The sequence below is a fragment of the Streptomyces sp. NBC_00203 genome (assembly GCF_045206325.1).
GTDB classification, from domain to species: Bacteria; Actinomycetota; Actinomycetes; order Streptomycetales; family Streptomycetaceae; genus Streptomyces; species Streptomyces lutosisoli.
On the sequence record NZ_CP108126.1, the window covers coordinates 9,217,610 to 9,678,982 of the forward strand.

The window sequence follows — 461,373 nt, forward strand, 5'->3', positions numbered from 1 at the left end:
GCCGGGAGATACGAGCCGGCTGGGTCATCGACTGCACCGGACCCGGGCCGCGCCCCGAAGACCCCCTGTGGCGCTCGCTGTTCGACACGGGGGCCGCGGTGCCCGGCCCCCTCGGCATGGGCGTCGCGACCCGCGACGGCCGGCTCCTCGACGCCGAGGGCCGGGCCGAGCGCCCGCTGTTCACGCTCGGGGCCCCGCGCCGCGGCGAACTGTGGGAGACCACGGCCGTCCCAGAGATCCGGGTCCAAGCGGCTGCGCTCGCCCAGGAGTTGCTCGAACCGCTCACCCGGCCCGCGCGTACGACCCGCCGGGCGCGCCGCCGGCCCGTCGACGCGCACGGCCTCGCGCTGTCCACCCACGCCGAGGCGGCCGCCGCCTACCGCACCGGACTCGACCGCGTCCTCAAGGTCAGGTCCGGAGCCGAGGACGCCTTCGGACGCGCGGTCGCCCTCGACCCCGGCTTCGCGCTCGGGCACGCCGCGCTCGCCCTGCTCGGTCACGAGTGCGGCGCCTCCGTCGACGTACCGAGGGCTCTCGCCGACGCGCAGCGCTCCGCGCGCGAACGGGCCGACGAGCGCGAGCGCTCCTTCGTGGACGTCGTCACGCGCCGCGTGCACGGCGATTCGGCGGACGCCGGCGCCGGCGCCCTGCTCGGGCACCTCGACGCGCACCCCGCCGACGCGCTCGCGCTCGCCACAGCCGTGCCCACCATCGCCTTCTCCGGCATCAACGACCTGGACAACAGCTACGCGCTGCGCCTGGTCGAGCGCACCTCGCCCGCGTACGACGGGCACTGGTTCCACACCTCGCTCCTCGCCTTCCTGCGCCAGGAACAGGGCCGCTTCCACGAGGCCGCCGAACTGGCCCACCGCGCGCTGGCCACCGAGCCCGCCTCCGGACACGCCGTGCACGCGCTCGCCCATGTCCACTACGAGTCCGGCGCCCATGAGGAGGGCCGCGACTGGCTCGACGCGTGGGTGTCCGGGCAGGGCCGGGGCGCCGTCCACCGGGCGCACTTCTCCTGGCACATCGCGCTGCACGAACTCGCCCTGGACGACCCCGCCGCCGTACGCAAGCGGTGGTTCGCGCAGCTCGGGCCCGGGAGGGTGAGCGGGGTGCGGGCCCTGGTGGACTCGGGGTCGCTGCTGTGGCGGGCCCGGCTGAGCGACAGCTGGCGGGGGCAGGTGCCCGCGGCGGACGTCCTCGGCTCGGTCGCGCGCGAGGTCGTGGAGCGGCCCGCCACCGCGTTCACCGCGCTGCACGCGGCGGTCGCCCTCGCCGCCGCCGGGGACCTCGCGGCCCTGCGCCGGCTGCGCGACCACGCCGCGGGCGCCGACCCCGTACAGCGCGAGGTCATCGTCCCGCTGTGCGAGGCCTTCGCCGCCCTCGTCGAGGAACGCTTCCAGGAAGCCGCCCGCGGCCTCGACGCACTCCTGCCCGTGCTCCGCAAGGTCGGCGGCAGCGCGGCCCAGCGCGAAGTCGTCGAGGAGACCCTGCTGTACGCCCTTGTCGCGGCGGGCCGTTGCGACGCGGCCCGGCGGCTCCTCGACGCCCGCCTCGACCGCGGGGCGGCGCCTCGGGACCGGCGGCTGCTTGCCGCGCTGCCCGGCTGAGTCGGCTGTCTCGGGCGGGGCCCCGTTCGATCACGTGTCGGACACGGGCCCCGTCGACGGGGCCCGGGGCGGGCACCCTGCGGGCATGGCGAGACGCGGGGGATGCGTGCTGAACGGCTGTCTGGCCGTGCTGACGACCGCCCTGGTCCTGGTGCTGTTCGGGATGTGGTGGCTCAGTACGGCGTCCGGACGAGCCGATGGCCGGGCGCGGGAGCGGATGAAGGAGTCCGTGGAACAGACCCGGGACCTGTTGTCGCGGGCGGCCTCGGACGGTTCCCTGCTCGGGACCGAGATCGACCGGTCGACGCGCGGCGGCAACGGGAAGGCGAGCGCGGCCGAGGTCCGGCGGCACGGCCGACGGGTCACGGTTACCGAGTCGTTCGCGATCGTGGGGGGCGGCTGGTACGGCGGCTCGGCCTCGGGCTGCTACCGGTTCGACCTGGTCCCGGCCTCCTCCCCGCCTCCCGTCTCCGTCCACGAACTGCCCAAGGCCGTCTGCCGGGACCGGTCGGCGACCACCGGCTACCGGGACCCCGCCGCGGTCGCCGCGGACGTGGTCGTGGAACTGCGCGCGGCCGTGACCCGCGGCGGGCTCACCGGCGTCCAGAACGCCTCCGTCTGGCAGACCGGCGGCATCGTGCGGACGGGCCAGGAGACGAAGCGCGGCCAGCTGATCACCCTTGCCCTGCTGTCCAGGGGGCCAGGGGGTGTTGTGAAAGTCCCGGCGGACCGTGACTGCTACGAGTTCCGCGCCGGGGAGAAGCCCGTCACCGTCACCACCAGGAAGCTCGGGCCGGACGGCTGCGATCGCATCCGGCGCGAGCAGCAGGCCAGTGCGGCGGCGGCCCTGCGGGCCGAACTCGACGCCGGATCCCGGCAGATCGAGCACCGGCTCGAACGGGCGGTCGCGGACGGTACCCTGACCGGCGCCGAGTTGAAGCGGGTGTTCGCCCTGCAACAGACGGACGAGGGGCGCGAACTCTCGCTCGACGCCCCGGTCGCCGTGCCCGTCGGCGTGCAGCGGTCACCGTCCGAGGTGGTCGTCGTCGCCAAGGTCAACGCCCTGGACATCAACCACACGAGCACAGGCTGCTACGAGTTCCGCGCGCACCTCGCGAAGCGGTCCGTCACCGGCCGGCCGGTGACCGGGACGGACTGCTTCGGCTGAAGGGTTTCGGCTGCGGTGCCGGCGGCCGGGGCCTCCAAGATCAGTAACCGCCTCCGCTGTTCGTGCTGTTGCTCGGTGACGCACCGCCGCCAACCGTGGTGATCTTCGTCTCCATGCCCAGGTCCTTGTGCCCGTCCACGGGGCAGTACACCTCGTACGTGCCCGGCTTGAGGGTCACGGCGAGGCTCGCGGACTCACCCGGGGCGAGGGTCCGGGTGCGGTGCTCACCGCCGGGGCCTTCGATCTCGAGTGCGTGCACCTGGTGACCGTTGTTCTTGGCGACGAAGTCATAGCGTCCGGCTGTGAAGGCCGGCTTCGACAGTGTGATGCGGTAGTCGACCAGTGTGACGTCGACCTTGGTCACTCCCGGCTGACCGCCGGCCTTCGGCGTTGTGTGACTTCCCGTCCCGCTCCCGGTCGATGCCCCGCCGCCGCAGGCGGCGAGCACGCTCGTGAGGACACCGGCGGCCAGTCCCGTCATCACGCGTGTCCGGTATCGGGCTGTTGTCCTTGGCATCTGTGACCCCCAAAGCGTTGCGTCCCGCAAGGGGCTCGTACGGTTCGTATGAGGTACGGGCCGCCGGGCCCGATGGATTGGGTGGTGGACCTGGAGGGCAATGGGAAGGCGATCTTCCGTCGCCGCCAGGCAATCCCCTGACCGGAATGATCCGTATATGCAGATATGACGGGTTTCGGGATCCCAGTAGGCCGCCTTTCGGACGAAGCTCTGCTGTCCGGACTGGCCACTGGCGACCCAGAACTCGCGGTTGCTTTCGTACGGCGGTTCCAGCACAGGGTCTTCGGTGTCGCCATCGCTGTCCTCGGTGATCCGCAGCTAGCCGAGGACATCGCCCAGCAGACGTTCGAGCGCGCGTGGCGGCACGCGCAGATCTATGACTCCCGCCGCGGTTCGGTGATGACCTGGCTGACGACCATTGCGCACAACCTCGCCATCGACGCCGTCCGCTCGCGTCGGCCGGAGCCGCTCGCACCCGAAGATCTCGACGCGCTCCTCGGTGTCGTGACCGAGACTCCCGAGCAGGTGGCGATCGCGGACGAGGCGTCGTCCGGGCTGCGTGCCGCCGTGGCACGACTGCCGCGTGAACAGGGCCGTGCCCTGGTGATGGCGGGCATCTACGGAATGACGGCTCAGCAAATCGCCGACCGGGAGAAGATCCCGCTGGGCACGGCCAAGACGCGGATCAGGACAGCGATGGGGAGACTACGGACCATGCTCACGTCTCCGAAGCGAGGCGACGATGTCTAAGGACGTGACCTGCGAAAAGCTGCAGGAGATCGGTGCCGAGCTGGCTCTGGGCGTTCTCCCGGGCCGGGAGCGGGCCGAGGCTGTCGCGCATCTGGACCGGTGCTCGGACTGCCGGGAGTACGTCGGGCAGCTGACCCTCGTCGGCGACGGGCTGGTCGGCCTGCTGCCGGGCAGCGAACCGCCGGTCGGGTTCGAGACCCGGGTGGCGCGGTCGCTGGCCCAGGCCGCGGCGGCGCACGACGGTCGCCGGAACACGCGCGGGCAAGGTCGCGTGCGCAAGGGGTTCCGCGGACGTGTGCGGCTGCGGGTCGCGTCCGCCGTTGCCGCCTTGGCGCTCGCCGCCGGGTTCGGCGGCTGGGCCGTCGGCACGGTCGTCGAGAACGCGGCCGCCCCTTCGCGGCCCGCCGAGGCCGGGACAGGATTGATGGCCGCGGATCTGATGACACTCGGCGCCCAGGGCCACTCGGCCGGTAAGGTCTTCGCCCGTCCCGGATCGCCGGGCTGGGTGTACATGGCCATCGATCTGGACGACGCCGGGATCGCGTACAGCGGGAAGGTCACCTGTCTGCTGGAGCGGATGGACGGCACCACCGTGCGCGTGGGCACTTTCGCCCTGCACGACGGCTACGGCTCCTGGGAAGTCCCGATACCGGTGGAGCCGTCCACCCTGTCCGGCGCTCGCCTGACCTCCGCCGACGGCACCGTCCTCGCCACCGCGCACTTCGAAGAGGCGGCATAGTCCTGGCCGCGCCCCGTCGGACCGATGGCGTTACGGCTCCGGCGCGCCCCCGCGGATCAGTCATGCCTGTGGCACATGGCGCCGCTGCCACGGCAGAGCCGCGTCGAAGGCGGCGGCGAGTTCCCAGATGGTGGGCCGGGCTGCCGGATCGGGCCGCAGGCAGCCGTCGATGGCCGTGGCGAGGTCCCGCGGCAGGCGTCGGCGGGACCCGATCGGCGGAGCAGGTTCTTCGAGCTGCGGATACCAGTCGTCCCGGCCGGTCGTGTCGTCGCCGGTCCCGTTTCCAGCCTCTGCCCCCGTCTCCGCCCCCTCCTCGTCCACGGTCTCACCGCAGTCGTACGGCAGGTCGCCGGTGGCGACCTCGTACAACGTGACACCGATGCCCCATGCGTCGGCGGCGGCCGTCAGCGGCCCGCCGCGCGCCTGCTCGGGTGCGAGATAGCAGAATGTGCCGACGCCCGCGGGAGCGATGCCGGGCGGCCGTGCGACGCTCAGGTCGAGCACCTTGGCGTGCCCGCAGTCGACCACGACGTTGGACGGCTTGAGGTCGAGGTGCAGCAGGCCCTGACCATGGAGGTAGTGCATCGCGGAACACAGGTGCACGCCGAGGAGGGCCACGTCCTCGGCGGCCGGCCGGCGCCGCAACCGGTGGATGAGGTGGGACAGCGTCTCACCGGTCAGGGTTTCCAGTACGACGAGCGGCTCGGGGAACTCGAAGGTGTCGTAGGCGCGGACCAGGTGCGGATGGGTGAAGGCTCGAAGCCAGCGGCCCTCACGCAGCAGCCGGTCACGCAGTCGTTCCTCGTGGCGGCGGTCGGGGCGGACGACCTTGACGACGCACCGGCAGTCGCGTTCCTCGCTCCAGGCGTCGTACAGGTCGAGCCAGCCGGTCCGCGCCAGGTGCGCCAGGATCTCGTAGCCCGGCGCGGGTTTCGTTCCGGGTGTCAGAGGCGGAGGCGGTGCTGCGGTGGCCCGGCTCATGACCGCACCTTCCCGGTGGGCGGGGAGGCGGCGAAGGTGCTGTGGTCCGTCACCGCGTTCAGGCGGTGCAGTTGGGCGTAGGTCCCGCCGTGGGCCAGCAGGTCCTCGTGTGTGCCGCGCTCGACGACCCGGCCGTGGTCGAGCACGACGATGCGGGTGGCGTCGCGCACGGTGAGCAGATTGTGCGAGATGACGATGGTGGTCCGCCCGGCCATGAGCCGGCGCAGCGGTTCCATGATCCGCCGACCCGACCGGGCGTCCAGCCCGGTGGTGGGTTCGTCGAGCAGGAGCACGGGAGCGTTCCTGATCATCGCGCGGGCGATCGCGAGGCGCTGGCGCTGCCCACCGGACAGCGTCCGGCCGTGCTGGCCCACCACGGTGTCGTAGCCCTCCGGAAGCAGCCGGATGAACTCGTGGGCGTCGGCGGCGCGGGCCGCGGCGACGATGTCCGCCTCCGTCGCCTCCGGGCGGCCGTAGGCGATGTTCTCCCGCACGGTGCCGTGGAAGACCAGCGTCTCCTGCAGGACCACCGCGACGCTTTCCCGCACCTCGGACAGCCGCAGGTCTCTGAGGTCGGTTCCGTCCATGCGGACCGTGCCCTGATCCGGGTCGTAGAAGCGCAGCTGCAGCTTCGCGACGGTGGACTTGCCGGCGCCGCTCGCCCCGACCAGCGCCAGCGTCTCGCCGGGCGCCGCTCGGAACGACACGCCCGCGAGTGCCCACCGGGACGTGCCCGGATAGCGGAAGGAGACGCCCTCGAACTCCACATCTCCGCAGGCACGCCCGAGCCGCCGGGCTCCGGCGGCCTCGACGACCTGGGGGCGCTGGTCGAGCAACTCGATGATCCGCTCGGCGGAGGCGGACGCCGCGTAGAACGTGTTGCTGAGGTGGGACAGATCGCGGAGCGGACCGTAGAGCTTGCTGATCAGCGCGAGGAAGACCAGCAGGCCGCCCAGCGTGAGCTGCCCCTGCGCCAGCTTCCACGTACCCAGCGCCATGACGGCCAGCGCGCCGGTCACCTCGATGATCTCGACGATCGGCCCGTAGACGGCGCGGATCCGTGCAGACGTCATCGCCGCCCGGAACTTGCCCACGCTCTCGCGCTCGAACCGGCGCTCCTCCCAGCCCTGCCGGTTGTACGCCTGTACCAATGCGACGTTGCCGAGCGACTCCTCGGCGATCGCGCTGAGCGAACCGCTCCGGCGTCTGCGCTCCCGTGACGCGTCCTTGATCAGCCGGGAGAAGTGGCGGGCCGCACTCCAGAACAGCGGCACGATGACGAGCGCGAGGAGGGTCAGATCCCACTGCAGGTAGAAGAGCAGACCGAGGAAGACGCCCACCTCGACCACGTAATAGAGGGCGTTCGCCACGCCCGACAGGAGGAACGTCTCGACCGCGTCGACATCGCCCGTGACACGCGACAGCACATCCCCCAGCCGCCGTCGTTCGAAGAACCCCAGCGAAAGGCTCTGGACATGCCGGAACACGTCCGCCCGCAGAGCCAGCAGGAATCGCTCACTGACCCAGGTGGACGTCACGTCGTCGGCGAAGCCCAGCAGGCCGGAACCGATGACGAGCCCCAGGTAGGCGAGCGCGATCCAGGGGAACGGGCTCAGATCGCGCGGGACGAGCACGTCGTCCACCACGATCTTGAAAATCCAGACCTCGGCCCCATCGAGCACGGGCCCGATCAGGCTGAAGCACAGGAGGACGACCAGCCAGCGCCTGCCCCCGCGCGTATACGGCCAGAAACGCCGGAAGACCCCGCTCAGGGGCACCGGTGGTGCGGCAGCGACGACGGCATCGGAATCCTCGCCCACCGACAGCAGACGCCGCAGGACATGCCGGGGGACACGCGCCATGACATGGGTTCCTAGAAGATCGCGGACTCAGCGGACCGGAGTTGCCGGCTCCGGCCCACTCAGCCGTGTGCGGTTACCAGTGATGATCGTCACCGGAACGGCGGCTGTGACGACGATGACGGCGCTTGCCGGTGGTGTCGTCGCGCCTTGAGGTCGTGTCCATCTTGTGGTCACGGCGCTTTGCTGGAATGAGGTGACTGAAGATCGCCATAAGTTTCCTCCTGGATGCATCCCCCAAGAGGGATACGTCCGAGAGCGCGTCCTGGATGGCGCCTTCAGGAAATTTCTTCTCAGACGCCGGTCAGCTGGGGCCGGGCCGTTGCTTCCTCGCTCACCCCGAACCGGTCGTGCGCCCGCCGCAGCGCCCCCGGCGCCCACCACGCACGCTTCCCGAGCAGCGCCATCGTCGCCGGTACGAGGAGCATCCGGACGACGGTCGCGTCGATCAGGACGGCCAGGGTCAGCCCGAGGCCGATCTGCAGGATGGGGGAGAAGCCGCCGGTCATGAACGCGCCGAAGACGATCGCGAGGAGCAGCGCGGCGCAGCTGACCACACGCCCGGAGCGGCGCAGGCCGGTCACGACGGCCTTGTGGTGGTCGCCGGTCTTCAGCCAGGTCTCGCGCATCCGGGCGAGGATGAACAGCTCGTAGTCCATGGCGAGTCCGAAGGCGATCGCGATGATCAGCGGCGGAGCCGTCAGGCTGAGCGAGCCGAGGCCTTCGGCGCCCAATGCCCCGGCCAGATGGCCGTCCTGGAAGACCCAGACCACCGCACCGAGCGCGGCGCCCAGGCTGAGCAGCGTGGTCGCGATCGTCCGCAGCGGGATCAGCACCGAGCCGGTGAAGGCGAAGAGCAGCGCGAAGATGCCGACGAGAACGGTGACCGCCGCCCAGGGCGCCCGCTCGGCGAGCATCTCCCGGAAGTCGACCAGCCGGGCCGCGACACCGGTGACCTCGACGGGCTCGCTCCCGCGTACCTCCCGTACACGCTCGACCAGGTCGGTCGCCGCCTTGCCGTCGACGCCGCCGGTCGGCTGGAGGTGCACCAGGGTGGCGCCGCCGGGAAGGGCGCGGGAGTCGCTGGTCTCCGAGAGGGCGCGGATCCGGGCCACGGTGTCCGGGGCAGCGCCGGGGCGCACCACCACGGTCACCGGCGAGACTCCGGTGCCGGGCGGGAAGTGGGCGTCCACGGTGTCGTACAACTGCCGTGCCTCGGTGCTGGAGGGCAGTTGCTTCGCGTCTCCGATGCTGATCTTCATCCCCGCGACGGGCAGTGCGAGGACGAGCAGGGCCGGGACGAGGGTGGCCAGGACGACGGCGGGGCGGCGGGTGGCGAAGCGGGCGAGGCGGGCGAAGAGGCGGCCTTCGGTGTCGGGGTCGGCGTCGGACGTGAAGCCGAGCCTGGAACCGGCCTTGAAGCCGAACCTGGAAGCGGCCTTGGAACCGGCGTCCTCGTGACGTGCGCGCGCCGGTGCGATACGCGCCCCGAAGCGTGCCAGCAGCGCCGGCAGCAGAGTGACCGCGGCGAGCATGTCGACGACGACCACGGCGGCCACGGCCAGACCCATGCTGCGCAGGAACGGGCTGGGGAACACCAGCAGCCCGGTGAGGCTGACCGCCACGGTGAGCCCGGAGAACAGGACGGTCCGCCCGGCGCCGGCGACGGTGCGGTGCACGGCCTCGATGACGTCGTCGGTGTGCCGCCGCTCCTCGCGGAAGCGGACCACCATCAACAGCGCGTAGTCCACGGCGAGTCCGAGCCCCAGCATGGTGGTGACCTGGATCGCGTACACCGAGATGTCGGTGAACTGGCTGAAGGCGAAGAGCGCCAGGAACGCGCCCGCGACTCCGCTGATCGCGATCAGCAGCGGCAGCCCGGCGGCCCGCAGCCCGCCGAAGACGACGAGCAGCAGCGCCAGGACCACCGGCAGCGAGATCAACTCGGCCCGCTGTACGTCCTCCTGGGCGCGGTCGCCCATCTGCTGCCCGAGCAACGGGCCGCCGCTGACGTGGACTTCGGGCGCGTCGATCCGCCGGATGTGCTCGGCCGCCGTGTCCACGGCCTTCTTCTCGTCCTCGTCGTTCATGCCGCCCTTGAGCGACACCGGAATGACGACGGCCTTGCCGTCCTGGGAGGTGAGGCCGTGGGTGGTGTACGGGTCGGGCACGTCGGCGACCCCCGCGACCGTACGCAAGTCGGCCACGGTGCGCTCCACTTGGGACCGCAGACCGGGGTCGGAGACCGAGGTGCCCGCGACGACGGCGGTGATCGACTCACCGTCCGGGTCTACGCGGTCGAGGTAGGCGGCGGCCCGGTCCGACTCGGTGCCCGGGACATCGGGCACCGAGTCGACGAGCCGGCCGAAGACGCCCGTGCCGAGGCCGAAGCCGATCAGCAGCATGAGCAGCCAGACGAGGATCACGGTGAGCGGGCGGCGGGTCGCCGCCCGGGAGATCGTGGCGAGCACGGTACGCCTCCCGGCGGTAGGTGCGGTCGGTGACATCGCCACTCAGCGTCGTGCCGGACGGGGGCCACCGGATCGCCGGGGGGAGCGGTTTCGGGGACTCCGTCGTACGGGGGAGGCGCCCCCGTGACTCACTCGCTAGGGGGAGCCGGGTGTCACCAGCCCCGTCTCGTACGCGCAGATCACCGCCTGCACCCGGTCCCGCAGCCCCAGCTTGCTCAGCACGTTGCTGACATGGGTTTTGACCGTGTGTTCGCTCACGAAGAGCGTCGTCGCGATCTCCGCGTTGGACAGACCACGGGCGAGCAGCCGCAGGGTCTCCTCCTCACGGGCGGTGAGGGCACCGAGGCGGGCCGGCGCGGGTTCCGGGGCGGCTTCGGCGCGGCGGCGCCGGATCATGTCGGCGACCAGGCGGCGGGTCACCGAGGGCGCGAGAAGCGAGTCGCCCGCCGCGACGACACGGACCGCGTGCACCAGGTCGTCCCGGCGGACGTCCTTGAGCAGAAAGCCGCTCGCTCCCGCGTACAGCGCCTCGTACACGTACTCGTCGAGGTCGAACGTGGTCAGCATGACGACCTTGCAGCCGGACTCCGCGCACACCAGGCGGGCCGCCTCCAGGCCGTCCATGCGCGGCATGCGGATGTCCAGCAGCAGTACGTCGGGTGTGTGCCGCCGTACCGCGGCCAGGGCTTCGAGGCCGTCCCCCGCTTCCGCCACCACCTCGATGTCCTGCTGTGCCTCCAGGATCATGCTGAAGCCACTGCGGACCAGCTCCTGGTCGTCCGCGACCACGACGCGGATGCTCACCCCAGGGCCGCCTGCCGGTCGGCGGCGGCCGGGAGGCGTACGGCGACCTGGAAGCCGCCGCCCGGACCGCGGCCCGACCGCGCGCTGCCTCCGCAGGCGGCGGCCCGCTCACGGATGCCGATCAGCCCGTGACCGCCGGGCGCGGCCACCGCTCCCGTGTCGCCCGGTGAACGCACCGGCCCCCGCCCGTCGTCCGTCACCGTGAGCGTCAACGCGTCCTCCGTCCAGTCCAGTTCGACCCGTGCCGAGGAAGCGTACGCATGCTTCACGGTGTTGGTGAGGGCCTCCTGGACCACTCGGTAGGCGGCGACCTCGGTGTCCGGGGGCAGCGGGCGGGGCGTGCCGGTCCTGCGCAGGTCGACGCGCAGTCCGGTGGACTCCGCCACCTGGCCGACGAGTTCGGCGAGCGCGGCGATGCCGGGCTGCGGCAGCCGGGCCGAAGTCCTGTTCGCCTGCTCCTCCTTGAGCACTCCGAGGATGCGTCGCAGCTGTCTCATCGCGTCGCGTCCGCTCGTCGCGATCGCGTCGAAGGCCGCCTCGGCGCGTTCCGGATCGCTGCGGACCACCACGGGACCGGCCTCGGCCTGCACCACCATCAGGCTCACCGCGTGGGCCAGGATGTCGTGCATGTCCCGGGCGATCCGGGCCCGTTCCTGCGCCGTCGCCCGCGCCGTGTCGGAGGCGCGCTCCCGTTCCAGGCGGCGGGCCCGGTCCTCCAGCGCGGCGGTGTACGCGCTCTGGACACGGGTGAGGATCCCGAGCGCGTACGCGGCGAGGTAGCTCGTCAGATGGAAGGCGTACTCGAAGGGCTGGGCGTGCTCCTTGGCCATCATCGTCAGCGCGGCACCGACCAGCCAGCCCACCAGCATGACGCGGCGCCGCGCGGGCGGGCACAGCGCGGCCACGGTGTAGAGCGCGACCAGTCCGCCGTAGGCGACGTTCGGCGGCGGCGCGTGGTAGAGCGCCATGGCGGGCGTGAACACCGACACCGCGCAGGCGGACAGGAAGGGTGCCCGCCGCCGCCACACCAGCGGCACCGCCGTGCCGACCGCCAGCAGGAACCCCTGCCACGACAGCCGGTCGTCGCCCTCGTCGGGGAACATCCACTGCAGGGAGGCGGCGAACAGGACGAGCGCGGCCAGCGCGCTGTCGACGACGTACGGATGGGTCGTCCGTACACGTGAGACGACCGCCCGCCAGCGCGGGACGGCGGGTGTGAACCAGGACTGGGCGGACATGTGCGGCTCCTCGGGGCAAGGGCCGTCCCAGTATCCCGACCGGGCCGCGTCGAAGTCCTCACCGGTGAGAGGGATATACCGGCGGCCTACGAGCAAGCTCCCAAAGGTGTCCGATGCCCTACGAGCCCGGCGTGTCCGGGGTCTGCGGCTGCCACCCCAGCGCCCGCGATATCCCGCGCGCCGCCAGCCGTACTGCGGGGATCAACGCCGGTACCTGCGCGTCGACTTGGGGCACCACGACCGAGACGGCCGCGACGACCGTCCCGCCGGCTCCGCGCACCGGAGCGGCCACCGACAGGGCGTCGTCGGTCACCTGACGGCTGCTCACCGCCACTCCCGTGCGCCGTACTTCGGCGAGCAGGCGGCGCAGCCGGGCCGGATCCGTGACCGTGTGCGGGGTGAAGGAGGCGAGCGGGCGGTCGCAGTACGCGTCCTGGAACGCCGGGTCGCCGTGGGCGAGCAGCGCGAGCCCCACGCCGGTGGCGTGCAGCGGCCAGCGGGCGCCCACCTGGATGCGGACGCCGACCGCGGAGCGCCCGGAGATCCACTCGATGTAGACGACCTCGGAGCCGTCGCGGACGGCAAGCTGCACGTTCTCGTGCGTCGCTTCGTACAGGTCCTCCAGGTACGGCAGCGCGATCTGCCGCAGCGCCAGGCCGCGCGGGGCGAGTGCCGCGATCTCCCAGAGGCGCAGGCCCACGTGGTAGACGCCCTCGTCGTCCCGCTCCAGCGCGCCCCACTCGGTGAGGGCGCCGACCAGCCGGTAGGCCGTGGTGAGGGTGAGCCCGGCCCGGCGGCTGATGTCCGTCAGGCACAGCGCCGGGTGCTCGTGGTCGAAGGCGGCGAGCACGGCGAGCAGACGGTCGGGCGCGGACAGGGTGGTCATGAGTCGAGTTCGGTCTCGGTGATCCGTTGCAGGAGCGCGTGCAGGGTCTCGCGCTCGGCGGGGTCGAGGGGCTGGAGCAGATCGTTGGTGACGCGCAGGCCCGCTTCGTCGGTGTCGCGCAGGAAGGACCGGCCGTCCTCGGTCAGTACGACGATCCGGCTGCGGCGGTCGTCCGGCGAGGGGCGGCGCTCGGCGAACCCGAGCTTCTCCAGGTCGTCGACCAGGCCGACGATCGCGCTCGGGTCATAGCCGAGCCGGGTGCTCAGCTCCCGTTGGAGCGCGCCCTCGGAGGTGGCCAGGAAGCGCAGCAGCGCGTAGTGGCGCAGGCGCAGCCCCGACTCCTGCAGAAACGTGTTGAACAACTGACCCGAGCGCAGACCCAGCCGGTACAGGAGATATCCGGTGTCCGCGTGCAGCCCGCGCATCCACGGCTCCTGCGCGTCGATGGAGGCGGGGGTGGCGGCGTGCGGCTGGCGGGCGATGGCGGGCTCCCTGGTCGTGGCCCCGGGCGGGGCGGTCCTGCGTGCTTCTCCGGTACGGAGTGACGTCCGTACGGGAACAGCATGGCGCACAAGTCGAACGGCAACAACTATTGACGTCAACAATTATTGTCCTTAGCTTCGATCTCGTAGCCGCATCTGTTTCTCGAAGGGACACCGTCGTGCCCAGCATCGATCTCACCGGCAAGGTCGCCGTCGTCACCGGCTCGGGCCGTGGCCTCGGCCTGGCCTACGCGCACGCTCTCGCCGCCGCCGGCGCCTCCGTGGTCGTCAACGACGTCGACGAGGCCGTCGCCGAGCAGGCCGTCAAGGCGATCACCGAGGCGGGCGGCAGCGCCGTGGCCGAGGTGGTCCCGGTCGGCACCAGCGAGGCCGCCGACCGCCTGGTCAACCGTGCCGTGGAGGAGTTCGGACGGCTCGACATCCTGGTGACCAACGCGGGCATCCTGCGCGACAAGGTCCTGTGGAAGATGACCGACGAGGACTTCGACGCGGTGATCACCACCCACCTCAAGGGCACCTTCACCTGCGCCCGCGCCGCCGCCGTGCGGATGCGCGAGCAGGGCGAGGGCGGCAGCCTGATCCTGGTCGGCTCGCCGGCCGGGCAGCGCGGCAACTTCGGCCAGACGAACTACGCCGCCGCGAAGGCGGGCATCGCCGCCATGGCCCGTACCTGGTCGATGGAGCTGGGCCGCGCCGGTATCACCGTCAACGCGATCGTGCCGGTCGCCGCGACCGCGATGACCGAGACCATCCCGGCGTTCGCGCCCTACATCGAGGCCATGCGGGAGGGCGCGCCGCTGCCCGGCTTCCTCCGCAAGGGCGAGGGCTTCGGCACCCCAGAGGACTGCGCCGCCCTCGTCCCCTTCCTCGCCTCCGAGGCCGCCCGCGGCGTCACCGGGCAGGCCATCGGCATCGGCGGCGACAAGGTGGCACTCTGGTCGCATCCGCAGGAGATCAAGGCGGCGTACGCGGACGGCGGCTGGACCCCGGACACTCTGGCCGACGCCTGGGCCACCTCTGTCGGCGCCGAGCCGCAGACCGTCGGGATCCCCGCGCCGAAGCTGCCGGAGGCGTGATGGACCTGAACGAACTGGTCGCGATCGACGTTCACACCCATGCCGAGGTGTCGTCGAAGGGCCACTCCTCGCTCGACGACGATCTGCACGACGCCTCCAGCGCCTACTTCAAGGTCGAGGGCAAGCGGAAGCCGACCCTGGAGGAGACGGCCGCCTACTACCGCGAGCGGAAGATGGCCGCCGTGATCTTCACGGTGGACGCCGAGTCCGCCACCGGCACCGCGCCCGTCCCCAACGAGGAGGTCGCGGAGGCGGCGGCCGCCAACGCGGACGTGCTGATCCCCTTCGCCTCCATCGACCCCTTCCGCGGCAGGGCGGGGGTCAAGCAGGCCCGCCGTCTCGTCGAGGAGTACGGGGTGAAGGGCTTCAAGTTCCACCCCAGCATCCAGGGCTTCTTCCCCAACGACCGCTCAGTGGCGTACGAGCTCTACGAGGTGATCGAGGAGACCGGCACGATCGCCCTCTTCCACACCGGGCAGACGGGGATCGGCGCCGGAGTGCCCGGCGGAGGCGGGATCCGGCTCAAGTACTCCAACCCGCTGCACGTGGACGACGTGGCCGCCGACTTCCCGCATCTGAAGATCATCCTGGCGCATCCGTCCTTCCCCTGGCAGGACGAGGCGCTCGCCGTCGCCACACACAAGCCGGGCGTGCACATCGACCTGTCCGGCTGGTCGCCGAAGTACTTCCCGCCGCAGCTGGTGCAGTACGCCAACACGCTGCTGAAGGACAAGGTCCTGTTCGGCTCCGACTTCCCCGTCCTCACCCCCGACCGCTGGCTCGCCGACTTCGAGAAGCTGCCGATCAAGGACGAGGTCAAGCCGAAGATCCTCAAGGAGAACGCCGCCCGACTGCTCGGGCTGAGCACACCGTAAGGGGCCACCCCATGTGCCATCCCATGTGCGACGACGGACAGGGGCAGACAGATGCGCAATGAGGGACTGGGGTCGTGGCCCGCACGCCGGGCCCGCAAGACCCCGCACCGCACCGCCCTGATCCACGGCGAGCGCGGCATCAGCTACGCCGAGCTGTACATGCGCACGACCCGGCTCGCGCAGGCCCTGCGCGCCCTGGGCCTGCGCCGCGGCGACCGGATCGCCTATCTCGGCCCCAACCATCCCGCGTACCTCGAAACCCTCTTCGCCGCCGGTGCCCTGGGCGCGGTGTTCGTACCGCTCAACCCCCGGCTCGCCGGCCCCGAGATCGCCTACCAGCTGGGCGATTCGGGTGCCAAGGCCCTGGTGTACGCACCCTCGCTCGCCGGGCTCGTCGCGGGACTGCCGGGCCACACCGACGTCCGTACGTTCCTCGAAGTGGGCGAACGCTACGAGGAGTTGATCGCCAGGGCCACCGACGAGCCGGTCGACCAGCCCGTCACCGCCGACGACACCTGCATCATCATGTACACCTCGGGCACGACGGGCCGCCCCAAGGGCGCGATGCTCACCCACGGCAATCTGACCTGGAACGCGGTCAACGTCCTCGTCGACCACGACCTGATCGCCGACGAACGCGCCCTGGTCTCCGCCCCGTTGTTCCACACGGCCGGGCTGAACATGCTCACCCTGCCGGTGCTGCTCAAGGGCGGCACCTGCGTCCTGGTCGAGTCCTTCGACCCGGCGGCCACCTTCGACCTGATCGAACGGCACCGGATCACCTTCATGTTCGGCGTGCCGACCATGTTCGACCAGGTGGCCCGGCATCCGCGCTGGGCCGACGCCGACCTGTCCTCGCTGCGTATCCTCACCTGCGGCGGCTCGCCGGTGCCGACCCCGCTGATCGCCGCCTACCAGGAGCGCGGCCTCACCTTCCTCCAGGGCTACGGCATGACCGAGGCCGCGCCCGGCACCCTCTTCCTGGACGCGGAACACGCCGAGAGCAAGGCGGGTTCGGCGGGCGTGCCGCACTTCTTCAGCGATGTCCGGGTCGTACGGCCCGACTTCACGCCGGCCGACGTCGGGGAGACGGGCGAGGTGGTCGTCCGCGGCCCGCACGTCATGCCCGGCTACTGGGGCCTGCCCGACGAGACGGCCGCCGTCTTCACCGACGGCTGGTTCCGCAGCGGAGACGCCGCCCGGATCGACGAGGACGGCTATGTCTTCATCGTCGACCGCATCAAGGACATGATCATCTCGGGCGGCGAGAACATCTACCCCGCCGAGATCGAGGACCTGCTCCTCGCCCACCCCGACATCGTCGAGTGCGCGGTCATCGGTGTCGCCGACGACAAGTGGGGCGAGGTGCCGCGCGCGGTGGTCGTCGCCCGCGAGGGGGTCGACCTGGACCCGGACGCCGTCCTCGCGTCGCTCGCCGGACGCCTCGCCAAGTACAAGATCCCGAAGTCGGTCGTCATCGCGGACGAACTCCCGCGCACCGCCTCCGGAAAGCTCCTCAAAGCCCGTGTCCGTACGCGGTACGGCACCACCAACTCCTCGACAGGGAAGCGCATATGAGCATCACCGTGAACGGCCTCGACGAACTCAAGAAGCTCGCGGGCAGCGACCTCGGCACCAGCGAGTGGATCGAGATCACCCAGGAACGCATCAACACCTTCGCCGACGCTACCGGCGACCACCAGTGGATCCACGTCGACCCGGAGAAGGCGGCCGAGGGCCCGTTCGGCGCGCCCATCGCGCACGGCTATCTGACCCTCTCCCTCTTCATCCCCCTCTTCACCGAACTGCTGGACGTCGAGGGCGTGTCGACGAAGGTCAACTACGGCCTGAACAAGGTGCGTTTCCCCTCCCCGGTGAAGGTCGGCTCGCGGATCCGGCTGGTCGCGAAGCTCGCCTCGGTCGAGGACGTGCCCGGCGGGGTGCAGATCGCCGTCGACGGGACGATAGAGATCGACGGTGGCCAGAAGCCCGCCGCCGTCCTGCAGAGCCTGTCGCGCTTCTACGCCTGACGGGTTACCGCTGACGGTACGTGGCCGTGGCCGTGGCTGTGACGCACGCTCCGGGCGGGAACGCCTCGGCCCGGAGCGGGCCGCGCTGACGCTACGTCAAGCGCCAGCCACATCGACGAACACCGGGTTCGCATAGAACCACGTATCGACCCACGGGTCACCGTTCCCGGGCACGTGCGGTATCGGGCCGTGCGGGTCGATCGACGCGCCGAGATAGCCCGCACCATTGCGGTTGCCGTCGCTGCCGCGCAGCCGGACGTAGAAGGACTCGTCGCCGGCGACCAGCGGGATGCGCAGGGTGTACGTCCCCTTCCGGCCGCTCACGTCCCGCGTGTGGACGACCCTGGTGTCGGGCGCCCGCCAGTCGTCGCGGTCGGCCGCCGGGCCGCGCACCGCGCCACGGATCACGTCGACATGGGCCAACTCGGGCAGGATCCCCTGGAGGTTGGGGCGGGAGGCGGTCGTCACGGTGACCGACAGCGTGAGCCTCTCGCCCTTGCGGACCCGTAGCCGGCCACCCATGGTGACGCCCGGCCCGTGGTCGCAGTCCCGCTTCAGCCGGACGTCGAGCCCGTCCAGCAGGTGCCCGTGGTCGAGCCAGACCCGGCCCGCGCGCAGGCCCGCCATCACCGAGCGGTAGCCGTAGCGGGTCACACCCACATGCGTACGGCTGAACTGGCCGGGCCAGAAGTCCCCGCCCGGCTGCTGGGTGTCGGTGTTGACCGGGTCCGGGATGTGCCCGGTGTTGTCGAAGTTCTGCCCGGGCGCCCAGTCGCCGTTCTTCCAGGTGTCGAAGACCACGCGGTGCACATCGGAGTTGGTGGTGATCGTGAAGAGCCTGCCCTCGGCGAGCATCGCGTCCCACATGCCGCCGACGGTCGCCGTCATCCAGTCGAACCCGCCGTACAGGACGTAGGCGTCCGCCGGGTAGCCGGCGAAGGAGTTCTCGGACGGCTTGTTGACGTACTCGCCGCGCTGCTGGCCCGAGCCGACCCAGCCGGGGATACCGCCGCCCTGGGCGCCGGGCGCGCCCTCCATGCCGATCATGATCTCGGGTGCCGCGTCACGCCAGCCCCGCATCTCGTGCGGGGAGTCGATGCCGAGGCGCAGGGGGTGGTTGGCGAGGACGAGGACGTCGTCGACGTATCCGGTGCGGCGCTGTTCGGCGAGCCACTGGATCGCCTTGACCGCGTGGGCTTCGTTGCGGGCTGTGTCGGGGCTGGTGGGGGAGCCCGCCGTGTAACCCAACAGCTTGCCGTCGTAGGCGAGTTCGAACTGGGTGAGCAGGTCCACCTCGTGCGGGCCGGGCGCCGCGAAGACCGTGGCGTGCTCGGCGGCCGGGATGTACCACTCCAGGCCCTGGAAGATCAGTTGGCGCGGGTTGTCGGCACGTGCCTTGAGGATCTCCTGGTGCTCCAGCTGGGCGCCGTAGTTCGCGTGCCCGAAGTTGGAGTGCTCGTTGAACACCATCCAGTCGAGGCCGTACCGGGCGCCCGCCTGGGCGAGTTGGGAGAACGTGTACTTCGCGTCGTGGCTGTAGACGGAGTGGATGTGGTGGTCGCCCACGAGATAGGCGAGACGCGGGTCGTCACCGCCGTAGCGTCCCGCGGTGGCCGCAGCGGGCGTCGCGAGCGAGCCGACCGCGAAGGCCGCCCCGAACAGGCCCGCACGGCTCAGCAGCCCGCGCCGTGACATGCCCTGCGGGTCCAGCGAGGCGGGGGATACGGATGGGTCGGCCCAGGCGGGCAGTTGCTGCTCGGACATGCGGACGTTCTCCCTCGGGGAGTCGGAAAGTCTGGGGGTACTGCCGGCCGACTGCTGCGGCTCAGTGGCTCAGTGGTTCATGAACTGCGCGACGGACAGGGCTCGTTCGACGATGCGCACATCGCCGAGCCGTCCGTGCAGAATCTGGTCGATCTTCCCCGCGTACTCGTAGCCGCCGAGCAGCCAGGGCAGGCCCAGGGAAGTGAGTCCGACGGCGGAAGCGTGCGGATTGCGGGCGACCGGACAGCCCTGGACGTACATCGTGGTGTGCGAGCCGTCGTTGACGACGGCGACGTGCCACCACTGCTCGCGGGCCGTCTCGTCGCCCCAGTTGGTGGCGATGCCCTGCTGGTCGAGCGGCCGGACCGCCCACTGCGGGCCGGGTCCGTCGGAGAGGGAGAGTGTGGCGAGCGGCTCGTCCGGGTCGTCGGCGGTCTTGCCCGCGCCGCCGCCCGTACCGGTACGGCTGACCAGCGAGGCCCAGGCGTGCTGGGAGGGGTCCCAGTCGGCGGGGAGCTGGTAGAAGGCCTCGATGGTGTAACCGCGCTGGAAAGTCGCCGAGTTGAGGGGTGCGCCGTCGACCGTCCGCAGATACGCGCCCTTCAGTGGAGGCTTGCCGCCCTGGAAGACGAGGCTGCCGTGCCCCGGCTGGTCCGGGTGGTGCGCCGACGACCAGCTGAGGTTGCCGTCGGCGACCTTGACCACGGTCAGGTCGTTGCCGCGCCCCGAAAGGTCACGGACGGTGCCCTCGACCGCCGTACCCTCCTCGTGCCCGTCGAAGCGCCAGTACGCCACCGTGCCCCGGACCAGCATCTTCGCGGCGGGCCTGGACGGGCGCGCGGGCACGGGTGCGAAGCCCGAGAAGCGCTGCTCGAAATCGACGGCGACGGAGAACCGGTCGGCGTCGCCGCTGAGTTCGATCTCCTGCCGCTCCAGCTCGTTGAGGCCCTTGGCCGCCCGGCCCAGGATCCAAGGCGAGACCGTCTCCACGTCGATGGTGTTGCGGTCGAGGTCGAAGCGGTAGAGGCGGATCATCGCCGCGCCGCCGTAGTAACGGTTCTGATAGTTCGTCAGGTGCAGATGGACGTCGTTCCCGGCCGCGTTCTCGCGGGTGGCACGGGCGGCGGGCCAGTAGTGCCCGTTGAGCGTGAGGAAGATCTGGTCGTGGTCGTGGACCAGCTCGTCCCAGAGCCGCTGACCGTACGAGGACAGGGTGTCGTCGTCGACGACCAGCTCGTGCGTGGTCAGGATGACCGGCGCGCTCGGATGCTGGGCGATGACGTCCTTCGCCCACGCGTATCCCTTCGCCGACAGCCGCCAGTCCAGCGCGAGGACCAGCCACTCCCGGCCGGCCGCCGTGAACAGGTGGAAGGTGTTGTAGCCGTCCGGCGAGGCGCCCCCGAAGGTGCGCTTGCCCGCGAAGCGCCGCGGTCCGAAGACGTCGAGGTAGGCAGTGGCGCCGCGCTGGTCGTCGGTGGACGACCGGACGTCGTGGTTGCCCGCCAGCACGCTGTAGCCCACGCCGTGCCGGTCAAGGAGCTCGAACGCCTTGCCCGCCGCGTCGAATTCGGCCTGCGCGCCGTTCTCCGTGAGATCGCCCAGGTGCGAGAGGAAGACGATGTTCTCGTCCTTGCCGTGCTCCAGGAGATAGCGGAGCGATGCCTCGATCGGCGCGGGGGTGATGCTCGGCCCGTCGAAGAGGTACTGGGTGTCCGGCATGACGGCGAGCGTGAAGCGGCGGCTTTCGGGGTCGGGCCGCCGGCTCCTGTCCTGCGTGGTCGCCGCCCGGGCGGTCGCGGGGAGTGCGACCGTCGCGGTGGCCGCCGCGCCGATCAGCGCCGTGGCCCGCAGGAAGTTGCGTCTGCCGGCGCCGGCCTGCTCGGCCTCCGTCGCCTGGTCATGCGAAGTACACACGTCTGCTCCATGGGAGAAAGCGGGGATGCGAGAAGGGTCAGAGCACGCGCAGGGTCCAGGACCAGCTGTGGGTGCCGGGCGCGATGAGGTATGCGGGGGAGGTGTCGGGCCCGCACGACGCGGTGCCCAGCCCCCGGTGCGCGGCGTCGATGTGCACGACGCAGCCGGGCCGCGGCACCAGTTCGTCATGGTGTGCGGCGGCGGTCAGGTCCTCGGCCCGGTACCGGGTCACGGAGACCTGGCGCGGCCCGTCCAGCGCGACGGAGAGTCCGGTGGCGTCCGGCGCCGACAGCGTGAAGTGCCGTACGCCGTGCCGCCCGCCGCTCTCCTGCGGCCGCAGATAGGGGGTGAACAACGCGTCGACGGGCACGGAGTGGTGTCCCACGGGCGCGCCCGTACTCCGGTCCGGATAGGACTCCCAGGGGCCCTGCCCGTACCACTCCAGGACATCGAGCCCGGCCACGGTCTCGAACACGGAGCCCACCCGCGCCACATCGTCGAGCCGGTCCGGCAGTTCGGCGGTCTCCTCGATCCGTATGCCGCTCTCGACACGCGTGAACACCTGCTCATGGCGTACGACGCCCGCCCAGGTGTCGTACTCGGCGAGCACGGTGACGCTCCCGCCGTCACGGCGTACGCCGACGACCTTGCGTACGAGAGTGTCGAGCCCCCACGTCCGCCAGCGCACCGCGGCGCCGCCCAGCTCGTCGTTGTCGGTCGGCGCCCGCCACAGCGACAGCACGGGGGCGGCGGTGAGCAGGGGATGGACGAGGAGCCCGTCCTCATCGAGAGCGACCTCGACGGGAGGGTCCTCCTGCGGCGCGGGGAGCACCCGATCGGCGGCCCGCAGCTGGACCTGCGGTAGACACACCTCCGTGCCCCGCGGTGCCCACGCCCCGTCCTCCGCCGTCGTCACACGCAGCGTCAGCCAGGCCTCGCCGCCGTCCTCCGGCAGCTCGAAGGGGAGCGGCACGGACGCGGTCTCGCCAGGCCGTACGTCGGGCAGCTCGGCCGGAGCCGTGAGAGCGCCGCCGTCCGCGAGGGCGAGCGACCACTCGGCGGCCAGCCACTCCAGCCCGCGGTAGTGCTGGCGGTTGGTGATCCTGAGCTCGCCGTCCGCGTACTCCAGCCGCAGCGGCGCTGCGATCTCCCGGTGCTCGTACATCACCGGCTTCGGCGTGCGGTCGGGAAAGACCACCCCGTCGGCGATGAACGCGCCGTCGTGGATCGTCTCGCCGAAGTCGCCGCCGTACGCCCAGCGATGGCCCGGTGCCGTGACACCGTTGTCATACAGCCCGGCGCCACCGCGCCCGGCCGGTCTTCCGTCGTTCACGCGTTGCAGAATGCCGTGGTCCCAGAACTCCCAGATGAAACCGCCCTGAAGCCCCGGGGTTGACTCGATGGCGGCCCAGTGGTCGGCGAGCGTGCCGTTGCTGTTGCCCATGGCGTGGGAGTACTCGCACTGGATGAGCGGCTTGGTCTGCTTCCCGGACAGGGCGTGCGCGACGCAGTCCTCGACGGGCGCGTACATGGGGCAGGCGATGTCGGACGCGAGCGCGGGATCCGCCCAGTCGAGCTTGGCGGCGCCCTCGTACTGCAGGGGCCGGGTCGGGTCGTGGCGGCGCAGCCACCCCGCCGCCGCGTCGTGGTTCGCGCCGTAGTCGGACTCGTTGCCCAGCGACCAGATGATCACGCAGGGGTGGTTCTTGTCGCGGAGCACCATCCGCGCGACGCGGTCCACGAAGGCGGCCGTGTAGCGCGGGTCGTCGGCGATCTCGTGGGCGTGGTCGTGCGCCTCGATGTTCGCCTCGTCGACGACGTAGAAGCCGAGCTCGTCGGCGAGGTCGAGCAGGGACGGGTCATTGGGGTAGTGGGCGGTGCGGATCGCGTTGAAGCCGAAGCGCTTCAGCAGCGTCAGGTCGGCGCGCATGTCCTCGTACGACACCGTCCGTCCCGTCAGCGGATGGAAGTCGTGCCGGTTGACGCCCCGGATGTAGACCCGCTCGCCGTTCAGGAGCAGGTCCCGGCCGCGGATCTCGACCTCGCGGAAGCCCACCCGGTGGTGCGAGGTGTCGGCGACCGAACCGTCGGCGCGGTGCAGCCGCACGGTCAGGCCGTACAGCGCGGGTGTCTCCGCCGTCCAGGCGCGGACGTCGCGTACGACCGTCTCCAGCCGTGCCTCGCCCAGGAATTCGGAGACCCGGCCGTCCTCCTCGTTGAAGCGGTCGAACTCCACGTCCTGCGCGAGGAGTTGGCCGTCCAGCTCTCCGGTGACGTACCAGCCGTCCGGCAGCGCGCCGGAAGCGTTCCGCACCTGGCAGTCCACCCGCAGTTCCCCGTCGAGCCTGGTCCGCACGGTCACGTCGGCCAGATACAGCGGATCGGTGGCGTACAGCAGCACCGAGCGGGTGATCCCGCCGTGCCACCACTGGTCCTGGTCCTCGATGTGCGAGGCGTCCGACCATTTGACGACGGTGAGCCGTACGGTGGCGGGCCGCCCGGGGCGTACGACGTCCGAGAGATCGAACTCGGCCGCGAGATGCGAGTCCTTGGAGATGCCGACGGGGCGCCCGTCCACATGGACCAGCAGGACGCTCTCGGCGGCACCGACCTGGAGCACGATCCGGCGTCCGGCCCACTCGGCGGGGACGTCCACGTCCCGCTCGTAGACGCCGGTCGGGTTCGCGGACGGAGACGTGGGCGGGAACTCGCCCCACGGCATGCGGAAGTTGGTGTACTGCGGCAGGTCGTCCGTGCCCTGCATGGTCCAGGCGCCGGGGACCTCGCTCCGGGTCCAGTCACCCACAGCGGCGTCGGGCGCAGGCAGCAGCTGGAACCGCCAGTCGCCGTCGAGGGAGGGCGCTTGGGCCCGCCGGTCCACCGCGTTCATCGCCAGCCGCCCCCAGGAGGTCACCTCGGGTGACTCCCAGGGGCGGAGTGCGACCAAGGGGTCGGTCATCAGCGGATGGCCCCCTTGCCGAGGTCGCCGATGATCTGCTTGGCGCCGATCGCGAAGACGATCAGGAGCGGGACGAGGGCGAGCAGCGCGCCCGTCATGACCATTCCGTAGTCGGTCGTGCCGTGCACGCCGTTGAGCTGGGACAGGGCGACCTGGAGGGTCACGTTGTCCGGGTTGGTGAGGGCGATCAGCGGCCAGGCGTAGTCGTTCCACTGGCCCATGAAGGTGAAGATGCCCAGGAAGGCGAGGCCGGGCCGGACGACCGGAAGCGCCACGTGCCAGTACTGGCGCAGGAATCCGGCGCCGTCGAGCTTCGAGGCGTCGAGGAGCTCGTCATGGATCGCACTCTTCATGTACTGGCGCATCCAGAAGATGCCGAACGCGTTGGCCGCCGCCGGGACGATCAGCGCGGTCATCGAGCCGATCCAGCCCAGCTTCGCCATGATCACGAACTGCGGGATGGCCTGGAGCTGCGCCGGGACCATGAAGATCGCCATCATCAGCGCGAAGAGCACCCGGCGCCCCGGGAACTGGAACTTGGCGAAGACGAATGCGGCGAGGGAGTCGAAGAACAGCACGAGGACCGTCACCGAACCCGCGACCAGCAGCGAGTTGAACATCGACCCGAAGAAGTCGACGTTGTCGAAGAGATGGCGGACGTTCTCCAGGAAGTGCGAGCCGGGCAGCAGCTTCGGCGGATAGGAGAAGATCTCGGTCGACGAGTGCGTCGACATGATCACGGCCCAGTAGAACGGGAAGACCGAGAGCAGCAGGCCGACGATCAGGACCAGGTGGAGCATGATGCCCCGCTGCCGTGAACCCTTGATGGATGCCATGGTTGCGGGCTCCTATTCTTCGCCCCGGCGCTGCACCAGGCGCCAGTTGATGATCGAGAAGAGGACGACGACGAGGAAGATGCCCCAGGCCACGGCGGCGCCGTAGCCGAAGTCGTTGTTGTCGAAGGTCTGCTGGAAGAAGTAGAGGACCATCGTCTGGCCCGCGTGGCCCGGGCCGCCCGCGAACGACGAGTTGTTGTCCGTCGTCTGGAGCAGCACCTGCGGTTCGGAGAAGCTCTGCAGCCCGGTGACCGTCGAGATGACGAGGACGAAGAGCAGGACCGGGCGCAGCAGCGGCAGCGTGACACGGAAGAAGGTCTGCACGGGTCCGGCGCCGTCCATGCGCGCCGCCTCGTACAGCTCGCCCGGGATCGTCTGGAGCCCGGCGAGGAAGATGATCGCGTTGTAGCCGGTCCACTGCCAGGTCATCAGCGTCGCGATGGCGACCTTGATGCCCCAGGGAGTGTTCAGCCACGCCACCTGGTCAAGACCGACCGCCTGCAAGAGAGCGTTGACCAGGCCGAAGTTGGTGGAGAAGACCGAGCCGAAGATGATGGCGACGGCGACGATCGAGGTGACGTTCGGCAGGAAGAACGCGAAGCGGTAGACCTTCTTGAAGCGGACCGCCGAGTTGAGCATCACGGCCGTGACCATCGCCAGGAAGATCATGGGGAAGGTGGCGAGCGCCCAGATGATGATCGTGTTCCCGATCGCGCTCCAGAACTGGCTGTCGTCCAGGAGATAGCGGTACTGCGACAGCCCCGCGAACTCCATCGAGCCGAGCCCGTCCCAGCGGTGGAACGACAGATAGAGCGAGAAGCCGACCGGTATCAGACCGAAGGCGAGGAAGAGCAGATAGAAGGGGGAGATCGCGGCGTACAGCCGCCAGTAGCTCAGGATGCCCTTCTTGGCATGGACGACGGGGGTGGCGGCTACGACCGCCGGGGGTGTCTCGACCACAGGTGCGGTAGCCATCAGTAACTCACCCCCAGGTGGTCCGCGATGCGCCGGCACTTGCTCATGGCGTCCTTCCAGGCCTGCTTCTCGTCCTTGCCGAGGACGGAGAAGTTCCGCAGCTCGTCGTCGATCGGGGTCTTGAGCGCGATGTCGTACGGGCTGTTGTAGGCGACCGGGATGTTCCGCGCCGCCGGGCCGAAGACGTCCATCGTGATCTGGTTGCCGAAGAACGCGTCGGGTTCGCGCAGTTTCTTCATGCCGTACGACGCCGGGGTCGAGGGGAAGAGCACCGAGTCGACGAAGCCCTGGGCCTGGTTGCCCGCGTCGAGCATCCAGGTGATCATCTCGAAGGCCTTCTCCGGCTCCCGGCACGCTTTGGTGATGGCCAGGAACGAGCCGCCGATGTTCGACGGGCCGCCCGGACAGGCCGCAACCCGCCACTTGCCCTTGGTCTTCGGGGTGTTGAGCTTGATGTCGCCGGCCGCCCAGGAGGCGTTGAGCTGGCTGGGCAGCAGACCCCGCTCCGTCGCCGATATGTTGTCCGGCGTGCCGTTGACGATCTTCGAGACCAGTCCGCGGCGGGTGGCCTCGACGGCACGGTCCCAGGCGGTGCGCACATGCTCCTGGTCGCCGATGAAGTGCCGGTCCTTGTCGACGAACCGCTTGGTCGTCTGGTTGATCGAGATGCCGTAGATGCTGAGGGCGTCGGTCAGGATGAACGTGCCGGGGATACGTTTCTTGAGCTGCTCACCCGCCGCGAGGAACTTCTCCCAGGTGTCCAGCTCCCTGGAGACGTCGGCCGGCTCGTGGGGCAGTCCGGCCTTCTCGAAGACGGCCGGCTGGTAGTAGTGGGCGACCGGACCGCAGTCGATGGGGAAGCCCACCATCGAGCCGTCCTCGGCGATGCCCTCGTCCCACTTCCACGGCAGGTACTGGTCCCTCAGCTTGTCGGCGCCGAGCGTGCGCAGATCCACGAACTGGTCGGAGTTCGGCAGGTACGAGGCCATGTCCTCGCCCTTGAGCCCGGCGATGTCCGGGACATGGGCGCGTCCGGTCATCGTGGTCATCAGCTTCGAGCGGTAGTAGCCGCCGATCTGGATGGCCTGGAGGTTCACCGTGCTGTCGTATCGGGTCCTGGCGTCCTGGACGACTTTCGGGCTCAGCCCGCCGCTCCAGTACCACATGACCATGTTCCGGCCGGTGGATCCGGTCGGAACGGCACAGCCGGTCGCCAGGCCGCCGAGCGCCGCGCCGGCCGTACCGGCCAGACCCGCACGCAGCAGGCCTCTTCGTGAGAGCCGCACAGCTCCCACCGCCTTTCGGTTTCTTTGACGTTCTCTGAAGTTCTTTGAAGCTTGTTGAAGCTCTGTGAAGTTCTTCGACTGCTAGAGGTACCGATCAGGGCTCAGTGGGGGGGTGACGGGCGCGTACCGGACCGGCGGTCCGGGGTCCGCCGGGATCCGGTCGGCCAGGAAGCCGTACGCGCGCCGCAGTTCGGGGTCTTCGAGGGAGTGCCACCAGCGGTGGACGCCGTACCAGCCGGGCGCCGCGAGGGCACCGCCGTGCCCGCGCACCGACAGCCCGGCGGCGAGGACCGCGAAGCGCAGCCGTTCCTCCAGCGGCCAGCCGCCGAGCGAGGCCGCGACGAAGCTCGCGCCGAAGACGTCACCGGCGCCCGTCGCGTCCAGGACATCGATGTCAAGGGCCGGGACGTCCGCGTACTCGCCCGTCGTCTGGTCCACGGCGACCGCGCCGTCGCCGCCCCGCGTGACCACCGCCACCGGCACCAGTTCGGTGAGTGTGCCGAGCGCCCCCATCGCGCTGTCGGTACGGGTGTAGGCCATCGCCTCGGCCTCGTTGGGGAGGAAGGCGTGGCACAGGGAGAGCTGGTCGAGGAGGTCGCGGGACCACTGCTGGGTGGGGTCCCAGCCGACGTCGGCGTAGATCTGGGTGCCGTTCGCGGCGGCCTTGGCGATCCAGCCGCGCGGCTCGGCCTCGATGTGCACGAGGGCCGTGCGCGCCTCGGGCGGGTCACCCATGAGCTCGTCCTGCGAGTACGGGGGTTCCTGGCCGTGGGTGACCAGGGCACGGTCGTGGCCGTACGCGAGGGAGACGGTGACCGGGGTGTGCCAGCCGTCCGCGATACGGGAGAGCGAGAGGTCGACGCCCTCCTGGCCGGCGAGGACACCGTGGCAGTACGCGCCGTAGGAGTCGTCGCCGAAGACCGTGGCGAGGGAGGTGCGCAGGCCGAAACGCGATGCCGCCACGGCCAGGTTGGCGATGCCGCCGGGGCTGACGCCCATGCCGTCGGTCCAGATCTCCTCACCCGGCGTCGGCGGCTTGCCCAGTCCGGTGAGGACGAGGTCGTAGAAGAGCAGCCCGGTCAGCAGGACATCGGGCCGTTCGTCGCCCACGGGCGCATCCTCTCGTCAAAAGTCTGCAAGCGGTGCACAGGATCGTGCGCGCATCCAGCCAATTTGGCAAGAGTCGAGCAGAACTGAGCATAGAAATGACGGGGAATGACGAGTACTGTTCATTCCGTGCTGGCAGAACGACGACATCAACTCATCCTGCGGGCCTTGCGCTCCGGCGGTCCCGCGGCCGTGACCGATCTCTCCGAACAGCTGGGTGTGAGCCCGGCCACGGTCCGCCGTGACCTCCTGAAACTGGAGGAGGAGGGCCTGCTCACGCGGGTGCACGGCGGCGCGGTCGCGGACGAGGGCGACCAGCCCTTCGCCGAGGTCGCCGAGGTCCGCGTGCCCGAGAAGGACGCCATAGCCGCGAAGGCCGCGTCGATGGTCCAGGACGGCCAGTCCGTCCTCCTGGACATCGGCACCACCGCGTACCGGCTGGCCAGACAGCTGCACGGCCGCCGGATCACCGTGATCACCAGCAACCTGGTGGTCTACGAGGAGCTGGTGGACGACGAGGACATCGAGCTGGTGCTGCTCGGCGGCATGGTCCGCCGCGAGTACCGCTCCCTGGTCGGCTTCCTCACCGAGGACAATCTGCGCCAGCTGCACGCCGACTGGCTCTTCCTCGGCACCAGTGGCATCCGCCCCGGCGGCCAGGTCATGGACACCACCGTCGTCGAGGTACCGGTCAAGCGCGCCATGATCAAGGCCGGGGAGCGGGTGGTCCTGCTCGCCGACCGGGCGAAGTTCCCGGGCACCGGCATGGCGAAGGTCTGCGGCCCCGAGGAGCTCGACGTGGTGGTGACGAACGCGCCGGTGGACGCGGCGACGCGGTCCTCGTTGGAAGAAGCGGGCGTACAGGTGGTCGTGGCGTGATTCCTCGCCGCGTGACCTGCGTCCCTGCACGAACTGCAAAGGTGGTAGTTGCGTGAGGCTGACCATTCTGGGCGGCGGCGGATTCCGCGTCCCGCTCGTGTACGGCGCGCTCCTCGGGGACCGCGCCGAGGGCCGCGTCACCCACGTCGTGCTGCACGACCTGGACGCGGAACGGCTCTCCGCCGTGGCCCGCGTCCTCGCCGAGCAGGCGGCGGGCGTGTCGGACGCGCCCGAGGTGACCGTCACCACCGACCTCGACGAGGCCCTGCGCGGCGCCGACTTCGTCTTCTCCGCGATCCGCGTCGGCGGCCTCGAAGGACGTGCGGCGGACGAGCGGGTCGCCCTGGACCAGGGCGTCCTCGGCCAGGAGACGGTCGGCGCGGGCGGCATCGCCTACGGCCTGCGCACGGTGCCTGTCGCCGTCGACATCGCGCGACGCGTCGCCCGGCTCGCCCCCGACGCCTGGGTCATCAACTTCACCAACCCCGCGGGCCTGGTCACCGAGGCCATGTCCCGCCACCTCGGCGACCGGGTGATCGGCATCTGCGACTCACCGGTCGGCCTCGGCCGCCGTATCGCCAAGGTCCTGGGCGCCGACCCGCGCGAGGCCTGGATCGACTACGTCGGCCTCAACCACCTCGGCTGGGTGCGCGGCCTGCGCGTCGCGGGCCGCGACGAACTCCCGCGCCTGCTCGCCGACGCCGACCTGCTCGGCTCCTTCGAGGAGGGCAAGCTCTTCGGCCCGGAGTGGCTCCAGTCCCTGGGCGCCGTTCCGAACGAATACCTGCACTACTACTACTTCAACCGCGAAGCGGTCCGCGCCTACCAGGAGGCGGACAAGACGCGCGGCGCCTTCCTCCGCGAGCAGCAGGCGCACTTCTACGACGAGATGAAGGCGCCGGACGCCGCCGCGCTGACCGCCTGGGACCGCACCCGCGCCGAGCGTGAGGCCACCTACATGGCGGAGAACCGGGACGCGGCAGGTGCCGGGGAACGCGACGCCGACGACCTCTCCGGCGGCTACGAGAAGGTGGCCCTCGCCCTGATGCGGGCCATCGCCCGCGACGAGCGCACCACCCTGATCCTCAACGTCCGCAACCGTTCCACGCTGAGCGTGCTCGACGAGGAAGCCGTCATCGAGGTGCCCTGCCTGGTCGACGCCAATGGCGCGCATCCCGTCGCCGTCGACCCGCTGCCCGACCATGCGACAGGTCTCGTCTGCGCGGTGAAGGCGGTCGAGCGTGAGGTGCTGTCCGCGGCCGAGTCCGGCTCCCGTACGACGGCCGTGAAGGCCTTCGCCCTGCACCCGCTCGTGGACTCCGTGAACGTGGCCCGCAGGCTGGTCGAGGGCTACACCTCGGTCCATCCCGGCCTGGCGTATCTTAAGTAAGCGCTTTCCACCTTCCTGGAGACTTCTCATGCACGACGAACGCCGCCGGATCGAGGAGCGCGTAGAACGCGTCCACGACCAGCGCATCAAGCCCGCGATGTACGCCGCTTCCGTCCCCTTCGCCGTGGAGGCCTGGCAGGCGCCGGGCGAACCCGTCCCCTTCGAGGAGGCCGCGGCCGCCTCGTACGAGCCCTTCACGATGGACACCCCCTGGGGTCCGCCGTGGGGCACCACCTGGTTCCGTATGCGCGGGCAGGTCCCGGCCGAGTGGGCGGGCAAGCGCGTCGAGGCCGTCATCGACCTCGGCTTCACCGGCGACTGGCCCGGCAACCAGGCCGAGGCGCTCGTCCACCGCACCGACGGCACCCCGCTCAAGGCCGTCAATCCGCTCAACCAGTACGTGCCGATCGGCAACCCGGCGACGGGCGGCGAGCAGATCGACTACCTCGTCGAGGCGGCCTCCAACCCGGACATCCTCGCCAATGACTTCGCGCGCCCGACCCCGCTCGGCGACGTCCTGACCGCCGGCGACAAGCCGCTCTACACCTTCCGCCGCGCCGACATCGCCGTCCTCGACGAAGAGGTCTGGCACCTCGCCCTGGACATCGAGGTGCTGCGCGAGCTGATGGTCGAGCTGGCGGAGCACGACCCGCGCCGCCACGAGATCATGCACGCACTCGACCGGGCGCTGGACCTGCTCGACCTCGACGACATCTCCGGCTCGGCCGCGGACGTCCGCGCGGCACTCGCCCCCGCCCTCGCCAAGCCCGCCCACGCCAGTGCCCACACCCTCTCCGGCGTCGGTCACGCGCACATCGACTCCGCCTGGCTGTGGCCGATCCGTGAGACCAAGCGCAAGACGTCCCGCACCTTCTCGAACGTCACCGCGCTCGCGGAGGAGTACGAGGAGTTCATCTTCGCCTGCTCGCAGGCCCAGCAGTACGAGTGGGTGCGCGACAACTACCCGCAGGTGTGGGCCCGTATCCAGGAGTCCGTGAAGAAGGGCCAGTGGGCGCCGGTCGGCGGCATGTGGGTCGAGGCCGACGGCAACCTGCCCGGCGGCGAGGCGCTCGCCCGCCAGCTCATCCACGGCAAGCGCTTCTTCATCGAGCACTTCGGCATCGAGACCAAGGGCGTCTGGCTGCCGGACTCCTTCGGCTACAACGCCGCCTACCCGCAGCTCGCCAAGCTCGCCGGCAACGAGTGGTTCCTGACCCAGAAGCTGTCCTGGAACCAGACCAACAAGCTGCCCCACCACACTTTCTGGTGGGAGGGCATCGACGGAACCCGCATCTTCACCCACTTCCCGCCCGTCGACACCTACAACGCCCGCTTCAGCGGCGTCGAGATGGCCCGCGCCGTGAAGAACTACGCCGACAAGGGCCGTGGCACCCGCTCGCTCGCCCCCTTCGGCTGGGGCGACGGCGGTGGCGGTCCCACCCGCGAGATCATGGAACGGGCGCGCAGGCTGGCCGACCTGGAGGGCTCCGCGAAGGTCGTCGTCGAGCATCCGGACGCCTTCTTCGCGGCCGCTCGCGCGGAGTACCCGGACGCCCCGGTCTGGGTCGGCGAGCTCTACCTGGAGCTGCACCGCGCGACCTACACCTCGCAGGCCCGCACCAAGCAGGGCAACCGGCGCAGCGAACACAAGCTCCGCGAGGCCGAGTTGTGGGCCACGACGGCCGCGCTGCACGCGCCGGGCTACACCTACCCGTACGAGAAGCTCGACCGGCTCTGGAAGACGGTTCTGCTCCACCAGTTCCACGACATCCTGCCGGGGTCCTCGATCGCCTGGGTGCACCGGGAGGCCGAGGCGGAGTACGCGCGCGTCGCCGAGGAGGTCGAGGCGCTCACCGCCGAGGCCGTGGCCGCGCTGGGCTCCGGGGAGACGCGGGTCTTCAACACCAGCCCGTGCGACCGGGCCGAGGTGGTACGGACTTCGGTGGGCGTTCCCATGTACACCGAGGTCCCGGCGAACGGCAGCGCGCTCCTGGGCGTCGCCGAACCGCCGCAAGCGGTGACCGTGACCGGTCGCGTCCTCGAAAACGGTCTCGTCCGCGTGGAGTTGACCGAGGACGGGACCCTGGCCTCCGTACGCGACCTCAAGGCGAACCGCGAAGTCCTCGCCGACAAGGGCAACCTGCTCCGGCTGCACACCGACCTGCCCAACTACTGGGACGCCTGGGACGTCGACAAGCACTACAAGAACCGCTACACGGACCTCCTGGACGCCGACTCGATCACGGTCGTCGACCAGGACCCCCTGCTCGGCGCGATCCGCGTGGAGCGGTCGTTCGGCAAGGGCTCGAAGATCGTCCAGACGATCACCGTCCGGGCCGGCAGCTCCCGTATCGACGTCGAGACCGACATCGACTGGCACGAGGCCGAGAAGTTCCTCAAGGCCGCCTTCCCGGTGGACATCCGGGCCCCGCACTCCTCCGCCGAGATCCAGTTCGGCCATGTCCAGCGGCCCACCCACACCAACACCAGCTGGGAGGCGGCCCGCTTCGAGGTGTACGGCCACCGCTGGGTGCACATCGGCGAACCGGGCTACGGCGTCGCGGTCATCAACGACTCGACGTACGGCCACGACGTCTCCCGCACGGTCCGCGAGGACGGCGGTACGACGACGACCGTCCGACTGTCCCTGGTGCGCGCCCCGCGTGTGCCCGACCCCGAGGCCGACCAGGGCAAGCACCGCTTCACCTACTCCCTCCTGCCGGGGGCGACCATCGAGGACGCGGTCGCGGAGGGTTACGCGCTCAACCTGCCGCTGCGGGTGGCCGATTCGGCCGGTCCGGTCGAGCCCGTCGTCTCCGTCGACGGCGAGGGCGTGACCATCGAGGCGGTCAAGCTCGCCGACGACGCCTCGGGCGATGTCGTCGTACGCCTCTACGAGTCCCGGGGCGGCCGCGCGGAGGGCACCCTCCTCACCGGCTTCCCGCTCGCCGGGGCCCAGGTGACCGACCTCCTGGAGCGCCCGCTCGCGGAGGCGGAGACGGACGGGAACGCGGTCCCGGTCACGCTGCGGCCCTTCGAGGTGCAGACGCTGCGGCTGGCGGTGGCGAAGAAGTGACCCTGCCGCGCAGGAGGGTGACCGCTCCCCCCCCCCATGAAGAACTGAGGAAGCGGTTGGAGGCCTGGTCACGGCGGGTTCACCGCCCGCCGTGACCATGGCCCGTTCTCTGCGGGCGCGTGCCTGGGGGTACCCGGCGGTCTGACCGGCGGGCGGTCCGGGTGGCGGTCCGGGTGGCGGCGTCACCCGCCGAGGAGGCCGGCCTCCGCCCGTGCGAGCGTCGCGGGGTGGCCGAAGAGTCCGGGCAGACCACCGGTGTGCAGGAAGACGGTGCGCTGCCCGGGGGTGATGTCGCCGTCCTCGACGGCCGCGGCCAGCCCCGCCATCGCCCGCCCCGTGTAGATCGGGTCGAGAACGATGCCCTCCGTGCGGGCGGCGAGGGTCAGGGCGCTCATGACGGGTTCGGTGAGCGTGCCGTAGCCCGCGCCGACCCGGTCGAGCCGGACCCGCAGTTCCTCCGGGGTACAGGGCTTGCCGGACAGCTCGGAGGTCAGCTGGGACACGGTCCGCGCGGGTTCGGCGACGGCGCCGACGTGCACGCCCAGCACGCGGGAGCCGCCGAGGTGCGCGACGAGTCCCGCCATGGTGCCGCCCGAGCCGAGCGCGACGACGACCGTCGCCAAGTCGGGTACCTGGTCGTCGAGTTCGCGCGCACACTCGACGTAGCCGCGGGCACCGAGAGCGCTGGATCCCCCGAACGGGATGAGCGCCGGGACCTCGCCCCGCCCCCTCAGTTCCTCGACGACCTCCTGGGCCCGCGACGCCAGCCGCTCGCGGTCGTCCGCCCAGACGACGCCGGCGCCGAAGAGCCCGTCCAGCGCGAGGTTGCCGGACGCGGAGGCTCCCGGCTCTCCGGCGAGCACGAGCACGACGCGGAGCCCCAGCCGGGCGCCTGCCGCTGCGGTCAGCCGTGCGTGGTTGCTCTGCGGCGCGCCGGTGGTCACCAGGGTGGTGGCGCCCTCGGCCAGGGCCGCCCCGCAGGTCCACTCCAGCTTGCGGATCTTGTTGCCGCCGCCGCCCAGGCCGGTCAGGTCGTCGCGCTTGACCCACAGGTCGTCCGGGCCCAGACCGAGCGCACGGGCCAGCCGGGGAGCGGGTTCGAGCGGGGTGGGCCAGCTGCCCAGGCGGGCGCGGGGCGGGGTGCTGTCGGTGGAGGGAGTCGTCATCGTCGGCAGCGTAGCTGGCCCTGCGCCGGCCGGCGGCGCCGGGCGTGAGGGTGCGGTGGGCCGCCCGGATGTCCCGGACGGCCCACCGCACCGACGCACTCCGTTTCGGTCGTCCGTCAGCCGGTGAAACCGGCGTTGATGGACGTGAACTGCCAGTTGGTCTGGCTGATGCCGGAGCAGTTGCTCACCACGCCGCCGCCCGGGCAGGGCCGGTCGCGGTTGACCGACCAGAAGGCGAGCCGTGCGATGTGGTGCGAGTTCGACCAGTCGCGGATCGAGGTCCAGATGGCCGGAGTGGTGTTCTCCTGCTGGTCACTGAGACCGTTCATCCCGGAGATGCCGATGTGGGAGTAGGCCGTGGCGTCGTCCCACCCGAAGGTCGACTTCAGCTTGGTCTTCAGGCCCTCGGCGGCGTTGACGGTATTGCCGTACATGTCGGAGCCGCCGCCGAAGTCGAACGGCATGATCGTGAAGACGTCGATGCCCGCGTTCAGCGACTGCGCCTGCTCGATGAGACGGTTGCCGTAGTAGGTCGGGCCGGTCGTCGAGGTGCCGAAGGTGACGATCGTCTTCAGGCCGGGGTTGTTGGCCTTGACGGTCTTCAGCGCGGTCAGGATCTTCGCCTGGACGGCCTCGTTCTCGAACTCGTCCGTGTTCTCGATGTCCATGTCGATGGCCTTGAGGCTGTAGGCGTCGATCACCTTCTGCAGCGCACCGGCGAGAGCGCTCGCCGAGGAGCAGTTGGCGCCGAGCTTGCTGCCCTGCCAGCCGCCGAACGACGGGACGATGTCACCGCCCGCGGAGCGGATCTGGTTGATGGCGGTCTGGTCGACGCCGCCGGTGAGCGCGCGGCTGCCGTCCCAGGCGGGGGTGCAGCCGCCGGAGTCCAGCATGAACGCCATCGTGAACCACTTGATGCCGGTCGAGCTCATCACCGTGGTCGGGCTCGGCGGGTCGCCCCAGCCTTCGTAGAGATAGGGTGCGGCCTGCTTGAAGCCGGTGCCGCCCCCGCTGCCCGCGTCCGTCGTGACGGCCACGGAGTTCGAGGCCGCCGAGGTGTTCCCGGCCGCGTCGCGCGCCTTGACGGTGAACGTGTAGGCGGTGCTGGCCGACAGCCCGCTGACCGTCGCGCTCGTGCCCGACACGCTGAGCACCTGGTTCGAGCCGCTGTAGATGTCGTACGCGCTCACGCCGACGTTGTCGCTCGACGCGCCCCACGACAGCGACACGCTGGAGGAGGTCTTGCCGGTGGAGGTCAGGCTCGTGGGTGTGGTGGGAGCCTGGGTGTCGGAGCTGCCGCCGGGCCCGTCCAGGCTGATGTCGTCGGCGTAGTAGGTGCCCTGCGCGTACCAGCCGTGGACGTAGATCTTGGCGCTGGTCTGCGAGGCACCGGTGGTGAAGGACACGCTGAGCTGGCTGTACGCCGACGGGGACGTAGTCCAGTTCGAGGCACCGCCGTCCACCCCCAGGTACACATAGCTGCCGCGCACCCAGCCCGAGAGGGTGTACGCCGTGTTCGGCTGCACCGCGACGGTCTGGCTGCACTGGGCGTTGTCACTCGAACTCACCGCCCCCGCAAGGGCTTTGGAGCCGCCGTGCACGGGACTGGAGACGACCGAGCCCAGGTTCCCGGTGCACGTCCAGGGGGAGAGGCTGCCCGACTCGAAGCCGGGGTTGGTCAGGATGTTGGCCGCCTGGGCCGTACCGGGGAGGGCGACCGCCCCGGCCAGGGCCAGGGCGGCGGTGCCGAGGAGAGCGAGGAAACGATGTCTGGAACGTCTGAGATATGTGATGCGCACGCGATCTCCCTGAAGAAATGGGGGTGTTCGGGAGTGCTGAGAGGTGCGCAACCAAGTTGGTATGGACCAATCCCGCTGTCAAGACGCTGAGCGGAAATTGGTCCAGACCGGTAGTCGGGAGGGGGTGGGACTAGGCGGGTGCGATGGCGGCGGTGGCGGAGGCGTTCTCGGTCGCAGGGGCGGGCTCGGGCTCGGTGACAGGGGCGGGCGCGGGTTCCGTGGACTGCGCGGGCACGGCGGGCAGGGCCGGCGCAGGAGTGTCGGCCCGCTGGTGCGGCAGCGACACCGCGCGCACCGGACGCGGGCCCGAGACCACCGTGTAGTCCTGCCCGAGGAACGGCGGGACCACCTCGCCCGTCTCCTCGCCGAGCGCCAACTGCACAGCTGCCCAAGGGGCGTTGACGCCGCACTGGGCGAGCTGGTGCAGTCCGCCGGCCGGACGGGTGTTGACGTCCATGAGCACCGGCTCGTCGCCGAACATGCGGAACTGGATGTTCGTCAGGTAGTGCAGCGCGAACTTCTCCGCGAGCAGACGCGCGGGCTCGATCCAGGACGGGTGAAGGGTGAACCCGCGGCGGCGCCCGTTCTTGGTGCGGCCCACCGCCATGCGGATCCGGCCGTCGGGCCCGGTGAGGCAGTCGACGGACACCTCCGGCTGCTCCAGGCGCGGCATCACCAGCCAGTCCACGGGCTGGTCGGCCGCGCGCAGCGCCTCCACGACCAGATCGAGCGGCACGTACGGACTGGGAAATCCGTTGAGGTGATTGAGTGAGAAGGGGGCGCGCGTGATGACGCGGAAGCCCACCCCGCCCGCCCCCGACGCCGGCTTGAAGCACGCCTTGTGGCCCGCGGCCTCCAGTGCCTCGACCGCCGTGACCAGCTCATCCTCGGTGCGCACCCGCCACCACGGCGGTACCGGCACACCCACCTTCTGGACCGCCTCATAGGCGGTGACCTTGTCCTGGAAGATGGCCACGGCTTCGGCGGGCGGCGCCAGCAGGGCCGTACCGAGCGCGGCGAACTCCGCGCGCTGCGCCACGATCGCGGCCTGGTGCAGGACCGGCACGAACACGTCGATGGAGTGGCGGGCGCAGTGGTCGAGGGCGTACTCGACGTACGCGCGCGGGGACAGGCCCTCGGGCTCCATGGCGGCCACGTCGGCGGCGGCCAGGACGGGGGAGTCGGCATCGCCGTGCGTCGCATGGATCTCGACCGCGCGATGCTGCGGATTACTTCGCAGCTGATCCATGAAGAACACGTTCTCCGCGTACGTGCGGTTGAGCCAGACGCGTACGCGAGAGCCCATACAGGCCACCTTTCACGGTTCGCGGGCACGGCGGAGCAGGCCGTGCCCGGCCAGGGGAGTGGGAGGAACACCAAGCCGCCGTACGCCAAAGCAGGTTCGTGGCGGCCGTGTTGGGGCGATCATAAGGGGCGTGGGACCCCTGTGCTGCTACGGGCGTGTTACGGATTCCCGGAAACGCCCCGCGAGGCGGGTACGGATGCCGGGGAACGGCCCACGGGGACCGGGGCGTGGGCCGGGGCGGACCGGGCGCCGGACAGTGGCGGGCCTTTCTTGTCCCGTGGGGGGCGGATGTGTTCTTGTGTTCCCATTCGTCTTCCTTGGGGGGTGTCGCGGGTGCGGTCGACAGACGGCGGTCATGGGAACCTGCTGGCGATCAGCGATCTGCACATCGGATACGCCGAGAACCGCGCCCTCGTCGAGAAGATGCGCCCCGAGACGGACGACGACTGGCTTCTGGTGGCCGGTGACATCGGAGAGATCGTCGCCGACATCCGGTGGGCCCTGGAAACGCTCAGCAGCCGTTTCCGCAAGGTGATCTGGGTGCCCGGCAACCACGAGCTGTGGACCCACCCGAAGGACGAGGTACAGCTGCGCGGCGTCGCCCGCTACGAGCATCTGGTCGCCCTGTGCCGGGAGTTGGGCGTCATCACCCCCGAGGATCCGTACCCGGTGTGGGACGGTCCCGGCGGCCCCGCGGTCGTCGCGCCGCTCTTCCTGCTCTACGACTACTCGTTCCTGCCGCAGGGCTGCGTGACCAAGGACCAGGGGCTGGCCTATGCCCAGGGCACCGGGGTGATCTGCTCCGACGAGCACCTGCTGCACCCCGACCCCTACCCGAGCCGCGAGGCCTGGTGCCGGGCCCGGGTCGCCGAGACCGAGCGCCGGCTCGCCGAACTGCCCGACGATCTGCCCGTGATCCCGGTCAACCACTACCCGCTGGACCGCCACCCGACCGACATCCTGCGCTACCCCGAGTTCGCGATGTGGTGCGGCACCCGGCTGACCGCGGACTGGCACCGCAGGTTCCGTGTCGAGGCCATGGTCTACGGTCATCTCCACATCCCGCGGACCACCTGGCACGAGGGCGTCCGCTTCGAAGAGGTGTCCGTGGGGTACCCCCGCGAATGGCGCAAACGGCCGGGAACGCCGGGCACACTGCGCCGCATTCTGCCGATGGAGGTCGGAGCCGGTGATGGAGGAGCTGCTCCCGGAGTCGGTCGTGGCCGTGGAGAGCTACGGTGACGACGAGGCCGCGGCCGCGACCCTGTACCCCGAGGAGCAGGCGCTCCTGACACGGGCCGTGGAGAAGCGGCGCCGCGAGTTCACCGCCGTGCGCTCCTGCGCCCGGCGCGCCATGGAGAAGCTCGGCGTGCCCCCAGGACCCGTCCTCCCGGGCGAACGCGGGGCGCCGCAGTGGCCGTCGGGCCTGATCGGCAGCATGACGCACTGCGACGGCTATAGCGCCGCCGCGCTCGCCCGCGCCACCGATCTGGTCTCCCTCGGCATCGACGCCGAACCCCACCTGCCGCTCCCGGCGGGGGTCTTCGACGCCGTGGCCCTGCCCACGGAGGTGGACCGCCTCGACCGTCTGGGCGCGCGGACGCCGGCCGTCCACTGGGACCGGCTGCTGTTCAGCGCCAAGGAGTCGGTCTACAAGGCGTGGTTCCCGCTCACCCGGCAGTGGCTGGACTTCTCCGAGGCGGACATCGACATCGTCCAGGGCCCCGCGACCGGCGGCCCCGTCCTGTCAGGGCGATTCCGCGCCCAACTCCTCGTGCCGGGCCCGCTGGTGGGCGGCGAGCGCGTCGGGGCCTTCGACGGGCGCTGGACCCTCCAGCGGGGCCTGGTCGCGACGGCGGTCACCGTGCCCCGCGCCTGAGCCGGGCCGCGGTCACCGTCCCCGGCGCCTGAGCCCGGCCCATGTCACCGTGGACCACGGCTGAGCCGGCCGTGGGCACCGCCCCTCACCTGGGAGCCGGCTCCGGGCACCAGGTGTGCAGCAGCCGGAAGAACGCCTCCTCGTTGCCCGCGAGCCCGGCAGCCGCCAGCGCCCGCTCCGCCTCGGCGAGCGCGGACGGGGGCACCACGGGTGGTCGGCGCCCGTCGGGCGGACCGTCGAAGGCGGCTCGTACGGTCTGCAGGAGCCGCAGATAGGCCTGCACGGCGGCGCGTTCGTGGTCGGTCAGTACGGCGGTCGGCATCGGACGGCTCTCCCCGGGTCGGCTTGTCGTAGCGGTACATGGCGGTACGTCACTCCAGCTTGCCGTCCGGCACTGACAATCCCGTTTCGGTACGCGGAGGTTCGCCCGCTTAGCGGAGGCGAAACCTCACGGAAATCCCTGGTGGAACGGGAGCCCTACGCTGGAGAGGTGAGCCGGCGGTCGCCTTCACGGCGCCCCGGCAGCTGCCTTCACGGCGGCCTGGACGCTGCCTCACGGCGGCCTGGAACAGGAGGTCGGCCCGTGGTCGACGTACCGCCTCGGCGTCCGCGGCGCACCCCGCGGCTGCGCTCGGTGGGCGACGGGGAACTGAGCCTGCGCCACCGAGTCGTGCACGGCTACCGACGCGCCTACCGGATGGCGGGCGAGGGCCCGGCGCTCGTCCTGATCCACGGCATAGGCGACTCCTCGGCGACCTGGGCGGATCTGATCCCCGACCTCGCCCGCACCCACACGGTGATCGCGCCCGACCTGCTCGGCCACGGGGCGTCCGACAAACCGCGGGCCGACTACTCGGTGGCCGCGTACGCCAACGGGGTGCGCGATCTGCTCACCACGCTCGACATCGAGTCCGCCACCCTGGTCGGGCACTCGCTCGGCGGCGGCGTCGCGATGCAGTTCGCCTACCAGTTCCCCGAGCGCACCGAGCGGCTCATCCTGGTCAGCGCCGGTGGCGTCGGCGGCGAGGTCAACCCCGTACTGCGGGCCGTCTCGCTGCCCGGCGCGCACCTCATGCTCTCCACGCTGCAACTGCCCGGTATGCGCCTCCAAGTAGGCCTGTTCCTCCGTCTGATGAGACTCCTCGACACCGATCTGGGCCAGGACGCACCGGAGTTGCTGAACCTCGTGGACGCGCTTCCCGACGCGACCTCCCGCAGCGCCTTCATCCGCACCCTGCGCGCCGTGGTCGACTGGCGCGGCCAGGCGGTCACCATGCTCGACCGCTGCTATCTCACCGAGGGCATGCCCACGATGCTGCTCTGGGGCGACCGGGACAGCGTGGTGCCCGTACGGCACGCGTACGGGGCGCACAAGGCGATGCCGGGCAGCCGTCTGGAGATCTTCGAGGGGGCGGGCCACTTCCCCTTCCACAGCGACCCGGCGCGCTTCCTGGCCCTCGTCGAGGAGTTCACCAGCACCACGAGCCCCGCCGACTGGAGCCGCGAGCACTGGCGGGAGCTGCTGCGCGCGGGCCGCCCCGGCACGACGGCGGGACAGCCCGACACGGCCCAGAACCGCGCGGCGGAACGGGACCTGCGGGAGGCGAGCGAACGCAGCGCGACCTGACGCCCGCCTGTCCCGCCCGCCCCGGCAGGCCGGGGGATCAGCCCCGGGTGGGCGCTCCGGCCGTGCGGACCGTCTCCTGTTCCTGGTCCGTGAACGGCGGCTCGGTCAGCGGAGGCCGACGCGGGCCGCGCAGCACCGCGAACGCGACCTCGGGCTTGAAGAGGGTGGGCAGCGGTCTCGACAGCGTCATCACGCTGAGCAGCGCCTGGGTGACCAGCGGACGGCCGGTCGCCGTCAGCATGAGCCGGTTCACATAGCGGCCGAGCAGATTCTGCGCGCCCCCTGGCTGCTTGCCGATCGCCTCCGGGTAGCGGATGTCCGTGCCCGTGGCCAGGTCCCAGGCGGTCGCCACCGGACGGGACACGGCACGCTGCACCCGCCGCGCGAGGCCCGGCGCCGTCAGCCCGTGCTCGGCCACCAGCCCACGCAGCGCCACGGCGCCCTGCGCGGCCACCGACATGCCGTGCCCGTAGACCGGGTTGTACGTGGCGACGGCGTCACCGATCACGACGAACCCCTCGGGCCAGTCCCTCACCTTCTCGAAGAAGCGCCGCCTGTTGACCGTGGAGCGGGTGAGGACGACGTCCGTCAGCGGCTCCACGTGCGCGATCAGCTCACCCACGACGGGATGTCTGACCCCGCGCGCGAACGCCTCGAACTCCTCCACGGAGTCGGTCGGCTGGCCGCCGCGCGTGCCCGACAGCGTCACCAGCCACCGGCCGCCCTCGATGGGCACGATCGTCGACGACTGGCCCGGCACCGGCTGCGCCGCGTCCGGCTGTACGTTGACCACCGGGAACTCCTCGGTGCCCTCGGGCGCGCGGAAGATCCGGCTGGCGTACGCGAGTCCGGAGTCCACCTCGTCCATCGGCGCCTCGGGCACGCCCAGCGCGTCGAGCCAGGTGCTGGCCCGCGAGCCGCGCCCCGAGGCGTCCACCACCAGATCGGCCGCGAGGACGCGCTCCTCGCCCTCGGACGTACGCACCCGCACACCCGTCACCCGGGAGGCGCCGCCCTCCAGGCCGAGGAGCTCGGTGCGCTGCAGGAAGGTGACGCGCTCCTTCTTGGTGAGCCGCGCGCGCAGCACGGAGTCGAGCAGATCACGGCTGCACGCGATCATGAACTCCATCTCGGGCCAGCGCCGCAGCCAGCCCTGCGCCGACAGCGAGACGAGACCGGTCGGCAGCGGGATGCGCCGGGCGCCGGCGGCGAGCCAGGCGTCGGTCACCCCGGGCAGCAGCTCCTCCATCGCACGGGCGCCGCCGGACCACAGCAGGTGGGCGTGGCGGGCCTGCGGGAGACCCTTGCGCGGCTCGGGCCCCTCGGGCAGCGCGTCGCGCTCGACGACGGTGACCTCGGCGTAGTCGTGCAGGGCGGCGGCGGTCAGCAGACCGGCCAGCCCGCCGCCGACGACGACGGCCCGCCGGGAAGCCGCACCCGGCGGCAGACGGCGGGCGGTGTCGGCGGGTCTGCTCGGTTCGGCCGCGTCCCGGGAGGCGCTAGCTGGTTCGCTCATGGAAGTCGCTCTCTGAGCTGGTCGGGGCCCGCCCTCGGGCGGCCGCGACGACGGGTGACTGACGCAGGGCGATGGACATCCGCACGAGGTCGCGGGGGCCATCGGTGTACGCGTACGCGGATCCGGGCGCCGGGGGACCGTCGGCCGCCTCCGCCGAGCTGATGACCCTGCCCTCCGGATCGGCGGCCCTGGCCCGCACCGCCGCCGTCACCATCGCCGCGTCCGCCTCGGCCTGCGCCTGGGCGGGCGAGGAACCCGCGGTCAGGGCCGCGTCGTAGGCGTGGGAGCGCACCTCGGAGTCGAAGTAGGGGTACAGGCTGAGCATGCCGTCGTGGATGTCGGACTCCCGCTGGGTGACCTGGAGTTCGGCGGGGGACCACCAGGAGATCCGCACCGCGTGGTCCTCGTGCGCGGAGACCGGCTTCAGCTCGCGCCACAGCGGCCCGAGCCGGCGGTACGTCGACCAGGTCGTCCAGCAGTCCCCGATGCGCTGGCAGGCCAGTGGCAGCAGGAAGCCGACCGCGCTGACCTGCTCTCCCACGGAGGCGAGCATGGGGGCCACATCGGTGCTCAGGCCGTCCAGGTTCGCACCGTTCCAGCGGGCGACCACGGCGGTGAACTTGGTCGCCGCGTAAGGGACGTTGAAGAGGAAGCCGACGGCGATGACCATCAGCCCGGCCCGCAGCCAGCCGTGCACCTGGAGCGCCCAGCGCCAGCACATGATGTTCATCGCGACGCCCGCGACGGTCAGCGCGAGGAGGTAGAGCACGATCATCTCGCGGATGAACGGGGTGTTGGCGTAGTAGGTGTCGAGATCCCGCAACCGCTCCACGGGGGCGTCCCCGAGGGCGAACAGCACGACCAGCGCCACGCTGACCACGCCGTACCCGGTGATCCAGCGGCGCGCGAGGCGACGGGTCACCTCCGGCGGCCCGCCGCGCCAGTTGATGATCAGCACCAGGCAGGAGGCGCAGAAGGCGCTCAGCAGGCAATAGACCAGGGGCGCCGAGATGTTGGGGACCCCGGTGAGGTCATTGACCTCGGCGATCGTCGGCGGGGCCGCGAAGACGAACACCAGGCCCGCCAGTCCCATGAGCACGCCGACGGACCGCTGGAGCGGGTCACGCCAGCCCCTGATCAGCGCGGGCGCCTTGGCGGCGAGAGCGACCCCCATGGCGGCGGCGGGGACGTAATAGCTGGATGCGTCCATGTCCTCGGAGACGTCCTCAGCCCTGCGTGCCCCGGTAGCCCAGGGACGCCTCGATCCGGCCGGCCAGACCGTCCCGGCTCACCGGCTGGCGCAACGACGAACCGGCCAGCCACGTACGGCACTTGCTGGCGAGCAGCAGACCGAAGCTCTCGGCCTCCTTCTCGTTGTCGAGGTCGAAGTGGGTGCGCGCGGCCACCTTCAGGACGGTCGCCTGGAGGTCCGCGTGGTCGCTGAGCAAGCGGGCCGCGACGGCCGCGCCCTCGACATGGTGACTGCAGTGCCCGGCCTTCATGTGCCACAGCTCATGGCCGAGGATCACCAACTGGTGATCGGGCGCGGTGCGTTCCTCGATGACGACGAGGTCCTGCTCGGCCATGTCGAGCCACAGCCCGCTGGCGGTGCCGGGCGGGAAGGCGGCCGTACGGAACTGGACGGGACGGCCGCGGCGTCTGCTCATCGCGTCGCACAGCGCCGCGTACAGCTCGGCGGGTTCCGCCGGTGCCGGGAGCGAGAGCTCCGCGACCAACTCGCCGCACAGGCGGCGCATTTCCCTTCCGATGCCCACAGTTCTCCCCCGGCTCACGACTCGGGCCGCTTGACGCTCTCCAAGAGCATGTCCAGCCACTCGGCGACCTTGTCCCGGTGCTGGTCGGTGGGCAACTGCGCGGCCCGCCAGGCGATTCCGCGGACGCCGTGGTCCAGGAGCAGCCGCTCCAGCGGGTCGTTCGCGACGGAGGCCGCCGCGCGCTCGCGGTCGGCGAGCCGCTGCAGGAGCTCCTGCTCCGAGCGCTGGAGGGCGCCCACGAGCGCCTCGGAGTCCTCGGCCGTCAGGAACCCGGCATGGACCCGGAAGAAGCGCTGGATGGCGTCGCAGTGCTCCATGGTGGGGCGCCGGTCGCCGTTGATGAGGGCGCCCGCCTGCTGGCGCGACATGCCGGCGCCGTCGGCGATCTCCTGCTGGGTGTACCGGCGTCCATTGGGCTTGAGCCGGGTGCGGCGCAGCAGGTCCAGGCGTTGCAGGAAGCGGGCCTGCAGGTCGGGCTCCCCGGCGGGGCGGCCACTCAGCAGGGCCTTCACCACGGGTTCGGGGACGCCGGACTCGGCCGACAGGCGCTTGACGTCGAAGACCTCGGCGTGCTGCACACCGAGCCGGTCGGCGAGTGCGGTGACCCGGGCCACGACGGCCTGCAGCAGAACCGTCGCCGTGGCGCCCGGAACTTCGAAGCCATCCGTCACCGACAGATCTCCTACGTCTCTCTCAGGTCGCTCTCACGAAAGTCAGGAACTGTCCGGGTGCGAGGGTCGGGAACCGACCATCCGGACGCGAAGGTCAGGAACCATCCGGAGACTAGCCGCTTGCTCGAACTCACATCCAGGTCTCGCCACAACTGTGGCGAGATTCAGCCGTCAACAGGCGCCAAATGCCACGATAGTTGACACGCCTGTGCCCTGGGCAGCAGGATCGGGGCGCCGCGTGAAGGCCGCAGAGGCAAGAGGGGTGACCTCCCGATGGCGTACCAGGCAGGAAGGCAGCGGTCCCAGCCGCGACCTGTCCCCGAGAGTCTCGAAGCTCAGGCGTACCTCCAGGACTACGCCGCCCTCTTAGAAGCCGTCCCGTTCCCCTCCGTCGTCTTCGACCACCGCTGGGACGTCGTCCTGTCCAACGCCGCGTTCGAGACACTTTTCGACGGCGTCGGCCCTCATCCGACGGCCATGCCGGGCGACAACTTCCTTCGGTTCGTCCTCTTCCATCCGGACGCGCCCACGGTCCTCGGCGACCACGAGTCGAGCTGGTGCCTGCCGATGCTGGCCCACTTCGCGGCCGCCGTGGAGCTTCACGACCAGGACCGCGGACTCCAGTCGATCCGCCGGGACATCGCCCAGGACCCGATCATGGACGCGGCCTACCGGCACGGGCTGCCGCACTGGATCCGCGCGGTCGGCCCGGGCGCCGTCGAGCACGACGGCGCCGTACGCCCGCTGGTGCACCCCGACCCGCGCTGGGGCAGCACGGAGTGCCGGATCGTCGACGACACGCCCAAGACCCTCCGGGACATGGGCTATACGCGGATGACGCTGGTCCTGCGCGAGACGCGGCAGGCGGCGGCCGGACCGCGCAAGGCCCGCAAGACGCGCAACGGAGCGGCGGAGCTGCGGGCGGTGTGAACCCGCGGGGACGGGCGGTCGGCGTCCTCGCGGCGGTGCGCACGGCCGGGTCTCCTCGGCCGTGCCGTACGGCGGGGCTCAGTCGTCCAGCACCACGAGCACGAGCGGAACGCCGTCGCACGGCACCAGCCGCATCCGGTCGAAGCGCGCGGTCCGCGCCGACGCCAGCACGGCACCGAAGTCCGGGCCCTTGGTGAGCGATCCGGCCAGATGCGCGGGATCGGCGGACGCGGCCACCCGGCCCCGCGCGTTCACCAAGTGGGCCGCCCCCGGCAGCCGTTGGAGCAGCGGGACGACGGCGTTCTCGAAGTGCCGCAGATACACGTCGGCCGCGGCGACCCCGACGAACCGTCCCTCCACCTGTACGGGCGCGGACAGCGTCAGGCTGTACTCGTCGGAGCACAGGTAGTCCACATAGGGCCCGGCGACCGCGCGCTGCCCGGTGTCGCGGGGGAGGGCGAACCAGTCCCAGTGCGTGTAGTCGGAGTACGCGGAGTGCTCCGGATCGAGGTCGAGCAGCAGCGGCCGTACGTCCCCGTCGGAGCCCTGCTGCCACCACTCCAGCCACGCCGGTACGTCACTCAGCAGCCCCGGCGCCGCGACGAACCCGGCGCCCGACACCAACTCCTGCCGGGTGAGCCGGAGATGGAGCCCCGGGCGCAGTGCGGCCAGATCCACGGTCGCGGGGCGCCGGTGCTGCGCGGCGACCCGGGCGAGCAGCCTCGCCGTATCGGTACGGGTGTCGGCCACGGCCTCGAACACGGCCTCCAGCGTGGAGCGGACCTGGGCGGCGACGGCCGCCTCCGGCGTCGCGTCAAGCGTCGCCGCGGCGCCCGCCAGGCCGGGGCTCCTGCTCATGGGTGCCCTCCAGCGGACGGGGAGCGGACGCGGAGCGCGGCATCGACAGGCGCAGGGCGATGAGCCGCGCCGTCGAATCCTGCACGCACCGCTCGGCCAGGGCTCTGGCCGAATCGTGGGCCCCATCTTGCACCGCCGAGATTACGGAGCGGTGACGGTCTGCCACTTCTTCACGGTATTCGTCGTCCCCGAGCACGAGACACAACAGCGCGCCCACTTCCGTCTGGAGCGCGACCTGTTCACGGGTCAGCCGGGCCGACTGCGCCGCCGCGGCGAGCTCGACATGGAACCGGCCGTAGACACGGCTGCGCGCCGCCGCCTCCCGGGCGGTCGACAGCTCGTCGAGGGTGCGCCGCAGCTGCTGGAGATCGTCCGGCTCGGTGCGCTCTGCGGCCAGTCGCGCGGCCGTTCCCGACAGGGCGGCCCAGTGGTCGCCCAGGTCGCGCAGCTCCTCGGTGCTCCAGCCGGCGAGCCGGGCCTTCAACCTCTCCTCGCCGGGGTCCTCGGGGAGGGACACGAAGCTTCCGCCGCCACGCCCCCTGCGCGTGGTGACCAGTCCCTGCTGCCGCAGCGCCATGAGGGCCTCGCGCAGAGTGACCGTGGACACGCCGAGCTGTCCGGCCAGCTCCATCTCGCCGGGCAGCTGCTCCCCGTCGGAGAGCAGCCCGAGCTCTATGGCATCACTGAGCCTGTGGACGACCGTCTCCACTCGCGCCCGGTTGTCCACCGGGGTGAATATGGCCCTCCGGGCGCCACTGTCCATGTGTTGCTTCACGACCACCACCTTGTGCGTTGACTCAACCTTTACCATAAGGGGGTCTTGAGCTTTGAACTATGACTTCATATCTTTCCGGTCAACGTAAGAGTGCACCAGAAAGGTTCCCGCCCATGGAGGGAAGCACGATCCGGCTGCAGGATCTGCGGAAGTCGTTCGGCGAGACGACCGCGGTGGCCGGAGTCGACCTGGAGATATCCGACGGCGAGTTCTTCTCGATGCTCGGCCCGTCCGGCTCCGGAAAGACGACCGTCCTGCGCATGATCGCGGGCTTCGAGACCCCCACCTCCGGGCGGATCGAGCTGGCCGGCCAGGAGGTCACCGGGCTCGCCCCCTTCGAGCGGGATGTGCACACCGTCTTCCAGGACTACGCGCTGTTCCCGCACATGACCGTGGAACAGAACGTCGCCTACGGCCTCAAGGTCCGCAAGGTGCCCAAGGCCGAGCGGCTGGTACGGGCCCGCAAGGCGCTCGCCGACGTACGCCTCGAAGGGTTCGGCAGGCGGCGCCCGAGCCAGCTCTCCGGCGGCCAGCGCCAGCGCGTCGCACTCGCCCGCGCCCTCGTCGGCCGCCCCCGGGTGCTGCTGCTCGACGAACCGCTCGGCGCACTCGACCTCAAGCTGCGCGAGCAGATGCAGGTCGAGCTCAAGGCGATCCAGCGCGAGGTCGGCATCACCTTCGTCTTCGTCACCCACGACCAGGAGGAGGCCCTGACGATGAGCGACCGCATCGCCGTCTTCAACCAGGGCCGGATCGAGCAGGTCGGCACCCCGGCCGAGATCTACGAGCGCCCCGCCTCGGCCTTCGTCGCCGGCTTCGTCGGCACGTCCAACCTGCTCGAAGGCCAGTCCGCGCAGCAGGTCGTCGGCGCCCCGGGCACGTACAGCATCAGGCCCGAGAAGATCCGGGTTCTGAAGGAGTCCGCCGAGGCCGACGAGCCGGAGCACTCCACCGCCGTCGGCACCGTCGTCGAGGTCGTCTATCTGGGTGACTCCACCCGCTTCCTGGTCGACCTCGACGCCGGCGGACGCCTCACCGCGCTCCAGCAGAACCTGGAGACCACCTCCGAGGACGTCGCCGCCTACCGCGGAACCCGGGTCCGTCTCCAGTGGCACCGCGGCCACACCTTCAAGGTCCCCGACCCCCGCTGACCCCTCCCACGCTCAGTCCCCATCACGTATGGAGTACGTCGTGCGCCTCACCCGAACCCTTCAGGCCGCCGCCGCAGTCGCGGTGCTCCTCGCGGCCTCCGCCTGCGGATCGTCCAATACGGGCCCCTCGTCGAGCGGGCTCAACCCCCCCGACCTGAAGGCACCGTCGAAGCTCGGCAAGACCGAGGGCCAGGTCAACCTCATCGCCTGGGCCGGCTATGTCGAGGACGGCTCGAACGACCCCAAGGTCGACTGGGTCAGCGACTTCGAGAAGCAGACCGGCTGTCAGGTCAACTCCAAGGTCGCCGCCAGCTCCGACGAGATGGTCAAGCTGATGAAGACCGGCCAGTACGACGCCGTGTCCGCGTCCGGCGACGCGTCCCTGCGCCTCATCGCCTCCGGCGACGCGGCCCCCGTCAACACCGCCCTCGTACCGAACTACAAGGACGTCTTCAGCGGCCTGAAGAACGGCGCCTGGAACTCCGTCGACGGCCAGATGTACGGCATCCCGCACGGCCGCGGCGCCAACCTGCTGATGTACAACACGCAGAAGGTCACGCCCGCCCCCACCTCCTGGGCGGCCGTCTTCGACGACGCCTCGAAGTACAAGGGCCATGTGACGGCGTACGACTCGCCGATCTACATCGCCGACGCGGCGCTGTATCTCAAGGCGACCAAGCCGGAGTTGAAGATCAAGGACCCCTACGCGCTGGACCAGACGCAGTTCGACGCGGCCGTCGCCCTGCTGAAGAAGCAGGGCGCGAACGTGGGGGAGTACTGGAGCGACTACCTCAAGGAGATCTCCGCGTTCAAGAGCGGTGACTCCGTGGTCGGCACCACCTGGCAGGTCATCGCCAACCTCGCCGCCGACGAGGGCGCCAAGGTGAAGGCCTTCGTGCCCAAGGAGGGCTCCACGGGATGGTCGGACACCTGGATGATCTCCGCCAAGGCCAAGCACCCCAACTGCGCCTACAAGTGGGCGGACTGGATCATCTCCCCGAAGGTCAACGCCCAGGTCGCCGAGTACTTCGGTGAGGCACCCGCCAACTCCAAGGCCTGCGCCGAGACCAGCGACAAGTCCTTCTGCGACACCTACCACGCCTCCGACGAGAGCTACTGGAAGAACATCGCCTTCTGGAACACGCCCATCGAGCAGTGCCTCGACGGCCGCACCGACGTCAAGTGCGTGCCGTACGCCAAGTGGGTCCAGGCCTGGACCGAGATCAAGGGCTGAGCGACACATGACGTCCACCACGCAGGCCGCCGGACGGTCCCCCGTCCGGCGGCTCGCCGGGACCCTGCACCGGCACTCCCGGCTGCGGCTGTCCCTGCTCCTCACCGCGCCGCTGCTCTGGCTGGCCGTGCTCTACCTCGGATCACTGGCCGTGCTGTTCGTCTCCGCGTTCTGGACGACCAACTCCTTCACCTCCGAGGTGGTGAAGGTCTGGTCGACCGACAACTTCCACGCGCTGTTCACGACACCGGTCTTCCGGCAGGTGATCCTGCGCAGCATCGGCGTCGCCCTCGCGGTCACCGTCCTGTGCGCGGTGATCGCCTTCCCGGTCGCCTTCTACACGGCCCGCATCGCCCAGCCCAAGTGGCGCCCGCTGCTCGTGGTCGCCATCCTCACCCCGCTGTGGGCGAGTTACCTCGTCAAGGTGTACGCCTGGCGCCTGATCCTCTCTCAGGGAGGCCTCGCCGACTGGATGCTGGAGCCCTTCGGGCTGAGCGGACCCGGGTTCGGACTGCCCGCGGCGGTCATCGCGCTGACGTACCTGTGGCTGCCGTACATGATCCTGCCGATCCACGCGGCACTGGAGCAGCTGCCCGCCAACCTGCTCGACGCGTCGGCGGACTTGGGCGGGCGGCCCGTGCGCACCTTCCGCTCGGTGGTGCTGCCGATGGTCCTGCCGGCCGTCGCCGCGGGCTCGGTCTTCACCTTCTCGCTCAGCCTCGGCGACTACATCACCGTGCAGATCGTCGGCGGCAAGACCCAGCTCATCGGCAACCTCGTCTACTCCAACATCGAACTGAACCTGCCCATGGCCGCCGCGCTCGGCACGGTCCCCGTCGTCGTCATCGTGCTGTACCTGCTCGCGATGCGCCGCACGGGCGCCCTGAGCAGCCTCTGAGGAGCCCGCTGTGCAACTCTCCCGTTCCGCGCGCATCGCGCTGCGCTGCGCCGCCGGGCTCGGCTTCGCGATCATCTACGTGCCGCTCGCGCTGGTCCTGATCAACTCCTTCAACCCGGACCGCAGCGCGAGCTGGCCGCCCTCCAGCCTGACCTTCCACTGGTGGTCGGTCGCCTGGGACAACGAGGGCGCCCGCACGGCGCTGTGGACCTCCGTCAAGGCGGGGCTCGGCGCCACCGCCATCGCCCTCGTGCTCGGCACGCTGGTCGCCTTCGCGGTCGGCCGGCACCGCTTCTTCGGCCGCGACGCCATCTCGTTCGTGGTCGTCCTGCCGATCGCGCTGCCCGGCATCGTCACGGGCATCGCGCTCAACTCGGCCTTCAGCACGGTACTTGAGCCGCTCGGCGTCGGCCTCGGCATGTTCACCGTGATCGTCGGCCACGCCACCTTCTGCATCGTCGTCGTCTTCAACAACGTCGTCGCCCGACTGCGCCGTACGTCCGGCACCTACGAGGAAGCCGCGATGGACCTGGGCGCGGACACCTTCCGGGCCTTCGTCGACGTCACCTTCCCGCTCATCCGCTCGGCGCTGCTCGCGGGCGCGCTGCTCGCCTTCGCGCTCTCCTTCGACGAGATCGTGGTGACGACGTTCACGGCCGGGCCCGGGATCGAGACCCTGCCGATCTGGATCTTCAACAACATGACCCGGCCCCAGCAGGCACCGGTCGTGAATGTCGTGGCGGCGGTGCTCGTCCTGCTCTCGGTGGTTCCGATCTACGTGGCGCAGCGGCTGTCCGCCGACACGGCGGCCGAGAGCAGGATCTGAGCGGTCCCGGGGAAGCGAGGGCCCCGGCGGGACCCGGCTATCCGGCGAACTCCCGCATCCACGCCTCGACTTCGTCGGCCGAGCGGGGCAGCCCGGCCGACAGGTTCTCGTACCCGTCCGCCGTCACCAGCAGGTCGTCCTCGATCCGGACGCCGATGCCGCGCCAGGGTTCGGGCACGGTCAGGTCGTCCGGCTGGAAGTAGAGGCCGGGCTCGACGGTGAGCACCATGCCCGGCTCCAGGACCCCGTCGACGTACTCCTCGTTGCGGGCCTTGGCGCAGTCGTGGACGTCGATCCCGAGCATGTGACCGGTGCCCGCCATGGTGAACCGGCGCTGCAGACCGAGCTCGTACGCGCGCTCGGCCGGGCCCTCGATGAAGCCCCACTTCACGAGCCGCTCGGTCATCGACCGCTGCGCGGCCTCGTGGAAGTCGCGGTACCGGGCACCCGGCTTCACCGTGGCCATGCCGGCCTCCTGGGCCTCGTACACCGCGTCGTATATCTCCCGCTGGAGCGGGGTGAACGTCCCGCTGATCGGGAGGGTGCGGGTGACGTCGGCGGTGTAGAGCGTGCGGGTCTCCACGCCCGCGTCCAGCAGGAGCAGCTCGCCCGGGCGGACCGGGCCGTCGTTCTCCGTCCAGTGCATGATCGTGGCGTGCTCGCCGGCCGCGCAGATGGAGCCGTAGCCGACGTCGTTGCCCTCGACGCGGGCGCGGCGGAAGAAGGTGCCCTCGATCCACCGCTCCGAGGTGGCGACCGCCTGCGACAACTCCCGTACCACGTCGGTGAATCCACGGACCGTGGAGTCCACGGCCCGGCGCATCTCGCCGATCTCCCACGCGTCCTTGACCAGCCGCAGCCCGGACACCGCCGTCTCGAGGTCGGCGTCCCGGTCCTCGTCCGTGGTGAGTGCCGCTTCGATCTCGGGGGCATGGCCGCGCACGACACGCGTCGGTACGCCGGTGTCCTTGAGGTCCTCGACGATCGTGCGGATGTCACGGCACGGCAGGCCGAGCACCGACTCCGACTCGGCGAGGGAACGGCGGCGGCCCATCCACAGCTCGGCCGTCTTGCCCGTCCAGAACTCGTCGCTGTCCCGGGTGTCGCGGGGGAGCTGATAGCAGTGCGCGTCGTGGCCGCCGTCCGCGCGGGGCTCCAGAACCAGGGCACCGTCACGGGCTTGATCGCCCGTCAGATGGACGTAGCCCGAGTACGGGCGGAACGCGTAGGGGGTGTCGTTCGAGCGTGTCTTGAGACTTCCGGAGGGGATGACGAGCCGCTCGCCCGGGAAGAGGGCGGAGAGTGCGGCGCGTCGGCGGGCCGCGTACGGCGCCTGCTCGATGGGCCGCAGATCGCGCTGCTCGGTGTCGGCCCAGCCCGTCCGCATCAGCGCGGACAGCTCGTCGGAGACTCCTTGATACAGACCGTTCTTTCGGCCCTTTGCCACGTCAGGCACCTCTTCTGTGTGTTGTCGACTGCTCTTGGGCTGTTCCCAGCAAGAGAAGCATGTGACATAGTACTGATGTGAGCAAGGCATTTACCTGCGATGTTGTAGTCGTCGGGGCCGGAATGGTCGGCGCGGCCTGCGCCCTGTACGCGGCCCGGGCGGGCCTCGACGTCGCCCTGGTGGACCGCGGTCCGGTGGCCGGCGGGACGACCGGTGCGGGCGAGGGCAACCTGCTCGTCTCCGACAAGGAGCCCGGGCCCGAGCTCGACCTCGCCCTGCTGTCGGGGCGCCTGTGGGCCGACCTCGCGGAGGAGGGTCTCGGAGGGGCGATCGAATACGAGGCCAAGGGCGGTGTCGTCGTCGCCTCCACCCCCGAGGGCCTCGCCGCGCTGGAGAGCTTCGCGGCGGGCCAGCGCGCGGCCGGGGTCCTGACGTCATCGGTCGCCGCCGGCCAACTCCACGAACTGGAACCGCACTTGGCGCCCGGCCTCGCGGGCGCCGTGCACTATCCGCAGGACACCCAGGTGATGCCTGCCCTGGCCGCCGCCCATCTGGTGCGGGCGTCGGGGGCCCGGCTGCTGACCGGGCGGACCGTGACCGAGGTGCTGCGCACGGCGGACGGAGCGGTGCGCGGCGTGCGGACCGACCGGGGCGACCTCCATGCCCCGGCCGTCGTGAACGCGGCCGGTACGTGGGGCGCGGCGGTGGCCGGGCTGGCCGGTGTCTCACTCCCTGTCCTGCCCCGCCGCGGGTTCGTCCTCGTGACGGAGCCGCTGCCGAGGATGGTGCGGCACAAGGTGTACGCCGCGGACTACGTCGCCGACGTGGCCAGCGACTCGGCGGCGCTGCAGACGTCGCCCGTCGTGGAAGGGACGGCCGCGGGGCCGGTCCTGATCGGCGCGAGCCGGGAGCGGGTCGGCTTCGACCGCTCCTTCTCACTGCCGGTCGTCCGGGCGCTGGCCGCCGGGGCGACCCGGCTGTTCCCGTTCCTGTCGGAGGTGCGCGCCCTCCGTACCTACCTGGGCTTCCGCCCGTACATGCCGGACCACCTTCCCGCGATCGGCCCGGACCCCCGGGTGCCCGGTCTCTTCCACGCCTGCGGGCACGAGGGCGCGGGCATCGGGCTCGCCACCGGTACCGGGCAGCTGCTCGCGCAGGTCCTGGCCGGCAGGACCACCGACCTCGACCTCGCGCCGTTCCGGCCCGACCGCTTCGTCCAGGAGGCCGCGTGAACCCCCGGGAACTGGTCCGGGCCCAGCCGGGGCCCGCGTTCACCGTCACCCTCGACGACCGCGAGATCGAGGCGCTGCCCGGCCAGACCGTCGCCGCCGCGCTGTGGGCCGCCGGCGTCACGTCCTGGCGCGCCACCCGCGACGCGGGCCGCCCGCGCGGCGTCTTCTGCGGCATCGGCGTCTGCTTCGACTGCCTCGTCACCGTCAACGACCGCCCCAACCAACGGGCTTGCCTGGTCCCGGTGCGGCCGGGCGACGCGATCCGCACGCAGGAAGGCACGGGCCACCATGACTGACCGACCGCACCTCGCGGTGATCGGCGCGGGCCCGGCGGGGCTCGCCGCGTCCCTGGCGGCGGCCGCGCGCGGCATCCGCGTCACCCTGATCGACTCGGCGGCACAGGCGGGGGGTCAGTTCTACCGCCAGCCCGCGAGCGGGCTGGGGGCGCGCCGCCCGAAGGCGTTGCACCACCAGTGGCGGACGTGGGAGCGGCTGCGGGACGGGCTCGCCGCGGCGGACACGATCCACCAACTGACGGACCATCATGTCTGGTGTGTGGAACGGCGGTCCGAGGATTTTGCCGTGCACGCGCTGCTGGGCCCGGAGCAGGAGAAGCCCGCCACCGTCCACGCCGACGCCGTCCTCCTCGCCACCGGTGGCTACGAGAAGGTGCTGCCCTTCCCCGGCTGGACCCTCCCCGGTGTCGTCACCGCGGGTGGGGCCCAGGCCATGCTCAAGGGCGGGCTCGTCGTACCGGGGCGGACCGCCGTGGTGGCCGGGACCGGGCCGTTGCTGCTGCCCGTGGCGACCGGGCTGGCCGCGGCCGGCGTCGAGGTGGCCGCGCTCGTCGAGTCCGCCGACCCGAAGGCGTTCGCGCGGAAGGCGACAGCGCTGGCCGCCCAGCCCGGCAAGGTCGCCGAGGGCGCCCAGTACGCCGCCCAACTCCTGCGCCACCGCATCAGGTTCATCCCCCGGCACACCGTCGTCGAGGCGCACGGCGACGCACGGCTCGACGCCGTGACCGTCGCCGCGCTCGACACCGGCGGGCGCGTCCGGCCCGGCACCGCCCGGCGCATCCCCTGCGACACGCTCGCCGTTGGGCACGGCATGCTCCCGCACACCGATCTCGCCGAGTCGCTCGGCTGCCGCATCGACGGACTGAAGGTGTACGTCGACGACGAGCAGCGCACCGACGTGCCCGGCGTCTGGGCCGCCGGCGAGACCACCGGCATCGGCGGCTCCGCGCTGTCGCTCGCCGAGGGCCATATCGCCGGCAGCTCCATCGCCGCCCGGCTCACCGGCACGGAACCCGACGCGCGCGCATGGGCCGCGGTCGACAGGTCCCGCACGAGGACGCGGGAGTTCATCGCCGCACTCGACACCGTGTACGCGCCGCCCGCCCACTGGACGGACCAGGTCACCGACGACACCGTCGTGTGCCGCTGCGAGGAGGTCACCGGCGGCGAGATCCGCGCGGCCGTCGCCGAGCTCGGTGCGGGCGACGTGCGGACCGTGAAGCTGCTCACCCGCGCCGGGATGGGCTGGTGCCAGGGCCGGATGTGCGAGCCCGCGGTCGCGGGACTCACCGGGTGCGAACAGAAGGCGACGCGGCGGCTGCTGGCCCGCCCGGTGCCGCTCGGCGTCCTCGCGCAGGCCGGAGAGCCGTCCCCGGAGCCTTCGGGGGAGCCCGAAGCCGACTGACCTCCGCCGTGCGGCCGTAGCAGCGGTAGCCGCAACAGCCGTACGGCCTCTCGCCGACACCCCTTACCCACCAGTAAAATGTCACACCCTATTGAGATGGGATCTCTCTTATGACCGCCACCACCGACAACCGCCCCTGGCGCGGAGTCCTTGTCGCCACCGCGCTCCCGCTGAACGACGACCTCTCCGTCAACTACGACAAGTTCGCCGAACACTGCGCCTGGCTCGTCGAGAACGGCTGCGACGGCGTCGTACCCAACGGCTCGCTCGGTGAGTACCAGGTGCTCACGCCGGAGGAGCGCGCGAAGGTCGTGGAGACGGCCGTCGCCGCCATCGGCGGTTCGCGCGTGATGCCCGGTGTCGCCGCCTATGGCTCCGCCGAGGCCCGCCGCTGGGCCGAGCAGGCCAAGGACGCGGGCTGCGGGGCCGTGATGCTGCTGCCGCCGAACGCCTACCGTGCCGACGAGCGTTCCGTCCTCGCCCACTACGAGGAGGTCGCCAAGGCGGGCGTCCCGGTCGTCGCGTACAACAACCCGATCGACACCAAGGTCGACCTGGTGCCCGAACTCCTCGCCAAGCTGTACGAGGAGGGATACATCCACGCCGTCAAGGAGTTCTCCGGCGATGTCCGCCGGGCCTACCAGCTCGCCGAACTCGCCCCGGGACTGGACCTGTTGATCGGCGCCGACGACGTCCTGCTGGAGCTCGCCGTCGCGGGCGCCAAGGGCTGGGTCGCCGGATACCCGAACGCGCTGCCCGGCGCGAGCGTCGAGCTGTACCGCGCCGCCGTCGACGGCGACCTCGACACGGCGGGCAAGCTCTACCGTCAGCTGCACCCGCTGCTGCGCTGGGACTCCAAGGTCGAGTTCGTGCAGGCCATCAAGCTCTCCATGGACATCGTCGGCCGGCACGGCGGTCCGGTCCGCCCGCCGCGCGTCCCGCTGCTGCCCGCGCAGGAGGCGGCCGTCCGCGAAGCCACCGAGCGGGCCGTCGCCGCCGGTCTCGCCTGATCCCCACCGCTCTCGATCCATCAGGAGTGTCATGCGTAGCAAACTCGTCCTGCACGCCGTCGACTCGCACACCGAGGGCATGCCCACCCGGGTGATCACCGGCGGCATCGGCACGATCCCCGGCGCGACCATGAACGAGCGCCGACTGTACTTCCGTGAGCACCGCGACGACATCAAACAGCTCCTGATGAACGAGCCGCGCGGCCACGCGGCGATGAGCGGCGCCATCCTCCAGCCGCCCACCCGCCCCGACTGCGACTACGGCGTGATCTACATCGAGGTCTCGGGCTACCTCCCGATGTGCGGGCACGGCACCATCGGTGTCGCGACCGTGCTCGTGGAGACCGGCATGGTCGAGGTCGTCGAGCCGGTCACCACCATCCGGCTCGACACCCCGGCGGGCCTGGTCGTCGCCGAGGTCGCGGTCGAGGACGGCGCCGCCAAGGCGGTGACCCTGAAGAACGTGCCGTCCTTCTCCGTGGGCCTCGACCGCAAGGCCACGCTCGCCGACGGGCGGACGGTGACCTACGACCTCGCGTACGGCGGCAACTTCTACGCGATCCTGCCGCTGGAGCAGTTCGGGCTGCCCTTCGACCGCTCCCGCAAGGACGACATCCTCGCCGCCGGTCTGTCGCTGATGGACGCCATCAACGCCGACGACGAGCCCATCCACCCCGAGGACCCCTCGATCCGCGGCTGCCACCACGTCCACCTGTACGCGCCCGGCGCCACCGCCCGCTACTCGCGGCACGCGATGGCGATCCACCCCGGCTGGTTCGACCGCTCACCCTGCGGTACGGGCACCAGCGCGCGCATGGCCCAGCTGCACGCCCGCGGCGAACTCCCGCTGCACACCGAGTTCGTCAACGAGTCCTTCATCGGGACCCAGTTCACCGGACGGCTGCTCGGCACCACCGAGGTCGCCGGAATCCCCGCCGTGCTGCCCAGCTTCACCGGCCGCGCCTGGATCACCGGCACCGCCCAGTACCTGCTCGATCCGACCGACCCGTTCCCGGCCGGATTCGTCCTCTAGATCCGCGGGCCCCGGCCGACCCTCCCAGTCCCTACCATGACCCGCACTGTCACGATGCGCTCCGCCGCGTAGATACTGGTAGCACGTGATATTGCACATGGCCGGTACGAAGAGACGACGCATCGGCCCGTACGAGGAGACTCCCCATGGCCGCCCAGCGCAGCAGCGCACCCTCCGCCGCTCCCGCCCTGCCCACGCTGGGGGGAAAGAAGAGCAGCTACCGCGAGCGCGTCGCCGACGCGCTGCGGGCCGCGCTGATCGCGGGCGAGCTGCGCGCCGGCGAGGTCTACTCCGCGCCGACGCTCGCCGCCCGCTTCGGCGTCTCGGCGACGCCGGTGCGCGAGGCCATGCTCGACCTCGCCAAGGAGGGCCTGGTCGACACGGTGCCCAACAAGGGCTTCCGGGTCACCGCGGTCTCCGAGAAGCAACTCGACGAGTACACCCACATCCGTGCGCTCATCGAGATCCCCACCGTGGTGCAGCTGGCCACCACCGCGGACGCCGTCTCCCTGGAGGCGCTGCGCCCGGCCGCCCGGGAGATCGTGACCGCGGCGGCGGCCGGCGACCTCATCGCCTACGTCGAGGCCGACATCCGCTTCCACCTCGGCCTGCTCGCCCTCGCGGGCAACGCCCATCTCGTCGAGGTCGTCGGCGACCTGCGCAAGCGGTCCCGCCTCTACGGGCTCAACGCCCTGGTCGAGGCGGGCCGCTTGCAGTCCTCCGCGGAGGAGCACCTCGAACTCCTCGACGCGCTCCTGGCCCGTGACGAGGCCGCCGTACGCGAAGTGATGACCCGTCACCTCGGTCATGTCCGCGGTCTCTGGGCCGCTCGTTAGAGACCCCTGCGGCGCAGATCGCGGTGGGGGAGTCCTCCAGACGCTTGTCCCGTTACGCAAGCCGCTTGCAATTCTTGCGCTATTCTTGCGCGCATGACGCGACGACTTGCTCAGGTGGCCAAGAAGGTCGGAGTCAGCGAGGCCACGGTCAGCCGGGTGCTCAACGGCAAGCCCGGAGTCTCCGACGCCACCCGGCAGGCGGTGCTCTCCGCCCTCGACGTCCTCGGCTACGAGAGGCCCACGCAGCTGCGCGGTGAACGCGCGCGGCTCGTGGGCCTCGTGCTGCCCGAGCTGCAGAACCCGATCTTCCCGGCGTTCGCCGAGGTGATCGGCGGGGCGCTCGCGCAGCTCGGGCTCACCCCGGTCCTGTGCACACAGACCAAGGGCGGTGTCTCCGAGGCGGACTATGTGGACCTGTTGCTCCAGCAGCAGGTCTCCGGCGTGGTGTTCGCGGGCGGTCTGTACGCGCAGGCCGACGCGCCGCACGACCACTACCGGCGGCTCGCGGACCGCAACATTCCGGTGGTGCTGGTCAACGCGGCGATCGAGCACCTGGGCTTCCCCTGCGTCTCCTGCGACGACGCCGTGGCGGTCGAACAGGCCTGGCGCCACCTGACCTCGCTCGGCCACGAGCGCATCGGGCTCGTCCTCGGCCCGGGCGACCACATGCCGTCGCAGCGGAAGCTGGCGGCGGCGCGTGCACTGGCCTCGGCCGGCGGTGCCGAGCTGCCCGACGATCACGTGGCGCGCTCGATGTTCTCCCTGGAGGGCGGCCAGGCGGCCGCGACGCGGCTGCTGGAGCGGGGCGTCACGGGCATCATCTGTGCCAGCGACCCCTTGGCGCTCGGCGCGGTACGCGCGGCCCGGCGCAAGGGGCTCGTGGTGCCGGCCGAGGCGTCGGTCGTCGGCTACGACGACTCCGCCTTCATGAACTGCACCGAACCCCCGCTGACCACGGTCCGTCAGCCCATCGAGGCCATGGGGCGCGCCGCGGTGGAGTTGCTCAACGCGCAGATCGGCGGGAGCAGTGTCACCGCCGAAGAGCTGCTGTTCGAGCCGGAGTTGGTGGTGCGAGGGTCCACCGCGCAAGTTCCCCGCCACTGAGATCCGGTCGGCTGTCAAATAATTACAGATTCTGCGCGACATCTTGCGGACAGATGTCGGCGGTGCTTGAGTGTGCGGCGCCAGACACGGCGGCGTGCGCTCCCCGCGTGCTGCCGTGGGCCTTCCTCGCTCCTGCCCAAAGGGGTCCACCGATGAGAAGCACCGGGTTCCGCCGTACCTTCGTCATGCTCATGGCGTCCTCCCTCGCGCTCACCGCCTGCGGTTCGAGCGACGACACGGCCGACGGAAAGACCCGTATCACCGTCAACTGCATGCCGCCCAAGAGCGCCAAGGTCGACCGCTCGTTCTTCGAGGCCGACATCAAGGCGTTCGAGAAGGCCAACCCGGACATCGACGTCGTCGCGCACGACGCGTTCCCGTGTCAGGACCCCAAGACGTTCGACGCCAAGCTCGCCGGCGGCCAGATGGAGGACGTCTTCTACACGTACTTCACCGACGCGGGGCACGTCGTCGACGTCAACCAGGCCGCCGACATCACCCGTTACGTCAAGGACCTCAAGAGCTACGGCACCATCCAGCAGCAGCTGCGCGACATCTACACCGTCGACGGCAAGATCTACGGCGTCCCGCGCACCGGCTACTCGATGGGCCTGATCTACAACAAGAAGCTCTTCGAGCAGGCGGGTCTCGACCCCGACAAGCCCCCGGCGACCTGGGAGGACGTGCGCGCCGACGCCAAGAAGATCGCCGCTCTGGGCAACGGCACCGTCGGCTACGCCGACTACAGCGCCCAGAACCAGGGGGGTTGGCACTTCACGGCCGAGCTCTACTCGCAGGGCGGCAACGTCGTCAGCGAGGACGGCAAGAAGGCCACCGTCGACACCCCCGAGGGCAAAGCCGTCCTGCAGAACCTCAAGGACATGCGCTGGAGCGACAACTCCATGGGCAGCAAACAGCTCCTCGTCATCAACGACGTCCAGCAGATGATGGGCTCCGGCAAGCTCGGCATGTACCTCTCCGCGCCCGACAACATCCCGATCCTGGTCAAGGAGAAGGGCGGCAACTACAAGGACCTGGCACTCGCCCCGATGCCGGGCGGCAAGGGCACGCTCATCGGCGGCGACGGCTACATGTTCAACAAGAACGACACCCCGGCGCAGATCAAGGCCGGCCTGAAGTGGCTCGACCACATGTTCCTGACGCCCGGCAAGGGCTTCCTCGGCGACTACGCCCGTGCCAAGCAGCACGACGCGCCCGTGGGCCTGCCCGAGCCGCGCCTGTTCGCCGGCGCCGCCGACGCCAAGGACCAGCAGGTCAAGAAGGCCAACGCCAATGTGCCCGTCGAGAACTACCAGGCCTTCCTCGACGGCAACCAGAGCCTCCAGATGAAGATCGAGCCGCCGCAGGCCCAGCAGATCTACTCCGTCCTCGACAGCGCCGTCTCCGCGGTCCTCACCAAGAAGGACGCCGACATCGACCAGCTGCTGAAGGACGCCTCCGGCAAGATCGACTCGATCCTGGCCCGGGCCTGACACCGGGTATGAAGACCGCATCGAAGCCCGTAGCGCTCCCTCCGGCCGCCGTCGGCGCGCCGGAGGTGCCGCGGTCGGCCGGGCGCCGGACCGGGGGTCCGTGGCGCCGGCGCCTGGCCGACCAGTCCCGCGCCTACGCCTTCCTGATCGGCGGCCTGCTCTGCTTCGCGCTGTTCTCCTGGTACCCGGCGATCCGCGCGGTCGTGATCGCCTTCCAGAAGTACACGCCCGGCTCCGGCGCCGAGTGGGTCGGCACCGCCAACTTCACCCGCGTCTTCCACGACCCGGAGTTCACCGCCGCCTGGCGCAACACCCTCACCTTCACGCTCCTCGCGCTGCTCATCGGCTTCGCCGTCCCCTTCGTGATGGCACTGGTGCTCAATGAACTCCGGCACGCCAAAGCCTTCTTCAGGGTCGTGGTCTATCTGCCGGTGATGATCCCGCCGGTGGTCAGCGCCCTGCTGTGGAAGTGGTTCTACGACCCCGGAGCGGGCCTCGCCAACGAGGCGCTGCGCTACCTGCACCTGCCCACCTCGAACTGGTCCAACGGCGCCGACACCGCCCTCGTCTCGCTGGTCGTCGTCGCCACCTGGGCCAACCTCGGCGGCACCGTCCTCATCTACCTGGCCGCCCTGCAGAGCATCCCCGGCGAGCTGTACGAAGCGGCCGAACTGGACGGCGCGAACATCTGGCAGCGCATCCGCCATGTGACGATCCCGCAGACCCGGTTCATCATCCTCATGCTGATGCTCCTTCAGATCATCGCCACCATGCAGGTGTTCACGGAGCCCTTCGTGATCACGGGCGGCGGACCCGAGAACGCGACCGTGACGGTCCTGTACCTGATCTACAAGTACGCCTTCCTCTACAACGACTTCGGAGGGGCGTGCGCCTTGAGCGTCATGCTGCTCGTCCTGCTCAGCGCCTTCTCGGCGGTCTATCTGCGGCTGACCCGATCGGCAGGGGAGGACGTATGAGCACGCGCACCCTGGTCTCGCCGCTCACCCTCGCCCGCCCCCGAGGCAAGGCCCTCTACTGGACCGTCTTCACGGGTGTCGTCCTGCTCTTCGCGCTCGCCTTCCTCTTCCCCGTCTACTGGATGGTGACCGGCGCCATGAAGTCGCCGGACGAGGTCGCGCGCACACCCCCGACGCTCGTTCCCCAGCACTGGAGCCTCGGCGGCTACACCGACGCGTGGGACCTGATGGACCTGCCCACCCACTTGTGGAACACCGTGGTGCAGGCCACCGGCGCCTGGCTGCTGCAACTCGTGTTCTGCACGGCAGCCGCGTACGCCCTCTCCAAGCTGAAGCCCGCCTTCGGCAAGGTGATCCTCGGCGGCATCCTCGCCACACTGATGGTCCCGGCCCAGGCCCTGGTCGTACCCAAGTACCTGACCGTCGCCGATCTGCCGCTGATCCACACCAGTCTGCTCAACGACCCGCTCGGCATCTGGCTGCCCGCCGTGGCCAACGCCTTCAACCTCTATCTGCTCAAGCGGTTCTTCGACCAGATCCCCCGCGATGTCCTGGAGGCCGCCGAGATCGACGGCGCCGGACGGCTGCGCACCCTGTGGTCGATCGTGCTGCCGATGTCCCGGCCCGTCCTGGGAGTCGTGTCGATCTTCGCCCTGGTCGCCGTCTGGCAGGACTTCCTCTGGCCGCTGATGGTCTTCTCCGACACCGACAAGCAGCCCATCAGCGTGGCACTCGTCCAGCTGTCCCAGAACATCCCGCTGACCGTGCTCATCGCCGCGATGGTGATCGCGAGCATCCCCATGGTCGTGATGTTCCTGGTGTTCCAGCGGCACATCATCGCCGGGATCAGTACGGGCGGCACCAAGGGCTGACAGCACCCAGGGCTGACAGCGCGAAAGGGCTGACGGCACGCTCTCCAGTGAAAGGCAGGCACCGTGGGACAGCTTTCCCCTGCTCGCGTTCAGGACCAGTGGTGGCGCTCCGCCGTCATCTACCAGGTGTACGTCCGCAGCTTCGCGGACGGCGACGGCGACGGCACCGGCGACCTCGCGGGCGTCCGCGCCAGGCTCCCGTATCTCGCCGAACTCGGCGTGGACGCCCTGTGGTTCAACCCCTGGTACCTCTCACCCATGGCCGACGGCGGCTACGACGTCGCCGACTACCGCGCGATCGACCCGGCCTTCGGGACGCTCGCCGAGGCGGAGAAACTCATCGCCGAGGCACGGGAGCTGGGCATCCGCACCCTCGTCGACATCGTCCCGAACCACGTCTCCGACCAACACCCCTGGTTCCAGGCAGCCTTGGCCGGAGGCGCCGAGCGCGAGCTCTTCCACTTCCGTCCCGGACGCGGCGAACACGGCGAACTCCCGCCCAACGACTGGCCGTCCCAGTTCGCGGGCTCCGCCGAACCGGTCTGGACCCGGCTCCCCGACGGCGACTGGTACCTCCACCTCTTCACCCCCGAGCAGCCCGACCTCAACTGGGCGCACCCGGCGGTCAGGCAGGAACACGAGGACGTCCTGCGCTTCTGGTTCGAGCGGGGCGTCGCGGGCGTCCGCATCGACTCGGCCGCGCTGCTCGCCAAGGACCCGGACCTGCCGGAGTTCGCCGAGGGCCGCGACCCGCACCCGTATGTCGACCGCGACGAACTCCACGACATCTACCGCTCGTGGCGCGCGGTCGCCGACGCCTACGACGGCATCTTCGTCGGCGAGGTCTGGCTCCCGGACACCGAACGCTTCGCCCGCTATCTGCGCCCCGACGAACTGCACACCGCCTTCAACTTCTCCTTCCTGTCCTGCCCTTGGGACGCACGGCGACTGCGTACGTCGATCGACGAGACGCTCGCCGAGCACGCTCCGGTGGGTGCGCCCGCCACCTGGGTGCTGTGCAACCACGACGTGACCCGCACCGTCACCCGCTACGGCCGCGCGGACACCGGCTTCGACTTCGCCGCCAAGGCCTTCGGCACCCCGACCGACCTCGTCCTCGGTACCCGGCGGGCGCGCGCCGCCGCCCTGCTCTCGCTCGCGCTGCCCGGTTCCGTCTATGTCTATCAAGGCGAGGAACTCGGCCTGTCCGAGGTGGAGTTGCCACTCCGGAGCATCCAGGACCCGATGCACTTCCGCTCCGGCGGCACGGACCCGGGCCGCGACGGGTGCCGGGTCCCGCTGCCGTGGGCGACCGACGCTCCGTACGCCGGATTCGGCGGCGAGCCCTGGCTTCCCCAGCCCGCCGACTGGCCCGCGTACGCGGCCGACCGCCAGGCAGAGGACCCCGGCTCGATGCTCGGCCTCTACCGTGCGGCGCTCCGCATCCGCCGCACCGAACCGGGCTTCGGCGACGGTCCGCTCACCTGGCTGCCCGCACCGGACGGCGTCCTCGCCTTCAGCCGCACGGACGGTCTGCTCTGCGCCGTCAATCTCACCGACCGTCCGGCCGCACTCCCGGAACACACCCAACGTCTGCTCAGCAGTGGCCCGTTGGATGCCGACGGGCTGCTCCCGCAGGACACGGCGGTCTGGCTGCGCGCCTGAGACCGCCACACCGCAGCCGCTATCCCCGCACCCCCACCACGAAGGGATCAGCACATGCACAGCACCAGATCTGTCAGGCGCATGCCACTCACCGGGCCTACCCGGCCGTCCACCCGGCGCATACCACTCGCCTGCGCCGCCGCCGTCGCCCTCGCCGCCGGGATGCTCGGCGCCGCCCCCGCCCACTCCGCGGTGACGGCCGCGGGCGCCGACCTGCCCTTCACCTCGGTCGAGGCCGAGTCCGCCACCTCCACGGGCACGAAGATCGGCCCCGACTACACGCAGGGCACCCTCGCCTCGGAGGCCTCCGGGCGGCAGGCCGTACGGCTGACCGCCGGCCAGCGCGTCGAGTTCACCGTGCCGCGCGCGGCCAACGCGGTGAACGTGTCCTACAGCGTCCCCGACGGCCAGTCGGGCACCCTCGACGTCTACGTCAACGGCACCAGGCTCGCCAAGACGCTCGCCGTCACCTCCAAGTACTCGTATGTCGACACCTCCTGGATCGCCGGAGCCAAGACCCATCACCGCTTCGACAACGCCCGGCTGCTGCTCGGCCAGAGTGTGCAGGCGGGCGACAAGATCGCCTTCCAGGCCACCTCCACCCAAGTCACCGTCGATGTCGCCGACTTCGAGCAGGTCGCCGCTGCCGCCGCCCGGCCGGCAGGCTCGGTGTCCGTCACCGACAAGGGCGCCGACCCCAGCGGCCAGGGCGACTCCACGCAGGCCTTCCGTGACGCGATCTCCGCCGCGCAAGGGGGAGTGGTGTGGATCCCGCAGGGCGACTACCGCGTCACCTCCTCACTGAACGGCGTCCAGAACGTCACCCTCCAAGGCGCCGGCAGCTGGTACTCCGTCGTGCACACCTCGCGCTTCATCGACCAGACCAGCTCGTCCGGCGGCGTCCACCTCAAGGACTTCGCGGTCATCGGGGAGGTCACCGAGCGCGTCGACTCCAACCCGGACAACTTCGTCAACGGATCGCTGGGACCCGGCAGTTCGGTCTCCGGAATGTGGCTCCAGCACCTCAAGGTCGGACTGTGGCTAACCGGCAACAACGACAACCTCGTCGTCGAGAACAACCGCATCCTCGACACCACCGCCGACGGCCTCAACCTCAACGGCAACGCCCGCGGTGTCCGCGTCCGGAACAACTTCCTGCGCAACAACGGCGACGACGCGCTCGCCATGTGGTCTCTCTACTCGCCCGACACCAACAGCAGCTTCGAGAACAACACCATCACCCAGCCGAACCTCGCCAACGGCATCGCGATCTACGGCGGCACCGACATCGCGGTCAAGAACAACCTGGTCTCCGACACCAATGCCCTCGGCAGCGGCATCGCGATCTCCAACCAGAAGTTCCTCGACCCGTTCTCCCCTCTCGCCGGCACCATCACCGTCGACGGCAACACACTCGTCCGCACCGGTGCGATGAACCCCAACTGGAACCACCCGATGGGTGCGTTGCGCGTCGACTCATACGACAGCGCCATCAACGCCACGGTCAACATCACCAACACGACGATCACCAACAGCCCTTACAGCGCCTTCGAGTTCGTGTCCGGCGGCGGTCACGGCTACTCGACCGGCAACGTCACGGTGAGTGGCGCGAGCGTGCAGAACACCGGCACGGTCGTCGTCCAGGCCGAGGCGCAGGGCGCGGCCAAGTTCAGCAACGTCCAGGCCACCGGCGTCGGTTCGGCGGGCATTTACAACTGCCCCTACCCGTCCGGCTCGGGCACTTTCAACCTCACCGACGGCGGCGGCAACTCCGGCTGGAGCAGCACCTGGTCGGACTGCTCGACCTGGCCGCAGCCGGGCCAGGGCAACCCGCCCCCGGACCCGAACGCCAACCTGGCCAAGGGCCGCCCGGCCACCGCGACCGGCTCGCAGGACGTCTACACGCCCGGCAAGGCGGTCGACGGCGACGCGAACTCCTACTGGGAGTCCACCAACAATGCCTTCCCGCAGGCCATCACCATCGACCTCGGCTCGGCCCAGGCCGTCCGCAGGCTGGTGCTGAAGCTGCCGCCCTCCTCGGCCTGGGGTGCGCGCACGCAGACCCTGTCCGTGCTGGGCAGCACGGACGGCTCGGCGTACTCGACGGTGGTCGCCTCGGCGGGCTACCGCTTCGACCCGGCGACCGGCAACACCGTCACTGTGGCCCTGCCGAGCAGTACGAGCCTGCGCTATCTGAGGCTCAACGTCACCGCCAACACCGGCTGGCCCGCAGGCCAGTTCAGTGAGGTGGAGGCGTATCTGACTTCGTGAGCCTGTCCTGAACCGGGAGAGTCCCGCGCTTCGCCGCCTGGATCTGCTCGTACACGTGGGTCCGCAGCTCGGCGAAGCGCGGGGCCACCCGGGTGTGCAACTGATCCCGCTCGACGGGCAGATCTACCTTCAGCTGCTCCTGTACGACGGTCGGGGAGGCAGACAGGACCACAACCCGCTCGCCCAGGTAGACGGCCTCATCGATGTCATGTGTCACGAACAGGATCGTGATCCCGCGCTCCCGCCACAGCCCCCGTACAAGATCCTCCAGATCGGCGCGGGTCTGGGCGTCGACCGCCGCGAACGGCTCGTCCATCAGCAGGACATCGGGCTCGTACGCCAGCGCGCGGGCGATCGCGACCCGCTGCTGCATACCGCCGGACAGCTGCCACGGATACGCCCCGGCGGCATCCGTGAGCCCGACCGACTCCAGCGCGTCCGCGACCAGCTCGTGCCGCCGCGTCTTACTCAAGTCCTTCTGTTTCAGCGGTAGTTCGACGTTCTCGCCGACCCGCATCCAGGGGAAGAGGCTGCGCCCGTACTCCTGGAACACGAACGCCATGCCGGGCGGCGGGCCGCTCACCTTGCGCCCCGCAAGCAGTACTTCGCCGGCCGTCGGTGTGAGCAGTCCGCCCATGCACTTCAGCAGGGTTGTCTTGCCGCAGCCCGACGGGCCGACGAGACAGACGAGTTCGCCGGCGTCGACGGTGAAGGTGAGGTCCCGCACCGCCTCCACGCGGCGTCCGGAACCCTCGTAGACCTTGTTCAGGCCGCGTACGTCGAGCATGGACCGCCCTTTCACGATGTTCACGGGGACCGGCGGGAAGCGGCGCGCAGGCCGTGGTACCAGCCGAGCACCCGCCGCTCGACCACCTGGAAGACGACGGAGAGCAGGAATCCCAGCAGCCCGAGGACGAGGATGCCAGTCCACATGTCGGGGATCGCGAAACTGCGCTGGAACTGGACGATGGTGAAGCCCAGTCCGTCGCTGGCCGCGAACATCTCGCTGATGACCATCAGGATGATCCCGATGGACAGCGCCTGGCGCAGTCCCGCGAAGATCTGCGGGCTCGCCGAGCGCAGCACCAGGCTCCGCAGCCGGGCGACGCCCGTGATGCCATAGGACAGGGCCGTCTCCTTCATGACCGGGTCGACCGCGCGCACGCCCTCGACCGTGTTCAGGAGGACGGGCCAGACGCAGCCGCTCGCGATGACCACGATCTTCATCGTGTCGCCGATGCCCGCGAACAGCATGATGACCGGGACCAGCACCGGCGGCGGCACGGCCCGCAGGAACTCGAGGACCGGCTCGCACACCGCCCGCACGCGCCGGTACGAGCCGATCACCGTGCCGAGCGCGACCCCGGCGACGGCCGCCGAGGCGTAACCGGCCGACAGGCGCAGGACGCTGGGTAGGACGTCCGTCTTCAGCCGGTCGGCGGTCCACACATCCGGGAAGGTCTTGAGGATCGTCCGCAGCGGCGGCCAGAACGGATTGGTGCTGCCGTCCGACGCCAGCCACCACACGGTGAGCAGCACGGCCGGCAGCGCGACCACGAACAGCAGCCGGATCAGAACCCGTCTCACACCGCCACCTCCCCGCGCACCGACTGGTGCCAGGCCAGCGCCCGCCGCTCCACCGTACGCGCGCCCACGTTGATGAGCAGCCCCAGCAGACCGGTCACCACGATCAGGGCGTACATCTCGGGCACGGCCTGTGACGTCTGCGCGATGGCGATGGTCTTGCCCAACCCTGGTGCCCCGATGACCAGTTCGGCGGTGATGGCGAGGATCAGCGCGACGGACGCGGCCAGCCGCACCCCCGTCATGACGTACGGCAGCGCGGTCGGCCACAGCACGTGCCGGACCCGCGCCCAGGTGCCGAGGCCGTACGACCGTGCCGTCTCCTCGGCGACCGGGTCGACGTCCTGGACGCCGTACAGGACCTGGATCAGGATCTGCCAGAAGGAGGCGTACACGACGAGGAGGAGGACCGAGCGGAGTTCGGTGCCGTACAGCAGGACCGCCAGTGGGATCAGGGCGACCGACGGGATCGGGCGCAGGAACTCGATGGTCGAAGCCGTCGCCTCGCGCAGATACGGGACGACGGAGACCAGTACGCCCACGACGATGCCCGCGCCGACGGCGATCGCCAGGCCCAGGGCCCAGCCGGTGAGCGTGTCGCCGAGCGCCGACCAGAACGCGCCGTCCGTGATCTCGTCCCAGAACGCGGACGCGATACGGCTGGTCGGCGGGAAGTACGCCTCCTTGACGATGCCGACGCGCGGCACGACCTCGCCGAGGGCGAGGAAGGCCGCGAGTCCGGCCGCACCGAGTGCGGTGTTCAGTCCTTTCACGGGAGCAGCTTGTCCAGGTCGGGGGCCGTCTTGAAGAGGCCGTCCGTCTCGCTCAGCTTCTCCAGCGCCTCGATCGAGGAACGGTTCGCCTCGGCCGGCCACTTGGGCAGGATCACCTTGGCCAGCACCGTCGCTGGGACCTGGGTGTAGGTGGCGACGATCTGGCGGACCTCGTCCGGGTGGGCGTCGGCGTAGGCAAGGGACTCGGCGGTGGCCTCCTGGAACTTCTTCACCACGTCCGGGTTCTTCGACGCGTACGACGTCGACGTGAAGTACATGGCGACGGTGAGGTCCGGCGCGGCGTCGACCAGCGGCCAGGCGATCTGGGTGGCCCCCTGGCCCAGCATGGTGGTGAGCGCGGGTTCGACGGCCATGGCGGCGTCGATCTGGCCCTTGTCGAGTGCGGCGGGCATCTGGTCGAAGGCGAGCTCGACGAACTTCACCTTGTCCGGGTCGCCGCCCGCCTTGCGCACCGACTCGCGCACCGCGGTCTCGTTGATGTTCTTGAGCGTGTTGACCGCGACTTTCTTGCCCTCCAGGTCCTTCGCGGACTTGAGGCTGCTGCCCTTCTTGACCACGACGGCCCCGAAGTCCTTGCCCGAGACGCCGGTTGAGGCGACGCCGTTGGCGATGGCCTTCACCTGCACGTTCTGGGACTGGGCGAGCATCAGCGAGGTCACGTTGGAGAAGCCGAACTGGAACTGGCCGCTGACCACGCCCGGCACGATGGCCGCGCCGCCGTTCGCGGTCGTCATGGACAGCTTCAGGCCGCGCTTGCTGTAGAAGCCCTCTTTCTGGCCGAGATAGAGGGGGGCGACATCGACGATGGGGATGACCCCCACCTTGACAGTGGTGGTACCGCCGGACGACGAGTTCTTGTCCGAGGCGCCACCGCCGTCGGACGAACCGCAGGCCGAAGTGGCGACCAGGAAGGCTCCGACCGCGAGACCGGCGAGCAGACGACGCATGGCTCCTCCTGTGCAGACGACAGTGTTCCGACAGGCTGTGCGCACAGCGCACAATGGTGCTCAGCGGAAGGTAGAACCCCCGTACGGCGGGGGTCAATGCCTTTGGCTAACAATATTGTTGACAGTTATCGAAACGCGTTCTTGACGTGCGCCGAGAGCGAGTTGTGTCCATCGGGAGCTCATCGGGAGGCGACGATGCCCGCGGCAGTCCGCGCGCCCCACTTCGTCCGGTCCTTCGAACGCGGCCTCGCCGTCATCCGCGCGTTCGACGCCGACCACCCGGAACTGACGCTCAGTGAGGTTGCGCGCGCCTGCGACCTGACCCGCGCGGCGGCCCGCCGTTTCCTGCTGACGCTGGCCGACCTCGGATACGTCCGCACGGACGGCCGGATGTTCCGGCTCACCCCACGCGTGCTGGAGCTCGGCTACGCCTATCTCTCGGGCTTCACGCTGCCGGACATCGCCCGACCGCACCTGGAGCAACTCGCCGACCAGGTCCAGGAGTCGTCGTCGCTGTGCGTCCTCGACGGCGACGACGTCGTGTACGTGGCCCGCGTGCCCACCCGCCGCATCATGACCGTGACGATCACCGTGGGCACCCGCTTTCCGGCCCATGTGACCTCCGTGGGCCGGGTGATTCTCGCCCATCTGTCGGACGAGGAGACCGACGCCCGGCTCGCCCGCGCCGAGCTGCGGCCCCTCACCGACCGCACGATCGTCTCGGTGGACGCGCTGCGGGCCGAACTCCGGCGGGTATGGCGCCAGGGGTACGCCATCGTCGACCAGGAACTGGAGGAGGGGCTGCGCTCGGTCGCCGCCCCGGTGCGGGACCGGGACGGCGAGGTGGTGGCGGCGGTGAACATTCCGGTGCACGCGAGCCGCAACTCCCTGGACTCCGTACGCCGCGATCTGCTGCCCCACCTGCTGGCGACCGTGGCCCGCGTCGAGGCGGACCTTCAGGACCTCAGGCTCACAGGTCCAGCACGAGCCGCTTCCCGAGACAGCGGGAGACACAGATGAGCATGGTCTCGCCCGCCTCCCGCTCCTCCTCCGTGAGCACCGAGTCCCGGTGGTCCGGGGTCCCTTCGAGCACGTCGGTCTCGCAGGTCCCGCAGGTGCCCTCGGTGCAGGAGAAGAGCACCTCGACACCGGCGGCCCGGACGGTGTCGAGGACAGAGGCGTCCGACGGAACGGTCAGCGTCCGCCCCGAGCGTTCCAGGACCACCTCGAACTCGGTGTTCCCGCCCGTGTCTTGAGCCTTCGGCTGGAAACGTTCGACGTGCAGCACTCCGGCGGGGCAGCGTTCCTCCACCGCGTCGAGGAGCGGCCCGGGGCCGCAGCAGTAGACGAGGGTGCCCTCGGGGACCCCGTCGAGTACGGAAGCGAGGTCCAGCAGCCCCGTCTCGTCCTGTGGAGCGATCCGCACCCTGTCCCCGTACCGGCCCAACTCCTCGGTGAACGCCATGGATTCACGCGTCCGCCCGCCGTAGAGCAGCGTCCACTCGGCGCCCGCCTCCTCCGCGGCGGCCAGCATCGGCAGGATCGGGGTGATGCCGATACCGCCCGCGACGAACCGGTACCGCGGGGCGGGCTTGAGGGCGAAGTGGTTGCGCGGACCACGGACGCGCACTTTGTCGCCCTGACCCAACTGCCCATGGACGTAAGCCGATCCACCGCGCCCGTCGGGCTCCCGGAGCACCGCGACGCGCCACGCCAGACGGTCCGCCGGATCACCGCACAGCGAGTACTGCCGCTCCAGGTCCGGCCCGAGGACGACGTCGATGTGGGCGCCCGCTTCCCAGGAGGGGAGTTCCTCGCCCAGCGGGTGGCGCAGGGTGAGCGCGAGCACGCCGTCGGCCACGGACTCCCGTCGCTCGACGACGAGTTCGGCTTCGTACAAGGTCATGACCCGTTTCCTCGTGGTGCGTGGCCGTCGGGGTGGGCGAGCATCCACTCCCACATCTCGATCGGGTCCTGGGCGGTGTGCTCGGCGCCGCAGTGGCAGGTGCCGTGCAGGACGTCCGTGCCGGGGAGCCAGTCGACGCGGTAGATCTCGCCGGTGGGACCGGTCACTGGACCTTCTCCATCGGCTTGTCGCCCTCCTCGACCAGACGGGCGAGGATACGGCGGGCGGCGAGACCACCGGTGTCGATGTTGATGCTCAGCTCCTGGTACCCGGCCCGCTCCGAACCGAGCGTCTTCTGCAGCAGGTTGAGCGCGTCCACGTCCTGCATCACGACCGTGTGGTTGAAGTCCCGCAGGAACGTGGTGACTTCGTCGTCGTCGCGGGCGAAGTCCCGGGAGACCGCCCAGAAGTCGTACACCTTGCCGTCGGCGGACGGCGTGATGGCGTACGTGATCTCGGTGTGGAAGGCGTTCGGGTCGCTGCCGTCCGCCTCGGGCAGCACGCCGACCGGCGCGATACGGCTGTGCAGCAGGTAGAGGCACGGCGCGTGGTACTCGATGTCCTGCCAGCGCGTGATGCGGCCCTCGATGCCGGTCGAGCGGGCGTAGAACGGCGGACACTCGGCGTCGGCCATGTGCCGGCTGACCCGCACGATCCCCGCGCCCTCGTCGACCTCGGTGGAGATCGGCGTCTCGGCGACCTCGGGAGTGCCGATGTAGCCGCCGTGCAGATAGGTCTCGTGGGAGAGGTCGAGGAGGTTGTCGACGAGCAGCCCGTAGTCGGCGTCGATGGGCTCCATGCCGCAGACCGTGGTCCAGTCCGGGGAGTCCATGTGCCGGGCGCGCGGGATGGTGAGCGGGTCGGCGAGCGCCGGGTCGCCTATCCACACCCAGACGAACGAGTCCTGCTCGACGACCGGGTACGAGGCGACCCGGGCCGTGCGCGGAATGCGTTTCTGCCCGGGCACGTACACACAGGCACCCGTCGTGTCATACGTGAACCCGTGGTACCCGCACACGATCCTGTCGCCGTCGAGCCGACTCTCCGAGAGCGGGAAACGGCGGTGCACACAACGGTCGGACAGCGCGACGGCCGTCCCGTCCTCCTCGGCGCGATAGAAGACGAGCGGCTCACCGAGAATCGTCCGGCCGAGCAGCTCGCGGCCCACCTCGTGCGTGTAGGCGGCGACGTACCACTGGTTCCTGGCGAAGGCGGTCGTGTGAGGCATGGGGGTTCCGTCCCTGTCGGCGGGGCGTCGTCGCCCCGCGTGCCGTGGTTGGAATCAGGGTCGTGACGCTTGCATCGGCTTGACAAGGCGGCTTCTGCCAGGCGGAAGAGCTTCTGTAAAGAGGCTGGTCAGAGCCCTGTTCTGTCAGCCCCTAGTCGCCAGAGTGAAGTGCCGCGTGGTGTGGCCATTCGGTTCGCGCTCGGAGGAGCCGGAGGCGGCGACGACGAGTGTGACTACTCACAGCGTGGCGTTAATCGCCCAATAATGTCCAATTACTTTCAATTGTGATACTCCTCTGTCTGTGGATGCTCGGTACAGCGGCAAGATTCAGCATCACTGCAGGTCAACTACTGTTCGTTTTGGAGTCTGGGGCCTCGGGGCGAATCCGGGTCGAATCCGCACCCTTTCAGGCTGTTGAGCGTGTTGCCGCTGGTCAGGGTGGTGTGAGGTCGCGTGCTGGTTCGCCTTGCGGATGGGAGCGGCGCGGGGAGCAGTTGGACCGGTGAGCCGCTGAAGAGGCACTGAGTGGCGGTGGTCGGCTGCCAGGGGCGGGGGCTGGCCAGCGGATTCTTCGCTGCTGGTGGCGTTCGCCTTTCGTGATCATGTCCTGCGGAAATGTCTTCAGGCGGGACGGCTGATGCGTGACGGCCCGGGATTGATGGTTCCTGGCCGAAACCGACCTGCTGAGCGTTTCAGGGGCCGTCCAGGAGCCGCGGGGTGGTCGGGTCATGTGGCAGGGGCCCCGCCGCCTCGCGCGGCAGCCGGCGCTCTCGCAACATCCGGTACACCACCGGAACTGCCATTCCTCGGCGCCGTCATCAGCACAGCCTCGGTCGGGCTCGCCGTCACCAACGCCGAACTGGAAAATCTTGGTACCTCGACGAGTTCATGGGGCCGCGAGGCCCCTTGTGTGGCGCTCATGTAAGTCCTGCTCTCGGCTGGGCAGTTGGGGGGGTGCTTCTATCTGTTCGGTCAAGGTGTGCGGGCTCGGTCAGGCCGTTTGTTCGTGCCTGGGCTGGTAGAGGGTGCGGTGTTTGAGCATGGTGTGCAGGACGTCGACGCGGCGGCGGGTGAGGCAGATGAGGGCTGCGTTGTGGCGCTTGTTTTCCGCCCGTTTCCTGTCGTAGTAGGTCCGAGATTCGGGGCTGTTCAGCGAGGCGAACGAGGCCAGGAACAGGGCCCGTTTGAGCGTCTTGTTGCCGCCGCGGGGCGGTCCTTCGCCCCGGATGGAGGTGCCCGAACGACGGGTGGTGGGGGTCAGTCCCGCCTAGGAGGCCAGGTGGGCGGCGGTGGGGAAGGCGCTGGCGTCGCCGACCCCGGCCAGGATGCGGGCTCCGGTCCTGACCGCGACCCCGGGCATGGAGGTCAGGACCTTCGCGAGAGGGTGGGCCTGCAGCAGGGCCGCCATGCGGGTCTCCAGGATCTCGCGACGCTTGAGGAGCACGGCGAGCGACTCGGCCAGACCGGAGATGATCTCGCCGGCCGAGCCGGTGCCGGGGACCTGGACGGTCTGCTCGGTCAGGGCCGCGTGGATCTGTCCGGCCAGCTCCCGCGGGGTCCGCATCCGCGGGGCAGCATCGGTCATGACCTGGATGAGCTCCTCGGCGGGGGCCTGGGCCAGTGCGGCCGGGGAGCCGAAGGTCTGCAGCAGGGCCAGGACCGCCGGGTGGCGCAGCCGCGGTCCTACGATGCGTTCCAGGGCCGGATGGATCGAGGTGAGCAGTCCGCGCAGCCGGTTGGAGGTGCGGGTGGCGTCCTGGGCGAGGTCGTCGTCGTAGCCCAGAACCATGGTCAGTTCGGCCCGCACGCTCTCGTCGGCTTCGATGGAGTGCAGCAGGTGGGGCATGGTGCGGGCGGCATCGGCGATGACGTAGGCATCGCGGGCGTCGGTCTTGCCCGTGCCGGGGTGCAGATCGGCCAGCCGGCGCATCGACAGCCCCGGGAGATAGGCGACGTCGCATCCACTGGCGCGGGCGACGGTCACCGCCAGGGTGCCGATGGAGGCCGGCTGGTCGACCACGACCAGCACTTTCCCCTTGCGGTTGAGGCGGGCGAACAGCTCCCGCAGCTGAGGCTCGCCGTTGGGCAGCGGCTTGTCGAAGGTCGTACGGCCATCACGCAGCAGGGCCGTGCCGTGGTGGGTGGACTTGCCCACGTCCAGGGCACAGAACACATCGATCGACGTGAAGTTGTTGCTGGTCACCGGGCTTTCCCTCCCCGGAGTCGCCACCGGTGGCCCGCCCGGGCACCGGAGATCGGCAGCCACATTACGCAGCCCTGCCTGTCGGCGGACACGCTTCCATCAGCGACCATCCGATGCCGCCAGGACCGGCGACAGCACCCCCCGGATCATCAAGGACAGGGGCAACGAGCCATACCGGCCCCGGAGGCCACGAACCCGAACCGGGCTCTACAACGAAGGTAATGGGCATCTGTCGGCGGCCAGGAGAAATGGCTCTGATCAACTTTTCGGGATGACCGAGCGTGACTGACCTGCCAACTCCCTTGTTGTCCAGTCGTGTTGGGAGATCGAATAGTTGACGTGCTGCTGCCGCACTTGGCGGGCGTCGCGATAGAGGACATACGAGCCGAGGACGGAAGCTTCCTCATCAGCGCCTCGGCCGTTCACGGTGCAGGCCGGTGCCCCAGCTGCGGCACGAACTCGCAGCGCATCCACGATCGATACCGTCGGCGGCTTGCCGACGTCGCGATCGGCGGGCGGCCCACGACGATACATCTGACGGTCCGGCGATTCCGGTGCGAATTGCCTTCCTGCCCACGCAGGACCTTCGTGGAACAGGTCGACGGGCTCACCTTCCGACACGAGCGCCGCAGCCAGTTGCAGCAAGACATGCTCACCGCGATCGGACGCTTCCTCGCCGGACGGGCCGGCGCTCGGCTCGCGGCCATGCTCCACTGCACCGTCAGCCCGAACAGCATGCTCGACCGCGTGCGGCGGCTGCCCGCCGAGCCGCCGCAACGAAGTCCCGCGTGCTGGGCGTGGACGACTTCGCCCTCAAGCGCGGTCATGTCTACGGCACCGTCTTGATCGACATCGAGAACGGTCGCGTCGTCGACGTGTTGCCGGACCGCACCGCCGAGACCTTCACCGCCTGGCTCGAGCAGCACCCCGGCGCGGAGATCGTATGCCGTGACCGCGCAAGTGCGTATGCCGAGGCCATCCGGACGGCCGCTCCAGACGCGGTCCAGATCGCCGACAGGTTCCATCTCTGGCAGAACCTCTGCAAGGCGGACGAGAAGTGCGTCATCGCCCACCGCGGCTGCCTCGCCTCCCTCGAAGACGACCAGGACGAGCCGGCCGAACTGCCCGCCGAGCCACCGGTGATCGAGGGCAAGCGGGTCACGAACACCCGCCGGAACTTCGCGGCGGTGCACGAGATGACCTCTTGATACGCCCGAGCCGTCCGAGCTCCCGCGCAGACCGAGGCCCGTGGGGCGCGCTGGTGTCACGAACGGCTAGTGAGGTGGAGGCACATCCGCAAGACGGTTGATGCCTGGGATTAGGTCGCTCGCGTGGCCCGCATGTGCTCGTGACCAGCGCAAACACCTGAACATCGGGGAGGGACAACCTTGATCTACTGCGGAATCGACTGGGCGGAACGAACCCACGACGTCGCCCTGGTGAACGATGCCGGGGCGCTGGTGGCCAAGCGGCACATCACCGACGACGCGGCCGGCTACAAACTGCTGCTGGAACTGCTCGCGGAATACGGCGACACCGAGGAGAACCCGATCCCGGTGGCGATCGAGACCTCCCGTGGCCTGCTGGTTGCCGTGCTGCAGACCGGGAAACGGAAGGTGTTCGCGATCAACCCGCTGGCCGCCGCCCGCTACCGCGACCGGCACTCCGTCTCCCGCAAGAAGTCCGACCCCGGCGACGCACTCGTGCTCGCGAACATCCTGCGCACCGACATGCACGCCCACCGGCCGCTGCCGGGCGACTCCGACCTCGGCCGCGCCATCGCCGTCCTCGCCCGCGCCCAGCAGGACGCGCTGTGGAACCGGCAACAGATCGCCAACCAGCTCCGCTCCCTGCTACGCGAGTACTACCCCGCCGCCCTGGAAGCCTTCGCCACCTGGACCAACGGCCTGTGCCGCCCCGAAGCCCGCGAACTCCTCAAGGCCGCACCGACTCCCTCCCGGGCCGCGCGGCTGACCCGCACCCAGCTCCGGGCCGCCCTTAAACGAGCAGGCCGCAAGCGCGGCATCGAGGCGGAGGCCGACCGCGTCCGCGAGGTCTTCCGCGCCGAGTGGGCCCACCAGCCGCCGCTGGTCGAGAACGCGCTCGGCAAGCAGATGCTCGCCCTCCTTATCCAGCTGGAAGCCGCCTGCACCGCAGCCGCCCAGCTCGCCGAGGCGGTGGAAGAGGCATTCCCTCAGCACCCGGACGCTGAGATCCTGCTGAGCTTCCCCGGGCTCGGCATCCAGCTCGCCGCCCGGATCCTGGCTGAGATCGGGGACGACCACAGCCGCTTCGCCGACGCCCGCGGACTGAAGGCATACGCCGGCTCCTCGCCCATCACCAGGGCCTCCGGCAAGAAGTCGTCCATCACACGGCGGTGGGTGAAGAACGACCGGCTCAATCACGCGGCTACCTCTGGGCCTTCGCCTCACTCCGAGGGTCCGTCGGAGCCAACGCCCACTACCGGCGACGACGCGAGCACGGCGACTGGCACGCAGCCGCCCAGCGCAACCTCTTCAACCGCATGATCGGCCAGCTCTACCACTGCCTACAACACCGCCAGCTGTTCGACGAACACACCGCGTTCCCCACCGAACTCGCCGCCGCAGCTTGACTCATTGGCATCGTGAGGTGTCTTCCTTCATGCCCCGACACCGGCCAACTCACCCGATCCAGCACCTTGTTCGAACCGGACCGAGCACACGAACGGATAGAGAACGGCCAGTCAGGGGCACTACCTACGGCACGGTGCTCACTCCTGTTCCGTGCGGATCACAGTCATGCGATGGGCGGAGTCGACGGGGTGGTGAGGCGTACTGAACGAGATGATCTTTAGTGGTCCGCCCTCCTGCGGGCCGCGCAGGCCGTGCTCGTAGACCGCCGGGATGAACACAGACTGCCCCGCACGCAACAGGTGGTCCACGCCGTCTATGTGCACCGAACCAGCCCCCGACAGCACGTACAGCAGATGGTCGCCCTCGTGGATGTGGGGCGGAAACGCGCTTCCCGGTTGCAGTACGAGTTGGTCGACGCCCATGGTGACGCCAAGGGACGAGACCGCGCGGGCTCCGCTGGCGCCCTCTATGCCAGTGACGTCGACACCGAGGTCGTCGATCACCTGATGTTGCTGCGCGGCCGCGAGATCGACCAAGTGCTGTGCGACGTCGAACAGATTGCCCATGTCAGCTCTTCTCTCATGATGTGTATTGACTGTGCGGTGTTGCGCTGCGAGTGGTGGTTCAAAGTGATGGGGCGAGGTTCAGGACCCGCTCGGTGAGCGAGCCAAGGACCGCTTCGGCAAAGTCGGCTGGCACCACACCTTCCTGCCACAGCAGGTGGAGGCTGATCTGGTCGGGGAACCGGTCGACCTTCAGGACGAAGGGCCGGCCGCGTCGCTTCAGACCCTCGGTACGGATGCGATCGTCTGCGGGCGGCCGCGCCGGAAGGGGCCCGAGCAGTGCCGGCGGTCCTCCGCCGTCCCGCGTGGCGCTGAGATCCTGGTAGTTCAGCCAGGCGCCGGTCAGCACGGAAGCCTGCGTGCCGGCGTAGATTTCCTGCTTGAGCTCCTCCACACGCAGCCGGTCCACGTTCGCGGCTATCGCCCCGCGCAGTTGTATCGGGTACAGGGCGCGCGCGGCGTCGGCCAGGTTCACCCGAGGCGTCCGCTCGACAGTCATAGGTCCGCGCAGGAAAAGAGTGCTGACTGACCGCCGGTGGGCGGGGCTCAGCCGGTTGGTGAAGTGCGCCTGCAGGCCCACTCGGACGGCACCGGCCACGTCGCACAGGGCATGGCCCAGGGCGGTGAGGAAGAGCGTGGAGACAGGCACACGCAAAGCCGCGGAGCCCCGGTCGGCGGCCTGCAAGAGCCGGGTCGAGCCCATGACGCAGGACCGGTACGTCGGTGGCGGATCCCCGGCTCGGGCCGGGGTACCCACGTGGGGTACATCAGCGGCCCGCAGGCCGGACAGCTGATCGCGCCAAACGGCGAGGGCCCGCTCCAGGTGGGCGTGTCCCGCCGAGGACCGTTCCCACCGGGCAACCTCCCTTGGCTGCATGGGTAGTTCGGTCGCTCCGAAAGCCTCCTCCGGGGCGTGCCCGCGCCGGGCGGCGGTCAGGAACCGGGCGAGGTCGTTCCGTAGTATCTCAATGCCCCAGCCGTCGACGGCGGCATGGTCGGCGACGACACCGATTTCGGTGACGGCACCCCGGTCCTCCGCGACAAGCACTTTCAGAGGCCACTGCCGCTCGAGGTCGAAGTCAGTGCGGCGCAGCGAGCGGAACCTCTGAGCGCCTTCGTCGGCCGGGTGGAACTCGAGCAGCGGTTCCAGGTCGGCCGGTGACGTCGGCGCGGGCGCCACCCACTGCACGTCTCGTGGTCCGTCACCGGGGACGAGGAGGGTGCGCAGTGCCTCATGCCGGGTGATGAGTGCGCGAACCGCCGCACGCACCTGGTCGCGGGTGCTGCCCGTGGCGGCCACGCCGGTGACCAGGTTGTAGACATGGGAGTCCGTCCGGTGCAGGGAGGGCGGCTGATCAACCCGCCAGCCCACCTGCCAGTCCAACTGGGGCCAGTTGACGGGCTCTTCGCGCCAGCCGTGTCCAGGGCCGGTCACCGGCACCCCCTGGCATGAGCCTGGTACAGCTGCGCTTGTTGCGCCTGAGCGGCCGTCAGCTCATGGTGCTTGTCGATCTGTTCGAAGGGCTCGGCCAGAGCGGTGAAGGAAAGGAGATTCCGCCCCGTCACGGAGAACGCGATGACATCGGGTAATGATCGAGTAAATAACTCCTGCAATACAACCGTCTTTGGGTTTCCGCCACACACATTCATAATATGGACGGGGCATCCTTTCTGCATCAACGGCCGCTCTCCGAAGCCACCCTGAGATAATCGGCGACCAATGGCATGGAAAATCGATGGGAATACCGAACTGGCTGCTGCATGACAATCATCAAGTGCACATCAACGTCGGGATTTTACTGAGTAGCGTCGTTCATATTCTCCAGCCCAGGGTCGTGAGCGCCGGGACAGCCGTGCGGCGCACCGTTGAAGGGCGGGGTGAATGACGTGGAGACGGCCGGGACCCAGGCAGACGTGGACAGCCCGCGCGGACGGCACAGATTAAGAAGAGGGGAACAGTGCGGAGAAACGCCGGAGGAACGTCCGAAGCGCTCGGGGGGCCACCACACCAGCACTGCGAGGTGGAATGCGCAACTTAAATGTAGAGGGGACAAAGCCCCGCGTCGCATCGAGCGAAGTCGACGTACACGCGCCTCACGAGGAACTTCCTGACGCCCGTCACGATCATGACGCGACAATACCGCGACATTAGGCAACCGGTCAACCATGTATCACTCCGTCATATCTGGTGGAGCACTGCACCAGAAGCCATTCCCTGATCTGTCATCAAGCCGAGTACAACTGGGTTTGATCCGCTTTGACGGACATCGCCGACAGCCACGCGGTGACGACGGCCGCGTCACGCCCGTCGAGCTGAACGAGAACCGTGAAACGAGTCGGGTCTGTCCAGCGAACGGCTCTGTCCCGTAATCGGTGGTAGCGCTGTGTAGTGAGTCCGGCGTCGACGGCGGCGCGGTCGAGTTCGAGGCCGTTAGCGAAGGAGTGCAGCCAGGTTCTCGGGGTTGGAGAGCGGGAGGTGGGCGAAGTGTTTCGGGGTGGTGACTGGCTTGTCGCCCGCCGCGCGGCCCTGGGTGATGTAGCGGTAGAACAGGTTGAGGCTCCTGGTGTAGCCCAACTCCTTGACCTCTCTGAAGAGTTGGAGGGCGGGGACCGCCGGTTCCTCCGCCCGGCGGGCGCGCAGGTGGTCGCGGTAGGGGTCGACTGGGTGGGCCGCTGCCGGCCGGGCCGGGGCCAGGAAACTGATCTCGGCGTTCGAGCAGGTGGACGCCTATCTTCGCGCCCACGACGCAGGAACAGCGACGGTGCTGGATAGCGACCGGCGGTTGGAGAACCGGCTGCGGCAGCAGTCCCGACATCTGCACCTGCAGGCAGCGAATTACGGCTGGTTCGGCCCGGCCGCCCTTGGTCGCCGGCCTGCTCAATGAACTGCGCACCACCGACCCCGCGAAGCACGGGTGGTGCAGCAGGCGTGGGAGTCCGTCGAGCCGGCCTTCCCGCCCAGCTCCGATGACGACACCCTCGCGCAAGGCGATGGACGTGGCTCAGGCGTAGGCCTCCTCCTGCATCGCATACAGCCGGGCGTACTCGCCGCCCAGCGCCATCAGCCGCTGGTGGTCGCCGTCCTCGATGACAGATCCGTGGGACAGGACGAGAATCTTGTCGGCCATCCGCACCGTGGAATAGCGGTGGGAAACGATGATGGTGATCGTCCCACTGCGTCGGGCCAGTTCCCGGGCCAACTGGACCTGGCGTTGGAAGACCTCGTACTCGCTGCGCGCGTCCAGCGCCGCAGTGGGTTCGTCGAGCACGACCAGCAGCGGAGAGCGACGCATACACGTCCGCGCGAGGGCGAGCTTCTGCCACTGCCCGCCGGAGAGCTCAACGCCACCGAAGACCGGGTCGAGCTGCGTCATCAGCCCATCGTCCAGACGCTCGACAACGCGGGTCGCGCCGCCCTGGGCCACTGCGCGGCGAACCTCCTGGAGGTCGTCGACAGCGGGCAGGTCACCCACGCCGACGGCCTCGTGGGCGAGCGTGGGGTAATGGACGAAGTCCTGGAAGCCGCAGGTGAGGCGCGCGCGCCAGGCAGCCGGGTCGAGCTCCTGGAGGGAGCCGTGCTCGACGGTGAGCCGACCGCTCGTCGGCGCGTACATCCCGGTCAGGAGTTTGATGAGCGAGGTCTTGCCGGAGCCGTGCGAACCCACAAGTGCCACCAGGGAGCCTGCGGGCAGTTTGGCAGATATGTCGCGCAGCACCGGCACCTTGGTACCGGGGTAGCTGAACGAGACCCGGTCGAGCTCGATTCCGTGGCTGAGCGCAGCTGGTACCGGCAGGGTCGCCGAGGGCGCGGATTCCGCGGCGACGCCACGTAGCCACCAGTAGGCGTCGGCGATGTGGATTCCCGCCATGAACTGCGCCACCTGAGCAACGATGTTCTGCAACATTCCCTGCTGCTGGCGAGCGACGGTGAGCAGCATGATCAGATCCCCGACCGAGGCGCTGCCGTGGCTCAGGCGCACAGCGGTGAACCCCAGCGCCACGGTGAACCCGGCCAGGAAGACCAGCCAGCCGACCGCCAGCAGCGCGCCGGCACGCCACATGCCGCTGCCGACGGTGCGGGAGGCGGTGCGCCAGCGCCGCTGGTAGGCGTTCAGGAGCATCGGTCCAGCACCGGTCACCCGCAGTTCCGTGGCCACGGTGGGATCGAAGAAGACCTGGAGCAGGTCGTCAGCGGTGCGTTGGGCCTCAGCGGCGCGCAGGCGGGCGCTGCGGATGCGGGCCTGTCCGATGCGGTTGAGCCAGAGGGTGGGCAGGCAGAGCAGCACGGTCGGCAGCAGGATCGGGGACACGGTAGCAAGCACGAGCAGGGTCGTACCGATGCCCAGCACGGTGGCCAGGGTCTCCGCCGCGGAGAAGACGGCGTTCGAGAGCTCGGCGCCCCTGCCCGCCACCGCGTCGATTCGATCCAGGCTGCGCGGGTCCTCCAGGTGGTGAACGGTGGGAATGCCGGAGACCATACCCAGGACTTCGCCGTCCAGGATGAGGCCCGCGCGTTCGCATACGTCGCGGCGCAGGAGGTTCCGTACCCCGGGCATCTGGGTGCTCAGCGAGAACAGGGCGGCTGCCAGGACCGCGTCGCGCAGGGCCGCGGTGTGCTGGTCGGCGACGACCGCGTCGGCGAAGTTCCGCAGGGCCAGTGCGAAGGCCGGCTGGCCGAACACGTCGAGGACCAGGGTCGCCACGATCAGCCAGCAACGCAGCGGACTGGTACGCCAGTTGAGGCGGAGCAGGAACATCCACTGCCTGGTTCGGGTACTCACTGCTTGCCCTCCTGCACCGGGGCCACGGCGGCAAACTGCTGAGACTGCAACTCAAAGAGCTCCGCGTAGATTCGACGCTCCGTCAGAAGTTCTTCATGAGTGCCTAGTTCCTGAATCCGCCCGTCCTGGAGCAGCGCTATCCGGTCGGCCAGCCTGACGGTCGCCAGCCGGTGCGAGATGAGGATCACGGTGGCCCCCCGCGCAGCGGCGATCAACCGGTTGAAGATCCGGCCCTCGGCCTCGGCGTCCAGGTGAGCGGTCGGCTCGTCCAGGATGAGAAGGGTTCGGCCGGCCCGAAGCGCGAATACGGCTCGGGCCAGGGCTATGCGCTGCCACTGGCCACCGGACAGCTCGCTCCCTCCGGAGAGCTTGCGCGACAGCGGGGTATCCCAGGACTGCGGCAGGCTGCTGACCAAGTCGTCCAAGTCGAGATCGTCGACGACCTGCTCGAAGAAGGCGTCGTCCCCCGCGTGCTCAGGGGCACCGATCTCGATGTTCTGGCGCACCGAGAGGTCCAGTCGGAGGAATTCCTGGGTGACCACAGCGATCTGGCTTCGCCAGTGCGCGGCGGGTAGGTCGGCGAGGTCCTGGCCGCCGACGGTGATTCGCCCCGCACCCGGTGCCAGCGCGCGGGTGAGCAGCTTCGTCGTCGTGGTCTTACCGGCGCCGTTGACTCCGACGATGGCGAGCACTTCGCCCGCCCGGACTTCAAGGTCGAGCCCGTTGAGCACTGGCTGCCCGCTGCCCGGGTAGCTGAAGGACAGCTCGTGGAACCGGACGGTGGGCGGCGTCTTGGTCCGATCGCGCGGTGGGGGAACGGCAGGGGAGCTCTCCCCGATGCGGTTCCGTTCACGGCGCAGTTGGTCAGCCGCCTGCGCCATCGGCATCCCGTGTTCGACGTCGAAACTTCCGTACCCCAGGCTGCCCAGCCACATCGCGGCCAGCAGGGCGCTGACGTCCTGAGCGACCGTCCCCGGATCGTGGGATGCCGAACCTGAGGCGATCGCGCTCAGGCCCAGGAACATGGCGACGATCCCGGCCAGCAGGGACCTCCAGTTCTCGGAGAACTTCCTGCGGCGTTGCTCCCAGATCGGCTGGGTCTGAGCCAGAAAGGCGGTCCGGTGGCGGTCGGTGACCCAGTCGCGCAGGCCGAAGACCCGGATCTCCTTGGCGTTCTGCACGCTGCTCGCGAACTGCGCCCAGAACCGGTGCCGCCTGGTCAGCGCCGCGGAGCGGACGATCAGCCAGTTCAGGTCCACGTAGATGCGCTTCTGCGACCAGCGGCGGGTCAGAAGTACCACCAGGCAGGCCACCACCAGCCAAGGCTGCGAGGGTGCGAGCAGCCCCAGGCAGGCCAAGCACCCCGCGAGTTGGCAGAGCTGGCCCAGGTAGGACACGGCGGCCCGGCCCGGGGTATACCCCTGCATGTCGCTGGATGCCAGGGCGAAGGTCCCCATCAGGTCCGCACGGTCCAGGTGGACGGTCTGCGTAGGCGACAAGGCCAACTCCGCGACCTGGTAGCGGAGACGTCCGTCGATGTGGCGGCTGGCCGCGTGAGCGATCGGATCGATGGCGAGCACCGCCAACTGCTGGACGAGCATCGCCAGGGCGAACACCGCCACCGAGGTCACGACCGCGTGCCACGCTCCGGGGTGGGTCCCGGCCGAGCGAGCGCGCGTGATCAGGTCCCGAGAGGCGATCGCCGAGAGGGCAGGAAGCGCGTTCAGTGTGACGAAAGCGGTGACCAAGAACGCGAAGAGGGAAAGGGGCAGGTTCTTCAGGAGCCGAAGCAGCGAGACCGCCCCTGAGGTGTGCAGACGCGACATGCGGTCCTCGGGGTAGGTGTTGTGTCAGTCAGAGGATGACCATGGGCTGGGCATGGGCTGGGCGATCGGGCGCGCCGCCCTCATGGGGTGGTGGTCACCGTCGTGAACAGCGGCAGGTGCAGCAGACTCGTCACGTCCGGGCGCGGCTCGCCCTCCGTAGCGACGGCAAGGGCCTGGACGACCCTGCCGCCGGCGGCGTGTACCAGGGATCGCACCGCGTCCAACGTGCCCCCGCTGCTGACCACCTCGTCGATGACGGCCACGTTTTTTCCTTGGAGGCTGCCGCAGTCGTCCTCACCCAGGAACAGCGCCTGGGCCTGACTGGTTCCGATGGTCCGTACGGGGACCGACAGCGGGTTCACCATGTTCGGGCGGGCCTTCTTGCGCGCCACCACGTAGGGCAGCGCCAGCCTCTCGGCCAGCAAGTGCGCAAGGAGTATCCCGCCCGCCTCGGGGCCCAGGACGATGTCGACCTCGTCGGACACCTGCTGGGCCAGGAGGGCGACCGCCGCCGATACCAGCGGCGGGTCGCCGTAGAGCTTGAGGAAGGCGATGCTGACGTCAGGGGAGACCGCCACGATCGGCAGTCGGCGGGTCAGGGCGCCGATGGTGACGGGGTAGGTGGTCACGGGTGTGGGCTCCTCGCGTCGTAGTGTCAGCGCCTGGTCAGCGCTTGTCGAATGAGTCGTGGAGAGCTCGGATGCGTGGAAGCGAGACTTCGCGACCGGGCAGCATCCGACTGCCGATCACCAGGCGGTCCGCCCCGGCGGACACCAGCCGAGGGGCCGTGTCCTGGTCCACGGCACCGTCTGCCTCGACCGCGGACAGGATCCCGCGGTCGCGCAGTCGCCTCGCGTGGGCGATCCCATCCAGCGCGGCCTCCTGGAAGGGCCGACCGGCGCCGCCGGGAACGACCGACATCACGGTGACGGTTTTCACGCCGAGCAGTTCGACCAATTCCTGGTCGATCGGCTCGTCTGCGTTGATCACCAGCCCCAGGGACACGCCGTCCGGGAGCGCCCGCTGGAACTCAGCCAGCCTGCCCCGGTCGACGCTCCGCTGGTGGACCGAGATCTGATCGGCCATGCGGAGCACCGGATGCCTGAGCAGGCGCTCCGGCTTCGCGTACATGATGTGCACGTCCAGCGGCAGGGCCGACACCGATCGCAGATCACTGATGATCTGTACCGGAAGGCCGAACTCCCCGCCGAAGCCCGGGTCTGCGATGTCGACATGCAGGCGTAGCACGCCCGCGTCCTCCAGTTGCGGCACCTGGGCGCGCAGATCTGCCAGGTTCATGCAGATGACCGAAGCGGACAGGGTTGGTCGTGGCACGGGGACGGGCGTGGGGCGGGGGACGAGCAGGCTGACCGTCGCAGTCGTGGCCCCGGCCGCTACGGCGGGGGGTGACGGCGCGTTCCGGCGGCCGAGCCGCAGAAACGCGTCCACCAGGTCGGCCAAGACATAGGGCAGGGCGGGCAGCACGGCCAGGTTGTCGAGTTCCGGTTTGGACCCGGCGGCGTCGGAGGCGCGCAAGCTGCGCAGATCCCCTCCAGACAGCAACTTCTGCAGCCGCTTGCTGCCGAACACGGTGGGACGCAGGTGCGTCGAGACCGCGTGCACCGCCACGTTCTCGCACCGCTCGTGCACTGCCTGCGCGGTCGCCATCAGCGTGCCGGCGCTGGTGATGAGGTCGTCGACGATGATCGCCGTGCGCGCCGTGTCCAGCGCCGTAGAGTCGGAGAGCGCGAGGGAGACATGCTCCGGGCCCAGGCGTTTCTTGACCGCCGCGACCACGGGCACCCCGTGTGCCCTGGCCAGAGCACTGACCGCAGGTTCGATGCCTGCGTCCGGCGCCACCAGGATGGCGCCGTCGCCCACGAGCGGCCGCAGCAGATCGTCCACCAGGCCGTCCACCGGGAGGAAAGTCAGCCGTGCCCCGGCGAACGAGGCGTCCAGCAGCGCCGCGTTCCCGGACCTCAGGGTGATCACGTCCTCGATCCCCGCCGCACCCGCCAGATCCGACACCAGCGCTGCCATCAGCGGCCTTCGTTGCGTGGGGACGTGCCGATCCTGCCGGGAGTAGGCGAGGTGCGGCAGGAAGGCGGCCACGTAGGCCGCGCCGTGGTCCCGGTAGGAGCGGGCCGCCGCCAGGAGCGCCATCATCTCCCTGCTGGGATCGGCGCCGAAGTTCGTGGCGCACTGCAGCAGCAGAACATGACAACCGGTCGGATCGTCAGCGAGGTCCACACAGAGCTCGCCGTCGGGGAAGACCCCGTCGATGCTCCGCTGAAGCCGGACATTGCCGACCGAGCCGCGCAGGCGCTCGACGATCAGCTCAGCCGCTTCCGGAAAGGCCGACTCGAAGGACGAGCAGGTAGCCACGATCACATCGGGAAGGGGGAGGCCACGAGGGCTCACGAGGCCGCGCCCCGGGATCCCGGGCGTCCGCTGCCCGGCAGAGCCGCAGACATCTCGGCCACCGTCGCCAGCAGTTCGACAGGCTCCAGCCGACCGTCGCCGGACTGCGCCGACGACGCGTCCGCCGCGCCGCGTAGCTGGAAGCGCTCGCCGGTGGCCTGTTCGACGATGGTCGCGCTCCTTTTGACGATCGGCCCACGGAGCATCAACGTGAGTGTCGGTCGGCAAGCGGTGAGTGAGTGCACCGCGTCCGGCCCCATGACGTAGCCGCTTCCCTCCTGCTCGACCCGGATGCTCTCGGCAGTGCGCTCGGCCGACGAGGCGTCGGGGTCCAGAACGGTCCGCCGGTAGCCGCGGTGGACGTAGGCGCCGCTGAGGATCCGGGTCGCGAAGGCGAAGCGGTGGTCATGCGGGCGGTCCTGGTAGCCCGGGGTGAACAGGTGTAACCGCAGCCTGACCGCGTCGGCCGGGGACCGCCAGACGACCAGTTTGCGCATGGAGTCGACCCGCCCGGACAGTTCGGGCAGTCCTGGGGTGTCCGCCAGGGCGGCCAGCAGCTTCCGGAGGGGTTGGCAGTCGTCCTGCACGAGCGCATCGAACAGCGTGTCGGACCGCTCCCGCACCTGGTCCAGATCGCCCCAGGCCAGTGACTCCAGGCCGGCAAACGGTGAGAGGGCATCCACCTGACGCGTCGCCATCAGCACGCCTCGCTCTCTGGCCCCGCCGGGCCAACACCGGTGTCGGGACCAGGCGGAAGGCCGAGGACTGAGGCGATCTGGTCCGCGATGGCCTCGGGCGCACGAGTGCCGTCGAGTCGGAAGAGCTCCGAGTCGCGCTCGAACAGCTCGTGGATGGACTCCTGGCACAGTCGGTGGTCGCGCAGCCGGATACCGGCTCTCAGATCGTCATCGTCGGCACGGCGGCGCATCGTGGCCCCGCACGCACCGCACAGCTCACCGTGGGGGACGGGAGGGGAGGGGCGGCCGCATGCCTCGCAGGCGGTACGAGTCGCGGTCCGAAGACGGGACAGTTCGTCGGAGATCTCGACCTCGATCAGTCCGCCGAGCGTGATGGAACTCGCCTTCAACACGGCGTCGAGGTCGTGGAACTGCTGGGGGCTGCGCGGGTATCCCTCGATGATGATCTGCCGCTGCCCGGCTGACAGCCGCTGCAGTGAGATCTCCAGCAGCCGCCGGACCTCGGCATCCTCCGCGAGTTCCCCGGTCTCGAACGGGTGCCTCATCGCCACCACCTCGGGGTGCCCCTCGGCGATCAGGGCCAGTGCCTGGCTCTTGACGCCGAAGTGCGCGAGTCGGGGGTGGCGGTCAAGGAGGCTGTTGACGGCACTTGTCTTGCCCGCGCCCGGTACGCCGGTCAGAACGTACGCCACTCGGCGGGGCACGGCTGACGGGCCGTCCAGGGGGTGCGTCGTCGTGTACGGGGTCGTCATCAGGTCTGTGCCGTCTCTTGGAGGAGTTCCCAGGCCTTCGCGAGCACGTCGGGGTCCGCGTTCACCAGACCAGAGGCGAGGTGCTGGTCGAGCACGCGCAAGGTCGCGTACAGCGCCCGCTCCGGGGTTTCCAGGATCCGACTGGCCAGGTGGTACAGCTCGTTGTGCTCAGAGCCCACGGACACGGCGTCCGGATAGCGTTCGCTGACGAGCTGAGCGAGGGCGTCGGGTCCCTCCTGAACGAGGAAGACCGTGATCGGGTCCGCGTAGTAGTGGTCCATGACCGCGGCCCACGAGGACAGATCGCCCAGGCGGCGGATCCGGTCGGGAGCGTTTCCTTCGAGGATCTTCACAGCCCCGTCGTCCTCGAAGATCATGGCCAGGCCGTCCAGTTGGCGCACCACCGGACCGTTGTAGGTGCGTGCCGGGATGTGCCCCCCGGCAGCGGTAGCGAAGCGCTTCCCGAACTCCTCGGACCGCGATTCGTCCGGCATCCCCACCGGAAGCCGGTCAAGCTTCCGCTTGGTGATTCGGCCGTCCAGGATGAGGTTCTTGTAGTAGATGAGGATGTCCCTTCCGTCCGGCAGGCGGATGGTCTGCTGGTAGTCCTCGATCTCACTGAGCTCGCCGCCCAGGAGCGCTGCCAGGTCGCTCATGGTCCGATCGCCGTCGAGCAGCACCGAACGGACGTAGAAGCCGATGTCCTGGTATTCGTCGCCGGAGAGGACCGTGATGAGGTTCGCGGCCGGCTCAAGGCCTATGCGCGCGGCGTGAAACCAGTCGACACTGATCCGCACGGTGAAAGAGACGGGTTGGGGAGCTGGGGTGCGGCCCCGCCACGCGGCCGCGAGCTCAGCCACCGTGTCGCGGGCGGCCTCAAGGTCACCGGCGAAGTGGGCACTGGTGATGAGCTCGATCTCCTCCAGCGCGGAGGAAGAGACCTCCGCGATGAAACGCTTGCAGAACTCAGGCTCCATCATGGGCTCGCCGCCCCCTGACAGAACGGCCTTCCACACCTGCGAGTCCCGCAGCATCGCTAACAGCTCATCCCCGAAACGGGTGATGCGCGGCCGGGCCAGATCCCGGACGTTCGGCGGCGCGGCGAAGTTGCAGTGGCCGCAGCCCACCGGGCAGATCGCCGTCGGCCAGACATAGGCGGTGGAAGCCGTACGCGGCTCGTCGATCCGGTAGGCGCCCAGCGAGCCCAGGACCAGGTCACGCGCCTGCCGGAACTGCGCGGCCCGTGCGTCGTCGGTGGGCTTGCGGTTGGTAAAGCTGACTTGCTGCATCGCGACTGCTACCTGTCTTCAGATCGGGGATTGTTGCTACGCGGAGCTGTCTGACTGCCGCTCGCCCTGCGGTACATCACCCCTTCGGACCAGACGGCCGGGATGCGCCCCCACTCCATGGCGCTGCGCAGGTCGGGGAAGAAGCCTCGTCCGCTGAGGTTCGCGCTGGTGTTGCAGAGCAGAGGGATCGAGCTGATCCGGTGGTACTCGGTGAGGATCTCGAAGACCACCGGGTCATCGGTGCTGTTGACGGTCTGCAGCCGGGCAGTGCCGTCCAGGTGACACACTGCGGGCACCCGGTCGCGCCACTGCGGGCGCACATCGTGGTCGAACAGCATGTACGGGTCCGGCGTCCCCGGCTCGAAGACCTGCTCGGCACTCGCCTCCAGGCAGATCGGCGCCACCGGCCGGTACCCCTCACGACCCTTGAGCTGGTTGAGGCGCCCCTTCATGTCCGCTGCCACGGCGGGGGCGAGGATGCTGCGGTGGCCCAGGGCCCGGGGACCGAGTTCGGCCCGGCCATGGAGCACCAGGACCGGATCGCCGAGCCGGTGAAGGTACTCGGCCAACTCGGCAGGGGAGCACGGCTGCGCCTCCCAGCCGACCGGGATCCCAGAATCCACCAGGGCGGGGCCGGCGAACACGGACCAGTCGAGCGCTTGCCCCTCGCCGCTACGCAGCAGCTCACAGCAGGCGGCGCCGAGGGCACTGCCGGCGTCGTTGGGGAACGGCGGGATCCAGACCTCCTGAACGACTTCCGAGGCCCGGATGTCACGGTTCCATTTGATGTTGAGCGCGCAGCCCCCGACGAGGCACAGGTTCGCCGAGCGGCTTCCGTCCTGCCGGATTCGACCTGTGAGCCGAGCGACGAGCTTCTGGCCCAGGAATGCATGGATCGAGGCCAGCATGTCGTCCGGAGCGGCGAGTTCGCGTGGGAGGCCGTCGCACATCAGCTCCAGAATGCGCCGCCCCACGCCCTCGCCGATTTGGTCGTCGGTAAGCGGGCCAGGACCCAAGACCGCGTACTCGGCCGCCTGGTACAGCTCCTCGAGCGTGTCCACGACCTTCTCCACCGGGCTCCCGTGCGCGACATAAGCCATGATCTTTCCCGGCAGTGTTCCCGAGGCTGTCTGCGTCGACTCGAAGCCCTGCTCGAATGGCGGGAAAAGCCGCGAGAGAGAATGGTATGTGTCGCCCAGCAGGTGAAACAGCGGGCCCAGATTCTCGGCCTTTCCAGTGACCGGGTCGTAGTAGTAGAGGAACGGGAACATCGCCCCGTCCCAGCACAGCACGTAGGAGGCCTCCCGGGAGGCGGCAAACGGACTGGAGCAGTAGGCCGACGCCATATGGCCCGCGTAGTGGGCGTAACTGGTGTACTCCAGATCCATCAGGCGGAAGTGGTAGGGCCGCAGCAGGTCGTCGTCCAGAATTCCGCGCCGATAGGGGCCCAGGTCGATGCTGACCTCCTGACCTCCCCACATCCTTGTCCGGGGGGTCTTCCGCCAACCGTCCAGCACGAACCGGTCGACCTGACCCAGCGTGTATCCGTACTGGCCGAGCAGCGAAGTCACTACGTCGAGATCGTCGACGCGCTGGTGCCTGGGGTTGTTCCCGATCTTCTCCATCTCGATGCTGAACACGAGGCGACCATTGTCGATGAGCGCCACGCCACCGTCGTGGGTGATCTTTACTCCGCAGATTATCAAGGGTCCTCCTGAGTTCTGTTCAGTTGTCCGCTTTACTCAGGGCTTCCATGACCTCGTCGTACCAGCCGGTATGATCTGCCGAATCGGCGCTGGACAGGTACCATCCGTCGCCTTGCGCGAGTCCGATTTCTCCGGCAGTTCGACGCAGTGAAAGGACGCTGTCGGCCCATGAGCGAGTGGCGCTCTCCCGCGATGCCGCGAGCTCGATCCCAAGCTCCCCGTAAAGGAACAGCCGGACCATTTCGATCTGCGCCAGGAGGTCCGGCACTTCGGTGGGCGCAGGCTTTTCGAGCAATGCCAGTGCCGTTGCCGCGTTCGCCTGGCTGATGCGCCGCAGGTGCCGCAGGAGCAGCCCTGACCGCTCAGGCTGGTCACCCGCCGCGACCGGCTGAATACCGGCGCGTCGCAGGTAGAGCTCCAGGCTCGAGACGATCATGTCCTGCAGCGAGCACCACGCCAATTCGATCTGGGCGGAATCGATGGCTCCTTCGATATCGAATTGGAGGGACATGATCTCGCGCCGTACGTCTGTCTCTTGCTGCAGCTCACGGAGCCAAGCGACGAGGTCCTTCGTTTCAGAGTTCACGAAACTCCAATCCTCAGCATGTCTGCTGAATGAAGCCGTTGGAGCGCAGGTTCGACGTCTGCGACCAGAGAGCGGCGGCGACCTCACTGCCGGGTACGGACAGGGCTGCGGCGATGTCGTCCGTGGCTTCGCCCCAGCTGATCCCTGCACCCAGCCGCTCGCAAAGCAGAGATGTCAGGTGATCGGTTCGGATGATCCTGCGCCTGGGGCCGATCAGGAAGTTGACATCGGAGCCGCCTCGGTAGGCGACACCGTCGCCCAGGACTCCGGACTTTTCGGTGACCGCCCGCAGCGCTTCCGGGGGTAGATCGACGCGATCGCGCAGCCGTGCTAGCCGATCGGCCGACGAGCCGCTCGGGCGTATCCAGTCGTCCACCAGTTCGTGGAACGCCTTGGATCCCCGTCCGTGTCGGCGCGCCGCCTTCTCGCCGAGCCATTTCAGGGACGGATAGCCTTCGCCCTCGTCGGCCAGGGTGCTTGTGGAGATCCAGGCACTACCAGCGCGGAGGAGGAACCCTGCCTGTTCGTCCTGGCGGCAGGCGAGGGCGGTGGCGGCACGTGCCAGGTGCTCGAACGCTCGAAAGCGGGCCCACCGGGCGAACTGCTCCCTGGCCGTTTCGACGCGAAAGAGCGCCAGTACCTCAGCCGCCGGCTCGCTGACCAGGACCGGCAGGCCGATGGAGAGGCGGTAGTAGCGGTCGTAGTCGGCGAGCTTCCGATCGCCGACCGCACCCCAGGAGAACTCGACGACATGGGAGCTGAGGCGGGCGAGCGCGCCCAGCGTCATGAACTCGCAGTCCACGTAGCGGGACTTGCGAATTCCGATCGCGGTGCTCTGTCCCCGGACCTCCTCATCGAGGACGGCGTAGAGGTCTATGTCAGAGTTCTTGTTCCCGAATCCCTCCACGATGGAACCGGTCGCGATGCACGAGGCACCGCTGGGGAGACCGGAGCAGATTCGCGATATCTCGGCTTTGATTTCCGGTGGGAAATGGTTCTCGGTCACCGTAGTTGTCATTTCCGGACTCGCCAACGTTCGCCGGCCTCTCTGTCTTTCGTTGCGGGCGCGGTGCGCAGCGCAGCGGTTATGGGTTGACGCCGTGGCCGCGCGCGCCGACCAGGTGGCAGCGCGGGCTCCCCAATGTCGACGTGCGTGTGCGGCGCATCGATTCGGCCGCCCTCAAGCCGTGCGGCGAGGAATCAGGACTTAGCTCCGGCGTGTTCGGCCAAGGTCTGCACGGCCAATTCCGCTATGTCTTGCATGAAAGTGACGACATCGCGAGGCGTCAGCACCGCTGTTTTCACGCGCAGGGACATCACCACCATGGCGGGAGACCTCTGGGCCCGGAGGAAGAACTTCCGTCCGATCCTGCGTGGTGCCGAGGCATTGCTGGCCCAAGGCGAGAGCCGCATCACCGGTTCGGGTGCCGGAGAAGCGTACGTAGTGGGACGGAATCGAACTCTCCCATCTGTTCCTATACGCCGAATGACTCTGGTTCGTCCGCCAGAGCGAGGCGCATCCCAATGAAAGAACGGAAATACGGGTTCGGCCGCATCATAAGCGCCGATTCCTTACAAGGGCAGACCTCGTGCACGGATCGCACTAGACCGACCGCTCAGGGAAGCGGCTTGATCAGAAAGTACGTTGCCGCTCACGGCGGGGACACGTCAAGACACCTGAAAGGATCTTTGCAACGCTCTGCATTAAGTTTCCGTTTCCAAACGGAATCAGGTACTCCGGTTAGCTCCAGTGTTAAACCAAGGCCATGACCCGGGACTTCTCTATCGAGCGCGGCAAGGTGATCACGATTTATCCGGATTGGCGCGGCAGTCGCAGACGGTGACCCGGTCACACGGCGGCCACGGCGTAAGGCCGGCTGGTCGGCCCTCCGAACAGAGGGCGTCTCACAATGCGTGTACGTTGGCATCGCGTGAAGAATCCGGACAGAGTTTCGGGATAACGCCGACCGGGTAGTGCCTTATGCCATAAGGTGTATTGACGCTTCGTCGGCAGTTCCAGTAAAATCGGAGGACCGAATCGTGGGCGGAGGATCTTCGTCCCGCACCACCTTCGTTGCGACTGCTGCTGATGCAGCCGGCCGCTGTCCACGACCCGCGGTGCTGGTGCCTCCAGGTCGCAACCGCACCCCCGTTGACGGGGAAGTGGCAGGCGGTCACCTCTCCGGTGGTGCGCCGCCCTTCTGCGCGTTGGGCTGCTGGCGTTTGCGTACCACCATCGGAGATAGCTGGCTTGAGCCTCGTTGTCGAACCTTCTGACCATGTGACCCGGTCTCGCGCTCCTACCTGCCTTGGGCGGGAAGGCGGGAGGCCTGATCCCAGCCGTATGCCGCTGACCGGACGGGGAGTTAGGACTTTGTTAGGTGCTGCCCCTGCGAATCTCGCAGAACTGCTCAAGGCACGACAGTCAGCCGAAGGCGCCTATGTCTCGGTGACCGCGACCGGGACTCGGCGGCTCGCATACAACCAGCTGTACGAACGGGCCGGTGCAATGGCGACATGGCTGGCGCAGGAGACGGGCGATCCTCCGCAAGGCAGGGAGGCACATGCGATTGTTCTCACCCTCGCGGATCCCCTGGAGTTCGTCACCGCGTTCTTCGCCGTAGCCCTGATCGGTGCGGTTCCGGTTCCCGGGCCCACGCGTGTGGACGCGCGCCCAGGGCACAAAGCCCGGCTGGTGAACATCGTGAAGGCGTCACGACCAGCGTTCGTCATTGCCGATGACGATCGGACAGGTGCTCTTCGAGAGGCGCTGGACCAGTGCGATGTCACCATCCTTCCGATCGGGCAGGCAGCGACCAGCCAGGGGATCGACCCGGCGGCCTTTCGGGTGCATCCCTCCTGCTACGAGCAGTACACCTCTGGCTCCGTTTCCGTCCCCAAGCCGATCGTCATCTCCCAGGAGAACGTGCTCGCCCAACTGCGGCAGGCTGCCGAGGCATTCGGCGAAACACACGACAGCGTCTCAGTGAACTGGGTCCCGCTGTACCACGACATGGGACTGGTCACCAGCGTCCTTCGTCCGCTGTGGTCGGACTACACCTCCGTGCTCCTGGACGCGTTCCACTTCGTCAGGGAACCCCACATATGGCCGGCGGCCCTCACGGACTGGCGTGCGACGCACACCTCCGCGCCCGACTTTGGATACGCCCTCTGCGCTCGTAAGGTCACAGACGTCAGCTCGTACGATCTCAGTGCGCTGCGGGTGGCCAGGAACGCCGGGGAACCGATCCGACCCGCCACCCTGCACGCGTTCACCGACAGGTTCGCGTCGGCCGGGTTTCGGTTCAGTGCATTCAAGCCTTCGTACGGCCTCGCTGAGGCCACGTTGACGGTCACCGCGTGTCGGCCGGAGGATCCGCCGAAGATCATCGAATTCTCGGCCACCTCGCTGCGCAGCGGCCGAGCGGCTCCAGCGCACGACGGCGATCAGGCCACTGCCCTGGTCTCCTGCGGCCCCCCGCTCAGAGATACGGAGGTCACCATCCGCGACGAATCCGGTTCCGTTCTCGACGGCGACGGGCAGATCGGGGAGGTCCACATCGCCGGCCCTCAGGTCGCCGCGGACCGGGCTGCCCAGTCCCGCGCCGCGGAGCACACGGGGCTCGGGACTGGTGACTTGGGCTTTCGCTGGCGGGGTGAGCTGGTGCTGCTGGGACGCAGCCGGGACAGGTTCCAGGTTCGGGGACAGAACTTCTATCCCTCTGAGATCGAGGATGCGGTGGTGGCGGCGGACGACCGGCTGCGGCCAGGGCGAGCGGCCGTCATCGCGCTGCCGGGTGCGCCGCATGAGTCTCCCTCGACGGTGGTCCTCGCGGAGGTCGCCAGAGAGCACACGACTCTCCGCCAGGAAGCGGCCGCTGAGATCGCCCGAAGCATCACCAGAACCGTCAGCAGAGACTTCGGGCTCTCGCTCCGTGAGGTGGCAGTGCTTCCGGCCGGGACACTGCCGGTGACGACGAGCGGCAAGATCCGCCGTGAAGGGTGCCGCTCGCTCCTGGAGCAAGGCCTGCTGACTTCACCTCGGTACAGCGGAGCAGGAGCCCCTGACCGGGCGTCAAACGTTGGTTGAACACGTGAGGACTGAATCGGATGAGGCAACAGGTCGTTGATCGCGTCGTGTCCATGGCCGAGGAGGTGTTCCAGCGGACGGTGACTCCCGCGGACAGCTTCTTCGACCTCGGTGGCGACTCCCTGATGGCGTTGGAACTCTGTCTGCAAATCGAGAACTGGGTCGGTCAACCGGTCGATATGGGAGAGCTGGTGGGAGCCGGAAGCCTTGAGGAATTCGCTGCGACCGTCAGCGCCCTCCTGGGTGCGGAATGAACGCCGCAGGAAGCGGTATGTCGGGCGAGAACTACCGCAGGTTCGAAGAGATCGTGACGGCGAACTGCCCGATGGCTGAGGCCGGAAAGCCGTTGAGCCCGGATGTCGACCTCGTCGAACTGGGCATGGACTCACTCCAGATCGTATCCACGATGCTGCAGCTCGAGGAGGCGTTCGAGGTCACGCTCCCCGAGGAGCACATGACGTTGGAGACCTTCACAACCCCCGGTCACCTTTGGGCGTTCGTCGAACTGGCGCTGGGAGAGCGAAGTGGCGGGCAGCTACGAACGTGAGCGGAGCGAACCCATGACTGAAGCCAGTCACAAACACGTTGTCGAGTGCGCGCTCACGATCCCGGATCGATACCGCGCTTTCACCCGGAGCACGGATGACGCATGGACCGCTCATCGGATCCCGGAATCCGTCCTGCTCGACCTGTTGGATCTTGGCCTGCCGCATCAGGTCTCGGGTTCGGGGCCTAGGTTCGATGATCGGGACCTGGTGAACCTGTCGCTCCAGCTCCGCCTTCCCTCTCCGCAGCTGAGGATGCTCAGATTTCTTGGGGACTGTCTGAGCGACAACATCGGCCAGCGTGTCGTCCGCACAGTCAGGGTGGCGGCGAGGTGCCCCGATCTGGACAGCGATCACGTGTGCGAGGTGCACTTCGCGCCGTCGCTGATGCGGTACCGGACCGACCGGCCGGCGACCGGCCTCACAAGCGGCCGGATCAGCGTGGAGGTTGAACTTCCTTGCGGGCCGCCTGAATTCGTGACCGAGGCGAGCGGACTGCTGCCGTTGATCGAGGTCGCGAGGGAATTGGAGTTCTATCACGTACCACGCGGATTCGGCTCGGACGGGGAGTTCTCGCGCACCACCGGACTTGCCGACTGCGTGCTTGCCACGGCGCATCTGGTCGACTCGGCGCGGGCCTTGGGTATCGACGCCAGACCCGTGGCGGGGATGTTTGTGGCGAGACCCTTTTCACTGCCGCACGCCTGGATCAGCGTTCCCTTCGAAAGCGGTCGCCGGATGATCGATCCGTTCTTCATCAGCACCCTGGCGCGCTGGGGGGTCCTGGACGCCGACGTCTGGCCGGCATGCAGGATCCCGAAGGGGGTTCTCTTTGAGTGCATCGGCTATCGGGAGCCGTTGGCCACGCACAACGGGAGCATGATCACGCCTTCGTTGGTGACCCGATGAGCCATGTGCCAAGCGGAGCTGAGCTTTCGGAGCTTCCGGGCATGGAGCGGGAAGGTCCCGCCGAAGCGCCCTGTGCCCTTCGCGGAACAAGGCGCGGCCCTGACCCGGTCGGCTTGTGCCGCATCATCGCCGAGCAGCGGGACCGGCAGCCGAACGCCGTGGCGGTGCGACACGGCGGCCGTACGACCAGCTACGACGAACTCGTGCGATCGGTGAATCGCTGTTCTCAGGCCCTGCGGGCCGCCGGCTGCGCGCTTGGGGACAGCGTCGCAGTCGTGGGCCCGCGCGGCGTGCTCACGATCGCCCTCCTGCTGGCCACAGAGAACATCGGTGCGGTCTACGTGCCGATCGATCCGAGCTGGCCGAATCTCTTCGCCGCCGACGTCATCGGCAATGCCGCACCGGCTGCCGCCGTCCTGCACGGGATGGACGACTCGTCGACGGAACGCTGGACACGTCTGCTGCGCGAGCTCAACGTACCGATCGTGGGGGATTCGAACCATGGAGCGCTGACGCCGGGAGCGGCGGACAGGGTTGTCCGCGAAGGGCATCTCCACGAAACGAGATACGTCATACACACGTCTGGCAGCAGTGGGGCGCCCAAGGGCGTGATGATTCAGCATCAGGGCCTGGTGAACCATCTGCTGGCGATCATCGACGAGCTCAAACTGACCTCCCTCGACGTCGTCGGTTTCACCGCCCCGCCGAGCCATGTGATCTCGGTGTGGCAGATGCTTTCAGCGTTGCTTGTCGGTGCATCGGTCGCGATCGTCGATGAGCTGGATGTGAGGATCCCGCGCCGACTGATCTCGCGCGTCCAGTCCCAGGGCGTGACCATCCTGGAGCTGATTCCGACGGCCATGAGGGGAGTCCTTCAGGAGCTGCGAAGCGGACGGGCGAGTACCGGCCAGCTGGATGCGCTCAGATCTCTGATCTCCACGGGCGGCCCCCTTGAGACCGCTCTGGCCGCACACGCCCTCGAGACCCTTCCCCACGTCTCGCTCATCAACGCGTACGGAATGACCGAATGCTCGGACGACGTCGCCTTTCACCGGGTCGTCCCCGCCGACATCACGGCGGGGGAGATTCCGGCTGGTCGGCCGATACCCAATGTGGACCTCCACCTACTCGTCTGCGAGGAGGGCTCATGGAGGGCGGCCAGGGAGGGCGAGCTCGGGGAGCTATTCGTCGGTGGCGTCGCCGTGTCCACCGGATACCGAGGTGCGCCCGCGGGTGACCCGTTCTTCCATAGTCCGTTCAGTCGTCCTGGCGAGCCTGGAAGGCTGTACCGGACGGGCGACGTCGCGGTGTTCCAGCATGGGGCGGTCTTCTGCAGGGGACGCGCGGACAGGCACGTGAAGATCGCAGGAGTGAGCGTGGACCTCAATCATGTGGAAGCGGTGCTCAGGCAGCACCCTGCCGTGGAGGACTGCGGGGTCGTCGCCGTGCGGAAAGACGGACACGCGCAACTGGTCGCCTATTGCACCCTCGGGTCACCGGCTCCCTGGCGTGATCTTCAGAGGTTCGCGACAGCCCGAATGCCTGCGGCGTTCACGCCGAGGGAGTGGCGTGTCGAGGAGTCCCTGCCTCTGACCAGCAGCGGGAAGGTGGACTACCGCGCGCTCGCCGAGCGCGATTCCTCGGCCGCCGACTGGCGGTGACCAGCGCGGCGGGGTGGCGGAAGCGGGCGGGGGTGACTCTATGTCCCCGTCAAGGCGCGCAGGTTCGGTTGGGGATGGTTTGGCAAACCCGGCCGCCGCAGACTTTGAACTGCTGCACGTGAAGCGCCGAGACTGCACGCCGCCCTGCAGCGCCTCGACCACCGAGTTGTGCCTGTAGACCAGTCAGGAGCCGACCCTGCCGCCGCGCCGCGTGTTGCCCCAGGACTTGTTCCCGGCGGTGGTAGTGCCTGGCAGCTGCATTCGCCATCCGATTCTTCTTGTGGCCCTTGCGCTCGGAGGCGGGGGCGTCGGCCCCCTGCCCTCCAGCGTCTTCCGGCCGGGGCGCCGGTTCCAACCGACGGGCCCTTCTTGGAGCCGGGGGGCCTGCGCTGGCTGTTGCCAGCCGTCGGTACGGTCCCGCTTCGCTTTACGTTCTGGCGAGCAACCTCAGCTGAGGGTCCAGCGGGAGCTGTCGGCGCGGTCCTCGATGGTGATGCCTGCCTGCGTCAGCAAATCCCGGATGGCGTCCGAGGTGACGTAGTCCTTGCGTTCCCGCGCGGCCTGGCGCTGCTCCAGCACCAGCTGGACCAAGGCGTCGACGACGCCATTCAGGTCCTCTCCCTGCTGTGGTCCGGCCCACTGGGGGTCCAGCGGGTCGAGGCCGAGCACTCCGAGCATCGCGCGGACCTCCGCGAGGCGCGCGACCACGCTCTCCTTGTCGTCCGCCGCGAGCGCGGCGTTGCCCTGCCGGACGGCGGTGTGGACGACGGCCAGCGCCTGCGGCACGCCGAAGTCGTCGTCCATCGCCTCGGCGAACGCCGGGGGCACGTGCGGCGCAGGTTCGACCGTGCTGTGCTGCTCGGTGACCCGCTGGACGAAGCCCTCGATCCGGTTGAACCCGGTCTCGGCCTCGCGCAGGGCCTCCTCGCTGTACTCGATCGTCGAGCGGTAGTGCGGGGTGCCCAGGTAGTAGCGGAGCACGATCGGCCGCCAGCGCTGCACCATCTCCGACACCAGCACCGAGTTGCCCAGCGACTTGCTCATCTTCTCGCCGCGCAGGGTGACCCAGGCATTGTGCAGCCAGTACTGGGCGAGGTCGTCTCCGAACGCCTTGGACTGGGCGATCTCGTTCTCGTGGTGCGGGAAGACCAACTCCCGACCGCCGCCGTGGATGTCGAAGGCCCGGCCGAGGTACTTGTGCGCCATCGCCGAGCACTCCAGGTGCCAGCCGGGACGGCCCCGGCCCCACGGGGTCTCCCAGCTCGGCTCCCCCGGCCTGGCCGCCTTCCACATGGCGAAGTCGCGCGGGTCCCGCTTGCCGGTCTCGCCCTCGCTCTCCGGCTGCAGCAGGTTGTCCAACTGCTGGTGCGAGAGCGCGAGGTAGTCCGGGTAGGAGGTGACGCTGAAGTAGACGTTGCCCTCGGACTCGTAGGCGAAGCCGCGCTCGATCAGGTCTCGCATCATCTCGATCATCTCGGTCACGTGCCCGGCAGCTCTTGGCTCGCCGGTGGGCGGCAGGCAGCCCAGCGCGGAGTAACCGGCGTTGAACGCACGCTCGTTGGCGTAGCCGATCTGCCACCAGGGCAGCCCAGTCTCCCGCGACTTCGCGATGATCTTGTCATCGATGTCGGTGACGTTCCGCACGAAGGTCACGTCGTAGCCCCGGTAGGCGAACCACCGACGCATGATGTCGAAGTTCAGCCCGGAGCGGATGTGCCCGATGTGCGGCGGGGCCTGCACGGTCGCGCCGCATAGGTAGATCGAGACACAGCCCGGTGTGATCGGGACGAAATCACGGACCTGGCTGGCGTAGGTGTCGTACAAGCGAATGCTCACGGGTCAAGGGTAGTGGGAGCGAAGGGGTGCCCAATGCTTGCCCACGACTCCGCCGTACATTCCGTCAGTACACGAGCGCTGCTGCGATCGCACCTCCCTCCACCGGCCGACCGGCCAAGGCCGTCCGAGGTAGTGCCGGCCACCGACACCAGCGCGCGGAGGGCGTCCGAGAGCCCGCGGCAGCCGACACCGGCGCGTCCATCGCGTTCGCGGACAGGCCATCTGCAGCAGTCCTCAGACGATCAACGACGGTGGTGGCGCCGGAGTGGTTCGACCGCTGCTTGCCACGACGTGCGCATCACGGTCCCGGCCTCGTGCAGCCGGTTGAGGAGTGTGCCGTACAACAGGCCGCTGCTCGCCACGAGTTGGTCCACGGTGGAACCGGATTCGTACTGCTCCCGCAGTGCTTGTGCGGTGACCTGATGCTCGTGATCGGCCGTGGGTCGAAGAGTTGGGTTCACGCTGCGGACTCCCATTCGCTGCGGGCTTCGGCATGGGCGGCGGCCAGCTCGTCGTAACTGCGCTGGTCGGCGGTGGTGATGAGGATCAGGCGGCCGTCGGTGGCGACCCGCCAGTCGGCGGCCGGACGGCCTGTGGCCGGGTCGAGGACCCGCCCGCCCGGGGCGTGCAACGGCGGTGGGATCTCGTCGGGGCGCGGCATGGGTACCAGGACCTGACGGCCGTCGCGGACGATCACGAGAGCCCTGCTGCGGTGTTCCGCAAGCCGGTCCAGTGCCTCCTGGTAGGCCGCCCGCTCGGCCGCGTGCAGGGCCTTGCGCCGGGCCGCGACGCCCCAGGTGCCGTGTTGCTCGGCGACCCTGTCCCAGCCCTGTGCCGGCGCTGCGGTGTGGCCGTTGTCGGCGTCCGGGAGGCGGATGCCGAATCCCTCCAGCGCACGCGGTGCGAGGGTCCAGGTCTCCCCGGTGTGCTGGACGAGGCCGTGGTCGGCGAGGCGTTTCAGGGTCCGGTAGGTGGTGGCGCGAGAGACCGAGGAAGTGCCGACGAGCTCAATGACCGTCTGGTCGGGGTGCACATGCAGGGCGCTGATGATCACGAGGGCGGCGCTGCCAAGGGCGTGGTGGGCGAAGGCGTCGTGGCCCATGAGTCGGCTGAGGACGGTGGACTCGATGTCGGCCGTCGTGGCCGTCTCAGAGGTGGTCCACTCCCCAAGTGCCGGGTCGGGGGGGGAACTGAGTGGACTGGAAACGAGACAGCAGAGCCGGGTCACCGTGACCCGCGATGTTGCCGTCGCCCAGGTACCAGGTCGAGCCCTCCCGGCCATGACCCACCCGCAGACGCCGCAACCACCCTCCCGGCTTCAGGATCGCCTCGTAGACGACCCGCAGCGTCGTGCGGGAGACTCCGGCTTCCTCCGCGGTCTGCCGCTCACTGGCGTGGTGCAGGGGGCCGCCCGCGATCTCGGCGAAGTTCAGGTGCGCCCGCAGCACCCGCAGCGCGGTCCGTCCTCGCTCACCACGCCAGGGCGTGGTCTCGATCCGGTCGCGCAGTGATGGTAGGACCTCGTACGCGTCGTGCCGGGAGTTCAGCGCGATGGTGGTGCTGATCGTCTTGGAAGCGCTGTTCCAGACCCGGCGGATGTAGTCCAGGGCGCGTGTCTGCCCGGAGCGCAGCGCGATGTTGCGGGTGTGCCGTCCGCCTTCGTGCTCAGGGTGCAGCAGAAGTTGCGTCAGCTGGTCGATGCTGCCGCCGGCGCGGGCGACGTGGCAGGCGATGGCCGCGGTGATCCGGTGGCCGTGCTCGGCCGCGCCCTGGCGGTCCCCGCGCAGGATCACGGTCCGCCCGTCGGAGGAGAGTCGGCTGTAACTGCCGGTGGCGTAGCGGCCGGTGAGGTCGCCGAGCAGAATGAGATCGGTTGCGGCCGACAGCAGTTGGGCGTGGTTCAGGCCGTCGTGAAATGGGGATGCGTTTGGTCGGGAGAGGGCGTGATGGGTGCTGTCTGGCACGGTGGGGTCGTCTCGCAAAGACGTGGACGCCACCCAGGCCCGCTAAAACCACGGGTGGTGTCCGGAACCGACCTCCGTCGGCGCCAGCAAGGTCCCCAGGATGGCCGTCCTGGAGGCCCTCGTAAGCCTGGCCCCGAGCGGAGGCAGGCGTCCCCATCGCAGCTCGACCGAGGTCGAAACAGAGCACCGCCAAAGTCACCCACTCGTGATCCGAACCGGTCAACTCGGTTCCCTCAGAGACCAGTTGCAGAGGCTGCTGCCTCTGACTGCCTCTGAGTGACCCGGGTCGAACCGGGGTCGAATCAGAGTGTTTTCCTCTGACTGCCTCCGCTCGTCTCTGCAACCCGTCCTAGCAGGTCACAGCCTCATCGCCCCCACACAAGCGCAGGTCAGAACGGTGCGCTAGCTGTACCACTGGTTTTTGGCGAAGGAGGTCATGTGCGGCATGAGAGCTGGCTCCCGCCTCTGGTGGTGACGACATCGTCGGAAAGGACTTCACAAGGCCGCAAGGAGGCTTCCGCCTCGCGGAAGTGTGTTTGCGAATTGCCTGTTCAGAGGGGACAAGAGCAACAGTTGGGTGCCCGGCTCCGGTTCGCCGCCGCTCGCGGTCGGCGGGGAAGCTGCCCGCCGACCGGGGCGTACGACGAGACCGGAAACGTATCCTGAGCGCGTTCGCCCGGTCAGGCCCGCGCGGCACCCTCTCAGGCGGCCGCACGCGTGACGAAAGTTGGTCTCCACCCCACGTGAGCAGTCGTCTCCCGCAGCGCCAGAGCACCAGGCCGACGATGCGCGATGTCGCAGAGCGGGCCGGAGTCGCCCTTGTCACCGTCTCCCGCGTCGTCAACGGCATCGGGACCGTCCGTGAGGAGACGGCCGACCGTGTGAACGCGGCGATCAGCGAGATCGGGTACCAGCGCAACGAGATCGCGCGTTCCCTGCGCCCCGGGCAGACGTCGATGACCATCGGCCTGCTGCTCGGCGACCTGACCAACCCGTTCTACGCGTCCCTGGCGAAGGCGGCCGTCGAGGTGGTGGCCCACGCCGGTTACGCCGTTCTCCTCAGCACCGCCGACGAGGACCCGGAGGTCGAACGCCGTGCCGTGGGCGAGCTGATCGGGCGACGAGTGGCTGGGCTCATCATCGTGCCCGACCAGGGCGATCACGCCTTTCTGCGGGAGGTCAACGGCCACGACCAGGTGCCCATCGTCTTTGTGGACCGGCCCGCCACCGGCGCCGAGGCCGATGTCGTCCTTGTCGACAACGAGGACGGGGGACGCATGGCGACGCAGCACCTCATCGACCACGGCCACCGCCGGATTGCGATCCTCGTCGCCCCCTCGTACTACACCACCGGCCGCCGACTGCGCGGATACCGCAAGGCCCTGCGGCAGAGCGGCATCGACGCCGACGAAGCACTGGTGGTCACCCTGCGGCGCGGCACCACGGAGGAGGCCGCCGCCGCCACCCACGCCCTGCTCACCTCTCCGCACCCGCCGACGGCGATCTTCTCGACGACGGGTTTCCTCACCGAGGGCGTCCTGCGGGCGAGCCGGCAACTGCACGCCCGTATCGCCGTCGTGGGCTTCGACGACTTCAAGCTCGCCGACATGCTCCCCACCCCGGTCACGGTGGTGACCTCGGACACCGAGGAGCTCGGCCGCCGCGCCGCCCATCTGCTGATCGACCGCATCAACGGTGCGGACGCCCCCTTCCGCAGGACCGTGCTGCCGGCGCAGTTGATCGCCCGTGGCACGGGGGAGATGGCTCCCGGGTAGCGGCTCGGCAGAGCGGACGAAAGCGCCGGATGGGAACGTTGCCACTGCCCGTCGGTGGCATCAACGGCCCGTGCAGCCCCAGTAGTTCAACGCGGTTGCCCTCAACAGCCGGTTTGGTACGGACCATTGACGTTCGATCCGGGTGGTGGGACCTTCACGATGGTTACGTTTCCATAGCTCCGGACGCCCGGGTCCGTCCGGCCCCCACAGCGAAGCAGGAGACACAGACATGACCGTCCCCTCGAACCGGCTGAGACCCCTGAGCGAAGCGCTCACCATGGTGCTGCTCCTCGTTCTCGCCCCGCCCCTGCTCCTCATGAGCGCTGCCCCGCGCGCACACGCTCTCGACAACGGCCTGGCCCGGACACCCCCGATGGGCTGGAACGACTGGAACGCCTTCGGCTGCGACGTCAGCGAGACGCTGGTCAAGCAGACCGCCGACTATCTCGTCTCCTCCGGTCTGAAGGACGCGGGGTACCAGTACGTCAACATCGACGACTGCTGGATGGCCTCGGCCCGGAACTCCGCCGGCCAACTCGTCCCCGACCCCGCGAAGTTCCCCGACGGCATCAGCGGCACCGCCGCCTACATCCACTCCAAGGGTCTCAAGCTCGGCATCTACGAGAGCGCCGGCACCGCCACCTGCCAGGGCTTCCCCGGCAGCCTCGGCCACGAGCAGACGGACGCCGACAGCTTCGCCTCCTGGGGCGTGGACTACCTGAAGTACGACAACTGCAACCACCAGAACGTGCCCGACCAGCAGCGGTACACCGCCATGCGCGACGCCCTCGCCAACACCGGGCGTCCCATCGTCTACAGCCTCTGCAACTGGGGCCTGGCGAGTGTGTGGACCTGGGGAGCGGGGGTCGGCAACAGCTGGCGAACCACCGGCGACATCAACGTCAACTTCTCCACAGTGGTGTCGATCTACAAGTCCAACGTGAAGCTCGCCGCCTACGCCAAGCCCGGCGCCTGGAACGACCCCGACATGCTCGAAGTCGGCAACGGCATGTCGTTCACCGAGGACCGTTCCCACTTCAGCCTGTGGGCCGAGATGGCCGCGCCGCTGATCGCCGGGAACGACCTGCGCAGTGCCTCGGCGGCCACCCTCTCGCTCTACGGCAACAAGGACGTCATCGCCGTCGACCAGGACTCCCTGGGCAAGCAGGGCACCGAGATCTCCTCGTCGGGCGGTCTGCACGTCCTGACCAAACCCCTCGCGAACGGTGACGTGTCGGTGGTCCTGTTCAACGAGAACGCGAGCGCGGCCACGATCACCACCTCGGCCTCCGCGGCGGGCCTCCCGGCGGCGTCCTCGTACCGGGTGAACAACCTCTGGTCGCACGTGATCAGCAGTACGAGCGGCAGCATCGCGGCCAACGTTCCGGGGCACGGCTCGGTCATGTACCGGGTGTCCGTCGGCAGCGGCACCAGTACCGGGACCACGCATCCGCTGATCGGCGCCTCGTCCAACCGCTGCCTCGACGCGTACGGCGCCCAGACCACCCCCGGCACCAAGATCGAGATCTGGGACTGCGGCGGTGGCTCCAACCAGGCCGTGACCCTCACCGCCGCCGGTGAACTACGGCTCTACGGCGGCACCCAATGCCTGGACGCCTACGACAACGGGACCACCTCCGGCACGAAAGTGCAGCTCTGGACCTGCAACGGCGGCACGAACCAACAGTGGCGCCTCAACGGGAACGGCACCATCACCGGTACCCAGTCCGGGCTCTGCCTCGATGTCACCGGAGGCGACAAGCCCGCCGGGAACGTCAACGGCACTCAGGTCGAGCTGTGGACCTGCAACGGCGGCGCCAACCAGCAGTGGCGCCTGGGCTGACGGCCCTCACCTCCCCACGTCCATGGAGCCGGCATGAACTCAACGGCACGACGCGTCCCGAGAATCGGCACCGGCCTGATCGCGGCCCTGGCCCTCCTGATCCCGGTCACCACCGGCGTCGCGACCGCCGCCCCCGAGGCGACGATCTGCAACAAGTACTGCGACGCCCGCGACCCGGCCCTGTCCCCGGGGGACCGGCAGCCTGTCACCGCCACCATCTACGCCCGCACCCTCACCCTGCACTTCGACGACACCGACGCGATGGGCTGGGCCTCGATCACCAACGGCAGTCCGGGGGACGAGGTCTGGCTCGACCGCTCCTTCGACGGCGGCCGGACCTGGAGCTCGGGCAGCAGGCTCGGCGACACCACCATCCCTTCGGGGCAAAGGGGTTGGCGCACCCTGATGTACAACGTCGACGACTGGAACAACAACGGAGTCGGAGCGCTGCGCGCCTGCGGCAAGGCGGGGGACCGGGCCGAGATCGCCTGCACGGCATGGGCCCGTACCACCTGGAACGCGTACAGCAGGCCCACCGCGGCGGCCACCGCGCTGATGCAGTCGTACAACAACTCCACCGGCCTGTTCGACACCACCGGCTGGTGGAACTCCGCCAACGCCCTGACCGCGATCATCGACAACATCCGCGTCACCGGAATGCCCAGCTACAAGTACGCCGTCGCCAACACCTACGACCGCCAACTGAGCGCCCAGGGCGGCCAGTTCCGCAACGACTACATCGACGACACGGGGTGGTGGGGGCTCGCCTGGGTCGCCGCGTACGACCTGACCGGCGACAGCCGCTACCTGAACACCGCCCGCGCCGACGCCGACCACATGGCGCAGTACTGGGACTCGACGTGCGGCGGCGGGGTGTGGTGGAGCACGGCGAAGACGTACAAGAACGCGATCGCCAATTCCCTCTACCTGGAGCTGAACGCGGCGCTGCACAACCGGATCTCCGGCGACACGGTCTATCTCGGCCGGGCGAACGCGGAGTGGTCGTGGTTCAAGGGCACCGGCATGATCAACGCCTCCCATCTGGTCAACGACGGCGTCGACCTGTCGACCTGCGGCAACAACGGGTCCACGGCATGGTCGTACAACCAGGGTGTACTCCTCGGCGGACTGTCCGAGCTGTACCGCGCGACGGGGGACCCGGCCCTGCTGACCACCGGCCGCCAGATCGGTGACGCCTCGACCACCTCCACATCGCTGAACTCCGGCGGAATCCTGCGCGAGCCGTGCGAGACGAACGGCTGCGGGGGCGACGGGCCCTCCTTCAAGGGCGCCTACGTCCGCGGGCTCAGCGCCTTCAACGCCCGGCTGTCCGACCGCCCCTACACCTCGTACCTCACACGGCAGGCGGACTCCGCCCACGCCAACGACCGCAACGCCCTCGACGCCTACGGACTGCACTGGGCCGGGCCGATCGACTCGACGGACGCCGCCCGCCAGCAGAGCGCACTCGACCTGATGAACGCGGCGAACTGACCGGTCATCGCCGACCGGAGCCGCCCTGCCCGGGAGATCCGACACCATGCTGCCTCGCAGAAGCCTTCTCAAAGCCTCCATGGCCGCCCTGGCCGCCCCCGCGATCCTCACCGGCGTGGCCGGCCGTGCCTCCGCCACCGCGTCGACCCTCAGCATCGACCTGCAGAACAACACCGGCTCCAACACGGTCTACGCGTACGTCACCGGCCTGGCGATCGACAACGGCAACGCCTGGTACCTGCTGCGGGCCGACGGCCAGACCCCGTACTACCCATCGTCCCCGTCCTCGACCGGCACCCCGCTCGCGGTGGACTGTGCGATCCCGCTGAACGCCTCGGGCGCCGGCCCCAAGCGGATCACCATCCCACGCGTAGCCGGCGGCCGGCTGTGGTTCTCCGTCGACCGGAAGCTGACGTTCCTGCTCAACCCCGGCCCGGCGCTCGTCGAGCCGTCGGTGACCAACTCGTCCGACCCGAACATCGACATCCAGTGGGATTTCTGCGAGTTCACCTTCAACAGCTCGGTCCTGTACGCCAACGTCAGCGCCGTCGACTTCGCCGCCATGCCCATCGCGCTCAAGCTCACCACCGGCTCGGGCGGCACACAGAGCGTGCCGGGCCTGGCCGCCGGCGGACTCGACTCCATCTGCGCCGGGCTGACCGCGCAACACGCCGCCGACGGCCAGGGCTGGGACCAGCTGATCGTCACCTCCGGCGGCCAGAACCTGCGGGCCCTGAGTCCCACCGCCGGCATCGTGCGCAACTCCTCGCTGTTCTCCGGGTATTACTCCTCCTACGTCGACCAGGTCTGGGCCAAGTACGCGTCCACCCCGCTGTACGTCGACACCCAGGCGTCCTGGGGCACCCTCACCGGAACGGTGTCCGGCGGCCTGCTCACCTTCCCGGCGGCAGGGTCCTTCGCGAAGCCGTCGGCTGCCGACATCTTCAGCTGCAACTCGGGACCCTTCAACGTCTCCTCGGCCGTCATGGGCGCCCTCACCGCCCGTATCAGCGCGGCTCTCAACCGCAGCACCCTGCTGTCCGACGCCCATCAGCCGGGCGGAGAGAACCCCGTCACCTACTACACGACTTCGCCGACCAACCACTACGCACGCCTCGTGCACGCCACCTCCACCGACGGACGCGGCTACGCCTTCCCGTACGACGACGTCACCCCGAACGGGGGCACCGACCAGTCCGGCTTCGTCACCGACGGCGACCCCACTCTGCTGACCGTCACGCTGAGCGCCGTCCACGGCGGCGGAGGAACCACCCCGCCCTCCGGTGGGACCAGCGCCTTCTCCACCATCCAGGCGGCCTCGTACACCGGCCAGTCCGGCACCACCACCGAGACCACCAGCGACACCGGCGGCGGCTACGACGTGGGATACATCGCCGGCGGGGACTGGCTCGGCTACGCGAACATCGACTTCGGCAGTGGCGGCGCGACACAGTTCATCGCCCGCGTGGCCTCCGGGGCCGCCAGTGGGGTCAGCGGCCTGGTGCAGGTCGCGCTGGACAGCCCCACGGCCACCCCGGTCGGCAGCTTCTCCCTGGGCAACACGGGCGGCTGGCAGAGCTGGGTGACGATCCCCGCGAACATCAGCAAAGTGACCGGCGTGCACACGGTCTATCTGACCTTCGCCAGCGGGCAGCCCGCCGACTTCGTCAACGTCCACTGGTTCACCTTCGCGGCCTGACCCGACAGCGCCGGAGCTTCGGCATCCGGTCCCGCCCGGGTCGGTGGCCCGTGTGCCGTCAGCTCCCGGAACCGGTCGTCAGCCCGCGGCGGCGGTGAGCGCTCCGAGGGCGCCGGCCTGGGTACGCCAGTCGGTCTGGTTGGGGCTGGTGCCGGCCCAGCGTTCACCGAGGGCGTTGAGGGAGCTGCGGTCCTGCGCCCACAGGGTGTCCGCCTGCTTCTGGACGTAACTCCGGTAGGTGCTGGAGCCGGTGGCCGTCGCGAGGTCGGCGAAGTTCCGCATGAAGATGCCCTTGAACTGCTTCTGGTTGTCGTCGCAGGACGCCGAGCCGACGTCGCAGGACTCGGTGAGCACTCCGCCGGTGGTCAGCGTCGGGTTGCTGACGGCGGCGTCGGCCAGGGTTCGCGCGGTGGCCAGCAGCGAACTGTCCCCGGTCGTCCTCCACAGTTCGGTGAAGGCGCCGATCGCCAGCCCCTGGTTGTAACTCCACACGGTGGAGCCGTTGTTGGCGCAGGCCGAGGAGAGCCCGTCGTTCACCAGCCCCGAGGAGTTGATCATCCCGCTGGCCTTGTACCAGGCGGCGGACGTCTTCGCCCGCTGGAGCCATACCGTGTCGCCCGGGATGCGCTGGTGCAGCGCGGTGGTCAGCCACAGATACTGCCCGTTCGTCACCGCGTTCTTGTAGGTGCGCTCACGGTCCCACCACACGCCACCGCCGCAGGTGCTGGGATCCCAGTACTGCTGGACGTAGTCGGCGATGGTGACGGCCTCGTCGAGGTACCGGGAGTCGCCCGTGTAGTCGTACGCGTCGATCCAGGCGATGGCCCACCAGCCCGAGTCGTCGATGGAACGGCTGATGAAGTCGCCTTCGATCGCGTCCGAACTGCGCACGCCGGCGGCGAAGGTGCCCTTGTTCCGGTCGAAGGTGCGCGCGATGACCCAGTCGTAGTCGTGCGTGCCGGTGGTCTTCGCGAAGTCGATCAGGGAGGTGAGGGTGGCGGCCGAGTTCCACCAACTGCTGGGCCACCAGCCGTTGTAGGGGTCGTACGACGTCATCAGAGTGTCCGCCGCCGCGCGCGCCCTGGTCGGTACGGGCCTGACCCATGCCGTGCAGCTGCCCTCGTTGTGGCTTGCCTCCCGGCCGCAGGCGCGGACCGCGCCGCCGTAGAGGAGGCCGCGCGGGTCGCGGGTGGCGTACATCGCGGTACGGGTGCCGGTGGCCCCGGACGGGGTGCTGGTGCGGCCGAGGGAGGAGCCGTCCGGCCAGGTCGAGCCGCCGTCCCAGGAGCGGTCGAGCCAGATCTCGTCGCCGGCGCCGCCGGTGTCGATGGTCGCCCAGGCCATGGAGTTCTTCTGGTCGACGTGCAGCCGGATCGTCCGGCCGTAGAGGGTGGTCGACGGCACCGGCTGGTCGTCACCGGCCGCCTGGCCGGCGCCGGTACCGTCGCAGAGGCCGTCACAGACGGTGGGGTAGGCCCAGTTCGTGCAGCCGACGCCGGCGGCGTCGCCGCAGGCCCGCACGAGCCCGCGTCGGTGGTTGCGGGGATCAGTGATGTTGTACATCAGCGTCAGGGTGCCGGTCCAGGTGCTCGGGATGCTCGCCTTGCCGAGCAGTCCCTCCCAGGTGGCGCCGCCGTCCCAGGAGCGGTCCAGCCACACCGAGTCGCCGGTCACGCCGCTGTCGATGCTGGCCCAGGCCATGTCGTCCGCGTCGGACACGTGCAGTTCGAGGCGACGGCCGTTGAGGTCCTTGTTCGGTACTGGAAACGTTTCCTGTCGTGCCTGTGAGGGGTCCAGCGCGTCACAGGCCAGTACGCACACCTGGGTGGCGGCGGCCGCGGGCGTCGCGGCCGGGACCAGTGCCGCGAGCGCGAGCGCGGCCGTCAGCAGGAAGCTGAGAAGCCGTGATCTGACAACGATGTCGGAGCGTCGTAAGGGCACCGGAACTCGCCTCGATTTCACGATGGGGGACGCCGGTCGGCGGGCGTGGCTGGGGCCGACGGCTCTCACCGAGCCGGGCGGGAATCGAGCACTGGTCCATACCTGTCCCGGAGGCAGTGAACCGGCTTGGCGAGGTCCTGTCAATGCCCTCAACGGGAGTCTGTTCAAGGGCAGTTCGGGGTGGCCGTGACGGGTTGACACCCTGTTTTCGGGCGCCCATCATCGGTGGAACTTCGGCGAGGCTCCTCGTGCATCCAGCTTTCCAATCGGTCGCTGGGCTTCGTAGGCCACAGTTTTGAATCGTTTCAGAAATTGCGTTTCTGTATTCCCGCACCCGATCCGGGAGGTTTTCCATGCGTCGTCGTCCCCCGCTGAGCAGATCGCCAGGTCGGCACCACTTGCTCGGCCTCGCCGTGATCGCGGCCACCGCGCTGTCCGCGGGACCCGCGCCGTCCGCCGGCGCCGCGCCTTTCGCGACGACCGCAACGGGGGTCCACAAGGCGGCCCTTGACGCCCTGAACTACTCGCCGACCTCGCGCACCCTGAAGCCGACCGCCGTCTACCGGACATCCGGCAGCGTCGCGAACCCGCAGAACGTCCTCAGCGGACAGCCGACGCGGATCTCCGGCTCCCAGTCGGCCGTCACTCTCGACTTCGGCAAGGAGGTCGGCGGTCTGGCAACGTTGTCGTTCGGTAGTGCAAGCGACAGCGGCCAACGGGTCGGCCTGGCCTTCAGCGAGTCGTCCCTGTACGCGGGCAACAACAGCGACCGCAGCAGCGGCCGCGACGGTGAGGACGGGGCCCTCTACGCCACAGCCTCCGCCAACGGCACCTACACGATGCCCACGGCTCAACTGCGTGGCGGCTTCCGCTACCTGACCGTCTTCCTCGACACCTCGGGCTGGGTGGACCTCACAGGCGTCAGCCTCAACTTCACCGCGGCTCCCGGGAAAGCCAACCCGGCCGACTACGCCAACTACTTCTCCTCCAGCGACGACTTGCTCAACAGCATCTGGTACGCCGGGGCCTACACCGTGCAGCTCAACACGATCGCCTCCGGCCAGGGCCGCGCCTGGCCCCCGCCGGCCTCGGCGTGGGACAACAGCGCCACCGTCGGTGTCGGTGACTCCGTCCTGGTCGACGGGGCCAAGCGCGACCGTACGGTGTGGCCCGGCGACATGGGCATCGCCGTACCCACGCAGTACGCGTACTCGGGCGACCTCACCTCGACCCGCAACGCGCTCACCACGATGTACGACGCGCAGTCGGCGGAGGGCGAAATACCCTGGTCGGGGCCGCCGTTCAACCTCACCGGCTCGGACACCTACCACACCTGGACGCTGCTGGGCACGTCCACGTACTACACCTACTCGGCCGACCGGACGTGGCTGGACTCCGAATGGGCCGACTACAAGCGCGGGATGGCCTTCATCACCAACAAGATCGACGGCAACAACCTGCTCAATGTGACCCGCACCCAGGACTGGGCCCGGGTCGGCCAGGGCGGCGAGAACATCTCCGCCAACGCGCTGCTGTACGCCGCGCTCAAGGGCGGCGCCGCCCTGGCCACGGTCGAGGGCGACGGCGCACTCGCCGCGAGCTGGACCGGCAAGGCGGCCGCCATCAAGACCGCCGCCAACTCCCGCCTGTGGGACGCTTCGAAGGGCATGTACAAGGACAACCCGACCAGCGGCCTGTACCCGCAGGACGGCAACTCGCTCGCCGTCTGGTACGGGCTCACCGACTCCACGGCGAAGTCGCGGAGCGTCATCACCCAGCTCGGCACCCGCTGGGGCGCGTACGGCCCCACCACCCCCGAGTGGGGCGGCAATGTGTCGCCCTTCGTGGGCGGCATGGAGCTGAACGCCCGCTTCACCGCCAATGACGACTACACCGCCCTGGACCAGATCCGCCGCACCTGGGGCCACATGCTGACCAGCGACATCGGCACCAAGAGCACCTTCTGGGAGGGCATCAAGGCCGACGGCGGCCTCGCCTACGGCGGTTCGTTCATGAGCCTGGCCCACGGCTGGTCCACCGCGCCCACCTCGACGCTCACCTTCGACGTGCTCGGCACCGCACCGGAGTCGGCGACCGGCGCGTACCGCTTCGTCCCGCACCCCGGCGACCTGACCAGCGCCGAGGGCCGCATCACCATGCCCCAGGGTGCCATCAACGCGTCCTGGTCCCGCGACCCCGCCGCCGGCACCTACTCGGCGCACCTCACCAGTCCGTCCGGCACCAACGGCCGCATCGGCGTCCCGAAGTCCGGAGGCGGCAACATCTCGGTGTCCGTGAACGGCAACGTCGTCTGGAGCAACGGAACCTTCACACCCACCTCGGGAATCACCGGCGCGAGCCAGGACGACACCTACGTCTACCTCACCGGCGTCGCCCCGGGCAGCTACACCGTGACCGCCACCGGACTGGGCAATCCGTCGGCACCCGCCGATCCCGCAACCGGTGCGCTGCGGGCGGGCTTCACCCGGTGCGCGGGCGAGGGCGGTACGTGCTCCTTCAGCGGCACGCGTGCGGTGGCCTACGGGGCCGGGACGTACACGTACAAGACAGCGACCAGTAGCACCGCCTGCACCAATGCCTCCTTCGAGGGCGACCCCGCGCCGAACCTCGTCAAGTCCTGCTACGTCGCCGACGCGGGCGGCCCGCCCGGATACACCTCCTGCGCGGCGGAGGGAGGCACCTGCGCCGTGCCCGGATACAACCGTGACGTCGCCTACGGCGCCAACGGCAACTTCGCCCACCAGGTCACCAACGGCTCCGTCGCCTGCACCAACGCCCACTTCGGCGATCCCATCGACGGCGTCGCCAAGTCCTGCTACCTGCCACCCGACGGAGCGCCGGCCGGCGGTTGGACCAAGTGCGCGTCCCAGAACGGCACCTGCTCGGCCGCCGCGGGACAGCCGGTGATGTACGGCGCCTTCGGAGCGTTCACCACACTCACGGCCACCGGCGACACCCCGTGCACCGACGCCACGTTCGGCGACCCGATCCCCGGCGAGTCGAAAGCCTGCTACACCGCCACCGGCGGCCCGGCAGGCTACGCGACCTCCTGCGCCGCCGAAGGCGGCACGTGCGCCTTCAGCGGACAGCAGACCGTCGCCTACGGCGCCCGGGGCCGCTTCCTCTACAAGTCGTTCACCGGCGGTACCGGCTGCACGACGGCGGCGTTCGGTACCGATCCGCTGCCCGGCGTGAGCAAGACCTGCTACCTCACATCCTGAGCGGCCCGACGCCTCCGGCAGCCTCCGCCTCCCCGCGTGTTCGGAGGCTGCCGGATCACTCCGGATCACTCCGGATGGGCCGCTGCCTCCTTCTGCAATTGCACCGCCGCCACCAGGCTCAGTTTCGGTTCCGCCCGGCGCAGCGACTTCACCGCCGCCACCGAGGCGATGTCCCCCGTGAAACCGACGGCGGCCAGCCGGGAGCGGACCCAGCGGGCGCGCAGCTGGGTTTCGGTGGCGGCGGCGGTGGACTCGACGAGTCCGACAGCGCGTTCCAGGCCCGGGCGCTCCTGTGGTGAGGCCTCCGCCAGTGCCTGACGCAGGGCCGCGGCGACCACGTCCGCGTCCCGGATGGCCAGCACGAAGTTGTTCTTTTTGCTCAGTCCCGCGATTCCAGTCATACGGATCAGCGTGACCGTCATCTTCCATGCCTGCCTAGCGACTTGAGGAGGCTCAGAGGCTCGGCTACCGGCTACCGGCCGTCGGCCTGTGCGGTCAGGGCGAAGGCCAGCAGTGCCGTCGTGGTGGGGTCTCCAGATCGTCCGGGGGTCACTGGGCGACGGTGAGCGTGAGGGCCCCGGTGTAGGTGGTGCCCGGGGTGAGGGTGGTGTCGGTGCCGTCGACGGTGAGGGTGAGGCTCTCGCCGGGCGGTGCCTGCACCGAGGCGTCGGCGTCGACGACCAGCTTGGTGAGGTACGACGTGCCGGTGACCGTCCAGACCGATCCGGCGCCCAGCTTCACGATCACGCCGTTGTTGATGGCCGGCTTCGGGGTGTTGGTGACGTGGTTGATTTGCTGCCACTCGGCCGAGGTGATGGTGGAGACCGCGTGCCGCGACATCGAGGAGGAGATGACGCCCTCGACGCGACTGCGGCGGAAGGTGGCGATCAGGTTCTTGCCGGTGCGCATCGCGTTGTAGAAGTCGCCCGTCAGGGAGATGTCGGTGAAGGAAGCGGTGGCGTCGGCGGTGTGCTCCGTGGTGGTGTCGAACCCCGTGTTCCTGGCCGGGTCGCCGGTGGGCTCGGTGTAGACGCCGGTCATGGAGCCGGGGTCGTCGGTCTCCATGATCTGCACGAGGACGCCGTTGCCCGCGTGGAGGCGGGCGCCCTGTGAGCCGTCCACGACGATCGACATCTGCTTCCCCTTGTCGAGGAACATCGTCTCGGCGGTGGTGAAGCGGGTGCCGCCGCTGATCTCCACCCTGCCGCCGTCGCCGCTGTGCCACATCACGCCGAACCCGCGCGAGCTCACGACCGACGGCCTCGGGTCGATCCCGGCCAACTCGCGCTCGCTCAGCCGCAGATCCGCCGCGGTGTTCAGCGCGGCCACGGCTTCGCGGGTGCTGTCGGCGAAGGCGACGGAGCCGCCGGTGGAGATGGCGGCGAAGGTGGCCACGTCGAAGCGGGTGCCGAGGAAGACGTCCTGCTGGCTGCCGCCGTCCGCGTACGTGCCGTACCCGGAGTCGCCGGTGATGGTGACGGTGGAATTGACCGTGGCCAGCACAGAGTTGCGTACGGAATCCGTGGACAGCACGCCCCAGGCCTCCGAGGAGACACGGGAGTTGAGATAGGTGGCCGTGGTGTTGTTGCCCAGGACGTTGGTGGCGCGCACGTTGCCGGACAGGCCCAGCATCCAGGGCACCGTCATCATGTTCGCGCCGAAGCCCGGCTCGTAGTCGTCGGGCAGCACGCCCTCGCGGGTGTGGATGCGGGAGTTCTTGACGATCACGTTGGCGCCGTCGCGGGCGATGACGCCGGTGCGCACCGCGCCCCGGTTGTCGATGTCCGCGCCGTCCACGATCAGCCGGGTGCCCGCTCCCGCGCCGGTGACGGCGGCGCCGTAACTCGCGAAGTCGAGGCGGCCGTTGCCGTCGAAGGCGATACGGGGATCCTCGAGGGTGTACGAGGCGCCGTCGGCGACGAAGAAGGCGTTGAAGGCCTCGCCCGTGGAGGTCAGCGAGACACTCCTCGCGTACGCATCGGTGAGGCGACCACCCCGCACGCCCGACAGCACCGAGTTCTCGGTGACGACGCCGTCGGCGCCGACGTAGACGGCCTGGCGCAGATGGAAGGTGGCGCCGGCGAAGGACTCCACGTGCTCGGCGGCCGGGGTGAGGACGACGTCGCCCCGGTAGACGCCCGCCGCGATGACGGTCGTCCAGCCGTAGGTGCCGTCCAGGACCGAGCCGGTCTCCACGCCGTTCACGGTCAGGGACAGGCTGTACCCCTCCGGGGCGGTGAGTACGGAGCCGTCTTCCAGGACGAGTTCGTCGAGCCGGGTGATCGCGGCGACCTCCCAGGTCTCGCCGGAGGCGACGGTCTTCCTCCGCCGGGCCGCCGCGGCCGGTGTCGCTGCGTGGGCGGTGGTCGGTACGAGCAGCGCGGGTGCCGCGACGACGCTCCCGACGGCGATCAGCGCGCGAACCCGCGACCGCATCGTCACGCCGCACTCCGCGAGGGCCTGCTCCATGGTGTGGTTGGTGACTTTGGACATGCATAACTCCCTTGCACCCCATGGCTGTTCATGGGGCGATCGGCTTCGAGCGGTGTGCGAGGGAGTGAAGCAGTGACCGTGGAGCCGCAGAAGTGGGTGGCTCCTGTGAATCCGCCGACGGGGCATGGCCATTGGGGATACGAGCCATTACCCGGCCAGACCGACACGGGTCCACCCGGCTCGCCCGGCCTGCTGCCCGCCGGTTATCCGCAATAGCAGGAAAATCTATTCACGCGATAAGAGCAGCCTGTCAAACCCATAAGTGAATTCCGTGAATTTGCGCAATTTTCCTGTGTGGCTCAAGGATATTTTGTTCTCCTGACGAGGTGTTGAGATTTAGGTAAGAGTGTCGATAATCTTGTCAACAATCGCATGAAGCGCCCGACCGGGCGCCTGTCGTGCGCTCCAATCATGCGAAATGTCCGCTATCTGTACGGATGTGCCGTCCCTGAAGTCGGCTGACGGGTGCTTTCCGTGTGGCCGGGACGTCATTCCAGTATTGAAGGAGTGGTTTGTGAGCAGAGAAAGAACCCGTCGAGTACGCACGCGACGGACTTGGCGGGGCGTAGCCGGTGCCGCCACGGCAATTGTGCTGGTCGGCGGTGGCTTTGCCGTGGCAAATGCCTCGACGGATACGTCGACAACCAAATCGGCGGCAGGTGTCAAGCGCCCGGTCGACAAGGACGCCACCGGCACCAAGGCCGTGGTCAGCGCCGCCAACGCGTTCCTGAACACGCTGGATGCCGACCAGCAGGCGGAGGTCCTCCTGGACCTCACCGAGGAGAACGCGACGGCGTGGTCGAACCTGCCGTGCGGCTCGTCCTGCCGTCCCGGCATCGAGCTCGGCTCCCTGACTGACACTCAACTGGCCGCCGCCCAGCAGCTGCTGAAGGTGGCCACGGGTACCGGCAAGGGCAGCGGGTACGACCAGATCACCCAGATCATCAAGGCCGACGACGTGCTCGCCTCGGTGCAGGCCACCAGCTCCGCGGGGACGGGGCCGGCGCCATCGGACGCCGCGTCGAGCACGGCCTCGGCCGACCCGTCCGCCACGGCGAGCGCGAGCTCCACGGCCACCGACGCCCCGACGGGCACCCCGCCCTCCGGCGGCACCGGCGGGGGCGGCTCCTTCGGCTACGGCAGCGGCCTCTACTACATGGCGTTCCTGGGCACCCCCTCGGCGGACGGCACCTGGCAGCTGCACTTCGGCGGCCACCACCTCGCCGTGGACCTCACCTACAAGAAGGGCAAGGTGGCAGGCGCCAGCCCCTTCTTCATCGGAGTCGAGCCCACCAGCTGGACCGCCGACGACGGCACCACGTACACGCCGCTGGAGGAGCAGCGCAACGGCATGCTCGCGCTGACCGGCAGCCTGAGCACGGAGCAGCTGGCCACGGCCAAGCTGTCCGGGACGTACAACGACGTGCTCCTCGGCCCGGGCGAGGACGGCCAGTTCCCGGAGACCAAGGAAGGCATCAAGGTCAGCGAGCTGTCGCCCAAGCAGCAGAAGCTGGTCCTGAAGGCCATCTACCCCTGGGTCTCCAACGTGGACGACGCCACCGCGAAGAAGCTCATGAAGACGTATGCGCATGAGCTGAACGAGACCTACGTCGGCTACTCCGGCGGCACCGCCCTCGACACCCAGGGCGACTACGTGCGCATCGACGGTCCCGGCGTGTGGGTCGAGTTCGTCTGCCAGAACGGCCTCGTCATCCAGGGCAAGGTCCACTACCACACGGTGTACCGCGACCACACCCGCGACTACGGCAGCGAGTTCTCCTTCTCATGACCCGACCGCGAAACTGGCTGACCACCGCACTTCGCCTGGTGGCCGGGATCGCGATCGCGGTACCGGCGGCGCTCCTCCTCGGGGCGTCGCCGGCCGCCGCGCATCCGATGCCGCACTCAGTGGTCCAGCTCGACGTGTACAAGGCCTCCGTCACCGCGAGGCTGGAACTGCCGGTCGGCGACTTCGCCACGGCCAGCGGGATCGACCTGACCAACACCGAAGCTTCGGCCCTGCCCGCCAAGGCCACGGCCATCCGCACCTACCTCGGCAAGCACATCCGCCCGACCACTCTCAAGGGCGAGGCGTGGCAGGTCGGCATCGGCGCTTTGAGCCTCAGCCGCACCCAGCAGACCTCCACCGGCCCGTACCGCGAGCTGGTCGCCAAGGCCGTGCTCACCCCGCCGGCCGGCGCCGACGTACGGCACTTCACGCTCGACTACGACGTGATCGTCCATCAGGTCGTCACCCACGTCACGCTGGTGTCGGTACGACAGGACTGGGCCGCCGGCCGGGTCACCGGCGACGGCGCCACCCAGGTCGGCACCATCCGTCTCGACATCCGGCACATGACCGTCCCGCCGCTGACCGTCGACCTCGGCAAGGGCAGCGCCTGGCGCGGTTTCGTCGCCATGGTCGAACTCGGCGGCGACCACATCCTCACCGGCACCGACCACTTGCTGTTCCTGCTCATCCTGCTGCTGCCCGCACCGCTGCTGGCCACCGGGCGACGCTGGGAAGGTCTGGTCGGCGCCCGCACCGCGCTCGGGCGCATCGGCCGCATCACGCTCGCCTTCACCGTCGGCCACTCCGTCGCGCTGGCCGCCACCGCCCTCGGCCGCCTGGAGATCCCCGGCCGGCCGGTCGAGGCGTTCATCGCCGCCAGCATCCTCGTCGGAGCCGTACACGCCATCCGCCCCCTGTTTCCGGGCCGGGAAGCGGTCGTGGCCGGAGTCTTCGGCCTCGGCCACGGCATGGCGTTCTCCTTCGTGCTGGCCGAGATGCATCTGTCCACCGGACAGCTCGTGTCCAGCCTCCTCGGCTTCAACCTGGGCATCGAACTGGTCCAGCTCCTGCTGGTCTGTCTGGCCCTGCCCACCCTGCTGGTGATCGCGCGGCTGCGGATACAGCCCGCGCTGCGGGTGGGCGGCGCGGTGCTCACCGGCTCGGCGGCCGTCGGCTGGCTGGCCGACCGGCTCGGCGCGCCCAACTCGATCGCCCGGGCGGCCGACAGTGCCGGATCCCACACCACGCTGATGCTGGCCACCCTGGCGCTGGCCGCGGTCGTCGCCGTCGGCTGGACACTGGCCACGCGCTGGCGAGCACCGTCCGAACAGGGCGGCGGTCTCCGCCTGCGGCCGCAGGCGCGACAGGAGGCGGAGACGGAGGCGGTGTCCGGATAGGTGCTCTCACACAGCCCGCGCGAGCGCGCCGGTATGCGCCGGCCTGGCGGGAACCGGAGCTGTCCACCGACAGGGCCCCAACGGGAACGCGGATTCCAGCGTGCGAACGGGGCGCGCGCTCGCCCTGGGCAGGCCCGTAGTTCTTCCGATCGGCCGTCGGCTGACGATCCGTCCGAAACCGTTCGTCTCACGTACCGCCGAGTTTCACATGGGGGCCACAGGACCCTTCCCTGACGTTTGGTGCTCTTGGAACACTCCAACCGCGCACGTTCCCTCACCATCCGGCCGACCGGGCCCGTCAGGACAAGAGGTCACTCACCCATGCCTCAAGTGAATCGGCGCCGATTCCTCCAACTCGCCGGCGGCACCGCGGCGTTCACCGCGCTGGCCAACAGCATCGAGCGCGCCGCCGCGCTCCCGGCCAACCACCGTTCCGGCACTATCGACGACGTCGAGCACATCGTCGTCCTGATGCAGGAGAACCGTTCCTTCGATCACTACTTCGGCTCGCTGAGAGGCGTCCGCGGCTTCGGCGACCCGCGTCCGGCCACGACGTCGGGCGGCAAGTCGGTCTGGTACCAGTCGGACGGCACCAAGGACGTGCTCCCCTTCCGGCCCGAGGCGGACAACCTGGGCATGCAGTTCATCCAGGACCTCCCGCACGGCTGGAGCGACGGGCACACCGCCTTCAACAACGGCAAGTACGACAAATGGGTGCCCGCCAAGTCGTCGACGACGATGGCGTACCTGACGCGCGAGGACATCCCGTTCCACTACGCGCTCGCCGACGCCTTCACCATCTGCGACGCCTACCACTGCTCGTTCATCGGCTCCACCGACCCGAACCGCTACTACATGTGGACGGGCTACACGGGGAACGACGGCAAGGGCGGTGGGCCCGTCCTCGGCAACGACGAGGTGGGCTACGACTGGACGACGTACCCGGAGCGGCTGGAGGCGGCCGGGGTCTCCTGGAAGATCTACCAGGACGTCGGCGACGGGCTCGACGCGAACGGCTCCTGGGGCTGGATCCCGGACGCGTACCGCGGCAACTACGGCGACAACTCGCTGCTGTACTTCAACCAGTACCGCAACGCCAAGCCGGGCGACCCGCTGTACGACAAGGCCCGCACCGGCACCGACGCCCGCAAGGGCGAGGGCTTCTTCGACCAGCTGAAGGCCGATGTCCAGGGCAAGAAGCTGCCCAAGATTTCGTGGGTCGTCGCGCCCGAGGCGTTCACCGAGCATCCCAACTGGCCCGCGAACTACGGCGCCTGGTACATCGCCCAGGTCCTGGACGCGCTGACCTCCGACCCCGAGGTGTGGAGCAAGACGGCGCTGTTCATCACGTACGACGAGAACGACGGCTTCTTCGACCACCTCGTGCCGCCGTTCCCGCCGCAGTCCGCCGCGCAGGGCAAGTCCACCGTCGACGTCGGCCCGGACCTCTACCAGGGCGACGCGAGCCGCGCGGCCGGACCGTACGGGCTCGGCCAGCGGGTGCCGATGCTCGTCGTCTCGCCCTGGAGCAAGGGTGGTTACGTCTGCTCCGAGACGCTCGACCACACCTCGATCATCCGGTTCATGGAGCGCCGCTTCGGCGTGCACGAGCCCAACATCTCGCCCTGGCGGCGCGCGATCAGCGGCGACCTCAGCTCGGCCTTCGACTTCGCGCGCAAGGACACCAAGCCGGTCGCGCTGCCGGACACCGACGGCTATCAGCCGCCGGACCACGACCGCCACCCCAGCTATGTGCCCACCCCGCCGGCCAACCCCGTCCTGCCCAAGCAGGAGCGTGGCTCGCGCCCGGCCCGCCCGCTGAAGTACGCGCCCCTGGTGGACGGTTCGGCGGACACCGCGGCCGGCACATTCACACTCACCTTCGGCTCCGGCGCCAAGGCGGGTGCCGTGTTCCTCGTTACCTCCGGCAACCGCACCGACGGGCCCTGGACATACACCACCGAGGCGGGCAAAACGGTCTCGGACACCTGGAACTCGGCGTACTCGAACGGCTCGTACGACCTCACCGTGCACGGACCGAACGGCTTCCTGCGCACCTTCAAGGGCCCCGGCAAGGCGGCCGGACCCGAGGTCACTGCGCGGCACGTCGGGAGCCATGTGGAGCTGACCCTCACCAACAAGGGCTCCGGCACGGTCCACCTCAAGCTCACCGACGGCTATGGCGGAAAGCCGCAGTCGTTCAAGGTACGGGCGGGCGCGACCGTGCGGCACACGGTCGAACTGCGGGCGAGCAGGCGCTGGTACGACCTGACCGTCGTGTCCGACGCGGACGCGGGCTTCTTGCGCCGGTTCGCCGGACATGTCGAGAACGGTCTGCCCGGTGTCAGCGACCCGGCGATCGTCACCGCCTGATGGTTACCCAACTACCGGTTGCTTTCCGGCCATCCCACGGTAGTGTGCCCCGGTGACCACGCATTCGAACACTCCTGCAGGTTGGTACCCGGATCCGCACGGGGCGCCCCAGACGCTGCGCTACTGGGACGGATCCCAGTGGACCGACCACACGAATGCGGACCAGCAGGCCCAGGGCGCGCCGCAGGTACCGCACCAGGCCCAGCAGCCCCAGCAGGCATACGCCCAGCAGCCCGCCCCGGCCCCCGACCAGCGCGTGCAGAGTCAGGTGCAGCAGCAGGCCGGCGTCGCGCCCAGTGGCGTCGGCGGCGGCACGCTGTTCACCGAGCCGGTCCTGGTGGTGAACCAGAAGGCCAAGCTGATCGAGGTGACCAACGAGTACAAGGTCATGGATCAGAACGGCAACCAGCTCGGCTCGGTCACCGAGGTCGGGCAGGGCGTGTTCAAGAAGATCCTGCGCTTCGTCTCCAGCCTCGACCAGTTCATGACCCACAAGCTGGAGATCCGGGACGCCCACGGCCAGCCGCAGCTGCTGCTGACCCGCCCCGCGAAGTTCCTCAAGTCGCGGGTCATCGTGTCGCGTCCGGACGGATCGCCCGTCGGCGAGATCGTCCAGCAGAACATGATCGGCAAGATCAACTTCGCCATGAACGTCAACGGCCAGCAGGTCGGCGCGATCAAGGCGGAGAACTGGCGGGCGTGGAACTTCGCGATCGTCGACCACGCGGACAACGAGGTCGCCCGGATCACCAAGACCTGGGAAGGCCTCGCCAAGACGATGTTCACCACTGCGGACAACTACGTTCTGCAGATCCACTTCCAGCTCCCCGAGCCCCTGCTGAGCCTCGTCGTGGCGACGGCGCTGACCGTCGACACGGCGCTCAAGCAGGACTCCCGCGGACTGGGATGACGGTGACATGAGGAAGGAAGGGCGGTCGCGGATCTCCGCGGCCGCCCTTCTTGCATGTTCCCCACAGGGACGTCGGTCGCTCGCTAGAGGGACGTCAGGTGGCCCGAGTTGGGCTGCTTGGGCACCAACGAGGGTTCGTACGTCGCCGATCCCGCGTCCAGTGCCAGCACCGCGGCGACCGGGTGGTCGTCGTCCACCAGGGTCTGGGGCCGGGCCAAGGGCAGGGGGTCGGGATCGGGCGTCGACCGTGACAGCGTCACCACGCCCCACGCCGCGATCCCCGCTCCCACGAGCGCCAGCAGCGCGCCCGCCGCGCCGCCCTGAAGGCGTTCGCCGAGCAGCGACAGGCCGATCACCACGGCGGCGACCGGGTTGGCGAGTGTCACGACGGCGAGCGGCGCGCCGAGCCCGCCCTGGTACGCGGTCTGCGACAGCAGCAGTCCGCCGGCCGCGAAGGCCGCCACGAGCAGTGCCACCACGACCACTTGGGCGCTCAGCAGCGAGTCCGAGCGGTCCGTCGCGGCCACTGTCACGGTCTGTGTGAGCGCCGAGGCGACCCCCGAGGCGAACCCGGAGGCGGTCGCGTGCCGCAGCCCCGGCCGCGTTCCCGGCCGTGACAGGCCGCCGATCAGCATGGCGGTCGTGCCGGCGACGGCGAGCGCCTGAGGCACCGACAGCACGTCGTCGGGCGCGGGCCCGGACGCCGTGACGAGCAGTGCGGCGAGGCCGATCAGCGTGAGCGCGGTACCGCGCCACTCGACGGCGCTGACCCGCCGTCCGGCGACCCGCGCGCCCAGCGGCACGGCGGCGACCAGGGTGAGCGCACCGAGCGGCTGCACCAGTGTGAGCGTGCCGTACTTGAGCGCGGCGACATGCAGCAGCGCGGCCGAGGCGTTCAGCGCGACCGACCACCACCAGGCCCCCCTGGTCAGCATCCCCAGCGTGCCCGAGCCGGGCGACCGGGAGGCGAGCCGTTCCTGCGCGACGGCCGCGGCGGCGTACGCGACGGCCGAGAACAGTGACAGGACGACGGCGGCGAGAGTGGCGCTCATCGTCCCGCCCCCACGAGCTCCGGCACTTCCTGTACGGGGACCTCGGCGCGCTCCTGGACCCGGCCCGCGGTCGTCACCGTCCGGTGCGGCAGGTGGATCACGGCGAGCGCGATGCCGAGCAGGGCGGTCGCGACGATCGCGTCGAGCCAGTAGTGGTTCGCGGTGCCGACGATCACCACCAGGGTGAGCAGCGGATGCAGCAGCCACAGCCGGCGCCACCGGGACTTCGTCGCCGCGATCAGGCCGATCGCGACCATCAGCGCCCAGCCGAAGTGCAGCGACGGCATCGCGGCGAACTGGTTCGCCATCGAGTCGGTCGCCGGGTGCGCCCCGTACACCGTGGGCCCGTACACCTGTCCGGTGTCGATGAGACCCGCCTCGGCGAGCAGCCGCGGCGGTGCGAGCGGGAAGGTGAGGTGGCCCACCAGGGCGGCGGCGGTGACCACGGCGAGGACCCGGCGGGCCCAGACGTAGTGGGCCGGGCGCCGCAGGTACAGCCAGATCAGGAAGGCCGCGGTGGCCGGGAAGTGAACGGTCGCGTAGTAGGTGTTCGCGATGTGCACGAGGGTGTCGCTGTGCAGCAGTGCGGTCTGCACGGCGCCCTCGCCCGGCAGGTGCACGGCCCGCTCCAGGTCCCACACCTTGTGCGCGTTGCCGAAGGCCTCGGCGGTGTGGCCGGTGGCCAGCTGCCGGCCGACCTTGTAGACGGCGAAGAGCCCGACGACGAGCAGAAGCTCCCGCAGGAGCGGCGGGCGCGCCGCGGTGTCCGACGCGTGCGCTTTCGCGGCGGCGTCGCGTGACGCCGCCGCTTGTATGGCCGCGTCGGGCGGCTCCGGTTCTGAAGCGGACTCTGACGCGGATTCTGCAGGCTCGGTTCGGGAATCCATCCCCCGGCCCCCTTGCTGACGGTCTTGCGTGGGGTGATGCGCGGTGAGCCCAGGACAGGATCCACTCGACAGAAACGTAGATCCTGTCCAAGGCTCATCGATACGACAGTGTACCGATACGCCAGTGTACCGATACGGATCCGTACCGGTACACTGGCGTATCGATTAGACTGTGTGAAGCAGGCCACCACACGAGCCGGATTCAGCGAGGAGAAGAGCCATGACGTCGCAGGCCGCGGACGGACCGGAGACGGTCGTCGCCTCGCGCCGCTCCAAAATCACGCCCGAGCGTGAGCAGGAGTTCTACGACGCTGTGCTCGAACAGATCCGCGAATGCGGTTACGAGGCGCTGACCATGGAGGGCGTGGCCACGAGCACGCGCTGCAGCAAGTCCACGCTCTACCGCCAGTGGAAGACGAAACCCCAGTTCGTGGCCGCCGCGCTGCGTGCCAACCGCTGTCCGCGGTTCGCGGGGATCGACACCGGCTCGCTCGCCGGGGACCTGCGCGCGGCGGCGCGGGCCGCGGGCGACTGGTCGGGCCGCGACACGCAGCTCCTCCAGGCGCTCGGCCATGCCGTCATGCAGGACAGGGAACTCCAGGACGCGCTGCGCGACGCGCTCGTCGAGCCCGAGATCGCCGCGGTCAAGGAGATCATCGCCCGCGCCGTCGACCGGGGTGAGATCGCGGCCGACCATCCGGCGCTGGAGTTCGTCCCCGCGCAGCTGTTCGGCGTAGTGCGCGTGCGCCCCGTGCTGGAGGGCCAGTACGCGGATGCGGCGTATCTCACACAGTTCGTGGAGGCGGTCGTGCTGCCGGCACTGGGCCTGAAATGAGACCGCTCGGCCTGACTTAAGACTCAGGTCGCCGTCCGCGGGATGACCGGACGTCGGCCTGTAACGCGCCGCACCGTGGGGACGGGGGCGGCGCGCACCCCCCGGCCGGGTGGGGTTCCCCTTGAGCGGAGGGGCGCCCCACCCGGCCGATCCATGTCCGGGGTCCATGTGCCGGTCCGGGGTCTCCGGACCGACCATGTGTACGGGCTACACGTTCTGCCCGTTGCCGCTGACTCCCGACGCGACCTTGATGCCCTTGGTGATCGTGTCGATCACCGACTGCTTGGGCGCCTTGGAGCTGACGTCGACACCGAAGCGGACGACGACGAGCGTCTTGGTGTCGGCGGGGGAGGGGAAGACGAGCGACTCGACATAGCCGTCGTCGCCCTTGCTCGTCACGACCTTCCAGCGCACCAGATAGCCCTTCTCGCCGGCCACGGTGACCGCCTTGGAGGCGAGCTCGGTGTGCGAGGAGATCGTGCCGTAGCCCTTGCCGTACGACTCCGTGGCGTTCTTGGAGATGTCCTCCTTGGCCGCCGCCTCCGCCGTGGTGGACTTCAGGCCCTGCAACGTCGCGGGGGCCGAGTACGCACCACCCCGCTGGCACTTCTCCGACGTGTCACCGGGGCACTTGTAGGTGTCCTTGGTGGCGATCACGGCGCCGGTCGTGCCGTCCTGGCCGGTCCAGCCGTCGGGCACCGGGATGCTGACGCCGCTGAGCGCGTCGGTGGCGTAACCCTCCTCGGCCTGCGGCTGCGCCGACTGACCGGGCGCCGGGCTCTGGCCGTCGGAGCCGCCGGAGCCACCCGAGCCGCCGGGTGCGCCACTCGGAGCGCCGCTGGGTGCGCCGCTCGGTGCGCCCGAGCCGCCCTGTCCGCCACCAGGTCCGCCCTGGCCGTTGAACCCGCCGGGGTTCTGCGCGTTGGCGCTGTTGCCGCTGTTGCCGTCGTCCTTGGTCAGCGCGTACACGCCGCCGCCGATGCCCGCGAGGACCGCGATCGCCGCGGCGACCGCTATGCCGGTGCGCAGTCCGCGCCGCGGCGAGCCCGGGGGAAGGGCCGGATACGGTCCGGCGGCCGGCGCGTGCGCCGGGGGACCCCATGGGGCGGCCGACCCGACGGGGCGGGTCTGGTCCGTCCATGCCTTACCGTCCCACCAGCGTTCGGTGGCGGGAGCGTCATCTGTCTGCCCGGGGTCGGGATACCAGCCGGGAGGAGTCACCTGCGTCATGGTGCCCACCGTATGAGCCCTGGGTGAAAGGCGGATGAGAGGGTCCCCCGGCGGTTCACTTCAGGTCACTTCAGCACGAGCCGTACGGGTGCCCGGTCCGGCCTCGGTGGCACCCGCAGCCCGTCCCGGCCCGGGGTGATCGACCCGAGCACGCTGGGATGCCTCGCCCCGGTGCTCGCCGGATCGGTGCCCGCGAGGCCGTGCAGCGTCAGAAAGCCCAGCACGGCGAAGGCGTACGCCTCCTTGGCGTCCGAGGGCAGCCCCAACGCGTCGGCGGTGCGCAGCGCCACCCCGGGAAGCTCCGCGCCCAGCATCGCCATGAGGACGGGATTGCGGGTGCCGCCACCGGAGGCGATCACCTCCGTGGCCCGCACCGCGCGCACGGCGTCCGCGACCGTCCGGGCGGTGAGCCGGGTGAGGGTCGCGATGACGTCCTCGGCGGTCAGTGTCCCGAAACCCGCCAACGCGTCCCGCAGATAGCCGAGATGGAACAGCTCCTTGCCGGTCGTCTTGGGCGCGGGCAGCGCGTAGTACGGCTCCGCGAGCAGGCGCTGGAGCAACGGCTCGTGCACCGTGCCGCGGGCGGCCAGGGCCCCGTCCACGTCGTAGTGCAGGCGTCCTCCGCTCAGTCCCCGCGTCGCCGCGTCGAGCAGCGCGCACGCGGGCCCGGTGTCGAAGGCGGTACCGTCCGGCGCGGTGAGGTTGGCGATGCCGCCGAGGTTCAGCGCCACCGGCGTCCCCGGCCTGCCGCGCAGCCACAGCAGGTCGACCAGGCTCACCAGCGGTGCTCCCTGGCCGCCCGCGGCGATGTCCCGCGGGCGGAAGTCGGCGACCACCGGCAGCCCCGTCGCCTCGGCGATCCAGGCGGGCTGCCCGAGCTGGAGGGTTCCGCGCACCTGCCCGTCCTGTGCCCAGTGGTAGACCGTCTGGCCGTGCGAGGCGACCAACTCACCCTGCCCGTCGCACAGTTCGCGGTCCGCCCGGACGGCGGCCGCCGCGAAGGCCTGTCCGATGAGGGTGTCCAGGCGGCACACCTCGGCCAGGCTCGTGGGGGCCGGGGGCAGTGCCGCCGCGAGCGTGTCACGCAGCCCGTCGTCGTACGTCTCGCTGACGAGCCCGAGCGGCCGCAGCACGAGGCTGTCGCCGTCGAGGGCCAGCTCGGCGGCCGCCGCGTCGATGGCGTCGTACGACGTGCCGGACATCAGGCCGATCACCCGCACCTGCTCAACTCCCTTTCTCCGTACGGAGGGTGGAAAGCGCCAGCGCGCTCACCGCGCACGTCGCCGCCGCGTAGTACGCGGGGATGTCCACGCTCCCGGTCCGCTTGATGGTCTCCGTGATGATGAGCCCCGCGCAGCCCGAGAACACGGCATTGGACAGGGCGTAGGCGAGTCCCAGGCCCGTGTACCGGACGCTCGTCGGGAACATCTCGGAGAGCATCGCGGGACCGGGCCCCGCCATCAGTCCGACGACGGCACCCGCCACGAAGACGGCGACGCCCTTCATGGCGTTCGAAGTTCCGCTGTCCTGAAGGAGATTGAGCAGCGGGACCGCCAGCAGGGTGACGAGAACGGCTCCCGTGAGCATCAAGGGGCGCCGCCCGATCCGGTCGCTGAGCAGTCCCGCCGGGATGATGGTGGCCGCGAAGCCGAGGTTGGCGAGGACCGTGGCGAGCAGCGCCTGCTGGAAGGAGGCGTCGAGCGTGCTCTGGAGGTACGAGGGGAGCACGACCAGGAACGTGTAACCGGCCGCCGCCCAGCCCATGACGCGCCCGGCACCGAGAACGATCGCCCTGGCCAGCTCGCGGCCGGGCGGACGCACGCGCTCGGACTCGCTGGTGAAAGCGGGCGACTCCGCCAGTCTCAGGCGCAGCCACAGCGCACCGAGGCCGAGCGGCAGCGTCAGCAGGAACGGCACTCGCCACCCCCACGCTTCGAGCTCCTGGGGGCTGAGCACCGTGGCCAGCAGTGCGGCGACCCCCGCACCGCCGAGCAGTCCCAGCGCCACCGTGAACGACTGCCACGACCCGTACAGTCCGCGCCTGCCCGGCGGCGCGAACTCCGTCATCACCGAGACCGCGCCCCCGAACTCCCCGCCCGCGGACAGCCCTTGGAGCACCCGGAGGAGGGTGAGGAGCCAGGGGGCGAGGGCGCCGACGGTGGCGTAGGTGGGCAGTGCGCCGATCAGTGTCGTCGCGGCCGTCATCAGGGTGATCACCAGGATCAGCACCGGACGCCGCCCGATCCGGTCGCCGAGCCGGCCGAACAGCGCGGCACCCACGGGCCGGAAGAAGAACGCCAGTGCGAAGGACGCGTACGTCTTCACCAGGCCCTCAACCTCGCTGCCGCCCTCCGGAGTGAAGAAGCGCGCCGCGATGACCGTCGCGAAGTAGCCGTAGACCCCGAACTCGTACCACTCGATGAGGTTGCCCACGGAGCCCGCCAGCAGGGCTCTTCGGGAGTGCCCGGGCCGGTCGGCGCGCAGGTCCGTGTCGTGCGCGGGGGCGCTCATGCCGGTTCCTCCCGGGGTGTGCCGGGGCCGGGCGGTCCCGGCCGGCGGCGGAGACTGATGGGGGAAAGTTAGCTTCATTTCGAGGGTTGTTGACTGTCAATAACTTTCACAGGGGCTGGTCGGCGGCTCGCCGCGTCGCCTCCGCGACCTCACTGTCACTCATCTCGGCAACAGCTGCCCGGAGCGGCCTCCACTGTGCCTTCCCGGGGGCTACGCTCGTTTCCAGTACGTCGTTTGGGCGACCTGGGGAGGTAGCGGGATGACGGAGGCACGGCCCGGAGTGGTCGCCTCGGCTTCCCTGTGGGAGCGCGACGAGGAAGTCGCCACACTCGAGGAGGCGATCGCCGCGCTGCGCGCGGACTCCGCGTCCTCGGGAAGCCTGCTGGTACTCAGCGGCGAGGCGGGCCTCGGCAAGACCGCGCTCCTGGCCGAGGCACGCCGGATCGCGGAGAGCAGCGGCTGCGCCGTGTGGTCGGCACGCGGGGGTGAGACCGTCACGTCCGTCCCCTTCAATGTCGTACGGCAGCTGCTGCAGCCCGCCCTCGTCTCGCTGCTGCCCGAGGAGGCACGCGAATACCTGGGCGACTGGTACGACATCGCCGGCCCCGCCCTCGGCATAGCGGAACCGGGTGACCGGCAGCAAGACCCGCAGGGTGTCTGTGACGGGCTGGTCGCCGCGGTGCGGCGGCTCGCCAAGCGCGAATGGCCGCTCGTGCTGCTCATCGACGACGCACACTGGGCCGACCAGGAGACCCTGCGCTGGCTCGCCGCGTTCGCCGAGCGTCTCGACGATCTGTCCGTCCTCGTCGTGGTGGCCCGCCGCCCCGGCGGGGTCAGCGGCGACAGCGCCCGCCTGCTCGACGCGGTCGCCGCCACGGCCGGCCCGGTCGCCACGCTGAACGCGCTCACACCGGCCGCGGCCGCCGGGCTGACCCGCGCCACGCTCGGGGAGCACGCCGACGCGCCGTTCTGCCGCGAGGTGTGGGCGGTCACCGGCGGCAATCCGTACGAGACCGTCGAGCTGCTCGCCAAGGTGCAGGACAGCGAGCTGGAGCCGGGCGAGGGATCGGCCGCCGAACTGCGCGCGCTCAACCGCTCGGCCCGCGGCCGCGGACTCGTCGCCCGCCTCGAAGGACTCGGCCTCGATGCCACCAGGTTCGCCTGGGCGGCCGCGATCCTCGGTACCGGGATCTCCCTCGACGTGGCCGCTCAACTCGCCGGCATGCAGGACGACGAGGCCCATCGCTGCGCCGAACTGCTGGGCGCCGCCCGCATCCTGGCCAGGACCGAGCCCGTGAACGGTCAAGTGCCCGACGGCGACCTGGAGTTCGTGCACCCGCTGATCGCCACCGCGGTCTACCGCTCGATCCCGGACGCCCTGCGCACCGCGATGCACGGTCAGGCCGCGTGGGCGGTCACCGAGTCCGGGCGCGGCTCCGCCGCGGCCTCCCGCCATCTCCTCGAAGTCCATCCGGACGACGACCCCGAGCTCGTCGAGCAGATGCGCGAGGCCGCCCGCGAACACCTTGCCGTCGGCGCCCCCGACGCGGCCAGGCGCTGTCTGGAGCGGGCACTGGCCGAGCCTCCGCTGCCAGAGGTCCACGCCCGCGTGCTCTACGAACTGGGCTGCGCCACGCTCCTGACCGCGCCCTCCACGACGATCGGCCATCTGCGCGCCGCGCTCGAAAGGCCTGGCCTGGATGACGCCATGCGCGTGGACGCCGTGTTCCGGCTCTCCCAGGCGCTGCTCCACAACAACCAGGTGGACGAGGCCGTCCGCACGGTCGACGAGGAGGTCGCCCGGCTCGAACCGGGTCCCGCCCGGATGCGGCTGCAGGCCGTGCACTACATGTGGGAGGCCATCCACGCGGGCGAGGAGCACTCCGGACACTCCCGTGGTCTCGCCGAACTCGCCAGCACCTGTACCGGACGGGACAACTCCGAGCGCGCGCTGCTCATACTGCGCGGCTTCGACGCGATGACACGCGGTGAGAACGCCGAGGAGGTCGTCGAGCTCTGCGACCGCGCCCTCGTCAACGGCCGTCTCGCACCCGGACTCGGCTGGACCGACACCGAGTGGGGCGTCGAACTCCTGCTGATGCTCGGCAGCGCGTACGCCTACGCCGACCGGCTCGACCGGGCCGAGAGCCTGTTCAGCGAGGGCCTGCACGCCTATGTGAAGGCCGGCTGGAGCGGCGGTCATCTCTCCCTGGCCAACGCCTACCTCGGCCTCGCGCACCGCAGACGGGGCCGCCTCATCGACGCGGAGAGCTACCAGCGCGAATCGCTGCGCCTCGCCGAGCGGGTCGGGCGCGGGCTGCCCCTGTACTGGTCCGCGACCTGCGGTCTCATCGACACGCTGCTCGCCCGCGGCCATGTCCAGGAGGCAGCGGAGATCGCCGAACGCTACGGCTTCGCACCGCCGTATCCGTCCACGATCGTCCTCCCGGACACCCGTTCCGTACGCGGCCGTCTGCTGATCGCCGCCGGCCGCACGAAGGACGGCATCAACGAACTGGAGGCAGCCGAGAAGGCCGCCACCGCCCGCGGTCACCACAACACGGTGCTCGCCCCCTGGTCGGTCGACCTCGCCCGGGCCCTCGCCACGGAGGACCCGGCGCGCGCCGCCGCCCTGGCCGCGGACGCCCGCCGCCAGGCCGAGCGCTTCGGGACCGACACGGCCATCGGTGAGGCTCTCCGCTGCGCCGCGGCCCTCGAATCGGGCCAGCGCGCGGTACGGCTGGCCGCCCAGGCGGTCACCTATCTGGAAGCCTCCCCCTGCCAGTACGAACACGCGGCGGCCCGCATCGAGCACGGCGTCCTCGCCCGCTCGGCGTCGGAGCTCAACAAGGGCCTGACGCTGGCGCGTTCATGCGGGGCGGACGGGCTGGTGGTACAGGCGAGGGAGGCGCTGGCGAACCTCTGAGCGGTCTCCCCGGGACCGCTTGGCCGGGCGGCATGGTTCAGGGACCGAGGAGCTGATCCGTCGTCGCCTCCAGCCGCTTGCGGACATCGCGGTCGTACGCCTCCGTGTGCGCCCGCGCGGGGCTCGTGCCGTCGAAGTACCTGCCGGTGCCCGACTCCTGTGTCACCAGGGCGAGTACGGCGGCGGCGCCGTCCGCGACGGTGGACCAGGGACTGACACCGGCCTCGCGGACCATCGCCGTGTCCATGTAGGTCGCGGGGTGCAGGACGTTCACCGAGACACCGCTCCCCGCCAACTCCTCGGCCAGTGCGAACGTATGTGCCGCCAGCGCGAACTTGCTGCGGCAGTACGCCGATACGCCGCCGTAGCCCCGGGTGAGTTCCGGGTCGTCGAAGTCCAGGGGCTCCTGGCCGGCCGAGCCGACGTTGACGACGCGGGAGGGGGCGCTCGCGCGGAGCGTGGGCAGGAGTGCCCGGGTGAGGGCCACCGGCGCGAGATAGTTCACCGCGAGCCGCAGTTCGTGACCGTCGACGCTCACCTCACGGCCCGCACCGCGCGGCCCCGCGCCCACTCCCGCGTTGTTGACCAGCACGTCGAGACGGGGGTGCGCGGCGGCGACCTCCTCGGCGAGCCGCCGCACCCGCGCCAGCGAGGCCAGATCGGCGACGAACCCGTGGGCCTCGCCGCCCTCCGCCCGCAGCTCCGTTACCAGTTGGTCTGTCCGCTCGCGGTCGCGCCCGTGCGCGAGGACGACGTATCCGGAGCGGACCAGCTCGAAGGCGATGTGACGGCCGAGGCCGGAGGTGGCGCCGGTGATCAGGACAGTGGGCACGGGAGCTCCGTTCGCAGGGTTCGCAGAGGATCTCCTGCCACCCTAGGCACGCCGTGACCGCTCGTACGAGGTGCTGTTGTCACTACCTCTGGCAGGGTCACCCTCACCGTCGGACCACGGTCAGGGCCGGGTCGCGGTCAGGCGCCCTCCGCCTCCTCCTCGGCCAGCACCCGCTGGGCCACCGCAAAGGCCGAATTGGCCGCCGGGACACCGCAGTACACGGCCGTCTGCAGCAGCACCGCGCCGATCTCCTCGGGCGTGAGACCGTTGCGCCGCGCCGCGCGGACGTGCATCGCCAGCTCGTCGTAGTGGCCGTGCGCCACCAGCGCCGTCAGCGTGATCATGCTGCGCTCACGGCGCGCCAGCGTCGGATCCGTCCAGATCTCGCCCCACGCATAGCGCGAGATGAAGTCCTGGAAACGGGCGGTGAAGGGGGACTGGCGAGCCTGCGCGCGGTCCACGTGCTCGTCGCCCAGCACCTGACGGCGTACCTCCATACCCCGCAGCGCGTACCCGTCGAAATGCCCGCGCAGCGCGGCGAGTACGGCCTCCGGGCGCTCCGCCGGCGCCAGGTGCGAGGCGCCCGCGATCTCGGTGAGCGAGGCGCCGGGCACCGCGTCCGCGATCTCGCGCAGATGCGCGGGCGGCGTCGCAGGGTCCTCGCGGCCCGCGATCAGCAGGGTCGGCGCGCTGATCGACGACAGCCGGTCCCGGAGGTCGAAGGCGGCGAGCGCTTCGCAGCAGGCGGCGTACGCCCCGGGGTCCGTGTTGCGGTGGTCCTCGATCAGCCGCGGCACGGTGAAACCGGGTGTGAACCAACGGGCGTTCGCGTTCTCGGCGAGCGCGGCCAGTCCCTCGCGGCGGACCAGCGCGGCCCGCTCCTCCCACGGCTTCGAGCCGTTGAAGTGGGCCGACGAGCAGACGACGGCCAGGGACGACACCCGCTCCGGGTGGTGCGCGGCGAGATGCAGACCCACCGCACCGCCGAGCGAGACACCCGCGTACGCGAACCGCTCGATGCCCAGGTAGTCGGCGAGTTCGAGCACCAGCTCGGCGAGGTCGGCGACGGTCGCACCGGGACCGATCAGGTCCGGCGAGCTGCCGCCGTGCCCCGGCAGGTCCCAGCGGATCACCTGGTGGGTGACGGACAGTTCGGGCGCGACCTTGTCCCACAGGGCGTACGAAGTGCCGAGCGAGGGCCCGAGGAGCAGCGGGGGAGCGGTGGCGGGACCCTCGGCGCGGTGATTGAGCAGTTTCAGGGTCAACGTCGCTCCAGAGCACGGTCGGTGAGGACTCCGGCGGAGCCCGTGTAGCGGGTGGGATCGGTGAGGTCCGCGAGGTCGAGCTCCTTGAGCTCCGGCTCCTCGCCGAGCACCTCCACGAGGGGCCGGTTCCCGGCGACGGCGCGCCGCGCGGCCCGCGTCAGCAACTCCTTGGCACGGGCCCGGCCGAGCACGGGAGCCAGCTCGGCGGCCAGCCGCTCGGAGACGATCAGCCCATGGGTGAGGCCGAGGTGTTCACGCATGGTGTCCGCGCTCACCTGAAGGCCCTCCGTCAGCTCGGCGGCGTCGCGCGCCGCGCCGCCGACCAGCCTCAGCAGGTCGCGCAGCGGCTCCCACTCGGCGTGCCAGGCTCCGGCCGGACGCTCGTCCTCGGCCGCCATCGCTCCGTACAGCGTGGCCGCGAGCTGTGGCGCCCGCCGGGCCGCGGCGGCCACGAGGGTGGCCCGCACCGGATTCGCCTTGTGCGGCATCGCGGACGATCCGCCACCGGAGCCTTCGGCCACCTCCGCGATCTCGGTACGGGCGAGGGTCAGCACGTCGACGGCGGTCCTGCCCAGCGCTCCGGCGGTGAACGCCAGTGCTCCGGCCAGGTCGGCGATCGGTGTACGGAGGGTGTGCCAGGGCAACACCGGCTCGGCGAGGCCCAGTTCACGGGCGTACGCGGCGGTCAGGGCCTGGGGGTCGGTCGCCCCGAAGACGGTGAAGGCCGCCAATGTGCCTGCGGCGCCGCCGAGTTGGGCGGGCAGCGAGTCGCGTACGACGGACACCCGGTCCCGGGCGTCCAGGACCAGCGACCGCCATCCCGCCGCCTTCAGCCCGAAGGTCGTCGGCACGGCGTGCTGGGTCAGTGTCCGGCCGGGCATCACCGTGTCCCGGTGGTCCGCCGCGAGCCGGGCCAGTGCCCGCTCCGTGCGGTCGAGGTCCGCCAGGACCAGATCGAGCGTACGCGCGGCGACCAGCATGGCCGCCGAGTCCATGATGTCCTGGCTCGTCGCGCCCCGGTGGACGTACGGGCCGTACTCCGTGCCGACCGCGGCCGTCAGATCCGCGACCAGCGGAATCACGGGGTTGCCGCCGCCTCGCGCACGCAGCGCGATCGCCGCGACGTCGAAGCCGGCGGTGTCGGCCGCAGAGGTCACTGCCGACGCGGCCCCGGCAGGGGTCAGCCCCAGCGACGCCTGGGCGCTGGTCAGCGCGGCCTCGGCGTCGAGCAGAGCCCGCAGATACGCGGCGTCGCTCGTCGCGGACGACGCCGGGGAACCGGCCCACCCGGGGGCGAGCAGGCCGGTGTCACAACCGACGGGGTCGACAGCTGTCACTGGAACTCCAGGAAGACCGTTTCGCCTTCGCCCTGAAGGCGGATGTCGAAACGGTACGTGCGGTTCGCCCCCTCCGCCGCGATCAGCGTGGCGCGTCGGTCGGCCGGAAGCGAGTCGAGCAGCGGGTCCGCGCCGTCGGCGAGGTACGCGCGGGTGAACAAGTGGTGCACCAGACCGCGCGCGAACACACACACGCTGATGTACGGCAGCCCGGCATTGCCCGGCGGCAGGGTGTGCAGCGCGTAGTGCCCGTCGGCGTCGGTGGCGACCCGCCCGAAGCCGGTGAAGTCGACGCCGTTGCGGCCGATGAAGCCGCCGGTCGACGGGTCACGGCGCATCGAGCCGGGGGCGCCCTTCAGCGAGCCGTCGGGCGCCGCCTGCCAGAAGTCCAGCAGGGCGTCGGGGATCGGTGTGCCCGCGCCGTCGAACACGTATCCGTGCAGGGTGATCGTGTCGGGGCGGCCCTGCGGCGCGACCTCGGCGCCTCCGGGGAAGGGGAGCGCATGGCCGTAGAAGGGGCCGATGGTGTGGGACGGGGTGGGGAGCAACCGCTCGGTCATGCTCAACGGCCTTCCTCGATCCAGGTGGCGGAGGGACCGTCGAGGACGATGTCCCATTCGTAGCCCATCGAGAACTCGGGCTGGGAGAGGTCGTGGTGGTAGGTGGCGATCAGCCGGTCGCGAGCCGCCTGGTCCGTCACGGACTGCAGAATCGGGTCGTACCGGAACAGCGGGTCGCTGGGGAAGTACATCTGCGTGATCAGCCGCTGCGTGAACGCCGTGCCGAAGACCGAGAAGTGGATGTGCGCGGGCCGCCACGCGTTGGTGTGGTTGCCCCACGGGTACGGGCCCGGCTTGATCGTGGTGAACGTGTACCGGCCCTGATCGTTCGTCAGGGTCCGTCCCACGCCGGTGAAGTTGGGGTCGAGCGGCGCCGGGTGCTGTTCGCGCAGATGGGCGTAGCGGCCGGCGGCGTTGGCCTGCCAGATCTCGACGAGCTGGCCGCGCACGGGACGGCCGTCGCGGTCGAGCAGCCTGCCGGAGACGGTCATGCGCTCGCCGATCGGCTCGCCCCGGTGCTGGAGCGTCAGATTGTTGTCGTGCTCGGTGATGTCGGTGACGCCGAACACCGGACCCGACAGCTCGACCGTCTCCGGGTCGCCGCCGCTCACGGCGATCAGCGGCTGCTTGGGGTGGCGCAGCAGCGAGCTGCGGTACGGGGCGTAGTCGCGCGCGGGGTGGTGCTGGACCGGCGCGCCGCCGGCGACCGCCTTGTCGTACGCGTCCTGGAGATCCTTGATCTCGACGTCGATGTCCGACTGAGTGAGAGCCATGGTCGACTTCCTATCGTTCGAGGACGAGGGCGAGGCCCTGGCCCACACCGATGCAGAGGGTGGCGACACCAACTCCACTGCCCTTGCGGGCGAGTTGGTGGGCGACGGTTCCGGCGAGCCGGGCGCCGGACGCGCCGAGGGGGTGGCCGAGGGCGATGGCGCCGCCCTGCGGGTTGAGGATCGCGGGGTCGAACTCGGGCCATTCGGCGACGCAGCCGAGGACCTGTGCGGCGAAGGCCTCGTTCAGTTCCAGCGTTGACAGGTCGTCAAATCCCTTGCCCGCCTTGGCGAGTGCACGGTTGACGGCCTCGACGGGGGCGAGTCCGAAGTAGTGCGGGTCGATCGCGGACACGCCGGAGGCGCTGACGCGGGCGAGGGGCTCGCGGCCGGTGGCCTTCAGGCCCTCCTCGTCGACCAGGAGCAGCGCGGCGGCGCCGTCGTTGAGCGGGGAGGCGTTGCCCGCGGTCACCGTGCCGTTCTGCTCGCGGAAGGACGGCTTGAGCCTGGCCATGGCGGCCAGGGACGCGTCGGCTCGTACGCACTCGTCGGCGCCGAAGACGACCGGGTCGCCCTTGCGCTGCGGAAGGGAGACGGGCGCGATCTCGCCGTCGAACAGACCGTCCGCCTGTGCCTGGGCCGCCTTGCGGTGGCTGGCGAGGGCGAACTCGTCCTGCTGCTCACGGGTGATCTTGTGCTTCTCGGCGATGAGTTCGGCCGACTCGCCCAGCGGGACGGTCCACTGCGGGTCCATCTTCGGGTTGACCATGCGCCAGCCGAGCGTGGTGGAGTACAGCTCGGCGTGTCCGGCCGGGAAGGGCCTGTCGCTCTTCGGCAGGACGTAGGGGGCGCGGGTCATCGACTCGACGCCGCCGGCCAGGGCGATGGAGGCGTCGCCGAGCGCGATGGCCCGCGCGGCCTGGATCACGGCTTCGAGCCCGGAGGCGCACAGCCGGTTGACGGTCACGCCGGGCACCGAGGTGGGCAGACCGGCGAGGAGGGCGGCCATGCGGCCCACGTTGCGGTTCTCCTCGCCGGCGCCGTTGGCGTTGCCGAAGTACACGTCCTCGATCCGGGACGGGTCCAGGTCCGGCGTACGGGCGAGGAGCTCACGGATGGCGTGGGCGCCGAGGTCGTCCGGGCGGACGGCGGCCAGCGAGCCGTTGTACTTGCCGATCGGCGTCCGTACGGCATCGACGATGTAGACGTCCTTCACGACGGGATCTCCTCGGTTTCCTCTGCGGTGCGGACCTTGGCCGCGGTCTTGGCGATGATCTCCTCGACGGTGACGCCCGGCGCGGTCTCGACGAGCACCAGGCCCTCCTCGGTGACGTCGAGAACACCGAGATCGGTGATGACCCGGTTCACACACGCCTTGCCGGTGAGCGGCAGCGCGCACTCCTGAAGGATCTTCGGGGAGCCGTCCTTGGCGGTGTGCGTCATCACGACGATGACGGTGCGGGCGCCGTGCACGAGGTCCATCGCGCCACCGATGCCGGTGATCATCTTGCCGGGGATCGCCCAGTTGGCGAGGTCGCCACCAGCGGACACCTGCATCGCGCCGAGCACCGCGACATCGATGTGCCCGCCGCGGATCATCCCGAAGGACAGCGACGAGTCGAAGTACGAGGCGCCGGGCAGGACGGTGACGGTCTCCTTGCCGGCGTTGATGAGGTCCGGGTCGACCTGGTCCTCGGTCGGGTAGGGGCCAGTGCCGAGGATGCCGTTCTCCGACTCCAGGATCACCTCGACGTCGGCGGGCAGGTAGTTGGGGATCAGCGTCGGCAGACCGATACCGAGGTTCACGTACTGGCCGTCCTGAAGCTCGCGCGCGGCGCGGGCGGCCATCTCTTCCCTGCTCCAGGCCATTACTCGCTCACCGTTCCATCCGCCGCGGGCGCCGAAACCGTCCGCTGCTCGATCATCTTGGCGTTCGCCTGCTCCGGGGTGAGCGCCACGACGCGCTGCACGAAGATCCCCGGCAGATGCACCGCGTCCGGGTCGATCTCGCCCGGCTCCACGAGCTCCTCCACCTCGGCGATCGTCACCCGGCCGGCCATCGCGGCCAGCGGGTTGAAGTTCCGGGTGGACTTGTTGAAGACCAGGTTGCCGTGCCGGTCGCCCTTGGCGGCCCGGACGAGCGCGAAGTCGGTGCGGATGCCGTGCTCCAGCACGTACTCCGTGCCGTCGAACTCGCGCACCTCCTTCGGCGGGGAAGCGAGAGAGACGCCGCCCTGGCCGTCGTACCGCCACGGCAGCCCGCCGTCCGCGACCTGGGTGCCGACCCCGGCCGGGGTGTAGAACGCGGGGATCCCGGCGCCGCCCGCGCGCAGCCGCTCGGCGAGCGTGCCCTGCGGGATCATCTCGACCTCCAGCTCACCGGCCAGGTACTGCCGGGCGAACTCCTTGTTCGCGCCGATGTACGAGCCGGTGACGCGGGCGATCCGCCCGGCCGCGAGCAGGATCGCGAGGCCGGACTCCATGGCCCCGCAGTTGTTGGAGACCACGCCGAGCCCCGAGACGCCACGCTCGTACAGAGCCTCGATCAGCACGTTCGGCACACCGCTCAGGCCGAATCCGCCGACCGCGAGTGTCGCGCCGTCCGGCACATCGGCCACCGCCTCCAGGGCTGTGGCGACCACCTTGTCCATCCGTGAAGCCCCATCTCTCCCGAGCGCCCAGTGCCTCAATTAGTCAGGGCACTGATTATTAATTCGAGGTGTCAAACACGCTGCCATCCGCTGCCTGGTCAGTCAAGACCTTGGGGAAATATGCAGGTAGGAGTCTCGGCATACGGGGAGACAGCTCGGCTGGGGGGCGGGTATCGTTCAGTGCACCAACGAATATGACGACAGGAGCGCACATGGCCGCGGTGGACCTCTCCGCCCACCCCGGGCACCTGGCCCGGCGACTGCAGCAGGCCCACTACCTGCTGTGGAACACGATGGTCTCCGAGGAGATCACCTCGCCGCAGTTCGCGGTCCTGAACGCGCTCGTCGCGGAGCCGGGCCTGGACCAGCGCACGGTGGGGGAGCGGGTGGGGCTCGACCGGTCCACCATCGCCGAGGTCATCAGCCGGCTCGACCGCCGCGGTCTGCTCGACAAGGTGCGCGACCCGCAGGACGGCCGGCGCTTCCTGCTGCGCCTCACGGACGAGGGGACACGTACGCACCGCAAGCTGACGGTGCGCACCGCGCGGATGAACCAGGTCTTCCTGGCCCCGCTCTCCGCCGAGGAGCAGGCCATGTTCTTCGACCTCATCCAGCGTGTCTCGGACGCCGCCGAGGGGCTCCGCAACCCGACGGAACCTCTGACCGCCCAGCGCTGAGCGCACGGCCGGGCGCCGGTCTCAGGCGTCAAGGCGCTCCACCTTGTCGATGAGCAGGGCGTACGCCAGGAATCCGGCCACCGAGAGCGCGGCGACGTAGACCAGGCCGCCCGCCATCGAGCCCGTACGATCGATGATCACGCCGATGACGAGCGGGGCGAGCGCGCCGCCCAGATTGGCCGCGAAGCTGAACGTGCCGCCCGCCAGGCCCATCAGGCGGACCGGCGCGATGTCGGACAGCGCCGCCCAGCCCAGCTGCATGAAGCCCTGGGCGAAGAACGCCGCCGACATGAAGAAGATGACCAGCGGTACGGAGTCGGTGAGGTTGGCGGCCACGATGACCGGCGCCAGGCACAGCCCCGTCATCACGGGCAGCTTGCGCGCCCAGGTCCGCGACATGCCGCCGCGCAGCAGCCGGTCCGAACCCCAGCCCGCGACCACGACGCCCACCATGGCGGAGAGGTAGGGCAGTGAACCCCAGAAGCCCGCCTTGATGGTGTCCATGTGCTTCTCGTCGACGAGATAGCTGGGGAACCAGGTCAGGAAGAAGAACAGCACCGACGTGTTGGCGAACTGCGCGATGTACAGGCCCCACATCCGGCGGCTGCGCACCAGGATCGCCAGCCCCTGCCGGGTGGTCTCGGTGCGCCCGGCCGCCTGCTCGGCGGGGGTGTCCTCGCCGTCCTGGCGGATGTACGCGAGTTCCCCGGCGCTCACCCGAGGGCTCTGCTCCGGGGCGTCGTGGACCCGCTTGAACCAGACCGCCGAGAAGAGCAGCCCGACGACGCCGGTCGCCAGGAAGATCGACGGCCAGCCGAAGCGCACGGCCAGCAGGGAGAGCAGCGGTACGGCGACCGCGAGGCCGACGTACTCACCCGCCGTGTACCAGGCGGTGGCCCGGCCGCGCTCCCTGCTCGGGAACCAGTTGCTGACCAGCCTGTTGTTGGCGGGGAACGCCGGCGTCTCGAAGAAGCCGAGGCCGACCCGCAGCCCGATCACCACGCCGAAGGAGCGGGCGAAGAAGAACGCGATGGTGCACAGCGACCAGCCGATCATCGCGTAGCCGAACGCCAGCTTCGGCCCGATCCTGTCGACCAGCCGGCCGCCGGGCACCTGGAGCGCCGCGTACACCCACGAGAAGGCCGACAGGATCAGGCCCGCCTCGGTGGCGGACAGCTGGAACTCGTCCGTGATGCGGGGGAGGGCGACCGCCATGTTCGTACGGTCGAGATAGTTGATCGCGGTGATCGTGAACAGCGAGACCAGCAGACCGTACCGGGCCCTGCTGTTCGCGGGGCGGGCCGTCCGATCCGCCGGAGCGGACGAGGGCGTGACGGCAGGGCGCATGGATGCTCCTTTGCGGCCGTTCCAGTATGGGTCATGGCTCAGGTCCGCCCAGCGGACCATCGCGGAGTACCGTGCGGGTGCAGAGCCGTCATGGAGACCGCACCGCGGTCCGGCGTCGAGGAGGAACAGATGGCAGCCGAGTCCGAACAGGCGGGCATGCGGACCGTCCAGCGGGCGATCGACATCCTCGGGCTCTTCGACGAGAGCCGCCCCGCGATGTCCATCCGCGAGATCGTCACCGCCTCCGGGCTGCCCAAGACCACGGTCCTGCGGCTCCTGGGGACCCTGCGGATGAACGGCCTGCTGTGGGTCGACGAACACGGCCGCTACATCGCGGGTCCCGCCCTGCTGCGCTGGTCCCGCCTCGCCGAACAGGCCTGGCGGCTGCCGCCCGCGGCCGGCGTGATCCTGCGCGACCTCGCCGCCGAGCACAAGGAGACGGTGCACCTGTACGTACGCCGTGACATCCACCGTGTCTGCATCGCCCAGGAGGAAGGGCCGCAGACGCTCCGTCAGGTGGTCCGCGTCGGAGACGAACTCCCCCTGTGGGCGGGCGGCGTGGCAAAGGCCCTGCTGGTGGACGCGCCGGACGCGCTGCTGCGGAAGGTCGCGGAGGCCTCACCGCACGGGATCGCCCATCTGGACACCCTGCACTCCTGGATCGCGGAGGCGCGCGAGCACGGGTACGCCGTGAGCCACGGGGAGCGCGAGGAGGGGCTGTCGGCCGTGGCTGTTCCGGTACGGGGGAGGGGCGGGGCCGTGGTGGCCGCGCTGTCGTTCGGCGGGCCGAGCACCCGGTTCACCGCGGAGCGGGTGGGGCGGTTCGCGGAGGGACTGACGGTGGCCGCGGGGGAGTTGGCGAAGGCGGGGCTGCCGTTCGAGGGGTGAGCGTTCGCGGGCCGCCTTGTGTGTTGTTCGCGGGCGGGCTTCTCGGGTGGCGGGCTTCTCGGGTTATGAGGGCCATGATCACCGCGTCCGCAGCAAAGAGGTCCGCTGAGTGGACCACTCGTACCGCACAGTGGATCGCGAGCTACACTGAGGTCGCCGTATCACCCCGCATGCGGCACCCCGGGAAGGAAGGCGGCCCCACCGTGAGCCAGACCCTCGGCACCCGTTCCCCGCACACCCCCGCAGACTGGTGGGTCACCGCAGACCAGGCGCGCCACGCCGCGCAGGACAGTCTCGGCGGCGCCGCGACGGCCCCCGATCTGCTGGGCACGCTCGCCGAACTCGACCGGGCGCGCCGTGCGTCGACGGCCGCCGTCGGTGCCGCGGTCGAGGCGCTGCTCACCGCGGGCGCCCACTGGGAGGACATCGCGGCCGCGGTCGGACTCGACTCGGCCGACGACGCCCGGCGCGCGCTCACCGCCGCCCGCCGGGAGGCGGGAGCGGCGATCGAGCGCCGACTCGGGCACCGCGCCTGAGGCCACCCCCGGCGGGCCTGACTGGTCAGGCCTTCGCGAACACCACCCACACCTGTCCCTGCGCGAAGTTCATCGGCGCACCGTCCGTCGTCGTGAACTCCGTGCCGTCCGTCGCCCCGGGACGCGCCCAGTGCGCAGTGAAGACACGGCCGTCGCGCAGCACCTTCGCCGTTCCCGAGCCCACCGTCTCCGTGTACGGCGTGTTGTTGCCCAGGAAGTCGTGGAACTGGGACTCGTGCACCTTCACGTACTGCACGACGACCGTCGCCGGAGCCACCGTCGTGCCCTCGGTCGTCACGGTCGGCGTACCGTCCATATCCACCAGCCAGCGCTGCCGGCTGTCCGACCAGGTGAAGGTGAAGCGGGCCGCCGGGAAGCGTACGGTGCGTGAGGTCTCCGGGCTGCCGCCCGCGGGTGCCGCGCCGAAGTGGAACCCGGTGGTGAGAGCGGCGCTGCCCGGTGCGGAACCCATCAGCTGCCCGGGGCGCAGATACAGATTGTGTGGCGCGGGCTTGTCCGTGCCCCGGTAGAAGGCGCCGGACACCTTTCCCGGCGGCTGTGCATGCAGTCGGGACTTGTTGATGAGCGGCAGCAGCTTGTGCTGCGCCCCCGAGAAGGCGAGCGTCGGCTCGTCGAACTGGCGCAGCAGCTCCAGGTCCGACTCGCGGGCACTGCGCACCGGCCCGACGACCTTTGGGAACTTGCTCGCGTAGACCGCCATCAGCCGGCTCAGACCGCCCTCGACCTGCTCCGCGTACACGACGTCGGCCGCGTCCAGGCCCGTCTGCGGGCGGGCCGCGCGCACATTGTCGATCTTCACGGCGAGCACCGAACCGCCGCTCGCCGTGGGGTGGCTGCCGTCGGTCGGCCCTTGGCTCGGCTCTTGGGTCTGGCCGCGCCCGTCATCGATCGTGCCGCCGCCCTTCCCGCCGCCGGCTGTGCAGCCCGTTATCAAGGAGCCCGTCAAAGTGGCGGCCAGCAGCGCCGCCGTCATCGCGCCGCGCCGCATTCGCGCCAACTGTCGCATGCCCACCGTGCGCCCCCGTTCCGTGCCATCGATTGTGCGCTTATAGCCTTATCGGTGGCCATACCCGTTCGATTCTGATTACGTGCGCAAGCCGAGCCGATCGGTCGAGGGGCGAGCGGCCTCCGCGGGAGAGGGCAGCGCGGGAGAGGGCAGCGCGGGAGGGCGGGTCGTTGGCTGTCAGTCCTGCGGTCCGAAGATCTCCGCGAGGTCGTACCCCACTGGCTCCTCCAACTGGCTGTACGTGCAGCTCTCGGCGGTGCGATCGGGGCGCCAGCGGCGGAAGCGGGCCGTGTGGCGGAACCGCACACCGTTCTCCATATGGTCGTACGCCACCTCGGCCACCCGCTCGGGCCGCACCGGCACCCAGGACAGATCCTTCTTCGCCGACCACCGGCTGGGCGCCCCCGGCAACCGCGCCGTCTCGTGCGCCGCCTCGTCCGCCCAGGCCGCCCAAGGGTGCTGCCCGGCATCCTCCAACCGCAGCGGCTCCAACTCCTCCACCAGCTCCGCACGCCGCTTCATCGGGAACGCGGCGCTCACGCCCACGTGTTGCAGGGTGCCCCCGTCGTCGTACAGGCCCAGCAGCAGGGAACCGACGATCGGCCCGCTCTTGTGGAAGCGGTAACCGGCGACGACGACGTCAGCCGTCCGCTCGTGCTTGATCTTGAACATGGCGCGCTCGTCCTGCAGATAGGGCAGCGCGAGCGGCTTGGCGATCACCCCGTCGAGGCCCGCGCCCTCGTACTGCTCGAACCACTGCTGGGCGACCTCGCGGTCCGTGGTCGCGGGCGCCACATGGAGCGGTGCCGTCACTCCGGACAGCGCCATCACCAGCAGCGCGCGCCGGTCACCCAGCGGGACGTCGAGCAGTGACTCCTCGGCGAGCGCCAGCAGATCGAAGGCCACGAAGGAGGCGGGGGTCTTCTCGGCCAGCATCCGCACCCGCGAGTCCGCCGGGTGGATCCGCTCCGTGAGCGCGTCGAAGTCGAGCCGTCCCTCCCGGGCGATCACGATCTCGCCGTCCATCACGCAACGCTCCGGCAGCCGCTCCCGCAGCGCCTCGACCAGCTCGGGAAAGTACCTGGTGAGCGTTTTGCCGGTGCGGCTGCCGATCTCGACCTCGGGGCCGTCGCGGAACACGATCGCGCGGAAACCGTCCCACTTCGCCTCGTAGTGCATGTCCGGCGGGATCTTCGCCACGGACTTGGCGAGCATCGGCTTCACGGGCGGCATCACCGGCAGATCCATGCTCCGATTCTGCGCGGTGACGCGGCCTCCCGCCCGGTGTGCGAGGCATGCGCGGTGCGCCTACCGTGGCTCGCATGGGCGATGCGGTGGAACTCGAGGCAGCCGGGAGGACCGTACGTCTGTCCAGCCCGGACAAGATCTTCTTCCCGGAGCGCGGTTTCACGAAGCTGGACCTCGCCCAGTACTACCTCGCCGTCGGCGACGGCATCCTGCGCGCCCTCCGCAACCGCCCCACCACCCTGGAGCGGTACCCGGACGGTGTGGCCGGCGAGTCCTTCTTCCAGAAGCGGGCCCCGAAGAACATGCCCGACTGGATCCCGACCGCCCACATCACCTTCCCCAGCGGCCGCAGCGCCGACGAGATGTGCCCCACCGAGCCCGCCGCCGTCCTGTGGGCCGCCCAGTTCGGCACGCTCACCTTCCACCCCTGGCCGGTCCGCCGCGACGACGTCGACCGCCCCGACGAACTCCGGATCGACCTCGACCCGCAGCCCGGCACCGACTACGCCGACGCGGTGCGCGCCGCCCACGAACTGCGCGAGGTCCTGCACGAGTACGGCGATCTGCGCGGCTGGCCCAAGACCTCCGGCGGGCGCGGCCTGCACGTCTTCGTACCGATCCAGCCGCGCTGGACCTTCACCCAGGTACGCCGGGCCGCCATCGCCGTCGGGCGCGAACTGGAGCGCCGTATGCCCGACCAGGTCACTACCGCCTGGTGGAAGGAGGAAAGGGGCGAAAAGATCTTCGTCGACTACAATCAGACCGCTCGGGACCGCACCATCGCCTCCGCCTACTCGGTACGCCCCCGCCCGCACGCCCCCGTCTCCGCACCCCTGCGCTGGGACGAGGTGGACGACGCCCAGCCCCGTGACTTCGACCTGGCGACCATGCCGGGCCGCTTCGCCGAACTCGGCGATGTGCACGCCGGCATGGACGACCACGCCTTCTCCCTGGAGGCCCTGCTGGAACTCGCCAGCCGCGACGAGCACGACCACGGCCTGGGCGACCTGCCGTACCCACCCGAGTACCCGAAGATGCCGGGCGAGCCGAAGCGCGTACAGCCGAGCCGCGCCAAGCATGAGGACGGCTAGCCGCTGAGCGGGGTCAGGACCGGAGGAGGCCCGCTAGTCGCCGAGCGTGGCCACGATGGTCCGGCAGTCCCTCAGCAGTGCCTCGTCCGAGGCCACGTCGTAGCGCATGTTCCCTGTTGAGTTGTCGTTGTTGTGGCGGCGGACGGACGCCAACTCCTCACGTATGAGGGGGAGGGCGGGGGCGGCTGCCGGGCCCATCTCGACCAGACAGGCCGCCGTGGCTGGGCGGCTCCTGGGCGTGGCCGTCCACTCGCTCAGCAGCGCCGGGAGCACTGCCCCGGCGTCGCCGGTCACCTTCCACAGGGCGACGGCCTCGGGGGCGTTCGTGCCGTGGGCCGCGATCAGCTCCCGAAGCCGCGGGGCCAGCGGGGCGCCCGCAGGGCCGAGCGAGCGCAGGATCCGCAGGGCGGCCGACCGCCCGTACCAGTGGTCCGAGTCCAGGCCCGCGCGTACGACGGCCAGCACCGGCTCGACCTCGCCCGTCACCGCCCAGAGCGCCTCCGCCGCGTCCAGCCCGACCTCGGTCGAGGTGGTCTCGTCGGTCACCAACTCCCTGAGCCGCGGGGCTGCTTCGGCCGCCGCGCGGCCGTACCGGGTGAGGGCCCGAAGGGCCGACCAGACGGTCATCCTGCCCTGCTCGTCCTGGAGCAACCCGATGAGCAGCGGCAGCGCCTCGGCCGGCGCGAGCACGCCCAGCGTGTCGATCAGGCGCCCCTTGTCCTGGCTCCGGTCATCGGAGGGGAGCGCGGCCAGCCGACGGAGCAGCACCGGGCCCAGCGGCGCCGCCGCCTCGGGGCCGATCTCCTCCACCCACTTGGCCAGGTACTCCGGTATGTCGCCGCCTTCCGCCATGACGTCGACCAGCGCCGGCACGGCCCGCTCGTCACCCTGGAGGGCCAGCGCCTCCAGCGCCCTGCCGTAGAGCGTCCGCTGCCAGCCGCCGGGCTCCCACTCCTCGTCCCATTCCTCGACGCACGCCGCGAGGACGTCCGCGACGATGCCGGAGATCGGGGCCACGTAGGACAGCTCGCCCAAGGCCCGTTCGGAAAGGTCGGGTTCCTCCTCCAGGAGTTGCTGGGCGACCAGGAACACGGACAGGTCGTTCGGCGCGCGCCAGCCCGTCAGCAGCAGGCCGCTCATCCGGACGGCTGCGACGCGCTGGCCCCAGTCGGGGCTGCGCAACTGCTCGTTGAGCAGGTCGAAGCGCTCCTCCGTGCGGTCCCCGAGCGCTCGGTGCAGCTCTTCCAGCAGGTCGTCGGCCAGATCGGCGTCGACGCTCTTGCGGTGCCCGGCCTCCAGCTCCCGCAGATAGGACACCATCGTGTCCGTGCGCGGCCGCTCCGGCTCCGGTGCCTTCTTCTCCTCCTCCTCGGCTCCGTGCTTCGTCTCGTACGCGAGCCGCATGACGTCCACCGCCAGCTCCGCGGTGTTCTCCGGCAGCAGGCTCGGCGCGCAGCGGGCCAGTTGGGCGAGCCCGGTCATGCGCAGCTCGGGGTCGGTCGTGTGGTCCACGATGTCCCGCAGGACCGGCCCCGCCTCGGCGCCGAGCGTCTCCGCGTGATCGACGGCGAGTCTGCCGATGGCGCGCGCGAGGGCCCGTACCGCCTCGGCGTCGGACTCGACGGACAGCCGGTCGCGCAGCGTGGCGAACACCCGCGCGGGGTCGGAGTGCAGATGGGCCAGCGCACCCGGAAGCGCGGCGCGCAGCTCCGCGTCCGGATCGTCGAGAAGGCCGAGGAAGAAGTCCGCGCGCCCGCGGATCAGCGCGGAGGCGTCGAGGAAGGGCCGGATCCACTCGGCGTCCTCCTCCTCGTCCTCGAAGATGCCCCCCAGTTGCTCGGGATCGGGCTCCGTCTCGCCCGCGATGCTGCGCAGCAGACCGACGATCGCGTCCCGGTCGGCCACCGTGGGCGTCGCGATCAGTTCGAAGAGGAACGGTATGCACGCGACCGTGCTGTCGTACACATCTCCCTGGTGGTGCACCGCCCCGTACATCCCGTCCAGCGCGATGTCGCGCCTGGCCGGGTCGTCCGAAGCGAGGCCCCACAACAGGTCGGGCACGTCCGTCGCCGACTCGGTGTAGGCGTGCCCCATCGACGCCCAGTCGACCTCTTCGATCCCCGCGAACACACAGACCTCCCCGTCCCCAGCGGCGTACGGCAGCCACTGATCACAGCATGCCGCACGCCACTGACAACGCCTCGGACAGGACGCACGTCCCCCGAACCCTTACCCGATGTCCAGCACGGCCCAGTTCGTGCACGGTTCTTCCTGCACGTAGATACGGGGGCCGCGGCAGACGACACGGCGTCGGCCGAGATCGGTGCCATCGGGGCGGACCAGGCGCCCGTACGCGACTGGCTCCACCGCGTTCAAGGTGATCCGGCAGTCGACGATCTCGCTGTGGTCGTCCCCGTAGGGGCTGAAGAACAGGACGCGATCGGCGTGGACGGCGAAACCGCTCGCTCCCTTGACCGGATTCTCGCGTGCGCGCACGACACGGTCGCCGCGGATCTCCAGCAGCGGGAAGTTCTGGTAGGGACAGGCCCAGACGGCCCGGGTGTCGACGTTCAGGGCGTAGCAGTCGGAGATCGTGCCGTGCTCGGGGCCGGGCTTGTACTCCCACAACGGGACGCCGGTGCTGCTCCAGCGGCGCAGGCCTGGCCAGCTCAACTCGTCGCTCCCGTAGACGCCTTCGTCGAAGTAGCCGACCCAGAGGTCTCCGGCCGCGTCGGTCAGGAGGTCTTCGATGCCGTCGCCCACGCGGAAGGTCCATGAGGACCGCCCCAGGGCGTCGAAGACCTGGACGTGTTCTTCATCGCGCCGGCTGCGGGCGCTCGCGAGGACGAATCCCCCGTCGGGCAGCGCGTCGAGCTTGGCGAACCGAGCTCGTACCGCGCTGAGATGCGTCTCGTACGTGCGGCCGTCCTCGACCGTCACGACCACGGCGTCGTAGGGCTCCTTGCCGCGAGGCTCGGGCGGATGCTCGGTCAGCAGCCAGTGGGCGCGCCCGAAGGCGTCGACCGTGCTGTGCACGATGTGCAGGTCCCGATAGGCGCGGGGGAGATGGGCGTACCCGGCCAGCCGGGTCGCGGGGCGGTCAGGCCGCATGGGCCTTTCTCATGGTCATACGGCGATCTTCGACGCACCCGGCTCCCTGGCGCAAGCCGATTTCGGTGATCCGGGAGCGCTCTCACGAAGTGACTGGTGGCGCGGCTATCCTGACCCGCAACCGCCGATGAGGAGCCCCGAGGTGACCGAAACTGCGTCGCGCCCCACGCTGGAGGCCGTGGCCGCCCGGGCCGGAGTCTCCCGGGCCACTGCGTCGCGCGTCGTCAACGGCGGTGACGGGGTGCGCGAACCCCTTGTCGAGCGGGTCAGGCGGGCCGTCGAAGAGCTTGGTTATGTTCCCAACCAGGCTGCGCGCAGCCTGGTGACGCGGCGGCACGACGCCGTCGCCGTCGTGATCGCCGAACCGGAGACCAGGGTCTTCGCGGACCCCTTCTTCGCTCTCCAACTCAGGGGTATCAGCAAGGAGTTGACGGCACACGACTCGCAACTCGTGCTGCTGCTCACGGAGGGCCGCGACGACCATGTACGCGTGGGCCGCTATCTCGCCGGCGGCCATGTCGACGGCGCCCTCGTCTTCTCGCTGCACCTCGACGACCCGTTGCCCGGGCTGATCCACGGAGCGGGCGTGCCGACCGTGTTCGGCGGCCGGCCCGGCTGGGGCGACGGCGCCCGTAACTCCGTAACCACGGTGTATGTCGACTGCGACAACCGGGGCGGCGCCCGTGAGGCCGTACGTCACCTCGTCGGGCTCGGGCGTACGCGGATCGCGCACATCACCGGCGCCCTCGACCAGACGTCCGCGGTCGACCGGCTGGACGGGTTCCGGGACGTCATGGTCGACGGCGATCCGGCGCTCGTCGTCGAGGGTGACTTCACGCCCGCGGGCGGCGAGCGCGCGATGCGGGAGCTGCTGGAGCGCCGCCCCGACGTGGACGCGGTGTTCGCCGCGAACGATCTGTCGGCCTCGGGAGCCCTGCGCGTACTGCGCGAGCGGGGACGGCGCGTGCCCGACGACGTCGCCGTGATCGGGTTCGACGACATGCTGCCGATCGCCGAGCAGACGGACCCGCCCCTGACGTCGGTCCGTCAGGACATAGAGGAAATGGGCCGGTTGATGGCTCGGCTCCTGCTGCGCCGCCTCGACCGCGGGACCGGCGAGGAGAGCCTGGGAGGCGATCCCTCCAGTGTGGTGTTGCCGACGACGCTCGTACGAAGGGTCTCCGCCTGAGCCTCGGCGCTTCCCCTCGCTCAGTCCCGGTGTGGCCCCAAGTTCCCCAGGACGTCGCCAAGTTGGGCCGCCGTGAGCGAGGGCTCGGGAAGCGGGGCGGCGGTCGGTGAGGCGCGCAGGCCGTCGAGGAGAAGGGCGAGCGCGCGGCGCCAGGCGTCCGGTGCCGTGGCCGTGAGCGCCGGGACGGCGCGGGAGAGCGCGGCCAGAGCGAAGAGGAGGTCCTCGGTGCTGAGGTCGTCGCGCACCGTGCCCTGTTCGCGGCCGCGGCGCAGGAGCGCGTCCACCGTCTCCCGGTTGTGGGCGTGCACGGCCTCCAGCGTGGCGACGCCTTCCAGCCGTGTGGTCATGAGGTCGATCGCACCGCGGTCGGCGGCCAGTCCGGTGAAGACCGCCTCCGTGTAGTCCACTAGCGCCGCCCAGGCGTCCTCTGCCGTCCGGGCCCGTTCACCGACCGCCATGGTCCCCGCCAGGGTGTCCCGGAAGACATCGTCGACGAGCGCGGCGCGGTTCGGGAAGTGCCGGTACAGCGTGGCGTTTCCCACGCCGGCCCGGCGGGCGATCACGTCCAGTGGCGCGTCAAGCCCCAGTTCCGCGAACACCTCGCGGGCCGCCTCGACCAGCAGCTCGCGGTTGCGCCGGGCGTCGCGCCGCCGTGGTGCCGCCTCCGGCCCGTTCGCGCCGAGCGTCATGACCTCACCCTTCGGTAGTACCGGGGACCATTCCCCGGTACCGATGCTATCGTCGCCCCGGGAAGTGGGGAGCACTCCCCATTTGAACGGAAGGGTGGACCGATGGCGGACACGGCGCTGGTGCTTGGTGGGGGCGGGGCGGTCGGCGGGGCGTGGATGGCCGGAGTGCTCGGCGGACTCGCCGAGGCCGGTCTCGATGTGGCCGCGGCCGATGTCGTGATCGGCACCTCCGCGGGCGCGATCTTCGGCACCCGGCTCGCCTCCGGTGTCACCGCCGCCGAGTTGTACGAGGACCAGCTCGCCGGGGCTGACCCCATTGGTCTCACCGTCACCCTGGGGCAGACGGCTCGCTACCTGTGGGCCGCACTCGGCTCGCGGGACCCGAGGCGCTCTGTCCAGCGCCTCGGCCGAGCCGCGCTGGCGGCCCGAACCGCCCCCGAGTCGGAAGTCTTCGACGCCGTCGGCACCTTGCTCGGCGATGTACGGCAGTGGCCCGAGCGGGAGTTGCGGATCACGGCGGTCGACGCGCGAACCGGCAACCTTGAGGCGTTCGACGCGGGCTCGGGCGTGACCCTCCTCGAAGCGGTCGCCGCGAGCTGCGCGGTGCCCGTGGTCTGGCCGCCCGTCAGCGCCGCGGGCCGCCGCTGGATGGACGGCGGCAGCCGCTCGACCGGCAACCTCCACCTGGCTCGCGGCCACCGTCGTATCGTCGCGATCTCACCCATCCCCAAGGCGGTCGGCCCGCACCCGAGTGCCCCGCGGCAGGCCGCCGAACTGGCCGCGGACGGGGCCCGCGTCAGCCTCCTGACCCCGGACGGCACCGCCCGCCGTGCGATGGGCCGCAACATGGTGGACAACTCCCGCCGCCCGGCCGCTGCCCGCGCGGGCCACGCCCAGGCCACCGCCCTCGCGGAGTCCGTGGCCGAGGTGTGGCACGGCTGATGGCCTCAGGGGCCCCTGAGGCGTAGGCCATTGTTCGGGAAAGGGGCTAACCGGCGGGGAGTTGGCGTGCGTGCACTAGGCGCGTCCGCGTGACGTGTGCTCGCGCCCTCGTACCAGTCGGCCTGCGTCGACCCGTCGCCGTACACGGGAGTCGACGACGAATCGGTGGGGCCCGGCGCGTGAGGACCCCACCAATCCGGGCCTCAGCTCTGCTGCTGCGCGCTCTTGATCACCGCGAAGCGTGCCCCGTACGGGTCGGCGAGCTTCGCGATGCGGCCCACGCCCTCCATGTCCGTCGCGGGCATCCGGACGGTGCCGCCCAGCTCCTGGGCCTTGCTGACCACGGCGTCCGTGTCGCCGACCTCGAAGTACGGCAGCCAGTACGCGCCCGATTCGGCCTCGACCGGGTCGTCGGCCAGCGGGACGACGCCGCCGAACATGGCCTCCTCCTCCGTGCCCGCGGGGTTGATGCAGGTGTAGGTCCCGCCCGGGAACGGCATCGCCGAGGTGTTCCAGCCGAAGACCGAGTCGTAGAACGCGGCGGCCGCGGCGATGTCCGCGGTGTACAGCTCGACCCAGCACAGCGAGCCGGCGTCCCCCGCCACGTCCAGGCCCTTGGTGCGGGCCGGCTGCCAGATGCCGAAGGGCACGCCCGCCTCGTCGGCCAGGATCGCCATGTGGCCCTCGCCCATCACATCCATGGGCTGCATGAGCACGGCGCCCTTGGCGTGCTCCGCCGCCTTGGCCGTGGCCTCGGCGTCAGGGCTCTGGAAGTACACGGTCCAGGAGGGCGGGCCCTGCTCAGGAGTGGTCTGCATGCCGCCGGCCACGGTCTTTCCGTCGAGCTGGAAGAATCCATAGCCTCCGGCGTCCGGTCCCGCCGACTGGAACTGCCAGCCGAAGAGGCCTCCGTAGAAGGAGATGGCGCCGTCGATGTCGGATGTGCCGACATCCAGCCAGTTCGGCGCGCCGGTGACAAAACGGGTGGTGAGCATCATTGCCCTCCTTTGAGGGGTCCCGTTGCCTGCACTGCCGAGTCTTGCACCGCCCACTGACAATCGCTGCCGGAGCGCGCGGGCGGAATGGGGCGACTGCCACGGTTACCCTGGGTGACCGTGAGAGTTCGCCTTGTTTTCACGCTCCCCGCGCGCCGCCGTGCGCTGTCCCCTTCGGCGGCGCCATCATCAGGGGCCGCCGGGCACTTCGGAACGCGCCGTTGATCGCGCGTTGATCGAACGTTTTTCGCCCCGAGGCACGATCTTGCCATGCACCTGGAAACGATCACTCCGTCCGACATCGCCTGGCAGCAGCAGGCGCTGTGCGCGCAGACGGGGGCCGACTTCTTCTTTCCCGAGCCGGGCAGCTCGGTGCGCGAGGCGAAGCGCATCTGCGGGATGTGCGAGATGCGCTCCGCGTGCCTCGAATACGCGCTGAGCAACGACGAGCGCTTCGGGGTCTGGGGCGGCCTCTCCGAGAAGGAGCGCCTCGGCCTCCGGCGCACTGACCACAACTGACCGGGTCCTTTCAGCCGTACGACACCAGCTACCCCCTCAGTCGTACGACACCGTGAACTGCCACGTCCCGGCCGGTATCTGTACGTCGTTCCCCGTCACCGCAAGCTGCCGTCCGCCCGCGGACGCCGACCGTACCGCGCCGAACCGGCACGGATAGACGAACCGCACCCGCTCCGGCGCCTGCGTGATGTCCACCGTCACCGTCCGCGCGACCGGATCGTGCGTGAGCCGGTATCCGAACGGCTCCCCGAAGAGCGTGGGCGCCGCGTCCACCGCGACCCTTTCGCCCGCCGCAACCCAGTGCGGGCGTACGCCCGGCGCGATGTACACATGCGGGTCGTGGTCCTCGTCGGCCTCGAAGAAGAGGATGTCGCGGATCAGCAGCAGATACTCGGCGGCTGCCCAGCCGTGCGGCATGTCGCCCATGTACCAGTGCCGGTAGGGGACTTCGGCGAAGTCCGAGGCGATGGGGAAGGCGTGCTGCTCGTTCCACGCGCCCAGCGCGGCGGGCCGCCCCGCTGTCTCCGGGAAGCCCGCGCCGACCACCCAGCCGAGCAGCTCGTCCATCCGGGCCGGGTCACCGGCGAGCAGATAGGCGTGCGCCAACTGGAGGGTGAGATACGGTCCGTACGCGTTCCAGGCCGCCTCGTGGCGGTAGCCGCCGGTCACGAAGTGGGCATACATCGTGTCGAGCGTGAAGCGTGCCGCGCGGTCCACGTCGTCGCCCAGCTTGCTGCCCATGTGCAGGCGCAGCGGATGGAAGTACGCCGCCGCGCCGATCAGTGTCGAGTCGAGCCGTCCGATGTCGTCGGGGCCGGTCGGAATGTACGTCTCCCACGCGCCGCGCGAGCGCTGCTCGCCCAGCACCCAGCGGATCGCGTCGCCGGTGGCCCGCTTCAAGTCGTCGAAGGCGCCCCAGAGTTCCGGCACTTCGGGCGCGCCGATCCGCTCGGCGAGGCGGGCCGCCTCATAGAGCCCGGCCAGCGCCCAGAAGTCGTCCCAGAAGTGCCGCTTGTCGCGTTCGCCGAGGTGTTCGGCGCTCCAGCCCTGGTGCAACAGCCCATATCCGTCACGGTTGTCACGGATCCAGCGGGCGGCATCGCGCACGTACGGCACATACAGCTTCGCCCCGAAGGCCGCGGCGGCCCCGCTCGTCCGGTCGAAGCGGCCGATCGCCCACAATGCCTGGCCGTTGCTGTCCCACTCGTGGTCGTCCTTCTCGTGCGGGCCGCCGTAGAAGCCGTACTCGGCGCAGGGCCCGACGCGCCCGCCGCCCAGGTTGAACTTCAGCGGATAGTGCGTGCCCAACTGGGTTTCCGCCAGGGCGGAGTCGCCGACGAGAGAGCACGCCGTAGCCTCCACCGACGAGTCGCGGATCCAGAACGAGTCGTACACCGTCGGGCCCGGATGGATCTCACCCCCGTCGGAGAGGATCAGCAGCTGCGAGCGCGCCTGCCGGAAGAGGTCGGTCAGATGACCTACCGGGCGCGGAAGTTGGGGTTGCAGGCCTTGGCCGAGAAGCTTGGCCGTCCAGAAGTCCCGGTTGGCCAACTCCAGTTCGGCCACCGGGGTCGCCCGCAGCTCCGCCAGATCGGCCGGCCCGCTGAACAGGTCCACGGGCAGCCGTACGTCGATCTCGAAGACCTCGTCCTCCGCGACCCGGAACGGCCAGCCGAACACCGCGCTGCACAACCCGGCCACCTGGTCCTGCGCCTCCACCGCGCCGTTCAGCTTCCCGCCCGTCACGAGGTCGTGGAACGGGCTGTGCGAGACATACGCGTCCGGGTCGAACGAGAAGTCCGGATTGCCGTACACCCCGTACTGGTCGGGCGCGGTGTCGAAGACCGGCCCCCAGCCCGAGTTGGTCTCCACGCGCTGTTCGTCCGGCAGATGGCGCAGATACGTGAGGCGGCGGTCGGTGATCTGCCGGCCGTTGCGGTCGTGCCGCTGGAAGCCGCTCGGCCCGGCCGGCATCAGCGCCGCGCAGAGCAGCCCCTCGCGCGGCTGCCCGGTCGGGCTGCCCACGGTCACCCGGGTGACGACGAGGTCGCGCCGGCGCGGGCCCACCGGCGTGGCGAACGTCCGCTGCACGAACTCCACGCCCTCCGGCGTACGGAACGTGGTCAGCACGACCGGCAGATGCGGTGCCTCCATACGCTGCTCGACGCTTCCGGTGTCCGGCAGTTGGGGCAGCCGCAGTGCGCCCGTCGCCGGGTCGTACAGGAAGAACGAGAGACAGTACTTGTCGTAGACCGGCTCGATCTCGCCCGCCTGCCCGATCAGGGACTCCTGACGATGGTCCTTGACGCCGACCATGTTCCAGTAGCGGTACAGGGCATTGGAGGCGAAGGCCGCCTCCTTCGAGTCGTACGTACCGGCGTCGAAGTCGTCGCTCCAGCGCCGAAAGGCCTGCTGAGCCCACCAGGGCACGGGATACGGGACCTGCGCCCGCCCCGCCCAACTGCGCCACATGACCTCGTAGAACATCCACTCATGGGTCTGGGCCATGGTGTTCACCCCCTGAGGGCACCGTTGCACCGCGGAGGCGGGCCGTAAATCGGTACGGCGGGTCAGTGTGCGTGCGGTTAAGATCCGGGAGCGCATCCGGGCGTAGCGCAGAGGCAGGCGCACCTGCATGGCATGCAGGAAACGCCGGTTCGAATCCGGCCGCCCGGACCCGCGCGCCGGTCCTGTAGAGCAGAGGCAGACTCGCCGCCTTGCTCAGGCGGATACGCCGGTTCGAATCCGGCCGGGACCACTTCAGAGCACAGCCGGGGCGGGGACACATGAGTGAGGGTGGCGGGATCACGGAGGACGAGCTGGCGGCCTTCCACCGTGCGGTCGGAAAGCTGCGGGCGCTGCCCGTGGACGACCCGGTGCGGCTGCGGGCCGAGCAGGTCGCCGCGTCCTTCGCGCGCGACGGGCGGGTGCGCAGGCGCAAGGTGCGCGGCGCCGAGCTGTCCGCCGCCGACGCGGCCGCCATGGCCGCGACCGCGACGGGCGCGCTCGACCGGCGGGAGGACGCGCCGCTGGCCCACCACCCGGCTACGGCCGGTGCGGGAGGCGTCTTCAGCAAGCCGCGCACCTGCTACGTCTGCAAGACGTCCTATCGACAGGTCGACTCCTTCTATCACCGGCTGTGCCCGGACTGCGCCGCCGACAACACCGCCCGGCGCGCCCTCGCCACCGACCTCAGCGGCCGCCGTGCGCTGCTCACCGGGGGCAGGGTCAAGATCGGCTTCCAGCTGGCCCTGATGATGCTGCGCGACGGCGCCGAACTGCTGGTCACCAGCCGTTTCCCGCACGACACCGTGCGCCGCTTCCGGGCCGAGCCGGGGAGCGGGAAGTGGCTGGACCGGCTGACGGTACTGGCCGTCGACCTGCGTGATCCACGGCAGGTCCTCGGGCTGTGCGAGCAGTTGCGGCAGGAGGGCGAGCCGCTCGACATCCTGGTGAACAACGCCGCGCAGACGGTGCGACGGCCCCCGGAGTCGTACGCGTTGCTGACCGCGGGGGAGTACGCCGGGCTGCCCGAGGGAGCCCGGCAGGCACCGGGGTTCACGCCGATGCGCGCGCTGGAGGGAGGCCCCTCGGCGCTGCCCGTCGTACTGCGCGAGGCCGACGAGGCGGGCCTGCTGCCCGACCCCTCCCCGGACAACTCCTGGTCGGCCCGGCTCGGCGCACTCGACCCGGCCGAGGTGCTGGAGACCCAACTGGTCAACGCGCTCGCCCCGGCGCTGCTCTGCGACCGGCTGCTTCCGCTGCTCCTCGCCTCGCCGCACCCGCGCCGCTATGTCGTCAACGTGACGGCCGTCGAGGGCCGCTTCGCCGTCCGCAACAAGATGGCCGGCCATCCGCACACCAATATGGCCAAGGCCGCCCTCAACATGCTCACCCGCACGAGCGCCGCCGAACTGGCGCAGCAGGGCGTGCACATGTGCGCCGTCGACACCGGCTGGATCACCGACGAGAACCCCGCTCCGAAGAAGGAGCGGATGGCGGGTGCGGGGTTCCGTACGCCCCTGGACATCGTGGACGGGGCGGCCCGGGTGTACGACCCGATCGTGCGCGGTGAGGCGGGCGAGCCCCTGTCCGGCGTGTTCCTCAAGGACTACCGGGAGGCGGAGTGGTGAGCGAGCCGGAGCCGGAGCCCGAGCCGGAGCCGGAGCCGGAGCCCGAGCCTGAGACCGAGCCGGCGTCCGGGGCGAAGTTCGCGGGCGTGCCGCCGGTCGTGCCCCGTCCGGTGGCCGAACTGGCGCCGTTGCTCGACTGGTTGCGCGGTGGCCGTCCGGCCGGGGAGCGGCTGGACTTCACGGCGGGTACGGCGCTGCCCGACGGCCGGCTCGACCTGTGCAAGCAGGGGATCGGGGCGCAGGGTGCCGCGCTGGTCGCCGAGGCGCTGTCCGAACGGTCCGAAGGGCCGTCCCCCGTACGGCATCTGCTGCTCGGCACCGACGGGCTCGGCGACGAGGGCGCCGCCGCCGTGTCAGCGGGCGCGGACGTCGAGACGCTCTATCTCGGCTGCAACGGCATCACCGCGGGCGGCGCCTGCCGCATCGCCGACAACCTGCGAGCCTCGCCACGCGTCGTCACCGGGGTGTGGCTCAAGCGCAACCCGCTCGGCAGCGCAGGAGGGCAGGCTGCCGCCGAACTCATCGAAGCCGCACGGTCGTTGCGCACCCTCGACCTCGTCCAGACCGGGCTCGACGCGGCGGGCACGGTCGTCCTCGCCGACGCCCTCCTCGCCGCGGCGGAGAACGGGCGCCGCATCGAGCGGCTGTTCATCGGCGGCAACCCGTTGGGCGCGGACGGCGCCGTACCCCTCGCGGCGCTGATCGTCGCGGGCGCGATCGACGAACTCTATGTGTCGGCGGCGCGGTTGGGCGACGGGGGCGCGCTCCGGCTCGCCGCCGCGCTGGAACGGGCGCCGCACGGACGGCTCGCCCGGCTCTCCGTCGCCAGCAACGGCATCGGGCCGGGAGCCGCCGCCCGACTGGTGACGGCGGCGACCGCGGCCGGGGTCACGCTGCTCGACCTGGGGCGCGTACGGGCGGCTGCCGTCCTCGGAGCGGCCGACAACCGTGTCGACCTCACGGCCGCCGAGGCGATCGCGGACGCCCTCGCGAGCGCCGAACACCGCCTCACCCATCTCGTCCTCACCCACACCGGCATGCGCAGCCGCGAGGCCCACCGCCTCCTCGACACCGCACCGAGCGCCGTCACGGCCACCCGCTTCGTCCTCGGACAAGGCATCGCGACCAGCGTCAAGCGGCGCCTGGAAGCGCTGAGCGCGCACGTCCCGATGCCGTCGGTCCCGGCCGACGTCGCCGCCGTACGCAGCGTGCACCGCACGGCGCCCCCGGACGGCGACGACGACCGGTGATCAGCGCCGCATGCCCATGAATATCTCCGTCCAGAACCGCTGCTGCTCCTGCGTCGCCCCCACCAGATACGTCGCCCGCAGTTTCGGCGGCAGCAGCGGCACAAGGCGGGCCACCACCTTCCGATGCTTCTTCAACTGGGACAGCTCGGCGTTGGCAAGGACCTGGTGCACCACATCGCTGTCATTGGCACCCTCGTCGGAGTGCTCCGCCGCGCGCCGCAGCCGGGCCTCCCAGGCGTCCGCCTCGCGCGCGAGCTCGCGCAGACCGGTCACCGGGCGTCCGCTCAGGCGGTCGACGAGCGCCGTCAGCGGCACCGGGGCGTACTCGCCGTCGCCGAGATAGACCGTGGCCATCTCCAGCGGCAGCCCGCGCCGGTGCAGCTTGATGAGGCGCTCCAGGGTCCGCTTGGTGATCCAGGCGCGGCCGTCGTCGTCGATGTCGTGCTTCCACCACTCCAGAACGGTCTCGGCGTCCGAGCCGTACCGCGCGAGCAGCCACTCATTGGCGGGGATGTCCTCGGGCTCGACCGTCAGCGAGGCCGTGAAACGGGTCGCCTGAGCGATGTTGTTCCGCGAGACCAGGAGCTTGCGGCCCAGGTGGTACGGCGGATTCTGTACGGCTATCTGCGCCCGCAGGTTCTCGATCCGGCGCCCCGCCAGCGACCACTCCTGGGTGATCTCCATCAGCTTGGCGAAGGCGGCCTTGTCCTTGGGGCGGTTGTACTCGTCCCAGACGATCGCCTTCGGCTCGGGCCCCGTGAAGCCCGCCGCGAGCAGGTTGTCGAGCGTGCCGTCCGCCGACGGGATCGGCGCGCACAGGTCCTCGACATTGGTCACCGGCAGCGAGAAGTACAGCGGCTCCCGGCCCAGCCCCTCGCGCACCGTCTCCCGCACGAGCTCCGTCTTCCCGCAGCCCGGCGGGCCCTGCAGCAGCACCGTCCAGCGATTGCGCAGCGCGGCCCGCACGACCTGACGGACGGGATCGGGGATCGTCGACGGATTGGACACGCCCACGTGCTCGGCGATCCGGTCCAGGATCTCGGCCGTACGGTTCTGGCCGGGCTTTCCGTCCGGGCGGGGCTCGACGAGCCGCAGCCGCTCGCCGCCCACCAGCGGCAGGGCCCAGCGCAGCGGGAAGCCCTCCCGGGCGTTGGCCAGGACATGGTCCAGCGTGCGCGGCGACAGCCGTTCGCGGAGCGTGGGGCTGAGGGACGCCCACAGGGAGAACACCGGATCCAGGTCCCATTCGCGGTACTTGGCCGCGAGATGGCGCCGCCACGAGGTGTCGTTCGCGGTGATCCGCATCGTGACCATGCGGTCCAGGAGTGCCAGGTCGCTGCGCCGTGCCGAGGTCTCGGACAGCGACTCGTTGTCGGTGAGGAAGACACCGATGCAGCCCAGGGCGCGCAGATCGTGCTCGCCCAGCGTCCAGTTGCAGGCGATCTGCATCAGCTGCGACTGGATCGTCTCACCGGCCTGGAGCGAGTCGTCGATGAGCAGCACGAACGGCGTGCCGGGCTTCAGCTGGCTCATCACCAGCTGGCGCAGCACGAGTTCGCCGGTGCGCGGGTCCCGTACCGGCGCGTTGACCAGCAGGTCGTCCGGGGTGAGGTTCGCCGCGGGCACGTAGACCAGCGTGGCGCCGGGGTGGGCGCGCGCCACATGCGAGAAGAACGTCGCCGTCTTGCCGATGCCGTGCTCGCCGAAGATCTGGCCCGTCTGCCCCATGTCGATCATCGCGTCGATGAACGACTCGAGGCGGGAGGGCGCGGGCGCGGTGCGGTCGGGGTGGGTGGGGTTGGTGGCGGTAGTCATCCGTCCTGCCTGGTCCTGTGCTGAGGGGAGTTGCCCCAGTGGTCTGGTCACGTCGGGGCGGCCGGCGTGAACCGTGGCCGTGGTCACCCGAGGGCAGCTAGTGCGATCCGGTGCTCACGCGATGGCAGTCCATCGCCGGTATGTGGCTGTCGGGCCACGCATGGCCGCCCTCGGTGATCAGCCAGATCCATTTGTCGGGCTCGGCGGGCGTGATCGGCGGGGCGTATCCGTCGGTCAGCATCACCACGGCGTCCGGACTCACCTCGCAGCGGCGGCCGTTCACCTCCGTACGCCCCTCCACGTAGTCCGCGACGGCCTGGAAGCTCGTGCCGCCTCCGCCGTAGACCCGGCCGCCCGGCTCGAAAGGCATCACCACGGCATCGAAGGACAGCCAGTGCGCCTCGACCCCGTCGATCCGTCCGACGAGGTCGGTGAGCCAGTCGACCACCCGGGCGGGCATGGAGCCCGAGGTGTCGTACGCGATGACGAGGACCTTGTCGCGCACCGGGCCGCGCCGCGAGAGCATCGGGTCCTGGCCCAGCGCCGCGAGCAGCGCACCCCGCTTCTTCGGGTACACCAGCCGCTCGCCGTCACGCAGTTTCGAACCGAGCACGTCGACCAGCCAGCGCTGCCACCAGTCGACCGTCCGCGTCCGCGCGGTCTCGCCGCGCAGCTCACCGGCGCCCAGCTGCCCCCAGATCTTCGCGGCCCGCGCCGAAGCGTCCTCGGTGCGGCCCATCAGGTCCAGCAGCTCCTGCTCGGCGCCCGCGTGCCCGCGGCGGGCCGCGAGCAGCGCGTTGAGCAGCGCGGAGGAGGAGACCTCGTCGACGGTCTCCTGGTCGGCGGGCACGTCGGACGTCAGATGCACACACAGCCGTCCGGCGGGAACCGGGGGCTTCCTCATCCTCTTCAGCTCGCCGTAGACCGTCATGTCGGTCCGGGTGAACTCGTCGTACACGACCGGCTCAAGACCCTGCGCGAGCAGGTCCTCCCGGTACGCTTCGTGGACCTTGCGCGGATCGATGCCCGTCGGGCGGCCGTCCAGCAGGGGGAGGCCGTCCCTGCCGAGCCGCACCAGCGCCACATGGTTGATGGACACCTCCGTGGCCACCTCGAAGACCGGGTCCGCGCGCAGCTCCGGGTCGGCGAACAGATGCCGCTGCACCAGATGCCGGGCCTCGTGGAACAGCACGAACTTCACGCCGTCCAGGCCGAGTCGTACGAAAAAGCCCGGGTTGTAGAGCAGCAGACAGGAACCGTCGCCGGAGGCCACCACGGCCGCCGTGTCCACCGCTGTCGTCGCCAGCTGGTGGTGGCACTTCGCGTACAGCCAGGAGGCCACCGCCGACTCCGTCAGTCCGAAGTCCAGCAGCGCGGCCTCCTTGAGCCGTCGCGCCTGCTCGACGACCTCCGCGTCGGCCGGCCGGAACCGCTCCAGCGCCCTGCGGTCCGCCAGATCGACGACAGGCCGTCGCCCCCGCTCTCCGTACGCCATGCCCGCCCCCGTGTCCGATCTCCCCCATTGCCTCTTTGGTACCAGGCCGCACTGACATCGGGCCAAGGCATTACCCTCTGCGCCAAGGGCGGGGCCGTAGCGCAGAGGCAGGCGCACCGGTCTCCAAAACCAGAACACGCTGGTTCGAATCCAGCCGCCCCGCCCCCCCACTGCAAGGAAGGTACCGGTCAGGCGATCGCTCCCGCGGTGATCACCAGCTCCGGAACGCTCCCTTGGAACGTCCCGATCAGCTGGGCGAGCACCGCCCAGGCGTCCTCACGGTCTCCCAAATGGTCCCGTACGAGCGGCCGTAGCGCGTCCTCGGCCTCCTGGACGCGCGTCGGGAAAAGGGGCCGCCCCAGGGACAGCACCTGCAGCACCTTGCTCGCGGGGCTCCATGCGGTGGCGTACTGGGCGGGCCCCTCGATGACGCCCGCCTGCCGCACCCGATGGGCGAACTTCGCGTGCGAGCCCAACTGGGCGCGCAGCGATGGCGGGCAGTCGGGGCGCACGGACAGCGCCCACCGCGCATAGCCGGGCAGCGGACGCTCCCGGTCCGCATCGGTGACCGCCTGCCAGCCGGGGCGCCCGAGAACCATGGACGCGGCCGACCTGGCGGGTCCCATGGAGGTGGACGCCCGCAGCGCGCCGATGAGTCCGTACTGGGTGAAGTGCCCGGGTACCGGGGGCTCCTGGTCCCGGGCCAGCGGCTTCGCCACCCGTACGGCACGGGTGCGGCCGGGACCGTGCGGCACGCCGCGCACGATGGCGCGGCGCATCGCGTCGTCCGCCGACACGTGCCGCCACACGATGGCGTTCAGCTCCGGATCGTCCTCCTCCAGGACCCACAGCAGCACGGAGGACGGCACGGCCGTCTGCGTCCACCAGGAGAACAGCTTGCGTTGCGTGTCCAACGACTCCTCGGTCGCGGGCTGTTGCAGCCCGATCCGCCGGCGTGCCCGCTCGGCGTCGTCGGCCTCGACCAGGTCCAGCAGGAAGCCGACCGCCCGCGATGACGTGCTGTTCTCGTACATGGCCGCATGATGCCGCAGGTGCGCGCCGGACCGCACCGCGAAATCGGTACGCCGGACGGCCCCCGGGCAGGCACAATCCCCGCATGGCCCGCACCCCGCGGCAGGATGCCGACAGTCTGCTGAACGCCCTCGATCCGCTTCCGTACCCGCAGCGCATGCGCGAACTCGCCCTGCGGGTGAGGGAGATGGTGCCGCTCCGGCCGGTGCTGGAGGAGCTCGAAGCGCGCGGACCCCATGAACGCGGGATCGCGGTCGTCGCGGCGTCCGTCGGCCGGGACGCCGAGTGGATCGCGGACCGCGTCGCCGACCCGGACGCCTTCGTGCGTGGCCACGCCCTGCGCGTCGCCGGAAGCCTCCAAGTGCCCGACTCCGCCTACGAGTCGGCCCTCGGCGACGCCTCCGAGGCGGTTCGCAGAGAGCTGCTGCGCGCCATCGTCGCGGGACGGCGCACCGCACTCGCCGACCGGCTCGTGGACGGGCTGCGGCGCGACTGGGGCGACGCGGAGGCGGCCCGGCTGCTCCCCGGGTGCACGGCGGAGACGGTCGGCGGACTGCTTCCCGGACTCTTCCACGCGGTGACCGGCTGGAAGACCCTCGCCAAGCGGCATCCCGGCCTCCTTCTCGACGTCGCCGAACGGGAGTTGACGGCGCTGCCCGAGGCGATGCATGCCACCTGGTGGAGCCGGTACGCGCCGGGTGTGGCCGCCACGGTCGCGGCTCAGCCGCTGCGCGTGCTCGACCTGCTCGAACGCTTCGGGCCCGCCACCCTTCCCTACCAACTCCGTGAGCGCTTGGCGGAGTTCGCGGCAGCCGACCCGAGCCGGCTGCTGAGACTACTGCTCACGCCGACCGGATTCGCCGCACGCCGCAGCCGGTCCCTGGGTCCTGCGGTGCTGCGCAGGCTGGCCCGCTCCGATGCGCCCGAACTCGCCGCGTACGGGAGGGCCTTGGCCGACTGGGGCGATCTCGCACCGTTCGTGAAGGCGCTGCCTCCGGCGCGACGCCACGCCTTCTACCGGGCAGCGCAGGAAGGCCGCGGAGTCGGACACGTCGCCATCGACGCGGTCATGCTCGAAGTGCTGCCGCGCAGTTGTGTCGCCGAGGAGGCCCGCCGCATGGCCGCCGTCGCGCGTGAGAGCGGCGCCCAGTGGAACTCCCTGCTGCTCGCCGATTCCTTCCTGCCCGTCGCCGAGGTACGCGACCGGCTGGTCGAGGCCACCCGCCGCCCGGCCGCCGAAGACCGCGCCGAGGCCTGGCCGTTGCTCATCCGCAACGCCGCCCGCTCCGGCGACCCGGCCGCCGTCACCTCCGTACTGCGGGAGATGGGGCGGCTGCGCAACGAACAGGACCCGGTGCGCTCGGCCGCGCTCGGCGCGCTGTCCGGGGTGCGGCCGGCGCTGTTCACCGAGGACGCCGAGCCGCACCTCGACCGGATCGCCGTGGACGCCGTCGAGGCCCGCGACTCCTCGCCCGCCACCCGGCAGAACCTCAGCAGGCTCGCCGTGTCCGTCCTGCGCGAGCACGCGGCAAGACGGCGACGGGAGTTGGTGAACTGGGCGCTGCGCACCCTGGTCCGGATCTCCGGCAACACCGGCGGCGCCGACCTCGGCCGGCTCGACGCGAGGCTGCGCCGCGGCCAGGAACACCAGGTGTACGAGGCCCTGCGCCCCTGGGTCGAGGCGGGCGCCGAGAAGGCCGACTACAGCCTCGCGTTCGCGCTCGCCCGCGCGGTGGGTCGCCGCGCCGCCGGTATGCCCGAGCTCCAGGAACTGCTGTGGCAGGCCATCCGATACGGCAACGACGTGACCGTGCGCTCCGCGGTTGAACTGTGGCTTGAGCCGCCCGCGACACGGGACGAGCGCGTGGCGCGCGTTCTCGCGCTCGAACCGTCCGCCGGTGCGCTGTGGCCCGTCCTCGGGATCGTCACCCGGCGCCGCACCGATCTGCTCGACCCGCTGCTCGCCGAGGCCCCGCCGTACGGGCGCTTTCTGACCAAGGGCACCCCCTGGACCGTACCGGTGGACCGCGATGTACGGCGCTGGGTTCCGCGCCAACACCTCGCGGTGGCCCGGCAGTTGACGGCGGAGGCCGAGGACGCCGGGCTGCCGCTTTACCAGAGGGCCGCGGCCGTCGCGCGGGGCGCGCTGGTCCCGGGCAGCGGCGCCGATCTCGTACGCCGGTGGACGGATTCGCCGGACGTGGTGCTCGCCGAGGCGGCCCTCGCCGCGCTCGCCCGCACCGACCGGCCCGCCGACGCGCTGCCCGAGCTGCTGGCGCACGCGGGCGGGGAGCGGGCGCGGGTCGCCGTGTACGCGGCCACGCAGGCGTCCCGGTACGCGGCGCCGTCGCGCCTCGCCGAGCAGCTGCGCGCCGTGCTGTTCGCGTCCCGGGCCAAGGTGACCAGCCGCAAGGAGGCCGCCCGGCTCGCCGCCGTACGGCTTCCGATGCCGCGGGCGGCGGCGCTGCTGACCGAGGCGTACGCGGCGCCCGGCGCCCACCTCGACGTCCGCGCCGCCATCGTGGCCTTCGCGGGCGGCCTGCTCGCCGAGGAACCGGTCTGGGACCTGCTGCGCGCCGCCGCCGGCGCCGAACCGGTGCTCCGCACCGCGGTCCTGCGTGTCACCCCGCTGGACCTGCCCGAGCCGCACCGCGAGCGGTACGCCCGGCTGATCCGCGACGTCTCCTCAACCGATGACGCGGAGACGGCGACCCTCGCCTTCGACGCCCTGGCCCGCTGGGCGCCCTGGTCCCCGGACGCCCCGACGGTCCTCGCCGACGCCGTCACCGATCTGACGGGACGCACGAGCTGGCGGGCGGCGGCGGGCGGTCTGGTGACCGCGGCGGCGGGTTCACCACGGGGTGGCCTGGGGCTGGAGCAGGCGCTGAGGACCTTGGCCGAGGTGGAGACGGAGACCGGCACCGCGGCGGAGGCCGATGCCGATGCGGACGAGCGGCGGGACCGGCCGGCCCGGCAGCGCGTCGACCACCTCGTCGCACGCCTCGCCCAGCAGGCCAGGACGGTCCCGGGACCCATCCGTCCCGCGGCTCTCGCCGCCGGTGAGCTGCTCGCCGGGTACGACGCCTTCGTACCGCAGGCGGCCGCGATCACGGCGTACCACCTGGACCTGGACGCCGAGCCGGGGCGGCTGGAGCGGCTGGCCGCCCTCACCGAGGGCCGGCCCGCGCTCGCCGCCCGGACGGCCGGGGAGCTCGGGGAGCGGCTGCGGCGGCAGGCGCACGAGGGGGATCCCGAGGCACTGCTCGTCGCGGTACGGAGGCTGACCGCGCACGGTGGGCACGGCGAGGGGCTGCTCGCGGCGGCCGTCACCGGGGCGATCGGCAGCCGTACCGGCTGGGCAGCGCCTTGGCGGCAGCAGCTGAGAGCACTGCGCCGCCACCCGGTGGCCGACGTGCGGGACGCGGCGCTGGACCAGGTGACGGCGCAGGAGTGAGGTGACCCGGAGCGGGGGCCGAGGGCGTCAGCCGGCGGCGCGTGCCGCCATGCGGGCCTTGCGGGCGGCGAGCTTCTCGTCGAACTTGGAGGCCTCCGCGTCCAGACCGCCCATGAAGAAGCCGAGCTCCTCCTGGGCCTGCAGGCCCTCGGGGCCGAGGCCGTCGATCTCCAGGACCTTGAGGTGGCGCAGCACCGGCTGGAGCACGTCGTCGTGGTGGATGCGCATGTTGTAGACCTCGCCGATGGCCATCTGCGCGGCGGCGCGCTCGAAGCCGGGCATGCCGTGACCGGGCATCCGGAAGTTGACGATGACGTCACGCACGGCCTGCATGGTCAGGTCGGGGGCGAGCTCGAACGCGGCCTTGAGCAGGTTGCGGTAGAAGACCATGTGCAGGTTCTCGTCGGTCGCGATGCGCGCCAGCATGCGGTCGCAGACGGGGTCGCCCGACTGGTGGCCGGTGTTGCGGTGCGAGACGCGGGTCGCGAGCTCCTGGAAGGCGACGTACGCGACCGAGTGGAGCATCGAGTGGCGGTTGTCCGACTCGAAGCCCTCGCTCATGTGCTGCATGCGGAAGGCTTCGAGCTTGTCGGGGTCCACGGCGCGCGAGGCGAGCAGGTAGTCGCGCATCACGATGCCGTGCCGGCCCTCTTCCGCGGTCCAGCGGTGCACCCACGTGCCCCAGGCGCCGTCACGGCCGAAGAGCGAGGCGATCTCGTGGTGGTAGCTGGGCAGGTTGTCCTCGGTGAGGAGGTTGACGACCAGCGCGATCCGGCCGAGTTCGGTGACCTTGGACTGCTCCTTGCCCCAGGCCTCGCCGTCCTCGAACAAGCCGGGGAAGTTACGGGCGTCGCTCCACGGCACGTACTCGTGGGGCATCCAGTCCTTGGCCACCTTCAGGTGGCGGTTGAGCTCGGTCTCGACCACTTCTTCCAGCGCGTACAGCAGTCGAGCGTCGGTCCAGGCGGCGGACGGGCTGCCGAGGTGGGGAGAAGTGATCGTCACGGGTGCTCCAGGGGGACGTGTACAACAAGCGAGGACGCAACCTACGGCATCGTAGGCTACGTATCCGTAGGTTACGAAACCGTAGGTTAAGTGTGCTGTAAAGCCCCCCTGGTCAGCGGGGGTCTCCACGGGAGATCACGCACTCTCGGAGGCCCGCCGGCAGGGCCCTGGAAGCCCAGGTCCCAGCACCGAGCACCCGACGGACGTCCGGATCACCCGTTCAGACGTACAGCTCCCGGAGCCGGACCGAGAGACATGTCACACAGCCTTCGAGTTTCTCGAACTCACTGATGTCCACGAGAACCGGCTCGTGGCTGAGGTCCGCGAGCAGCTCCGCCGTCTTCGGGGCGCTCTCGGCCATCAGAAGTTTTCCTCCGCCCAGGAGCACGACGTGCGCCCCGGACTCCTCAGGCACCGCCAGGAAGCGCGGGAACAGCGACGGCGTGTCGACCAGAGGCTCGTGGCCGATAACCGTCCCGTCGGGCAGCGCGGTGACCGCCGACTTCAGATGCAGCACCTTGCTCACGGGTACGGCGACGACCCGCGCCCCGAGCGGTTCGAAGGCCGCCCGCAGCTGCTGGACCCCGGCCGCGTTGGTGCGCCCGCCGCGGCCCACGTACACCGTGTCGCCGACCTTCAGGATGTCACCGCCGTCGAGGGTGCCCGGCTCCCAGATCCAGTTCACCGAGCAGCCCAGCCGGGCCACGGCCTCCTCGACCCCGGCGGTCTCGCCGCGCCGGGACTCGGCGCCGGGGCGGGAGATCAGGGCGACATTGCGGAAGACGACCACGGTGTCCTCGACGAACACCGAGTCCGGACAGTCATCGGCGGGGTCCACCTCGACGGTCTCCCAGCCGTGCGTACGCAGTGCCTCCGCGTACGCCTCCCACTGCTCGACCGCCAGGTCGACGTCCACCTTCGCGCGCTCGATGTGCGTCACCAGCCCTTCGGCGAGGCGGGGGCTGGGACGGCGTATCAGGGCTTTCTGGCTGGGCACGGATGGATCTCCGAATCGGCAGGGGGCGTCGGCGGACATCATGCAGCGCGGGTCCGCGCGCACGAAAGCCCCCGGCTCGACGCCGGGCAGCCCCCGAATCAGACGCTAGGCGTCCCCCAGGCCCAGCGCTATGAGGGATACCCGACAGCTTCCGGCGTGATTTCTTTCAGTTCTCCTCCTTCCAGCAGCAGCCACCGCGTGATTCCGATCGACTCCAGGAAGGGCACGTCGTGGCTGGCGACGATCAGTGCCCCCTCGTAGGAGTCCAAGGCCGTCGTGAGCTGCCGGACGCTCGCCATGTCGAGGTTGTTCGTCGGCTCGTCGAGCATCAGGAGCTGCGGCGCGGGCTCGGCCAGCAGCAGCGCCGCGAGCGCCGCCCGGAAGCGTTCGCCGCCGGAGAGCGTCGCCGCGCGCTGATCGGCCTTCGCCCCCTTGAACAGGAAGCGGGCCAGCCGCGCCCGGATCCGGTTGTTGGTGGCGGCCGGCGCGTACCGGGCCACGTTCTCGGCGACCGTCCGCTCGTCGTCGAGCACGTCGAGCCGCTGCGGCAGGAAACGCAACGGCACATGGGCCCGCGCATCGCCGGACACCGCGTCCAGCTCCCCGTGGATCGTCCGCAGCAACGTGGTCTTGCCCGCGCCATTGCGCCCGATCAGCGCGATCCGCTCGGGCCCGCGCAGCTCGAACACGCCGTCCACGCGCGCGCCGTACCGCAACTCCAGCTTCTCCAGAGTGAGTACGGTGCGGCCCGGCGGCACGGCCGTGTACGGCAGGTCGACGCGGATCTCGTCGTCGTCCCGTACGGCCTCCTCCGCGTCGTCCAGACGTCCCTTCGCCTCGGCGAGCCTCTCCTCGTGCATGATGCGGTGCTTGCCCGCGGATTCCTGGGCCGCGCGTTTGCGCGCCCCCATGACGATCTTCGGCTCACGCTTCTGCTCGAACATCTTCTGGCCGTACCGCCTGCGCCGGGCCAACTTGACCTGTGCGTCGACCAGTTCGCGCTTCTGCTTCTTCAGATCGGCCTCGGCGACGCGCACCATGCGCTCCGCCGCCTCCTGCTCGCCGGCGAGCGCCTCCTCGTACGCGGAGAAGTTGCCGCCGTACCAGGTGACCTCTCCGGAGCGCAGATCCGCGATCTGGTCGACCAGATCAAGGAGTTCGCGGTCGTGGCTGACCACGACCATGACCCCGGACCAGGCCTCGACGGCCGCGTAGAGCCGCCGCCGTGCGTACAGGTCGAGGTTGTTGGTGGGTTCGTCCAGCAGCAGTACGTCGGGTCGGCGCAGCAGGAGCGCGGCCAGGCGGAGCAGCACCGACTCGCCGCCGGAGACCTCACCGATGGTGCGGTCCAACTCGATGTGCCCGAGCCCGAGTTCGCCGAGCGTCGCCAGCGCCCGCTCCTCGACGTCCCAGTCGTCGCCGACGAGGTCGAAGTGCTCCTCGGCCACGTCGCCCGCCTCGATGGCGTGCAGCGCGGCGCGGGCGGCGGCGATGCCGAGCGCCTCGTCGACGCGCAGACCGGTGTCGAGGGTGACGTTCTGCGGCAGGTAACCGACCTCGCCCGCGACCCGGACCGTGCCGTCGACCGGGGTGAGTTCCCCGGCGATCAGCTTCAACAGGGTGGACTTTCCTGATCCGTTGATGCCGACGAGCCCGGTCCTGGCGGGACCGAAGGAGACCTGGAGGCCCTCGAAGACGGCGGTGCCGTCCGGCCAGGTGAAGGAGAGGTCGGTACAGGTGATGGAGGTGGGAAAGGTTGACATGAAGGCCTCGCGGTTGCTGGATGCGGTCAGGGGCACGCGTTCGGGACACCGCGAGGTGACGACGATCCAGTCAGGAGGGCAGCAAGAAGGCCCCGCACCGGAGGACGGCTCATACGCCGAGGTCGCACGCTGCGCACACAAAGGCCAGAAAGCACTGGCTGTGTGTGACGCGGTGTCTCAGACCTCAGACGAGCAACGTCCTTCTCCAATCGACGGCAACAGGACCGCTATACACCGTAGGAACGGCCCTGGACCCTGTCAAAGGATTAACGCCCGCCGCCCGCGTTCCTCCCTCACGTACATGTCGATTTCCTGCCAGCCCCCCGCCCCGCTCCATGCTTGGCTCACCCTCATGACGAACCCCGATTCCCTCCGCGTGAACCCCGATTCCCCGCGCGAAACCGCTCTCGCCTTCCGTGCCCTGCACGTGCCCGGACGTCCGCTCGTCCTGCCGAACGCGTGGGACGCGGCCAGTGCCCGGATCGTCGAAGGGGCGGGCGCGGCCGCGGTGGCGACGACCAGTGCGGGGCTCGCGTGGGGGCTGGGTACGGCGGACGGGGACCGGCTCGACAGGGACGCGGCTCTCGGCGCGGTGGGGCGGATCGTCGCCGCGGTGCGGGTGCCCGTCAGCGCGGACATCGAGAGTGGTTACGCGGAGGACGTGCAGGGCGTCGCGGACACGGTCCGTGCGGTGCTCGCGGCGGGTGCCGTGGGCGTGAACATCGAGGACGCGCTCTATGGCGACGAGGGCGGTGGCGCGCCGCTGCGGCCGGTCGCCGAGCAGGCGGAGCGCATTGCGGCGGCCCGCGCGGCCGCCGACACGGCCGGGGTGCCGCTGTACATCAACGCCCGCATCGACACGTATCTGCGCGGCGCGGGCAAGATCGAGGAGACCCTGGAGCGGGCGGCCGCCTTCCTGGCCGCCGGAGCCGACGGTGTCTTCGTCCCCGGGGCCGTCGATCCGGTGACCGTCAAGACACTCGTCGAGGGCATCGAGGGCCCGCTGAACGTACTGGTGGGCCCCGGCGCACCGTCCGTCGCCGAACTGGCCGCGCTCGGAGTGGCCCGGATCAGCGCGGGTTCGAGCATCGCGCAGGCCGCACACGCCCTGGTCCACCGTGCCGCGCGGGAGCTGCTGGACGCGGGGACCTACGGCTCGCTGACCGGCGGGCTCGACTACGGCGAGCTCAACACCCTGATGGGCAGGAGCAGCTGAGGCCGGGGCGCCGCTCAGCAGAGGCGCTCAGCACGTACCCCGCATGAGCTCCGCCAGATCGTGGTCCAGGTCCACCTGGAGGTGCTCCAGACCGACGGGCACCAGGTCCGTCGTGCGCTGCAGGAAGCGTCGCACCTCGCCCGAGCGCACATGCACCACGGCGGTGCCCTCGGGGGCGTGGAACTCCAGGACGGTGCGGTCGTAGCCGTACGGCCGCACCCGGACGTCGCCCCAGCCCACGGCATCCTCCAGCCCGGACGTGAGCAGCTCGCGCGCGAAGGTCCAGCACACGTCGACGCCCTCCAGCGTGGCCGGGGCCGGGAAGGTCATACGGACGGCGAAGGGATCGCTCCGGTCGTAGTGGAGCGTTGCGGGAATGCTCGGCATCCGCGGCGCGGCGGCGACGAGGCGGGCCTCTACGGGCTGCTCGATGACGGTGGACAACGCCTTGCTCCCTTGTGACGGCTGGACGAACTCCGGGCGGATGAGGCCGGTCACATGAAGAGACGAAGAAATGAGCCACCGCGTGCACCTGAGACCCGAGTGACCTCTGTCACCGAGTCCCTTCCCTGGGGTGATCCCTGTAGTGATCCATTTCTCGTCCCGTGCTCTCCGGACATCCGAGAGGACACTCAGTCGATGCCCCGAGGTTCCCGGAGGACGCCATCTGGACGGCGCCGGGGGAGTGGGCTAGCTTCGCCCGCCATGAGGGGCTTGGGGAAGACGAGACGTACGAGTCGGATGGTCACCGTGGGACTGTGCGCGGCCGCGCTCGCCACCGCGCTGACGGCGGCATCACCCGCGCAGGCGCACGAGGCGGGGAAGGCGGCCCACTGGGAGCTCAAGGACAGCGGCACGGACGTACGGTTCCGCGGACTCTCGGCCGTCAGCCGGGACACGGCCTGGGTGGCCGGCTCCAAGGGCACCGTGCTGCGCACCACCGACGGCGGCGCGAACTGGCGGAACGTCTCGCCGCCCGGGGCGGCGGACCTGGAATTCCGTGACATCGAGGCGTTCGACACGCGGCGCGCCGTGGTCCTCGCCATCGGCGAGGGCGAGGCCTCCCGTGTCTTCCGCACGGACGACGGCGGCGCCACCTGGACGGAGTCCTTCCGCAACACCGACGCGAAGGCCTTCTACGACTGCCTCACCTTCTTCGACCGGCGCCACGGACTGGCGATGAGCGACCCCGTGGACGGCAAGTTCCGCATCCTGTCGACCAGTGACGGCGGCCGCTCCTGGAAGGTGCTGCCCAGTGACGGGATGCCCGCCGCCCAGGACGGCGAGGCGGGCTTCGCGGCCAGCGGGCAGTGCCTGGCCAGCTCGGGGCCTCGTGACGTGTGGCTGGCAACCGGCGGGGGTGCACGCGCGCGCGTGCTGCACTCCTCGGACCGCGGACTGACGTGGACGGCCACCGACACGCCGATCCCGGCCGGCGACCCGGCGCGCGGCGTCTTCGCCGTCGCCTTCCGCGACCCCACCCACGGCCTCGCGGTCGGCGGCGACTACCGCGCCGACCAGGCCTCACCCCAGGCCGCGGCCCTCACCCCCGACGGCGGCCGCACCTGGACACCCTCCGCCCAGCCCCCGCCCGCCTACCGCTCCGGCGTCACCTGGCTCCCGCACAGCCGTACCGCCGCGCTCGCCGTCGGCCCCACCGGCACCGACCTGACGACGGACGGCGGCCGCACCTGGCGCACCCTCGACACCGGCTCGTACGACACCGTGGACTGCACCCCCGACCTGGGCTGCTGGGCCTCCGGCGAGAAGGGACGGGTGGCCCGCCTGGAGCGCTGACGGTGTTCCCGGTTCAGCGCACATCCGAGCATGATCGCGAACCTGCCCCTCGCCGATCGCCCCGCTCCGCGGCCACCTAAGCTCGTCCCCACCATGACAACCGTAAGGATTCCCGCGGGCTGGCCCGCCACCGAAGAGCAAGCCCGTGCCGTACAGGACGAGTTGCGGGAGCGGGTGGTGCTCGACGAACCGGGGCCGCCGCCCGGCACCGGCCGGGTGACGGGGGTGGACGTCGCGTACGACGACGAGCGGGACGTCGTCGTGGCGGCGGCCGTCGTGCTCGACGCGGCGACCCTCGACGTCGTCGCCGAGGCCACCGCCGTCGGCCAGGTCTCTTTCCCGTACGTTCCCGGGCTGCTCGCCTTCCGCGAGATCCCGGCCGTCCTGGCCGCACTCGACGCCCTGCCCTGTGCCCCCGGCCTGGTCGTCTGCGACGGCTACGGCCTGGCACATCCGCGCCGCTTCGGCCTCGCCAGCCACCTCGGCGTCCTCACCGGGCTGCCCACGATCGGGGTCGCCAAGAACCCCTTCACCTTCTCGTACGAGGAGCCGGGCACCCGGCGCGGCAGCGCGTCCGCACTGGTCTCCGGGGAGGACGAGGTCGGCCGCGCGCTGCGCACCCAGGACGGCGTCAAGCCGGTGTTCGTGTCCGTCGGCCACCGGGTGAGCCTCGACAACGCGTGCGCGCACACGCTGGCGCTCACCCCGGAGTACCGCCTCCCGGAGTCCACCCGACGTGCGGACTCGCTCTGCAGGCGGGCCCTCCAGGAGGCAACCCAGTGATGGTCCCCATCCGTTGACTGAGTACGTGTTCTGAGTACCTGTACGGATGTGGCTCCACTGTCATGATCGGCAGGCTGTGCCGCATGACGACGCACCGTGCCCCGAAGACCGCCGCCCACCCCGCTCAGCCCGTCGAACGCGCCGTGATGGCCGCACTGGTCCTCGCCGTGATCGCCGGACTCGCCTGGATAGGCGGGATGATCTACACGGTCACGGGATGGTCGTCCTGAGGTACGACTGCCTCGACCATCCCGACCGCCCGGACCATCCCGGTCGCCCGCACCACCCCGACTACAGGACAGCCGCCACCCGGAACGTGATTCCCGCCTCGCGCAGGCGCTCCATCAGCGCGTCTCCCATGGCCACCGCCGGCGTGACCTGCCCGGACGTCTTCGGCAGGTCGTCGAAGGCGAGGGACAGGGCCGACTCGGCGAGCATCTTGGCGGTCTCGTCGTAGCCCGGGTCGCCGCCCGCGACCTCGGTGAAGACACGGCGTCCACCGCCCTCGCCCACGAACCGCACCGAGAACCAGCTCTTCGCCCGCCGCGAGGCACTCGGTCCGTCCCCGGGCTTGATCCGGTCGGACAACCAGCGGCGTGCGGGCGGCAGTTGGGCCGCCGCGAAGACCGCGCTCACCGCCGCGACCCCGCCCACGGCGAACGGCAGCCGCTCGACGGCCGCGTAGTGGCGGTAGCGGAAGTCGGGCCCGTACCGTTCCAGGGCCCGCGCGGACCGCTGGACCACCTGAGCGTCGATCGTGGGCAGCGGCAGCGCCCACGCCCCGACCTCCTTGGCGAACCGCGGAGCGCTCAGTGGAGCTATGGCCCGCCGCCCCATCAGACGCGGCTCATGGCGTTTGCGGTCCCGCGCCGCGGCGAGCATGTGCCGCCCGCGCGCGAACTGGTTGAGCGCCGAGGCGAAGGTGCCGCCCGAGAACATCGCCTGGGAGCGTACGAATCCGTCGACCCTCAGCGGCACCCCCTCGGGAAGCTGCTGCACGGTGAAGTACGCGCCCAGGTCGTGCGGAATCGAGTCGAAGCCGCAGGCGTGCACCAGCCGCGCCCCTGTCTCCCGCGCGCGGGCGTCGTGCCGGACGTACATCAGGTCCACGAACTCGGGCTCACCGGTGAGGTCCACGTAGTCGGTCCCGGCGTCCGCGCAGGCGGCCACCAGCTCCTCGCCGTACGTGATGTACGGCCCGACCGTCGTGGCCACCACGCGCGCGTGCCGGGCGAGTTCACGCAGTGACTCCGGATCGGCCACGTCCGCCCGGAGTACCCCGGGGGAGCCGGACAGCCGCTCGCGCAGCCGCTCCAATTTCTCCGCACTCCGCCCCGCGATCGCCCAGCGCAGCCCCTCGGGCGCGTGGGCGGCGAGATACTCCGCCGTGAGTTCCCCGACGAACCCGGTGGCTCCGAAAAGCACGATGTCGTACGCGCGATCCGTTCCGTTCAGCCTGCTCATGACACCCCTCAGCCGTGCGCGAAGCGCCGTTGTCGGTGGCTGAGGCTAGCGTGAGGTACGAGCAGCCGGACGATGAGGTCGGTCGAAGAGGTCGGAGGTAGCCGTGGCCGTGCCGAAGAACGCCCTGAAAAAGTGGGAGAAGGTGCGCGAGTTCGCCCTCGGCCTGCCCGGCGCCGCGGAGGAGTTCCCCTGGGGCGAGACCGTCGCGAAGGTGAACAAGAAGGTGTTCGTCTTCCTCGGCGTCGATGACGGCAGCTATCCGCTGGGCGTCACCCTGAAGCTCAAGGACGACGCCGCGCATGCCCACGCCCTCACCTCGCCCGGCGCCGAGCCCGCCGGATACGGCCTGGGCAAGGCCGGCTGGGTGCGCATACCCCTGGCGGAGCGGGGCGCTCCGGCCGCGGAGCTGCTGTGCGACTGGGTCGAGGAGAGCTACCGGACGATCGCGCCGAAGAAGCTGATCGCCGAGCTCGACGAGCGTTGACACGGCCCGTTCTGGCCCGTTTCGTCATCATCCGCCGGCCGGAATTTAACTAAGCGCTTGCTCGTCCAGGGCTTGCCCGATGTGGAACACGTTCTTAACATCGCTGATGTCACATCAGTAGTGTCACAGTGCTGGGGGCTTGATGGCAGTGGCAGGGACGCCAGGACACGGCCCGCTCGCCGGGGTGCGCGTGGTCGAGCTGGCGGGCATCGGTCCCGGTCCGTTCGCGGCCATGCTCCTCGCCGACCTCGGCGCGGATGTCGTCCGAGTGGACCGGCCCGGCGGCGCCGGGCTCGCGATCAACCCCGAGTACGACGTCACCAACCGCAACAAGCGGTCCGTGATCCTCGACCTGAAGACCGAGAGCGGCCAGGAACGCGTCCTTGACCTGGTCGAACGCGCCGACATCCTCATCGAGGGCTACCGCCCCGGCGTCGCCGAGCGCCTCGGCGTGGGCCCCGGCGCCTGCCACGCCCGCAACCCGAAACTCGTCTACGGGCGCATGACCGGCTGGGGCCAGGAAGGTCCGCTCGCCCAGCGCGCCGGGCACGACATCGCGTACATCGCCCTCACCGGCACCCTCGGCATGATCGGCCGGCCGGACGAGCCGCCCACGGTCCCCGCGAACCTGGTCGGCGACTACGCGGGCGGCTCGCTCTATCTCGTCGTCGGCGTCCTCGCCGCGCTCCACCACGCACGCGCGACCGGAGCGGGACAGGTCGTGGACGCGGCCATCGTCGACGGCGCCGCACACCTCGCCTCGATGATCCACGGCATGCTCGCCGCCGGCGGCTGGCAGGACCGGCGCGGCGCCAACCTCCTGGACGGCGGCTGCCCGTACTACGGGACGTACGAGACGGCCGACGGGCAGTACATGGCGGTCGGCGCCCTGGAGCAGCAGTTCTACGCCGAGTTCACCGAACTGCTCGGCATCGACGAACTGGCCTCGGCCCGCAAGGACCTGGCCCGCTGGGGCGAGCTGCGCGAGGAGGTCGCCGCCCGCTTCAAGACCCGTACGAGAGACGAGTGGACCGCGGTCTTCGAGGGCTCCGACGCGTGCGTGGCCCCCGTCCTGTCGCTGCGCGAGGCACCCGCCCACCCCCATCTCGCCGCCCGCGGCACCTTCGTCGACCACGGCGGCATCACCCAGCCGGCCCCCGCGCCCCGCTTCTCCGTCACCCACACCGCCGTCCGCACCGGCCCCGCCCAGCCGGGCGCCGACACCGTGGACGTGGCCCGCGACTGGGGTGTACCCCACCTTCTGAAAGACAGCGACCCGATGAAGGACAGCGACCCGATGAAGGACGGCGCCTGATGCAGCTCTCCCTCCCGCTCGACTACGCGGGTGACCCGCGCCGCGCCGCCGATGACGTCGCCGCCCTCGAGTCCGCAGGCCTGGACGCCGTCTGGGTCGCCGAGGCCTACGGCTTCGACGCGCCGACGATCATGGGTTATCTGGCCGCCCGCACCGAGCGCATGACGATCGGCGCCGCGATCCTCAACGTCTACTCGCGCACCCCCGCCCTGATCGCGCAGACCGCCGCCGGGCTCGACGCGATCTCCGGAGGCCGCGCCATCATCGGCCTGGGCGCCTCCGGCCCGCAGGTCGTCGAGGGCTGGCACGGGAAGGCGTACGACAAGCCCCTGGGCCGGACACGCGAGGTCATCGAGCTGACCCGCCGTATCCTGCGCCGCGAGGTCATCGACCACCACGGCATCACCGACATGCCCCGCCCCGGCGGCCTGGGCAAGCCCCTGAAGATCCTCACCAAGCCCGTACGCCCCGAAGTACCCCTGTACGTCGCCTCGCTGGGCCCCGCCAACGTCCGGATGACCGCCGAACTCGCCGACGGCTGGCTGCCCACCCTGTTCATCCCGGAGAAGGCCCACCAGGTCTGGGGTGCGCCGCTCGCCGAGGGCGCCGCGCGCCGGGACCCGGAACTCGGCCCGCTCCAGACCGTCGCCGGCGGACTGCTCGCCATAGGCGAGGACGCGGCGGCCGTACGGGACCTCGCGCGACCCAAAATCGCCCTCTACGTAGGGGGCATGGGCGCGCCCGGCAAGAACTTCTACAACGACCTCGCGGTGGCGTACGGCTACGAGAAGGAAGCCCGGCTGATCCAGGAGCTGTATCTGTCCGGCCGGAAGAAGGAGGCCGAGGCCGCCGTGCCGGACGAGTTCTGCGAGCTCATGTCGCTGTGCGGGCCGGAGAGTTACGTCCGCGAGCGTGTCGAGGCCTTCCGTGCGGCCGGAGTGACCATGCTCAACGTCATTCCCGTCGGACCGGAACCGGCCAGGCTGATCGAAACCGTCAAGGGCTGGCTCTGAGAGGGGCTCGCCCGCACATGAACTCCAGGAAGGCGTTTCCCGCATGAAGCGGCAGATCTTCACCGCCGAGCACGACGCGTTCCGCGAGACCGTGCGCACCTTCCTCGCCAAGGAAGTACTGCCCCACTACGAGCAGTGGGAGAAGGACGGCATCGTCTCGCGCGACGCCTGGCGGGCGGCAGGGAAGCAGGGGCTCCTCGGGCTCGCCGTACCCGAGGAGTACGGAGGCGGTGGCAACGCCGACTTCCGCTACAGCGCCGTACTCGCCGAGGAGTTCACGCGCGCGGGCGCCGCCGGGCTCGCCCTCGGGCTGCACAACGACATCATCGGGCCGTATCTGACGGACCTGGCGACCGAGGAACAGAAGCGGCGCTGGCTGCCCGGATTCTGCGACGGCTCGCTGATCACGGCGATCGCCATGACCGAGCCCGGCGCCGGATCCGACCTCCAGGGCATCAAGACACATGCCGAGGACCAGGGCGACCACTGGCTGCTCAACGGCTCGAAGACCTTCATCTCGAACGGCATCCTCGCCGACCTCGTGGTCGTGGTCGCGAAGACGACACCCGAGGGCGGCGCTCACGGGCTCTCCCTGCTCGTCGTCGAGCGCGGCACGGAGGGCTTCGAGCGCGGCCGCAACCTCGACAAGATCGGCCAGAAGTCGCAGGACACCGCCGAGCTGTTCTTCAACGACGTACGCGTGCCCAAGGAGAACCTCCTCGGCGAGCTGAACGGCGCCTTCGTCCACCTCATGACGAACCTCGCGCAGGAGCGCATGGGCATCGCCGTCGCCGGGATCGCCGCCGCCGAGTACCTGCTGGAGATCACGACCGAGTACGTCAAGGAGCGCGAGGCCTTCGGACGGCCGCTCTCCAAGCTCCAGCACATCCGCTTCGAGATAGCCGAGATGGCCACCGAGTGCGCCGTCACCCGGACGTTCCTCGACCGTTGCATCGTCGATCACTCGAACGGGGAACTCGACACAGTGCACGCCTCGATGGCCAAGTGGTGGTCCACCGAGCTGCAGAAGCGGGTAGCTGACCGTTGTCTCCAACTGCACGGAGGCTACGGCTATATGACGGAGTACCGCGTCGCCAGGGCCTTCACCGACGGCCGTATCCAGACCATCTACGGCGGGACCACCGAGATCATGAAGGAGATCATCGGCCGTTCCCTGCTCGGCTGACCCTCCCAGCCGAGCTCAGCCCTCCCAGCTCTCTTGAAAGGCATACCAGTGAGCACCGAAGCGTACGTGTACGACGCGATCCGCACCCCGCGCGGCCGCGGCAAGGCGAACGGCGCCCTGCACGGCACGAAGCCCATCGACCTGGTCGTCGGACTCATCCACGAGATCCAGCGCCGCTTCCCCGGGCTCGACCCGGCGGCGATCGACGACATCGTGCTCGGCGTCGTGGGCCCGGTCGGCGACCAGGGCTCCGACATCGCCCGGATCGCCGCGATCGCCGCCGGACTGCCCGACACGGTCGCGGGTGTCCAGGAGAACCGCTTCTGTGCCTCGGGCCTGGAAGCCGTCAACATGGCGGCGATGAAGGTCCGCTCGGGCTGGGAGGACCTGGTGCTCGCGGGCGGCGTCGAGTCGATGTCCCGGGTGCCGATGGCCTCGGACGGCGGCGCCTGGTTCGCCGACCCGATGACCAACATCGCCACCAACTTCGCACCGCAGGGCATCGGCGCCGACCTCATCGCCACCATCGAGGGTTTCACGCGCCGCGATGTCGACGAGTACGCGGCGCTGTCCCAGGAACGCGCTGCCGCCGCCTGGAAGGACGGGCGTTTCGAGAAGTCCGTCGTCCCCGTGAAGGACCGCAGCGGACTCGTCGTCCTCGACCACGACGAGCACTTGCGCCCCGGCACCACCGCCGACTCGCTCGCCAAGCTGAAGCCGTCGTTCGCCGACATCGGCGAGCTGGGCGGCTTCGACGCCGTGGCCCTGCAGAAGTACCACTGGGTCGAGGAGATCGACCACGTCCACCACGCGGGCAACTCGTCCGGCATCGTGGACGGCGCGTCGCTCGTCGCCATCGGCTCGAAGGAGGTCGGCGAGCGCTACGGCCTCACTCCGCGCGCGCGGATCGTCTCCGCGGCCGTCTCCGGCTCCGAGCCCACCATCATGCTCACCGGCCCCGCGCCCGCGACCCGCAAGGCGCTCGCCAAGGCCGGGCTGACCATCGACGACATCGACCTCGTCGAGATCAACGAAGCCTTCGCGGCCGTCGTTCTGCGCTTTGTGAAGGACATGGGCCTGTCCCTGGACAAGGTCAACGTCAACGGCGGTGCCATCGCGCTCGGCCACCCGCTCGGCGCCACCGGCGCGATGATCCTCGGCTCCCTCATCGACGAACTGGAGCGCCAGGACAAGCGCTACGGCCTCGCCACGCTGTGCGTGGGCGGCGGCATGGGTATCGCGACCATCATCGAGCGCCTGTAACTCCCCAGCGGACCATCAGACTTCAACGGAGACCGGAGACCCTCCTCATGACCGAGAGCACCACCATCCGCTGGGAACAGGACGAGACCGGCGTCGTCACCCTCGTCCTCGACGACCCCAACCAGTCCGCCAACACCATGAACCAGGCCTTCAAGGACTCGATCGCGGCGATCGCCGACCGCGCCGAGGCCGAGAAGGCCTCCATCCGCGGCATCATCTACGCCTCCGCCAAGAAGACCTTCTTCGCGGGCGGCGACCTCAAGGACATGATCAAGGCGGGTCCGGAGGACGCCCAGCAGGTCTTCGAGTTCGGCACGGCCATCAAGTCCTGCCTGCGCCGCATCGAGACCCTCGGCAAGCCGGTCGTCGCCGCCATCAACGGCGCGGCGCTGGGCGGCGGCTACGAGATCGCCCTCGCCTCCCACCACCGCGTCGCCCTCGACGCGCCCGGCTCCAAGATCGGCCTGCCCGAGGTCACCCTCGGCCTGCTGCCCGCCGGCGGCGGCGTCACCCGCACCGTCCGCCTGATGGGCATCACGGACGCCCTCCTGAAGGTGCTGCTCCAGGGCACCCAGTACTCGCCGCAGCGGGCCCTGGAGAACGGTCTCGTCCACGAAGTGGCGGCCACCCCCGAGGAGATGCTCGCCAAGGCGCGCGCCTTCATCGACGCCAACCCCGAGTCGCAGCAGCCCTGGGACAAGCCGGGCTACCGGATCCCGGGCGGTACGCCGTCGAACCCGAAGTTCGCCGCCAACCTCCCCGCCTTCCCGGCCAACCTGAGGAAGCAGCTGAACGGCGCGCCCTACCCGGCCCCGCGCAACATCATGGCGGCGGCCGTCGAGGGCTCCCAGGTCGACTTCGAGACCGCGCTGATCATCGAGGCGCGCTACTTCACCGAGCTGGTCACCGGGCAGACCTCGAAGAACATGATCCAGGCGTTCTTCTTCGACCTCCAGGCGGTCAACTCCGGCGCCAACAGGCCCAAGGGCATCGAGCCGCGCCAGGTCCGCAAGGTCGCCGTCCTCGGCGCCGGGATGATGGGCGCGGGCATCGCCTACTCGTGCGCCCGCGCGGGCATCGACGTCGTCCTCAAGGACGTGTCCGCGGATGCGGCGGCCAAGGGCAAGGCCTACTCCGAGAAGCTCTGCGCCAAGGCCGTCTCCAGGGGACGTACCAGCCAGGACAAGGCCGACGCCCTCCTCGCCCGCATCACGCCCACCGCCGACCCGAACGATCTGGCCGGCTGCGACGCCGTGATCGAGGCCGTCTTCGAGGACACGGCTCTCAAGCACAAGGTGTTCCAGGAGATCCAGAGCATCGTCGAGCCGGACGCGCTGCTGTGCTCCAACACCTCGACCCTGCCGATCACCGCGCTCGCCGAGGGCGTCGAGCGGCAGAACGACTTCATCGGGCTGCACTTCTTCTCGCCGGTCGACAAGATGCCGCTCGTCGAGATCATCAAGGGCGAGCGGACCGGCGACGAGGCACTGGCGCGCGCCTTCGACCTGGTACGGCAGATCAAGAAGACCCCGATCGTCGTCAACGACTCGCGCGGCTTCTTCACCTCCCGTGTCATCGGGCACTTCATCAACGAGGGCGTCGCCATGGTCGGCGAGGGCATCGAGCCCGCGTCCGTCGAGCAGGCCGCCGCCCAGGCCGGCTACCCCGCCAAGGTCCTCTCCCTGATGGACGAGCTCACGCTCACCCTGCCGCGCAAGATCCGCAAGGAGTCCAAGCAGGCCGTCGAGGAGGCGGGCGGCACCTGGGAGACGCACCCGGCGGAGGCGGTCATCGACCGCATCGTCGACGAGTTCGGCCGCACCGGCCGCAGCGGAGGCGCGGGCTTCTACGAGTACGGCGACGACGGCAAGCGCGGCAAGCTGTGGCCGGGCCTGCGCGAGCACTTCACGAAGCCGGGCCACGAGATCCCCTTCGAGGACATGCAGGAGCGCATGCTCTTCGCCGAGGCGCTGGACACCGTCCGGCTCCTGGAAGAAGGCGTGCTGACCTCCGTCGCCGACGCCAACATCGGATCCATCTTCGGCATCGGCTTCCCCGGCTGGACCGGCGGTGTCCTCCAGTACATCAACGGGTACGAAGGCGGGCTGCCCGGGTTCGTGGCACGCGCGCGTGAACTCGCCGAGCGCTACGGGGAGCGGTTCACGCCGCCCGCGCTGCTCGTGGAGAAGGCGGAGAAGGGCGAGAAGTTCAGCGACAAGTAGGGCGCGACGCTCAGCGACGCGAAGTGACCCGGCCGGCGGACCGACGCTGAGCCGTATGGGGTCACGTATCGCTGAGTGACATGCAGGGCTTGCTCCTCGGGGGGCGGGACCGGACGCTGACCCGCGAACCGGTTCTCGTCCCCACCGAGGAGCTCCCATGGGTCGCCGCCCCGCCCTCGCCCTGCTGGACATCCTGCGCGGCGAGGGCGTGGACCGCGTCTTCGGCAACCCCGGCACCACCGAACTGCCGTTCCTGGCCGCCCTCGTGGACGCCGAGGACGCGCCCGAGTACGTCCTCGGCATCCACGAGGGCGCCGTCGTCTCCATGGCCGACGGATACGCCCGCGCGACCGGGCGGCCCGCCTTCGTCAGCCTGCACATCGCGGCCGGGCTCGCCAACGGGCTCATCGGCCTGCTCAACGCCCGCCGCTCACGCACCCCTTTGGTGGTGATGGCGGGCCAGCAGGACCGCCGCCACCTCCAGCAGGACCCCATGCTGTCGGGCGACCTCCTCGGGCTGGCCCGCCCGGCGGTCAAGGCGGCCGTCGATGTCCAGCACGCCCGTGACCTGCCGCTCGCCGTGCGCCGCGCCTTCGCCCTCGCCGTACGACCGCCCGCGGGCCCGGTGTTCCTCTCCGTACCGATGGACCTGCTGACCGAGGACACCGAGGTCCAGGTTCCGCCTCCTACGCCAACACCCCGTACGGGGCCCGCCGTTGGTCTGGAGCGCGCCGCCTACCTGCTCGGCGGGGCCGCCCGCCCCGTGATCGTCGCCGGGGACGGAGTGGGCCGCGACAACGCTGTCCCGGCGCTCGTGCGCGTGGCGGAGACCTGTGGCGCCCCCGTGCACCACCAGCCGATGGCCGACTGCCTGGACTTCCCGACCACGCACCCCCTGTACGCCGGCATGCTGCCGCCGCGCCACGACGCGATCCGGGCCGCGCTTGCCCCGTACGACACCGTGCTGATCGCGGGCGCGCACGCCTTCACCCCGCACCACTACAGCCCCGGCCCCGCGCTGCCGCCCGGCCTCACCGTCGTCCAGCTCGACTCGGACCCCGACGAGATGGGCCGCAACTTCCCCGCCGACACCGGACTCGTCGGCGCCCTCGCCCCCTCGCTCGACCGGCTCGCCGAACTGCTGCGCGAACGCGTGCCCGCGCACACCGCGAAGGTGCGGGTGCTGCGCGCGGGCGAGCGGCACACGGCCGAACGCGGCCGTACCGAGGCCGCCGCCCGGGCCGCGTACTCCGCGGCGCCGCTCGCACCCTGGGCCGCAGCCCACGCCCTGGCGCGCGGACTGCCGCGGAACGCCGCGGTCGTCGAAGAGGCCATCACCGTCGGCCTGTTGCTGCGCCGGCTCGTACACCTCGACCGGCCCGGCAGCTATACGCACACAGTCGGCGGCGGCCTCGGCTGGGGGATCGGGGCCGCCGTCGGCCGTGCGCTCGCCGAGCCCGAGCGGCCGGTGGTCGCCGTCCTCGGGGACGGGTGCGCGCTCTTCGGCCTCCAGGGACTGTGGAGTGCGGCGCGCTACGCGGTTCCGGTGCTGTTCGCGGTGATGAACAACGGCGCCTACCGCACACTTCAGGACACCTACGAGGCGATGGGGGGCCACGGACCCTGTCCCGGCACGGAGCTCGGCGCACTCGACTTCACTCAGGCGGCGCGGTTCTTCGGGATCGACGCGGTGCGGGCGGGGAGCGCGGACCATGTGCGTGAACTCGTCTCAGGAGCGGCGGAGTTGACGCGCCCCCTGCTGCTCGACATACCACTTCGGCAGCGGTGACCGACTCACCGTGACCGGCACCTTGTCAACCGTCGTCATGCACCCGACCATCGGTCCATGACGGACGGTCCGGCGCCGAAATCGGTGCTCGCGCGCGGGGCGGCGCTGCTGCATGCCTGCGGGGAGTCCGAGGGTGCGTTGAGCCTTGCCGAGCTGGCGCTGCGCACCGGGCTGCCCAAACCGAGCGCGCACCGCCTGATCGGCGAGCTGGTCCGGCTCGGGCTCATCGAGCGCACCCCCGAAGGCCACTACCGGATCGGGCTCGCCCTCTTCGTCCTCGGTCAATCGGCGCCGTCCGCACGGGAGTTGCGGGACGCCGCGCTGCCCTACCTCGGCGATCTGCACGAGGAGACCCACGAGAACGTGCACCTCGCCGTGCCCGACGGGTCCGACACCCTGTTCCTGGAGAAGATCACCGGCCGCCGCGCCACCCCGATCGTCTCGCGCGCCGGGGGCCGGCTTCCCGCGCACTGCACGGCCACCGGCAAGGTCTTCCTCGCCCACGATCCCCGGCCACCGCACCTCACCCTGCCCCGCCTCACCCCGCGGACCCTCGTGCTGCCGGGGCAGCTCGCTCGCGACCTTGCCGCGACGCGCGCCCGCGGGTACGGGGTGAATCTGGAGGAGGCCGAGGTGGGTGTCTCGGCCGTCGCCGCGGCCGTGTACGAACGGGGGCGTGGGCCGCGGCCGGTCGCCGCGATCTCGGTCACCGGTGGCACGCGTCGTCTGGATGTGGACCGCATCGGTGCGAGGGTGTGTGCGGCGGCCAGGGCTCTGACCCGCACGCTGTCGGCCTAACAGACCTTCTCGCCCCCGCCGCTCCTACCCGTCCCATCCTTCTGGGGCTCCACCCCAGACCCCGTAGGCCGGTTCTTCGGCTGCGGGTGGGTGGGGGTTGCTCGCGCATTCCCCCGCGCCCCTGACGGCTCGGGGCTGCGTCCCGTCGTCCCCCGGCCCGCCCCGGGTGCTTTTGTCTTTTGTCTTTTAGGGGCGCGGGGAACTGCGCGACCAGCCCCCACCGGCCCGCAGACGACACACAACCCAGGGGGGTCTGGGGGCGCAGCCCCCAGGAACGGGATGGGACGGGTAGGGGCGGCGGGGGCGAAAACCCCTTCGTCAGCCCCGTCGCGTCAGTCCTGACTGCACCGCCACCGCCAACGCATGCTCGGTGAGCCGCTCCCCGTGCACCTCGCCCACGATCCGCCCCCGCACGAACACCAGCACCCGATCGCACACCTCGGTCAGCTCGGCGAGGTCGGTCGAGGCGATGAGGACCGCCGCGCCACCCGCGGCCAACTCGCCGACGATACGGTGCATTTCGGCGCGGACGCCGACGTCGACACCCCGGGTCGGATCGTCGAGCACGACGACGCGGGGCTCGGTGGCGAGCCACTTGGCGAAGACGACCTTCTGCTGGTTGCCGCCGGAGAGGCGGGCCACGATGTCGTAGGGCCCGCCGCGCAGCCGCAGCCGGTCGGTCAAGTCGGCGGTTCGGCGGACCAGTTCGGTGCGTGAGGGCAGCACGCCGCCGCGCCCCAGGGCCAGCCAGCTCACCGCGGTCGCGTTCTCCCACACCATGCGCTCGGCCATCAGCCCGTACCGTTTGCGATCGCTGGGGACGAACGCGACGCCCGCGCGGACGGCGGCGCGCAGGGAGCGCGGCAGCCCCCGCCCGCCCACGTCGACGCGCCCCGCCGAGATCGCCGTACGCCCGCACACCACCTCCAACGCGGCGAGATGGCCCGCTCCTTGGAGCCCGGCGACCCCGACCACCTCGCCGGCGCGCACGGTGAATGTGACGTCGGCGAGCCGCCCGGGCACGCTGACCTCGGACAGCACCACCGGCGGTGGGCCTTCCATGACGGTGCGTGCACGGCGTACGGGCTGGGGAGGCCGGCCGCCCAGCATCGCCGTGACCAGCTCCGGCACGTCGACGTCCTCCCGTCGCGCCCCGGCCAGTGCGACCCGCCCGTCCCGCAGCACGGTCACCCGCTGCGCGAAGCGCATCACCTCCTCCAGGAAGTGGGTGACGTACAGAACGGCGATGCCCTGCCCGGTGAGGGTGCGCAGCACCTGTTCGAGGCGGTCCACGGCGGCGGCCGACAGCGCGGAGGTCGGCTCGTCGAGCACCAGGATCTTGGGCCGCCGCAGCAGCGCCCGCGCGATCTCTGTCAACTGCTGGTCGGCCAAGGGGAGTTCGCCGAGGAGCATGCCGGGGTCGACGTCGAGGCCGAGCTCGGCGAGGACCGGGCGGGCGGCGCGGTCCATGGCGCCCCGGTCGAGCAGGCCGAAGCGGCGCGGCGGGCGGTAGGGGTAGAGGTTCTCGCGCACGGTGAGGTCGGGGAAGAGGCTCAACTCCTGGGAGACGACGGCGATTCCACCTGCCCGCGCCTCCTTCGCGAGCAGTACCGTGCCGTCGTCGGGAGCCACCGTGCCCGACAGGATCCGTACGAGCGTCGACTTGCCCGCGCCGTTCTCGCCGACCAGCGCGTGGACCTCGCCGCCGCGCAGGCTGATGCCGGCTCCGTCCAGGGCCCTGACCCCGCCGTACGACTTGACCAGGCCCCGTGCCGCGAGCATGTCGCCGTCACTCATCTCAGCGTGCGTCCTTCAAGGGCTTGAGCTGGGCCTTCTGGTCTCCGAGCAGCTTGTCGATGGTCGGTTTGTACCAGTCGTACGCCGCCTTCGGGGACTTCTGCCGGGTGATGATCTCGTCGATGTTGGACTGGTCCACGACTCCGCCCGGGGACAGGAACCAGCCCTTGAGCAGCTTGCCGTCGTTGTCGCGCACGGCCTCGATCAGCATCGCCGTGGAGAGATAGCCCTTGAGGAAGTGCTGGGGGTCGATGGTGACGAAGTTCGAGCCGTCCTTGACCGCGTCGAGGGTCTTCGGGTCGACGTCGAAGCCGGCCGTGAGCCAGCTGCCCTTCTCAGCCTTCTTGATCTTCGCGAGGTTGTAGCTGTCTGCGTCACCGACACCGAGGAAGGCGAGCGCCTTGGGGTGCGCGTTCACCTGCGCCGACCAGGAGCTGTAGTTCTGTCCGGGATCGCTGTACGTCTGGAAGGGGCCCAGGACCTCGACGTTCGGGGCCTGCTTCTTGAAGGTGTCCGCGATGCCTTTGGCCCGGTTGTCCAGCACCGGCGTCCCGGGGTTGGGTACACCGATGACGATCTGTCCCTTCGGGTCGCTGCCCAGTCGCTTCAGCGCCTCCTTCGCCATCAGCTCGCCGAGCGCGTAGTTGTCGTTGCCCACGTAGAAGCCGACCTTGCTGCCGTCGGTCGGCGAGGTGTCCAGGGCGACGATGGGGATGCCCTGGTCGACGGCGCGTGCGGCGGGCCGGGTGAAGATCGGCGGGTCGAGGTTCTCCAGGACGATGCCGTCCTTGGCGCGGGCGGTCAGGTTCTGGAAGAGCTGCACCTCGGCAGGCCCGTCCGTGTTGGGCGGGCCGACCGCCTTGAAGTTCACGTTCCCCTCGTGGCTCGCGGCGCTCTCGGCGCCGAGGACCATCTCGTGGGCGAAGTTCAGGCTGATGTTGGCCACGGCGATGCCCATGTCGAGCTTGCCGTTCTTGCCGCCGGAGCCGTTGCCGCTGCCGCAGCCGGCGGCGGCAGCGAGGAGGGCCAGCGCGGCGGGCACGGCCAGCAGCGTACGCAATCGGGGGTGCATCACGGCCTCCAAACAGGCTCTGAACAGCTGAACAGGCTGCGGTCCAAGGGGACTTCAGTGGCGTCGGCGCCCCGTACGGCGCAGCGCGCTGTCCGCCGCGACCGCGACGAGGATCACCCCGCCCGTCGCGAACGACGTCCAGTTGATGGGTACTTCGAAGAACACGAGCCCGGAGGCGACCACGGACAGGATCATCGCGCCGGCCACCGCCCCGACCACCGAGCCGCGACCGCCCGCGAGCGGGGTGCCGCCGATGATGCACGCGGCGATGGCCTGCAACTCGTAGCCCTGGCCCAGCGTCGGGTCGCCGGCCCCGTAGAAGGCGAGTGCGAGCGCCGCCGCGCAGGCCGTGGTCAGTCCGGACAGGGCGAGCGCCTGGATACGGGTGCGGACGACGGGGATGCCGCTGAACGCGGCGGCGTCGGGGTTGGACCCGATCGCCCGCACCCGCGCCCCGAAACGCGTCCGGGTCAGCACGACCGCCAGCACCACGACCACGGCCAGCAGCACCCACAGCGCGAACGGAACTCCCGCCGCGTCGCCGCCCGCGAACGTGAAGAACGAGTCGTCGAGCGGCAGATCGGTGATCTGCTTGCCGTCGGCGAGCGCAAGCCCGACGCCCCGGTAGAGCATCAGCGTGCCCAGCGTCACGATGAACGACGGCAGCGCGAGCAGCGTCGTGACCAGCGCGTTGAAGACACCGAGGGCGATCCCGGTGACCAGCATCACCGGGACCGCCAGCCAGGGCGGCGTACCGTCCCGCACCAGCAGGGCGCCGACGACCAGGCACATCGCGTAGGTGCCGCCGACGGACAGATCGACCTCGCGCATGGCGAGCGCGAAGACCATCCCGCACGCCATCAGCGAGATGTAGACGGAGTTGTGGGCGGTGGTGAGCAGGTTGTCACTGTCGAGGAAATCGGGGTACGGGATGCCGATGGCGGCGATCAGCAGCCCGAGCACGACCAGCACGCCCAGCTCGTCCCTGATCAGCCGCCGCGCGAGCACCCCACGGGTCAGCCGTCTCGGGATCGCCCCGAACTGCCGTCGTCCGCCGCCCTGTTCGCGGGCGCGCTCGGCGTCGTCCACGGCACGCTCGGTCTCGGTCATCGGGCACGGCTCCCGGTACGGCTGACGCTGGGCGGTCGCCCCGCAGCGTGGGCCCCGCGAACGCCCACGGCAACAGGGCCGTTCCAGCGAGTGAAATGCGCTCTTGCCCGGCGACTGACGGGTCATCACACTCGGCCCATGGAGACACGTACCGCCCTGGTGACCGGAGCGGCACAGGGCCTCGGGCAGGAATTCGCCGTCGCGCTCGCCGGGCACGGCTACCGGGTCGCCGGGATCGATCTCGTCCCGCAGCCCGAGACGGCCCAACGGGTGCTGGACTATGTGGAGTTGATCGCCGACGTCACCGACGAGGAACAGATCGGGGCGGCACTGGAGCGTGTCATCGACCGGTTCGGGACCCTGCACGTGCTCGTCAACAACGCGGGCGTCTACCCGGAGTCGCCCTTCGAGGACATCACTCCCGAGGACTGGCGGCAGATCATGCGCGTGAACCTGGAAGCACCGTTCCTGGTGACCCGCGCCGCCCTCCCGTATCTCAAGGCGGCCGGCTGGGGCCGGATTGTGAACATCACCTCGGCGGCCGTCCTCACCGCTCCGCCCACGATGGTCGCGTACGTCTCCTCGAAGGCGGGTCTGATCGGCTTCACGCGCGCGCTGGCATCCGCGCTGGGGCCGTACGACATCACCGTCAACGCCATCGCGCCGAGCATGGTTCGCACCGCCACCGCCGAGCGGACCGTCGGCGCGGACGGCGGCTTCGAGCACGTCCGCGACCAGCAGGCCGTACCGAGGACCCAGGAGCCGTCCGACCTCGTCTCCACCCTCCTGTACGTGGTGGACCCGGGCAGCGGTTTCCTGACCGGTCAGACCCTCAACGTGGCGGGCGGATCGGCCTACTTGTGAGGGTTTCCTGTACGTGCGCCGGCGACGCAACCGGATGGGCCCCTCCCACGTCCTAGGCTGCCGTAGATCATGATCACGCCAACGGAGGGGCCGTACGTGCGGTGCACCACCAAGCGAGTGCTGCGAGGAGCCGGAGTCGGCGTCCTCGTCCTGTCGCTCGCACTCACCGGATGCCAGGGCAAGAAGAACAAGAAGAAGAGCCGGGGGAAGTCATCCGCCTCCCGCAGCCGCACCGTCGGTGGGACGAGCGGCGGATCGGGCAACAAGAACGTCGGGTCGCTGAGCGGCGCCCGGCAGGCGCAGTCCGTGCTGCCGCCCGCCGACAGCATGCCCACCGCACTGCGCACCGTCACCTCACCGCTCTCCAGCCGCGCCAAGGCCCCGACGAGCTGCAAGGATCCGTCCTCGAAGTGCAAGAACGCCGTGGCATACGGTGACGTCGGGTACCGAGGCACCGACATCACCGGCTTCGACGTCATCGTGTACAGCAACGCGCGGGCCGCCAAGAAGGCCTTCACTTCCTGGGACAGCCACATCCGCAACAGCGCGAGCAAGTACCAGGTGCTCGACGCGGCGACCTACGACGCCGCAAGCGTCACCTTCCAGTTCAAGTCCGCGTCCGACGCGAACGTCCGGGAGACGGTGATCCTCCAGGGGAAGTTCATCGGCACCCTGGACTACCGTGACGACACCGACTTCGCGAACTCGGGCGCCTCCGACACGCCGGCCGGTCTCGCGCGCATGTACGCCGAGCGGCTGAGGCAGGTCGCGGCCGGCGAGACGCCCACGGCGTCGGCGGCGGGGCTCAAGGTCTCCTAGGACGTGATGGCGTAGCGCGGGGGGAGTGGCTCAGGACTCCTTGAGCCACTCCCGCAGTTCCTCCTTGAGCGAGCGCTGGAACGTGGTCAGCAGCGCCTGCACCACCAGCGGCTGCATGTGCGCCGACAGCGACTTCACCGCCGCCACGGACTCCCGCCCGCCCACCGCGTCACGCAGCAGCGTGGACAACTCGTGGGCCGCCGCACGCGAGTGCTCCAGCAGCACGGCCCGCGCCGCGAGGATCGTCTCGTGCGCGAGCGGTACGTCGAGGAGCTGTACGCCGAGCCGCAGCAGCCCCGGGTCCACGCGAAAGGAGTCCGAGGTCCGCTCGATGACGCTCATCGCGGCCAGCCGTTCCAGATCCTCATCGCCCAGGGAGCGCCCGGCCCGCCGCTCCAGCTCCTCGCGCGTCACGTCCTGGGCCGCGTCGGGTGCCCAGGAGGCCACCACGGCACGGTGGATGGCGAGGTCGTGGGCGCTCAGACCGGGCGGCAGCTGCGTCAGATGGCGCTCGATCGCGGCGAGCGTCATGCCCTGGTGCTGCAATTCCTCGATGAGCGCGAGCCGGGCCAGGTGCTCCTGGCTGTAGTGGCCCACGCGCCGGGGTCCGATGACGGGCGGCGGCAGCAGGCCCCTGGCGCTGTAGAAGCGGACCGTACGGACCGTGACACCCGCCCGCGCGGCCAACTCGTCGACCGTGAGCGTCGGCTCCTCGGTGTCCGTCGTCATGGCAGGTCCTCGCCTTTCCGGGTCGTGCCGTGTCCGCCTTCCGGGCCCGGTGGCGACGCGGTGCAACAGTATTGCTGTCCCACCGGTGTTGTGAAAGCGTCCGCCCAGCAGGTCACAGGTCACAGGTCACAGGTCACAGGCCACTGTCAGTGGCAGCGCCTACGGTGGCGTCATGTCGGAGATCATGTACGTCCGGGGTGACGCCACCGTTCCGTTGGGCAAGGGCGTCAAGGTGATCGCCCATGTCTGCAACGACATCGGGGGATGGGGGAAGGGCTTCGTGCTCGCCGTCTCCCGCCGCTGGCCGGAGCCGGAGGCGGCGTACCGCGCCTGGCACCGGGACCGCGCGCACAACGACTTCGGCCTGGGCGCCGCCCAGTTCGTCCAGGTCGACCGGTACGTCTGGGTGGCGAACCTGGTGGGGCAGCGAGGCATACGCACGGGCAGCAAGGGGGTCCCCGTGCGCTACGAGGCCATCGACACGGCACTCGGACGGCTCGCCGACAAGGCCGCCGAGCTCGACGCGTCCGTCCATATGCCCCGCATCGGCTGCGGCCTCGCGGGCGGCAAGTGGTCACGCGTGGAGCCGCTCATCACCGAGCGGCTGGTGAAGCGGGGGGTGGCGGTCACGGTGTACGACCACGGGGACTGACCCGCGGCCGCAGGATGCGCACCGCAGGAGGCGTCGTGGCCCAACGGGCAGGTGGATGAAAGGACTTGCGGAAAATTGCGCAAGTCCTTGCCGCGATCGGCGAAGCCTGCTTGACTCACGGCTCGCATCCGAGGGGATCCGAGAGGGCCGGAGACGGGCCGAGAGGAAGAGCCATGAGCCACGACATCGACGTCCTCGTCCTCGGCGGCGCCGGCGTGGACACGATCGTCCACGTCCCCGAACTGCCGCTCCCGTTCGCCGACAGCTACATGATCAGACCCGGGATCGAGACCCGCGCGGGCCAGACCGGGGACTTCGTCGCGCTCGGCGTGCACGCCCTCGGCCTGCGCACCCACCACCTCGACCTGATCGGCGACGACCACGAGGGCGAGCTGGTCCGCGCACTGCACCGCGACCGGGGCATCGCGCTGACCGACGTCCTCCAGCCCGGCGGCACCAAGCGCGCGGTCAACCTCGTGGGCCCCGACGGGCGCCGGTTGTCGCTGTACGACGAGAGCCGCTCGCGGGAATCGGACCGGCTGCCCGAGGAGACGGTCCGGACCCTGGCCGCGGCGAGCCGCCACGCGCACGTCTCCATCACCTACCCCTGCGCCTTCGCCCTGCCGGCGCTGCGGGAGGCCGGGGTGACCCTCTCGACCGACCTGCACGACTGGGACGGCGCCAACCCCTACCACGAGCCGTTCGCCCACGCCGCCGACGTCGTGTTCCTGTCCGCCACCGCCCTGACGGACCCGGAGCGGACGATGCGCCGGATCGTCGAGCGGGGCCGGGCCGAGGTGGTCGTCGCCACGGCCGGAGCCGACGGCGCGTACCTGCTGGCCGACGACGAGTTGACCCACATCCCGGCGGTCGCGCCCCGCACGCCGGTGGTGGACACGAACGGGGCCGGCGACGCCTTCGCGGCCGGCTTCCTCCTCGGCCGGCTGAACGGTGAGCCGCCGAAGCGCTGTGCCCTCTACGGCGCGGTGGCCGGTGCCCATGCCTGCACCGTGCCGTCGACGCGGACCGACGCGATCGGCAGGGATGAACTCCTCACCCGGGTAGCCGAGTTGGAGTCGGCGTCCGTGACGCGCTAGACGGCCCGGGGTGGTCGCACCCCGGGCCGCCCTGCCGTCCCCTACTCCACTACTCCGCTACTCCGCGTGCAGGTCGTTCGTCGCCTCGATCTTCTTCCACGACTTCGGCTGGGGAAGAGCCCCCGCCTTCGCCGAGCTCCGAGCGATCGACGCGCCCTGCGCCGCGGGCGCCGCCGGCTTCGACGGCTGGAACAGCCAGGTGTCGAAGAGCGAGGCGAGCGACGTGCCGGACACCTGCTCGGCGTACTTCTGGAAGTCGCCGACCGACGCGTTCCCGTACGCGTGATCCTTCGGCCACCCCTTCAGGATGGCGAAGAACGCGTCGTCCCCGACCGCGTTGCGCAGCGCCTGGACCGCCAGCGCGCCCCGGTCGTAGACCGCGATGTCGAACTGGTCGTCCGGACCGGGGTCGCCGGGCTTCACCGTCCAGAAGGCGTCGTCGGCCGGATGCGACGCGTACACATAGTCCGCGAGCTCCTGCGTCGTCCCCTCGCCCTCATGCTCCGACCAGAGCCACTGCGCGTACCGCGCGAAGCCCTCATTGATCCAGATGTCCTTCCAGCCCTTCAGTGACACGTCGTCGCCGTACCACTGATGGGTCAACTCATGAACCACGACCGAGGTGTTGGAGCCGTTCGCGAACTGCCTCGGGCTGTAGAACACACGGGTCTGCGTCTCCAGCGCGTACCCAGTGGTGGTGTTCGGGACGTATCCGCCGACCGAGTTGAAGGGGTACGGGCCGAAGTACCCGGTCAGCCAGTCGACGATCTCCCCGGTCCGCTCGACGCTCGCCCGCGCCGCCCCGTCGTTGTCGCCCAGGTCCTTGCTGTACGCGTTGATGACCGGGACGCCGTCGGACGTCTTCCCGGTCGTGATGTCGAACTTGCCGACCGCGAGCGTGGCGAGATACGTGGCCTGCGGCTTGTTGGAGCGCCAGTTGTAGCGGGTCCAGCCGAGCCGTGAACTCGTCGACTGGAGCGTCCCGTTGGAGATCGCCTGGGTGCCGTCCGGGACGGCCACCGACACGTCGTACGTGGCCTTGTCGAGCGGATGGTCATTGCTCGGGAACCACCACCACGCCGCCTCGGGCTCGTCCGCCGCGACCGCCCCGTCCGGAGTGCGGTGCCAGGTCGAGAAGCCGTACGCGCTCTTCGTGGACGGCACCCCGCTGTAGCGGACGACGACCGTGATCGGTGTGCCCTTGGGCAGCGGGTTCGCCGGAGTGATCTCCAGCTCGTGCTGACCCGAGGTCGCGAACGACGCCTTCGCGCCATTGACCCGCACCTCGCTCACATCGAGCAGGAAGTCCAGATCGAACCGCGAAAGATCCTGCGTGGTGGTGGCCAGGAGGGTCGCCGTGCCCTCCAGCTCGTCCGTCTGCGGCTGGTACTTGAGCCGCAGATCGTAGTGCGAGACGTCGTAGCCGCCGTTGCCGTAGGCCGGGTAGTAGGGGTCGCCGATGCCCGGCGCCCCGGGGGAGTAACTGGCCGCCGATGCCGGGATCGCCAGCAGCAGGGAGGCCGCGAGCGCGCCCGGGGCGATGAGTCTGCGGTGCACGTCAAGCTCCAAGTGGTAGGGGCATGAAGTCTGTCCGGAGCCTATTCAGTCCCTGTGGCCCCGGTCATGTCCACGGCCACCCCTGTCACACGATCGCCATTCGGCCGACATGAGCGATCGAGCCCCACAGTCCTTTCACAGACCCTCTTTTGTACGGGAGTTGACCGGGGTACCTTCCGCGCATGCCGATACCAGCGCGCCGCAGGCGCTTCACGACCTGGAGATCGCTCGCGACGGCGGCCACAGCCGCCCTCATGGCCGCCTTCCTCGCCCCCACCGCCGCACACGGCGCCCCGCGGGAGAGCACCCCGGTCTACTCGTACGAGAACGCGATCCGTGAATCCGTCTGGGTGGACACCGGCCTCGACGGCGACAGCGACGGAAAGACCGACCGTGTGGCCGTCGACATCGTCCGGCCCCGCGAACTCGCCCAGCAGGGCCGCAAGATACCCGTGATCATGGACGCCAGCCCCTACTACTCCTGCTGCGGACGCGGCAACGAAGGCCAGAAGAAGACGTACGACGCGAACGGCGACGTCGTCCAGATGCCGCTGTTCTACGACAACTACTTCGTGCCGCGCGGCTACGCCTTCGTCGGCGTCGACCTGGCCGGAACCAGCCGCTCCGACGGCTGCGTGGACGTGGGCGGCCGCTCCGACGTCCAGTCCGCGAAGGCGGTCGTCGACTGGCTGAACGGCCGGGCCAAGGGTTACACCACCCGCACCGGCGGCGCCACGGCCAAGGCGACCTGGACCAACGGCAAGACCGGCATGATCGGCAAGAGCTGGGACGGCACCATCGCCAACGGCGTCGCGGCCACCGGGGTCAAGGGCCTGAAGACCATCGTGCCCATCAGCGCCATCTCCTCCTGGTACGACTACTACTTCGCCAAGGGCGCCCCGCTCTACGACTCCGGCCCCGACTGGCTCTCCGACTACGTCGACAGCCCCGACGCCCGCGCCAAGTGCGCCGCCGTCCAGCAGAAGCTCGTCGACGAGGCGCCGCGCACCGGCGACTGGACGTCGCTGTGGACCGAGCGCGACTACGTGAAGGACGCGAGCAAGGTCAAGGCCAGCGTCTTCCTCGTCCACGGCATGCAGGACCTCAACGTGCGCACCAAGAACTTCGGCCAGTGGTGGAGCGCCCTCGCCAAGAACGGCGTCGAGCGCAAGATCTGGCTCTCCCAGACCGGCCACGTCGACCCCTTCGACTTCCGCCGCGCCGCATGGGTCGACACCCTGCACCGCTGGTTCGACCACGAACTCCTCGGCTACGACAACGGCATCGACGACGAGCCCATGGCCGACATCGAGCGCCACCCCGACCAGTGGGTCACCTCCAGCGTCTGGCCGCCCCGCACCACCGGGACGACGACCCTGCGCCCCGGCACGGGCACCGAGGCCGGCGTCGGCACCCTCGGTCTCCGTACCGGCTCCGGCACCGAGACGTTCACCGACGACCCGCAGCTGAGCGAGACCGACTGGGCCGCGCACATCGACCGGTCGACCCCCGACAAGGCGGGCTTCGTCACCAAGCCGCTCACGCACGACCTGCGGCTGTCCGGCTCCTCCAAGGTGACCGTCACCGCCACCCCGACGACCTCGACGGCCCATCTCTCCGCGGTACTCGTCGACCTCGGCCCGGACACCATCCGCGACTACGCCGCCTCCGGCGAGGGCATCACCACGCTCACCGACCGCACCTGCTGGGGCGCGAGCACGACCGGCGACAGCCCCTGCTTCAAGGAGACGCAGGCGAACAAGACCGACGTCGACTACAACGTCTTCAGCCGCGGCTGGGCCGACCTCGGCAACTACGCCTCGGACGCGAAGGGCGTCCCGCTCACCCCCGGCACGGCCTACACCATCACCGTCGACCTGGCCGCCACCGACCACGTCGTCCCCAAGGGCCACCGGCTCGCACTGATCGTCGCGGGCACCGACAAGGACCTCATCGATCCTCCGTCGAGCACGCCGACCCTGACGCTCGACCTGTCCCGTACGGCGGCCCGCGTCCCGCTGGTCGGCGGCGCCGACTCCTTCACGAGGGCGACGGCGGGTTCGGCCGCGACGCCGACCGCCTCCGTCCTCGACGGCGTACGCGATCCGCGCACCGCCGTCCGGGTCCCGGGGGAGACCCGTTGATCCCCTTACCCATCCGCGCCCTGGCCGTGGCGGTCTCCGCCACGGCCTTGGCCGCGCCCCTGACGACAGCACCGGCGTACGCGACACAGACCCCGCCGCGTACCGGATTCGAGCAGACCGACGGCGCACGCTGGACCAGCGAGCCCGAGGAACAGGACTTCCTGGCCGCCGTCGACAAGGCGAGCGACCAGGTGTCCGTGGCCCGGATCGGCACCACGAAGCAGGGCCGCCCCCTCCAGCTCGTCCGGATCGGCACCCACCGCACGGCCACCACCGTGCTCCTCGTGTGCAGCCAGCACGGCGACGAGCCGTCCGGCCGCGAAGCCTGTCTCACGACGATCCGCGACCTGGCGTACGCGAAGGACCGGCGCACCCGGCACCTGCTGAAGAGCACCACCGTGCTCGTCGTCCCCACCGCCAACCCCGACGGCCGCGCCGCCGACACCCGGGAGAACGGCGACGGCGTCGACATCAACCGCGACCACCTCGCCCTCAGGACGGCCGAGGCCCGCGCGATGGCCACGGTCCTGCGCGACCGTAAGCCCGACGTCGTCTACGACCTGCACGAGTACGGCGCCACACCCAAGTACTACGACAAGGACCTCTTCGACCTCTGGCCGCGCAACCTCAACACGGACACGGCCGTGCACGACGAGGCGGAGACCCTGTCGCGGGACTACGTACGGCCCGCCGCCCAGGAGTCGGGGTACTCGACGGGCACGTACGGCATCTGGACCGACCCCGTGACCGGCGACCCGGTCAAACAGACCGCCGGCGACGGGCAGGAGCGCATCCTGCGGAACATGTCGGGCGTCAAACACGCGGCCGGACTGCTCATCGAGAGCCGCGTCGATCCGATGACGGAGGCCGAACAGACGGACACCTCCTTGAACAACCGGCGTCGCGTCCATTCCCAACTGGCCGCGCTGGGCGGCCTGTTCGGCTTCGCGGGCGAACGCGGCCAACAGGTCGCGGCCGCCACGAGCGCCGCCCGGCTCGCGGGCTACCGCGACACCGGCCCGGTCTACCTCGGCGGCGCCGACAACGACCCCGCCGAACCCGCCGAGGTGATCCAGGACCCGCCCTGCGGCTACCGGCTCACGGCGAACCAGTACGCGGACGTGCGGGACCGACTGGTCCTGCACGGCGTGCGCGTACGACCGGACGGCGACGGCGGTGTCGTCGTACCCCTGCGTCAGTCCCTGCGCGCCCTCGTTCCACTGCTCCTCGACGAGCGCGCGCCGTACCACCTCACGGCCGGGGAGCCCGAGACGGCCTGCTGAGGACGATGATCAGGGGGAGGCGGTCGGGCGCGCCAGCCCGGCCGCCTCCCGCGCGCACCCCCACGCCACCGTGACGCCCGCACCGCCATGACCGTAGTTGTGCACCAACACCCGCCCGTCCGGCAGCACTTGTCGCTCCAGCCGGACCGTGTCGCGCACCGGCCGCAGCCCGACCCGGTGGTCGAGCACACGCGCCCCGGAGATCTCCGGACAGAACGCCGCGCATCGCTTGACGATCTCCGCCGCCACCGCCGGGTCGGGCGTCAGCGACCATGCGTCGTCGTCGGTCGTGCCGCCCAGGACCAGCCGGTCCGGATGCGGGAAGACGTACGTGGTCGTCCCGGCGTCCGGGTCCGTCGAGACGAGCCAGGTGCGGATCCCGGGGTTCTCCACGATCACGAGCTGCCCGCGCACGGGCCGTACGGCCGGATCGGGTATGAGCTCGCGGGCGCCCAGCCCCGTGCAGTTGACGACGACCGGCGCCTCGGCCTCCGCGAGGTCCGTCACCGTGCGCTCCTCGATCGTCGCCCCTGTCCGCAGGAGGCGCTCGCGCAGCCACCGCAGATGGACCGGCATGTCGATCAGCGGCAGCCGCGCCCACAGCCCCGTTCCCGCGTACTCCTCGTCCGTCGCCGCTCGCAGCCCCGGCACCCGGGCGGCCCACGGGCCCAGCGCGTCCAGCCGTGTCTCGCCCTGTACGCCCTCGACCACGCGTACGCCCGTCTCGTCGGGCCGGGCCGCCAACTCCTCGTACACGGAGAGTGACAGGAGGGCCCATTCCCCGGCCAGCGCCTCGGGCTCGATGTGGTACGGCCACCACAGCGCGCCGGCAACCGCCGAGGTGGTCCGCTCGGCGGGCTCCCGCGCCCACATTCGTACCCGCCTTCCCGCTTCGGCCAGGACAACGGCCGTTGTCAGGCCGATGACACCGCTGCCAACCACGATCACTTCACCGCCACGAGAGCTCTTCACGCGGGGACCGTAGCGGAATATGTCATGCCGTGCTCACATCACTCCGAGTCTGGGGATACTCACAACATGTCTGCCGAGTACGCGACCTTCGGCCTGGCACCGGCGATGCGTGCCGGTGGAGTCCTCGCCAACGGTGACTACCAAGTGCACCGGGACTTCGTCGACTTCATCGTCGACGGGCGCCCGCTGCTGTTCCAGCTCTCCGACCTCGACGCGGTGTCCCCGCTCGCCTCCGACGTGCCGCCCGCGATCTTCACCGCACAGGTGCGCAGCCTCCTCCTGGAGGCCGACGCTCCGCTCGACGGCGGCCGGTACGTCATCTACGGCTGCCCCGAGTGCCAGGGCCTCGAATGCGGTGCCGTCACGGCGGTCATCGAGAAGGACGGTGACGATTATGTGTGGCGCGACTTCGCCTGGCAGACCGACGAACGGGCCGACCTGGAGCTCAACGGCTACCACGGCATAGGACCCTTCCGCTTCCACGGCGCCGAGTACCGCAGTGCGCTGAACTCCCTCCTCGACGGCGATACGGGACCCCGCCGCCGTGTCCTTCTCATCGGCGCGCGCGTCGCGCTGCTCGCCAAGCTCGCCGCCGCCCTGCGCACCATCGGTATCGGCGCCGACATCGCCCACGACGCCACGGACGTCCCGGCCGACGAACTCCGTGCGTACGGTGCGGTGGCCTTCGGCCGGGCCGTCGGCGAGGACCATCGTGCCGCCGTACGGGAATCCTTCCGTCGCGCGGACGTCGACGTCGCGTACGTCGAGGGCCTCGCCCCGATCATTCCGCTCCTGGTCGCCCAGATCGAGCACGCCCTGGACCGCAGCCCGCGGGAGCTGCGCCGTCTCACCCGGCTGGTCGCCACCGACGGCGAGGCGGGCATCGAGGTCACCTCCACCTGCCGGGTCCAGCTGACCGCGTACCGGCTCGACCGCCTGTACCGCACCCACGCGCACGAGGTCTTCGACGGAATCCTGGAGGCGGGCCGGCACCGGGTCGCGCTGGATGCCAAGGCGGTGAAGGGGGAGTCGTTCATCGTGGCACGGACATCGGGGAGTGTGCTGGTGGAGGCCATGGCACGGTGATCGCCAGGGATCGGGCGGGTGGAAACCGCGGCGCGGCCCAGGGCGCCGGGCCGTTAGGATCGGCCTCCTGATGACTGCCACTCTCGTCGCCAAGAATCTCGCCGCCGGACACGGCGACCGCTCGCTCTTCTCCGGGCTCGACCTCGTCGTCGCACCCGGCGATGTGATCGGGCTCGTCGGTGCCAACGGCGCGGGCAAGTCCACGCTGCTGCGGCTCCTCGCCGGCCTCCTCACGCCGGAGCAGGGGGAGCTGCGGCTGTCCCCGCCGTCCGCGACCGTCGGGCATCTGCCGCAGGAGCCGGAGCGGCGGGAGGGCGAGACCGTACGGGAGTTTCTCGCGCGCCGCACGGGCGTCGCCGAGGCCCAGCGGGTGATGGACGAGGCGACACAGGCGCTCGTCGACGGGGCGCCGGGCGCGGACGACGCATATGCGACCAGCCTGGAGCGCTGGCTCGACCTCGGCGGCGCCGACCTCGACGAGCGCGCCGAGGAGGTCACCGACTCCCTGGGACTCGCCGTCGACCTGGACCAGCCGATGACCTCCCTGTCCGGCGGCCAGGCGGCTCGCGCCGGACTCGCTTCCCTTCTCCTCTCCCGCTACGACGTCTTCCTGCTCGACGAGCCCACGAACGATCTGGACCTGGACGGCCTGGAGCGCCTAGAGCGTTTCGTGTCCGGCCTGCGCGCCGGGACCGTCGTCGTCAGCCACGACCGCGAGTTCCTGACCCGCACGGTGACGAAGGTGCTCGAACTCGACCTCGCACAGCAGCAGATCACGCTGTACGGCGGCGGATACGAGGCATACCTGGAGGAACGCGACACCGCGCGGCGGCACGCCCGCGAGGACTACGAGGAGTACGCCGACAAGCGGTCCGCGCTCGAAGGCCGCGCCCAGATGCAGCGCTCCTGGATGGACAAGGGCGTCAAGAACGCCCGGCGCAAGGCGAACAACGACAACGACAAGATCGGCCGCAAGTTCCGCAGCGAGGCCAGCGAGAAGCAGGCCGCGAAGGCCCGGCAGACCCAGCGCATGATCGAGCGCCTCGACACCGTCGACGAGCCGCGCAAGGAGTGGGAGCTGCGCATGGAGATCGCGGCGGCCCCGCGCTCCGGTGCGGTCGTCGCCACGTTGCGGGACGCGGAGGTGCGGCGCGGCGAGTACACCTTCGGCCCGGCGACACTGCAGATCGACTGGGCGGACCGGGTCGCGGTCACCGGCGCGAACGGCGCGGGCAAGTCGACCCTGCTGGGCGCGCTGCTCGGGCGCGTCCCCCTGGACGCCGGGCACGCCACCCTCGGCTCCGGCGTGGTCGTCGGCGAGGTCGACCAGGCCCGCCAGCTCTTCCACGGCCCGGAGTCCCTGCTGGACGCGTTCTGCGCGGCGGTCCCGGACACGGAACCCGCTGAAGTCCGCACGCTGCTGGCCAAGTTCGGCCTGAAGGCGGACCACGTCCTGCGCCCGGCGGCCACCCTCTCCCCGGGCGAGCGCACCCGGTCGGCCCTCGCCCTCCTCCAGGGCCGAGGCGTCAACCTTCTCGTCCTCGACGAGCCGACCAACCACCTCGACCTCCCCGCGATCGAGCAACTGGAATCGGCCCTCGACTCGTACGAGGGCACGCTGCTCCTCGTCACCCACGACCGCCGCATGCTGGACGCGGTACGGACGACCCGCCGCCTGGAGGTGGCGGACGGCAAGGTGACGGAACTGCCGTAACCGTCCTCGCTGTGGGCATGCGTGCCGCTCAAAGAGAGCGGCACCCTGCGAGCGCCGGTAAGCGCACCCACCCGTGGCCCAGCCCCGGTGCCGGGCACCCTGTCACCAGGGCCCCGGCACCGCACGCCGGAACGTCAGCGCCGGCCCCGCTTGGGGTCGACCAGCCCGGCCTTGCGCAACGCATCCGCCATCGCGCTGTTGGCGGGCGGCGGCGCGGCCTGACGCGACCCGCCGCCGGCGCCGCCACGGCCCTGCCCTTGCCCCTGGCCCTGCCGCTGTCCCTGCCCTTGGCCCTGGCGCTGTCCCCGCTGCTGCGGCGGCCGCCCCCCACGCTGAGGCCGCCCCCCGCCTTCCTGGGCCGGAGCCGCGGCCTCGTCGTCCAGCCGCAGCGTCAACGAGACCCGCTTGCGCGGAATGTCGATGTCCAGCACCTTCACCTTGACGATGTCGCCCGACTTCACGACGTCCCGCGGGTCCTTGACGAAGGTCTTGGACATCGCGGAGACATGCACGAGCCCGTCCTGGTGGACACCGATGTCCACGAACGCCCCGAACGCGGCCACATTCGTGACGACACCCTCCAGCACCATCCCGGAGGCCAGGTCGGAGATCTTCTCCACGCCCTCCTTGAAGGTGGCCGTCTTGAACGCGGGCCGCGGGTCGCGCCCGGGCTTCTCCAGCTCCTTCAGAATGTCCGTGACCGTCGGCAGACCGAACGTCTCGTCGACGAAGTCGTTCGGCTTCAGCGAGCGCAGCACACCGGTGTTGCCGATCAGGGACGCGACCTCGTTCCCCGCCGTCTTCACCATGCGCCGCACCACGGGGTACGCCTCGGGGTGCACGCTGGACGCGTCCAGCGGATCGTCCCCGCCCCGGATCCGCAGGAAGCCCGCGCACTGCTCGTACGCCTTCGGGCCGAGCCGGGCCACGCCCTTGAGGGCGGTACGGGACGTGAAGGGACCGTTGGCGTCGCGGTGCGCCACGATGTTCTCCGCGAGCCCGGAGGTGATGCCGGAGACACGGGCGAGCAGCGGGGCGGAGGCCGTGTTGGCGTCCACACCCACGCCGTTCACACAGTCCTCGACCACGGCGTCCAGCGACCGGGACAGCTTCACCTCGGACAGGTCGTGCTGGTACTGCCCGACACCGATGGACTTCGGGTCGATCTTCACCAGCTCGGCCAGCGGGTCCTGGAGCCGGCGCGCGATGGACACGGCGCCGCGCAGCGACACGTCCATGTCGGGCAGCTCCTGCGAGGCGAACGCGGACGCCGAGTACACCGACGCCCCCGCCTCGGACACCATCACCTTGGTGAGGTTCAACTCCGGGTGCTTGGTGATGAGTTCACCGGCGAGCTTGTCGGTCTCGCGGGACGCCGTGCCGTTGCCGATCGAGACCAGCTCGACCGCGTGCTCCTTGGCGAGCCGCGCGAGCTTGGCGATGGCCTCGTCCCACTTGTTCGCCGGGACGTGCGGGTAGATGACGTCCGTCGCGACGACCTTGCCGGTGGCGTCGACGACGGCGACCTTCACACCGGTACGGAACCCGGGGTCGAGGCCCAGCGTCGCGCGCGTGCCCGCCGGGGCGGCGAGCAGCAGGTCCCGCAGGTTCGCCGCGAAGACATTGACCGCCTCGTCCTCGGCGGCCGTCCGCAGCCGCAGCCGCAGGTCGATGCCGAGGTGCACGAGAATGCGGGTCCGCCAGGCCCAACGGACCGTGTCCGTGAGCCACTTGTCGGCCGGGCGGCCGCGGTCGGCGATCTGGAAGCGGTGGGCGACGATCCCCTCGTACGAGGAGGGGCCGGGCTGCTCGGAGGGCTCCTCGGGCTCCAGGACGAGGTCGAGGACGTCCTCCTTCTCGCCGCGCAGCATCGCGAGGATGCGGTGCGAGGGCAGCTCCTTGAAGGGCTCGGCGAAGTCGAAGTAGTCGGCGAACTTGGCGCCCGCCTCCTCCTTGCCGTCCTTCACCTTGGCGGCCAGCCGGCCCCGCACCCACATGCGCTCGCGCAGCTCGCCGATCAGGTCGGCGTCCTCCGAGAACCGCTCGGTGAGGATCGACCGGGCGCCGTCCAGCGCGGCCTGCGGATCGGCCACTCCCTTGTCGGCGTCGACGAAGGCGAGCGCCGCGGCGAGCGGGTCGACCGACGGGTCGCCGAGCAGGCCCTCGGCCAGGGGCTCCAGGCCCGCCTCGCGCGCGATCTGTGCCTTCGTGCGCCGCTTCGGCTTGAACGGCAGATAGATGTCCTCAAGGCGCGCCTTCGTCTCGGCGCCTCTGATCTGCGCCTCGACCTCCGCGGTGAGCTTGCCCTGCTCGCGCACCGAGTCGAGGATCGCGGCGCGCCGCTCCTCCAGCTCCCGCAGATAGCGCAGCCGCTCCTCGAGGGTGCGCAGCTGCGCATCGTCGAGCATCTCGGTCGCTTCCTTGCGGTAGCGGGCGATGAAGGGCACCGTCGAACCGCCGTCGAGCAAGTCGACGGCGGCCTTGACCTGCCGTTCCCGTACGCCGAGTTCCTCGGCGATCCTGCCTTCGATGGACCCTACGAGGGGTGTCGTCACGATCCCGTACCGCCTTCTCCACTGGGGTTGCGCGGCAATTGTGGCAGGTGGCACCGACAACGGGGGATCAGGGCACCGCTCGGCGGTGTCAGCCCTTGCCGGTCATGCCCTCGGGGAAGGCGCCGGCCGCGAGCGCCGTCATGAGGATGCCCTTGGCCAGTTCGGTGAGGCGTTCGACACCCGCGGCGCCCAGATGCTCGTACGGGGCGCGGTCCAGTCGGTCCGTGCGCGCCTCGATCTCGTTGCGCAGGGCCACACCTGCCTCCGTCAACTCGCCCTCGGCGTCGAGCAGTCCACGCTCCCGCAGCCGCCCGGCCGCCGCCTCCCAGTCCGCCCGGGACCAGCCGCGCGTGCCCAGCGCCCACTTCGGGGCCATGCCCTTGCCGGTCGCGGTGTGGCTCACCAGGGCCTCCACCGGGTCGAGTTCCGCGTCCAGCAGCACCGCGAGGTGACCGTCGCCGCGGTGCTCACGCAGCAGGGTGGCCGCGTGCCAGAGCGCGAGGTGCGGCGCGTCGGGCACGGGGAGGTCGGCGTGGGCGGCGTACAGCGGGCGCGCGGTCCTGCCGCAGGCCTCGGCCGCCCGCAGGGCGAGCTCCGCCGCCTCAGCCACCTCCTTGGAGGCGATGACGTCCTCGCCGAGCAGCCGCCGAAGCGTCGCGTCGACGGCACGCGCGCGTGCCGCGAGCACGGCCTCCGGGGAAGCCGTCCGCCACACCTCGGGCAGGTGCGTGGCCACCAGTTCGTGGCGGAAGTTGTAGAACGTCGCCGTCACCGTGCCCGGGCCCACCGCTCCCATGGCCGCGGCCCGCACCGCGAAGTACGCGGCCCTGCTGTCCTCGATCCCGACCGCGGCCAGCTCCCGCCCCAGATCGGGCGAGAAGTAGTGCGTCGAGTGCAACGGATTGAGGACGTTGTGGCAGCGCCGCCCGGCGCGCTCCGGCAGTGGAGTGGTCATGCCCGGCACATTACCGACTGGTCGGTACGGCGGGAATGGCAGTGCCTGGGATGGCAGGAAAGGTGGGGTATTCGGCATTGCGGCCATCCCCGGGCCCGCGAAGAATCGAGGACATGCGAACCGTCCTGATCGTCCTCTTCGACGAGGTGCAGAGCCTCGACGTGACAGGTCCCCTGGAGGTCTTCGCGGGCGCCGAGGCCAGCCATGCCGGCTCGTACCGCATCCGCACCGCCTCCCTGGACGGCGCGCCGGTGCGCACGTCCAGCGGCCTCACGATCGTCCCGGACCACGCGCTCGCCGATCTACCCGATCCGCACACCCTGCTCGTGCCCGGGGGTCAGGGCACCCGGGGCCCCGACCCCCGCCTGACCGACTGGCTGCGCGAGCACGGCCCGCGCGCCGAACGCCTGGTCTCCGTGTGCACCGGCGCCATCCTGCTCGCCGAAGCGGGCCTCCTGGAGGGGCACCGCGTCACGACCCACTGGGCGTACTGCGACAAGCTCGCCCGCGACCACCCGGCCGTCGAGGTCGACCCGGACCCCATCTATGTCCGGGACGGCCAGGTCTCCACCTCGGCGGGTGTCACCTCCGGAATCGACCTGGCCCTCGCGCTGGTCGAGGAGGACCTGGGCCGCGAGACCGCCCTTCTGATCGCCCGCTACCTGGTCGTCTTCCTGCGACGCCCCGGCAATCAGGCTCAGTTCAGCGCCCAGCTGGCTGCCCAGACCGCGCAGCGCGAACCTCTGCGCGAGGTCCAGCAGTGGATCACCGAGCACCCCGGCGACGACCTGAGCGTCGAGTCGCTCGCCGCCCGCGCCCGCCTCTCGCCCCGCCACTTCGCCCGCGCCTTCCAGAGCGAGACCGGCATGACGCCCGGCCGCTACGTCGATCGTGTCCGCCTCGAACACGCCCGGCGGCTCCTGGAGGACACCGCCGACGGCATCGAGGAGATCTCCCGCGCCTGCGGCTACGGCACGCCCGAGGCGATGCGCCGCGCCTTCGTCAGGACGCTCGGCTCGGCGCCGGCGGAGTACCGGCGCCGCTTCCGCCCGGCGCCCCTGGGCCCGATCCGCCCCGAACCCACCCACTGCCCCTCTGGAATCCCACCCACTGAACCTCTGAAAACCGACCCACTGATCCCCTGAAAGGAATCCCGATGCAGATCGCCATCGTCCTTTTCGACCGCTTCACCGCGCTGGACGCCGTGGGCCCCTACGAGACCCTCGGCCGACTGCCCGACGCGGAGACCGTCTTCGTCGCCGAGCACACCGGCCCCGTACGCGCGGACACCGGCTACCTGGCGATCACCGCCGACAAGACGCTGGCGGAGGTGCCGCACCCCGATATCGTCCTGGTTCCGGGTGGCCCGGGCCAGACCCCGCAGATGGAGAACGAGGTCCTGCTGGACTGGCTGCGCGCCGCCGACGCCACGAGCACCTGGACGACCTCCGTGTGCACCGGCTCGCTGCTGCTCGCCGCCGCGGGGCTCCTGGAGGGCCGCCGCGCCACCTCCCACTGGCTGGCGCTCGACGTCCTCAAGCAGTTCGGCGCCGAGCCGACGGGGGAGCGGGTCGTGTTCGACGGCAAGTACGTGACGGCGGCCGGTGTGTCGTCCGGGATCGACATGGGGCTCACCCTGCTCGGCCGGATCGCGGGCGACGAACACGCCCAGGCCGTACAACTGCTGACCGAGTACGACCCGCAGCCGCCCTACGACGCCGGATCCCCGCAGAAGGCGCCCGCGCACCTCGTCGAGGAGTTCCGCGCGAACAGCCGCTTCATCCTGACGTAGTCCAGGTGAAGCGCGGCTGCCGGCGCTCCAGGAAGGCGGCGACGCCCTCAGCGGTGTCGCCGCTGCCCCGCGCCCGCTCCGCCCAGTACGCGTCCCGGTCCGTGCGCCCGTTCGCGAACTCCTTGGCCGCCGCCTGGGTCAGCAGGGAGCGCGTGGTCAGTACGCGAGTGAACTCCACGACACGCTTGTCGAGTTCGCCCCCGGGCAGCACCTCGTCCACCAGACCGGTGCGCAGCGCGCGCTCCGCGTCGATCAACTCGCCCGAGAACAGGAGGTACTTGGCGGCGCCCGGCCCCACCAGAGACACCAGCCGCCGGGTGGAGGAGGCCGAATAGACGATCCCGAGTTTCGCCGGAGTCACCCCGAACAGCGCCCCTTCCTCGGCGAACCGCAGATCGCAGGCCGCCGCGAGCTGCGACCCGCCGCCCACGCAGTACCCGCGAATCGCGGCCAGCGTCGGCTTCGGGAACGCGGCGAGCGCCTCCTCGGCGCGCACGGCGAGGCCCTGCGCCTCGTCCGGGGAGCCCCGCAGCGTCGAGATGTCGGCCCCCGCGCAGAAGGTGTCGCCCTCGCCCCTGAGCACGAGCGCGCGCACGGCGGGGTCGGCGGCCAGCGCGTCGAGCAGCGGTGGCAGCGCCCGCCACATGCCGGCCGTCATGGCGTTGCGCTTGGCCGGGTGGTGGATGACGACGGTGGCGACCCCGTCGCCGGTGCTGTGCAGCAGCTGAGGCTCCATATTCCGGATGCTATCCGCACCCGCCGAGCGAACGATCAAGAAGGGGGCAGGCGGACGACGAGAGCCTGGGGAACGAATCGGGCGAGCCCGGTGCCAAACCCGTACAACCCGAATAGTGCGCGAAGCAGGCACAACAGGGACAGGAGCTGTCTCACAACTGACCGTGTCATACGCCGACGATCAGAAGGCGTCGATACCAGCTGACTTCTGTTCAGACATCCGGTCCGGACCAGCGCATTGTCAACACTCGACGTGTGGTGACAATCGAGCGCAAGGGTGGCGACCGGACGATGGAGAACCTCGGGCGGGGGTCCGACCCGAGCCCTGAAGGCGGCGGCGAGATGGCTCCCGACCGGAGACCGCCGGGCCCACTGCCGTACGAGGGGGTGTGGCGGTTCACCGCTCCCGCCATCGACGCCTCGGTGCCGCAGGCGCGGCACGCCGTCCGTGATCTGCTGGTCCGTCAGGGGGTGCCCGTCTCGGACGACCTCGTCCAGGGACTCCTGCTGATCGTCTCCGAACTGGTGACGAACGCGGTCCGGCACGCGGCCCTGCTGTCCCCGATGCTCGCCGTGGAGGTCGCCGTTGGCGCCGAGTGGGTGCGCGTCTCCGTGGAGGACAACCATCCCTATCGCCCGACCGCCCTGGAGGCCGACCACGGGCAGACCGGCGGCCGGGGCCTGCTGCTGGTCCGGGAGGTCACCAGGGAGTCGGGCGGAGTGTGCGACGTCGAGCACACGGCGAGCGGCGGCAAGGTGATCTGGGCAGCCCTGCCGCTCACTCCGAGCGTCGTGTAGGGGGACGCGCTACCAGCCCGCGGACGGGCCCGTCAGCTCCCTGATCGCCGGACGGGCCGCGTCCAGCACGGTCATGAACCACGACGAGAAGGTGTCCTTCGCGTGCCGCTCCGTCAGCTCGGCGGCGGTCACGAAGGCCGTCGAGCCGACCTCCTCCGGGTCGGGGCCGAGCTGCGACTGCACCATCCCGACGAAGAGGTGGTTGTACTCCTGCTCCACCAGGCCCGAGTCCGGGTCCGGGTGGTTGTAGCGGACCGTCCCCGCCTCGGCGAGCAGCGACGGGGAGACCCCGAGCTCCTCGTACGTCCGCCGGGCCGCCGCCGCGAAGGGTGCCTCGCCCGGGTAGGGGTGGCCGCAGCAGGTGTTCGACCAGACCCCGGGGGAGTGGTACTTGCCGAGGGCGCGCTGCTGGAGCAGCAGCCGCCCGCGCTCGTCGAAGAGGAACACCGAGAACGCTCTGTGCAACTGCCCCGGCGCCTGGTGCGCGGCGAGCTTCTCCGCCGTGCCGATCGTGTTGCCGTCCTCGTCGACCAGCTCCAGCAAGATCGCTTCAACGGTGCCGTTCGACGAACTGTGCGTCGCGGTGGCAGGTGTGATCGGCATACCCATCCTTCGCATCGGTCTTCGAGCCCCAAGTCTGCCGTACGAAACCGGCACTCCCGGCACTTCGCGACTCCCGCATGTCCCGCCCCGGAACCCCGGAGCGGGACGTACGGCCGACGTGCGTCAGACGCCGAAAGCGGCCGGATACCTGATCGTGCCCGGTGCCACGGACAGGGAATCGCTCAGGACAAGGGCCATCAAATGTTCGGACGGCACGTCGAATCCGGGCCGGATGCCGTACTCCGAAGCGGGCCGGAATCCGAACCTCGGGTAGTACCCGGGATGTCCGAGTACGAGGACCAGCCGCTCCCCACGCGCGCGTGCCGCCTCCAGCACCGCGCGTACGACGGCCGATCCCGCGCCCCGGCGCTGCTGGTCCGGTCGTACGGCGACGGGGGCCAGCGCGGCCGCGGGGGCGCCGTCGACATGGCAGCGGGTGATCAGCGCGTACGCCGCGATCGTGCCGTCCGGCGCCTCGGCGACGTACGACAGGTCCGGGAACCATGCCCCGGGATCGGCGCGCAGAGCGTCGACCAGATCGGCTTCCGCCGCCCTCTCGAAGGCGGCGGCGGTCACGGCGTACACCTCGGCGCGATCGGCGGAGGTTTCCCGGCGGGTGCGCCAGGCAGTGATGTGTTCAGCGTTGTCGGTCAACGTGGAGACCCTTGGGTGAGGGGCCCGGCCGACGCACGGATGAGCTGTGGGTCAGCCTCGGGCCCGGGAAACGGGGACGACTGTGTCGCTGCGCGCGGCAGCGCCGAGAGCGACCGTCATCAACCCACCTCCTCCGATCGCCGGTCACGCTAGCAACACGACCGGCCGTCCCGCCCCCGAATTAGGCGGCTCCCCGCCTCCGCGTCAGTGGCACAGCTTCGCCTCGTGCTCCGCGTGCCCGCTCGGCTCCAGCTGGAACGTGCAGTGCTCGACGTCGAAGTGCACGCCGAGGCAGCCCTGGAGTTCGTGGAGCATCTTCTCGTGGCCGATCGCGTTCAGGACGTCGGAGCTGACGACCACATGCACGGAGAGCACGGGCATGCCGGAGGTGATGGTCCAGGCGTGCAGGTCGTGGATGTCCTCGACGCCCGGCAGCGCCAGGATGTGGGCGCGCACCTCCGCCATGTCGACGTTCTTGGGGGCGGCCTCCAGGAGCACGTTGAGTGTCTCCTGGAGCAGCTTCCAGGTGCGCGGGACGATCATCAGGCTGATCAGGATCGAGGCGATCGGGTCGGCGGCCTGCCAGCCGGTGGTCATGATCACCGCCGCGGCGATGATGACCGCCACCGAACCCAGCGCGTCCGCCACCACCTCCAGGAAGGCGCCGCGCACGTTCAGGCTGTCCTTCTGGCCGCGCATGAGCAGCGTGAGCGAGATCGTGTTCGCGACCAGGCCGATCAGACCGAACACGATGGCCTGAGCGCCGTCGGTGTCGGCGGGCGTCACGAAGCGCTGGATCGCCTCGTACAGGACATACCCTCCGACGACGAGCAACAGCAGGCAGTTGGCGAGCGCGGCGAGGATCTCGGCCCGCGCGTACCCGAACGTGCGGGTCTCGCTCGGCGGGCGGCTCGCGAAGTGGATGGCCAGCAGTGCCATGCCCAGGCCCAGCGCGTCCGTCGCCATGTGTGCCGCGTCGGCGATGAGCGCGAGCGAATCGGCGACGAGACCGCCGACGATCTCGACCACCATGACGGTGAGCGTGATCGACAGCGCGACGCGCAGCCTCCCGCGGTACGCCGCTGTCGCCGTACCCGTGGCGGGAGCGCCGTGCGCGTGCCCGTGGTCGTGCCCAGCCCCCATGGAAGCCGCCTCCTGTGCTCTGCTCGGGCTCACAGTGAACTACGGGCGGGGGGTATCGGGCAACGCGGCACTGAACACCGTTGTCATGTGCCCTGACCTGCGGAAACGATCCGCAGGTCAGGGCATGGGGAAGATCGTTAATCCTGTGTCCGGGGGCGGTGCAGCCGCCACCCCTCCCACGCCGACCCGACCATCTCGCGCACCCCGCGCCGCGCGCTCCAGCCGAGCTCCCGCGCGGCCAGCTCGGCCGAGGCGACCGCGCGCGGGGCGTCGCCGGGGCGGCGCGGTTCGACGAGCGGCTCCCGGGTGTCCCCGCTGACCTCGCCGATGAGAGTGATGAGTTCGCGGACCGAAACGCCTTCGCCGCGGCCGATGTTCACCGTCAGATCGCCCGTCGCGCCGTCGGCCAGCCGCCGGGCCGCCGCCAGATGCGCCTCGGCGAGGTCGGCGACGTGGATGTAGTCACGGACGCAGGTGCCGTCCGGCGTCGGATAGTCGTCGCCGAAGATCCGCGGGGCCTCGTCGCGCGTGAGGCGGTCGAACGCCATCGGGATCACGTTGAACACCCCGGTGTCGGCGAGCTCGGGCGTGGCCGCGCCCGCCACATTGAAGTAGCGCAGGCACACGGTCGCGATGCCGTGCGCCCGGCCCGCCGCCCGCACCAGCCACTCCCCGGCGAGCTTCGTCTCGCCGTACGGGCTCATCGGGGCGCAGGGGGTGTCCTCCGTGATGAGGTCCACATCGGGGTTGCCGTAGACGGCCGCCGACGAGGAGAACACGAACCGCTTGACGCCCGCCCCGGCGGCCGCCTCCAGGAGCGTCGCGAGCCCGCCCACGTTCTCCTGGTAGTAGCGCGTCGGCTGGGCCACGGACTCGCCGACCTGCTTGCGTGCGGCGAGGTGCACCACACCCGTCACCGCGTGCTCCGCGAAAACCCGCTTCAGCAGATCCCCGTCCAGTGACGAGCCCTGCACCAGGGGAATGCTCTCCGGAAGCCGGTTCGGCACCCCTGACGAGAGGTCGTCGAGGGCGACGACGCGCTCCCCGGCCTCCGCCATCGCCCGCGCCACGTGGGCCCCGATGTATCCGGCTCCGCCTGTGATCAGCCATGTCATGGACGCCCACCCTATGCCGGTCCCGCGCGGTGTCCGTCCTGTCCCGCTCCGGGCGGAGCGCCGGGTGCCGTGCGCGATGCCGAGAATGCGCCGGTCTGCGGGCACGGTTTGTGGCGCGGGCCCCGGATCCCTGATGATGATCTCGGCGGAGGCCATGCAAAACCGGGTGGATCGGGCCGTGAACGGGTGGTGAACGCCCGCTGCCGTCCATCCGATAACCTCTGCCGACATGCCGCCCGGACAGGCCCTGTCGCCTGGCGCGGGGCCATCCCACCACGCACTTGCCCGGCGCGGACGCGTCGGCACCCAGGGAGTGAGTTCGCTGTCGACCGCCATCCTCGCCGGCCAGCCGGTTCCCGGATCGTCGCTTGAGGGCGATCTGCGGTCGCTCGGCTTCGACGTGCGGCTCGCCGCCGACGCCGGTGACGCCGAGACGCTCCTTGCCGCCGTCCCCCTGGACCAGCGGGTCGCCGTCGTCGACGCCCGCTTCGTGGGGCACCTCCACGCGCTGCGCCTCGGCCTCACGGACCCCCGGTTCGCGGCCTCCGCGCTGCCGGGAGCCATATCCGTGCAGCCCGAGGCCCGCAAGGCGCTGACCCGGGCCGTGGCCCGCGAGAGCTCCGCCTCCGGCGGCCTCGCCGTCGCCACGGACCACCTCGCCGAACGCCTCACCGCGTCGCTCGACGCGGACGGCACCGCCGTGTACCGCCCCGAGCTCGGCACGCTGGTCGCGGCCGTACCGGCCGACCCGCAGGAGCGCAACGAGGCCCGGCAGGCCGTCTCGGCCGTGGACGACGAGGCCGTACGACTGCGCAGCGCCGTGAAGGCCCGCGACGGCTTCTTCACCACGTACTGCATCAGCCCGTACTCGCGCTACATCGCCCGCTGGTGCGCCCGCCGCGGTCTGACCCCGAACCAGGTCACCACCGCCTCGCTGATCACCGCGCTGATCGCCGCGAGCTGCGCCGCCACCGGCACCCGCCTCGGCTTCGTCGCGGCCGGGCTGCTGCTGCTGTTCTCCTTCGTCCTGGACTGCACGGACGGACAGCTCGCCCGCTACTCCCTCCAGTACTCGACGCTCGGCGCCTGGCTGGACGCGACCTTCGACCGCGCCAAGGAGTACGCCTACTACGCGGGCCTCGCGCTCGGCGCGGCCCGCGGCGGCGACGACGTATGGGCGCTCGCGCTCGGCGCGATGATCCTGCAGACCTGCCGGCACGTCGTGGACTTCTCCTTCAACGAGGCGAACCACGACGCCGAGGCCAACACCAGCCCCACCGCCGCCCTCTCGGGCAAGCTCGACAGCGTCGGCTGGACGGTCTGGGTGCGCCGGATGATAGTTCTGCCCATCGGCGAACGATGGGCGATGATCGCCGTTCTCACGGCGCTGACGACCCCCCGTATCACCTTCTACGCGCTGCTCGCCGGCTGTGCCTTCGCGGCCACCTACACCACGGCGGGCCGGGTGCTGCGCTCGCTGACCCGCAAGGCGCGCCGCACGGACCGCGCCGCCCGGGCGCTCGTGGACCTCACCGACTCCGGCCCGCTGGCCGAGTACCTGACGCGTTTCGCCGGCCGCCTCCCGCGGATCGGCCCGGCGCTCGTCGCCTTCGTGGCCGGGGCGATCGTCGTGACATCCGCCGCACTCGCCCCCTACGGCAGCTGGTGGCCCGTCCTGGGCGCCGCCGTCTACGTCCTGCTGTCGCCGGTCGCCCTGGTCAGGCCCCTGAAGGGCGCCCTCGACTGGCTGGTCCCGCCGTTCTTCCGCGCGGCCGAATACCTCACCGTTCTGGTACTGGCGGCCAACGCCGACGTGAACGGAGCGCTTCCTGCGGCTTTCGGCCTGGTGGCCGCCGTCGCCTACCATCACTACGACACGGTGTACCGCATCCGCGGCAACGCCGGAGCCCCCCCGCACTGGCTGGTGCGGGCGATCGGCGGGCACGAAGGCAGGACGCTGCTGGTCACCGTCCTGGCCGCGCTGCTCACCGCCGAACAGTTCAAGGTCGCGCTCACGGCACTCGCCGTGGCCGTGGCGCTGCTGGTGCTCGTCGAGAGCATCCGCTTCTGGGTGTCCTCCGGGGCGCCCGCCGTACACGATGAAGGAGAACCCGCATGATCGGCCTCGTGCTGGCGGCCGGCGCCGGACGGCGTCTGCGTCCCTACACCGACAGCCTCCCCAAGGCTCTCGTGCCGGTGGGGCCCGCAGACATAGAGGACAGCATCACGGTCCTGGACCTGACGCTCGGCAACTTCGCCGAGATCGGTCTGACCGAGGTCGGCATCATCGTGGGCTACCGCAAGGAAGCCGTGTACGACCGCAAGGCGGCCCTTGAGGAGAAGTACGGCCTCAAGATCACCCTCATCGACAACGACAAGGCCGAGGAGTGGAACAACGCCTACTCCCTGTGGTGCGGCCGTGACGCCCTCAAGGACGGCGTGATCCTCGCCAACGGCGACACCGTGCACCCGGTCTCCGTGGAGCACACGCTGCTCGCCGCCCGCGGCGACGGCAAGAAGATCATCCTCGCCCTCGACACGGTGAAGAAGCTCGCCGACGAGGAGATGAAGGTCGTCGTGGACCCCGCCAAGGGCGTCCAGAAGATCACCAAGCTGATGGAGCCGTCCGAGGCCACCGGTGAGTACATCGGTGTCACCCTCATCGAGGGCGACGCTGCCGCCGACCTGGCCGACGCCCTGAAGACGGTGTGGGAGACCGACCCGCAGCAGTTCTACGAGCACGGCTACCAGGAGCTCGTCAACCGCGGCTTCAAGATCGATGTGGCCCCGATCGGCGACGTCAAGTGGGTCGAGATCGACAACCACGACGACCTCGCCAAGGGACGGGAGATCGCGTGCCAGTACTGACGAGGCTCATCCCCTCGCCGGTCGTCGTCGACATCCGTCCGGGTGCCCTGGACGACCTGGCGAGTGTGCTCTCCGACCAGCGGATCTCGCATTCGGGCAAGCTCGCCGTCGCGGTGAGCGGCGGCTCCGGCGCCAGGCTGCGTGAGCGGATCGCCCCTGCCCTGCCGGGCGCCACCTGGTACGAGGTCGGCGGCGGCACCCTCGACGACGCGATCCGGCTGGCCGGTGCCATAAAGGCCGGGCATTACGACGCGGTCGTGGGCCTGGGCGGCGGCAAGATCATCGACTGCGCGAAGTTCGCCGCGGCACGCGTCGGCCTCCCGCTGGTCGCCGTGCCCACGAACCTCGCGCACGACGGCCTCTGCTCGCCCGTCGCGACCCTCGACAACGACGCGGGCCGCGGTTCGTACGGTGTGCCGAACCCCATCGCGGTCGTCATCGACCTCGATGTGATCCGCGAGGCCCCCGCACGGTTCGTGCGCGCCGGCATCGGCGACGCCGTCTCCAACATCTCCGCGATCGCGGACTGGGAGCTGGCGAACCGCGTCAACGGCGAGAAGATCGACGGTCTCGCCGCCGCGATGGCCCGCCAGGCCGGCGAGGCCGTGCTGCGGCACCCGGGCGGCATCGGTGACAACGACTTCCTCCAGGTACTCGCCGAAGCTCTCGTCCTCACCGGTGTCGCGATGTCGATCTCGGGCGACTCCCGCCCCGCCTCCGGGGCGTGCCACGAGATCAACCACGCCTTCGACCTCCTCTTCCCCAAGCGCGCGGCGAGCCACGGCGAGCAGTGCGGCCTGGGCGCGGCCTTCGCGATGTATCTGCGGGGGGCGCACGAGGAGTCGGCGTACATGGCCGAGGTGCTGCACCGGCACGGACTGCCGGTGCTGCCGGAGGAGATCGGCTTCACCGTGGACGAGTTCGTGCAGGTCGTGGAGTTCGCTCCGCAGACCCGGCCCGGCCGCTACACGATCCTCGAACACCTCGACCTGAAAACCAACCAGATCAAGGACATCTACACCGACTATGCCAAGGCCATCGGTAGCTGAACTCCGCCCCGTCGTTCACCCCCCAGGGGTGAAGGACCGGCGCAGCGGTGAGCACTGGGCGGGACGCCTGTACATGCGAGAGATCTCGCTGCGGGTGGACCGGTACCTGGTGAACACACGGGTCACGCCCAACCAGCTGACCTACCTGATGACCGTCTGCGGCGTTCTCGCGGCCCCGGCCCTGCTGGTGCCGGGGATCGCGGGCGCCGTGCTCGGCGTGCTAATGGTCCAGCTCTACCTGCTGCTCGACTGCGTCGACGGCGAGATCGCACGCTGGAAGCAGCAGTTCTCGCTCGGCGGGGTCTACCTGGACCGGGTCGGCGCGTATCTCACCGACGCCGCCGTGCTCGTCGGCTTCGGCCTGCGTGCCTCCGATCTGTGGGGCTCCGGGCGGATCGACTGGCTCTGGGCCTTCCTCGGCACCCTGGCGGCCCTCGGCGCGATCCTGATCAAGGCCGAGACGGACCTCGTCGGCGTCGCCCGCCACCAGGGCGGGCTGCCGCCCGTCAAGGAGTCGGCGTCCGAGCCGCGCTCGTCCGGCATGGCGCTGGCCCGCAAGGCCGCTGCGGCGCTGAAGTTCCACCGGCTGGTGCTCGGGATCGAGGCGTCCCTGCTGATCCTGGTCCTGGCGGTCCTGGACCAGGTGCGCGGCGATCTGTTCTTCTCCCGGCTCGGCGTCGCCGTGCTGGCCGGCATCGCGCTCCTCCAGACCGTGCTGCACCTCGTGTCCATCCTCGCCTCCAGCAGGCTGAAGTGAGTGCCGCGATGAAGGTCGGCGCGGTGATCATCACCATGGGCAACCGACCCGAGGAACTCCGGGCCCTGCTGGACTCCGTCGCCAAGCAGGACGGCGACCGCGTCGAGGTGGTCGTGGTCGGCAACGGCTCGCCCGTCCCGGACGTCCCCGCTGGAGTGCGGACCGTCGAGCTGCCCGAGAACCTCGGCATACCCGGCGGCCGCAACGTCGGCATCGAGGCCTTCGGCCCCGGCGGCACCGACGTGGACGTCCTTCTCTTCCTGGACGACGACGGCCTCCTCGCCACCCACGACACCGCCGAGCTGTGCCGCCGGGCCTTCGCGGCCGACCCGAAGCTCGGCATCATCAGCTTCCGCATCGCCGACCCCGAGACCGGCGAGACCCAGCGCCGCCACGTCCCGCGGCTGCGCGCCTCCGACCCGATGCGCTCCTCGCGGGTCACCACCTTCCTCGGTGGCGCCAACGCCGTCCGTACGAAGGTCTTCGCCGAGGTCGGCGGGCTCCCGGACGAGTTCTTCTACGCCCATGAGGAAACCGACCTCGCGTGGCGGGCCCTCGACGCGGGCTGGATGATCGACTACCGGTCCGACATGGTGCTGTACCACCCGACCACCGCGCCCTCGCGGCACGCGGTCTACCACCGCATGGTGGCCCGCAACCGCGTCTGGCTCGCGCGCCGAAACCTTCCGGCGCCGCTCGTTCCGGTCTACCTCGGTGTCTGGATGCTCCTGACGCTGCTGCGCCGCCCCTCGAAACCGGCGCTCAAGGCCTGGTTCGGCGGCTTCAAGGAGGGCTGGACCACTCCGTGCGGGCCCCGGCGTCCCATGAAGTGGCGTACGGTGTGGCGGCTGACTCGACTGGGCCGACCTCCTGTGATCTGACAAGCTCGTTTCTGAGAGCATTCGTGGCCGTACCCCGGTCCCCGGCTCATGCCTACGCCCAATCTGGCTGTGCGCATCTTGAAGACGAAAGTTTCCACTTGTGAGTGAGACAACGCATGACGGCGGAGTCGCGGTGAGCGACCGACCGTCGCCCGATGACGGGCTCTCCGCGGTCGACCTGGCCGCCAAGTACGGGCTCGCGGTCAGCGGCGCCCGGCCCGGACTCGCCGAATACGTTCGTCAGCTGTGGGGGCGGCGGCACTTCATCCTCGCCTTCTCGCAGGCGAAGCTCACCGCCCAGTACAGCCAGGCCAAGCTGGGCCAGCTGTGGCAGGTGGCGACCCCGCTGCTCAACGCGGGCGTCTACTACCTGATCTTCGGCCTGATCCTGAAGGCCAACCGCGGTATGTCGCACGACGTGTACATCCCGTTCCTGGTGACGGGTGTCTTCGTCTTCACCTTCACACAGAGCTCGATCATGGCGGGCGTCCGCGCGATCTCCGGGAACCTGGGGCTGGTGCGCGCGCTGCACTTCCCGCGCGCCTCTCTGCCCATCTCCTTCGCGCTCCAGCAGCTCCAGCAGCTGCTCTTCTCGATGATCGTGCTGTTCGTCGTGGCGATCGGTTTCGGCAGCTATCCGAGTGCGTCCTGGCTGCTGATCGTGCCGGTGCTCGTGCTGCAGTTCCTCTTCAACGTGGGACTCTCGCTGATCGTGGCCCGGATGGGCGCCAAGACCCCGGACCTCGCCCAGCTGATGCCGTTCATCCTGCGTACGTGGATGTACGCGTCCGGCGTCATGTTCTCGATCAGCACCATGCTCGAAGGCCGTCCGGAGTGGATCGCCCGCGCACTGCAGGCGAACCCGGCCGCCGTCTACATGGACCTGATGCGCTACGCCCTCATCGACGGCTACGGCTCCTCCAACCTGCCGCCGCATGTGTGGGCCATCGCCGTCTTCTGGGCCGTGGTCGTCGCCGTCGGCGGGTTCGTGTACTTCTGGAAGGCAGAGGAGAGGTACGGCCGTGGCTGAGCAGAGGACCGACTCCCACATCCCCACCGTCATCGCGGACGAGCTGCACATCGTCTACCGCGTCAACGGCGCCAAGACCGGCAAGGGCAGCGCGACCGCCGCCCTCAGCCGCATCATCAAGCGCGGCGAGTCGCCCGGCGTACGCAAGGTGCACGCCGTCCGGGGCGTCTCCTTCACCGCGTACCGCGGCGAGGCCATCGGCCTGATCGGCTCGAACGGCTCCGGCAAGTCCACGCTCCTGCGTGCCATCGCCGGCCTGCTCCCCGCCGAGAAGGGCAAGGTCTTCACCGACGGCCAGCCCTCGCTGCTCGGCGTGAACGCGGCCCTGATGAACGATCTGACGGGCGAGCGGAACGTCATATTGGGCGGGCTCGCGATGGGTATGACCCGCGAGCAGATCAAGGAGCGCTACCAGGAGATCGTCGACTTCTCCGGCATCAACGAGAAGGGCGACTTCATCACCCTCCCGATGCGCACCTACTCGTCCGGCATGGCGGCCCGCCTCCGCTTCTCCATCGCGGCCGCCAAGGACCACGACGTCCTGATGATCGACGAGGCCCTCGCCACCGGCGACCGCTCCTTCCAGAAGCGCTCCGAGGCCCGCATCCGCGAGCTGCGCAAGAGCGCGGGCACGGTGTTTCTGGTCAGTCACAACAACAAGTCGATCCGCGACACCTGCGACCGCGTGCTCTGGCTGGAGCGCGGTGAGCTGCGCATGGACGGCCTGACCGAAGAGGTCCTCAAGGAGTACGAGAAGTTCACGGGCAAGTAGCCCATTTCGACCAGGGCCCCGCCGGAACTCTTCGGCGGGGCCCTGCGTCTGCAAAGGAAACGCCAACTCCGCCTGGCCTTAGGAATCTTGACACCAATCGGTGTGTTGTTGTGATGTGCAGGACACCCCGACGGAGCGTGCCGCGTTGTACAACGTAAGCTGTACCGGTGCTGATTCGCGGCAAGTAGGGCGATAATGCGCGACACCCGGCACCGCGCGCCGCGCGGACGCCCGGGCGGCGTGTCCGAAAAGGGCACTATTGGGTCGGCAGTGTAGAACGGGAGATGTGACGGCAATGGCTACGGAAACTCTCCAGCTCCGCGACGCGTGTGCCGTCCCCGCGCCGGGCGGCGAGCGGTGACCCAAGCCGGCACGGCGCGTACTGGTGATCCGGAGCGCGGCACCCTCGACAAGGCCGCGGACGAGAACTTCCCCGTGGCACCCTTCTTCCTGCCCAAGGCCTGGCGCGACGATCTGATGGCCGTGTACGGCTTCGCCCGTCTCGTCGACGACATCGGTGACGGCGACCTCGCCCCGGGCGGCGCGGACGCCCGTCTGCTCGGCGTGTCGCCCGAGGAGGCCGAGGACCGACTCCTCCTCCTTGACGCCTTCGAAGCCGATCTTCACCGTGTGTTCGACTCGACCCCGCGCCACCCGCTGCTGAGCCGGCTCCAGCCCACCGTCCGCCGCGCGGGCCTCACCCCCGAGCCCTTCCTCGGTCTGATCGCGGCCAACCGCCAGGACCAGCTGGTCAAGCGGTACGAGACCTATGACGACCTGCTCGCCTACTGCGAGCTGTCCGCCAATCCCGTCGGCCGCCTGGTCCTCTCCGTCACCGGAACCTCCACGCCCGAGCGTGTCCGCCGCTCCGACGCGGTGTGCACGGCACTGCAGATCGTCGAACACCTCCAAGACGTCGCCGAGGACCTCGGCCGCGACCGTATCTACCTGCCTGCCGAGGACATGAAACGCTTCCACGTCCAGGAGGCGGATCTCGCCGCCGCCACAGCAGGCGCATCGGTGCGAGCACTGGTTGCATACGAAACAGAACACGCCTTGAACCTCCTGAATGAAGGCACCCCCCTCGTGGGTAGCGTCCACGGCAGGCTGAAGCTGCTGCTCGCGGGGTTCGTTGCGGGGGGAAGGGCGGCAATCCGTGCGATTGGCGCCGCCGAATACGACGTACTTCCCGGCCCGCCCAAGCCCGGCAAGCTCCAGTTGCTGCGCGAGGTGGGAGTGACTCTGCGAGGAGAGGGGTGATCCGGACCGTGGAGTCTCCACCACACATGTCCGCACCGGTACTCGCCGCGTACAGCTACTGCGAGGCAGTGACCGGTCAGCAGGCCCGTAATTTCGCGTACGGCATCAGACTTCTGCCGACGCCCAAGCGACGCGCGATGTCGGCGCTCTACGCGTTCTCCCGGCGTGTCGACGACATCGGCGACGGCACGCTCGCACCGGACGTCAAGTCGGCCCGCCTGGAGGACACCCGGGCACTGCTCGCCCGGGTCCGTTCCGGGTCTGTCGACGAGGACGACACCGACCCGGTCGCGGTCGCCCTCAGCCACACCGCCGAGTACTTCCCGGTGCCCCTCGCCGGCCTCGACGAACTCATCAACGGCGTCCTCATGGACGTACGCGGAGAGACGTACGAGACCTGGGACGACCTGAAGGTCTACTGCCGTTGCGTGGCCGGGGCGATCGGGCGGCTCTCGCTCGGCGTGTTCGGTACGGAGCCGGGGGCGCGCGGCGCCGAGCGCGCGCCGGAGTATGCCGACACGCTCGGGCTCGCGCTCCAACTCACCAACATCCTGCGGGATGTACGCGAGGACGCCGAAGGCGGGCGCATCTATCTGCCCGCCGACGATCTGGCCAAGTTCGGCTGCTCGGCCGGGTTCAACGGACCGACTCCACCGCCCGGCTCCGATTTCGCGGGCCTCGTGCACTTCGAAGTGCGTCGGGCCCGCGCTCTTTTCGCCGAGGGCTACCGGCTGCTGCCCATGCTCGACCGGCGCAGCGGCGCGTGTGTCGCGGCGATGGCCGGCATCTACCGCCGCCTGCTCGACCGCATCGAGCGCGAGCCGGAGGCCGTGCTGCGCGGCCGGGTCTCGCTGCCCGGACGTGAGAAGGCGTACGTCGCCGTGCGCGGCCTCTCCGGCCTCGACGCCCGGCATGTGTCCCGCCGTACCGTCAGGAGGCGCGCCTGATGGACAATCCGGTCCAAGGTGATTCCACTGGCGAAAAGCGGCACGCAACCCTCCGGAGCCGGATGGCGTCCCTGACTGCAACGGCCAGCCGTGCACCGTTCAAGCACCACGGCACGGCCGCAGGGGAGGGTGCACGATGAGCGAGGTCACGCAGCCCGCGGGGGCTTCGGGCCGCCCGGACGGGGCGGCTGCCGTGGTGGTCGGTGGAGGGCTCGCCGGGCTCACCACCGCGCTCGCGCTCGCCGACGCCGGGGTGCGGGTCACCCTGCTCGAAGGGCGGCCGCGGCTCGGCGGTCTCGCGTTCTCCTTCCAGCGCGGCGAGCTGACGGTCGACAACGGCCAGCATGTCTATCTGCGCTGCTGCACCGCCTACCGCTGGTTCCTCGACCGCATCGACGGAGCCTTGCTGGCGCCCCTGCAGGATCGTCTCGACGTGCCCGTTCTCGACGCCGAGGGCACACCGGGACGACGGCTCGGCAGAATCGGCCGCACGGCGCTGCCCGTGCCGCTGCATCTCGCGCGCAGCCTCGCCACGTACCAGCATCTGTCGCTCGCCGAGCGCGCCAAGGTCGGCCGTGCCGCGCTGGCGCTCAAGGGCCTGGATCTCTCCGATCCGGCGCTCGATGCGCAGAACTTCGGCGAATGGCTCGCCGCGCACGGTCAGTCGGAGCGTGCCGTCGAAGCACTGTGGGACCTCGTGGGGGTCGCCACCCTCAACGCGGTGGCCGGCGACTCGTCGCTGGCGCTCGCCGCGATGGTGTTCAAGACCGGTCTGCTGTCCGACCCGGGCGCGGCCGACATCGGCTGGGCACGCGTCCCGCTGGGCGAACTGCACGACACCCTGGCCCGCAAGGCGCTCGACTCCGCGGGCGTCCGTACCGAGGTCCGTACACGCGTCACCTCCATCTCCCTCAACGAGAACGGGCGTTGGAGCGTTCAGGTTCCCGGCGAGACACTCGAAGCCGACACGGTCGTGCTCGCCGTACCCCAGCGCGAGGCCCACGATCTGCTGCCCGAGGGGGCGCTCGACGCCCCTGAGCGGCTCCTGGAGATCGGTACCGCGCCGATCCTCAACATCCATGTCGTCTACGACCGCAAGGTGCTCGCCCGGCCGTTCTTCGCGGCGCTGGGCTCCCCGGTGCAGTGGGTGTTCGACCGGACCGAGGCGTCCGGTCTGCGTGAGGGCCAGTACCTCGCGCTGTCGCAGTCGGCCGCGCAGGACGAGATCGACGAGCCCGTCTCCGTACTGCGCGAGCGCTATCTGCCGGAGCTGGAACGGCTGCTGCCCGCCGCGCGCGGCGCCGGAGTGAAGGACTTCTTCGTGACCCGGGAGCGCACGGCGACGTTCGCCCCCACCCCGGGCGTCGGGCGGCTGCGGCCCGGCGCCCGCACCAAGGCCCCCGGCCTGTACCTGGCCGGATCGTGGACCGCCACCGGGTGGCCCGCGACCATGGAGAGTGCGGTCCGCAGTGGCATCAGTGCGGCGGGAGCCGCGCTGGGCGCCCTGGGCCGGCCTCGCGATCACCTCTTCGACGTCTTTGAGGAGGCGGCCTGATGCTCGATCAGCGCGCGACCGACCCCCGCACCCCCGGTACCGCAACAAGAGGAGAGACTGTGCCCACTGTGCCCCCGGCCGAAACGGCTGCCGACGCGGTGGACGTGACCGCGCTCCTGGAGCGCGGCCGGACCCTGGCCACACCGGTGCTGAAGGCGGCCGTCGACCGGCTGGCAGCGCCCATGGACACCGTCGCCGCCTACCACTTCGGCTGGATCGACGCCGAGGGCAACCCCGCGGACGGCGACGGCGGCAAGGCCGTACGCCCCGCGCTCGCCGTCCTGTCCGCGCAGGCCGCCGGCGCTGCCCCCGCGGTGGGCGTGCCGGGTGCGGTCGCCGTTGAACTGGTGCACAACTTCTCGCTGCTGCACGACGACCTGATGGACGGCGACGAGCAGCGCCGCCACCGCGACACCGTCTGGAAGGTGCACGGCCCCGCCCAGGCCATCCTCGTCGGCGACGCCCTGTTCGCGCTGGCCAACGAGATCCTCCTGGAGCTCGGCACCGTCGAGGCGGGCCGCGCCACACGCCGCCTCACCACCGCGACCCGTGCCCTGATCGACGGTCAGGCACAGGACATCTCCTACGAGCACCGCGACCGCGTCACCGTCGAGGAGTGCCTGGAGATGGAGGGCAACAAGACGGGCGCCCTGCTCGCCTGCGCCTGCTCCATCGGCGCGGTGCTCGGCGGTGCCGACGACTTCACCGCGGACACGCTGGAGAAGTACGGCTACCACCTGGGCCTGGCCTTCCAGGCCGTCGACGACCTCCTCGGCATCTGGGGCGACCCGGAGGCCACCGGAAAGCAGACCTGGAGCGATCTGCGCCAGCGCAAGAAGTCCCTGCCGGTCGTGGCCGCGCTCGCCGCGGGCGGGCCCGCCTCCGAGCGCCTCGGTGAACTGCTCGCCGAGGACGCCAAGGCCAGCGACTTCGAGAACTTCTCCGAGGAGGAGTTCGCCGTGCGCGCCGCGCTCATCGAGGAGGCGGGCGGCCGCGAGTGGACCGCCCAGGAGGCACGCCGCCAGCACAGCATCGCCATCGAGGCGCTGGACGCCGTCCAGATGCCCGACCGGGTGCGGGCCCAGTTCGTGGCGCTCGCCGACTTCGTCGTCGTACGGAAGAGATGATCACTATCGGTCGAATAAACCTCGCGTAGTCGCCGGCCGGTGCCGCGGGACAAGGACGCACCGGCCGACGGCGGACCCACAGCAGAGACGTACCACTGCACGAAGGGGAAGCCATGACAGCGACGACCGACGGAAGCACCGGGGCCCTGCCGCCCCGCGCTGCCTCGGCCAGCGAAATCCAGACACAGACGACTCCCGTGGCGGCCGGGACAGTCGAGACCCGAGATGTCGCCACGCACGCGATGCGGCGCGCCACCGACTTCCTGCTCTCGCGGCAGGACGCCGAGGGCTGGTGGAAGGGCGACCTCGAGACGAACGTCACGATGGACGCCGAGGACCTGCTTCTCCGTCAGTTCCTGGGCATCCGTGACGAGTCGACGACGCACGCCACCGGGCTGTTCATCCGCGGCGAACAGCGCGAGGACGGCACCTGGGCCACGTTCTACGGCGGGCCCGGCGATCTCTCCGCCACCGTCGAGGCGTACGTCGCCCTGAGGCTGGCCGGGGACGCCCCGGACGAACCGCACATGGCGCGGGCGTCCGCCTGGATCCGTGAGCGGGGCGGCATCGCCTCGGCGCGGGTCTTCACCCGGATCTGGCTCGCCCTGTTCGGCTGGTGGAAATGGGACGACCTGCCCGAACTCCCGCCGGAACTCATCTACTTCCCGAAGTGGATGCCGCTCAACATCTACGACTTCGGCTGCTGGGCGCGGCAGACGATCGTGCCGCTCACCGTCGTCTCGGCGAAGCGTCCGGTGCGGCCCGCGCCGTTCCCGCTCGACGAGCTGCACACCGACGCGCACCATCCCAACCCGGTCAAGCCCCTTGCCCCGGCGGCGAGTTGGGACGGTGTGTTCCAGCGTCTCGACAAGGCGCTGCACCAGTACCGCAAGGTCGCGCCGCGCCGGCTGCGCAGGGCGGCGATGAGCACGGCCGCCCGCTGGATCATCGAGCGGCAGGAGAACGACGGCTGCTGGGGAGGCATCCAGCCGCCCGCCGTGTACTCGATCATCGCCCTGCATCTGCTCGGCTACGACCTCGAACACCCGGTGATGCGCGAGGGGTTGGCGTCGCTGGACCGTTTCGCCGTATGGCGCGAGGACGGCGCCCGGATGATCGAGGCCTGCCAGTCGCCGGTGTGGGACACCTGCCTGGCGACCATCGCGCTCGCCGACGCGGGATTGCCCGCCGACCATCCGCAGCTGGTGAAGGCCGCGGACTGGATGCTCGGCGAGGAGATCGTCCGGCCGGGGGACTGGGCGGTCAAGCGCCCCCACCTGCCGCCGGGCGGCTGGGCGTTCGAGTTCCACAACGACAACTACCCCGACATCGACGACACCGCCGAGGTCGCGCTCGCGCTGCGCCGCGTCAAGCACCACGACCCGGAGCGTGTGGACAACGCCATCGGGCGCGGGATCCGCTGGAACCTCGGTATGCAGTCCAAGGACGGCGGCTGGGGCGCCTTCGACGCCGACAACACCAGCTCCTTCCCCAACCGGCTGCCGTTCTGCGACTTCGGGGAGGTCATCGACCCGCCGTCCGCGGACGTCACCGCGCACGTCGTGGAGATGCTCGCGGTCGAGGGACTCGCGCACGACCCGCGCACCCGCCGGGGTATCCAGTGGCTGCTCGCCCACCAGGAACCGAACGGCTCGTGGTTCGGCCGCTGGGGCGTCAACTATGTATACGGCACAGGGTCGGTGGTCCCGGCGCTCATGGCCGCGGGGCTGCCCGCCTCGCACCCGGCGATCCGCCGGGCGGTGGCCTGGCTGGAGACCGTGCAGAACGACGACGGCGGCTGGGGCGAGGATCTGCGCTCCTACCGCGACGTCGCCGAGTGGAGCGGGCGTGGCGCCTCGACCGCCTCCCAGACCGGGTGGGCCCTGCTCGCGCTGCTCGCCGCGGGGGAGCGCGACTCCAAGGCCGTGGAGCGCGGGGTCGAATGGCTCGCGGAGACCCAGCTGGCGGACGGCTCCTGGGACGAGCCGTACTTCACCGGCACCGGGTTCCCATGGGACTTCTCGATCAACTATCACCTCTACCGGCAGGTCTTCCCGCTCACCGCGCTCGGCCGGTACGTCCACGGCGAGCCGTTCGCCGAGGCCAAGGGGGGTTGATGAGCACCAAGCCCGACCCGGTCCCGCTTCTGATCGCCTGTGCGCTCGGCATCGAGCACCTCGCCCTGCGCAGCGGCGACCGGACCGGGGCCGACGGGCCCGTCACCGTGCTGCGCACCGGCATGGGACCCAAGGCCGCCGAGCGCTCGGTCACCCGGGTCCTCGCCGATCCGGCGCTGCGCGAGGCCGCCGTCCTGGCCACGGGCTTCTGTGCCGGGCTCGCCCCGGGCATGCACCCGGGTGACCTGGTGGTCGCCGAGGAGACCCGGGACCCGCGCGGCACCACGCCGTGCGTGGGCACCGATCTGCTGGTCAAGGAACTCGTGCGTACCCTGCCGGGGCGCACCGTCCACACGGGGCCGCTCACCGGCTCCGATCACGTCGTCCGCGGTCACGAACGGTCGGATCTGCTCGCGACCGGCGCAATCGCGGTCGACATGGAGTCGGCGTCCACACTCCACAGCGCCGTGCGCACGGGCACACGCCCGGTTGCGGCCGTACGGGTGGTCGTGGACGCTCCAGAACATGAACTCGTCCGTATCGGCACAGTCCGCGGTGGAATATCGGCTTTCCGTGTTCTTCGTGCCGTGCTTCCCGCTTTTTTTGAATGGCACCGTTCTTTGCTGCTCCCTCGGAGGTGAGCCAGATGGCCATGCCCCTTCGGCAGACCATGAAGGTCGCTGCGTACCTGTTTGAACAGAAGCTCAGGAAGCGGGACAAGTTCGCGCTGCTGGTCGAGTTGGAACCGCTCTTCGCGTGCAACCTCGCCTGCGAAGGCTGCGGCAAGATCCAGCACCCGGCGGGTGTGCTCAAGCAGCGCATGCCCGTGGCCCAGGCGGTGGGCGCGGTGCTCGAGTCCGGCGCGCCGATGGTGTCCATCGCCGGCGGTGAGCCGCTGATGCACCCGCAGATCGACGAGATCGTGCGGCAGTTGGTGGCCAAGAAGAAGTTCGTCTTCCTGTGCACCAACGCGATGCTGCTGCGCAAGAAGATGGACAAGTTCAAGCCCTCGCCGTACTTCGCGTGGGCCGTGCACATCGACGGGCTGCGTGAGCGGCACGACGAATCCGTCGCCAAGGAAGGTGTCTTCGACGAGGCGGTCGAGGCCATCAAGGAGGCCAAGCGGCGCGGCTTCCGGGTGACCACCAACTCGACGTTCTTCAACACCGACACCCCGCAGACCATCATCGAGGTCCTCAACTACCTCAACGACGACCTGAAGGTCGACGAGATGATGCTCTCGCCCGCCTACGCCTACGAGAAGGCGCCCGACCAGGAGCACTTCCTCGGCGTCCAGCAGACGCGGGAACTGTTCAAGAAGGCCTTCGCGGGCGGCAACCGGCGCCGCTGGCGGCTCAACCAGAGCCCGCTCTTCCTGGACTTCCTGGAGGGCAAGGTCGACTTCCCGTGCACCGCGTGGGCGATCCCGAGCTATTCGCTCTTCGGCTGGCAGAAGCCCTGCTATCTGATGAGCGACGGGTACGTGCAGACGTACAAGCAGCTGCTGGAGGAGACCGACTGGGACTCCTACGGCCGCGGCAAGGACGACCGCTGTGCCAACTGCATGGCGCACTGCGGCTATGAGCCGACCGCGGTCCTCGCCACCATGGGCTCCCTCAAGGAGTCGCTGCGCGCCGCCCGTGAGACCTTCACGGAAAGCCGCGGGTGACGTCATGACCGCCGTTTCCTTGGGCCTCCCCGAGGTGCCGGTCCGACCGATCGCGGAGCGCCGTGTGTCGCGGCAGATCCACGTCGGACCGGTGGCGGTCGGGGGCGGCGCACCCGTGTCGGTGCAGTCGATGACGACGACCCGTACGTCGGACATCGGGGCCACCTTGCAGCAGATCGCGGAACTCACCGCGTCCGGCTGCCAGATCGTCCGTGTCGCCTGCCCCACGCAGGACGACGCGGACGCGCTCGCGACCATCGCCCGAAAGTCGCAGATCCCGGTGATCGCGGACATCCACTTCCAGCCGAAGTACGTCTTCGCGGCGATCGACGCGGGCTGCGCGGCGGTCCGGGTGAACCCGGGCAACATCAAGCAGTTCGACGACAAGGTGAAGGAGATCGCGCGGGCCGCCAGGGACGCGGGCACCCCGATCCGGATCGGGGTGAACGCCGGCTCGCTCGACCGGCGGCTGCTGCAGAAGTACGGCAGGGCGACGCCCGAGGCGCTCGTCGAGTCGGCGCTGTGGGAGGCGTCGCTCTTCGAGGAGCACGGGTTCCGGGACATCAAGATCTCGGTGAAGCACAACGACCCGGTGGTGATGGTCAACGCCTACCGGCAGCTCGCCGCCCAGTGCGACTACCCGCTGCACCTCGGCGTGACGGAAGCCGGTCCGGCGTTCCAGGGGACCATCAAGTCGGCAGTCGCCTTCGGGGCGTTGCTGAGCGAGGGCATCGGGGACACGATCCGGGTGTCCCTGTCGGCCCCGCCCGCCGAGGAGTGCAAGGTCGGCATGCAGATCCTGGAGTCGCTCGGGCTGCGTCAGCGGCGCCTGGAGATCGTCTCGTGCCCGTCCTGCGGGCGCGCCCAGGTCGATGTGTACAAGCTGGCCGACGAGGTCACGGCCGGTCTGGAGGGGATGGAGGTCCCGTTGCGCGTCGCGGTCATGGGCTGCGTCGTCAACGGCCCCGGAGAGGCGCGGGAGGCGGACCTGGGGGTCGCCTCCGGCAACGGCAAGGGGCAGATCTTCGTCAAGGGCGAGGTCATCAAGACCGTACCCGAGTCGAAGATCGTCGAGACCCTCATCGATGAGGCGATGAAGATCGCCGAACAGATGGAGCACGACGGCGTCGCGTCCGGAGAACCGGCCGTCACCGTGAGTTGATCAGCACGGACCGAGAGGGGGCCGAGCGTGACGATTCTGGAGAACATCCGGGGACCACGCGACCTGAAGGCGCTGTCCGAGGCGGAGATCGGTGAACTGGCCGAAGAGATACGGGAGTTCCTGGTGCACGCGGTCGCCAGGACCGGCGGTCACCTCGGGCCCAACCTGGGAGTGGTGGAACTGTCCATCGCGCTCCACCGGGCCTTCGAGTCACCCGACGACCGGATCCTGTGGGACACCGGCCATCAGAGTTATGTGCACAAGCTGCTGACGGGACGTCAGGACTTCTCCAAGCTGCGCGGCAAGGGCGGCCTGTCCGGCTACCCCTCGCGCGAGGAGTCCGAGCACGACATCATCGAGAACAGCCACGCCTCCACGGCGCTCGGCTGGGCGGACGGGCTCGCCAAGGCCCGTCAGGTGCAGGGCGAGAAGGGCCATGTCGTCGCGGTCATCGGCGACGGCGCGCTGACCGGCGGCATGGCGTGGGAGGCGCTGAACAACATCGCCGCCGCCAAGGACCGTCCGCTGATCATCGTCGTCAACGACAACGAACGCTCGTACGCGCCGACGATCGGCGGCCTCGCCAACCACCTCGCGACGCTTCGTACGACGGACAGTTACGAGCAGGTCCTCGCCTGGGGCAAGGACGTACTGCTGCGTACACCCGTGGTCGGACACACCCTCTACGAGTCGCTGCACGGCGCGAAGAAGGGGTTCAAGGACGCGTTCGCGCCGCAGGGCATGTTCGAGGACCTCGGGCTCAAGTACGTCGGGCCGATCGACGGACACGACGTGGGGGCCGTCGAGTCCGCGCTGCGGCGCGCGAAACGGTTCCACGGGCCCGTGGTCATTCACTGTCTGACGGAGAAGGGCCGGGGCTACGAGCCCGCGCTCGCGCACGAGGAGGACCACTTCCACACGGTCGGCGTGATGGACCCGCTCACCTGCGAGCCGCTCGCGCCCTCCAACGGGCCTTCCTGGACCTCGGTGTTCGGCGACGAGATCGTCAGGATCGGTGAGGAGCGCGCGGACGTCGTCGCGATCACGGCGGCGATGCTGCATCCGGTGGGGCTCGGAAAGTTCGCCGAGCGGTTCCCCGACCGGGTGTGGGACGTCGGCATCGCCGAGCAGCACGCCACGGTCTCGGCGGCAGGGCTCGCCACCGGCGGCCTGCACCCCGTCGTCGCCGTCTACGCCACCTTCCTCAACCGGGCCTTCGACCAGCTCCTGATGGACGTCGCGCTGCACCGCTGCGGTGTGACCTTCGTGCTGGACCGGGCCGGCGTCACCGGTGTCGACGGGGCCTCCCACAACGGCATGTGGGACATGTCGATCCTCCAGGTCGTGCCGGGCCTCAGGATCGCCGCGCCGCGCGACGCCGATCAACTGCGGGCCCAGCTGCGGGAGGCCGTCGCCGTCGACGACGCGCCGACGCTCGTCCGCTTCCCGAAGGAGTCGGTGGGGCCCGCGATTCCCGCGGTCGGCCATGTGGGCGGGCTCGACGTCCTGCACCGTTCCCCGGAGACACCGCAGGTCCTCCTGGTCGCCGTCGGCGTCATGGCGCCCGTCTGCCTCCAGGCCGCCGAGCTGCTCGAAGCCCGCGGCATCGGCTGCACCGTCGTCGACCCGCGCTGGGTCAAGCCCGTAGACCCGTCGCTGCCCGGCCTGGCCGCCGAGCACCGGCTCGTCGCGGTCGTCGAGGACAACAGCCGGGCGGCCGGTGTCGGCGCGGCGGTCGAGCTGGCGCTCGGGGACGCCGAAGTCGACGTACCCGTACGGCGGTTCGGCATCCCGGAGCAGTTCCTCGCGCACGCCAAGCGCGGTGAGGTGCTGGCCGACATAGGTCTCACGCCCGTCGAGATCGCCGGGCGGATCGGTGCCGGCCTGGCCGTCAAGGACGCGCTGTCGAAGGGCGCGCTGTCCGAGGATGAGTTGTCCAAGGAGAAACAGGAATGAGCGACCCTGCTGAGAAGGGGGAGTTCGACCTCGGCGCGCTCCTCGCCGAGCGTGGAGCCGAGCGCTACGAGCTGCACACCAAGTACCTGAACCACCAGCTCCCGCGCATGCTGCACACCATCGGCTTCGACAAGGTGTACGAGCGGGCCGAGGGTGCGCACTTCTGGGACGCGGACGGCAACGACTACCTGGACATGCTCGCCGGGTTCGGGGTGATGGGCCTGGGCCGCCACCACCCGGTCGTCCGCAAGGCGCTGCACGATGTCCTGGATGCCTCGCTCGCCGACCTCACCCGCTTCGACTGCCAGCCCCTGCCCGGCCTGCTCGCGGAGAAGCTGCTCGCCCACAGCCCACACCTGGACCGGGTGTTCTTCGGCAACAGCGGTACGGAGGCGGTCGAGACCGCGCTGAAGTTCGCCCGGTACGCCACCGGGAAGCCGCGGATCCTGTACTGCTCGCACGCCTTCCACGGGCTGACCACCGGCTCCCTGTCCGTGAACGGCGAGGACGGCTTCCGCGACGGCTTCGCCCCGCTGCTGCCCGACACCGCCGTGCCGCTCGGCGATCTCGACGTCCTGGCCCGGGAGCTGAAGAAGGGCGACGTCGCCGCGCTCATCGTCGAGCCCATCCAGGGCAAGGGCGTGCACGAGGCCCCGCCCGGCTATCTGCGCGCCGCCCAGGAGCTGCTGCGCAAGCACAAGGCGCTGCTCATCGCCGACGAGGTGCAGACCGGCCTCGGGCGGACCGGGGACTTCTACGCCTACCAGCACGAGGACGGAGTCGAGCCCGACCTGGTGTGCGTGGCCAAGGCGCTCTCCGGCGGCTATGTGCCCATCGGCGCGACCCTCGGCAAGGACTGGATCTTCAAGAAGGTCTACTCGTCGATGGACCGGGTCCTCGTCCACTCGGCGAGCTTCGGGTCGAACGCGCAGGCCATGGCGGCCGGTCTGGCCGTGCTCTCCGTGATGGAGAACGAGCAGGTCGTGGCCAATGCCCGGGCCACCGGGGAGCAGCTGAAGTCCCGGCTGACGGCCCTCGTGGACAAGTACGAGCTGCTCAGTGACGTACGCGGCCGGGGCCTGATGATCGGCATCGAGTTCGGGCGGCCCACCTCACTGAAGCTGCGCAGCCGCTGGACGATGCTGCAGGCCGCACGCAAGGGCCTGTTCGCGCAGATGGTGGTCGTACCGCTGCTGCAACGGCACCGCATCCTCACCCAGGTCTCCGGCGACCACCTGGAGGTGATCAAGCTGATCCCGCCGCTGATCATCGGCGAGCGGGACGTGGACCGCGTCGTCGAGGCCTTCACCGCGGTGATGGACGACGCGCACAACGGGGGCGGGCTGATGTGGGACTTCGGGAAGACACTCGTGAAGCAGGCGGTGGCGAACCGCTGAGGGATTTTTTGCCTCTGGGGCAAGAAAATTGCCCCAGAGGCAAGCATCGGGCTCAATGAACACATGAGCCCTGCTGAGCCGGGGGCGGTCGAAGAGCCGTCCGTCGAGCTTCCCGCCGTCGCACCACAACTGCGTGAGCTGCGCCGCCGTGCCTCCCTGACCCTGGAGGCCGCCTCCCGCGCCGCCGGGCTCTCGCCCGCCCACCTCTCCCGTCTGGAGACCGGGCAGCGCCAGCCCTCGTTGCCCATGCTGCTCGCGCTGGCCCGTATCTACGGTACGACGGTCTCCGAACTACTCGGCGAGACGGTCGCCGACCGGGACGCGATCGTGCGCGCCGCCGACATGGACCCGACCTCCGCGGGCGGCTGGACCTACTGGCAGGCGGGCGCGCCCGGTCGCGGTATGCAGGCGCTGCGCGTACACGTTCCCTACGGCTCGCAGGGCGACATCGTGCGCGTCCACCCCGGCGAGGAGTGGCTGTACGTCCTCCAGGGGCGGCTTCGGCTGCGCCTCGGGGACACCGCGCACATGCTCGCGCCGGGCGACAGCGCGCACTTCGACTCGCTCACCCCGCACCGCATCGCCGCCGCCGATCGCGGCGGTGCCGAGCTCCTGTTCGTCCACACCCTGCTGCAGAGCCCCACCGCCGCGCTGTGCCTCGGCCCGGCGACGGGGCACCCGATCTCCGGAGAGACGTCATGACCGAACCCACGAAGCCCGACACCCGGTGGTCCCTGGAGGAGAAGTTCCCGCGCGCCCTGTGGGTGCGACTGATCATCTACGTCGCCGTCGGCCACCTCTTCGCGGCCTTCATCTACCTGCTGTTCACGCTGGGCGCGCACAACCAGTAGATCCGTCTCGGGCAGTGGATCCCCTTCGGCGCCGGCTCAGTCCAGCAGACGCTCGCGCAGCCGCTCCCGCAGTTCCGGGGTGATCCGCAGCGCCCGCTCCAGGTAGGGGTCGACCCCGCCCCAGGTCTCCTCGATCGTCTCGAAGGCCGCCGTCAGGTACTCGGCGCGCGCGTCGAACAGCGGGCTCAGCAGCTCCATGACCTCGGGGGAGTACGCGGAGGCGGAGCTGCCGTTGCGATGCACCTTGTAGCGGCGGTGCTTCGCGTTCGACTCCAGGTAGTCGGCCACGATCGCGTCGCGCTCGACGCCGACGGCGAGGAGCGTCACGGCTATCGACAGGCCCGCGCGGTCCTTGCCCGCCGCACAGTGCATCAGCGCCGGAACGCTCTCCTCGGCCATCGCGTGCAGCACCTGGGAGTGCTCGGCCGTGCGCTCCTTGATGATCGTGCGGTACGAGGTGATCATGCGGTTCGCGGCCTTGCCGTCCGCGAGGATCGAGCGGAGCTGGTCGATCTCGCCGTCGCGGACCATCTTCCAGAACTCGGAGCCGTCGGCCGGGTCGGTCAGCGGAAGATTCATGTTCCGCACGCCCGGCAGCTCGACGTCCGGGCCCTCCAGCTTCTGGTCGGAGGCATTGCGGAAGTCGAAGATCGTGTGCAGGCCCAGGGAGGAGAGGAACGCGGCGTCCTCCTCGGTGGCGTGCGCCAGGTGGCCGCTGCGGAACAGCCGGCCGTGCTTCACCCGCCGGCCGTCCGTGGTGGGCAGGCCGCCCACGTCCCGGAAGTTGCGAACTCCTGCCAGCTCGGGCTCGGTCGACGGGACCTGCTGCGTCACTGGGGCTCCTCCCCTTCGGCCGTCGGCGCTGCTCGGCGTTGCCTGCCGACGGAGGTTGCGCTCTCGACGATACGACATAGGTTCCTGGGGCAATGAGTTGTCCACAGCCGTTGCCTTCAGGGCGCCGAGCCCATGATGATGTTGGGACCTGATCGCACCTGTTTGAATCTGTGGGGGACTGATGATCGAGGTCGGCACGGACGGTCGTACCTGGCTTCTTTCGGGGCCGACGAGCAGCTACGCGCTACAGCTCACCGACGTCGACGAGCTGCTGCATCTGCACTGGGGCCCACGGATCGCGCTCGTCGACGCCGAGGCGTTCGCCGCCCTGCCCGCGCCGCAGTACTGGCCCTTCGAGTCTCCGCTCGACGGGCGCGAGGAGTACCCGGTCGAGGGCGGCCCCCGCTTCGTACGCCCCGCCCTCTCCGTGCGGACGGACGAGCGGCGCGGCACCGAGTGGCGCTTCGAGGAGCACGAGGCGGACGGCGACGAGCTGCGGCTGCGCTTCTCGGACGCCGGGCTCGGCGTCACCCTGCACTACCGGATGCGCGGCGATGTCGTCGAACGCTGGGTGACCCTCGCCAACCAGGGTCCCGCCCTGGAGCTGCTGCGCGCCGACTCCGCGACCTGGACACTGCCCGAGCGCGACGGCTGGCGGCTGTCCCAGCTGCACGGGCGCTGGGCGGCCGAGTCCCGGCTCGTGCGCGCCCCCCTCACCTACGGTGAGAAGGTCATCGGCAGCCGGCGCGGACACACCGGTCACCAGCACCTGCCCTGGGTCGCCCTCGACAGCGAGGCGACCGAGGAGAGCGGCGAGGTGTACGGGTGCGCGCTCGGCTGGTCCGGCTCGTGGCGGATCGCCGTGGCCCAGCTCCCCGACGCGCGCGTGCAGATCTCCGGCGGCGCCGGGTACGACGATTCCGGGCTGCTGCGGCTGGAGCCGGGGGAGTCGTTCACCACCCCCGTTTTCGCCGGACTGCGGAGCGACGGCGGCTTCGGCGGGGCGAGCCGGGCCTGGCACGCCTACCAGCGCGCGTACGTCATCCCGGACGCGGACCAGGACCGGCCGGTGCTGTTCAACTCCTGGGAGGCCACCACCTTCGACATCTCCGAGGACCAGCAGGGGGTGCTGGCGCGGCGGGCCGCGGCGATGGGGGTCGAGCTGTTCGTGGTCGACGACGGCTGGTTCGGGACGCGGACCAGCGATCGCGCCGGGCTCGGCGACTGGACCCCCAACCCGGACCGCTTCCCGGCGGGGCTCAAGCCGCTCGGCGACTACGTGCACGGGCTCGGGATGCAGTTCGGTATCTGGGTCGAGCCGGAGATGGTCAATCCGGACAGCGAGCTGTATCGCGCCCACCCGGACTGGGTGCAGTTCCAGCCAGGGCGAACCAGGACGGAGTACCGCAATCAGCTCGTACTGAACCTCGCCCGCCCGGACGTCCAGGAGTACCTGTGGGGCCAGCTCGACGGCCTGCTCTCCAGTGCGCCGATCGACTATGTGAAGTGGGACTTCAACCGTTGCTTCACGGACGCCGGCTGGCCCGGCGAGCGCTACCCGCAGAAGCTGTGGGTCGAGCACGTGGACGCCCTGTACGCCCTTCTCGACCGGTTGCGGGCCGCGCACCCCGAGGTCGCCTTCGAGTCGTGCTCGGGCGGTGGCGGCCGCATCGACCTCGGCGTCATGGCGCGTACGGACCAGGTGTGGACCTCCGACAACACCGACCCGCTCGACCGGCTCGCCATCCAGCACGGCTTCGGTCAGATCCACCCGGCCCGGATCATGGCCGCCTGGGTCACGGACAGCCCGAACACGCAGCTCAACGGGCGGGTCAGCTCGCTGCGCTTCCGCTTTGTGAGCGCCATGGCCGGGGTGCTCGGCGTCGGCGGAGACCTGGCCGAGTGGAGCGAGGAGGAGCTCGTCGAGGCGCGGGGCTGGGTGGATCTCTACAAGGAGATCCGCCCCGTCGTCCAACGCGGCGACCTCTACCGGTTGCGGCCCCCGGAGGGCGGGCTGAGCGCGGTGCAGTACGTCCACGGCGACGAGACCGTCGTCCTCGCCTGGCTCCAGGCCCAGCGGTACGGCGAGCCGGTCGCCCCGCTGCGGCTTCGCGGGCTCGACCCGACACAAGCGTATGAGTGCCGCGAAACGGGCGAAGTGCACCGGGGTGCGGTGCTGCTGCATCACGGGGTGCGGACGGGGCTGCGCGGGGATCTCGATGCGGCAGTTATCCGGCTGCGTCGCATGTGACTGTTCTGTCCGAATTAACGGCTTCATTCCAACTGGCCCTGGAATAAAGCATCGTGGGTCGAGGTGCGTGAGCAGCGTCATATTCGTGACGATGTGTTGCGACCCCTATTTCGCAACATGCCCGAATTCCCGGGCGGGTTGAGGGGCCGGGAAGATCGTCGATCCACGGAGGGTGACCGGAATTCCGGCGTGGATCAAGAAGGGCGGACGTACAGAAAAGGCACATGGTTGTCGCCGCGCTCTCATCTCGCCTACGTTCGGCCCCAATCCGGACGGACGCCCAATCCTGCCGCCGCCCGGAACCCGCACACTCACCCGTACACGGCAGGAGCGGGGGACCCACAGGTTCCGTGCCTGTTCCGGTCTCCGGAACGGCTAGGGGTACAGCCGCGCAGCAGCACGGCCGGGCATCTCCAGCCCGCACCCGACAGCTCACCCCGCAGGCGCCGGAGAGGAACTCGTCATGCCCGCGAAGGGTAAGCACCGCCGCCCCAAGTCCCAGCGTTTCACCCGCTCGATCGCCGTGGCCGGAACCGGCGGCGCCGCGCTCGCGCTGCCTCTGATGGGGGCCACCGGCGCCCATGCCGCGACCCCGACGGCCACCGTCGCGAAGACCCCCGAGAAGGCCGCCACCGCCGCTCCCGCCGCCGCCAAGAAGGCGGCCGGGACGAAGACCTACGCGGTGAAGGCCGGCGACTACCTCTCCAAGATCGCCGACGAGCAGAACGTCAGCGGCGGCTGGAAGAAGCTCTACTCCGACAACCGCTCGGCCGTCGGCAGCGACCCGTCGCTGATCCACCCCGGTCTGAAGCTGACGATCGGCAAGAAGGCCGCGTCCGGCAGCGCCACCCGGTCGTCCGCCAAGACGACGCCTTCGTCGGCCAAGACGACGACGTCGGCCGCGGACACCGCCACGGCCACCCCGGCCGCCAACACCGCCTCCACCAGCAACAGTTCCGGCTACACCCTGCCGGTCGAGGGCGCCACCGTCGGCACCGGCTACAAGGTGGCGGGCAGCATGTGGTCCAGCGGTTACCACACCGGCGTGGACTTCGTGGTCCCGACCGGCACCACGATCAAGGCCATCGCCGCGGGCACCGTCGTCTCGGCCGGCTGGGGCGGCGCGTACGGCAACCAGGTCGTCATCCAGCACGCCGACGGCCAGTACTCCCAGTACGCCCACATGTCCGCGCTCTCCGTCTCGGCGGGCCAGACCGTGACCGAGGGCCAGCAGATCGGCCTCTCGGGCGCGACCGGCAACGTCACCGGACCGCACCTGCACTTCGAGATCCGCACCACCCCGAACTACGGCTCGGACGTGGACCCGGTCGCGTACCTGCGCTCGCACGGTGTCGCCGTCGGCTGACGCCTTCCCCCCCTGCCGCCCCCCAAGGCGGACCATGTGCCTCCAGGGCACGACTCCCTGCCCCCCAAGGCAGACCACGTGCCCTCCAGGGCACGCCTCCCTGCTCCCCACGGCAGGACTCCCTGCTCCCCAAGGCAGGACAGCAGCCAAAGGCCGGACCCCACGATCCCCGGGGTCCGGCCTTTGGTCTTTCGTGAGCGATTCATGATCGGCACATTGCGGTCCTGTGGCATGCCTGCACGAGGTATCGACAGGCGTGCGACAGTGGCCCCACAGTGATCTCCGCAAGCGCTTTCTATGCCTTCGGAGGTCCCTGTGCCCGGCGTCGACCGACGCACCGTCATCAAGGGCGCCGCAGCCGCGGCCGCCACCACCCCGTTCTCCTGGGCGCTCTCCCGCGGTGCCGCCGCCGCGCCGTCAGCCGGGGGCGACACCGAGTTGCACTGGCTGGAGGGCACGGCGCCCGCCACCCACGCGGGCACCGTCTGGGGTGTGCCCTGGTCCCGTGGCACCCACCAGCCCGACCAGACGTTCCGGCTGGCCACCGCCTCCGGCGACGAGGTGCCCGTGCAGAGCTGGGTCACCGGCCACTGGCCCGACGGCTCGGTGAAGTGGACGGCGCACGCCATCGCGCCGGGCGCGCCCAAGGCCGAGACGTACAAACTCTCCGCGGGTACCCCGGCGGCTCCCTCGCAGCAGCTGAGAGTCACCCGCTCCGGCGGCCGGATCGAGGTGTCGACCGGTGTCATCACGGTGGCCTTCGGCGCGAAGGGCTCCGACACCGTCGTACGCAGTGTCCGACGTGGCGCGGCCGAGATCGCCCGGGACGGACGGCTGGTCGCCCTGCGCCAGGGTTCGCTGCGTGACGGCGTCGCGACGGAGGACTTCACGGGCCGGATCGAGAAGACCGAGGTCGAGCAGGACGGGCCGGTCCGCGCCGTCATCCGGGTCGAGGGCAGGCACCGGCGCGGCGGCCGGGGCTGGCTGCCCTTCGTGCTGCGTTTCTCCTTCCACGCCGGTGCCGAGTCCTTCCGGCTGGTGCACTCCTTCGTCTGGGACGGCGAGCAGGAGCCGGGCAAGGCGGACGGCGACTTCCTGCGAGGCCTCGGTGTCCGCTTCTCCGTGCCGCTGAACGATCAGCCGTACGACCGCCACATCCGCCTCGCCGACTCCGGCGGGGGTCTCTTCAGCGAGGCGGTCCAGGGCGTCACGGGACTGCGCAGGGATCCCGGCGAGGCGGTGCGCACCGCGCAGATCGCCGGCGAGAAGCTGCCCGACACCTCGACCTGGGACACCCGCGTGTCGAGCCGCCTCGCGTACATCCCGCGGTGGGGCGACTTCACGCTCACCCAGCCGACGGCCGACGGCTATGTGATCCGCAAGCGCACCAAGGACGGACACGGCTGGATCCAGGCCGCGGCAGGACGGCGGGCCGGTGGCTTCGGCCATGTCGGCGGCCCGAGCGGCGGACTCTCCTTCGGGCTGCGGGACTTCTGGCAACGGCACCCCACGCAGCTCGACATCAGGGGCGCCGCCACGGACACGGCCGAGGTCACCCTCTGGCTCTACTCGCCCGAGGCGCAACCGCTCGACCTGCGCTTCTACCACGACGGCCTCGGCCAGGACACGTACGAGAAGCAGGCCGAGGGCCTGGAGATCACGTACGAGGACTACGAGCCGGGCTTCGGGACCCCGTACGGGATCGCCCGGACCAGTGAACTGACCTTCTGGGCCCACGAGTCGACCCCGAGCGCGGCGGATCTCGCGGCGCAGGCCGTTGCCGTCGCCACCCCGCCGCTGCTCACCGCCACCCCCGAACGCCTGCACTCCGCCGGGATCTTCGGCGACTGGGCGCCGGTCGACCGCTCGAACGCGGCCCGCGAGGTCATCGAGGACCACCTCGACGACCTCTTCGCCTACTACCGCGACCAGCGGGAGGACCGCCGCTGGTACGGCTTCCTCGACTACGGCGACGTGCAGCACACCTACGACAACGACCGGCACGTCTGGCGCTACGACGTCGGCGGCTTCGCTTGGGACAACTCCGAGCTGGGCACCGACCTGTGGCTCTGGTACCACTTCCTGCGCACCGGCTCCGCCGAGGTGTTCCGCTTCGCGGAGGCCATGACGCGGCACACCGGTGAGGTCGACGTGTACCACCTGGGGAAGTGGGCCGGGCTCGGCACCCGGCACGGGGTGCAGCACTACGCGGACAGTGCCAAGCAGGTCCGTATCTCCACGGCCGCCAACCGCCGCTTCTACTACTTCCTCACGGGCGACGAGCGCACCGGCGACCTGCTGCGCGAACTCGTCGACGTGGAGCTGACGTTCCTGGCGGTCGACCCGCAGCGCAAGGTCCGTGCCGACGGCTACACACCCGGCGACCGGCACGCCCTGTCCGTCGGATTCGGCACCGACTGGGGCGGGTTGTCGGCGGCCTGGCTCACCGAGTGGGAGCGACGCGGCCCGCACGCGGACAAGGCCCGTACGAAACTGGTGAACTCCCTGCGGACGATCGCCGCCCAGCCGGGCGGCTTCTTCACCGGCGCCGGTCTTCTCGACGCAAGCACCGGTAAGTTCGCGGTCACGACGGACAAGGCGGTGAATGTCTCGCATCTGTCCGCCGTCTTCGGACTCGTCGAGACCAACAGCGAGATCGTCTCCCTGCTCGGCGACGACGAGCCCGAATTCGCCGCCGCCTGGCTGGACTACGCGCAGTACTACAACGCCACGAACGCCGAGAAGACCGCGCTGACCGGCTCGACCTGGAAGTCCGCGCTGCCCGCCGCGCACTCCCGGATCACGGCTTACGCGGCGCGGCGCAAGGACGATCCGACGCTGGCCAAGCGCGCGTGGAACGAGTTCTACACCGGCACCGACACGTACTTCCCGTCCAACGACTGGTCGCGCGTGACCATCAAGACCCCGGCCGTGCTCCGTACCACCGAGGAGATTCCCTGGATCTCCACCAACTCCTCGGCGCAGTGGGCCCTCGCGGCGATCCAGAACCTGGCGCTCATCGGCGATCGGATCCCGTCATGAGACGTACGTTCCTGATCGGGGCGGTGACGGCCGGTGTGCTGTGCGCGCTGACTCCTCCGGTGTCCGCATCGCCCGTCTCTGTGTCCGGCACCTCGAACGTCGTACGCCCCGATGACCGGCGTCTTGCCTACGAAGGGCACTGGGGGAGGACGGCGACGTCCGCGACCACCGTCAACTCCGGCTCGCGGCTCCGCTTACGCTTCACCGGCGGTACCCTGCACGCCCTCTTCGACGTCTCGTCGATCACCGTGCCGGCGCAGATCTACGTGTCGGTGGACGGTGGGCCGAAGCGGCTGTACGCCGTCGACCGGGACGACCTCGACATCGCCCTGACGGGCCGGGGGACGCATACCGCCGAGATCTCCGTGAAGGACGTCTTCTCGCGGGCCGACCGCTGGACTCCGCCTCTGGAGACGGGAGTCGTCCTCACCGGGTTACGGCTGGACGAGGGCGCGCGCCTGCTTCCCCAACACCCGCTGCCAGGGACCAGGTTGGCCTTTCTACGGCGACTCCATCACCCAAGGCGTCATGGCGCTGTGCGAGGTGAACACCTCCGACTGCGCCGACGGCACGGCCGCCTATCCGACCCTGGTCGCCGACGACCTGCACGGCTCCCTCACCCAGGTCGGCTTCGGCAGACAGGGCGTCCTCCAGACCGGCAACGGGGGAGTCCCGGCCGCCGGGGACGCGTACGCCTGGAACTACGCGGATTCCAGGGCGGATTCGGACCGCCGCGCCGATGTGATCGTCGTGAACCAGGGAACGAACGACGCGGCGTACGGCACGGAGGAGTTCCGGGCCGCCTACCGGGCGTACCTGGACCGGCTGCGGTCGGCCGCCCCGCACGCCCGCGTGCTCGCGCTGCGCCCCTTCAACGGCGCGCACGCCGACGACATCGCCGCCGTCGTCAGTGAACTCGCCAACCCGCACGTCGAGTTCGTCGACACCACCGGCTGGATCTCCCCGGATGACGGGGACTTCAACGGGACCGTCCACCCGAATGCCCAGGGCCATCGCAAGGTGGCCGACCGGCTCGCTTCACTGATCAAGAGCAAGGAGCACTGACATCGTGAGACCTCGAAGACTCGGAGCGATCGCCGCCGCCACGCTGTTGGCCGGCCTCGTCGCCACCCCGTCTCAGGGCGCCGAAGCCTCCACGCGCCGCGTCGTGGAGAACCTCGACCGCGGCCTGGTCGCCGTCCCCTCCGGCCAAGGCACCTTCCTGAGCTGGCGGTTGCTCGGCACGGAGTACGCACGCTACGGGAACGCCATCGCGTTCAACGTCTACAAGGGCGGCCGACGGCTCAACCGCGAACCGGTCACCAAGTCGACCACCTACCAGGACAACAGCCCCGGCACGGGCACGTACACCGTGCGCGCCGTCGTCAACGGTCATGAGCAGAAGCCGAGTTCGGCGGCGCTCGACTTCGCCGAGGGGTACGCGGAAATCCCGCTCGCCACCGCCGACGGCTACACCGTGCAGCACGCCTGGCCCGGGGACCTCGACGGGGACGGGCGGTACGAGCTCGTCGTCAGCCGCCTCGCCACCGACCGGACCGAGCCCGACCTCCTGGAGGCGTACACGCTCACCGGCGAACGCCTGTGGCGCGTCGACCTCGGCCCCGGCTCGTACACCCAGGTGTCCGGGAACGGCGCCAACGACCCTGCGCCCGCCGCGATCAGCGGCTCGACGGCGATCGGCGGCTATCGCAACGACGACAACGTCACCGTCTACGACCTCGACAGCGACGGGAAGGCCGAGGTGCTGGTGCACACGGCCGACGGGACCACCTTCGCGGACGGCTCGAAGGTGACGGCCGACTCGCCCGCGAACCAGTTCATCTCGGTGATCGACGGCGAGAGGGGCACCGAGCGCACCCGGCAGCCCGTGCCCGACGACTTCGTGGCCGACGGCCCCTCCGGCGGCCACTTCGGGATCGCGTACCTCGACGGCGAACACCCCAGCCTGGTCACGAAGTTGGTCACGCGAGTGGGCGCCAGGCGTGGTTCCTTCCGGATCCTCTTCCAGACCTGGGACTTCGACGGGACCGATCTGACCCGGCGTTGGAAGTACGTCGTCCCGTCCGGCAGCGGCGCCACCAGCTTCCACCAGATCCGGACCGTCGACGTCGACCAGGACGGCAAGGACGAGATCGCCGATGGCAACTACGTCGTCAACAGCGACGGCACGCTGCGGTACGTGGTCGACGGCGCCGGACACGGCGACCGCTTCGACATCGCCGACCTGGACCCCGACCGGCCGGGCCTGGAGGGCTTCGCGATCCAGCAGTCCGAACTGGGCGTCGTATCGAAGTTCCCCTGGTACTACTACGACGCCGACACCGGTGAGCGCCTGGTGACCGGCGAACACCCGGCGAACCCGACCAGCGACGCCGACCTCGACGTCGGCCGGGGCAGCGCCGCCGACATCGACCCGTCCCACCCCGGCTACGAGTACTGGACCTCCACGGCCGACGTCACCCGGCCCGGCGCCGGCGTCTTCAACGTCCAGGACGGCAAGGTCTCCGCGACCACCCCCAGCGTCAACTTCCGCATCTGGTGGGACGGCGACAAGGGCGCCGAACTCCTCGACTCCACGCACGTCGACAAGTGGGACCCGAAGACCGAGACCAGCGCCAGGCTCTTCGACCCGGACGGCGTCGTCTCCGGCGCCCGCAACGCGACCCCGTTCTACGGCGACCTGCTCGGCGACTGGCGCGAGGAGATCCTCGCCGAGACCGGCGACCACACCGCGCTGCGCCTCTACACCACCACCGAACCGACGAAGACCCGCATCTACACGCTCGCCCAGAACCCCGAGTACCGCCTCGGCTGGACCGTGCGCGGCTATCTCCAGTCGACGTACACGGACTACTACCTGGGCGCCGGGACCCGGCGGGTGCCGAAGCCCGCGATCACCACCACCTCGACGATCACCACGACTGAAGGAGACGCCTCGCATGACGACCACTCGTAGAGCCTTCGGCGCACTCGCCGCCGGTGCCGCCCTGGCCGCGCTCGTCCCGGCCCAGGACGCGAGCGCCTCGCCCCGGCACCGTCACGGACGGCTGCTCGCCGCCGACGATTTCCGGCACGGACTCGGACAGTGGGCCACCGAACTCCAGGACGGCGGCACGGTCACCGCCTCGCGCGGCGTCCTGGAAATCGACGTACCCAGCGGCGCGACGGTCTGGTTCAAGCGGAAGCTCGAAGGGCCGTACGCCATCGAGTACACCGCCACACCCGTCTCCGAGGGCGGCGTCAACGACCGGGTCTCCGACCTGAACAACTTCTGGAACGCCGTCGACGTACGCTCCCCGGACGACCTCTTCGCCACACCCCGGGCCGGTGCCCTCGCGGAGTACGACTATCTCAAGACTTACTACGTGGGATACGGCGCCAACACCAACACCACGACACGGCTGCGCCGGTACGTCGGCGAGGCGGGCGTCCGGCCGCTGATCTACGACTACACGCAACCGCTGCTCACGGCGAACGAGCCGAACCGCGTGCGGATCGTCTCGGACGGCTCCCTCGTGCAATGGTGGAACAACGGGCGACTGGTCTTCGACTACACCGACCCGGAGCCTTACACGAGTGGGCACTTCGCGTTTCGGACCGTGTGGAGCCACTTCCGGATTACCGACTTCCGTGTGTGGCGGCTGTCTCAACGCCCCTGATCAGAGGCTTATTCCGAGTTTGGACAACACTTGACGAGTGGTTTATCTCACCATCCGTCAACCCTTCCTTACGGTCGCGTAGCTCACATCGAAAGGTGAATCATGGGCCGATGTGGCAGACGATTCGAAGAGTGACATCAGATCAGTGATCGGGTCGTACGTGGCGGTGGGGGACAGCTTCACCGAAGGCGTCGGCGACCCCGGCCCTGACGGGGCATTTGTCGGTTGGGCCGACCGGTTCGCGGTACTTCTCGCGGACCGGCGGCCCGAAGGCGACTTCAATTACACCAATCTCGCCGTGCGCGGCAAACTGCTCGACCAGATCGTCGAGGACCAGCTCCAGCGGGCGAAGGAACTCGCCCCGGATCTGGTCTCGTTCTGTGCGGGCGGCAATGACATCATCCGGCCCGGCACCGACCCCGACGAGGTCGCGGAGCGCTTCGAGCGCGCGATCGCCGACCTCACCGCCGCCGTCGGCACCGTCCTGGTGACCACCGGCTTCGACACCCGTGGCGTCCCCGTGCTCAAGCATCTGCGCGGCAAGATCGCCACGTACAACGGACATGTGCGGGCCATAGCGGACCGGTACGGCTGTCCCGTCCTCGACCTGTGGTCGCTCAAGACGATCCAGGACCGCCGTGCCTGGGACGGCGACCGCCTGCACCTCTCACCCGAGGGCCACACCAGGGTCGCGCTCCGCGCCGGCCAGGTCCTCGGCCTCGAAGTGCCCGCCGACCCGGACCAGCCCTGGCCGCCGCTGCCTCCGCGCGGCACGCTCGAAATGCGGCGCGACAACATCCACTGGGCGCGCGAGTACCTGGTTCCGTGGATCGGGCGGAGGTTGCGCGGGGAGTCGTCGGGGGACCACGTGGCGGCCAAGGGGGCTCTTTCGCCCGACGACATCAAGATGCGGATCGAATCGGTGGCCTGAGCGGCAGAAGCGGCGCCGGGACGGGCCGCCGGTGGCTCGACCGGTGAGGTGACAGCGCGGGAGTGGCGCGGGGCGGGGCGCGGTCGGCGGTGCTGGGATGACCGCGAACCGCCCCGACGTCCCGAGGGGCGGCGCCCGAAGGAAACTCCGCATGCCCGCCCTCCGCGCGTCCACCGCACTCGCCGTGACCCTCCTCGCCCTCACCCTTCCGCAGACCGCGACGGCACCCGCGTTCGCGCTGGCCAGCCGCCCCGGGCTGAGCGCCGAGCCCACCCCCTCGACGGTCACCGTCACCGGCCAGGGCAGCGCCACCGCCGCGCCGGACATCGCCGTCATCGGCGCGGGTGTCGACGTCATCGCCAAGACGTCGAAGGAGGCGCTCGCCGCGCAGAGCGTCGCGTCGAACGCCCTGCTCGACGCCGTACGCGCCCAAGGCATCGAAGAGCGGGACATCCGTACCGAGAGCATCTCGCTGTCCCCGGTCTACGAGGACCAGAACGGCGTCTCCCAGCTGACGGGCTACGAGGCCGCGCAGTCGTTCTCGGTGAAGGTCCGTGCCATCGGTACGACGGGTGCGGTCCTCCAGGCCATCACCGACGCGACCGGAGACGCGGGCCGCATTCACTCCGTCGCCTTCGACATCGCCGACCCGGCCCCGCTGCACTCCCGCGCCCGCGAGGCCGCGCACGACGACGCCCATACGAAGGCCCTGGACTACGCCCGCCTCAGCGGACGGCGCCTCGGCCGGCTCGTCTCCCTCACCGAGAGCGGCAGCGGCGACCTCCGTCCCGTGCCCATCGCGGCGGCCGCCTTCGACCAGGGTGGGGCGGGCGTACCGGTGGCTCCCGGGGAGATCCGGGACACGATCACGGTGACAGCGGTGTACGAGCTGGACTGAGGGGGACGGACGGTGGTGAAGGGGCGCGGGGCTGTGACGTCACGCGGCTCCGCCGCGTGGGCGCGACCAGCCACGACGCACCCGCACCTGGCGCACCGGACTGCCGGCGGTGCGCTTGGGCGCGCCTCAGCGCACCGCCGCCACCAACGCCTGCCGCTCAAGTCCCAGTTCGCGAGCGAGCGCCTCGTCCACCCACTCATGGGTCCGTGCCCGTGACACCGCGCCCGCGTACGCCGTCATCTGGACGGCCAGTCCGTCCAGCAGCGCGGTGAGCCGCAGGGCCGCACCCGTGGGATCCGGGCAGTGGAACTCGCCCGCGGCCACACCCTCCGCGATGACCTCGATGATCGCGGCCTTCCACTGCCGGTCGAGATCACAGGTGACCTCCCGCAGCGCGGGCTCGCGCAGCGCCGCCGCCCAGCCCTCGATCCACAGCCGCCAGCCCTTGGCCTGCCCGGTCGGCGCGTACCAGCGCACGGCCGCCCGCAGCCGCCGCAGCGCCGTCGTACGACGGCCGAGCAGCTTACGCAGATGGGCGAGGTCGTCCTCGGCCGCGTAGGTGAACGCGGCGGCCACCAGCTTCTCCTTCGTCGAGAAGTGGTACAGCACCAGCGCGTTGCTCACCCCGAGCGAGGAGGCCACGTCGGCGATCCGCACCGCCGCCACACCCCGCGCCTCGATCTGCTCGACGGCAGCCCGCAGCAAGTCCTCACGCCGCTCCGCCACGCTCAACCGCACTCTCGCCACGCGGCAACCCTATCCTCCGCCGGGGACAGCGCCGGAGGAGGCCGCTCCCTCCGGTCTCTCCGGCTGGACGGCACCGCGGCGCCCCGCGCGCGGATCAGTCCACGAACTGGTAGTCGACCTTGATGCGACCGTCCTCGCCGACGACGAGGAACTCCAGGCCACCGCCCGTCGGTTGTCCCTCCCCGGTGTGGAAGGACTCCCAGCGGAACGTGATCACGTCACGCAGTTGCCGGGCGGCCTCCTGGATCCTGAAGACATACGTCCCCGGGGCGACGAACTCCTCGTAGGCGCGCGTCACGCGTGCGTGCAGCTCGTCGTGGCCGCGGGCCTCCAGCGCGGCGGTGGCGAAGCCGAGGCCCACCGCCCGCTCGTGCATCTCCTGGGGCGGCCGCAGGATGTGCAGACCGTCGTCCGCCCACAGTTCGTGGACGGTCTTGCGGCGGATCTCGGGGTCGGGCTCGTTCCACACGCCTATGTAGCGCTCGATCAGGTCCTGTGCGTCGATGGCGGACATGGTGCTCCTTGTGCGGGTCGGTACGCGAGGTCTGACGTCACCTCGGGATGCGGTTTCCGACGTCAGCTCGGTGTGCGGTTTCTGACATCACCGACTCTGCTGCCGCACGGCCCGCGCCTCAATTCCCCGCAGGGAATGGCCGCCCTGTGCCAGGACTCCGTGGGCGGAGGTACCCACCACGGCCACCGAGCGCGGGTCGAAGCGGGCGGTCAGGCCCGCCCGTGGCGGCCCGTCCGTCATCTGTACCACCCGAACCGCTCCGCGATCACCGGCAGCCGGTCGGTGACGATGGCGTGTGCGGCGGCCCGCGCGGTCGTCCCGTCGGCCTCCGCGCGGGCCAGCATCTGGTCGATCAGGGCGCGCATGGAGCGCCGCGTGTACGCGAACGCCTCGTCCGCGTCGGCGCCGATGTCGCCGAACAGCGTCCACCACCACCAGGCGTTCGTCCCGGAGTTGACGACCACGTCCGGCAGGACGGTGACCCCGCGCGCGGCGAGCAGCTCCTCCGCCTCCGCCAGGACGGGCATGTTGGCCGCCTCGACGATCCAGCGGGCGCTGATCCGCCGCTGGTTCACGGCGTCGATCGCGTACGAGACCGCCGCGGGCACCAGCACCTCCGCATCGACGGACAGCCAGGCGTCGCCGGGGAGTTCACGGTCCGTGGGGCGCAGCGCCGTGCGGTCGACCGTCCCGTACGCGTCACGCGCCGCGAGCAGCGCCTCGACGTCGAGGCCCTCGGGGTTCGCGATCGTGCCCTTGACGTCGGCGACGGCCACGATGTCGAGCCCCGCGCGCGCGAGGAAGCGGGCCGTGGCCCCGCCCATGGTGCCCAGGCCCTGCACGGCGACGCGCGTCCCCGCGTAGGCCACCCCGGCGCGGTCCAGGGCCGCGAGCACCGACTCGGCGACACCGCAGCCGCCGACCAGCTCGTCGAGGCCGATACCGTCCACCTCGACCGCGAAGGCGTCCGCGAGCCGCTGCCGGGCCGTCGCCTCGTCGTCGAGCAGCGGGTACACGGCCTGGATGGACGACACGAGCCCCGCCTCCTCGGCGGCCCGGTCGACCAGGTCCTGGGTGAGGCCGAGGTCCTCGCCGGTGGTCCAGAAGTTCTCGATGTGCGGGCGCATGGCGCGCAGATAGCGCACCAGAAGGCCGTACGCCGCCGGGTCCTGGGGATCGCAGTCGATGCCGCCCTTGGCGCCGCCCAGCGGGATGTAACGGCCCTCGGGGTTGTAGTGCAGGGCCTCCTTCATGGTCATACCGCGGGCGAGCCCGGCGACCTCCTCCAGCGTGCAGCCGGGACGCATCCGCAGACCGCCGCTGGAGACACCTCGCACCAGCCGGTCGACGACGAGGAAGCCCTGGCGGCCGGTGACATGGTCCGTCCAGGTGAGCGTCATCAGGGGGGCGGTCATCGGGTCTCCTCGGGGATGGCGATCAGGGTGGGGCCGGGGGTACGTGGGGTGTCGCCCCGGGCGGTCATCTCGTCGCGGTTCTCGCCGTAGCCGCCGTTGTCGAACACCAAGACGGGCGGCGCGTAGCCGAGCGTGCCGAAGCCGGTCGGCTGAAGATAGCGGCCCGCGGCACCGAGCGGGAGGTACGGGATCCAGCGCGCGTCGGGTTCGGCGGTCCCGGCATCACGGGCGGCCCGCAAGGCGCGCGCCCGCGAAGTCGTCCTTGTCGGCGTCCACACGGGTCACCCGAGCAGTTACTGAATCGTTGGTCAGTATCGGAACTGGCACGGGGTCCTGTCAACGTACTGAATGGATCATCAGTAGAGGGCGGCTGGGGCGGCGCGGGCCAGGTCCGTCGGACGCACCCTCCGAGAGGGATCGGTGAGGGAGCGGAGCGGGTCCGCCCGGCGACTTCAGGTTGTACTCGCTTCCGTCACCGGTGAGCACACCTGCGCCCGGGGTGCTCGAGTACGGTTCCCTGGCGCGGAAGAAGTGCGGGCGCGGTGGGGTTGAGGAGAGACAGACCCAGGGCCACGGACATCGTGCTGTGACAGGGGCGACCCGGCGCTGTCAGAGGCGACGACCATAATGAAAGCCTGACCGACTCCATATGGAGGTATCCGTGACCGGTTTCCGTACCTTGAGCTCCGGGCTCCGCTCGCTGCGGCCCGCCGCCTTCGGCGCGGATCCGGGCGGTGAGCGATGGGAGCGCATCCGCAGGTCGCCGAACTTCGCGGACGGTGTCTTCCAGAATCCGGAGAGTGCCCGGACCCGCCCCGACGGTTCCATGGTCGAGTTCGCGAAGGTCTACTTCCGCAGCGAGGAGCGCGCCCACCGCGCCCCGACCGGGACGGTGCCAGTGCACGCGACGACGCTCGCCGACCTGGCCAGGCCCGCGGCGAGCGGCCTGCGGATCACCTGGATGGGGCACTCCAGCGTCCTCGCGGAGATCGACGGGCACCGCGTGCTCTTCGACCCGGTCTGGGGCGAGCGCTGCTCCCCGTTCAACTTCGCCGGGCCCAAGCGGCTGCATCCGGTGCCCCTGCCGCTGGAAGCGCTCGGTCCGGTCGACGTCGTCGTCATCTCGCACGACCACTACGACCATCTCGACCTGCCCAGCATCAAGGCCCTGGCCGACACGGACACGGTGTTCGCGGTGCCGCTCGGCGTCGGCGCACACCTCGAGCACTGGGGTGTGTCGGCGGACCGCCTGCGCGAGCTGGACTGGAACGAGACGACGAAGATCGGCGGAATCTCCCTGACCGCCACACCTGCGCGTCACTTCTGCGGCCGCGGTCTGCGCAACACGCAGCACACGCTGTGGGCCTCCTGGGCCGTCGCGGGCGACGAGCACCGGATCTACCACAGCGGCGACACCGGCTATTTCCAGGGCTTCAAGGACATCGGCGCCGAGCACGGCCCGTTCGACGCCACGATGATCCAGATCGGCGCGTACAGCGAGTTCTGGCCCGACATCCACATGACGCCCGAGGAGGGCATGCGCGCGCACCTGGACCTCCAGAGCGGGCGGCCCTCCGGAGTGATGCTGCCGATCCACTGGGCGACGTTCAACCTGGCGACGCACCCCTGGGCGGAGCCCGGCGAGGGCACGATGGCCGCCGCGCAAGCGGTCGGCGCGCGCGTCGCACTGCCGCGCCCCGGCGAGCCCTTCGAACCCACGGCCGAGACCATCCCGTCCGACCCCTGGTGGCGCGGCGTGGCCCTCCCGCCGGCGGGCGGATGGCCGGCCGTCGAGAAGGCCGTCGCCGCCACACCGGGTGACGTCGCCGCCGACGCGACGGAGGACACCGGGGAGCCGGAGACGGTGCCCGCGGGCTGAATTTCCTGAATTTCCGATGGACGGCGAGGGCCGGGGAGCGAACTGCTCCCCGGCCCTCGCCGTCTGTTTATGACCACTCCTGACCAGCTCCGATCGGATCGACGCCCCGCTGGAACGTGTGTCCGATGGAGTTATCGGTCTGTCGTACGAGGCCTCATACCAGAGCGGGACGCTGGCCGTGGGACTTTGTCAACTGCCCACCGCACATGATGCGTTGCCGACTACTGTGAGTTGCCGTCGGGCGACGCAGGGCCGATTTTTTCGGCACTCGCGACCGACACCGCGATGGCGCACGCCCGAGTCGCGCAGACCGCGGGAGCCCCCGCGCTTCCGACGCCACAGTACGAGGACACCGATGTCTCACCTTCGCGCACCGGCCGCACGCGCAGACCGCCGTGAGGGCGGACGGCATGGGCGACCGGTCGCCCATGCCGCCCCCTCGCTGCCCGAGACCCACCTGCGGCCCCAGCTGCTGCGTCTGGCGGTCCTGCCACCGATCGCGGTGGCCCTCAGCGCGTGCGCGGCCGTACTGTTCACCGTCCGCTCCACCGGCGCCCGGCCCGGCCTCGTCCTGTGGGCCGTACTCGCGGGAGCCGTCGGCGTGGCCCTGGCCGGCATCCTGATCGCCGCCGTGGCCGCCGACCGCGCCGCCAAGTCCGTACGGGACCGCATCGGCGCCCTGCGTCGCACCAGCGCGCGGACGGAGGACGACCTGCGCGTACTCGTCGAGGGACTGCGCCGGGGCGAGACCCCGCCCGTGCGCAAGGCCCGTCGCCAACCCCCGGCGGACGCCGACGACTTCGAGCTGCTCGCCGCCGATCTCTCGCGGGCTCACGACGGTGCCGTCGTGGCCGTCGTGCAGGCCTCGCAGCTCTCCAGCCAGGCGGGCAGCGAACAGAAGGTCGAGGTCTTCGTCAACCTGGCCCGCCGCCTGCAGTCCCTCGTGCACCGCGAGATCTCCATCCTGGACGAGCTGGAGAACGAGATCGAGGACCCGGACCTGCTCAAGGGCCTGTTCCACGTCGACCACCTCGCCACCCGCATCCGCCGCCACGCCGAGAACCTCGCCGTCCTCGGCGGCGCCGTCTCACGCCGTCAGTGGAGCAACCCCGTCTCCATGACCGAGGTGCTGCGCTCCGCGATCGCCGAGGTCGAGCAGTACTCGCGGGTCAAGCTGGTGCCCCCGATCGACGGCACCCTGCGCGGGCACGCGGTCGCCGACGTCATCCACCTGCTGGCCGAACTCGTCGAGAACGCCACGGTGTTCTCGGCCCCGCACACCCAAGTGCTGCTCCGCGTCAACCTGGTCACCTCCGGACTCGCCGTCGAGGTGGAGGACCGGGGCCTCGGCATGCCGCTCGGCGAGCAGAACAAGATGAACGCCCTGCTCGCCGACCCCGACCAGGTCAATGTCGCCAGCCTGCTGCAGGACGGGCGCATCGGCCTGTTCGTGGTCTCGCAGCTCGCCCGGCGCCACGGCATCCACGTCCGGCTGCAGACCAACATCTACGGCGGTGTCCAGGCGGTACTCGTCGTGCCGCAGGCGTTGCTGGGTACCACGCCGGGCGCCCCCGGGGACGTCACGCAGGGGCAGCCGCAGGAGGCGCCCGGGGGAGGGCGCCCGCCCGCGAGACCGCAGGTCACGCAGCCGGTGCCGGCGCCCGCGTCGCCCGGCGGCCGCGCGGTGTCCCCCATGCCGCGGCAGTCCCGGCGGGAGCAGGCACCACCGCCCGCCGTACCGGGTACGCCGCTCGCACCGGTCGTGGGCAGCAGCGGTCCCGCGCCGCTCCCCGTGCGAGGTACCCACATGGAACGGCCCAACCCGGCGGAGGCCCTGCCCGGCATCCGCCCCGAAGACCGGCGCACCGCGGCGGAGAACGCGGCCGTGCCGCCCACGCCGCGCGGCGGCGCCGTCCGCGGCACCATGGGCAAGCCCCAACTGCCCAGGCGACGTGCCCAGGAGCACATCGCACCCCAACTGCGCGACGGACCCGCACCCCGCCAGGAGACGGAGTACGTCGCCGGCCACGACCCGGGCCTGATGGCGGCGTTCCAGCGGGGGATCGGTCTCGCGGAGGCGGCTCACGCGGAGACGGAGCGCATGCGGGCATCGTCCGTGCAGTCGTCGTCCAAGAGCCGGGCGCACTTGGACCTGGTGCACACGGATCCGCTGCCGCCTCTGGAGGTGGTCCGGGTGGACGTGCCGCCGGTGGGCGCGGCCCACCTGGATGGTGCGCACATGGACCACGCCCACGTGACGCGCGCGCACATGGACAACTCCCACATGGACGACGCCAACATGGAGCGACCGCACCTGGATGTGCTGCACATGGATGGCGTGGCCCAGGTGGACGGGGCGTCCTCCGCCGCCGACACCCCCAACGTCGGTGCCCCCAGGGACGTACCGCTGATGGACGCGACGCCCGCGCCCACGGCGCAGATAGCCGAAGCGCACACGGCGCACGCGTCGGCGCCGCACGACGCGCAGGGGACGCGGGACACCGCGCCCGCGCCCGGACATGACCTCACTGCCCGGCACGACGGGAGCACACCGGCCGGATGACGACGCCCCTCACTACCCCCACACCCACCCCCTCCGCTCCCGCAGACCTTCGTACCCCAAGGAGTCGATCCACCATGGCGAGCGATGCGCCGACCGGCCATGTATCCGATCTCGACTGGCTGATGAGCGGTCTCGTACAGCGCGTACCCCACACCACCAGCGCGGTACTGCTGTCCTGCGACGGGCTCGTGAAGTCGGTCCACGGCCTCGACCCGGACAGCGCCGACCACATGGCGGCGCTGGCCTCCGGCCTCTACTCCCTCGGCCGCAGCGCGGGCGTCCGCTTCGGGGACGGCGGCGACGTGCGGCAGGTCGTCGTCGAACTCGACTCGACCCTGCTGTTCGTCTCCACCGCGGGCTCCGGCACCTGTCTCGCCGTGCTCGCCGGACGCGAGGCGGACGCGGCGGTACTCGGCTACGAGATGGCGATGCTCGTCAAGAGCGTCCGGCCGTATCTGATGACCGCGCCCCGGCAGCCCGCCGTCGGACCCTCGGCGATGAGGCCTTGAGCGTGGCCGCGGCCGGCGACGGGCCCTGGCTCGACGACGCGGCCGGACGGCTGGTGCGCCCTTACACGGTCAGCAACGGCCGGACCCGGCCCACGACCGCGCTCGACCTCCTGTCCCAGGTCATGGCCACCGGAGCCACCCCCCTCGGCTACCTCGGCCCCGAGCACAGCCAAGCACTCGAACTGTGCCGGATGCCCGTCTCGGTCGCGGAGATCGCCGCCCATCTGAAGCTCCCGGCGGTGGTCACCAAGGTCCTGCTGTCCGACCTCGTCGACTGCGGGGCGCTCACCACGAAGCCCCCGTCCTTCCACCACAACCCCACTGACCGGTCTCTTCTGGAGGCAGTGCTCGATGGACTACGACGACAGCTCTGATCCCTTCCCCACCGCATTGAAGATCTTGGTGGCGGGAGGGTTCGGAGTCGGCAAGACAACCTTCGTCGGCGCGGTGAGCGAGATCGCGCCGCTCAGCACGGAGGAGCTGCTCACCACGGTCAGCGCAGCGACCGACAGTCTCGACGGCATCGAGAACAAGGTCGAGACCACCGTGGCGATGGACTTCGGCCGCATCACCCTCGATCCGGAACACGTTCTCTATCTGTTCGGCACACCCGGACAGGAGCGGTTCTGGTTCATGTGGGACGAGCTCTCCGAAGGCGCGTTGGGCGCGGTGATCCTTGCCGACACCCGCCGCCTGGAGGACTGCTTCGCGGCCGTGGACTTCTTCGAGCAGCGTGGCCTCGGATTCATCGTCGCGATCAACGAGTTCGACGGCTCGTACCGCTACGACCCCGCGGAGGTGCGCGCGGCCATCGACCTCGACCCCCAGATCCCCGTCGTGCGCTGCGACGCCCGGATCTCCAGCTCGGGCGTGCAGACCCTGCTCACCCTGGTCCGCCACCTGCTCGCCCACGCGCCCGCACACGCCCCGAGCCACGGAGCCCACACATGACACCCACCCCGAGTCAGGGAGCCCGTACATGAGTTACGACCCGCCGCGTACGGCCGGTCGTCTGCTGCTCACCCCGGAGGACAAGGACGCCCCGGCCCGGGTACGGCGGCTGCGCCGACTGGGGCTGGGGGAGCGCACGGAACCGGCCTTCGACGCCTTCGCGGACCGGCTCGCCGAAGTCGCCGCGGTTCCCTACTCGATGGTCAACTTCATCGACGAGAACCGGCAGTTCTTCGCCGGTCTGCACACCCCGGACGCGGGCGGCCGGAGCGTCCTGCCCGCCGTCGGCACCGAGGACAACGCCGTCCCCCAGGTGGGCCGCTATATGACCCGTGACTACGGCTTCTGCCCCCATGTGGTGGTCCGCCGCAAGGCGCTGGTCCTGGAGGACGTCTGCGACTACCCGCGCTTCGCCGGGAACCCGGTCGTCGACGACTTCGGCGTCCGCTCCTACCTCGGCGCCCCGCTGATCGACCACACGGGCATCGCCCTCGGCACGGTCTGCGTCGTCGACGTCGAGCCGCGCCCCTGGGGGAAGGCAGGGCTGGAGACCATCAAGTCGCTGGCGGCGGAACTGGTCGAGCTGCTGGAACGGCGGGAGGGCGGCCTGGGGTTCTGACGAGGGGCCGGGCAGTCGGCGCCCGGCGTTGGTGTGTGTGATGCGCCCACATGGGATGTACGTATGGCATGTCCCCGTAGTCGATGGCATGTCCTCCGTAGTCGTATGTCGGTACTCGTATGTCGGTGCCCAGGAGAGGTTGACCCGGCCCTTAGGGAGGAACGCTGCGCCCGAGCCTCTTCGACACCGCGTGGAAAGGCACACCATGACCGACCTGCGTCTCGGTGCCCTCGGCTTCGGCCTGCGCGGTTCCCTCGCACGCATCGCCCACCGTCCCGGCCGGGGCTCCCGCGTGACCGTCGTCGCCGAACACGACCCGGTGCTGCGGGACTGCGCCGCCGACCGCATCCCCGGCGCCCGGACCGTCGACGACCACCACAAGGTCATCGGCGACCCCGAAGTCGACGCCGTGCTCGTCCTTACCCCGGACCACACACACGCCGACATCGCGTGCGAGGCGCTGGGCGCGGGCAAGGCCGTCTTCGTAGAGAAGCCTCTGGACATCACCATCGAGCGCTGCGACCGGTACACGGAGGACGGCCACTGGCCCCCGCACACCCAGCGCGCGCTGAACCCTGTGATCGACGTCGAGGACGTGTCGCGCGTCAACATGCGACTGGACAACGGGGTCCTGGCGGCCTACCAGCAGTGTCACTTCACCCCCGACTACTGGCGCAACTACACCGTCATCGGTGACGCGGGCCGCCTGGAGAACTTCGGGGACGGGCCCGGCGGAGTGGTGAAGGTCTGGAACAGCCGCCGCTCGGGGCAGCGGGACCGGGCCGACGCCGAGTACCGGGTGCCGGAGGCCGACGAGAACACCGCGCACGGGGGCGCCGACCCGCTGCTGATCGACGAATTCCTCCGGTTCGCGCGGGAGGGCGGGCGCACCGACACCTCCCCGGTCGCCGCGCGCATGGCGGTGGCGGCCGGATTCCGGGCCACCGAGTCGCTGCGGGACGGCGGCACCGCGCGCGAGGTGCCGCCGCTCGCACGGGATCTGGTCGCCTACTTCGAGCGGGGGCAGGTCCGCAGGGAGGCGTGAAAGAAGCCGCGGCCGCTGCTCAAAGAAACAGGCGTGAAGGAAAGCTGCGGCCGCGCTTAAGAAAACCTCGATGGACCAAGAGCACCGGCGTACGGCAGATTCCTACGGGAATTCACCCCTCTCCCCGGTACGGGCTCCTTCGGCGTGCCCTGCCCCGGGACCTCACCCACAGGAGCCGTAGCGTGAAGGCGCTGGTCAAGGAGAAGGCGGAGCCCGGGCTCTGGCTCGTGGACGTTCCGGAGCCGCAGGCCGGCCCCGGCGACGTACTGATCAAGGTTCTCAGGACCGGGATCTGCGGCACCGACCTGCACATCCGCAACTGGGACGGCTGGGCGCAGCAGGCCATCGACACGCCGCTTGTGCTCGGGCACGAGTTCGTCGGCGAGGTCGTCGAGACCGGCCGTGACGTCCCCGACATCAAGGTCGGTGACCGCGTCAGCGGCGAGGGCCACCTGGTCTGCGGCAAGTGCCGCAACTGTCTGGCCGGGCGCCGCCACCTCTGCCGCGCCACGGTCGGCCTGGGCGTCGGCCGCGACGGCGCGTTCGCCGAGTACGTGGTCCTGCCCGCCGCCAACGTGTGGGTGCACCGCGTCCCCGTCGACCTCGATGTCGCCGCGATCTTCGACCCGTTCGGCAACGCCGTGCACACGGCGCTGTCCTTCCCGCTGGTCGGCGAGGACGTCCTGATCACCGGCGCGGGCCCGATCGGCCTGATGGCCGCCGCCGTGGCCCGCCACGCGGGCGCCCGCAACGTCGTCATCACCGACGTCAGCGAGGAGCGCCTGGAGCTGGCCCGCAAGATCGGCGTGAGCCTCGCGCTGAACGTCGCGCACGGGACGATCGCCGACGGTCAGCGCGAACTGGGTCTGCGTGAGGGCTTCGACATCGGCCTGGAGATGTCTGGCCGCCCCGAGGCGATGCGCGACATGATCGCCAACATGACACACGGCGGCCGTATCGCGATGCTGGGCCTGCCCGCCCAGGAGTTCCCGGTCGACTGGTCCCGGATCGTCACCTCCATGATCACGATCAAGGGCATCTACGGCCGCGAGATGTTCGAGACCTGGTACGCCATGTCGGTCCTCCTCGAAGGCGGCCTCGACCTCGCCCCCGTCATCACCGGCCGGTACGGCTACCGCGACCACGAGGCGGCCTTCGCGGACGCGGCCGGCGGCCGCGGCGGCAAGGTCATCCTCGACTGGACTGTCTGAGACCTCCACGATCTCCACGGAACTCTCTAAGGAACTGATGATGTTCGATTCCGTACGCGACGACCTGCGCACCACCCTCGACGAGATCCGCGCCGCCGGACTGCACAAGCCCGAGCGCGTCATCGGCACCCCGCAGTCCGCGACCGTGAACGTCACCGCGGGCGGCCGCCCCGGCGAGGTCCTCAACTTCTGCGCGAACAACTACCTCGGCCTCGCCGACCACCCCGAGGTCGTCGCCGCCGCCCACGACGCGCTCGACCGCTGGGGCTACGGCATGGCGTCCGTGCGCTTCATCTGCGGTACGCAGGAGGTGCACAAGGCGCTGGAGGCGCGGCTGTCCGCGTTCCTCGGCCAGGAGGACACGATCCTCTACACCTCCTGCTTCGACGCCAACGGCGGCGTCTTCGAGACTCTTCTCGGAGCCGAGGACGCGGTCATCTCCGACGCCCTCAACCACGCCTCGATCATCGACGGCATCCGGCTGTCCAAGGCGCGCCGCTTCCGGTACGCCAACCGTGACATGGCCGATCTGGAGGCCCAGCTCAAGGAGGCCTCCGACGCCCGCCGCCGGCTGATCGTCACCGACGGCGTGTTCTCGATGGACGGCTATGTCGCGCCCCTGAAGGAGATCTGCGACCTCGCCGACCGCTACGACGCCATGGTCATGGTCGACGACTCGCACGCCGTCGGCTTCGTCGGCCCCGGCGGCCGTGGCACCCCCGAGCTGCACGGCGTGATGGACCGCGTCGACATCATCACGGGCACCCTGGGCAAGGCGCTCGGCGGCGCCTCCGGCGGTTACGTCGCCGCCCGCGCCGAGATCGTCGCCCTGCTGCGCCAGCGGTCGCGTCCGTACCTCTTCTCGAACACGCTCGCCCCGGTGATCGCGGCGGCCTCCCTGAAGGTCCTCGACCTGCTGGAGTCGGCCGACGACCTGCGCGTCCGGCTCGCCGAGAACACCGCGCTCTTCCGCTCCCGGATGACCGAGGAGGGCTTCGACATCCTCGCCGGTGACCATGCGATCGCCCCCGTCATGATCGGCGACGCGTCCGTCGCCGGGCGCATGGCGGAGCTGCTCCTGGAGCGCGGGGTGTACGTGATCGGCTTCTCGTATCCGGTGGTTCCGCAGGGGCAGGCCCGTATCCGGGTGCAGCTGTCCGCGGGGCACTCGACGGAGGATGTGAACCGGGCGGTGGACGCGTTCGTGGCCGCACGCGCGGAGCTGGAGAGCTGAAAGGCGCGCGTGACCTGAGAGAATCGGTCACATGATCGAAGCGCGGCGGCTCCACATCCTCCGTGCGGTGGCCGACCACCGCACGGTGACGGCGGCTGCCGCCGCGCTCTATCTCACGCCCTCGGCCGTCTCCCAGCAGCTGGCCGCGCTGGAACAGGAGACGGGGCACCGGCTCGTCGAGCGCGGCGCCAAGGGCGTACGGCTGACGCCCGCCGGCGAGATCCTGCTCAGCCACACCAACGCCGTCCTCGCCCAACTGGAGCGCGCCGAAGCCGAGCTGGCCGCGTACAGCTCGGGCTCCGCGGGCACGGTCACCGTCGCCTCCTTCGCGACCGGCATCGGCCTGGTCGTCGCCCCCGCGCTGGCCCGCCTCGCCACCACGGCGCCCGGCATCCACATCCGCGTCCAGGACGCCGAGGGCGACGCCAGCCTGCCGATGGTGCTCGACCGGCAGGTCGACATCGCGGTCGCCGTCGAATACCGGGGCGGCCCGGACGCGGACGACCCGCGCCTCACGCACGTGCCCCTGTACGCCGAGCCCTTCGACGCGGTCGTCCCGGTCACCCATCGCCTGGCCGGTGCCGACGAGGTCCCGCTCGCAGAGTTGGCCAAGGATCCGTGGATCGGCCCGTACCCGGGCAACCCGTGCCACGACGTGGTCGTCCTGGCCTGCGAGAACGCCGGATTCCAGCCGCGCCTCGAACACTCCTCGGACGACTTCCGCGCCGTCGTCGCCCTCGCCTCGGCCGACGCGGGCGTGGCCCTGGTGCCCCGCTCGGCGTTGCGCGGCATGGATCTCACGGGAGTTCTCGTACGCCCGGTCGACGGCGTCGCGCCCACCCGCCGCGTCTTCGCCGCCGTACGCCGCGGAGCGGAGGGGCATCCGCTGATCCGGCCGGTGCTGGAGGCGCTGGCGGAGGCCGCGACCGTGCAGTGACGGGCGTGCGGCCTCTGTCGTGTGTTTCATATCTGGGATAACATCCCGAATATGGGAGACGATGTTGAGGATGCCGTCGATGTCCGGCTCGGGGCTCGGTTGGCCGAGCTGCGGGCCGAACGCAGCTGGTCCCTGGGGGAGCTGGCGGAGCGCAGCGGGGTCAGCCGCTCGACCCTGTCCCGTGCCGAGCGCGCGGAGATCAGCCCCACGGCCTCGCTCCTGAACCGCCTGTGCGGGGTGTACGGGCGGACCATGTCGCAGCTGCTCAGCGAGATCGAGGCGGAACCCGCGCTGTTGGTGAGGGCGGCCGACCAAGCGATCTGGGAGGACAAGGCCTCCGGTTTCGTACGGCGATCGGTGTCGCCGCCGCACGCCGGGCTGCGCGGCGAACTCGTCGAGGGACGGCTCGCGGCCGGCGCCGACATCGCGTACGACCGCCCTCCCGTGCCCGGCCTGGAACAGCACATCTGGGTCCTCGACGGAACGCTGGACGTGACGGCTCAGGATGTCGACCACCGCCTCGCCGCCGGCGACTGCCTCCGGCTGCGGGTGTGGGGCCCGACGCGTTTTTGCTGCCCCGGACCCGAGGACGTGCGGTACGTCCTGGCGGTGGTGCTGCCGTGACCACCGTCTCCCGGCTCAGTGCGGCCGAACTCATCGCGTCCGCCGAGGAGTTGGCCGACGTCTTGACGGATACCGTGGCCGGCGGGGCCTCGGTCGGTTTCCTCGCGCCGCTCGACCGCGCGGCGGCCGTCGCCTGGTGGGAGGGGCGCGCGGCCGCGGTGTCGGCCGGCCATCTCGCCGTGTGGGTGGCTCGCGACGAGGACCGGCTGCTCGGCACCGTCAGCCTCGCCTTCCCGGACAAGCCCAACAGCCGCCACCGTGCCGAACTCGTGAAGCTGATGGTGCACCGGGACGGCCGCGGACAAGGCCTCGGCCGTACGCTCCTGACGACCGCCGAGACCGAGGCGGCCGCCGCGAGAGTGACCCTCCTGCATCTGGACACCGAGACCGACAGCCCCGCCGAGTCCCTCTATCACTCGGCGGGCTGGACCCGGCTCGGGGCGATACCCGACTACGCGGCTTCGCCGTCGGGCGAGTTGCGCCCGACGACGATCTTCTACAAGCGCGTGGGGGCGGGAGAGGGGGCGGGCGCGGGAGGCGACGCCGGGGCGGAAGCGGCGGCCGTCGGCAGGTGACGACCGGCGGCCGCGGGAGCCAAGGGGCGGCTGGGCAACGCGGCACCCGTGCCAAGGAGGCCCGGCTGGGCATCGCGGCACCCGAGCCGTCATCCCGGGTCCGGCGCGAGCTCCGAGCAGCCGCGATGTCAGTGCCATTGGCTACGGTGCGTCTCATGCCGGATGCCGAAGACGTACGCCGTATTGCCCTCTCCCTGCCGGACACGACGGAGAAGATCGCCTGGAGCATGCCCACGTTCCGGGTGGCGGGAAAGATGTTCGCCACGCTGCCCGAGGAGGAGACTTCCATCGCCGTGCGCTGCCCGAAGGAGGAGCGCGACGAACTCGTCCTGGCCGAGCCGGGGAAGTTCTGGATCGCCGACCATGAGGCGGTTTTCGCCTGGGTCCGGGTCCGGCTCGCCTCCCTGGAGGACGACGACGAACTCCGCGACATCCTCGCCGACTCCTGGCGCCAGGCGGCCCCGCCCCGACTGCTCGACTCCTACCCGGAGTTGGGTCTCCCGTCCGCCGACTGAAATTCTCCCGGCGTTGTCAGTGCCCCGTGGCATGATCCGGCAGCAGGAGTGGAGAGCGGGACGCTCCACTCCGCGGGGAGTGGTGGGGCATCGGCAGGACAGGGCACGACAGGGGAGGGGTGCGAGCGGGATGGCCGGCACGTCATCGGGCGAGAAGCCGTCATGTGCTTCCGAGACACGGAGCGGAGCCTCGGAGAACCGGCGCGGAGCCTCTGAGGGGCGACGCGTTGCTTCCGGAGCACCGCACGAAGACCTCGCGGCGCGGCCCGGAACCACCGAGACGCCGCACGAACGTCCCGGCCGCCCTGACATCGTTGCCGAGGACGGGCCCCGTCGGCCCGTCTGGTCACGGGACTTCGCCTTGTTCTTCGTCGCGCGGGCCCTCGCCCGGCTCGGCGACACCATGCTGCCGGTGGCGCTCGCCGCGGGACTGCTGCAGTACGGGTACGGGGTGGGCGCGGTCGGCCTCGCCATGGCCGCGTCGGCCGCCTCCTTCGCGGGCCTGGTGATCTTCGGCGGGGTCATCGCCGACCGGTTCAGCACACGCAAGCTGATGATCGGTGCCGACCTGGTGCGGCTGGCCACCCAGTCCCTCGCCGCCGTGCTGTTCTTCGCCGACCATGTGGTCCTCTGGCAGATCTGCGCGATCGGCGCCGTCAACGGAGTGGCGGGCGCGGTCTTCCAGCCCGGCGTCGCGAGCACGGTGCCGCGCCTCGCCACCGACGTACAGGGGGCCAACGGAGCCATAAGGATCGCCGAGTCCGCCGCCCAGCTCGCGGGCCCCGCCCTCGCGGGTCTGCTGGTCGCGTTCGCCTCGGCCGGCGGAGTCTTCGCGGCCCACGCGGCCACGTACGCGCTGAGCGCCCTGTGCCTGCTGCTGCTCCGGCTGCCCCCGATCGCGCCGGGAAGCCAGGCTCACGGCGGCAGCTTCAAGGCCGATCTCGCCGAGGGCTGGCGGGAGTTCAGATCCCGGACCTGGCTGTGGGGCGTCATCGTCATCTGGTGCGTCTACATGATCTCCATCTGGGGCCCGACCGTCCCGCTGGTGGCGACGGAGGTGGTCCAGCAGCATGGCCCGCGCGCCTACGGCCTGGTCAACTCGGCCCTCGGCGCGGGCACCGTCATCGGCGGACTGATCGCGCTGCGGCTGCGCCCCCGCCGTATGCTGCGGGCCGGCTCGTTCGCCCTCTTCGCCTTCGCCTGCTTCCCCGCGTCCGTCGGGGCGGGGCTCGGGGTGGCGGCCATGTCGGCCGGAGCGGTGATAGCGGGGGCGGGGATGTCGCTCTGGGGCGTGATGTGGGCGACCAGCGTGCAGACGCAGGTCGCGCCGGACGTCCTCAACCGCATCCACGCGTACGACGTCGCCGGCTCCCTCGCGATGATGCCCGTCGGCCAGGCCCTGGCGGGACCGGCCGCCACGGTCCTCGGCGCCGACCATGTTCTCCTCATCGCCGGTGCCATGACCCTCGTCGTCTCGACGGCCCTGCTCTCGGTGCCCGCGATACGCAACCTGGTGCGCGTCGATACCCCCATACCCCCGTCGCGTACGACCGCGGTGATGCCTGAAGCGGTTCACACGGCCCGGCGGGAGAACCGCCGCGCCGTGTGAGGGACCGGGCCCGGGCGCGGGGATCAGACGCCGACCCGTGCCCCCAGGAAGCCGTCGATCCGCTCCCGCATGGACCTCGCGTCGAGGCCGTGCGCGGCGACGTGTTCCTCGATGGTGCCGTAGCGGCGCAGCTCACGACGGCCCACGCCGAGACCGAGGACGCGGTGGGGTACGTCGGCGAGCGCGTCGTTCGCGGCCGTCGTGGACGTACCGGCCAGGTACGGCTCCACAAGGACGACATCGGTGCCCGCAGTCTCCGTCGCGCGGCGTAGCGCGGCCGTGTCGAACGGGCGCACGGTGGTGGCGTACAACACGGTGACGTCGAGCCCCTCCGTGGCGGCCAGTACGGCGTCGAGCATCGGCCCGACGGCGACCACGACACCGGCGCGGCCTTCGCGGACGGTGAGGAAGCGTGTCCCGTCGACCGCGTGCCCCTGCGTGTTGGACTGCACGGACAGCCGCACGTACACCTTGTCGTCCCCGGCGGCGACGGCGTGGCGCAGCAGTGTCTCGGCCTCGTCGGGGTGGCCGGGGACATGCACGGTCCAGCCGTCCAGCGTGTCGAGCAGGGCCACATCACCGGGCGCCATGTGCGTGAAGCCGCCGGCGGGCCAGTCGAAGGAGGCGGCGGCGCTCACCAGCACCGCGCCCACGTCCTGGTGTCCGAGGTCGAGCTTGACCTGCTCGAAGGGCCGCTCGACGAGGAAGCTGGCGAAGGTGTGCACCACGGGGCGCAGCCCGGTCAGGGCCAGTCCCGCGCCCGCCCCGATCAGGAGCTGTTCGCGAATCCCGACGTTGATCACCCGATCCGGATGCCTGCGCCGTGCCTCCGTGAATCCGTCCTTGCCGATCTCGGCGAGGACGACCGCGACGCGCGGGTCCTCGTCGAGCAGCCGTGAGACGACAGGGGCGAATCGGTCACGCATGGTGTCCATGAGATGTCGTGTCCTTCCAGGAGGCGTACGAGAGGGGCGGGCGCGGGTCAGGCGGATTTCGGCTCGACCTGGGCGACGACCACCCGCGGGCGGCCCGGATGAGGTGCGGTGAAGGCGTCGTACAGCGCCTCGTGGTCGCGGCCGTCGACCGTCGCGGCGGACCAGCCGGCCGCCTCGAACCGGGCGGCGATCCCGCCGGGCCGGGCATGGCTGGCGGAGGAGTTGTCGATCACGACGGTGTGCAGCTGTTCGAGACCGGCGGGCCCGGCGTACGCGATCGCCTCGTGATTGCTGCCCTCGTCCAGCTCCGCGTCACCGATCAGCACCCACACGTGCGGCTCGTCGAGCCCCTGCGCCCGCAGCCCGAGCGCCGTGCCCACGGCGATCGGCAGCCCGTGCCCGAGCGACCCACTGCCGATCTCGGCACCCGGCACCAGCACCCGGTCCGGGTGGTGCCCCAGCGGCGAGTCGTACGAGCCGAAGCCCGACAGCCACTCGACGGGCACGAAACCCTTGGCCGCGAGCACCGCGTAGTACGCCATCGGCCCGTGCCCCTTGGACAGCAGGAACCGGTCCCGCCCCGGATCCCCCATCCGCCCGGGCCCGACCCGCAGCACCCGGTCGTACAGCACCCACAGCGCGTCCATGGTGGACGTCGCCGCCGGTCCGTGCTTTTCGTCGCCTGTCATGAGCCCCATCAGCCGGGGCAGGTCCGTGTACGCGTAGCTCTGCTGAGCCGTGATCTTCATACCGACGATCGTGCAACCTCAATCAAACTTGAGGTCAACGTCGAACCGAAGCGTCGAACTGTAGGGCGCGTTCGCCCCGAATAAAGGGGTGCGCGATCACCGGCACGAGTGCGGTATTGTTTCGGTGCACGTTCGGCCAGGGAAAACACCAGGTCAGACGGGCACCGGGACGTGGCGCAGCTTGGTAGCGCACTTGACTGGGGGTCAAGGGGTCGCAGGTTCAAATCCTGTCGTCCCGACGGTGCGAAGGGTCTTCGCAGGCGAGAGCCTGCGGAGGCCCTTTTTGCGCGGGTCGTGACCGCTCGCCGTCGTGGTCAGTGGGTGCCGGTCACTTTGAAGTCCTCGGGTACGAGGGCGACCGTGAGGACGGCGGCGACCGCCACGAGGGCGGCGGAGACGTACGCGGTCGTGGTGAGCGCACTGTCGAAGGCGTCACTCGCCGCCCTCAGTACGGCCGCGCCCTGAGCGCCGCCGATGTCCTGGGCGACATCACGGGCGCCACCCGCGGACTCCCTGGCGGTGCGGAGCTGTTCGCCCTCCAGGGGAAGGGGGCCGAGCCTGGCCCCGGCAGGCCGGCTGTCGGCGGCGGACGCGTCCTGGACGGCGACAGGGAGAGTGACCGCCACCATCGCCGCCGCCAGTGACAGCCGCCAGGTGTCTCTCATTCGCCAGAAGTTCCTCGGTTCCATGGTCCTAAGCGCCAGCCCCGGCGCGCCTTGTCAACGGCCGTGGCGCCGCGTCGAGTCCCGTACGACGATGTGGGTACCGAGCACGTGGTGCTGGCTCTCCGGGAACTCCTCGCGGTGCAGCGCCAACCGGACGGCCGCACGGCCCAGCTCCTCGGCCGGTACGTGGACGGTGGTCAGCGTCGGGTACACGTCGATGGCGGTCGGGATGTCGTCGTAGCCGGCCAGCGCGACGTCCTCGGGAACGCGCACTCCGGCCTCCCTCAGTGCCTGCAGGGCTCCCGCCGCGACCATGTCGGTGCCCGCGAAGACCGCGCTGAACTCGGCACCGGATATGAGGAGTTCACGCATTCCCTGGTAGCCGGAGCCGCGGCTGAAGGTGCCGTCGATGATCAGCTTGGGGTCGGGTTCGACGTCGAGCATCTCGTGCGCCCGGATGAAGCCGCTGATGCGCTGGCTGCTGGTGGACAGGCCCGGCACCCGGCCGAGATAGGCGACCCTGCGGTGGCCCGCGCTCAGCAGGTGGGTCGTCATGGCGAAGGCGCCGCCCTCGTTGTCGTAGTCCACGACGGTCGCGGGCACTCCCGGGCCGAGCGGCGGCCGGCCGACGAGGACGAGCCGCGAGCCCGCCCGGTCGAGGGCGTGCGCGAAGTGGGTCATGCGGTCCTGGTAGGCCTGGTCGTCCCAGGCGCCACCGACCACGATGACGGCGTCGGCGCGCTGTTCACGCATCGTCTCGACCACCGCGAGAACGCGCTGCGGGTCGTTGTGCGTGGTGCACAGCATGCACAGCCGGCCCTCGGCGGACGCCTGCTCCTCCACACCGCGAGCGATATGGGCGTAGAAGGATCCGGTGACGTCGTCGACGACGAACGCCACCGTCTTGTTGGTGGAACCGCCCAGCGCCCGGGCGTGTGCGTTGACCACATAGTCGAGCTCGCGTATGGCTTTGAGGACCTTGGCGCGGGTGGCCTTGGCCACGGGGTAGGTGCCGCCGAGCACACGGGAGACGGTGGACGCCGACACGCCCGCCCGGGCCGCGACGTCCCTGACCGTCGAGGTATCGCCCTGGGGCGAGGTCGCCGCCTTCTTGCCCACCGCTCGCTTCCCTCCGCCCCGCGCACCCGCGTAGACGCTCACCCTAGTGGAGCAGTTCCGCGTGGCAGCGGGGGAGGACGGCCGGGACGGACGTGGTGTCAGGACGCCTGGCGGGTGAAGCGCGCGGTGATCGTGACGAACGTCAGCGGCTTCAGCATGTTGGCCTGGTTCCAGGTCATGCCGAACTGCGCGCGCTCCACGGGGATCTCGGCGGTGAGGGTGACCGCGTCGGCCGATATCTCGGACGCCTCGGCGGTGAAGGACAGCTCACGGCTCACGCCTGTCACGGTCAGTTCGCCGGTGACCTGGGCGCTGCCGTCGCCGGTCGCGGTGACCTCGTTGGCGGTGAAGACGAGCGAGGGGTGCTTGTCGACGTCGAAGAAGTCCGCGGAGCGCAGGTGCTTGTCGCGCTTGGCGTTCTTGGTGTCCAGGGAAGAGGCGTCGATCGTCACGCTGCCGTGCGCGCCGCCCCCGGCGAGCACCTCGCCGTCGCCGCTGACCTCGGTGAAGACGCCCTTGACGTTGACCAGGCCCCAGAACGTCTTGTGCTGGACACGGACCGTCGTGCCCGCCGGGTCGAGGGTCCAACGACCGGCGGCGACCTCCGCGAGCGAACCGGACTGGGGGGAGTGCGAAGTGGTGTGGGACATGGTCGTTCGTGCCTTTCGGGGGACGAGTGCGGCGGGGTTGATTGAAGGATCAATACATCGCCAGCTATTACCTAGTCAGCTATTAGGTAGTTAGCGAGATAATAGCTGTGCGAGGTATCCTCGGCAAGCGGGTCGGACCCCGGAATCACGAGCGGGGCAGGCCTTGGGATCGGACGACGGGAGTCAGCGCATGGGGGAGTCCCCGCAGTCAGTCGAGCGGGTCGAGTGCCCCGGCGTCGCGGACGAGGCGTGCCCGAGCGCCGAGCTGACCGAGCTGCTGCAGCGCTGGAACGCGTTGGCGTCGGGATTCCGTGAGCTCACCGACGAGCTGCTCGCCGAGGCGCAGCGCGAGGTCGGTCTGCCGCCCTCGTCGCTCGAAGTGCTCTGCTACCTGGTCACCGCGCCCGATCAGGCCGCACCCATGCGGCTGCTCTCCCAGACGCTCGGCTTCTCCACCGCCGGGACGACCGGAGTCGTCGACCGGCTGGCCGACGCCGGATTCGTCGAGCGCCGCCCGTCCAGCTCCGACCGCAGGGTGACGTACGCCGCGCTGACACCGCTCGGCCGGGAGACCGCCACGACCGCGGCCAAGGTGTTCGCCGAGGCGGTCCGCCGACGTGTCGTGGAGCCCCTGGGCGAGGAGGGCTTCATGTCGTTCACCCGCGCCTTTGTCACGCTCGGGATCGTGGACGAGTCGTGCGCCGGGGCGGAGGAGTCCTCCTGACACTGCTGTCCGACTCGGGTGTACCACTGCTGTCCGCTCACGCAGCCCGTCAGCCGTACGGTCTTCACCGTCAGCCGTACCGTCTTCACCGTGAGCCGGCCGGGCGCGGCCCGCGGGCGGCGGTGGAGCGTGAGATCACCGCCGATGCCGAGGTGCTCGACATGGCGGGCTGCTCGACACGACGGGCCGCATCGTCGCCCCGGGATTCGCCCCCGTGCCGCCTCGGGGCCGAGGGTCCTGCTAGGCCTTGAAACCGACTCCGCCGTACAAGGAGACGGGCGCGTCGCCGATCGGGGTCTCGCCCTCCCCGAGTTCCGGATGCCAGTCCTTCACGGATACGATTCCCGGCTCGACCAGGTCAAGTCCCTTGAAGAAGCCGCTCACTTCGGTGCGCGAGCGGCCCACGAGGGTCACGCCTCCCTTCGCGTACGTCTCGATGCCCCGCCGCACGTTCTCGGGCTCGAAGTCGGCGGTCATCGCGGACAGGACCAGACAACTGCCCGGCGCCAGCGCCTCGACGAGGGTCTCCACCAGCTCGTACGCGCCGCTCTCGTCGGCGATGAAGTGCATCAGGGCGATGAGCGACAGGGCTATGGGGCGGTCGAAGTCGAGTACGCGCCCCGCCTCGTCGAGGATCTTCCGCGGCTCGCGCGCGTCGGCCTGGACGTACTCCGTCACGCCCTCCGGGGTTCCGCGCAACAGGGCCTCGGCGTGCGCGAGGACGATCGGGTCGTTGTCGACGTACACGACCCGTGCGTCCGGAGCGGTGAACTGGGCGATCTGGTGCAGGTTGGGTTCCGTGGGGATGCCGGTGCCGACGTCGAGGAACTGGCGGATGCCCGCCGCGCGGACCAGGTGGCGGGTGGCCCGCTGCATGAACCAGCGGTTGCTGTGCGCGGCACGCTTGGCGCCCGGATCGAGCGACATGATGTGCTGCCCGAGCTGCTCGTCGACCGGGTAGTTGTCCTTGCCGCCCAGGTACCAGTCGTACACCCGAGCCGGATGCGGCTTGCTGGTGTCGATCTGGTGGGCGGCGGGCTCGGTCCCCGTCATGCGTCAACTCCTCTGCTCGGCTGTCCAGTTCGCCCCGCCGACCCGCGTTCGACAAGGCGTGCGAGCAGTCTGCCACCCTCGGGCGACTCGCGACCGCCCGGCTGACCGCAAGGGCATGCGGAACCAGAGCCGCAGCAAGGAACGGAGCCTCCCTCCTTGGCAGCCAACCCTTTCCCTCGCCGCCTCGCCGCCTCGCCGCCGAGGTCGCCCGCCGCTGACTGGTCCAAGGAGCACCTGGGCCGCCACACGTACCCGCGCCGAGGACGGTCCGTCGGCGGGACGGCCGCGACGTGCTGCGGAGGTCACCTGGCGAGACGCTGCTTACACGGCGAGATGCGTGGGCATAGCATCGGTCCCCGCATGAACACGATGACGCTCTGGCACATATCCATCTGGGAGTTCGCCGCACTCGCCGCCGCGGCCCTGCTCGTCGGTTTCTCGAAGACCGCCGTGAGCGGGGCCAACACGGTCAGCCTGGCGATCTTCGCCGCCGTGCTGCCCGCCCGCGCCTCGACCGGTGTGCTCCTGCCCATCCTGATCGTCGGGGACGTGCTCGCCGTACTCACCTACCGGCGGCACGCTCACTGGCCGACGCTCTGGCGGCTGTTCCCGGCGGTCGCCGCGGGTGTCGTCCTCGGCACGCTGTTCCTGGTGTGGGCCGACGACGGGGTCGTGCGGACCTCGATCGGCGCGATCCTGCTGCTGATGGCGGCGGTCACCGTGTGGCGTCGCCGGGCTGCCGTCCAGGACGACGAACCCGACTCGGTGGCGACCCGCACCGGCCGGATCAAGGCGCGTTCGTACGGGGTGCTCGGCGGCTTCACGACGATGGTCGCCAACGCGGGCGGCCCGGTGATGTCGATGTATCTCCTCTCGGCGGGCTTCCGCAAGCTGGGCTTCCTCGGCACCTCCGCCTTCTTCTTCCTGATCGTCAACGTCTCCAAGGTGCCCTTCAGCGTGGGCCTCGGGCTGATCGACGGCCACTCGCTGCTGCTGGACGCGGCGTTGGCGGCGTTTGTCGTGCCGGGGGCGTTCATCGGCAAATGGGCTGTGAACCGGATCAACCAGCTGCTGTTCGAACGGCTGGTGATCGCGGCGACCGTGGTGGGCGGAGTGCAGCTGCTGCTGCGCTGACCGCTACCGGCCGGCGGCGGCGTCCAGCAGAGCGGGGAGATCCGCGAAGGAGTCCAGCACGTGGTCGGGCTCGCCGCTCGCCGCGCGATGGCTCTCCGGCAGGTATTTGCCGGTCTTGACCAAGACACCCGTGATGCCGGTGCGCTGCGCCGCGAGTACGTCCGACTCGATGTCGTCGCCGACCATCAGCGCCTCCCCGGGACCGACCCCGAGACGTGCCAGCGCCGTCTCGAAGAACGCGGGCGCCGGTTTGCCGGTGATCTCCGCCTCGGTGCGGGCCGCCCGCTCCAGACCGAGCAGGAACGCACCACTGTCGAGCTGTAGCCCGCGGTCCGTCCGCCAGTACAGATTGCGATGCATGGCGACCAGCCGGGCGCCCCGCTGGAGGTGCCCGAAGGCCCGGTTGAGCGCGGCATAGCCGAACTCGGGGCCCGCGCCGCCCACGACGACCACATCCGGCACGGTGTCGGTGTCGGAGTCGGCGCCCGTGTCTGTGTCGTCGAGCAGCGTGACGCCCGCCAGGTCCTCGGCGATGTCACCGCTGTTCAGCAGGGTGCACCGGGCGCCCGGATGGCGCTCGGCGAGATACGCGGCGGTGACGGCGGGTGCGGTGAGGATGTCCTCGGCGTCCACGGGGAAGCCGGCTCCGGACAGCGTCGTGGCGATCGACGCGCGCGTACGGGACGTCGTGTTGGTGACCAGGGCGACACCGAGTCCGGACGCCCGGATCCGCCGCAGCGCCTCGACCGCACCGGGCAGCGGCTCCCACGAGACCGTGAGCACACCGTCGATGTCGATCAGGACCGCGCGTACCGACTCCATGTCCGGACGATACCGATCAGCGACCGCGACGCACGTGCACGCAGGCGCCCTGCGCCGCCGACTCACTCCGCCGGACCCACCGGACGCCCGCACCTATTGGTCCACCCGAACCTCTGTCCCCCACCCCGCCCCCGTACGCTCGATCCCATGTCCTCCCACGTCCTGGTCCTCGGCGGCACCACCGAGGCGCGCGAACTCGCCGCCGAGCTGGCGGCCCGTCCCGGGGTGCGGGTGACGACCTCCCTCGCGGGACGGGTGTCCCGGCCCGGGGCGCTCGAAGGGGACGTACGGATCGGGGGATTCGGCGGGGCGGAAGGGCTGGCCCAGTGGCTGCGGGAGCACGGCGTGGCCGCCGTGGTGGACGCGACGCACCCGTTCGCCTCCGGCATCACGGCGAACGCCGCGCGGGCCGCCGCGGCCACCGGCGTTCCGGCCGTGGTGCTGCGCCGCCCGGGCTGGCGCCCCGGCCCCGGCGACCGGTGGCACTCGGCGGCCTCCCTCACCGAAGCCGCCGCGCTGCTCCCGGCGTTGGGCCGCCGCGTCTTCCTCACCACGGGCCGCCTCGGCCTGGCGGCCTTCGCGCATCTTGCCGGACTCCACTTCCTCGTACGGTCGGTGGAGGCACCCGAGCCGCCGCTGCCTCCCGACACCGAAGTGCTGCTGGCGCGCGGCCCGTTCACGCCGGACGGAGAGAAGGCCTTGCTCCGCGAGCACCGCATCGACGTCCTGGTCACCAAGGACAGCGGAGGCGACGCCACGGCGGCCAAACTCACCGCCGCCCGTGACCTCGGCCTTCCCGTGGTCGTCGTACGCCGCCCACCACTCCCGGAGGGTGTGACGGCGGTACCGGACGTGGCGTCGGCCCTGGCCCGGCTGGACCTCAGCCCGCGCTGACGGACCCCCGGATCCGCTCGACGGCCCGCAGCACCTCGTCCCGGTTCTTCGCACTCTTGATCCACACCGGCAGCCGGGCGACCACCGTCATCTTCCGGCCCGTGTCGTACCAGGGTGCCCGCTCCCGCAGCGAGGCCGCGACGAACTGCCGGAGGAACGTGAGGTGTTCGAGGTTGTAGGCCCACAGCCAGCCGTGCCGGGTCTCGGTCTGGAGCCAGAGGGGGGTGCCGAAGTAGGGGTCCAGGGCGGGCCCGGCGGAACTCCGCCACAGAGCGATGCGTTTGCTGTCCGTCTGCCGTGAGAACCCGCAGCCCCGGCAGACCAGGCGCCGCGGCGCGAAAACCCCGCCGGGTCTGCCCTGTCGCTCCTCGTCCGGCGCCGGCTGTACGCGAGCGATCCGCTCACACCGCGGGCAGCGGACCAGGATCGACTCGATGAAGTCGTACTTGGTGCGCCGCGGATCGCGGAAACGGACGGGAGCGGGGGACTGGGGCCTGGCCATCGCACGAGTATGGCGACCGCGGTCGGCGGGAAGCACGTCGTTTTCCTGCGGTGGCGGTGGCGGTGGCGGTGGCGGTGGCGGTGGCGGTGGCGGTGGCGGTGGCGGTGGCGGTGGCGGTGGCGACGGCTCCGCCCGTCAACTCGTCGTGATGGAGGCCGGCTCCCGGGTCTGGGTCGGCAGGCCGTTGGTCAGGTCCTCGACGAGGAGGCGCTTGGCGATGGTGTCGACGGCGGCGCGGAGGTCGGCGCCGGAGGGGTGCCCGATGTCCTGTTCTACGCACTCGGCCAGCCAGGTCCCCCAGGCCTCGCTGAGGACCCGGGCCTCGCGCTCGCCCGCCTCGGTGTGCGAGAAGAGCGAGCCGTGGCGGGTGAGATAGCCCTCCTCGACCATGCGGTCGAAGACCGGCACGAGGACCTCCGGGGGCAGATGGCGGCGAGTGGCGATCAACCCGAGGTTGGCGTGGCCGACCAGCCGCGTGAGCAGCTCCACCTGCATCACGGCCCAGGCGCCCGCCATGTCGAGACGGGTGTTGGAGCCGGTGACGATACGGCGCGCGGTCTCCATCTCGGTGCCGCCGATGATCTTTCCGACCGAGGCCTCCAGGAGCCGCTGCGAATCGGCGGTGGACGGGGAGGCGAAGCCCTCGCCCATGTCGGTCGAGCCCATCCGCGCGCTGTCGCGCAGCTGTACCTGCTTGAGGAAGAGCGCCACGACGAAGCCGAGGAGCGCGACCGGCACCGTCCACAGGAAGACCGTCTGGAGTGTGTCGGCGTACGCCTCGATGATGGGCTTGGCCGCCGCCGGCGGGAGTTGGTGCAGCCCCTCCGGGCTCTGCGCGGCCTTGGTGATCGTGGCCACGTCCGCCGCGCCCGTCGCCGCGGCCTCCTTGACCCCGTCGGCGAGGTTCGGCTTCAGCGTGTTGGTGTAGATCGTGCCGAAGACGGCCGTGCCGAACGAACTGCCCAGCGTACGGAAGAAGGTGACGCCGGACGTCGCGGTGCCGAGGTCGACGTATTCGACGGTGTTCTGCACGGCGATCGTCAGCACCTGCATGCACAGGCCGATCCCGGTACCGAGCACGAACATGTACAGCGACTCCAGCCACGCACTCGAGTCAGGGCCCATGAGCGAGAGCAGGTACAGGCCGACGGCCATCACCAGCGAGCCGATGATCGGGAAGACGCGGTAGTGCCCGGTCTTGCTGACCACATTGCCGCTGAAGACGGACGCGATGAGCAGACCGATGACCATGGGGAGCGTGCGGACACCGGAGACCGTGGCCGAGTCGCCGTCGACGTACTGCAGATACGTCGGCAGAAACGTCATCGCGCCGAGCATCGCGAAGCCCACGATGAAGCTGAGGATCGAGCAGACCGTGAAGACCGGGTTGCTGAACAGCCGCATCGGCAGCATCGGCTGGGCCGCGCGCGTCTCGACCCAGCAGAACAGCCCGAGCGCGAGCACACCGCCCACGAACAGGCCGATGATGGTCGCCGACCCCCACGCGTACTCGTTGCCACCCCAACTCGTCGCCAGGATCAGTGCGCTGGCGCCGACCGCGACGAGCGCGATGCCCAGATAGTCGATGACGGGGCGGACCGCCGACTTCACCACGGGGATGGTGCGGGCCGCGGCGAAGACCACGAGGATCGCGATGGGCACGTTGATGTAGAACGCCCAGCGCCAGGACAGATGGTCGGTGAAGAGCCCGCCGAGCAGCGGCCCGATGACGGTGGCCACGCCGAAGACGGCACCGATCGCACCCTGGTACTTGCCCCGCTCGCGCAGCGGAATGACATCGGCGATCAGCGCCATGGCGGTCACCATCAGACCGCCCGCGCCGATGCCCTGCATCGCCCGCCAGGCGATCAGCAGCGACATGTTCGTGGCGAGGCCGCACAGGAAGGAACCGGTGATGAAGATGATCGCCGACGCCTGGAAGACCACCTTGCGGCCGAACAGGTCACCGAACTTGCCGACCAGTACCGTCGCCACGGTCTCGGCCAGCAGGTACGACGTCACCACCCACGACATGTGCGCCGCGCCGCCGAGATCCGACACGATCGTCGGCAGGGCGGTGCCCACGATCGTCTGGTCCAGCGCGGCGAGGAGCATGCCCAGCATGATCGTCACGAAGACGATGTTGCGGCGCCGGCGGTCCAGCACGGGCGGCCCGGGCGCCTCCGCAGCGGGCGGCACGGTTTCCTCGATGGTCGTCACATTCGCCACCATCACACCGGCGGGCGCCCGGTGCATGCGGGGTCACCCGCCCTGCCTAACGCCGCCCGGGCGCGCTACCCCCGCGGATGTCTGCGCAGCAGATACGTGTCCATGATCCATCCCTTGCGTTCCCGGGCCTCGGCCCGCAGGCGCTCGATTCGGGGAGCCGCCTCGGCTATGGGGCCGGAGGCGAGGATCTCGTCGGACGTGCCGATGTAGGCGCCCCAGTAGATGTCGATGTCCTCATCGGCGTACTGCCGGAACGTCTGGTGGGCGTCCAGCATGACGACCACGTCGTCGACGCCGTCGGGGAAGCCCTCCGCGAGGCGCCGGCCCGTGGTGATCTGGACGGGGCGGGCGACCCGGTTCAGCCCCGTGCGGTGCCGGGCGACGAGCGCGGAGACGCTGCTGATGCCGGGCACGACGTCGTAGGTGAACGCCACCGCGCCCCGGTCCAGGATCTCCTCCAGGATGCCGAGCGTGCTGTCGTACAGCGCGGGATCGCCCCACACCAGGAACGCGCCGCTCTCGTCCTCGCCCAGCTCCTCGGCGATCAGCTGCTCGTAGATGTCCGCGCGGGCGCTGCGCCAGTCCCCGACGGCCGGGGAGTACGCCGCGCCCCCCGCGGAACGGTCGCGGTCCGGGTCGCGGGCCTCGACCAGGCGGTACGCCCCCTCCGCTATGTGCGCGTCGAGGATGTCACGGCGAAGCTGGACGAGGTCGGACTTCACCTCGCCCTTGTCGAGGATGAAGAACACGTCCGTGCCCTTGAGCGCTTTGACCGCCTGCAGCGTGAGCTGATCGGGGTCGCCCGCCCCGATGCCGATGACATGAATCTTTCGCACACCGAGAGTCTGCCGCACGCCACTGACAGTGGACGCACCGCACCCGGGATCGGACCGGCGACCCGGCACGGGGATTCCTGGTCAGACGCCCTGCCCGCGCAGCCGCGGCGCCCACTCCCGCGCGCTGACCGCCGTGCCGTCCCGCTCCACGACCCCCGCCAACTCCCGTGCCCAGGCGCCCAGTTCCGCGAGATCCAGCCCATAGGGCCGCTCCCGTCCATCACCCGACGCCCACTCCTCGACCGCCCCGGCACCGCGCCGCAGCAGCCGGGCGCCGCCCGTCGTGTTCCCGCGGGCCGCGTGTGTGAGCCCCACCGCGAGCTGGGCCAGCCCCTTCCAGAGGGCCCGCTCGTCCTCGGGACCGGTCTTCCAGGCGTCCTCGAAGACCTCGTGCGCGTGGAATGGTTTCCCCGCCTCCAGCAGCGCCTGCGCCTCGGTGACCGTCTCCTCGGGGCCGCGTACGACGCCTTCCGGCTGCCGTTCCACCCCGTCCGCTCCGTACGGCAGGGGGCGCCCCAGCCCATCGCGCGGCCGGGCGTTCCGCGCCCGCCCCTGCGTGTCCCGATCGCGTCCGTCGCCCTGCCGCGCCTCAGATGTCCCGCTCATACGCCGATTGTCGCGCGCCCCGCGCCCCCTTCGGAGCAGCCCCCGACGTGGGGTAAAGTTCTGTTCGCACGATCACGCGGGGCACCGCGGGTGAAACGCATCGGGACGTGGCGCAGCTTGGTAGCGCACTTGACTGGGGGTCAAGGGGTCGCAGGTTCAAATCCTGTCGTCCCGACCAGCTTTTGAGCAGGTCGGAGGCCGTTTTCTCAGCGATGAGAAGACGGCCTTTCCGTATGCCCCCGTTCAGGACAGGCAGCCCACATACGCCAGGGCCTGCCTCAGCAGCACGCCCTGCCCGCCGGGCATCTCGTCGATGACCATCGGTGACGAGGCCTCCTCGGGGCTGAACCAGACCAGGTCGAGCGCGTCCTGCCGGGGGCGGCAGTCGCCGGTCACCGGGACGATGTAGGCGAGGGACACGGCGTGCTGGCGGGGGTCGTGGAAGGGCGTGACGCCCAGCGTCGGGAAGTACTCGGCGACGGTGAAGGGCTGCAGGGAGGCCGGGACCCGCGGCAGTGCCACCGGGCCGAGATCCTTCTCCAAGTGGCGCAGGAGGGCGTCCCGGACCCGCTCGTGGTGCAGCACCCGGCCGGAGACGAGGGTGCGGCTGACCGTCCCGTCCGGCCCGATGCGCAGCAGGAGTCCGATGTGGGTGACTTCGCCGTTGTCGTCGACGCGTACGGGGACCGCTTCGACGTACAGGATCGGCATGCGTTCGCGGGCCATTTCCAGCTCGTCGGGAGACAGCCAGCCGGGCGTGGTTTCGGTCATGTCAGACATTGGTTGATCATACTTTCCGTGTCTCCTGCCGTGCGCGTGCCGCTCCAGGTCAACCGTTCCCCACGGGAGCGGTCACCGAACACCATTTGCTTTGAGCCAGTCGCTGTCCGACCACTCCACTGTCTTCGGGATCCGGTCCGCGTAGTCCGGGTCCTTCTCGATGCGGGCACGGACACTCGCGTGCACGTGTGAGCCCTGCGGCGGTCTGCGGCGCCGGTAGGTGAGCAGGGACCAGATCCAGCCCATCCGGTGCACCTTCCCCAGGGCGTCGTCGGGTACGAGGGTGACCTCGCGCGCGTAGGCCCCGGGCTTCAGCAGCAGGTGCTCGTCGAGAGCGGCGTCCACGACCCACTTGAGGGTGATGGTGGGGAGCCGGGGATCGTCCTCGAAGGTCCCGCCGACGTCGGAGTGCACCCCGGCGAACCACACCTGCTCGACCGAGCCGGGCGCGGGGTGCTTCTTGTCGGGTGTGACCAGGTACTCGCGGTAGGGCCTGCGCTTCTCGTCGAGGGACACGGCGTGGCGGACGCGGCGGACGTTCGGGAGCTGACGGGTGTACGGCCACCGAAGGTTCCAGCGCAGCACGCCGGCCGCCTTCACGGAGTCCCAGATCCCCAGGTAGGCGACGGAGATGCCGACGCGCCCCTCGACCGCGTTGCTGAAGGCGCCCGCGAAATGGTGGAGTTGGTCCCAGTCCTGCCGGGTCCAGTCCTTGTTCTTGGCGTAGACGGACACGGCGTACGGGACGAGGTTCTCCATACCGGGCCGCATCAGGCCGACCGCCTTGAGCATCCCCACGAGTGCGCGGGCCGTGTACGCGCCGCGGCTGAAACCGAAGACGTAGATCTGGTCGCCGGGCTCGTAATGCCCCATCAGATACGTGTACGCCTCGGCGAGGTTCTCCTTCATGCCGGAGCCGACGGCGAGGCCGAGGAGCTTCGACAGGCGCCGGGCGACGGGTGTCCAGGCGCCCGCGGCGGAGAAGGTGCCGACGCCGGGGTCGTAGTAGGCGATCTGCCGGGCGGGATCGGAGAGGTCCAGCATTTCGTAGAGCCGGACGACGTTGGTGTTCCCTTTCGCCTTCAACTGATTGCCCGTGCCGTCCAGACAGACGACGAGATTCTTGGCCATGCCGGGCCTCACGTTCACTGACAGACCAGGACGTTGATGGGTCGGGACATACCAGGACATACAGGGCTTACAGAAATATAATAAGGGAAATGCTGCCCGTGGGCGTCTCCGGCCTTCCGGGCAGCCCCGGCGCAGTCGGGTTCCGGAGGATCCATGGCCGGTTCCATAGTTCACCTCGAAGAGGACACCGGCCTTCCGCGTACCCACGCGCTGGTCATCGGTGTCGGAAAGTACCCGCATCTCGCCGGTGGCGAGGCGCCGGTGGCGGACTCCGACGGGATGCGGCAGCTCAGCTCGCCCCCCGTCTCCGCCCGAGCCCTGGCGACCTGGCTGTTGGCCGAGTACAACGATCCGCAGCGACCGCTCGGCAGCGTGGCCCTGCTGCTGAGCGAGGAGCAGCAGGCCCCGTTCAAGGACCCCCGCACCCAGACCGCCCACGACGTCGACGTCGCCACCATCGACAACATCCTCGCCGCGATCACGGAGTGGTACGACCGCGGTGACAGCAACGTCGACAACCGGCTCGTCTTCTACTTCTGCGGACACGGCGTCTCGCAGGGCGACGACATGGCGCTCCTCGCCGCCGACATCTTCGCCGACGAGCACAACCCCCTCAACGGAGCACTGGACTTCGGGGGGCTGATGAACGGTCTCAAGCGGTGCAAGGCCAGCCAACAGGTGTTCTTCGTCGACGCCTGCCGGTCCAACTCCGATGTCCTGATCGGGAGTTCGGGCACCCGGTTCGCCGGGCGGACACCGCTCGGGGCCGGTGCGCGCCCCCTCGATCTCCCCAGGCGGTTCCACATTCCGTACTACGCCACCCTGGCCGGGGACCGTTCGCACGCGCGGCCCGGACAGGTGAGCGTGTTCACCGAGGCCCTGCTCAAGAGCCTCGCCGGGGCGGCGAGCGACGATCCCGAGGGCGACTGGCGGGTCAACACCTCCCATCTCCTCGAAGCCATCGACCACTTCATGCACCAGCCGCAGTTCGCCGGAGCGGTCGCGGGCGTCCAGGTCCCCTCGGTCGGTGAACTGCCCGTGTTCATCCTCCACGAGCTGCCCGGGCCACCGGTCGTCCCCGTATACGTCAGCTGCGAGTGCGCGCAGGAGAACGCCGACGCCGAATTCGTCTGCCGCGAGGACGGCCACGAGTGCCTGCGGCGGGCACCCGGTGACGTGAACGAGGCCGACCCGCAGAGCGAGTGGGCCATCGAACTCCGCTTCGGCAACTACGACTTCGAGGCGCGACTCGGCGAGAGGGACGTGCGGACCAAGTCCATCACCGTACGCCCGGTCTTCCGGCGTGTGCATCTGGTGAAGCCATGAGCGCCGCCGTCCTGCGCGTGCGGGTCGCGCTGAGCCTCGACGAAACCGATGTCTCCGACGGGGCCAAGGTCGTCGGCAACATCTACCCGGCCGGCGGCACCGGCGTCGCGCACCGCAACGTCCTGTTCCCCTGCGGGGCTTCGGTCACACCGGCACGCTTCGAGGTCGATCCCGGCCCCTACCTCGTGACCGCCACGCTGCCCTCCGGTGCCGTGCTCTCCAAGGACGTCGAGGCACGGGAAGGCACGGACACGAACGTGACGCTCTGTGCGGCGCGCTCGCCCTATGAGTCGCACTCCTGGCAGTACCTCATGGGCAACATCGAGTCGTACGGGGCCTACCACGACGGCGAGGCGATTCCGGTGCCCCGCTCCCAGGGCTCGCGTTCCGGGGTCTGGGAGTGGAACTCGGTCGTCGAACCCGGCCACGCGGCCTGGGTCGGCGACCCGAAGGCGTCGAGCTGGCAGTTCGCGTCCATGCTCAAACTGGCCGAGGAGCCTCCGGCGCGACCGGTCGTCTTCGAGATCGCCCACTCCGCGCCGCACTCCATCCCCAGCCTCGATCTGGGCGACGCGGCGGCGCGGCTCTACCGCTTCGGCCCGAACGGCCCGGTCGACGAGCACGGCGAGCCCACGCTGGACGGACCCACCGGCCCCCGGCAGTTCCTGGTCGTCTCGCTGGCCGGCAGCGACTACGTCGTCACCCTCCCGGCGCCGTGGGGCACCGCGCAGATCGAGGCCCTCGTCAACGAACGCCAGAGCCCCACCGGCAGCGCCGTCTCGGTGACCGTGCACGACAGCCGGGTGGGACCCGCCCTGGGCTACATGGTCCGGGGCGCCTTCGTCTCGGCGGCGACGCTCGTCAAGGACGCGGAGACCATGCTCTACGGCAAGATGACGAACCCGCTCGCGGCGGTGGCCGGTGCGTACGTCCTGGTCGGCAGCGAGCTGACCGACCGGCCGCACCGCTGGGACCCGTGGCTGTCCCGGCTGCGGCACGAGTTCGACTGGATGAGCGACGGATCCCTGCTGTGGGCGATGCGCCATCTGCGCCGGGCGCACAGCGAGGCGGAGCGGGAGGCGGCGCGCGACGCGCTCCTCGAGGCCTTCGACCGCGGTGTACCGGTCTTCACCCTGGGCCTGAGCCGCCTCATCCACGGCCTCTCCGAGTTCCCCGACGACCCGGAGTGCGCCGCCCGGCTCGACCAGGCCCGCCGGCTGTCGTGGCGCGTCGACATGCGCGAGCCGTTCGTGATCGTCACTCTGCACGGGAGGACGCAATGACCTCTCGGCACGGGGGACGCGCTGACCGCTCCGCACGGGAGGACGCGATGACCGGTGTGTTCGGGAGGCCGCGATGATCAGGTTCACCATGATGCCGGGCGAGGACGGCGACTGCCTGCTCCTGGAGTACGGCGACGACACCTTCGTACGCCGGATCCTTGTCGACGGCGGCCGTTCGGGCACGTACCCGCTCATCAAGCCGACGCTCGCCGGGCTCGACGGCCTGGTCGACCTCCTCGTCGTCACCCATGTCGACCAGGACCACATCCTCGGGGTGCTGGCCCTGATGGACGACCCCGACAGGTCGGTGGAGTTCGCGGACGTGTGGTTCAACGGCTTCGACCAACTCCTCGACAGCGAGGGGTTCGGCGCCGTGGACGGCGAGAAGCTCACCAGCGCCCTGCTGGCCCAGAAGGTGCCGTGGAACGACGCGTTCGGCGGGCGCAGCGTCGAAGTCGGGCGGGAGCTCGCCTGGTTCGACGACGGTTCCACGATGGACGTGCTCTCGCCCGACCGCGGGCAACTGGAGCGGCTGGCCCCGGTCTGGAGCGCGGAATGCGCCAAGAACGGGCTGATCCCGGGCCGCGATCCCGACGAACTCCCGCCGGTGGAGGGCTTCGAGCACTTCGGCGCCCCCAACGTGGAGCAGCTCGCCGCGTCACCCTTCAAGCCGGACACCTCGAAGACGAACCTCACCAGCATCGGCCTGCTCTTCGAGTTCGAGGACAAGCGCATCGTGCTCACCGGCGACGCGGACGACCGCAGGCTGGTGGCGTCGATACGGCCGCTGGCCGAGGCGGCGGGCGGCCGGCTCCACCTCGATGTCCTCAAGGTCGCCCACCACGGCAGCGACCACAACCTCTCGAACGAGCTGCTCGGCCTGATCGACTGCGACCGCTATCTGATCTCCACGAGCGGCGCACGGCACGGCCACCCCAACGAGATCGCCGTCGCCCGCATCCTCCAGCACGGCGGCGACGAGAAGGAGATCGTCTTCAACTACCGCGACCGCGCGGCGATGTGGGACGTCGCCGCCCTCAAGAACCGCTTCGGCTACACCGTGACGGCGCCCGAGCGGGACGCGGACGACGGGTTCGTCAGCTTCGAACTATGAGTTCCGGCAGCCTCGTAGCCCGAGGCGCATGCCTGGCAGGATGATCTGTGGGACCAGGGGAGAGGCATGACCACGGAATTCACGACGGACATCACCGGCGCTGTCGTCGACAGCCTCAAGGGCACGGCCGATCCGCGGCTGCGCGAGCTGCTCGGCGCGCTCACCCGCCACCTCCACGACTTCGTCCGCGAGACGGAGCCGACGACGGAGGAATGGGAGCGCGCCATCGGCTTCCTGACGGCGACCGGGCAGAAGTGCACCGACACCCGGCAGGAGTTCATCCTCCTGTCGGACGTGCTCGGCGTCTCGATGCTCGTCGAGACCCTCAATGGCCACCGCGATCCGGCTGCCACCGAATCGACCGTCCTCGGCCCCTTCCACATGACCGAGTCACCGGTACGCGCACTCGGCACCGACATCGACCTGGTGGGCAGCGGCGAGCCGTGCGTGGTCAGCGGCCGGGTGATGTCCCGCGACGGCACTCCGCTGCCCGGCGCCGTCCTCGACGTCTGGCAGGCCGACGCCGAGGGCTACTACGACGTGCAGCGGCCGGACGTCCAGCCACCCGGCAACGGACGCGGGCTCTTCACGGCGGACACCGAGGGCCGCTTCTGGTTCCGCACCTGCGTGCCGAGCCCGTACCCGATCCCCACGGACGGCCCGGTCGGCGACCTGCTCCGGGCCACCGGCCGCCACCCGTACCGCCCCGCGCACATCCACTTCATCGCCACGGCCGACGGACACACCCCCGTCACCACGCACATCTTCGTGGCGGGCAGCGACTACCTCGGCTCCGACGCGGTGTTCGCCGTCAAGAAGAGCCTGGTCCACGACTTCGCCGAGACCGACGACCCTTCCCTGGCACGGGAGTTCGGCATCCCCAACCCCTTCCGGCACGCACGCTTCGACCTCGTACTGGAGCCGGAATCACTGGAATGGCTGGAGTGACCGGGATGAGCACCCCCCTCGACTTCTCGTACGAGACCCGGCCCGCGCGGGTCGTCTTCCGTCCCGGCGCCTCGGTGTCCGCGACGCCGGGCGAGGCCGCGCGCCTCGGTCTGCGCAGGGTGCTGGTGGTGTGCGGCAGCCGGGGCGAGGCCACCGCGCGGGCGGTCGCGGACGCGCTCGGCGACGTCTGCGCGGGGCTGCACGCCGAGGCCCGTATGCATGTGCCCGTGGAGGTCGCCGACCGGGCCGTCGAGGTGGCGCGCGAGATCGGCGCCGACGGCTGCGTCGCGGTCGGCGGCGGCTCCGCGATCGGCCTCGGCAAGGCGATCGCCCTGCGCACCCGCCTGCCGCTGATCGCCGTACCGTCCACCTACTCCGGCTCCGAGATGACCCCTGTCTGGGGCCTCACCGAGCACGGCGCCAAGCGCACCGGACGCGACGCCGCCGTCCAGCCCCGCAGTGTCGTCTACGACCCCGAGCTCACCCTCACGCTCCCGGTCCCGCTCTCCGTGACCAGCGGCATCAACGCGCTCGCGCACGCGGCCGAGGCCCTCTACGCGCCCGACGCCTCGCCGCTCGTCTCCCTGATGGCCGAGGAAGGCGTACGGGCGATGGCCGGGGCCCTTCCCCAGGTGGCCGCCGCGCCCGACGACCTCGACGCCCGCAGCCGTGCCCTGTACGCCGCGTGGCTGTGCGGTGCCTGCCTCGGTGCCACCACCATGGGCCTGCACCACAAGCTCTGCCATGTACTCGGCGGCACCTTCGGTTTGCCGCACGCCGAGACCCACACCGTGGTCCTCCCGTACGCCCTCGCCTACAACGCGTCCGCCGCACCCGGGGCGATCACCGCCCTGTCCCGCGCCCTGGAGACCGACGACGTCCCGCACGCCCTGCGGGCGCTGGCCCTGGGCCTCGGCGCTCCCCGTTCCCTCGCCGAACTCGGCCTGAAAGAGGCCGACTTGACGGTCGCGGCCGCCCAGGCCGCCACCGAGGCGTATCCCAACCCCCGCGAGGTCACCGCGAACGGGGTGCTCGGCCTGCTGACAGCCGCGTACGAGGGCTGGGAACCCCGGAGCGACACCGTGTAGGCGTGGCGTACATCACCCGGGAAGAGTGCGGAAACGCGAAGCGGAACTTCACAGGTTCATGACACGCTCGCCACTGGTTACCCGCTGGTAATCCATAGCCACCCCCCACCCCCCTCAGGACTGATCTTGCGTATCCGCAAGCGGCCCTTGCGCGCCGTCATGCCCGCGCTCGCCGCAACCGCCCTTTTCCTCGCCGCCGGTTGCTCCGCAGACCCCGGAACACACTCCTCCTCCGGCGCCGAACGCGCCCGGAACGCCGACGCCTCCGCCGCCGCGACCGCGGACGCCGGTCGGCCGCTCGCCGTCGCCGCCGCCCCCGAGGCGGCAGCCACCTCGACCGCCGTCGCGCGGCCGGGCGCGGCGGGCGGCAAGGCCCGTAAGACCGCGCTGAAGGTCTCGTCGTACGACAGCCACACCCGACGGGCCGTCATATCGCCTGTCAGTAAGGGGACTTCATCCCAGTCCCATCCCCCATCCCAGTCCCCGTCCCCGTCCGCCGCCAGTACGGCGAAGCCGCACGGCACCGCCGTCGGCGACGTCATCGCCAGCGCCCCCGCGCCCGGCGCCCCGGACGGACTCCTCGCCAAGGTCACCAAGGTGATCGGCGAGAGCGGTGACGGCACCGAGGTCCAGACCGCGCCGACGACCCTGGACACGCTCCTCGGTGACGACGACGCGAAGGGCTCCGTCCCCGTCGACCCCTCGTCCTTCGACGTGGAGCGGCTGCTGCCCGATGTGAAGGTCTCCTGGGCGAAGACGGGAGACATCCACTCCGGACCCGAGGGCACGAAGGTCCCGCTCGGCAGCCTGCGGATCGATGTCGGCGCAAAGGTCGGCACGGCCGAGGGGGCACCCGCCTCGGCGACGGCGTCCGTGTCCGGCTTCGTACAGGTCGCACCCGAGGTCGACTTCTCCTACGGCGGTGACGCGGCCGGCTCCGGACCGGGGGCCGCCTACCTCGGTGTCTCCGGCGACTGGACCTCGCAGTGGGCGGTCAAGGGCCGCGCCGCCGCCTCCGCCCAGCCGGTGCGGCTGCCGTTCGCGAAGCTGCACGCCGACCCCGTACTCCAGGTCGGCCCGATTCCCGTCGTGGTGAACCTCGATCTGACCTGCTACTTCCAGATCAGCGCCGACGGAAGCGTCACCGTCGACATCGAGCAGGACCTCAAGGGCGACTTCAAGGCCGGCGGCACCTTCGGCCAGGCCAAGGGCTGGTCGCCGGTCAACGAGTCGCACATGTCGAGCACACCGGTCCGCACCTCGGTCACCACGGCCGGGAGCGTGAAGGCGTCCCTCGGTGCGGAGGCCACCGTCGGTCTGTACGGCACGGTCGGTGTCACCGCCGACCTGGCCCCGTATCTGCGGGGTGAGGCCGCGGGCTCGGTCGACGCCACGTCCGCGACCGGCTCCACGGCGAAGACCGGTGTCGACGCGACAGGTACCTGGGCCGTCTACGGCGGCGTCGATCTGACCGGCACCCTGCGCATCCAGCTGTCCATCTTCGGCACACCCGTCCTCGAACGCGGCATTCCCCTGGGCACATTGCACCGGGAGTGGAAGCTGGCAGACGGCAAGGTCTAGCCGTACGAGCAGGCCCTTCCGTGTCCGGTGGCAACCAGGCCACCGGACACGGGAGTTGAGCCACGAGCCACCGCCTGGGCCCCCAACGGGCGGTGCCGCTCTCCTCATTGGTTGATCCTTCATCACTCGGACACCTCCAGACACTGGCGTTTTCCACACCGCCCCGGAAAGCTGAGCTGGGCATGCCAACGCGACCCTGGTCTGCCCCGCCCCCACACCGCGGTCGATCAGGAGGACGCAGTGAAGAAAAGCTCGCGGATCCGCAAGGTCTCGCTCATCCTCGGCAGCGCCGTCGCGCTGGTCGTCGCCTTCCCCGGCAGCGCCCTCGCCGACCCGCCGAAGGCCTTGCCCGCGAACGCGGACGGCCTGGAGCAGACGTTCCAGCCGGCCTACGACTACGACACGGACGGCTGCTACCCGACCCCCGCCATCGGCCCCGACGGCACCATCAACGGCGGCCTCAAGCCGTCCGGGGCCCTCAACGGCCAGTGCCACGACTCCTGGGACCTCGACAACACCAACGGCTACTCGCGCGAGAAGTGCAACAACGGCTGGTGCGCCATCATGTACGGCCTGTACTTCGAGAAGGACCAGGCCGTGGCCGGCAGCGGCCTCGGCGGACACCGCAACGACTGGGAACACGTCGTGGTGTGGGTGCAGGACAACGAGGCCAAGTACGTGTCCACTTCGGCCCACGGCAACTTCAACATCTACGGCCGTGACCAGATCCGCTGGGACGGCACACACCCCAAGGTCGTCTACCACAAGGACGGCATCAGCACGCACTGCTTCCGCCCGGCCAACTCCAACGACGAACCGCCGGAGAACCACTACCACACCTGGCAGTTCCCCAGCCTGGTCGGCTGGAACGGCTACCCCGCGGGTCTGCGCGACAAGCTGAGCGCCTACGACTTCGGCAGTGCCGTCTTCGGACTCAAGGACGGCAACTTCAACTACCACCTGGAGAAGGCCAAGCCGGCCGGAATCGCGTTCGACCCCAACGCCTGACCGGCGGGTACGGGGTGGGTGGCGCGTGCGTCGCCGCCCACCCCGATCGACCGCCACTCCTGACTACTCGGCATTACTCGGCGAGGAGTCGTTCCTGGTGGCCGGGCGGCCTTCCCTCCTGCCAGGGCACGACCTCACCGAAGCGCACGAGTTCCCCGTACGCCGCCGCGTCGGCCTTCTCGGAGAGCAGCAGGTCGAGTACGGCCACCGCGGCCCGCGCCGGGGTCTGCGCCTGGCTGAAGTCGGGGAACCACGGCCGGGACAGCGGTGTGTCCACGAGCCCGGGGCAGACCGCCGCGACCAGGGTGTTCCGGTCCAGGTCGGTGGCCCGGCGCTCGGCCGCGACCGCCCGCACCGCGGCGACCTGGGCCACCTTGGACGGCACGTTGATCCAGTGGGGCCAGCCGAGCTCCTCCGAGGTGCCGGCCCGGATGGCCGCGCGCCAGGACTCGACCGCCGCCTCGACCTCGTCGAGCGAGGTGCCGTCGAACAGGTGGTGGAAACGAGGGTCCAGGTGACCGAGCGTGCCCAGGGAGCTGGCCACGACGATCAGCCGTCCACCGGGACGCAGCACCGGGCCGAACGAGCGCAGCACCGCGTGCGCGCCTCCGTTGGCGACGTCGATGAACTCGTCCGCCTGCTCGGCCTGCGACCGGTCCGGGGTGAGCAGGGCGCTCGCGTTGGAGACCACGATGTCCACCCCGCCGTACCGTGTGCGGAGTTCGGTGGCGAGCCGGTCCACGGCCCGCGCGTCGGTGACGTCGAGCACCCGGCCCTCCACCCGGCTCCTGGTGCCGGGGGCCTTGGCGACGAGCGAGACGGCATCCGTGACGCGCTGGGCGTCGCGCCCGGTGAGCAGGACCAGGTCGGCGGGCTCCATCCGGGCGGCGAGCCCCTCGACGAGAGCGAATCCCAGCCCCTGGTTGGCGCCGGTGACGAGAGCGATACGTGCAACTGTCATGCCCACCACGCTAGGAACACCTGTGCCATGCGTCCAACGAAAGTTGCTCACGTCTGGTATGCGTAAACGTCATGGACTTCACGGATGTCTCTCTCGTCGCGCTCCGCGTCTTCCGCGAGGTGGCCGAGCGGTCCACGCTCACCTCGGCGGCCGCGGCGCTCGGCTACACCCAGTCCGCGGTGTCCCGGCAGATCGCCTCGCTCGAACGGGCGGCAGGGGCACCGCTGTTGGAACGGCGCCGGGACGGGGTACGGCTGACCGCCGCCGGGCACATCGTGCTGCGCCGGGCCGTGACAGTGCTCGACCAGATCGACGCGACGGCGCGCGAACTCGCCGGGCTGCCCGCCGAGGCCGGGACCGTGCGCCTGGGCTGGTTCGCCAGCGCGGGCTCCGTGCTGCTGCCCCGGGCCATCGCCGCGCTGCGCCGCAGCCACCCCGCGATCACGGTGAGCACCCGGGAGGGCAGCACCCCCGCCCTGGTCCGCGCGCTGCGGGCCGGCACCCTGGACCTGGCGCTGCTCGCCTCAATGCCGCCGTTCCGCCCGTTCGACACGGAGTCGCCACCGCTCACCGTGCGGACGCTCAGCGAACGCAGCCTCCGTCTCGCGGTGCCCGCCACGCATCCGCTCGCCGCCGGCGACTCCGTCGACATCGCCGACCTGCGCGGACAGCGCTGGATCGCCGGTTCCTCCTCGGGCGACGAGAAGCTGATGGGTGTCTGGCCCGGCCTGGACGAGCGCCCCGTGATCGCGCACACCGCCCGTGACTGGCTGGCCAAGCTGCACCTCGTCGCCGCGGGCTGCGGCCTGACCACCGTTCCCGCCTCGCTCGCCCCCGCCGCACCCCCCGGCGTACGGATCCTGTCCGTGCACGGCGGCCCCGAGGAGCGGCGCCGCCTGGTCCTGGCCCGCCTCCCGCGCCCCCTGCCGGAACCGGCCGCCCGCCTGGCCGACGCGCTCCGCACCGCGGCCGCCGAATTGAACACGCCGACCTGACGATGTCCCCGCACACCAGGGACGGATGTCCCCGCACACCAGGGACGATGACCGCCCGTGCACGGCCATCCACGCATGTGCGGTAGGGTTTAGCTGCACGATCACGCGGGTGACCGCGAGTGAGACGCATCGGGACGTGGCGCAGCTTGGTAGCGCACTTGACTGGGGGTCAAGGGGTCGCAGGTTCAAATCCTGTCGTCCCGACGGTGCGAAGGGCCCCGCAGGCGAAAGCCTGCGGGGCCCTTTCCGTTGTCCGTCAGGCCTTGCCGAGCAGGCGCCAGATCTGGTTCTTCTTGGTGCCGAGCACGCTCGCCGCATCGCAAGTCCATTGGTGGACCTTCGCGCCGGCCGTGGTCGAGACGTCGCTGACGTCGACGCACTTGCCGCTGTGGACCGCGGTCAGCTGGTAGTCATGGCTGTTGCCGAGCGCGGTGACAGGGGTGAGGGTGAACTGCTGGTTGGTGGCGCCGTTGCAGGTGTACTGGATGACGGCGGCGCCGTCGGCGGTGGACGCGCCCGAGACATCCAGGCACTTGCCGCTGAGCTCGTCGACCACGGTGTACGTGTTGGTCTTGCCGCTCACCGGCTTGAGGTCGAGCATCTGCTGGTAGCCGCCCTCGCAGTAGTACTGCTGATACTGCGTGCCGTTGGCGGTACTGACGTTGGTGTCGTCCAGGCACTGGCCGCTGTTCTGGCTCACGGCCACCGTGGAGACCGTGGTGTTGGACGGGGGCAGCAGGGTGACGGTGTAGCCGTCCTTCGCGCTCGTCCAGGGAAGGCTCACCGAGGCGGCGTTGCCGCTCACCGTCAACGTGGTGTCGGAGACGGTCTCCGGGCCGGTGACAGCACCTCCGCTGTTGTAGGGGATGCGCTGCACGACGGCCCGGACCTGGCCACTCTCCACCACCGAGGTGGTGTTCAGGCCGGTGAGGTTGACGGTGACGGTCCCGGTGTTGCCACTGCTGCCCAGCAGCACCTTGGCATTGCCCGCGGAATTGTCCTTGGTGGCCAGGCCGTCGGTTCCCGTGCCCGGGGTGAGCTTGACGATGTTGCCGGTCTGGGAACCGTAGTAGCGGTACATGAACCACTCGCCGAGCGGCAGGTACTGGCCCGCGCTGTTCTTGGTGAGCAGATTCGCCTCGTTGTCGTGCAGCGCGGTGCCCGAGGCCCAGTTGCCGCGCAGGCCGTCGGCGCCGGCCCGCTCCAGCCGGCCGATGAACCAGGCGCCGCCGCCCGGGGACTGCATGGACAGCGTGGCGTACTCGTTGATCTGGTAGGCCCGGGTGTTGGTCAGACCCGCGGCGGAGAGGGTGGAGTTGGCGCGGCCGACATCGGTGGCGGGGTCGCCGGGTTCGTCGTGCCAGCTGTAGATGTCGGGGGCGACGTTGTTCGCCTTGACGTAGGTCAGGTATGTCGTCCACCAGCTGTTGGAGGAGTTCGGCTGGCCGGCGATGCTGGGGCCGACGATGAGCTGGGAGGGGAAGGCGGTGCGCACTTTGGCGTAGAAGCGCGACCACATCTCCAGGTACTGCGTCTGCGAGGCGCCCCAGAAGCCGCTTCCGTCGGGCTCGTTCCACAGATCCCACTGGACGGTCATGTTGTTGGCCTTGACGTCGCTGATGAGCTGGGTGACGAAGGCGTCGAACTGCGTCCAGTCACCGTTGTCGCCGGGCCAGCCCTGGCTGGTGGTGCCGTCCGCGCCCCACAGGTCGTGCGGCAGCAGGACGAAGGTGCCGCCGAGGGCCGCGGTGCGCTGGTACTGGGCCAGGGTGGAGGCCCATCGGGTCTGGTAGTCGGCCAGGCTGGTGGCGTAGCCGCCGCTGTTGAGCTGGGCGCCTCCCGCCCGCATGAAGTGCCACTTGATGTCTTTGAAGAAGTGGTCCTGGGGCAGCGAGCCGTCCGGGGTCATCCCGTAGATCATGCCCGAGGCGTGGTAGGTCGGGGCGCCTCCGGCGGTGGAGAAGTCGACGGTGACGCTGGTGTCGGCTGCCTGCGAGGGAGTGGTCGGCAGCAGGGTCCCGGCCAGTGCGGCCAGCAGGACGGCGACGGCTGAGACCGCTCGGCGTCCGGGTCGGGTTCTGCGGCGGGGAAGTGGGTGTGGCGCGTGCATGTGCGGCTCCCGATGGGGTGGGGTGGGTCGGGTCCGTGCTCGTACGGGCCCGGGCTGTGGGGAACGCGGCCGGCCGGTTCGGTCAGTGGTCACCGCCGCGTACGTGCGCCTCGGCCAGCAGGAGGTAGCTGCTGGCGGTCCAGGTGTAGGCGCGGTCGCGCAGGCCCGTGCCGGTCAGGGCGTCGAAGTTCTCCGCGAAACCATGCGTTTCGCACAGGGCGCGGAAGCGGGCGCTGATGTCGTCCGCCAGCCGGTGGTGGCCGGCGCGGCGCAGGCCGTCCTCGATGAGGACGGTGGCCGGCGCCCAGATCGGGCCGCGCCAGTAGCCGTCGGCGAGGTAGTGCGGTGAGGTGGGCAGTTCGGTGGCGAGGCCGTACGGGGTCAGATGGGTCTCGATGCGGTCGGCCAGCACGCCGGCGACGTCCTCCGGCAGGTGCTCGCCCAGCGCGATGGGCATCAGGTCGAGCAGGCTGGAACTGCTCCAGGTGTTCTCGTCGCCGACGCCCCGGGCGACGAACCGGTCGCCGGTCCAGAGCCGGTCGAACAGGGTGGCCTGGGTCGTGTCGGCGGTGCGCGTCCATCGGAGGGCGTCGTCCGTACGTCCCAACTCGGCTGCCAGGTCGGCGAGTTCCCTCAGCTGGAGGATGAGGAAGGACGCCAGGTCGGCGGTGACGACCACTCGCGCGGGGTCGAAGGTGGTGGCGTTGTCCCAGCCGCTGTCGTTGCCGTGCTCGTAGTGGGGCAGGGCGGCGCCGGGCGCGCGTCGCGTGGTGAGCCAGAAGTCCGTCCAGCGCTCCAACCTGTCGTACGCCACGGCCAGTTCCGCCTGGCTGAGAGGCTCGGGCAGACACTCGCGCAGGCGGCGCAGGGCCCAGCCGTGGATGGGTGGCTTGACGAAGTTGTGGAGGACCTCGGAGTGGGTGACCGAGTCGGGCAGCGCCCCGCTCCCGTCCTGGTGGTCGAAGGGCAACGCGAACTGGTCCCAGGCCAGCTCCGGGCAACCGGGTGCCAGAGCAAGGGCGTTGAAGCAGTGGTCCCAGCTCCACACCTTGTCCATCCAGTGCTTGGACATCAGCACCGCGGGCCGGGTGACCAGGCCCGCCGGGCGTACGGTCGCGGACCACACCACATACGCGGCGAGTTCGGCGGCCGGAGTGGCGGACGAGCGCCAGGGCGCGACCGCGTCGACGAAGTCCGCGAAGGAGTTCCGCGCGGCCTCCGCGACCTTGCCGAACGCCGCGGACGAGGCATAGGGGCGACGTCCGGTCTCGTACTCCTCGACGGCGATCTCCCAGACTCCGCCGTCTTCGGCGGTGACCGTGACGCCGCGATCCCCGCTGCCCAGCGCCTGGGCGCCGGACACGTCGGACACGGTCCCGGACAGTACGGTGATCCTGTAACGGCGCCCGGTCTCGTACGAGGTGAACACATACCCGCCGCTGACGGGCTCGGGGAAGAAGTAGGTGCCGCTGAACGGTGTCAGAGCCTGTGCCGCGGCGGCCACGCGCAGGCCGATCCCGGTGCCGCGCAGGCGCACGGTGTCCGGCGACTCGTAGGCGAGGTCGATGCGTCCGCCCGGGTGGATCCAGCTGAGCAGGCCGGGGGTCGCCTCCACGCGGGCGGCGGCCCGGTCGCCGGTCGCGGTGTCCAGCGGGACCAGACGCAGCACGGCGTGCATGCCGTTCTGGTGGGAGACCAGATGGAGGTCCTCCGCGTATGTCTGCTCCGCCACCACGGGGGAGATGCCGAACCAGGATCCGTGCGTGCTGAACGGGATGTCGTGGACGGAGAAGGCCGGGCCGGGTGAGGCGGCGGTCATGAAGTGTGACTCGTTTCTTCAACTGGAGGCGTATTACAGGAGAGTGACGGAGTGTCAGTCCTTCACGGCTCCGGCGGTCACGCCGGCGGCGACGTAGCGCTGGGCGAGGACGAGGATGATCGCGGCCGGCAGCGAGGCCACGACGGCGGTGGCCATGATGGCGTTCCACTGCTGGTTGTTGTTGCCGATGTAGTGGTAGATGCCGAGGGTGATCGGCTCGTGGGCACCGCCGTTGACGAGCGTGCCGGCGAAGACGAAGTCGGACCAGGACCACAGGAACGCGAACAGGGACACCGTGACGACGGCGTTGCGGCTCATCGGCAGGACGATCGACCGGAAGGTACGCCACGGGCCGGCGCCGTCGGTCTTCGCGGCCTGGAGCAGTTCGCCGGGGATGCCGGACATGAACGCGGTGAAGATGAGCACGCCGAAGGGGACGGCGAGCGTGGAGTCGGCGACGATCAGGCCGGGCACGGACTGGAGCAGGCCGAGGCTCAGATAGATGGCGTAGAAGCCCATCGCCATGATGATTCCGGGGATCATCTGGGCGGCCAGGAGGACGAAGTTCAGGATGCCGCCGCCGCGTGGGCGCAGTTTGGCCAGCGCGTATCCGGCGGGTGCGGACAGGGCCACGGTCAGGGCGACGGTGCCGAGGCCGATGACGAGGCTGGTGCCGAGATACGGCAACTGCTGGTCCACGACGGCCCGATAGCCCTCCAGGGTGCCGTGGACCGGGAACAGGTCCGGCGGCGACTTGCGCATGTCCTGATCGCGGGTGAAGGACACGTTGAGCATCCAGTAGACCGGGAAGAGCATGATCGCGGTCAGCAGGACGCCGAGGACCGTCTTCCAGCCCGTACGGCTGTGCCGGTTCATGAGGACGCCTGCCTTCTCTGGGCCCGCACATAGACCAGGCCGAACATCAGGGCGGCGACGACGAGCAGGTTTCCGACGGCCGCGCCGGGGCCGAAGGCGGGGAGCAGGTTGCCGAAGCCGAGTTGGTAGGACCAGGTGGCGAAGGTGGTGGACGAGTCCGCGGGGCCGCCCTTGGTCATGATCCAGATGATGTCGAAGACCTTGAGCGTGTAGACCAGGCCCAGCAGCAGAGTGATCGCGGAGACCGGGCGCAGCAGCGGGAAGGTGATGCGCCAGAACCGCTGCCAGGCGTTCGCGCCGTCGAGGGCGGCGGCCTCGTACAGGCTCGCCGGGATCGACTGCAGACCGCTGTAGAGGACCACCAGGTTGAAGGGGACACCGATCCAGATGTTCGCGATGATCACCGATGCCAGCGACCAGGACGGTGAGGTCAGCCAGTTCACCGGGCCGATACCGACCGCGTGCAGGGCGGCGTTGACGACACCGGAGTCGCTGTTGAGCATCCACGACCAGGTGGAGGCCGACACGATCAGCGGCAGCAGCCAGGGCACCAGGAACAGGGCGCGCAAGGTCGCCGACAGCCGGAAGTGCTGGTTGAAGAAGACCGCGAGGGCCAGACCGATGGCGTACTGGAAGACCAGGCACACGGCCGTGAACACCACGGTGTGGAGCAGCGCCGGGGCGAACGTGGGGTCGTCGAAGACGGTCAGGTAGTTCTTGAGGCCCGTGAACGGCGCGTTGCCCTGGACGAAGGAGCGCACCGTGTAGTTCCGCAGGCTCAGGTCGATGTTGCGGTAGAGCGGATAGGCGTAGAAGAGGGCGAGATAGACGGTCACCGGGGCGAGGAACCCCCACGCGGCCCACTGCTGGGAGGTGGGACGGCGTCGCCGCCGGGGTGGCGGTGCCGCGTCGGCCGCGACGCTGTGGTGGCGTACGGCCGGACGGGCTTCAGTCGTCGGGCTCATCAACGGGCCTCGGGTACCGGTCATTTGACCGCGGACTGGGCCGCGCTGAGCGCGTCCTTCGGCGACTTGGAGCCGCTGAGGGCGGACTGCACCGCCTTCCACAACTGCTCCGAGATCTTGGGGTACTTGGTGCCCAGGTCGTCACTGGTGCGCCCCTTGGCGGCCTTGACCGCGCCGACCCACGGCTTCAACTGGGCGTTGGCCGCCACCTGCTTGTCCTGGACCTCGCCGGTGGGCGCGACGTAGGAGAGGGTGGTGTCGGTGTCGTACAGGTTCTTGGTGCTGGTGAGGCAGGTCGCCAGCTTCTGCGAGGTGGTGTAACGGCCGGTGGAGCCCTGGACCGGGAGGGTGACGAACTCGCCGCCCGTCGGGGCCGCGGCGTTGCCTCCCGAGGCGCCGGGGACGGGGATGACGCCGTAGTCGAAGCCCGCCTTGGCGGCGTTCGCGAGCTGCCAGGTGCCGTTCTCGCTGAACGCGTAGTCGCCGGTCGCGAACTCCTGCCAACTGGTCGTCTGGGTGTTGTTGAGCACGGAGTTCGGGGCGTAGCCCTTGGCCAGCCAGCCCTTCCACAGCGACAGCGCGGAGACGGCCTGGTCCGAGTCGAGAGCGGTGAGCTTCGCGCCCGAGCCCCAGAACCACGGCAGGAACTGGAAGCTGCCCTCCTCCGTCCCTATCGCGGAGAACGTGATGCCCTTCTTGCCGGCCTTCTTGACCTTCGCCAGTGCCGCGGTGAGCGACGTCCAGTCCTTGACCGAGGTGACGTCCACCCCGGCCGCCTTCAGCACCTTCTTGTTGTAGTAGAGGGCGAGCGTGTTGGCGCCGATCGGCGTGCCGTACGTCTTGCCGCCCGACTGGCCGGCCGCGAGCAGGTTGGGGTCCACGGCCGAGGTGTCCAGCTTGTTGTCGTCGGTCGTGGTGAGCACGCCGGCCTCGGCCAGGGTCGACACCACCGGGTTGTCGACGATGAGGAGGTCGGGGGAGTTGTCCTGCTGCGCCGCGAGCAGCGCCTTGTTCGGCAGGTCGCTGGTGTCGAAGGCGGTCCGCTTGATCTTCACGCCTGCCTGGGTGCCGCAGGAGTCCAGCAGCTTCGCCCAGGCCGAGCTCTTGTCGAACTGGGGATACGGGTCCCAGATCGTGTAAGTGCCCTTGTCCGAGGACGAGTTGGAGGTGCTGCCCGAGCCGGAGGAGCAGGCGGTCGCGGTGGTGGCGACGGCGACGACGGCCACGGCTGCGGCGGTGAGACGGCGGCGTCTTGAGGAGCTGTTCATGGCGGGTTCCTCTTGGTTCTGGGCACGGCTGTGCCGTAGGAGAGGCGATGGGGGTGATCCGGGCATGCCGAGGGCGCCGATGGGCGGTTCAGCGGCCGGTGTTGGGGAGGCGCCGGGGACGGGGTGTCCGTCTTCCGTGGTCGGGCGGTCGTTCCGGGGAGGAGCGGGAGGAAGGGGAGGGGCGTCAGACGGTCGTGTCGGCGGCGCGCGGAGCGACGCCGGCGGGCCCGGTGCTGGCCCGCAAGGAGATCGGTGGCGCGAGAAGGTGGTGCCGACCGGGCGCGTCGGGATGGTCGAGCCGCTCGACCAGCAGGTCGACGGCGCGGCGGCCCATCTCCTCGGCGGGTACGTCCGCCGCCGTGAGCTGCGGGGTCACCGTCTCCGCCCACCGGCTGGCCACCACGCCGGTCACGGAGAAGTCGCGTGGCACATGGCGGCCGGCCTGGGCCAGCCCTCGGTAGAGGCCGCCGAGCGCGGCCTCGTTCAGTGTGACCAGGGCCGTGGTGGCCGGATCGTCGTACAGGATCCGCTCCACACAGGCCTGGCCCGAAGAGGCGTCGTCCCCGCAGCAGTACGTCCGGACGGTCAGTCCGCGCTCGGCGGCGGCCTTGGTGAATCCGTCCAGACCCCGGTGGGCCGACTCGTACCCGGCCCGCAGCAGCTGCTCGGGCCGGTTGACGAAGGCGACCCGGCGATGGCCCAGGTCAGCGAGGTGATGGACGCACGCCTCCACCAGCGCGGTGTGGTCCAGGCCGACCCACCAGCCGTCCTCCGGATGCGCGGTGCGGCCGATGGCGACGGAGGGGAAGCCCAGCGAGGTGAGGTGGTCCACCCGGTCGTCCTCCAGCCGGATCTCCATCAGGATCGCGCCGTCGACCCGGCGTTCTCCCAGCAGCCGCTGGAACGAGCGGTCGCTGTCCACGCCGCTGGGTGAGAGCAGCACGTCGTAGTCGTAGGCCGCGGCTGCCTCCACGACGCTGCCGATGAAGTCGAGCTGCATGCCGGTGTAGTGGTTCCCGGCAGGCGGGAAGACGAGACCGATGGTGCTGGTCCGGCCGTTGGCCAGGGCACGCGCACTGGCGTTGGGCCGGTAGCCCAGTTCATCGATGACCTGCTGGATCTTCCGGCGGGTCTCTTCCGACACAGGGCGCTTGCCGCTCAGCGCATAGGACACGGTGCTCCGCGAGACACCGGCCCGCTGGGCGATCTCTCCGATGTTCACGGGGGCTCCTAGCTCGGACCGGTTCGATGAGCCCCGGGAGGGCGTCATCGCCGGTCGCAGGATACGGGGGACGGCGGGCGGGTGACGATGGCGACCCGTTGTCGAACCGGTTCGCGTGAAGGGAAGGTAGGAGCAACGCGAACGACGTGTCAACGCCTTGCGCAAGACTTTCCGTAATGACGTGGAAACCGGCAGGTAAGGCGGCCGTGCGGAGCCGGGGGATCTGGGCCGTGCGTATTGCTGGCCGGTTTCCCCGGTGCTAGCTTCGTCGAACCGGTTCGATGGGGTGGGTCGGTGTGCGGGCGTTGGCGCAACGTCGGCGCCCGCCACCCCGATGGGTGCCCGGACAGGCGGAGAGTTCAATGGGTGGGCGCGGCGCCGACGGCTTTTCGACTGCCGCCCGAGCCGACGCCGGCTCGATCACCGCCTTGATCCGGAACCACGACCGACCGGAAGCATGACCGAGAGGAACAACACCCGTGAGCGAGTGGCAGCTGACCCGGACATTCCGCAGCACCTCAGGAGACGTTCGCTGGGACAGCCTCGGACAACCCGGCCAGGATCCGGTCGTCCTCCTGCACGGCACACCGTTCTCTTCCTATGTGTGGCGCGCCGTCGCCCGCTCACTCGCCCGCCGTCACCAGGTGTTCGTGTGGGACATGCCCGGTTACGGAGCATCGGAGAAGTACGCCGGGCAGGACGTCTCGCTGGCCGCCCAGGGCAAGGTCTTCACCGAGCTCCTGGCCCATTGGGGCCTGGAGGAACCGCTGGTGGTCGCACATGACTTCGGCGGTGCCGTCTCCTTGCGGGCGCATCTGCTGCACGGCGCCCACTACCGCGCACTCGCTCTGGTCGACCCCGTCGCACTGGCGCCCTGGGGGTCTCCGTTCTTCCGGCTCGTCGGCGAGCACTCCGAGGTGTTCGAGCAGCTGCCACCCGCGCTGCACCGCGCCCTGGTACGCGAGTACATCAGCTCGGCCAGCAGTCCGGGCCTGCACCCGGCCGTGCTTGAGGGGCTCGTCCGGCCGTGGCTCGGCGACGTCGGCCAGGCGGCCTTCTACCGGCAGATCGCCCAGGCCGACCAGCTCTACACGGATGAGGTTCAGGACCGGTACGGCGAGATCGGCATCCCCGTGCTGGTGTGCTGGGGGCAGGACGACACCTGGATTCCCGCGGAGAAGGGAAGCGAGCTCGCCGCCCGCATCCCGGGCGCGCGACTTGAGCCAATCAGCGGCGCGGGCCACTTGGTCCAAGAGGACGCGCCCGCCGAGCTCACCGCCGTTCTCATCTCCTTCCTCAAGCAGTACAGCCGGTCCTGACGAGCCGGTGAACTCCCGGTCGGAGCCCGCCCGCGGTATGTGCGCCGAATCCTTGACCGCCGCCCGCCCCTCCACGATGCTGTGTTGCGGCACATGAGATGCGTGCCGTAATGAGCAACGTTCGACTCAGGTCTCGTACCAGCCGAGGAGTGGCCATGACTCACCAGGTCCGTGCTGTCGTCGCGCGGGGGAAGGGCGCCCCCGTCAGCCTGGAAACGATCATCGTCCCCGACCCCGGCCCGGGCGAGGCGCTCGTGAAGATCGAGGCCTGCGGGGTCTGCCACACCGATCTGCACTATCGCGAGGGCGGCATCAACGACGACTTCCCGTTCCTGCTGGGGCACGAGGCCGCGGGTGTCGTGGAGTCGGTGGGGGAGGGCGTCACCGATGTCGCCCCCGGCGATTTCGTCATCCTCAACTGGCGTGCCGTGTGCGGGCAGTGCCGGGCCTGTCAGCGCGGACGGCCGCAGTACTGCTTCAACACCCACAACGCGAAGCAGAAGATGACCTTGCTCGACGGCACCGAGCTGTCCCCGGCCCTGGGCATCGGTGCGTTCGCGGAGAAGACGCTGGTGGCGGCGGGGCAGTGCACCAAGGTCGACCGTGCGGCATCGGCGGCCGCCGCCGGACTGCTGGGCTGTGGAGTGATGGCGGGCATCGGCGCGGCCATCAACACCGGCAACGTGGGGCGCGGTGACACCGTGGCGGTCATCGGCTGCGGCGGGGTCGGCGACGCGGCGATCGCCGGGGCCCGGCTCGCGGGCGCGGCGAAGATCATCGCCGTCGACATCGACGAGCGGAAGCTCGACACCGCGAAGAAGATCGGCGCGACGCACACCGTCAACTCCAAGCAGGGCGATCCGGTGGAGGCCATCCGCGAGCTGACCGGCGGCTTCGGCGCGGACGTCGTCATCGAGGCGGTCGGCCGTCCGGAGACGTACAAGCAGGCCTTCTACGCCCGCGACCTCGCCGGCACGGTCGTCCTCGTCGGCGTGCCGACCCCGGAGATGAAGCTCGAACTGCCGCTGCTGGACGTCTTCGGGCGGGGCGGTGCGCTGAAGTCGTCCTGGTACGGCGACTGCCTGCCCTCCCGTGACTTCCCGATGCTCATCGACCTGTACCTCCAGGGCCGACTGGACCTCGACGCGTTCGTCACGGAGACCATCGCACTGGACGAGGTCGAGAAGGCCTTCGAACGGATGCACGGCGGCGATGTGCTGCGCTCGGTGGTGGTGTTCTGATGACCGCGCGCATCGAACATCTGATCACCTCGGGAACGTTCTCCCTGGACGGCGGTACCTGGGACGTCGACAACAACGTCTGGATCGTCGGCGACGACACCGAGGCCGTCGTCATCGACGCCGCGCACGACGCCGCGGCGATCGCCGAAGCCCTCGGCGGACGCACCCTGCGGGCCATCGTGTGCACCCACGCCCACAACGACCACATCGACGCGGCCCCCGAACTCGCCGACCGTACCGGCGCTCCGATCCTGCTCCACGGCGACGACCTGCCGCTGTGGAAGCAGACCCACCCGGAGCGGTCACCCGACGGCGAACTGGCCGACGGGCAGGTCGTCACGGTGGCCGGCGTCGAGCTGACCGTGCTGCACACGCCCGGTCATGCGCCCGGCGCCGTGTGCCTGTACGCGCCGGGTCTGAAGGCGCTCTTCAGCGGTGACACGCTCTTCGCGGGCGGACCGGGGGCGACGGGACGGTCGTACAGCCATTTCCCGACCATCGTCGGCTCGATCCGGGACCGGCTGCTGACCCTGCCGGACGACACCGTCGTACACACCGGCCACGGCGACACGACCACCATCGCCGCCGAAGCCCCGCATCTTCAGGAGTGGATCGACCGCGGGTTCTGACCGCTGCCGACCGCGCGGCGGCCTCGTCTCAGCACTCGATGACGTTGACGGCGAGGCCGCCGCGCGAGGTCTCCTTGTCCTTCGCTCTCCCTAAACGCGGCCTGCAGGCGCAGCCATGTGCAGCAGCCGTTCGGTGATCTCCCGGTACTGCTTGAGCGCGAGCCGTAGTTCCTCGGTCTGCGCATGGGTGTCCGGGTCGTGCCAGCCTGTGCGCAGGACGCGCCGGCGTTCTGCGAGGGTGTGGGTGAACTGGGTGGCGACCTCGCCGAAGACGGCGTCGGCTTCTTCCACCGCCTGGCGCGGGCTGTCGACGAAGGTGCTGAGAGCCTGCTGGAGGCGCAGGGTGAGCTTGTTCCGGTCGTCCTGCGGGATCAGGTCCGGGCCGAGTTTGCGGTCGGGGCTGTCGGCGCTGGTGCCGGGCTCACGCGGTGCGTGAGCGGGTTCGGTGCGGGGTGCCTGCGGGGCGCGCTGCATCGCGGGATCCGGGGCCCCGGGCTGGGGGTGCGGTGCGTGTTCGGCGTTGTGCGACATCATGTGCTGCTTCCCTTCGCGTGGCGTCGGGTCAGTGCCCACGGCGCATGGCCCTGGTCGTCGCGGGACGACGCGTCGCGCCGGTCCGGGTCGGCCGGCTGTTCGCTGACCAACGCCTCGAAGAGGCTTCGGGCTTCAACCATGGCCTCCCGCATTTCCTCGGTGCCGCTCTGGTCGCGGGCCGCTGCGTGCATGCCGCGGTAGCCCTGGACATAGTGGGCGTGGTGGACGGAGAGGGCGGCGATCTGTTCGTCGAACTGCTCGCCGTCGGGGAAGCCGCGGTCCCCTGCCAGGCGCGCCAGCAGCGCGTCCGCCTCGGTGACGGCCTTCTGCGGTGATTCGACGAACTGCTCCTGGACGGAGGCCCATTGCGTCACGTAGCGCTCGCGGATCTCGGGCGGCAACGGCAGCTCCGTGAGGGAGCCGTGCTCCTTCACGCGCTCGCCGAGTTCCCGCTCCGCGGCCTTGGTGTCGCCGCCGTGGTCGGCGACGGCACGGTCGTACTCGGGGCCGAAGCGCCGCTTCAGCCCGTGCCCGCCACCGCCCCGCACTCGTCCACGTCCGAGGTGGAGGAGGGCGGCCAGAACGATGACGATCACAGCGATGATCATGACGGTGAACATGGCCGCCTTCTTTGACTCTCGGTTCGCACGTTGGTCTGCTTCATTGCCGTCAATTCCTGTCGGCTCATTGAGCGTTGAGGTCTGCCGGGTGGTGTCCACACGGTGTGGGAACGGCCCGGGGCGCCTTCTGTCACAGCCTGAAGCCGCCCTTGGCGTTGTCGCCGGTTGCGGGTGGTCCGGCCGATGCGTTCGGTGACCAGGCCCTTGAATGCCTGCGTCTTGTGCTTGATCGTCCGTCCGGCACTCATGGTCGGCCTCCTACTGGTGTGCCGAGTGGGCTCCCGCGTGTGATCGCCGTACAGGCCGCTGTTCCCGCGGGCGGGATCGAGCCTCGGAGCGGACTACCTGCGGCTGTACCGGCGCCTGCCACCGCCGCGCCCGCGCATCGCGAAGCCGGCGATCCAGACGATCAGCAGGACGGCGGCGACCCACCAAAGGACCTGCAGGGTGAAGCCGAACCCGAACACCACCAGGATCAGCAGAAGGAGAAGGATCCACAGGATCATTGCCGGGCCTCCAGATCGCGGGAATTTCCTGGTTCCGCGGGGTCCGGGCGAAGCGGGGGAGGTGGAATGCGTCGCCCGAGTGATCCGGAGTGGCATAGCCCTACGCCGTCCTGTCAGTCAACGCCGGGCGACTTCCCTTGTCAACGGGGTGTCGACACTGAGGAGTTCTGTGAGCGGGGCAGGGGGCATCGGGGTGAGCGGAGCCTCGGCCGGGGCTTCGACCGGCTCAGCCGGTGGCAGCATGAGGTCCTCCCACCAGGACAGGCCCAGCACGGCGGCGAGCAGGACGAAGGGGGTCGAAGCCGGAACGATCAGCGCGTACATGTGTACCGCCTGCGGTGGGATGCGTGCGACGCGGCGGACAGCAGAAGGTGCCCGCATGGGGCGCATCGATGCTGCGCCAGGATCGAGTGGCGACGGCGGATGCGGGAGCGGCCCGTTGATGACGGGACGGCTTCCGGCACTGATGCGCGAGGTGCGCCCCCGAAGGAGCAGGAGAGGCGATTTACGCTGCCGGGGGCTCGGGCTGCACCGCGTACGCTAGCCCTCGCAGCACTCCCCGGACAGATGCCAAGTGGCCATTTGGTTCCCACCAGTTCCGCCGAAGCCGCGGACATGGTCGCTATCCGTAACCTCTGGGTAGGGCTACGCTGTTCGCACAGACCCCGGCCCCCGGCAGTGATGCTTTGCTCGGCTCCGGGAGGCCCGCCGTGTTCGTTCTGCTTCTCATCCTGATCGTGGTTCTGTTCGGCCTCGGTTTTCTCCATCCCCTCTGGTGGGTGGCCGCGGCCGTGATGGTCTTCGGTGCCACCCGCTACGGTCGCGATCGTGGGGGAGGCTGGATCCGTGGTGACGGTTCCGATTTCGGGGAGTACCGGGACTACGAGAAGCGCCGGGACAGTCAGGACCGATGGGACCGTCGCTACAGCCGTCAGTACCGGGCGCGCTGGAGGCGCGAGGACCGTCGGGACCGCGAACACCGCGGGTGACCGATGAACCGGCCTGGCATCGAGAGGTTCCGGGGCGGCTTCAGCCGCGCCGGACGCGCGGAAATCATGGAGAGGTAGATGCCATGCATCGCACAGCCATGCTTCCGAAGGACTGGTGGAATCCGCGGGCCGAGGCCTCGGCGGAGGACCCGGCGGGTCAGGATGATGTCGTGGCGCTGCGCGCCGAGATCGATCAGCTGCGGCGGACGCTGGCCGGCCGTGCGGTCGTCGACCAGGCCTGCGGCATGGTGATGGTCCTGACCCCCTGCCGCCCTGGACCGGCCAGGAACTTGCTGGTGGACATCTCGCGACAGTGCAACACCAAACTTCCGGACGTGGCAGCGGCTCTGGTCGCCGCCTGGGAGGGGGAGCCGCTCTCGCGGGTGATGCAGCGGGGGCTGCGGCGTGCGCTGCGGCGGCTCTACGCGGAAGACCGAGGGTGCGACTCACCACCGGTGGATGAGCCGTCCGGAAAGGGAAGGTCATGATTCACGCAGCGGATGTCCGAGAGTGGCCCAACTGCGACATCGTCGATACCTGAGGGCCACAAGATCGGTGCGCTCGCCGGGTTGTCTCAAGGTCGGTTATGTCAGAACGCTGGTGAAGCAGGCTCCTTCGATGCAGCCGGTAAGAGGCAACTGGCGCGCCGCTGACCGCTCATGGGCGCAACGACTGCGTTGTGAGGTACGCACCATGCACCAGGTGACCACGCTCCGTGAAGAACAGTGGCTGTTGACGGCTGTCACTTCGACGGGGGACGCGGCGTTGGCTGTCGAGATCCTCGAACTGCGGGACAGGAATGAGCAGTTGGAGAGAGCGCTGGCACGTCGTGCGGTGATCGACCGGGCGTGCGGCATGGTGATGGCCATGGCGCCGTGTTCCAGCGAGCGGGCGTGGGACCTGCTGGTGGACGTGTCGCAGCACTGCAGCGACAAGCTCCGGGACGCGGCTGCGGCCCTGGTCGCCACGACGGAGGACGAGACGCTCCCGGAACAGATACGGCGGGAGCTGCGCCGGGCGCTGCGGCGCCTTCATGCGGCGGACCGGGGGTGACGGAGCGCGCGCCCGTCGGACGGCACCGGGAGCTGAGAGCTCAACCCTCCGGTGTCTTCGTCCAGGACGGCCGTCGGACGCCCTTTGTGCAGCCCACCTCCTGGAACTCGAACACCGACCTGGGCCCCCTCGCCCCCAAAGCCACGGACAGTAGGGTTGAGGAGGTTTCAACTCTGCTTTCAGGGCTAGTCGTTGGATATGTCCAGACGCTACGGCGGAAGCCCCGCGGGGACGGTCATCTCCATCATCGCGGACATCGCGGCACTGATCCTGATCCTGTGGATCGCCCTCTACCTGTTCGACGCCAACACCGCCAACAGTACGGTTTCCTGGGTCCACGACGCGGCGAACTGGCTCTCGGGCTGGTCGCGTAATCTCTTCACCATCCACTCGGACAACTGGCGCACCGTGGTCAACTACGGTCTGCCCGCTGTCGTCTACCTGCTGATCGGTCACGCGGTGGCCGGCCGGGTCAACCAGACCTAGCCCACTCCGCCGACGCGCAGCCGCGCGCACAGCCTTGGCTGTCCGCGAGGTGCGGGCGGCACTGAACTGCCAGGCACAAGCACGGACGCAGCCCCAGCCCTCGGCAGCGTGACATTCCGCCCCGAGGAGGCCCATGGTGTCTGCAGATACGGCAACTCCCCGCATCCCCGCAGAAGTCCCCCGAGCTCCGGGCCGACGGCCTGTGCTCGCTGGTGTGCCGGAGGGCTGCGAGACGGTCGTCGTCAGTGGCAATCTCACTCTCGCCACGGTTCCGGGACTGCGCGCGCGTCTTCTGGGCGCATGCCGCAGTCCCGGAAGGCAGTTGACCCTCGACCTGTCGGGCGTCACCTCCTGCGACACCCTGGGCCTCGGGCTGCTCGTCGCCACGGCACGCAGGGTCCACCTCTCCGGCGGCGACCTGCGCCTTGCCGCCCCGAGCCGCGCCGTCGTCGAGGCGCTGAGCGACAGCGGGCTGATCCGGCTCCTCCGGGTCCTTCCCGATGCGGGCACGGCCGTCGGAACCACGGCTGCCGAGGCGCCCGCCCCGGGGCTCCGGGCAGCGGCCTAGGCGCACAGATGACCGATGGACATCCTGAACCGATGAGACGGCCGCGCCCAGGCAACCGCGTCAGGCGCCCGGTCCGTTGTCGTCAGCGGAGAGGACGCCGCCGAGCGCGCCGGGACAACCGCACGGCGAATACGGAAACATCGGCCACGAGAACCACGATGCCGATGATCAGCAGATAGCCCATACCTCCGGCTGTCGCGCCGATGATTCCCAGAACGACGGCAACGAGGACGAACAGGAGGAACAACGCCACGACTCGGACACCTCCCTTGGGCCGTGCCGCCCGCCGCTCAGCGGCGTGCGAGCTTTCGTTCGCCGTTCGCGCCCGGCTGGTATGTCATGCCGTAGTGCTGGAAGATCGCTTCCTCCTGCTCGGCGGGCAGGATGTCGTCCGTGCCGATCGAAGGAGCCTTCCTCACCAGGCTCCTGGTGTAGGAGATCTTTACGTAGTCCGGCCCCAGGAGGGCGTCGTCGAGGGGTACGAAGACCAGGCGTCGGCGAGCCGGCAGCCCGGTCCGTACGGTGATCACGGCTGGTTCGTCGGTGGTGGTGTCCACGTAGACCGCTTCGAGCACACCGATCTTGTGCCCCTTCGGGTCGACCACGTCATAGGTGCGCCACTCGCGGATGTCGGCTGCCTGGATCATGCGCTGTCCCTCCTGAGCGGGACACCCGTCGATGCGGGCCGCGTCCCTTGGAAGGTCGCGGCCTGGCCGGAACCGCCAGTGCGGCTGTGACAACGACTCCGGCGCAAACACGCCGGAGTCGCCCTTCCGGGCGGCTGCACGTGAGAGTGAGCCAACCCACGATCCATGGTACTGCGGCTGGTGCGGCGCGCACTTTTCCGAGCGTCGCATCAACCACGCTCTGCTACGGCTTCCGTGATCCGTCCGGCACCGCGTGCCGAAGGACGCGGCCCCACATGGACGCGTACTGGCGCCACAGCGGCCCGCTCGCGTACGTGATCCCGTGCTGGGCGCAGATCTCGCGCACCCGTGGCGCGAGTTCGGCGTAGCGGTTGCTGGGCAGGTCGGGGAAGACGTGGTGCTCGATCTGGTGGCTCAGATTGCCCGTGAGTATGTGGAGGAGGGAGCCGCCCTCGATGTTCGCCGAGCCCTGGATCTGGCGCAGGTACCACTGACCGCGCGTCTCGCCCTCCAGCTGTTCCTCCTCGTACGAGAAGGTCTGGACGTCGCCCGGGAAGTGGCCGCAGAAGATCACAGTGTGCGCCCAGATGTTGCGAAGCCCGTTCGCGGTGACGTTGCCGACCAGGCAGGGCAGCGCGGACGGGCCCGCGAGCAGGGGGAACAGGACGTAGTCCTTGGCCGCCTGGCGCACGGCCTTGCGGGCCAGGCCGGCCAGGTCGCCGAGGAAGGCCCGCACGCTCTTGCGCCCTGACGGCAGGGCGTCCGCCTCCAGGTCGTAGACGGCGATGCCCCACTCGAAGACGGGGGCGAGCAGCGCGGTGTACAGCGGCTGGAGGAGGTGGACCGGATGCCAGGGCTGGTCCGGGCTCATGCGCAGGATCGTGTAGCCGAGATCCCGGTCGAGGCCGACGATGTTGGTGTAGCTGTGGTGCAGGTGGTTGTGGGTGTGCTTCCAGGCGTCGGCGGGGGTGAGGAAGTCCCACTCCCAGGTGGTGGAGTGGATCGCCGGGTCGCCCATCCAGTCCCACTGGCCGTGCAGGATGTTGTGGCCCAGCTCCATGTTCTCCAGGATCTTGGCGGTGGTCAGCATCGCGGTGCCCACGAGCCAGGCTGGCGGAAAGAGGGATACGGCGAGGGCGGCGCGGCCGCCGGTCTCCAGGCCGCGCTGGACGGCGATCACCGTACGGATGTAGCGGGCGTCCTCCGCGCCGCGCGCCGCGACGATCTCGGCGCGGATCCGGTCGAGCTCCTCGCCGAGCGGCTCCATGTGATCTTCGAGCGACTCAAAGGGGGTGACTGGTACGGCAGTTATGGACATCACAGGCTCCTTGAGGGGCCTAGAGAGCGAGGGCGAGCGGACCTGCCGCAGCATTGACGCAGGTCTGGATCAACTCGCCTGGTTCACCGTGCAGTTCACCGGTCCGCAGATCGCGGACACGGCCGTGGACCAGCGGGACGAGGCAGCCGAAACAGATCCCCCGGCGGCAGCCGTACGGCATCGCCACACCCGCCGCCTCCCCGGACTCCAGGAGGGGCACGGCCGCGGACGCTTCGACCTCGACGCCGCTGTGCTCGAACCGGACCCGGCCGCCGGTCGTGCCGACGCCCGGCGACAGGACGGGGGCCGGCCGGAAACGCTCCACGCGCAGCCGCTCACCGGCGCCGGCCGCCGCCCAGTGCCGCTCCAGTGCGTCGAGCAGTCCGTCCGGACCGCAGGCCCAGGTCTCCCGGTCGTACCAGTCCGGACAGAGCACGCCCATGTGCTCCGGGACCAGTCGGCCCGCGGTACGGGTGTACCGCGCGTGGACGCTCAGCCAGGGCAACCGTGCTGCCAGCCCGGCCAGTTCGGCACGGAAGAGGAACTCGTCCGGGCCGGGTGCGCTGTGCAGGAGTACGACGTCGGGGGCGGTCCCGGGGAAGCGGCGGCCCGCGAGGGCGCGCAGCATCCCGGCCACCGGGGTGATGCCGCTGCCCGCCGTCACCATCAGCATCCGCGGCGGCAGTGGATCCTCCGGGAGCGTGAACTCGCCCTGCGCGGGGCCGAGTCGGAGCACCGCGCCGGGACGGGTCCGGTGCACGAGGTGCGGGGAGACCCGGCCGCCGGGTTCCTCCTTGACCGTGATCGTCAGCGCTCGGCCTGGCGCCTCGGGGGGTGAGGTGATGGAGTACGTACGCCAGTGCCGTACGCCGTCGATCTCCACTCCCACCGGCAGGTACTGCCCGGCCCGGTGCCCCGCCCAGCCGCGGCCGGGACGGATCTCCAGCGTGGCCGCGCCGGCGCACTCCGGCCGCACGGTGACCACCCGGCCCGCGGGATGGCGGGCGGACAGCAGCGGGTCGATCAGGCCGAGGTAGTCGTCCGGGGCCAGGGGACTCACCAGAGGGCTCATGAGAGCACCGGTGATCCGGCCCGCCACCGTCGGCACAAGGCCGCCGCCCCACTCGGCGAGCCTGTCGGCGAGACCGACGAGAGCAGCGAACGATCCGGCCGTCGTACCGGACACGGCCGACGGCGTCGGCGCGCGCAGAACCGGCATGGGAGGGAACCCCTTCTCACGCGGGGGCCGGGCGCGTCGGGGCGCATCACCGCATCACGTACTCGGACCGCCTCGGTCACGTACGTCGGCCCCTGGGTGGCGGGCCGCGGCCGGCGTCCCGCCAGAGAACCACAACCACACGACGCGCGGCGGACGCGGAACCAGATTTGGCCAACCCACACGCCCCTCCCCCCACTCGCGCCGAGCGACACGGGTGATCCCGCCCGGCGCACGTGGAAGGACTTCGGAAGCAAGGCGTACGAATTCCGCGCCCGTCCGTCGCACCATGGCCGAATCCCGTTTGAGCGCACGCCGTGTCAGTGCACGTGCGGCCCGAATTGTTCCGCGATGTGGTCCACGTACCGGCTCGCTGCGGCGACTCTGCTTCTTGCGGGGTGACAGCGTCACTGACCACCAGGCGCTGACATGTGCAGCCGTTCGGTGATCTCCGGGTACTGCCTCAGCGCGAGCCGTAGTTCCTCGGTCTGCTCTGCGGTGTCCGGTTCCTGCCAACTCTCGCGGAGAACGCGCCGCTGTTCCGTCAGGGTGTGCCTCGCCGCGGTTCGTTCGCCGACGGGAACGACCAGCACCCGGAGCAGTGTGGCGCTGGTCGGCTTCCAGATCTCTCCCACGTCCAGCCATCCCCAGGAACGGAGCGCGGTGAGGGCGGGGAGATCGGCCCGGTCCACCAGGGTGACGCCGAGTGATGCCTGGTGGTCGGTCAGCAGCCGCTCCTGTAACCGGCAGGCCACGTGCTCGTCCTGCAGGTGCGGGCGGACCAGGATGTCGGTGATCGCGAAGACGCCGCTGGACGCGGTGAGTTGCTCGATGCTGCGCGGTAGTGCCCCGCCGAACCCGAGCCGCCAGAAGCCGTCGCCGCGCACCGGGAATCCGAAAGCGCATCCCACCACGCCCTCCGTCTCCGCGATCACCATGGCGAACCCCGGCCGCCGGATCTCGGCGGTGAGACGGTTCAGAAACTGCTGGCGGCTGGGACGGCGGTACGCCTCCGGAGGTGACGTCTCGCGGGAGTCCACGTACAGATCCACCAGCTTCCCGCTCAGGCCCTGTGCCAGCCAGCGGTTCACCCGGCGTAACCGGACCGCGTCCATGGTGGACGAATCCCCGCCACGGGGCTTTCGTGGCTGCCCTCGCCCCGACCGGGCCGTCACCGCACTTCGCCCGAGAGGAGGGAGGTGAGCGGAACAGTCCGGTGCGGCGGGGCTTGGGCGGTCGGGGCTGGGACACCCCCGAGAGGAGGTGACAGATGCCCGAACGGAACGCCGAGGAGCAGGAACCCCGAGCCGGTGGTGTCGAGTATCAGGCGCAGTGCCGGTGACGGGTGGTGCAGTCGCAGGGTTCCGTCGGCCTCGGTGGTCTTCTGCGCGGCGTGGAGGAAGGCGTTGAGGCCGCTGCAGTCGCAGAAGGTGACAGGGGTGAGGTCGACGTCGACGGTGCGGATGCCGTCGCTCAGACACCGCGCCAGTGCCGTGTGCACCAGCGGGGCCGATTCCAGGTCGATCTCGCCGGCCAGGGTGATCAACGCCCGTTGCCTTCGGTCATGGCGGTAGACGGTGAGCTGCGGGAGGGGCATGACGCCTCGGTTCAGAAGACCATTTGGCAGCGGACGCGGCGACGCCGGGTTTCCCGGCCCCCTTGGCGCGCTCCCGGGAGGGGCGTACGTTCGGCGGAGGCGGAGCAACGGCCGGTCCGACAGCCTGTGCGACAGGACAGCGGATCCACCCAGCTCCCTCCAGGGATGCGCCGGGTGACGGACGAAAGATCCGCTTCCCACAGCCATCTGTGTTGAGCGACGACAAGCCGCCGGGGTCTGGGACGTCCGTACAGCAGCATAGTCCTCAACCCGGTCCGACGGACGGCCGGAAGCGGTCCGTGCCTCGTATCCGGGCGACGCCAGGACTGATGCCGCGCGGGTATATCCGGTGCCCTGCACGGTACTTGGGCAGGCAACGCGAAACACGGTGACCGACGGGCGGCGGATTCACTCGCACCATGGGAGCCGTGCGCGACCGTGCCCCGGGCGGGCACGCGGGCGCGGGGCGTGACGGGCGATGGCTTCGGTGGGCGGGGGGACTTCTCAGGGACTTTCAGCACTCGATGATGTTGACCGCCAGCCCGCCCCGCGCCGTCTCCTTGTACTTCACCTTCATGTCGGCGCCGGTCTCGCGCATCGTCTTGATGACCTTGTCGAGTGAGACCACATGGGTGCCGTCGCCGCGCAGCGCCATCCGTGTCGCGTTGATCGCCTTGACGGAGGCGAGGGCGTTCCGTTCGATGCAGGGGATCTGGACCAGGCCTCCGACCGGGTCGCAGGTCAGCCCGAGATTGTGCTCCATGCCGATCTCCGCCGCGTTCTCGACCTGTTCCGGTGTGCCGCCGAGCGCCTCGGCGAGACCGGCGGCGGCCATGGAGCAGGCGGAGCCGACCTCTCCCTGGCAGCCCACCTCGGCGCCCGAGATCGACGCGTTCTCCTTGAACAGGGCCCCCACCGCGCCGGCGGCGAGCAGAAAGCGGACGACGCCGTCCTCGTCGGCCCCGGGTACGAAGCGCGTGTAGTAGTGGAGCACCGCGGGCACGATCCCGGCCGCGCCGTTGGTGGGCGCGGTGACCACACGGCCGCCCGAGGCGTTCTCCTCGTTGACGGCCAGCGCGAAGAGGTTGACCCAGTCCATGATGTGCAGCGGATCCACATCCTGGGAGTCGTCCTCGGCGAGGCTGCGCAGCAGTTGCGGGGCACGGCGTGGCACCTTCAGCCGCCCTGGCAGGGTGGTCTCGGTCCGGGAACAGCCGCGCTCCACGCACTCCTGCATCACCGCCCAGATCCGCAGCAGACCGGCGCGCACCTCGCTCTCGCTCCGCCGGGCCAGTTCGCCCGCGAGCATCACCCCGCTGATCGGCAGGCCGGTCTCGTAGGCGCGCAGCAGCAGTTCGGACGCGGAGCCGAAGGGGAGCGGTACGGGGGTGTCGTCGGGCTTGACGCGGTCGGCGCCCGTCGCGGTCTCGTCGACGACGAAGCCCCCGCCCACCGAGTAGTACGTGCGCGCCCTCAGCTCGCCGCCTTCGCCGTCCGTGGCGGTGAACCGCATGCCGTTGGGGTGGAACGGCAGCGCGCGGCGACGGTGCAGCACCAGGTGCTCGCGCTCGCGGAACTCCACCTCCCGGCGGCCCAGCAGCCGCAGCCGGCCGGCCTCGTGGATCCGGTGCACCCGGTCGTCCACGGTGTCGGTGTCGACGGTCTCCGGATCCTCGCCTTCGAGGCCGAGGAGTACGGCCTTGCCGCTGCCGTGGCCGTGCCCGGTGGCGCCGAGCGATCCGAAGAGCTCTGCCCGGACCGAGGCGGTGCGGGGGAACAGGCCGTCCTCGTAGAGCCCGGTGGCGAAGAGACGGGCGGCCTTCATGGGCCCCACGGTGTGGGAGCTCGACGGACCGATGCCCACCTTGAACAGGTCGAAGACGCTGATCGCCACGCCGGCTCCTTCATGCGGTGTGTTGTTTATGGCGCAAAGCGTTGCGTAAAAAGCAACATTGAACAAGGGGTCGGCCTGTCCTCTGGATGCCTTGACAAGGGTTTGGGGCCGCCCTCAAACTGGCGTTGCGCTTACCGCAATCCGTTTCGCTATACGCACCGAGGTGTCATGATGATTCCCGCGTGCCTTCTCGTGGATCTGCCGCGAGGCGAGGCCTACCGGCTCGACATCGATCCGCCGGTTTCGGTGTTCCACACCGACGACGGCGAGGTCTTCGCCATCGACGACACCTGCACCCACCAGGACGCCTCGCTCGCCGACGGCTGGCTGGAGGGCTGTGAGGTGGAATGCCCGCTGCATGCTTCGAAGTTCGACCTCCGGACCGGAGCCGTCGACTCTCCGCCGGCCAAGCGCCCGGTCCGCACCCATGAGGTCATCGTCGAGGACGGCATGATCTACGTCCGGCCGTCCACGGAGGCCCCCAACCTGCCGCCGTGTGTCGCGTCCCGGCTCGCCGGAGGCGCCGCGTGAGGACAGTGGCCGTGGTGGGTGCCTCGCTGGCCGGTCTGTCGGCCGCGCGCTCGCTGCGGAAACAGGGGTACGACGGACGGCTCGTCATCATCGGCGACGAACCGCACCGCCCGTACGACAGGCCGCCGCTGTCCAAGGAGTTCCTGGCCGGCGGCATCGGCGAAGCCGATCTCGCACTGGAGTCGGACGACGAGGACCTGCGAGCGGAGTGGCTGCTCGGCTCCCGTGCCACCGGGCTCGACACCGACGGCACGGACCGTGTCGTCCGGCTCGCTGACGGCCGGGAGGTTCGGGCCGACGGCATCGTCATCGCGACCGGTGCGGTGGCGCGGACGCTGCCGGGCACCGACGGTCTGGCCGGGGTGCACACCCTGCGCACCCTCGACGACGCCCGCGCCCTGCGGGACGAACTGGCCCTGGGCGGGCGGCTGGTGGTGATCGGCGGCGGATTCATCGGCGCCGAGGTCGCCTCCACGGCGTACGCCCTCGGACTCGATGTGACGGTGGTCGAGGCGGCGCCCACGCCACTCGCCGGACCGCTCGGCGAGACCATGGGCGGCATCGTCTCCGCCCTCCACGCGGACCACGGCGTACGGCTGTTGTGCGGTGTGGGAGTCAAGGGGCTCAGCGGTGAGACCCGGGTCGACGCCGTCCTGCTGGACGACGGACGCAGCATCCCCGCCGACATCGTCGTCGTCGGTGTGGGCGCGCGCCCGTGTGTCGAGTGGCTGGAGGGCTCCGGCGTCGACCTCGACAACGGCGTCAAGTGCGGCGCGGACGGCCGTACCAGCCTGGCAGGTGTGGTCGCGGTCGGTGACTGTGCCTCCTGGTACGACCCGCACGCGGGGATCCACCGTCGCGTCGAGCACTGGACCGGTGCGCGGGAGCGGCCCGACGCGGCCGTGGCCACGCTGCTGGCGTGGGGTGCGACGGAACCGGGTGTGCCCCGGCCGCCGTACTTCTGGTCGGACCAGTACGGCGTGAAGATCCAGTTCGCCGGTCATTCGGCCGGCGCCGACAGCGTGACGGTCGAAGAAGGCGCCGCGGGCGACCGCAGTTTCCTGGCCGTCTACCGGCGTGCCGGGCAACCGGTCGCCGTGCTCGCGATGAACCAGCCGCGGCTGTTCATGCGCTGGCGCAAGCAGCTCTCCGCCGCGACATCTTGACACCACCGACGCGGCATCTCATGCTGCGGTTGCGTATAGCACGCAGCGTTGCTCTATATAAAACGCCCCGTGTGAATCACCAAAACGCTCCACATAAAACGCCGTCCGGAGTCGCTCTTCCCGGCGCGTGAATGACCGATCCACGACGTTCTCCGAGGAGTGCACTGTGACCTCGACCAGCCTGCCGGACAGCCTGATCGCCACCCTGCCCGGCTCCTCCTACACGGATCCGGAAATCTTCGCCCAGGAGCAGGAGCGCATCTTCGAAACGATGTGGTTCTGCGCCGTGCGCTCCTCGGACCTGGCCAAGCCCGGCGCCTTCCGGACCGTCGAGGTGGGCCGCGAGAGCATCCTGATCACGCGCGCACGGGACAACTCCATACGCGCCTACTTCAATGTCTGCCGGCACCGCGGCGCCAAGCTCTGCACCGAGGAGGCCGGCGAGGTCAAACGCGCCTTCCAGTGCCCGTACCACGCCTGGACGTACGACCTGAACGGCAAGCTCGTCGCGGCGCCCAACCTCACGAAGATGCCCGACGTGGGCCGCACCGAGTTCGGCCTGGTGAGCGTGGCCGTCCGTGAATGGCTCGGCTACGTCTGGGTCTGCCTGGCGGAGAACCCGCCGTCCTTCGAGGAGGACGTCCTCAGTGAGGTCGTCACCCGGCTCGGCGACGTGGAACCGCTCGAAAACTACGACATCGACAACCTCTCGGTGGGCAAGCGCATCGTCTACGACGTCAAGGCGAACTGGAAGCTCATCATCGAGAACTTCATGGAGTGCTACCACTGCGCCACGATCCACCCCGAACTCACCGAGGTGCTTCCCGAGTTCGCCGACGGCTACGCCGCCCAGTACTACGTCGGCCACGGAGCGGAGTTCGGTGAGGAGGTCCAGGGCTTCACCGTCGACGGCTCCGAGGGTCTTGACCGCATACCCGGCGTGTCCGACGACCAGGACCGCCGCTACTACGCGATCACCATCAAGCCGCAGGTCTTCATCAACCTCGTCCCCGATCACGTGATCTTCCACCGGATGTACCCGGTGGCCGCCGACCGCACGATCGTCGAGTGCGACTGGCTCTACCTCCCGCACGTCGTCGAGAGCGGCAAGGACGTCAGCCGGTCCGTGGAACTCTTCGACCGGGTCAACCGCCAGGACTTCGAGGCCTGCGAGCGTACGCAGCCCGGCATGAGCTCCCGGATGTACGCCAAGGGCGGGGTCCTCGTGCCCAGCGAGCACCACATCGGTGCCTTCCACGACTGGGTGAACGAGCGTCTGGGGACCCCCCAGGGGTGACTCAGCCCAGGTAACCCATGCGGTGGCTGATCTCCTCCGCGCCCTTGACCAGCACCGGGGCGAGCTCGTGCATGCGCTCCTCGGTGAACCGGTACGAGGGTCCGGAGGCGCTCAGTGCCGCCATGACCTCTCCGTCCCGGTCGCGGACCGGCGCGGCCATGGCGTGCAGCCCTATCTCCAGCTCCTCCAGGGTCCAGGCGTAACCGCGCTCCCGGGCCTCGGCGAGGTTCTTCTCCAGCTTCGCCTTGGAGGTCAGGGTGTGCGGAGTCAGCTTCTTCTGGCCGGCGTCGGCCAGCAGCGCGGCGCGCTCCTTGGCGGGCATGTGGGCCAGCAGGATCTTGCCGCTGGACGTGGCGTGCAGCGGGGTCAGTTCGCCGACCCAGTTGTGCGCGGTGACGGCTCCCGGGCCGCGTACCTCGTAGAGGTTGATCGCGTACTGCTCCTGCATCACGGCGATGTTGACGGTCTCGCCGATCTCCTCGGCGAGCCGCTCGCAGACCTGGCGGCCCTGCTGGGTGATGTCGATGCGCCCCGTGACCGCGCCGGCCAGGCGTACGATGCCGAAACCGAGGCGGTACTTGCCGCGCTCGCCCGCCTGCTCGACCAGACCGCGCGCCTCCAGGGCGCCGAGCAGCCGGAACGCGGTCGACTTGTGAACATCGATCTCGCCGGCCACCTCGCTGACGCCGGCCTCGCCGCGCTGGGCCAGGATCTCCAGCACGCTGATGGCGCGGTCGACGGACTGGACGCCGCCGGACTGCGAACCTGTCGTTTCAGTATCTGGACTGTAGTTGCTCACAGCGAAACTATACGCGCAGTAAACAACACCGTGGCAAGAAACAGCTCGGAAACGTAGACCTTTCAAGTTGCGTTCCTCGCAACCTGGTGCGTATAGCGATACTCGTACTAGCATGCCTCGCGTATCTACGGCGCGAGCGAGACGAGGCACCATGGCTCCCCTGCAATACGACTTCGTCATCGTCGGCGGTGGATCGGCCGGCAGCGCACTGGCGAACCGACTCTCCGCCGACCCGGGCAACCAGGTACTGGTCCTGGAGGCCGGCCGGCCCGACTACCCGTGGGATGTCTTCATCCACATGCCCGCGGCGCTGACCTACCCGATCGGCAGCCGGTTCTACGACTGGAAGTACGAGTCCGAACCCGAGCCCCACATGGGCGACCGCCGCATCTACCACGCGCGCGGCAAGGTACTGGGCGGCTCCAGCAGCATCAACGGCATGATCTTCCAGCGCGGCAACCCCATGGACTACGAGCGCTGGGCCGCCGACGCCGGCATGGAGTCCTGGGACTACGCGCACTGTCTGCCGTACTTCAAGCGCATGGAGAACTGTCTCGCGGCCGACCCCGACGACGAGTTCCGCGGCCACGAAGGCCCGCTCGTCCTCGAACGCGGCCCCGCCTCCAACCCGCTGTTCGGTGCCTTCCTCAAGGCCGTCCAGGAGGCGGGCTACCCCCGCACCGACGACGTCAACGGCTACCAGCAGGAGGGCTTCGCCCCCTTCGACCGCAACGTCAGCCGGGGCCGCCGGCTGTCGGCCTCGAAGGCGTACCTGAAGCCCGTGAAGAAGCGGCCCAACCTCACCATCACCACCCGCGCCCTGGTCACCCGAGTCCTCTTCGAGGGCAAGAAGGCCGTCGGCGTCGAGTACCGGCGGCGCGGCAAGGTCCAGCAGGTGCGCGCCAAGGAGGTCATCCTCTGCGGCGGCGCGATCAACTCCCCGCAGCTGCTCCAGCTCTCCGGCGTCGGCAACGCCGAGGAACTGGGCGCGCTCGGCATCGACGTCGTCCACGACCTCCCGGGCGTCGGCGAGAACATGCAGGACCACCTGGAGGTGTACATCCAGTACGCCTGCAAGCAGCCCGTCTCCATGCAGCCGTACATGGCGAAGTGGCGCGCCCCCTTCATCGGCCTGCAATGGCTCTTCCGCAAGGGACCCGCCTCGACCAACCACTTCGAGGCCGGCGGCTTCGCCCGCAGCAACGAGGACGTGGACTACCCCAACCTGATGTTCCACTTCCTGCCGATCGCGGTCCGCTACGACGGCTCCTCGCCGTCCGGCGGCCACGGCTACCAGGTGCACGTCGGGCCCATGTACTCCGACGCCATCGGCTCGGTGAAGATCAAGAGCAAGGACCCGCAGGAGCACCCGGCGCTGCGCTTCAACTACCTGTCCACCGAGCAGGACCGCCGTGAGTGGGCCGAGTCCATCCGGGTCGCCCGCAAGCTCCTCAACCAGCCCGCGCTGGCCCCGTACAACGACGGGGAGATCTCGCCCGGCCCGTCCGTGGAGAGCGACGAGGAGATCCTCGCCTGGGTCGCCAAGGAGGGCGAGACCGCCCTGCATCCCTCGTGCACGTGCAAGATGGGCACCGACGAGATGTCCGTCGTCGACCCCGCCAGCATGCGTGTGCACGGCGTGGAGGGACTGCGTGTCGTCGACGCGTCGGTGATGCCCTACGTCACCAACGGCAACATCTACGCGCCGGTGATGATGATCGCGGAGAAGGCGGCCGACCTCATCCTCGGCAAGGAGCCGCTGCCCGCCTCCAAGGCCGCGTACTACCGGTACCGCGACGCCCAGAAGCAGGCCGGGTAACCCTTGGGCGGCGAAGGCTTCCGGGCGCTGCTGTCGAGCGTCCGTTACGAGGTGCTGCCCGCGAAAGCGACCGAGGACAAGGTCCTCGCCCATGTGCCGCGCGACGTCGTCGTCACCGTGACGGCGTCGCCGGTCAAGGGCCTGGAACCGACTCTCGACCTCGTCGGCCGGCTGGCGGCGCACGGTTATCGCGTGGTCCCGCACATGCCCGCGCGGCTGCTGCGGGACGACGCCCACGTGAAGGACGTCGTCGAGCGGCTACGGGAGGCGGGCGTCGACGACGTGTTCGTCCCTGCGGGCGACGCCGATCCGCCTGCCGGGGCTTACGACGGGGCTCTGCCGGTGCTGCGCAGGCTGAGCGAGCTGGGCGGCCCGTTCGCCCGCGTCGGCATCACCGGCTATCCCGAGAGCCACCCGCTCATCCACGACGACCTCACCATCCAGGCCATGTGGGACAAGCGCGCGCACGCCACGTACATCGTGAGCAACCTCTGCTTCGACCCGCGTGTGCTCGGTGACTGGGTCGGCCGGATACGGCGTCGCGATGTCACCCTGCCCGTCCATGTGGGCGTCGCGGGGCCCGTGCAGCGGGCGAAGCTGCTGTCCATGGCGACGAAGATCGGGGTGGGGGAGTCGACCCGCTTCCTGACCAAGCACGCCTCCTGGTTCCTGCGCTTCGCGACCCCCGGCGGCTACTCGCCCGACCGGTTGCTCGCCCGCAGCGCGGAGGCGCTCACCGCGCCCTCGGCGGGGGTGGCGGGCCTGCACGTGTTCACGTTCAACCAGGTCGCCGAGGCTGAACGCTGGCGCTGCGCTGTGCTGGAGCGGTTGGGCGAGTAGCCGGCGTCAGAGGTCGTATACAACGATGGGCGGGCCGGAATCCGGCCCGCCCATCGTTCATGCTCGGCTCAGCGGAACACCACCGTGCGGTTGCCGTCCACCATCACGCGGCTCTCGCTGTGCCACTTCACCGCGTGCGCCAGCACCTGCGCCTCCACGTCCCGTCCGACCGTGACCAGCTCCTCGGAGTCGAGCGAGTGGTCCACCCGGACCACGTCCTGGTCGATGATCTGTCCCTCGTCCAGGTCCGGTGTCACATAGTGCGCCGTCGCGCCGACGAGCTTCACCCCGCGGTCGTAGGCCTGCTGGTAGGGGCGTGCGCCCTTGAAGCTGGGGAGGAAGGAGTGGTGGATGTTGATGGCGTGGCCCTCCAGCTGTTTGCACAGGTCGTCGGAGAGGATCTGCATGTAGCGGGCCAGCACCACCAGGTCGATGTCCAGCTCGCGTACGAGCTCCAGCAGGCGGGCCTCGGCCTCGGCCTTGGTGTCCTTGGTCACCGGGATGTGGTGGAAGGGGACGCCGTAGGTGTCCGCCAGGCCCTCGAAGTCCCGGTGGTTGGAGACGATCGCGGGGATCTCGATGTTGAGGGCGCCGGTGCGCCGGCGGAAGAGCAGATCGTTGAGGCAGTGGCCGAACTTGGACACCATGATCAGCGTCCTGGTCGGGGTGGAGGCGTCCCGGAGGGTCCAGGAGATCCGGTAGGCCTCGGCGACGGGGCCGAATCGGTAACGCAGAGTTTTCAGATCGGCGTTTGGATCGGAAACGTCGAAGTGGACCCTCATGAAGAAGCGGCCCTTGAGCCGGTCATCGAATTGCTGGCTCTCCAGGATGTTTCCGGAGTTCCTGACGAGAAAGCCGCTCACGGCGTGGACCAGTCCGGCGCTGTCCGGACACGAGAGAGTGAGGACGTACTCACGGCCAGGATGCGGTCGAGGGGACATGTGCAGCCTCCGTCGGTGCGTATTGCACAACATGGTGAGCGATACGCAACATGGTTGGGCTACGCGCGGCTTGTGGTCAAGAGCGGCCGCGCAACTGCCCGCATGGTGAAATCGTCATCCGCCAACCCCTTGACGTATGTCCGCACATTCGCCAGGGTGTTCCACCACAAGCAATACGGTGCACGATGCGCAACGAAATTCGCTCGAAGGGCTCCACACGTGGAAGACCTGTATGTGGACGGAGAATGGCGCGATGCGGTGGCCGGAGGCCATCGCGAGATCCGCTGTCCCGCTGACGGCACACTTGCCGCGACCGTGTCCGAGGGGACGCGTTCCGACACCGAGGCCGCGATCGCCGCGGCCCGCCGGGCCTTCGACGAAGGACCCTGGCCGCGCACCCCCGAGCGGGACCGCGCTGCGCTGCTGCTGCGTACCGCCGATCTCATCGAGCGTGACGCCAAGGAGTTCGCCCGCGCCGAATCGCTGGACACCGGCAAGCGGCTGGTGGAGAGCGAGTACGACATCGCCGACATCGTCGCCTGTTTTCGCTACTACGGCGGGATCGGGGGCACGAGTGCCGGCCGGGTGATCGACACCGGCCGTGATGACGCCGTCAGCCGTGTCGTCTACGAACCGATCGGCGTGTGCGGGCTCATCACCCCCTGGAACTACCCGCTGCTCCAGGCGTCCTGGAAGGTCGCGCCCGCCCTGCTCGCGGGCAACACGATCGTCCTCAAGCCCAGCGAGCTCACGCCCTCCACCTCGATCCTGCTGATGCGGGCGCTGGAGGAGGCCGGGCTCCCGGCCGGCGCCGCCAATCTCGTCCTGGGCACGGGCCCCGAGGTGGGCGCACCGCTCTCCGAGGACCCGGCCGTCGACATGGTCTCCTTCACCGGGGGCCTGGAGACCGGCAAGCGCATCATGGCCACCGCCGCCGCGACCGTGAAGAAGGTGGCGCTGGAGCTGGGCGGCAAGAACCCCAATGTCATCTTCGCCGACGCCGATTTCGAGACGGCCGTGGACTTCGCTCTCACGGCCGTCTTTCTGCACTCGGGGCAGGTCTGCTCGGCCGGCGCCCGGCTGATCGTCGAGGACTCGCTGCACGACCGCTTCGTCGACGAGGTCGTCCGCCGCGCCCGGCAGATCCGCCTCGGCGGGCCCTTCGACCCCGAGGCCGAGACCGGAGCGCTGATCTCCGCACAGCACCGGGAGAAGGTCGAGGCGTATGTCGCCGCGGGCCTCGCCGAGGGCGCCGTACTGCGCTGCGGCGGCGAACGGCCGGGCGACCCCGCCCTCGCGGACGGCTACTACTACCCGCCGACCGTGCTCGACGCGTGCACGCAGGACATGCGGGTGGTCCACGAGGAGTCCTTCGGACCCGTGCTGACCGTCGAGCGCTTCACCGACGAGGACGACGCCGTCCGTATCGCCAACGACACCGAGTACGGACTCGCCGGCGCCGTCTGGACGCAGGACGCCGGGAAGGCCCAGCGGGTCGCCCGACGGCTGCGCCACGGCACGGTGTGGATCAACGACTACCACCCCTACGTGCCGCAAGCGGAATGGGGTGGCTTCGGGCACTCGGGCGTGGGCAGGGAGCTGGGACCGACCGGCCTGGACGAGTACCGAGAGCCCAAGCACATCTGGCAGAACATCCAACCCCGGCCGCAGCACTGGTTCCGCGGCTGAACGCCGAAAAGAGGTCGATCGTGACCCCAGCACAGACCGAGGTGCCGCAGCGGCGCGGCACGCCCCAGGACTCGGCCCCCACCCCGGTCATATCCGTGCGCAACCTGTGGAAGGTGTTCGGGCCGAAGGCAGACCAGGTACCGGAGTCCGAGGAGCTGTGCGGGCTCACCCGCCGCGAGCTGATGGACCGCACCGGATGCACCGCCGCCGTACGCGATGTGAACTTCGAGGTCTCGCCCGGCGAGGTCTTCGTCGTCATGGGCCTGTCCGGCTCCGGCAAGTCCACCCTGGTGCGATGTCTGACCCGGCTGATCGAACCCACCGCGGGTGAGATCGTCTTCGAGGGCGAGGACATCCGCGACGCGGACGACAAACGCCTGCGCGAACTGCGCCGCCGTAAGTTCTCCATGGTCTTCCAGCACTTCGGGCTGCTGCCGCACCGCCGGGTCGTCGACAACGTCTCGTTCGGCCTGGAGATACGCGGCATGAGCAAGGCCGAGCGCACCAAGCGAGCCCTGGAGGTCGTCGAACTGGTCGGCCTCTCCGGCTACGAGAACTCCTACCCCGACCAGCTCTCCGGCGGTATGCAGCAGCGCGTCGGCCTCGCCCGGGCGCTGGCCGGCGATCCGGACGTGCTCCTCTTCGACGAACCGTTCTCGGCGCTCGACCCGCTGATCCGCCGTGACATGCAGAACGAGGTCATCCGGCTGCACCACGAGGTCGGCAAGACCATGGTGTTCATCACCCACGACCTCTCCGAGGCGCTCAAGCTGGGCGACCGCATCCTCATCATGCGCGACGGCAAGATGGTCCAGTGCGGCACCGGCGACGAACTGGTCGGCGCCCCCGCCGACGACTACGTACGGGAGTTCGTCAAGGACGTGCCGCGCGGCGACGTACTGACCCTGCGGTGGATCATGCGTCCGGCGGTGGACGGCGACGCCCTGGACGGTCCCGAGCTGGGCCCGGACGTCGTGGTGCGGGAAGCCACCCGGGCCGTACTGGCGGCGGACAAGCCGGTCAAGGTCGTCGAGAACGGCAAGCTGCTCGGCATCGTCGGCGACGAGGAGATCCTCGCAGTCGTCGCCGGGCGGGAAGGCGACATGTGATGACCGTCGCCCTGGAGAAGCCGGAGAACGCCGACACGGCGGAGCAGGTGGAGAAGACCGCGCCCGTGGTGGGCGTGCGCAGGGTCAGCCGCCGCATGATGGTGGCCGCGATCCTGGTCGCCTGGCTGGTGCTCTTCGCCGTGCTGCGCGGAAAGCAGACCCTGACGCTGGCGGCGGCGGACCTCACCGGTCTGCACCGCTGGTTCAACGACCTCAACGACTCGATCGGCGCGGACCGCAACTCCAACCCGCTCTTCCTGTACTTCTTCAACGAGATCCGCCTGGTCATCGACAACCTGGTGACCTTCATCCAGGATCTGATCTCCCAGCCGTCCGCGGACCGGCCGCTGCCGCAGATCGGCTGGCTCGGCGTCGTCGGCGTCGTCGGCTACATCTCCTGGGCCGTGGGCAACTGGCGGGTCGCGCTCCTGGCCGTGGCCGGCTTCACCTTCCTCGGGCTTCAGGGTCTGTGGCTGGAGAGCATGGACACCCTGGCGCTGACCCTCTCCGCGGTCTTCGTGGCGCTGCTGTTCGGGATCCCGCTGGGTGTGTGGGCAGGGCTGTCCGACCGGTTCAACCGGGTCATGACGCCCTTCCTGGACTTCATGCAGACGATGCCGACCTTCGTCTACCTGGCGCCCCTGACGCTGTTCTTCCTCATCGGTCCCGCCTCCGCCACGATCGCCACCCTGATCTACGCGGCACCGCCGGCGATCCGCATCACCGCGCACGCCATCCGCTCCGTACCGGAGACCACCGTCGAGGCGGCCGACTCGCTGGGCTCGACGCGATGGCAGGCGCTGCTGAAGGTCCTGCTGCCGATGTCCAAGCGGACCGTGGTGATGGGCGTCAACCAGACCATCATGGCCGCCCTGGCCATGGTGACCATCGCGGCGCTGATCGACGCACCCGGCCTCGGAAAGACCGTCGTCCAGGCTCTCCAGTCGCTGGACGTCGGCACGGCGTTCAACGCGGGCCTGGCCATCGTCGTCATGGCCATCGTCCTCGACCGGGTCACGACCGCGGCGAGCGGACGGGCGGAGGCGGCCCGGCGCTCGGGGAACCGCTTCCTCAAGTGGCGCCGGCAGCTGCTGGTGGCAGGAGGAGTGGCGGCGGCGGTCCTGGTGTACCTGTCGCACACATACGTATGGGCGGCCGAGTTCCCCGGCGAGGGCAGCACCGGCAGCACCATCGCGAGCGCCGCGGACAACGTGACCACCTGGGCGCAGGACAACCTGTCGGGCATCACGAACGCCTTCCGCGACGCCATCACCAACGGCCTGCTCAATCCGTTCCAGACGCTGCTGACCGACTCCCCGTGGTGGCTGGTCGGCGCGGCTCTGGTCGGACTCGGCGCGGTGCTCGGCGGATGGCGCGCCGGGGTCACCACGGCCGTGTGCGTGGGGCTGCTGGTCGGCACGGGCGTGTGGTCGGACGGCATGGTGACGCTGGCGTCGACCGTGGTGGCGACGGTGCTGGTGATGGTGCTCGGTGTCACCTTCGGGGTGTGGATGGGGCGCAGCCCGCTCGTGGACCGGCTGATGCGGCCCAGCCTGGACGCCGCGCAGGTCATGCCGCCGTTCGTCTATCTCGTGCCGTTCCTCGCGCTGTTCGGCGCGACACGCTTCACGGCGATCGTCGCGGCCGTCGTCTACGCGGTTCCGGTCGCCATCAAGATCATCGCGGACGGAGTGCGGGCCGTGCCCGAGACCACCGTCGAAGCGGCCACGGCTGCCGGGTGCAACACCTGGCAGATCATCACCAAGGTTCAACTGCCGATGTCACGCAGTGCCCTGACGCTCGCGACCAACCAGGGCCTGATCTACGTGCTGTCGATGGTTGTTGTGGGCGGCCTGGTAGGAGCGGGCGCCCTCGGCTACGACGTCGTGGCCGGTTTCTCGCGGGGAGAGCTGTACGGCAAGGGGCTGGCGGCGGGGCTCGCCATCGTACTGCTCGGTGTCATGTTCGACCGGATCACTCAGGCAGCGGCGCGACGTACGAGCGCATAAGGGAGCACGGACCATGGCAACGCAAGCGAAAAAGTGGAGAGTCGGCGCGGCCGGCATAGCGGTACTCGGCCTCACCCTCACCGCCTGCGGCGGTGCGAAGGTCGGTGACAGCGACGCCGGCTCGGACAGCAGCTCGGGCAAGTGCGGCACCTTCAACCTCGCGGTCAACCCGTGGGTGGGCTACGAGGCGGACGCGGCGGTCGTCGCGTATGTCGCGCAGCACGACCTCGGTTGTACGGTCAACAAGAAGGACCTGAAGGAGGAGATCGCCTGGCAGGGCTTCGGGACCGGCGAGGTCGACGCCGTCCTGGAGAACTGGGGTCACGACGATCTGAAGAAGAAGTACATCACCGGGCAGAAGACCGCCGTCGAGGCCGGCCAGACCGGCAACAAAGGCATCATCGGCTGGTACGTACCGCCGTGGCTGGCGAAGGCGCACCCGGACATCACCGACTGGAAGAACCTGGACAAGTACGCGTCCAAGTTCAAGACCTCGGAGTCGGGCGGCAAGGGCCAGCTGCTCGACGGCGACCCGTCGTACGTCACCAACGACGAGGCGCTGGTGAAGAACCTGAAGCTGGACTTCAAGGTGGTGTACGCGGGCAGCGAGACCGCGCTCATCCAGGCCTACCGGAAGGCCGAGAAGAACAAGGAATGGGTGATCGGCTACTTCTACGAGCCGCAGTGGTTCCTGTCCGAGGTGCCGCTGGTCAAGGTCAATCTGCCGACGTACAAGACGGGCTGTGACGCGGATGCGGCGAAGGTCGCCTGCGACTATCCCGTGTACGACCTCGACAAGGTCGTCAGCGCGAAGTTCGCCAAGTCGGGCAGCCCGGCCTATGACCTGGTGAAGAAGTTCAACTGGACGAACGACGACCAGAACACCGTGGCCAAGTACATCGCGGTGGACAAGATGTCGGCCGACGCCGCGGCGAAGAAGTGGGTCGAGGCCAACCGCGACAAGGTCGACGCCTGGATCAAGTAGAACGCGAGGCGGCACCGTCTCCGGCCCCCGGGCCGGCGACGGGGCGTTGCCGCACGAGTGACCCGGAAACCCGCCGGAGGGGCCCGGCAGGCTGCGCTGGCAGCCTGCCGGGCCCCGTCGCGTTTCGGGCTGTTTTCCGACGTCACGGACCTCTTGACACTCATCCCCGCGACGGGCACATTGAGTTGCGCAACCTGAAGCATGTTGCGCACACAGCAACTGGATGGCTTTCAAGCCGGAGGTGCGGCGATGGCGGGACCCCGAGTGGTCATCATCGGAGCGGGCGTCGTGGGAGCGGCCCTCGCCGACGAGATTTCCGCGCGAGGCTGGACCGAAGTGACCGTGGTCGACCAGGGCCCGCTGCCCGCCACCGGGGGGTCGTCGTCGCACGCCCCGGGCCTGGTCTTCCAGACGAACTCCTCCAAGACCATGACCGAGTTGGCCCGCTACACCGTCGAGAAGTTCTGCTCCCTCGACGTCGACGGGCAGCCCTGCTTCCTCCAGGTCGGCGGCCTCGAAGTGGCGACCACCCCCGAGCGCGTCGCGGAACTGCACCGCCGCCACGGCTGGATCACCGCCTGGGGCATCGAGGCCCGGCTGCTGACCGCCGAGGAGTGCGTCGAACAGCACCCGCTCGTGAACCCCGACAAGGTCCTCGGCGGCCTCCTCGTACCGACCGACGGCCTCGCGAAGGCCGTCCTCGCGGTCGAGGCCCAGATCCGCCGGGCCACCGAGCGCGGCGTACGCTTCCTCGCCCGCCACGAAGTCCTCGACGTGCGGCAGAGCGAGGGCCGGGTGACCGGCGTCCTCACCGACCAGGGCGAGATCCCCGCCGACATCGTCGTGTGCTGCGCCGGCATCTGGGGCCCGAAGATCGCCCGCATGGCCGGCATGAACCTCCCGCTCACCCCGCTCGGCCACCAACTGGCCTGGACCGGCCCGGTACCGGCGCTGGCGGGCCAGACCGAGGAGGCCGTGCGCCCGATCCTGCGCCACCAGGACGCCGACCTCTACTACCGCGACCGCTACGACACCCTGGGCATCGGCTACTACGGCCACCGCCCGATGCCGATCTCCGCGGACGACATCCTGTCCGTGGACGAGGCCAACGAGATGCCGTCGGTCCTGAAGTTCACCGAGGACGACTTCGAGGACGCCTGGACCGAGACCCAGTCCCTGCTCCCCGCGACGAGGGAGGCCAAGGTCGAGGAGGGCATCAACGGCCTGTTCTCCTTCACCACCGACGGCCTGCCCCTGCTCGGCGAGTCCCCGGACGTCAAGGGCTTCTGGGTCGCCGAGGCCGTCTGGGTCACCCACTCCGCCGGAGTGGGCCGGGCCGTGGCCGAATGGCTGGTCGACGGCCACTGCTCGTCCTTCGACCTGCACGAGTGCGACGTCAACCGCTTCGAGCCGCACCAGCTCGCCCCGGAGTACGTCCTGGCCCGCGACTGTCAGAACTTCGTCGAGGTCTACGACATCCTGCACCCCCTCCAGCCGTCCGGGGACCCGCGCCCGATCCGCACGAGCCCCTTCCACGCCCGTCAGCAGGAGCTGGGCGCCTTCTTCCTGGAGGCGAACGGCTGGGAGCGCCCGCAGTGGTACGAGGCCAACGCGAGCCTGGTCGAAGGCCGTTCCATACCCACCCCGAACGACTGGGCCGCACGCTACTGGTCACCCATCGTCGGCGCCGAGGCTCAGGCCACCCGCGAGACCGTCGCGATGTACGACATGACGGCACTCAAGCGCCTGGAGGTCGCCGGACCCGGTGCCGCCGCCTTCCTGGAGCGGCTGTCCACCGGCAAGATCGACAAGTCCGTCGGCTCCGTCACCTACACCCTCCTCCTGGACGAGGACGGCGGCATCCGCAGCGACGTCACCGTCGCCCGGCTGGCCCGCGACCTCTTCCAGGTCGGCGCCAACGGCAACCTGGACCTCGACTGGTTCACCCGCCACCTCCCCGCCGACGGCACGGTCCAGGTCCGTGACATCACGCCCGGCACCTGCTGTATCGGCCTGTGGGGCCCGCTGGCCCGCAAGGTCCTCCAGCCCCTCACGGACGAGGACTTCTCGAACGACGGCCTGAAGTATTTCCGCGCCAAGCGCGCCCACATCGGCTCCGTCCCCGTCACCGCCATGCGGCTGTCGTACGTCGGTGAGCTCGGATGGGAGCTGTACACCACCGCCGACCTGGGCCAGAAGCTGTGGGACACCCTGTGGCAGGCGGCCAAGCCGCTGGGCGGCATCATCGCCGGGCGCGGCGCCTTCAACAGCCTCCGCCTGGAGAAGGGTTACCGTTCCTTCGGCACCGACATGACCTACGAGCACGACCCCTACGAGGCCGGCGTCGGCTTCGCCGTCAAGCTCGACAAGGGCGACTTCCTCGGCAAGAAGGCCCTTGAGCGCCGAAAGGCCGACGTACGCCGCAAGCTGACCTGCCTCACGATCGACGACCCGCGGTCCGTAGTCATGGGCAAGGAGCCGGTGTACGACGGTGACCGCGCCGTCGGCTATGTCACCAGCGCCGCCTACGGCTACACGATCGGCAAGGGCATCGCCTACGCCTGGCTCCCGGCGGAACTCGCCACCCCCGGCACCACCGTGCACATCGGCTACTTCGACCAGCGCGTGGAGGCCGTCGTGGCCGAGGAGCCCCTGTTCGACCCGACCATGTCCCGCCTCCGTGGCTAGCACTCAGCGTCAGCTTCGAGAGAAGGAGCACCGCCGGTGACAGCACAACTGCTAGACGGCAAGGCGACCGCCGCCGCGATCCGCGGCGAACTCGCCGAGCGCGTGGCCAAGTTGACCGCCACGGGCGCCCGTCCGCCGGGGCTCGGCACGGTCCTGGTCGGCGACGACCCCGGCAGCCGGGCCTACGTCGGCGGGAAACACCGTGACTGCGCGCAGATCGGTGTCGCCTCCATCCGCTGTGAACTGCCCGCCGACGCCACGCAGGAGCAGGTCGAGGACGTGATCGACGAGCTCAACGCCGATCCCGCCTGCACCGGCTACATCGTCCAACTCCCGCTCCCGCGCCACCTGGACGCCAACGCCGTACTGGAACGCATGGACCCGGCCAAGGACGCCGACGGCCTGCACCCCGTCAGCCTCGGCCGGCTCACCCTCGGCGTCGACGCCCCGCTGCCGTGCACCCCGCGCGGCATCGTCGAACTGCTCCGCCGGTACGACGTGCCCATCGCCGGAGCGCGGGTGTGCGTGATCGGCCGGGGTATCACGGTCGGTCGGCCCCTCGGACTGCTGCTCACCCGCCGGTCCGAGAACGCCACCGTCACCCTCTGCCACACCGGCACCAAGGGCCTGGCCTGGCATGTACGCGAGGCGGACATCGTCGTCGCGGCGGCCGGCTCGCCCGGGCTGATCACCAAGGACATGCTGCGCCCCGGCGCGGCGGTCCTGGACGTCGGCATCACCCGCACCGACCACGGGCTCGTCGGCGACGTACACCCGGACGCCGCCCAGGTCGCCGGATGGCTCGCACCGATGCCCGGGGGCGTGGGCCCCATGACCCGAGCCATGCTGCTCGCCAATGTCGTCGAGGCCGCCGAGAGGAACGCGAACGCCGTATGAACGCGCTGAACACCCCCCTGGCGGAGCTGGACCCCGAGGTCCACGCCGCACTCCGCGCCGAGCTGCACCGCCAGCAGTCCACCCTCGAAATGATCGCCTCCGAGAACTTCGCACCCTCCGCCGTGCTGGAGGCCCAGGGCTCGGTCCTCACCAACAAGTACGCCGAGGGCTACCCCGGCCGCCGCTACTACGGCGGCTGCGAACACGTCGACGTCACCGAGCGGTTGGCCATCGAGCGCATCAAGTCCCTCTTCGGCGCCGGATTCGCCAACGTCCAGCCGCACTCGGGCGCCCAGGCCAACACCGCCGTCTTCTTCGCCCTGCTCCAGCCCGGCGACACGATCCTCGGCCTCGACCTCGCGCACGGCGGGCACCTCACCCACGGCATGCGCATCAACTACAGCGGCAAGATGCTGAATGTGGTGCCCTACCACGTGTCGGAGACGGACTACCTGGTCGACATGGACGAGGTGGAGCGCCTCGCCAAGGAGCACCGCCCCAAGATGATCATCGCGGGCTGGTCGGCGTACCCCCGGCAGCTGGACTTCGCGGCCTTCCGCCGGATCGCCGACGAGGTGGGCGCCCTGCTGATGGTCGACATGGCGCACTTCGCGGGCCTGGTCGCCGCCGGACTGCACCCCAACCCCGTACCGCACGCCCATGTCACCACCACGACCACGCACAAGACACTCGGCGGCCCCCGCGGCGGAGTCATCCTCACCAACGAGGCCGACCTCGCCAAGAAGATCAACTCGGCGGTGTTCCCCGGGATGCAGGGCGGCCCGCTGGAGCATGTCATCGCCGCGAAGGCGGTGTCCTTCAAGGTCGCCGCGTCACCCGAGTTCGCCGAACGCCAGGCCCGTACGCTGGCCGGCTCCCGCATCCTCGCCGAGCGGCTCACCCGGACCGACGTGGCGGCCACCGGGGTGAAGGTCCTCACCGGCGGCACGGACGTCCACCTCGTCCTGGTCGACCTGCGTGACTCCGAACTCGACGGCAGGCAGGCCGAAGACCTGCTCCACTCGATCGGCATCACCGTCAACCGCAACGCCGTACCCTTCGACCCGCGCCCGCCCATGGTCACGTCCGGGCTGCGCATCGGCACTCCGGCGCTGGCGACTCGCGGCTTCACGGAGCAGGACTTCGAAGAGGTCGCCGACGTGATCGCGTCGGCCCTCCAGCCGGAGCCCGACATCGCCGCCCTGCGCGCCCGCACGGAGGCGCTGGCGGCCAAGCATCCGCTCTACCCGCACCTTTCAGAAGCAGAAGACGCAGCAGCAGGTACAGGAACAGAAGCCGGAGACGCCCGATGAGCCCCCGCACCCCCGGCGCCGAGCTCCCCGAACACCCCGACTGGCTGTGGCGCACACCCGAGCCCAAGCGGTCGTACGACGTGGTGATCGTGGGAGGCGGCGGCCACGGCCTCGCCACCGCCCACTACCTGGCGAAGAACCACGGCATCACCAACGTCGCCGTGCTGGAGAAGGGCTGGCTGGCGGGCGGCAACATGGCCCGCAACACCACCATCATCCGTTCCAACTACCTGTGGGACGAGAGCGCGGGCATCTACGAGCACGCGCTCAAGCTGTGGGAGGGACTGGAGGAGGAGCTCGACTACCCGATCCTCTTCTCCCAGCGCGGTGTGCTGAACCTCGCCCACAGCCTCCAGGACGTCCGCGACAGCGTGCGCCGCGTCGAGGCGAACCGGCTCAACGGCGTGGACGCCGAATGGCTCGACGAGCGGCAGGTCAAGGAGGTCTGCCCGATCGTCAACATCTCACCCGACGTGCGCTATCCGGTGATGGGCGGCACCTACCAGCCGCGCGCCGGTATCGCCAAGCACGACCACGTCGCCTGGGGCCTGGCCCGCTCCGCCGACGCCGCCGGCATCGACATCATCCAGAACTGCGAGGTCACCGGCCTCGACATCGTCGGCGGCCGGGTGGTCGGCGTACAGACCACGCTCGGCCCGATCGCCGCGGGCAAGGTGGCACTCTGCTCGGCCGGTCACTCCTCGGTCCTCGCCGCCATGGCGGGCATCGAACTCCCGCTCCAGAGCCACCCGTTGCAGGCCCTGGTATCGGAGCTGCTGGAGCCGGTCCACCCCACGGTGGTCATGTCCAACGCCGTCCATGTGTACGTCAGCCAGGCCCACAAGGGCGAGCTGGTGATGGGCGCGGGCATCGACTCGTACAACTCCTACACCCAGCGCGGCGCCTTCCACATCATCGAAGAGCAGATGTCCGCCGCCCTGGAACTCTTCCCGGTCTTCGCCCGCGCCCATGTGCTGCGCACCTGGGGCGGCATCGTCGACGTCAGCCCCGACGCCTCACCCATCGTCGGACTCACCCCGGTGGACAACCTCTACCTGAACTGCGGCTGGGGAACCGGCGGCTTCAAGGCCACCCCGGGCGTCGGCTGGGTCTACGCCCACACCATCGCCCACGACACCCCTCACCACCTCAACGCCCCCTTCTCGCTCGACCGTTTCACCACCGGCGCGCTCGTCGACGAGCACGGCGCTGCCGCGGTGGCCCACTAGGGAGCCGAACCCATGCTGCTGATCCCCTGCCCCTGGTGCGGGCCCCGTGACGAAGCCGAGTTCCACTACGGCGGCCAGGCCCATGTGCCGTATCCGGAGAACTCCGCGGACCTGACCGACGAGGAGTGGGCGAGCTACCTCTTCTTCCGCGACAACCCGAAGGGCCCGTTCGCAGAACGCTGGAGCCATGCGGCCGGCTGCCGCCGCTGGTTCAACGCGGTGCGGGACACGGGGACGAACGAGATCCTGTCCGTGTACCGCTCGGGCGAGCCGCGCCCGGACAATCCCACCCGGCCCGGGTTGTGGGCAGGCGTTCCGCAGGGCGATGGGGGTCCCCCCGGTCGAGCGAAGCCGAGACTGGGGGAGGGTGGGCACAACCCACCCACGGACCCGCAGTCGTCGACGGACCCCGCGGGGTCTGGGGCGGCATCCCCAGTTTCGGGAAGGGGTGGGCTTGGGGAAGAAGCCAATCCCGTCGCCACCCAACCGTTCCGGCTGCCCAACGGAGGCCGCGTCCACCGAGACGAGCGGCTGAACTTCACCTTCGACGGTACGGAGTACGAAGGCGTCCGCGGCGACACCCTCGCCTCCGCCCTCCTGGCCAACGGCATCATCCAGACCGGCACCAGCATCAAGCGAGGCCGCCCGCGAGGCATCTTCTCGGCCGGAGTCGAGGAACCCAACGCCGTCATCCAGATCGAGGAACCCTTCCCCGAGCCGATGCTGCCCGCGACGACCGTGGAGCTGTACGACGGCCTCGTGGCGACCAGCCTGCCCGGCCAGGGACGCCTCGCGACCGAACCGGACCCGGCCCGCTACGACGCCGTGCACGCACACTGCGACCTGCTCGTCGTAGGCGCGGGCCCGGCCGGCCTCGCCGCCGCCGCGGCAGCCGCCCGCAGCGGAGCCCGCGTCATCCTCGCCGACGACCAGCCCGAGCTGGGCGGAAGCCTGCTGGGCACGGGTCAACTCCTCGACTGGGTGGAGGAGTTGGGCGAGGAGCTCGGCGCCGCACCCGAGGTGCGCGTACTGCGCCGCACCACGGTCTTCGGCCACTACGACGACAACCACCTGCTCGCCGTGGAGCGCCGCACCAACCACCTGGGCGCCGAGGCCCCCGAGCATGTCTCCCGAGAGCGCGTCTGGCGCATCCGGGCCCGTCGCGTCGTCCTCGCGACCGGCGCCCACGAGCGCTCGCTGGCCTTCGCGGACAACGACCGCCCCGGTGTGATGCTGGCCGCCTCGGCCCGCGCCTACGTCAACCGCCATGGTGTCCTGCCGGGTCGCCACGCCGTCGTCTTCACCACCAACGACAGCGCCTACGCAGCCGCGCTGGATCTCGCGGCGGCGGGTGTGCAGGTCGCGGCGATCGTCGACACCCGGCCGTCCGAGCCGGGGGAGTGGGCGAGCCGAGCCCGCGAGGCCGGCATCGAGGTGCTGACAGGGCACGCCGTCGTCGGCACCGAAGGCGCCCCGCGGCTCACCGCCGTGACGGCCGCCCCCTACGGCGAGTCCGCGGGGACGCGTGAATTCGCCGCCGACCTCCTGCTGGTCTCCGGCGGCTGGAACCCCGTGGCCCACCTGTTCAGCCAGGCCGGCGGAAAGCTGCGCTACGACGAGACGCTCGGCTCCTTCGTCCCCGACACCTGCCGTCAGGCGGTCGAGGTCGCGGGCAGCGCGAACGGTGTCCTCGACCTCGCCGGTGTCCTCGCCCAGGGCGCGGCTGCCGGTGCCCGGGCGATCGAGGCCGAGGGCTACACGTCCGAGGCGCCCCGCCTTCCCGAGGTGGCCTCCGAACCGCACTCGCCCGCCATGCAGGTCTTCCTCGTCCCCGGAGCCACCGACGCACCCCGCTTCGTCGACCTCCAACGCGATGTCACCGTCGACGACCTGACCCGCGCGACCGGCGCCGGCATGCGCTCGGTCGAGCACACCAAGCGCTACACCACGGCGGGGACCGCCAATGACCAGGGCAAGACCTCCGGGGTCCTGGCCAGCGGTGTCGTCGCCGAACTGCTCGGCGTGGACGTCTCGGCCCTCGGCACGACGACGTTCCGCCCGCCCTACACGCCGGTCTCCTTCGCCACGCTCGCCGGCCGCGACCGCGGCGCGCTGCACGACCCGGTCCGTACGACCGCCCTGCACGACTGGCATGTCATGCACGGAGCCCTGTTCGAGAACGTCGGCCAGTGGAAGCGCCCCTGGTACTACCCGCAGGACGGCGAGGACATGGAGACCGCCGTGCTGCGCGAGTGCGCCGCCGCACGCGAGGGCGTCGGCTTCATGGACGCCTCCACCCTCGGCAAGATCGACGTACAGGGCCCGGACGCCGCCGCCTTCCTCGATCTGCTCTACACCAACATGATGAGCAACCTGAAGGTCGGCATGATCCGCTACGGCGTCATGTGCCGCCTGGACGGCATGATCTTCGACGACGGCACCGTCATCCGCCTCGCCCAGGACCGCTTTCTGGTCACCACGACCACGGGCAACGCGGCCGCCGTACTGGACTGGATGGAGGAATGGCTCCAGACCGAGTGGCCCGAACTGCGCGTCCACTGCGCCTCCGTCACCGAGCAGTGGGCCACCGTCGCCCTGGTGGGCCCGCGGTCCCGTGAGGTCCTCGGCGCGCTCGCGCCCGAACTGGCCGTGGAAAACGAGGACTTCCCGTTCATGGCATGGCGGGAGACGACCGTCGCGGGGATCGAGGCCAGGGTGTGCCGGATCAGCTTCTCCGGCGAACTGGCGTACGAGATCAACGTGTCCCCGTGGGAAGCCCTCGCCCTGTGGGAGGCGCTGTACGAGGCCGGTGCTCCCTTCGGCATCACCCCGTACGGCACCGAGACCATGCACGTCCTGCGCGCGGAGAAGGGCTACCCGATCATCGGCCAGGATTCCGACGGCACGGTCACGCCGCACGACCTCGGCATGAGCTGGGCGGTGTCGAAGAAGAAGCCCGACTTCATCGGCAAGCGCTCCTACGCCCGCGCCGACGCCGTCCGCCCCGACCGCAAGCACCTGGTCGGCCTGCTCCCCGAGGACCCCGGCACCTTCCTCCCCGAGGGCACACAACTGGTGGCGGACAGCGTGCTGCCGGCCCCGCCCGTCCCGATGCTCGGCCATGTCACCTCCAGTTACCGCAGCGCGGCGCTCGGCCGGACCTTCGCGCTCGCCCTGATCAAGGGCGGCCGGGACCGCATCGGCGAGCGGCTCTACGCCCCCGTGGGCGACCGGCTGGTCCCGGTGACCGTCGCAAGCCCCGTCCTCTACGACCCCGAGGGAGCCCGCCGCGATGGCTGACACCGCCCTTTCCGTCCCGCGCCGCAGTCCCCTGTCGGGGGCCGCCGACCGGCTGGCCGCCGCGACGCGTGCCTCCGGGGGCGCGGTCCGGCTGGCCGAACTTCCCTTCCTGGCCCAGGTCAACGTCCGGCTCGACGCCAAGGGAGGGGCAGCGGACGCCATCGCGCTCGCGCTGGGGCTCCCACTGCCCCTCGAACCCAACACCGTCGTACGCGCCGGCGAGCTGACCGCTCTGTGGCTCGGCCCCGACGAGTGGCTGGTGGTCGGCCCGCCGGGCACTCAGCAGGACGTGGAGAGCCGGATCCGGGCGGCGGCCGGTGCCGAGCCCGTGTCCGTGACCGATGTCTCCGCCCAGCGCACCACCCTCCTCGTCGCGGGTCCCCGCGCCCGCGATCTGCTGGCACACGGCTGCCCGCTGGATCTGCACCCGCGTGCCTTCGGGGCCGGACGCTGCGCCCAGACCACCCTGGCCCGGGCACAGATCGTGCTGGTCGCCCGGGACGAACCCGGGACCGGATTCTGGGTGCTGGTCCGTTCGTCCTTCGCCGGCTATCTGGCGGACTGGCTGCTGGACGCGGCCGCGGAATACGTCTGAACCAGCCCAAACCTCCCGGGGTAGAGAGCGGCGTCCCCACCGACCTCGATACGCCCACCGACCTCGATACGCGCGCCGCGTCCCGCACGGAGCGGGGCGCGGCGCGCGTGCCTCTGGCTGAGAAAAACGCTTGGACGGTGCGAGTGCCGGCGCGGGACACTGCGACTTCCTGGCCTGCCCGTACTCGCCCGTTGGCGCCGCCGCGAACTGCGCGGGGGCTCCGTCGTCGTGCCGAAGCTCCGCACGGTCATCGAGGCAACGGCATCTCTCCGGTGAAGCACAGGGCGGGCCGCCGTACAACACCACAGGGTTGGGATGGGATCGCCTGAATCGCGCGAGGTTCCGCCGGGCAGGGGCCCGGTGCTGCTCGCACTTCGTTATTACGGACGGGAGTTAGCCCGCCTACGGCGGCTGACCGTCCCCGGGATGCTGCTGCCGGCGATGGGCAACATCGGCATCAACTACATCGCACCGCTGATCGTCGCGAAGCTCGTCGGCCGTATCGCCGGGGATGCCGATATCTCCATCGGCTCGACGATGCCGTACGTCCTCGGCTTCGCCGGAGCCCTGCTCGCCGCGGAGATGCTGTGGCGCATCGGTCTGCACTGCCTGAACCGCCTCGACGCCCTTGGTATCGAGCAGCTGTACGTGATCGGCATGGACGAGCTGTTCGCCAAGGACGCCGCGTTCTTCCACGACAACTTCGCCGGATCGCTGACCAAGCGGGTCCTGAGCTTCGCCTCCCGCTTCGAGGAGTTCGTCGACACACTGACCTTCTCGGTCATGGGCAGCCTCGTGCCGCTGCTGTTCGGGTCGGTGGTGCTGTGGAGCTACGAACCGCTGCTCGTCGTCGGACTCCTGGCGATGATCGCCCTGACGGCGCTGTGCGTGATACCCCTCATCCGTCGCCGCCAGGCGCTCGTCGATCAGCGCGAGGCGGCGATCGCCCGGGTCTCGGGCCACGTCGCCGACAGTCTGATGAACATGGACACGGTCCGGGCGTTCGCGGCGGAGGAGCGCGAGGCCGCCGAGCACCGGTCCCGCGTCGCGGCGTCGCGGCGGCTCACGCTGAGGTCGTGGGACTACGGCAACCTGCGCATCGACACGCTGGTCGCACCGCTGTCCGTGCTGACCAACGCGCTGGGCCTGCTGCTCGCGGTCGCGCTCGGCGGGGGCGAGCACGGCGTCGAGGCGGTCGTGGTCGCCTTCACGTACTACTCCAACGCGACGCGGATCATGTTCGAGTTCAACCAGATCTACCGTCGCCTGGAGAGTTCGATGACGGAGGCCGCGCAGTTCACGGAGCTGTTGCTGTCGCCGCCGACCGTTCTCGACCCGGAGTCACCGGAGCCACTGCGGTCCCGGGCCGCCGACGTCCACTTCGAGCGGGTGACCTTCGCCCACGCGGGCGCGGAGCCGCTTTTCGAGGGTCTCGACCTGGCTGTGCCCAGCGGCGCGAGGATCGGTCTCGTCGGCCGGTCCGGCGGGGGCAAGACCACCCTCACCCGTCTGCTGCTGCGGCTGACGGACATCGAGGCAGGCCGGATCCTGATCGGGGGTCAGGACATCAGCAGGCTGCGCCAGAGCGACCTGCGCAGCCTGATCGCCTACGTGCCGCAGGACCCGGCGATGTTCCACCGCACGCTGCGGGACAACATCGCGTTCGCCAGGCCGGACGCCACCGACGCCGATATTCGCTGCGCGGCCGACGCGGCGCACGTCACGGAGTTCGCCGACGCGCTGCCGGACGGGTTCGACACGATGGTGGGCGAGCGCGGTATCAAGCTGTCCGGCGGACAGCGCCAGCGGGTCGCCCTCGCCCGGGCGATCCTGCGTGACGCGCCGATCCTGCTGCTCGACGAGGCGACCAGCGCCCTGGACTCCGAGAGCGAGATCCTTGTCCAGGAGGCGCTGTGGCGGCTCATGGAGGGGCGGACCGCGCTCGTGGTGGCGCACCGGCTGAGCACGGTCGCCGGCATGGACCAGCTCGTCGTCCTCGACCACGGACGGATCGTCGAGAAGGGCACGCACCAGGAGCTGCTCGCCTCGGAGGGTGCCTACGCGAAGCTGTGGCAGCACCAGTCGGGCGGCTTCCTCGACGACACCCCCGCGCGGGCCGACCTGCATTGAGCCGGAGGTCAGGGCCCTGCCTCACTCACGTGACGCAGGGCCCTCGGTCATTGTCCCGGGCGGTCGGGTCACGCTTTCGGACTCTCAGCCGGACCGTGCGGTGAACGGGTTCACGGCGACGTTCTCGGCGTTCACGAGCACCCAGAAGTCATCCGCGAGGCCCTTGGTGACGTAGTCGTACGGCAGGTAGCCGTAGCCGTGGTCGCCCCAGGACGTGCCCCAGGAGTTGCGGATGATGAGTGCGCCTGTCGTGGTGCTGCTGTCGACGGGGTTGGTCACCGTGCGGCTGTCGTCGTAGCCGACGGCGACGATCGCGTGGCCGCCGAGAACGCTCTCGCCGTGCGACGCGGGGAAGGGGATGTTGCCCCCGGTGGCCTGCCGAATGCTGGTGTAGACCGGGAAGCCGAACATGGCCGGCAGCCCGCCCGCGAGGGTGGCCTTGATGTCGGTGAGCAGTTCGTTGAGGTTGATGCCCGGCGGGTCCAGCCGGTAGTACAGCAGTGCCTGGTAGTTCCCGCCGAAGGCGTAGCAGAACGCGGGCGGTTCGTCGTCGAAGTGCGAGATGTCGTAGGACCAGAACTTCTCCGGGGGGACGCCGAAGAGCGCGAGGGCGCCCATGGTGGAGCGGAGGTACGCACCGGTGTCGCCGTGGAGGTCCAGGAAGTTGCGCGTCGCCTTGTAGATGAACCGGCGGGAGGCGGGGGTGTACGAGCCGGAGGACTGGATCTCGAAGTACTCGAGCACTCCGGCGGCCGCATTGGCCGTACAGGAGCCGAGGTTGCCCTGGTCCACGATGGGCGAACACCTGGGCCGCAGGTCGACGAGCGGAGGCGGCGCACTGATGGCTCGGGAAAGTATCCCTGCCGAGCCGAGGAACTTGTCGACCTGCGGCGCGTCCTTGGTGTAGTCGCGGATGTCGGGGTGGTCGGGTATCCAGCCCATCCCGCCGACCTGTCCATTGAGCGGAGCGTCCATGAGCGGACCTTCTCTCCGAGAGGGAACTGCGGAAGATGTGAGCCCAAATGGGTGAAATTCTCCCCTCCCGTTCTAGGGTCCCCGGGGTGGGGTCGCAAACGGGACTGGGCCGAATGGGTGATGTGTGCCCTGTCGCCGATCGCCTTCACGCCGCAGGTCAGAGGCCGTATCGGAAAACACCGATACGGCCTCTGGAGGGTGGTGCGGAGTGTTCAGCGCCGGTCCAGGACCGCCGCGAGGGCCTCCCGCAACGCCGTGGTGGGATCAGCTGAAGCTCCCTCGGACCGCCATGCGACGAATCCGTCGGGACGGACCAGCACCGCACCGTCCGCGGTGACGCCGTGGACCTCCGCCCAGTCCATCTCGCTCGCGGGGGACAGCTCCGCGTCGGACCCGCTGCCGACCCGGTACGAGTCGAGCGGCACGGAGAGCTGTTTCGCGACGGCCTTCGCCGCGGCGTGCCACCCGCCGGCGCCGTCCGCGCAGCTCAGCAGCACCAGGGACCGCTCGTACAGGTCGAGGGTGGAGATCCGGGCGCCGGCGTCGGTCAGCCACATGTGGGGCGCCCGGCTCCCGGGCTCGCCCGTCAACCGCATGCCCTCGGGCACGACCGGCATCGCCTGATCGGCGCCGAGGACCGCGCCGCGCGGATAGCGGTAGCCCAGCGCCACGTTCAGGATTCCGCCCTTGCCGCCGGGGCCGCCAGGACCGCCAGGACCGCCGCCGGGGCCACCGGGTCGGCCGGCGCCGGCAGGTCGGCCGGGGCTGCCGGTGACACCGGGCCCGCCAGGCCCGCCAGGCCCGCCAGGTCCACCGGGCCCGCCAGGCCCGCCAGGTCCACCGGGCCCGCCAGGTCGGCCGGGGCCACCAGGGCCGCCAGTGGCACCAGGACCGCCAGGACCACCAGATCCGCCAGGCCGGCCGGCTTCGGGGCCGGGCGTGTACCCGGGGTGGCTGTGTTCGACCGAGCGCGACGAGGCGCGTGCGCTGGTCGCCTCCGCGACCGGGCGGCGCTCCGCGTCGTAGGACTTCAGCAGTCCGGGGCCGGCCCAGCCGCCCACCACGGCGGCAAGCTTCCAGGCGAGGTTGTGCGCGTCCTGGATACCGGTGTTGGAGCCGAACGCCCCGGTGGGGGACATCTCGTGGGCCGAGTCGCCGGCCAGGAACACCCTGCCGTCCGCGTACCGTTCGGCGACCCGCTCGGCCGCGTGCCAGGCGGCCCTGCCGGTGATCCGCACATCGAGGCCGGGTACGCCCACGGCTCGCCGGATGTGTTCCTCGCACCGCTCGTCGGTGAACTCCTCCAGGGTTTCGCCGTGCTCGGGGTGCCAGGGAGCGTGGAACACCCAGTGCTCCTTGTTGTCGACCGGCAGCAGGGCCCCGTCGGCCTCCGGATTGGTCAGGTAGCAGACGATGAAGCGCCGGTCACCGACGACATCCGCGAGGCCGCGGGAGGTGAAGGTGACGCTCACGTTGTGGAAGAGGTCGCCCGGTCCGGTCTGCCCGATGCCGAGCCGCTCGCGGATGGGGCTGCGCGGACCGTCCGCCGCGACGAGGTAGTCCGCGCGGATGGTGGTGTGCTCGCCGGTGTCCCGGCTCTTGACCTGCGCGGTCACCCCCTGGGAGTCCTGCTCGAACGACATCAGCTCCGTGTGGAACCGCAGATCTCCGCCCAGCTCGCGCGCGGTCTCCAGCAGCACCGGCTCCAGGTCGTTCTGGCTGCACAGACACCAGGCGCTGGGACTGAAGCGGGCCAGACCGCCGCCGGGGTCGATCTCCTTGAACAGCCATTCGCCGGCATCGCCCACCAAGGTCGGCGTCTGCAGGATGCCGTGGTTCTCGGCCAGGACCGACGCGGCCTCCTCGATGCGCCGCTGAGCCCCGGCCACCCGGAACAACTCCATCGTGCGCACGTTGTTTCCGCGTCCGCGCGGATGGATCGAGGTACCCGAGTGGCGCTCGACGAGCATGTGCGGCACGCCGAGACGCCCCAGGAACAGCGAGGTGGACAGGCCCACCAGAGAGCCGCCGACGATGAGGACGGGCGTGTGGTGACCGACCTCGCCGGCCTCTTTCAATCGGTTCATTGCTTGCCTCCAGCGTCACCTGCGACGTGAGTCAGGAATGGGATGCCCGGCCGACTTGAACGGCCATCAGGTTTCATGCCCGGTGTGGACCGGTTCGCGCGCTCGGGGCACCCGGATGGCACGCGGTTCACTCGTCCGCACCGTGGGGCTCGCGCGCATCCGGGCTCCCGTCAACGATCGGCACATGGCGACCCCGGCCTTTCGGACACGGCGGTCGTTTCCTGACCTTCTGTGGAAGAAGAGGAGAGGTGTGCCGGATGACCATCTCGGGACGCATATCGCAGTCGGCGTTCGACGGTTCCAGGCTGCGGGTGATCCTGCTGCTCGATCTGTACGAAGGAGCCCAGCAGCAATTCCTCGACGCGTACGAGCACATGCGCAATCAGGTCGCGTCGGTCCCCGGTCACCTCAGTGACCAGCTCTGCCAGTCGATCGAGAACCCCTCGCAGTGGCTCATCACCAGCGAGTGGGAGAGCGCACCGCCCTTCCTCGCGTGGGTGAACAGCGAGGAGCACGTCGAAACGGTCCGGCCGATGCACAGCTGCGTCCGCGACACCCGGTCGATGCGCTACAGCATCCTCCGGGAGACGACCCCCGCTCAGCCGCTCACGCCGGAATCGGCCAGGTCGGCCATGCAGGTGGAGGCCCGCGTGGGTGACGGTGTGGCACGCCACGCCCTCACTTTCACCGTCAAGCCGGGCTCCGAGTCGAAGGTCGCGGAGATCCTGGCCGGGTACAAGTCACCCCAGGCCCAGGTCGACGACACCACGAAGCTGCGCCGTACCTCCCTCTTCATGCACGGCAACCGCGTCGTGCGGGCCGTCGAAGTGGAGGGCGACCTGCTCGCGGCACTGCGCCACGTCGCGCGCCAGCCCGAGGTGCGGGCGGTCGAGGAGGCCATCAACCCGTACCTGGAGCAGGACCGGGACCTGACCGACGGCGATTCGGCGCGGGTCTTCTTCACCCGGGCCGCGCTCCCGGCCGTGCACCATGTGGTGTCCGGCCGTAAGGCACCCGCCGAGCTGCGGCGTCACGCGCTCTACTACCCGGCCAGAGCGGGCTGCGGTATGGAGCTGGCCCGGTTGCTCGCCCATCAGGACGAGGCCGCGGCGGAGGACCCGAAGAGCCCGGTGTACGGCAGCACGGTCTTCCAGCGCGACGACATCGTGGTGCGCCTCATCGACATCACGGGCGAGCTCGACCTCGACCCCGTCGCCTCCCTCGGCCTCAAGGGCCGCAAGAAGGCAGCCGAGCTGGAGCGCCTCCTCGACGGTGCCGCGATCGGCGTCGAGGGCTCCCTGGAGACGGAACGCAACATCAACCGCCTCCTGTCGCACGCCGACATGATGCCCATCACCGACCGCAGCGCGACGGATTCCTGACGGACCACGGCGGCCCCTGACCGGGGCCGTCTCACCCGGACGTCACTGCCACACCCGGAGGTATCAACCATGTTCAAGAAGCATCCACGCATCGTGGACCTGAGCGAGACGGAACCCAACCGCAGGCGCGGAGGTGACCTGCGGGCCATGCTCACGCCCGCCACCGCGGGTTCCACCAGCGGCTTCATGGGCCTGGCCATCGTCCAGCCCGGCGAGCGCATCGGCGAGCACTACCACCCGTACTCCGAGGAGTTCGTGTACGTCGTCACCGGGGCGCTCGAAGTGGACCTGGACGGTGACACGTACGGGCTCAAGCCCGATCAGGGCCTCTTGATCCCGATCAACATGCGGCACCGCTTCCGCAACATCGGCGACACGGAAGCCCGCATGGTCTTCCACCTGGGTCCGCTCGCCCCGCGTCCGAGTCTCGGCCACGTCGACACGGAGGTGACCGACGACACCGCGCCCGGACCCGAGTTCGCCACCGCCGGGGCGGACCTGTCCGCGCCGGACCACGGACAGCCGTCCGAGCGAAGTGGGGCCATAAAGTGACCCGGCGGGTGGCCGTCACCGGTATCGGTGTGGTCGCTCCGGGCGGCACCGGGGCGGAGGCGTTCTGGGACCTCCTCGCAGGCGGCCGTACCGCGACCCGCGGCATCACGCTGTTCGATCCGGCGGGCCTGCGCTCGCGCATAGCCGCCGAATGCGACTTCGACCCGCTCGCGCACGGCCTGGACCCGGAGATGAGCGAACACGCCGACCGGTACATCCAGTTCGCCGTGGTCGCCGCCGGTGAAGCCGTACGCGACTCCGGACTCGACGCCGGCACGGAAGACCCCTGGCGGATCGGAGTCTCCCTGGGCAGCGCCGTCGGCGGAACCACCCGCCTGGAACACGACTACGTCCTGGTCAGCGAGGGCGGTCGGCGGTGGGACGTGGACCACCGCGCGGCCGACCCCCAACTGCACATGGCGTTCTCGCCCAGCACGCTCGCCTCGGTCGTCGCCGAGCAGTTCGGTGCCCAGGGACCGGTGCAGACCGTCTCCACCGGCTGCACCTCCGGACTCGACGCGGTCGGCTACGCCTTCCACACCATCGAGGAGGGACGGGCGGACGTCTGCATCGCCGGGGCGTCGGACTCGCCGATATCACCGATCACCATGGCCTGCTTCGACGCCATCAAGGCCACATCCCCCAACAACGACGACCCCGAGCACGCCTCCAAGCCCTTCGACGCCCACCGCAACGGCTTCGTCATGGGCGAGGGCGCCGCGGTGCTGGTCCTGGAGGAGTACGAGCACGCCCGAGCCCGCGGCGCGCACATCTACTGCGAGATCAGCGGCTACGCCACCTACGGCAACGCCTACCACATGACCGGTCTGACCGGTGAGGGGCTGGAGATGGCCCGGGCGATCGACACCACGCTCGACCAGGCCCGCCTCGACCCCACACTGATCGACTACGTCAACGCGCACGGCTCGGGCACCCGACAGAACGACCGGCACGAGACCGCCGCGGTGAAGCGGTCCCTGGGCGCCCACGCCTACGACACGCCCATGAGCTCCATCAAATCCATGGTGGGGCACTCGCTGGGCGCGATCGGCGCGATCGAGGTCGTCGCCTGCGTGCTTGCTCTCAAGCACCAGGTGGTACCGCCGACGGCGAACTACGAGACCCCCGACCCCGAGTGCGACCTGGACTACGTGCCGCGCACCGCACGCCCGCGGAAGCTGAGGAACGTGCTCTCCGTGGGCAGCGGATTCGGCGGCTTCCAGTCCGCGGTCCTGCTGACCAGGCCGGGCGGGAGGACACGATGAGCAATCAGCGCCCCCGGCGCGCGGCCCTCACCGGCATCGGTGTGATCGCGCCCAACGGACTGCGCGCCGACGCGTACTGGAAGTCCATCAGGGAAGGCCTCGGCGTCCTGGACCGGATCACCCGCGAGGGATGCGAGCATTTGCCGCTCCGTGTCGCGGGCGAAGTCCGGTCCTTCGACGCCGCGGCCCTCATCGAGGAGCGGTTCCTGGTCCAGACGGACCGCTTCAGTCACTTCGCGATGGCCGCCACCGTCCTCGCCCTCGACGACGCCGGCCTCGGCGGCGGTGACCTCGACGACCCGTACGACATCGGCGTCGTCACCGCGGCCGGATCCGGCGGCGGCGAGTTCGGCCAGCGGGAACTCCAGAAGCTGTGGGGCCAGGGCTCCCGGTACGTCGGCCCGTACCAGTCCATCGCCTGGTTCTACGCCGCCAGCACCGGACAGATCTCCATCCGCGGCGGCTTCAAAGGGCCCTGCGGAGTGGTCGCGAGCGACGAGGCGGGTGGCCTGGACGCCATCGCGCACGCCGCCCGGGACGTACGGCGCGGAACCGGCGCGGTGCTCGTCGGAGCCGCGGAGGCGCCCCTCGCCCCGTACTCGATGGTGTGCCAGCTCGGCTACCCCGAGCTCAGCACCGTCGAGGACCCCAACCGCGCCTACCGGCCCTTCACCGCGGGAGCCTGTGGCTTCGCTCCCGCGGAGGGCGGCGCCATGCTCGTCGTCGAGGACGAGAACCGCGCCCGCGAGCGCGGTGCGGCCATCCGGGCCACCGTGGCCGGCCATGCCGCGACGTTCACCGGAGCCTCCCGCTGGGAGCGGTCCAGAGAGGGGCTCGCCCACGCGATCCGGGGCGCCCTCGACGAGGCCGGCTGTGCCCCGGAGGAGATCGACGTCGTGTTCGCCGACGCCCTGGGCGTACCGGAGGCGGACCGCGCCGAAGCACTGGCCATCGCCGATGCCCTGGGCGCGCACGGCACCCGCGTACCCGTCACCGCGCCCAAGACCGGAATCGGGCGGACCTACTGCGCGGCACCCGTGCTGGACACCGCGGCCGCGGTGCTCGCCATGGAGAACGGCCAGGTACCCCCCACCCCCAACGTGTTCGACATCTGCCACGACCTCGACCTGGTGATGTCGAGCGCTCGCCCCGCCGAGCTGCACACGGCCCTCGTCCTCAGCAGGGGACTCATGGGCTCCAACGCGGCGCTGGTAGTGCGCCGCGGCAGCGAATCCGCCCGTTAGGACCGGGCGGGAAGGAGAACACACACATGATCATCGAAGTGACTGTCGACGAACTGGCCAAGCTGATGAAGAAGGCGGCCGGAGTCTCCGTCGACCCCAAGGACCTCAAGCACGCGTCGGATTCGCCGTTCGGCACCCTCGGCCTCGACTCGCTCGGCCTGCTCGGCATCGTCGGCGAGCTGGAGAACCGGTACAGCAAGCCGCTCCCGCCCGACGCGGAGCGCTGCAAGACCCCCAGGGAATTCCTCGACCTCGTCAACAGCACCCTCAAGGCTGGAGCCTGAAGTGGCCGGACACACCGAGAACAGCATCACGATCGACGCCCCTCTCGAGCTCGTCTGGGACATGACCAACGACATCGAGAACTGGCCGCGGCTCTTCAGCGAGTACGCGTCCCTGGAAGTACTCTCCCGCGAGGGCGACACGACGAAGTTCCGCCTGACCATGCACCCGGACGAGAACGGGAAGGTCTGGAGCTGGGTCTCGGAGCGGACCATGGACCGCGCCGGGCGGACCGTCCTGGCCCGCCGCGTCGAGACCGGCCCCTTCGCCCACATGAACATCCGGTGGGAGTACAAGGAGACCCCGCAGGGCACCCACATGCACTGGGTGCAGGACTTCGCGATGAAGCCCGAGGCCCCGGTCGACGACGCCTGGATGACGGACAACATCAACCGCAACTCCGTCACGCAGATGGCCCTCATCCGGGACAAGATCGAGCAGGTCGCCCGCGACCGCCAGAACGCGCCCCTGCCCCGCTGACCCCCGGCTCAGGAAGGACACCCGATGCATCACGCCCTGATCGTCGCCCGCATGGCGCCCGACTCGGCCCCGGCGATCGCCGACGTGTTCGCCGCCTCCGACCGCGGCGAACTCCCGCACCTGATCGGCGTCAAGCGGCGCAGCCTCTTCCAGTTCGGTGACGTGTATATGCACCTCATCGAAGCCGACCAGGACCCGGCGCCCGCCATCGCGAAGGTGGCCGGGCACCCCGAGTTCCGCAGCATCAGCGAGGAACTGTCGGCGTACGTCAGCGCGTACGACCCGCAGACCTGGCGCAGCCCCAAGGACGCCATGGCGCACTGCTTCTACCGCTGGGAGCGGGACGCCGCTTCCTGAAGCGAGCGCCGGGACACAACCCGAGGCCGCCGACCCCGCGCAGAACGCGGAGCCGGCGGCCTCGGGTTTTACCGGGTCGGCCGGGCTAGCCGGGGATCGTGCACTCGAACGCGTGCAGATACGCGTTGACCGGACGGAACTCGTCGATGACGAGCCCCGCGTCCGTCAGCCGGTCGACCATGCTCTGCCGGGTGTGCTTCGCACCGCCGACATTGAGGAGCAGCAGCAGGTCCATGGCCGTGGTGAACCTCATCGACGGGGTGTCGTCCACCAGGTTCTCGATGACGACGACACGGGCACCGGGCCGTGCCGCCTTGCGGACGTTCGCCAGCGCCCTGCGGGTGCTGTCGTCGTCCCACTCCAGGATGTTCTTGATGATGTACACATCCGCCTGGACCGGGATGTCCTCGCGGCAGTCCCCGGGCACGATGCGTACCCGCTCGGCCAGCGAACCGCCCTTCCGCAGGCGCGGATCGGCGTTCTGCACCACTCCCGGCAGATCGAGCAGCGTGCCGTGCATCCCGGGGTGCTTCTCCAGCAGACTGACCAGGACCTGCCCCTGGCCGCCCCCGATGTCCGCGACCGAGGACACGCCCCGCAGCTCGAGAAGGTTCGCGACGTCCCGCGCGGACTGCTCGCTGGACGTCGTCATGGCCCGGTTGAACACGTACGCCGACTCCGGAGCCTCTTCGTTGAGATAGTCGAAGAACTCCCGCTCGTACACGTCCTCGAAGACGTTCCGGCCGGAGCGCACCGCCTCGTCGAGCTTCGGCCAGACGTTCCACGTCCACGGCTCGGTGCACCACAGGGCGATGTACCGCAGGCTGTGCGGATCGTCCTCGCGCAGCAGCCGGGACATCTCCGTATGCGCGAAGCTGCCGTCCGGGAGCTCCGTGAAGACTCCCTGGCAGGACAGCGCGCGCAGCAGCCGCCGCAGGGTCTTCGGCTGGGTCTTCACCGCCGCCGCCAGATCCTCCACGCTCATGGGCGTTTCTGTCAGGGCGTCGGCCACACCCAGGCGGGCTGCCGCGCGTACGGCGGCGGCGACCGCCGCTCCGAAGACCAGCTCCCTCAGCCGCATGGGCGGCGGGGGAGCCGCATCCACTTTCGTCACCGGGTCAACGGTCGTCATCTGTTGCCTCGCTTCTGCTGTCGTGCTGTGTGGGGGACTCGGGAGCGGGCCGGTCAGCACATTCCGGCGGGCTGGGAGACCGCGCACGTGTTGCCGTGGAATGTGTTGCCCTTGCCGGTGGTGTCACGGTTGGCCAGATCGGCCGGGCTGTTGCGCGCCAGCACGTTGTCGCGGATCTCGTTGTGCTGGCTGAGGGCGCCCACGAAGCTCTTGAACAGCACGATGCCGCCCGACAGCGGGGAGGTGCCCGCGTTGTCCTCGACTCTGTTCTCCGTCACCTTCGCGTCCTCGGCGCCGGTGAGGACGATCCCCGAGCCCTGAAGGAAGGGCAGCCGGGCGGTCTTGGGACAGAGCTTGTTGTTGGCGTGGATGTAGTTGCGGCTCACACTGAGTGCTCCGACGCGCGGCTTGTTCTCGTCACCCACGACGAACACCGCGGTGCAGTTGCCGGTCGCCTCATTGTGATCGACGGTCAGGTTCCGCAGTCGTCGCACCGTGACGCCGATCCGGTTGCCGGCCAGATGGTTGTGACTGACCACCGTCCCCTTGGCGTCCCGGGCTCCCTCCTCGGTGTCGACCGTGTTGGAGAGGAACAGGCCGGCGTCGCCGTTGTTCCGGGCGAGGTTGTGGCGGAACACCCCGCGCACGGACCTCTCCTGGGCGAGGCCCCACTGGCCGTTCTTCTCGGACGTCACGCCCTGGACCGTCAGCCCATCGGTCCCCGACGCCCACAGGCCCTGCTTGGTGAAGCCTCTGAGGGTCAGTGAGCGTACGGTGACGCCCTTGACGGGACTCTTGTCCGTCCCCGTCACGCAAATGCCGTTGCCAGCCTTGGCGCACGTGCTGCCGGCGGTGGTGGCGCCCGGCACGATGACGGTGTACAGGGCGTCGGACCCCCGCAGGGTCAGGTTCGGCACCGTGATGCGGACGCTCTCGTGGTAGGTGCCGGGGGAGAGGAACACGGTGTCCCCCGGTCGCGCGGAGTTCACGGCCTTCTGGATCGACTCGCCGGGGTTCACCCAGTGCACGGTCTGGTGGTCGGCCGACGGGGCGGCACCCAGCCCCGACGCCACGACGACTACGGTGCAGGCGAGGTAGGCCATCTGTCGTTTGGTCATATTGCCGAAGCTATGAGCGGCTGTTCCGGCCCGCCACCGCTGATCACCCAGGTGGGCCGCCGCTGTCACCTCCCTGCGCGCGTACGAGTGAGCTGGACGTCACCGGAAAACACGACCGCCCCGGCCGGAAGATCCGGCCGGGGCGGTGCGGTGGTGGCCCGGGGGCCGCCGACGGTGTGTCAGGCGAGGGTCGCCAGCGACTCGTTCCAGGTGGCCGACGGGCGCATGACGGCCGCGGCCTTGGCCGGGTCGGGCTGGTAGTAGCCGCCGATCTCGGCCGGGGAGCCCTGGACGGCGATGAGCTCGTCGACGATCGTCTGCTCCTGCGCGGCGAGCGTCTCCGCGAGCGGGCCGAACGTCTTGGCGAGGTCCGCGTCGTCGGTCTGCCCCGCCAGCTCCTGCGCCCAGTACAGGGACAGGAAGAAGTGGCTGCCGCGGTTGTCGATGCCGCCGACGCGACGGGTCGGCGACTTGTCCTCGTTGAGGAAGGTCGCCGTCGCGCGGTCGAGGGTGTCGGCGAGGACCTGGGCGCGCGCGTTGCCCGTGGTCGTCGCGAGGTGCTCGAAGCTGGACGCCAGCGCGAGGAACTCGCCGAGGCTGTCCCAGCGCAGGTAGTTCTCCTTGACCAGCTGCTGCACGTGCTTCGGCGCGGAGCCGCCGGCGCCCGTCTCGAAGAGGCCGCCGCCCGCCATCAGCGGGACGACCGACAGCATCTTGGCGCTGGTGCCCAGCTCCAGGATCGGGAACAGGTCGGTCAGGTAGTCGCGCAGCACGTTGCCGGTGACCGAGATCGTGTTCTCGCCGCGGCGGATGCGCTCCACGGAGAGCTTGGTGGCCTCGATCGGGGACAGGATGCGGATGTCCAGGCCCTCGGTGTCGTGCTCCGGCAGGTACTGCTTGACCTTCTCGATGAGGACGGCGTCGTGCGCACGGTCCTCGTCCAGCCAGAACACGGCCGGGTCGCCGGTCGCGCGGGCGCGGCTGACGGCCAGCTTCACCCAGTCCTTGATCGGGGCGTCCTTGGTCTGGCAGGCGCGGAAGATGTCGCCGGCGGAGACGGCCTGCTCCAGGACGACGTTGCCGGCCTGGTCGACGAGCCGGACCGTACCGGTGGCCGGGATCTCGAAGGTCTTGTCGTGGCTGCCGTACTCCTCGGCCTTCTGCGCCATCAGACCGACGTTCGGGACCGAGCCCATGGTCGCCGGGTCGAAGGCGCCGTTGGCGCGGCAGTCGTCGATGGCGACCTGGTAGACGCCGGAGTAGCTGCTGTCCGGCAGGACCGCGAGGGTGTCGGCCTCCTGGCCGTCCGGGCCCCACATGTGGCCCGAGGTGCGGATCATCGCCGGCATGGAAGCGTCGACGATGACGTCGGACGGGACGTGCAGGTTGGTGATGCCCTTGTCCGAGTCGACCATGGCGAGGGCCGGGCCCTCGGCGAGCTCGGCGTCGAAGGAGGCCTTGATCGCGTCGCCCTCGGGCAGCGCCTCCAGGCCCTTGAGGATGCCGCCGAGGCCGTCGTTCGGGGACAGACCGGCCGCGGCGAGCGTCTCGCCGTACGCCGCGAACGTCTTCGGGAAGAAGGCGCGCACCACGTGACCGAAGATGATCGGGTCGGAGACCTTCATCATCGTGGCCTTGAGGTGCACCGAGAACAGCACGTCCTCGGCCTTGGCGCGGGCGATCTGGGCGGTGAGGAACTCGCGCAGCGCGGCGACGTGCAGGACGGACGCGTCCACGACCTCGTCCGCGAGGACGGGTACGGACTCGCGCAGCACGGTGGTGGAGCCGTCCTCGCCCGCCAGCTCGATACGGAGCGAGCCCGCCTCGGCGATCACCGCGGACTTCTCGGTGGAGCGGAAGTCGTCGACGCCCATGGTGGCGACGTTCGTCTTCGACTCGGACGACCACTTGCCCATGCGGTGCGGGTGGGTCTTGGCGTAGTTCTTGACCGACGCGGGGGCGCGGCGGTCGGAGTTGCCCTCACGCAGCACCGGGTTCACGGCGGAGCCCTTGACCTTGTCGTAACGGGCGCGGATGTCGCGCTCCTCGTCCGACTTCGGCTCGTCCGGGTAGTCCGGAAGCGCGTAGCCCTGCCCCTGCAGCTCGGCGATCGCGGCCTTCAGCTGCGGGACCGAGGCCGAGACGTTCGGCAGCTTGATGATGTTCGCGTCGGGCGTCTTCGCCAGCTCGCCGAGCTCGTGGAGGGCGTCGGCGATGCGCTGGCCCTCCTGGAGGAACTCGGGGAAGAGGGCGATGATGCGCCCGGCCAGCGAGATGTCACGGGTCTCCACAGTGACACCCGCCTGCGAGGCGTATGCCTGGACCACCGGCAGGAACGAATACGTCGCCAGGGCCGGGGCCTCGTCAGTGTGCGTGTAAATGATGGTCGAGTCAGTCACCGGGTGCTCCGCTCCACGTCTGCAACATTGCTCGACATCAAGATATCTCGTGAGCGACCCCCTCTCGACAGGGCCCTCGGGGTGGATGTCCCGCGGTGTCGACGTCCGGGGTCGTCCGCACCCTCCCCGGCCTCGGTCGCCGGCAGCCGAGGCGCGGCCGTCGGTCCGGTGCCGAAGGCGGGAGTCGCCCGAGATGCCGCTTTTCGTCGTAGGTGTCCGCTGATGACCGCCGACCGTTGACCGGTCTTCGCGGCGCCAAGGATCAGGGGCGACGCGCCTCGCCTCTTCGGCGCGTCGCCCCTTCGCACTCGGTAGTCACTCTGAGGGGGCGGGCGTGAGGGGCACTCCCTCGTGGTGCTGGTGTTCTGCCTAGAGCCGCTCCGCCATCGCCGCGAGCTGCTCCCCGTCGTGCTTCCGGAGCAGCGCGCGCAACGCGTCGCACGCGTGGTTGTACCGCTCGTCCTGGAGGGCCGTGCGTCTGCGGGCCTCCACCCAGGCCTCCTTTTCCTGCCCGGCGAGGGCCAGCCAGTGCAGTCCGGGGCGCCCGTCCACGGGTCGCCGGAGGTGGGACTGGAGGGCGGGCCACCGGGCGGCGATCTCGGCGAGCACGACCAGCTGGAGGGCGTGCTCCACGTCGAGCTGGTCCGCACCCCGCTCCTTGTGGCCGACGACCCGGAGATAGAACTGCCAGATCGTCAGCAGGCGCTTGGTCTCCCGGATGGACAGGTCGGGCTGGTCGTAGAGCCGTTGCTGAATGAGGGCACGGACGGCGGGGTTGGTTTCCAGGGCGCGGGCTCGGATGTCCGGCTCGGGGTCGGGTGCGGGCGCGAATACGAGCGATGCCGTCTGCGGGGCCTCGGCCGTGGGCTGCGCCGCCGGCTCGGTCTCCCCGCCGCCCGCGGGTGCCGCCGGTTGTGGCGTGGGCTGCACGACGGACCCCAGCAGTCCCGACAACGCCTCGTCTATCCCGGTGTCGGTGATCGGCGGCAGAATCACCGGGAGCTGGATGAGCTTGCGCAGAAATGTCCAGCCCCAGGACGGGTCCCCGTTGGACGGACGGGACTTCTCCGGCTGGAGGTCCTTGAACGCCTGGTCGAGATGGCCGGCGACCACGGCTGGGTCGAGCCCGATGACGAACCGGCATTGTGCCCGCGTGTCCGGCGCTTTCGGTGTCTGCTGGGCCTGCTCCGCCGTCTTTGTCTTATGTCCTGTCTTCTCCCTTACCTTCCGCCATACCTTCGCTGTCCACTTTGTCTTCTCTGTCTGGTCGGCGGTCTGACAGGGCCCGGCGTCCTGCAGGGCTCCCGACAGGAACAGGTTGATCGCCTCGAAGACCTGGGCGGTCGTACCCGGCGAGCATCGGTCGAGGTCGTCGATGAACACGATCAGCTCGTGACCGCGGCCGCGCAGGCTCGCGAGAAGTTCACGGATGTCGTGCTGGACCAGGTAGAGGTATCCGGAGCGGGCGTTGAAGTAGGGGTCGCGCAGAGCCGGGTCGGCGGTGCCGCCCATCCCCGGGGCCAGCGCGCCGCTGAGTACGGGGCCGTCGAGGACGTCTCCCGGCAGGAAGGACCTGGCACGGCCGAAGAGGAAGCGGAAGACGGTGTGGAGGAGCCCGGCTGCGAGGAGCCCGGCGGGGATGGCCAGGGCCAGTTGCGGGAGCGTGAACCCCCACACCTTGGAGGCCTTATCCGCCTTAACCAACTGCGCGATCACCGGGGGCAGCAGGGCGAACACGGCCAGCCGCAACAGCGGAGAGGCCAGATTCCGCCAGAGCTTCCGCCTGAGGTGGCGGCGCTCCAGACGCAGCCGGTTGCGGAACAGCCAGTACCTTTCGCGTGCCGTGTCGTCCGCCCCCAGCACGGGGTGCGCGGCCTCGATGATCGAGCGCGTCAGGCCCGCCCAGATCTGCTCGTTGGACTGATGGGCCCAGGGATTGAAGTGGGCGATGACAGGCAAGCCCCGTACGGCCTCGGCACGATGTCGGCCTCGACGAGTGGTCTCCTTCTCGCCCGACCCCAGGATGCGCACTGCCGATCTGACGGAGAGATGCGGGGGCATCGGCAAGCGCCACCACCAGGAGCGCCACCAGCGCCGCGACCAGCGTTCGGGCTCCGGGCCCGGCTGTGGCCGGCGGCGGATCAGCTCCTGCTCGATGAAGCGCATCGTGGTCGACTTGCCCGAACCCCACGGTCCTTCGAGCGCTACGACGGTGGGGCCGTGGGCGTCGGCTCCGGTGGCGGACTCGTCCGGCTCCGGCGGGGCGAGCAGGTCGGTGATGGCGGCGACCATGGCGGTTCTGCCGATGAGGTCGGCCTCGGCGAGGCGGTCTCCGAAGCCCCGGGTGTGGAGGGAGCCTGGGGAGGAGGCGGGGTCTTGGGCGGACTGGCTTTCGGGCAGGGCTTGCGGAGGATTGCGGACGCGGGCTTCGAACTCGTCGAGGGAGCGGAGCAATTCGTCGGTATTCGGTGCGGCCGCCAGCAACGCGCGCAGCGCGGCCGCTTGAAGGCTGCCCACCGCGTCGAATGAGGGGTTGTCCAGCGCCGGTTCGGAGACCCTCTCGGCGATTTCCTGCCAGTTCTGGTCCGACAGATCTGGAATCTGTGAGAGCAGCGGTATGAAGCCGCGTACCGCACTTTCGAACGCATCGGCCCTGCCCCGCTCCGAGATGTGCTGAGGCGGCAGCGGCATGGCGAGTGCTTTGCTCAGCGCTTCGCGTGCCCCGGCGGCGTTGGTTCTCTTGACGAGAGAGTCCCACCACGGGCCTTCCGTACGCGCCAGGACCAGCAGACGGAACGGCGTCTCCGAAGTGCGGCGCGCAGCTGCCTGTTCGAGCACAGGGAGCAGCTGGTCCGTCTGCTCTTCGCCGTCGTCGACGATCAGCAGCGTGGGCGCCTGAAGTTCGGCGATCCTGTCCAGTTGATGAGAGGACGCATCCGGACGCAGTACGCCGACGGCCCACTCACGCCGGGCCAGTTCCACGGCGAACTGGAGGGCCAGCCGACTCTTGCCGAACCCGGCCGGAGCCGTGCACAAGCACACCTGGACGCCGGAACCCTCGGACCAGTCCCTCAGACGTTGGAGTTCCTTCTCTCGTCCGCTGAAGGGCAGGGCCCACGCCTCAGGGGCGAGGAGCGACACGGGTGAGGTGAACGTACGCAGAGGGAGTGGCGATCGGGCGATGCGCGTGAGCTCCACGGACTCGGGTACCAGCGGCACACCGCTCCGGGACAACACCAATTCGGCGAACTCATTGTCGCGCGCCAGCTGAGTCGTACGCGTCGCCCGCAACCGGCCGTCGGTGCCGAGCGAGCTGAGCATGCCGATCATGAGGTCGTCGACGAAGACGGGAGCTCCCGTGATTCCGTTCAGAGCGGCATCCGAAGCGACGTTGTCCGGAACACCCCGGATGACCCAGCCCGACGTGGCGGATCCCTGCATCGGCTCGATGAGGCCCGTCAGTCGTTCGATGTCCCTGAGGCCGGTCCGCCGCTGGGCGAACTGCGGAAAGCCCGTCACCGTGCATTCCACTGTGTTCCTGCCGGCGAGAGTCCCCCACCGGGTCGAGACATGCCGTCGGCCGCGAAGCCACCACTCATCGGTGATCTCCAGCAGCGCCGCGTCCAGACGCTCGGAACTGCGCCACCGCACGGCGCACGCGATCCAGTCGTCCTCGTCCGTGAAGCGCACCGCGAGACGGTCGCTGGTGGTGCTGTTGAACCCGACGGCGTGTTGCGCCGTCAGGACCAGGCCATTGGCGACCAGGTAGCCGGATCCCGTCAGTCGTGCGCCGACGGTGATCTCCGCCACCCGGCTCTCGTCCACGCCCATCGCCCAGAAATACCAGACTTACGAGAGCGGTGTACTGCCCTCTCGCTGATGCGGGATGGCAGTGCTCCCCGGCTGCAGCGCCACCGTCCGGGTGGGCGCCGGAATCCGGATGCCCTCCTCCCGGTATCGCTTGTGCACACGCTTGATGAACTCGTGCTTGATCCGGTACTGGTCGCTGAACTCGCCCACGCCGAGGATCACGGTGAAGCCGATGCGGGAGTCGCCGAAGGTGTGGAAGCGGACGGCGGGCTCGTGGTCCGGGACGGCGCCGGTGATCTCGGTCATCACCTCGGCGACGACCTCGTTGGTCACCCGCTCGACGTGCTCCAGGTCGCTGTCGTAGCCGACGCCGACCTGGACCGTGAGCGTCATCTGCTGCTCGGGCCGGGTGAAGTTGGTCATGTTGGTGCCCGAGAGCTGGGCGTTGGGGATGATGACCAGGTTGTTGGAGAGCTGACGGACCGTGGTGTTGCGCCAGTTGATGTCGACGACGTAGCCCTCCTCGCCACTGCTGAGGCGGATGTAGTCGCCGGGCTGGATCGTCTTCGACGCGAGGATGTGGACGCCCGCGAAGAGGTTGGCGAGGGTGTCCTGGAGGGCGAGGGCCACCGCGAGACCGCCCACGCCCAACGCCGTCAGCAGCGGCGCTATCGAGATGCCCAGCGTCTGCAGCATGACGAGGAAGCCCATCGCCAGCACCAGGACGCGGGTGATGTTGACGAAGATGGTGGCCGAACCGGCGACGCCCGACCGGGACTGGGCGACGGACCGGACCAGGCCGGTGATCACCCGTGCCGCCGTGATGGTCGACACCAGGATGAGCAGAACGGTCAGCGAACGGTTGACGTTGCGCCCGACCTGCGCGGTCAGCGGAAGCACCGCGGCCGCCGACGCGATCCCTGCGGCGATCGCCGCCCAGGGCACCAGGGTGCGCAGCGCGTCCACGATCACGTCGTCGCCGCTCCAGCGGGTGCGCAGCGCGTGCTTGCCCAGCCAGCGCAGCAGCATGCGCATCAGGAACGCCGCCAGGAGGCCCGCGGCGACGGCGATCCCGGCGACCATCAGATCGTCCAGGGTGAGGGAGCGCTTCACCGGTGACCTCCGTTGCGGCCGGGGAGAAGGCCCGAGGGCCGGATGTGCTGTGTCGTCACTTGCCACCTGCTCGAATCCGGGAACGCACGATCACGCCCGGACGGGTGTTCGTCGTCCGGGGTGACCGCTCATCCTGCCGCATCCGCCTGCCCACCCGTCACCAGGCCTGCGCGGAGGCGCCCTTGACGACCGGGAAGGGTGTCACTGAAGTGAGGTGAACGAGCCGTGCCGGCCGGCACCCTGTGCGAAGCGGGCGGCGCCCTCCAAGCTCTCGGCCAACACGCCCATGCCGTACTGGAGTTCTGTGCGCAGGGCGGCCTTTTCCACCAGGCCCTCCTGGTCGAGGACGGAGGCGCGGTCGCTGCGGAGGCAGGACTGCGGGAAGCCGGCGATCTCGGCGGCGAGTCGCTCGGCCTCGGCGCGGGCGCGGCCGGTCGGGACGAGGCGGTTGGCGAGGCCCATGCCGTACGCCTCGGGGGCGGGGACCGGGCGGCCGGTGAGGATCATGTCCATCGCGCGGCTGGTGCCGATGAGACGGGGGAGCCGTACCGTGCCGCCGTCGATCAGCGGGACGCCCCAGCGGCGGCAGAAGACGCCGAAGACGGCGTCCTCCTCGGCGACCCGCAGATCGCACCAGAGCGCCAGCTCCAGGCCCCCGGCCACGGCGTGCCCCGCGACCGCCGCGATCACCGGCTTGGTCAGGCGCAGCCGGGTGGGGCCCATCGGCGCGTCGCCGTCCTCGGTGACCTGGTTGCCGCGCTCGCTGCCGATCGCCTTGAGGTCCGCGCCCGCGCAGAACGTGCCGCCCTCGCCCCAGAGCACCGCGACCCTGGCCGACTCATCCGCATCGAACTCCCGGAAGGCGTCGGCGAGTTCGGCGGCGGTCGGCCCGTCCACCGCATTGCGGGCCTCGGGGCGCGAGAGGACGACCGTGGTGACGTATCCCTGACGTTCGATCCGGACCGGCATCGTGCTGTCCCCTTTTGCTTCCGCTGGCTGGCGTACGCCGAGGTTACTCCGGGGTAGTGCCGCCACCCTGACGTCGGCTCAGATCACCTTCCAGCGGACCAGCGCCCCGAGCGTCAGCGCCCCCGGCAGCAACGGCAGCCACACCGTGATGATCCGGTACGCCAGCACCACCGCCGTCGCCACGGCCACCGGACCGCCCGCCGCGACCAGCGCGACGACCAGCGCGGCCTCCACCGATCCGATCCCGCCCGGCGTCGGCACCAGCGCGACCGCGGCCGTCGCCGCCAGATAGGCGATCGCCATGTGCGCGGGCGGCACCGGCAGCCCCAGCGCCTGCCCCACCGCGGCCAGTCCGGCCGCCTGGAGTAGCGGGAAGGCGAGCGAGCCGCCCCACAGGGCGAGCGCGCGGGACGGGCGGGAATGCACGGAGCGCGCCTCACCGAGCGCGGTGCACAGGAAGGAGAAGACGGCCGTACGCAGCCGGCGCACGAGAAGAAGCGTCCCCGCCGCCGCGCACAGCACCAGACCGGCGCCGAGCAGCAGCAGTGGGCCGATCGCCCCGTCCGGAAGGAGGCTTCCGATCCGTAGTGCCCCGGGGAACGCGATGAGCAGGCCCAGCAGCAGGCCGAGCCGGGCGATCGACTCCGCGAGCATGTACAGCGCGAGCGCGGCCGACGAACGGGCGAGCGGCACGCCGCACACCGTCATGAACCGCAGATTGACCGCGCTGGCACCCAGGCCCGTCGGCAGCAGATGGTTGGCCGCGCCCGCCGCGAACTGCGTGGCGAGCAGCCGGCGTGCGGGCAGCCGCTCCATCACCGCGCCCTGGCGGGTGAAGGCCGCCGCGACCCAGGTCAGGCAGGTCGCGAGGACCGCGGCCGCGAGCCAGGGCCACTCGGCTGACTCAAGATGACCGAAGCCCTCCATGAGCACGGACCGGTGGCGCACCCCGACCACCAGGACCAGGGCGAGCGGGAGCAGGCACAGCGCCGGCCGGACGGCAGGCCGGAGGGAGAAGCGTCTGGGGAGTCCCTGGGGGAGTCGTACCGCGGTCACATCGGGAGAGGTTTTCCACACCGCACCAACGTGGGGTTGCGGGAGCGGAGACGGCGGCTGACACGCCGGGCAAGGTGCGGGAGGGTCCGGCTTCGTCAAGTTCTTTGCGTAGCGCGTCAACTTCTTCCTGTAGTCATTGACCTCAATAATGCTTGAGGTCATACCGTCTCTCTCATGAGCATGGAGACCACAGCCTGGACACAGCTGCACAGTGTCATGAACGCGCAGCAGGAACGCCGGCCCTTCGCCCGCGCGACGCTGCGCCGTATCGCCGCCTTCGCCCGCCCCCACCGCCGCCGCATCGGGCAGTTCGTGGTGCTCAGCGTGCTGACCGCGCTGCTCGCCGTCGCGACGCCGGTGCTCGCGGGGCGCGTCGTGGACGCCATCGTGTCCGGCGGCGACGAGAGCACGGTCATCCGCCTTGCCGTGCTCATCGCCGTCATCGCGCTCGCCGAGGCGGCGCTCGGGATCCTTGGCCGCTGGCTTTCGTCGACGCTCGGCGAGGGACTCATCCTCGATCTGCGGACGGCTGTGTTCGATCATGTGCAGCGCATGCCGGTCGCGTTCTTCACACGTACTCGTACGGGCGCGCTGGTCAGTCGACTCAACAACGACGTCATCGGTGCCCAACGAGCCTTCAGCAACACCCTGTCCGGAGTCGTCAGCAACCTCGTGACGCTGCTGCTCACCCTCGCCGTCATGCTCACGCTGTCCTGGCAGATCACCCTGCTCGCGCTGGTCCTGCTGCCGGTGTTCGTGATTCCCGCCCGCCGGATGGGCAGCCGGATGGCCAAGCTCCAGCGGGAGGCCGCCGACCTCAACGCCTCGATGGGCACCCGGATGACCGAGCGCTTCTCGGCACCCGGCGCCACCTTGGTGAAGCTCTTCGGGCGGCCCGAACAGGAGTCCGTCGAGTTCGCGGCGCGGGCCCGGCGGGTGCGGGACATCGGGGTGCGTACGGCGATGGCGCAGTCCGCGTTCATCACCGCCCTGACGCTGGTGTCGGCCCTGGCCCTCGCCCTCGTGTACGGGCTCGGCGGCTGGTACGCGCTGCGCGGCACTCTGGAGCCGGGCGCCGTCGTCTCGCTGGCGCTGCTGCTGACCCGCCTGTACGCGCCGCTCACCTCGCTCGCCGGGGCCCGCGTCGAAGTCATGAGCGCCCTGGTCAGCTTCGAGCGCGTGTTCGAGGTGCTCGACCTGAAACCGCTCATCGAGGAGAAGCCGGACGCCCGCAAGGTGCCCGACGGACCGGCGTCCGTGGAGTTCGACGACGTCCGTTTCGCCTACCCCTCCGCCGACAAGGTCTCCCTCGCTTCGCTGGAGGAGGTCGCCGCCCTGGACACCCGCGGCGGCGCCGAGGTCCTGCACGGCGTCTCCTTCCGTGCCGAACCCGGCCAGACCGTCGCGCTCGTCGGCTCCTCCGGCGCCGGCAAGTCGACCATCGCGCAGCTGCTGCCGCGGCTGTACGACACCGACGAGGGCACCGTCCGCATCGGCGGCGTCGACGTCCGCGACCTGAGCGCCGAGTCGATGCGCGAGACCCTCGGCATGGTCACCCAGGACGGGCACCTCTTCCACGACTCGGTCCGGGCGAACCTGCTGCTGGCCCGCCCTTCCGCGACCGAGGAGGAACTGTGGGACGTACTGCGCCGGGCCCGTCTCGAAGACCTCGTACACTCCCTGCCGGACGGCCTCGGCACCGTGGTCGGCGAGCGCGGCTACCGGCTCTCCGGCGGCGAGCGCCAGCGCATGACCATCGCCCGGCTGCTCCTCGCCCGCCAGCGCGTCGTCATCCTCGACGAGGCCACCGCCCACCTCGACAACACCTCCGAGGCGGCCGTCCAGGAGGCGCTCACCGAGGCGCTGGAAGGGCGGACCGCCGTGGTGATCGCCCACCGGCTGTCCACCGTGCGGGCGGCCGACGTGATCCTCGTCGTCGAGGCGGGGCAGATCGTCGAGCGGGGCACCCACGGGGAACTGCTGGCGGCCGACGGGCGGTACGCGGAGCTGTACCGGACGCAGTTCAACAAGCCGGGGACGGGTGACGCGGCGCACACCGCCGGCGTGATCGATGCCGCGGCCGCGGAAGAGGCCGTCGCGTAGGCAGCGACCCGGCGCCCGCCGTAGCCTGGCGGGCGCCGGCGCGTACCTGTCACCGGGGCGCGACCCTCTTCGCCCACGGGAGCACTGCGCACCATGTTCAAGTCCAGCGTGGGGGCGCGGAGGCGTCCTGGCTTGCTGACTTGGTGACCGCCACGGTGGTGACCTGGGTAGAGGTCCCGAGGCCCGGGCCGTGAACATCAACAACGTCGTGGCTGACGACGTCTACAGAGTCCACGAGCAGATCCACTCCAACGTGGGCCGAGCGCGGTGCCAGGGCCGACCTTGTGCTGCACCGCTTCGAGCGGGACTACGCGTGCCTTCCGGTGCGCGACGGGCGCAGTGCCCGCCTTCCCGCGGCGGTCCTTGTGGGCGTGCTGTCGCAGTAACAGAACTGGTTCCCGGACGAAACACGGTGCCGCCAGGCTGACCTCATCGCGCATGGCCCCTGTCGACGGGGCTTATGCCAGCCCACGGCGCCGGGCCCACGGACGGGTCCGAGGCCGACCGTGCCCGCGGACCTCTGTGTGTCCGCGGTGGGGGTGCAGGGGCGGTGACTGCACCTCGTAGGACTCGGAGAACTTCACTCCGACGTACTCAGGAGTACTTGCCGCGATGACTGACATCACGAGGCGTGCTGTGCTGCACACGACGCCTCAATCGACGTACGGCCTCGCCGAACTCGACAAGGAAACCCGCATGGGCGGGGCCGGAACCGAGACCACGGCGCGGGAGATCCGCCGCATCGACCTCTCCGACTTCGAGGCCCGCAAGGCCGAGATCACCGAGGAGCTGTGGGCGGCGGCCACGGACATCGGGTTCTTCCAGCTGGTCAACCACGGCATCGAACAAACCCTGGTGGACGAGGCGTTCACGAATGCCGAGGGATTTTTCGCGCTGCCCGAGGCCCACAAGGCCCGGCATGGGCTGAAGAAGGGCCTCAACTCCGGGTGGGAGTCCATGACCCAGGTCAGGCCGTCCGTCGGGACACCGGACCAGAAGGAGTCGTACCAGGTCACCCGCCCTCACATGGAGGGGCTCTGGCCTGACGACGTCCTGCCCGAATTCCGGCTGCGCGCCCTCGACTTCGAGATGCGCTGCCGCGAGGTGGCGATGCGGGTCCTGTCCTGCTTCGCCGACAAGCTGGGCTTCGCCGGCGACTTCTTCGCCCGCGCCCACGACCCTCAGAGCATGCACTACCAGTCCACCCTGCGGATGCTGCACTACTTCGCGATCCCCGAGGACGCCGAGCCCGACCCGAGCGTGTGGCGGGCCGGTGCGCACACCGACTTCGACTGCCTGACGCTGCTCTTCCAGCGGGACGGGCAGGGCGGGCTGCAGGTGTGCCCGGGAAAGGAGGCCGAGGCCCAGGAGTGGACTCCCGTGGTGCCCTCGGCCGACGCCGTCACCTGCAACATCGGCGACATGCTGATGCGGTGGAGCGACGACCGGCTTCCGTCCAACTTCCACCGGGTCAAGTCCCCGGGCCCCGGCGAGGACCGGGGCGCCCGCTACAGCATCGCCTTCTTCGCCCAGGCCGACCGTGACGTGGTGATCGAGGGGCCGGACGGCCGGTATCCGCCGATCACGGCGGAGCAGTACATCCAGCAGCGCATCGCCGCCAACTTCGCACGGTAAGGGGACTGTTGTGATGATGTCCGCGAAGGAGCGGGCGCCGTTCGGGCGGCTCGCGGTGCTGGGTCTCCAGCACGTTCTGGTGATGTACACGGGCTGTGTCACGGTGCCGCTCGTCTTCGGCGCGGCCGCAGGGCTCGATGCCTCGACCATCGCTCTGCTCATCAACGCGGACCTGCTGGTCGCGGGCGTCGTCACGATGATCCAGGGCGCGGGCGTCGGGCGAGTGCTCGGCGTCCGCATGCCCGTGATGGCCGGCGCTGCTTTCACCGCCGTGACGCCGATGATCCTGATCGCCGGTGAGTACGGGCTTCAGGCGGTATACGGTTCGATGCTCGCTGCCGGGATCTTCGGCCTGCTCGTCGCCTGGCCGTTCGCCAAGGCGGCGCGCTTCTTCCCGCCGTTGGTGAGCGGTGTGGTGATCACCGTGGTCGGCCTGGCGCTGATCGGTGTCGGCGTCAACCTTGTCGTCGGCAGCGACCCCAAGGCGGCGGATTACGCGGCGCCGTCGCGCCTCGCCCTCGCCGCCTTCGTCGTCATCGTGATCCTGCTGGTGGCGAGGTTCGGCAGGGGCTTTCTGGCCCAGACCGGGGTCCTGCTCGGGCTGCTGGCCGGTACCGCGGTCGCGGTACCGCTGGGTCTGGTGGACCTGTCCGCCGCCCGTGGCGCCGACTGGATCGGGGTGAGCGCTCCGTTCCACTTCGGCGCGCCCGAGTTCCCGCCCGTCGCGGTCATCTCCATGTGTGTCGTGATGCTGGTTCTGTTCGCCGAGTCGACCGCGGACCTGATCGCGGTCGCCGAACTCACCGGCAAGGAGCTGACGACCGCGGACATGGCGCGCGGGCTGGCCGCCGACGGTCTGTCCGGGGTGCTCGGCGGAGTGATGAACGCCTTCATCGACACCGTCTTCGCCCAGAACGTGGGCCTGGTGTCGATGACCCGGGTGCGCAGCCGTCATGTGGTCACCGTCGCGGGCGCCATCCTGGTTGCCCTGGGCCTGGTTCCCAAGCTGGGGGCGGTGGTGGCCGGGCTGCCCGGTCCGGTCGTGGGCGCGGCGGGACTGGTCATGTTCGCCACGGTCGCTGCCGTCGGCATCAGCACACTGCGGAGGGTCGAGTTCGAGGGAACGCACAACCTGCTGATCGTCGCCGTGTCGATCGGCGTGGGCATGGCGCCCGACGTGGCACCGGACCTCTACTCCCGTTTCCCGGACGGTGTGCGCATCGTGCTGGGCTCACCGGTGACGAGCGCGACCCTGATCGCGTTCGGGCTGAACCTGGCCTTCAACCGGACCCGCCCGGCACGCGCGGCGGACGACGAGGCAGAGGCAGGGAAGCGGACTCGGCCGACGTCCACTACCCCGGCGGAATATGTCCCATAGCGCGGGTGCCAGGGCGACCGCCGGGTGAGCTGCGGTTTTGCGATGGCGGGACGGGAGGCGCTGACGTCGCGTTCCTCATCTCGACGCCCACGTGACGCTCGTTCTGACGGCTCGCCAGTTTGATTCGATCACGTCGCCGACCGTGGTCGAGCCGACTGGACGACCCCTACCTCTGTCGACCTTTGCTCGACGTTCTGGCGAGGGGCGTTCTGTACGGTGAGGATGCGCACCCCGGAGACGTCCTGATCCTCCGCCAGAACCCTCCAGCGGTGCGGAGTTCCGCCTGGGTAGAGCAGGCTGTCTCCGGCGTAGAGGCGGTGCAGTTCGCGGCCGCCGGGGCCCAGTAGGTCGACCTCGATCGTGCCGTGCACCACATAGAGGAACTCATCGCCCGGGTGGTCGTAGTACTCCTCGAAGCTGATGGGTCCCCCCGTGTATTCGACCGGATGGACGGCGAATTGGGGTGCCCCGAGCATCCGGGCCGAGCCGCCACTGTTGGCGACGGGGGTGCCGGTCCCTTCCCGTACGACGTGGATGTCGGCGGGGAAGGTTGCCGCGTGCGCCAGCAGTGCCTGTTGGGTGGTGCCGAGCGCTTGGGCGATCCGGTGCAGCGAGGGCATGCTCGGGCGGGTCAGCCCGCGTTCCAGCTGGCTGAGGAAGGGGTGCGAAAGGCCTGCGCTGCCCGCAAGTTGGACAAGGGTGAGGCCGCGCTCCTTGCGTAGCCGACGGATCGCGTTGCCGAGCTGCTGGTCCGGATCGGCGGGGGTTTCGGTGGGGCGGTCTGCCATGGCGGAAATCCTAAGCGTTGCTTCGGAGTGGGATTTACTCCCGCGAAACACATGTCTCTTACGCTCAATGTTGATGTGACGAACATTCTAGCGAGGAGCCCGAATGACCGCGACCACCGCCGACCGACCCGCCACGGGCGGGTTCCTCGATGCCATGGCCGCCCTCGCGGGCGGCGTCTGCGTCGTAACCACCGCCGCAGCCGATGGCACACCTGCCGGATTCACCAGCACCGCCGTGATGAGTCTCAGCCGCGCGCCGCAGCTGATAGCGATCGGTGTCCAGCGCGGCAGCCGCACCCTGCCGCTGCTCCAGGACGGCGGCAGGCTCGCCCTCAACATCCTTGCCGTGGACGGCGAATCCGTCTCGCGGCGGTTCGCCGATCCGGCCGTCGACCGGTTCGCCGGGCTGGAGTGGACGACGGGAGAGGGAGGTGTGCCGCTGCTGCTCGCGCAGAGCACGTACGCCGCCCTGTGCCGCGTACGGGAAGAGGTGGCGGCCGGGGACCACCTGCTGCTGATCGCCGACGTCGACGAGATCATCCCCGGCCACGGCGGGGCCGGCGCTCTCGTCCACCACGCCCGCCGCTACCACGGCATCGGCGCATGAGCGGGCGTGACTGGTTCTCCGTACAGGAGACCGGACCCGGGACCTTCCTCATCGCCGAACCCGGGCACGTCAACAGCTATCTCGTCGTGGGCGACGACCTCGCCCTGCTGTACGACAGCGGGATGGGCATCGGGGACATCGGGCGCGAGGTGCGCGCACTGACCTCGCTGCCACTGCTCGTCGTCAACTCCCACCACCACTACGACCACCGGGGCGGCAACGCCTCACTCGTGGGCGAGGCCAAGGACTTCGCCGTCCACGAGGCGGGCGCGGACCTGCACGGCGAGCCCGCACCGCGCGAGTGGCTCGAGACGTACGCGCACATCGCTCAGGACATGCGGCAGCGCTACCTCGAGCTGAGCGCACTCTCCGCCGAGGGCTTCTTCCTCACCGACTCGCGGATCGAGGTGCGGCCCGTCCCCGAACTGGCCCATTGGCGTATCGACGCGGTGCGACCGACCCGGCTGCTCAGGGAAGGGGAGCAGCTCGACCTGGGCGGGCGGAGGCTGCACGTCCTGCACACCCCCGGCCACTCGCCCGACGGCATCTGCCTCTGGGAGCCGGAGAGCGGCCAGCTCCTCGCCGGTGACACCCTGATCAGCGGCACCTTCTTCGCCCATGTGCCGGGCGCCGATGTACCCGCATTCGCCGAATCGACCCGGCGACTGGCCGAACTCCCGGTCAGGTCAGCCCTGTTGGGGCACAACCTCCGCCATCGTGAGGGCCACTACTTCGTGGGACGGGTCGCCGAAGCTTTCGACCAGGTGGTACGCGGACGGACCCGCCCGGTCCGCCGCCAGGACATGTTCGGCGCGCCCGCGATGTGGCACGCCTTCGACGGCTTCGCGGTACTCACGGCACCGCAGAACGGGGACGCACGATGACGGCGACGGCACTGCTGCTGCGCGGGGCGCGGCTGCCCGAAGGGCAGGTCCGGGACGTACTGATCGAGGACGGGCGGGTGTCGGCCGTCGCGCGGGCCGGCCAACTCCCCTCCGTGTGCGAGGAGATGGACCTCGCCGGCTTCCTGCTGTTGCCCGCACCCGCCGAACCCCACGCCCACCTCGACAAAGCCCTCACCTGGGACCTGGCCGGTGCACCGCCCTGCGACCTGCCGGGGGCGGTCGCCGCCTGGCGCGGCTATGCCGAGCAGGTCACGGAGGAGGATGTGCTGGTCAGAGCCCGCCGCGCGCTGGACGAGCTGGTCGCCAACGGTGCGACCGCCGTCCGCACCCACGCCGACGTCCTGCCCGGCCCCGATCCGCTCCGGGGGCTGCGGGCGCTGCTGCGGCTGCGCGCTGAGCTGAGTGAGCGGGTCGCACTGCAGATCGTCGTACTGCACGTCGAGGAGCCGGACGAAGTCCTTGACGAGGCACTGGAGTTGGGGGCCGACCTGCTCGGTGGCTGCCCGCACCTCTCCGGCGACCCGCAGGCCGCTGTCGCCCGCGCCCTGACCGTCGCCGAGCGGCACGGCGTCGGCGTCGATCTGCATGCGGACGAGCATCTCCGTCCGGACCCGAAGGATCTGCTGCTGCTCGCCCAGGCGGTACGGGAGCGGGGCTTCGCCCACAGTGCGACCGCCAGCCACTGCGTGGGCCTGGGCGGCCTGGACCCGGCCGAGGCCGCCCGGATCGCCAAGGAGGCGGCGGCATCCCGGATCGGGGTCGTCGCGCTGCCACTCACCAACCTCTACCTCCAGGGCCGCGACACCCCTGCCCGCACCCCGCGCGGTCTGACCGCCGTACGCGCCCTCCTGGACGCGGGCGTGCCCCTGGCCGGGGGCGGCGACAACATTCGCGACCCCTTCAACCCGGTGGGCAGGTCCGACCCCCTGGAGACCGCCGGACTCCTCGTCGCGGCAGGTCACTTGACGCTGCCCGAGGCCGTCCACGCGGTGACCACCGGCGCCCGCACGGTCCTCGGGCTACCCGCCGCAGGGCCGTACGAGGGCGCGATCGCCGACCTCCTCGCCGTACGGGCCGACTCGCTCTCCGGGGCGCTCGGCGCCTCGTACCCGGACCGGATCGTCTTCAAGGGCGGGCGAGCGGTGAGCCGTACCACGGTGATCCGCGAAGTGCTCTGACTGGTCCCGGGCGTAAACGCCCGGGACATCCCCACGAAACAATGAATGTTGATGCTACGAACATCGGTGAACGCATCACAGTCCTGAAGGAAGGAGCCGACGTGGCGACAGCAGTGCAGACGGCGCTGAGTTTCGCGGCCGTCGACAAGCGTTTCGACAGCGGGACCACCGCGCTCTCGGGTGTGGATCTCCGCGTCGGGGCAGGGGAGTTCGTGGCGGTCGTGGGCCCCTCCGGATGCGGGAAGTCCACACTGCTGCGGCTCGCCTCCGGACTGGATGCCCCCAGCGCGGGCGAGATCAGCACCCCGGGCGGGGACATCGGTTACGTCTTCCAGGACGCCACCCTGCTGCCCTGGCGCAGCGTCCTCGCCAATGTGGCGCTGCCGGCCGAACTGGCCGGCCGTCCCAAGGCCGAACGGCACGAGCGCGCCATGGACGCCATCAGTCTCGTCGGCCTCGACGGCTTCGAGAAGCAGTTGCCGGGGCAGCTCTCGGGCGGGATGCGGATGCGGGTCTCGCTGGCCCGCGCGCTGATGATGCGCCCCGCGCTCTTCCTCTTCGACGAACCCTTCGGCGCGCTGGACGAGATGACCCGGCTTCGTATGCAGGAGGAGCTCCAGCGGATCTTCGCGGAGACGGGATTCGCGGGTCTCTTCATCACACACTCGGTGACCGAGGCGGTGTTCCTCGCCAACCGGGTCGTGGTGATGTCGGCCCGACCTGGACGTATCACCGCCGAGTTCGAGGTCCCGTTCGCCCACCCCAGGCCCGCATCGCTCCGTTACGAACAGGAGTTCGCCGCGATCGCGGGCGCGGTCTCCGGGGCCCTGCGAGGAGACGCCCAGTGACCACGAACATCCCGGCCGCCGACGCGCCGACTGCCCACGCGACCACTGCCGCCTCGGTCACAGTCGGCCCGAGCGGCGAACCGTCCGCCGCCTCCGAACCGGCCGTCACCGGTTCGAGCGTTGCCGCTCCGGCCCACGAGGGGAAGACCCCCGTGCACCAGTCCGATGCTGCCGTCGGCGCCACGGCCGAGACGTTCCCGGCCGCCGAGGCGCCCGCCCGCACCCGCCGGGGCCCCGTCGCCCTGCTCGCCCCCATCGGCTCGCTCGCCGTCGCCATCGGCCTCTGGTACGCGGTGAGTTACCTGCTCCTCGCCCCCGCCCGCCGCTTCCTCGTGCCGCCACCGCATCAGGTCCTCCAGGTCGCCGTCCTCGACTGGACCCACCTGCAGCCCATGCTCCAGGCCCTCGCCCTCACCGCGCAGGTCGCTCTCGCCGGGCTCGCCATCGCCGCCGCTCTCGGCATCACCGGGGCCGTCGTGATGAGCCGCGCCCGCTGGCTGGAGCGCTCCCTCTATCCGTACGCCGTCATCCTGCAGACCGTCCCGATCCTCGCCATTGTCCCCCTCATCGGCCTCTGGTTCGGCTTCGGCTTCACCAGCCGGGTCATCGTCTGCGTCCTCATCGCCCTCTTCCCGATGATCGCGAACACCCTCTTCGGGCTGCAGTCCGTGGACCGCGCACACCACGACCTCTTCACCCTCCAGAAGGCGAGCCGCTGGGCCCGGCTGCGCAAGCTGGAGCTGCCCGCGGCGCTCCCCGCCATCTTCACCGGGCTGCGTACCTCCTCCGGGCTCTCCGTCATCGGCGCGATCGTCGGCGACATGTTCTTCAAGCAGGGCGCGGCCGGTATCGGCACCCTCCTCGACGTCTACCGCTCACGCCTCCAGTCCGAGGACCTCTTCGCCGCGATCATCCTCGCCTCCCTCTTCGGGGTCGCCGTCTTCGCGCTCTTCACGTTCCTGTCCCGCCTCGCCATCGGTTCCTGGCACGCGTCCGGCCGCAGCTGAGCGCTCCGCCGGCTGTGCCGATGTGCGGCTCCGCCGCGGGGCCGCGATATGCCGTCGACCGTCTGCGGCACCGTCGTGACTGGTCGCTCCCCCACTCTCGGCTGCGTTCGAGTGGGGGGACCCCCACCGCGGCGGAGCCGCATGTAGATACAGCCCCGCGCCCCTTCAGGGCGCTTCCCAACCGCAGCGGACTTCACCCGACCTGCTTAGCCGGCCCCACCCCCTCTCCGCTTCCTCGTCAGAGCCCCTTCCGGGAGACAGCCATGCCCATTGCCGTCAGAAGAAGCCTTGTCGCGGGACTGAGCGCCTCGCTCCTTCTCGCCGCCACCGGCTGCGGCGCCGGCGCCACCACCGCCGCCGGTTCGTCCGCCGACCTCAAGCCCGCCCCCGCCGCACAGCGACTCGACAAGGTCTGTCCCGCCACCGTCGTCGTCCAGGCCGACTGGGAGCCCGAGGCCGAACACGGTCCGATCTACAACCTCGTCGGCCCCGGCTACACCGTCGACACCGACAAGAAGCGGGTCACCGGCCCCCTCGTCATCGGCGGCAAGGACACCGGCGTCAAGATCCAGGTACGGGCGGGCGGTTCGGCCGTCGGGTACCAGACCCCCGCCTCGGAGATGTACATCGACCAGTCCATCACCCTCGGCATGGTCACCACCGACAGCGCCATCCAGACAGCGGGCAAGCGGCCCGTCACCGCGGTCGCCGCGCTGATGAAGAAGAGTCCGCAGGTCCTGATGTGGGACCCCAAGACCCACCCGGACTGGAAGACCGTCGCCGACATCGGCAAGAGCGGCGCCAAGGTCGTCTACCGCGACGGCGAGGTCTTCGCCCCGATGCTGGTGGCGAAGGGGCTCATCAAGAAGAGCCAGCTGGACGGGAGTTACGACAGCTCCCCGTCCCGTTTCGTCGCCGACCCCTCCATCGCGCAGCAGGGCTTCGCGACCGCGGAACCGTACATCTATGAGCACGAGGTCGCCGCCTGGAAGAAGCCGGTCACGTTCCAGCTGCTGTCCGATGTCGGCTACACCGTCTACCCGGAGGCACTCTCCGTCCGCACCGGCGCGCTGAAGAAGCTCAGCCCCTGCCTGAAGAAGCTGGTCCCCGTCATCCAGCAGTCGGCCGCAGACTTCGCCGCCGCACCGGACACCGCGGTCACGCTCATCGACGACATCGTCAAGCAGTACGGCACGAGCTGGGTCTACTCCAAGGGCACCGGCCAGTACGCCGCAAAGGAGATGGTCAAGCTCGGCATCCTCGGCAACGAGGCAGACGGATCGATCGCGAGCTTCGACAAGAAGCGGGTGACCGACTCCCTGAAGACCTTCGGGCCGATCCTCGCCAAGAGCGGCGTCAAGATCCCGGCCGGGCTGAGCGCCGACGACCTGGCGACCAACGAATTCATCGACACCAAGATCGGAATGAAGTGATGGCCGTCGACCCCAAGGGCACGACCCTGTCCGCCGCCGAACTGCGCCGGATGACCGAACTGGTCGCGGACGACGCGATGGTGGGCGCCGGCTCAGGTGCCACGCACCGCACCCCCGGCATCGACGCATTCTGTACGGAGGCTGCCGCACTCCTGGGCGAGGATGCCGTCGTACGCGAGGACTCCGCCCTCGACAAGGCGTCCCGCGACTGGGCGCACATGTCACCGATCCTCGCCGCCAAGCTCCCCGCCGGTCGCGCCGAGGTGGTGCTGCGCCCGTCCTCGTACGAGCAGGTCCAGCCCCTCGTCGCCCTCGCCCACCGCCTGCGCATCCCCCTCACCCCGCGCGGCAAAGGCACCGGCAACTACGGCCAGGCGATCCCGCTGCACGGCGGCGCCGTCCTCGACCTCACCGGATGCGGACGCATCCTGGGCGCGGGCGACGGGTGGATCAGGGCCGAGGCGGGCGCGAAGATGTCCGACCTGGAGGCGCATGCGCGCACGCTGGGCCAGGAGTTGTGGATGTTCCCCTCCACCTTCGGGACATCGCTCGGCGGCTTCCTCTCCGGTGGGAACGGCGGCACGGGATCGCTCGCCAACGGCACCAACGGGGACGGTTTTGTACGGGAGTTGACCGTCGTCCCGTGCACAGCGGAGGCCGAGCCCTTCACCGTACGCGGCGAGGAAGCACTCCCGTACATCCACGCCTACGGCACCACCGGCATCACCACGACCGCGACCGTCGCCCTCCAGCCGGCCCGCGTCTGGACCGGCCTCTTCGCCTCCTTCGACACCTGGACCTCCGCCACCGCCGCGCTCTCCGACCTCGTACGCCTGGAGCCCGCCCCCCGCCTGGTCTCCCTCGACGAGCCCGGTCTCGTCAAGACCTTCGAGGCCGACCCGGCCCTCGACCCGGCCGCGCTGAGCGTCCGCGCGATCATCGAGGAGCGGGCCGGGGACGACGCCCGGGCGATCATCGAGAAGCAGGGCGGCCGGGTGACGGAGGTACGTCCCGCGCCGCGCGGTCCCGCCCTCATCTCCTCGCTCTCCTTCAACCACCCCACGTACCACCTGATGAAGGCCGAGGACGGCTACTTCCACCTGGAGATCGGCGGCGACGTACTGCTCGGCGACCCGGCGGCGGTCAAGGCCGTCTTCCCCGGGACGGTGCTGCACCTGGAGGGGATGCGCTCGGGGACCGTCGGCATGCTGATGGCGCACTACCAGGACGAAGCCACCGTGTACGAGGGGATCGCCGCCCTGGAGGCACTGGGCGTCGGCGTCCATGACGTCCACAACTGGTACGTCGACCGGCGCCTCGACCTCGTCCGTGCCACCTCCCGCACCGCCGACCCGCTGGGGCTGCTCAACCCCGGCCACCTCCTGGGAGCGCGCTGACCATGGCCTTCACCCGCTTCACCGACCTCAGCGGACCGTCGGTCACCGACCTGTCCGCCGACACCGTGGCCGTCCTTCCCGTCGGCGCGATCGAACAGCACGGGCCCCATCTTCCCGTCGCCACCGACTACTTCATGGCGGAGGCGATAGCGCAGGGCGCCGCCCTGGCCGCCTCCGACAGCTGCGACATCACGCTGATGCCGGGCCTCGCGTACGCCAAGTCCGACGAACACGCCTGGTCGCCTGGGACGCTGTGGCTCAGCGCCTCGACGCTCTTCGCGGTACTGGACGACCTGGGACGCTCGCTCGCCAAAGGGCCCGTGCGGCGGCTCGCGTTCCTCAACGCGCACGGCGGAAACAGTGCGCTGCTGGGAGTCGCTCTACGTGAACTCCGCACCAAATACGGTCTGTTCACCTTCCTGCTGCACGCCGCGCTCCCCGCGGACCAGGGCGGCGCGTCCCCGTCCGGCGAGCTGGGTCTGGGGGTGCACGGCGGGCTGAACGAGACCGCGGCGATGCTCCACCTCCACCCGGAGACGGTGGACATGTCGCTGGCCGAGCGGAGTGTCCCCGAGCACCTGACCGCCTACGAGCACATCGGCTTCGGCAAGTCCGTCTCCTTCGGCTGGACGAGCGACGACTTCGGGACGGGCAACGGCGTCATCGGCGACCCCACCGGAGCCACCCCCGAACTCGGCCGCAAGCTCGTCGACACCGCCATCGCCGACAACGCGGCCGCACTGCGCGAATGCGCCCGCTTTCTCCCTTCCGCCTGACAGCCTTCTCTCCATCACTGTCCGTCGGACCGTCACCCGTCCGACCGCCACCTGCCTGACCGCCTGACGTCGAGGACATCCGCCATGGCCATCCCCCCGCTCCACAAGCCGCTCAGCGAGATCACCGCCCACCACATCACCGCGGGCGACACGGTCAAGCTCGCCGTCCTCACCGGACCGGCCGACGGCTCACCGACCACCGTCGTCTTCGAGGTGTGGGAGCCGGGCGGCGCCCAGCCGCTCAACTGGCACCCCGAGTCCGTGGAGACCTTCGTGGTGCTCGCGGGCGAGGGCCGCGCGGTCAGCGACGAGCACGAACGCGACCTCGCACCGGGTGATGTCCTCGTCCTGCCCCTCGGCTCCAAGCACCGGATCACCAACACCTCGGCCACCGAGCGGCTCTACACCCTCACGATCATGTCCCCCGACGAGGGCTTCGCCGACCTGATCCAGCGCGGCCCCCACACGGTGCTCGACGACGCGGACCTGGCCGTCCTCGGAGCCGCCCGATGAGCGAACTCCTCGACGCCTTCTGGTCGTACGAACAGGCCCTCGGCGCCAATGACATGGCGGGCCTCGACCACTGGTTCCTCAACGCCCCGGACACGGTGCGCGCCGAGGGTTCCATGGTGCTGAGCGGGCATGCGGCCATCTCGGACTTCCGTCGCGGCCGCAGCGGAGGAGCCCCGGCGCGTACGGTCGAGCGCGTCCATGAAGTGCGGATCGCCGAGGACGTCGCCGTACTGACCGCCGAAACGCTGCGGGCCGACGAGTCGCGCGGGATGCAGACTCAGGTGTGGCGGCTGACGGGGGAGGTCTGGCGGATCGCGGCCGCGCACGTCAGCGCGGTGCAGGATCGGGTGGCGGACGAGGCTCCGGACCCCGCGGTGTGGCGGGTCGTGGGCGAGCCGCTGGTCGCCGGGGCGGAGGAGGGGCCGCTCGCCGGTGTACGTACTGCCGTCAAGGACCTCTTCGCCGTTGCCGGACAGCGGATCGGCGGGGGCAATCCGCAGTGGCTGGCCGAAGCGCCGGTGGAGCACCGACACGCCGACGCGGTAAGGGAATTGCTCAGCGCAGGCGCCCAGCTGGCCGGCATCGCTCAGACCGACGAACTCGCCTTCAGTCTCGCCGGGACCAACATCCACTACGGCACCCCCGTCAACCCCGCCGCCCCCGGCCGGATCACCGGCGGCTCCAGCAGCGGTCCGGCGGCGGCGGTCGCCCGCGGTTGGGCGGATCTGGGGCTGGCCACGGACACCGCGGGCTCGATCCGGGTCCCCGCCTCCTACTGCGGCCTCTACGGCTGGCGCCCCACCCACGGAGCCGTCCCCACCGGCGGCCTGCTCCCGTTGGCCCCGTCCTTCGACACGGCGGGACTGCTCGCCCGGGACCCGGACCTGCTGTGTACAGCGGCGAAGGTGCTCCTGCCCCGGGACGGCGCAGCCCCGATGACCACGCTTCTGGTCGACGACGCCCTCACAGCGCTCGCCGAACCCGAGGTCCGGGCATCCTTCGAGGCGGCATGCCGGGCACTCTCCCTCCGCACCGGCCTGGAGCTCGTACGGACCGACACCGGCATGGCCCCCCACCTGGAGGAGTGGCTGCCCGCCTTCCGTACCGTCCAGGCGGCCGAGGCATGGGCCGCGCACGGGGAGTGGATCGAGAAGCACCCAGGCGCGCTGGGGGCCGACATCGAGGCCCGGTTTGCCGGGGGCGGCCGGATCGCGGAGGGCGAAGTCCGTGACGCCAACTCCCAGCTCGTATCAGCCCGTTCGGTCATCGTCGAAGCCCTCCCGCCCGGCACTGCGCTCCTGCTCCCCACCACGAGCAGCCCGGCCCCCCGCGCCGACGCGACACCGGCCGAGGTCGAGACCGTACGAGCCGCAACCCTCCGCCTCACCTGCCTTGCCTCGCTCGCCGGGCTGCCCGCCGTCACCATGCCCCGGCTGCGGGTCCGCGACCTCCCGGTCGGCCTCTGCGCGATCGGCGCGCCGGGCACGGACCACGCCCTTGTGGAGCTGACCCATGCATGAAATCGGCCCCAACTCCCGCAACTCCTGGCGCGCGGACGTCACACACGTCGACCTCCGCCGCCCGCAACGCCCGGCCCGCCCCGTGACCGTGGAGGCTCAGCCCCAGATCCTGACGCTCGACCTGGCCTCAACGGCGATCGTCGTCATCGACATGCAGAACGACTTCTGCTCGCCCGACGGCTGGCTGGCCTCGATCGGCGTGGATGTGTCCCCGGCCCGCACCCCTATCCCCGTACTCCAGCGGCTCCTCCCCGCCCTGCGGGCGGCCGACGTCCCCGTCGTCTGGCTCAACTGGGGCAACCGCCCCGACCGCGCGAACCTCCCGCCCGGCGTCCTGCACGTCTACGACCAGGACGGAACCGGAGGCGGCCTCGGCTCCCAACTGCCCACCGGGGCAAGGGTTCTGGAACGCGACAGCGCGTCCGCCGACATCACCGCACCCCTCTTCGCGGCGCCCGGCGACCTGCACATCGCCAAGTACCGCATGAGCGGCTTTCAGGACACCGAACTCGACAGCGTCCTGCGCAATCTCCGCGCCGACACGCTCCTGTTCGCCGGAGTCAACGCCGACCAGTGCGTCCTCGCCACCCTCATGGACGCGGCGAGCCTCGGCTACGACGTGCTGATGCTGGAGGATGCGGTGGCCACCACCTCACCCGCCTACTGCATGGACGCCACCGTCTACAACGTCCGGCAGTGCTTCGGATTCACCCTCACCGCCGCCGACCTCCAGGAAACCCTGTGACCCTCCTCCAACCACACCGGGGCCCCGTCGACGGCGACCACTACCTGCCCGCAGACCCGGCCGCAGTCCACTGGGGTCTGCTCCCCAACGCCCTCTCCAAGCCAGCCCTTTCGCTCCCCTCCGGCGCGACCGTCAGCCTCGACACCATCAGCCACGAGGGCATCCTCGCCGACCAGGGCCGAGACCCGGCCGCCTTCTTCGCCGCGGCCGGCATCCGCGGCATCCTCCACGACACGGCCGAACTCGCCGCTTCCACCCGCCTTCACGACCCCGCCGCCCACGGCCCGCACGTGGTCACGGGACCCGTCCACATCCAGGGGGCCGAGCCCGGCGACGTACTCGAAGTGGAAGTCCTCCGCCTGCGCCGCCGCGCCCCCTACGGCGTGATCAGCAACCGCCACGGCAAGGGCGCGCTCCCCGGCGAGTACCCCCAGGGCCCCGGCCCCGACCCGGTCAGCCTGGTCGCCACCGTCGACGACGACGGCCGCGGCCGCCTCCCCGTGGGCGACGGCAGAGACATCCGCTTCCCCCTGCGCCCCTTCCTCGGCATCATGGGCACCGCCCCCGCAACCGTTGCCCCGGTCCACTCGGTGCCTCCCGGCCCGCACGGAGGCAATCTCGACGTACGCCACCTCGGCGTCGGCGCCCGCCTCTTCCTCCCCGTTGCCGTCGAGGGCGCCCTCTTCTACGCCGGCGACCCGCACTTCTCCCAGGGCGACGGCGAAGTGGCCCTCACCGCCTTCGAAGCCCCTCTGCGCGCGACCCTCCGCCTCACCGTCCACCGCGACCCCGCCCTCCGCCGACTCGCATCCAGCCTGCGCGCCCCCTTCGCCGAGACCGACACCGAGCACATCGTCATGGGCCTGGACACCGACCTCGACGAGGCGATGCGCCATGCCGTACGCGACGCCCTCACCCTCCTCGACGAGCGCTTCTCCATACCCGGCCCGATTGCCCTCGCCTACCTCAGTGCGGCCGCCGACTTCCAGGTCTCCCAGGTGGTCGACATCGTCAAGGGCGTCCACTGCCGCATTTCCAAGGCCGACCTGACCTTCTGACGCCACACTGCTCGCGCTCTGCCAGGGGGAGCGAGCCTGGATCTCAGGTTTCGATTGCAGGCGACATCACGCCGGTGCGCGAGCGGACCGAGCGGGAACTCGGCCTGCCCGCCGAGCACGTCGTCGTCACTGCGACGCGCGCGCCAAAGCGCTCCGCACCGTCGACGTCTCGCCGGGTGCGCTCGCGCACGCGGGCAGGGGCTCCGGGGCCAGTGCGTCGTGTGAAACCGACCTCCGTTTGACATGCTTCGAACGGATGGCAGGGTGGTAGGTGGGGTCGAGGTTGGGAGGCTCGGCATGGCATCCGGTTGGGCACGGTGTTCCGCAGCGCGGCAACTTCCGCTCAGGGTCACGGTCGGCGCGTTCTTCCTGAACTCCGGGCTCGCGAAACGCGGTGCGGACGAAGCCACCGCCGAGAGACTGCACCAGTTCGCCGCCACGACCTATCCGTTCCTGGGCAAGCAAGACGCCCAGAAGTTCGTCCGGCTGCTCTCCGCCGGGGAGCTCGCCATTGCCACCACGCTGCTCCTGCCGGTCATCCCTGCCGCTGTCGCCGGGGCTGCGTTGACCGCATTCTCCGTTGGCACCCTCGGGCTCTACCTGCGTACGCCGGGGATGCGGCAGGAAGGCAGCCTGCGCCCGACCGAGCAGGGAACCGCGCTGGCCAAGGACGTCTGGATGCTGGGCATCGGCGTCTCCCTCATCGTCGAGGGCGTGAACGAACACGAGTGACGCACCACGAGCACGTCGGCACCCACCACTGCCGTACGCGCTCCGTGACCGCCATTGGACCATGCTGGTCGAAGGGGCAAGTCAGGGGCGCACATGACCATGACCAAGTGGTTGTTCGAGCCGGGTCATACCGCGGCGGAGTTCCGCGCCAGGCACATGATGGTCACCTACGTGCGCGGGCAACTCAAGAACGTGCACGGCTTGCTGGAGGTCGATCCCGACAAGCCGGAGGAGGCGCGCGTCGTGACGACGGTCGACGCGACCCAGGTGTATACCGGTCAGCCCGAGCGTGACGCCCACCTCCGCAGTGCTGATTTCTTCGACGTCGAGCACCACCCGACGTGGACGTTCGTAGGGTCGCGCATTCACCAGGTGAGCGGAACCGAGTTCGAGGTCACCGGAGATCTCACGGTACGTGGCGTGACGCGCCCCGTAACCTTCGACGTCACCTACTTGGGACAGTGGGACACCCCTTGGTGGGAGGAGGGGCGGGACCTCGGGCCCAGGCGCCGCGCCGGATTCACCGCCACGACGCGTATCAATCGACATGACTTTGGGGTGAGTTGGAACGATGTAATCGACCGCGGCGGAGTGGTCGTCAGCCCCATGGTCGATGTCATGGTCGACGTTGAGGCCGTCCTCGAGCCCGGTGAAACGGCCGCCTGAGCACGGCCAGCTCGGGCTGCGAGCCGACCGAGCAGCGAACGGCAACACAGGATGGGGCTTGCACAGCTCGCGATGGAATGACCGTGGCTCTGCTCACAGGAAGCAACAGCGTTTGCTCACCGGTTTGGGAGGCGGTGAGAGCAAGAGCCGAGTCGAACGGTTCACGGCTTTCGACAGCACCGGGCAGCGAACCCGTCTCGGCATGTCGACCAGCTGAGTCTCGGACGGGGAGATCCTGGGAGGGGAAGGGGTCAGTGTGCGTGGGAACCGTGGGCAGGGAGCTCCGGCTCGCGCAGCGACTCCCGTTGCCGCCAGGCTCCGGGCGGTTCGCCGTGGTGGCGGCGGAAGGCGGCGGCGAACGCGTAGGGCGAGCTGTAGCCGATCGTGCGGGCGATGGTCGCCATGCCGAGTTCGCCGTTCCGCAGGTGGTCGCGGGCGAGGGCCATGCGCCAGTCGGTCAGGTACTGCATGGGGGTCTGGCCGAGCACGTCGCGGAAGGTCCGGGCGAAGGCTGCCCGGGACAGGCCACTGATCGCGGCGAGTTCGGGGACCGACCAGTCGCGGCCGGCGTCCCCGTGCATCGCCTGCAATGCGGCGTTCAGGCGGGGGTCGGCCAGGGCCCGGTACCAGCGGGGAGCAGTGGGGCTGCGGCGGAAGTCGCTGCGGATGGCGAGGACGAGCAGGACGTCGAGGAGTCGGTCGAGCACGGTGGGCTGGCCCGGCTCGGAGGCGGCCAACTCGTGGGAGAGCAGCGCGATCACGTCCCGCAGCGGGTCGCCGACCGCCGCCTGCAGGGTGAGGACCTGTGGCAGCGCCTCCAGCAGCCCGTTGCCGATGTCGCCGGTGAACCGGTAGGCGCCGCAGAGGAACACGGTCGCCCGGGGGTTCTCGGCCTGCGCGTCGTGAGCGTGCCGGGCCCGGAATTCTTCCGGTTCGAGGCAGTCGGTGCCCGGCTCGTGCCCGATGTGGTGGTCCGGTCCGCCGCGTACCAGCGTCACCTCCCCGGGTACGAGTTCCACCGCGCGGCCCGGGTCGGTGAGCCACAGCCATCCCCGGCCGCGGACCACCGTGTGCACGGCCAACTGGATCGAGCCGGCCAGCCGCAGCCCCCACGGCGGCTCGGCGACCGTCCGGGCGAAGACCGCGCCGCCGGCGCGCGCCCGCGCCAGGTGATCCTGCAGTATGTCCACCCGACCATTATCGTCAGGACGGCCACACCCGGCAATGAAGCGAGCGTTTGACGCAAAAGAACGAGCTAATCACACATTGATCCGCTCCCTTGATGCTCTCACGATGGACCCATGACTGGATCACCACAGACCGCTCTCATCCTCGGCGGCACCGGCCGCACCGGCTCACTCCTGGCGAAGAAGCTCACCGAACGCGGCCTGGGCGCCCGCACCGCGGCACGCAACGGAGCCGACGTCCCCTTCGACTGGGACAACCCCACCACCCACCCCGACGCCCTGACCGGGGTCGACCGCCTCTACCTCGTCACCCCCGTCATGCGCGTCACCTACGCCGGCCAGGTCGCCGCCTTCCTCGACCTCGCCGAAGCCGCAGGCGTCCGCCACGTCACCTACCTCAGCACCTACGGCGCCGACCAGGCACCGCCCCAGGTCGACATCAAGGCCGCCGAGGCCGACCTCGCCGCCCGCAGCGGCATCACCCACTCCGTCCTGCGCCCCTCCTGGGTGATGCAGAACTTCGCCGACGCCCACCTGCCGGTCATCGACGGGGCTATCACGGTCCCCACCGGCGGCGGCAGGGAGGCCTTCGTCGACGCGGACGACATCGCCGCCGTCGCGGCTGAGACGCTGCTCGCCCCCACCGCGCACGCAGGCGCCCACTACGCGCCCACCGGCCCGCAGGCCCTCACCGTCGCAGAGGTCGCCGCCACCATCACCGCCGTGACCGGCCGGACCGTCGCGCACCACGACCTCGACCCCGAGGTGTGGATCGAAGGCGCCATCGCCGCCGGCCTCGTCCCCGCGGACTACGCGGTGATGCTGCGCTGGCTGACCGGCGCCATCTCCTCCGGCAACGGCTCCACGCCCAACGACGACGTCGAGAAGGTCACCGGCCGGCCCCCGACCGCCTTCCTCGACTTCGCCCGGCGCAACGCCCACGCCTGGACGGCGGGCCGGTGACCAGGCCCGTGGACGACATCACCGACTTCGCGGCGCTGGAACCGTTCTTCCGCATCGTCCAGGAGGGCCTGGCGGGCCTGGTCGACGGCGAGCACTTCTTCGACGTCCTGGCTGAGGACGTGGTCGTCGAGTACGTGGTCTCCGTCCCCGGCTACCCGCGCCGCATCCAGGGGCGGCGGGCGGTCGCCGACCTGTACCGCGGCTACGGCGACATCATGGTTCTGCACAGCGCGGACGGACTCGCCGTCCACCACGACCCCGCAACGTCCGTCGTCGTGTTGGAGTACGCCGTGCACGGGAAGGCGGTCCACACGGGACGCGCCTACGACAACCACTTCGTCTCCGTGATCACCATCGAGAACCGTCAGGTGACGCACTGGCGGGACTACCTCGACCCCGTCGCCGTCTTCCAGGCGATCGGGTGGCCGGCCGAGCCTCGCTAGACAGGGAGCTCGAAGCGCCCGCCGTGTGCCGCTGTGCGGGCAACAGCAATGGTCAGCACGCAGGGCACATCGTCTGGGGCAGGGCGGTCCCGCCGGCGCAGACAACTGGACCGTGCAGGTTGGCAGTGGCGAAGGTCACGGAGGCGAGTGAAGGCCGGTGCGTAGGCTGGTCGCCGTCGTTGTGGCAGCAGGTCCAGGGAGCTCGATGGACCCGGACGCGGTCTGACGATGCGTCAGGAAAGTCGGCAAGTGGTCAGCGTGAGTCCTCAAAAACCCTGCGAACGCTGACCGAACCTGCCACTCGTTGTAAGGTGAGGAAACAGCCCTTGACCTGCAAAAACGCAGGCAGGGAGCCTAGGTCCGGGAGTGCCTCCATGCTTCGCACCATGTTCAAGTCCAAGATCCACCGTGCCACGGTCACCCAGGCCGACCTGCACTACGTCGGGTCCGTCACCATCGACGCCGACCTGCTCGACGCCGCCGATCTGCTGCCGGGCGAACTCGTCCACATCGTCGACATCAGCAACGGCGCCCGCCTGGAGACGTACGTCATCGAGGGCGAGCGCGGCTCCGGAGTCATCGGCATCAACGGGGCGGCGGCCCATCTCGTCCATCCCGGAGATCTGGTGATCATCATCAGTTACGCTCAGGTCTCCGATGCCGAGGCGCGGGCGCTGCGGCCGCGGGTCGTGCACGTGGACCACGACAACCGGATCGTGGCCCTCGGCGCTGATCCGTCCGAGCCGGTGCCGGGCTCGGACCAGGAGCGCAGCCCGCAGGCGGTCACCGTCTGAACCCCGGCCGACGGCGGCCGAGGACGCGGCGGACCTGACGACCCGAGGAGTTGTCCATGAGTGACACAGAGATCCGCGACGACCGGGCGGGCGGTCGCCTGGAGGCGTTCGCCGGGGAGGAAGTCGTCGGCCACATCGCGTACTTCGTCCTCGAAGCGCCCGCCCGCGCCCTCGTCCCCGTGCACACCATCGTGGAACCCGAGCACGAGGGCCAGGGCATCGCGGGTTCTCTCGCCCGTGAGCTGTACGCCATCGCCGCGCGCGAGGGCATCGTGGTCGCGCCGCTGTGCCCGTACGTCGTGAAGTGGGCGGCACGCCACCCCGAGGAGGCGCCGGCGGCCGACCCGCGGCTGCTGGAAGCGGCGGTGGAGTGGCTCAAGGCGCACCCGGGGCGTTTCTGATGACGGAGAGCCTGCCGGTGATGTCCCGGCGGGGACCGCTCGCCCTGCTGCACACCTCGCCGTTGCACGTTCCCGTCTTCGACGCATTGCGCGACGAGGACCACCAGGGGCTGGAACTGCGGCACGTGGTGGTCGAGGAGCTGCTGGCCCGGGCCCGGCGCGAGGGTCCCGAAGCGGTGGCCGACGAGGTACGGGCGCTGCTCGACCAGGCCGTCGCGGAGGGAGCCGGGGCCGTGCTGTGCACCTGCTCGACGATCGGCGATGTGGCGGAGCGGGCCGGCGCCGGGGCGGTGCCCGTGCTCCGCGTGGACCGTCCGATGGCCGCCGCCGCGGTGGCCCTGGGCCCGCGCGTCGTCGTTCTCGCGACGGTGGAGAGCACTCTGGAGCCGACCGTCGCCCTCGTCGAGGAGGAGGCCCGGAGCGCCGGACGCCCGGTCGACATCCGTACGGTGCTGGTCGACGGCGCATGGGCGCTCTTCGAGGCGGGCGACATCGACGGCTCCGCCCACGTCGTGGCGGCCGCCGCCGACGCGGTCACCGACGCCGACGCGATCATCCTCGCCCAGGCGTCCATGACTCCGGCCCAGCGGCTGGCCATGACCTCGACCCCGGTTCTGTCCAGCCCCCGCCTGGGACTGGCCGCCGGGGCGGAAGCGGCGCGGGACAGTCGGCCGGGCAGGGTGGCGCACGTCCGGTAGGCCCACCTGGCCCGCATCCCTCGCGCGACGGGGTGAGTCGGCGCGCGGGGGCCGGGTAGCGTGGGACAAGTCCAGGGCCGACGTACGACTGGCTGGAGGACACCATGACGCATCCGATCCCCGACCCGGTGAAGCCGGGCCCCACCCCGGGCCCGGGCCCCGACCGCCCGCAGCCCTTCCCGGATCCGCGGCCCTTCCCGGACCCGAACCCGGGCCCGGGTCCCTCCCCGGAGCCTGTCCCGTCTCCGCCTCCGGCGCCGTCTCCGATCCCGAAGCCGCCGGGCCCGGACCCGGTTCCGGAGCCGTCGCCCTACTCCTGAGCGCGCATTCACGCTCCTGAGCGGACACTCACGCAGGCATCCGCCGGAGGACGCATCCGCCCCATGGGGGCCGACGGGTGACCGCACCGGGTCGCCCATCGGCCCCGCTGTCTTCTAGGAGGACACTTCCGAGCGGTCCGCGCCCCACAGCGTGTGGAACGACCCTTCCCGGTCCGTACGCCGGTAGGTGTGTGCGCCGAAGAAGTCCCGCTGCCCCTGGGTGAGGGCGGCGGGCAGACGCTCGGCGCGCAGGGCGTCGTAGTAGGCGAGGGCCGCGGCGAAGCCGGGGGTGGGGACGCCCTGGCGGGTGGCGGCCACCAGGACCTCGCGCCAGTCGTCCTGCGCGGCCGCGATCTCCTGCGCGAACGTGTCGTCGGACAGCAGGCTCGGCAGGTCGGGCCGGGCGTCGTACGCGGCGCGGATGCGGTCGAGGAAGGCCGCCCGGATGATGCAGCCGCCGCGCCAGATGGTGGCGACGGAGCCGAGGTCGATGTTCCAGTCGTACTCGTCGCTGCCCGCGATGATCTCGTGGAAGCCCTGCGTGTACGAGACGATCTTCGACGCGTACAGCGCCTGCTCCACCCGGTCCGCGAACGCCGCCGCCTCGGACTCGCCGAGCGGTGACGCCTTCGGCCCGGCCAGCCCGCGCGAGGCCTCGCGCAGCGCCGCGTGACCGGACAGGGAGCGGGCGAAGACCGCCTCCGCGATACCGGAGACCGGGACACCGAGGTCGAGGGCGATCTGGACCGTCCAGCGGCCCGTGCCCTTCTGCTCCGCCTCGTCCACCACCACGTCCACGAACGGCTTGCCCGTCGCCGCGTCCACGTGCGACAGGACCTCGGCAGTGATCTCGATCAGGTACGAGTCGAGCCGGCCGGTGTTCCAGGTGCGGAAGATGTCGGCGATCTGCGCGGGGGAGTACCCGGCGACATCACGCAGCAGCTGGTACGCCTCGCCGATCAGCTGCATGTCGGCGTACTCGATGCCGTTGTGGACCATCTTCACGAAGTGCCCGGCGCCGTCGGGACCCACATGCGTCACGCACGGCGCGCCGTCCGCCGCCTTCGCGGAGATCTTCTCCAGCATCGGACCGAGCGACTGGTACGACTCCGGCGAGCCGCCCGGCATGATGCTCGGCCCGTTCAGCGCGCCCTCCTCACCGCCGGAGACGCCGGTGCCGACGAAGTGGATGCCCTGGTCGCGCAGTGCGCGCTCCCGGCGCCGGGTGTCCGCGAAGTGCGCGTTGCCGCCGTCGATGATCATGTCACCGGGCTCCAGGAGCGGGGCGAACTCCTGGATCACCGCGTCGGTGGGCTCGCCCGCCTTCACCATGATCACCAGGCGCCGCGGCCGCTCAAGGGCCGCCACGAACTCCTTCGCGGTCTCCGCCGCCACGAACTCGCCCTCGTGGCCGAACTCCTCCACCAGCGCGTTCGTCTTCGCCACGGTGCGGTTGTGCACGGCGACCGTATAGCCGTTGCGTGCGAAGTTGCGGGCGAGATTGCGCCCCATGACCGCGAGTCCCGTGACGCCGATCTGGGCTGTAGTGCTCATACGGTTGGCTCCTAAGAGGTCCTGGTAAGAGGTCCTGGTATCGGTGATGCCGGTCGTGCTCGTCCGTACTGCTGGTCCTGCTCGTCAGTATTGCCCCCGGCCATCCTGACGCGTCGGGGAGGTGTACGCAGAAGAACCCCTCGGTGCCTCATCGGCCGACGTCACGGGACAGGGGCGATTTTCAGTCACGCCCTTGTTGCCGGTCCGCTTCCGGGCGCCTGCCGGTGCCGCCGTCGCCGCGGCTTCTGTCATGCGCGTATCAGGTGTGGCGGCACGGTGCGGCGGCCTGTCGGTACAGGAATCGGCGCATTTCGTCTGCCGCCCCGGTGGCGAGATGTCACCCAGTCGCTCTGGACGATTCATAGAGCGTTGAACTACGGTCAGCCGCGCCGGAATTGAGACCTCTCGAAGAAATGGAGTCCCCTATGTCCGAGGGAATGGAAATGGAATTCGAGGAATCCGCCTTCGACGGCTTGGTCGAGGACGAGTACGCGGTCGCCCAGACCTGTCAGCTTCCTACGGCGGCCTGAGACTGCACGGTGCGACTGCGCATATCACGCCTGTGCGTCTTCACCTGGCGCGACGGGCAGTTGGTCTGCGACGACCCGGTGCGGCGCCGCCAGATGGCACTGAGTTCAGGTGCCCAGCGGCTGCTGCACCGGTTCGCGGACTGGACGGACGTCGAGCGGGCCGAGGACGCGGAGTCCCGCCTGATCGGGCAGCTGCTCGCCGCGCACGTCCTGGTCGAGCAGGGCTCCGCGGAGCACCGCTTCGAGGAGACCCGGGGCCCGTGGGCGCAATGGGGCACCGCGGCCACGTATTACCACCTGGCGAGCCGTAATCAGAGCGACGAGAAATTCACGTCCGCGGCCGAGGACACCGCCTGGCTCGTGGAAAACCTGCCGGATCGCCCGCAGCCTTCGGGACTCAAGGAATATCCGGACGCCGAGCGAATTCCGCTGTCCCGTGGCGACGACAGTCCGCTCGCGCGGTCGGATCTGGCGCAGGTGCTGCGCGCCCGGCGTTCGACACGGAAATTCGACGCCGACAAGCCGCTGTCGGAGGCCCAGCTCGCTGCCCTACTGCGTTGGGTCGGTGGCCCACTGCACGAAGTGCGGCCCGAAGGGCTGCGGCCCGCCGTGCTGAAGGCCAGCCCCTCCCCGGGCGCCCTGCACGCCCTGGAGATCTACCCCGTCGTCCTGAACGTCACGGGCGTAGCCCCGGGGATCTACCACTACCACTCCGGCGCGCACGCCCTGGAAGCCCTGCGGCCGGGCCCCCTCGACCGCGAGCGGATCACCCACTGGTGCGGTGACCAGACCTATCTGGGTGACACCGGCGTGCTCCTGCTCTATACGGCGGTGCTGGAGCGCACGGCGTGGAAGTACCGGACGGGACGCGTCTACCGCACCCTCTTCATGGAGCTCGGCCACTTCAGCCAGACCGCGTATCTGGTCGGCACCGCCCTCGGTCTCGGCATGCTCTTCACCGCGGCGACCCGCGACGCCGAGATCGAGGACGCCCTCGGCCTCGACTGGACCAAGGAGATCCTGCTCGGCCTGAACGGCGTCGGTATCCCCGCCGAGGACGAAGTCGCCCGGCAACGGGCCATGCTGGCGGGCGGCACCGCCGACTTCTCCTTCGCCGGGGACGCGTGGGACGGACGCGACGCGTGAGCGATGACGCGGGGCGCCCGAGCCGTCCCCTTCTGACGGCGTACGTCGATGTCGACCGCCTGGAGCGCAACCTCACCCGCTTCCACGCCCTCGCCGCCGCGCACGGTCCGGCCGTACGGGCCCATGTGAAGGCCCACCGCACCGTGGAGATCGCCCGGCGTCAACTGCGGGCGGGCGCACGGGGCATCGCGGTGAACCAGGTGGCCCAGGCCCGGAGTTATGTCGCCGCCGGGATCACCGACGTGGTGATCGCGCACCCCTGGCGCGATCCCTGGCGGTGGCGGCTCATCGCGGAGCTGGCACGTGACTGCCGGGTCGCGGTCCACGTCGACAGCCTGGAGTCCGTCGCCGGGCTGTCCGCCGCCGCGGCATCGGCCGACAGCGTCGTGGGGATCCGCGTACAGCTGGGCACCGGCGACGACATCACCGCCACGCCCGACGACACCCTGGTCGACCTGGCCCGTGCGGCGGCCCGGGCACGCTCCCTGAGCCTCGACGGCATCACCGGATACCAGGCCCTCACCACCGCCGAGTCCGCGCCGGACCGCGAGGCCGTCGGCCGGGCAGCCGCCGAGTACGCCGTACGGAGCGCGGGACTGCTGCGCGCCCACGGGCTCACCTTCCGGACGGTCGCCGTCGGCGGCACCCCCACGGCGGAAGGCGCCCTGGCGGTGGAGGGGGTGACCGAGGTGTGCTCCGGTGCCTACGCACTTCAGGACGCCGGGATGGCCGCGATCGGCGTGTGCGCGCCCGATGACGTGGCCGTGTCCGTGACCGCCGAACCGGGTGCCGGCGACGCCCTGCTCGACGCGTATCCCTACCCGTGGCAGACCCCCGGCGAGCGGATGCCGCGCCCGGGGCCCGGGCCGGTTCACCTGCTGCCCCCGCACGTCTGCGCGCTGATGCCGCAGATCGACCACGTCACCGCCCGCGAGCAGAAACGGCCCGACAGCACATGGCACGTACTGAACCAGATGGACGAGCCGGACCGGGCGGCCCGGCCGGCGACGCGGTCACCTCAGACGGCGCGGACACCCCGGCGGTAACGGCCTCCCGGCTGTCGGTCCTGCGGATCGCGCCCTACCGCTGGTTCTTCCTCGGGCAGTTCACCTCCGCGTTCGGCGACTACGTGGTCGGACCGGCGCTCGCGTTCGCGGTGCTCGACCTCACCGGATCGGTCGGCGACATCGGTCTGGTGCTCGCCGCCCGCACGGTGCCCATCGTGTTGTTCATGCTGGTCGGCGGTGTGCTCGCCGACCGGCTGCCCCGGCATCTGGTGATGATCGGCGCCGATGCGGCCCGTGCGGTGGCACAGGCGGTCACCGCCGCGCTGGTGCTGTCCGGGCACGCCGAGATCTGGCAGCTGATGGCCTTGCAGGCCGTGCACGGCACCGCGAGCGCGCTGTTCACCCCGGCCGTCTCCGGCCTCATCCAGCAGACCGTGCCGTCCGCGCAGCTCCAGCCCGCCAACGCGCTGCGCGGCATGGCCCAGTCGGCCGCGATGATCGCGGGCCCGCCGGCCGCGACCCTGCTGGTCGTGACCGTCGGTCCGGGCTGGGCCGTCGGAGCCGACGCCCTCACGTTCGTGGTGAGCGCGGTCTGCCTCAGCCGGCTGCGGCTGAGCCGTACGGAGCACGTCGGCGGGCCGGCGGCCAGGGACCTGGTGGGTGATCTCCGGGCGGGCTGGCGGGAGTTCACCTCCCGGACCTGGGTGTGGAGCCTGATCTCGGCGGCCTCGCTGACGAACGCCTGCTACGCCGTCTTCATGGTCCTGGGACCGGCCCTGAGCGAGCGTGAACTCGGCGGCCCCGGCGCCTGGGGCGCGATCCTGACGGCCTTCGGAGCCGGTGCGGTGAGCGGCGGGGCGATCACCCTGGCGCTGCGACCGCGACGGCCGCTCAGATTCGCCGTACTGGCGGTGTCGCTGTTCGCGACTCCCGCACTCGTGATGTCGCAGTCGTCGTCCGCGGTGCCCGTCGCCGTCGCCGCGTTCCTGGGCGGCATCGGACTGATGGTCTTCAACCCCTTGTGGGAGACGGTGCTCCAGCAGGAGGTGCCGTCCACCGCGCTGTCGAAGGTCAGCGCGTACGAATGGCTCGGCTCCTACGCCGCACAGCCCTTCGGCATGACCCTGGCCGGGCCGGCGGCCGCCGTGCTGGGGATCCGGCGCACGCTGCTCGCCGTGGGCCTCTCCCACCTGGCGATCGCGCTCGCCCCGCTGGCCGCACGTGACGTACGTGAGCACCAGGTGCCGCGGGCCGTACCCACCGAACGGAAGGACTGACACCATGGCGAGGTCCCAGGGGAACGCCCCGGGCGCGGGGGAGAACCGGCCCTGGACGGACAGTCTTCAGCGCGGCCGGGTCCCCGGCCCGCGACTGCCCCAGCAGCGGGTGGTGGACGGCACCGGGCCCAGCACCCGCAGTGTGCACGCGGGCACCTACGAGGACCCGATCACCGGGGCGGTGGGCACCCCGGTGTTCCAGAGCACCACGTTCACCTTCACCGAGGACACCTACCAGGCGTTCGACCAGGGGCACATCCGCGACGTGCCGATCTACGGCCGGTACGGCAGCCCCAACCAGTGGTCGGTCCAGGAGAAGATCGCCTCGCTGGAGAACGCGGAGAGCGCCCTGATGTTCTCCTCGGGCATGGCCGCGATCACCACGACCCTGCTCGCGCTCACCAACCGCGGTGGCCACATCGTCAGTTCACGGGACGTGTACGGCGGCACCTTCAATCTGCTGCGCGAGGACATGCACCAGCTCGGCAGGTCCGTGACCTTCACCGACCCCACCGACATGGCCGCCATCCGGGCCGCGGTGCGCGACGACACACAGGTGCTGTTCTTCGAGACGCTCACCAACCCGCTCCTCAAGGCCGTGCCCCTGGTGGAACTGGGGGAGCTGGCCCGCGAGCGCGGCCTGCTCCTCGTCGTCGACAACACCTTCCTGTCGCCCGTCCACCTGCGGCCGCTGGAACACGGCGCGCACCTGGTGATCCACAGCGCCACCAAGTACCTCAACGGGCACAGCGACGTGACGGCGGGCGTCGTCGCGGGATCGCGCAAGTACGTGGACCGGACCTGGTCGCAGCTCCTGAAGTTCGGCGGCTCCCTGGACGCCATGATGTGCTTCCTGCTGGAGCGGGGACTGAAGACCCTGGCCCTGCGGATGCGCCGCCACAGCGAGAACTCCACGGTGCTCGCCGCGTTCCTCGCCGAGCACCCCGCGATCCGGGCCGTCCACCATCCGTCGCGCCCCGAGTACCCCTACCGCTGGCTGCACGACATCTGCCCCGACGGCTGGGGCGGCATGGTCGCCTTCGAGCTGCACGGCGGCGACGAGGCGGCCCTGAAACTGCTCGACCGGCTGGAGCTTCCCGTCGTGGCCACCAGCCTCGGCGGTGTGGAGTCACTGGTGAGCCTGCCGTTCAACACCTCCCACAGCTTTCTGACCGCGCGCCAGCGGCGTGAGGTGGGCATCGAACCCGGCCTGGTCCGCTTCTCCGCCGGTATCGAGGACCCCGACGACCTGCTGGCGGACCTCGACCAAGCACTCTCAGGACTGTGACGAAGGGCCCGCAGGCATGCGCAACGGACTGAACATCACCGGAGTCTCGGAGACCGTCCACGAACTCCGCGAGCACCCCGAAGAGGCGATCGCCGACTTCGCCGTCGCCGCGAGCGCCCGCACCGACGACCACGGCGTCTTCCGGGCCAGGGCACAGACCCTGCGCGCGGGCACGATCCGGGTCGCCCGCGACTTCCGCCTCAAACAACGGTCGTTCACCGCCGAAGCCGCCGGCGGTCCCACGCCGCACGGCTCGGACACCGACGGCATCCCCACACCGTACGAGTCCGCGCTCGCGGCCCTCGGCGCCTGCGTGCTGATGACCAAGGTCAACGGCTACACGGCCCGCGGAGTCACCCTCGGCGCGCTGCGCGTCACCGTACGGGCCGACCTCGCGCTCGACGCGGACGGGAAACCGGCCGCGGGCGCACCCCTGAGCCGCCTCGCGTGGCACTGCGCGCTCGACGGTGACACGTCCACCGACACGGTCGCTTCGATCAACCGGCTCGTCACCGCCTTCAGCCCCAACCACCGGGTGTTCCTGGACAAGTCACCGATCACCGTCGGCGCGCGCGTGGAACGCGGCGACGGCACCACCGTCGACGTCTCGGTCCCCTGGACTCCCGCGGCGGCGGAGACGGCAGCGGTCTGCCCGGTGGAGGCCGACGTCGTCTGGGAGAACGGCTCCGAGGCGGTCTACCGCACGGCGCTCACCGTGAACGGCGTACGCAGACAGTCCGCGCCCCTGGTCGCGGACCAGCCCAAGCAGCTGGTGGGCATCGACAAGGGCCCCAACTCCCAGGAGATCCTGCTCTCCGCGCTCTGCGGCGAGCTGGCCGCGCTCCTTGAGGAAGAGGCCGCCGCCGACGGCACGGAACTCCACGACCCGGTCCTGCGCGCCGACGGCCGGATCGACACCCGGGGCATGCTCAACGTCCACCGCGAGATCTCCAGCAGCTTCCACAACCTGGCCATCCGCCTCACCGCCCGCAGCGACGCCCCCGAGGCGCGGCTGAGAGGGCTGCTCTCCCGCGCCCTGTCCCGCGCGGTCCTGCCCGCCACGCTCCTCGCCGAACGCGCCATCACGGTCACCGTGGCGCACGGGGACGAGCCCCAACTGACGTACCACAGCACGGTCGAGGACGCGGAAGGGATCCGCGACGAGGTGACGCGACGTCAGCGGGAGGCGGCCGCCTCGTAGGCCACGCGAGGGGCACAGCACGACCGATTGCCCTCTTGTCATGGCCTGTTCGCAGCGCTTACTTTTGCCGCTCCTGACGCATGTCGAGGGGGGCTCGCTCATGGCCGTACGCGGTCGGCACCGCCGGTACCAGCCCAACAGGATCAACCGCGCCTCACTCACCGTCACGGCCGGCGGCGCGGGCATCGCGCTCCCGCTCGTCAGCGCCGGTGTCGCCCACGCGGCCGATGTCGGCACCTGGAACAAGGTCGCCGCCTGCGAGTCCAGCGGCAACTGGAGCATCAATACGGGCAACGGCTACTACGGCGGTCTGCAGTTCACCCAGTCCACCTGGGAGGCGTACGGCGGCAAGGCCTACGCCCAGCGCGCGAATCAGGCCACCAAGGACCAGCAGATCGCCATCGCGGAGAAGGTGCTGAAGGGCCAGGGGCCCGGCGCCTGGCCGGTGTGCTCGGTGCGCGCCGGACTGACCAGAGGCGGCGACACCCCCGACATCAGCCCGTCCGGCACCTCGCCCCAGACGACACAGCGCTCCGTACGGGACGTGAAGCCGCAGACCACGCCCCAGTCGCAGGCGGGCACCGCCGAGATGTACACCGTCGTCCACGGCGACACGCTCTCCGGCATCGCCGACTCCCGGCACGTCCAGGGCGGCTGGGAGCGCCTGTACGCCGCGAACCGCAAGACCGTGGGCTCCGACCCGGACCTGATCCTGCCGGGGCAGCGGCTGAACCTGCGCGGCAAGGCCCAGGCGCCCGTGCACACCCAGAGCGCGCCGACGTCGACGGAGAAGCCCTCGGCCGACAAAACCTCCTCGGAGAAGGTCAAGAAGGCTCCGTCCTTCGTCGCCCCCGTGAACGCGGCGACCGGCACGCCCTACCGTGCCGCCGGTTCGTCCTGGTCGAAGGGCTACCACACGGGTGTCGACTTCCCGGTGCCCACCGGCACGTCCGTGAAGGCGGTCGCGGCCGGTCATGTCGTGAGCGCGGGCTGGGGCGGCTCCTTCGGCTACCAGGTGGTGATCCGGCACGCCGACGGCCGCTACACGCAGTACGGCCACCTGTCCGCGATCTCCGTGAAGGCCGGGCAGAGCGTGGTGGGCGGCCAGCGCATCGGCCGCTCCGGGTCCACGGGCAACAGCACAGGGCCCCATCTGCACTTCGAGGTGCGGACGGGGCCCGGCTTCGGAACCGACATCGACCCGGTGGCCTACCTGAGGGCGGGCGGGGTCAGGATTTGACCCTCGTGCGGTGGTGGTTGACGAACGGCACCGGTAGATAGGGCCCGCCGTACAGGGCGGTGTAGTACGGCAGCTCGTCCTCGGCCACCGTGTCCCGCGACGCGCCCTCCACCGCCGGCACCCTCGTGGGAGCCGGTACGAAGATGTCGTTGCCGACGGGTTGCCCGGGGAGCCCCGCGAGCAGCTCCGCCTCGGCGGCCGTGAGCGCGGCCAGGTCCGACTCGACCATGCCGGGCAGCGGGCCCGGACCGGCCGCGTCGGCCAGCGGTGCCGATGCGACGGCGACAGGAGCCGGTTCGCCGACGAGGTCGTCGGGGTCCGACTCGACCGCGAGCGCGGCGGATGCGGTCGCCGGCCGCGTGCCGCTGATCCGCTCCGTCGTCAGCAGGATCAGACCGCCCGCCGCGACGACTCCGCAGCCCAGCGCGAGAACGGTGCCGGTCGTGCCGTAGCGGAAGGTTTCGCCGAACATCGTGATGCCTACGGCGGCCGCCACGACGGGGTTCACGACCGTCAGCGTGGCCAGCGGCGCCGCCAGACCGGCGCCCCGGTAGGAGGCCTGCGAGAGCAGCATGCCGGCCGTCGCGAAGACAGCGATCACGGCGAGGCTGGACAGGTCGGAGAGCGAGACCTGCTGCGACCAGTCCACCGCGACCGTCTTCGTGAACACCGAGGACATGCTGAAGGCGATGCCCGCCGCGACCGCGAGGAGCACACTGCGCACGGCCGGGTGCCGGTGCGCTGCGCGGCCCGCCACCATCAGGGCCGCCACCGAGCCGCCGGCCACCACGGCCAGCGCCACCCGCTGGGCGTCGCTCAGGGACTGCGCGTCGGAGGCGCCGACCAGCGACAGCAGGCCCGCGAGGCCCACCGTGGCCATGATCGCGCCGCGCCAGGCGGTCGCCCCGGCCTTGCGGCCGACGAACAGGGCCGCCATGGGAAGGGCGAAGACTATGGTCAGCGCGCCGAGCGGCTGTACGAGGCTCAGCGGGCCGTAGGCGAGGGCCACCACGTGCAGCAACCCGCCAAGGCCGTTCAACGCCACGGCGGCCCACCAGACCGGCCTGCGCATCGGTGCGTAGGTCTGGCCGGGGGAGGTCAGGGCGACCTGCTCCTGAACGATCGCTCCGCCCGCGTACGCGACGGCGGAAACGAACGAGAGCAACACGGACAAAGCGAGGGCGCTCATGAGTCCCTCCTCTGCGTACGGCGCGGGCCATCGGCCCGGCGCGGCGAACGGTCGGCTTCCATGCAAACAACTCTGCCCCGCGATTTAGTTCTCGTCGTCGTACCTGAGCAGGCATTGGGTCCTACTGCCGATGGAGTACGAATCGCCCACTGTCCTCCCCAGGGTGGGTTACACGGAGCTCCGACCCGCTGGTGGAATCCCCTAGGGGGCTTGGTACTACTGCTCTTCGTGGACCTCGACCCCGAACTCGCGGCGCTCGACGCGCTCGGCGGATTCTTCGTACTACGCACCGGCGTACCGCCGCGCGGCCCGCTGCCGACCCTCGCGCAGGCGTACGGTTCGCCACAGGTTGACGCCCCCGATGATGTTTACGCGGATCCGCTAACTTTTCGTGTGCGTAAAGTCACGCAGAGTATCCATGCGCCGGAATCGCGGATCGCGGCCTCGATCGCGCATCAGGCCCTCGCGGCCCGGCTGTGGTCGATCGCGCTCGGCGCCGCCGCACTGTACGGCCGGCTGCCCGACCTCGATCCGGAACTGCTCCACTGGGATCCGGACGGCAGCGCTCCGGACGATCTGTGGCTGGCCGAGGTGCGCGCCCTGCCCGTCACGGCCGCCGACGAGGTCGTACGAGCCGGTCACCTCGTCCCGCTGGCGGCGGCCCTGCACTCCCGGTACCGCGTCTCACCAGGCCTGTTGTGGGGCAACGCGGGCTCCGCCCTGGCCGGCGCCGTACGCCAGCTGGACCGCTGGGCGCGGGCCGACAACCATACGGAGGTGGGCGATCGGGCCCGTGGTCTCGCCTCCGCTCTCTTCACGCACCCCGACCTCTCCGGCACCCTCGACCCCCGCACACTCCGCCGCCGCAGCTGTTGCCTCTACTACCGCCTGCCCGGCGGGGGACTGTGCGGCGACTGCTGCTTCGACCGCCCGCCGCGGCCCGTGCCCCGCCGTTCCTGACGGCCGCGGTCCCCGTGTGCTCTTCCCCAACTGCCCCATCTGAGTGACCATGAGGGACACCAGCCGCTATGACGGGGGGTTCTGTGTGCGCGTGGGACTGCTGACCCGGGAGTACCCGCCGGACGTGTACGGCGGTGCGGGCGTCCATGTCGAGTTCCTCGCACGCGAGTTGCGCGGCCTCACGGACCTGGATGTGCACTGCTGGGGCGAGGGCGCCGCGGGCGGAGTCTTACGCCACCGGCCCTGGCCCACGCTCGACGGCGCCAACGACGCCCTGCGCACCTTCTCCGTGGACCTCTCCATGGCCGCCGCCCTCGAAGGCCGCGAGCTCGTCCACTCGCACACCTGGTATGCCAACCTCGCCGGACACTTCGGCAAGCTCCTGTACGGCATCCCGCACGTCATGACCGCCCACTCGCTGGAGCCGCTGCGCCCCTGGAAGGCCGAGCAGCTCGGCGGCGGCTACGCCCTCTCCAGCTGGGCCGAGCGCACCGCCATCGAGTCCGCGGACGCCGTGATCGCCGTCTCCGGCGCCATGCGCGAGGACATCCTCAGCTGCTACCCGGCCCTGGACCCGGCCAAGGTGCGCGTGGTGCACAACGGCATCGACACCTCCCTGTACCAGCCGGACCACGGCACGGACGTCCTCGACCGCATCGGCCTCGACACCGGCCGCCCCTACGTCCTGTTCGTCGGCCGCATCACCCGCCAGAAGGGTGTGCCCCACCTCCTGCGCGCGGTACGGGACATCGACCCGTCCGTGCAGGTGGTGCTGTGCGCGGGCGCCCCCGACACCCCCGAGATCGACCGGGAGTTCCGCGACCTCTTCCAGGAGCTGAGCCGCGTACGCGAGGGAGTCCACTGGATCCCGCAGATGCTGCCGCGCCCCGACGTCATCCAACTCCTCACCCATGCCGCCGTGTTCGTCTGCCCCTCGGTGTACGAGCCGCTCGGCATCGTCAACCTGGAGGCGATGGCCTGCGGAACGGCCGTGGTGGCCTCGCGGGTCGGCGGGATTCCCGAGGTGGTCGAGGACGGCGTGACGGGTGTCCTCGTGCCCGTCGAGGGCGACTTCGAGGCGAGTCTGGCGACCGCCCTCGACTCCGTGCTCGCCGACCCCGGGACCGCCCGGCGGATGGGCGAGGCCGGACGGGAGCGCGCGGTGCGGGAGTTCGGCTGGGACGCGGTGGCCCGGCGGACCGTGCAGCTGTACGAGGAAGTCCTCAAACCGGGGTAACCATCGGACAGACGTAGTTCAGCGACGGGGCCGCCCCGGTACAGCGGGCGCGGCTCGACCGGGCGTAGAGGGGCGGCGGTATGCGGCGCGGTGGGCCTTCGGTGCTGGGAATCGTACTTGCGGGTGGAGAGGGCAAGCGTCTGATGCCCCTCACCGCGGACCGCGCGAAACCCGCGGTCACCTTCGGCGGTACGTACCGCCTCGTCGACTTCGTGCTCTCCAACCTCGTCAACGCCGACATCCTGCGCATCTGCGTCCTGACGCAGTACAAGTCGCACTCCCTGGACCGGCATGTGACCACGACCTGGCGGATGTCGAGCCTGCTCGGCAACTACGTCACTCCCGTCCCGGCCCAGCAGCGGCTCGGCCCCCGCTGGTATCTGGGCAGCGCGGACGCGATCCTGCAGTCCCTCAACCTCGTGCACGACGAACGGCCGGACTACATCGCGGTGTTCGGCGCCGACCACGTCTACCGCATGGACCCGCGGCAGATGCTCGCCCAGCACATCGAGGGCGGCGCGGGTGTGACGGTCGCCGGGATACGGGTGCCGCGCGCCGAGTCGTCGTCCTTCGGGGTCATCAGCCCGGGCTCCGACGGCCAGACCGTGCAGGGCTTCCTGGAGAAGCCCGCCGATCCGCCCGGTCTGCCGGACGACCCCGAGTGCGTCTTCGCCTCGATGGGCAACTACATCTTCACCACCAAGGCCCTGGTCGAGGCGCTCCAGCGGGACGCCGAGGACGGGCACTCCGTGCACGACATGGGCGGTTCGATCCTTCCCATGCTCACCGACCGGGGCGAGGCACAGCTGTACGACTTCAGCGACAACCACGTACCCGGCGAGACCACCCGCGACCAGGGCTACTGGCGGGACGTCGGCACCCTCGACGCGTACTACGACGCCCACATGGACCTGATCGCCGAACGCCCCGCCTTCAATCTCTTCAACCGCGGCTGGCCCGTCTACACCAGCTCCGGGCAGCTCTCGCCGGCGAGATTCAACGCCGGTGGCATCGCCAGCGAGTCCATCATCAGCGCGGGCTGTCTGATACGGGGGCAGGTCACGAGGTCCGTGCTCTCACCGGGCGTCGTCGTCGACCCGGGAGCCGTCGTCCAGGGCTCGGTCCTGCACGACAACGTCAAGATAGGCCGGGGTGCGGTGGTGCGCGGCGCGGTCCTCGACAAGAACGTCGAGGTGCCGCCGGGCGCGACCATCGGCGTCAATCCGGAGCGGGACTCCGACCTCTACACGGTGTCGAAGGGCGGGGTGATCGCGCTGGGCAAGGGCCAGCGCGTCTCGTAGCCGCCGCGCGCGGACAACGGCCCCGGTCGCCGGGGCTGTTGTCCGCGCCCCTCTCACGCCTCTTTCATGCCTCTTTTATCTCCCTTTTTCATGTCCTTGCCGGGGAACCCGGGCCCCAGCCCCGACCATGCGGGAAGACATCGATGTCGAACCATCGGAGGCTCCCGCATGAGATGGACCCGGCGCCTGCGCCTGTGCGCGGCCGGGCTGGTGACAGCGTCCGCGCTGTTCGCCCCGCCCACCGCCCAGGCCGCCGAGCCGCGCGACGGCCAACTCGCCGGTCTGGTCGACCCGTTCATCGGAACGGCGAACGAGGGCAACACCTTTCCCGGCGCCGCGGTGCCCTTCGGCATGGTGCAGTTCTCGCCGGACACCGGCCACAAGACCGGCTACGACTACTCCCAGAACCACATCCGAGGCTTCTCCCTCGTCCATCTGTCGGGCGTCGGCTGCGCGCTGGGCGGCGACCTGCCCGTACTGCCGACGACGGGTGACGTCACCCGGACGGACTACGCCACGTACCAGGCCGAGTTCAGCCACGACAGCGAGAAGGCGAGCCCCGGCTACTACAAGGTCGGCCTGAAGACCGGTATCGGCGCCGAGCTGACGGCCACCGCGCGCACCGGTGTGCAGCGCTACACCTTCCCGGCCACGGACAAGGCCAACGTGCTGCTCAACGCCGGGCAGTCGCTGCACAGGACGGTCTCCACCAAGGTCGAGATCCTCGACGACCGGACCGTGCGCACGGCGATCACGGGCAGCGGCTTCTGCCGGGCGACGAAGCCGTACACCGTGTACACCCTCACCCGTTTCGACCGGCCGTTCACGACCTCCGGAACCTGGAACGGCGACACCGTCACCGAAGGCTCCAAGGAGTCGGTGAGCACGGGACGGGGCGGCGCCTTCGTCCGTTTCGACACGACCAAGGACCGTACCGTCGAGGCGACCACCGCGCTCTCCTACGTGGACGCCGGCGGCGCGGCCGCCAACCTGCGCTCCGAGGGCGGCCGTTCGTTCGACGCCGTCCGGAGCGAGGCGCGCCGCGCCTGGGAGGACCGGCTCGACGACGTGCATGTCCGGGGCGGCAGCGACACCTCGCGCCGGGCGTTCTACTCGTCGCTCTACCGGTCCTTCCTCGCGCCCAACACCGGCAGCGACGCCGACGGCCGCTACACCGGCTGGGACCAGAAGATCCACCGCGTCCAGGGCTTCACGTACTACCAGAACTGGTCGCTGTGGGACACCTACCGCACCCAGTCACAGCTTCTGTCCCTGCTCGCGCCGCGTGAGGCGCGGGACATGGCGATCTCCGTCATCAGGATCGGCGAGGAGAGCGGCTGGCTGCCCAAGTGGGGCTACGGCACGGTCGAGACGAACGTCATGACCGGCGATCCGGTCACCCCGTTCCTCACCAACGCCTACCAGCAGGGCCTGCTGAAGGGGTACGAGGCCCGGGCCTACCGCGCGTTGAAGAAGAACGCCGACGGCGTGCCGCCCGCCGACTCGCCGGCGGTGGGCCGCGACGCCGACAAGGAGTACATCGCGGACGGCTACGCGCCCTACATCAAGGGCCGTCCGCACACGAAGCTCGGCGACTCGGACTACGACCACGGCGCGTCCGCGACGCTGGAGTACGCCCTGTCGGACGCGATGCTCGGCGCGATGGCGAGGGATCTGGGTCATGACGCGGACGCCGCGCGCTATGCCGCCCGGGCCCAGAACTACCGCACCATCTATGACAGTTCGACCGGATTCTTCCGTGCCCGGGACGCCTCCGGCGCCTTCGCCGGACCGGCGGACCCGGCCAAGAGCGTGGGCTTCCACGAGGGCACGTCCTGGCAGTACCAGTGGCTCGTGCCGCAGGACCTGCCGGGCATGACCGGCCTGATCGGCGGCCGGCGGACGGCCAACGACCGGCTCGACTCGTTCTTCGCCTACGAGCAGCTGCTCAAGGACCCCGCGAGGACGGCCCGCGAGGTGTGGGTGAACGGCCCGTACGCCTACTACAACGCGGACAAGTACAACCCGCAGAACGAACCAGACCTCATCGCCCCGTACACCTATCTGTCGACCGGTCAGCCGTGGAAGACGACCGATGTGGTGCATGCCGCGTTGACCCTGTTCACGGACGGGCCGACCGGAGTGACCGGCAACGACGACCTGGGCACGATGTCCGCCTGGAACGTGCTCTCGTCCATCGGGATCTTCCCGGTGCAGCCCGGTGAGGACACCTGGGGCCTGTCGACGCCCGTCTTCGAGCGCGTCGACCTCACGCTCGACCGGGGCTACTACCCGAAGGGCGCTCTGACCGTGACGGCGCCGGGCAGCTCGGGCAGTGACCGGTACATCCAGTCGGTCCGGGCCGACGGATCCTCGTACGGTCGTACGTATCTGACGACCGAGGCGCTACGGGGTCTGCGCTCGCTGTCCTTCACGGTCGGCCCCGAGCCGTCCGACTGGGGGACATCCGCCGAGGCCGCGCCGCCTGCCCTGAAATGACCGCAGACGGGTTAACGCGCACCTCAGGCACCACCTGAGACCCTTGAGCCCCGCCCCTTCCGCGAGGGGCGGGACTTAATCTGCTGTTAACTATGCGTAGCTTGATCGTACTTGACCGTAATCGCCTCTCGGCGATTGACTGCTTTCTCACCCGTTTGTCGACGCGAGAGCAAGCCTTTGACTCCTGATCTCCTCGCTCCACTCGACCTGGCCTTCTGGAACATCGAGTCCGCCCAGCACCCCATGCACCTGGGCGCCCTCGGCGTCTTCGCGGCCCACTCGCCCACCGCGGGCGCGCACGCCGCCGACCTGCTCGCGGCCCGCGCGGTCGCTGTTCCCGGGCTGCGTATGCGGATCCGTGACGTGTGGCAGCCACTCGACCCGTTGGCCTTCGGGAGCGCGGCCCGCGAGCCCGCGCCCGACTTCGAGCCGCTCGACCACGTACGGCTGCACGCGCCGACCGCGGACTTCCACACGGTCGCGGGCCGGCTGATGGAGCGCCCGCTGGAGCGCGGCCGGCCGCCGTGGGAGGCGCATGTGCTGCCCGGCGAGGACGGTGTGTCGTTCGCCGTGCTCTTCAAGTTCCACCACGCGCTCGCCGACGGGCTGCGGGCGCTGATGCTCGCCGCCGCCATCATGGACCCGATGGACATGCCGGAGCCCCGCCCGCGCCCCGCCGAGCCGCCCCGGGGGCTCTTCCCGGACGTCCGCAAGCTTCCGGGCCTGCTCCGCGGCACCCTCTCCGACGTGGGCCGCGCCCTCGACATCGGCACCTCCGTCGCCCGCGCGACCCTGGGCGTGCGGTCCACGCCCGCCCTGACCTCGCAGCCCACCGGCACCCGGCGCACCGCGGGCGTGGCCCTCGACCTCGATGAGGTGCACCGCGTCCGCAAGACCGTCGGCGGCACCGTCAACGACGTCCTGATCGCCGTCGTCGCGGGTGCCCTGCGCCGCTGGCTCGACGAACGCGGCGACGGCAGCGACGGGGTCACCCCCCGTGCCCTGATCCCCGTCTCCAGGCGCCGCCCGCGCACCGCGCATCCCCAGGGCAACCGGCTCTCCGGCTATCTGATACACCTCCCGGTCGACGATCCGGACCCGCTGGGACGGCTGCGTACGGTGCGTACGGCGATGGACCGCAACAAGGACGCGGGGCCCCATCGCGGAGCGGGCGCCGTCGCGCTGCTCGCCGACCACGTACCGCCGCTCGGGCACCGGCTCGGCGGGCCCGTCGTCGGTCAGGCGGCCCGGCTGCTGTTCGACATCCTCGTCACCAGCGTGCCGCTGCCCAGCCTCGGCCTGAAGCTCGGCGGCTGCCCGCTCACCGAGGTGTATCCGTTCGCCCCGCTGGCCCGCGGGCAGGCGCTGGCGGTGGCTGTCTCGACGTACCGCGGACGCGTCCACTACGGGCTCGTCGCCGACGCGGAGGCCGTGCCGGACCTCGATCTGCTGGCCCGTGCGCTGTCCGAGGAGGTCGAGACGCTGATCATCGCCTGTGGTTCCTGAGGGCCGTTGATCATCTCGGGTTTGGTGCCGCGGACGATTCCTCCGTAAAATTCCGCCTTCGAAAGCGAGCGCGGTTCGAACGCGGCGCACAACCCGAGGAACGGCAACGGCGATGACGGTGACAGAGGACAGCCAGGCGACCCCCGCCGTGGACACGGCAGAGGTCGCGGAGGTCTCGTACGGCCCCGGCATCGACCCGGAGCGGCTGGCGGTCTGCCTCGGCGTGCTCGACGAACTCGAGAAGATCGATGTCGACCACCCCGACGCCATCGCCGTGCGCCGCGCCACCGCGGGCGTCTACCGCATGGTCAAGCAGCGCCGTCGCCAGGAGCGCCGGGCCGCCAAGACCGCCCACGACAAGGCGGTCACCGAGTCCACCGCCACCGGCTCCGCCCAGCGCATCGACGACGAGACCGAGGGCATCCTGCCCTCGTCCGTGACCGAGGCGGGCGAGATCGCCGGGATACTCCAGCGCCCGCGCTCCTGCTACACCTGCAAGACGCGGTACGTCGAGGTCGACTACTTCTACCACCAGCTCTGCCAGGACTGCGCCGCCCTGAACCGCTCCCGCCGCGACGCCCGCGCCGACCTCACCGGCAAGCGCGCGCTGCTCACCGGCGGCCGCGCCAAGATCGGCATGTACATCGCGCTGCGGCTGCTGCGTGATGGCGCGCACACCACGATCACCACGCGGTTCCCCAAGGACGCCATCCGCCGCTTCAAGGCCATGGACGACGCGGCGGACTGGATCCACCGCCTGGAGATCGTCGGCACCGACCTGCGCGACCCGGCCCAGGTCGTGGCCCTGGCCGACCAGATCGCCGCGCAGGGTCCGCTCGACATCCTGATCAACAACGCGACACAGACGGTGCGCCGCCTGCCCTCCGCGTACGCCGCGCTGGTCGAGGGCGAGAGCGCCCCGCTGCCGGCCGGTGAACTGCCCGCCCACCACGTCATCGGCGCCTTCAACTCCGGCGCCGTCGACGGCGGCGGACTGACCGCGCTGCCTGCCGGTGTCACCGGGCTCGACGCGCAGAAGGTGGCCGATCTCGCCCTGGTCGCGGGCAACGCCTCCGTGGCCCGGCACCTCGACGGCTCCGCCATCGACGCGGGCGGCCTGGTCCCCGACGTCGTCGACACCAACACCTGGGTGCAGAGCATCGACCAGATCTCCCCGGTGGAGCTCCTCGAGACGCAGCTGTGCAACTACACGGCGCCGTTCATCCTGATCAGCAATCTGCGGTCGGTGATGGCCGAGGCCGCGCGCAAGGCGGAGAGCAAGCGCGCGTACGTCGTCAACGTCTCGGCGATGGAGGGCGTGTTCGGCCGCGGCTACAAGGGCGCGGGCCACCCGAACACGAACGCCGCGAAGGCCGCCATGAACATGGTGACGCGGACCAGCGCCCAGGAGATGTTCCAGACCGACGGCATCCTGATGACCTCGGTCGACACCGGCTGGATCACCGACGAGCGCCCGCACCACGACAAGCTGCGCCTGGCCGAGGAGGGCTTCCACGCCCCCCTCGACCTCGTCGACGGCGCGGCCCGCGTGTACGACCCGATCGTGCGCGGCGAGCATGGCGAGGACCTGTACGGCGTCTTCATGAAGGACTACGCGCCCGGCAAGTGGTAACCCCGGAGGGTCTCATGGCCGGGTGAAGGTGCCCAGACCGTCCTGGTCCCAGGCCTCGACGGTCACCTCGGCCGCCTGCCCGCCGCCCTTGAACGTGACGCCGGACAGTCCGGTCGCGTTCTCGCCGACCGTCTCGAGGCTGAACGTGTCGCCGTCGTAGTGGGTGAGCCGGAACCTCATCGGCTTCGGGCCCAGGCTCATGGTGAGTCCGCTCTGGTCGGCGGTGACGGTGAGCGGGCCGTAGAAGTCGTTGGCGTACGTGCCCGTGTACGCGCTGTCGGGCCGGGCGGCGGCCGCGTTCTGCGGGGGCTTGGTGTAGTCGGTGGGGGAGAGGGCCGCCCGTTCCTGCTGCTGGTACACCTGGTCGACCAGGCTGAGCCAGTCGGCCGTGGGCTTGCCGTACTGGGCTGTGTCGAGGAAGTTCAGCGCGACCGAGTCGGCGAGTCCCACCGGTGCTCCGTTGGTGAGGACGACGATGCCGAGCTGTTCGCCGGGCAGCATCGTCACATTGGTGTTCGCGCCGAGATCGAAGGCGCCGGAGTGGTTGAGGCGCAGTCGGCCCTGGTCGTCGTAGCCGACGTTCCAGCCGAGGCCGTAGAACCCGGTGCGGCCCGCCGGGGCACGCGGGGGCTGGGACACGATCTCGGGCAGGTGGGTGCGCTCCAGCGGGTCGGCGGGGATGATCTGCTTGCCGTCGAGCTTCCCGTTCGCGAGCTGCAGACGCAGCCAGGTGCCCATGTCGCGGGCCGTGGAGCTGGCGCCGCCGGCGGGCGACTGGGCGTCGGCGTCACGGACGTACTTCGCCTGCCAGGTGCCGTCCGCGGTCTGCACATGGTTGACGGCCTTGTCCTTGGCCCGGTCGTAGTCGGCGAAGCGGGAACTGGTGGAGTTCATGCCGGCTGGGCCGTACAGCGTGTCCTCGGCCAGCTTCTCCCACGTGGTGTCCTTGACGTTCGCGGCCGCCTGGCCCGCGGCGGTGACCCCGTAGTTCGTGTACGCGTAGCTCGCGCGGAACGGGCTCAGCGGCTCGTGGCGCAGATGGTCCAGGATGTACATCCGGTCGTAGCCGAGGTCCTCCAGCAGGTCACCGGCGTGGTCGGGCAGACCGCTGCGGTGCGAGAAGAGGTCGGCGTACGTCACATGAGCGGTGACCCAGGGGTCCTTGAGCGCGAAGCCGGGCAGCTGCCCTGCCACGGGGTCGTCCCAGCCGATGGCCTTGGAGCCGACGACACCGGCGACCACGGTCGACGCCAGCGGCTTGGACAGGGACGCGAGCTCGAAGACCGTGTCCGGGTCGACGGCCGCGGACTGCCCCACCTTCCGCTCGCCGAAGCCCTTCAGGTAGAGGACGCGGTCCTTGTAGACCACGACGACCGCCACGCCGGGCACGCCGGTCTTCTTCATGCCGTCCTGGACGATCCCGTCGAGCTTGCCCACCGCGTCGTCCACCTTCGACTGGGTGAGCTGGGGCGGAGGCTGGGGCGGCGGAGCCGCGGCCGACGCGGATCCGGGGGCGGCGTAGCCCGCGGAGAGCAGGGAGGCCACCGCGGCCGCCGTCAGCGCCGTCCGTCCGTGGTGTCTCGCCCGTCGCCGAACACCCATGGTCACCATTCAACGCGCGGTCGCGGTCGTTGTCCTGCGGAGTCGGCGGGGCCTCTAGACGCCGGGCGTCCGCGTCCGCAGGCGGTCCTGGACGGTGGGGCCGGGGGCGGCGGTGTACGCGGCCCTGACCCGTGTCCCTCCGTCGACCAGGAGGTCGGCGCCGGTGATCCACTCGGCGGCGTCCGAGGCCAGCCACAGCACCGCCCGGGCGATGTCCTCGGGCCGTCCGATGCGACCCAGCGGGAGTCCGGCACCCAGCTCGTCCTCGCCGTCCTCCCACACGAAGCGGGCCATCTCGGTGCGGACGAGGCCGGGGGAGACGGAGTTGACCCGCACCTTGGGGGCCAGTTCGCCCGCGAGCTGCTGGGTCAGATGCAGCAGGGCGGCCTTGCTGGTGCCGTACGCGCCCACGTGGGGGCCGACATGCCCGGCGCCCTCCGTGCAGATGTTGACGACCGCGCCGCCGTGCTCGCCCATCCAGGCCCGCCAAGCGCACTGCACCAGCCGCAGCGGTGCCTCGACGTTGACCGTGAACGCCTCGCGCCAGCGGTCCGGGTCGGCGTCCATGAGGGGGCCGTACGGCTGGTTGGTCGCCGCGTTGTTCACCACGACGTCGATGCGCCCGAACTCCCGCAGCGCCAGTTCGGTCAGCTCCCACAGATGTGCGGGGTCGGCGACCGAGCCCGCGAGCCCGATGCCCCCGACCCGCTCGGCGGCCCGGGCCACCTCGTCCGGATCCCGGGCGGTCACGCACACCCGCGCTCCCGCGTCCGCGAGCGCCTGGGCGACGGCGAGACCGATCCCGCGCGAGGCCCCGGTGACGATGGCGGCCCTGCCCTCGATCCCGTACGGCGACGTCATCCGCGTACGGTCTCATGACGGGCCGTCAGTCAACAGCCCCCGGCAGTGAGCGCTGCCGGCCGACAGCCCCCGGCCATCGGTGCCGCCGGTCGACGGCCCCGAGGTGTGAGTGCCGCGCCGCCACCAGCTCCAGGACCGTACGCCAGTCCTCCATGACCCCGGCGTCCAGCCCGACGACCTTGCCCGCGTCGTCGGCCTGCCGCAGGGTCACCGCGTCCTCGGCGAGCGGATCGTGCTCGAACGCGGCCGCCTCCCACGGGGTCATGGCGCCGCCCTGCAACTTCAGGGTCAGCGCGCTCTGCGGGGACAGTCCACGGCCCGGCGACGTGGTGGCCAGATAGCGCTTCGCCGCCACGTGCAGTCGTACGAGACGGGAGACCCGCCCACCGAGCAGGGGCCGTACCGCGTCGGCCGCGTGGTCGGCGTGCCCGGCGTCGTCACCCGGCCTGAGCAGATGGCCGATGTCGTGCACCAGGCCCGCCACCTGGAGTTCCTTGTCGCTGGGATGGCCGCGGCGCAGCAGCGCGGCGGTCTGCAGGGCGTGATCGTGCAGATCGACCGGATCGCCACCGCCATCCGGGGTGTCCCAGGCGCCCCGGCAGGCGTGCAGCAGATCCATCAGCTCCTCGACGCTGCGCAGCTCCATGCGTCAGTCCTCCCGAGTCCTCGCGCGGGAAAAGCCGTTGCCGGGCGTCAGCAGATCATGACTGCCTTGCGAATCGGCCAACGGGACCTGAACTGCGTGCCGTGTTCAGTGATGGCCGGGATGGCCCGGATGGTCCGCTTCCTGCCCCCCGCCCATCATCCGCAGCATGGCCACTCCTCCCGTCCGCATGAATCGCCACACCAGGGTCGCCGCGAGCAGCAGGAAGACGATGTTCAACCACGTCGTGTAGTTCCAGGAGACGCCCTCCATGGGGATCTCCGCGTCGGCCTGGTCGGGGATGAGCCCGAGGCCGCCGAAGACGAATTCCACGACGTATCCGGCGAGCACCGTCGCCGTATAGAAGGTGACGAGCAGGAAGCCGGTCATGCGTGGCCCGTAGTACTTCCGGTAGATGTTCAGGATCGGCAGGATCAGCAGGTCGGCGAAGATGAACGCGACGACGCCGCCGAAGCTGATGCCGCCCTTCCAGAGGACCACGGCGAGCGGCACGTTCCCGATGGAACACACGAACGAGGCGATCGCCACCAGCGGACCGATGAGCGGGCCGATCAGCTTCGCGGCGAGCGGATGCCCGTCCAGGAAGAGGGAGCTCCAGAACGATTCGGGCACCCAGGCCGCGATCGCGCCGGCGATCAGCAGACCGATCACCAGGTCGCGCAGGATCGCCGCCCACTCCATGACGAAGACATGCGCGACCGAGGTGAAACCCTCGCCCGACAACAGCCGCCGTACGAACGACCCTTCGCCCCGGACCGACATGTCCATCGCCGCATGCCCCTCCATGGACCCGGCGATCCCGCGGTCCGCCTGCTCCCGGGCCTGCCGCAGCAGCCGCTCGCGCAGGAAGCGCCGGAAGAGCACGGCCAGCAGCACGATCATGACGGGCCCGCCGACGAATTCCGCGAGCGTGAACTGCCAGCCCATCAACAGGGCCAGGATCACTCCGAGTTCGACCACCAGATTGGTCGAGGCGATCTCGAACGCCATCGCCGCAGTGAAGTTCGCGCCCTGGCGGAACAGCGAGCGCGCGAGGGCGACGGCCGCGTACGAGCAGGAGGAGGAGGCCGCTCCGAGCCCGGCGGCCAGCGTGAGTGTCCGTGGCCGGTCGTCGCCGAGCAGCCGTACGACCGTCGCCCGGCGCACCACCGCCTGGACGACGGCGGACAGACCGAAGCCGAGGATCAGCGCCCAGGTGATCTCCCAGGTCATCGAGCCCGTGAGGGACAGTGCGTGGAGGATCGCGTCCATGGGTTCGACTCTCTCCCGATCGGTGGAATCAGACATGACCCGTGGCCGGTTCAGTGACCCTGCCCACCGTCGGTATTGAGCCGAATGGGTGGTACCGAAGAGGGCATCATGTTTCAAATCACCGCAGATCGGGGCCTGATGGGCGCCCGGTGACTTGAGACAGTAACTTCTTGTTTTCAGCCCCATCGAGCGGGCGGCCGCTCATTTGGTTAACCTGTACCGGACGGGCAGCGTTTCTGGGTTCCACCCACACCCATGGTCCGTCCCGGGACAAGCCGGTCACCACGGCCTGCTCTCATACGAGTTACCGGCGCCACCGCGTCCCTAACTGCCTTCCACTCAGACCCGAGCGGGCGTCAGGCGACCGGCAGTAGACCGGTCCTGTACGTCCCGAGGGTGACCCGACACATAAGGAGTGCGCGGTGACACCGGAGAAGACGAATCGCGATCAGCGCCCCAAGGAACGCACGGAGCGCGCGAGCCGTGGGCCCGAGAAGCTCGGCAGCCTGGACGTGTGGGCCAGGTCCGCGCCGATCCGCCTCGCGGGGTACGAGGACGACCTCGCCGAGCCCCACATCCTGCCCAGCGTCGACTGACCGGCCCCGGCAGGACCCATCGCGATCGATGACGGCATGGGCGTGTCAGACTCACGCCCATGCTCATCAGAGAAGCCGCGGCCGACGACTGGCCGCGGATCTGGCCTTTCTGGCACCGGATCGTCGCCGCCCGCGAGACCTACGCGTGGGACCCGGACACCTCCGAGGAAGCCGCCCGCGCCCTGTGGATGGCCCCGGGCAAGCGGGTGTACGTCGCCGAGGACGACACCGGAGCCGTCGTCGGCTCGGCCTTCGTCACCCCCAACTACGGCGGTCCCGCCGCCCGGATCGCCAACGCCGGATTCATGGTCGACCCGGACCGGTCCGGACGTGGCATCGGCCGCGCCCTCGCCGAACACCTCCTCGCCGCGGCGAAGGCCGACGGCTACCGGGGCATGGTGTTCAACGCCGTCGTGGAGACCAACCCGGCCGTCAAGCTGTGGACTTCGCTCGGTTTCACGATCCTGGGCACCGTGCCGGACGCGTACGAGCACGCACGGCACGGGCTGGTGGGACTGCACATCATGTACCGGGCTCTGTAGGGGGAGAGCGTCGATGCGACCGGTGCGGGGAGCGACCGGGTTCTGGGGCGGGAGTGATGAGCCGCTCGCGCCGACGGACAGGGCGTCGTTCAGAAGTGCCTGCTTCGAGGCCGCGCGGGGATTCGGGGCCCGTGTCGAAGAGCTGTCCTTCGCCGGAGTGCCCAGCTTCCATGCGGTGACGGTCGCCGGACGTGGGGCCTCGCTCGTCGTCCTGTGCCACGATCACCTGCCCGTTGTCGCCTTCACCGACACTCCGCCGGTCCCCGGCCGGCCGGTGGCACGTTTCGTCGACCCGCCGGCCTGGGCCGGATGCTTCGGGGCTGTCGGTCTTCGGGTCCTGCACGCTCGTGATCTGAGCGCGCCGATGACCGAGGCGGACCTGAGCGAGCTGGCGGAGGCGGAGCTCGCCCAGGTCCGTTACTGGCGCCCCGAGGCAGTGGGCGACCTGCTGTTCAACTGGTGGGACTGATCAGCCGCCGGCCACGACCTGGTCGAGGGGAGCCGTCCGCCGCCATGGCCGCAGCTCCTCCAGCTGTCCCGCGACATCGAGGAGAGCCGACTCGGAGCCGGGACGGCCGACGAGCTGTACGGCGCAGGGGGCACCGCTCGGCAGCGTCCCGAACGGCACCGACATCGCGGGCCAGCCGGTCAGGTTCCACGGCGGAGTCAGCGGCGAGTAGTTCGTGTTGGCCATCAGATTGCGCAGCCAGCCCCGCTCGTGCCAGGCCGCGGCGGCGGGACCGCGCCGGGCGAGCGCCGGAGTGAGCAGTACGTCGTACTCCTCGAAGAACGGCTCCAGACGCTTGCGCAGCTGCTCACGGCGCTCGCCCTTGCGGACGCCGGCCACGAAGCGGCGGCCGACGGCGGCGTGCACGCGGGTACGCCGGGCGAGCCGGCGCGGGTCGAGATCCTCCGCGTCGACGGCGGTGCCCGCCGTCCAGTGCGCGAGCGAGGTCGTGCTCAGCCACAGCGGGTACGGCGGGTCGGCGGGACGCACCTGGTGGCCCGCCCCGGCCAGCAGGTCGGCCGCCTCCCGGGCCGCGGTCGTATACGGTCGGCCGACGCTCACACCGGCCAGGGGGCTGCGCACCGAGACGGCGATCTTCCGGGTGACGGCCTCCGAGGGACGGAGCACCTCGGTGTCCGCGAGGAGGGAGAACATCAGCCGCGCGTCCTCGACCGTGGTCGCCAGCGGGCCGTTCTCCGACATGCCGAACCAGTCGCCGTGACCGATCCCGGCGGGCACCACGCCGTGGCCCGGCTTCAGGGTGACAAGACCGCAGTTGGCGGCCGGGATGCGCAGCGAGCCCATCCCGTCGTTGCCGAGCGCGACCGGCACCATCCCGGCGGCGACCGCGGCCGCGCTGCCGCCCGACGAACCGCCCGCCGTGCGGGAGAGGTCCCACGGGTTGCGGGCGGTGCCGTGCACGCCCTCCGTGGTGCCGAAGATGCAGAGCTCGGGCACGTTGGTCAGACCCACGACCACGGCGCCCGCCGCGCGCAGCCGGGCCACGGTCACATGGTCGTGGTCGGCGGGCGTGTCCGGGGTCGCGGCGGAGCCGTTGCGGTTCGACTCGCCGCGCACCGGCAGGTTGTCCTTGACCGCCAAGGGCACGCCCGCGAGGGGGAGTTCGCCCAGATCCCTCGTGGCCAGCTCGTCGGCCTCCGCGAGGGCCGCCGCAGCCCGAACGGTGCGGAAGGCGCCGACGCGGCCGTCGAGCCGCTCGATCCGCGCGAGGTGTTCGGCCACCACTTCGCGGGGGGTGACCCGCTTCTCGCGTACGGCTGCGGCGATCTCGACGGCGGTCCGGCCGACCCAGGTGGTCACGGGCGCTCCTTGTCGTACTGGTGAGTAGTGCGAGGAGCACTCTGCCCGGGGGTGGGGTGCCGCGTCGAGGGCTGCCGCGCCTGGATATGCGGTCCGGGGCTCCTGGACTTTCGTGCGGAGGTCGTGCGATATCTCCACACCGCGGTAGATCATCCGATCACTGGCTCAACTTCTATCGCTGCGTGCCCCATTGACAGCTTTTAGCGGTCGCTCGATCATCAGACATCCGATGAATGGGAGCCGCTCATGAGCATGCATCCAAGACGTCAGGTACTGGGAGCCGCGGCCGGAGTCGCCGTCGCGGCCACTCTTCCCCTCGCCGCCACGGCCGAAGCGCGGGCCGTGGGCGAGGTGCCCTCCGCAGGCGGGCAGGAGGGCCAGTGGGTGCCCGTCCCCGACCCGATACCGGTACCGCTCGACACTTACGTCGACAACGACGGCATCGACACCGCCGCGGCGCGCGGCGGGAACTTCGACGGTTCGGGCTACACGTTCCCGGGCGAGGAACTCCCCGCGGGACGGGTGGAGGTCGACGGGATCGCGTTCCAGTTCCTCTCCTCCGGCGCGGGCGCCAAGAACAACGTGGTGGCGATGGGCCAGCGCATCGACCTGCCCAAGGGCCGCTATCTGTCGGCCCTGTTCCTCACCGCGGGCAGCTACGGCAATGCTTCCGGCAAGGCCACCGTCCACTACGCCGACGGCTCGACGACCACCGCCGGGCTGGGCGGCTCGGACTGGTACGCGGCGGGCGGCTCACTGTCGGCCGCGTACCGCTACAAGCCGGACGGCACCAAGGACGAGCATCGCGTCGGCATCGGCACGGCGGAGGTCTGGATCGATCCACAGCGGGACGCGGTGGCCCTGACCCTGCCGACCACCAACCCCGCCGAGGCGAACAAGGCGTCCCTGCACATCTTCGCCCTGTCCCTCCAACCGGCCGCCCAGGGACGGGCGTTGGCTCTGCGGGACGCCCACTCCACCTTCTCCCTCCTGGAGTCGAGCGGCGCCCAGAGCGTCGAGGCCACCGTCGTCAACGCGGGCACGGTCGCCGTCCTCGCCGGTGACCGTGTGTCGGTCGGCGTCGACGTGGCAGGCGCCCGCACGGTCGAGCCCGCGCTCGTGACCCGCCTCGACCCCGGCGAGCAGGCGCGCGTCCGCGTCGGCATCCGCAGCCGGGTGGGTACGGCACCCGGAACCACCCAGGACGGCGCGGTCGTCGTCACCGGACGCGGCGAGCGAGTCACCTCCAGCAGCCGTGAGTTGACCCTCGGCGTGCCCGACTACCAGCCCAACGAGGAGTCCCTCTCCGGACACCAGGCCCCCTACTGGTTCCACCGCGCGAAGTTCGGCATCTTCATCCACTGGGGCGTCTACTCCGTGCCCGCGTGGTCACCGGTCGGCAAGCAGTACGCCGAGTGGTACTGGAACCACCTGCAGAGCCCGGACAACGCGGTGTACGCCTACCACCGGGACACGTACGGCGAGAACTTCGCCTACGACGACTTCATCCCGATGTTCACGGCGAAGAACTTCGACCCCCGGGCATGGGTGGAGCTGTTCCGGGACGCGGGAGCCCAGTACCACGTCCTGACCTCGAAACACCATGAGGGATTCGCCCTCTGGGACACCAAGGTCGCCGACCGCAACGCCGTGAAGATGGGGCCGAAGCGCGATCTGATCCGCGAACTCTTCGACGCCTCCCGGCAGTTCACTCCGGAGCTGCACCGGGGCCTGTACTTCTCCATGCCCGAGTGGTTCAACCCGGACAACCCGTGGATGGGCCACGCCCCGCGCAATCCGTACACCCAGGAGCCGGTCCCTTACACCGGATACACCGCGGGCAAGGACTATGTGAAGGCCTATCAGGCCCCGCAGATGCTGGAGCTGATCCACAGCTACGACCCGTCCGTGCTGTGGTGCGACATCGGCGGTGCGAACGACAGCGCTCGTGTCCTCTCCGAGTACTTCAACCACGGCAAGAACCGGCCGAAGCCGTACGAGGTCACCGTCAACAACCGCTCCGGCATCGGCTTCCACGACTTCACGACACCCGAGTACACGACGTACGAGAACACCGTTGTCGCCACGTGGGAGTCCAGCCGGGGGCTCGACCCCTTCAGCTACGGCTACAACCAGGCGACGCCCGACGCCGCTTACATGACCGCCGAGGAGATCGTCCGCAGCCTGGTCGACATCGTGTCGAAGAACGGCAACTTCCTGCTCGACATCGGCCCGCGCGCCGACGGCACCATCCCGGAGATCATGCAGACCCGGCTGCGCGAGACCGGCCGCTGGCTGCGGACCAACGGCGAGGCGATCTACGACACGACGTACTGGTCACGTATGGCCCAGCTCGGCGAGGACCTGCGGTTCACGGTCCGGCAGAACAAGGCGTTCTACGTCCACTCGCTGACCGCGCCCGGCAATAAGCTGACCGTGGAGGCGCCGGTGCCGATCCGCGGCGGGGACAAGGTCACCCTGCTGGGCCACGACCGTCCGCTGACCTGGACGGTGAGCAACGGTTCGCTGGTGATCGACGTACCGGAGGCGGCCCGCAAGGCCGGGCAGTACGTGTGGGTGTTCAAGGTGGAGTGGCAGGGCTGACTCCCGCGCGCGGGCCCGGTCCGGCTCCCGCCGTCTCAGGGGTGGACGTCCGCACGACGTCCACCCCTCCCGCTCCACCCGGACCCCGCTTCTTCCCGGCGCCGCTGTCACGCCCCGCGGGGACCCGTGCTGTCCCGCTCGATCAACCGCGGCACCGGCACCTGCACCGTGCGCGCCGGACCGCCGTCCAGCAGCGCGGTCAGTTCCTGCGCGGCGGTGCGTCCGAACTGAACGGTGTCGCGGGAGAGGGCGGACAGCCACGGCTTGACCATGCGGCACAGCGCGGAGTCCTCCCAGGCCACCACCGAGACGTCACCCGGAACGGAGAAGCCCAGCTCCGTCGCGGCGGCGACCCCGGCGACGGCCATCACGTCGTTGTCGTAGACCAGCGCGGTCGGCGGTGTGCCGCTCTCCAGCACGCGGCGCGTGACGGCCGCCCCTTCCGCGTCCGAGTAGTCGGTCGGCACCGAACGCACCTCGGCCAGACCCCGCCGGCCGGCCTCCGCGCGCAGGGTACGCATCCGGCGCTCGGTGTGGGCGAGCCCCGGCAGGCCCGCGATGTGCACGATCCGACGGTGGCCGAGCGCGTACAGCTCGTCCACGACCGCGGCCATGGCGCCCGCGTCGTCCGCCCAGACGACGGACAGCCCGGGATGCCGGGCGTCCGGCGCACCGCCGATGACCACGGCGGGCAGGCCCAGCTCGTCCAGGAGGTCCGGACGCGGATCGTCGACGCGCGGGTCCACGACCATCACGCCGTCCACGCGGTGCTCCGCCCACCAGCGACGGTAGACCGCGCACTCGGCGTCCACGTCCTCGACCACCTGGAAGAGCAGACCGAGATGACGCTCCGCCAGCACTTCCTGGATGCCGGAGATCAGCTGGAGGAAGAACGAGTCCACGCCGAGCGTGTCGGCGGGGCGTGCCACGACCAGACCGACCGTGGCCGCACCTTCGCCGGACAGCTGACGCGCCGCCGTACTGGGCCGCCAGCCCAGCTGCTCGGCGACCCGGCGCACCCGGTCGCGGGTGACCTCGGAGACTCCGGGCCGGTCGTTGAGCGCGAAGGAGACCGCGCTTTCGGAGACTCCGGCGCGCCGTGCGATGTCCTTCATCGTCGGCCGGCGCGCGGGAGACCGCTTGGCTGGCACGTTGCTCACCATTCTGCTGGGGCGGAGTACTAATGCGCTTGAGTGGCTGCACTCTAAAGCGCATTAGTGATCTGTTTCAAGGGGCCTGTCATAGATCCCTGACCAGCCATGTTGTGTCGCTAATGAATTTAGCTGAACCAAATCCATTGACTTGCCCGGTGAGTTGCATGCAAGGTCTGGCGCGGCACCGTTCACCCACCGTTGCGAAGGAGCCCGGTCACCGTGCGAAAGCCTCGCAGAGCACCCGCACTCGTCGTCGCCGCCATCGCCCTCGTCCTGCCGCTGAGCGCCTGCGGTTCCGGTGACGACGGCGGCGGTTCGACGGACGCCTCCGGCAAGGTCGAGGGCGACATCACCTTCCAGACCTGGAACCTGAGGGCCAACTTCAAGCCGTACTTCGAGGGTGTGATCGCCGACTTCGAGAAGAAGTACCCCGGCACCCATGTGAAGTGGATCGACCAGCCCGCCGAGGGGTACGCCGACAAGATCAGCGCGGACGCGGCCGGCGGCACCCTGCCCGACGTCGTCAACGTCTCGCCGGACCTCGTCGCCCCGCTCGCCAAGGCGGGCCTCGCCCTCGACCTCGACAAGTCCGCCGGCCAGTACAAGAAGGAGTACCTGGACGGCGCCTGGGCCAGCCACCGGATACCGGGCATGACCGGCACGTACGCCTTCCCCTGGTATCTCAACACCGGCCCGCTCTTCTACAACAAGTCGCTCTTCAAGGAGGCAGGCCTCGACGCCTCCAAGCCGCCCACGACGTACGACGAACTCTTCGCCGACGCCCTGCAGCTGGCGAAGAAGAGCGACGGCAAGGTCGCCACCCTCGCCAATGTGCCCACCGTCGAGGACTTCGGCCGCTACGGCGTCGAGCTGATGAACAAGGAAGGCACCGCCTTCGCGTTCAACGACGCCAAGGGGGTCGAACTCCTCACCAAGTACAAGGAGTTGTACGACGCCAAGGCGCTCGACCCGCAGGCGCTCACCGCGACCCCCGAGTCGTCCGGCAAGAAGTTCCTCACCGAGGCCGTCGCGATGAACCCGGGCAGCGCCCTGGACCTCGGCAACTTCAAGAAGCAGGCGCCGAACCTGTACAAGAACATCGGCATCACCGACCAGATCACCAGCACCGGCAAGGTGAACATGTACGTGATGGGGGTGATGGTCAACTCCCGCACCAAGCACACCCCGGCGGCGGTCGCCTTCGCGCACTACGTCACCGACGCCCAGAACCAGATGTCGTTCGCCAAGAAGGTCGCCATCTTCCCGAGCACCGCCGGCTCGCTCGACGACCCGTACTTCACCAAGGAGGACGGCACCGACGAGACCCGCGTGCGGATCGCGGCCGCCAAGTCCCTGAAGAACGCGGTCAATTACACGCCCGTCCTCTTCAGCGACCAGATGAAGACCGCGCTGCGCAACGAGGTCGCCAAGGCGCTCCAGGGCAAGGAGAGCCCCAAGACGGCTCTTGACAACGCTGTCAAAGCCTGCGACACGCTGCTCCAGCAGCAGGGCTGACCCGCCATGGCGAGTTCTTCCACCGTTTCCGACGGACCCCGGCGTGCGGCACGGGTGCGGCGCCATCTGCCCAGCAGCCCCTGGCTGTTCGCCGCTCCCGGTCTGCTGATCACCGGCGTCTTCATCCTGTACCCGTTCGTCTCCACACTCATCAACGCCTTCACCGACCGCCGCACCCTGATCCCGGGCAGGTTCGTGGGCCTCGCCAACTTCGGTGAGCTGCTGCACGACGACATGTTCTGGACCGGTCTGCGCAACAGCACGCTGTACGTCCTCGGGGTCGTCCCCGCGCTCGTCCTGCTGCCGCTGCTGCTCGCCCTGCTGGTCCAGAAGAACATCCCCGGCATCACGTTCTTCCGGTCGGCCTTCTACACCCCGGTCGTCGCGTCGGTCGTCGTGGTCGGGCTCATCTGGGTATGGCTGCTGGACGAACGCGGCCTGGTGAACTCGCTGTTGGAGGCGATCGGGATCGGCAGGGTCGGTTTCCTCAGCGACCAGTGGCTGCTCCTGCTGAGCGCCATGGCCGTCACGGTCTGGAAGGGCCTCGGCTACTACATGATCATTTATCTGGCCGCGCTCGCCAATGTGCCGCGCGAGCTGCACGAGGCCGCGTCGGTGGACGGCGCGGGCGCGGTGCGCCGCTTCTTCACGGTCACCGTGCCCGCCGTCCGCTCCACCATGGTCCTGGTCGGCGCACTCTCCTCGGTCGCCGCCTTCAAGGTGTTCTCCGAGGTCTATCTGATGGCGGGCCCGGACGGCGGTCCCGCGGGCGAGGACACCACCCTCGTCATGCTCGTCCAGCGCACCGGCACCGGGCTCACCGGCCGGGTCGGCTACGCCTCCGCCCTCTCGGTCGTCGTCTTCGCCGTCACCGTCGTCCTGATGCTGCTGGTGCTGCGCGCCGACCGGAAGGAGGAGACGTGAGCGTCATCGACAAGGTACGTCCCGCCCAGCGGCGGCAGCCGGTGTCCACGCGGGACTCCCGCAAGCCCCGTCTGGCCGACGAACACGGCCGCCGCATCCGCGTCCGGGAACTCGCCCTGCGCTACCTGCTGTTGCTCGCCGTCCTCGCCCTCACCGTCGGCCCGTTCGTATGGCAGCTGTCCACCTCGCTCAAGGGCCCGACCGAGGACATCTTCAGCTCGCCGCCCAAGTTCCTGCCGAGCGATCCGACTCTGCACAACTACAAGCGAGTCGCCGACACCATCCCCGTCTGGGACTACGCGTTCAACTCGCTCAAGGTCGCGGGCGCCAACGTCGTGACCAACTGCGTCGGTTCGGCCCTCGCCGGGTACGCCCTGGCCCGACTGCGCTACCGCGGCCGGCGCGTGGCCACCCTCGTCTTCATCCTCGCGATGCTGGTCCCCGTCGAGGGCATCATCATCGCCCAGTTCACGACCATGCGTGAGCTCGGCCTGAACAACACGCTCATCGGGGTCGTGCTGCCCGGCTGCATCGGCGCGATGAACGTCCTGCTGATGCGAGGCGCCTTCCTCAACCTTCCCTACGAGATCGAGGAGGCGGCCTTCGTCGACGGGGCGAACGCCTGGCAGCGGTTCCTGAGGATCGCGCTGCCGTCGGTGAAGGGCACCCTCGCCGTCGTCGCGATCTTCGCCTTCATGGGTGCCTGGGACGACTTCCTGTGGCCGCTCATCGTGCTCAGCGATCCCTCGAAGTTCACCCTGACCATCGGACTCAACTATCTGCACGGCACCTTCGCCAACGACGAACGGCTCGTCGCCGCGGGCACCATCATCGCCGTGGCGCCGCTGATCGCCCTGTTCGCCTGTCTCCAGCGGTACTTCTTCCGTGGCGTGGGTGAGGGCGCCGTCAAGGGCTGACCTCCCGTACCTCAGATCCGCAAGGAATCCGCATGTCTGCTGCCGTGCGCTTCGGCGTCAACTACACCCCGAGCCAAGGGTGGTTCCACCACTGGCTCGACTTCGACCTCGACGCCGTACGCGCCGATCTCGACTCGATCGCCGTGCTCGGCCTGGACCACATCCGGGTCTTCCCGCTGTGGCCCTACTTCCAGCCCAACCGCACCCTGATCCGCCCGCGCGCCGTGGAGCAGCTCGTCGCGCTCGCCGACGCCGCCGCCGAACGCGGCCTCGACGTCAACGTCGACGGACTGCAAGGGCACTTGTCGAGCTTCGACTTCCTGCCCGCCTGGACGCGGACCTGGCACCGGCGCAACCTCTTCACCGATCCGGAGGTGGTGGAGGGGGAGGCGGAGTATCTGCGCACCCTGGCCGCGGCGCTCGCCGACCGGCCGAACTTCATCGGCATGACCCTCGGCAACGAGGTCAACCAGTTCGCCGCCGGACCGCACCCCGACCCGGACCGCATCACGCCCGAGCAGGCCGGGGCGTGGCTTGGGCGTCTGCTCACCGCCTGCGCGGAAGGCGCCCCCGGCAAGCTGCATCTGCACGCCTCGTACGACGCCGCCTGGTACCAGGACGACCAGCCGTTCACGCCCGAGCACTCGGCACGGCTCGGCGCGGTCACCGCCGTGCACTCGTGGGTGTTCAACGGGACGGCCCAGCGGCACGGCCGCACGGGTGTCGCCACCGAGCACCACGCCGCGTACCTCATCGAACTCGCCAAGGCCTGGGCGGACGACCCGCACCGCCCGGTCTGGCTCCAGGAGGTCGGTGCGCCCGCCCCGCTGATCCCCGCCGAGCACGCGGCCGCCTTCACCGAGGCGACCGTGGCGAACGCCCTCGACTGCCCCGATGTGTGGGGCGTGACCTGGTGGTGCTCGCACGACGTCAGCCGCGACCTCGCCGACTTCCCCGAACTCGAGTACAGCCTGGGCCTGTTGACCAATGACCGGCAGACCAAGCCGGCCGGGGAGACCCTCGCCCGGATCGTCAAGGAGGGCCGGCCGCAGGCACCCGCCGCGCGCACCACCGCGCTGGTCGTCGACACCGTGCCGGGCCGTTCGGTCTGTGCGCCGGGAGGCCCGGTGTTCGAGGCCTTCGCCCGGCTGACCGCCGACGGGGTCCGTCCCACCACTGTCCTCGCGAGCCGTGCCGACGACAAGGAGCACCTCGTCGCTCGGGGTATCAGCGAGGTCGTCACACCGGGTCAGGCCATGGCGTGACCCCAGCACCGTAGACCGTCCCCCAACGATACGGAGCACACAGTGAACCTCAGCAGACGCACCGTCCTGCTCGCCGGAGGCGGCGTCGCCGCGGGGCTCGTCCCCGGCCTGTCCGGTACGGCGGCCGCGGCCACCCGCGACCTCCAGCCGTACGCCTCCTACTGGTACCCCGACTCGCTGCCCTCGGGCACCCCCGGCACCGGCATCACCTGGCGCAGCCTCAAGGCCTGGCGCGCCGACGGCGACACGGATCTGGCGTTCAACGCGGCGTCCGTGCCGCTCGCCGCGCGCTTCACCCCGACCCCCGCGAACACGACGGCCCGCTCCGGCCAGGCCCGCATCCAGTCCCTGGTCTCCTTCGGCCCCACGTCGGGCAACCCCTCGCAGGGCGCGGCCACCGCCGACTACTACGCCCTCACCCACTGGGCGTACGTCGACGAACTCGTCTTCTGGGGCGGCTCGTCCGGCGAGGGCCTGATCCTCGCCCCGAACGCCCCGATCGTGGACGCGGCCCACCGGCACGGCGTCCCTGTCCTCGGCAATGTCTTCCTGCCGCCCGTCGCCTACGGCGGCCAGCTGCAGTGGACCCGCGACCTGGTGCAGAAGGACTCCACCGGGCACTACCCGCTCGCCGCCCAACTCGTCGCCGTGGCAGCCGCGTACGGCTTCGACGGCTGGTTCATCAACGCCGAGACCGGCGGTGGGAACACCGCGCTCGCCACCGACATGCTCGGTTTCCTCAAAGAGCTGAAGACGCTCGGGGCGGCCAAGGGCCAGCGCGTCACCTGGTACGACTCGATGACCGTGAGCGGCTCGGTGAGCTGGCAGGGCGCGCTGAACAGCCAGAACAAGACGTTCTTCCTGGCCGCCGACACCATGTTCATCGACTTCCGCTGGTCCCAGAGCAGTCTGGCGTCCTCGGGTACGACGGCCCAGCAACTCGGCCGCAGCCGCTACGAGTTGTGGGCGGGCGTCGACGTCGAGGCGGGTGGCACCGGCGCGTCCGTGAACTGGGACGCCATCGTGCCGACCACCAAAACGCACGTCACCTCCATCGGCTTCTACCGGCCCGAGTGGACCCGCAACCACCTGCCCGCGAACCGCACGCCCGGCGACTTCCACGCCGCCGACGACAAGTTCTGGACCGGCTCCTCCCTCGACCCCGCCAAGCCGGACACGACCGCCAGTTGGCGCGCCCCCGCCGTCTCCGTCGCCGACCGGTCCACCGTGAGCTCCGTGCCCTTCGCGACCGTCTTCAACACCGGCCACGGACTGAAGTGGTACGAGGACGGCAAGGTCACCTCGGGCGCCGCCTGGAACCACCTCGGTCTCCAGGACCGGCTGCCGTCCCGCCGCTGGGTGGTGCGGACCACCGGCGGGCGTCCCTCCGTGACCTTCGACTTCGCGGACGCCTGGCGCGGCGGCAGCAGCCTCCTGGTCGACGGCGCCCTCGACGCGCCGGCCACGCTGGACCTGTACGCGACACGGCTGCCGCTCGGCGCGGACACGGTCGTGGAGCTCACACACCGTCTCGACTCCGGCAGCGCACGGGTCGAGCTCGCCGTCGCCACCGCCGAGCCGGGCACGGCGGGTGGGGCGCCCCCGTACACGTACTTCCCCGTGAGCGCGAGCGGCAGCTGGGGGACGTCGACCGTGCGGCTGACGGGCCTGTCGGGGACCGTGCGCGCGATCGGCGTCCGGCTGACCGGCACCGGCGGGGCCGTGCGCTGGCGCCTCGGCGGGCTCGCCGTCCGGGACGCGGTGGTGACCCCCGCCGCGCCCACCGACCTGCGCGTCACCGACGCCGACGGAGGCGGCCTGCGCTTCGCCTGGCAGGGCGCCACCGGCCCCGTACGCCACTACGAGCTGTACCGGACACTCCCCGACGGCACGCGCCGCTTCCTCGGCGGCACCTGCCAGCGCGCGTTCTACGCCGGCGGGCTCGCCCCCGAGCAGGGCGAGAGCGCCGCGCGGTTCGAACTGCGCGCGGTGGGGGAGCTGTTCACCATCTCGACCGCCGCCACGACCACCCACACCTGGTAGCCCGCACCCTCACCCCACGGAGCACTCTCATGCATGACGACCGCACCCTGGTCGAAGCCCGCCTCCGGCGCGTCCTCGACGAGCGCATCCGCCCCGCCGTGTACCCCGAGTCCGTACCGCTGGAGGTGGCGGTGTGGCACGCGCCCGGCGAGCCGGTGCCGGTCGCCGAAGGGCTGGCCGCCGCGCCGGAACCGATCGAGGTGGGCGCGCGCTGGGGTGCTCCGTGGGGCACCAGCTGGTTCCGTGTCACCGGGACCGTGCCCGAGGCGTGGGCCGGCCGGACCGTCGAAGCGCTGCTGGACCTCGGCTTCGACGAGAACATGCCGGGCTTCCAGTGCGAGGGGCTCGTCTACCGGCCCGACGGCACTCCGGTGAAGGGCCTCAACCCGCGCAACCAGTGGGTGCGGATCGGCGCCCCGGTCGAGGGCGGCGAGGAGGTCAGGCTGCACATCGAGGCCGCCTCCAACCCGGTCATCCTCGACTACCACCCCTTCCTGCCCACTCAGTTGGGCGACAAGGAGACCGCGGGCAGTGAGCCGCAGTACAAGCTGGCGCGCATGGACCTCGCCGTCCTCGACGAGACCGTCTGGCAGCTGGTCATCGACCTGGAGGTACTCGGCGAGCTGATGGCCGAGCTGCCGGTGGAGTCCGCGCGGCGCTGGGACATCCTGGGCGCCGTCGAGCGGGCACTGGACGCCGTGGACCTCCAGGACGTGGGCGGAACGGCGGCCGCGGCCCGTGCCCGGCTGGCGGAGGTCCTGGCAGTGCCCGCCGTCCCCTCCGCCCACCGCATCAGCGCCGTCGGACACGCGCACATCGACTCCGCGTGGCTGTGGCCACTGCGCGAGACCGTCCGCAAGGTGGCCCGCACGACCTCCAACATGACCGCGCTCCTGGAGGACGAGCCCGAGTTCGTCTTCGCCATGTCCCAGGCCCAGCAGTGGGCCTGGGTGAAGGAGCACCGCCCCGAGGTGTGGGCCCGGGTGAAGAAGGCGGTGACCGACGGGCGGTTCGTGCCCGCCGGCGGCATGTGGGTCGAGTCGGACACCAACATGCCGGGCTCGGAGGCGATGGCCCGTCAGTTCGTGCACGGCAAGCGGTTCTTCCTCGACGAGTTCGGCGTCGAGAACGACGAGGCCTGGCTGCCCGACACCTTCGGCTTCGCCGCGGGGCTGCCGCAGATCATCAAGGCGGCGGGCTCCAAGTGGCTGCTGACGCAGAAGATCTCGTGGTCGCAGACCAACAAGTTCCCGCACCACACCTTCCAGTGGGAGGGCATCGACGGCACCCGGATCTTCACGCACTTCCCGCCCGTCGACACCTACAACTGCTCCATGAAGGGCAGCGAAATCGCCCACGCGGCACGCAACTTCAAGGACAAGGGCGTCGCCCGGCACTCCCTCGCCCCCACCGGCTGGGGCGACGGAGGCGGTGGCACCACGCGCGAGATGGTCGCCAAGGCGGCCAGGCTCCGCGACCTCGAAGGCTCCGCGACCGTGGTGTGGGAGACCCCCGCCGAGTTCTTCGAGAAGGCGGAGGCCGAATACCCCAACGCACCCGTGTGGGTCGGCGAGTTGTACCTGGAGCTCCACCGCGCCACGCTCACCAGTCAGGCGAGGACCAAGCAGGGCAACCGCCGCAGCGAACACCTCCTGCGCGAGGCCGAACTGTGGGCGGCGACCGCGGCCGTACGGACCGGATTCCCCTATCCGTACGAGGAGTTGGACCGTATCTGGAAGACGGTGCTGCTCCACCAGTTCCACGACATCCTGCCCGGGTCGTCGATCGCCTGGGTGCACCGGGAGGCGCGCAAGACCTACGAGAAGGTCGCCGAGGAGCTGAACGGCATCATCGACGCGGCCCAGCGCGCGCTGGCCGGGGAAGGCTCGGTGGCGCTGGTCTTCAACTCGGCGCCGCACAGCAGGGACGGGGTTGCGGCGGGCGGAGCCGGCACGTCCCACGTCGAGGGTGAGGCCGCGCTCGCGCCACGCGTGAACGGCGGCTACGTCCTCGACAACGGCCTGCTGCGCGTCGAGATCGACGCACGGGGGCTCGTCGTCTCCGCGTACGACCTCCTCGCCGACCGCGAGACGATCGCGCCCGGGCAGGCGGCGAACCTCCTCCAACTCCACCCCGACTTCCCGAACATGTGGGACGCCTGGGACGTCGACGAGTTCTACCGCAACACGGTCACCGACCTGGTCGACGCGGACGAGGTCGTGCCTGGTCAGGACGGCGTGTCGGTGCGGATCGTACGGTCCTTCGGCGTGTCGCGGGTCACCCAGGTGCTGTCGCTCGCCCCGGGGGAGCCGCGGCTCGGCATCGACACCGAGGTCGACTGGCACGAGACCGAGAAGTTCCTGAAGCTCGCCTTCCCGCTCGACGTGCACGCCGAACGGTACGCGTCCGAGACGCAGTTCGGGCACTTCTACCGGCCCACGCACACCAACACGTCCTGGGAGGCCGCCAAGTTCGAGGCGTGCAACCACCGGTTCGTGCACATCGAGGAGCCCGGCTGGGGCGTCGCCCTGGTCAACGACTCGACGTACGGCCATGACGTCACCCGGACCGTCCGCGACAGCGACTCCGGTACGACCACCACCGTGCGCGTCTCGCTGCTGCGCGCCCCGCGCTTCCCCGACCCCGAGACCGACCAGGGCGTCCATCGCTTCCGGCACGCGCTGGTGCCGGGTGCGGCGATCGGCGACGCGGTGCGCGAAGGGTGGCGGATCAATGTGCCGGAGCGGCGGCTGACCGGTTCCCAGGAGGTCGCCCCGCTGGTGACCGTCGACCAGGACGCGGTCGTCGTGACGGCGGTCAAGCTGGCCGACGACGGCAGCGGCGACGTGGTCGTGCGCTTCCACGAGTCCCGCGGCGGCCGTACGAGCGCCTCGCTCACGGCGGGCTTCGAGGTCGCGGCCGTCGCGGTCACCGACCTGCTGGAGCGGCCGCTCGCGGACGCGGCGGCACCGGGGCGGGAGGGCGACCGGATCACGCTGCGGCTGCGCCCGTTCGAGCTGGTGACACTCAGGCTGAAGCGCGCCTGACCTGGGCGCTTCACCACGAGGGGAAGCGGGTGCCTGATCGAGGCCACTCCGCCCCGTATGAATCGGGTGCCTGGTCGAGGCCGCTCCGCCCCCGTATGAAGCGGGTCCCAGCTCAAGCCACTACGGCTTGAGCTGGGACCGCAGCCATTCCTCCACCTCACCCACGTGCGCGGCCGCCGCCGCCCGCGCCGCCTCCGGATCGCGCGCCACCAGCGCGCGGTGGATCGCCGCGTGCTCGCGCCGGGTGCGCTCGAAGGCGCCCTCCTCCTGGTAACCGCGCCAGACGCGGGCGCGGAAGGTGCGTGAGGAGAGGCCCTCCAGGATGGCCGCCATCGTCTCGTTGCCCGCCGCCGCCCCGATGGCCCGGTGGAAGGCCAGGTCGTGGGCGAGGATCTCCTCCGGATCGTCCGTCGCGTTCATCGCCGCGAGGTGCTTCTCGACCTCGGCGAGCTCGTCCGCCGAGATCCGGGCTGCGGCGAGCGCGGTCGCCGTCGACTCCAGGATCCGGCGGATCTCGAGCAGCTCGACCAGACGCGGGCCCCGGGACAGATCGGCCACGACACCGAAGGTCTCCAGGAGGTCTCCGGCCTCCAACTGCGTGACGTAGATGCCCGATCCGTGCCGTGCCTCCAGGACGCCCATGACCGTGAGCGCGCGGATCGCCTCGCGCATCGAGCTACGGGAGATGCCCAGCTGGGCGGCGAGATCACGCTCGGTCGGCAGCCGCTGGCCCGGCTCGAGACGGCCCTCGCCGATCATCGCCGTGATCCGCTCGATGGCGCGCTGCGTCACGGTGCCCTTCTGCGGGGCGGACTCGTCCACGCCGTTTCCTCCTGTCGCCGGGTGCGCCGCAGTCTAACCACCGGAGTGGTCGGACCACTATCGCTTGAAAGCAGGGAAATTTGGCTCCGGAGGGTGTTGCGGCGGCGAAGTGGTCTGATAAATATGCGGTCACCTGCTCGAACTCGCTCAATGAGGAGCCGATAGATGTCCGGCAGAAGACTGCGAAACAGGCGGATCTCCCTCAGCGCGGTGGCTGTGGCCGCCTGCGCGACCCTCGCGCTCACGGCGTGCGGCAGCACCAAGGACACCGCCGCCTCGGGCGGCGGAGGCGGCACCGGCAAGGTCGGGGTGATCCTGCCCCTGCTGACCTCGCCGTTCTGGCAGTCGTACAACGACTACGTGCCGAAGATGGCGACGTCCGAGGGTGTGGACGCGCTCAAGACCGTCAACTCCAACAGTGATCCGTCGCAGCAGATCACCGACATCAACAACCAGCTCAACCAGGGTGTGAAGGGCCTGGTCGTGGCTCCCCTGGACAGCGCCGCCATCGCCGCCGGCCTCGACCAGGCCGAGCGCAAGGGCGTCCCCGTGGTCGCCGTCGACGTCGCGCCCGAGAAGGGCAAGGTCGCCATGGTCGTACGCGCCAACAACGTCGCGTACGGCGAGAAGGCCTGCGAGTACCTCGGGAAGCACATCAGCTCCGGCAAGGTCGTGCAGATCATGGGCGACCTGGCGTCCGTCAACGGCCGTGAGCGTTCCGAGGCGTTCCGCACCTGCGTGGGGAAGAACTACCCGAAGCTGAAGGTCCTGGAGATCCCCGCCAAGTGGGAGTCCGACACCGCGGCCTCCAAGCTGGACACCCTGCTGAACGCCAACCCTGACATCAAGGGCATCTACATGCAGGCGGGCGGCGTCTATCTCGCTCCCACCCTCCAGACCCTCAAGTCCAAGGGGATGCTGAAGAAGACGGGCCAGGCGGGCCATATAGCGATCGTCTCGAACGACGGCATCCCGCAGGAGTTCGACGCCATCCGCAAGGGTGAGATCGACGCCACCGTCTCGCAGCCCGCCGACGCCTACGCCAAGTACGGCATGTACTACATCAAGGCCGCGATGGAGGGAAAGACGTTCAAGACCGGCCCGACCGACCACGACTCCGAGATCGTCAAGCTTCCCAGCGGCATCCTTGAGGACCAGCTGCCCGCGCCGCTGGTGACCAAGGACAACGTCGACGACCCCAAGCTCTGGGGCAACACGGTCACATGAGCACCCCACTGGTGGAGGCGCGGGGTGTGGCCAAGCGGTACGGCCCCACCGTCGCCCTCCAAGACGGCCGACTCACCGTCCTCCCCGGTGAGTCCCACGCCCTTGTCGGGCGCAACGGCGCGGGCAAGTCCACCCTCGTCACCATTCTCACCGGCCTTCAGGCCCCCGACGAGGGCACGGTCCGCTTCGACGGCGAGCCCGCACCCCCGCTCACCGACCGCGACGCCTGGCGCCGCAAGGTGGCCTGCGTCTATCAAAAGCCCACCGTCGTACCGGAGTTGACGGTCGCCGAGAACCTCTTCATCAACCGGCAGCCGGTCGGCCGGGGCGGCTTCATCAGCTGGCGCCGGCTGCGGGCCGAGGCGGCGGAGGTCCTTCAGACCTGGGACGTGCACGTCGACCCGGAGGCGCGGACCGCCGACCTCAAGGTCGAGGACCGCCAAATGGTCGAGATCGCCCGGGCGTTGAGCTTCGGCGCCCGGTTCATCGTCCTCGACGAACCGACCGCGCAGCTCGACAACCGGGAGATCGAGCGGCTCTTCACCCGCATGCGGGCACTCCAGGAGTCCGGCGTCACCTTCCTGTTCATCTCGCACCACCTCCAGGAGGTGTACGAGGTCTGCCAGACCGTCACCGTGCTCCGCGACGCCCGCTGGATCACCACCGCGCCGGTCGCCGAACTCCCGCGCCCGGCGCTGGTGGAGGCCATTGCGGGGGAGTCGGTCGCCGAACACAGGGACACGCGCCGGACCGTGGCAGCCGGCGCCCGGGTGATGCTCGACGTCCAGGGGCTGACCTCGCACGCGTACGGCGGCATCGACCTCACCGTCCGCCGCGGTGAGGTCCTCGGCCTCGCCGGATCCAGCGGCAGCGGCAAGATCGAGCTGGCCGAGTCGTTCGCCGGACTGCACACACCGACCGGCGGAACCGCTCGACTCGACGGCGAGCGGCTGCCGTTCGGTGATGTGCATGCCGCGCTCAAGGCGGGCGTCGGCTGTGTTCCGCGCGACCGGCACGACCAGGGTCTCGTCTCCGGGATGAGCATCGGAGACAACGCCACCATGAGCGTCCTGGGCCGCCTCGGCCGCTACGGCTTCATCGGCACCGACCGCAGACGCGGCTTCGCCACCGAGCTGATCGAACGCCTCGACATCCACACCGAGGGACCCGAGCAGCCCGTCTCCGACCTCTCCGGCGGCAACGCGCAGAAGGTCGTCATGGCCCGCGCCCTCGCCTCGGACCCGCGCCTGCTCGTCCTCATCAACCCCACCGCGGGCGTCGACGTGAAGTCCAAGGAGTCCCTGCTCTCCCGCATGGACAGCGCCCGGGAGGACGGCACCGCCGTGCTCGTCGTCTCCGACGAACTCGACGACCTGCGCCGCTGCGACCGCGTCCTCGTCCTCTTCCACGGCCGTGTCGTCGCCGAGCACCCGGCGGGCTGGCACGACCACGAGCTGATCGCCTCCATCGAAGGAGTGGACCATGGCTGACACCAAGGCCCCGCCGCTCACCCCACCGCGGACTCCGGACCCCCGCACCGCCAAGGCCGTACTCCTCCGCCGTGCCCGCGAACTCGCCCTTGTACCGGCCCTGTTGGTGCTCATGGTGCTCGGCGCGATCGTCAACGACTCGTTCCTCACCGAACGCAATCTGATCTCCATCCTGGGCGCCTCGGCAGCGCTCGCGATGGTGGTCCTCGCCGAGTCGCTGGTACTGATCACCGGCAAGATCGATCTGTCGCTGGAGTCGGTGGTCGGCATCGCACCCGCCATCGGCGCCCTGCTGGTGCTGCCGGCCGCGCAGTCCGGCTGGGGCACGCAATGGCCGGCGGCGCTCGCCCTCCTCGCGATCCTCGTCGTGGGCGGAGTCATCGGCGCCTTCAACGGCATCCTCGTCGTGAAGTTCAAGCTCAACGCCTTCATCGTCACCCTCGCGATGCTGATCGTCCTGCGCGGCCTGCTGGTCGGTGCCACCAAGGGCAAGACGCTGTTCGGCATGCCCGACGCGTTCTTCTCGCTGGCCACCTCCACCTTCCTGCGCGTTCCGCTGTCGGTGTGGCTGGCCGCGGTCGCCTTCGGTGTCGCCGGGCTGATCCTCAAGTACCACCGGATCGGGCGCGCCCTGTACGCGATCGGCGGCAACGCGGAAGCGGCCCGCGCGGCAGGCATCCGTGTCGACCGGGTGCTGCTCGGGGTGTCCGTCGTCGCGGGCGTTCTCGCCTCGGTCGGCGGCATCATGCAGACCGGCTATGTCGGTGCGATCAGCGCCAACCAGGGCAACAACATGATCTTCACTGTGATGGCGGCCGCGGTCATCGGCGGCATCAGCCTCGACGGCGGCAAAGGCACCATGTTCGGCGCCCTCACCGGCGTACTCCTCCTGGGTGTCGTCCAGAACCTGCTCACGCTCGCCCAGGTGCCGTCCTTCTGGATCCAGGCCATCTACGGCGGAATCATCCTGGTCGCCCTGATGATCGCCCGCGTGACGACAGGCCGCGCCCAGGACTGACTTCTCGGATCCCCGAGTCCGAGGATCCCTTGCCACCGATCGAAAGGCCTTCCGTGTCCCCGACCCCCGCCCGCATCACCGCGGTCGACACCTACGACATCCGTTTCCCCACCTCGCGGGAGCTCGACGGCTCCGACGCGATGAACCCGGACCCCGACTACTCGGCGGCGTACGTCGTGCTGCGCAGCGACGCGGCCGACGGCGCCGAGGGGCACGGCTTCACCTTCACCATCGGGCGGGGCAATGATGTCCAGGTCGCCGCGATCGACGCGCTGCGCGGGCACGTGGTCGGACGGTCCGTCGACGAGCTGTGCGCCGACCCGGGCTCCCTGGGCCGGGACCTGATCGGCGACAGTCAGCTGCGCTGGCTCGGACCCGAGAAAGGCGTGATGCACATGGCGATCGGCGCCGTCGTCAACGCCGTATGGGATCTGGCCGCCAAGCGCGCGAACAAGCCGCTGTGGCAGCTGCTCGCCGACGCCGAGCCCGAATGGCTGGTACGCCAGGTCGACTTCCGCTACATCACGGACGCGCTCACGCCGGAGGAGGCGCTGGAACTGCTGCGGCGCGGGCGGGAAGGCGCCGAGGACCGCAGGGCCCGACTCGTCGAGGGGGGTTTCCCCGCCTACACCACCTCGCCCGGCTGGCTCGGCTACAGCGACGAGAAGCTGACCCGGCTGGCCGCCGAGGCCGTCGCCGCGGGGTTCACCCAGATCAAGCTGAAGGTGGGCGCGGATCTCGCGGACGACGTACGCCGCTGCCGGGTCGCCCGCTCGGTGGTCGGCCCGGACATCCGCATCGCGATCGACGCCAACCAGCGCTGGAACGTCGACGAGGCGATCACCTGGACCAAGGCGCTCGCCGAGTTCCAGCCGTACTGGATCGAGGAGCCGACCAGCCCCGACGACGTCCTCGGCCATGCCGCCATCCGCAAGGCCGTCGCCCCCGTCAAGGTCGCCACCGGCGAGCACGTCCAGAACCGCATCATCTTCAAGCAGCTCCTCCAGGCCGGCGCCATCGACGTCCTGCAGATCGACGCGGCCCGCGTCGGCGGCGTCAACGAGAACCTCGCCATCCTGCTGCTCGCGGCCAAGTTCGGGGTGCCCGTCTGCCCGCACGCCGGCGGCGTCGGCCTGTGCGAACTCGTCCAGCACCTCTCGATGTTCGACTTCGTGGCGCTCTCCGGCACCACCGAGGACCGGGTCATCGAATACGTCGACCATCTCCACGACCACTTCCTCGACCCGGTCGTGATCCGCGAGGGCCACTACACGGCACCCACCGCGCCGGGCTTCTCGGCCACCATGCGGCCCGGGTCCATCGAGGAGTACACCTACCCCGGCGGCACCTTCTGGGCCGCCGACCTGGCACAGCAGAAGCTCAACGACAAGAAGGGTGCAGCAGTATGACGGACCCTCAGGACTTCGCCGGCCTCCGGGCGCTGGTGACGGGCGGCGCCTCCGGCCTCGGCCGGGCCACCGCCGACCTGCTCGCCGCGCGCGGCGCCCAGGTCGCCGTTCTCGACCTCGACCCGTCGTCCGTCGAGAAGCCTCTGCTCGGCTATCGCGCCGACGTCACCGACGACGCGTCCGTACGGGAGGCCGTGGCCGCGGCGGTCGCCGACCTCGGAGGACTCGACGTACTGATCAACAACGCGGGCATCGGCGCCCAGGGAACCGTCGAGGACAACGACGACGAGCAGTGGCACCGGGTCCTGGACGTCAATGTCCTCGGCATGGTCCGTACGACCCGGGCCGCCCTGCCCCATCTGCGGGAATCCGCGCACGCGGCCATCGTGAACACCTGCTCCATCGCCGCCACCGCGGGCCTGGCCCAGCGCGCCCTGTACTCCGCGTCCAAGGGTGCCGTCCTCTCCCTCACCCTCGCCATGGCCGCCGACCACCTCCGCGAGGGCGTCCGCGTCAACTGCGTGAACCCTGGAACGGCGGACACCCCGTGGATCGCCCGTCTGCTCGACGCCGCCGACGACCCGGTCGCCGAACGGGCCGCGCTGGAGGCCCGCCAGCCCTCCGGCCGGCTGGTCTCGGCAGCCGAAGTCGCGGGCGCCGTCGCCTACTTGGCGAGCCCGCTCTCCGGCGCCACCACCGGCACGGCACTCGCCGTCGACGGCGGCATGCAGGGACTGCGGCTGCGCCCGGTGGGCCAGTGAGCACGCTCGGGAGAAGCGGCGTCGAGGTCAGCGAGCTGTCCTTCGGCGCCGCGGGCATCGGCAACCTGTTCACCGCGGTGAGCGACGAGCAGGCGTACGAGGCGGTCGAGGCCGCCTGGGCCGGAGGCATGCGCTACTTCGACACCGCGCCGCACTACGGCATCGGCCTCTCCGAGCGGCGCCTGGGCGCGGCCCTGCGCGAGCGGCCCCGCGCCGAGTACACCGTCTCCACGAAGGTGGGCCGCCTCCTGGAACCCACGGACGCGGGCGGCGACGACCTGGACGGCCTGGTCGACGGATTCGCCGTACCCGCCACGCACCGCCGCGTCTGGGACTTCAGTGCCGACGGCGTACGACGCGGCCTGGACGCCAGCCTCGAACGGCTCGGCCTCGACCACGTGGACGTCGTCTACCTGCACGATCCGGACGACCACGCCGAGCAGGCCTTCCGAGAGGGTTACCCCGCCCTGGAGAAGCTGCGCTCGGAGGGCGTGATCGGGGCGATCGGGGCGGGCATGAACCAGACCGAGATGCTCACCCGCTTCGTCCGCGACACGGACGTCGACGTGGTGCTGTGCGCGGGGCGCTACACGCTGCTCGACCACCGTGCGCTCACCGACCTGCTGCCCGCGGCCCAGGAGCGTGGCACGTCCGTCGTCATCGGCGGCGCCTTCAACTCCGGGCTGCTGGCGGACCCGAGACCGGGAGCGACGTACAACTACGCTACGGCGTCGGGTGAGTTGCTGGAGCGCGCTCTGCGCCTCAAGGCCATCGCCGAGCGGCACGGCAGCACCCTGCGCGCCGCCGCGCTGGCCTTCCCCGCCGCACATCCGGCCGTGGCGAGCGTCCTGGTGGGTGCGCGTTCGGCGCACGAAGTCCGCGACTGTGCCGAGCAGTTCGCGGCGCCGGTACCCCTGGAGTTCTGGGAGGAGCTGCGTGCGGAAGGCCTGCTGCCCGCCGCCGCTCCCGTACCCGCACGGGAGCCGTCATGAGAGTCGCGCTGCACACCACGGTCCGTGCGGACCGCGTCGCCGAGTACGAGACCGCTCACCGCGAGGTCCCCGAAGAGCTCACGACGGCCATCAGGGCCGCCGGAGCCACCTCCTGGACGATCTGGCGCAGTGGCACCGATCTGTTCCACGTCCTGGAGTGCGAGGACTACGCGCGGATGCTCGCCGAGCTGGAGAAGCTGCCGGTCAACATCGCCTGGCAGGCCCGCATGGCCGAACTCCTCGACGTCGTCCACGACTACTCCGACGAGGGTGCCGGCGCCGGGCTGCCCGTCGTGTGGGAGCTGCCGTGAACGTGGACGCGCACCACCATGTGTGGGACCTCTCCGTCCGCGACCAGGACTGGATCACCGGGCCCGAACTCCAGCCCCTGCGGCGGAACTTCACCCTCGTGGAGCTCGAACCGCAGGCGCGGGAAGCCGGGTTCGACCGCACGGTCCTGGTGCAGACGGTCACCGTGGCCGAGGAGACCCCGGAGTTCCTCGTCCTCGCGGAGGAGAGCGAACTGGTGGCGGGGGTCGTGGGGTGGACCGACCTGACCCGCCCGGACGCCGCCGACGAGCTGGCGCGGCTGCGGGAGATGACGGGCGGCCGGTACCTCAAGGGCATCCGCCACCAGGTGCAGGGCGAGCCCGACCCCGAGTGGCTGCTGCGTCCGGACGTCCGGCGCGGACTCGCGGCGGTCGCCGGGGCCGGCCTGGTCTACGACCTGGTCGTGCTGCCCCACCAGCTCCCCGCCTGCGTCAAGGCGGCCGAGGCTCTGCCTGAACTCACGTTCGTTCTGGACCACTTGGGCAAGCCGCCGATCGCGTCGGGCGAACGCGAACCGTGGGCATCGGACGTCCGGGCGCTGGCCGCGCTCCCCAACACGGTGGGCAAGCTCTCGGGCCTGGTGACGGAGGCGAACTGGAAGACCTGGCCGGCCGGGACCTACCCACTGGGCGAGCTGCGCCCCTACGCGGACACCGTGCTGGACGCCTTCGGCCCGAACCGCCTGATGTACGGCTCCGACTGGCCGGTGTGCACGCTGGCGACCCCGTACTCCGGAGTCGGTGACATCGCGGCCGGGCTGACCGTCGAGCTGAGTGACGACGAGCGCGCCGAGATCTTCGAGGGCACCGCCACCCGCGTCTACGACATCTGACCCTCGGCTCCCCGCCGCCCCTGCCGTGCAGCACACGGTGGGGGCGTCGGCGCGCCCTGGGGCGACGCGTGCACCGGGTCACTCCGCACGCCTCAGGGCCGGGGATGGCTGCGGCGCGGAACCGTCTAATACCGGACACGACGCTCGGCCTCCGTCTCCAACCGTGTCGGCGGCAGGAAGTCCCGTACGTACGTCCGGTGCCAGCACGCGCCCGTCTCCCGCAGCTCGCGCCAGGTCGTGTACCGGTAGCGGAAGAGGCGGGCACGGACATAGCGGGGCGGGGCGTCGGCCGGGAACGGGGAGCGGCGCAGCAGCCGCAGCGTGTCGCGGTCGTTCTCCAGGAGCCGCTCCACGAGACCCGCGAACCACTCACCGGCGTAGGCGGGGGAGAGCGCCGCGAACCACATCAGCCAGTCGAGCCGCAGATGGTACGGAGCGAACTGGCGCGGCCAGTACCGTGGATCACCCGGCTTGCCCTTGAACTCGTACTCCCGCCACTCCGCGTCCTCCAGCGGTATGCCGTCCGCCGTGCCCTCGACGATCACCTCGTACCGCACCCGGCTGATACTGCCGAACGCCCCGTAGGTGTTGACCAGATGGAGCGGGTCGAAGGAGCGGTTCATGACCTGGCGCCGGGAGAACAGATTGCGCACCGGGCGGTAACTGAGGGCCACCAGGCCCGTGGCCACCGCGAGGACCACGATCTCGTACCAGAGGGGTGTCCCGGCCACGTGCGGGGCGGTGGTGGGGAACTCGACCGCCGACAGGGCCAGCACGATGGTGATCCAGTTCAGCCAGGAGAAGTTGCCGGACAGGACCAGCCACAACTGGGTGAGGATCATCAGCGAGGCGGCGGCCGTCGCGATCGGCTGCGGGGTGAACAGCAGGACGGGGATCACGAGTTGGGTGACGTGGTTGGCCGCCACCTCGGCCCGGTGGAACGGCTTGGGGAGATGGTGGAAGAACCAGCTCAGCGGGCCCGGCATCGGCTGTGTCTCATGGTGGTAGTACAGGCAGGTCAGCTTCCGCCAGCACGCGTCGCCCCGCATCTTGATCAGCCCGGCGCCGAACTCCACCCGGAACAGCACCCAGCGCAGCAGGAAGAGGACGACGACGGGTGGGGCCACCTCGTCGTTGCCGAGGAAGACCGCGAGGAAGCCCACCTCCAGCAGCAGGGACTCCCACCCGAACGAGTACCACGTCTGGCCGACGTTGACGATCGACAGATACAGCGCCCAAGGGACGAGCCACAGCAACATCCCGCCCCAGAGCGGCAGGTGTGAGTCCAGGCCCGCGATCAACGCCACCGACACCGCGCAGCCCGTCCAGGCCCAGGCCGCGTAGAAGCGGTCCGAGTAGTGCCAGTGGAACACGCTCGGCGCGTGACGGAACGCCACGCGCTCCACGAAACGGGGTACCGGCAGCATCCCGCGCTCCCCGATCAGCGCGCGGAACTGCACCGCCGCGCCCAGGAACGCGACGAGGTACACGACGGCCAGCGCCCGCTGGAAGACCAGCCGGCTCAGCCAGTACTCGGGGGCGACGAACCACTGCACGTCGAGTGCTCCTCTCCCTGTCTATTGTGACGCTGGGTGACTGCCTCCGCTTGCGTGAGCCAAGGGAGTGACGCAGACAATGGTGGGCGAATCGGCGGGGGATCAACGCATTGCCCGGCAGGAACGGGAGAACGTGGTGCTGCACATACCCACCAGAACCCTCGTCACGGCCTGCGCGCTCTCGGCGACGCTCCTCGTCGCCGGGTGCGGCAGCGACAACCAGAAGGACAAGGTGGCATCCGGCGGATCCGGCAGCGAGGTCTTCCTCCAGCCTGTCGCGGCCCAGGGCCCCCACCCCTTCACCGACTCCTCCGCGACCCCACCACCCGTCACCCGAATGCCGCAACCGGCGTCCACCGGCGCCGCCTCCGGCGGCCAGGGCGAGCGCTCCCTCTCGGGCTCCACGCCGGGCCTCTACGGCGGCACCCAGAACGCCGGCAGCTGCGACGTCGAGAAGCAGATCGGGTTCCTCGCCGCGGACCGGAGCAAGGCGCGTGCCTTCGCGCAGGCCTCGGGGATCTCCCAGGCCTCCGTACCGGACTTCCTGCGCGCACTGACCTCGGTGGTGCTGCGCGCCGACACGCGGGTCACGAACCATGGGTTCAGCGAGGGAGAGGCGACCAGCTACCAGTCCGTGCTCCAGGCGGGCACCGCCGTTCTCGTCGACAACCGGGGCGTGCCCCGCGTCCGCTGCGCCTGCGGCAACCCGCTGAACCCGCCCTCCGCGCTGGAGGGGAACCCGGGCACCCAGGGGCGGGCCTGGGACGGATACCGGCCCGCCCAGGTCGTCGTGGTGACCCCGGCGCCCACCGTGATCACCAACATCACGATCATCAACATCGTCGACAACACCTGGATCGAGCGCAGGATCGGCGACGACGGCCACCACGACCACGTCGTCCCGCCGGCCGACGACTGGACGCAGCCGCAGCGCCCGAGGCCGGACCACTCGGCCGGCACCGCCGCCCCGCACGACGAGAGCCCGTGGCCCGACGCGTCGGCGTCCGACTGCGTCACGCCCACCGAGACGGTGACCGACATGCCGGGAGCGACCGAGAGCGCCCCGGGCGAGACCCCCGACTCCGACTCCGCGCTGTCCGACACGGCGAAGCTCGCGTCCCCGGCGGACGAATCGATGAACCCGGCGGACGAGCCGATGAACCCGGTGGACGAGCCGACGGACCCGGCGGACCGGGCGGCAGAGCCCCCGGAGTGCCCGACGGCCACCGTCACGGGCCCGCCGACCACGGACCCCGGGACCACGCCGCCCCCTTCGGACCGGACTCCGTCGAACGGGACGCCCTCGGACCGGAGCACCGCTCCGGAGACCGGCACGACCTCCCCCGACCGGTCCGCGTCCGACGAGCCCTCGTCGCCGCCGGCCCCGTCGAGTGAGCCGGACACATCGAGCACCTCGGGCGAGGACATCGGCCCCGACACCGTTCCGGACAGCCCCGACGTACCCGACGGCGGCGGTCTGATCCCCGACGACCCGTCCACGTCGGACAGCATCTTCGACGCCCCGACCGACGTCTTCGACAGCTGAGCTCCTGCTCGGCCGGGGAGCCCGGAGACGGGCTCCCCAGAAGTCGAACAATCGAGCAAATCCTGGCAAGGTGGCCCCATGGTTGATCGGGGTGCGAGCGCCCTGTCACTCCCGGACGACTGGCCCGCCCACCCGGATCCGATCCTGGCGCTCAACCACATGGGCAGCTTCGACTGGGACCTGGACACCGGTCTGTTCCACATGGACGCCCAGGCCCACGAGGTCTTCGACATACGCCCCGACGAATACGACGGCCACCCGGAGAGCCTGGGGATCCGCGTGTCCCCGATGGAGGGCCGCAGACTCGACTCCGTGGTGTCGCAGGCCATCAAGGACGGCAGCGAGAACTACGGCGCCTACTTCCGCATCCGCCGCCGCGACGGCTCCCTGCGCTGGACCCACACCCAGGGCTACATCCGCCGCGACGAGACCGGCCGCCCGCGCCGGATCATCGGCATCGTCCGCGATGCCACCGAGGAGCTGGGCGAGAGCGCGGCGCGCCGTGAGCGGGCCGCCCAGGACGAGGCCCGCCGCCAGCAGACCAACGTCGTCCAGATCACCACGGCGGCCCTCGCGCACGCCCGCACCGTCCAGGACGTCATCGACGTCCTGGAGGACACCCATGGCCTCACCCACCTCGGGGCGAAGAGCCTGGTCATGGGACTCGTGGAGGCCGGCCGCATCCGTATGGTCGCCGCGGGCCCCTCGGACAGCTACGTGCCCGGCACCCGGGTCACGCGCATCGACGCGCAGTACCCGATGAACGAGGTCGTACGAACCCTCGCGCCGCATTTCATCGAGTCGCCGGAGGAGTTCGCCGAGTCGTATCCCCTGCTGTGGCCGAACATCACCGATCTGAAGATCACCTCGGCCGCGTATCTGCCGCTCATCGTGCAGGCCAGGCCCATCGGCGCGATCGGCCTGCTCTACAACGACCGGCACGGCTTCTCGTCGGACGAGCGCAACGTCCTCGTCGCGCTCGGCAGCAGCATCGCGCAGAGCCTGCAACGGGCCATGTTCTACGAGCAGGAGAAGGACCTCGCCCAAGGCCTCCAGCAGGCCATGCTGCCGCGCTCCATCCCCAGCGTGCCCGGCGCCGACATCGCCGTCCGCTATCGCTCCGCCTCCCTCGGCCGGGACATCGGCGGCGACTGGTACGACGTGATCCCGCTGCCCGGCGGCCGCGTCGGCGCCGTCATCGGCGACGTCCAGGGCCACGACACACACGCCGCCGCCGTCATGGGCCAGCTGCGCATCGTGCTGCGCGCCTACGCCGCCGAGGGCCACACCCCCGCGACCGTGATGGCCCGCGCCTCGGTCTTCCTGCACGAACTCGACACCGACCGCTTCGCGACCTGTCTGTACGCGGAGGCCGACCTGTCCACCGGAGTCGTCCAGCTCGTCCGGGCCGGCCATATCGACCCGCTGATCCGGGAGACCGACGGAAGCTGCCATCGGCTCGCCGTCGACGGGGGCCTGCCGCTCGGACTGTCCGCCGAGTTCGGCCGCCTCGAATACCCGGTCGACACCGTCGAACTCGACCCGGGCCAGAGCCTGCTGCTGTTCACCGACGGCCTCGTCGAGCAGCCCGGCATCGACCTCGACGAAGGCATGCACACCCTCAGGGAGCTCATCGGCTCGGGCCCGGACGACGTCACCGACCTCGCCGAGCGGCTCATCGACGTGGCCGAGGAGCGCGGCGGCGACGACGACGTGGCGCTGCTGGTCCTGCGCCGCCGCGGCCCCACCACCCAGCAGTCCGGCGGCCGGCTCCAGCAGCATGTGGCGCCCGGCGACCCCGAGGCGCTCACCGAGGCCCGCCACATGATCCGCGCCGCCGTCCGCGCCTGGGGTGCCCGCGAGCGCGCCGACGAGATCGAGCTGGTCGCCGACGAACTGATCACCAACGCCCTGATGCACACCGAGGGCTCCGCCATCGTCACCCTGCGCGTCCTCGCCGGCCCCGACCGCAGGCTGCGCGCCGAGATCGAGGACTCCTCCAGCGCCCTGCCGCGCCGCCGCGAGGCCGGCGAGTCCGGCGTCTCGGGCCGCGGCCTCCTCCTCGTCGACCGGCTGGCCGACGTCTGGGGCGTCGAGGCCCGCGGCGGCGGCAAGTGCGTGTGGTGCGAGTTCATCGTCCCGGAACGGAACTGAGCTCCTTCGCCTGGTGTTGTCGGTGGCGGATGGCACTCTGGACGTATGCCGGAACTGCCCGAGGTCGAAGCGCTCAAGGACTTTCTGGCCGACCATCTCGTCGGCCGTGAGGTCGTGCGCGTGCTGCCCGTCGCGATCAGTGTCCTGAAGACGTACGACCCGCCCGTCACCGCCTTCGAGGGGCGCGAGGTGACAGCCGTGCACCGGCACGGCAAGTTCCTCGACATCGAGGCGGACGGCCTGCACTTCGTGACGCACCTGGCCCGTGCGGGCTGGCTGCACTGGAAGGACACGCTGCCCGACGGACCGCCCCGTCCGGGCAAGGGCCCGCTCGCGCTGCGGGTCGCGCTGGAGACCGGCGAGGGCTTCGACCTCACCGAGGCCGGCACCCAGAAGCGGCTCGCCGTGTATGTGGTGCGGGACCCGGCGCAGATCCCCGGCGTGGCCCGGCTCGGCCCCGACCCGCTCGCGGACGACTTCGACGAGGCGCGGTTCGCCGAGTTGCTGAAGGGCGAGCGGCGACAGCTCAAGGGCGCGTTGCGCGACCAGAGCCTGATCGCGGGTGTGGGCAACGCGTACAGCGACGAGATCCTGCACGCCGCCAGGATGTCGCCCTTCAAGCTCGCCTCCTCGCTGAGACCCGAGGAGACACGACGTCTGTACGAGGCGCTGCGCTCCACGCTCACCGAGGCCGTCGAGCGCTCCCGCGGACTGGCCGCCGGACGTCTGAAGGCGGAGAAGAAGAGCGGGCTGCGGGTGCACGGCAGGGCGGGCGAGCCCTGTCCGGTGTGCGGCGACACCATCCGCGAGGTTTCCTTCAGCGACTCCGCGCTGCAGTACTGCCCGACCTGCCAGACGGGCGGCAAGCCGCTGGCGGACCGCCGGATGTCCCGTCTTCTCAAGTAGCCGATCAGCGGGACTTGAGCGTCACCAGATGCTTGCCGTCCGTCGTGCGCACCTCGAACCGGCTGATCTCCTCGGACCGGAGCGCGGCACCGCCCCGCACGCTGATGGCCTTGCCGTCGTGCGAGTGCACCATCCAGCTCGCCACCGTCTGCTCCGAGCCGTCCTTGCCGACCACGACGAGCTGACAGGGGCGAGGGCCCCCGGCGTCCTTGACCTTGACCTCGACCTCGCTGCCCCAGTCCCGGTCCTGGGAGGTGACCTGGGCCCATACACCGGTCTTCGCGTCCGTCGCGGCCATCGCGGCCGACTGTTGACCCTGCGCGGTGACCATCGCGATCGCGGGCCCGCCCGCCGCGAACACCACGGAGGCCGCCACCGCGTACAGGAAGCGCCTGCGTCCGGTCCTGTGCCGTGTCGCCACCTCGCCGAGCAGCCGGTCCAGCAGCCTGGGCCCGGGGGCGGCGAAGGGGTGCACGGAGCGCGGTGTGGCGCGTCGGTACAGCATCAACTGCCGTGCGGCGGGCCGGAACTCACTCACGTACGCCGTGCAGCTACGGCATTCCATGAGGTGGTCCTCGAAGCGGAAGGCTTCCGCCTCGTCCAGCACGCCCAGCGCGTAGGCGCCGACGTCACGATGCCGTTCCAGGGACCTCATACCGAATACCGAATCCTTGTGGCGATGGTGCGGGGTGGGGTGGTGTTGCTGTTGCCCACCGGTACGCACCAGACCGTCGAATCACTCAAGCCCCGTCCGGAATTGCGGCCAAGACATTCGGAGCACGAGGGCCCGTGGATTGGTAGAAGCGCGAAAAATTTGCCCGGACGTGTGGCCGGACAGGGTGGTCAGAACAGATGGATCGCCAGATGCCCCAGCGGCAGCCCCAGCCGCCAGGCCGGCGTCCACACCTTCGGACCGTCGTCCTCGCCCGGCACAGGCCCGCCACCCGGCACCGCGTCCAGATCGGGGGCGAGCAGCTCGGTCTCCTCCAGCCAACGCCAGGCCGCCGACGCCAGCTCCAAGTCCGGCGCGGGAGCACCGGATTCGACCGCCTCCGCAGCGAGCCCCGCCATCCGCTCGCGCACCCAGTCCTGCCACGGCTGGTCGTACGCCGTCAGCGAAAGCCACGTCTCCAGCTGCGTGACGACCCGGATCCCGGAGAGTTCACCGCCGCTGTCGGAGAGGAAGATGGTCAGCGCCAGCGCGTCGCGTCCGGCGCGGAACTCGAAGGACGTGGGCGGCATCAGGTCGCCGGTCCGCAGCAGTTCGTCGGCGATGTACTCGGCGTACAACCACGCCATGGGGACGGTGAGTTCCCCACCGCCGGTGCCGTCCGTGCTCTCTTGACCTCTGTGCAGCATCCCTTCCCGCCTTCCTCCGGTGTGCGTGCGCGTCGCCCGACCCCGGGCCCTCAGTCCGGAACACGGATGAGGACAAGCGGAATACTCAACCATGGTCCTCGGCAGGCGCTTTACGGAGGTTTGACTCGGCCTTCGGTTTCACCGCAGGTCGGCCGCATATCCCGGAAGAACCCGGCGCAGGGCGCGGAGCGCGTAGTACGCGCGGGACTTCACGGTACCGGGCGGAATTCCCAGCGCCGCCGCGGCCTCCGCCACACTCGCCCCTTGGAAGTACACCTGCACCAGGACTTCACGGTGCTCGGGAGTGAGTGTCTTCACAGCCTCCCGTACATCGAGCGTCGCCGCGGACCGTTCGGCGTGATCGGCGCAGACACGCGCACTCTCCAGCACCGCGTCCCCGACCTCCGCGGGCCGTGCCTGGCGGGCCCGCCGCGCGTCGATCGCGAGCCTCCGTCCGACCGTGAGCAGCCAGGGGCGTACGGAGTCGAAGTCGTCGGCACGCAGCGCCTCAGGATGCTGCCAGGCGCGTACGAAGGTCTCCTGCACCAGGTCCTCGGCGCGTTGCCGGTCGCCGTCGGACAGGCGCAGCAGCAGCGCGAAGAGGGGGCGGCCGTGCTCGCGCTGCAGCGCGGCCAGCTCGTGCTCGGCGGTCGTTCCGCGTGTGATGGTGATGGTTCCGGCCGTCATGGCGTGTATGCCAGCGGGTGCCGCTCCACGGGGACAGGGGCGGGGCACGGTTGTGCGGTGGGCGGTCGAAGCCGTCGGTGAACGGTGCGCCGAACGGTTCGGTGAGCCCCGCCGGGGGCTCCGCCCCGAGACCCCCGTTCGCCCTGACGGGCTCGTCGCAGGCGCCGGACGGGCTATCAGTGTGTGTCGCTCCTTGACTCTTGGCCGCCCTCGTATGTGGATTCGTGTCAATTCATAGGTAGATATGACCGCATCGGGGCGAGGCTGATGACCACACGCAGGCGACACACCACCGCGGCCCTCGCGGCCGTACTCATCGCGGCCACCGCGGGCTGCCAGGCGCAGCAGGCCCCGCCGGCACATGCCCCTCAGAGCGGACTCCCCGCGGCCCCGGCCCCCTCCGCCCCACCCGGGTTCACCCTCGTCGCCTCCGGCGACGTGCTGCCGCACACCTCGGTCATCGAGCGGGCGAACTTCGACGCGGGAGGTCACGGGTACGACTTCCGGCCGATGTTCGCGGCGGTCATGCCCGTCGTGTCCGGTGCCGATCTGGCGATCTGTCACATGGAGACCGTGGGCGCGGACGGCCACTACACCGGCTACCCGACGTTCAAGTCCCCGCCGCAGGTGGCCGTGGGGCTCGCCGCGACCGGCTACGACGCCTGCTCCACCGCATCGAACCACAGCCTGGACGACGGCGCCGCCGGCATTCGGCGCACCCTGGACGCCTTCGACCAGGTGGGCCTCCTGCACGCGGGATCGGCGCGCACGGCGGACGAGGCGAACAGCGTCACCATGATGCGCGCGGGCGACGCCAAGGTCGCCCATCTCGCGTACACCTACGACACGAACGGGGTGCCGCTTCCGATGGGGCAGCCCTGGGCCGTCAACCTGATCGATCCGGTCAGAATCATCTCGGACGCCCGCGCCGCCCGGAAGGCGGGCGCCGACGTGGTCGTCGTATCCCTGCACTGGGGCACCGAGTGGCAGGACGCGCCGAACGAGCAGCAGCTGCGGCTGAGCAAGGAGCTGACCGCCTCCGTGACGAACGGGAGGCCCGACATCGACCTGATCCTCGGCACCCACGCGCACGTCCCGCAGGCGTACGAGAAGGTCAACGGCACCTGGGTCATCTACGGCATGGGCGACCAGGTCGCCGGCGAGATGTACAACTACAAGGGCGTCCTGGACCCGCGCGGCAACGAGAGCACCATCGGGCGGTTCACCTTCGCCCCGCCCGCGCACCGGGGCGGGCGGTGGGAGGTGACGAAGGCCGAGTTCATTCCGCAGGCGTACGACCTCGACGCCGGTCGCGTCGTCAACCTCAACGCCGCCCTGGACCAGGGGGCCGGGGTCGGAGGCGTACGCGACCGGATCCGGGACGTCGTCCTGAGCCGGGGCGCGGCCCAGGACGGGCTCGTCATGGGCCAGTAGCCGCCGCGCCGGCGGGAACCCGGACGCTCGTCGGCCGGTCTACGGCACGACCGTGACCGGCCAGTGCCCGGCCTTCACCAGCCGGATCGCCACCGAGCCGATGATCCGGTGTCCCGCCTGCTCCGAGGCGCCGACCACCACGGCGTCCGCCTTGAGCTCGTCCGCCGCGGTGACCAGTCCGTTGTAGGGGTCGCCGCGGAAGGTGTGGAACTCCCAGCGCACCTCGAATATGCCCTTCACCCGCTCGGTCGCGTCGCGGATGTACCGGACCAGGTCCTCGGCGATCTCGTCGGTCGTCTCCGCGACCGGCACCCCGAGCGCCGCCCCCGCCGCCATCACGGGCTGGACGTAGACCACGGCGAGCAGCGCGTGCTGCCGTCGGGCCAGGCCACCGGCATAGGCCGCGGCGCGCAGCGAGGAGTCGGAGCCGTCCACGCCGACGAGGATGACCTTGGGACCGTCCGTGCCCCGCTCGAAGCGATGCGAGCCCTGCTGTTCCGTCACGGCTGTGAGGCTATCGGAAACCGCAGGTCCCGCCCCCGCCGGGGAGCCGGGCGCGCCGCTCGACGGGCGGCCACGCGCCGCTCTTCCTACAGTCGACACCATGAGTGCCACCGTGGAGGCCCGCGCACCGAAGGACGCCACAGGTCCGATACGGCCGTCCCGGGGCGGGTTCCTCAGCAAGGTGCCCGAGGGCTTCGCGGCCTTCTTCGGCGCCCTCGGACTGCTCTGCGCCCTGCTGGCCTTCATCGAGCCGCTGCGGCGGCCGCTGCGCCCCGTCGTGCGCTTCCTCGACCTGCTGACCGTCCCGGTCAGTGCCAACCTCGCGTACGCCGTCTTCCTCTTCCTGCTCGCCGGCGCGACCGCCGCCCGCAAGAAGGTCGCCTGGTGGCTGGTCGTCGTCTACCTGGGTCTCCTCGTCCTCGGCGACATCCTCGGCGTCGCGCTCGGCCTGTACGCCGAGTCGATCCCGTCCCTCGTCGTCTGCCTGCTCGCGCTGGTGCTGCTGATCGTGGCCCGCGAGGAGTTCTACGCGGCCCACCGGCGCGGCGCCGTCTGGCAGGCCCTCACCGTGCTCCTCCTCGGGCTCGCCGTGGCCATCCTGGTCGGCTGGGGCCTGGTCGAGCTGTTCCCGGGCACACTGCCGCGCGGCCAGCGGCTGTTGTGGGCGGCCAACCGGGTCTGCGGCGGCATCGTCTCCGGACGCTCCTTCGACGGGCGCCCGCCGAAGGCCCTGTCCTTCGTCCTCGGCCTGTTCGGCGCCCTCGCCCTGCTCAACGCCGCCTCCACGCTCTTCCGCTCGCAGCGCATGGAAGCGGCCCTGCACGGCGACGAGGAGTCCCGCATCCGGGCGCTGCTCCAGGCGTACGGCGCCGACGACTCCCTCGGCTACTTCGCGACCCGCCGCGACAAGGCCGTCGTCTTCTCGCCCAGCGGCAAGGCCGCCGTCACCTACCGCGTCGAGGCGGGTGTCTGCCTCGCCAGCGGCGACCCCGTCGGCGACCGCGAGGCCTGGCCGCACGCCATCGGCGCCTGGCTCGACGCGGCCCGCCACTATGCCTGGGCGCCCGCCGTGATGGGTGCCTCGGAGGACGGCGCGAAGGCGTTCGTGCGCTCCGGCCTCGGCGCGCTCCAACTCGGCGACGAGGCGATCCTGTACGTCGCCGGCTTCGACCTGGACGGCCGCGACATGCGTGTCACCCGCCAGGCCGTCAACCGTGTGAAGCGCACCGGTGCCACCTGCCGGGTACGCCGCCACTCCACCCTCACCGACGAGGAGATGGAGGAGATCGTGGGCCGGGCCGACGCCTGGCGCGACACCGAGACCGAACGCGGCTTCTCGATGGCGCTCGACCGGCTCGGCGACCCCGAGGACGGGGACTGCCTCCTCGTCGAGGCGATGACCGCCGACGGCAAGCTCCTCGCGCTGCTCTCCTTCGTGCCCTGGGGCCGGGACGGCATCTCGCTCGACCTGATGCGCCGCGACCGCAGCGCCCCCAACGGGGTCATGGAGTTCATGGTCGCGGAGCTGTGCGCGGCCGCCGGGAAGTTCGGCGTACGGCGTATCTCCCTCAATTTCGCGGCCTTCCGCTCGGTCTTCGAGGAGGGCGCCCGCATCGGCGCGGGGCCGGTGCTCAGGCTCTGGCGCAGGCTGCTGCTGTTCTTCTCCCGGTGGTGGCAGCTGGAGGCCCTGTACCGGTCCAACGCCAAGTACCACCCCGAGTGGTACCCGCGCTTCATCTGTTACGGCGACACCGGCGCCCTCGCTCGCATCGGCCTGGCGTCCGGCATCGCCGAGGGCTTCGTCTCCGTGCCCTCGCTGCGCAAGCTCTGGGGCAAGGGGCACGCCAGGAGCGGACCCAGGCCCGCCGGCACCGAAGGCCTGCCGTCGCTGTCGGCCCTCGGGCTCGGCGGAGGGGACGAGGCCGGGGCCGGCGATACCACCACGGGCCTGCCCGAACAGGTCCGCATCCGGCACCGAAAACTCCACCGGCTGCGCGCCGACGGCACCGACCCCTACCCGGTGGGCATACCCCCGCGCACCCACGCCCTCGCCGAGGTCAGCGAGGGCGCCCAGGTGACCGTCGCCGGGCGCGTCATCCTCGTACGCGACTTCGGCGGCATCGTCTTCGTCGTGCTGCGCGACTGGTCCGGGGACCGCCAGCTCGCCCTCACCCGCCAGGACTCCGGACCCGCCCTCGACCGGTTCCGCAAGGACATCGACATCGGCGACCACATCACCGCCGACGGCCTCGCGGGCGTCAGCGACAAGGGCGAACTGACCGTCTTCGTCACGTCCTGGCAGCTCACCGGCAAATGCCTGCGCCCGCTGCCCGACAAGCGCCGGGGCCTCGCCGACCCCGAGGCGAAGGTGCGCCGCCGCTATCTCGACCTGGTCTCCAGCCCCGACGCCCGCCAGGTCGTCCGGGCCCGCTCCACGGCCGTACAGGCGCTGCGCCAGGGCCTGCTGGACCGCGGCTATCTGGAGGTCGAGACCCCGATGCTCCAGCAGATCCACGGCGGCGCCAACGCCCGGCCCTTCACCACCCACATCAACGCCTACGACCTGAACCTCTATCTGCGCATCGCACCCGAGCTCTACCTCAAGCGGCTGTGCGTCGGCGGCCTGGAGAAGGTCTTCGAGATGGGCCGCACCTTCCGCAACGAGGGCGTCTCCTACAAGCACAACCCCGAGTTCACGATGCTGGAGGCCTACCAGGCCTTCGCCGACTACGACGTGATGCTCGACCTCACCCGCGAACTCATCCAGGGCGCCGCGACCGCCGCCTTCGGCGCGCCCGTCGCACGCAAGGACGGCACCGAGTACGACATCTCCGGGCTCTGGCCCGTCAAGACGGTGTACGGCGCGATCTCCGAGGCCCTGGGGGAGGAGGCCGACGCCGATACGCCGCTGGAGACGCTGCTGCGGCTGTGCGACCGCGCGGGCGTGCCGTACACCGCCGACGACGGACGCGGCGATGTCGTACTGGAGATGTACGAACGACTGGTCGAGGAGAAGACCCAGCTGCCCACGTTCTACAAGGACTTCCCGACCGACGTCTCCCCGCTCACCCGGCAGCACCGCGTCGACCCGCGCCTCGCCGAGCGCTGGGACCTCGTCGCCTTCGGCACCGAACTGGGCACCGCCTACTCGGAGTTGACCGACCCCGTCGAGCAGCGCCGGCGGCTGACCGCGCAGTCGCTGCTGGCCGCCGGGGGAGACCCCGAGGCGATGGAGCTGGACGAGGACTTCCTCGACGCGCTGGAGTACGCGATGCCGCCCACCGGAGGGCTCGGTATCGGTGTCGACCGGCTGGTCATGTTCCTCACCGGGCTGACGATCCGTGAGACGTTGCCGTTCCCGCTGGTGCGCCGTCGCTGAAATGGGCCGGGCGGGTGTTTTCGTAGGTCCGCGCCGGTGTTGCTGAGCTGCGCCGCCCCTCTTCGGGGTGACTGATGAGTCATGAAAAAGGATCAGCTGCTCACCCGGCGCCGGGCGTTGATCGCCGGCGCCGCCGTCCTGGGAGCGGCCGGGGCGGCGGGCACGGCCCGCGTCCTGACCGCCGAACCGGCCGCGAAGCCGGTACGCAGTGCCCGTGCGGTATCGGGCCCACCGGCGCGCCGCGCCCTGAAGCCGTCCGCCTACCGTCTCCAGCCGATGGCCGGATACGGCCCGCCGCACAGCGCGCACCCGCGCACCGCCGTCCGGCACGAGCCGATCCTGAGCGTGTCCGGCCGAGGCCGCCGCATGGTGCTGACCTTCGACGACGGCCCCGACCCGCGCTACACCCCGGACATCCTGCGCACCCTGCGCGAGTACGACGTGCGCGCGATGTTCTTCGTGTGCGGGGAGATGGCCGTCGACAACAAGGACCTGCTGAGCGAGATGGCCGACGACGGCCACATCGTCGGCAACCACACCTGGACCCACCCGCTGCTGACCAGGCTCTCCCGCTCGGCGATCCACTCCGAGATCGAGCGCACCTGCGAGGTCATCGACGACGCCTACGGCGAGCCGCCCGTCTGGTTCCGCGCGCCGTACGGGGCCTGGAACCGGGCGACCTTCCAGATCGGCGCCGAACTGGGCATGGAGCCGATGGCCTGGACTGTCGACAGCCTCGACTGGGAGACCCCGGGCACCGGCACCATCATCAACCGGGTCGAGGGCGGCGCCGCCCCGGGCGTCGTCGTCCTCTCGCACGACGCGGGCGGCGACCGCTCGCAGACCGTACGGGCCCTGCGCCACTATCTGCCGCGGCTGCTGGATTCCGGCTATCACCTCACCGTGCCGCGACGGCAATTCGTATAGCGACGGCCGACGGGCCGACGGTCCCACACGTCGGCCGGTCGGCAGGACAGGGAAAAGGCCCGCCGACGGGCTTTCGCCCGCCCGGTCGGGGAACGCTCAGCGAACCTCGACCAGGCGGGCGAACACGACGACGTTTCCGTCGTAGCCGTGCTGCTTGGAGAAACCGCCCCCGCAGGTGATGACCCGCAATTCGGGAGCTCCCTTGCTGCTGTACACGCGGTCTCCGGGGAAACCGCTCTTCGCGAAGACCTCGATGCCGTAGATCTCGAACACCGCGGTCTTCCCGTCCTTGCGCGGGACCTCGATCCGGTTCCCCTTCTTGAGCGCCCCGAGCCCGTAGAAGACGGCGGGGCCCTGCATGTTGTCGACATGGCCCACGATCACGGCCGTGCCCTTTTCGCCCGGCGAGACCGCGCCGGTGAACCAGCCCGCGAGATTCGGGTTGTCCGGCGGCGGCGCCCCGACCCATCCGTCGACGTCCAGGCCCACCGGCATGACCGGGGCGTCGACCCGGATCGCCGGGATCCTGATCCGGTCCGCCACGGAGTACGGCAGCGGGGCCGGCACGCTCGAGAAGGTGCCACCGGGGGTGAGGCTGTCCGCTGCCGCAGCCGAAGCGGGCTGCGGAGGGCCCACGTCGAACTCACCGGAACCATTCCGGATGAGTGCGAGGCCGGTCAGCAGGACAAGCGCTATCACGCCCCACGGGGCGCGCTTCCGCTGCCGCTCCTCCTCTTCGGCCAGCTCGGACGCAGACATTCGCAATCCCCTCTCGACGCGGCCGTCGCCGCGTCCGTCGCGCATATGAGAACGCTAAGTGCAGCACGTCCGGCGGGCGACGGGGCGCGGGCGAACGGGTGGCGGAGTACATCCGTCGTGAGCCATCCGAGTTGCCACGGGCAGGAATTTTCTGACGGTCCGTGACCTGCGGCAATATCCGATTGTGTGGAATTCTCTCGGCGTGTCCTCTCACCAGGACGGACCATTCTCGAAATGCGGCCCTGTGCACGGCATCTGAGGGTCTGTCTGGGAGGCGTTTTCTCGCCGATCGACCGGGGACGGTTCCCGGGGCGTCTTCCGCGGAGGATCACATGCGAAACTCACGTGCCCTGGCGGCCGCGGCCACAGCGGTCGCCGTCCTCGGGCTCGCCGCCCCCGCGGCCGTCGCGGACGGTATGGGCGGGGCGGGCAGTCAGAGCGACAACAATGCGGGTGACTTCGGGAACGAGGGCGTGTTCGGCAACAACAACGGGGGCCGGCCGGGCAACAACAACGGGGGTGGGTTCGGCAACAACGACGGGGGGCGGCCGGGCAACAACAACGGGGGGTTCGGCAACGACAACGGATTTGGCAACAACAACGGATTTGGCAACAACAACGGATTTGGCAATAACAACGGTGGGTTCGGCAACAACGACGGGGGCCGACCGGGCAACAACAACGGGAACGGGCTCGGCGGCAACTTCGGGAACGGGCTCGGCGGCAACTTCGGGGGCATTTCGAGGAACATCGTCGCCACGCCCAGCGTCATCGCCGCCGGCGGCCAGCTGACGGTGACGGTCGACGGGTGCCGGAACGGCGGCACCATGACCTCGCCCGCGTTCCGGCGCGCGACCCTCTCGCGGATCCCGGCCAACGGCGACAGGGCGAGCGGAACGGCGACCGTGAACCGTGACGCGCGCCCCGGCTCGTACGACATCACGGTCAACTGTGTGGGTGCGGGCGCGCTGACCCGTCCGTCCGCCTTCACGGTGATCGGCGGTGTCCGCGGTGGTCTCGGCGGCAGCAGCTCGACCGGCGCCACGCCCACCGACATGGCCATCGGTGGCGGTCTGCTGGCCGCGGCCGTCGTCGGCGGCGGAGTGTTCTGGTTGCGCCGCAGGTCCGAGAAGAGGATCTGACCGGCATCGCCCCGAAAGGCCGGTCCTCCCCCTTCGGGACCGGAACCCCCCTTCGGCAGCCGCACGAGACAGCCCTTCGCCCCGGACCCCCTCGGAAGGGTCCGGGGCGAAGGGCTGTCTCGCCGCGTCAGGAGTCGTCGGACGCGCCGCGGCGGCGCGACATGTACCACGCCACACCGACGGAGCCGCCGACGAGCGCGGCTCCCAGGCCGATCTCCTTCACGTCGAAGCCGCCGACACTGCCGCCGACCCCGGCCCTGACACCCTGTTGCGCGGGGACCTGGACGGGCGTCAGGTCGTCGGAACGGCCGGTGCCGATGCCGTCGGAACGGCCGGTGCCGATGGTGATGTCCGTGTGGCCGCTCACGCCGTCGCACACGAACGTCACTTCGTACACAGCCCCCTGTCTGGCGTCCCGGTCGATTGTGGCCGTGGCCGAGGACCGGCCCGAGGGGATGGAGACGGTGTCGAAGACACCCGAGGAGATCCTGACGGTCCCGTTGCAGCCCCCGTCCCTCTTCAGCAGCAGCGAGAGCAGGCCGCCCGCGGCGATGGTCGACGGCTGGACGCTGTAGCCGAACGGGGTGATGTTGTGGTCGTCCCCGTCACCTGCGAAGGCGCTGGGTGCGGTGAAGGTCAGGGCGGTCAGGCCCAGCAGTGCGGCCGAAGCGACGCGTATCGCGCGCATGGTGAGCCTCCAGGTCCCCGAGGAGCCGTGCCGCGGACCTATTCCGCTTGCGCCAGAAATGCACCTCGATGATCGGAACGCTAGGAAAGGGTGCGCGGGCGCGCGATCGCAGTCGCGCGAATGGGGCAACCGTGTGGGCCGCACAGGGGACGGTGTGCGTGCAGTCGGGGGACGGACGCGGCGTGGCGCCCGCCCCCTCGACGCCGAGCGCCTACTGAAGGTCCGTCACCCGGGAAGGTGCGGGAACAGCGCGGTGAACGGTTCCGCCGAAGCGGTGATCCCCCGGCTGTACGGCGCGTCGAAGTCCCAGATCAGGAAGAGCAGGAAGGCGATCAGGGCGGAGAACAGCCCGGCGAGGATCAGCTCGCGGGTGGTCCGCCGGATCTGCAGGGCGAAGATCATGCCGACGGTGACCACGGCGCCGGAGATCAGGCCGAACCACACCACGCCCGGCATGGTCGCCCCCGTCGAGTCGGCACGGGAGTTGCGCGCGGCGTCCGCCGCCGTGACCTGGTCGACGAGCGGCTGGTACGCCTGGGCCTCGAAGTCCGTCTTCGGCTCGTAGTCGGTGACGTCCTGACGGATACGGTCGAAGAGCCGGCCGCCCTGGGCCGTCACATGACCCTCGTCCGCCATGGTCTTCCACTCGGTGTGGACCACGTGGCTGACATACGTGTTGACGTCGGCGCGGATGCGGTCGCGCACGTCGGGCGGGTAGACGCGGACCCGCTCCGAGATCTCGTGCAGGGCCTGGGCCTCCGTCTGCACATGGTCCTGGGCGACGCCGCGTCCCTCCCAGACACCGGCGATGGCCAGGCCGAGGACGATGGCGTACACCACGCCGATCATCATGCTCATGTACTCGATCACGTCCGGGGTCTCGGACGGATCCTCGTCCACCGGGGCCGCCCGATGGCGTACGAGGGTCACGATGAGGACGACGACGCACGCGGCCGCCATCGCGAGGACGAGAACAAGCCATTCCGACAAGGATGCCTCCAGGGTCAGCGCGGGCGCAGCGCCGCTACGGCGAGCACCGCGGGCGCGGTGATGAGCAGGGTGAGCGAGACCAGCGACGGGCCGCTGCGGGGCGGGTGCTTGCGCGGCGGGATGCGGTACGCCGGATAACTCACCGGGGACGGCGACGGCTTGGGGCGCGCGCTCGGTGTGGGCGTGGGCGTGGGCTTCGGCGGCGGGGTGGGCCGCTGTGCCACGGGCCGTGGTGTCGGCGTCGGGGGAGGCGGCGGTGGGGGTGGGGGAGGCGGTGGCTGGGGTCTCGGCGAATGGGTGGGCGTGGGTGTGGGCGTGGGTTTCGGTTTGGGCGTCGGGGTGGGTGTGGGCGTCGGTGTAGGGGTCGGAGTGGGCGTCGGTGTCGGGCAGGGTGGTGTCGGGGTGGGGGCGGGGGTGGGGGTCGGGCACCAGGTGGTGTTCCCGGCGACCGCCACCGCGCCGCTCCCCGCGACGGCCACCGCCGTCGTCCCTTCGCCGTCCGGGCCCGTGGAGGCGTACGCGCAGGAGTCGGCCGCGGCCGTTCCGCTCGGCGCGCCGCTGAGAAACCAGGTGAGCGTCAGCAGCGCCAACACCCGTATGACGAGGGCGGATCGATTCCGCGTGGGTCCATGCACGACGGAGATCATGGGGCGCGCAGCGCCCGCGCACGCCGGAGTGCCGGGGGATTGCCCCCGAAGGGAGGACGTGCACCCCCCGGTGGTTTGACGAACCGGGCGGGAAACGCCGATGCGTGCGCACATGCGTGCGAACCTCGCGGTTCGCGTCACAGGTTCCGGAAAGAAATTTGTGAGCCGGTTGAACACTCCCGCCACTCCCGCCCGTACCTAGGACCATGCGCGGCGCAGCAGGGCGCTGCAACACTTATGCGAACAGCGGGAGTTACCAATGAAGACCTCCTGGCGGAGCGCCTCACTCGTAGCGACAGCTGCGGCCGTGCTGGCGCTCACGACGGCGTGCGGTCAGGAACAGGGCACCCAGTCGACGGGGAGCCAGAACGTGGGTGCGACCGCCGCCGCCGGTGATTACGGGACGAGTACGACCGCAGGCAATGGCTACGGCGCCGATTCCAAGGACCAGCAGAGCGCCGCGGCCCAGGCGGAAGCCGCGGGTCAGCTCACCGTTGCGGAAAGCGCGCAGCTCGGCAAGGTGCTGACCGACAGTGCCGGCTTCACCCTCTACCGCTTCGACAAGGACACGGCCGAACCGCCCAAGTCGAGCTGTGACGGCGACTGCGCGAAGGCCTGGCCGCCCGTGCCCGCCGAGGGTGCCGAGGCTGCCACCGGCGTGGACAAGACGCTTCTTGGCGAGGTCACCCGGTCGGACGGCACGAAGCAGCTGACCATTGCCGGCTGGCCGATGTACCGGTACGCGAAGGACACCAAGGCCGGGGACACCAACGGCCAGGGTGTGGGCGGCACTTGGTTCGCGTCGGCCCCCAACGGCAAGAAGGCGACGCTGGCCGACCTGCCCGGCTTGTCGGTCCGCAACGACCCGAAGCTCGGTGACATCGTCGTCGACAAGAACGGCATGACCGTCTACCGCTTCATGAAGGACCAGGCCTGGCCGGTCTCGAAGTCGGCCTGCACCGGTGCCTGCCTGGAGAAGTGGCCCGCGGTCGCGCCGGTCTCCGCGAACGACACCAAGGGCGTCAAGAAGAAGGGCCTCATGGGCTTCACCCGCCCGGACGGCGTCAAGCAGATGACGGTCAACTGCTGGCCCATTTACACCTTCTCCGGTGACACGGCTCCCGGGGACACCAACGGTCAGGGCGTCGGCGGCACGTGGTACGCCGTCTCGCCCGAAGGAAAGCCGGTCGGCGCGTCGGAGTAGCGGATCACCTCCCCAGGGTAGATCGCCTCACCCGGAAGACAACGGAACGCGGAAGGGAGTGGAACAGACAGGCAAGTGTGCCGGACGAACACAGCAACGCGCGCGACCCAAGGTCCGCCCCCTCCGCACCGCACGGAGGGGGCGGGCCGCTTGGCGTGTCCGGGCGGGAAACTTCCCGCGGCTTTTTGGAATGCTTCGGAGCGATTTCGCAGGGGTGGTGAGAGGCGTGTTCGGGCGGCGCTCGCGGGGCGCCAATTCGGCACTTGCCGGAGGCAGTGACCGGGAACGGACGGTCAATTTCCGTTTTGGCTCGCTCCTTTGGCGGGCGATCAGTAGCCTCAGCTCGAACACCGGATCGCCTACACCGTCGACTACGCCTTGGAGAGATAGATGGAGCGTCCCGCCTGGGCCCCCCGGAGCATTGACATCTCGGTGCCGAGCGTGTCCCGTATCTATGACTACTACCTGGGCGGTTCGCACAACTTCGAGGTCGACCGGGAAGCGGCACGCAAGGCGATGGAGTTCATGCCGGGACTTCCCAAGATCATGCAGGCGAACCGTGCGTTCATGCGCCGCGCCGTGCGCTTCGCGGCCGACGAGGGCATCGACCAGTTCCTGGACATCGGTTCGGGCATTCCGACCTTCGGCAACGTCCACGAGATCGCCCAGGCGGCCAGGCCCGGCGCGCACGTCGTGTACGTCGACCACGACCCGGTGGCCGTCGCGCACAGCCAGTCCGTACTGAAGGGCAACGAGGACGCGGACGTCGTCGCCGCCGATCTGCTCAAGCCCCAGGAGATCCTGGCGAGCCCTCAGTTGCAGCGCCTGATCGACCTGAACCGGCCGGTCGCCCTCCTTCTCGTTGCCATACTTCACTTCGTGGAAGACGCGGACGACCCGTACAGTGCGGTGGCCGAACTGCGCGACGCGCTCGCGCCGGGCAGCCTGCTCATTGTCACGCATGCCTCGTACGAGGGAATTCCGCTCCCCCCGGAGCGGGCCGAGGGCACGGTCGACGTCTACAAGAGCATCCGCAATCCACTGATCATGCGCACGCGCGACGAGATCGCGCGGTTCTTCGAGGGGTACGACATGGTGGAACCCGGACTGGTGCCGATGCCGAACTGGCGGCCCGACACGGCACCCGAGGACGAGGATCCTTATTCCTTCTCCGGGTTCGCCGGCGTGGGGCGCACGGCGTGACCGCCGAGCCGGACGGACCGGAGGGCAGACTGCGCCGGTTCGCGACGATCTGGAGCCGGGCGGTCTTCCCGGTCACCTCGACGTCGCTGACCCGGCCGGAGTTCGAGCAGCAACTGGTGCCGCTCGCCCGGCGGTTGAGCGACGCGCTGCGGGCCAGGGCCTTCGACGCGGTCGAGGGCCAGGCGGTCGGCGCCGCGCTCATCGCCGCGCACTGCACCGACCCGGAGGCGCTCAGCCGCACCCTCGACTGCGTGGACGCCTACCTGGTGCTCTACTGCGGCGAGGACGGACCCCAGGACGCGCTGCGGACCCGGTCGGCGCGGCTGCAGCACGCCATGGCCGCCGGGTTCGCGCAGGCGCTGCGCGAGCGGACGCTGACCGAGCAAGAGGCCATCGCCCAGGCGACGTTGAACGCGCGCAGCGCGGTCGCCGAGGCGCTGCACGCCAGCGAGGCCCGCTTCCGCGCGGTCTTCGAGGGCGCGGCCATAGGAATCGGCATCGCCGACCTCGAAGGCAACATACTGCAGGTCAACGGAGCACTGCTGCGAATGTTCGGCGGCTCCGAGCAGGGGGTGCGCGGACGCAAGGTCCCCGAGTGGACGCACCCCGAGGACGCTCCCCAAGTCTGGCGACTGTACGAGGAGTTGGTACGCGGCGAGCGCGAGCACTACCACGTCGAAAAGGCCTTCTACCGTCCCGACGGCACGGCCCTGTGGACCAACCTGACGGTTTCTCTGCTGCGCGACGCGGACGGCGAACCCCAGTACCAGCTCGCGCTGATGGAGGACACCACCGAGCGGCGGCTGCTCAATCTGCGGCTGCGCTACGAGGCCACGCACGACGCGCTCACCGGACTGCCCAACCGCACCCTGTTCTTCGAGCGCCTGGAGAAGGCGCTGTCCGCGGGCGAGGGCCAGCGCTTCGGGCTGTGCTACCTCGACCTCGACGGCTTCAAGACCATCAACGACAGCCTCGGGCACGCGGCCGGCGACCGGCTGCTCGTCGAGGTCGCCGACCGGCTGCAGTCCTGCGCGACCGCCCCCGGCGAGATGGTCGCCCGGCTCGGCGGCGACGAGTTCGTGGCGCTGACCACCGGTCCCGACACCGAACGTGAGGTCGACGCGCTCGCCGACCGCATCATGAACGCGCTCGTCACCCCCGTCCGTATCGACGGCCGCGAACTGACCGTGCGCGGCAGCATCGGCATCGTCGAGGGACCGGCCGGTGAGCGCGGCCCCGCCGAGGTGCTGCGCAGCGCCGACATCACGATGTACCGGGCGAAGTCCGCGGGCGGCAACCGCTTCGAGCTCGCCGACCCCGAGGCCGACGCCCGCGCCATCACCCGGCACGGGCTCACCACCGCGCTGCCGGCGGCCCTGGACCGGGGCGAGTTCTTCATCGAGTACCAGCCGCTGGTGCACCTCGGCGACGGCAGTGTGCGCGGCGCGGAGGCACTGGTGCGCTGGCTGCACCCGCAGCACGGCGTCCTCGGCCCCGACCAGTTCATCCCGCTCGCCGAGCACACCGGCCTGATCGTGCCGCTCGGCCGCTGGGTCCTGGAGCAGTCGGTGCGCCAGGCCCGGGCGTGGCAGGAACGACACTCCGGCGCGGGCCCGCTGCGGATCAACGTCAATCTGTCGCCGTGCCAGCTGACCCATCCCGGCCTGGTCCAGGACACGGTCGACATCCTGGAGCGCGAAGGGCTCGACGCGGACGCGCTGTGCCTGGAGGTCACCGAGTCCGCGCTGATCGGCGCCGACGACGACCTGCTCAAGCCGCTGCGCCGGCTGGCCGAGATGGGCGTCGACATCGCCCTCGACGACTTCGGCACGGGCTACTCCAACCTCGCCAACCTGCGCCGCCTGCCGGTCAGCATCCTCAAGCTGGACCGGTCCTTCACCCAGAGCATGCAGCAGTTCCCCGCCGACCCGGTCGACCTGAAGATCGTCGAGGGCATCGTCTCCCTCGCCCACAGCCTCGACCTCGCGGTCACCGTCGAGGGCGTGGAAACGGGCGCCCAGGCCGAGCAGCTGCGGATACTGGGCTGCGACACCGCCCAGGGCTGGTACTACGCCCGGCCGGGACCGCCGGAGCGGCTGCACGAGCTGGCGCTGGTGGACGCGACGGGCTGAGACGTCGTACGCGGCGTGGTCTCCTCCAGAGGGAGCCACGCCGCAGCGCTCTCCGGGCACGTGGAAGCCGTCGGTGTCAGCCGGAGCGCAGGGGGGAGCAGAGGGCGGATGGCGGACGAAGGGCTCCGCCGGTACTCATCGGACACTCCTTCGGCGGCCTGATCGCCCAGAGGCTGCTGGGCGCGGGCCTGGACAGGGCCGCCGTGGCCATCGACCCGGCCCAGATCAAGAGCGTCGAAGCGCTGCCCCTGGCACAGCTGCGCGTGGGCTTTCCGGTCCTGGGCAATCCCGCCAACCGGCGGCCGGGCCGTCTCCCCGGCCGCCGCCCAGTTCCGCTACGGCTTCGGCAACGCGGACCGCGGCCCGCTGTTGATGATCTCCGGCCAGGCCGGCCACACCGTGCCGGACGTCCTGACGCGCTCGGCAAACAAGCTCTACGGCGACTCGTCCGCCGTCACCCGCCTCAAGCAGTTCCCTGACCGGGGGCACTCGCCGGTCGTCGACCACGGCCGGCAGACGGCGGCCGAGTAACGCTGCGGTGGCCGGCCCGCCAGGGCATCTGCGGCCGGGACACGTCGCGCGCCTCACGGAAAGGCGGCCGACGGCGTCGGACGATCCAAGGGCCACCCCTACCACCGGCCAACGGCCGGGCCGCCGGACCACCGGAACGCACACCACCAGGTGCCCCGAATCAGGCGCCGTAGCAATGGAGTTGAGGACAATGAGCACGGAACTGCAGGGTCGGACCGCCGTGGTGACCGGAGCCAGCAAGGGCATCGGACTGGCCGTCGTGGAGGCGCTGGCCAGGGCGGGGGCGACGGTCGTCGCAGGGTCCCGCACCATGTCGGCGGGGCTGGACGCACTGGTGGAGGAGGGCTCCGTCACCTGGGTGCCCGTCGATCTCGCCGAACCCGGTGCGGCGGAGCGGCTGGTCGAGGCCGCGGGAGGGCGCGTCGACGTCCTCGTCAACAACGTGGGCTCGGCCCCGGCTCGTACCGGCGGCTTCCTCACCGTGACCGACGAGGACTGGGCGCGCACCGTCGATCTGAACCTGCTCACGGCCGTACGGGTCACCCGGGCCGCCCTGCCGCTGATGCTGGAGGCCGGCCAGGGCTCCGTGGTGACCGTCGGCTCGGTCAACGCGACGCTGCCCGACCCCATGGTGATCGACTACAGCGCGGGCAAGGCCGCCCTGGTCGCCTTCTCCAAGGCGCTGTCGAAGGAGGTCGGGCCCCGGGGCATCCGGGTCAACACCGTGAGCCCCGGCCCGGTGGAGACGGAGCTGTGGCTCGGTGGGGGCGGAGTGGCCGCCACCGTGTCGGCCGCCGCCGGTATCGCTCCCGAAGACGTGGTCGCGCAGGCGGCCGGGTCCACCGTGACCGGCCGCTTCTCCCAGCCCGCCGAGGTCGCCGAACTGGTCCTCTTCCTCGCCGGTGACCGCGCCCGGAACATCACCGGCAGTGACCTGATCATCGACGGCGGCTTCGTTCCGACCTGGTGACCCGCCCCCTGCCCCTGTTCCCCTCCGGGCCGAGCTGACGGTTCAACGCTCCAGCAGCATCCTCTGCAGCTCCCTCGCCGCGCGCGGGGGAGCCACATCGCTGCGGTGGGCCAGCGCGATCGTCCGGTGCAGTCCGGGCCGGGCCAGCGGTGTCACCCGTAGCCCCCGCCCGGACCGCGTCGCCACCATGCGCGGCACGACGGCCACGCCCAGCCCCGACCGGACGAAGCCGAGGACGGCGTCCATCTCGCCGCCCTCCACGGCGAAGTCGGGTTCGAAGCCCTCGGCGCGACAGGCGGCGACCGTCAGTTCGCGCAGGTCGTAGCCGTGCCGGAACATCACCAGACGCTCGCCCTCCAGATCGGCGACACGGACCGTGCGCCGGCCGCGGCCGGGCGCGGGGGCCTCCGGCGACGACACCACCACCAGGTCCTCGCGCAGCAGCTCCACCGTGGTCAGCGCGGGGGACGGCGTCGGGAGGGGGAGGACGACCAGGGCGAGGTCGAGGGCGCCGCGCGCGAGTTCCCGTACGAGATCGTGCGAACCGCCCTCCTCGATCAGCAGCCGGATGCCCGGATAGCGGTCGTGGAAGGCGCGCAGCACGTCCGGGAGCAGACCGGTGCACAGGCTCGGGGTCGCACCGAGGCGGATCCGGCCGCTGCGCAGCTGGGCCAGCTCCTGCACCTCGTGCCGGGCGGTGTCCGCGTCGGCGAGGATGCGCCGGGCCAGTGGCAGCAGCGCCTCGCCCGCGTCCGTGAGCGTGATGTTCCCGCGCGCCCGCAGGAACAGATCCGCCCCCAACTCCCGCTCCAGCGCCTTGATCTGCTGGGACAGGGACGGCTGTGCCACATGGACCAGATCGGCGGCCCGGGTGAAGTGCCGGGTCTCGGCGACGGCCACGAAGTATTGGAGCTGCGTGAACTGCACACAGCCACGATAGGGCATGCCTATGGAATCGAGCCGCACCATGTCTTGGACCGATCGGCCCCTCGGGCCCTAGCGTTCCGTGACATGGCTCTGGCAACGCGGACGGACCGACGGCCGTCCATGGCGCGCACCGTGTGGGACAGCTCCGTCGGCAAGAAGACCGTGATGGCCGTCAGCGGCCTGATCATGGTGCTGTACCTGGTCGCCCACATGATCGGGAACCTGAAGATCTACTTCGGGGCCGGCGAATTCAACCACTACGCGCACTGGCTGCGCACGGTCGGCGAGCCCTTCATGCACTACGAGTGGACGCTCTGGCTCGTCCGCGTGGTGCTGGTCGTCGCCGTCGTCGCGCACGCCGTCTCCGCGTACCAGCTCAGCCGCCGCGACATCAAGGCGCGCCCCAGCAAGTACGTGCACAAGAAGCCGAGGTCCAGCTACGCGACGCGCACCATGCGCTGGGGCGGGACCATCCTCGGCCTGTTCATCGTCTGGCACATCCTCGACCTGACGACCGGCACCGTGCACTCCGGCGGCTTCCAGGAGGGCCACCCGTACCAGAACGTGGTGGACACCTTCTCCACCTGGTACGGCAACGTCATCTACATCGTCGCGATGCTCGCGCTCGGCCTGCACATCCGGCACGGCTTCTGGAGCGCGGCCCAGACCCTCGGCGTCGGCAGCCGCACCCGCGACCGCGCCTTCAAAACCGTCGCCAACGTCCTCGCGCTGGTGCTCACGGCGGGTTTCATCTCCGTACCCGTCGGTGTCATGACCGGAGTGGTGAGCTGACATGACCACATACGCCGATTACCCGACCGGTGAGCCGGTCGTCGACAGCAAGGCCCCGCAGGGCCCGGTCAAGGAGCGCTGGGACACCCGGCGCTTCGAGGCCAAGCTGGTCAACCCGGCCAACCGCCGCAAGCACACGGTGATCGTCGTCGGCACCGGCCTCGCGGGCGGCTCGGCCGGCGCCACACTCGCCGAACAGGGCTACCACGTCGTCCAGTTCTGCTACCAGGACTCGCCGCGCCGCGCCCACTCGATCGCCGCCCAGGGCGGCATCAACGCGGCGAAGAACTACCGGAACGACGGGGACTCCATCCACCGGTTGTTCTACGACACCGTCAAGGGCGGTGACTTCAGGGCGCGCGAGTCCAACGTCCACCGCCTGGCGCAGATCTCGGTGGAGATCATCGACCAGTGCGTC

394 protein-coding genes, 6 tRNA genes, 5 pseudogenes and 1 riboswitch (2 of these 406 only partly in view) are annotated in these 461,373 nt (G+C 70.3%); of the genes and pseudogenes, 240 read left to right on the plus strand and 165 right to left on the minus strand.

Annotated features, from left to right (window positions below):
• A protein-coding gene (locus OG975_RS40850; protein ID WP_406334629.1) for an FAD/NAD(P)-binding protein crosses the window boundary here: on the plus strand, positions 1-1,613 show its 3' portion. 1,078 nt of this gene lie to the left of the window's left edge; 1,613 of the gene's 2,691 nt are visible here — the last part of the coding sequence; its start codon lies off the left edge, out of view; it ends in the stop codon at positions 1,611-1,613.
• A gap of 85 nt (positions 1,614-1,698) precedes the next feature.
• Positions 1,699-2,781: a hypothetical protein gene (locus tag OG975_RS40855; protein WP_406334630.1), complete on the plus strand. Its 1,083-nt coding sequence runs from the start codon at positions 1,699-1,701 to the stop codon at positions 2,779-2,781.
• 40 nt (positions 2,782-2,821) lie between these two features.
• Here the strand turns inward: OG975_RS40855 and OG975_RS40860 are convergent, their stop codons facing one another.
• Entirely contained in the window at positions 2,822-3,262 is a 441-nt protein-coding gene (locus tag OG975_RS40860) for a cupredoxin domain-containing protein (protein ID WP_406336692.1), read from the minus strand.
• Between the two features lie 201 nt (positions 3,263-3,463).
• Between OG975_RS40860 and OG975_RS40865 the strand changes: the two genes are divergently transcribed.
• Together OG975_RS40865 and OG975_RS40870 are read left to right on the plus strand one after the other, a co-directional pair.
• On the plus strand, positions 3,464-4,048 hold the full coding sequence (locus tag OG975_RS40865; protein ID WP_406334632.1) for an RNA polymerase sigma factor: 585 nt from the start codon (positions 3,464-3,466) through the stop codon (positions 4,046-4,048).
• Positions 4,041-4,787 (plus strand): hypothetical protein, encoded by a 747-nt coding sequence (locus OG975_RS40870; RefSeq protein WP_406334633.1) that lies wholly within the window; start codon positions 4,041-4,043, stop codon positions 4,785-4,787. Before OG975_RS40865 ends, OG975_RS40870 begins: the two co-directional genes overlap by 8 nt.
• A 60-nt stretch (positions 4,788-4,847) precedes the next feature.
• On the opposite strand, the gene OG975_RS40875 is transcribed toward OG975_RS40870, so the two are convergent.
• The 7 genes from OG975_RS40875 to OG975_RS40905 all read right to left on the minus strand — a co-directional run bounded on the left by OG975_RS40875 (position 4,848) and on the right by OG975_RS40905 (position 13,451).
• The gene (locus OG975_RS40875; protein WP_406334634.1) at positions 4,848-5,768 is read right to left on the minus strand and encodes a serine/threonine-protein kinase; all 921 of its coding nucleotides are present in this window, start codon (positions 5,766-5,768) and stop codon (positions 4,848-4,850) included.
• Entirely contained in the window at positions 5,765-7,630 is a 1,866-nt protein-coding gene (locus OG975_RS40880; protein ID WP_406334635.1) for an ABC transporter ATP-binding protein, read from the minus strand. Before OG975_RS40880 ends, OG975_RS40875 begins: the two co-directional genes overlap by 4 nt.
• Before the next feature lie 290 nt (positions 7,631-7,920).
• Positions 7,921-10,098 carry an MMPL family transporter gene (locus OG975_RS40885; protein WP_406334637.1) on the minus strand — a complete coding sequence of 726 codons (2,178 nt, stop codon included), beginning with the start codon at positions 10,096-10,098 and terminating at the stop codon, positions 7,921-7,923.
• 135 nt (positions 10,099-10,233) lie between these two features.
• A complete protein-coding gene (locus OG975_RS40890) occupies positions 10,234-10,902 on the minus strand; it encodes a response regulator (protein WP_406334638.1) in 669 nt (222 codons plus the stop codon).
• Entirely contained in the window at positions 10,899-12,140 is a 1,242-nt protein-coding gene (locus tag OG975_RS40895; protein ID WP_406334639.1) for a sensor histidine kinase, read from the minus strand. The genes OG975_RS40890 and OG975_RS40895 overlap by 4 nt, the downstream gene beginning before the upstream one ends.
• Positions 12,141-12,258: 118 nt before the next feature.
• Entirely contained in the window at positions 12,259-13,026 is a 768-nt protein-coding gene (locus tag OG975_RS40900; protein WP_406334640.1) for an IclR family transcriptional regulator, read from the minus strand.
• Positions 13,023-13,451, minus strand: coding sequence for a MarR family winged helix-turn-helix transcriptional regulator (locus OG975_RS40905; protein WP_406336693.1), 429 nt, complete (start codon positions 13,449-13,451; stop codon positions 13,023-13,025). Before OG975_RS40905 ends, OG975_RS40900 begins: the two co-directional genes overlap by 4 nt.
• A gap of 236 nt (positions 13,452-13,687) precedes the next feature.
• Between OG975_RS40905 and OG975_RS40910 the strand changes: the two genes are divergently transcribed.
• Genes OG975_RS40910 through OG975_RS40925 form a run of 4 tightly spaced genes read left to right on the plus strand, consistent with a single transcriptional unit; the run spans position 13,688 to position 17,510 of the window.
• The gene (locus OG975_RS40910; RefSeq protein WP_406334642.1) at positions 13,688-14,605 is read left to right on the plus strand and encodes an SDR family NAD(P)-dependent oxidoreductase; all 918 of its coding nucleotides are present in this window, start codon (positions 13,688-13,690) and stop codon (positions 14,603-14,605) included.
• Positions 14,605-15,480: an amidohydrolase family protein gene (locus OG975_RS40915; protein ID WP_327433473.1), complete on the plus strand. Its 876-nt coding sequence runs from the start codon at positions 14,605-14,607 to the stop codon at positions 15,478-15,480. The genes OG975_RS40910 and OG975_RS40915 overlap by 1 nt, the downstream gene beginning before the upstream one ends.
• A gap of 51 nt (positions 15,481-15,531) precedes the next feature.
• Positions 15,532-17,058: an o-succinylbenzoate--CoA ligase gene (gene menE / locus OG975_RS40920; RefSeq protein WP_406334643.1), complete on the plus strand. Its 1,527-nt coding sequence runs from the start codon at positions 15,532-15,534 to the stop codon at positions 17,056-17,058.
• Complete coding sequence (locus OG975_RS40925; RefSeq protein ID WP_406334645.1) at positions 17,055-17,510, plus strand: MaoC family dehydratase; 456 nt, start codon at positions 17,055-17,057, stop codon at positions 17,508-17,510. Before menE ends, OG975_RS40925 begins: the two co-directional genes overlap by 4 nt.
• A gap of 96 nt (positions 17,511-17,606) precedes the next feature.
• On the opposite strand, the gene OG975_RS40930 is transcribed toward OG975_RS40925, so the two are convergent.
• The 7 genes from OG975_RS40930 to OG975_RS40960 all read right to left on the minus strand — a co-directional run bounded on the left by OG975_RS40930 (position 17,607) and on the right by OG975_RS40960 (position 28,354).
• Positions 17,607-19,274: a histidinol-phosphatase gene (locus OG975_RS40930; protein ID WP_406334646.1), complete on the minus strand. Its 1,668-nt coding sequence runs from the start codon at positions 19,272-19,274 to the stop codon at positions 17,607-17,609.
• Positions 19,275-19,343: 69 nt separating this feature from the next.
• Positions 19,344-21,188, minus strand: coding sequence for a LamG-like jellyroll fold domain-containing protein (locus tag OG975_RS40935; RefSeq protein ID WP_406334647.1), 1,845 nt, complete (start codon positions 21,186-21,188; stop codon positions 19,344-19,346).
• A gap of 37 nt (positions 21,189-21,225) precedes the next feature.
• On the minus strand, positions 21,226-24,147 hold the full coding sequence (locus tag OG975_RS40940; protein ID WP_406334649.1) for a glycoside hydrolase family 2 TIM barrel-domain containing protein: 2,922 nt from the start codon (positions 24,145-24,147) through the stop codon (positions 21,226-21,228).
• Positions 24,147-24,983 carry a carbohydrate ABC transporter permease gene (locus OG975_RS40945; RefSeq protein WP_330308814.1) on the minus strand — a complete coding sequence of 279 codons (837 nt, stop codon included), beginning with the start codon at positions 24,981-24,983 and terminating at the stop codon, positions 24,147-24,149. The genes OG975_RS40940 and OG975_RS40945 overlap by 1 nt, the downstream gene beginning before the upstream one ends.
• A 12-nt stretch (positions 24,984-24,995) precedes the next feature.
• A complete protein-coding gene (locus OG975_RS40950; RefSeq protein WP_406334650.1) occupies positions 24,996-25,958 on the minus strand; it encodes a carbohydrate ABC transporter permease in 963 nt (320 codons plus the stop codon).
• Positions 25,958-27,244: an ABC transporter substrate-binding protein gene (locus tag OG975_RS40955; RefSeq protein ID WP_406334651.1), complete on the minus strand. Its 1,287-nt coding sequence runs from the start codon at positions 27,242-27,244 to the stop codon at positions 25,958-25,960. The genes OG975_RS40950 and OG975_RS40955 overlap by 1 nt, the downstream gene beginning before the upstream one ends.
• 81 nt (positions 27,245-27,325) lie before the next feature.
• A complete protein-coding gene (locus tag OG975_RS40960) occupies positions 27,326-28,354 on the minus strand; it encodes a carbohydrate kinase family protein (RefSeq protein WP_406334652.1) in 1,029 nt (342 codons plus the stop codon).
• Between the two features lie 126 nt (positions 28,355-28,480).
• Here OG975_RS40960 and OG975_RS40965 point away from each other — a divergent pair, with 126 nt between their 5' ends.
• From OG975_RS40965 to OG975_RS40975, 3 genes are read left to right on the plus strand one after another with little or no spacing between them, the layout of a single operon-like run.
• Positions 28,481-29,230 carry a DeoR/GlpR family DNA-binding transcription regulator gene (locus OG975_RS40965; protein ID WP_327433483.1) on the plus strand — a complete coding sequence of 250 codons (750 nt, stop codon included), beginning with the start codon at positions 28,481-28,483 and terminating at the stop codon, positions 29,228-29,230.
• A 52-nt stretch (positions 29,231-29,282) separates the two neighbouring features.
• Entirely contained in the window at positions 29,283-30,620 is a 1,338-nt protein-coding gene (locus OG975_RS40970) for a 6-phospho-beta-glucosidase (protein ID WP_406334654.1), read from the plus strand.
• A 28-nt stretch (positions 30,621-30,648) separates the two neighbouring features.
• Positions 30,649-33,696, plus strand: a complete 3,048-nt coding sequence (locus tag OG975_RS40975; RefSeq protein WP_406334655.1) for an alpha-mannosidase — start codon at positions 30,649-30,651, stop codon at positions 33,694-33,696.
• Positions 33,697-33,878: 182 nt separating this feature from the next.
• Here OG975_RS40975 and OG975_RS40980 read toward each other — a convergent pair whose 3' ends face one another.
• The 3 genes from OG975_RS40980 to OG975_RS40990 form a co-directional block, all read right to left on the minus strand.
• Positions 33,879-34,862, minus strand: a complete 984-nt coding sequence (locus OG975_RS40980) for a D-cysteine desulfhydrase family protein (RefSeq protein ID WP_406334656.1) — start codon at positions 34,860-34,862, stop codon at positions 33,879-33,881.
• A 116-nt stretch (positions 34,863-34,978) separates the two neighbouring features.
• Positions 34,979-36,661 (minus strand): carbohydrate binding domain-containing protein, encoded by a 1,683-nt coding sequence (locus OG975_RS40985; protein WP_406334658.1) that lies wholly within the window; start codon positions 36,659-36,661, stop codon positions 34,979-34,981.
• Positions 36,662-36,791: 130 nt separating this feature from the next.
• On the minus strand, positions 36,792-37,967 hold the full coding sequence (locus tag OG975_RS40990) for an ATP-grasp domain-containing protein (RefSeq protein WP_406334659.1): 1,176 nt from the start codon (positions 37,965-37,967) through the stop codon (positions 36,792-36,794).
• A gap of 333 nt (positions 37,968-38,300) precedes the next feature.
• Here OG975_RS40990 and OG975_RS40995 point away from each other — a divergent pair, with 333 nt between their 5' ends.
• Complete coding sequence (locus OG975_RS40995; protein WP_381253039.1) at positions 38,301-39,209, plus strand: metallophosphoesterase family protein; 909 nt, start codon at positions 38,301-38,303, stop codon at positions 39,207-39,209.
• Positions 39,157-39,846, plus strand: a complete 690-nt coding sequence (locus tag OG975_RS41000) for a 4'-phosphopantetheinyl transferase (RefSeq protein WP_406334661.1) — start codon at positions 39,157-39,159, stop codon at positions 39,844-39,846. The genes OG975_RS40995 and OG975_RS41000 overlap by 53 nt, the downstream gene beginning before the upstream one ends.
• Before the next feature lie 85 nt (positions 39,847-39,931).
• Here OG975_RS41000 and OG975_RS41005 read toward each other — a convergent pair whose 3' ends face one another.
• Positions 39,932-40,168 (minus strand): hypothetical protein, encoded by a 237-nt coding sequence (locus OG975_RS41005; protein WP_330308826.1) that lies wholly within the window; start codon positions 40,166-40,168, stop codon positions 39,932-39,934.
• A gap of 261 nt (positions 40,169-40,429) precedes the next feature.
• Between OG975_RS41005 and OG975_RS41010 the strand changes: the two genes are divergently transcribed.
• On the plus strand, positions 40,430-41,473 hold the full coding sequence (locus OG975_RS41010) for an alpha/beta fold hydrolase (protein ID WP_406334662.1): 1,044 nt from the start codon (positions 40,430-40,432) through the stop codon (positions 41,471-41,473).
• 37 nt (positions 41,474-41,510) lie between these two features.
• On the opposite strand, the gene OG975_RS41015 is transcribed toward OG975_RS41010, so the two are convergent.
• From OG975_RS41015 to OG975_RS41030, 4 genes are read right to left on the minus strand one after another with little or no spacing between them, the layout of a single operon-like run.
• Positions 41,511-42,989, minus strand: a complete 1,479-nt coding sequence (locus tag OG975_RS41015; protein ID WP_406334663.1) for an FAD-dependent oxidoreductase — start codon at positions 42,987-42,989, stop codon at positions 41,511-41,513.
• Positions 42,973-44,199: an MAB_1171c family putative transporter gene (locus tag OG975_RS41020; protein ID WP_406334665.1), complete on the minus strand. Its 1,227-nt coding sequence runs from the start codon at positions 44,197-44,199 to the stop codon at positions 42,973-42,975. The genes OG975_RS41015 and OG975_RS41020 overlap by 17 nt, the downstream gene beginning before the upstream one ends.
• Positions 44,200-44,215: 16 nt before the next feature.
• Complete coding sequence (locus OG975_RS41025) at positions 44,216-44,746, minus strand: toxin-antitoxin system, toxin component (protein ID WP_330310366.1); 531 nt, start codon at positions 44,744-44,746, stop codon at positions 44,216-44,218.
• Positions 44,747-44,778: 32 nt separating this feature from the next.
• On the minus strand, positions 44,779-45,435 hold the full coding sequence (locus tag OG975_RS41030) for a helix-turn-helix domain-containing protein (protein ID WP_406334666.1): 657 nt from the start codon (positions 45,433-45,435) through the stop codon (positions 44,779-44,781).
• Between the two features lie 273 nt (positions 45,436-45,708).
• Between OG975_RS41030 and OG975_RS41035 the strand changes: the two genes are divergently transcribed.
• The gene (locus tag OG975_RS41035; protein WP_406334667.1) at positions 45,709-46,365 is read left to right on the plus strand and encodes a hypothetical protein; all 657 of its coding nucleotides are present in this window, start codon (positions 45,709-45,711) and stop codon (positions 46,363-46,365) included.
• A gap of 78 nt (positions 46,366-46,443) precedes the next feature.
• Here OG975_RS41035 and OG975_RS41040 read toward each other — a convergent pair whose 3' ends face one another.
• Both OG975_RS41040 and OG975_RS41045 read right to left on the minus strand, forming a co-directional pair.
• The gene (locus tag OG975_RS41040; RefSeq protein WP_406334669.1) at positions 46,444-47,223 is read right to left on the minus strand and encodes a cache domain-containing protein; all 780 of its coding nucleotides are present in this window, start codon (positions 47,221-47,223) and stop codon (positions 46,444-46,446) included.
• The gene (locus OG975_RS41045) at positions 47,180-47,986 is read right to left on the minus strand and encodes a FadR/GntR family transcriptional regulator (RefSeq protein WP_406336694.1); all 807 of its coding nucleotides are present in this window, start codon (positions 47,984-47,986) and stop codon (positions 47,180-47,182) included. The genes OG975_RS41040 and OG975_RS41045 overlap by 44 nt, the downstream gene beginning before the upstream one ends.
• A gap of 125 nt (positions 47,987-48,111) precedes the next feature.
• Here OG975_RS41045 and OG975_RS41050 point away from each other — a divergent pair, with 125 nt between their 5' ends.
• Genes OG975_RS41050 through OG975_RS41065 form a run of 4 tightly spaced genes read left to right on the plus strand, consistent with a single transcriptional unit; the run spans position 48,112 to position 52,107 of the window.
• On the plus strand, positions 48,112-49,149 hold the full coding sequence (locus tag OG975_RS41050; protein WP_327433500.1) for an ABC transporter ATP-binding protein: 1,038 nt from the start codon (positions 48,112-48,114) through the stop codon (positions 49,147-49,149).
• A gap of 40 nt (positions 49,150-49,189) precedes the next feature.
• Positions 49,190-50,383, plus strand: coding sequence for an ABC transporter substrate-binding protein (locus OG975_RS41055; protein ID WP_406334671.1), 1,194 nt, complete (start codon positions 49,190-49,192; stop codon positions 50,381-50,383).
• A 7-nt stretch (positions 50,384-50,390) separates the two neighbouring features.
• Positions 50,391-51,281: an ABC transporter permease gene (locus OG975_RS41060; RefSeq protein ID WP_406334673.1), complete on the plus strand. Its 891-nt coding sequence runs from the start codon at positions 50,391-50,393 to the stop codon at positions 51,279-51,281.
• A 10-nt stretch (positions 51,282-51,291) separates the two neighbouring features.
• Positions 51,292-52,107, plus strand: coding sequence for an ABC transporter permease (locus tag OG975_RS41065; RefSeq protein ID WP_406334675.1), 816 nt, complete (start codon positions 51,292-51,294; stop codon positions 52,105-52,107).
• A gap of 37 nt (positions 52,108-52,144) precedes the next feature.
• Here OG975_RS41065 and OG975_RS41070 read toward each other — a convergent pair whose 3' ends face one another.
• Positions 52,145-53,554 (minus strand): aminopeptidase P family protein, encoded by a 1,410-nt coding sequence (locus OG975_RS41070; protein ID WP_406334676.1) that lies wholly within the window; start codon positions 53,552-53,554, stop codon positions 52,145-52,147.
• Between the two features lie 77 nt (positions 53,555-53,631).
• Between OG975_RS41070 and OG975_RS41075 the strand changes: the two genes are divergently transcribed.
• The 12 genes from OG975_RS41075 to OG975_RS41130 all read left to right on the plus strand — a co-directional run bounded on the left by OG975_RS41075 (position 53,632) and on the right by OG975_RS41130 (position 67,748).
• Positions 53,632-54,786, plus strand: coding sequence for an NAD(P)/FAD-dependent oxidoreductase (locus OG975_RS41075; protein ID WP_406334678.1), 1,155 nt, complete (start codon positions 53,632-53,634; stop codon positions 54,784-54,786).
• Positions 54,783-55,082, plus strand: a complete 300-nt coding sequence (locus tag OG975_RS41080) for a (2Fe-2S)-binding protein (protein ID WP_406334680.1) — start codon at positions 54,783-54,785, stop codon at positions 55,080-55,082. Before OG975_RS41075 ends, OG975_RS41080 begins: the two co-directional genes overlap by 4 nt.
• Positions 55,075-56,487, plus strand: a complete 1,413-nt coding sequence (locus OG975_RS41085) for an FAD-dependent oxidoreductase (protein WP_406334682.1) — start codon at positions 55,075-55,077, stop codon at positions 56,485-56,487. The genes OG975_RS41080 and OG975_RS41085 overlap by 8 nt, the downstream gene beginning before the upstream one ends.
• A gap of 110 nt (positions 56,488-56,597) precedes the next feature.
• On the plus strand, positions 56,598-57,497 hold the full coding sequence (locus OG975_RS41090) for a dihydrodipicolinate synthase family protein (protein ID WP_406334683.1): 900 nt from the start codon (positions 56,598-56,600) through the stop codon (positions 57,495-57,497).
• A 31-nt stretch (positions 57,498-57,528) separates the two neighbouring features.
• Positions 57,529-58,530 carry a proline racemase family protein gene (locus OG975_RS41095; RefSeq protein ID WP_406334685.1) on the plus strand — a complete coding sequence of 334 codons (1,002 nt, stop codon included), beginning with the start codon at positions 57,529-57,531 and terminating at the stop codon, positions 58,528-58,530.
• A gap of 146 nt (positions 58,531-58,676) precedes the next feature.
• Positions 58,677-59,366 (plus strand): GntR family transcriptional regulator, encoded by a 690-nt coding sequence (locus tag OG975_RS41100; protein WP_406334687.1) that lies wholly within the window; start codon positions 58,677-58,679, stop codon positions 59,364-59,366.
• Positions 59,367-59,459: 93 nt separating this feature from the next.
• Positions 59,460-60,470: a LacI family DNA-binding transcriptional regulator gene (locus tag OG975_RS41105; protein ID WP_406334688.1), complete on the plus strand. Its 1,011-nt coding sequence runs from the start codon at positions 59,460-59,462 to the stop codon at positions 60,468-60,470.
• Positions 60,471-60,622: 152 nt separating this feature from the next.
• Complete coding sequence (locus OG975_RS41110) at positions 60,623-61,963, plus strand: ABC transporter substrate-binding protein (RefSeq protein ID WP_406334689.1); 1,341 nt, start codon at positions 60,623-60,625, stop codon at positions 61,961-61,963.
• A gap of 8 nt (positions 61,964-61,971) precedes the next feature.
• The gene (locus OG975_RS41115; RefSeq protein ID WP_406334691.1) at positions 61,972-62,940 is read left to right on the plus strand and encodes a carbohydrate ABC transporter permease; all 969 of its coding nucleotides are present in this window, start codon (positions 61,972-61,974) and stop codon (positions 62,938-62,940) included.
• Positions 62,937-63,812 (plus strand): carbohydrate ABC transporter permease, encoded by an 876-nt coding sequence (locus OG975_RS41120; RefSeq protein ID WP_406334692.1) that lies wholly within the window; start codon positions 62,937-62,939, stop codon positions 63,810-63,812. The genes OG975_RS41115 and OG975_RS41120 overlap by 4 nt, the downstream gene beginning before the upstream one ends.
• A gap of 63 nt (positions 63,813-63,875) precedes the next feature.
• Positions 63,876-65,477: a glycoside hydrolase family 13 protein gene (locus tag OG975_RS41125; RefSeq protein WP_406334693.1), complete on the plus strand. Its 1,602-nt coding sequence runs from the start codon at positions 63,876-63,878 to the stop codon at positions 65,475-65,477.
• Positions 65,478-65,558: 81 nt separating this feature from the next.
• Positions 65,559-67,748 carry a discoidin domain-containing protein gene (locus OG975_RS41130; RefSeq protein WP_406336696.1) on the plus strand — a complete coding sequence of 730 codons (2,190 nt, stop codon included), beginning with the start codon at positions 65,559-65,561 and terminating at the stop codon, positions 67,746-67,748.
• Here the strand turns inward: OG975_RS41130 and OG975_RS41135 are convergent.
• The 4 genes from OG975_RS41135 to OG975_RS41150 are packed head-to-tail and all read right to left on the minus strand — an operon-like array spanning position 67,717 to position 71,073.
• On the minus strand, positions 67,717-68,535 hold the full coding sequence (locus OG975_RS41135; protein ID WP_406334694.1) for an ABC transporter ATP-binding protein: 819 nt from the start codon (positions 68,533-68,535) through the stop codon (positions 67,717-67,719). The genes OG975_RS41130 and OG975_RS41135 overlap by 32 nt on opposite strands.
• 20 nt (positions 68,536-68,555) lie before the next feature.
• Positions 68,556-69,335, minus strand: a complete 780-nt coding sequence (locus tag OG975_RS41140) for an ABC transporter permease (RefSeq protein WP_406334695.1) — start codon at positions 69,333-69,335, stop codon at positions 68,556-68,558.
• Complete coding sequence (locus tag OG975_RS41145) at positions 69,332-70,105, minus strand: ABC transporter permease (RefSeq protein WP_406334696.1); 774 nt, start codon at positions 70,103-70,105, stop codon at positions 69,332-69,334. The genes OG975_RS41140 and OG975_RS41145 overlap by 4 nt, the downstream gene beginning before the upstream one ends.
• Complete coding sequence (locus OG975_RS41150; protein WP_406334697.1) at positions 70,102-71,073, minus strand: ABC transporter substrate-binding protein; 972 nt, start codon at positions 71,071-71,073, stop codon at positions 70,102-70,104. The genes OG975_RS41145 and OG975_RS41150 overlap by 4 nt, the downstream gene beginning before the upstream one ends.
• A gap of 195 nt (positions 71,074-71,268) precedes the next feature.
• Here OG975_RS41150 and OG975_RS41155 point away from each other — a divergent pair, with 195 nt between their 5' ends.
• Positions 71,269-72,093, plus strand: a complete 825-nt coding sequence (locus tag OG975_RS41155) for an IclR family transcriptional regulator C-terminal domain-containing protein (protein WP_406334698.1) — start codon at positions 71,269-71,271, stop codon at positions 72,091-72,093.
• On the opposite strand, the gene OG975_RS41160 is transcribed toward OG975_RS41155, so the two are convergent.
• The 4 genes and pseudogenes from OG975_RS41160 to OG975_RS41175 all read right to left on the minus strand — a co-directional run bounded on the left by OG975_RS41160 (position 72,044) and on the right by OG975_RS41175 (position 76,410).
• Entirely contained in the window at positions 72,044-72,979 is a 936-nt protein-coding gene (locus OG975_RS41160) for a PDR/VanB family oxidoreductase (RefSeq protein ID WP_406334699.1), read from the minus strand. The two genes, OG975_RS41155 and OG975_RS41160, sit on opposite strands and share 50 nt — an antisense overlap.
• Positions 72,976-73,146 carry a hypothetical protein gene (locus tag OG975_RS41165; RefSeq protein ID WP_406334700.1) on the minus strand — a complete coding sequence of 57 codons (171 nt, stop codon included), beginning with the start codon at positions 73,144-73,146 and terminating at the stop codon, positions 72,976-72,978. Before OG975_RS41165 ends, OG975_RS41160 begins: the two co-directional genes overlap by 4 nt.
• Entirely contained in the window at positions 73,143-74,207 is a 1,065-nt protein-coding gene (locus tag OG975_RS41170) for a Rieske 2Fe-2S domain-containing protein (protein ID WP_406334701.1), read from the minus strand. Before OG975_RS41170 ends, OG975_RS41165 begins: the two co-directional genes overlap by 4 nt.
• Before the next feature lie 991 nt (positions 74,208-75,198).
• Positions 75,199-76,410, minus strand: a pseudogene (locus OG975_RS41175) (IS110 family transposase).
• Between the two features lie 339 nt (positions 76,411-76,749).
• On the opposite strand from OG975_RS41175, the gene OG975_RS41180 reads away from it, so the two are divergent.
• The 3 genes and pseudogenes from OG975_RS41180 (at position 76,750) to OG975_RS41190 (ending at position 79,024) form a co-directional block, all read left to right on the plus strand.
• Entirely contained in the window at positions 76,750-77,256 is a 507-nt protein-coding gene (locus OG975_RS41180; protein ID WP_406334702.1) for a transposase family protein, read from the plus strand.
• Positions 77,199-77,618 carry a transposase gene (locus tag OG975_RS41185; protein ID WP_406334703.1) on the plus strand — a complete coding sequence of 140 codons (420 nt, stop codon included), beginning with the start codon at positions 77,199-77,201 and terminating at the stop codon, positions 77,616-77,618. The genes OG975_RS41180 and OG975_RS41185 overlap by 58 nt, the downstream gene beginning before the upstream one ends.
• 180 nt (positions 77,619-77,798) lie before the next feature.
• Positions 77,799-79,024 (plus strand): annotated as a pseudogene (locus OG975_RS41190) (IS110 family transposase).
• 138 nt (positions 79,025-79,162) lie between these two features.
• On the opposite strand, the gene OG975_RS41195 reads toward OG975_RS41190, so the two are convergent.
• From OG975_RS41195 to OG975_RS41255, 13 genes and pseudogenes are all read right to left on the minus strand, one after another.
• On the minus strand, positions 79,163-79,591 hold the full coding sequence (locus tag OG975_RS41195; RefSeq protein ID WP_330308856.1) for a cupin domain-containing protein: 429 nt from the start codon (positions 79,589-79,591) through the stop codon (positions 79,163-79,165).
• A 58-nt stretch (positions 79,592-79,649) separates the two neighbouring features.
• Complete coding sequence (locus tag OG975_RS41200; RefSeq protein WP_406334704.1) at positions 79,650-81,023, minus strand: condensation domain-containing protein; 1,374 nt, start codon at positions 81,021-81,023, stop codon at positions 79,650-79,652.
• A gap of 938 nt (positions 81,024-81,961) precedes the next feature.
• Positions 81,962-82,250 (minus strand): annotated as a pseudogene (locus OG975_RS41205) (hypothetical protein); the annotation flags it as partial.
• Between the two features lie 340 nt (positions 82,251-82,590).
• Positions 82,591-84,369, minus strand: coding sequence for an ABC transporter ATP-binding protein (locus tag OG975_RS41210; protein WP_406334705.1), 1,779 nt, complete (start codon positions 84,367-84,369; stop codon positions 82,591-82,593).
• Positions 84,366-86,195 carry an ATP-binding cassette domain-containing protein gene (locus tag OG975_RS41215; RefSeq protein ID WP_406334706.1) on the minus strand — a complete coding sequence of 610 codons (1,830 nt, stop codon included), beginning with the start codon at positions 86,193-86,195 and terminating at the stop codon, positions 84,366-84,368. The genes OG975_RS41210 and OG975_RS41215 overlap by 4 nt, the downstream gene beginning before the upstream one ends.
• Positions 86,196-86,275: 80 nt before the next feature.
• A complete protein-coding gene (locus OG975_RS41220) occupies positions 86,276-86,824 on the minus strand; it encodes a phosphoribosyltransferase family protein (protein WP_330308860.1) in 549 nt (182 codons plus the stop codon).
• Between the two features lie 37 nt (positions 86,825-86,861).
• On the minus strand, positions 86,862-88,580 hold the full coding sequence (locus OG975_RS41225; RefSeq protein ID WP_406334707.1) for a ribose-phosphate pyrophosphokinase-like domain-containing protein: 1,719 nt from the start codon (positions 88,578-88,580) through the stop codon (positions 86,862-86,864).
• A 32-nt stretch (positions 88,581-88,612) separates the two neighbouring features.
• Positions 88,613-89,314 (minus strand): hypothetical protein, encoded by a 702-nt coding sequence (locus OG975_RS41230; RefSeq protein WP_406334708.1) that lies wholly within the window; start codon positions 89,312-89,314, stop codon positions 88,613-88,615.
• The gene (locus OG975_RS41235) at positions 89,314-90,066 is read right to left on the minus strand and encodes a nucleoside monophosphate kinase (RefSeq protein WP_330308863.1); all 753 of its coding nucleotides are present in this window, start codon (positions 90,064-90,066) and stop codon (positions 89,314-89,316) included. The genes OG975_RS41230 and OG975_RS41235 overlap by 1 nt, the downstream gene beginning before the upstream one ends.
• Positions 90,066-91,355 carry a radical SAM protein gene (locus OG975_RS41240; protein ID WP_330308864.1) on the minus strand — a complete coding sequence of 430 codons (1,290 nt, stop codon included), beginning with the start codon at positions 91,353-91,355 and terminating at the stop codon, positions 90,066-90,068. The genes OG975_RS41235 and OG975_RS41240 overlap by 1 nt, the downstream gene beginning before the upstream one ends.
• An 8-nt stretch (positions 91,356-91,363) precedes the next feature.
• Positions 91,364-93,061: a carbamoyltransferase N-terminal domain-containing protein gene (locus OG975_RS41245; RefSeq protein ID WP_406334711.1), complete on the minus strand. Its 1,698-nt coding sequence runs from the start codon at positions 93,059-93,061 to the stop codon at positions 91,364-91,366.
• Between the two features lie 19 nt (positions 93,062-93,080).
• Entirely contained in the window at positions 93,081-93,647 is a 567-nt protein-coding gene (locus OG975_RS41250; protein ID WP_330308866.1) for a hypothetical protein, read from the minus strand.
• Between the two features lie 13 nt (positions 93,648-93,660).
• Positions 93,661-94,653 (minus strand): nucleotidyltransferase domain-containing protein, encoded by a 993-nt coding sequence (locus tag OG975_RS41255; RefSeq protein WP_406334712.1) that lies wholly within the window; start codon positions 94,651-94,653, stop codon positions 93,661-93,663.
• 1,338 nt (positions 94,654-95,991) lie between these two features.
• Here OG975_RS41255 and OG975_RS41260 point away from each other — a divergent pair.
• Genes OG975_RS41260 through OG975_RS41280 form a run of 5 tightly spaced genes read left to right on the plus strand, consistent with a single transcriptional unit; the run spans position 95,992 to position 100,852 of the window.
• Positions 95,992-97,737 (plus strand): AMP-binding protein, encoded by a 1,746-nt coding sequence (locus OG975_RS41260; RefSeq protein WP_406334713.1) that lies wholly within the window; start codon positions 95,992-95,994, stop codon positions 97,735-97,737.
• A gap of 20 nt (positions 97,738-97,757) precedes the next feature.
• Positions 97,758-97,991, plus strand: a complete 234-nt coding sequence (locus OG975_RS41265) for an acyl carrier protein (protein WP_330308869.1) — start codon at positions 97,758-97,760, stop codon at positions 97,989-97,991.
• Between the two features lie 17 nt (positions 97,992-98,008).
• The gene (locus OG975_RS41270; RefSeq protein WP_330308870.1) at positions 98,009-98,284 is read left to right on the plus strand and encodes an acyl carrier protein; all 276 of its coding nucleotides are present in this window, start codon (positions 98,009-98,011) and stop codon (positions 98,282-98,284) included.
• Between the two features lie 13 nt (positions 98,285-98,297).
• Entirely contained in the window at positions 98,298-99,191 is an 894-nt protein-coding gene (locus OG975_RS41275) for a hypothetical protein (RefSeq protein WP_406334715.1), read from the plus strand.
• 41 nt (positions 99,192-99,232) lie between these two features.
• Entirely contained in the window at positions 99,233-100,852 is a 1,620-nt protein-coding gene (locus tag OG975_RS41280) for an AMP-binding protein (RefSeq protein ID WP_406336697.1), read from the plus strand.
• A 447-nt stretch (positions 100,853-101,299) separates the two neighbouring features.
• On the opposite strand, the gene cysS is transcribed toward OG975_RS41280, so the two are convergent.
• The 4 genes from cysS to OG975_RS41300 form a co-directional block, all read right to left on the minus strand.
• Entirely contained in the window at positions 101,300-102,688 is a 1,389-nt protein-coding gene (gene cysS / locus OG975_RS41285) for a cysteine--tRNA ligase (protein ID WP_406334716.1), read from the minus strand.
• A 242-nt stretch (positions 102,689-102,930) separates the two neighbouring features.
• Positions 102,931-103,149, minus strand: coding sequence for a helix-turn-helix domain-containing protein (locus tag OG975_RS41290; RefSeq protein WP_406334717.1), 219 nt, complete (start codon positions 103,147-103,149; stop codon positions 102,931-102,933).
• On the minus strand, positions 103,146-103,790 hold the full coding sequence (locus OG975_RS41295) for a MarR family transcriptional regulator (protein WP_406334718.1): 645 nt from the start codon (positions 103,788-103,790) through the stop codon (positions 103,146-103,148). The genes OG975_RS41290 and OG975_RS41295 overlap by 4 nt, the downstream gene beginning before the upstream one ends.
• 46 nt (positions 103,791-103,836) lie before the next feature.
• Complete coding sequence (locus OG975_RS41300) at positions 103,837-104,652, minus strand: hypothetical protein (protein ID WP_406334720.1); 816 nt, start codon at positions 104,650-104,652, stop codon at positions 103,837-103,839.
• A gap of 785 nt (positions 104,653-105,437) precedes the next feature.
• Here OG975_RS41300 and OG975_RS41305 point away from each other — a divergent pair.
• From OG975_RS41305 to OG975_RS41320, 4 genes are all read left to right on the plus strand, one after another.
• Complete coding sequence (locus OG975_RS41305; RefSeq protein WP_406334721.1) at positions 105,438-106,427, plus strand: LacI family DNA-binding transcriptional regulator; 990 nt, start codon at positions 105,438-105,440, stop codon at positions 106,425-106,427.
• Positions 106,428-106,656: 229 nt separating this feature from the next.
• Complete coding sequence (locus OG975_RS41310; protein WP_406334723.1) at positions 106,657-108,270, plus strand: glycoside hydrolase family 27 protein; 1,614 nt, start codon at positions 106,657-106,659, stop codon at positions 108,268-108,270.
• Between the two features lie 33 nt (positions 108,271-108,303).
• Complete coding sequence (locus OG975_RS41315; protein ID WP_406334724.1) at positions 108,304-109,764, plus strand: glycoside hydrolase family 76 protein; 1,461 nt, start codon at positions 108,304-108,306, stop codon at positions 109,762-109,764.
• A 46-nt stretch (positions 109,765-109,810) separates the two neighbouring features.
• Positions 109,811-111,463, plus strand: a complete 1,653-nt coding sequence (locus OG975_RS41320; protein WP_406334725.1) for a beta-1,3-glucanase family protein — start codon at positions 109,811-109,813, stop codon at positions 111,461-111,463.
• A gap of 78 nt (positions 111,464-111,541) precedes the next feature.
• On the opposite strand, the gene OG975_RS41325 is transcribed toward OG975_RS41320, so the two are convergent.
• Positions 111,542-113,164, minus strand: a complete 1,623-nt coding sequence (locus tag OG975_RS41325) for a glycoside hydrolase family 76 protein (protein ID WP_406336698.1) — start codon at positions 113,162-113,164, stop codon at positions 111,542-111,544.
• Positions 113,165-113,757: 593 nt separating this feature from the next.
• On the opposite strand from OG975_RS41325, the gene OG975_RS41330 reads away from it, so the two are divergent.
• On the plus strand, positions 113,758-116,646 hold the full coding sequence (locus OG975_RS41330; protein ID WP_406334726.1) for an MGH1-like glycoside hydrolase domain-containing protein: 2,889 nt from the start codon (positions 113,758-113,760) through the stop codon (positions 116,644-116,646).
• 65 nt (positions 116,647-116,711) lie between these two features.
• Here OG975_RS41330 and OG975_RS41335 read toward each other — a convergent pair whose 3' ends face one another.
• A complete protein-coding gene (locus OG975_RS41335) occupies positions 116,712-117,047 on the minus strand; it encodes a hypothetical protein (RefSeq protein WP_406334727.1) in 336 nt (111 codons plus the stop codon).
• Positions 117,048-117,195: 148 nt separating this feature from the next.
• Positions 117,196-119,139, minus strand: a complete 1,944-nt coding sequence (locus OG975_RS41340) for a hypothetical protein (protein ID WP_406334728.1) — start codon at positions 119,137-119,139, stop codon at positions 117,196-117,198.
• Positions 119,140-119,752: 613 nt separating this feature from the next.
• Here OG975_RS41340 and OG975_RS41345 point away from each other — a divergent pair.
• From OG975_RS41345 to OG975_RS41360, 4 genes are all read left to right on the plus strand, one after another.
• Positions 119,753-120,928 (plus strand): DUF3500 domain-containing protein, encoded by a 1,176-nt coding sequence (locus tag OG975_RS41345; protein WP_406334729.1) that lies wholly within the window; start codon positions 119,753-119,755, stop codon positions 120,926-120,928.
• Positions 120,925-122,328, plus strand: a complete 1,404-nt coding sequence (locus tag OG975_RS41350; protein ID WP_406334730.1) for a HupE/UreJ family protein — start codon at positions 120,925-120,927, stop codon at positions 122,326-122,328. The genes OG975_RS41345 and OG975_RS41350 overlap by 4 nt, the downstream gene beginning before the upstream one ends.
• A 321-nt stretch (positions 122,329-122,649) precedes the next feature.
• Entirely contained in the window at positions 122,650-124,701 is a 2,052-nt protein-coding gene (locus OG975_RS41355) for a phosphocholine-specific phospholipase C (protein ID WP_406334731.1), read from the plus strand.
• Between the two features lie 52 nt (positions 124,702-124,753).
• Complete coding sequence (locus OG975_RS41360; RefSeq protein WP_406334733.1) at positions 124,754-125,611, plus strand: phospholipid scramblase-related protein; 858 nt, start codon at positions 124,754-124,756, stop codon at positions 125,609-125,611.
• Between the two features lie 83 nt (positions 125,612-125,694).
• Here the strand turns inward: OG975_RS41360 and OG975_RS41365 are convergent, their stop codons facing one another.
• Entirely contained in the window at positions 125,695-126,663 is a 969-nt protein-coding gene (locus OG975_RS41365; protein WP_406334734.1) for a hypothetical protein, read from the minus strand.
• Positions 126,660-127,550: a phosphatase PAP2 family protein gene (locus OG975_RS41370; protein WP_406334735.1), complete on the minus strand. Its 891-nt coding sequence runs from the start codon at positions 127,548-127,550 to the stop codon at positions 126,660-126,662. Before OG975_RS41370 ends, OG975_RS41365 begins: the two co-directional genes overlap by 4 nt.
• 220 nt (positions 127,551-127,770) lie before the next feature.
• On the opposite strand from OG975_RS41370, the gene OG975_RS41375 reads away from it, so the two are divergent.
• The gene (locus tag OG975_RS41375; RefSeq protein ID WP_406334737.1) at positions 127,771-128,385 is read left to right on the plus strand and encodes a TetR/AcrR family transcriptional regulator C-terminal ligand-binding domain-containing protein; all 615 of its coding nucleotides are present in this window, start codon (positions 127,771-127,773) and stop codon (positions 128,383-128,385) included.
• 207 nt (positions 128,386-128,592) lie between these two features.
• On the opposite strand, the gene OG975_RS41380 is transcribed toward OG975_RS41375, so the two are convergent.
• From OG975_RS41380 to OG975_RS41390, 3 genes are all read right to left on the minus strand, one after another.
• A complete protein-coding gene (locus OG975_RS41380) occupies positions 128,593-129,615 on the minus strand; it encodes a DUF2510 domain-containing protein (RefSeq protein ID WP_406334739.1) in 1,023 nt (340 codons plus the stop codon).
• A gap of 65 nt (positions 129,616-129,680) precedes the next feature.
• Positions 129,681-130,835, minus strand: a complete 1,155-nt coding sequence (locus tag OG975_RS41385; RefSeq protein WP_406334740.1) for an anhydro-N-acetylmuramic acid kinase — start codon at positions 130,833-130,835, stop codon at positions 129,681-129,683.
• Between the two features lie 4 nt (positions 130,836-130,839).
• Complete coding sequence (locus tag OG975_RS41390) at positions 130,840-132,126, minus strand: MFS transporter (protein ID WP_406334742.1); 1,287 nt, start codon at positions 132,124-132,126, stop codon at positions 130,840-130,842.
• Positions 132,127-132,385: 259 nt separating this feature from the next.
• Here OG975_RS41390 and OG975_RS41395 point away from each other — a divergent pair, with 259 nt between their 5' ends.
• Positions 132,386-135,052 carry an ATP-binding protein gene (locus OG975_RS41395; protein WP_406334743.1) on the plus strand — a complete coding sequence of 889 codons (2,667 nt, stop codon included), beginning with the start codon at positions 132,386-132,388 and terminating at the stop codon, positions 135,050-135,052.
• Positions 135,053-135,089: 37 nt separating this feature from the next.
• Here OG975_RS41395 and OG975_RS41400 read toward each other — a convergent pair whose 3' ends face one another.
• The 8 genes from OG975_RS41400 to OG975_RS41435 form a co-directional block, all read right to left on the minus strand.
• Complete coding sequence (locus tag OG975_RS41400) at positions 135,090-135,884, minus strand: SDR family NAD(P)-dependent oxidoreductase (protein ID WP_406334745.1); 795 nt, start codon at positions 135,882-135,884, stop codon at positions 135,090-135,092.
• Positions 135,885-136,021: 137 nt separating this feature from the next.
• Entirely contained in the window at positions 136,022-137,149 is a 1,128-nt protein-coding gene (gene pcaD / locus OG975_RS41405; RefSeq protein ID WP_406334747.1) for a 3-oxoadipate enol-lactonase, read from the minus strand.
• Positions 137,146-138,486, minus strand: coding sequence for a 3-carboxy-cis,cis-muconate cycloisomerase (gene pcaB, locus OG975_RS41410; protein ID WP_406334749.1), 1,341 nt, complete (start codon positions 138,484-138,486; stop codon positions 137,146-137,148). Before pcaB ends, pcaD begins: the two co-directional genes overlap by 4 nt.
• The gene (gene pcaG / locus OG975_RS41415; protein WP_369264187.1) at positions 138,483-139,046 is read right to left on the minus strand and encodes a protocatechuate 3,4-dioxygenase subunit alpha; all 564 of its coding nucleotides are present in this window, start codon (positions 139,044-139,046) and stop codon (positions 138,483-138,485) included. The genes pcaB and pcaG overlap by 4 nt, the downstream gene beginning before the upstream one ends.
• A gap of 2 nt (positions 139,047-139,048) precedes the next feature.
• Positions 139,049-139,819, minus strand: coding sequence for a protocatechuate 3,4-dioxygenase subunit beta (pcaH, locus tag OG975_RS41420; RefSeq protein WP_406334750.1), 771 nt, complete (start codon positions 139,817-139,819; stop codon positions 139,049-139,051).
• A 10-nt stretch (positions 139,820-139,829) separates the two neighbouring features.
• On the minus strand, positions 139,830-141,032 hold the full coding sequence (locus tag OG975_RS41425) for a thiolase family protein (RefSeq protein ID WP_406334751.1): 1,203 nt from the start codon (positions 141,030-141,032) through the stop codon (positions 139,830-139,832).
• Positions 141,029-141,685: a CoA transferase subunit B gene (locus OG975_RS41430; RefSeq protein WP_406334753.1), complete on the minus strand. Its 657-nt coding sequence runs from the start codon at positions 141,683-141,685 to the stop codon at positions 141,029-141,031. The genes OG975_RS41425 and OG975_RS41430 overlap by 4 nt, the downstream gene beginning before the upstream one ends.
• Complete coding sequence (locus tag OG975_RS41435; RefSeq protein WP_406334755.1) at positions 141,685-142,467, minus strand: CoA transferase subunit A; 783 nt, start codon at positions 142,465-142,467, stop codon at positions 141,685-141,687. Before OG975_RS41435 ends, OG975_RS41430 begins: the two co-directional genes overlap by 1 nt.
• Positions 142,468-142,679: 212 nt before the next feature.
• Between OG975_RS41435 and OG975_RS41440 the strand changes: the two genes are divergently transcribed.
• Positions 142,680-143,144, plus strand: coding sequence for a MarR family winged helix-turn-helix transcriptional regulator (locus OG975_RS41440; RefSeq protein WP_406334756.1), 465 nt, complete (start codon positions 142,680-142,682; stop codon positions 143,142-143,144).
• 21 nt (positions 143,145-143,165) lie between these two features.
• Here the strand turns inward: OG975_RS41440 and OG975_RS41445 are convergent, their stop codons facing one another.
• Complete coding sequence (locus OG975_RS41445; RefSeq protein WP_406334757.1) at positions 143,166-144,491, minus strand: MFS transporter; 1,326 nt, start codon at positions 144,489-144,491, stop codon at positions 143,166-143,168.
• A gap of 129 nt (positions 144,492-144,620) precedes the next feature.
• Here OG975_RS41445 and OG975_RS41450 point away from each other — a divergent pair, with 129 nt between their 5' ends.
• Together OG975_RS41450 and OG975_RS41455 are read left to right on the plus strand one after the other, a co-directional pair.
• On the plus strand, positions 144,621-145,379 hold the full coding sequence (locus tag OG975_RS41450; RefSeq protein WP_406334758.1) for an IclR family transcriptional regulator: 759 nt from the start codon (positions 144,621-144,623) through the stop codon (positions 145,377-145,379).
• A 203-nt stretch (positions 145,380-145,582) separates the two neighbouring features.
• Positions 145,583-145,915 (plus strand): hypothetical protein, encoded by a 333-nt coding sequence (locus tag OG975_RS41455; protein ID WP_406334759.1) that lies wholly within the window; start codon positions 145,583-145,585, stop codon positions 145,913-145,915.
• A gap of 25 nt (positions 145,916-145,940) precedes the next feature.
• Here OG975_RS41455 and OG975_RS41460 read toward each other — a convergent pair whose 3' ends face one another.
• Together OG975_RS41460 and OG975_RS41465 are read right to left on the minus strand one after the other, a co-directional pair.
• Positions 145,941-146,942, minus strand: coding sequence for a DUF3048 domain-containing protein (locus OG975_RS41460; RefSeq protein WP_406334761.1), 1,002 nt, complete (start codon positions 146,940-146,942; stop codon positions 145,941-145,943).
• Positions 146,943-147,119: 177 nt separating this feature from the next.
• Positions 147,120-148,190, minus strand: a complete 1,071-nt coding sequence (locus OG975_RS41465) for an ATP-dependent DNA ligase (RefSeq protein ID WP_406334763.1) — start codon at positions 148,188-148,190, stop codon at positions 147,120-147,122.
• 74 nt (positions 148,191-148,264) lie between these two features.
• On the opposite strand from OG975_RS41465, the gene ligD reads away from it, so the two are divergent.
• Positions 148,265-149,281 (plus strand): non-homologous end-joining DNA ligase, encoded by a 1,017-nt coding sequence (gene ligD, locus OG975_RS41470; RefSeq protein ID WP_406334764.1) that lies wholly within the window; start codon positions 148,265-148,267, stop codon positions 149,279-149,281.
• 33 nt (positions 149,282-149,314) lie between these two features.
• Here ligD and OG975_RS41475 read toward each other — a convergent pair whose 3' ends face one another.
• Positions 149,315-151,411, minus strand: a complete 2,097-nt coding sequence (locus tag OG975_RS41475; RefSeq protein ID WP_406334766.1) for a HEAT repeat domain-containing protein — start codon at positions 151,409-151,411, stop codon at positions 149,315-149,317.
• 99 nt (positions 151,412-151,510) lie between these two features.
• Positions 151,511-152,392: a hypothetical protein gene (locus OG975_RS41480; protein WP_406334767.1), complete on the minus strand. Its 882-nt coding sequence runs from the start codon at positions 152,390-152,392 to the stop codon at positions 151,511-151,513.
• A 142-nt stretch (positions 152,393-152,534) separates the two neighbouring features.
• Here OG975_RS41480 and OG975_RS41485 point away from each other — a divergent pair, with 142 nt between their 5' ends.
• Positions 152,535-153,581: a LacI family DNA-binding transcriptional regulator gene (locus OG975_RS41485; RefSeq protein WP_406334768.1), complete on the plus strand. Its 1,047-nt coding sequence runs from the start codon at positions 152,535-152,537 to the stop codon at positions 153,579-153,581.
• A gap of 20 nt (positions 153,582-153,601) precedes the next feature.
• On the opposite strand, the gene OG975_RS41490 is transcribed toward OG975_RS41485, so the two are convergent.
• Positions 153,602-154,270, minus strand: a complete 669-nt coding sequence (locus OG975_RS41490) for a TetR/AcrR family transcriptional regulator (RefSeq protein ID WP_406334769.1) — start codon at positions 154,268-154,270, stop codon at positions 153,602-153,604.
• A 102-nt stretch (positions 154,271-154,372) separates the two neighbouring features.
• On the opposite strand from OG975_RS41490, the gene OG975_RS41495 reads away from it, so the two are divergent.
• Complete coding sequence (locus OG975_RS41495; RefSeq protein WP_406334770.1) at positions 154,373-155,212, plus strand: patatin-like phospholipase family protein; 840 nt, start codon at positions 154,373-154,375, stop codon at positions 155,210-155,212.
• 203 nt (positions 155,213-155,415) lie between these two features.
• On the opposite strand, the gene OG975_RS41500 is transcribed toward OG975_RS41495, so the two are convergent.
• Positions 155,416-156,207, minus strand: a complete 792-nt coding sequence (locus tag OG975_RS41500) for a VOC family protein (protein ID WP_406334771.1) — start codon at positions 156,205-156,207, stop codon at positions 155,416-155,418.
• A 270-nt stretch (positions 156,208-156,477) separates the two neighbouring features.
• Here OG975_RS41500 and OG975_RS41505 point away from each other — a divergent pair, with 270 nt between their 5' ends.
• Positions 156,478-156,726 carry a WhiB family transcriptional regulator gene (locus tag OG975_RS41505; RefSeq protein WP_327433618.1) on the plus strand — a complete coding sequence of 83 codons (249 nt, stop codon included), beginning with the start codon at positions 156,478-156,480 and terminating at the stop codon, positions 156,724-156,726.
• Between the two features lie 36 nt (positions 156,727-156,762).
• On the opposite strand, the gene OG975_RS41510 is transcribed toward OG975_RS41505, so the two are convergent.
• A complete protein-coding gene (locus OG975_RS41510) occupies positions 156,763-159,234 on the minus strand; it encodes a hypothetical protein (RefSeq protein WP_406334772.1) in 2,472 nt (823 codons plus the stop codon).
• A gap of 96 nt (positions 159,235-159,330) precedes the next feature.
• Here OG975_RS41510 and OG975_RS41515 point away from each other — a divergent pair.
• The 4 genes from OG975_RS41515 to OG975_RS41530 all read left to right on the plus strand — a co-directional run bounded on the left by OG975_RS41515 (position 159,331) and on the right by OG975_RS41530 (position 162,109).
• A tRNA-Ala gene (locus OG975_RS41515) sits at positions 159,331-159,402 on the plus strand.
• A gap of 10 nt (positions 159,403-159,412) precedes the next feature.
• Positions 159,413-159,484, plus strand: a tRNA-Ser gene (locus tag OG975_RS41520).
• Positions 159,485-159,512: 28 nt separating this feature from the next.
• Complete coding sequence (locus OG975_RS41525; protein ID WP_406334773.1) at positions 159,513-160,859, plus strand: SDR family NAD(P)-dependent oxidoreductase; 1,347 nt, start codon at positions 159,513-159,515, stop codon at positions 160,857-160,859.
• Positions 160,856-162,109 carry a ribonuclease inhibitor gene (locus OG975_RS41530; protein ID WP_406334774.1) on the plus strand — a complete coding sequence of 418 codons (1,254 nt, stop codon included), beginning with the start codon at positions 160,856-160,858 and terminating at the stop codon, positions 162,107-162,109. The genes OG975_RS41525 and OG975_RS41530 overlap by 4 nt, the downstream gene beginning before the upstream one ends.
• Here OG975_RS41530 and OG975_RS41535 read toward each other — a convergent pair whose 3' ends face one another.
• Positions 162,110-163,924, minus strand: a complete 1,815-nt coding sequence (locus OG975_RS41535) for an AAA family ATPase (protein ID WP_406334775.1) — start codon at positions 163,922-163,924, stop codon at positions 162,110-162,112.
• Between the two features lie 97 nt (positions 163,925-164,021).
• Positions 164,022-165,419, minus strand: a complete 1,398-nt coding sequence (locus OG975_RS41540) for a DUF2201 family putative metallopeptidase (protein WP_406334776.1) — start codon at positions 165,417-165,419, stop codon at positions 164,022-164,024.
• A 90-nt stretch (positions 165,420-165,509) separates the two neighbouring features.
• On the opposite strand from OG975_RS41540, the gene OG975_RS41545 reads away from it, so the two are divergent.
• A tRNA-Trp gene (locus OG975_RS41545) sits at positions 165,510-165,589 on the plus strand.
• A gap of 18 nt (positions 165,590-165,607) precedes the next feature.
• Here OG975_RS41545 and OG975_RS41550 read toward each other — a convergent pair.
• A complete protein-coding gene (locus OG975_RS41550) occupies positions 165,608-166,453 on the minus strand; it encodes a hypothetical protein (protein ID WP_406334777.1) in 846 nt (281 codons plus the stop codon).
• An 83-nt stretch (positions 166,454-166,536) separates the two neighbouring features.
• Here OG975_RS41550 and OG975_RS41555 point away from each other — a divergent pair, with 83 nt between their 5' ends.
• The gene (locus OG975_RS41555) at positions 166,537-169,905 is read left to right on the plus strand and encodes a hypothetical protein (RefSeq protein WP_406334779.1); all 3,369 of its coding nucleotides are present in this window, start codon (positions 166,537-166,539) and stop codon (positions 169,903-169,905) included.
• Between the two features lie 27 nt (positions 169,906-169,932).
• Here OG975_RS41555 and OG975_RS41560 read toward each other — a convergent pair whose 3' ends face one another.
• The 3 genes from OG975_RS41560 to OG975_RS41570 all read right to left on the minus strand — a co-directional run bounded on the left by OG975_RS41560 (position 169,933) and on the right by OG975_RS41570 (position 173,670).
• Positions 169,933-170,910 carry an acyl-ACP desaturase gene (locus OG975_RS41560; protein WP_406334780.1) on the minus strand — a complete coding sequence of 326 codons (978 nt, stop codon included), beginning with the start codon at positions 170,908-170,910 and terminating at the stop codon, positions 169,933-169,935.
• Between the two features lie 220 nt (positions 170,911-171,130).
• Positions 171,131-171,907, minus strand: coding sequence for a dimethylargininase (ddaH, locus tag OG975_RS41565; protein ID WP_406334781.1), 777 nt, complete (start codon positions 171,905-171,907; stop codon positions 171,131-171,133).
• Between the two features lie 128 nt (positions 171,908-172,035).
• On the minus strand, positions 172,036-173,670 hold the full coding sequence (locus OG975_RS41570; RefSeq protein ID WP_406334782.1) for an ABC-F family ATP-binding cassette domain-containing protein: 1,635 nt from the start codon (positions 173,668-173,670) through the stop codon (positions 172,036-172,038).
• Between the two features lie 352 nt (positions 173,671-174,022).
• Between OG975_RS41570 and OG975_RS41575 the strand changes: the two genes are divergently transcribed.
• Positions 174,023-174,886: an isocitrate lyase/phosphoenolpyruvate mutase family protein gene (locus tag OG975_RS41575; RefSeq protein ID WP_406334783.1), complete on the plus strand. Its 864-nt coding sequence runs from the start codon at positions 174,023-174,025 to the stop codon at positions 174,884-174,886.
• Between the two features lie 27 nt (positions 174,887-174,913).
• Here OG975_RS41575 and OG975_RS41580 read toward each other — a convergent pair whose 3' ends face one another.
• Entirely contained in the window at positions 174,914-175,330 is a 417-nt protein-coding gene (locus OG975_RS41580; protein ID WP_406336700.1) for an SsgA family sporulation/cell division regulator, read from the minus strand.
• A 297-nt stretch (positions 175,331-175,627) separates the two neighbouring features.
• Between OG975_RS41580 and OG975_RS41585 the strand changes: the two genes are divergently transcribed.
• From OG975_RS41585 to mmpA, 3 genes are all read left to right on the plus strand, one after another.
• Positions 175,628-176,683: a WD40/YVTN/BNR-like repeat-containing protein gene (locus OG975_RS41585; RefSeq protein ID WP_406334784.1), complete on the plus strand. Its 1,056-nt coding sequence runs from the start codon at positions 175,628-175,630 to the stop codon at positions 176,681-176,683.
• A gap of 93 nt (positions 176,684-176,776) precedes the next feature.
• Positions 176,777-177,466, plus strand: coding sequence for an endonuclease V (locus OG975_RS41590; protein WP_406334785.1), 690 nt, complete (start codon positions 176,777-176,779; stop codon positions 177,464-177,466).
• An 83-nt stretch (positions 177,467-177,549) separates the two neighbouring features.
• Positions 177,550-177,696, plus strand: coding sequence for a morphogenic membrane protein MmpA (mmpA, locus tag OG975_RS41595; protein WP_330310440.1), 147 nt, complete (start codon positions 177,550-177,552; stop codon positions 177,694-177,696).
• Positions 177,697-177,757: 61 nt separating this feature from the next.
• Here mmpA and OG975_RS41600 read toward each other — a convergent pair whose 3' ends face one another.
• Positions 177,758-178,930 carry a saccharopine dehydrogenase family protein gene (locus OG975_RS41600; RefSeq protein ID WP_406334786.1) on the minus strand — a complete coding sequence of 391 codons (1,173 nt, stop codon included), beginning with the start codon at positions 178,928-178,930 and terminating at the stop codon, positions 177,758-177,760.
• 103 nt (positions 178,931-179,033) lie between these two features.
• Between OG975_RS41600 and OG975_RS41605 the strand changes: the two genes are divergently transcribed.
• From OG975_RS41605 to OG975_RS41640, 8 genes are all read left to right on the plus strand, one after another.
• Positions 179,034-179,414: an MmcQ/YjbR family DNA-binding protein gene (locus tag OG975_RS41605; RefSeq protein WP_406334787.1), complete on the plus strand. Its 381-nt coding sequence runs from the start codon at positions 179,034-179,036 to the stop codon at positions 179,412-179,414.
• A 142-nt stretch (positions 179,415-179,556) separates the two neighbouring features.
• On the plus strand, positions 179,557-180,729 hold the full coding sequence (locus OG975_RS41610; RefSeq protein ID WP_406334788.1) for a CaiB/BaiF CoA transferase family protein: 1,173 nt from the start codon (positions 179,557-179,559) through the stop codon (positions 180,727-180,729).
• Positions 180,729-181,742: an LLM class F420-dependent oxidoreductase gene (locus OG975_RS41615; RefSeq protein WP_406334789.1), complete on the plus strand. Its 1,014-nt coding sequence runs from the start codon at positions 180,729-180,731 to the stop codon at positions 181,740-181,742. Before OG975_RS41610 ends, OG975_RS41615 begins: the two co-directional genes overlap by 1 nt.
• A gap of 43 nt (positions 181,743-181,785) precedes the next feature.
• Positions 181,786-182,928, plus strand: a complete 1,143-nt coding sequence (locus tag OG975_RS41620) for an acyl-CoA dehydrogenase family protein (protein WP_406334790.1) — start codon at positions 181,786-181,788, stop codon at positions 182,926-182,928.
• 48 nt (positions 182,929-182,976) lie between these two features.
• Positions 182,977-184,191: an acetyl-CoA C-acetyltransferase gene (locus OG975_RS41625; RefSeq protein ID WP_406334791.1), complete on the plus strand. Its 1,215-nt coding sequence runs from the start codon at positions 182,977-182,979 to the stop codon at positions 184,189-184,191.
• A gap of 47 nt (positions 184,192-184,238) precedes the next feature.
• Complete coding sequence (locus tag OG975_RS41630; RefSeq protein ID WP_406334792.1) at positions 184,239-186,413, plus strand: 3-hydroxyacyl-CoA dehydrogenase NAD-binding domain-containing protein; 2,175 nt, start codon at positions 184,239-184,241, stop codon at positions 186,411-186,413.
• Positions 186,414-186,570: 157 nt separating this feature from the next.
• Positions 186,571-188,202, plus strand: coding sequence for a thiamine pyrophosphate-binding protein (locus OG975_RS41635; protein WP_406334794.1), 1,632 nt, complete (start codon positions 186,571-186,573; stop codon positions 188,200-188,202).
• A 57-nt stretch (positions 188,203-188,259) separates the two neighbouring features.
• A complete protein-coding gene (locus OG975_RS41640) occupies positions 188,260-189,000 on the plus strand; it encodes an IclR family transcriptional regulator (RefSeq protein WP_406334795.1) in 741 nt (246 codons plus the stop codon).
• Positions 189,001-189,318: 318 nt separating this feature from the next.
• On the opposite strand, the gene OG975_RS41645 is transcribed toward OG975_RS41640, so the two are convergent.
• The 3 genes from OG975_RS41645 to OG975_RS41655 are packed head-to-tail and all read right to left on the minus strand — an operon-like array spanning position 189,319 to position 192,979.
• Positions 189,319-190,797 carry a sugar ABC transporter ATP-binding protein gene (locus OG975_RS41645; protein WP_406334796.1) on the minus strand — a complete coding sequence of 493 codons (1,479 nt, stop codon included), beginning with the start codon at positions 190,795-190,797 and terminating at the stop codon, positions 189,319-189,321.
• A 1-nt stretch (position 190,798) separates the two neighbouring features.
• The gene (locus tag OG975_RS41650; protein WP_406334798.1) at positions 190,799-191,869 is read right to left on the minus strand and encodes a sugar ABC transporter substrate-binding protein; all 1,071 of its coding nucleotides are present in this window, start codon (positions 191,867-191,869) and stop codon (positions 190,799-190,801) included.
• A 54-nt stretch (positions 191,870-191,923) separates the two neighbouring features.
• Complete coding sequence (locus tag OG975_RS41655) at positions 191,924-192,979, minus strand: ABC transporter permease (protein WP_406334799.1); 1,056 nt, start codon at positions 192,977-192,979, stop codon at positions 191,924-191,926.
• A gap of 138 nt (positions 192,980-193,117) precedes the next feature.
• Here OG975_RS41655 and OG975_RS41660 point away from each other — a divergent pair, with 138 nt between their 5' ends.
• Positions 193,118-193,843, plus strand: a complete 726-nt coding sequence (locus tag OG975_RS41660; protein ID WP_406334800.1) for an SDR family NAD(P)-dependent oxidoreductase — start codon at positions 193,118-193,120, stop codon at positions 193,841-193,843.
• A gap of 69 nt (positions 193,844-193,912) precedes the next feature.
• Positions 193,913-194,662 (plus strand): hypothetical protein, encoded by a 750-nt coding sequence (locus OG975_RS41665; protein WP_406334802.1) that lies wholly within the window; start codon positions 193,913-193,915, stop codon positions 194,660-194,662.
• Between the two features lie 30 nt (positions 194,663-194,692).
• Here OG975_RS41665 and OG975_RS41670 read toward each other — a convergent pair whose 3' ends face one another.
• Positions 194,693-195,391: a MerR family transcriptional regulator gene (locus tag OG975_RS41670; RefSeq protein WP_406334803.1), complete on the minus strand. Its 699-nt coding sequence runs from the start codon at positions 195,389-195,391 to the stop codon at positions 194,693-194,695.
• 172 nt (positions 195,392-195,563) lie between these two features.
• On the opposite strand from OG975_RS41670, the gene OG975_RS41675 reads away from it, so the two are divergent.
• Together OG975_RS41675 and OG975_RS41680 are read left to right on the plus strand one after the other, a co-directional pair.
• The gene (locus OG975_RS41675; RefSeq protein WP_406334804.1) at positions 195,564-196,043 is read left to right on the plus strand and encodes a macro domain-containing protein; all 480 of its coding nucleotides are present in this window, start codon (positions 195,564-195,566) and stop codon (positions 196,041-196,043) included.
• A 173-nt stretch (positions 196,044-196,216) separates the two neighbouring features.
• Positions 196,217-197,140, plus strand: a complete 924-nt coding sequence (locus OG975_RS41680) for an adenosine kinase (RefSeq protein ID WP_406334805.1) — start codon at positions 196,217-196,219, stop codon at positions 197,138-197,140.
• A 57-nt stretch (positions 197,141-197,197) separates the two neighbouring features.
• Here OG975_RS41680 and OG975_RS41685 read toward each other — a convergent pair whose 3' ends face one another.
• A complete protein-coding gene (locus tag OG975_RS41685; protein ID WP_406334806.1) occupies positions 197,198-198,697 on the minus strand; it encodes a M1 family metallopeptidase in 1,500 nt (499 codons plus the stop codon).
• A gap of 182 nt (positions 198,698-198,879) precedes the next feature.
• On the opposite strand from OG975_RS41685, the gene OG975_RS41690 reads away from it, so the two are divergent.
• Entirely contained in the window at positions 198,880-200,841 is a 1,962-nt protein-coding gene (locus OG975_RS41690) for a Xaa-Pro dipeptidyl-peptidase (protein ID WP_406334807.1), read from the plus strand.
• Positions 200,838-202,124, plus strand: coding sequence for a M14 family metallocarboxypeptidase (locus OG975_RS41695; RefSeq protein WP_406334808.1), 1,287 nt, complete (start codon positions 200,838-200,840; stop codon positions 202,122-202,124). The genes OG975_RS41690 and OG975_RS41695 overlap by 4 nt, the downstream gene beginning before the upstream one ends.
• A 9-nt stretch (positions 202,125-202,133) precedes the next feature.
• On the opposite strand, the gene OG975_RS41700 is transcribed toward OG975_RS41695, so the two are convergent.
• A complete protein-coding gene (locus OG975_RS41700) occupies positions 202,134-203,096 on the minus strand; it encodes an FAD-dependent oxidoreductase (RefSeq protein ID WP_406334809.1) in 963 nt (320 codons plus the stop codon).
• A gap of 66 nt (positions 203,097-203,162) precedes the next feature.
• Between OG975_RS41700 and OG975_RS41705 the strand changes: the two genes are divergently transcribed.
• Positions 203,163-204,182 (plus strand): oxidoreductase, encoded by a 1,020-nt coding sequence (locus OG975_RS41705; protein WP_406334810.1) that lies wholly within the window; start codon positions 203,163-203,165, stop codon positions 204,180-204,182.
• A gap of 70 nt (positions 204,183-204,252) precedes the next feature.
• On the plus strand, positions 204,253-205,896 hold the full coding sequence (locus tag OG975_RS41710; RefSeq protein ID WP_406334811.1) for an ABC-F family ATP-binding cassette domain-containing protein: 1,644 nt from the start codon (positions 204,253-204,255) through the stop codon (positions 205,894-205,896).
• Positions 205,897-206,030: 134 nt separating this feature from the next.
• Here OG975_RS41710 and OG975_RS41715 read toward each other — a convergent pair whose 3' ends face one another.
• A complete protein-coding gene (locus OG975_RS41715; protein WP_406334812.1) occupies positions 206,031-208,451 on the minus strand; it encodes a Tex family protein in 2,421 nt (806 codons plus the stop codon).
• 88 nt (positions 208,452-208,539) lie between these two features.
• Complete coding sequence (locus tag OG975_RS41720; RefSeq protein ID WP_406334813.1) at positions 208,540-209,406, minus strand: SCO6745 family protein; 867 nt, start codon at positions 209,404-209,406, stop codon at positions 208,540-208,542.
• A 113-nt stretch (positions 209,407-209,519) separates the two neighbouring features.
• On the opposite strand from OG975_RS41720, the gene OG975_RS41725 reads away from it, so the two are divergent.
• Entirely contained in the window at positions 209,520-210,551 is a 1,032-nt protein-coding gene (locus OG975_RS41725) for a GlxA family transcriptional regulator (protein ID WP_406334814.1), read from the plus strand.
• A gap of 11 nt (positions 210,552-210,562) precedes the next feature.
• Positions 210,563-211,198 carry a DJ-1/PfpI family protein gene (locus tag OG975_RS41730; protein WP_406334815.1) on the plus strand — a complete coding sequence of 212 codons (636 nt, stop codon included), beginning with the start codon at positions 210,563-210,565 and terminating at the stop codon, positions 211,196-211,198.
• Here the strand turns inward: OG975_RS41730 and OG975_RS41735 are convergent.
• Positions 211,185-211,934: an enoyl-CoA hydratase/isomerase family protein gene (locus OG975_RS41735; RefSeq protein ID WP_406334816.1), complete on the minus strand. Its 750-nt coding sequence runs from the start codon at positions 211,932-211,934 to the stop codon at positions 211,185-211,187. The two genes, OG975_RS41730 and OG975_RS41735, sit on opposite strands and share 14 nt — an antisense overlap.
• Positions 211,935-212,224: 290 nt before the next feature.
• On the opposite strand from OG975_RS41735, the gene OG975_RS41740 reads away from it, so the two are divergent.
• A complete protein-coding gene (locus OG975_RS41740) occupies positions 212,225-212,731 on the plus strand; it encodes an ATP-binding protein (protein WP_381250949.1) in 507 nt (168 codons plus the stop codon).
• Positions 212,732-212,740: 9 nt separating this feature from the next.
• On the opposite strand, the gene idi is transcribed toward OG975_RS41740, so the two are convergent.
• The 4 genes from idi to galE form a co-directional block, all read right to left on the minus strand.
• Positions 212,741-213,334 (minus strand): isopentenyl-diphosphate Delta-isomerase, encoded by a 594-nt coding sequence (gene idi, locus OG975_RS41745; RefSeq protein ID WP_406334817.1) that lies wholly within the window; start codon positions 213,332-213,334, stop codon positions 212,741-212,743.
• A gap of 123 nt (positions 213,335-213,457) precedes the next feature.
• Positions 213,458-213,988 carry a GNAT family N-acetyltransferase gene (locus tag OG975_RS41750; protein WP_406334819.1) on the minus strand — a complete coding sequence of 177 codons (531 nt, stop codon included), beginning with the start codon at positions 213,986-213,988 and terminating at the stop codon, positions 213,458-213,460.
• Positions 213,989-214,192: 204 nt separating this feature from the next.
• Positions 214,193-215,131 (minus strand): cation diffusion facilitator family transporter, encoded by a 939-nt coding sequence (locus tag OG975_RS41755; RefSeq protein WP_406334820.1) that lies wholly within the window; start codon positions 215,129-215,131, stop codon positions 214,193-214,195.
• Between the two features lie 137 nt (positions 215,132-215,268).
• The gene (galE, locus tag OG975_RS41760; RefSeq protein WP_406334821.1) at positions 215,269-216,246 is read right to left on the minus strand and encodes a UDP-glucose 4-epimerase GalE; all 978 of its coding nucleotides are present in this window, start codon (positions 216,244-216,246) and stop codon (positions 215,269-215,271) included.
• A gap of 322 nt (positions 216,247-216,568) precedes the next feature.
• Here galE and OG975_RS41765 point away from each other — a divergent pair, with 322 nt between their 5' ends.
• From OG975_RS41765 to OG975_RS41860, 20 genes are all read left to right on the plus strand, one after another.
• The gene (locus OG975_RS41765) at positions 216,569-218,365 is read left to right on the plus strand and encodes a DUF5941 domain-containing protein (protein ID WP_406336702.1); all 1,797 of its coding nucleotides are present in this window, start codon (positions 216,569-216,571) and stop codon (positions 218,363-218,365) included.
• Positions 218,362-219,114 (plus strand): sugar phosphate nucleotidyltransferase, encoded by a 753-nt coding sequence (locus OG975_RS41770; RefSeq protein WP_406334822.1) that lies wholly within the window; start codon positions 218,362-218,364, stop codon positions 219,112-219,114. The genes OG975_RS41765 and OG975_RS41770 overlap by 4 nt, the downstream gene beginning before the upstream one ends.
• On the plus strand, positions 219,102-220,163 hold the full coding sequence (locus OG975_RS41775; RefSeq protein ID WP_406334823.1) for an iron-containing alcohol dehydrogenase family protein: 1,062 nt from the start codon (positions 219,102-219,104) through the stop codon (positions 220,161-220,163). The genes OG975_RS41770 and OG975_RS41775 overlap by 13 nt, the downstream gene beginning before the upstream one ends.
• A complete protein-coding gene (locus tag OG975_RS41780; protein ID WP_381250414.1) occupies positions 220,141-220,920 on the plus strand; it encodes a CDP-alcohol phosphatidyltransferase family protein in 780 nt (259 codons plus the stop codon). Before OG975_RS41775 ends, OG975_RS41780 begins: the two co-directional genes overlap by 23 nt.
• Complete coding sequence (locus OG975_RS41785; protein ID WP_406334824.1) at positions 220,917-221,801, plus strand: glycosyltransferase family 2 protein; 885 nt, start codon at positions 220,917-220,919, stop codon at positions 221,799-221,801. The genes OG975_RS41780 and OG975_RS41785 overlap by 4 nt, the downstream gene beginning before the upstream one ends.
• A 100-nt stretch (positions 221,802-221,901) precedes the next feature.
• A complete protein-coding gene (locus OG975_RS41790; RefSeq protein ID WP_406334825.1) occupies positions 221,902-222,831 on the plus strand; it encodes an ABC transporter permease in 930 nt (309 codons plus the stop codon).
• On the plus strand, positions 222,824-223,603 hold the full coding sequence (locus OG975_RS41795) for an ABC transporter ATP-binding protein (RefSeq protein WP_406334827.1): 780 nt from the start codon (positions 222,824-222,826) through the stop codon (positions 223,601-223,603). The genes OG975_RS41790 and OG975_RS41795 overlap by 8 nt, the downstream gene beginning before the upstream one ends.
• Before the next feature lie 357 nt (positions 223,604-223,960).
• Entirely contained in the window at positions 223,961-224,863 is a 903-nt protein-coding gene (gene hpnC, locus OG975_RS41800) for a squalene synthase HpnC (protein ID WP_406334828.1), read from the plus strand.
• Complete coding sequence (gene hpnD, locus OG975_RS41805) at positions 224,860-225,810, plus strand: presqualene diphosphate synthase HpnD (protein WP_406334830.1); 951 nt, start codon at positions 224,860-224,862, stop codon at positions 225,808-225,810. The genes hpnC and hpnD overlap by 4 nt, the downstream gene beginning before the upstream one ends.
• Entirely contained in the window at positions 225,810-225,950 is a 141-nt protein-coding gene (locus OG975_RS41810) for a DUF6380 family protein (protein WP_406334832.1), read from the plus strand. Before hpnD ends, OG975_RS41810 begins: the two co-directional genes overlap by 1 nt.
• Complete coding sequence (gene hpnE, locus OG975_RS41815; RefSeq protein ID WP_406334833.1) at positions 225,947-227,365, plus strand: hydroxysqualene dehydroxylase HpnE; 1,419 nt, start codon at positions 225,947-225,949, stop codon at positions 227,363-227,365. Before OG975_RS41810 ends, hpnE begins: the two co-directional genes overlap by 4 nt.
• Positions 227,365-228,492, plus strand: a complete 1,128-nt coding sequence (locus tag OG975_RS41820; RefSeq protein WP_406334834.1) for a polyprenyl synthetase family protein — start codon at positions 227,365-227,367, stop codon at positions 228,490-228,492. The genes hpnE and OG975_RS41820 overlap by 1 nt, the downstream gene beginning before the upstream one ends.
• 113 nt (positions 228,493-228,605) lie before the next feature.
• A complete protein-coding gene (gene shc, locus OG975_RS41825) occupies positions 228,606-230,609 on the plus strand; it encodes a squalene--hopene cyclase (protein ID WP_406334835.1) in 2,004 nt (667 codons plus the stop codon).
• A complete protein-coding gene (locus OG975_RS41830) occupies positions 230,609-231,250 on the plus strand; it encodes a 1-hydroxy-2-methyl-2-butenyl 4-diphosphate reductase (RefSeq protein ID WP_406334836.1) in 642 nt (213 codons plus the stop codon). The genes shc and OG975_RS41830 overlap by 1 nt, the downstream gene beginning before the upstream one ends.
• 5 nt (positions 231,251-231,255) lie before the next feature.
• Positions 231,256-232,278 (plus strand): adenosyl-hopene transferase HpnH, encoded by a 1,023-nt coding sequence (gene hpnH, locus OG975_RS41835; protein WP_381250444.1) that lies wholly within the window; start codon positions 231,256-231,258, stop codon positions 232,276-232,278.
• 4 nt (positions 232,279-232,282) lie between these two features.
• Positions 232,283-233,440 carry a flavodoxin-dependent (E)-4-hydroxy-3-methylbut-2-enyl-diphosphate synthase gene (gene ispG, locus OG975_RS41840; RefSeq protein WP_406334837.1) on the plus strand — a complete coding sequence of 386 codons (1,158 nt, stop codon included), beginning with the start codon at positions 232,283-232,285 and terminating at the stop codon, positions 233,438-233,440.
• Between the two features lie 27 nt (positions 233,441-233,467).
• Complete coding sequence (gene dxs, locus OG975_RS41845) at positions 233,468-235,396, plus strand: 1-deoxy-D-xylulose-5-phosphate synthase (RefSeq protein ID WP_406334838.1); 1,929 nt, start codon at positions 233,468-233,470, stop codon at positions 235,394-235,396.
• On the plus strand, positions 235,393-236,793 hold the full coding sequence (locus OG975_RS41850) for an aspartate aminotransferase family protein (protein WP_406334839.1): 1,401 nt from the start codon (positions 235,393-235,395) through the stop codon (positions 236,791-236,793). Before dxs ends, OG975_RS41850 begins: the two co-directional genes overlap by 4 nt.
• Before the next feature lie 63 nt (positions 236,794-236,856).
• A complete protein-coding gene (locus OG975_RS41855) occupies positions 236,857-237,495 on the plus strand; it encodes a helix-turn-helix domain-containing protein (RefSeq protein ID WP_406334840.1) in 639 nt (212 codons plus the stop codon).
• A 32-nt stretch (positions 237,496-237,527) separates the two neighbouring features.
• Complete coding sequence (locus OG975_RS41860) at positions 237,528-237,644, plus strand: DUF6126 family protein (RefSeq protein WP_362501904.1); 117 nt, start codon at positions 237,528-237,530, stop codon at positions 237,642-237,644.
• 36 nt (positions 237,645-237,680) lie between these two features.
• Here OG975_RS41860 and OG975_RS41865 read toward each other — a convergent pair whose 3' ends face one another.
• Positions 237,681-238,478 carry a tyrosine-protein phosphatase gene (locus OG975_RS41865; RefSeq protein ID WP_406334841.1) on the minus strand — a complete coding sequence of 266 codons (798 nt, stop codon included), beginning with the start codon at positions 238,476-238,478 and terminating at the stop codon, positions 237,681-237,683.
• Between the two features lie 181 nt (positions 238,479-238,659).
• On the opposite strand from OG975_RS41865, the gene OG975_RS41870 reads away from it, so the two are divergent.
• The 8 genes and pseudogenes from OG975_RS41870 (at position 238,660) to OG975_RS41905 (ending at position 250,646) form a co-directional block, all read left to right on the plus strand.
• Complete coding sequence (locus tag OG975_RS41870; RefSeq protein WP_406334842.1) at positions 238,660-240,729, plus strand: alpha-galactosidase; 2,070 nt, start codon at positions 238,660-238,662, stop codon at positions 240,727-240,729.
• Between the two features lie 302 nt (positions 240,730-241,031).
• A riboswitch (cyclic di-AMP (ydaO/yuaA leader) is annotated at positions 241,032-241,188 on the plus strand.
• A gap of 4 nt (positions 241,189-241,192) precedes the next feature.
• The gene (locus tag OG975_RS41875) at positions 241,193-242,095 is read left to right on the plus strand and encodes a peptidoglycan DD-metalloendopeptidase family protein (protein WP_406334843.1); all 903 of its coding nucleotides are present in this window, start codon (positions 241,193-241,195) and stop codon (positions 242,093-242,095) included.
• 297 nt (positions 242,096-242,392) lie between these two features.
• A complete protein-coding gene (locus OG975_RS41880) occupies positions 242,393-245,137 on the plus strand; it encodes a Tat pathway signal sequence domain protein (protein ID WP_406334845.1) in 2,745 nt (914 codons plus the stop codon).
• A 510-nt stretch (positions 245,138-245,647) separates the two neighbouring features.
• Positions 245,648-246,202: pseudogene (locus OG975_RS41885) on the plus strand (GDSL-type esterase/lipase family protein); the annotation flags it as partial.
• A 4-nt stretch (positions 246,203-246,206) separates the two neighbouring features.
• A complete protein-coding gene (locus tag OG975_RS41890) occupies positions 246,207-248,114 on the plus strand; it encodes a hypothetical protein (protein WP_406334846.1) in 1,908 nt (635 codons plus the stop codon).
• On the plus strand, positions 248,098-248,817 hold the full coding sequence (locus OG975_RS41895; RefSeq protein WP_406334847.1) for a DUF6250 domain-containing protein: 720 nt from the start codon (positions 248,098-248,100) through the stop codon (positions 248,815-248,817). The genes OG975_RS41890 and OG975_RS41895 overlap by 17 nt, the downstream gene beginning before the upstream one ends.
• A gap of 145 nt (positions 248,818-248,962) precedes the next feature.
• Entirely contained in the window at positions 248,963-249,748 is a 786-nt protein-coding gene (locus tag OG975_RS41900) for an SGNH/GDSL hydrolase family protein (protein WP_330309026.1), read from the plus strand.
• Positions 249,749-249,899: 151 nt separating this feature from the next.
• Positions 249,900-250,646 carry an SIMPL domain-containing protein gene (locus OG975_RS41905; RefSeq protein ID WP_406334848.1) on the plus strand — a complete coding sequence of 249 codons (747 nt, stop codon included), beginning with the start codon at positions 249,900-249,902 and terminating at the stop codon, positions 250,644-250,646.
• 126 nt (positions 250,647-250,772) lie between these two features.
• Here OG975_RS41905 and OG975_RS41910 read toward each other — a convergent pair whose 3' ends face one another.
• The 5 genes from OG975_RS41910 to OG975_RS41930 all read right to left on the minus strand — a co-directional run bounded on the left by OG975_RS41910 (position 250,773) and on the right by OG975_RS41930 (position 253,561).
• Complete coding sequence (locus tag OG975_RS41910; protein WP_406334850.1) at positions 250,773-251,393, minus strand: TetR/AcrR family transcriptional regulator; 621 nt, start codon at positions 251,391-251,393, stop codon at positions 250,773-250,775.
• 94 nt (positions 251,394-251,487) lie between these two features.
• Positions 251,488-251,907, minus strand: coding sequence for a hypothetical protein (locus OG975_RS41915; RefSeq protein ID WP_406334851.1), 420 nt, complete (start codon positions 251,905-251,907; stop codon positions 251,488-251,490).
• A gap of 87 nt (positions 251,908-251,994) precedes the next feature.
• On the minus strand, positions 251,995-252,147 hold the full coding sequence (locus OG975_RS41920) for a hypothetical protein (RefSeq protein WP_406334852.1): 153 nt from the start codon (positions 252,145-252,147) through the stop codon (positions 251,995-251,997).
• Complete coding sequence (locus tag OG975_RS41925; RefSeq protein WP_406334853.1) at positions 252,144-253,322, minus strand: Glu/Leu/Phe/Val dehydrogenase dimerization domain-containing protein; 1,179 nt, start codon at positions 253,320-253,322, stop codon at positions 252,144-252,146. Before OG975_RS41925 ends, OG975_RS41920 begins: the two co-directional genes overlap by 4 nt.
• Positions 253,319-253,561: a hypothetical protein gene (locus tag OG975_RS41930; RefSeq protein ID WP_406334854.1), complete on the minus strand. Its 243-nt coding sequence runs from the start codon at positions 253,559-253,561 to the stop codon at positions 253,319-253,321. The genes OG975_RS41925 and OG975_RS41930 overlap by 4 nt, the downstream gene beginning before the upstream one ends.
• 422 nt (positions 253,562-253,983) lie before the next feature.
• Between OG975_RS41930 and OG975_RS41935 the strand changes: the two genes are divergently transcribed.
• From OG975_RS41935 to OG975_RS42000, 14 genes are all read left to right on the plus strand, one after another.
• Entirely contained in the window at positions 253,984-255,201 is a 1,218-nt protein-coding gene (locus OG975_RS41935) for an MBL fold metallo-hydrolase (protein WP_406334856.1), read from the plus strand.
• 355 nt (positions 255,202-255,556) lie between these two features.
• Complete coding sequence (locus tag OG975_RS41940; RefSeq protein ID WP_406334857.1) at positions 255,557-257,764, plus strand: ATP-binding protein; 2,208 nt, start codon at positions 255,557-255,559, stop codon at positions 257,762-257,764.
• Positions 257,765-257,838: 74 nt separating this feature from the next.
• Positions 257,839-258,273, plus strand: coding sequence for a roadblock/LC7 domain-containing protein (locus OG975_RS41945; protein ID WP_327433695.1), 435 nt, complete (start codon positions 257,839-257,841; stop codon positions 258,271-258,273).
• A gap of 2 nt (positions 258,274-258,275) precedes the next feature.
• Positions 258,276-258,647 carry a DUF742 domain-containing protein gene (locus tag OG975_RS41950; protein ID WP_330310378.1) on the plus strand — a complete coding sequence of 124 codons (372 nt, stop codon included), beginning with the start codon at positions 258,276-258,278 and terminating at the stop codon, positions 258,645-258,647.
• Complete coding sequence (locus OG975_RS41955) at positions 258,625-259,224, plus strand: GTP-binding protein (protein ID WP_406334858.1); 600 nt, start codon at positions 258,625-258,627, stop codon at positions 259,222-259,224. Before OG975_RS41950 ends, OG975_RS41955 begins: the two co-directional genes overlap by 23 nt.
• A gap of 28 nt (positions 259,225-259,252) precedes the next feature.
• Positions 259,253-259,843, plus strand: a complete 591-nt coding sequence (locus tag OG975_RS41960) for a GAF domain-containing protein (protein WP_406334860.1) — start codon at positions 259,253-259,255, stop codon at positions 259,841-259,843.
• Between the two features lie 205 nt (positions 259,844-260,048).
• The gene (locus OG975_RS41965; RefSeq protein WP_406334862.1) at positions 260,049-260,888 is read left to right on the plus strand and encodes a Gfo/Idh/MocA family oxidoreductase; all 840 of its coding nucleotides are present in this window, start codon (positions 260,049-260,051) and stop codon (positions 260,886-260,888) included.
• Positions 260,889-261,070: 182 nt separating this feature from the next.
• Positions 261,071-262,099 (plus strand): L-threonine 3-dehydrogenase, encoded by a 1,029-nt coding sequence (gene tdh, locus OG975_RS41970; RefSeq protein ID WP_406334864.1) that lies wholly within the window; start codon positions 261,071-261,073, stop codon positions 262,097-262,099.
• A 40-nt stretch (positions 262,100-262,139) separates the two neighbouring features.
• Positions 262,140-263,333: a glycine C-acetyltransferase gene (locus OG975_RS41975; RefSeq protein ID WP_406334865.1), complete on the plus strand. Its 1,194-nt coding sequence runs from the start codon at positions 262,140-262,142 to the stop codon at positions 263,331-263,333.
• 31 nt (positions 263,334-263,364) lie between these two features.
• Positions 263,365-264,270, plus strand: a complete 906-nt coding sequence (locus OG975_RS41980) for a LysR family transcriptional regulator (RefSeq protein WP_406334866.1) — start codon at positions 263,365-263,367, stop codon at positions 264,268-264,270.
• Between the two features lie 51 nt (positions 264,271-264,321).
• On the plus strand, positions 264,322-264,894 hold the full coding sequence (locus tag OG975_RS41985) for a helix-turn-helix domain-containing protein (RefSeq protein ID WP_406334867.1): 573 nt from the start codon (positions 264,322-264,324) through the stop codon (positions 264,892-264,894).
• Positions 264,891-265,469, plus strand: a complete 579-nt coding sequence (locus OG975_RS41990) for a GNAT family N-acetyltransferase (RefSeq protein ID WP_406334868.1) — start codon at positions 264,891-264,893, stop codon at positions 265,467-265,469. The genes OG975_RS41985 and OG975_RS41990 overlap by 4 nt, the downstream gene beginning before the upstream one ends.
• 155 nt (positions 265,470-265,624) lie before the next feature.
• Complete coding sequence (locus OG975_RS41995; RefSeq protein WP_406334869.1) at positions 265,625-265,984, plus strand: MmcQ/YjbR family DNA-binding protein; 360 nt, start codon at positions 265,625-265,627, stop codon at positions 265,982-265,984.
• Positions 265,985-266,294: 310 nt separating this feature from the next.
• Positions 266,295-267,593, plus strand: coding sequence for an MFS transporter (locus OG975_RS42000; RefSeq protein WP_406336703.1), 1,299 nt, complete (start codon positions 266,295-266,297; stop codon positions 267,591-267,593).
• Between the two features lie 23 nt (positions 267,594-267,616).
• Here the strand turns inward: OG975_RS42000 and OG975_RS42005 are convergent, their stop codons facing one another.
• Together OG975_RS42005 and OG975_RS42010 are read right to left on the minus strand one after the other, a co-directional pair.
• Positions 267,617-268,528: a transketolase family protein gene (locus tag OG975_RS42005; RefSeq protein WP_406334870.1), complete on the minus strand. Its 912-nt coding sequence runs from the start codon at positions 268,526-268,528 to the stop codon at positions 267,617-267,619.
• A gap of 47 nt (positions 268,529-268,575) precedes the next feature.
• Complete coding sequence (locus tag OG975_RS42010) at positions 268,576-269,277, minus strand: transketolase (RefSeq protein WP_406334871.1); 702 nt, start codon at positions 269,275-269,277, stop codon at positions 268,576-268,578.
• A gap of 165 nt (positions 269,278-269,442) precedes the next feature.
• Between OG975_RS42010 and OG975_RS42015 the strand changes: the two genes are divergently transcribed.
• A tRNA-Pro gene (locus OG975_RS42015) sits at positions 269,443-269,516 on the plus strand.
• A gap of 75 nt (positions 269,517-269,591) precedes the next feature.
• Here the strand turns inward: OG975_RS42015 and OG975_RS42020 are convergent.
• The 3 genes from OG975_RS42020 to OG975_RS42030 form a co-directional block, all read right to left on the minus strand.
• Positions 269,592-269,942: a hypothetical protein gene (locus tag OG975_RS42020; protein ID WP_406334872.1), complete on the minus strand. Its 351-nt coding sequence runs from the start codon at positions 269,940-269,942 to the stop codon at positions 269,592-269,594.
• Positions 269,943-269,996: 54 nt separating this feature from the next.
• Positions 269,997-271,061, minus strand: coding sequence for a LacI family DNA-binding transcriptional regulator (locus OG975_RS42025; RefSeq protein ID WP_406334873.1), 1,065 nt, complete (start codon positions 271,059-271,061; stop codon positions 269,997-269,999).
• Between the two features lie 98 nt (positions 271,062-271,159).
• Entirely contained in the window at positions 271,160-271,711 is a 552-nt protein-coding gene (locus tag OG975_RS42030) for a YceI family protein (RefSeq protein ID WP_406334874.1), read from the minus strand.
• A gap of 190 nt (positions 271,712-271,901) precedes the next feature.
• Between OG975_RS42030 and OG975_RS42035 the strand changes: the two genes are divergently transcribed.
• Positions 271,902-272,435: a MarR family winged helix-turn-helix transcriptional regulator gene (locus OG975_RS42035; protein ID WP_406334875.1), complete on the plus strand. Its 534-nt coding sequence runs from the start codon at positions 271,902-271,904 to the stop codon at positions 272,433-272,435.
• 240 nt (positions 272,436-272,675) lie between these two features.
• Here OG975_RS42035 and OG975_RS42040 read toward each other — a convergent pair whose 3' ends face one another.
• On the minus strand, positions 272,676-273,488 hold the full coding sequence (locus OG975_RS42040; protein ID WP_406334876.1) for an SAM-dependent methyltransferase: 813 nt from the start codon (positions 273,486-273,488) through the stop codon (positions 272,676-272,678).
• A gap of 360 nt (positions 273,489-273,848) precedes the next feature.
• On the opposite strand from OG975_RS42040, the gene OG975_RS42045 reads away from it, so the two are divergent.
• On the plus strand, positions 273,849-274,622 hold the full coding sequence (locus OG975_RS42045) for a sulfite exporter TauE/SafE family protein (RefSeq protein WP_406334877.1): 774 nt from the start codon (positions 273,849-273,851) through the stop codon (positions 274,620-274,622).
• A 3-nt stretch (positions 274,623-274,625) separates the two neighbouring features.
• Here OG975_RS42045 and OG975_RS42050 read toward each other — a convergent pair whose 3' ends face one another.
• On the minus strand, positions 274,626-275,444 hold the full coding sequence (locus tag OG975_RS42050; RefSeq protein WP_406334879.1) for an HAD-IIA family hydrolase: 819 nt from the start codon (positions 275,442-275,444) through the stop codon (positions 274,626-274,628).
• 147 nt (positions 275,445-275,591) lie between these two features.
• Between OG975_RS42050 and OG975_RS42055 the strand changes: the two genes are divergently transcribed.
• Positions 275,592-276,338 carry a cobalt-precorrin-6A reductase gene (locus OG975_RS42055; RefSeq protein WP_406334881.1) on the plus strand — a complete coding sequence of 249 codons (747 nt, stop codon included), beginning with the start codon at positions 275,592-275,594 and terminating at the stop codon, positions 276,336-276,338.
• On the opposite strand, the gene OG975_RS42060 is transcribed toward OG975_RS42055, so the two are convergent.
• The 4 genes from OG975_RS42060 to OG975_RS42075 form a co-directional block, all read right to left on the minus strand.
• Entirely contained in the window at positions 276,325-276,840 is a 516-nt protein-coding gene (locus tag OG975_RS42060; RefSeq protein ID WP_406334882.1) for a hypothetical protein, read from the minus strand. The two genes, OG975_RS42055 and OG975_RS42060, sit on opposite strands and share 14 nt — an antisense overlap.
• 135 nt (positions 276,841-276,975) lie before the next feature.
• Positions 276,976-279,072, minus strand: a complete 2,097-nt coding sequence (locus tag OG975_RS42065) for an MDR family MFS transporter (RefSeq protein ID WP_406336704.1) — start codon at positions 279,070-279,072, stop codon at positions 276,976-276,978.
• A 62-nt stretch (positions 279,073-279,134) separates the two neighbouring features.
• Positions 279,135-279,905, minus strand: a complete 771-nt coding sequence (cobF, locus tag OG975_RS42070) for a precorrin-6A synthase (deacetylating) (protein WP_406334883.1) — start codon at positions 279,903-279,905, stop codon at positions 279,135-279,137.
• An 81-nt stretch (positions 279,906-279,986) separates the two neighbouring features.
• Positions 279,987-280,511, minus strand: coding sequence for a DUF309 domain-containing protein (locus tag OG975_RS42075; protein WP_406334884.1), 525 nt, complete (start codon positions 280,509-280,511; stop codon positions 279,987-279,989).
• A 101-nt stretch (positions 280,512-280,612) separates the two neighbouring features.
• Between OG975_RS42075 and OG975_RS42080 the strand changes: the two genes are divergently transcribed.
• Positions 280,613-280,689 (plus strand) — tRNA-Pro (locus tag OG975_RS42080).
• A gap of 65 nt (positions 280,690-280,754) precedes the next feature.
• On the opposite strand, the gene OG975_RS42085 is transcribed toward OG975_RS42080, so the two are convergent.
• Both OG975_RS42085 and OG975_RS42090 read right to left on the minus strand, forming a co-directional pair.
• Complete coding sequence (locus OG975_RS42085) at positions 280,755-281,282, minus strand: NUDIX hydrolase family protein (RefSeq protein WP_327435315.1); 528 nt, start codon at positions 281,280-281,282, stop codon at positions 280,755-280,757.
• Positions 281,283-281,363: 81 nt separating this feature from the next.
• A complete protein-coding gene (locus OG975_RS42090; RefSeq protein WP_406334885.1) occupies positions 281,364-282,422 on the minus strand; it encodes a DUF2235 domain-containing protein in 1,059 nt (352 codons plus the stop codon).
• 153 nt (positions 282,423-282,575) lie between these two features.
• On the opposite strand from OG975_RS42090, the gene OG975_RS42095 reads away from it, so the two are divergent.
• From OG975_RS42095 to OG975_RS42125, 7 genes are all read left to right on the plus strand, one after another.
• Complete coding sequence (locus OG975_RS42095) at positions 282,576-283,748, plus strand: caspase domain-containing protein (RefSeq protein WP_406334887.1); 1,173 nt, start codon at positions 282,576-282,578, stop codon at positions 283,746-283,748.
• On the plus strand, positions 283,745-285,031 hold the full coding sequence (locus OG975_RS42100) for a hypothetical protein (protein ID WP_406334888.1): 1,287 nt from the start codon (positions 283,745-283,747) through the stop codon (positions 285,029-285,031). The genes OG975_RS42095 and OG975_RS42100 overlap by 4 nt, the downstream gene beginning before the upstream one ends.
• Positions 285,032-285,104: 73 nt before the next feature.
• Positions 285,105-286,145: a ComEC/Rec2 family competence protein gene (locus OG975_RS42105; protein ID WP_406334889.1), complete on the plus strand. Its 1,041-nt coding sequence runs from the start codon at positions 285,105-285,107 to the stop codon at positions 286,143-286,145.
• A gap of 66 nt (positions 286,146-286,211) precedes the next feature.
• Complete coding sequence (locus OG975_RS42110) at positions 286,212-287,093, plus strand: dioxygenase (RefSeq protein WP_406334891.1); 882 nt, start codon at positions 286,212-286,214, stop codon at positions 287,091-287,093.
• Between the two features lie 5 nt (positions 287,094-287,098).
• Positions 287,099-288,181, plus strand: a complete 1,083-nt coding sequence (locus OG975_RS42115; protein ID WP_406334892.1) for a maleylacetate reductase — start codon at positions 287,099-287,101, stop codon at positions 288,179-288,181.
• Between the two features lie 159 nt (positions 288,182-288,340).
• Entirely contained in the window at positions 288,341-289,762 is a 1,422-nt protein-coding gene (locus OG975_RS42120; protein ID WP_406336706.1) for a hypothetical protein, read from the plus strand.
• Positions 289,763-290,002: 240 nt separating this feature from the next.
• The gene (locus tag OG975_RS42125; RefSeq protein ID WP_327433729.1) at positions 290,003-290,770 is read left to right on the plus strand and encodes an NPP1 family protein; all 768 of its coding nucleotides are present in this window, start codon (positions 290,003-290,005) and stop codon (positions 290,768-290,770) included.
• A 73-nt stretch (positions 290,771-290,843) separates the two neighbouring features.
• On the opposite strand, the gene OG975_RS42130 is transcribed toward OG975_RS42125, so the two are convergent.
• The gene (locus OG975_RS42130) at positions 290,844-291,731 is read right to left on the minus strand and encodes an SDR family NAD(P)-dependent oxidoreductase (RefSeq protein WP_406334893.1); all 888 of its coding nucleotides are present in this window, start codon (positions 291,729-291,731) and stop codon (positions 290,844-290,846) included.
• Positions 291,732-291,802: 71 nt separating this feature from the next.
• On the opposite strand from OG975_RS42130, the gene OG975_RS42135 reads away from it, so the two are divergent.
• Positions 291,803-292,726 (plus strand): LysR family transcriptional regulator, encoded by a 924-nt coding sequence (locus tag OG975_RS42135; RefSeq protein WP_406334895.1) that lies wholly within the window; start codon positions 291,803-291,805, stop codon positions 292,724-292,726.
• Positions 292,727-292,856: 130 nt separating this feature from the next.
• A tRNA-Pro gene (locus tag OG975_RS42140) sits at positions 292,857-292,930 on the plus strand.
• 52 nt (positions 292,931-292,982) lie between these two features.
• Here the strand turns inward: OG975_RS42140 and OG975_RS42145 are convergent.
• The 6 genes from OG975_RS42145 to OG975_RS42170 form a co-directional block, all read right to left on the minus strand.
• Positions 292,983-294,836 (minus strand): RICIN domain-containing protein, encoded by a 1,854-nt coding sequence (locus OG975_RS42145; protein ID WP_406334897.1) that lies wholly within the window; start codon positions 294,834-294,836, stop codon positions 292,983-292,985.
• Positions 294,837-294,918: 82 nt separating this feature from the next.
• Positions 294,919-296,655: an amylo-alpha-1,6-glucosidase gene (locus OG975_RS42150; protein WP_406334898.1), complete on the minus strand. Its 1,737-nt coding sequence runs from the start codon at positions 296,653-296,655 to the stop codon at positions 294,919-294,921.
• Between the two features lie 54 nt (positions 296,656-296,709).
• Positions 296,710-297,531 (minus strand): carbohydrate ABC transporter permease, encoded by an 822-nt coding sequence (locus OG975_RS42155; protein ID WP_406334899.1) that lies wholly within the window; start codon positions 297,529-297,531, stop codon positions 296,710-296,712.
• Complete coding sequence (locus OG975_RS42160) at positions 297,528-298,496, minus strand: carbohydrate ABC transporter permease (protein WP_406334900.1); 969 nt, start codon at positions 298,494-298,496, stop codon at positions 297,528-297,530. The genes OG975_RS42155 and OG975_RS42160 overlap by 4 nt, the downstream gene beginning before the upstream one ends.
• Before the next feature lie 20 nt (positions 298,497-298,516).
• A complete protein-coding gene (locus tag OG975_RS42165) occupies positions 298,517-299,764 on the minus strand; it encodes an extracellular solute-binding protein (protein WP_406334901.1) in 1,248 nt (415 codons plus the stop codon).
• Between the two features lie 184 nt (positions 299,765-299,948).
• Positions 299,949-300,986, minus strand: coding sequence for a LacI family DNA-binding transcriptional regulator (locus OG975_RS42170; protein WP_406334902.1), 1,038 nt, complete (start codon positions 300,984-300,986; stop codon positions 299,949-299,951).
• Positions 300,987-301,465: 479 nt separating this feature from the next.
• On the opposite strand from OG975_RS42170, the gene OG975_RS42175 reads away from it, so the two are divergent.
• The 3 genes from OG975_RS42175 (at position 301,466) to OG975_RS42185 (ending at position 304,175) form a co-directional block, all read left to right on the plus strand.
• Positions 301,466-302,305 (plus strand): alpha/beta fold hydrolase, encoded by an 840-nt coding sequence (locus tag OG975_RS42175; RefSeq protein WP_406334904.1) that lies wholly within the window; start codon positions 301,466-301,468, stop codon positions 302,303-302,305.
• Between the two features lie 155 nt (positions 302,306-302,460).
• On the plus strand, positions 302,461-303,546 hold the full coding sequence (locus tag OG975_RS42180; RefSeq protein ID WP_406334905.1) for an S-(hydroxymethyl)mycothiol dehydrogenase: 1,086 nt from the start codon (positions 302,461-302,463) through the stop codon (positions 303,544-303,546).
• Entirely contained in the window at positions 303,546-304,175 is a 630-nt protein-coding gene (locus OG975_RS42185) for an MBL fold metallo-hydrolase (protein WP_406334907.1), read from the plus strand. Before OG975_RS42180 ends, OG975_RS42185 begins: the two co-directional genes overlap by 1 nt.
• 90 nt (positions 304,176-304,265) lie before the next feature.
• On the opposite strand, the gene OG975_RS42190 is transcribed toward OG975_RS42185, so the two are convergent.
• From OG975_RS42190 to OG975_RS42205, 4 genes are all read right to left on the minus strand, one after another.
• Positions 304,266-304,709, minus strand: a complete 444-nt coding sequence (locus OG975_RS42190; RefSeq protein ID WP_406334908.1) for a hypothetical protein — start codon at positions 304,707-304,709, stop codon at positions 304,266-304,268.
• The gene (locus OG975_RS42195) at positions 304,706-305,329 is read right to left on the minus strand and encodes a hypothetical protein (protein WP_406334909.1); all 624 of its coding nucleotides are present in this window, start codon (positions 305,327-305,329) and stop codon (positions 304,706-304,708) included. Before OG975_RS42195 ends, OG975_RS42190 begins: the two co-directional genes overlap by 4 nt.
• Before the next feature lie 341 nt (positions 305,330-305,670).
• Positions 305,671-305,835: a hydrophobic protein gene (locus OG975_RS42200; RefSeq protein WP_330309075.1), complete on the minus strand. Its 165-nt coding sequence runs from the start codon at positions 305,833-305,835 to the stop codon at positions 305,671-305,673.
• Positions 305,836-305,952: 117 nt separating this feature from the next.
• Complete coding sequence (locus tag OG975_RS42205; RefSeq protein ID WP_406334910.1) at positions 305,953-306,159, minus strand: hypothetical protein; 207 nt, start codon at positions 306,157-306,159, stop codon at positions 305,953-305,955.
• Between the two features lie 386 nt (positions 306,160-306,545).
• On the opposite strand from OG975_RS42205, the gene OG975_RS42210 reads away from it, so the two are divergent.
• The 5 genes from OG975_RS42210 (at position 306,546) to OG975_RS42230 (ending at position 308,931) form a co-directional block, all read left to right on the plus strand.
• Positions 306,546-306,824, plus strand: a complete 279-nt coding sequence (locus OG975_RS42210; protein WP_406334911.1) for a hypothetical protein — start codon at positions 306,546-306,548, stop codon at positions 306,822-306,824.
• A gap of 83 nt (positions 306,825-306,907) precedes the next feature.
• Entirely contained in the window at positions 306,908-307,312 is a 405-nt protein-coding gene (locus tag OG975_RS42215; RefSeq protein WP_406334912.1) for an ANTAR domain-containing protein, read from the plus strand.
• A 205-nt stretch (positions 307,313-307,517) separates the two neighbouring features.
• A complete protein-coding gene (locus OG975_RS42220; protein WP_406334913.1) occupies positions 307,518-307,877 on the plus strand; it encodes an ANTAR domain-containing protein in 360 nt (119 codons plus the stop codon).
• A gap of 198 nt (positions 307,878-308,075) precedes the next feature.
• A complete protein-coding gene (locus tag OG975_RS42225) occupies positions 308,076-308,363 on the plus strand; it encodes a hypothetical protein (protein ID WP_381250610.1) in 288 nt (95 codons plus the stop codon).
• A 133-nt stretch (positions 308,364-308,496) separates the two neighbouring features.
• On the plus strand, positions 308,497-308,931 hold the full coding sequence (locus tag OG975_RS42230; RefSeq protein ID WP_381250612.1) for an STAS domain-containing protein: 435 nt from the start codon (positions 308,497-308,499) through the stop codon (positions 308,929-308,931).
• Between the two features lie 82 nt (positions 308,932-309,013).
• On the opposite strand, the gene OG975_RS42235 is transcribed toward OG975_RS42230, so the two are convergent.
• The 7 genes from OG975_RS42235 to OG975_RS42265 form a co-directional block, all read right to left on the minus strand.
• Positions 309,014-309,184 carry a hypothetical protein gene (locus tag OG975_RS42235; protein WP_381250614.1) on the minus strand — a complete coding sequence of 57 codons (171 nt, stop codon included), beginning with the start codon at positions 309,182-309,184 and terminating at the stop codon, positions 309,014-309,016.
• 37 nt (positions 309,185-309,221) lie between these two features.
• On the minus strand, positions 309,222-309,578 hold the full coding sequence (locus tag OG975_RS42240) for a PRC-barrel domain-containing protein (protein ID WP_406334914.1): 357 nt from the start codon (positions 309,576-309,578) through the stop codon (positions 309,222-309,224).
• A gap of 223 nt (positions 309,579-309,801) precedes the next feature.
• Complete coding sequence (locus OG975_RS42245; RefSeq protein WP_406336707.1) at positions 309,802-310,890, minus strand: fatty acid desaturase family protein; 1,089 nt, start codon at positions 310,888-310,890, stop codon at positions 309,802-309,804.
• Between the two features lie 25 nt (positions 310,891-310,915).
• On the minus strand, positions 310,916-311,968 hold the full coding sequence (locus tag OG975_RS42250; protein ID WP_406336708.1) for a ferredoxin reductase: 1,053 nt from the start codon (positions 311,966-311,968) through the stop codon (positions 310,916-310,918).
• A gap of 551 nt (positions 311,969-312,519) precedes the next feature.
• Positions 312,520-313,227, minus strand: coding sequence for a hypothetical protein (locus OG975_RS42255; protein WP_406334915.1), 708 nt, complete (start codon positions 313,225-313,227; stop codon positions 312,520-312,522).
• A 56-nt stretch (positions 313,228-313,283) separates the two neighbouring features.
• Complete coding sequence (locus OG975_RS42260) at positions 313,284-313,709, minus strand: STAS domain-containing protein (RefSeq protein ID WP_406334917.1); 426 nt, start codon at positions 313,707-313,709, stop codon at positions 313,284-313,286.
• Between the two features lie 514 nt (positions 313,710-314,223).
• Entirely contained in the window at positions 314,224-315,603 is a 1,380-nt protein-coding gene (locus OG975_RS42265; protein WP_406334918.1) for an L-serine ammonia-lyase, read from the minus strand.
• Positions 315,604-315,771: 168 nt separating this feature from the next.
• Here OG975_RS42265 and OG975_RS42270 point away from each other — a divergent pair, with 168 nt between their 5' ends.
• From OG975_RS42270 to OG975_RS42280, 3 genes are all read left to right on the plus strand, one after another.
• Complete coding sequence (locus OG975_RS42270; protein ID WP_369264325.1) at positions 315,772-316,134, plus strand: bifunctional 3-phenylpropionate/cinnamic acid dioxygenase ferredoxin subunit; 363 nt, start codon at positions 315,772-315,774, stop codon at positions 316,132-316,134.
• Positions 316,131-317,300 carry an NAD(P)/FAD-dependent oxidoreductase gene (locus tag OG975_RS42275; protein ID WP_406334919.1) on the plus strand — a complete coding sequence of 390 codons (1,170 nt, stop codon included), beginning with the start codon at positions 316,131-316,133 and terminating at the stop codon, positions 317,298-317,300. The genes OG975_RS42270 and OG975_RS42275 overlap by 4 nt, the downstream gene beginning before the upstream one ends.
• A 166-nt stretch (positions 317,301-317,466) precedes the next feature.
• Positions 317,467-318,597 (plus strand): aromatic ring-hydroxylating dioxygenase subunit alpha, encoded by a 1,131-nt coding sequence (locus OG975_RS42280; protein WP_406334920.1) that lies wholly within the window; start codon positions 317,467-317,469, stop codon positions 318,595-318,597.
• Between the two features lies 1 nt (position 318,598).
• Here OG975_RS42280 and OG975_RS42285 read toward each other — a convergent pair whose 3' ends face one another.
• Positions 318,599-319,396, minus strand: coding sequence for an IclR family transcriptional regulator (locus OG975_RS42285; RefSeq protein WP_406334921.1), 798 nt, complete (start codon positions 319,394-319,396; stop codon positions 318,599-318,601).
• A gap of 151 nt (positions 319,397-319,547) precedes the next feature.
• Between OG975_RS42285 and betA the strand changes: the two genes are divergently transcribed.
• Positions 319,548-321,215, plus strand: a complete 1,668-nt coding sequence (betA, locus tag OG975_RS42290) for a choline dehydrogenase (protein ID WP_406334923.1) — start codon at positions 319,548-319,550, stop codon at positions 321,213-321,215.
• Positions 321,216-321,218: 3 nt separating this feature from the next.
• Positions 321,219-322,055 (plus strand): methylenetetrahydrofolate reductase, encoded by an 837-nt coding sequence (locus OG975_RS42295; protein ID WP_406334924.1) that lies wholly within the window; start codon positions 321,219-321,221, stop codon positions 322,053-322,055.
• A gap of 68 nt (positions 322,056-322,123) precedes the next feature.
• Here the strand turns inward: OG975_RS42295 and purU are convergent, their stop codons facing one another.
• Positions 322,124-322,996, minus strand: a complete 873-nt coding sequence (purU, locus tag OG975_RS42300; RefSeq protein ID WP_327433747.1) for a formyltetrahydrofolate deformylase — start codon at positions 322,994-322,996, stop codon at positions 322,124-322,126.
• 219 nt (positions 322,997-323,215) lie between these two features.
• Here purU and OG975_RS42305 point away from each other — a divergent pair, with 219 nt between their 5' ends.
• The 11 genes from OG975_RS42305 to OG975_RS42355 all read left to right on the plus strand — a co-directional run bounded on the left by OG975_RS42305 (position 323,216) and on the right by OG975_RS42355 (position 340,940).
• Entirely contained in the window at positions 323,216-324,685 is a 1,470-nt protein-coding gene (locus OG975_RS42305) for an aldehyde dehydrogenase family protein (protein ID WP_406334925.1), read from the plus strand.
• Positions 324,686-324,705: 20 nt separating this feature from the next.
• A complete protein-coding gene (locus tag OG975_RS42310; protein WP_406334926.1) occupies positions 324,706-325,794 on the plus strand; it encodes a glycine betaine/L-proline ABC transporter ATP-binding protein in 1,089 nt (362 codons plus the stop codon).
• A complete protein-coding gene (locus OG975_RS42315) occupies positions 325,794-327,803 on the plus strand; it encodes an ABC transporter permease (RefSeq protein WP_406334927.1) in 2,010 nt (669 codons plus the stop codon). The genes OG975_RS42310 and OG975_RS42315 overlap by 1 nt, the downstream gene beginning before the upstream one ends.
• A gap of 13 nt (positions 327,804-327,816) precedes the next feature.
• Positions 327,817-328,788: an ABC transporter substrate-binding protein gene (locus OG975_RS42320; RefSeq protein WP_406334928.1), complete on the plus strand. Its 972-nt coding sequence runs from the start codon at positions 327,817-327,819 to the stop codon at positions 328,786-328,788.
• 249 nt (positions 328,789-329,037) lie between these two features.
• Complete coding sequence (locus OG975_RS42325) at positions 329,038-331,476, plus strand: FAD-dependent oxidoreductase (protein WP_406334930.1); 2,439 nt, start codon at positions 329,038-329,040, stop codon at positions 331,474-331,476.
• Between the two features lie 36 nt (positions 331,477-331,512).
• Positions 331,513-332,373, plus strand: a complete 861-nt coding sequence (locus OG975_RS42330; RefSeq protein WP_406334931.1) for a bifunctional methylenetetrahydrofolate dehydrogenase/methenyltetrahydrofolate cyclohydrolase — start codon at positions 331,513-331,515, stop codon at positions 332,371-332,373.
• Positions 332,370-333,686 carry a serine hydroxymethyltransferase gene (gene glyA / locus OG975_RS42335; RefSeq protein ID WP_406334932.1) on the plus strand — a complete coding sequence of 439 codons (1,317 nt, stop codon included), beginning with the start codon at positions 332,370-332,372 and terminating at the stop codon, positions 333,684-333,686. The genes OG975_RS42330 and glyA overlap by 4 nt, the downstream gene beginning before the upstream one ends.
• Positions 333,683-334,915, plus strand: coding sequence for a sarcosine oxidase subunit beta family protein (locus OG975_RS42340; RefSeq protein WP_330309100.1), 1,233 nt, complete (start codon positions 333,683-333,685; stop codon positions 334,913-334,915). Before glyA ends, OG975_RS42340 begins: the two co-directional genes overlap by 4 nt.
• Before the next feature lie 12 nt (positions 334,916-334,927).
• A complete protein-coding gene (locus OG975_RS42345) occupies positions 334,928-338,215 on the plus strand; it encodes a sarcosine oxidase subunit alpha family protein (protein ID WP_406334933.1) in 3,288 nt (1,095 codons plus the stop codon).
• A complete protein-coding gene (locus OG975_RS42350; protein ID WP_406334934.1) occupies positions 338,208-338,810 on the plus strand; it encodes a sarcosine oxidase subunit gamma in 603 nt (200 codons plus the stop codon). The genes OG975_RS42345 and OG975_RS42350 overlap by 8 nt, the downstream gene beginning before the upstream one ends.
• A gap of 315 nt (positions 338,811-339,125) precedes the next feature.
• Complete coding sequence (locus tag OG975_RS42355; RefSeq protein ID WP_406334935.1) at positions 339,126-340,940, plus strand: ABC transporter ATP-binding protein; 1,815 nt, start codon at positions 339,126-339,128, stop codon at positions 340,938-340,940.
• An 84-nt stretch (positions 340,941-341,024) separates the two neighbouring features.
• On the opposite strand, the gene OG975_RS42360 is transcribed toward OG975_RS42355, so the two are convergent.
• On the minus strand, positions 341,025-341,915 hold the full coding sequence (locus OG975_RS42360; RefSeq protein ID WP_406334936.1) for a C1 family peptidase: 891 nt from the start codon (positions 341,913-341,915) through the stop codon (positions 341,025-341,027).
• Positions 341,916-342,127: 212 nt separating this feature from the next.
• Entirely contained in the window at positions 342,128-344,002 is a 1,875-nt protein-coding gene (locus tag OG975_RS42365; RefSeq protein WP_406334938.1) for an FAD-dependent oxidoreductase, read from the minus strand.
• Positions 344,003-344,259: 257 nt separating this feature from the next.
• On the opposite strand from OG975_RS42365, the gene OG975_RS42370 reads away from it, so the two are divergent.
• From OG975_RS42370 to OG975_RS42400, 7 genes are all read left to right on the plus strand, one after another.
• Positions 344,260-345,384: a SchA/CurD-like domain-containing protein gene (locus OG975_RS42370; protein WP_406334939.1), complete on the plus strand. Its 1,125-nt coding sequence runs from the start codon at positions 344,260-344,262 to the stop codon at positions 345,382-345,384.
• A gap of 69 nt (positions 345,385-345,453) precedes the next feature.
• A complete protein-coding gene (locus tag OG975_RS42375) occupies positions 345,454-345,936 on the plus strand; it encodes a cupin domain-containing protein (RefSeq protein ID WP_330309107.1) in 483 nt (160 codons plus the stop codon).
• The gene (locus tag OG975_RS42380; protein WP_406334941.1) at positions 345,933-347,201 is read left to right on the plus strand and encodes a beta-ketoacyl-[acyl-carrier-protein] synthase family protein; all 1,269 of its coding nucleotides are present in this window, start codon (positions 345,933-345,935) and stop codon (positions 347,199-347,201) included. Before OG975_RS42375 ends, OG975_RS42380 begins: the two co-directional genes overlap by 4 nt.
• Positions 347,198-348,445 (plus strand): ketosynthase chain-length factor, encoded by a 1,248-nt coding sequence (locus tag OG975_RS42385; protein ID WP_406334943.1) that lies wholly within the window; start codon positions 347,198-347,200, stop codon positions 348,443-348,445. The genes OG975_RS42380 and OG975_RS42385 overlap by 4 nt, the downstream gene beginning before the upstream one ends.
• Before the next feature lie 26 nt (positions 348,446-348,471).
• Positions 348,472-348,729 (plus strand): phosphopantetheine-binding protein, encoded by a 258-nt coding sequence (locus OG975_RS42390; protein ID WP_330309110.1) that lies wholly within the window; start codon positions 348,472-348,474, stop codon positions 348,727-348,729.
• Between the two features lies 1 nt (position 348,730).
• Positions 348,731-349,207, plus strand: coding sequence for an SRPBCC family protein (locus tag OG975_RS42395; protein WP_406334944.1), 477 nt, complete (start codon positions 348,731-348,733; stop codon positions 349,205-349,207).
• 24 nt (positions 349,208-349,231) lie between these two features.
• Positions 349,232-349,564 (plus strand): TcmI family type II polyketide cyclase, encoded by a 333-nt coding sequence (locus OG975_RS42400; protein ID WP_330309112.1) that lies wholly within the window; start codon positions 349,232-349,234, stop codon positions 349,562-349,564.
• A gap of 85 nt (positions 349,565-349,649) precedes the next feature.
• Here OG975_RS42400 and OG975_RS42405 read toward each other — a convergent pair whose 3' ends face one another.
• The 7 genes from OG975_RS42405 to OG975_RS42435 all read right to left on the minus strand — a co-directional run bounded on the left by OG975_RS42405 (position 349,650) and on the right by OG975_RS42435 (position 361,161).
• Positions 349,650-350,696 carry a methyltransferase gene (locus OG975_RS42405; RefSeq protein ID WP_406334945.1) on the minus strand — a complete coding sequence of 349 codons (1,047 nt, stop codon included), beginning with the start codon at positions 350,694-350,696 and terminating at the stop codon, positions 349,650-349,652.
• Positions 350,697-350,749: 53 nt separating this feature from the next.
• Positions 350,750-351,814 carry a nitrous oxide reductase family maturation protein NosD gene (locus OG975_RS42410; protein WP_406334947.1) on the minus strand — a complete coding sequence of 355 codons (1,065 nt, stop codon included), beginning with the start codon at positions 351,812-351,814 and terminating at the stop codon, positions 350,750-350,752.
• 179 nt (positions 351,815-351,993) lie between these two features.
• On the minus strand, positions 351,994-354,213 hold the full coding sequence (locus OG975_RS42415; RefSeq protein ID WP_406334948.1) for an NADP-dependent isocitrate dehydrogenase: 2,220 nt from the start codon (positions 354,211-354,213) through the stop codon (positions 351,994-351,996).
• 369 nt (positions 354,214-354,582) lie between these two features.
• Entirely contained in the window at positions 354,583-358,044 is a 3,462-nt protein-coding gene (locus OG975_RS42420) for a P-loop NTPase fold protein (RefSeq protein WP_406334949.1), read from the minus strand.
• Positions 358,045-358,062: 18 nt separating this feature from the next.
• Positions 358,063-359,136 (minus strand): mechanosensitive ion channel family protein, encoded by a 1,074-nt coding sequence (locus OG975_RS42425; RefSeq protein WP_406334950.1) that lies wholly within the window; start codon positions 359,134-359,136, stop codon positions 358,063-358,065.
• A gap of 201 nt (positions 359,137-359,337) precedes the next feature.
• Positions 359,338-360,105: a crotonase/enoyl-CoA hydratase family protein gene (locus tag OG975_RS42430; RefSeq protein WP_406334951.1), complete on the minus strand. Its 768-nt coding sequence runs from the start codon at positions 360,103-360,105 to the stop codon at positions 359,338-359,340.
• Between the two features lie 78 nt (positions 360,106-360,183).
• Positions 360,184-361,161 (minus strand): YbhN family protein, encoded by a 978-nt coding sequence (locus tag OG975_RS42435; RefSeq protein ID WP_406334952.1) that lies wholly within the window; start codon positions 361,159-361,161, stop codon positions 360,184-360,186.
• A gap of 180 nt (positions 361,162-361,341) precedes the next feature.
• On the opposite strand from OG975_RS42435, the gene OG975_RS42440 reads away from it, so the two are divergent.
• The 3 genes from OG975_RS42440 (at position 361,342) to OG975_RS42450 (ending at position 366,277) form a co-directional block, all read left to right on the plus strand.
• Complete coding sequence (locus tag OG975_RS42440; RefSeq protein WP_406336709.1) at positions 361,342-363,264, plus strand: ABC transporter ATP-binding protein; 1,923 nt, start codon at positions 361,342-361,344, stop codon at positions 363,262-363,264.
• A 612-nt stretch (positions 363,265-363,876) separates the two neighbouring features.
• Positions 363,877-364,899, plus strand: coding sequence for an isopenicillin N synthase family dioxygenase (locus OG975_RS42445; RefSeq protein WP_406334953.1), 1,023 nt, complete (start codon positions 363,877-363,879; stop codon positions 364,897-364,899).
• A gap of 13 nt (positions 364,900-364,912) precedes the next feature.
• Positions 364,913-366,277: a nucleobase:cation symporter-2 family protein gene (locus tag OG975_RS42450; protein WP_406334954.1), complete on the plus strand. Its 1,365-nt coding sequence runs from the start codon at positions 364,913-364,915 to the stop codon at positions 366,275-366,277.
• 128 nt (positions 366,278-366,405) lie between these two features.
• On the opposite strand, the gene OG975_RS42455 is transcribed toward OG975_RS42450, so the two are convergent.
• On the minus strand, positions 366,406-367,065 hold the full coding sequence (locus tag OG975_RS42455) for a helix-turn-helix domain-containing protein (RefSeq protein ID WP_406334955.1): 660 nt from the start codon (positions 367,063-367,065) through the stop codon (positions 366,406-366,408).
• 103 nt (positions 367,066-367,168) lie between these two features.
• Between OG975_RS42455 and OG975_RS42460 the strand changes: the two genes are divergently transcribed.
• The 14 genes from OG975_RS42460 to OG975_RS42525 all read left to right on the plus strand — a co-directional run bounded on the left by OG975_RS42460 (position 367,169) and on the right by OG975_RS42525 (position 380,450).
• Positions 367,169-367,672 (plus strand): flavin reductase family protein, encoded by a 504-nt coding sequence (locus tag OG975_RS42460; RefSeq protein WP_406334957.1) that lies wholly within the window; start codon positions 367,169-367,171, stop codon positions 367,670-367,672.
• A complete protein-coding gene (locus OG975_RS42465; protein WP_406334959.1) occupies positions 367,669-368,556 on the plus strand; it encodes an MBL fold metallo-hydrolase in 888 nt (295 codons plus the stop codon). The genes OG975_RS42460 and OG975_RS42465 overlap by 4 nt, the downstream gene beginning before the upstream one ends.
• Positions 368,553-369,755: an amidohydrolase family protein gene (locus OG975_RS42470; protein ID WP_406334960.1), complete on the plus strand. Its 1,203-nt coding sequence runs from the start codon at positions 368,553-368,555 to the stop codon at positions 369,753-369,755. The genes OG975_RS42465 and OG975_RS42470 overlap by 4 nt, the downstream gene beginning before the upstream one ends.
• Positions 369,756-369,856: 101 nt before the next feature.
• Positions 369,857-370,603, plus strand: coding sequence for an ABC transporter ATP-binding protein (locus OG975_RS42475; protein WP_406334961.1), 747 nt, complete (start codon positions 369,857-369,859; stop codon positions 370,601-370,603).
• Positions 370,600-371,610, plus strand: a complete 1,011-nt coding sequence (locus tag OG975_RS42480) for an ABC transporter permease (protein WP_406334962.1) — start codon at positions 370,600-370,602, stop codon at positions 371,608-371,610. The genes OG975_RS42475 and OG975_RS42480 overlap by 4 nt, the downstream gene beginning before the upstream one ends.
• A 263-nt stretch (positions 371,611-371,873) precedes the next feature.
• The gene (locus tag OG975_RS42485) at positions 371,874-373,043 is read left to right on the plus strand and encodes a hypothetical protein (protein ID WP_406334963.1); all 1,170 of its coding nucleotides are present in this window, start codon (positions 371,874-371,876) and stop codon (positions 373,041-373,043) included.
• Positions 373,043-374,440 (plus strand): FAD-binding oxidoreductase, encoded by a 1,398-nt coding sequence (locus tag OG975_RS42490; RefSeq protein WP_406334964.1) that lies wholly within the window; start codon positions 373,043-373,045, stop codon positions 374,438-374,440. The genes OG975_RS42485 and OG975_RS42490 overlap by 1 nt, the downstream gene beginning before the upstream one ends.
• 2 nt (positions 374,441-374,442) lie before the next feature.
• A complete protein-coding gene (locus tag OG975_RS42495; protein WP_406334966.1) occupies positions 374,443-375,216 on the plus strand; it encodes a creatininase family protein in 774 nt (257 codons plus the stop codon).
• Positions 375,217-375,300: 84 nt separating this feature from the next.
• Positions 375,301-375,729: a cupin domain-containing protein gene (locus tag OG975_RS42500; RefSeq protein ID WP_406334967.1), complete on the plus strand. Its 429-nt coding sequence runs from the start codon at positions 375,301-375,303 to the stop codon at positions 375,727-375,729.
• Complete coding sequence (locus OG975_RS42505; RefSeq protein ID WP_406334968.1) at positions 375,726-377,249, plus strand: amidase; 1,524 nt, start codon at positions 375,726-375,728, stop codon at positions 377,247-377,249. Before OG975_RS42500 ends, OG975_RS42505 begins: the two co-directional genes overlap by 4 nt.
• Positions 377,242-377,994, plus strand: coding sequence for a cysteine hydrolase family protein (locus tag OG975_RS42510; RefSeq protein WP_406334969.1), 753 nt, complete (start codon positions 377,242-377,244; stop codon positions 377,992-377,994). Before OG975_RS42505 ends, OG975_RS42510 begins: the two co-directional genes overlap by 8 nt.
• Positions 377,991-379,052 carry an acetamidase/formamidase family protein gene (locus OG975_RS42515; protein ID WP_406334970.1) on the plus strand — a complete coding sequence of 354 codons (1,062 nt, stop codon included), beginning with the start codon at positions 377,991-377,993 and terminating at the stop codon, positions 379,050-379,052. The genes OG975_RS42510 and OG975_RS42515 overlap by 4 nt, the downstream gene beginning before the upstream one ends.
• A 297-nt stretch (positions 379,053-379,349) precedes the next feature.
• On the plus strand, positions 379,350-379,784 hold the full coding sequence (locus OG975_RS42520; RefSeq protein ID WP_406334971.1) for a hypothetical protein: 435 nt from the start codon (positions 379,350-379,352) through the stop codon (positions 379,782-379,784).
• A 93-nt stretch (positions 379,785-379,877) separates the two neighbouring features.
• Positions 379,878-380,450, plus strand: coding sequence for a YceI family protein (locus OG975_RS42525; protein WP_406334973.1), 573 nt, complete (start codon positions 379,878-379,880; stop codon positions 380,448-380,450).
• A 251-nt stretch (positions 380,451-380,701) separates the two neighbouring features.
• On the opposite strand, the gene OG975_RS42530 is transcribed toward OG975_RS42525, so the two are convergent.
• The gene (locus OG975_RS42530) at positions 380,702-381,640 is read right to left on the minus strand and encodes an AraC family transcriptional regulator (RefSeq protein WP_406334975.1); all 939 of its coding nucleotides are present in this window, start codon (positions 381,638-381,640) and stop codon (positions 380,702-380,704) included.
• Between the two features lie 111 nt (positions 381,641-381,751).
• Between OG975_RS42530 and OG975_RS42535 the strand changes: the two genes are divergently transcribed.
• The 5 genes from OG975_RS42535 to OG975_RS42555 all read left to right on the plus strand — a co-directional run bounded on the left by OG975_RS42535 (position 381,752) and on the right by OG975_RS42555 (position 384,936).
• Positions 381,752-382,600, plus strand: coding sequence for an NmrA family NAD(P)-binding protein (locus tag OG975_RS42535; RefSeq protein WP_406334976.1), 849 nt, complete (start codon positions 381,752-381,754; stop codon positions 382,598-382,600).
• On the plus strand, positions 382,597-383,043 hold the full coding sequence (locus tag OG975_RS42540; RefSeq protein ID WP_406334977.1) for a nuclear transport factor 2 family protein: 447 nt from the start codon (positions 382,597-382,599) through the stop codon (positions 383,041-383,043). The genes OG975_RS42535 and OG975_RS42540 overlap by 4 nt, the downstream gene beginning before the upstream one ends.
• A 374-nt stretch (positions 383,044-383,417) precedes the next feature.
• A complete protein-coding gene (gene panD, locus OG975_RS42545) occupies positions 383,418-383,837 on the plus strand; it encodes an aspartate 1-decarboxylase (protein WP_327433801.1) in 420 nt (139 codons plus the stop codon).
• A 56-nt stretch (positions 383,838-383,893) separates the two neighbouring features.
• Positions 383,894-384,238, plus strand: a complete 345-nt coding sequence (locus OG975_RS42550) for a GNAT family N-acetyltransferase (RefSeq protein WP_330309131.1) — start codon at positions 383,894-383,896, stop codon at positions 384,236-384,238.
• Positions 384,238-384,936 carry an aspartate/glutamate racemase family protein gene (locus OG975_RS42555; RefSeq protein WP_406334980.1) on the plus strand — a complete coding sequence of 233 codons (699 nt, stop codon included), beginning with the start codon at positions 384,238-384,240 and terminating at the stop codon, positions 384,934-384,936. The genes OG975_RS42550 and OG975_RS42555 overlap by 1 nt, the downstream gene beginning before the upstream one ends.
• 434 nt (positions 384,937-385,370) lie before the next feature.
• Here OG975_RS42555 and gndA read toward each other — a convergent pair whose 3' ends face one another.
• A complete protein-coding gene (gene gndA / locus OG975_RS42560; protein WP_406334981.1) occupies positions 385,371-386,810 on the minus strand; it encodes an NADP-dependent phosphogluconate dehydrogenase in 1,440 nt (479 codons plus the stop codon).
• Between the two features lie 539 nt (positions 386,811-387,349).
• Here gndA and OG975_RS42565 point away from each other — a divergent pair.
• The 6 genes from OG975_RS42565 to OG975_RS42590 all read left to right on the plus strand — a co-directional run bounded on the left by OG975_RS42565 (position 387,350) and on the right by OG975_RS42590 (position 394,499).
• Positions 387,350-388,486: a SagB/ThcOx family dehydrogenase gene (locus tag OG975_RS42565; RefSeq protein ID WP_406334982.1), complete on the plus strand. Its 1,137-nt coding sequence runs from the start codon at positions 387,350-387,352 to the stop codon at positions 388,484-388,486.
• Positions 388,483-389,532: an alanine racemase gene (locus tag OG975_RS42570; RefSeq protein WP_406334983.1), complete on the plus strand. Its 1,050-nt coding sequence runs from the start codon at positions 388,483-388,485 to the stop codon at positions 389,530-389,532. Before OG975_RS42565 ends, OG975_RS42570 begins: the two co-directional genes overlap by 4 nt.
• Complete coding sequence (locus tag OG975_RS42575; RefSeq protein WP_406334985.1) at positions 389,442-390,770, plus strand: MFS transporter; 1,329 nt, start codon at positions 389,442-389,444, stop codon at positions 390,768-390,770. Before OG975_RS42570 ends, OG975_RS42575 begins: the two co-directional genes overlap by 91 nt.
• A 4-nt stretch (positions 390,771-390,774) precedes the next feature.
• Positions 390,775-392,058: a trans-sulfuration enzyme family protein gene (locus tag OG975_RS42580; RefSeq protein WP_406334986.1), complete on the plus strand. Its 1,284-nt coding sequence runs from the start codon at positions 390,775-390,777 to the stop codon at positions 392,056-392,058.
• Between the two features lie 16 nt (positions 392,059-392,074).
• The gene (locus OG975_RS42585; RefSeq protein WP_406334987.1) at positions 392,075-393,259 is read left to right on the plus strand and encodes an OsmC family protein; all 1,185 of its coding nucleotides are present in this window, start codon (positions 392,075-392,077) and stop codon (positions 393,257-393,259) included.
• A gap of 100 nt (positions 393,260-393,359) precedes the next feature.
• On the plus strand, positions 393,360-394,499 hold the full coding sequence (locus OG975_RS42590; RefSeq protein ID WP_406334988.1) for a transglycosylase family protein: 1,140 nt from the start codon (positions 393,360-393,362) through the stop codon (positions 394,497-394,499).
• On the opposite strand, the gene OG975_RS42595 is transcribed toward OG975_RS42590, so the two are convergent.
• Positions 394,489-395,688, minus strand: a complete 1,200-nt coding sequence (locus OG975_RS42595) for a DMT family transporter (RefSeq protein ID WP_406334989.1) — start codon at positions 395,686-395,688, stop codon at positions 394,489-394,491. The two genes, OG975_RS42590 and OG975_RS42595, sit on opposite strands and share 11 nt — an antisense overlap.
• A 210-nt stretch (positions 395,689-395,898) precedes the next feature.
• Here OG975_RS42595 and OG975_RS42600 point away from each other — a divergent pair, with 210 nt between their 5' ends.
• The 6 genes from OG975_RS42600 (at position 395,899) to OG975_RS42625 (ending at position 404,824) form a co-directional block, all read left to right on the plus strand.
• Positions 395,899-396,648, plus strand: coding sequence for a (2Fe-2S)-binding protein (locus tag OG975_RS42600; protein WP_406334990.1), 750 nt, complete (start codon positions 395,899-395,901; stop codon positions 396,646-396,648).
• 85 nt (positions 396,649-396,733) lie between these two features.
• Positions 396,734-397,885, plus strand: a complete 1,152-nt coding sequence (glgA, locus tag OG975_RS42605; protein ID WP_406336710.1) for a glycogen synthase — start codon at positions 396,734-396,736, stop codon at positions 397,883-397,885.
• An 80-nt stretch (positions 397,886-397,965) separates the two neighbouring features.
• Complete coding sequence (gene glgC, locus OG975_RS42610) at positions 397,966-399,186, plus strand: glucose-1-phosphate adenylyltransferase (protein ID WP_406334992.1); 1,221 nt, start codon at positions 397,966-397,968, stop codon at positions 399,184-399,186.
• 168 nt (positions 399,187-399,354) lie between these two features.
• Positions 399,355-401,685, plus strand: a complete 2,331-nt coding sequence (locus tag OG975_RS42615; RefSeq protein WP_406334994.1) for a GH92 family glycosyl hydrolase — start codon at positions 399,355-399,357, stop codon at positions 401,683-401,685.
• Positions 401,686-401,862: 177 nt separating this feature from the next.
• The gene (locus tag OG975_RS42620; protein ID WP_406334995.1) at positions 401,863-403,191 is read left to right on the plus strand and encodes a wax ester/triacylglycerol synthase family O-acyltransferase; all 1,329 of its coding nucleotides are present in this window, start codon (positions 401,863-401,865) and stop codon (positions 403,189-403,191) included.
• A gap of 112 nt (positions 403,192-403,303) precedes the next feature.
• Positions 403,304-404,824, plus strand: a complete 1,521-nt coding sequence (locus OG975_RS42625; protein ID WP_406334996.1) for an SDR family NAD(P)-dependent oxidoreductase — start codon at positions 403,304-403,306, stop codon at positions 404,822-404,824.
• 12 nt (positions 404,825-404,836) lie between these two features.
• Here the strand turns inward: OG975_RS42625 and OG975_RS42630 are convergent, their stop codons facing one another.
• From OG975_RS42630 to OG975_RS42645, 4 genes are all read right to left on the minus strand, one after another.
• Entirely contained in the window at positions 404,837-406,426 is a 1,590-nt protein-coding gene (locus tag OG975_RS42630; protein WP_406334997.1) for a serine hydrolase, read from the minus strand.
• Positions 406,427-406,480: 54 nt separating this feature from the next.
• Entirely contained in the window at positions 406,481-407,287 is an 807-nt protein-coding gene (locus tag OG975_RS42635) for an SDR family oxidoreductase (RefSeq protein WP_406334999.1), read from the minus strand.
• A 25-nt stretch (positions 407,288-407,312) separates the two neighbouring features.
• Positions 407,313-407,933, minus strand: coding sequence for an HD domain-containing protein (locus tag OG975_RS42640; protein WP_406335001.1), 621 nt, complete (start codon positions 407,931-407,933; stop codon positions 407,313-407,315).
• 105 nt (positions 407,934-408,038) lie between these two features.
• Entirely contained in the window at positions 408,039-409,202 is a 1,164-nt protein-coding gene (locus tag OG975_RS42645) for a permease (protein ID WP_406335003.1), read from the minus strand.
• Positions 409,203-409,624: 422 nt separating this feature from the next.
• On the opposite strand from OG975_RS42645, the gene OG975_RS42650 reads away from it, so the two are divergent.
• The 3 genes from OG975_RS42650 to OG975_RS42660 are packed head-to-tail and all read left to right on the plus strand — an operon-like array spanning position 409,625 to position 410,809.
• Entirely contained in the window at positions 409,625-409,798 is a 174-nt protein-coding gene (locus tag OG975_RS42650) for a hypothetical protein (protein ID WP_369264398.1), read from the plus strand.
• A 59-nt stretch (positions 409,799-409,857) separates the two neighbouring features.
• On the plus strand, positions 409,858-410,340 hold the full coding sequence (locus OG975_RS42655; protein WP_406335004.1) for a GNAT family N-acetyltransferase: 483 nt from the start codon (positions 409,858-409,860) through the stop codon (positions 410,338-410,340).
• Between the two features lie 13 nt (positions 410,341-410,353).
• Complete coding sequence (locus OG975_RS42660; RefSeq protein ID WP_406335005.1) at positions 410,354-410,809, plus strand: hypothetical protein; 456 nt, start codon at positions 410,354-410,356, stop codon at positions 410,807-410,809.
• On the opposite strand, the gene OG975_RS42665 is transcribed toward OG975_RS42660, so the two are convergent.
• On the minus strand, positions 410,810-412,168 hold the full coding sequence (locus OG975_RS42665; RefSeq protein WP_406335007.1) for an amidase: 1,359 nt from the start codon (positions 412,166-412,168) through the stop codon (positions 410,810-410,812).
• Positions 412,169-412,414: 246 nt separating this feature from the next.
• Here OG975_RS42665 and OG975_RS42670 point away from each other — a divergent pair, with 246 nt between their 5' ends.
• Complete coding sequence (locus OG975_RS42670; protein ID WP_406335008.1) at positions 412,415-414,772, plus strand: alpha-L-fucosidase; 2,358 nt, start codon at positions 412,415-412,417, stop codon at positions 414,770-414,772.
• A gap of 107 nt (positions 414,773-414,879) precedes the next feature.
• On the opposite strand, the gene OG975_RS42675 is transcribed toward OG975_RS42670, so the two are convergent.
• Entirely contained in the window at positions 414,880-415,923 is a 1,044-nt protein-coding gene (locus tag OG975_RS42675) for a LacI family DNA-binding transcriptional regulator (protein ID WP_406335009.1), read from the minus strand.
• A gap of 222 nt (positions 415,924-416,145) precedes the next feature.
• Here OG975_RS42675 and OG975_RS42680 point away from each other — a divergent pair, with 222 nt between their 5' ends.
• Genes OG975_RS42680 through OG975_RS42705 form a run of 6 tightly spaced genes read left to right on the plus strand, consistent with a single transcriptional unit; the run spans position 416,146 to position 425,637 of the window.
• A complete protein-coding gene (locus OG975_RS42680; protein ID WP_406335010.1) occupies positions 416,146-417,441 on the plus strand; it encodes an ABC transporter substrate-binding protein in 1,296 nt (431 codons plus the stop codon).
• A gap of 6 nt (positions 417,442-417,447) precedes the next feature.
• Positions 417,448-418,365, plus strand: a complete 918-nt coding sequence (locus tag OG975_RS42685) for a carbohydrate ABC transporter permease (RefSeq protein ID WP_406335011.1) — start codon at positions 417,448-417,450, stop codon at positions 418,363-418,365.
• A complete protein-coding gene (locus OG975_RS42690; protein WP_406335012.1) occupies positions 418,362-419,282 on the plus strand; it encodes a carbohydrate ABC transporter permease in 921 nt (306 codons plus the stop codon). The genes OG975_RS42685 and OG975_RS42690 overlap by 4 nt, the downstream gene beginning before the upstream one ends.
• A 32-nt stretch (positions 419,283-419,314) precedes the next feature.
• Positions 419,315-420,547, plus strand: a complete 1,233-nt coding sequence (locus OG975_RS42695; protein ID WP_406335013.1) for a glycosyl hydrolase — start codon at positions 419,315-419,317, stop codon at positions 420,545-420,547.
• Positions 420,548-420,589: 42 nt separating this feature from the next.
• Positions 420,590-422,590: an endo-beta-N-acetylglucosaminidase gene (locus OG975_RS42700; protein ID WP_406335015.1), complete on the plus strand. Its 2,001-nt coding sequence runs from the start codon at positions 420,590-420,592 to the stop codon at positions 422,588-422,590.
• Positions 422,591-422,619: 29 nt separating this feature from the next.
• Positions 422,620-425,637: an alpha-mannosidase gene (locus tag OG975_RS42705; RefSeq protein WP_406335017.1), complete on the plus strand. Its 3,018-nt coding sequence runs from the start codon at positions 422,620-422,622 to the stop codon at positions 425,635-425,637.
• Between the two features lie 120 nt (positions 425,638-425,757).
• Here OG975_RS42705 and OG975_RS42710 read toward each other — a convergent pair whose 3' ends face one another.
• Positions 425,758-426,459, minus strand: a complete 702-nt coding sequence (locus tag OG975_RS42710) for a FadR/GntR family transcriptional regulator (RefSeq protein ID WP_381250879.1) — start codon at positions 426,457-426,459, stop codon at positions 425,758-425,760.
• Positions 426,460-426,624: 165 nt separating this feature from the next.
• Here OG975_RS42710 and OG975_RS42715 point away from each other — a divergent pair, with 165 nt between their 5' ends.
• Genes OG975_RS42715 through OG975_RS42750 form a run of 8 tightly spaced genes read left to right on the plus strand, consistent with a single transcriptional unit; the run spans position 426,625 to position 434,518 of the window.
• Positions 426,625-427,686: a sugar ABC transporter substrate-binding protein gene (locus OG975_RS42715; RefSeq protein ID WP_406335019.1), complete on the plus strand. Its 1,062-nt coding sequence runs from the start codon at positions 426,625-426,627 to the stop codon at positions 427,684-427,686.
• Positions 427,683-429,176 carry a sugar ABC transporter ATP-binding protein gene (locus OG975_RS42720; protein WP_406335021.1) on the plus strand — a complete coding sequence of 498 codons (1,494 nt, stop codon included), beginning with the start codon at positions 427,683-427,685 and terminating at the stop codon, positions 429,174-429,176. Before OG975_RS42715 ends, OG975_RS42720 begins: the two co-directional genes overlap by 4 nt.
• On the plus strand, positions 429,169-430,194 hold the full coding sequence (locus OG975_RS42725; protein WP_406335022.1) for an ABC transporter permease: 1,026 nt from the start codon (positions 429,169-429,171) through the stop codon (positions 430,192-430,194). The genes OG975_RS42720 and OG975_RS42725 overlap by 8 nt, the downstream gene beginning before the upstream one ends.
• Positions 430,195-430,247: 53 nt before the next feature.
• Entirely contained in the window at positions 430,248-431,603 is a 1,356-nt protein-coding gene (locus OG975_RS42730; RefSeq protein WP_406335023.1) for an L-fuconate dehydratase, read from the plus strand.
• Complete coding sequence (locus OG975_RS42735; RefSeq protein WP_406335025.1) at positions 431,600-432,364, plus strand: SDR family NAD(P)-dependent oxidoreductase; 765 nt, start codon at positions 431,600-431,602, stop codon at positions 432,362-432,364. Before OG975_RS42730 ends, OG975_RS42735 begins: the two co-directional genes overlap by 4 nt.
• Positions 432,361-433,356: an aldo/keto reductase gene (locus OG975_RS42740; RefSeq protein WP_406335026.1), complete on the plus strand. Its 996-nt coding sequence runs from the start codon at positions 432,361-432,363 to the stop codon at positions 433,354-433,356. The genes OG975_RS42735 and OG975_RS42740 overlap by 4 nt, the downstream gene beginning before the upstream one ends.
• Positions 433,353-433,667, plus strand: a complete 315-nt coding sequence (locus tag OG975_RS42745; protein WP_406335027.1) for an L-rhamnose mutarotase — start codon at positions 433,353-433,355, stop codon at positions 433,665-433,667. The genes OG975_RS42740 and OG975_RS42745 overlap by 4 nt, the downstream gene beginning before the upstream one ends.
• Positions 433,664-434,518 (plus strand): amidohydrolase family protein, encoded by an 855-nt coding sequence (locus OG975_RS42750; RefSeq protein ID WP_406335029.1) that lies wholly within the window; start codon positions 433,664-433,666, stop codon positions 434,516-434,518. Before OG975_RS42745 ends, OG975_RS42750 begins: the two co-directional genes overlap by 4 nt.
• A 125-nt stretch (positions 434,519-434,643) precedes the next feature.
• On the opposite strand, the gene OG975_RS42755 is transcribed toward OG975_RS42750, so the two are convergent.
• Positions 434,644-436,074, minus strand: coding sequence for a lipase maturation factor family protein (locus OG975_RS42755; protein WP_406335030.1), 1,431 nt, complete (start codon positions 436,072-436,074; stop codon positions 434,644-434,646).
• 79 nt (positions 436,075-436,153) lie between these two features.
• Here OG975_RS42755 and OG975_RS42760 point away from each other — a divergent pair, with 79 nt between their 5' ends.
• The 3 genes from OG975_RS42760 to OG975_RS42770 all read left to right on the plus strand — a co-directional run bounded on the left by OG975_RS42760 (position 436,154) and on the right by OG975_RS42770 (position 440,680).
• The gene (locus OG975_RS42760; RefSeq protein ID WP_406335032.1) at positions 436,154-437,620 is read left to right on the plus strand and encodes a DUF6777 domain-containing protein; all 1,467 of its coding nucleotides are present in this window, start codon (positions 436,154-436,156) and stop codon (positions 437,618-437,620) included.
• A gap of 78 nt (positions 437,621-437,698) precedes the next feature.
• The gene (locus tag OG975_RS42765; protein ID WP_406335033.1) at positions 437,699-439,774 is read left to right on the plus strand and encodes a SpoIIE family protein phosphatase; all 2,076 of its coding nucleotides are present in this window, start codon (positions 437,699-437,701) and stop codon (positions 439,772-439,774) included.
• A 45-nt stretch (positions 439,775-439,819) separates the two neighbouring features.
• The gene (locus OG975_RS42770; protein ID WP_406335035.1) at positions 439,820-440,680 is read left to right on the plus strand and encodes an Fpg/Nei family DNA glycosylase; all 861 of its coding nucleotides are present in this window, start codon (positions 439,820-439,822) and stop codon (positions 440,678-440,680) included.
• 4 nt (positions 440,681-440,684) lie between these two features.
• Here OG975_RS42770 and OG975_RS42775 read toward each other — a convergent pair whose 3' ends face one another.
• The 3 genes from OG975_RS42775 to OG975_RS42785 form a co-directional block, all read right to left on the minus strand.
• The gene (locus OG975_RS42775) at positions 440,685-441,335 is read right to left on the minus strand and encodes a zf-HC2 domain-containing protein (protein WP_406335036.1); all 651 of its coding nucleotides are present in this window, start codon (positions 441,333-441,335) and stop codon (positions 440,685-440,687) included.
• Positions 441,336-441,523: 188 nt separating this feature from the next.
• Positions 441,524-442,039 (minus strand): hypothetical protein, encoded by a 516-nt coding sequence (locus OG975_RS42780; protein ID WP_330309176.1) that lies wholly within the window; start codon positions 442,037-442,039, stop codon positions 441,524-441,526.
• 138 nt (positions 442,040-442,177) lie between these two features.
• A complete protein-coding gene (locus OG975_RS42785) occupies positions 442,178-442,726 on the minus strand; it encodes a sigma-70 family RNA polymerase sigma factor (RefSeq protein WP_330309177.1) in 549 nt (182 codons plus the stop codon).
• A 267-nt stretch (positions 442,727-442,993) separates the two neighbouring features.
• On the opposite strand from OG975_RS42785, the gene OG975_RS42790 reads away from it, so the two are divergent.
• Positions 442,994-444,160 carry a CapA family protein gene (locus OG975_RS42790; RefSeq protein WP_406335038.1) on the plus strand — a complete coding sequence of 389 codons (1,167 nt, stop codon included), beginning with the start codon at positions 442,994-442,996 and terminating at the stop codon, positions 444,158-444,160.
• A 39-nt stretch (positions 444,161-444,199) separates the two neighbouring features.
• On the opposite strand, the gene OG975_RS42795 is transcribed toward OG975_RS42790, so the two are convergent.
• A complete protein-coding gene (locus tag OG975_RS42795) occupies positions 444,200-444,664 on the minus strand; it encodes a universal stress protein (RefSeq protein ID WP_406335040.1) in 465 nt (154 codons plus the stop codon).
• A 100-nt stretch (positions 444,665-444,764) separates the two neighbouring features.
• Here OG975_RS42795 and lysX point away from each other — a divergent pair, with 100 nt between their 5' ends.
• Positions 444,765-448,043, plus strand: coding sequence for a bifunctional lysylphosphatidylglycerol synthetase/lysine--tRNA ligase LysX (gene lysX / locus OG975_RS42800; protein ID WP_406335042.1), 3,279 nt, complete (start codon positions 444,765-444,767; stop codon positions 448,041-448,043).
• 81 nt (positions 448,044-448,124) lie between these two features.
• Positions 448,125-448,970 (plus strand): polysaccharide deacetylase family protein, encoded by an 846-nt coding sequence (locus tag OG975_RS42805; protein ID WP_406335044.1) that lies wholly within the window; start codon positions 448,125-448,127, stop codon positions 448,968-448,970.
• Between the two features lie 96 nt (positions 448,971-449,066).
• Here the strand turns inward: OG975_RS42805 and OG975_RS42810 are convergent, their stop codons facing one another.
• Entirely contained in the window at positions 449,067-449,729 is a 663-nt protein-coding gene (locus OG975_RS42810) for a class F sortase (RefSeq protein WP_406335046.1), read from the minus strand.
• 746 nt (positions 449,730-450,475) lie between these two features.
• On the opposite strand from OG975_RS42810, the pseudogene OG975_RS42815 reads away from it, so the two are divergent.
• Positions 450,476-450,871: pseudogene (locus OG975_RS42815) on the plus strand (hypothetical protein); the annotation flags it as partial.
• Between the two features lie 127 nt (positions 450,872-450,998).
• Here OG975_RS42815 and OG975_RS42820 read toward each other — a convergent pair.
• From OG975_RS42820 to OG975_RS42830, 3 genes are all read right to left on the minus strand, one after another.
• Entirely contained in the window at positions 450,999-451,559 is a 561-nt protein-coding gene (locus OG975_RS42820; RefSeq protein ID WP_406335048.1) for a hypothetical protein, read from the minus strand.
• Positions 451,560-451,784: 225 nt separating this feature from the next.
• On the minus strand, positions 451,785-452,549 hold the full coding sequence (locus OG975_RS42825) for a hypothetical protein (RefSeq protein ID WP_406335049.1): 765 nt from the start codon (positions 452,547-452,549) through the stop codon (positions 451,785-451,787).
• 14 nt (positions 452,550-452,563) lie between these two features.
• Entirely contained in the window at positions 452,564-452,773 is a 210-nt protein-coding gene (locus tag OG975_RS42830; RefSeq protein WP_406335050.1) for a hypothetical protein, read from the minus strand.
• Positions 452,774-453,455: 682 nt separating this feature from the next.
• On the opposite strand from OG975_RS42830, the gene OG975_RS42835 reads away from it, so the two are divergent.
• The 5 genes from OG975_RS42835 (at position 453,456) to OG975_RS42855 (ending at position 459,236) form a co-directional block, all read left to right on the plus strand.
• Positions 453,456-454,400 (plus strand): SCO0930 family lipoprotein, encoded by a 945-nt coding sequence (locus tag OG975_RS42835; protein ID WP_406335052.1) that lies wholly within the window; start codon positions 453,456-453,458, stop codon positions 454,398-454,400.
• A gap of 390 nt (positions 454,401-454,790) precedes the next feature.
• Positions 454,791-455,603 carry an SAM-dependent methyltransferase gene (locus OG975_RS42840; protein ID WP_406335054.1) on the plus strand — a complete coding sequence of 271 codons (813 nt, stop codon included), beginning with the start codon at positions 454,791-454,793 and terminating at the stop codon, positions 455,601-455,603.
• Positions 455,600-457,735: a putative bifunctional diguanylate cyclase/phosphodiesterase gene (locus OG975_RS42845; RefSeq protein WP_406335055.1), complete on the plus strand. Its 2,136-nt coding sequence runs from the start codon at positions 455,600-455,602 to the stop codon at positions 457,733-457,735. Before OG975_RS42840 ends, OG975_RS42845 begins: the two co-directional genes overlap by 4 nt.
• Before the next feature lie 372 nt (positions 457,736-458,107).
• Complete coding sequence (locus OG975_RS42850; protein ID WP_406335057.1) at positions 458,108-458,266, plus strand: hypothetical protein; 159 nt, start codon at positions 458,108-458,110, stop codon at positions 458,264-458,266.
• Between the two features lie 190 nt (positions 458,267-458,456).
• Positions 458,457-459,236 (plus strand): SDR family NAD(P)-dependent oxidoreductase, encoded by a 780-nt coding sequence (locus OG975_RS42855; protein WP_406335058.1) that lies wholly within the window; start codon positions 458,457-458,459, stop codon positions 459,234-459,236.
• Between the two features lie 42 nt (positions 459,237-459,278).
• Here the strand turns inward: OG975_RS42855 and OG975_RS42860 are convergent, their stop codons facing one another.
• Positions 459,279-460,163: a LysR substrate-binding domain-containing protein gene (locus OG975_RS42860; RefSeq protein ID WP_327433859.1), complete on the minus strand. Its 885-nt coding sequence runs from the start codon at positions 460,161-460,163 to the stop codon at positions 459,279-459,281.
• 120 nt (positions 460,164-460,283) lie between these two features.
• Here OG975_RS42860 and OG975_RS42865 point away from each other — a divergent pair, with 120 nt between their 5' ends.
• Positions 460,284-460,955 carry a succinate dehydrogenase gene (locus tag OG975_RS42865; protein WP_406336711.1) on the plus strand — a complete coding sequence of 224 codons (672 nt, stop codon included), beginning with the start codon at positions 460,284-460,286 and terminating at the stop codon, positions 460,953-460,955.
• Position 460,956: 1 nt separating this feature from the next.
• A protein-coding gene (locus tag OG975_RS42870; protein ID WP_406335060.1) for a fumarate reductase/succinate dehydrogenase flavoprotein subunit crosses the window boundary here: on the plus strand, positions 460,957-461,373 show its 5' portion. 1,533 nt of this gene lie beyond the right edge of the window; 417 of the gene's 1,950 nt are visible here — the first part of the coding sequence; its start codon is at positions 460,957-460,959; its stop codon lies beyond the right edge, outside the window.

Bases quoted from the DNA above. Each gene is read 5' to 3' on its own strand.
- OG975_RS41870 (WP_406334842.1), top strand. From the start codon at position 238,660: ATGATCGAGGTCGGCACGGACGGTCGTACCTGGCTTCTTTCGGGGCCG.
- OG975_RS42060 (WP_406334882.1), bottom strand. From the start codon at position 276,840: ATGGCCAGGCCCCAGTCCCCCGCTCCCGTCCGTTTCCGCGATCCGCGG.
- OG975_RS41320 (WP_406334725.1), top strand. From the start codon at position 109,811: ATGCTGCCTCGCAGAAGCCTTCTCAAAGCCTCCATGGCCGCCCTGGCC.
- OG975_RS41830 (WP_406334836.1), top strand. From the start codon at position 230,609: ATGAGCACCAAGCCCGACCCGGTCCCGCTTCTGATCGCCTGTGCGCTC.
- OG975_RS40875 (WP_406334634.1), bottom strand. From the start codon at position 5,768: ATGAGCCGGGCCACCGCAGCACCGCCTCCGCCTCTGACACCCGGAACG.
- OG975_RS41280 (WP_406336697.1), top strand. From the start codon at position 99,233: ATGGAGCGGGAAGGTCCCGCCGAAGCGCCCTGTGCCCTTCGCGGAACA.
- OG975_RS42715 (WP_406335019.1), top strand. From the start codon at position 426,625: ATGTCCGGCAGAAGACTGCGAAACAGGCGGATCTCCCTCAGCGCGGTG.
- OG975_RS42465 (WP_406334959.1), top strand. From the start codon at position 367,669: ATGAGCGGGCGTGACTGGTTCTCCGTACAGGAGACCGGACCCGGGACC.
- panD (WP_327433801.1), top strand. From the start codon at position 383,418: ATGCTTCGCACCATGTTCAAGTCCAAGATCCACCGTGCCACGGTCACC.
- OG975_RS42770 (WP_406335035.1), top strand. From the start codon at position 439,820: ATGCCGGAACTGCCCGAGGTCGAAGCGCTCAAGGACTTTCTGGCCGAC.
- OG975_RS41850 (WP_406334839.1), top strand. From the start codon at position 235,393: ATGAGCGACCCTGCTGAGAAGGGGGAGTTCGACCTCGGCGCGCTCCTC.
- OG975_RS41630 (WP_406334792.1), top strand. From the start codon at position 184,239: ATGACCGAGAGCACCACCATCCGCTGGGAACAGGACGAGACCGGCGTC.
- OG975_RS41105 (WP_406334688.1), top strand. From the start codon at position 59,460: ATGACGCGACGACTTGCTCAGGTGGCCAAGAAGGTCGGAGTCAGCGAG.
- OG975_RS41130 (WP_406336696.1), top strand. From the start codon at position 65,559: ATGCCACTCACCGGGCCTACCCGGCCGTCCACCCGGCGCATACCACTC.
- OG975_RS41780 (WP_381250414.1), top strand. From the start codon at position 220,141: ATGCCAAGGCCATCGGTAGCTGAACTCCGCCCCGTCGTTCACCCCCCA.
- OG975_RS41955 (WP_406334858.1), top strand. From the start codon at position 258,625: ATGGACTACGACGACAGCTCTGATCCCTTCCCCACCGCATTGAAGATC.
- OG975_RS40895 (WP_406334639.1), bottom strand. From the start codon at position 12,140: ATGTCCGCCCAGTCCTGGTTCACACCCGCCGTCCCGCGCTGGCGGGCG.
- OG975_RS42090 (WP_406334885.1), bottom strand. From the start codon at position 282,422: ATGGCCAAGAATCTCGTCGTCTGTCTGGACGGCACGGGCAATCAGTTG.
- OG975_RS41020 (WP_406334665.1), bottom strand. From the start codon at position 44,199: ATGGACGCATCCAGCTATTACGTCCCCGCCGCCGCCATGGGGGTCGCT.
- OG975_RS42695 (WP_406335013.1), top strand. From the start codon at position 419,315: ATGTCTGCTGCCGTGCGCTTCGGCGTCAACTACACCCCGAGCCAAGGG.
- OG975_RS42145 (WP_406334897.1), bottom strand. From the start codon at position 294,836: ATGCACGCGCCACACCCACTTCCCCGCCGCAGAACCCGACCCGGACGC.
- OG975_RS42780 (WP_330309176.1), bottom strand. From the start codon at position 442,039: ATGCTGCACAGAGGTCAAGAGAGCACGGACGGCACCGGCGGTGGGGAA.
- OG975_RS42160 (WP_406334900.1), bottom strand. From the start codon at position 298,496: ATGAGCCCGACGACTGAAGCCCGTCCGGCCGTACGCCACCACAGCGTC.
- OG975_RS41975 (WP_406334865.1), top strand. From the start codon at position 262,140: ATGTTCGATTCCGTACGCGACGACCTGCGCACCACCCTCGACGAGATC.
- OG975_RS41035 (WP_406334667.1), top strand. From the start codon at position 45,709: ATGGCGTACCAGGCAGGAAGGCAGCGGTCCCAGCCGCGACCTGTCCCC.
- OG975_RS41600 (WP_406334786.1), bottom strand. From the start codon at position 178,930: ATGAGCAGGCTGAACGGAACGGATCGCGCGTACGACATCGTGCTTTTC.
- OG975_RS41585 (WP_406334784.1), top strand. From the start codon at position 175,628: ATGGTCACCGTGGGACTGTGCGCGGCCGCGCTCGCCACCGCGCTGACG.
- OG975_RS41635 (WP_406334794.1), top strand. From the start codon at position 186,571: ATGGGTCGCCGCCCCGCCCTCGCCCTGCTGGACATCCTGCGCGGCGAG.
- OG975_RS41920 (WP_406334852.1), bottom strand. From the start codon at position 252,147: ATGACGGACGGGCCGCCACGGGCGGGCCTGACCGCCCGCTTCGACCCG.
- OG975_RS42075 (WP_406334884.1), bottom strand. From the start codon at position 280,511: ATGAGCGGGACATCTGAGGCGCGGCAGGGCGACGGACGCGATCGGGAC.
- hpnH (WP_381250444.1), top strand. From the start codon at position 231,256: ATGGCCATGCCCCTTCGGCAGACCATGAAGGTCGCTGCGTACCTGTTT.
- OG975_RS42615 (WP_406334994.1), top strand. From the start codon at position 399,355: ATGAGATGGACCCGGCGCCTGCGCCTGTGCGCGGCCGGGCTGGTGACA.
- OG975_RS42205 (WP_406334910.1), bottom strand. From the start codon at position 306,159: ATGTACGCGCTGATCGTTCCGGCTTCGACCCCCTTCGTCCTGCTCGCC.
- OG975_RS42555 (WP_406334980.1), top strand. From the start codon at position 384,238: ATGACGGAGAGCCTGCCGGTGATGTCCCGGCGGGGACCGCTCGCCCTG.
- OG975_RS40865 (WP_406334632.1), top strand. From the start codon at position 3,464: ATGACGGGTTTCGGGATCCCAGTAGGCCGCCTTTCGGACGAAGCTCTG.
- betA (WP_406334923.1), top strand. From the start codon at position 319,548: ATGGCTCCCCTGCAATACGACTTCGTCATCGTCGGCGGTGGATCGGCC.
- OG975_RS42550 (WP_330309131.1), top strand. From the start codon at position 383,894: ATGAGTGACACAGAGATCCGCGACGACCGGGCGGGCGGTCGCCTGGAG.
- OG975_RS42660 (WP_406335005.1), top strand. From the start codon at position 410,354: ATGCGACCGGTGCGGGGAGCGACCGGGTTCTGGGGCGGGAGTGATGAG.
- OG975_RS41275 (WP_406334715.1), top strand. From the start codon at position 98,298: ATGACTGAAGCCAGTCACAAACACGTTGTCGAGTGCGCGCTCACGATC.
- OG975_RS42720 (WP_406335021.1), top strand. From the start codon at position 427,683: ATGAGCACCCCACTGGTGGAGGCGCGGGGTGTGGCCAAGCGGTACGGC.
- OG975_RS41045 (WP_406336694.1), bottom strand. From the start codon at position 47,986: ATGGACAGTGGCGCCCGGAGGGCCATATTCACCCCGGTGGACAACCGG.
- OG975_RS41110 (WP_406334689.1), top strand. From the start codon at position 60,623: ATGAGAAGCACCGGGTTCCGCCGTACCTTCGTCATGCTCATGGCGTCC.
- OG975_RS41395 (WP_406334743.1), top strand. From the start codon at position 132,386: ATGACGGAGGCACGGCCCGGAGTGGTCGCCTCGGCTTCCCTGTGGGAG.
- OG975_RS40945 (WP_330308814.1), bottom strand. From the start codon at position 24,983: ATGGCATCCATCAAGGGTTCACGGCAGCGGGGCATCATGCTCCACCTG.
- OG975_RS41730 (WP_406334815.1), top strand. From the start codon at position 210,563: ATGCAGATCGCCATCGTCCTTTTCGACCGCTTCACCGCGCTGGACGCC.
- OG975_RS40950 (WP_406334650.1), bottom strand. From the start codon at position 25,958: ATGGCTACCGCACCTGTGGTCGAGACACCCCCGGCGGTCGTAGCCGCC.
- OG975_RS41735 (WP_406334816.1), bottom strand. From the start codon at position 211,934: ATGGAGCCTCAGCTGCTGCACAGCACCGGCGACGGGGTCGCCACCGTC.
- OG975_RS41440 (WP_406334756.1), top strand. From the start codon at position 142,680: ATGGCCGCGGTGGACCTCTCCGCCCACCCCGGGCACCTGGCCCGGCGA.
- OG975_RS42735 (WP_406335025.1), top strand. From the start codon at position 431,600: ATGACGGACCCTCAGGACTTCGCCGGCCTCCGGGCGCTGGTGACGGGC.
- OG975_RS42360 (WP_406334936.1), bottom strand. From the start codon at position 341,915: ATGGACGCTCCGCTCAATGGACAGGTCGGCGGGATGGGCTGGATACCC.
- OG975_RS42460 (WP_406334957.1), top strand. From the start codon at position 367,169: ATGACCGCGACCACCGCCGACCGACCCGCCACGGGCGGGTTCCTCGAT.
- OG975_RS41270 (WP_330308870.1), top strand. From the start codon at position 98,009: ATGTCGGGCGAGAACTACCGCAGGTTCGAAGAGATCGTGACGGCGAAC.
- OG975_RS42095 (WP_406334887.1), top strand. From the start codon at position 282,576: ATGGCCGGTTCCATAGTTCACCTCGAAGAGGACACCGGCCTTCCGCGT.
- OG975_RS41235 (WP_330308863.1), bottom strand. From the start codon at position 90,066: ATGACGACCCCGTACACGACGACGCACCCCCTGGACGGCCCGTCAGCC.
- galE (WP_406334821.1), bottom strand. From the start codon at position 216,246: ATGACATGGCTGATCACAGGCGGAGCCGGATACATCGGGGCCCACGTG.
- OG975_RS41755 (WP_406334820.1), bottom strand. From the start codon at position 215,131: ATGGGGGCTGGGCACGACCACGGGCACGCGCACGGCGCTCCCGCCACG.
- OG975_RS41665 (WP_406334802.1), top strand. From the start codon at position 193,913: ATGATCACGCCAACGGAGGGGCCGTACGTGCGGTGCACCACCAAGCGA.
- OG975_RS42040 (WP_406334876.1), bottom strand. From the start codon at position 273,488: ATGACGGGGACCGAGCCCGCCGCCCACCAGATCGACACCAGCAAGCCG.
- OG975_RS42705 (WP_406335017.1), top strand. From the start codon at position 422,620: ATGCATGACGACCGCACCCTGGTCGAAGCCCGCCTCCGGCGCGTCCTC.
- lysX (WP_406335042.1), top strand. From the start codon at position 444,765: ATGAGTGCCACCGTGGAGGCCCGCGCACCGAAGGACGCCACAGGTCCG.
- gndA (WP_406334981.1), bottom strand. From the start codon at position 386,810: ATGAGCACTACAGCCCAGATCGGCGTCACGGGACTCGCGGTCATGGGG.
- OG975_RS41115 (WP_406334691.1), top strand. From the start codon at position 61,972: ATGAAGACCGCATCGAAGCCCGTAGCGCTCCCTCCGGCCGCCGTCGGC.
- OG975_RS40880 (WP_406334635.1), bottom strand. From the start codon at position 7,630: ATGGCGCGTGTCCCCCGGCATGTCCTGCGGCGTCTGCTGTCGGTGGGC.
- OG975_RS41500 (WP_406334771.1), bottom strand. From the start codon at position 156,207: ATGCTCACCACCCGTTTTGTCACCGGCGCGCCGAACTGGCTGGATGTC.
- OG975_RS41550 (WP_406334777.1), bottom strand. From the start codon at position 166,453: ATGTACGAGAACAGCACGTCATCGCGGGCGGTCGGCTTCCTGCTGGAC.
- OG975_RS42805 (WP_406335044.1), top strand. From the start codon at position 448,125: ATGAAAAAGGATCAGCTGCTCACCCGGCGCCGGGCGTTGATCGCCGGC.
- OG975_RS42045 (WP_406334877.1), top strand. From the start codon at position 273,849: ATGAACACGATGACGCTCTGGCACATATCCATCTGGGAGTTCGCCGCA.
- OG975_RS41355 (WP_406334731.1), top strand. From the start codon at position 122,650: ATGCCTCAAGTGAATCGGCGCCGATTCCTCCAACTCGCCGGCGGCACC.
- OG975_RS42810 (WP_406335046.1), bottom strand. From the start codon at position 449,729: ATGTCTGCGTCCGAGCTGGCCGAAGAGGAGGAGCGGCAGCGGAAGCGC.
- OG975_RS42645 (WP_406335003.1), bottom strand. From the start codon at position 409,202: ATGGACGCGATCCTCCACGCACTGTCCCTCACGGGCTCGATGACCTGG.
- OG975_RS41120 (WP_406334692.1), top strand. From the start codon at position 62,937: ATGAGCACGCGCACCCTGGTCTCGCCGCTCACCCTCGCCCGCCCCCGA.
- OG975_RS42725 (WP_406335022.1), top strand. From the start codon at position 429,169: ATGGCTGACACCAAGGCCCCGCCGCTCACCCCACCGCGGACTCCGGAC.
- OG975_RS41895 (WP_406334847.1), top strand. From the start codon at position 248,098: ATGACGACCACTCGTAGAGCCTTCGGCGCACTCGCCGCCGGTGCCGCC.
- OG975_RS42180 (WP_406334905.1), top strand. From the start codon at position 302,461: ATGACTCACCAGGTCCGTGCTGTCGTCGCGCGGGGGAAGGGCGCCCCC.
- OG975_RS41660 (WP_406334800.1), top strand. From the start codon at position 193,118: ATGGAGACACGTACCGCCCTGGTGACCGGAGCGGCACAGGGCCTCGGG.
- OG975_RS42440 (WP_406336709.1), top strand. From the start codon at position 361,342: ATGGAGACCACAGCCTGGACACAGCTGCACAGTGTCATGAACGCGCAG.
- OG975_RS41680 (WP_406334805.1), top strand. From the start codon at position 196,217: ATGAGCCACGACATCGACGTCCTCGTCCTCGGCGGCGCCGGCGTGGAC.
- OG975_RS42485 (WP_406334963.1), top strand. From the start codon at position 371,874: ATGCCCATTGCCGTCAGAAGAAGCCTTGTCGCGGGACTGAGCGCCTCG.
- OG975_RS42685 (WP_406335011.1), top strand. From the start codon at position 417,448: ATGGCGAGTTCTTCCACCGTTTCCGACGGACCCCGGCGTGCGGCACGG.
- OG975_RS42230 (WP_381250612.1), top strand. From the start codon at position 308,497: ATGGTGTCTGCAGATACGGCAACTCCCCGCATCCCCGCAGAAGTCCCC.
- OG975_RS42120 (WP_406336706.1), top strand. From the start codon at position 288,341: ATGCCCGCGCTCGCCGCAACCGCCCTTTTCCTCGCCGCCGGTTGCTCC.
- OG975_RS41925 (WP_406334853.1), bottom strand. From the start codon at position 253,322: ATGACCGCCCCCCTGATGACGCTCACCTGGACGGACCATGTCACCGGC.
- OG975_RS42215 (WP_406334912.1), top strand. From the start codon at position 306,908: ATGCATCGCACAGCCATGCTTCCGAAGGACTGGTGGAATCCGCGGGCC.
- OG975_RS41025 (WP_330310366.1), bottom strand. From the start codon at position 44,746: ATGCGCCGCCTGTGCGGCGAGTTGGTCGCGGAGCTCTCGCTCCCGGCA.
- OG975_RS41905 (WP_406334848.1), top strand. From the start codon at position 249,900: ATGCCCGCCCTCCGCGCGTCCACCGCACTCGCCGTGACCCTCCTCGCC.
- OG975_RS42035 (WP_406334875.1), top strand. From the start codon at position 271,902: ATGGGGGAGTCCCCGCAGTCAGTCGAGCGGGTCGAGTGCCCCGGCGTC.
- purU (WP_327433747.1), bottom strand. From the start codon at position 322,996: ATGTCCCCTCGACCGCATCCTGGCCGTGAGTACGTCCTCACTCTCTCG.
- OG975_RS40940 (WP_406334649.1), bottom strand. From the start codon at position 24,147: ATGACCGACCCCTTGGTCGCACTCCGCCCCTGGGAGTCACCCGAGGTG.
- pcaH (WP_406334750.1), bottom strand. From the start codon at position 139,819: ATGGCTCTCACTCAGTCGGACATCGACGTCGAGATCAAGGATCTCCAG.
- OG975_RS41310 (WP_406334723.1), top strand. From the start codon at position 106,657: ATGACCGTCCCCTCGAACCGGCTGAGACCCCTGAGCGAAGCGCTCACC.
- OG975_RS42050 (WP_406334879.1), bottom strand. From the start codon at position 275,444: ATGGAGTCGGTACGCGCGGTCCTGATCGACATCGACGGTGTGCTCACG.
- pcaG (WP_369264187.1), bottom strand. From the start codon at position 139,046: ATGACCGAGCGGTTGCTCCCCACCCCGTCCCACACCATCGGCCCCTTC.
- OG975_RS42775 (WP_406335036.1), bottom strand. From the start codon at position 441,335: ATGAGGTCCCTGGAACGGCATCGTGACGTCGGCGCCTACGCGCTGGGC.
- OG975_RS41240 (WP_330308864.1), bottom strand. From the start codon at position 91,355: ATGCAGCAAGTCAGCTTTACCAACCGCAAGCCCACCGACGACGCACGG.
- OG975_RS41135 (WP_406334694.1), bottom strand. From the start codon at position 68,535: ATGCTCGACGTACGCGGCCTGAACAAGGTCTACGAGGGTTCCGGACGC.
- OG975_RS42225 (WP_381250610.1), top strand. From the start codon at position 308,076: ATGTCCAGACGCTACGGCGGAAGCCCCGCGGGGACGGTCATCTCCATC.
- ligD (WP_406334764.1), top strand. From the start codon at position 148,265: ATGGGCGATGCGGTGGAACTCGAGGCAGCCGGGAGGACCGTACGTCTG.
- hpnE (WP_406334833.1), top strand. From the start codon at position 225,947: ATGAGCGAGGTCACGCAGCCCGCGGGGGCTTCGGGCCGCCCGGACGGG.
- OG975_RS41230 (WP_406334708.1), bottom strand. From the start codon at position 89,314: ATGGCGACGCGTCAGGTGGATGCCCTCTCACCGTTTGCCGGCCTGGAG.
- OG975_RS42270 (WP_369264325.1), top strand. From the start codon at position 315,772: ATGATGATTCCCGCGTGCCTTCTCGTGGATCTGCCGCGAGGCGAGGCC.
- OG975_RS41880 (WP_406334845.1), top strand. From the start codon at position 242,393: ATGCCTTCGGAGGTCCCTGTGCCCGGCGTCGACCGACGCACCGTCATC.
- OG975_RS41050 (WP_327433500.1), top strand. From the start codon at position 48,112: ATGGAGGGAAGCACGATCCGGCTGCAGGATCTGCGGAAGTCGTTCGGC.
- OG975_RS41960 (WP_406334860.1), top strand. From the start codon at position 259,253: ATGAGTTACGACCCGCCGCGTACGGCCGGTCGTCTGCTGCTCACCCCG.
- OG975_RS41705 (WP_406334810.1), top strand. From the start codon at position 203,163: ATGTCTGCCGAGTACGCGACCTTCGGCCTGGCACCGGCGATGCGTGCC.
- OG975_RS42135 (WP_406334895.1), top strand. From the start codon at position 291,803: ATGGACTTCACGGATGTCTCTCTCGTCGCGCTCCGCGTCTTCCGCGAG.
- OG975_RS42345 (WP_406334933.1), top strand. From the start codon at position 334,928: ATGCTGCTGATCCCCTGCCCCTGGTGCGGGCCCCGTGACGAAGCCGAG.
- OG975_RS42355 (WP_406334935.1), top strand. From the start codon at position 339,126: ATGGGATCGCCTGAATCGCGCGAGGTTCCGCCGGGCAGGGGCCCGGTG.
- OG975_RS41810 (WP_406334832.1), top strand. From the start codon at position 225,810: ATGGACAATCCGGTCCAAGGTGATTCCACTGGCGAAAAGCGGCACGCA.
- OG975_RS41945 (WP_327433695.1), top strand. From the start codon at position 257,839: ATGGCGAGCGATGCGCCGACCGGCCATGTATCCGATCTCGACTGGCTG.
- OG975_RS41095 (WP_406334685.1), top strand. From the start codon at position 57,529: ATGCGTAGCAAACTCGTCCTGCACGCCGTCGACTCGCACACCGAGGGC.
- OG975_RS40990 (WP_406334659.1), bottom strand. From the start codon at position 37,967: ATGGGCTCTCGCGTACGCGTCTGGCTCAACCGCACGTACGCGGAGAAC.
- OG975_RS41915 (WP_406334851.1), bottom strand. From the start codon at position 251,907: ATGTCCGCCATCGACGCACAGGACCTGATCGAGCGCTACATAGGCGTG.
- OG975_RS41490 (WP_406334769.1), bottom strand. From the start codon at position 154,270: ATGACGCTCGGCGCGAACGGGCCGGAGGCGGCACCACGGCGGCGCGAC.
- OG975_RS41330 (WP_406334726.1), top strand. From the start codon at position 113,758: ATGCGTCGTCGTCCCCCGCTGAGCAGATCGCCAGGTCGGCACCACTTG.
- OG975_RS41380 (WP_406334739.1), bottom strand. From the start codon at position 129,615: ATGACGCAGGTGACTCCTCCCGGCTGGTATCCCGACCCCGGGCAGACA.
- OG975_RS42020 (WP_406334872.1), bottom strand. From the start codon at position 269,942: ATGAGAGACACCTGGCGGCTGTCACTGGCGGCGGCGATGGTGGCGGTC.
- OG975_RS41195 (WP_330308856.1), bottom strand. From the start codon at position 79,591: ATGGGCAATCTGTTCGACGTCGCACAGCACTTGGTCGATCTCGCGGCC.
- OG975_RS41650 (WP_406334798.1), bottom strand. From the start codon at position 191,869: ATGCACCCCCGATTGCGTACGCTGCTGGCCGTGCCCGCCGCGCTGGCC.
- OG975_RS41675 (WP_406334804.1), top strand. From the start codon at position 195,564: ATGTCGGAGATCATGTACGTCCGGGGTGACGCCACCGTTCCGTTGGGC.
- OG975_RS41725 (WP_406334814.1), top strand. From the start codon at position 209,520: ATGCGAACCGTCCTGATCGTCCTCTTCGACGAGGTGCAGAGCCTCGAC.
- OG975_RS41540 (WP_406334776.1), bottom strand. From the start codon at position 165,419: ATGGCGTACGGAGAGCGGGGGCGACGGCCTGTCGTCGATCTGGCGGAC.
- OG975_RS41340 (WP_406334728.1), bottom strand. From the start codon at position 119,139: ATGTCCAAAGTCACCAACCACACCATGGAGCAGGCCCTCGCGGAGTGC.
- OG975_RS41555 (WP_406334779.1), top strand. From the start codon at position 166,537: ATGGCCCGCACCCCGCGGCAGGATGCCGACAGTCTGCTGAACGCCCTC.
- OG975_RS41495 (WP_406334770.1), top strand. From the start codon at position 154,373: ATGGCGGACACGGCGCTGGTGCTTGGTGGGGGCGGGGCGGTCGGCGGG.
- OG975_RS42595 (WP_406334989.1), bottom strand. From the start codon at position 395,688: ATGAGCGCCCTCGCTTTGTCCGTGTTGCTCTCGTTCGTTTCCGCCGTC.
- OG975_RS41575 (WP_406334783.1), top strand. From the start codon at position 174,023: ATGACGAACCCCGATTCCCTCCGCGTGAACCCCGATTCCCCGCGCGAA.
- OG975_RS41525 (WP_406334773.1), top strand. From the start codon at position 159,513: ATGAGTGAGGGTGGCGGGATCACGGAGGACGAGCTGGCGGCCTTCCAC.
- OG975_RS42790 (WP_406335038.1), top strand. From the start codon at position 442,994: ATGACCACACGCAGGCGACACACCACCGCGGCCCTCGCGGCCGTACTC.
- OG975_RS42065 (WP_406336704.1), bottom strand. From the start codon at position 279,072: ATGGTGGCGAATGTGACGACCATCGAGGAAACCGTGCCGCCCGCTGCG.
- OG975_RS42865 (WP_406336711.1), top strand. From the start codon at position 460,284: ATGGCGCGCACCGTGTGGGACAGCTCCGTCGGCAAGAAGACCGTGATG.
- OG975_RS41295 (WP_406334718.1), bottom strand. From the start codon at position 103,790: ATGGGCCACGACGCCTTCGCCCACCACGCCCTTGGCAGCGCCGCCCTC.
- OG975_RS42255 (WP_406334915.1), bottom strand. From the start codon at position 313,227: ATGGACGCGGTCCGGTTACGCCGGGTGAACCGCTGGCTGGCACAGGGC.
- OG975_RS42340 (WP_330309100.1), top strand. From the start codon at position 333,683: ATGAGCCCCCGCACCCCCGGCGCCGAGCTCCCCGAACACCCCGACTGG.
- OG975_RS41620 (WP_406334790.1), top strand. From the start codon at position 181,786: ATGAAGCGGCAGATCTTCACCGCCGAGCACGACGCGTTCCGCGAGACC.
- OG975_RS41260 (WP_406334713.1), top strand. From the start codon at position 95,992: ATGCCGCTGACCGGACGGGGAGTTAGGACTTTGTTAGGTGCTGCCCCT.
- OG975_RS41390 (WP_406334742.1), bottom strand. From the start codon at position 132,126: ATGAGCGCCCCCGCGCACGACACGGACCTGCGCGCCGACCGGCCCGGG.
- OG975_RS40905 (WP_406336693.1), bottom strand. From the start codon at position 13,451: ATGCGCGGGCTGCACGCGGACACCGGATATCTCCTGTACCGGCTGGGT.
- OG975_RS42855 (WP_406335058.1), top strand. From the start codon at position 458,457: ATGAGCACGGAACTGCAGGGTCGGACCGCCGTGGTGACCGGAGCCAGC.
- OG975_RS41720 (WP_406334813.1), bottom strand. From the start codon at position 209,406: ATGACCACTCCACTGCCGGAGCGCGCCGGGCGGCGCTGCCACAACGTC.
- OG975_RS42590 (WP_406334988.1), top strand. From the start codon at position 393,360: ATGGCCGTACGCGGTCGGCACCGCCGGTACCAGCCCAACAGGATCAAC.
- OG975_RS41325 (WP_406336698.1), bottom strand. From the start codon at position 113,164: ATGGCCTGGGCCAGCATCGACAGCGGCGTGACCGGCGACTCGGTGTGG.
- OG975_RS41570 (WP_406334782.1), bottom strand. From the start codon at position 173,670: ATGTCAACCTTTCCCACCTCCATCACCTGTACCGACCTCTCCTTCACC.
- OG975_RS42155 (WP_406334899.1), bottom strand. From the start codon at position 297,531: ATGAACCGGCACAGCCGTACGGGCTGGAAGACGGTCCTCGGCGTCCTG.
- OG975_RS42430 (WP_406334951.1), bottom strand. From the start codon at position 360,105: ATGCCGGTCCGGATCGAACGTCAGGGATACGTCACCACGGTCGTCCTC.
- glgC (WP_406334992.1), top strand. From the start codon at position 397,966: ATGCGGCGCGGTGGGCCTTCGGTGCTGGGAATCGTACTTGCGGGTGGA.
- OG975_RS42505 (WP_406334968.1), top strand. From the start codon at position 375,726: ATGAGCGAACTCCTCGACGCCTTCTGGTCGTACGAACAGGCCCTCGGC.
- OG975_RS41060 (WP_406334673.1), top strand. From the start codon at position 50,391: ATGACGTCCACCACGCAGGCCGCCGGACGGTCCCCCGTCCGGCGGCTC.
- OG975_RS42745 (WP_406335027.1), top strand. From the start codon at position 433,353: ATGAGAGTCGCGCTGCACACCACGGTCCGTGCGGACCGCGTCGCCGAG.
- OG975_RS42410 (WP_406334947.1), bottom strand. From the start codon at position 351,814: ATGACCAAACGACAGATGGCCTACCTCGCCTGCACCGTAGTCGTCGTG.
- OG975_RS42585 (WP_406334987.1), top strand. From the start codon at position 392,075: ATGCGCAACGGACTGAACATCACCGGAGTCTCGGAGACCGTCCACGAA.
- OG975_RS42630 (WP_406334997.1), bottom strand. From the start codon at position 406,426: ATGGGTGTTCGGCGACGGGCGAGACACCACGGACGGACGGCGCTGACG.
- OG975_RS42190 (WP_406334908.1), bottom strand. From the start codon at position 304,709: ATGATGTCGCACAACGCCGAACACGCACCGCACCCCCAGCCCGGGGCC.
- OG975_RS42575 (WP_406334985.1), top strand. From the start codon at position 389,442: ATGGCACGTACTGAACCAGATGGACGAGCCGGACCGGGCGGCCCGGCC.
- menE (WP_406334643.1), top strand. From the start codon at position 15,532: ATGCGCAATGAGGGACTGGGGTCGTGGCCCGCACGCCGGGCCCGCAAG.
- OG975_RS42315 (WP_406334927.1), top strand. From the start codon at position 325,794: ATGACCGTCGCCCTGGAGAAGCCGGAGAACGCCGACACGGCGGAGCAG.
- OG975_RS41510 (WP_406334772.1), bottom strand. From the start codon at position 159,234: ATGGCCCAGACCCATGAGTGGATGTTCTACGAGGTCATGTGGCGCAGT.
- OG975_RS42500 (WP_406334967.1), top strand. From the start codon at position 375,301: ATGGCCATCCCCCCGCTCCACAAGCCGCTCAGCGAGATCACCGCCCAC.
- OG975_RS41005 (WP_330308826.1), bottom strand. From the start codon at position 40,168: ATGCCGACCGCCGTACTGACCGACCACGAACGCGCCGCCGTGCAGGCC.
- OG975_RS42445 (WP_406334953.1), top strand. From the start codon at position 363,877: ATGACTGACATCACGAGGCGTGCTGTGCTGCACACGACGCCTCAATCG.
- OG975_RS42470 (WP_406334960.1), top strand. From the start codon at position 368,553: ATGACGGCGACGGCACTGCTGCTGCGCGGGGCGCGGCTGCCCGAAGGG.
- OG975_RS41015 (WP_406334663.1), bottom strand. From the start codon at position 42,989: ATGAGCGAACCAGCTAGCGCCTCCCGGGACGCGGCCGAACCGAGCAGA.
- OG975_RS42100 (WP_406334888.1), top strand. From the start codon at position 283,745: ATGAGCGCCGCCGTCCTGCGCGTGCGGGTCGCGCTGAGCCTCGACGAA.
- OG975_RS41615 (WP_406334789.1), top strand. From the start codon at position 180,729: ATGCAGCTCTCCCTCCCGCTCGACTACGCGGGTGACCCGCGCCGCGCC.
- OG975_RS41350 (WP_406334730.1), top strand. From the start codon at position 120,925: ATGACCCGACCGCGAAACTGGCTGACCACCGCACTTCGCCTGGTGGCC.
- OG975_RS41645 (WP_406334796.1), bottom strand. From the start codon at position 190,797: ATGAGTGACGGCGACATGCTCGCGGCACGGGGCCTGGTCAAGTCGTAC.
- OG975_RS42760 (WP_406335032.1), top strand. From the start codon at position 436,154: ATGGTGGGCGAATCGGCGGGGGATCAACGCATTGCCCGGCAGGAACGG.
- OG975_RS41465 (WP_406334763.1), bottom strand. From the start codon at position 148,190: ATGGATCTGCCGGTGATGCCGCCCGTGAAGCCGATGCTCGCCAAGTCC.
- OG975_RS42350 (WP_406334934.1), top strand. From the start codon at position 338,208: ATGGCTGACACCGCCCTTTCCGTCCCGCGCCGCAGTCCCCTGTCGGGG.
- OG975_RS40860 (WP_406336692.1), bottom strand. From the start codon at position 3,262: ATGACGGGACTGGCCGCCGGTGTCCTCACGAGCGTGCTCGCCGCCTGC.
- OG975_RS40980 (WP_406334656.1), bottom strand. From the start codon at position 34,862: ATGACGACTCCCTCCACCGACAGCACCCCGCCCCGCGCCCGCCTGGGC.
- OG975_RS42535 (WP_406334976.1), top strand. From the start codon at position 381,752: ATGACTGGATCACCACAGACCGCTCTCATCCTCGGCGGCACCGGCCGC.
- OG975_RS42495 (WP_406334966.1), top strand. From the start codon at position 374,443: ATGGCCTTCACCCGCTTCACCGACCTCAGCGGACCGTCGGTCACCGAC.
- OG975_RS42150 (WP_406334898.1), bottom strand. From the start codon at position 296,655: ATGACCGCCGCCTCACCCGGCCCGGCCTTCTCCGTCCACGACATCCCG.
- OG975_RS41980 (WP_406334866.1), top strand. From the start codon at position 263,365: ATGATCGAAGCGCGGCGGCTCCACATCCTCCGTGCGGTGGCCGACCAC.
- OG975_RS41505 (WP_327433618.1), top strand. From the start codon at position 156,478: ATGCACCTGGAAACGATCACTCCGTCCGACATCGCCTGGCAGCAGCAG.
- OG975_RS41150 (WP_406334697.1), bottom strand. From the start codon at position 71,073: ATGCGTCGTCTGCTCGCCGGTCTCGCGGTCGGAGCCTTCCTGGTCGCC.
- OG975_RS40975 (WP_406334655.1), top strand. From the start codon at position 30,649: ATGCACGACGAACGCCGCCGGATCGAGGAGCGCGTAGAACGCGTCCAC.
- OG975_RS42835 (WP_406335052.1), top strand. From the start codon at position 453,456: ATGAAGACCTCCTGGCGGAGCGCCTCACTCGTAGCGACAGCTGCGGCC.
- OG975_RS42640 (WP_406335001.1), bottom strand. From the start codon at position 407,933: ATGGAGCTGCGCAGCGTCGAGGAGCTGATGGATCTGCTGCACGCCTGC.
- OG975_RS42325 (WP_406334930.1), top strand. From the start codon at position 329,038: ATGGCGGGACCCCGAGTGGTCATCATCGGAGCGGGCGTCGTGGGAGCG.
- OG975_RS41040 (WP_406334669.1), bottom strand. From the start codon at position 47,223: ATGAGCAGGAGCCCCGGCCTGGCGGGCGCCGCGGCGACGCTTGACGCG.
- OG975_RS42195 (WP_406334909.1), bottom strand. From the start codon at position 305,329: ATGTTCACCGTCATGATCATCGCTGTGATCGTCATCGTTCTGGCCGCC.
- OG975_RS41855 (WP_406334840.1), top strand. From the start codon at position 236,857: ATGAGCCCTGCTGAGCCGGGGGCGGTCGAAGAGCCGTCCGTCGAGCTT.
- OG975_RS41610 (WP_406334788.1), top strand. From the start codon at position 179,557: ATGGCAGTGGCAGGGACGCCAGGACACGGCCCGCTCGCCGGGGTGCGC.
- OG975_RS42765 (WP_406335033.1), top strand. From the start codon at position 437,699: ATGGTTGATCGGGGTGCGAGCGCCCTGTCACTCCCGGACGACTGGCCC.
- OG975_RS42820 (WP_406335048.1), bottom strand. From the start codon at position 451,559: ATGCGCGCGATACGCGTCGCTTCGGCCGCACTGCTGGGCCTGACCGCC.
- OG975_RS41995 (WP_406334869.1), top strand. From the start codon at position 265,625: ATGCCGGATGCCGAAGACGTACGCCGTATTGCCCTCTCCCTGCCGGAC.
- OG975_RS41460 (WP_406334761.1), bottom strand. From the start codon at position 146,942: ATGCGACAGTTGGCGCGAATGCGGCGCGGCGCGATGACGGCGGCGCTG.
- OG975_RS42455 (WP_406334955.1), bottom strand. From the start codon at position 367,065: ATGGCAGACCGCCCCACCGAAACCCCCGCCGATCCGGACCAGCAGCTC.
- OG975_RS42085 (WP_327435315.1), bottom strand. From the start codon at position 281,282: ATGACCGAAACCACGCCCGGCTGGCTGTCTCCCGACGAGCTGGAAATG.
- OG975_RS42240 (WP_406334914.1), bottom strand. From the start codon at position 309,578: ATGATCCAGGCAGCCGACATCCGCGAGTGGCGCACCTATGACGTGGTC.
- OG975_RS41820 (WP_406334834.1), top strand. From the start codon at position 227,365: ATGCTCGATCAGCGCGCGACCGACCCCCGCACCCCCGGTACCGCAACA.
- OG975_RS42840 (WP_406335054.1), top strand. From the start codon at position 454,791: ATGGAGCGTCCCGCCTGGGCCCCCCGGAGCATTGACATCTCGGTGCCG.
- OG975_RS41985 (WP_406334867.1), top strand. From the start codon at position 264,322: ATGGGAGACGATGTTGAGGATGCCGTCGATGTCCGGCTCGGGGCTCGG.
- OG975_RS41655 (WP_406334799.1), bottom strand. From the start codon at position 192,979: ATGACCGAGACCGAGCGTGCCGTGGACGACGCCGAGCGCGCCCGCGAA.
- OG975_RS42185 (WP_406334907.1), top strand. From the start codon at position 303,546: ATGACCGCGCGCATCGAACATCTGATCACCTCGGGAACGTTCTCCCTG.
- OG975_RS42260 (WP_406334917.1), bottom strand. From the start codon at position 313,709: ATGCCCCTCCCGCAGCTCACCGTCTACCGCCATGACCGAAGGCAACGG.
- OG975_RS42320 (WP_406334928.1), top strand. From the start codon at position 327,817: ATGGCAACGCAAGCGAAAAAGTGGAGAGTCGGCGCGGCCGGCATAGCG.
- OG975_RS42250 (WP_406336708.1), bottom strand. From the start codon at position 311,968: ATGAGCCCTCTGGTGAGTCCCCTGGCCCCGGACGACTACCTCGGCCTG.
- OG975_RS41770 (WP_406334822.1), top strand. From the start codon at position 218,362: ATGATCGGCCTCGTGCTGGCGGCCGGCGCCGGACGGCGTCTGCGTCCC.
- OG975_RS40915 (WP_327433473.1), top strand. From the start codon at position 14,605: ATGGACCTGAACGAACTGGTCGCGATCGACGTTCACACCCATGCCGAG.
- OG975_RS42670 (WP_406335008.1), top strand. From the start codon at position 412,415: ATGAGCATGCATCCAAGACGTCAGGTACTGGGAGCCGCGGCCGGAGTC.
- OG975_RS41375 (WP_406334737.1), top strand. From the start codon at position 127,771: ATGACGTCGCAGGCCGCGGACGGACCGGAGACGGTCGTCGCCTCGCGC.
- OG975_RS41535 (WP_406334775.1), bottom strand. From the start codon at position 163,924: ATGACTACCGCCACCAACCCCACCCACCCCGACCGCACCGCGCCCGCG.
- OG975_RS41315 (WP_406334724.1), top strand. From the start codon at position 108,304: ATGAACTCAACGGCACGACGCGTCCCGAGAATCGGCACCGGCCTGATC.
- OG975_RS41435 (WP_406334755.1), bottom strand. From the start codon at position 142,467: ATGGACAAGGTGGTCGCCACAGCCCTGGAGGCGGTGGCCGATGTGCCG.
- OG975_RS41265 (WP_330308869.1), top strand. From the start codon at position 97,758: ATGAGGCAACAGGTCGTTGATCGCGTCGTGTCCATGGCCGAGGAGGTG.
- OG975_RS42490 (WP_406334964.1), top strand. From the start codon at position 373,043: ATGGCCGTCGACCCCAAGGGCACGACCCTGTCCGCCGCCGAACTGCGC.
- OG975_RS42785 (WP_330309177.1), bottom strand. From the start codon at position 442,726: ATGACGGCCGGAACCATCACCATCACACGCGGAACGACCGCCGAGCAC.
- OG975_RS42580 (WP_406334986.1), top strand. From the start codon at position 390,775: ATGGCGAGGTCCCAGGGGAACGCCCCGGGCGCGGGGGAGAACCGGCCC.
- OG975_RS40855 (WP_406334630.1), top strand. From the start codon at position 1,699: ATGGCGAGACGCGGGGGATGCGTGCTGAACGGCTGTCTGGCCGTGCTG.
- OG975_RS42850 (WP_406335057.1), top strand. From the start codon at position 458,108: ATGATCTCCGGCCAGGCCGGCCACACCGTGCCGGACGTCCTGACGCGC.
- ispG (WP_406334837.1), top strand. From the start codon at position 232,283: ATGACCGCCGTTTCCTTGGGCCTCCCCGAGGTGCCGGTCCGACCGATC.
- OG975_RS41155 (WP_406334698.1), top strand. From the start codon at position 71,269: ATGCCCGCGGCAGTCCGCGCGCCCCACTTCGTCCGGTCCTTCGAACGC.
- OG975_RS41640 (WP_406334795.1), top strand. From the start codon at position 188,260: ATGACGGACGGTCCGGCGCCGAAATCGGTGCTCGCGCGCGGGGCGGCG.
- OG975_RS41170 (WP_406334701.1), bottom strand. From the start codon at position 74,207: ATGCCTCACACGACCGCCTTCGCCAGGAACCAGTGGTACGTCGCCGCC.
- OG975_RS42390 (WP_330309110.1), top strand. From the start codon at position 348,472: ATGATCATCGAAGTGACTGTCGACGAACTGGCCAAGCTGATGAAGAAG.
- OG975_RS42400 (WP_330309112.1), top strand. From the start codon at position 349,232: ATGCATCACGCCCTGATCGTCGCCCGCATGGCGCCCGACTCGGCCCCG.
- OG975_RS41090 (WP_406334683.1), top strand. From the start codon at position 56,598: ATGACCGCCACCACCGACAACCGCCCCTGGCGCGGAGTCCTTGTCGCC.
- OG975_RS40925 (WP_406334645.1), top strand. From the start codon at position 17,055: ATGAGCATCACCGTGAACGGCCTCGACGAACTCAAGAAGCTCGCGGGC.
- OG975_RS41740 (WP_381250949.1), top strand. From the start codon at position 212,225: ATGGAGAACCTCGGGCGGGGGTCCGACCCGAGCCCTGAAGGCGGCGGC.
- OG975_RS41365 (WP_406334734.1), bottom strand. From the start codon at position 126,663: ATGAGCGCCACTCTCGCCGCCGTCGTCCTGTCACTGTTCTCGGCCGTC.
- OG975_RS41305 (WP_406334721.1), top strand. From the start codon at position 105,438: ATGCGCGATGTCGCAGAGCGGGCCGGAGTCGCCCTTGTCACCGTCTCC.
- OG975_RS42420 (WP_406334949.1), bottom strand. From the start codon at position 358,044: ATGGGCGTGGACGAGAGCCGGGTGGCGGAGATCACCGTCGGCGCACGA.
- OG975_RS42635 (WP_406334999.1), bottom strand. From the start codon at position 407,287: ATGACGTCGCCGTACGGGATCGAGGGCAGGGCCGCCATCGTCACCGGG.
- OG975_RS41710 (WP_406334811.1), top strand. From the start codon at position 204,253: ATGACTGCCACTCTCGTCGCCAAGAATCTCGCCGCCGGACACGGCGAC.
- OG975_RS41445 (WP_406334757.1), bottom strand. From the start codon at position 144,491: ATGCGCCCTGCCGTCACGCCCTCGTCCGCTCCGGCGGATCGGACGGCC.
- OG975_RS42625 (WP_406334996.1), top strand. From the start codon at position 403,304: ATGACGGTGACAGAGGACAGCCAGGCGACCCCCGCCGTGGACACGGCA.
- OG975_RS42165 (WP_406334901.1), bottom strand. From the start codon at position 299,764: ATGAACAGCTCCTCAAGACGCCGCCGTCTCACCGCCGCAGCCGTGGCC.
- OG975_RS42370 (WP_406334939.1), top strand. From the start codon at position 344,260: ATGACCATCTCGGGACGCATATCGCAGTCGGCGTTCGACGGTTCCAGG.
- OG975_RS41215 (WP_406334706.1), bottom strand. From the start codon at position 86,195: ATGTCGCGTCTGCACACCTCAGGGGCGGTCTCGCTGCTTCGGCTCCTG.
- OG975_RS42030 (WP_406334874.1), bottom strand. From the start codon at position 271,711: ATGTCCCACACCACTTCGCACTCCCCCCAGTCCGGTTCGCTCGCGGAG.
- OG975_RS42115 (WP_406334892.1), top strand. From the start codon at position 287,099: ATGAGCACCCCCCTCGACTTCTCGTACGAGACCCGGCCCGCGCGGGTC.
- mmpA (WP_330310440.1), top strand. From the start codon at position 177,550: ATGACGACGCACCGTGCCCCGAAGACCGCCGCCCACCCCGCTCAGCCC.
- OG975_RS40930 (WP_406334646.1), bottom strand. From the start codon at position 19,274: ATGTCCGAGCAGCAACTGCCCGCCTGGGCCGACCCATCCGTATCCCCC.
- OG975_RS41430 (WP_406334753.1), bottom strand. From the start codon at position 141,685: ATGGCCTGGAGCAGGGAAGAGATGGCCGCCCGCGCCGCGCGCGAGCTT.
- OG975_RS42105 (WP_406334889.1), top strand. From the start codon at position 285,105: ATGATCAGGTTCACCATGATGCCGGGCGAGGACGGCGACTGCCTGCTC.
- OG975_RS41875 (WP_406334843.1), top strand. From the start codon at position 241,193: ATGCCCGCGAAGGGTAAGCACCGCCGCCCCAAGTCCCAGCGTTTCACC.
- OG975_RS42365 (WP_406334938.1), bottom strand. From the start codon at position 344,002: ATGAACCGATTGAAAGAGGCCGGCGAGGTCGGTCACCACACGCCCGTC.
- OG975_RS41160 (WP_406334699.1), bottom strand. From the start codon at position 72,979: ATGACCTTGTACGAAGCCGAACTCGTCGTCGAGCGACGGGAGTCCGTG.
- OG975_RS41480 (WP_406334767.1), bottom strand. From the start codon at position 152,392: ATGCGGCCTGACCGCCCCGCGACCCGGCTGGCCGGGTACGCCCATCTC.
- OG975_RS41085 (WP_406334682.1), top strand. From the start codon at position 55,075: ATGACTGACCGACCGCACCTCGCGGTGATCGGCGCGGGCCCGGCGGGG.
- OG975_RS42375 (WP_330309107.1), top strand. From the start codon at position 345,454: ATGTTCAAGAAGCATCCACGCATCGTGGACCTGAGCGAGACGGAACCC.
- OG975_RS42385 (WP_406334943.1), top strand. From the start codon at position 347,198: ATGAGCAATCAGCGCCCCCGGCGCGCGGCCCTCACCGGCATCGGTGTG.
- OG975_RS41670 (WP_406334803.1), bottom strand. From the start codon at position 195,391: ATGACGACGGACACCGAGGAGCCGACGCTCACGGTCGACGAGTTGGCC.
- OG975_RS40900 (WP_406334640.1), bottom strand. From the start codon at position 13,026: ATGACCACCCTGTCCGCGCCCGACCGTCTGCTCGCCGTGCTCGCCGCC.
- OG975_RS40870 (WP_406334633.1), top strand. From the start codon at position 4,041: ATGTCTAAGGACGTGACCTGCGAAAAGCTGCAGGAGATCGGTGCCGAG.
- shc (WP_406334835.1), top strand. From the start codon at position 228,606: ATGACAGCGACGACCGACGGAAGCACCGGGGCCCTGCCGCCCCGCGCT.
- OG975_RS41690 (WP_406334807.1), top strand. From the start codon at position 198,880: ATGCCGATACCAGCGCGCCGCAGGCGCTTCACGACCTGGAGATCGCTC.
- OG975_RS41100 (WP_406334687.1), top strand. From the start codon at position 58,677: ATGGCCGCCCAGCGCAGCAGCGCACCCTCCGCCGCTCCCGCCCTGCCC.
- OG975_RS42525 (WP_406334973.1), top strand. From the start codon at position 379,878: ATGACCATGACCAAGTGGTTGTTCGAGCCGGGTCATACCGCGGCGGAG.
- OG975_RS42450 (WP_406334954.1), top strand. From the start codon at position 364,913: ATGATGTCCGCGAAGGAGCGGGCGCCGTTCGGGCGGCTCGCGGTGCTG.
- OG975_RS41370 (WP_406334735.1), bottom strand. From the start codon at position 127,550: ATGGATTCCCGAACCGAGCCTGCAGAATCCGCGTCAGAGTCCGCTTCA.
- OG975_RS42110 (WP_406334891.1), top strand. From the start codon at position 286,212: ATGACCACGGAATTCACGACGGACATCACCGGCGCTGTCGTCGACAGC.
- OG975_RS42405 (WP_406334945.1), bottom strand. From the start codon at position 350,696: ATGACGACCGTTGACCCGGTGACGAAAGTGGATGCGGCTCCCCCGCCG.
- OG975_RS41590 (WP_406334785.1), top strand. From the start codon at position 176,777: ATGACAACCGTAAGGATTCCCGCGGGCTGGCCCGCCACCGAAGAGCAA.
- OG975_RS42010 (WP_406334871.1), bottom strand. From the start codon at position 269,277: ATGAAGATCACGGCTCAGCAGAGCTACGCGTACACGGACCTGCCCCGG.
- OG975_RS42220 (WP_406334913.1), top strand. From the start codon at position 307,518: ATGCACCAGGTGACCACGCTCCGTGAAGAACAGTGGCTGTTGACGGCT.
- OG975_RS42005 (WP_406334870.1), bottom strand. From the start codon at position 268,528: ATGGACACCATGCGTGACCGATTCGCCCCTGTCGTCTCACGGCTGCTC.
- OG975_RS41940 (WP_406334857.1), top strand. From the start codon at position 255,557: ATGTCTCACCTTCGCGCACCGGCCGCACGCGCAGACCGCCGTGAGGGC.
- OG975_RS42200 (WP_330309075.1), bottom strand. From the start codon at position 305,835: ATGATCCTGTGGATCCTTCTCCTTCTGCTGATCCTGGTGGTGTTCGGG.
- OG975_RS42655 (WP_406335004.1), top strand. From the start codon at position 409,858: ATGCTCATCAGAGAAGCCGCGGCCGACGACTGGCCGCGGATCTGGCCT.
- OG975_RS41335 (WP_406334727.1), bottom strand. From the start codon at position 117,047: ATGACTGGAATCGCGGGACTGAGCAAAAAGAACAACTTCGTGCTGGCC.
- OG975_RS42510 (WP_406334969.1), top strand. From the start codon at position 377,242: ATGCATGAAATCGGCCCCAACTCCCGCAACTCCTGGCGCGCGGACGTC.
- OG975_RS42130 (WP_406334893.1), bottom strand. From the start codon at position 291,731: ATGACAGTTGCACGTATCGCTCTCGTCACCGGCGCCAACCAGGGGCTG.
- idi (WP_406334817.1), bottom strand. From the start codon at position 213,334: ATGCCGATCACACCTGCCACCGCGACGCACAGTTCGTCGAACGGCACC.
- OG975_RS42520 (WP_406334971.1), top strand. From the start codon at position 379,350: ATGGCATCCGGTTGGGCACGGTGTTCCGCAGCGCGGCAACTTCCGCTC.
- OG975_RS42055 (WP_406334881.1), top strand. From the start codon at position 275,592: ATGTCCTCCCACGTCCTGGTCCTCGGCGGCACCACCGAGGCGCGCGAA.
- OG975_RS41965 (WP_406334862.1), top strand. From the start codon at position 260,049: ATGACCGACCTGCGTCTCGGTGCCCTCGGCTTCGGCCTGCGCGGTTCC.
- glyA (WP_406334932.1), top strand. From the start codon at position 332,370: ATGAACGCGCTGAACACCCCCCTGGCGGAGCTGGACCCCGAGGTCCAC.
- OG975_RS41450 (WP_406334758.1), top strand. From the start codon at position 144,621: ATGGCAGCCGAGTCCGAACAGGCGGGCATGCGGACCGTCCAGCGGGCG.